Annotated in this window: 395 protein-coding genes, 32 tRNA genes, 3 pseudogenes and 2 riboswitches (2 of these 432 cut by a window edge); of the genes and pseudogenes, 259 read left to right on the top strand and 171 right to left on the bottom strand. The window is 39.1% G+C overall.

Going from position 1 to position 461,373, the window contains the following annotated elements:
- Both JG479_RS11270 and JG479_RS11265 read right to left on the bottom strand, forming a co-directional pair.
- Nucleotides 1–1,564 carry the 5' portion of a sensor domain-containing protein gene (locus tag JG479_RS11270; RefSeq protein WP_200219340.1) on the bottom strand. 689 nt of this gene lie to the left of the window's left edge, so 1,564 of the gene's 2,253 nt are visible here — the first part of the coding sequence; the start codon lies at nt 1,562–1,564; its stop codon lies beyond the left edge, outside the window.
- 54 nt (nt 1,565–1,618) lie between these two features.
- Entirely contained in the window at nt 1,619–4,342 is a 2,724-nt protein-coding gene (locus JG479_RS11265) for an insulinase family protein (protein WP_149602981.1), read from the bottom strand.
- A 191-nt stretch (nt 4,343–4,533) separates the two neighbouring features.
- On the opposite strand from JG479_RS11265, the gene sixA reads away from it, so the two are divergent.
- Genes sixA through JG479_RS11250 form a run of 3 tightly spaced genes read left to right on the top strand, consistent with a single transcriptional unit; the run spans nt 4,534 to nt 6,128 of the window.
- A complete protein-coding gene (sixA, locus tag JG479_RS11260; protein ID WP_200219339.1) occupies nt 4,534–5,004 on the top strand; it encodes a phosphohistidine phosphatase SixA in 471 nt (156 codons plus the stop codon).
- Between the two features lie 24 nt (nt 5,005–5,028).
- The gene (locus JG479_RS11255) at nt 5,029–5,382 is read left to right on the top strand and encodes a RidA family protein (protein ID WP_002962161.1); all 354 of its coding nucleotides are present in this window, start codon (nt 5,029–5,031) and stop codon (nt 5,380–5,382) included.
- An 8-nt stretch (nt 5,383–5,390) separates the two neighbouring features.
- Entirely contained in the window at nt 5,391–6,128 is a 738-nt protein-coding gene (locus tag JG479_RS11250) for an SDR family oxidoreductase (protein ID WP_039489246.1), read from the top strand.
- Nucleotide 6,129: 1 nt separating this feature from the next.
- On the opposite strand, the gene JG479_RS11245 is transcribed toward JG479_RS11250, so the two are convergent.
- Entirely contained in the window at nt 6,130–7,059 is a 930-nt protein-coding gene (locus JG479_RS11245) for an AEC family transporter (RefSeq protein ID WP_138489420.1), read from the bottom strand.
- Nucleotides 7,060–7,086: 27 nt separating this feature from the next.
- Nucleotides 7,087–7,644, bottom strand: a complete 558-nt coding sequence (gene smrB / locus JG479_RS11240; RefSeq protein WP_007377742.1) for an endonuclease SmrB — start codon at nt 7,642–7,644, stop codon at nt 7,087–7,089.
- A gap of 152 nt (nt 7,645–7,796) precedes the next feature.
- On the opposite strand from smrB, the gene prmB reads away from it, so the two are divergent.
- The 9 genes from prmB to JG479_RS11195 all read left to right on the top strand — a co-directional run bounded on the left by prmB (nt 7,797) and on the right by JG479_RS11195 (nt 15,462).
- A complete protein-coding gene (gene prmB, locus JG479_RS11235; protein WP_182673897.1) occupies nt 7,797–8,732 on the top strand; it encodes a 50S ribosomal protein L3 N(5)-glutamine methyltransferase in 936 nt (311 codons plus the stop codon).
- A gap of 64 nt (nt 8,733–8,796) precedes the next feature.
- Nucleotides 8,797–9,894, top strand: a complete 1,098-nt coding sequence (gene aroC / locus JG479_RS11230) for a chorismate synthase (RefSeq protein WP_200219338.1) — start codon at nt 8,797–8,799, stop codon at nt 9,892–9,894.
- 119 nt (nt 9,895–10,013) lie between these two features.
- The gene (locus tag JG479_RS11225; RefSeq protein ID WP_024591638.1) at nt 10,014–10,391 is read left to right on the top strand and encodes a DUF4112 domain-containing protein; all 378 of its coding nucleotides are present in this window, start codon (nt 10,014–10,016) and stop codon (nt 10,389–10,391) included.
- Between the two features lie 106 nt (nt 10,392–10,497).
- Complete coding sequence (locus JG479_RS11220; protein WP_200219337.1) at nt 10,498–11,145, top strand: glutathione S-transferase family protein; 648 nt, start codon at nt 10,498–10,500, stop codon at nt 11,143–11,145.
- 61 nt (nt 11,146–11,206) lie between these two features.
- Entirely contained in the window at nt 11,207–11,668 is a 462-nt protein-coding gene (locus JG479_RS11215; RefSeq protein ID WP_188085204.1) for a zinc-ribbon domain containing protein, read from the top strand.
- A 118-nt stretch (nt 11,669–11,786) separates the two neighbouring features.
- Nucleotides 11,787–12,341 carry an elongation factor P hydroxylase gene (locus JG479_RS11210; RefSeq protein WP_200219336.1) on the top strand — a complete coding sequence of 185 codons (555 nt, stop codon included), beginning with the start codon at nt 11,787–11,789 and terminating at the stop codon, nt 12,339–12,341.
- Nucleotides 12,331–13,494, top strand: a complete 1,164-nt coding sequence (locus JG479_RS11205; RefSeq protein ID WP_200219335.1) for an ATP-NAD kinase family protein — start codon at nt 12,331–12,333, stop codon at nt 13,492–13,494. The genes JG479_RS11210 and JG479_RS11205 overlap by 11 nt, the downstream gene beginning before the upstream one ends.
- Nucleotides 13,491–13,766, top strand: a complete 276-nt coding sequence (locus JG479_RS11200; protein ID WP_024596509.1) for a YfcL family protein — start codon at nt 13,491–13,493, stop codon at nt 13,764–13,766. The genes JG479_RS11205 and JG479_RS11200 overlap by 4 nt, the downstream gene beginning before the upstream one ends.
- Before the next feature lie 142 nt (nt 13,767–13,908).
- A complete protein-coding gene (locus JG479_RS11195) occupies nt 13,909–15,462 on the top strand; it encodes an AbgT family transporter (protein WP_200219334.1) in 1,554 nt (517 codons plus the stop codon).
- 76 nt (nt 15,463–15,538) lie between these two features.
- Here JG479_RS11195 and JG479_RS11190 read toward each other — a convergent pair whose 3' ends face one another.
- The 3 genes from JG479_RS11190 to JG479_RS11180 all read right to left on the bottom strand — a co-directional run bounded on the left by JG479_RS11190 (nt 15,539) and on the right by JG479_RS11180 (nt 18,630).
- Complete coding sequence (locus JG479_RS11190; protein WP_193226092.1) at nt 15,539–16,129, bottom strand: hypothetical protein; 591 nt, start codon at nt 16,127–16,129, stop codon at nt 15,539–15,541.
- A 232-nt stretch (nt 16,130–16,361) separates the two neighbouring features.
- On the bottom strand, nt 16,362–18,206 hold the full coding sequence (locus JG479_RS11185; RefSeq protein WP_024606656.1) for a DEAD/DEAH box helicase: 1,845 nt from the start codon (nt 18,204–18,206) through the stop codon (nt 16,362–16,364).
- A gap of 160 nt (nt 18,207–18,366) precedes the next feature.
- Nucleotides 18,367–18,630 (bottom strand): GrxA family glutaredoxin, encoded by a 264-nt coding sequence (locus tag JG479_RS11180; protein ID WP_024605333.1) that lies wholly within the window; start codon nt 18,628–18,630, stop codon nt 18,367–18,369.
- 258 nt (nt 18,631–18,888) lie between these two features.
- Between JG479_RS11180 and JG479_RS11175 the strand changes: the two genes are divergently transcribed.
- The 9 genes from JG479_RS11175 to JG479_RS11135 all read left to right on the top strand — a co-directional run bounded on the left by JG479_RS11175 (nt 18,889) and on the right by JG479_RS11135 (nt 28,763).
- Nucleotides 18,889–19,926 (top strand): response regulator, encoded by a 1,038-nt coding sequence (locus JG479_RS11175; protein ID WP_234047853.1) that lies wholly within the window; start codon nt 18,889–18,891, stop codon nt 19,924–19,926.
- Between the two features lie 19 nt (nt 19,927–19,945).
- Nucleotides 19,946–20,560: an isochorismatase family cysteine hydrolase gene (locus JG479_RS11170; RefSeq protein WP_234047852.1), complete on the top strand. Its 615-nt coding sequence runs from the start codon at nt 19,946–19,948 to the stop codon at nt 20,558–20,560.
- Nucleotides 20,553–23,363, top strand: coding sequence for a PAS domain-containing hybrid sensor histidine kinase/response regulator (locus JG479_RS11165; RefSeq protein ID WP_200219332.1), 2,811 nt, complete (start codon nt 20,553–20,555; stop codon nt 23,361–23,363). The genes JG479_RS11170 and JG479_RS11165 overlap by 8 nt, the downstream gene beginning before the upstream one ends.
- A gap of 651 nt (nt 23,364–24,014) precedes the next feature.
- The gene (locus JG479_RS11160; RefSeq protein ID WP_039489278.1) at nt 24,015–24,305 is read left to right on the top strand and encodes a hypothetical protein; all 291 of its coding nucleotides are present in this window, start codon (nt 24,015–24,017) and stop codon (nt 24,303–24,305) included.
- Nucleotides 24,306–24,804: 499 nt separating this feature from the next.
- The gene (locus JG479_RS11155) at nt 24,805–25,545 is read left to right on the top strand and encodes a putative bifunctional diguanylate cyclase/phosphodiesterase (protein WP_039489281.1); all 741 of its coding nucleotides are present in this window, start codon (nt 24,805–24,807) and stop codon (nt 25,543–25,545) included.
- Nucleotides 25,546–25,653: 108 nt separating this feature from the next.
- A complete protein-coding gene (locus JG479_RS11150; RefSeq protein ID WP_039489282.1) occupies nt 25,654–26,028 on the top strand; it encodes an Hpt domain-containing protein in 375 nt (124 codons plus the stop codon).
- A gap of 9 nt (nt 26,029–26,037) precedes the next feature.
- On the top strand, nt 26,038–27,435 hold the full coding sequence (locus JG479_RS11145; protein ID WP_082007326.1) for a sigma-54-dependent transcriptional regulator: 1,398 nt from the start codon (nt 26,038–26,040) through the stop codon (nt 27,433–27,435).
- A gap of 113 nt (nt 27,436–27,548) precedes the next feature.
- Nucleotides 27,549–28,079, top strand: coding sequence for a peroxiredoxin-like family protein (locus JG479_RS11140; RefSeq protein ID WP_200219321.1), 531 nt, complete (start codon nt 27,549–27,551; stop codon nt 28,077–28,079).
- Between the two features lie 237 nt (nt 28,080–28,316).
- The gene (locus JG479_RS11135; protein ID WP_024595972.1) at nt 28,317–28,763 is read left to right on the top strand and encodes an Hsp20 family protein; all 447 of its coding nucleotides are present in this window, start codon (nt 28,317–28,319) and stop codon (nt 28,761–28,763) included.
- 60 nt (nt 28,764–28,823) lie between these two features.
- Here the strand turns inward: JG479_RS11135 and JG479_RS11130 are convergent, their stop codons facing one another.
- Both JG479_RS11130 and JG479_RS11125 read right to left on the bottom strand, forming a co-directional pair.
- Complete coding sequence (locus tag JG479_RS11130; protein ID WP_200219318.1) at nt 28,824–30,380, bottom strand: cryptochrome/photolyase family protein; 1,557 nt, start codon at nt 30,378–30,380, stop codon at nt 28,824–28,826.
- A gap of 311 nt (nt 30,381–30,691) precedes the next feature.
- Nucleotides 30,692–31,153: a globin domain-containing protein gene (locus JG479_RS11125; protein WP_200219309.1), complete on the bottom strand. Its 462-nt coding sequence runs from the start codon at nt 31,151–31,153 to the stop codon at nt 30,692–30,694.
- Nucleotides 31,154–31,588: 435 nt separating this feature from the next.
- Between JG479_RS11125 and JG479_RS11120 the strand changes: the two genes are divergently transcribed.
- The 25 genes from JG479_RS11120 to JG479_RS11000 all read left to right on the top strand — a co-directional run bounded on the left by JG479_RS11120 (nt 31,589) and on the right by JG479_RS11000 (nt 56,668).
- Nucleotides 31,589–31,665: transfer RNA gene (locus JG479_RS11120), tRNA-Met, on the top strand.
- Nucleotides 31,666–31,946: 281 nt separating this feature from the next.
- Nucleotides 31,947–32,402: a ribosome maturation factor RimP gene (rimP, locus tag JG479_RS11115; RefSeq protein WP_002958482.1), complete on the top strand. Its 456-nt coding sequence runs from the start codon at nt 31,947–31,949 to the stop codon at nt 32,400–32,402.
- 39 nt (nt 32,403–32,441) lie between these two features.
- On the top strand, nt 32,442–33,941 hold the full coding sequence (gene nusA / locus JG479_RS11110) for a transcription termination factor NusA (protein WP_002958483.1): 1,500 nt from the start codon (nt 32,442–32,444) through the stop codon (nt 33,939–33,941).
- Nucleotides 33,942–33,966: 25 nt separating this feature from the next.
- Nucleotides 33,967–36,627 carry a translation initiation factor IF-2 gene (infB, locus tag JG479_RS11105; protein WP_002958484.1) on the top strand — a complete coding sequence of 887 codons (2,661 nt, stop codon included), beginning with the start codon at nt 33,967–33,969 and terminating at the stop codon, nt 36,625–36,627.
- Nucleotides 36,628–36,736: 109 nt separating this feature from the next.
- Nucleotides 36,737–37,219, top strand: coding sequence for a 30S ribosome-binding factor RbfA (gene rbfA / locus JG479_RS11100; protein WP_002958487.1), 483 nt, complete (start codon nt 36,737–36,739; stop codon nt 37,217–37,219).
- A complete protein-coding gene (gene truB / locus JG479_RS11095) occupies nt 37,203–38,162 on the top strand; it encodes a tRNA pseudouridine(55) synthase TruB (RefSeq protein WP_200219306.1) in 960 nt (319 codons plus the stop codon). Before rbfA ends, truB begins: the two co-directional genes overlap by 17 nt.
- 153 nt (nt 38,163–38,315) lie before the next feature.
- Nucleotides 38,316–38,585, top strand: coding sequence for a 30S ribosomal protein S15 (gene rpsO, locus JG479_RS11090; RefSeq protein ID WP_002958490.1), 270 nt, complete (start codon nt 38,316–38,318; stop codon nt 38,583–38,585).
- A 620-nt stretch (nt 38,586–39,205) separates the two neighbouring features.
- Complete coding sequence (pnp, locus tag JG479_RS11085) at nt 39,206–41,332, top strand: polyribonucleotide nucleotidyltransferase (RefSeq protein WP_002958491.1); 2,127 nt, start codon at nt 39,206–39,208, stop codon at nt 41,330–41,332.
- A gap of 141 nt (nt 41,333–41,473) precedes the next feature.
- Nucleotides 41,474–42,352 carry a lipoprotein NlpI gene (nlpI, locus tag JG479_RS11080; protein WP_002958493.1) on the top strand — a complete coding sequence of 293 codons (879 nt, stop codon included), beginning with the start codon at nt 41,474–41,476 and terminating at the stop codon, nt 42,350–42,352.
- Entirely contained in the window at nt 42,339–43,514 is a 1,176-nt protein-coding gene (locus JG479_RS11075) for a hypothetical protein (protein WP_200220338.1), read from the top strand. Before nlpI ends, JG479_RS11075 begins: the two co-directional genes overlap by 14 nt.
- 215 nt (nt 43,515–43,729) lie before the next feature.
- On the top strand, nt 43,730–46,522 hold the full coding sequence (locus JG479_RS11070; protein ID WP_024603510.1) for a monovalent cation/H+ antiporter subunit A: 2,793 nt from the start codon (nt 43,730–43,732) through the stop codon (nt 46,520–46,522).
- The gene (locus JG479_RS11065; protein WP_010554685.1) at nt 46,522–46,875 is read left to right on the top strand and encodes a Na+/H+ antiporter subunit C; all 354 of its coding nucleotides are present in this window, start codon (nt 46,522–46,524) and stop codon (nt 46,873–46,875) included. Before JG479_RS11070 ends, JG479_RS11065 begins: the two co-directional genes overlap by 1 nt.
- Entirely contained in the window at nt 46,872–48,389 is a 1,518-nt protein-coding gene (locus tag JG479_RS11060; RefSeq protein ID WP_039489298.1) for a monovalent cation/H+ antiporter subunit D, read from the top strand. Before JG479_RS11065 ends, JG479_RS11060 begins: the two co-directional genes overlap by 4 nt.
- Nucleotides 48,389–48,925, top strand: coding sequence for a Na+/H+ antiporter subunit E (locus JG479_RS11055; protein WP_002958499.1), 537 nt, complete (start codon nt 48,389–48,391; stop codon nt 48,923–48,925). Before JG479_RS11060 ends, JG479_RS11055 begins: the two co-directional genes overlap by 1 nt.
- Entirely contained in the window at nt 48,919–49,188 is a 270-nt protein-coding gene (locus tag JG479_RS11050; protein ID WP_182671315.1) for a K+/H+ antiporter subunit F, read from the top strand. Before JG479_RS11055 ends, JG479_RS11050 begins: the two co-directional genes overlap by 7 nt.
- A gap of 9 nt (nt 49,189–49,197) precedes the next feature.
- Nucleotides 49,198–49,530 carry a Na+/H+ antiporter subunit G gene (locus JG479_RS11045; RefSeq protein ID WP_007378492.1) on the top strand — a complete coding sequence of 111 codons (333 nt, stop codon included), beginning with the start codon at nt 49,198–49,200 and terminating at the stop codon, nt 49,528–49,530.
- A 130-nt stretch (nt 49,531–49,660) separates the two neighbouring features.
- The gene (locus tag JG479_RS11040) at nt 49,661–50,158 is read left to right on the top strand and encodes a DUF2059 domain-containing protein (protein WP_138489408.1); all 498 of its coding nucleotides are present in this window, start codon (nt 49,661–49,663) and stop codon (nt 50,156–50,158) included.
- Nucleotides 50,159–50,666: 508 nt separating this feature from the next.
- Nucleotides 50,667–51,110 carry a MerR family transcriptional regulator gene (locus tag JG479_RS11035; RefSeq protein ID WP_024595963.1) on the top strand — a complete coding sequence of 148 codons (444 nt, stop codon included), beginning with the start codon at nt 50,667–50,669 and terminating at the stop codon, nt 51,108–51,110.
- A complete protein-coding gene (locus tag JG479_RS11030) occupies nt 51,100–53,346 on the top strand; it encodes a heavy metal translocating P-type ATPase (protein ID WP_200219303.1) in 2,247 nt (748 codons plus the stop codon). The genes JG479_RS11035 and JG479_RS11030 overlap by 11 nt, the downstream gene beginning before the upstream one ends.
- Nucleotides 53,347–53,366: 20 nt before the next feature.
- Nucleotides 53,367–53,720 (top strand): cupredoxin domain-containing protein, encoded by a 354-nt coding sequence (locus JG479_RS11025; protein WP_008134637.1) that lies wholly within the window; start codon nt 53,367–53,369, stop codon nt 53,718–53,720.
- Nucleotides 53,721–53,800: 80 nt separating this feature from the next.
- Nucleotides 53,801–54,016, top strand: coding sequence for a TIGR02450 family Trp-rich protein (locus tag JG479_RS11020; protein WP_002958506.1), 216 nt, complete (start codon nt 53,801–53,803; stop codon nt 54,014–54,016).
- Between the two features lie 599 nt (nt 54,017–54,615).
- A complete protein-coding gene (locus JG479_RS11015) occupies nt 54,616–54,828 on the top strand; it encodes a calmodulin (RefSeq protein WP_007585535.1) in 213 nt (70 codons plus the stop codon).
- 169 nt (nt 54,829–54,997) lie between these two features.
- Nucleotides 54,998–55,204: a calmodulin gene (locus JG479_RS11010; RefSeq protein ID WP_200219294.1), complete on the top strand. Its 207-nt coding sequence runs from the start codon at nt 54,998–55,000 to the stop codon at nt 55,202–55,204.
- Nucleotides 55,205–55,284: 80 nt separating this feature from the next.
- On the top strand, nt 55,285–55,500 hold the full coding sequence (locus tag JG479_RS11005; protein ID WP_024597051.1) for an EF-hand domain-containing protein: 216 nt from the start codon (nt 55,285–55,287) through the stop codon (nt 55,498–55,500).
- Nucleotides 55,501–55,720: 220 nt separating this feature from the next.
- Entirely contained in the window at nt 55,721–56,668 is a 948-nt protein-coding gene (locus JG479_RS11000) for a PDC sensor domain-containing protein (protein WP_024603579.1), read from the top strand.
- Nucleotides 56,669–56,706: 38 nt separating this feature from the next.
- Here the strand turns inward: JG479_RS11000 and JG479_RS10995 are convergent, their stop codons facing one another.
- Entirely contained in the window at nt 56,707–58,326 is a 1,620-nt protein-coding gene (locus JG479_RS10995) for a M28 family metallopeptidase (protein ID WP_200219291.1), read from the bottom strand.
- 142 nt (nt 58,327–58,468) lie between these two features.
- Between JG479_RS10995 and JG479_RS10990 the strand changes: the two genes are divergently transcribed.
- Nucleotides 58,469–58,621, top strand: a complete 153-nt coding sequence (locus tag JG479_RS10990; protein WP_165744026.1) for a hypothetical protein — start codon at nt 58,469–58,471, stop codon at nt 58,619–58,621.
- Between the two features lie 103 nt (nt 58,622–58,724).
- Here the strand turns inward: JG479_RS10990 and JG479_RS10985 are convergent, their stop codons facing one another.
- Nucleotides 58,725–58,964, bottom strand: a complete 240-nt coding sequence (locus JG479_RS10985; RefSeq protein ID WP_002958513.1) for an RNA recognition motif domain-containing protein — start codon at nt 58,962–58,964, stop codon at nt 58,725–58,727.
- A 255-nt stretch (nt 58,965–59,219) separates the two neighbouring features.
- On the opposite strand from JG479_RS10985, the gene JG479_RS10980 reads away from it, so the two are divergent.
- On the top strand, nt 59,220–60,506 hold the full coding sequence (locus tag JG479_RS10980) for a VCBS domain-containing protein (RefSeq protein WP_200219288.1): 1,287 nt from the start codon (nt 59,220–59,222) through the stop codon (nt 60,504–60,506).
- 79 nt (nt 60,507–60,585) lie between these two features.
- Here JG479_RS10980 and lipA read toward each other — a convergent pair whose 3' ends face one another.
- From lipA to leuS, 13 genes are all read right to left on the bottom strand, one after another.
- Complete coding sequence (gene lipA / locus JG479_RS10975; RefSeq protein WP_002958515.1) at nt 60,586–61,551, bottom strand: lipoyl synthase; 966 nt, start codon at nt 61,549–61,551, stop codon at nt 60,586–60,588.
- Entirely contained in the window at nt 61,548–62,201 is a 654-nt protein-coding gene (lipB, locus tag JG479_RS10970) for a lipoyl(octanoyl) transferase LipB (RefSeq protein WP_010554695.1), read from the bottom strand. The genes lipA and lipB overlap by 4 nt, the downstream gene beginning before the upstream one ends.
- 19 nt (nt 62,202–62,220) lie before the next feature.
- Nucleotides 62,221–62,499 carry a DUF493 family protein YbeD gene (gene ybeD, locus JG479_RS10965; protein WP_002958517.1) on the bottom strand — a complete coding sequence of 93 codons (279 nt, stop codon included), beginning with the start codon at nt 62,497–62,499 and terminating at the stop codon, nt 62,221–62,223.
- A gap of 174 nt (nt 62,500–62,673) precedes the next feature.
- Nucleotides 62,674–63,837, bottom strand: a complete 1,164-nt coding sequence (locus JG479_RS10960) for a serine hydrolase (protein ID WP_002958518.1) — start codon at nt 63,835–63,837, stop codon at nt 62,674–62,676.
- Nucleotides 63,838–63,890: 53 nt separating this feature from the next.
- Complete coding sequence (locus JG479_RS10955) at nt 63,891–64,655, bottom strand: septal ring lytic transglycosylase RlpA family protein (RefSeq protein ID WP_200219286.1); 765 nt, start codon at nt 64,653–64,655, stop codon at nt 63,891–63,893.
- On the bottom strand, nt 64,655–65,761 hold the full coding sequence (rodA, locus tag JG479_RS10950; RefSeq protein WP_002958520.1) for a rod shape-determining protein RodA: 1,107 nt from the start codon (nt 65,759–65,761) through the stop codon (nt 64,655–64,657). The genes JG479_RS10955 and rodA overlap by 1 nt, the downstream gene beginning before the upstream one ends.
- Nucleotides 65,758–67,626: a penicillin-binding protein 2 gene (gene mrdA / locus JG479_RS10945; RefSeq protein WP_200219284.1), complete on the bottom strand. Its 1,869-nt coding sequence runs from the start codon at nt 67,624–67,626 to the stop codon at nt 65,758–65,760. Before mrdA ends, rodA begins: the two co-directional genes overlap by 4 nt.
- Nucleotides 67,627–67,635: 9 nt before the next feature.
- A complete protein-coding gene (rlmH, locus tag JG479_RS10940; protein WP_002958522.1) occupies nt 67,636–68,106 on the bottom strand; it encodes a 23S rRNA (pseudouridine(1915)-N(3))-methyltransferase RlmH in 471 nt (156 codons plus the stop codon).
- 37 nt (nt 68,107–68,143) lie between these two features.
- Nucleotides 68,144–68,461, bottom strand: a complete 318-nt coding sequence (gene rsfS / locus JG479_RS10935) for a ribosome silencing factor (protein ID WP_002958523.1) — start codon at nt 68,459–68,461, stop codon at nt 68,144–68,146.
- A 55-nt stretch (nt 68,462–68,516) separates the two neighbouring features.
- The gene (nadD, locus tag JG479_RS10930; protein ID WP_197121849.1) at nt 68,517–69,152 is read right to left on the bottom strand and encodes a nicotinate-nucleotide adenylyltransferase; all 636 of its coding nucleotides are present in this window, start codon (nt 69,150–69,152) and stop codon (nt 68,517–68,519) included.
- A gap of 17 nt (nt 69,153–69,169) precedes the next feature.
- A complete protein-coding gene (holA, locus tag JG479_RS10925; protein WP_200219282.1) occupies nt 69,170–70,207 on the bottom strand; it encodes a DNA polymerase III subunit delta in 1,038 nt (345 codons plus the stop codon).
- Nucleotides 70,207–70,698: an LPS-assembly lipoprotein LptE gene (locus JG479_RS10920; RefSeq protein WP_024594704.1), complete on the bottom strand. Its 492-nt coding sequence runs from the start codon at nt 70,696–70,698 to the stop codon at nt 70,207–70,209. The genes holA and JG479_RS10920 overlap by 1 nt, the downstream gene beginning before the upstream one ends.
- A 1-nt stretch (nt 70,699) precedes the next feature.
- Nucleotides 70,700–73,288, bottom strand: coding sequence for a leucine--tRNA ligase (gene leuS / locus JG479_RS10915; RefSeq protein WP_200219280.1), 2,589 nt, complete (start codon nt 73,286–73,288; stop codon nt 70,700–70,702).
- 175 nt (nt 73,289–73,463) lie between these two features.
- Here leuS and JG479_RS10910 point away from each other — a divergent pair, with 175 nt between their 5' ends.
- The 5 genes from JG479_RS10910 (at nt 73,464) to JG479_RS10890 (ending at nt 77,871) form a co-directional block, all read left to right on the top strand.
- A complete protein-coding gene (locus tag JG479_RS10910; RefSeq protein WP_002958528.1) occupies nt 73,464–73,922 on the top strand; it encodes a zinc ribbon-containing protein in 459 nt (152 codons plus the stop codon).
- A 77-nt stretch (nt 73,923–73,999) separates the two neighbouring features.
- Nucleotides 74,000–76,429 (top strand): Lon protease family protein, encoded by a 2,430-nt coding sequence (locus tag JG479_RS10905; RefSeq protein ID WP_234047851.1) that lies wholly within the window; start codon nt 74,000–74,002, stop codon nt 76,427–76,429.
- Between the two features lie 2 nt (nt 76,430–76,431).
- Nucleotides 76,432–76,908 (top strand): FKBP-type peptidyl-prolyl cis-trans isomerase, encoded by a 477-nt coding sequence (locus JG479_RS10900; RefSeq protein ID WP_200219278.1) that lies wholly within the window; start codon nt 76,432–76,434, stop codon nt 76,906–76,908.
- Between the two features lie 25 nt (nt 76,909–76,933).
- Nucleotides 76,934–77,188 carry a hypothetical protein gene (locus JG479_RS10895; RefSeq protein ID WP_002958531.1) on the top strand — a complete coding sequence of 85 codons (255 nt, stop codon included), beginning with the start codon at nt 76,934–76,936 and terminating at the stop codon, nt 77,186–77,188.
- Nucleotides 77,189–77,334: 146 nt separating this feature from the next.
- Nucleotides 77,335–77,871, top strand: coding sequence for a hypothetical protein (locus JG479_RS10890; RefSeq protein WP_039489328.1), 537 nt, complete (start codon nt 77,335–77,337; stop codon nt 77,869–77,871).
- A 21-nt stretch (nt 77,872–77,892) separates the two neighbouring features.
- Here the strand turns inward: JG479_RS10890 and JG479_RS10885 are convergent, their stop codons facing one another.
- Both JG479_RS10885 and JG479_RS10880 read right to left on the bottom strand, forming a co-directional pair.
- Nucleotides 77,893–78,417, bottom strand: a complete 525-nt coding sequence (locus JG479_RS10885; protein ID WP_200219276.1) for a CIA30 family protein — start codon at nt 78,415–78,417, stop codon at nt 77,893–77,895.
- 67 nt (nt 78,418–78,484) lie between these two features.
- On the bottom strand, nt 78,485–79,261 hold the full coding sequence (locus JG479_RS10880; RefSeq protein ID WP_200219274.1) for a hypothetical protein: 777 nt from the start codon (nt 79,259–79,261) through the stop codon (nt 78,485–78,487).
- Between the two features lie 180 nt (nt 79,262–79,441).
- Here JG479_RS10880 and JG479_RS10875 point away from each other — a divergent pair, with 180 nt between their 5' ends.
- From JG479_RS10875 to JG479_RS10855, 5 genes are all read left to right on the top strand, one after another.
- Nucleotides 79,442–80,527, top strand: a complete 1,086-nt coding sequence (locus JG479_RS10875; protein WP_200219270.1) for an alkene reductase — start codon at nt 79,442–79,444, stop codon at nt 80,525–80,527.
- A 152-nt stretch (nt 80,528–80,679) separates the two neighbouring features.
- Nucleotides 80,680–81,690 carry an RDD family protein gene (locus JG479_RS10870; RefSeq protein ID WP_200219268.1) on the top strand — a complete coding sequence of 337 codons (1,011 nt, stop codon included), beginning with the start codon at nt 80,680–80,682 and terminating at the stop codon, nt 81,688–81,690.
- A 29-nt stretch (nt 81,691–81,719) separates the two neighbouring features.
- Complete coding sequence (locus tag JG479_RS10865; protein WP_193226067.1) at nt 81,720–82,574, top strand: alpha/beta hydrolase; 855 nt, start codon at nt 81,720–81,722, stop codon at nt 82,572–82,574.
- An 82-nt stretch (nt 82,575–82,656) separates the two neighbouring features.
- The gene (locus JG479_RS10860) at nt 82,657–83,112 is read left to right on the top strand and encodes an ATPase (RefSeq protein WP_193226066.1); all 456 of its coding nucleotides are present in this window, start codon (nt 82,657–82,659) and stop codon (nt 83,110–83,112) included.
- A 24-nt stretch (nt 83,113–83,136) separates the two neighbouring features.
- On the top strand, nt 83,137–83,421 hold the full coding sequence (locus JG479_RS10855; protein WP_182673867.1) for a hypothetical protein: 285 nt from the start codon (nt 83,137–83,139) through the stop codon (nt 83,419–83,421).
- A gap of 207 nt (nt 83,422–83,628) precedes the next feature.
- On the opposite strand, the gene lnt is transcribed toward JG479_RS10855, so the two are convergent.
- From lnt to miaB, 5 genes are read right to left on the bottom strand one after another with little or no spacing between them, the layout of a single operon-like run.
- Nucleotides 83,629–85,179: an apolipoprotein N-acyltransferase gene (gene lnt / locus JG479_RS10850; protein WP_193226065.1), complete on the bottom strand. Its 1,551-nt coding sequence runs from the start codon at nt 85,177–85,179 to the stop codon at nt 83,629–83,631.
- Nucleotides 85,160–86,044, bottom strand: a complete 885-nt coding sequence (gene corC / locus JG479_RS10845) for a CNNM family magnesium/cobalt transport protein CorC (protein WP_002958541.1) — start codon at nt 86,042–86,044, stop codon at nt 85,160–85,162. The genes lnt and corC overlap by 20 nt, the downstream gene beginning before the upstream one ends.
- Before the next feature lie 22 nt (nt 86,045–86,066).
- Entirely contained in the window at nt 86,067–86,525 is a 459-nt protein-coding gene (ybeY, locus tag JG479_RS10840) for an rRNA maturation RNase YbeY (RefSeq protein ID WP_002958542.1), read from the bottom strand.
- A 4-nt stretch (nt 86,526–86,529) separates the two neighbouring features.
- Nucleotides 86,530–87,588: a PhoH family protein gene (locus JG479_RS10835; protein ID WP_002958543.1), complete on the bottom strand. Its 1,059-nt coding sequence runs from the start codon at nt 87,586–87,588 to the stop codon at nt 86,530–86,532.
- 50 nt (nt 87,589–87,638) lie between these two features.
- Nucleotides 87,639–89,087 (bottom strand): tRNA (N6-isopentenyl adenosine(37)-C2)-methylthiotransferase MiaB, encoded by a 1,449-nt coding sequence (miaB, locus tag JG479_RS10830; protein WP_002958544.1) that lies wholly within the window; start codon nt 89,085–89,087, stop codon nt 87,639–87,641.
- Between the two features lie 256 nt (nt 89,088–89,343).
- On the opposite strand from miaB, the gene JG479_RS10825 reads away from it, so the two are divergent.
- On the top strand, nt 89,344–90,513 hold the full coding sequence (locus tag JG479_RS10825; RefSeq protein ID WP_234047850.1) for an FAD-dependent monooxygenase: 1,170 nt from the start codon (nt 89,344–89,346) through the stop codon (nt 90,511–90,513).
- Between the two features lie 155 nt (nt 90,514–90,668).
- Complete coding sequence (locus tag JG479_RS10820; RefSeq protein WP_200219264.1) at nt 90,669–92,252, top strand: putative bifunctional diguanylate cyclase/phosphodiesterase; 1,584 nt, start codon at nt 90,669–90,671, stop codon at nt 92,250–92,252.
- 41 nt (nt 92,253–92,293) lie between these two features.
- Here the strand turns inward: JG479_RS10820 and JG479_RS10815 are convergent.
- The 16 genes from JG479_RS10815 to lolB all read right to left on the bottom strand — a co-directional run bounded on the left by JG479_RS10815 (nt 92,294) and on the right by lolB (nt 98,975).
- Nucleotides 92,294–92,368: transfer RNA gene (locus JG479_RS10815), tRNA-Gln, on the bottom strand.
- A 40-nt stretch (nt 92,369–92,408) separates the two neighbouring features.
- Nucleotides 92,409–92,493, bottom strand: a tRNA-Leu gene (locus tag JG479_RS10810).
- Between the two features lie 71 nt (nt 92,494–92,564).
- Nucleotides 92,565–92,639: transfer RNA gene (locus JG479_RS10805), tRNA-Gln, on the bottom strand.
- 39 nt (nt 92,640–92,678) lie between these two features.
- Nucleotides 92,679–92,763 (bottom strand) — tRNA-Leu (locus JG479_RS10800).
- Nucleotides 92,764–92,834: 71 nt separating this feature from the next.
- Nucleotides 92,835–92,909 (bottom strand) — tRNA-Gln (locus JG479_RS10795).
- A gap of 40 nt (nt 92,910–92,949) precedes the next feature.
- Nucleotides 92,950–93,034, bottom strand: a tRNA-Leu gene (locus tag JG479_RS10790).
- 88 nt (nt 93,035–93,122) lie between these two features.
- Nucleotides 93,123–93,199: transfer RNA gene (locus JG479_RS10785), tRNA-Met, on the bottom strand.
- A gap of 5 nt (nt 93,200–93,204) precedes the next feature.
- Nucleotides 93,205–93,279: transfer RNA gene (locus JG479_RS10780), tRNA-Gln, on the bottom strand.
- 39 nt (nt 93,280–93,318) lie between these two features.
- Nucleotides 93,319–93,403, bottom strand: a tRNA-Leu gene (locus JG479_RS10775).
- A gap of 46 nt (nt 93,404–93,449) precedes the next feature.
- Nucleotides 93,450–93,526: transfer RNA gene (locus JG479_RS10770), tRNA-Met, on the bottom strand.
- A gap of 455 nt (nt 93,527–93,981) precedes the next feature.
- Complete coding sequence (gene ychF, locus JG479_RS10765; RefSeq protein WP_002958547.1) at nt 93,982–95,073, bottom strand: redox-regulated ATPase YchF; 1,092 nt, start codon at nt 95,071–95,073, stop codon at nt 93,982–93,984.
- A gap of 53 nt (nt 95,074–95,126) precedes the next feature.
- Nucleotides 95,127–95,711 (bottom strand): aminoacyl-tRNA hydrolase, encoded by a 585-nt coding sequence (gene pth, locus JG479_RS10760; protein WP_002958548.1) that lies wholly within the window; start codon nt 95,709–95,711, stop codon nt 95,127–95,129.
- Nucleotides 95,712–95,730: 19 nt separating this feature from the next.
- Complete coding sequence (locus JG479_RS10755) at nt 95,731–96,342, bottom strand: 50S ribosomal protein L25/general stress protein Ctc (RefSeq protein ID WP_002958549.1); 612 nt, start codon at nt 96,340–96,342, stop codon at nt 95,731–95,733.
- A 149-nt stretch (nt 96,343–96,491) separates the two neighbouring features.
- Nucleotides 96,492–97,439 carry a ribose-phosphate pyrophosphokinase gene (locus JG479_RS10750; protein WP_002958550.1) on the bottom strand — a complete coding sequence of 316 codons (948 nt, stop codon included), beginning with the start codon at nt 97,437–97,439 and terminating at the stop codon, nt 96,492–96,494.
- Nucleotides 97,440–97,527: 88 nt separating this feature from the next.
- Complete coding sequence (gene ispE, locus JG479_RS10745) at nt 97,528–98,385, bottom strand: 4-(cytidine 5'-diphospho)-2-C-methyl-D-erythritol kinase (protein ID WP_200219262.1); 858 nt, start codon at nt 98,383–98,385, stop codon at nt 97,528–97,530.
- Between the two features lie 2 nt (nt 98,386–98,387).
- A complete protein-coding gene (gene lolB / locus JG479_RS10740; RefSeq protein ID WP_033020640.1) occupies nt 98,388–98,975 on the bottom strand; it encodes a lipoprotein insertase outer membrane protein LolB in 588 nt (195 codons plus the stop codon).
- Nucleotides 98,976–99,058: 83 nt separating this feature from the next.
- On the opposite strand from lolB, the gene hemA reads away from it, so the two are divergent.
- From hemA to JG479_RS10670, 14 genes are all read left to right on the top strand, one after another.
- Nucleotides 99,059–100,315: a glutamyl-tRNA reductase gene (gene hemA, locus JG479_RS10735; RefSeq protein ID WP_200219261.1), complete on the top strand. Its 1,257-nt coding sequence runs from the start codon at nt 99,059–99,061 to the stop codon at nt 100,313–100,315.
- 7 nt (nt 100,316–100,322) lie between these two features.
- Entirely contained in the window at nt 100,323–101,408 is a 1,086-nt protein-coding gene (prfA, locus tag JG479_RS10730; protein WP_002958554.1) for a peptide chain release factor 1, read from the top strand.
- Between the two features lie 2 nt (nt 101,409–101,410).
- Nucleotides 101,411–102,250 (top strand): peptide chain release factor N(5)-glutamine methyltransferase, encoded by an 840-nt coding sequence (gene prmC / locus JG479_RS10725; RefSeq protein WP_154903383.1) that lies wholly within the window; start codon nt 101,411–101,413, stop codon nt 102,248–102,250.
- 54 nt (nt 102,251–102,304) lie between these two features.
- Complete coding sequence (locus JG479_RS10720; protein ID WP_002958556.1) at nt 102,305–103,849, top strand: response regulator; 1,545 nt, start codon at nt 102,305–102,307, stop codon at nt 103,847–103,849.
- 29 nt (nt 103,850–103,878) lie between these two features.
- Nucleotides 103,879–104,253: a SirB2 family protein gene (locus JG479_RS10715; protein ID WP_024605422.1), complete on the top strand. Its 375-nt coding sequence runs from the start codon at nt 103,879–103,881 to the stop codon at nt 104,251–104,253.
- 149 nt (nt 104,254–104,402) lie between these two features.
- Nucleotides 104,403–105,230, top strand: a complete 828-nt coding sequence (locus JG479_RS10710; RefSeq protein ID WP_002958558.1) for a tetratricopeptide repeat protein — start codon at nt 104,403–104,405, stop codon at nt 105,228–105,230.
- A gap of 14 nt (nt 105,231–105,244) precedes the next feature.
- Nucleotides 105,245–106,498, top strand: a complete 1,254-nt coding sequence (locus JG479_RS10705; RefSeq protein ID WP_024595290.1) for a DUF819 family protein — start codon at nt 105,245–105,247, stop codon at nt 106,496–106,498.
- Nucleotides 106,499–106,507: 9 nt separating this feature from the next.
- Entirely contained in the window at nt 106,508–107,362 is an 855-nt protein-coding gene (gene kdsA, locus JG479_RS10700; protein ID WP_002958560.1) for a 3-deoxy-8-phosphooctulonate synthase, read from the top strand.
- A gap of 121 nt (nt 107,363–107,483) precedes the next feature.
- Nucleotides 107,484–108,386: a transcriptional regulator GcvA gene (locus JG479_RS10695; RefSeq protein ID WP_002958561.1), complete on the top strand. Its 903-nt coding sequence runs from the start codon at nt 107,484–107,486 to the stop codon at nt 108,384–108,386.
- A 2-nt stretch (nt 108,387–108,388) separates the two neighbouring features.
- Entirely contained in the window at nt 108,389–109,024 is a 636-nt protein-coding gene (locus tag JG479_RS10690; RefSeq protein WP_200219259.1) for an alpha/beta family hydrolase, read from the top strand.
- 19 nt (nt 109,025–109,043) lie between these two features.
- On the top strand, nt 109,044–109,412 hold the full coding sequence (locus tag JG479_RS10685; protein WP_024595287.1) for a DUF423 domain-containing protein: 369 nt from the start codon (nt 109,044–109,046) through the stop codon (nt 109,410–109,412).
- A gap of 17 nt (nt 109,413–109,429) precedes the next feature.
- Nucleotides 109,430–110,515, top strand: coding sequence for a 23S rRNA (cytidine(2498)-2'-O)-methyltransferase RlmM (rlmM, locus tag JG479_RS10680; protein ID WP_024605425.1), 1,086 nt, complete (start codon nt 109,430–109,432; stop codon nt 110,513–110,515).
- A gap of 16 nt (nt 110,516–110,531) precedes the next feature.
- The gene (locus JG479_RS10675; RefSeq protein ID WP_200219257.1) at nt 110,532–113,840 is read left to right on the top strand and encodes a PKD domain-containing protein; all 3,309 of its coding nucleotides are present in this window, start codon (nt 110,532–110,534) and stop codon (nt 113,838–113,840) included.
- Between the two features lies 1 nt (nt 113,841).
- Nucleotides 113,842–114,363 (top strand): hypothetical protein, encoded by a 522-nt coding sequence (locus tag JG479_RS10670; protein WP_200219254.1) that lies wholly within the window; start codon nt 113,842–113,844, stop codon nt 114,361–114,363.
- Between the two features lie 71 nt (nt 114,364–114,434).
- Here the strand turns inward: JG479_RS10670 and cysZ are convergent, their stop codons facing one another.
- Nucleotides 114,435–115,145: a sulfate transporter CysZ gene (cysZ, locus tag JG479_RS10665; protein ID WP_182671383.1), complete on the bottom strand. Its 711-nt coding sequence runs from the start codon at nt 115,143–115,145 to the stop codon at nt 114,435–114,437.
- 310 nt (nt 115,146–115,455) lie between these two features.
- Between cysZ and JG479_RS10660 the strand changes: the two genes are divergently transcribed.
- From JG479_RS10660 to speB, 7 genes are all read left to right on the top strand, one after another.
- The gene (locus JG479_RS10660; protein WP_200219252.1) at nt 115,456–117,708 is read left to right on the top strand and encodes a sensor domain-containing phosphodiesterase; all 2,253 of its coding nucleotides are present in this window, start codon (nt 115,456–115,458) and stop codon (nt 117,706–117,708) included.
- Nucleotides 117,709–117,915: 207 nt separating this feature from the next.
- Complete coding sequence (locus JG479_RS10655) at nt 117,916–118,377, top strand: GNAT family N-acetyltransferase (protein ID WP_002958569.1); 462 nt, start codon at nt 117,916–117,918, stop codon at nt 118,375–118,377.
- 232 nt (nt 118,378–118,609) lie between these two features.
- Nucleotides 118,610–119,479 (top strand): MYG1 family protein, encoded by an 870-nt coding sequence (locus JG479_RS10650; RefSeq protein WP_193226058.1) that lies wholly within the window; start codon nt 118,610–118,612, stop codon nt 119,477–119,479.
- Between the two features lie 62 nt (nt 119,480–119,541).
- Entirely contained in the window at nt 119,542–119,874 is a 333-nt protein-coding gene (locus JG479_RS10645) for a YnfA family protein (RefSeq protein ID WP_200219244.1), read from the top strand.
- 294 nt (nt 119,875–120,168) lie between these two features.
- Nucleotides 120,169–120,567 carry a hypothetical protein gene (locus tag JG479_RS10640; RefSeq protein ID WP_039489380.1) on the top strand — a complete coding sequence of 133 codons (399 nt, stop codon included), beginning with the start codon at nt 120,169–120,171 and terminating at the stop codon, nt 120,565–120,567.
- A 486-nt stretch (nt 120,568–121,053) separates the two neighbouring features.
- The gene (gene speA, locus JG479_RS10635; protein ID WP_024593856.1) at nt 121,054–122,967 is read left to right on the top strand and encodes a biosynthetic arginine decarboxylase; all 1,914 of its coding nucleotides are present in this window, start codon (nt 121,054–121,056) and stop codon (nt 122,965–122,967) included.
- A gap of 3 nt (nt 122,968–122,970) precedes the next feature.
- On the top strand, nt 122,971–123,894 hold the full coding sequence (gene speB, locus JG479_RS10630) for an agmatinase (protein ID WP_007583987.1): 924 nt from the start codon (nt 122,971–122,973) through the stop codon (nt 123,892–123,894).
- A 55-nt stretch (nt 123,895–123,949) separates the two neighbouring features.
- Here the strand turns inward: speB and JG479_RS10625 are convergent, their stop codons facing one another.
- Genes JG479_RS10625 through JG479_RS10615 form a run of 3 tightly spaced genes read right to left on the bottom strand, consistent with a single transcriptional unit; the run spans nt 123,950 to nt 126,476 of the window.
- Nucleotides 123,950–124,348: a DoxX-like family protein gene (locus tag JG479_RS10625; protein ID WP_200219241.1), complete on the bottom strand. Its 399-nt coding sequence runs from the start codon at nt 124,346–124,348 to the stop codon at nt 123,950–123,952.
- The gene (locus JG479_RS10620) at nt 124,335–125,357 is read right to left on the bottom strand and encodes a M48 family metallopeptidase (RefSeq protein ID WP_024593854.1); all 1,023 of its coding nucleotides are present in this window, start codon (nt 125,355–125,357) and stop codon (nt 124,335–124,337) included. Before JG479_RS10620 ends, JG479_RS10625 begins: the two co-directional genes overlap by 14 nt.
- Nucleotides 125,358–125,366: 9 nt before the next feature.
- Nucleotides 125,367–126,476 (bottom strand): YjgN family protein, encoded by a 1,110-nt coding sequence (locus tag JG479_RS10615; RefSeq protein WP_002958576.1) that lies wholly within the window; start codon nt 126,474–126,476, stop codon nt 125,367–125,369.
- A 392-nt stretch (nt 126,477–126,868) separates the two neighbouring features.
- Between JG479_RS10615 and JG479_RS10610 the strand changes: the two genes are divergently transcribed.
- The 10 genes from JG479_RS10610 (at nt 126,869) to msrB (ending at nt 138,925) form a co-directional block, all read left to right on the top strand.
- Nucleotides 126,869–127,072, top strand: a complete 204-nt coding sequence (locus JG479_RS10610) for a DUF1656 domain-containing protein (protein WP_024605434.1) — start codon at nt 126,869–126,871, stop codon at nt 127,070–127,072.
- A gap of 168 nt (nt 127,073–127,240) precedes the next feature.
- A complete protein-coding gene (locus JG479_RS10605) occupies nt 127,241–128,101 on the top strand; it encodes an efflux RND transporter periplasmic adaptor subunit (protein WP_138489375.1) in 861 nt (286 codons plus the stop codon).
- A 10-nt stretch (nt 128,102–128,111) separates the two neighbouring features.
- Nucleotides 128,112–130,148 carry an FUSC family protein gene (locus JG479_RS10600; RefSeq protein ID WP_200219238.1) on the top strand — a complete coding sequence of 679 codons (2,037 nt, stop codon included), beginning with the start codon at nt 128,112–128,114 and terminating at the stop codon, nt 130,146–130,148.
- Between the two features lie 76 nt (nt 130,149–130,224).
- Nucleotides 130,225–130,956: an RNA methyltransferase gene (locus JG479_RS10595; RefSeq protein ID WP_200219228.1), complete on the top strand. Its 732-nt coding sequence runs from the start codon at nt 130,225–130,227 to the stop codon at nt 130,954–130,956.
- A gap of 67 nt (nt 130,957–131,023) precedes the next feature.
- Complete coding sequence (locus JG479_RS10590; RefSeq protein ID WP_200219224.1) at nt 131,024–134,425, top strand: chromosome segregation SMC family protein; 3,402 nt, start codon at nt 131,024–131,026, stop codon at nt 134,423–134,425.
- 74 nt (nt 134,426–134,499) lie between these two features.
- The gene (gene zipA, locus JG479_RS10585; RefSeq protein WP_024596342.1) at nt 134,500–135,267 is read left to right on the top strand and encodes a cell division protein ZipA; all 768 of its coding nucleotides are present in this window, start codon (nt 134,500–134,502) and stop codon (nt 135,265–135,267) included.
- Between the two features lie 80 nt (nt 135,268–135,347).
- Nucleotides 135,348–137,366 carry an NAD-dependent DNA ligase LigA gene (gene ligA, locus JG479_RS10580; protein WP_200219215.1) on the top strand — a complete coding sequence of 673 codons (2,019 nt, stop codon included), beginning with the start codon at nt 135,348–135,350 and terminating at the stop codon, nt 137,364–137,366.
- A gap of 9 nt (nt 137,367–137,375) precedes the next feature.
- Entirely contained in the window at nt 137,376–137,894 is a 519-nt protein-coding gene (locus JG479_RS10575) for a DUF2919 domain-containing protein (RefSeq protein WP_200219212.1), read from the top strand.
- Nucleotides 137,895–137,896: 2 nt separating this feature from the next.
- Nucleotides 137,897–138,337 carry a hypothetical protein gene (locus JG479_RS10570; RefSeq protein ID WP_039489399.1) on the top strand — a complete coding sequence of 147 codons (441 nt, stop codon included), beginning with the start codon at nt 137,897–137,899 and terminating at the stop codon, nt 138,335–138,337.
- Between the two features lie 147 nt (nt 138,338–138,484).
- Nucleotides 138,485–138,925, top strand: coding sequence for a peptide-methionine (R)-S-oxide reductase MsrB (gene msrB, locus JG479_RS10565; protein ID WP_002958586.1), 441 nt, complete (start codon nt 138,485–138,487; stop codon nt 138,923–138,925).
- A 4-nt stretch (nt 138,926–138,929) separates the two neighbouring features.
- Here the strand turns inward: msrB and JG479_RS10560 are convergent, their stop codons facing one another.
- From JG479_RS10560 to JG479_RS10525, 8 genes are all read right to left on the bottom strand, one after another.
- The gene (locus tag JG479_RS10560; RefSeq protein WP_033020645.1) at nt 138,930–140,576 is read right to left on the bottom strand and encodes a tetratricopeptide repeat-containing response regulator; all 1,647 of its coding nucleotides are present in this window, start codon (nt 140,574–140,576) and stop codon (nt 138,930–138,932) included.
- Between the two features lie 675 nt (nt 140,577–141,251).
- Nucleotides 141,252–141,327: transfer RNA gene (locus tag JG479_RS10555), tRNA-Val, on the bottom strand.
- A gap of 61 nt (nt 141,328–141,388) precedes the next feature.
- A tRNA-Val gene (locus tag JG479_RS10550) sits at nt 141,389–141,464 on the bottom strand.
- 32 nt (nt 141,465–141,496) lie between these two features.
- Nucleotides 141,497–141,572: transfer RNA gene (locus JG479_RS10545), tRNA-Val, on the bottom strand.
- A 48-nt stretch (nt 141,573–141,620) separates the two neighbouring features.
- Nucleotides 141,621–141,696, bottom strand: a tRNA-Val gene (locus JG479_RS10540).
- A gap of 153 nt (nt 141,697–141,849) precedes the next feature.
- A tRNA-Val gene (locus JG479_RS10535) sits at nt 141,850–141,925 on the bottom strand.
- 50 nt (nt 141,926–141,975) lie between these two features.
- Nucleotides 141,976–142,051, bottom strand: a tRNA-Val gene (locus tag JG479_RS10530).
- Nucleotides 142,052–142,203: 152 nt separating this feature from the next.
- Nucleotides 142,204–142,279 (bottom strand) — tRNA-Val (locus JG479_RS10525).
- A gap of 1,348 nt (nt 142,280–143,627) precedes the next feature.
- Here JG479_RS10525 and JG479_RS10520 point away from each other — a divergent pair.
- The 10 genes from JG479_RS10520 (at nt 143,628) to JG479_RS10475 (ending at nt 148,712) form a co-directional block, all read left to right on the top strand.
- Nucleotides 143,628–143,703: transfer RNA gene (locus JG479_RS10520), tRNA-Ala, on the top strand.
- Between the two features lie 37 nt (nt 143,704–143,740).
- Nucleotides 143,741–143,816 (top strand) — tRNA-Glu (locus tag JG479_RS10515).
- A 144-nt stretch (nt 143,817–143,960) separates the two neighbouring features.
- Nucleotides 143,961–144,036, top strand: a tRNA-Glu gene (locus tag JG479_RS10510).
- Nucleotides 144,037–144,124: 88 nt separating this feature from the next.
- Nucleotides 144,125–144,200 (top strand) — tRNA-Glu (locus JG479_RS10505).
- Nucleotides 144,201–144,382: 182 nt separating this feature from the next.
- A tRNA-Glu gene (locus JG479_RS10500) sits at nt 144,383–144,458 on the top strand.
- 92 nt (nt 144,459–144,550) lie between these two features.
- Nucleotides 144,551–144,626: transfer RNA gene (locus JG479_RS10495), tRNA-Glu, on the top strand.
- A gap of 92 nt (nt 144,627–144,718) precedes the next feature.
- Nucleotides 144,719–144,794: transfer RNA gene (locus JG479_RS10490), tRNA-Glu, on the top strand.
- A 182-nt stretch (nt 144,795–144,976) separates the two neighbouring features.
- Nucleotides 144,977–145,052, top strand: a tRNA-Glu gene (locus tag JG479_RS10485).
- Between the two features lie 282 nt (nt 145,053–145,334).
- Entirely contained in the window at nt 145,335–148,202 is a 2,868-nt protein-coding gene (locus tag JG479_RS10480; RefSeq protein ID WP_200219209.1) for a M16 family metallopeptidase, read from the top strand.
- 243 nt (nt 148,203–148,445) lie between these two features.
- The gene (locus tag JG479_RS10475; RefSeq protein ID WP_002962957.1) at nt 148,446–148,712 is read left to right on the top strand and encodes a DksA/TraR family C4-type zinc finger protein; all 267 of its coding nucleotides are present in this window, start codon (nt 148,446–148,448) and stop codon (nt 148,710–148,712) included.
- Between the two features lie 284 nt (nt 148,713–148,996).
- Here JG479_RS10475 and gloA read toward each other — a convergent pair whose 3' ends face one another.
- Entirely contained in the window at nt 148,997–149,398 is a 402-nt protein-coding gene (gloA, locus tag JG479_RS10470) for a lactoylglutathione lyase (protein WP_024594782.1), read from the bottom strand.
- Between the two features lie 625 nt (nt 149,399–150,023).
- On the opposite strand from gloA, the gene JG479_RS10465 reads away from it, so the two are divergent.
- The 12 genes and pseudogenes from JG479_RS10465 (at nt 150,024) to JG479_RS10410 (ending at nt 171,129) form a co-directional block, all read left to right on the top strand.
- A complete protein-coding gene (locus tag JG479_RS10465; protein WP_002962960.1) occupies nt 150,024–150,902 on the top strand; it encodes an NAD(P)-dependent oxidoreductase in 879 nt (292 codons plus the stop codon).
- 147 nt (nt 150,903–151,049) lie between these two features.
- Nucleotides 151,050–153,308: a polysaccharide lyase 6 family protein gene (locus JG479_RS10460; RefSeq protein WP_200219206.1), complete on the top strand. Its 2,259-nt coding sequence runs from the start codon at nt 151,050–151,052 to the stop codon at nt 153,306–153,308.
- 5 nt (nt 153,309–153,313) lie between these two features.
- Complete coding sequence (locus JG479_RS10455; RefSeq protein WP_200219203.1) at nt 153,314–155,530, top strand: heparinase II/III domain-containing protein; 2,217 nt, start codon at nt 153,314–153,316, stop codon at nt 155,528–155,530.
- Between the two features lie 5 nt (nt 155,531–155,535).
- On the top strand, nt 155,536–155,880 hold the full coding sequence (locus tag JG479_RS10450; RefSeq protein WP_002962963.1) for a cupin domain-containing protein: 345 nt from the start codon (nt 155,536–155,538) through the stop codon (nt 155,878–155,880).
- A gap of 2 nt (nt 155,881–155,882) precedes the next feature.
- Complete coding sequence (locus tag JG479_RS10445) at nt 155,883–157,190, top strand: MFS transporter (protein ID WP_002962964.1); 1,308 nt, start codon at nt 155,883–155,885, stop codon at nt 157,188–157,190.
- A gap of 74 nt (nt 157,191–157,264) precedes the next feature.
- The gene (locus JG479_RS10440; protein ID WP_200219200.1) at nt 157,265–158,197 is read left to right on the top strand and encodes a sugar kinase; all 933 of its coding nucleotides are present in this window, start codon (nt 157,265–157,267) and stop codon (nt 158,195–158,197) included.
- 229 nt (nt 158,198–158,426) lie between these two features.
- Nucleotides 158,427–159,044 carry a bifunctional 4-hydroxy-2-oxoglutarate aldolase/2-dehydro-3-deoxy-phosphogluconate aldolase gene (gene eda / locus JG479_RS10435; RefSeq protein ID WP_002962275.1) on the top strand — a complete coding sequence of 206 codons (618 nt, stop codon included), beginning with the start codon at nt 158,427–158,429 and terminating at the stop codon, nt 159,042–159,044.
- 14 nt (nt 159,045–159,058) lie between these two features.
- Nucleotides 159,059–160,141 carry a class II fructose-bisphosphate aldolase gene (gene fbaA / locus JG479_RS10430; protein ID WP_039489411.1) on the top strand — a complete coding sequence of 361 codons (1,083 nt, stop codon included), beginning with the start codon at nt 159,059–159,061 and terminating at the stop codon, nt 160,139–160,141.
- Nucleotides 160,138–161,100 (top strand): class 1 fructose-bisphosphatase, encoded by a 963-nt coding sequence (locus tag JG479_RS10425; RefSeq protein WP_002962277.1) that lies wholly within the window; start codon nt 160,138–160,140, stop codon nt 161,098–161,100. The genes fbaA and JG479_RS10425 overlap by 4 nt, the downstream gene beginning before the upstream one ends.
- 451 nt (nt 161,101–161,551) lie before the next feature.
- Complete coding sequence (locus JG479_RS10420; RefSeq protein WP_200219197.1) at nt 161,552–164,284, top strand: poly(beta-D-mannuronate) lyase; 2,733 nt, start codon at nt 161,552–161,554, stop codon at nt 164,282–164,284.
- A gap of 325 nt (nt 164,285–164,609) precedes the next feature.
- Nucleotides 164,610–167,642, top strand: a complete 3,033-nt coding sequence (locus tag JG479_RS10415) for a TonB-dependent receptor (protein ID WP_200219195.1) — start codon at nt 164,610–164,612, stop codon at nt 167,640–167,642.
- 523 nt (nt 167,643–168,165) lie between these two features.
- Nucleotides 168,166–171,129, top strand: a pseudogene (locus JG479_RS10410) (TonB-dependent receptor).
- A gap of 196 nt (nt 171,130–171,325) precedes the next feature.
- On the opposite strand, the gene JG479_RS10405 reads toward JG479_RS10410, so the two are convergent.
- Together JG479_RS10405 and JG479_RS10400 are read right to left on the bottom strand one after the other, a co-directional pair.
- The gene (locus JG479_RS10405; RefSeq protein WP_200219192.1) at nt 171,326–173,236 is read right to left on the bottom strand and encodes an aminotransferase class V-fold PLP-dependent enzyme; all 1,911 of its coding nucleotides are present in this window, start codon (nt 173,234–173,236) and stop codon (nt 171,326–171,328) included.
- A gap of 453 nt (nt 173,237–173,689) precedes the next feature.
- Complete coding sequence (locus JG479_RS10400) at nt 173,690–173,974, bottom strand: hypothetical protein (RefSeq protein WP_007587265.1); 285 nt, start codon at nt 173,972–173,974, stop codon at nt 173,690–173,692.
- A 464-nt stretch (nt 173,975–174,438) separates the two neighbouring features.
- Here JG479_RS10400 and JG479_RS10395 point away from each other — a divergent pair, with 464 nt between their 5' ends.
- Entirely contained in the window at nt 174,439–176,649 is a 2,211-nt protein-coding gene (locus tag JG479_RS10395; protein WP_200219189.1) for a DUF2971 domain-containing protein, read from the top strand.
- A gap of 228 nt (nt 176,650–176,877) precedes the next feature.
- Here the strand turns inward: JG479_RS10395 and nth are convergent, their stop codons facing one another.
- From nth to JG479_RS10330, 13 genes are all read right to left on the bottom strand, one after another.
- Nucleotides 176,878–177,510, bottom strand: a complete 633-nt coding sequence (gene nth, locus JG479_RS10390; protein ID WP_024595475.1) for an endonuclease III — start codon at nt 177,508–177,510, stop codon at nt 176,878–176,880.
- Nucleotides 177,511–177,559: 49 nt separating this feature from the next.
- Entirely contained in the window at nt 177,560–178,258 is a 699-nt protein-coding gene (locus tag JG479_RS10385; protein WP_024595474.1) for an electron transport complex subunit E, read from the bottom strand.
- The gene (gene rsxG / locus JG479_RS10380) at nt 178,255–178,896 is read right to left on the bottom strand and encodes an electron transport complex subunit RsxG (RefSeq protein ID WP_149602385.1); all 642 of its coding nucleotides are present in this window, start codon (nt 178,894–178,896) and stop codon (nt 178,255–178,257) included. Before rsxG ends, JG479_RS10385 begins: the two co-directional genes overlap by 4 nt.
- Complete coding sequence (gene rsxD / locus JG479_RS10375; RefSeq protein WP_200219185.1) at nt 178,893–179,951, bottom strand: electron transport complex subunit RsxD; 1,059 nt, start codon at nt 179,949–179,951, stop codon at nt 178,893–178,895. Before rsxD ends, rsxG begins: the two co-directional genes overlap by 4 nt.
- A complete protein-coding gene (gene rsxC / locus JG479_RS10370) occupies nt 179,948–182,404 on the bottom strand; it encodes an electron transport complex subunit RsxC (protein ID WP_200219174.1) in 2,457 nt (818 codons plus the stop codon). The genes rsxD and rsxC overlap by 4 nt, the downstream gene beginning before the upstream one ends.
- An 8-nt stretch (nt 182,405–182,412) precedes the next feature.
- On the bottom strand, nt 182,413–182,967 hold the full coding sequence (gene rsxB / locus JG479_RS10365; RefSeq protein ID WP_154903411.1) for an electron transport complex subunit RsxB: 555 nt from the start codon (nt 182,965–182,967) through the stop codon (nt 182,413–182,415).
- A 1-nt stretch (nt 182,968) separates the two neighbouring features.
- Nucleotides 182,969–183,550, bottom strand: a complete 582-nt coding sequence (gene rsxA / locus JG479_RS10360) for an electron transport complex subunit RsxA (protein ID WP_008172491.1) — start codon at nt 183,548–183,550, stop codon at nt 182,969–182,971.
- Between the two features lie 81 nt (nt 183,551–183,631).
- A complete protein-coding gene (locus tag JG479_RS10355; protein ID WP_200219171.1) occupies nt 183,632–184,450 on the bottom strand; it encodes a substrate-binding periplasmic protein in 819 nt (272 codons plus the stop codon).
- Nucleotides 184,451–184,465: 15 nt separating this feature from the next.
- Nucleotides 184,466–186,409 (bottom strand): EAL domain-containing protein, encoded by a 1,944-nt coding sequence (locus tag JG479_RS10350; RefSeq protein ID WP_200219169.1) that lies wholly within the window; start codon nt 186,407–186,409, stop codon nt 184,466–184,468.
- A 148-nt stretch (nt 186,410–186,557) separates the two neighbouring features.
- Nucleotides 186,558–186,634 (bottom strand) — tRNA-Asn (locus JG479_RS10345).
- Nucleotides 186,635–186,663: 29 nt separating this feature from the next.
- Nucleotides 186,664–186,740: transfer RNA gene (locus JG479_RS10340), tRNA-Asn, on the bottom strand.
- 21 nt (nt 186,741–186,761) lie between these two features.
- A tRNA-Asn gene (locus JG479_RS10335) sits at nt 186,762–186,838 on the bottom strand.
- Between the two features lie 21 nt (nt 186,839–186,859).
- Nucleotides 186,860–186,936: transfer RNA gene (locus JG479_RS10330), tRNA-Asn, on the bottom strand.
- Nucleotides 186,937–187,987: 1,051 nt separating this feature from the next.
- On the opposite strand from JG479_RS10330, the gene JG479_RS10325 reads away from it, so the two are divergent.
- The 5 genes from JG479_RS10325 to JG479_RS10305 all read left to right on the top strand — a co-directional run bounded on the left by JG479_RS10325 (nt 187,988) and on the right by JG479_RS10305 (nt 194,104).
- Nucleotides 187,988–189,367 (top strand): MATE family efflux transporter, encoded by a 1,380-nt coding sequence (locus JG479_RS10325; protein ID WP_138489356.1) that lies wholly within the window; start codon nt 187,988–187,990, stop codon nt 189,365–189,367.
- Nucleotides 189,364–191,358, top strand: coding sequence for an excinuclease ABC subunit UvrB (uvrB, locus tag JG479_RS10320; RefSeq protein ID WP_039487290.1), 1,995 nt, complete (start codon nt 189,364–189,366; stop codon nt 191,356–191,358). Before JG479_RS10325 ends, uvrB begins: the two co-directional genes overlap by 4 nt.
- Before the next feature lie 2 nt (nt 191,359–191,360).
- Complete coding sequence (locus JG479_RS10315; protein ID WP_200219166.1) at nt 191,361–192,299, top strand: class I SAM-dependent methyltransferase; 939 nt, start codon at nt 191,361–191,363, stop codon at nt 192,297–192,299.
- Entirely contained in the window at nt 192,300–192,980 is a 681-nt protein-coding gene (locus JG479_RS10310) for a tRNA (adenine(22)-N(1))-methyltransferase (protein ID WP_200219158.1), read from the top strand.
- Nucleotides 192,981–193,081: 101 nt separating this feature from the next.
- Nucleotides 193,082–194,104 (top strand): hypothetical protein, encoded by a 1,023-nt coding sequence (locus tag JG479_RS10305; protein ID WP_138489353.1) that lies wholly within the window; start codon nt 193,082–193,084, stop codon nt 194,102–194,104.
- A 4-nt stretch (nt 194,105–194,108) separates the two neighbouring features.
- Here JG479_RS10305 and JG479_RS10300 read toward each other — a convergent pair whose 3' ends face one another.
- Nucleotides 194,109–194,351: a hypothetical protein gene (locus JG479_RS10300; RefSeq protein WP_010553668.1), complete on the bottom strand. Its 243-nt coding sequence runs from the start codon at nt 194,349–194,351 to the stop codon at nt 194,109–194,111.
- A gap of 197 nt (nt 194,352–194,548) precedes the next feature.
- On the opposite strand from JG479_RS10300, the gene JG479_RS10295 reads away from it, so the two are divergent.
- Nucleotides 194,549–194,998 carry a methyltransferase family protein gene (locus JG479_RS10295; protein ID WP_200219150.1) on the top strand — a complete coding sequence of 150 codons (450 nt, stop codon included), beginning with the start codon at nt 194,549–194,551 and terminating at the stop codon, nt 194,996–194,998.
- Nucleotides 194,999–195,092: 94 nt separating this feature from the next.
- Here the strand turns inward: JG479_RS10295 and queC are convergent, their stop codons facing one another.
- Entirely contained in the window at nt 195,093–195,749 is a 657-nt protein-coding gene (queC, locus tag JG479_RS10290) for a 7-cyano-7-deazaguanine synthase QueC (RefSeq protein ID WP_002960416.1), read from the bottom strand.
- A 145-nt stretch (nt 195,750–195,894) separates the two neighbouring features.
- Between queC and queE the strand changes: the two genes are divergently transcribed.
- The 3 genes from queE to JG479_RS10275 all read left to right on the top strand — a co-directional run bounded on the left by queE (nt 195,895) and on the right by JG479_RS10275 (nt 199,375).
- On the top strand, nt 195,895–196,560 hold the full coding sequence (gene queE / locus JG479_RS10285) for a 7-carboxy-7-deazaguanine synthase QueE (RefSeq protein WP_024591014.1): 666 nt from the start codon (nt 195,895–195,897) through the stop codon (nt 196,558–196,560).
- Nucleotides 196,561–196,786: 226 nt separating this feature from the next.
- A complete protein-coding gene (locus JG479_RS10280) occupies nt 196,787–197,530 on the top strand; it encodes a class I SAM-dependent DNA methyltransferase (RefSeq protein WP_182716758.1) in 744 nt (247 codons plus the stop codon).
- 264 nt (nt 197,531–197,794) lie between these two features.
- On the top strand, nt 197,795–199,375 hold the full coding sequence (locus JG479_RS10275) for a DUF4041 domain-containing protein (RefSeq protein ID WP_138489351.1): 1,581 nt from the start codon (nt 197,795–197,797) through the stop codon (nt 199,373–199,375).
- Nucleotides 199,376–199,418: 43 nt separating this feature from the next.
- On the opposite strand, the gene JG479_RS10270 is transcribed toward JG479_RS10275, so the two are convergent.
- The 3 genes from JG479_RS10270 to JG479_RS10260 form a co-directional block, all read right to left on the bottom strand.
- Complete coding sequence (locus JG479_RS10270; RefSeq protein ID WP_234047849.1) at nt 199,419–199,604, bottom strand: hypothetical protein; 186 nt, start codon at nt 199,602–199,604, stop codon at nt 199,419–199,421.
- Between the two features lie 267 nt (nt 199,605–199,871).
- Nucleotides 199,872–200,351: a thioredoxin-dependent thiol peroxidase gene (gene bcp, locus JG479_RS10265; RefSeq protein WP_002963124.1), complete on the bottom strand. Its 480-nt coding sequence runs from the start codon at nt 200,349–200,351 to the stop codon at nt 199,872–199,874.
- 11 nt (nt 200,352–200,362) lie between these two features.
- Nucleotides 200,363–200,896, bottom strand: a complete 534-nt coding sequence (locus tag JG479_RS10260) for a glycine cleavage system protein R (protein ID WP_007583906.1) — start codon at nt 200,894–200,896, stop codon at nt 200,363–200,365.
- Between the two features lie 358 nt (nt 200,897–201,254).
- Between JG479_RS10260 and bamC the strand changes: the two genes are divergently transcribed.
- Together bamC and JG479_RS10250 are read left to right on the top strand one after the other, a co-directional pair.
- On the top strand, nt 201,255–202,316 hold the full coding sequence (bamC, locus tag JG479_RS10255) for an outer membrane protein assembly factor BamC (RefSeq protein WP_200219145.1): 1,062 nt from the start codon (nt 201,255–201,257) through the stop codon (nt 202,314–202,316).
- A gap of 66 nt (nt 202,317–202,382) precedes the next feature.
- Entirely contained in the window at nt 202,383–203,753 is a 1,371-nt protein-coding gene (locus tag JG479_RS10250) for a YjiH family protein (RefSeq protein ID WP_138489349.1), read from the top strand.
- A gap of 52 nt (nt 203,754–203,805) precedes the next feature.
- On the opposite strand, the gene JG479_RS10245 is transcribed toward JG479_RS10250, so the two are convergent.
- Both JG479_RS10245 and JG479_RS10240 read right to left on the bottom strand, forming a co-directional pair.
- Nucleotides 203,806–203,952: a DUF2897 family protein gene (locus JG479_RS10245; protein ID WP_076914920.1), complete on the bottom strand. Its 147-nt coding sequence runs from the start codon at nt 203,950–203,952 to the stop codon at nt 203,806–203,808.
- Nucleotides 203,953–204,041: 89 nt separating this feature from the next.
- Nucleotides 204,042–204,578 carry an acyloxyacyl hydrolase gene (locus JG479_RS10240; RefSeq protein ID WP_138489347.1) on the bottom strand — a complete coding sequence of 179 codons (537 nt, stop codon included), beginning with the start codon at nt 204,576–204,578 and terminating at the stop codon, nt 204,042–204,044.
- Between the two features lie 245 nt (nt 204,579–204,823).
- Between JG479_RS10240 and JG479_RS10235 the strand changes: the two genes are divergently transcribed.
- The gene (locus tag JG479_RS10235; protein ID WP_024595677.1) at nt 204,824–205,417 is read left to right on the top strand and encodes an MlaC/ttg2D family ABC transporter substrate-binding protein; all 594 of its coding nucleotides are present in this window, start codon (nt 204,824–204,826) and stop codon (nt 205,415–205,417) included.
- Between the two features lie 357 nt (nt 205,418–205,774).
- Nucleotides 205,775–207,112 (top strand): ankyrin repeat domain-containing protein, encoded by a 1,338-nt coding sequence (locus JG479_RS10230; protein ID WP_039487320.1) that lies wholly within the window; start codon nt 205,775–205,777, stop codon nt 207,110–207,112.
- Nucleotides 207,113–207,193: 81 nt separating this feature from the next.
- Here JG479_RS10230 and JG479_RS10225 read toward each other — a convergent pair whose 3' ends face one another.
- Genes JG479_RS10225 through JG479_RS10205 form a run of 5 tightly spaced genes read right to left on the bottom strand, consistent with a single transcriptional unit; the run spans nt 207,194 to nt 210,713 of the window.
- Complete coding sequence (locus JG479_RS10225) at nt 207,194–207,637, bottom strand: DUF2069 domain-containing protein (RefSeq protein ID WP_200219136.1); 444 nt, start codon at nt 207,635–207,637, stop codon at nt 207,194–207,196.
- Nucleotides 207,634–208,188, bottom strand: a complete 555-nt coding sequence (wrbA, locus tag JG479_RS10220; protein ID WP_002961459.1) for an NAD(P)H:quinone oxidoreductase — start codon at nt 208,186–208,188, stop codon at nt 207,634–207,636. The genes JG479_RS10225 and wrbA overlap by 4 nt, the downstream gene beginning before the upstream one ends.
- Nucleotides 208,188–208,535 carry an arsenate reductase (glutaredoxin) gene (gene arsC / locus JG479_RS10215; RefSeq protein ID WP_024595681.1) on the bottom strand — a complete coding sequence of 116 codons (348 nt, stop codon included), beginning with the start codon at nt 208,533–208,535 and terminating at the stop codon, nt 208,188–208,190. The genes wrbA and arsC overlap by 1 nt, the downstream gene beginning before the upstream one ends.
- A 53-nt stretch (nt 208,536–208,588) precedes the next feature.
- Nucleotides 208,589–210,046: a M48 family metalloprotease gene (locus tag JG479_RS10210; protein ID WP_039487326.1), complete on the bottom strand. Its 1,458-nt coding sequence runs from the start codon at nt 210,044–210,046 to the stop codon at nt 208,589–208,591.
- Nucleotide 210,047: 1 nt separating this feature from the next.
- Nucleotides 210,048–210,713, bottom strand: coding sequence for a hypothetical protein (locus JG479_RS10205; protein WP_024597628.1), 666 nt, complete (start codon nt 210,711–210,713; stop codon nt 210,048–210,050).
- Nucleotides 210,714–210,858: 145 nt separating this feature from the next.
- Between JG479_RS10205 and JG479_RS10200 the strand changes: the two genes are divergently transcribed.
- The 11 genes from JG479_RS10200 (at nt 210,859) to JG479_RS10150 (ending at nt 226,246) form a co-directional block, all read left to right on the top strand.
- Nucleotides 210,859–211,077, top strand: coding sequence for a hypothetical protein (locus JG479_RS10200; protein ID WP_200219134.1), 219 nt, complete (start codon nt 210,859–210,861; stop codon nt 211,075–211,077).
- Nucleotides 211,070–212,146, top strand: coding sequence for an AI-2E family transporter (locus JG479_RS10195; RefSeq protein WP_024606584.1), 1,077 nt, complete (start codon nt 211,070–211,072; stop codon nt 212,144–212,146). The genes JG479_RS10200 and JG479_RS10195 overlap by 8 nt, the downstream gene beginning before the upstream one ends.
- Before the next feature lie 135 nt (nt 212,147–212,281).
- Nucleotides 212,282–214,537 carry an aminotransferase class V-fold PLP-dependent enzyme gene (locus JG479_RS10190; RefSeq protein ID WP_200219131.1) on the top strand — a complete coding sequence of 752 codons (2,256 nt, stop codon included), beginning with the start codon at nt 212,282–212,284 and terminating at the stop codon, nt 214,535–214,537.
- Between the two features lie 400 nt (nt 214,538–214,937).
- The gene (pgi, locus tag JG479_RS10185) at nt 214,938–216,584 is read left to right on the top strand and encodes a glucose-6-phosphate isomerase (RefSeq protein WP_200219129.1); all 1,647 of its coding nucleotides are present in this window, start codon (nt 214,938–214,940) and stop codon (nt 216,582–216,584) included.
- A gap of 269 nt (nt 216,585–216,853) precedes the next feature.
- The gene (gene zwf / locus JG479_RS10180) at nt 216,854–218,326 is read left to right on the top strand and encodes a glucose-6-phosphate dehydrogenase (protein WP_024597624.1); all 1,473 of its coding nucleotides are present in this window, start codon (nt 216,854–216,856) and stop codon (nt 218,324–218,326) included.
- A gap of 2 nt (nt 218,327–218,328) precedes the next feature.
- Nucleotides 218,329–219,039 carry a 6-phosphogluconolactonase gene (pgl, locus tag JG479_RS10175; RefSeq protein ID WP_149602404.1) on the top strand — a complete coding sequence of 237 codons (711 nt, stop codon included), beginning with the start codon at nt 218,329–218,331 and terminating at the stop codon, nt 219,037–219,039.
- Between the two features lie 336 nt (nt 219,040–219,375).
- Nucleotides 219,376–220,080 (top strand): SapC family protein, encoded by a 705-nt coding sequence (locus tag JG479_RS10170; RefSeq protein WP_024597622.1) that lies wholly within the window; start codon nt 219,376–219,378, stop codon nt 220,078–220,080.
- 290 nt (nt 220,081–220,370) lie between these two features.
- The gene (locus JG479_RS10165) at nt 220,371–221,402 is read left to right on the top strand and encodes an isoaspartyl peptidase/L-asparaginase family protein (RefSeq protein WP_200219126.1); all 1,032 of its coding nucleotides are present in this window, start codon (nt 220,371–220,373) and stop codon (nt 221,400–221,402) included.
- Between the two features lie 194 nt (nt 221,403–221,596).
- The gene (gene hrpA, locus JG479_RS10160; RefSeq protein WP_188085188.1) at nt 221,597–225,484 is read left to right on the top strand and encodes an ATP-dependent RNA helicase HrpA; all 3,888 of its coding nucleotides are present in this window, start codon (nt 221,597–221,599) and stop codon (nt 225,482–225,484) included.
- Between the two features lie 75 nt (nt 225,485–225,559).
- Nucleotides 225,560–225,940: a response regulator gene (locus JG479_RS10155; protein ID WP_024597850.1), complete on the top strand. Its 381-nt coding sequence runs from the start codon at nt 225,560–225,562 to the stop codon at nt 225,938–225,940.
- Between the two features lie 9 nt (nt 225,941–225,949).
- Nucleotides 225,950–226,246 (top strand): PilZ domain-containing protein, encoded by a 297-nt coding sequence (locus JG479_RS10150; protein WP_007581065.1) that lies wholly within the window; start codon nt 225,950–225,952, stop codon nt 226,244–226,246.
- 30 nt (nt 226,247–226,276) lie between these two features.
- On the opposite strand, the gene JG479_RS10145 is transcribed toward JG479_RS10150, so the two are convergent.
- Nucleotides 226,277–227,467 (bottom strand): class I SAM-dependent methyltransferase, encoded by a 1,191-nt coding sequence (locus JG479_RS10145; protein WP_002961441.1) that lies wholly within the window; start codon nt 227,465–227,467, stop codon nt 226,277–226,279.
- 140 nt (nt 227,468–227,607) lie between these two features.
- Between JG479_RS10145 and JG479_RS10140 the strand changes: the two genes are divergently transcribed.
- Complete coding sequence (locus tag JG479_RS10140; protein WP_039487345.1) at nt 227,608–228,264, top strand: HD domain-containing protein; 657 nt, start codon at nt 227,608–227,610, stop codon at nt 228,262–228,264.
- 1 nt (nt 228,265) lies between these two features.
- Nucleotides 228,266–228,706: a VOC family protein gene (locus JG479_RS10135; protein ID WP_200219124.1), complete on the top strand. Its 441-nt coding sequence runs from the start codon at nt 228,266–228,268 to the stop codon at nt 228,704–228,706.
- Here the strand turns inward: JG479_RS10135 and JG479_RS10130 are convergent.
- Entirely contained in the window at nt 228,703–229,695 is a 993-nt protein-coding gene (locus tag JG479_RS10130; RefSeq protein ID WP_200219122.1) for a response regulator, read from the bottom strand. The two genes, JG479_RS10135 and JG479_RS10130, sit on opposite strands and share 4 nt — an antisense overlap.
- Nucleotides 229,696–229,698: 3 nt before the next feature.
- Nucleotides 229,699–233,031 (bottom strand): MHYT domain-containing protein, encoded by a 3,333-nt coding sequence (locus JG479_RS10125; RefSeq protein WP_200219120.1) that lies wholly within the window; start codon nt 233,029–233,031, stop codon nt 229,699–229,701.
- Nucleotides 233,032–233,347: 316 nt separating this feature from the next.
- Between JG479_RS10125 and JG479_RS10120 the strand changes: the two genes are divergently transcribed.
- Nucleotides 233,348–234,046, top strand: coding sequence for a M48 family metallopeptidase (locus JG479_RS10120; RefSeq protein WP_200219118.1), 699 nt, complete (start codon nt 233,348–233,350; stop codon nt 234,044–234,046).
- Nucleotides 234,047–234,164: 118 nt separating this feature from the next.
- Here JG479_RS10120 and JG479_RS10115 read toward each other — a convergent pair.
- Nucleotides 234,165–234,249: transfer RNA gene (locus tag JG479_RS10115), tRNA-Tyr, on the bottom strand.
- Nucleotides 234,250–234,298: 49 nt separating this feature from the next.
- A tRNA-Tyr gene (locus tag JG479_RS10110) sits at nt 234,299–234,383 on the bottom strand.
- Between the two features lie 112 nt (nt 234,384–234,495).
- Here JG479_RS10110 and JG479_RS10105 point away from each other — a divergent pair.
- The 3 genes from JG479_RS10105 (at nt 234,496) to JG479_RS10095 (ending at nt 236,616) form a co-directional block, all read left to right on the top strand.
- Nucleotides 234,496–235,023: a VC2046/SO_2500 family protein gene (locus JG479_RS10105; RefSeq protein WP_200219116.1), complete on the top strand. Its 528-nt coding sequence runs from the start codon at nt 234,496–234,498 to the stop codon at nt 235,021–235,023.
- A gap of 179 nt (nt 235,024–235,202) precedes the next feature.
- Nucleotides 235,203–235,505: a DUF6172 family protein gene (locus JG479_RS10100; protein ID WP_002961433.1), complete on the top strand. Its 303-nt coding sequence runs from the start codon at nt 235,203–235,205 to the stop codon at nt 235,503–235,505.
- 193 nt (nt 235,506–235,698) lie between these two features.
- Nucleotides 235,699–236,616 (top strand): GGDEF domain-containing response regulator, encoded by a 918-nt coding sequence (locus JG479_RS10095; protein ID WP_039487354.1) that lies wholly within the window; start codon nt 235,699–235,701, stop codon nt 236,614–236,616.
- Between the two features lie 74 nt (nt 236,617–236,690).
- On the opposite strand, the gene JG479_RS10090 is transcribed toward JG479_RS10095, so the two are convergent.
- The 3 genes from JG479_RS10090 to JG479_RS10080 all read right to left on the bottom strand — a co-directional run bounded on the left by JG479_RS10090 (nt 236,691) and on the right by JG479_RS10080 (nt 238,406).
- The gene (locus JG479_RS10090; RefSeq protein ID WP_039487357.1) at nt 236,691–237,170 is read right to left on the bottom strand and encodes a YchJ family protein; all 480 of its coding nucleotides are present in this window, start codon (nt 237,168–237,170) and stop codon (nt 236,691–236,693) included.
- A 38-nt stretch (nt 237,171–237,208) separates the two neighbouring features.
- Nucleotides 237,209–237,643, bottom strand: a complete 435-nt coding sequence (locus tag JG479_RS10085) for a SulA-like leucine-rich domain-containing protein (protein ID WP_002961428.1) — start codon at nt 237,641–237,643, stop codon at nt 237,209–237,211.
- Between the two features lie 298 nt (nt 237,644–237,941).
- Nucleotides 237,942–238,406, bottom strand: a complete 465-nt coding sequence (locus tag JG479_RS10080) for a tetratricopeptide repeat protein (RefSeq protein ID WP_002961427.1) — start codon at nt 238,404–238,406, stop codon at nt 237,942–237,944.
- A gap of 118 nt (nt 238,407–238,524) precedes the next feature.
- Between JG479_RS10080 and JG479_RS10075 the strand changes: the two genes are divergently transcribed.
- Nucleotides 238,525–239,817, top strand: coding sequence for an NCS2 family permease (locus tag JG479_RS10075; protein WP_010555089.1), 1,293 nt, complete (start codon nt 238,525–238,527; stop codon nt 239,815–239,817).
- 81 nt (nt 239,818–239,898) lie between these two features.
- Here the strand turns inward: JG479_RS10075 and JG479_RS10070 are convergent, their stop codons facing one another.
- A complete protein-coding gene (locus JG479_RS10070; protein WP_024606544.1) occupies nt 239,899–240,657 on the bottom strand; it encodes a hypothetical protein in 759 nt (252 codons plus the stop codon).
- A gap of 324 nt (nt 240,658–240,981) precedes the next feature.
- Here JG479_RS10070 and cysB point away from each other — a divergent pair, with 324 nt between their 5' ends.
- A complete protein-coding gene (gene cysB, locus JG479_RS10065; protein ID WP_002961670.1) occupies nt 240,982–241,959 on the top strand; it encodes an HTH-type transcriptional regulator CysB in 978 nt (325 codons plus the stop codon).
- A gap of 74 nt (nt 241,960–242,033) precedes the next feature.
- Here cysB and JG479_RS10060 read toward each other — a convergent pair whose 3' ends face one another.
- From JG479_RS10060 to pabB, 3 genes are all read right to left on the bottom strand, one after another.
- Nucleotides 242,034–243,410: an L-serine ammonia-lyase gene (locus tag JG479_RS10060; protein WP_200220337.1), complete on the bottom strand. Its 1,377-nt coding sequence runs from the start codon at nt 243,408–243,410 to the stop codon at nt 242,034–242,036.
- A gap of 103 nt (nt 243,411–243,513) precedes the next feature.
- Nucleotides 243,514–244,089 (bottom strand): NUDIX hydrolase, encoded by a 576-nt coding sequence (locus JG479_RS10055; RefSeq protein ID WP_182696425.1) that lies wholly within the window; start codon nt 244,087–244,089, stop codon nt 243,514–243,516.
- 6 nt (nt 244,090–244,095) lie between these two features.
- Nucleotides 244,096–245,454, bottom strand: coding sequence for an aminodeoxychorismate synthase component I (gene pabB / locus JG479_RS10050; RefSeq protein WP_200219114.1), 1,359 nt, complete (start codon nt 245,452–245,454; stop codon nt 244,096–244,098).
- 155 nt (nt 245,455–245,609) lie between these two features.
- On the opposite strand from pabB, the gene JG479_RS10045 reads away from it, so the two are divergent.
- The 5 genes from JG479_RS10045 (at nt 245,610) to JG479_RS10025 (ending at nt 253,717) form a co-directional block, all read left to right on the top strand.
- On the top strand, nt 245,610–247,136 hold the full coding sequence (locus tag JG479_RS10045) for a fumarate hydratase (RefSeq protein ID WP_007375888.1): 1,527 nt from the start codon (nt 245,610–245,612) through the stop codon (nt 247,134–247,136).
- Between the two features lie 430 nt (nt 247,137–247,566).
- Nucleotides 247,567–248,607, top strand: a complete 1,041-nt coding sequence (locus JG479_RS10040) for a Leu/Phe/Val dehydrogenase (protein ID WP_200219112.1) — start codon at nt 247,567–247,569, stop codon at nt 248,605–248,607.
- Between the two features lie 185 nt (nt 248,608–248,792).
- Nucleotides 248,793–249,431, top strand: coding sequence for a chloramphenicol acetyltransferase (locus tag JG479_RS10035; protein ID WP_200220336.1), 639 nt, complete (start codon nt 248,793–248,795; stop codon nt 249,429–249,431).
- A gap of 176 nt (nt 249,432–249,607) precedes the next feature.
- Nucleotides 249,608–250,432 carry a M90 family metallopeptidase gene (locus tag JG479_RS10030; protein WP_024595522.1) on the top strand — a complete coding sequence of 275 codons (825 nt, stop codon included), beginning with the start codon at nt 249,608–249,610 and terminating at the stop codon, nt 250,430–250,432.
- A 105-nt stretch (nt 250,433–250,537) separates the two neighbouring features.
- Nucleotides 250,538–253,717: an amidohydrolase family protein gene (locus tag JG479_RS10025; protein WP_200219110.1), complete on the top strand. Its 3,180-nt coding sequence runs from the start codon at nt 250,538–250,540 to the stop codon at nt 253,715–253,717.
- Nucleotides 253,718–253,855: 138 nt separating this feature from the next.
- On the opposite strand, the gene JG479_RS10020 is transcribed toward JG479_RS10025, so the two are convergent.
- On the bottom strand, nt 253,856–254,197 hold the full coding sequence (locus JG479_RS10020; protein WP_002961684.1) for a hypothetical protein: 342 nt from the start codon (nt 254,195–254,197) through the stop codon (nt 253,856–253,858).
- Between the two features lie 150 nt (nt 254,198–254,347).
- Here JG479_RS10020 and JG479_RS10015 point away from each other — a divergent pair, with 150 nt between their 5' ends.
- Entirely contained in the window at nt 254,348–255,100 is a 753-nt protein-coding gene (locus JG479_RS10015; protein ID WP_002961686.1) for a Nif3-like dinuclear metal center hexameric protein, read from the top strand.
- 14 nt (nt 255,101–255,114) lie between these two features.
- Here JG479_RS10015 and JG479_RS10010 read toward each other — a convergent pair whose 3' ends face one another.
- The 3 genes from JG479_RS10010 to JG479_RS10000 all read right to left on the bottom strand — a co-directional run bounded on the left by JG479_RS10010 (nt 255,115) and on the right by JG479_RS10000 (nt 259,601).
- Complete coding sequence (locus JG479_RS10010) at nt 255,115–255,879, bottom strand: YdcF family protein (RefSeq protein ID WP_149602414.1); 765 nt, start codon at nt 255,877–255,879, stop codon at nt 255,115–255,117.
- Between the two features lie 54 nt (nt 255,880–255,933).
- Complete coding sequence (locus tag JG479_RS10005) at nt 255,934–256,821, bottom strand: LysR family transcriptional regulator (RefSeq protein ID WP_002961689.1); 888 nt, start codon at nt 256,819–256,821, stop codon at nt 255,934–255,936.
- 410 nt (nt 256,822–257,231) lie between these two features.
- Complete coding sequence (locus tag JG479_RS10000; protein WP_039487387.1) at nt 257,232–259,601, bottom strand: bifunctional diguanylate cyclase/phosphodiesterase; 2,370 nt, start codon at nt 259,599–259,601, stop codon at nt 257,232–257,234.
- A gap of 291 nt (nt 259,602–259,892) precedes the next feature.
- Here JG479_RS10000 and pyrC point away from each other — a divergent pair, with 291 nt between their 5' ends.
- From pyrC to JG479_RS09955, 9 genes are all read left to right on the top strand, one after another.
- Nucleotides 259,893–260,945 carry a dihydroorotase gene (gene pyrC, locus JG479_RS09995; protein ID WP_002961698.1) on the top strand — a complete coding sequence of 351 codons (1,053 nt, stop codon included), beginning with the start codon at nt 259,893–259,895 and terminating at the stop codon, nt 260,943–260,945.
- 438 nt (nt 260,946–261,383) lie between these two features.
- Entirely contained in the window at nt 261,384–261,587 is a 204-nt protein-coding gene (locus JG479_RS09990; protein WP_002961702.1) for a cold-shock protein, read from the top strand.
- A gap of 1,069 nt (nt 261,588–262,656) precedes the next feature.
- Nucleotides 262,657–263,427, top strand: coding sequence for a DUF3450 domain-containing protein (locus JG479_RS09985; RefSeq protein WP_165742764.1), 771 nt, complete (start codon nt 262,657–262,659; stop codon nt 263,425–263,427).
- A gap of 6 nt (nt 263,428–263,433) precedes the next feature.
- Nucleotides 263,434–264,798, top strand: a complete 1,365-nt coding sequence (locus JG479_RS09980; protein WP_002961707.1) for a MotA/TolQ/ExbB proton channel family protein — start codon at nt 263,434–263,436, stop codon at nt 264,796–264,798.
- Entirely contained in the window at nt 264,798–265,322 is a 525-nt protein-coding gene (locus tag JG479_RS09975; RefSeq protein ID WP_002961709.1) for a MotA/TolQ/ExbB proton channel family protein, read from the top strand. The genes JG479_RS09980 and JG479_RS09975 overlap by 1 nt, the downstream gene beginning before the upstream one ends.
- Before the next feature lie 14 nt (nt 265,323–265,336).
- Nucleotides 265,337–265,741 carry an ExbD/TolR family protein gene (locus tag JG479_RS09970; protein WP_002961710.1) on the top strand — a complete coding sequence of 135 codons (405 nt, stop codon included), beginning with the start codon at nt 265,337–265,339 and terminating at the stop codon, nt 265,739–265,741.
- A complete protein-coding gene (locus tag JG479_RS09965; RefSeq protein ID WP_007583869.1) occupies nt 265,741–266,358 on the top strand; it encodes an energy transducer TonB in 618 nt (205 codons plus the stop codon). Before JG479_RS09970 ends, JG479_RS09965 begins: the two co-directional genes overlap by 1 nt.
- A gap of 11 nt (nt 266,359–266,369) precedes the next feature.
- Nucleotides 266,370–267,629, top strand: a complete 1,260-nt coding sequence (locus JG479_RS09960) for a tetratricopeptide repeat protein (protein WP_002961712.1) — start codon at nt 266,370–266,372, stop codon at nt 267,627–267,629.
- 61 nt (nt 267,630–267,690) lie between these two features.
- Nucleotides 267,691–268,734, top strand: a complete 1,044-nt coding sequence (locus JG479_RS09955) for a hypothetical protein (RefSeq protein ID WP_200219100.1) — start codon at nt 267,691–267,693, stop codon at nt 268,732–268,734.
- A 16-nt stretch (nt 268,735–268,750) separates the two neighbouring features.
- Here the strand turns inward: JG479_RS09955 and JG479_RS09950 are convergent, their stop codons facing one another.
- Both JG479_RS09950 and JG479_RS09945 read right to left on the bottom strand, forming a co-directional pair.
- Nucleotides 268,751–269,077, bottom strand: a complete 327-nt coding sequence (locus JG479_RS09950) for a TraR/DksA family transcriptional regulator (protein WP_002961716.1) — start codon at nt 269,075–269,077, stop codon at nt 268,751–268,753.
- Nucleotides 269,078–269,138: 61 nt separating this feature from the next.
- On the bottom strand, nt 269,139–270,119 hold the full coding sequence (locus JG479_RS09945; RefSeq protein WP_182673528.1) for a tRNA-dihydrouridine synthase: 981 nt from the start codon (nt 270,117–270,119) through the stop codon (nt 269,139–269,141).
- A gap of 226 nt (nt 270,120–270,345) precedes the next feature.
- Between JG479_RS09945 and JG479_RS09940 the strand changes: the two genes are divergently transcribed.
- The 12 genes from JG479_RS09940 (at nt 270,346) to adk (ending at nt 282,634) form a co-directional block, all read left to right on the top strand.
- Complete coding sequence (locus JG479_RS09940; protein WP_024596351.1) at nt 270,346–270,843, top strand: HvfA family oxazolone/thioamide-modified RiPP metallophore; 498 nt, start codon at nt 270,346–270,348, stop codon at nt 270,841–270,843.
- 67 nt (nt 270,844–270,910) lie between these two features.
- Nucleotides 270,911–271,768 (top strand): HvfB family MNIO-type RiPP peptide maturase, encoded by an 858-nt coding sequence (locus JG479_RS09935; protein ID WP_138489324.1) that lies wholly within the window; start codon nt 270,911–270,913, stop codon nt 271,766–271,768.
- A 36-nt stretch (nt 271,769–271,804) separates the two neighbouring features.
- Nucleotides 271,805–272,557 carry an HvfC family RiPP maturation protein gene (locus JG479_RS09930; protein ID WP_200219098.1) on the top strand — a complete coding sequence of 251 codons (753 nt, stop codon included), beginning with the start codon at nt 271,805–271,807 and terminating at the stop codon, nt 272,555–272,557.
- A gap of 72 nt (nt 272,558–272,629) precedes the next feature.
- On the top strand, nt 272,630–272,752 hold the full coding sequence (locus JG479_RS20190; RefSeq protein WP_002962301.1) for a hypothetical protein: 123 nt from the start codon (nt 272,630–272,632) through the stop codon (nt 272,750–272,752).
- 171 nt (nt 272,753–272,923) lie between these two features.
- Nucleotides 272,924–273,469: an adenine phosphoribosyltransferase gene (gene apt, locus JG479_RS09925; protein WP_002962303.1), complete on the top strand. Its 546-nt coding sequence runs from the start codon at nt 272,924–272,926 to the stop codon at nt 273,467–273,469.
- A 3-nt stretch (nt 273,470–273,472) separates the two neighbouring features.
- Nucleotides 273,473–275,998: a DNA polymerase III subunit gamma/tau gene (dnaX, locus tag JG479_RS09920; protein ID WP_200219087.1), complete on the top strand. Its 2,526-nt coding sequence runs from the start codon at nt 273,473–273,475 to the stop codon at nt 275,996–275,998.
- 60 nt (nt 275,999–276,058) lie between these two features.
- Nucleotides 276,059–276,385, top strand: a complete 327-nt coding sequence (locus JG479_RS09915; RefSeq protein ID WP_002962306.1) for a YbaB/EbfC family nucleoid-associated protein — start codon at nt 276,059–276,061, stop codon at nt 276,383–276,385.
- Between the two features lie 7 nt (nt 276,386–276,392).
- A complete protein-coding gene (recR, locus tag JG479_RS09910) occupies nt 276,393–277,001 on the top strand; it encodes a recombination mediator RecR (protein WP_002962308.1) in 609 nt (202 codons plus the stop codon).
- Nucleotides 277,002–277,134: 133 nt separating this feature from the next.
- On the top strand, nt 277,135–279,036 hold the full coding sequence (locus tag JG479_RS09905; RefSeq protein ID WP_200219084.1) for an MFS transporter: 1,902 nt from the start codon (nt 277,135–277,137) through the stop codon (nt 279,034–279,036).
- A gap of 4 nt (nt 279,037–279,040) precedes the next feature.
- Entirely contained in the window at nt 279,041–279,766 is a 726-nt protein-coding gene (locus JG479_RS09900; RefSeq protein WP_200219082.1) for an RluA family pseudouridine synthase, read from the top strand.
- Between the two features lie 118 nt (nt 279,767–279,884).
- A complete protein-coding gene (gene htpG, locus JG479_RS09895) occupies nt 279,885–281,798 on the top strand; it encodes a molecular chaperone HtpG (protein WP_002962320.1) in 1,914 nt (637 codons plus the stop codon).
- A 191-nt stretch (nt 281,799–281,989) separates the two neighbouring features.
- On the top strand, nt 281,990–282,634 hold the full coding sequence (gene adk / locus JG479_RS09890) for an adenylate kinase (protein ID WP_039487425.1): 645 nt from the start codon (nt 281,990–281,992) through the stop codon (nt 282,632–282,634).
- 88 nt (nt 282,635–282,722) lie between these two features.
- Here adk and tpx read toward each other — a convergent pair whose 3' ends face one another.
- The gene (tpx, locus tag JG479_RS09885) at nt 282,723–283,304 is read right to left on the bottom strand and encodes a thiol peroxidase (protein ID WP_002962322.1); all 582 of its coding nucleotides are present in this window, start codon (nt 283,302–283,304) and stop codon (nt 282,723–282,725) included.
- A 233-nt stretch (nt 283,305–283,537) separates the two neighbouring features.
- Between tpx and JG479_RS09880 the strand changes: the two genes are divergently transcribed.
- Nucleotides 283,538–284,542, top strand: coding sequence for a response regulator (locus JG479_RS09880; protein WP_024590825.1), 1,005 nt, complete (start codon nt 283,538–283,540; stop codon nt 284,540–284,542).
- A 3-nt stretch (nt 284,543–284,545) separates the two neighbouring features.
- Nucleotides 284,546–285,517: a sensor domain-containing diguanylate cyclase gene (locus JG479_RS09875; protein ID WP_024592692.1), complete on the top strand. Its 972-nt coding sequence runs from the start codon at nt 284,546–284,548 to the stop codon at nt 285,515–285,517.
- A 100-nt stretch (nt 285,518–285,617) separates the two neighbouring features.
- Here JG479_RS09875 and JG479_RS09870 read toward each other — a convergent pair whose 3' ends face one another.
- From JG479_RS09870 to JG479_RS09855, 4 genes are all read right to left on the bottom strand, one after another.
- The gene (locus tag JG479_RS09870) at nt 285,618–287,132 is read right to left on the bottom strand and encodes a SpoVR family protein (RefSeq protein WP_200219080.1); all 1,515 of its coding nucleotides are present in this window, start codon (nt 287,130–287,132) and stop codon (nt 285,618–285,620) included.
- A gap of 19 nt (nt 287,133–287,151) precedes the next feature.
- Nucleotides 287,152–288,435, bottom strand: a complete 1,284-nt coding sequence (locus JG479_RS09865; RefSeq protein WP_200219077.1) for a YeaH/YhbH family protein — start codon at nt 288,433–288,435, stop codon at nt 287,152–287,154.
- A gap of 31 nt (nt 288,436–288,466) precedes the next feature.
- Nucleotides 288,467–290,389 carry a PrkA family serine protein kinase gene (locus tag JG479_RS09860; RefSeq protein WP_200219075.1) on the bottom strand — a complete coding sequence of 641 codons (1,923 nt, stop codon included), beginning with the start codon at nt 290,387–290,389 and terminating at the stop codon, nt 288,467–288,469.
- A gap of 210 nt (nt 290,390–290,599) precedes the next feature.
- Nucleotides 290,600–291,181: a superoxide dismutase gene (locus JG479_RS09855; RefSeq protein ID WP_002960323.1), complete on the bottom strand. Its 582-nt coding sequence runs from the start codon at nt 291,179–291,181 to the stop codon at nt 290,600–290,602.
- Nucleotides 291,182–291,447: 266 nt separating this feature from the next.
- Between JG479_RS09855 and JG479_RS09850 the strand changes: the two genes are divergently transcribed.
- Nucleotides 291,448–291,786, top strand: coding sequence for a Grx4 family monothiol glutaredoxin (locus JG479_RS09850; RefSeq protein WP_004335359.1), 339 nt, complete (start codon nt 291,448–291,450; stop codon nt 291,784–291,786).
- 89 nt (nt 291,787–291,875) lie between these two features.
- Here the strand turns inward: JG479_RS09850 and JG479_RS09845 are convergent, their stop codons facing one another.
- The 6 genes from JG479_RS09845 to JG479_RS09820 all read right to left on the bottom strand — a co-directional run bounded on the left by JG479_RS09845 (nt 291,876) and on the right by JG479_RS09820 (nt 299,135).
- A complete protein-coding gene (locus JG479_RS09845; RefSeq protein ID WP_200219073.1) occupies nt 291,876–293,189 on the bottom strand; it encodes a sensor histidine kinase in 1,314 nt (437 codons plus the stop codon).
- A complete protein-coding gene (locus JG479_RS09840) occupies nt 293,189–294,520 on the bottom strand; it encodes a sigma-54-dependent transcriptional regulator (RefSeq protein WP_200219071.1) in 1,332 nt (443 codons plus the stop codon). The genes JG479_RS09845 and JG479_RS09840 overlap by 1 nt, the downstream gene beginning before the upstream one ends.
- 71 nt (nt 294,521–294,591) lie before the next feature.
- A complete protein-coding gene (locus JG479_RS09835) occupies nt 294,592–295,800 on the bottom strand; it encodes an ABC transporter permease (protein ID WP_200219069.1) in 1,209 nt (402 codons plus the stop codon).
- 11 nt (nt 295,801–295,811) lie between these two features.
- Nucleotides 295,812–297,125, bottom strand: coding sequence for an ABC transporter permease (locus JG479_RS09830; protein WP_200219066.1), 1,314 nt, complete (start codon nt 297,123–297,125; stop codon nt 295,812–295,814).
- A gap of 3 nt (nt 297,126–297,128) precedes the next feature.
- Nucleotides 297,129–297,839: an ABC transporter ATP-binding protein gene (locus tag JG479_RS09825; protein WP_004335374.1), complete on the bottom strand. Its 711-nt coding sequence runs from the start codon at nt 297,837–297,839 to the stop codon at nt 297,129–297,131.
- Between the two features lie 42 nt (nt 297,840–297,881).
- A complete protein-coding gene (locus JG479_RS09820) occupies nt 297,882–299,135 on the bottom strand; it encodes an efflux RND transporter periplasmic adaptor subunit (RefSeq protein WP_197121627.1) in 1,254 nt (417 codons plus the stop codon).
- A gap of 697 nt (nt 299,136–299,832) precedes the next feature.
- Here JG479_RS09820 and gltB point away from each other — a divergent pair.
- Both gltB and JG479_RS09810 read left to right on the top strand, forming a co-directional pair.
- Nucleotides 299,833–304,290 (top strand): glutamate synthase large subunit, encoded by a 4,458-nt coding sequence (gene gltB / locus JG479_RS09815; RefSeq protein ID WP_200219064.1) that lies wholly within the window; start codon nt 299,833–299,835, stop codon nt 304,288–304,290.
- 9 nt (nt 304,291–304,299) lie between these two features.
- On the top strand, nt 304,300–305,715 hold the full coding sequence (locus JG479_RS09810; RefSeq protein WP_004335378.1) for an FAD-dependent oxidoreductase: 1,416 nt from the start codon (nt 304,300–304,302) through the stop codon (nt 305,713–305,715).
- Nucleotides 305,716–305,775: 60 nt separating this feature from the next.
- Here the strand turns inward: JG479_RS09810 and JG479_RS09805 are convergent, their stop codons facing one another.
- Nucleotides 305,776–306,312, bottom strand: coding sequence for a hypothetical protein (locus JG479_RS09805; RefSeq protein WP_039487450.1), 537 nt, complete (start codon nt 306,310–306,312; stop codon nt 305,776–305,778).
- 266 nt (nt 306,313–306,578) lie between these two features.
- On the opposite strand from JG479_RS09805, the gene JG479_RS09800 reads away from it, so the two are divergent.
- Nucleotides 306,579–307,601, top strand: coding sequence for a GGDEF domain-containing protein (locus tag JG479_RS09800; protein ID WP_234047848.1), 1,023 nt, complete (start codon nt 306,579–306,581; stop codon nt 307,599–307,601).
- 13 nt (nt 307,602–307,614) lie between these two features.
- Here the strand turns inward: JG479_RS09800 and JG479_RS09795 are convergent, their stop codons facing one another.
- The 4 genes from JG479_RS09795 to nadK form a co-directional block, all read right to left on the bottom strand.
- Nucleotides 307,615–307,938, bottom strand: coding sequence for a hypothetical protein (locus JG479_RS09795; protein WP_024597395.1), 324 nt, complete (start codon nt 307,936–307,938; stop codon nt 307,615–307,617).
- 32 nt (nt 307,939–307,970) lie between these two features.
- Entirely contained in the window at nt 307,971–309,644 is a 1,674-nt protein-coding gene (gene recN / locus JG479_RS09790) for a DNA repair protein RecN (RefSeq protein ID WP_039487455.1), read from the bottom strand.
- Between the two features lie 75 nt (nt 309,645–309,719).
- Nucleotides 309,720–310,277: a hypothetical protein gene (locus JG479_RS09785; RefSeq protein ID WP_200219062.1), complete on the bottom strand. Its 558-nt coding sequence runs from the start codon at nt 310,275–310,277 to the stop codon at nt 309,720–309,722.
- Between the two features lie 77 nt (nt 310,278–310,354).
- Nucleotides 310,355–311,239, bottom strand: coding sequence for an NAD(+) kinase (gene nadK / locus JG479_RS09780; protein ID WP_004335384.1), 885 nt, complete (start codon nt 311,237–311,239; stop codon nt 310,355–310,357).
- A 154-nt stretch (nt 311,240–311,393) separates the two neighbouring features.
- On the opposite strand from nadK, the gene JG479_RS09775 reads away from it, so the two are divergent.
- Nucleotides 311,394–312,359 (top strand): HrcA family transcriptional regulator, encoded by a 966-nt coding sequence (locus JG479_RS09775; RefSeq protein ID WP_039487462.1) that lies wholly within the window; start codon nt 311,394–311,396, stop codon nt 312,357–312,359.
- 58 nt (nt 312,360–312,417) lie between these two features.
- The gene (grpE, locus tag JG479_RS09770) at nt 312,418–313,029 is read left to right on the top strand and encodes a nucleotide exchange factor GrpE (RefSeq protein ID WP_024597391.1); all 612 of its coding nucleotides are present in this window, start codon (nt 312,418–312,420) and stop codon (nt 313,027–313,029) included.
- A 26-nt stretch (nt 313,030–313,055) separates the two neighbouring features.
- Here grpE and JG479_RS09765 read toward each other — a convergent pair whose 3' ends face one another.
- On the bottom strand, nt 313,056–314,258 hold the full coding sequence (locus JG479_RS09765; RefSeq protein ID WP_004335389.1) for a Bcr/CflA family efflux MFS transporter: 1,203 nt from the start codon (nt 314,256–314,258) through the stop codon (nt 313,056–313,058).
- A 197-nt stretch (nt 314,259–314,455) separates the two neighbouring features.
- Between JG479_RS09765 and JG479_RS09760 the strand changes: the two genes are divergently transcribed.
- On the top strand, nt 314,456–315,253 hold the full coding sequence (locus tag JG479_RS09760) for a M48 family metallopeptidase (protein ID WP_182748564.1): 798 nt from the start codon (nt 314,456–314,458) through the stop codon (nt 315,251–315,253).
- Nucleotides 315,254–315,362: 109 nt separating this feature from the next.
- On the opposite strand, the gene JG479_RS09755 is transcribed toward JG479_RS09760, so the two are convergent.
- From JG479_RS09755 to JG479_RS09745, 3 genes are all read right to left on the bottom strand, one after another.
- The gene (locus JG479_RS09755) at nt 315,363–316,379 is read right to left on the bottom strand and encodes an alpha/beta fold hydrolase (protein WP_200219060.1); all 1,017 of its coding nucleotides are present in this window, start codon (nt 316,377–316,379) and stop codon (nt 315,363–315,365) included.
- 198 nt (nt 316,380–316,577) lie between these two features.
- A complete protein-coding gene (locus JG479_RS09750; RefSeq protein ID WP_149602436.1) occupies nt 316,578–317,366 on the bottom strand; it encodes a nucleoside-binding protein in 789 nt (262 codons plus the stop codon).
- Nucleotides 317,367–317,498: 132 nt separating this feature from the next.
- Complete coding sequence (locus JG479_RS09745; RefSeq protein ID WP_004335396.1) at nt 317,499–318,812, bottom strand: Na+/H+ antiporter NhaC family protein; 1,314 nt, start codon at nt 318,810–318,812, stop codon at nt 317,499–317,501.
- Nucleotides 318,813–319,167: 355 nt separating this feature from the next.
- On the opposite strand from JG479_RS09745, the gene dapB reads away from it, so the two are divergent.
- The 6 genes from dapB (at nt 319,168) to ribB (ending at nt 327,593) form a co-directional block, all read left to right on the top strand.
- Nucleotides 319,168–319,971 (top strand): 4-hydroxy-tetrahydrodipicolinate reductase, encoded by an 804-nt coding sequence (gene dapB / locus JG479_RS09740; protein WP_004335398.1) that lies wholly within the window; start codon nt 319,168–319,170, stop codon nt 319,969–319,971.
- Between the two features lie 361 nt (nt 319,972–320,332).
- Complete coding sequence (carA, locus tag JG479_RS09735) at nt 320,333–321,469, top strand: glutamine-hydrolyzing carbamoyl-phosphate synthase small subunit (RefSeq protein WP_200219058.1); 1,137 nt, start codon at nt 320,333–320,335, stop codon at nt 321,467–321,469.
- Between the two features lie 16 nt (nt 321,470–321,485).
- Nucleotides 321,486–324,704, top strand: a complete 3,219-nt coding sequence (gene carB, locus JG479_RS09730; protein WP_039487473.1) for a carbamoyl-phosphate synthase large subunit — start codon at nt 321,486–321,488, stop codon at nt 324,702–324,704.
- 48 nt (nt 324,705–324,752) lie between these two features.
- On the top strand, nt 324,753–325,229 hold the full coding sequence (gene greA, locus JG479_RS09725; protein ID WP_004335404.1) for a transcription elongation factor GreA: 477 nt from the start codon (nt 324,753–324,755) through the stop codon (nt 325,227–325,229).
- A 158-nt stretch (nt 325,230–325,387) separates the two neighbouring features.
- A complete protein-coding gene (locus JG479_RS09720; RefSeq protein WP_182752742.1) occupies nt 325,388–326,446 on the top strand; it encodes a S66 family peptidase in 1,059 nt (352 codons plus the stop codon).
- A gap of 76 nt (nt 326,447–326,522) precedes the next feature.
- A riboswitch (FMN riboswitch) is annotated at nt 326,523–326,694 on the top strand.
- 245 nt (nt 326,695–326,939) lie between these two features.
- Complete coding sequence (ribB, locus tag JG479_RS09715; protein WP_024597433.1) at nt 326,940–327,593, top strand: 3,4-dihydroxy-2-butanone-4-phosphate synthase; 654 nt, start codon at nt 326,940–326,942, stop codon at nt 327,591–327,593.
- Between the two features lie 80 nt (nt 327,594–327,673).
- Here the strand turns inward: ribB and JG479_RS09710 are convergent, their stop codons facing one another.
- Both JG479_RS09710 and JG479_RS09705 read right to left on the bottom strand, forming a co-directional pair.
- Complete coding sequence (locus tag JG479_RS09710) at nt 327,674–328,330, bottom strand: nitroreductase family protein (RefSeq protein WP_200219054.1); 657 nt, start codon at nt 328,328–328,330, stop codon at nt 327,674–327,676.
- 362 nt (nt 328,331–328,692) lie between these two features.
- On the bottom strand, nt 328,693–329,718 hold the full coding sequence (locus JG479_RS09705; RefSeq protein ID WP_200219052.1) for a zinc-binding alcohol dehydrogenase family protein: 1,026 nt from the start codon (nt 329,716–329,718) through the stop codon (nt 328,693–328,695).
- Between the two features lie 133 nt (nt 329,719–329,851).
- On the opposite strand from JG479_RS09705, the gene JG479_RS09700 reads away from it, so the two are divergent.
- Genes JG479_RS09700 through rhlP form a run of 3 tightly spaced genes read left to right on the top strand, consistent with a single transcriptional unit; the run spans nt 329,852 to nt 331,988 of the window.
- Nucleotides 329,852–330,787 carry a LysR family transcriptional regulator gene (locus JG479_RS09700; protein WP_200219050.1) on the top strand — a complete coding sequence of 312 codons (936 nt, stop codon included), beginning with the start codon at nt 329,852–329,854 and terminating at the stop codon, nt 330,785–330,787.
- A 13-nt stretch (nt 330,788–330,800) separates the two neighbouring features.
- Nucleotides 330,801–331,145, top strand: a complete 345-nt coding sequence (locus JG479_RS09695) for a lactoylglutathione lyase (protein WP_138489301.1) — start codon at nt 330,801–330,803, stop codon at nt 331,143–331,145.
- A gap of 48 nt (nt 331,146–331,193) precedes the next feature.
- Nucleotides 331,194–331,988 (top strand): rhombotarget lipoprotein, encoded by a 795-nt coding sequence (gene rhlP, locus JG479_RS09690; RefSeq protein WP_200220334.1) that lies wholly within the window; start codon nt 331,194–331,196, stop codon nt 331,986–331,988.
- Nucleotides 331,989–332,056: 68 nt separating this feature from the next.
- Here rhlP and JG479_RS09685 read toward each other — a convergent pair whose 3' ends face one another.
- The 4 genes from JG479_RS09685 to JG479_RS09670 all read right to left on the bottom strand — a co-directional run bounded on the left by JG479_RS09685 (nt 332,057) and on the right by JG479_RS09670 (nt 338,693).
- Nucleotides 332,057–332,947, bottom strand: coding sequence for a dienelactone hydrolase family protein (locus JG479_RS09685; RefSeq protein WP_004335418.1), 891 nt, complete (start codon nt 332,945–332,947; stop codon nt 332,057–332,059).
- A gap of 106 nt (nt 332,948–333,053) precedes the next feature.
- On the bottom strand, nt 333,054–334,010 hold the full coding sequence (locus JG479_RS09680) for an alpha/beta hydrolase (RefSeq protein ID WP_200219048.1): 957 nt from the start codon (nt 334,008–334,010) through the stop codon (nt 333,054–333,056).
- A 352-nt stretch (nt 334,011–334,362) separates the two neighbouring features.
- On the bottom strand, nt 334,363–337,512 hold the full coding sequence (locus JG479_RS09675; protein WP_200219046.1) for an efflux RND transporter permease subunit: 3,150 nt from the start codon (nt 337,510–337,512) through the stop codon (nt 334,363–334,365).
- 2 nt (nt 337,513–337,514) lie between these two features.
- Nucleotides 337,515–338,693 carry an efflux RND transporter periplasmic adaptor subunit gene (locus tag JG479_RS09670; protein ID WP_004335425.1) on the bottom strand — a complete coding sequence of 393 codons (1,179 nt, stop codon included), beginning with the start codon at nt 338,691–338,693 and terminating at the stop codon, nt 337,515–337,517.
- Between the two features lie 169 nt (nt 338,694–338,862).
- Between JG479_RS09670 and JG479_RS09665 the strand changes: the two genes are divergently transcribed.
- Complete coding sequence (locus JG479_RS09665; RefSeq protein WP_200219044.1) at nt 338,863–339,126, top strand: YkgJ family cysteine cluster protein; 264 nt, start codon at nt 338,863–338,865, stop codon at nt 339,124–339,126.
- 204 nt (nt 339,127–339,330) lie between these two features.
- The gene (locus JG479_RS09660; RefSeq protein WP_193226002.1) at nt 339,331–339,801 is read left to right on the top strand and encodes a hypothetical protein; all 471 of its coding nucleotides are present in this window, start codon (nt 339,331–339,333) and stop codon (nt 339,799–339,801) included.
- Nucleotides 339,802–339,909: 108 nt separating this feature from the next.
- Here the strand turns inward: JG479_RS09660 and JG479_RS09655 are convergent, their stop codons facing one another.
- Nucleotides 339,910–341,763 carry a TonB-dependent receptor plug domain-containing protein gene (locus JG479_RS09655; RefSeq protein ID WP_200219042.1) on the bottom strand — a complete coding sequence of 618 codons (1,854 nt, stop codon included), beginning with the start codon at nt 341,761–341,763 and terminating at the stop codon, nt 339,910–339,912.
- A 340-nt stretch (nt 341,764–342,103) separates the two neighbouring features.
- Between JG479_RS09655 and JG479_RS09650 the strand changes: the two genes are divergently transcribed.
- On the top strand, nt 342,104–342,592 hold the full coding sequence (locus JG479_RS09650; RefSeq protein WP_200219040.1) for a peptide-methionine (S)-S-oxide reductase: 489 nt from the start codon (nt 342,104–342,106) through the stop codon (nt 342,590–342,592).
- Between the two features lie 563 nt (nt 342,593–343,155).
- On the opposite strand, the gene JG479_RS09645 is transcribed toward JG479_RS09650, so the two are convergent.
- From JG479_RS09645 to JG479_RS09630, 4 genes are all read right to left on the bottom strand, one after another.
- On the bottom strand, nt 343,156–343,707 hold the full coding sequence (locus JG479_RS09645; RefSeq protein ID WP_024595193.1) for a DUF4136 domain-containing protein: 552 nt from the start codon (nt 343,705–343,707) through the stop codon (nt 343,156–343,158).
- Nucleotides 343,708–343,847: 140 nt separating this feature from the next.
- Complete coding sequence (locus JG479_RS09640) at nt 343,848–346,622, bottom strand: ATPase (protein WP_149602445.1); 2,775 nt, start codon at nt 346,620–346,622, stop codon at nt 343,848–343,850.
- Nucleotides 346,619–347,167 (bottom strand): condensin complex protein MksE, encoded by a 549-nt coding sequence (locus JG479_RS09635; protein ID WP_024605891.1) that lies wholly within the window; start codon nt 347,165–347,167, stop codon nt 346,619–346,621. The genes JG479_RS09640 and JG479_RS09635 overlap by 4 nt, the downstream gene beginning before the upstream one ends.
- A gap of 3 nt (nt 347,168–347,170) precedes the next feature.
- On the bottom strand, nt 347,171–348,442 hold the full coding sequence (locus JG479_RS09630; protein ID WP_200219038.1) for a hypothetical protein: 1,272 nt from the start codon (nt 348,440–348,442) through the stop codon (nt 347,171–347,173).
- Between the two features lie 222 nt (nt 348,443–348,664).
- On the opposite strand from JG479_RS09630, the gene nhaD reads away from it, so the two are divergent.
- Together nhaD and lysC are read left to right on the top strand one after the other, a co-directional pair.
- Nucleotides 348,665–349,912 (top strand): sodium:proton antiporter NhaD, encoded by a 1,248-nt coding sequence (gene nhaD, locus JG479_RS09625; RefSeq protein WP_197121580.1) that lies wholly within the window; start codon nt 348,665–348,667, stop codon nt 349,910–349,912.
- Between the two features lie 101 nt (nt 349,913–350,013).
- A riboswitch (Lysine riboswitch) is annotated at nt 350,014–350,186 on the top strand.
- A 75-nt stretch (nt 350,187–350,261) separates the two neighbouring features.
- Entirely contained in the window at nt 350,262–351,653 is a 1,392-nt protein-coding gene (lysC, locus tag JG479_RS09620; protein WP_200219028.1) for a lysine-sensitive aspartokinase 3, read from the top strand.
- Nucleotides 351,654–351,751: 98 nt separating this feature from the next.
- Here lysC and JG479_RS09615 read toward each other — a convergent pair whose 3' ends face one another.
- On the bottom strand, nt 351,752–352,510 hold the full coding sequence (locus JG479_RS09615; protein ID WP_200219026.1) for a 4'-phosphopantetheinyl transferase family protein: 759 nt from the start codon (nt 352,508–352,510) through the stop codon (nt 351,752–351,754).
- A 141-nt stretch (nt 352,511–352,651) separates the two neighbouring features.
- On the opposite strand from JG479_RS09615, the gene JG479_RS09610 reads away from it, so the two are divergent.
- Nucleotides 352,652–353,974, top strand: a complete 1,323-nt coding sequence (locus JG479_RS09610) for a sodium-dependent transporter (protein WP_169060330.1) — start codon at nt 352,652–352,654, stop codon at nt 353,972–353,974.
- A 93-nt stretch (nt 353,975–354,067) separates the two neighbouring features.
- Here the strand turns inward: JG479_RS09610 and JG479_RS09605 are convergent, their stop codons facing one another.
- Together JG479_RS09605 and JG479_RS09600 are read right to left on the bottom strand one after the other, a co-directional pair.
- Nucleotides 354,068–355,048 carry a 2-hydroxyacid dehydrogenase gene (locus JG479_RS09605; protein ID WP_200219017.1) on the bottom strand — a complete coding sequence of 327 codons (981 nt, stop codon included), beginning with the start codon at nt 355,046–355,048 and terminating at the stop codon, nt 354,068–354,070.
- Between the two features lie 88 nt (nt 355,049–355,136).
- Nucleotides 355,137–355,697 (bottom strand): glutathione peroxidase, encoded by a 561-nt coding sequence (locus JG479_RS09600; protein WP_024595202.1) that lies wholly within the window; start codon nt 355,695–355,697, stop codon nt 355,137–355,139.
- A 121-nt stretch (nt 355,698–355,818) separates the two neighbouring features.
- On the opposite strand from JG479_RS09600, the gene JG479_RS09595 reads away from it, so the two are divergent.
- A complete protein-coding gene (locus JG479_RS09595; protein ID WP_002962823.1) occupies nt 355,819–356,700 on the top strand; it encodes an NAD(P)-dependent oxidoreductase in 882 nt (293 codons plus the stop codon).
- Nucleotides 356,701–357,928: 1,228 nt separating this feature from the next.
- Here the strand turns inward: JG479_RS09595 and sbcB are convergent.
- The gene (gene sbcB, locus JG479_RS09590; protein WP_200219015.1) at nt 357,929–359,380 is read right to left on the bottom strand and encodes an exodeoxyribonuclease I; all 1,452 of its coding nucleotides are present in this window, start codon (nt 359,378–359,380) and stop codon (nt 357,929–357,931) included.
- Between the two features lie 210 nt (nt 359,381–359,590).
- Here sbcB and JG479_RS20185 point away from each other — a divergent pair.
- The 9 genes and pseudogenes from JG479_RS20185 to JG479_RS09550 all read left to right on the top strand — a co-directional run.
- Nucleotides 359,591–359,764, top strand: a pseudogene (locus JG479_RS20185) (Arm DNA-binding domain-containing protein); the annotation flags it as partial.
- Between the two features lie 48 nt (nt 359,765–359,812).
- Entirely contained in the window at nt 359,813–360,739 is a 927-nt protein-coding gene (locus JG479_RS09585; protein WP_234047847.1) for a tyrosine-type recombinase/integrase, read from the top strand.
- Nucleotides 360,740–360,746: 7 nt separating this feature from the next.
- Nucleotides 360,747–361,289, top strand: a complete 543-nt coding sequence (locus tag JG479_RS09580; RefSeq protein ID WP_149592036.1) for a hypothetical protein — start codon at nt 360,747–360,749, stop codon at nt 361,287–361,289.
- A gap of 268 nt (nt 361,290–361,557) precedes the next feature.
- The gene (locus tag JG479_RS09575; RefSeq protein ID WP_149592037.1) at nt 361,558–361,752 is read left to right on the top strand and encodes a hypothetical protein; all 195 of its coding nucleotides are present in this window, start codon (nt 361,558–361,560) and stop codon (nt 361,750–361,752) included.
- Nucleotides 361,753–362,157: a type II toxin-antitoxin system YhaV family toxin gene (locus JG479_RS09570; protein ID WP_200219006.1), complete on the top strand. Its 405-nt coding sequence runs from the start codon at nt 361,753–361,755 to the stop codon at nt 362,155–362,157. It begins immediately after the preceding gene.
- 136 nt (nt 362,158–362,293) lie between these two features.
- A complete protein-coding gene (locus JG479_RS09565; RefSeq protein ID WP_200218995.1) occupies nt 362,294–362,614 on the top strand; it encodes a hypothetical protein in 321 nt (106 codons plus the stop codon).
- A 36-nt stretch (nt 362,615–362,650) separates the two neighbouring features.
- Nucleotides 362,651–363,103, top strand: a complete 453-nt coding sequence (locus JG479_RS09560; RefSeq protein ID WP_234047846.1) for a hypothetical protein — start codon at nt 362,651–362,653, stop codon at nt 363,101–363,103.
- Nucleotides 363,104–363,198: 95 nt separating this feature from the next.
- Complete coding sequence (locus JG479_RS09555) at nt 363,199–364,293, top strand: nucleoid-associated protein (RefSeq protein ID WP_200218992.1); 1,095 nt, start codon at nt 363,199–363,201, stop codon at nt 364,291–364,293.
- Nucleotides 364,290–365,276 carry a GTP pyrophosphokinase gene (locus tag JG479_RS09550; protein WP_200218990.1) on the top strand — a complete coding sequence of 329 codons (987 nt, stop codon included), beginning with the start codon at nt 364,290–364,292 and terminating at the stop codon, nt 365,274–365,276. The genes JG479_RS09555 and JG479_RS09550 overlap by 4 nt, the downstream gene beginning before the upstream one ends.
- 93 nt (nt 365,277–365,369) lie before the next feature.
- On the opposite strand, the gene JG479_RS09545 is transcribed toward JG479_RS09550, so the two are convergent.
- Nucleotides 365,370–365,744, bottom strand: a complete 375-nt coding sequence (locus JG479_RS09545; protein ID WP_200218988.1) for a hypothetical protein — start codon at nt 365,742–365,744, stop codon at nt 365,370–365,372.
- A gap of 39 nt (nt 365,745–365,783) precedes the next feature.
- Between JG479_RS09545 and JG479_RS09540 the strand changes: the two genes are divergently transcribed.
- The 3 genes from JG479_RS09540 to JG479_RS09530 all read left to right on the top strand — a co-directional run bounded on the left by JG479_RS09540 (nt 365,784) and on the right by JG479_RS09530 (nt 368,758).
- Nucleotides 365,784–366,617: an alpha/beta fold hydrolase gene (locus JG479_RS09540; protein WP_200218985.1), complete on the top strand. Its 834-nt coding sequence runs from the start codon at nt 365,784–365,786 to the stop codon at nt 366,615–366,617.
- A 189-nt stretch (nt 366,618–366,806) separates the two neighbouring features.
- Complete coding sequence (locus JG479_RS09535; RefSeq protein WP_200218982.1) at nt 366,807–367,214, top strand: hypothetical protein; 408 nt, start codon at nt 366,807–366,809, stop codon at nt 367,212–367,214.
- A 293-nt stretch (nt 367,215–367,507) separates the two neighbouring features.
- Complete coding sequence (locus tag JG479_RS09530; RefSeq protein WP_200218979.1) at nt 367,508–368,758, top strand: cation:proton antiporter; 1,251 nt, start codon at nt 367,508–367,510, stop codon at nt 368,756–368,758.
- Between the two features lie 76 nt (nt 368,759–368,834).
- Here the strand turns inward: JG479_RS09530 and JG479_RS09525 are convergent, their stop codons facing one another.
- The gene (locus tag JG479_RS09525) at nt 368,835–369,383 is read right to left on the bottom strand and encodes a hypothetical protein (RefSeq protein ID WP_200218976.1); all 549 of its coding nucleotides are present in this window, start codon (nt 369,381–369,383) and stop codon (nt 368,835–368,837) included.
- Nucleotides 369,384–369,761: 378 nt separating this feature from the next.
- On the opposite strand from JG479_RS09525, the gene JG479_RS09520 reads away from it, so the two are divergent.
- The 3 genes from JG479_RS09520 (at nt 369,762) to JG479_RS09510 (ending at nt 373,207) form a co-directional block, all read left to right on the top strand.
- Nucleotides 369,762–370,169 carry a hypothetical protein gene (locus JG479_RS09520; RefSeq protein ID WP_200218974.1) on the top strand — a complete coding sequence of 136 codons (408 nt, stop codon included), beginning with the start codon at nt 369,762–369,764 and terminating at the stop codon, nt 370,167–370,169.
- 555 nt (nt 370,170–370,724) lie between these two features.
- The gene (locus JG479_RS09515) at nt 370,725–372,023 is read left to right on the top strand and encodes a porin (RefSeq protein ID WP_010553489.1); all 1,299 of its coding nucleotides are present in this window, start codon (nt 370,725–370,727) and stop codon (nt 372,021–372,023) included.
- 257 nt (nt 372,024–372,280) lie between these two features.
- Nucleotides 372,281–373,207: a LysR substrate-binding domain-containing protein gene (locus tag JG479_RS09510; RefSeq protein WP_200218970.1), complete on the top strand. Its 927-nt coding sequence runs from the start codon at nt 372,281–372,283 to the stop codon at nt 373,205–373,207.
- Between the two features lie 116 nt (nt 373,208–373,323).
- On the opposite strand, the gene JG479_RS09505 is transcribed toward JG479_RS09510, so the two are convergent.
- Nucleotides 373,324–375,009, bottom strand: coding sequence for a BCCT family transporter (locus JG479_RS09505; protein WP_200218968.1), 1,686 nt, complete (start codon nt 375,007–375,009; stop codon nt 373,324–373,326).
- A 372-nt stretch (nt 375,010–375,381) separates the two neighbouring features.
- Between JG479_RS09505 and JG479_RS09500 the strand changes: the two genes are divergently transcribed.
- From JG479_RS09500 to JG479_RS09460, 9 genes are all read left to right on the top strand, one after another.
- A complete protein-coding gene (locus JG479_RS09500) occupies nt 375,382–376,572 on the top strand; it encodes an aromatic ring-hydroxylating oxygenase subunit alpha (protein WP_200218965.1) in 1,191 nt (396 codons plus the stop codon).
- A complete protein-coding gene (locus JG479_RS09495) occupies nt 376,572–377,996 on the top strand; it encodes an aldehyde dehydrogenase family protein (protein ID WP_200220332.1) in 1,425 nt (474 codons plus the stop codon). Before JG479_RS09500 ends, JG479_RS09495 begins: the two co-directional genes overlap by 1 nt.
- 98 nt (nt 377,997–378,094) lie before the next feature.
- Nucleotides 378,095–379,507 carry an FAD-dependent oxidoreductase gene (locus JG479_RS09490; RefSeq protein ID WP_024590872.1) on the top strand — a complete coding sequence of 471 codons (1,413 nt, stop codon included), beginning with the start codon at nt 378,095–378,097 and terminating at the stop codon, nt 379,505–379,507.
- A 3-nt stretch (nt 379,508–379,510) separates the two neighbouring features.
- The gene (locus JG479_RS09485) at nt 379,511–380,833 is read left to right on the top strand and encodes an NAD(P)/FAD-dependent oxidoreductase (protein WP_200218963.1); all 1,323 of its coding nucleotides are present in this window, start codon (nt 379,511–379,513) and stop codon (nt 380,831–380,833) included.
- Nucleotides 380,830–381,180: an ethanolamine utilization protein EutQ gene (locus tag JG479_RS09480; RefSeq protein WP_010553496.1), complete on the top strand. Its 351-nt coding sequence runs from the start codon at nt 380,830–380,832 to the stop codon at nt 381,178–381,180. Before JG479_RS09485 ends, JG479_RS09480 begins: the two co-directional genes overlap by 4 nt.
- Nucleotides 381,181–381,421: 241 nt before the next feature.
- A complete protein-coding gene (locus JG479_RS09475) occupies nt 381,422–381,832 on the top strand; it encodes a hypothetical protein (RefSeq protein ID WP_004336087.1) in 411 nt (136 codons plus the stop codon).
- 556 nt (nt 381,833–382,388) lie between these two features.
- Entirely contained in the window at nt 382,389–385,472 is a 3,084-nt protein-coding gene (locus JG479_RS09470; RefSeq protein ID WP_200218960.1) for a pilus assembly protein, read from the top strand.
- Nucleotides 385,473–385,714: 242 nt separating this feature from the next.
- Nucleotides 385,715–385,981 (top strand): YrhK family protein, encoded by a 267-nt coding sequence (locus JG479_RS09465; RefSeq protein WP_200218957.1) that lies wholly within the window; start codon nt 385,715–385,717, stop codon nt 385,979–385,981.
- 77 nt (nt 385,982–386,058) lie between these two features.
- Entirely contained in the window at nt 386,059–386,574 is a 516-nt protein-coding gene (locus JG479_RS09460; protein ID WP_200218954.1) for a M23 family metallopeptidase, read from the top strand.
- Nucleotides 386,575–386,648: 74 nt separating this feature from the next.
- Here the strand turns inward: JG479_RS09460 and JG479_RS09455 are convergent, their stop codons facing one another.
- On the bottom strand, nt 386,649–387,818 hold the full coding sequence (locus JG479_RS09455) for an MFS transporter (RefSeq protein WP_200218951.1): 1,170 nt from the start codon (nt 387,816–387,818) through the stop codon (nt 386,649–386,651).
- A gap of 243 nt (nt 387,819–388,061) precedes the next feature.
- On the opposite strand from JG479_RS09455, the pseudogene JG479_RS09450 reads away from it, so the two are divergent.
- A pseudogene (locus tag JG479_RS09450) lies at nt 388,062–388,196 on the top strand (LysR family transcriptional regulator); the annotation flags it as partial.
- Nucleotides 388,197–388,215: 19 nt separating this feature from the next.
- Here JG479_RS09450 and JG479_RS09445 read toward each other — a convergent pair.
- The 3 genes from JG479_RS09445 to JG479_RS09435 form a co-directional block, all read right to left on the bottom strand.
- Nucleotides 388,216–389,217 carry a LacI family DNA-binding transcriptional regulator gene (locus tag JG479_RS09445; protein ID WP_002961833.1) on the bottom strand — a complete coding sequence of 334 codons (1,002 nt, stop codon included), beginning with the start codon at nt 389,215–389,217 and terminating at the stop codon, nt 388,216–388,218.
- A gap of 76 nt (nt 389,218–389,293) precedes the next feature.
- On the bottom strand, nt 389,294–390,820 hold the full coding sequence (locus JG479_RS09440; protein WP_200218948.1) for an MFS transporter: 1,527 nt from the start codon (nt 390,818–390,820) through the stop codon (nt 389,294–389,296).
- A gap of 32 nt (nt 390,821–390,852) precedes the next feature.
- Nucleotides 390,853–392,181, bottom strand: coding sequence for a GH1 family beta-glucosidase (locus tag JG479_RS09435; protein WP_200218945.1), 1,329 nt, complete (start codon nt 392,179–392,181; stop codon nt 390,853–390,855).
- Between the two features lie 239 nt (nt 392,182–392,420).
- Between JG479_RS09435 and JG479_RS09430 the strand changes: the two genes are divergently transcribed.
- Nucleotides 392,421–394,997 (top strand): glycoside hydrolase family 3 protein, encoded by a 2,577-nt coding sequence (locus tag JG479_RS09430; protein ID WP_200218943.1) that lies wholly within the window; start codon nt 392,421–392,423, stop codon nt 394,995–394,997.
- A 325-nt stretch (nt 394,998–395,322) separates the two neighbouring features.
- Here JG479_RS09430 and JG479_RS09425 read toward each other — a convergent pair whose 3' ends face one another.
- From JG479_RS09425 to JG479_RS09415, 3 genes are all read right to left on the bottom strand, one after another.
- Entirely contained in the window at nt 395,323–396,810 is a 1,488-nt protein-coding gene (locus tag JG479_RS09425; protein ID WP_200218940.1) for a tryptophan halogenase family protein, read from the bottom strand.
- Nucleotides 396,803–398,353, bottom strand: coding sequence for a tryptophan halogenase family protein (locus tag JG479_RS09420; protein ID WP_200218938.1), 1,551 nt, complete (start codon nt 398,351–398,353; stop codon nt 396,803–396,805). Before JG479_RS09420 ends, JG479_RS09425 begins: the two co-directional genes overlap by 8 nt.
- 102 nt (nt 398,354–398,455) lie before the next feature.
- The gene (locus JG479_RS09415; protein ID WP_024606426.1) at nt 398,456–401,422 is read right to left on the bottom strand and encodes a TonB-dependent receptor; all 2,967 of its coding nucleotides are present in this window, start codon (nt 401,420–401,422) and stop codon (nt 398,456–398,458) included.
- 676 nt (nt 401,423–402,098) lie between these two features.
- On the opposite strand from JG479_RS09415, the gene JG479_RS09410 reads away from it, so the two are divergent.
- The 7 genes from JG479_RS09410 (at nt 402,099) to JG479_RS09380 (ending at nt 406,559) form a co-directional block, all read left to right on the top strand.
- Nucleotides 402,099–402,770 (top strand): hypothetical protein, encoded by a 672-nt coding sequence (locus JG479_RS09410; RefSeq protein WP_200218935.1) that lies wholly within the window; start codon nt 402,099–402,101, stop codon nt 402,768–402,770.
- Between the two features lie 3 nt (nt 402,771–402,773).
- The gene (locus JG479_RS09405; RefSeq protein ID WP_002961843.1) at nt 402,774–403,448 is read left to right on the top strand and encodes a Crp/Fnr family transcriptional regulator; all 675 of its coding nucleotides are present in this window, start codon (nt 402,774–402,776) and stop codon (nt 403,446–403,448) included.
- A gap of 71 nt (nt 403,449–403,519) precedes the next feature.
- Entirely contained in the window at nt 403,520–403,927 is a 408-nt protein-coding gene (locus JG479_RS09400) for a hypothetical protein (RefSeq protein ID WP_149602465.1), read from the top strand.
- 84 nt (nt 403,928–404,011) lie between these two features.
- Nucleotides 404,012–404,515: an Mpo1 family 2-hydroxy fatty acid dioxygenase gene (locus JG479_RS09395; RefSeq protein WP_010553511.1), complete on the top strand. Its 504-nt coding sequence runs from the start codon at nt 404,012–404,014 to the stop codon at nt 404,513–404,515.
- A gap of 59 nt (nt 404,516–404,574) precedes the next feature.
- Complete coding sequence (locus JG479_RS09390; RefSeq protein ID WP_200218933.1) at nt 404,575–405,366, top strand: SDR family oxidoreductase; 792 nt, start codon at nt 404,575–404,577, stop codon at nt 405,364–405,366.
- A 61-nt stretch (nt 405,367–405,427) separates the two neighbouring features.
- On the top strand, nt 405,428–406,021 hold the full coding sequence (locus JG479_RS09385) for a DUF2238 domain-containing protein (protein ID WP_149604942.1): 594 nt from the start codon (nt 405,428–405,430) through the stop codon (nt 406,019–406,021).
- 82 nt (nt 406,022–406,103) lie between these two features.
- Entirely contained in the window at nt 406,104–406,559 is a 456-nt protein-coding gene (locus tag JG479_RS09380; RefSeq protein WP_200218930.1) for a GNAT family N-acetyltransferase, read from the top strand.
- 42 nt (nt 406,560–406,601) lie between these two features.
- On the opposite strand, the gene JG479_RS09375 is transcribed toward JG479_RS09380, so the two are convergent.
- The 4 genes from JG479_RS09375 to JG479_RS09360 all read right to left on the bottom strand — a co-directional run bounded on the left by JG479_RS09375 (nt 406,602) and on the right by JG479_RS09360 (nt 410,406).
- A complete protein-coding gene (locus JG479_RS09375) occupies nt 406,602–407,144 on the bottom strand; it encodes a hypothetical protein (RefSeq protein WP_200218928.1) in 543 nt (180 codons plus the stop codon).
- A gap of 158 nt (nt 407,145–407,302) precedes the next feature.
- Nucleotides 407,303–408,283: a hypothetical protein gene (locus JG479_RS09370; RefSeq protein WP_200218925.1), complete on the bottom strand. Its 981-nt coding sequence runs from the start codon at nt 408,281–408,283 to the stop codon at nt 407,303–407,305.
- Between the two features lie 617 nt (nt 408,284–408,900).
- Nucleotides 408,901–409,080, bottom strand: a complete 180-nt coding sequence (locus JG479_RS09365; RefSeq protein ID WP_007375469.1) for a DUF6435 family protein — start codon at nt 409,078–409,080, stop codon at nt 408,901–408,903.
- 150 nt (nt 409,081–409,230) lie between these two features.
- Nucleotides 409,231–410,406, bottom strand: coding sequence for a PQQ-dependent sugar dehydrogenase (locus JG479_RS09360; RefSeq protein WP_200218923.1), 1,176 nt, complete (start codon nt 410,404–410,406; stop codon nt 409,231–409,233).
- 266 nt (nt 410,407–410,672) lie between these two features.
- On the opposite strand from JG479_RS09360, the gene JG479_RS09355 reads away from it, so the two are divergent.
- The 3 genes from JG479_RS09355 to JG479_RS09345 all read left to right on the top strand — a co-directional run bounded on the left by JG479_RS09355 (nt 410,673) and on the right by JG479_RS09345 (nt 413,959).
- The gene (locus tag JG479_RS09355) at nt 410,673–411,716 is read left to right on the top strand and encodes a flavin reductase family protein (RefSeq protein ID WP_200218920.1); all 1,044 of its coding nucleotides are present in this window, start codon (nt 410,673–410,675) and stop codon (nt 411,714–411,716) included.
- Entirely contained in the window at nt 411,713–412,765 is a 1,053-nt protein-coding gene (locus JG479_RS09350) for a fatty acid desaturase family protein (RefSeq protein WP_149606028.1), read from the top strand. Before JG479_RS09355 ends, JG479_RS09350 begins: the two co-directional genes overlap by 4 nt.
- 192 nt (nt 412,766–412,957) lie before the next feature.
- The gene (locus JG479_RS09345; RefSeq protein ID WP_267908514.1) at nt 412,958–413,959 is read left to right on the top strand and encodes a branched-chain amino acid aminotransferase; all 1,002 of its coding nucleotides are present in this window, start codon (nt 412,958–412,960) and stop codon (nt 413,957–413,959) included.
- Between the two features lie 81 nt (nt 413,960–414,040).
- Here JG479_RS09345 and JG479_RS09340 read toward each other — a convergent pair whose 3' ends face one another.
- Both JG479_RS09340 and JG479_RS09335 read right to left on the bottom strand, forming a co-directional pair.
- On the bottom strand, nt 414,041–416,611 hold the full coding sequence (locus JG479_RS09340; RefSeq protein ID WP_200218915.1) for a TonB-dependent receptor plug domain-containing protein: 2,571 nt from the start codon (nt 416,609–416,611) through the stop codon (nt 414,041–414,043).
- A gap of 716 nt (nt 416,612–417,327) precedes the next feature.
- On the bottom strand, nt 417,328–417,642 hold the full coding sequence (locus JG479_RS09335) for a DUF962 domain-containing protein (protein WP_200218912.1): 315 nt from the start codon (nt 417,640–417,642) through the stop codon (nt 417,328–417,330).
- Nucleotides 417,643–417,806: 164 nt separating this feature from the next.
- On the opposite strand from JG479_RS09335, the gene JG479_RS09330 reads away from it, so the two are divergent.
- A complete protein-coding gene (locus JG479_RS09330) occupies nt 417,807–419,963 on the top strand; it encodes a prolyl oligopeptidase family serine peptidase (RefSeq protein WP_200218909.1) in 2,157 nt (718 codons plus the stop codon).
- A gap of 125 nt (nt 419,964–420,088) precedes the next feature.
- Here JG479_RS09330 and JG479_RS09325 read toward each other — a convergent pair whose 3' ends face one another.
- On the bottom strand, nt 420,089–421,381 hold the full coding sequence (locus JG479_RS09325) for an anti-phage deoxyguanosine triphosphatase (protein ID WP_200218907.1): 1,293 nt from the start codon (nt 421,379–421,381) through the stop codon (nt 420,089–420,091).
- 184 nt (nt 421,382–421,565) lie between these two features.
- On the opposite strand from JG479_RS09325, the gene JG479_RS09320 reads away from it, so the two are divergent.
- Together JG479_RS09320 and JG479_RS09315 are read left to right on the top strand one after the other, a co-directional pair.
- Complete coding sequence (locus JG479_RS09320) at nt 421,566–422,372, top strand: glucosaminidase domain-containing protein (protein ID WP_149592107.1); 807 nt, start codon at nt 421,566–421,568, stop codon at nt 422,370–422,372.
- On the top strand, nt 422,365–423,033 hold the full coding sequence (locus JG479_RS09315; RefSeq protein WP_267908373.1) for a DUF2987 domain-containing protein: 669 nt from the start codon (nt 422,365–422,367) through the stop codon (nt 423,031–423,033). Before JG479_RS09320 ends, JG479_RS09315 begins: the two co-directional genes overlap by 8 nt.
- 64 nt (nt 423,034–423,097) lie before the next feature.
- Here the strand turns inward: JG479_RS09315 and JG479_RS09310 are convergent, their stop codons facing one another.
- The 3 genes from JG479_RS09310 to JG479_RS09300 all read right to left on the bottom strand — a co-directional run bounded on the left by JG479_RS09310 (nt 423,098) and on the right by JG479_RS09300 (nt 426,862).
- Nucleotides 423,098–424,102 carry a LacI family DNA-binding transcriptional regulator gene (locus tag JG479_RS09310; RefSeq protein WP_200218904.1) on the bottom strand — a complete coding sequence of 335 codons (1,005 nt, stop codon included), beginning with the start codon at nt 424,100–424,102 and terminating at the stop codon, nt 423,098–423,100.
- Between the two features lie 62 nt (nt 424,103–424,164).
- Nucleotides 424,165–425,487, bottom strand: coding sequence for a glycoside-pentoside-hexuronide (GPH):cation symporter (locus JG479_RS09305; protein ID WP_200218902.1), 1,323 nt, complete (start codon nt 425,485–425,487; stop codon nt 424,165–424,167).
- 46 nt (nt 425,488–425,533) lie between these two features.
- Complete coding sequence (locus JG479_RS09300; RefSeq protein ID WP_200218899.1) at nt 425,534–426,862, bottom strand: GH1 family beta-glucosidase; 1,329 nt, start codon at nt 426,860–426,862, stop codon at nt 425,534–425,536.
- Nucleotides 426,863–427,130: 268 nt separating this feature from the next.
- Between JG479_RS09300 and JG479_RS09295 the strand changes: the two genes are divergently transcribed.
- On the top strand, nt 427,131–428,405 hold the full coding sequence (locus JG479_RS09295) for a sugar MFS transporter (protein ID WP_149592111.1): 1,275 nt from the start codon (nt 427,131–427,133) through the stop codon (nt 428,403–428,405).
- A complete protein-coding gene (locus JG479_RS09290) occupies nt 428,405–430,957 on the top strand; it encodes a glycoside hydrolase family 3 protein (RefSeq protein WP_200218896.1) in 2,553 nt (850 codons plus the stop codon). The genes JG479_RS09295 and JG479_RS09290 overlap by 1 nt, the downstream gene beginning before the upstream one ends.
- Before the next feature lie 87 nt (nt 430,958–431,044).
- Here JG479_RS09290 and JG479_RS09285 read toward each other — a convergent pair whose 3' ends face one another.
- Together JG479_RS09285 and JG479_RS09280 are read right to left on the bottom strand one after the other, a co-directional pair.
- Nucleotides 431,045–432,208 (bottom strand): GGDEF domain-containing protein, encoded by a 1,164-nt coding sequence (locus JG479_RS09285; RefSeq protein WP_200218893.1) that lies wholly within the window; start codon nt 432,206–432,208, stop codon nt 431,045–431,047.
- 155 nt (nt 432,209–432,363) lie between these two features.
- Entirely contained in the window at nt 432,364–433,254 is an 891-nt protein-coding gene (locus JG479_RS09280) for a TIGR01777 family oxidoreductase (RefSeq protein WP_165744349.1), read from the bottom strand.
- A gap of 171 nt (nt 433,255–433,425) precedes the next feature.
- Here JG479_RS09280 and JG479_RS09275 point away from each other — a divergent pair, with 171 nt between their 5' ends.
- Nucleotides 433,426–434,463: an AI-2E family transporter gene (locus JG479_RS09275; RefSeq protein ID WP_200218890.1), complete on the top strand. Its 1,038-nt coding sequence runs from the start codon at nt 433,426–433,428 to the stop codon at nt 434,461–434,463.
- 69 nt (nt 434,464–434,532) lie between these two features.
- Here the strand turns inward: JG479_RS09275 and JG479_RS09270 are convergent, their stop codons facing one another.
- The 6 genes from JG479_RS09270 to JG479_RS09245 form a co-directional block, all read right to left on the bottom strand.
- The gene (locus tag JG479_RS09270) at nt 434,533–435,612 is read right to left on the bottom strand and encodes an FAD-dependent oxidoreductase (RefSeq protein WP_200218880.1); all 1,080 of its coding nucleotides are present in this window, start codon (nt 435,610–435,612) and stop codon (nt 434,533–434,535) included.
- A 119-nt stretch (nt 435,613–435,731) separates the two neighbouring features.
- Entirely contained in the window at nt 435,732–436,142 is a 411-nt protein-coding gene (locus tag JG479_RS09265; protein ID WP_149592117.1) for a hypothetical protein, read from the bottom strand.
- The gene (locus JG479_RS09260; protein WP_200218871.1) at nt 436,129–437,466 is read right to left on the bottom strand and encodes an ATP-binding protein; all 1,338 of its coding nucleotides are present in this window, start codon (nt 437,464–437,466) and stop codon (nt 436,129–436,131) included. The genes JG479_RS09265 and JG479_RS09260 overlap by 14 nt, the downstream gene beginning before the upstream one ends.
- Nucleotides 437,460–438,134 carry a response regulator transcription factor gene (locus JG479_RS09255; protein ID WP_002959806.1) on the bottom strand — a complete coding sequence of 225 codons (675 nt, stop codon included), beginning with the start codon at nt 438,132–438,134 and terminating at the stop codon, nt 437,460–437,462. Before JG479_RS09255 ends, JG479_RS09260 begins: the two co-directional genes overlap by 7 nt.
- 3 nt (nt 438,135–438,137) lie before the next feature.
- Complete coding sequence (locus JG479_RS09250) at nt 438,138–438,395, bottom strand: PepSY domain-containing protein (RefSeq protein WP_200218869.1); 258 nt, start codon at nt 438,393–438,395, stop codon at nt 438,138–438,140.
- 162 nt (nt 438,396–438,557) lie between these two features.
- Complete coding sequence (locus tag JG479_RS09245; protein WP_200218866.1) at nt 438,558–438,860, bottom strand: YciI family protein; 303 nt, start codon at nt 438,858–438,860, stop codon at nt 438,558–438,560.
- 189 nt (nt 438,861–439,049) lie between these two features.
- Between JG479_RS09245 and JG479_RS09240 the strand changes: the two genes are divergently transcribed.
- Together JG479_RS09240 and JG479_RS09235 are read left to right on the top strand one after the other, a co-directional pair.
- A complete protein-coding gene (locus JG479_RS09240; protein WP_149592120.1) occupies nt 439,050–440,474 on the top strand; it encodes a sodium-dependent transporter in 1,425 nt (474 codons plus the stop codon).
- Between the two features lie 137 nt (nt 440,475–440,611).
- Nucleotides 440,612–441,064, top strand: a complete 453-nt coding sequence (locus tag JG479_RS09235; RefSeq protein WP_200218863.1) for a hypothetical protein — start codon at nt 440,612–440,614, stop codon at nt 441,062–441,064.
- Between the two features lie 54 nt (nt 441,065–441,118).
- Here the strand turns inward: JG479_RS09235 and moeA are convergent, their stop codons facing one another.
- Nucleotides 441,119–442,336: a molybdopterin molybdotransferase MoeA gene (moeA, locus tag JG479_RS09230; RefSeq protein ID WP_200218861.1), complete on the bottom strand. Its 1,218-nt coding sequence runs from the start codon at nt 442,334–442,336 to the stop codon at nt 441,119–441,121.
- Nucleotides 442,337–442,432: 96 nt separating this feature from the next.
- On the opposite strand from moeA, the gene modA reads away from it, so the two are divergent.
- Genes modA through JG479_RS09215 form a run of 3 tightly spaced genes read left to right on the top strand, consistent with a single transcriptional unit; the run spans nt 442,433 to nt 444,828 of the window.
- The gene (gene modA, locus JG479_RS09225; RefSeq protein ID WP_234047844.1) at nt 442,433–443,134 is read left to right on the top strand and encodes a molybdate ABC transporter substrate-binding protein; all 702 of its coding nucleotides are present in this window, start codon (nt 442,433–442,435) and stop codon (nt 443,132–443,134) included.
- Entirely contained in the window at nt 443,121–443,798 is a 678-nt protein-coding gene (modB, locus tag JG479_RS09220; protein ID WP_200218857.1) for a molybdate ABC transporter permease subunit, read from the top strand. Before modA ends, modB begins: the two co-directional genes overlap by 14 nt.
- Nucleotide 443,799: 1 nt before the next feature.
- Nucleotides 443,800–444,828, top strand: a complete 1,029-nt coding sequence (locus tag JG479_RS09215) for an ATP-binding cassette domain-containing protein (protein WP_200218848.1) — start codon at nt 443,800–443,802, stop codon at nt 444,826–444,828.
- Here JG479_RS09215 and JG479_RS09210 read toward each other — a convergent pair whose 3' ends face one another.
- Nucleotides 444,829–445,587 (bottom strand): HesA/MoeB/ThiF family protein, encoded by a 759-nt coding sequence (locus tag JG479_RS09210; protein ID WP_200218839.1) that lies wholly within the window; start codon nt 445,585–445,587, stop codon nt 444,829–444,831. It lies immediately after the preceding gene.
- Nucleotides 445,588–445,875: 288 nt separating this feature from the next.
- Here JG479_RS09210 and JG479_RS09205 point away from each other — a divergent pair, with 288 nt between their 5' ends.
- The 12 genes from JG479_RS09205 to JG479_RS09150 all read left to right on the top strand — a co-directional run bounded on the left by JG479_RS09205 (nt 445,876) and on the right by JG479_RS09150 (nt 458,877).
- Nucleotides 445,876–447,345, top strand: coding sequence for a NarK family nitrate/nitrite MFS transporter (locus JG479_RS09205; RefSeq protein ID WP_200218837.1), 1,470 nt, complete (start codon nt 445,876–445,878; stop codon nt 447,343–447,345).
- A 13-nt stretch (nt 447,346–447,358) separates the two neighbouring features.
- Complete coding sequence (locus tag JG479_RS09200; protein ID WP_200218834.1) at nt 447,359–449,101, top strand: bifunctional protein-serine/threonine kinase/phosphatase; 1,743 nt, start codon at nt 447,359–447,361, stop codon at nt 449,099–449,101.
- A gap of 9 nt (nt 449,102–449,110) precedes the next feature.
- Nucleotides 449,111–450,304 (top strand): alginate export family protein, encoded by a 1,194-nt coding sequence (locus tag JG479_RS09195; protein WP_200218832.1) that lies wholly within the window; start codon nt 449,111–449,113, stop codon nt 450,302–450,304.
- Between the two features lie 239 nt (nt 450,305–450,543).
- Complete coding sequence (locus JG479_RS09190; protein ID WP_200218830.1) at nt 450,544–452,067, top strand: FAD-dependent oxidoreductase; 1,524 nt, start codon at nt 450,544–450,546, stop codon at nt 452,065–452,067.
- 29 nt (nt 452,068–452,096) lie between these two features.
- Entirely contained in the window at nt 452,097–454,793 is a 2,697-nt protein-coding gene (locus tag JG479_RS09185; RefSeq protein ID WP_200218827.1) for a nitrate reductase, read from the top strand.
- Between the two features lie 16 nt (nt 454,794–454,809).
- On the top strand, nt 454,810–455,781 hold the full coding sequence (gene moaA, locus JG479_RS09180; RefSeq protein WP_024603705.1) for a GTP 3',8-cyclase MoaA: 972 nt from the start codon (nt 454,810–454,812) through the stop codon (nt 455,779–455,781).
- A 1-nt stretch (nt 455,782) separates the two neighbouring features.
- A complete protein-coding gene (locus JG479_RS09175) occupies nt 455,783–456,481 on the top strand; it encodes a molybdenum cofactor guanylyltransferase (protein ID WP_200218824.1) in 699 nt (232 codons plus the stop codon).
- Nucleotides 456,478–457,017 carry a molybdenum cofactor biosynthesis protein B gene (gene moaB, locus JG479_RS09170; RefSeq protein WP_039488093.1) on the top strand — a complete coding sequence of 180 codons (540 nt, stop codon included), beginning with the start codon at nt 456,478–456,480 and terminating at the stop codon, nt 457,015–457,017. Before JG479_RS09175 ends, moaB begins: the two co-directional genes overlap by 4 nt.
- Before the next feature lies 1 nt (nt 457,018).
- A complete protein-coding gene (moaC, locus tag JG479_RS09165; protein ID WP_007375236.1) occupies nt 457,019–457,489 on the top strand; it encodes a cyclic pyranopterin monophosphate synthase MoaC in 471 nt (156 codons plus the stop codon).
- Nucleotides 457,467–457,766 carry a MoaD/ThiS family protein gene (locus JG479_RS09160; RefSeq protein WP_200218821.1) on the top strand — a complete coding sequence of 100 codons (300 nt, stop codon included), beginning with the start codon at nt 457,467–457,469 and terminating at the stop codon, nt 457,764–457,766. Before moaC ends, JG479_RS09160 begins: the two co-directional genes overlap by 23 nt.
- Nucleotides 457,766–458,224 carry a molybdopterin synthase catalytic subunit MoaE gene (moaE, locus tag JG479_RS09155; RefSeq protein ID WP_033030657.1) on the top strand — a complete coding sequence of 153 codons (459 nt, stop codon included), beginning with the start codon at nt 457,766–457,768 and terminating at the stop codon, nt 458,222–458,224. The genes JG479_RS09160 and moaE overlap by 1 nt, the downstream gene beginning before the upstream one ends.
- A complete protein-coding gene (locus JG479_RS09150) occupies nt 458,224–458,877 on the top strand; it encodes an MOSC domain-containing protein (RefSeq protein WP_200218819.1) in 654 nt (217 codons plus the stop codon). The genes moaE and JG479_RS09150 overlap by 1 nt, the downstream gene beginning before the upstream one ends.
- A 6-nt stretch (nt 458,878–458,883) precedes the next feature.
- On the opposite strand, the gene JG479_RS09145 is transcribed toward JG479_RS09150, so the two are convergent.
- Nucleotides 458,884–459,792, bottom strand: coding sequence for a LysR family transcriptional regulator (locus JG479_RS09145; RefSeq protein ID WP_200218816.1), 909 nt, complete (start codon nt 459,790–459,792; stop codon nt 458,884–458,886).
- A 129-nt stretch (nt 459,793–459,921) separates the two neighbouring features.
- Here JG479_RS09145 and JG479_RS09140 point away from each other — a divergent pair, with 129 nt between their 5' ends.
- Both JG479_RS09140 and JG479_RS09135 read left to right on the top strand, forming a co-directional pair.
- Nucleotides 459,922–460,359, top strand: a complete 438-nt coding sequence (locus JG479_RS09140) for a PACE efflux transporter (protein WP_007585216.1) — start codon at nt 459,922–459,924, stop codon at nt 460,357–460,359.
- Between the two features lie 289 nt (nt 460,360–460,648).
- Nucleotides 460,649–461,373: the 5' end (the start) of a sensor histidine kinase gene (locus JG479_RS09135; RefSeq protein WP_200218814.1), read on the top strand. The gene runs 730 nt beyond the window's last position; 725 of the gene's 1,455 nt are visible here — the first part of the coding sequence; it begins with the start codon at nt 460,649–460,651; the stop codon falls past the right edge of the window.

The following is a 461,373-nucleotide window of genomic DNA, read 5'->3' as shown; positions in this document are numbered from 1 at the left end:
GGGTTATAAAGCGAACTAATGCTTCCATTCCGGTTAGCTTGCCTGTGCGAATATTCATTTTTGGTTGGTAGTACACTTCAAAATGGTCTTCTTTTAAACCAAAGCGCATGAGGTTTTCAATTTGCAGTCGTTTAACGGCTTGGCGGTTCATCGTGTCGTTAAAAAATAAGTAGCTGTTACCTTTCTTTTTAGCATGATACATGGCGGTATCTGCATTTTTTAAAAGCAGTTCAGGTGTATTACCGTCTTCTGGGAATAATACAATACCTACACTTGAGGTGATTGCCAGTTCGTGGCCTGCCATTTTAAATGGTGTAGCAATGGCTGCTAAAAACTGTTTAGCCATGCGTGTAATTACATGTATGTCGTTAGTGTCAGACATTACCAGAGCAAACTCATCGCCGCCTAAACGATAAAACACATCATTTTCGCGGGTTAGTTTATTTAAGCGCATTGCTAGTTTAGCTAATAAGCTGTCACCTAGCTGATGTCCTAACGAGTCATTTATTTTTTTAAAGTTATCTAAATCGAATACAAGCAAGGCGTGATGCGAATTGAGTTTTACTAGTTTATGTAAATCAGTAAAAAATAAATTTCGGTTAGGCAGACTGGTTGTGCGATCTCGATTCGATAAGTTATGTAATTGCGATTCTGCTTTTTTACGCTCTGTTAAATCTGAATATACAACGACATAATTAGTTATTTGATTTTGATCGTTTTTAATTTCATCTATGGATATTTCTATCGGTAATAAAATACGCTCACTATTACGAAGCTTCACTTCTTGTTGAATATGTTCGCGCTCTTTTACTATTTCAATAATTCTGTTTGTGTAGCTTGGCTCATACCCAGATAGGCTAAAATCTTTTCCTAAGTATTGTTCGCGTACGCCACCAAACAAGGTTAAAAAGCTAGGGTTTATATCAACCAGTTTAAAGTTTTTATCGTAAATTGCTAAGGCGTCAGTAAGCGACTCAACACATTTTGCAAAAAGGTTTAAGCGCTCTTCAGTTGATTTTAACTGTGATATATCGCGAACGGTACCTGTCATTCTAAGGGGTGATAAGTTGGCGTCTTTTTCAATTATTTTTCCGCGATCGAGCACCCAGTGCCAACGACCAAAAGTATCTTTGATTCGGTAGGTGGCTTCAAAAAAAGCAGACTGCTCTGCAAAGTGCACTTTTAGCAAGTGCTCAACGTTATTAATATCGTGAGGATGGATAAGGCCTTTATTTGGTGGAAACCCCATTAACGTAGTTGAGTCCATTAAATACTTATCGTTAATACGAATAACTTCGCCTGTTTTTATGTTCCAGTCCCAAAGTGTATCGCCGCTACCTTCTACAGTACTTTTAAGGCGTTTTTCCGAAAGTCGGAGTTGGCGGCGTGAACGTCTAAGTTTGTGGATTACAAATAACAGGTAGGGCAAAGCAAGCGCTATAATGGCGCTTGCTAGTATAAGTATATTGTCTGAGTTGTAATTAAGTGATGACTCAAAGGCAAAAAGCTCAAATGAGTAAGCAAGTACTACAAGCATGCTTAGTTTTATTATTGTTTTTATCATTTTTTGATTACTTCTAATTTACAAATGATAATTTAAAACAAGCTAAACCTAGTGTCAAAGAGATTGAGAGTAAACGGGCATATTTTGAGATTTACTGACTTTTGCCGAGCTTAAAAGCTCATATCTTGGTCTATTATCATCAAATAGGCTTAGTGCATAAACTTTTACTTCTTTTAGTGTTAGTGCGTTTAGGGCATCTAAAAGTCGCTGCTGCATATGAAATTCGTGATCTCTGTTACCAATAGCAAGCCATAACCGTTGTGAGCGCAGGCGCAAGTTTTTATCTTTTTCTGCAATATGAGTACTAAGGCCATGTTTTTGCTGTTGCCAATCGTTTTCATCAAGTGCATCAATGTTATCAAGGTATTTTTTAATAAAGCTGTTATGACGATGCAATAATGTTTTTGCATCAAACTTAGGTGACTGCACATAAAATGCTATTCCAGCACGAGTATTAAAAGGTGCATAACCTGCGCCCACTAAATAACCTAGCTGTTGTGTTGTTCGTAACTCGTTAAAGTAATCTTGATTAATTAAATGATTTAACGCCATCATTTTTACTTTTTCGGCCACGCAATCAGTTTGCGCTTGATAGTAAACAACCATGGCATGGTCGCTACAAGGAAGTTCTAACTCGTAGCGAGTTACTTTTTTAATTTCAAAAAGAGGGCGTCTTAAATCTTCAATTATGGCTGCGTTTTTTAGGTGTTCGGCGACCTTTTTTTGAAAGGCTAATGCATCACTTTGCTGCCAGTTACCATGTAAAAATGATTCAACATGTAGTGCTTTAAAAAAGTCTGTTCTGAACTCATTAAATTGCTGAAAACAGGTGTTTTTTAATGCCGAAGCAAGCTCCCCAGGTTGAGGGTTCCAAGGCATTATTTTTGCGCCTAAAATACTAAACAACTCACTGACTGGTTTGTTTTGGTTGCTATTGCGCCAATGCCTTACAAGTTGTTTTTTATATTCAGCAAAGCGTTTTGCACAAATTTCTACATTAAATAAAGCATCTATTAATTGATCAACAAGCTCTAACTGACTGGATGAAAGCCCTGCGGTATGTAGAGTTAATCCACCTTGATGCGAGGTTAAGTGGTAGCTAAGTCCCGCAAGTTCTGCAGGATAAAATTGCTCGCCCACGCTATCCATAAATAAATCTGTAAATAAGCGGGTGAGTGCCATATGTTTTACATCTTTTACGGCAAAATCAGAATCCATGGCCAAATAAAAATGACCTTTAGCAACACGAAATGTGTTGTCTTGTTTAAACCAAAAGTCAAAACCGGGTTCTTTTACTAATAACTCGGGTTTTGTTTGTGGTTTTATGACATCAAATAACACCACTTCTTTTGTTAAATAAGGATTAGCGGTAGGCAGCAGCATTTCGCTCAGCGGTTTATTTATCTCGCTAAGTGCATCAAGCCAACTAGGTGAAATATGTTCTACTTTATATGGTGTGTTGTACCATGCGGTTTTATGTTCAGGCTCTACATCTGGATGTATAAGTACGATGCGCATATTATGTGGCGTTAACCACTGCATGGCCATTTCGTGGGTCGCTTTTTTAAAGCCTTCCATTAAATAGTCGCCTTGCACGTAGTTTGCTTCATCGTAATGCTGCATATTAATGCTTAAATTACTGACCCAATCAATCAAGCGTGACTTTTCTTGGTTATCAAATGCTATTTGTAATAGATTTTTTTTATCTTGATATAAACGCGGCAATTTTTCGGTGTTATCGTTAATTAAGCAAATGTATTCAAACACCATTTCAATAATGTCTTCGAAGTATTCAATACCTTCATCGGTAAGCGCTAAGCTAATATTAAAATCTTTAAAGTTGCTGCCATTAATACCACCGCCAGCAGAAAGCGCGTTTATCCAGCCTTGCTCTTTTAAAATAGAATAAAGAGAACCCGCGCCTTCATAGCCAAGTAAATGGGCAATAAAACTCACTGTTTTGTGGCGATAAAAGTCGTCAATATTAGGCATAGCAAAACTTATGATAAGTTTTTGCATATGCTTATGCGGCTCAATATGAAGTATTTTTCCTATGTCTTGTTTGCGATAGAGTGGCTCACTGATCTCTGGCTTTTTGAGGTTTTTATTACCCTTAATTGCGCCAAAGTAAGTTTGTGCCCAGCTTTGTAGTGTGTCTAATGTTTCGTTTGCGCAAATAACTAAAGTCATCCACTGAGCTTGGTACTGACTATTAAAAAAGTCGCGAAGCTCATCACTAATACAGCGCTCTCTGTCAGCTAAGGTTTGTAGGTTTCCTACAGAAAATTTAGCAAATGGATGAGCTGGATTTACCGTTTCTTTGTGGGCTTGATAAATACGGCGACCATCGTCTTTTATTTTTAGTTTAAACTCGGCTTCAATTGCGTTGCGTTCTTTTTCTGTTTCGGCTGAATTTAAAAGTGGCGCAATAAAAAAACGGCTAAATTGGGTAAGCGCCTGTTCAAATTCTTGGTTATTAATATCAAAAAAGTAACAGGTATGCTCAGTGCCAGTCCACGCATTAGTGTTCCCGCCAGCTTGCGAAACAAAATTATTAAAACTGCCTGAATCTGGGTATTGGTCAGTGCCTAAAAAAAGCATGTGCTCTAAAAAGTGTGCTAGACCTTGCCTATCAAGAGGATCGTCAAAATGCCCGGCGTTAACTGCCATTGATGCTGCCGCTTTTGTAGAATCTTTATCTTGCACTAATAGTACTTTTAGACCATTGTCCAGTGTAAAGGCGCGGTATGCTCTGTTATCATTGCGGCTGATATTCAAATGATGCTCCTGAAACTAAACGTTTACTTGTTAACAACAGATGATGGCTTCAGGAAAGCGAAATACAGCTTAAAGATTTACCTGAATCTCATGAAAGAATTATTTAGAAATAAATAGATTTATGTTGTTAATATAGCTGACAAATGGGCAAACTGGCTACTGTTTTATATTCTTTAATCGGTTGATTTTTTATGAAAACAATCCTAATAATGCGCCACGGCGAAGCAACACCCATGCAGGCTGATGATGCAGGTAGAAATTTAACCCAAGCAGGGCACGATGAAGCTGAAAAAATGGGCCTTTGGCTCAGTAAAGCACATTGCCCTGATGCACTGTTAGTTAGTCCTTACATTCGTGCACAGCAAACAGCTGCAGGTGTGGCTAAAAATAACGTATTTAAATTTAGCGAAACCACGCCCGATATTATCCCCGAAGGCAAACCTCAAATTGCTGCTGACTATCTTGAAACGCTTATTGCTACTCATCCCCAATGCAATACATGGCTCATAGTGGCACACATGCCTATTGTAAGTTATTTAGTGGACCAATTAAGCCCTGGTAATATGCCAATTTTTAATACAGGTGCTGTTGCTGTTATTAGTTATGATGAGCAAACCCAGCGTAGTAGTTATATAAGTATAAATGCCCCAGAAAACCTTTAAATATAAATAATTGAGAAAAGTAATATGACGATAGAACGCTTACAAACAGGTGCGCGCATGAGCCGCATAGTAAAACACAACGGCACTGTGTATTTATGTGGGCAGGTATGCGCCGACGCGCAAAAAGGTATTAAAGAGCAAACTCAAACTATGCTTGATAAAGTAGAGGCGCTGCTTGATGAAGCAGGGAGTTCAAAAGAACATATGCTTAGCGCGACTATTTATGTAAAGAGCATGGAATACTTTGCTGATATGAATGCAGTATGGGATGCATGGGTACCCGAGGGTTATGCACCTGCACGTGCCTGCGTGGAAGCTAAAATGGCACGTGATGCACTACTTGTTGAAATTTCAGTAGTTGCCGCTTTAAAAGAATAATAGCTTTAATGAATCGCTCCCCCGTTGTACTTATCACAGGCTCTAGCCGAGGTATTGGCGCAGCTACCGCACTATATTTTGCAAAGCATGGTTATGATGTTTGCATTAATTATAAAGCTGATTTAGCTAGTGCAATATTGGTGGCAGAAAAAGTAAAGCAATTAGGAGTTGAGGCTGAAGTAATTCAAGGTGACGTGTCACTAGAGGCTGACGTTTTAGCTTTATTTATGCATATAGATAAAGTCTTTGGTCAACTTGATGTACTAATAAATAACGCCGGTATTTTAAAACCACAAATGCCTTTGTTAGGAATGAGTGCTGAGCGCATAAACGAAGTTTTGACTACAAATATTACCAGTGCTTTTTTATGTAGCCGTGAGGCAATAAAGCGAATGGGAAATAGTGGTAGTATTGTTAATGTTTCATCGGGGGCCGCTAAAACGGGCTCTCCTAATGAGTACATTGATTATGCAGCATCTAAAGGTGCAATGGACACATTTACTATTGGCTTGGCAAAAGAGGTGGCAAGTAAAGGTATTCGAGTTAACTCGGTTAGACCTGGGCTTATTTACACTGATATGCATAGCGATGGCGGTGAAGAAAATCGAGTCGATCGTCTTAAAAGTAAACTACCCCTTGGCAGAGGCGGTACACCCGAAGAGGTTGCTGCAGCAATTTACTTTTTAGCTTCAGAGCACGCTTCTTTTACAACGGGTAGCTTTGTTGATGTAGCCGGCGGTTTGTAAGCTAAAGTAATAAAGCTAGCCAAAACGTAAAGCTAATAACACTTAAGATAGTAGAAAGTACGACAGCCCCAGCAAGCGTGGCTTCATGCTGCTTTATTTGAGTCGCAATAAGATAAGCATTTACGCCAACAGGGGACGCACTTAAAAGTACCAATACATTAAGTATTTGCGTGTCTAGCTTAAATACATAAGTGCCTACCAATAAAACTAACGCAGGCAATAAAAATATTTTTAAAACTGATGCTATTAACGCCGGTTGCCAATTTGCAGCTATTTTATAAAAAGCTAAATTTGCACCAAGTACAAATAGCGCACAGGCAATTGCTGGTTTAGCTAATAGCTCCAAACTATTTGCTAAGTCGGTAAACAGTGTAACTCCTAATATGTTTAATATAAGCCCGCATCCAATACTCAGTACTATTGGGTTTAACACCATACTTTTTCCAAAGTGCGACCACGAAAATTTATCGCTGCTACCTTTAGCGCCTATTAAAAATGTAAGTGCAAATAACAATGTGCTATGAAAAGTAATGATCATAAATGCAATGGCTATCATTTCTTTGCCAAGCGAGGCAATAACAATAGGAATACCCACTAACACCATATTTGAATAGCTAGAAGCAAGTCCAAATACACCGTGTTGTTGGTAGTTTTTTAAATGTTTTTTACTTAAATAAAAGCGATCAATTAATATACCCACCCCAAATACACTCAAAACAGGTATGTAAAAGCTCAAAAATGCAAAAAGGCTAATACTTTGCTGTAAGTTAATTTGCGACATATTTAATAATAAAAAAGCAGGCAAACTAATATAAAAAGTAAACTTACTCAGGCCTGCGATATGCTGCTTGTCGAAAAATTTTAATCGGCAACAGCTATAACCAAGCGCAACAATAAAAATGAGCGGAAAAATAATTGAAAAAATATGCACGTAGTTACATCCTGGTAATAGCTAAAGTTAGCGTCTAAATTCATCACTTTGCGGTAAATTAATTAGTATGAGTACAGCGCCTCTTCCACCATATTCGAGAGGGGCTTGGTGCATCGCTATTACGTCAGGGTGTTGTACTAAGTACTGAGGCACTTTGTGCTTTAGTACGCCGCCACCAATACCATGCACTACACATGCACAATAATAATGCTGCTTTTTACATTCGTGAATGAGCCCAGCGAGTTCGTCTTTAGCAAGTTCTTTATTTAAGCCGTGTAAATCTAGCGTCAAATCGGGTGCAAAGTCACCACGGCGAAGCTGTTTAGCTAGGAAAGTATCTTGGCCAGGTTTTACATATTTAACCGTGCCGTGGGTGTCTATATCGGGAATATAAACGTCTGAGAAGAAAAATTCAGATTGAGCCTGCTTTTTTTGCTGGGCAAATTGCTTAGCTTGTGACACCTTAGGCTTTGTATCAAAACGATGAGTATCTTGTTTAAATACTTTGGCGCCTGTGATCGTTTGACGAAATAAGCTTATGTCGTCATTGCTTAGGGACGAATGTGATGGAGTGTCTTTTTTCATAACTATTACCTAAACAAAAAAACGTAAAAACGCAGCGCAAAAGGCGGTACAATACTTAAATGAGGGGCAATTGTAATTTGCCCAGCGCAGATAGGCAATGCAATCGTCTTAAAGACTCAAAACAGTCAGTAAGCTAATACAGGTAAAAATATATGAGCGATTTACAAATAGAAGAAGCAACACTCGAAGAAGCCGTTGCAGAACTGTCAACTTTACATGACTGGTTACGTTGGACTACAAGCCAATTTGCAAGTAGTAGTATATTTTTTGGACACGGTACAGATAACGCATGGGATGAAGCTGTAAGCTTATTACTGCCTGCGCTTAGCTTGCCTGTTGATGCGCCAAAAGAATTAATGCACGCGCGTTTAACAAGCACAGAAAAAAACCGACTTGCGGGTCTTATTGCAGAACGTATTAACGACTGCACACCAGTACCTTACTTAACAAACATTGCATGGTTTGCGGGTATGCCGTTTTATGTGGATGAACGTGTACTTATACCTCGCTCACCATTTGCCGAGCTTATTAGTAATCGCTTTACGCCGTGGCTTGAAGATCCACAATCGGTAAACCGTATATTAGATTTATGTACGGGTTCGGGTTGTATCGCAATCGCACTTGCGCAAGCTTTTGAGCAGGCACAAGTTGATGCGGTAGATATATCGTATGAAGCGCTTGAAGTGACAGACATAAACATTAACGATTACATGTTGAGTGATCGCGTGTTACCGATTCAGTCAGATGTATTTAGCGGTGTACCAGGTCAAAAATACGACCTAATAGTAGCAAACCCACCATATGTTGATGCAGAAGATATGGCTGACTTACCACGCGAATTTCATCATGAGCCAGAGCTTGGGCTTGCATCAGGCCACGATGGTTTAGATGTAACCCGTACTATATTGAGCGAAGCGAGTGAACATCTAACTGATAACGGTTTGTTATTTGTAGAAGTTGGTAACTCTATGGTACATATGGATGCACTGTATCCGGGCGCGCCGTTTGAATGGATTGAATTTGAACAAGGCGGCTTAGGTGTATTTGTAATTAGCAAAAAGCAGCTAGATGAGTATTTTGCAAAATAAGTAAAAAATGAATAGCCAAGCCCTGTGCTTGGCTATTGGTAGTCATTAGGAATGAGGAAAGTTAATGGCAGGTAATAGCATTGGGCAGTTATTTAAAGTGTCCACCTTTGGTGAGAGCCACGGCGTTGCATTAGGCGGCGTTGTTGATGGTACTCCCGCAGGTCTTGAAATCACAGAGGCCGACTTACAAATTGATTTAGATCGCCGAAAACCAGGCCAAAGCCGTTACACAACGCAGCGCCGTGAAAGCGATCAAATAAAAATATTAGCAGGCGTTTTTGAAGGTAAAACCACAGGTACCAGCATTGGTTTATTGATTGAAAATACCGATCAACGCTCGCAAGATTACGGCAAAATTAAAGATGTATTTCGCCCAGGTCATGGCGATTACACGTATTGGCATAAGTACGGCTTGCGCGATTATCGCGGTGGCGGTCGTTCATCTGCACGCGAAACCGCGATACGCGTAGCGGCAGGTGCTATTGCTAAAAAATACTTAAAGCAATTTCATGGTATTGAAGTTAAAGCATGTTTAAGTCAACTTGGTCCTATCAAGGCGGAAACGTTTGACTGGGATGAAGTGGAAAGTAACTTATTCTTCTTCCCTGATGCAAGTAAGCTTGAAGCGCTTGACGAATATATGCGTGACCTTAAAAAGCAAGGTGACTCAGTTGGCGCTAAAGTAAAAGTAGTGGCAAGCAATGTACCTGTTGGTCTTGGTGAGCCAGTATTTGACCGCCTTGACGCTGAACTTGCACACTCATTAATGAGTATTAACGCAGTTAAAGGCGTTGAAATTGGTGATGGCTTTGACGTAGTTGAGCAAAAAGGCTCTGAGCATCGTGATGAACTAACCCCTGAAGGTTTTACATCAAATCATGCAGGTGGCGTACTTGCGGGTATTTCGACAGGGCAAGATATTATTGCTTCTATTGCGCTAAAACCAACGTCGAGCATTACCATCCCAGGTAACAGTATTAATACAAGCAACGAAGCGGTTGAGATGATCACTAAAGGTCGTCACGATCCGTGTGTGGGCATTCGTGCAATCCCGATTGCTGAGGCAATGATGGCCATTACCTTAATGGACCACTTACTGCGTCAACGCGGACAAAATCCGCATGTAAATCATCAGCACGGGCCAATTAACGGCTCAGTGTAAGTATTTATAATTATAAAAAACGCGGATTACCGCGTTTTTTTATGTCTGTAATTTAGTTTAAAGCCTTTCAGGAGTTGTTCAAGTAAGCCCTATATACTGCAAGAAGGAGGGTAGTAATCATGAACGATAATATTAATGAACACTCACAAATAAAAGCCCAAGCTGCAATAGCCCGCTTAGAACGTTTCAGTAAGTTAACGGATAGCAGCATTGGTATTCCTTTTACTAAATTTAATATAGGTTTGGAGGCGGTGATTGGTTTAATCCCTGTAATAGGTGATGCCGCAGGGCTAATTTTATCAAGCTATGTGCTGATAGAAGCGCAGCGTTTAGGTGTGAGTAAACGTATAAAGACTAAGATGATCATTAATATGCTCATAGATTTTGTGGGCGGCTTAGTGCCATTTTTTGGCGATATATTTGATGCGTTTTTTAAAGCTAACACGCGTAATACTCAACTATTGAAAAAACATTTAAACAAGCAGTTAAGTGAGTAATTAATAGCTTTAAGTAACCGTTAGCAAAGAGACTTTAAACAAAATGTTGTTGGTTGTTTAATCACCTAGTAAGGTAGGAGCGTCTATTCACTTTGGTATTTACAATATGCAATTATTCATCGGTAATAAAAACTACTCCAGCTGGTCATTACGCGCATGGTATTTAATGAGTAAATTTGATGTTGAGTTTAGTGAAACTCAGCTGGTACTCGACACCCCTTATTTTTACAATGAGCTAAAAAAGACCTTTGCTGTGCAAAAAGTCCCAGCGTTAATTGATGGCGATTTACAGGTATGGGATTCGCTAGCAATTTGTGAATATATTAACGATGCTTACTTATTGGGCGCTGCATGGCCAAAATATATTACCCAAAGAGCTAAAGCGCGTGCGCTAAGCGCTGAAATGCATTCAGGCTTTATGGCGCTGCGCAGCGAAATGCCAATGAATATAAGAGCTACCCGTAAAGTAGACCTATCGAGCGAAGCATTAAAAGACATAGCCCGTATAGACGAGATATTTGCACAGCAACAAGATGTGTTTCCAAATGAGTGGTTTTTTGGTGACTTTAGTATTGCTGATGCTATGTACGTACCTATTGTATTGCGTTTAAAAACATATCAAATTACGTTATCGCCAGAGGCGCAACAATATTGTGACTTTGTTATGCGTTGCCCCGTATTGCAAGTATGGATCACTCAGGCATTAACCGAAACCGATATTGTAGAGTGTGATGAAGCAGGAACGCCTGTATAATTATTGTTTTTCATATGGCATGTTTTATGCCTTAAAATCATAAGTTTAAACTAGGCAGCTCATGTATCTAAATCACCCAAGGTATGGCAATAAACCGATAACTACCAATACCTCAGTGACAATAGAGGCGATAGAGAATGCGCACTGGCGTTACTCGAGGCTTAAATACTTCCCTAATACGGTAATATTGGCAGATATAAAAAAGCAAAACTATGCCATTGACCCCCGAATACTCTATGTTGATATTGAGGTGCAGTGCGAGACTTGCTCTAAGGCATTTATTTTTTTTGCTCAAGAGCAGCAGTATTGGTTTGAGGTACTTGATTTTTGGGTCGATTCACACTGTACACGTTGTTTTGAATGCCGTAAGCATGCCAGATATATACTAACTCTACGTAAACGGTACGATATGTTAACTAGCTTAGCCAATAAAACCTCAAGTGAAAAAACACAGCGTAAAGAACTTGCCAATACGCTTTACTGTTTAGGTATTATTAAAAATATCAATAAAGTGAAAGATTAATCAGCTTATATTTTACTATCACGCCTTATTTTTACTTTAGTTGTAAAAGCCCGTACAATTCGTCTCGTTTTTAGTGCGCTAATATGGCGCTGTAACCGAGACGAATTAATCAATTTTTATGCATCAAATAGCTGATCTAATTTCAATTTTTGAGCGCACTTTTTATCAAAGTCACAATACACGACTGATAAAAGGCGATTGTGAGCCTGTGTATTTACCAGCAACAGAGCAGGTGCCATATCACCAAGTTGTATTTGCGCATGGTTTTTATGCCAGTGCATTACATGAAATAGCACACTGGCTGGTGGCCGGTGATGCACGTCGGTTATTAGAAGATTACGGCTATTGGTACTGCCCAGACGGGCGCGACAAACAAAAACAAGCTGAGTTTGAAAAGGTAGAAATAAAGCCCCAAGCTATAGAGTGGTTATTAAGCACCGCAGCAGGGTTTAATTTTAATGTGTCGGTGGATAACTTAAACGGCGAACAAACGTGTCGGTTTGATTTTCAGCAGCGCGTACATGCACGGGTATTATCGCTAATCGAAAATGGCTTTAACTCCCGTACAGAATCACTTTTAAAAGCACTGTGTGATTTTTACAATACACCGTGGCCATTAACAGCGCAGCAATTTAATTGGCAACATCCAAAGGAGCTTTGTAATGGCGTTTAAATTAGGCTTAATTGTAAACCCTGTAGCAGGTTTAGGTGGCACAGTTGCCTTAAAAGGCAGTGATGGCGCACACACAGCCGCTAAAGCAATTGAATTAGGTGCAGAGCCAAAAGCAAATAGCCGAACAAAAGCAGCGCTTGAGGTGCTATTACCTTATAAAGAACGCTTAACTATTTACACTGTTAACGGTGACATGGGTGAGCAAACAGCAAAAGCTTTGGGCTTTAATGTAGAGGTTGTATATAACACTGCAGCAATAACAACCCCAGATGACACAGAACAAGCCGCAAAAATACTTAAAAACTCTGGTGTTGATTTAGTCTTATTTGCCGGAGGCGACGGTACAGCACGTAACATTTGCCATGCAATAGAGGATACCATTCCCGTACTTGGTATTCCCGCAGGTTGTAAAATTCATTCTGGTGTTTACGCTATCACACCAAAGGCTGCAGGGCGCGTAGTCGAAATGCTGGTTAAGGGTGAGTTAGTTACCTTAGCCGATGCAGATGTAATGGATATAGATGAAGATGCTTTCAGGCAAGGTACAGTAAAAGCCAAACGCTACGGCGAAATGCAAACACCTAGCGAAGTACGCTATATGCAAGCGGTTAAAAATGGCGGTAAAGAAACCGACGAACTCGTACTTGCCGACATTGCAGCGCATGTTGTATCGCAAATGGATGAAGACACATTTTATATTATGGGTAGCGGCTCAACGGTTGAAGCCATAATGGAAGAAATGGGGCTTGAAAATACGTTACTTGGTGTTGATTTAATAAAAGATCAAACCTTAGTTGCCCAAGATTTAACGGCTAAACAATTACTTGAGCTTACACATGATCAAAGTACTAAGTTAGTCATTACGCTCATTGGCGGGCAAGGGCATATATTTGGCCGTGGTAACCAGCAATTGAGTCCTGTGCTTATACGCGCAATTGGCAAAGAAAATATTATTGTAGTAGCAACAAAAACAAAACTACAAGCGCTTAATGGTCGCCCCCTTATTTGTGATACAGGCGATGGCGAATTAGATGATGAATTAACCGGTTATATTAAAGTAACTACCGGATTTAACGACCATATTATGTATGCAGTAGGGCACCAAAACCTTGAAAATACAGGTGCTTTGCAAAACCAGGAGATTAATAAATGAGTTTAGTGAACTATATCGATGCAGCCCAGCAGTACTTCGATGATTTAGTAATAAAAGCAACTGACGATGAGTTATTTGCTGGCGGCTATTTACGAGGTCATTTTGATCTTGCAGTTGGTTATGCCGAAGTAGAAAAGCTGACAATCAGTATAGATGAGCTAAACGAAACTGTAGAGCAAAGCTTAGTTAAAGCATATCGCAACGGCGAGCTTAACGAAGAAGACAAGGCATTAGTTGCACGCTTGTGGGATGAAGTTAAAGCCCTCGCTTAACCCTAAGTGGCAAAAAAACACGATTTGTTTATCACTATCGTGTTTTTTTGTGCCCAAAACTTTTAAAGCACATTCCCATGTTAATTTACTGTTTTGTTTTTATGCGATATTGTTACTAAAATAAATTTTAGGAACAATAAGAATGAATAATAATCAAGACGCTTTACCTTCAGGGGTTGTAGCGCGTTTTTTAAATTTTGTTGAGCGAGTAGGAAATAAGCTTCCAGATCCAGCCGTAATATTTCTATTTGCAATGTTATTAATTTGGTTTTTGTCGTGGTGGTTTTCAGGCGTGAGCTTTGATGCAATAGACCCACGTACCGGTGAAGCGATTATTATTAATAATATGCTGGCAAGTGATTCGCTCGCTACTTTTTTATCCTCTATGGTAAAAACCTTTACTGGCTTTGCTCCCTTAGGTGTCGTGTTAGTAGCTATGTTAGGTGTCGGTGTTGCAGAGCATTCGGGCTTTATTAATACCGGTCTTAAGTTAATGCTTAAAGTTACTCCTAAAAAGCTATTAACGCCTTCAATCATTTTAGTGGCTATTGTGAGCCATACCGCTACTGATGCAGGTTATGTATTAGTTATTCCACTTGCCGGTGTTATATTTTATGCTGCAGGACGCCATCCGCTTGCGGGTATTGCAGCTGCATTTGCAGGAGTCAGTGGTGGTTTTGGGGCTAACTTTATTCCATCGGGTATCGACCCATTACTACAAAGCTTCACCCAAAGTGCGGCGCAAATAATTAATCCTGCAATAACAATTAACCCGTTAAATAACTGGGCATTTGCTTCAGCATCTAGCTTATTTATTGTGGTATTAGGCTGGTACATTACCGATAAAATTATTGAACCACGTTTACAAAAAACAGCAGTTGATGGTGCTAAAGAGGATTTACCTGTATTTGAAGATGCACGTAGTGATGAAAAACGTGCCTTTTATATAGCCAGTACCGTGATGATTGCTGGACTTGCGTTATTAGCATTTGTCTCTGCTCCAGACGATTCTGCAATGCGCAGTAGTGATGGATCCCTTACTAATTTTAGCTCTCCTTTAATGCAATCAATTGTACCACTAATATTTTTACTTTTTTGGATCCCAGGCACTGTATATGGCTTTACGGTAGGTACCTTTAAAACTTCAAAAGATATGATTGATGCTATGAGTAAAGCGATGAGCGGCATGGCATATTATATCGTCATGGCGTTTTTCTGTTCGCTATTTATTGCTGCATTTAGTAAATCAAATTTAGGTGCACTGCTCGCAATTGAAGGTGCGCAGTTATTAAAGGCGATGGAATTGCCAAGTGCAGTAACGGTTGTAGGCATTATCTTTTTAACTGGCTTTGTTAACTTGTTTGTAGGTTCAAGTTCAGCAAAATGGGCGTTACTTGGCCCCATTTTTGTACCGATGTTAATGCAACTCGGTATTTCGCCAGACTTAACTCAAGCCGCTTATCGTGTAGGTGACTCAAGCTCTAATATTATTACACCGTTAATGCCATACTTCCCATTGGTGGTGGTGTACTGTCAAAAGTATGTCAAAGGCACCGGTATAGGCACTTTAATTGCTATTATGCTGCCGTACTCAATCGCCTTTATGATTGGCTGGAGCATCTTTTTATTAGGTTATTGGGCACTTGGTATTCCTTTAGGTTTAGATGCAAGCTACATTTATCCAGCATTGCCTTAACCTAAACCTTTATGAACCTCACTCACTTGAGTGAGGTTTTTAAATAAAAGTCCTGTAATGTAAAAGTAAGTCTAAGTTACCTTTCTAAATCTCTCACTATATAGCCAAATAAGCTGGCCTCTCCAACAATATACACATAATCATTTTTGTTGTTCATTATTGTAGACTTATCGTCATACCACCTAAAATCATGAATCTTATTCGTTTTAGGGTCTTTGAAGTATAAACGAGTACAGCTATCTTCATACTCAGTGCCACACTCTTGTACATCGGTCAGGATGTATTCTTTATACCAATAGTCGCCTTGCGTGTAGTAAGCCCATAATTTAATAGGATCAGAGATAAAAATATAGAGTATTCCATAGATTAATAAAGGGGATAATGGGTACATGAAAATGGATGCTAATTTTATTTTAGTATCTGAGAAATTATATTTAAGTGATTCTCTATATTTACTGCAGCGTTTATATTTATTGAAAATAAGTATATTTAAATAGATAAATAGTGCACAACAGATAATAGGGAGGGTTATAAAGAAAACAACGCCGTATAGTTCATTTGAGATGAATGGTGGATCTGTAAAGTCCATTAAAATAGGTATAGTGATGCATAATAAAATGGGGAGTACTATTGCTACAAAGAGCAAGTTGTCGTAAATCTTTTTCAATTTTTAATTCGTCCGTGAACTATAGCCTTTGTCTAGTTTACAGAATTTTTGTTATTTTAAAAATCAGAGAAATGTATTTATAGGCATTAAGCAACCCGAACTCAGGCTAAAAAAACTATCTCAAGCCGCTATTGAATTGACGCGAAAGTTTACTTTTTTTCACTGTAGCAGCTTAAAAACAAAAAAACCTTGTCACTTTCGTGGCAAGGTTTTTTTATTAAAGAGTCGTTGCTTATTTAGCTGTGAAGCTTACAGGGCGACGTTCTTTACGAGGACCGCTGCGCTTATCACCGCGTGCGCCGTCATCTTTATTAAAGCTGCGTTTCTTATCACCAGCTGGACGCTCAGAGCGTTCGCCACGTGGTTCAGCAGGACCTTGATCAGTTGTAATTGTTAAGCCCATAGGGCGTTTACAAATAAACACTTTTTGGAAGTGATCAAGTACATCTTTAGGCATGTTTTGCGGTAATTGAACCGTGCTGTGATTGTCGTGTAGACGAATATCACCAATAAACTTGCTTGAGATGTCAGCTTCGTTAGCGATAGCGCCAACAATATTTTTAACCTGAACACCATGTTCACGACCTACTTCGATACGGTACGTATCCATAGGACCTGCATCACGGCTGTTACGTTCGCGAGGTTTACGCTCAGCGCGCTCTCCACCACGTTCGCCGCCACGTTCGTTACGACGTCCACGGTCACCACGATCGTTGCGTGAATTGCGGTCGTTACGCTCATTGCGTTCACGAGGTTGAATCTTAACTTCTTCAACTTTAATTGGCGACTGTTGCTGTGCTAAACACAGTAACGCACCCGCTAAGCTTTCAAGAGGAAGATCAAGTTTTTCAGCCATGTTAGTAGCTACTTCATTGAAGAACGTGATGTCTTTGTTTTCAAGCGCAATAGTTAATTTTGCTTGTAACGCTTCGATACGTTTTTCTTCAACAATTTTTGCTGTAGGTAATTCAACTTGAGCAATTTCAGACTTCGTATGACGAATGATATTTTTAAGTAAATAACGTTCGTTATGTTTTACGAATAAGATTGCTTTACCAGTACGACCAGCACGACCTGTACGGCCGATACGGTGAACGTAGGCTTCCGAATCTTGTGGGATATCGTAGTTGATAACTAAGCTTAAACGGTCAACATCTAGACCACGTGCCGCTACATCTGTTGCAATAACAATGTTTAGCATGCCACTTTTTAAGCGATCTACAGTGCGTTCACGTGCTTGCTGGTTCATGTCACCGTTAAGTGGAGCAGCAGAGAAACCTTCGCGCTCTAATAACTCAGCAAGTTGTACTGTATCGTTACGCGTACGTACGAAAACAATAGCACCTTCATATTGCTCAGCTTCTAAGAAGCGAACAATTGCTTTATTTTTATGTACGCTTGCATTCCAAAACACTTGCTCAACAGATGATACTGTCGAGTTACGCGCAGAAATATGAACCTGTTCAGGATTGTTCATATACTTGCTGCTGATGTTTTGAATTTGCTTAGGCATAGTCGCAGAGAAAAGACATGTTTGCTTTTCGCGCGGTGTTTTTTCCATGATGCTTTCTACATCATCGATAAAGCCCATACGTAACATTTCATCGGCTTCATCAAGTACAAGTGCTTGTAGAGCATCAAACTTGATAGTGCCACGGTTAATGTGATCGATTAAACGACCTGGAGTTGCAACAATAACCTGAGCGCCACGACGAAGTGCGCTTAATTGGATACTGTAGCTTTGGCCACCATAGAGTGCCAATACTTCAATACCACGAACATGTTTAGCATATTGTTCGAATGCCTCAGCAACTTGGATCGCAAGCTCACGTGTTGGTGTGAGTACAAGGATCTGTGGCTGTTTCACAGACGGGTCAATATTATTTAGTAATGGCAGTGCAAATGCTGCGGTTTTACCTGTACCCGTTTGAGCTAGTCCCAGTACGTCCTTTCTTTCTAGCAATAACGGTATACATTGAGCTTGGATTTCAGATGGTGTCTTGTAACCCAACTCTTCAACTGCCTTCAAAATTGCAGGAGAAAGATTTAGAGATTCAAACGTGACTGGTTCTGACATTAATACGCCTCAACGAATTTAAAGAGGCGCGCATTATATAGGATTCGCGAGGCAAATGCTTGTATAAATTGAAACTAATTTCTATGTGTTTGATGTTGGTCGAAATTTAACCAGTTTAATTTAGGGTTTATTAAACTGGTTAACATATTTAATACAACGCTTATTTGTACAAGCCTAGGTTTTCTTTTGCGTAAGCTTCAAATTCTGTAAATCCACCGATGTGATTTTGATCCACAAAAATTTGTGGAACGGTAGGGCAAGGTTTACCAGCTGACTTTTCAAGGTCGGCTTTACTAATGCCTTCTTTAATTATATCAATGTAGCGAAATTTAAAGTCATCACGTTCATTTGATAGTTGCTGCGCAACATCTTTTGCACGAACACAATATGGACAACCTTCACGGCCAAAAATTACAGTTAACATAGCTTTCTCCTCAATTTGATTAAAATCAGTTTAAATGATTGAAAAATTATTTAAAGCAAAAAAAATCGATTAGACCATTCTAATAAAAACTATAAATCATATATTGCATAGCAATATGATTTGCAAAATGCGAATGAGAAACTAAAGTGCTGTCTGTCTAATACTTAAGTATATGAATGCAAGTGTGTTTACAAGAATTAATTTGTGGCACATAACTTGATGATTAAGAGGTATACATTGGGTTAACGAGAATACTTTATGAATATTAATAGTCACGTTTTAGAAATTATCCAAGGGGTAATCGGTAAATATTGTGAAACCCAAAATCGAAATTTTTCAGTTACTTTAATTAACAAGTTGCAATGTAACTACGTTTGTTTGCAAATCCCTCTTGAGCAAATGATTGCGCAATGCGAGGAATTTCTGATTCCAGCGCTAGAATCTGTAAAGCAGAGCTTTTTACTTAACCTAGAAGCAAATATACAAGGGGTTAGCCTTCATTACCAGATTGATGATTCTGAGCAAGTAAGCACGCTGGATTTTCATGGGCTTTTAGCAACAAAAGAGTCTGTTAGTTTGGCACTTGATATTAGCCAAAATATAGACGTTCTAACTGATTGTGAGGCGTTATTTAAAAGTTGTTTAATAACATCGGATAATACCCATGAGCGCTTTGGCTTAAATTTTAAATTATTCAATAGCACTTTTAAGGAAACGGTACAGATTGAGGATTTACGTCACCTTAGTGGTGACGCGCTAACTGATAAACTAAATGGTGACAGCATAAATAGACACATAAAGTTATGCACTATTAGCGACATCAGTGAGCTGAGCCAAGAGAATAAACTATCTAAAAAAATATTAGGTTGGCCATTTTTTGATACTGATCTCATTACCATTTTAACAACATTTCATACGCAAACACGTTTATCTGTATTAGTGGCGGATGACAGCTTACCAAGCCAAATTGCAACAAAAGTGATGCTCGAAATGCTGGGCTGCTTAGTAACATGTGCAGAAAATGGCGCTAGTGCTTTAACGCTTGCTCAAAATGAACCATTTGATTTATTGCTCTTAGATGAGCGCATGCCAGGAATGTTTGGCAGTGACGTCGCACAGCAATTGGTGCGTCAAAATACCCCTAATAATAATACACCCAAAGTTATTTTAACGGGGCTAACAGGGGATGAGCAGATAGCTGAGTTATTTGAAAAAGGTATTACGCACTATTTACAAAAACCAGTGACCAAAGCAGTGCTCGAAAAGTTTATTAAACCTTGGCAATTAGCGTCTTAAATTGGTTAATAAGGTGGCAATGATGCATGACTTTTCTAAAACAGCGCTTATTTTGATTGGTTTTCAAAATGATTACTTTTCACCAAAAGGTATTTTGTATGACGTGGTTGAAGAGTCGTCAAGAATTACTGGCGTGGTAGAAAATACACTCTCTTTATTGGCCGCCTGTGCAGAGCAATTTGCGTTAGTTGTTAATACACCCATTCATTTTACACAAAACTACAGTGAGCTTAAAAATCCTATTGGCATATTAAAAGCTATTGCAGATGTGGGCGCATTTAAAGCAGGTTCGTACGGCGCTCAAACCATTGAGCAGCTAGATTTTTTTAGCAATGTTATAGAAGTGGTGCCTGGGAAAAGAGGTTTAAATGCTTTTACACATACTGCTCTAGCGCAAAAGCTCAAAGAACATGGTGTCACTAATGTAATTTTAGCCGGTACGGTGACTTCTATTTGTATTGACTCAACTGCGCGAACGGCTGTTGAACTTGGTTTTAACGTCACTATTTTAAGTGACTGCACATCGAGTCGCACTCCTTTTGAACAAACTTTTTACTGTGAAGAGGTTTTTCCTCTTTATGCGCGAGTTTGTGATAGCAAAACTCTTATTAAGCATTGGAGAGAGCATGGATAACTACGATGAACTACAAGTGCAAATTCAATATGCATTGGTTGAAAAGCTCTCCAATAGTAATCGACGTCAAGCAAAGCTATTAGCTATTTTAGATGAATGTATTTTTGAGTGTGATACACATTTAAATCTTACCTATATTAACGAAGCGTGGGAGAAGAAACTAGGTTACTCAAGCGATTCATTAATTGGTTCTAATATTACTAAGTTAATGAATTGCGATGATATTATGCATTTTGTTGCATACAGTTGTTGTTTGCTTGAAGGAAAGCAGACTCCTAGTGTAGAAATACAAATAAAAAATAGTCTCGGACTCTTAAACTGGTTTGAGTTGAGGCTAGTTTATGATGAAAAAAGCGGTTTTATAGGTTCACTCTATGACATTCAACGTCATAAAGATTCTCAATTTTTACTAACGCAACAGCAAAAATATGTAAAACGCTTATCGCTTGTTGCGAGCCATACAAATAACTTAGTAATAATTACAGATAAATTTGGCGTAATTGAGTGGGTTAACAATAGTTTTGAAGTACTTACAGGTTACACCTGTGATGAGGTTATAGGCACCAGTCCTGGTCAATTACTGCAAGGGCCAAAAACATGTGAAAAAAGCCGTAAGGTCATGTCTCATGCCGTAAAAAATGGACTTCCTTTTCAAGTTGAAACTACAAATTACGATAAAAACGGTAATATTTATTGGGTTGCTATTGATGCAAACCCAGTGCGAGATGATGAAGGCCAAGTAAAGCACTTTATCGCTATAGAAACTAATATTACGCAGCGAGTTAAAGCCGAACAAGCAATGGCAGAGATAGAATATAATTATCACTCTGTCGTTGATAATATCCCTGATATTGTTTTACGCCTAGATACATTTGGTAATCTATTATTTATAAATCAAGCATGGCAGCGAGTGTTACACAGCAGGGTAGATGAGAGCCTTGGCTTACCTATAATTAAGTTTATAGCAAAAGAAGATGTAGAAAAAATTAGTAGCACTTTGCTTGATTATAAACAAGGTAAGCGTGATATACGTCGCTTTGATATACGTTTAATTAATGCACAAGGTATAAATAACTGGGTCGAAATTACACTTACTCCAATTGTTGGTGGCTACGAAAGTGATTTATCATCAATTGCCGCGACACTTGTGGATATACAAGAGCGTATTGAAAGCGAGCAAATATTACTTGAAGCTAAACATCAGGCAGAAACCCTAGCGGAGTCAAAAAGCCGATTCATGGCAAATATTAGTCATGAAATTCGCACGCCATTAAATGCTGTTATTGGATCTGCAGATATTTTGCATCATACCGGTTTAACTTCTGAACAAATGCGCTATACACAAATGATTAAAACAAGTTCTGACGCGCTATTAAGTGTATTGGACGATGTATTAACGTACTCACGTTTTGAAGCACAAGCCATAACACTCAATAATCAGCCATTTAGTATTGATACGTGTATTGAAGAAGCAATAGATATAATTTCCCAAAGCGCTTTACAAAAAGGGCTTGAGGTTATTTTTGATTTTTATCCTGATGTACCAGCTCAAGTAATTGGTGATCATGCCCGTATAAGACAAATAGTCATAAATTTATTAGCCAATGCGATTAAGTTCACTCAACATGGTGTAATAACGGTTACTGTTAAGTGCACTCATATTGAAGGTAATAATTTAAACCTTTATTTATCTGTAAAAGACACGGGTATGGGAATTGCAAAAAATAAAATTGACAGTATGTTTATGCCTTTTATTCAATCCGATAATTCAATTACTCGAAAGCATGGTGGCAGTGGCTTAGGGCTTGCGATATGTAGGCAAATTTGTGATGTAGTAGGTGGAGATATTTCGGTTAGTTCTGAGTTTAATAAAGGAAGCGAGTTTATAGTTAATTACCCGCTGCAAATAGACACAACTGACTCAATTTTAAGAGAAGGGTTTGCAGCACGAAGTAAAAAGCCAAAAGTATGGATAGTAGGAAATCACGAAATTCTAAAAACAGCCTTGGAGCATACGCTCACTCGGTTTTCTATCACTTTTGAACACTACGAAGTATGCCCAGATATACCCAAGTACGATAGTTTTCCTGATGCAATTGTACTAACTGATCCTCAAATGTTAGCCCAAACACGCGAGCGTATAAATACATACAACTCCCTTAATTCACCGTGTTTACTCATCCTAGATTTACTAGGTAAAAGCTTATTACCGCAAAATATTAACGACAGAGAGCTTAGGTTAAATGGCCCTTATAAAGTATCCCATGTACTACGGGCAATTAGTTTATTAGAAGAGCAGCTGTTTCATTTGGATATTATATTTACCAATCGTGAGCAAAAAGAAACTTTAGAAAGCCCCTTAGGGTTAACTCAGTTAAGCGGAACCAATGTATTAGTTGCTGAAGATAATACGAATAATCAAATTGTAATTCGGCAGTTTTTAGAACAAAAAGGTTGCCGTGTGCATATTGTTAGTGATGGTCAAGAGGCAATAATAAAGGCGCAAAGCGATGAAATTGATATTATTTTTATGGATATCCAAATGCCAATACTCGATGGGATTTCTGCAACTAAAGCAATCAGAAAGTTAGGTATAACCACTCCTATAATAGCACTCACTGCAAATGCGATTCATGGTGATAAAGAGCGATTTATAGACGCGGGGATGAATGACTATTTAGCTAAGCCAATTGTAAGTGAGACACTTTATTTATTACTTGATAAATATGCCCCAGAGCAGGTTATTGAATCTAAACATTTAAAGCTCTCTCGTTTAGCGCAAGTGTGGGAAAATCTGAGTTGAGCAATGAAGGCTAGGGTTTGTTAAACGTTTAGGGTTAAATTTGTAGCAGTGTGGTTATTTTCCATAAATGGGCGATAACGTAGCATTAATGCCAAACAGGCGCTGCCCAAAGGGATCTTCCTAGGGGCTATTTACTCTTTGTTGCCAACATGGATGTAGGTAAGGGGCGTGAGCAGAACGCGGAAGCTTTGCTCGGTCTTACATCGATGTAAGTCAGTAGGGTAACGCAGGAGCAGTTACCGATCCCGCTAGGTTATAAACCTCGCGCCGCGATTAAACCGCCTGTAGTTTGAACGAATTTTAATCCGCAAAGATCAACAGACAATATAAAAAGTGGGTTTGTGTTGCATAAAACTTGATAAACGGAGAAATTAACCTAGTATTTTAGGGGTAAGTTAAATTTATTTTTTAGTAATTAATGAGTGTTTTTAGTGTGTTTTTTTTAATTTGATTCGCAAATTGCAATTCAAAATAAAAATAAACTGTTATGAACTTTATTTAAATACTCAATCATACCTTTAATTTATTTTAACGACATGATTTTGTAAGGTTTTTACTTTTTTGTAAAGTTGTTATCTGGTTGGCACGACTTTCGCAATATATTAATTATCAAATCAAGACGAATTTAGTTAAATTTTTAAGGGGTGCAATATGCAAACAAACACAAAAGCCAAACAACAGCCTAAAGGTAACAATTGGGTACTAACACCTGAAATTATGGTTTTGTCAATTTTGCTTGTTGCCACTTTAGTAATAGGTATAACAGTTTTACGAGGTAGCGATTCGATTGAACCGCTGGCAGATATTCAGCCAATTACTTTTACACAGGCTGATGTTGAAAACGCGCAGTTGATGAGTAATACGTTTGACTCGCAAAATACCAACTATGCACAACATGTAACAGCTTCTAAAAACGAAAATAACGACACTCTTCCAAACTAGAGACTTTTACGCAGGTAACTATTTATAGTTGCCTGCGTTTTTTTATGTTCCTACCACCAATTTAATTTTTTATCCCTCCCCATAAAATTATTTATATTCTCTTAAATTTAGATGGTGCTTAACCTAAACAGGGTTTTATCAAAGCTTTCTCTTTTCTCATATACAATTGCTAATATTAGCTTTGGTCAGTATCTATTAACTGGCTTATCTGTGTTTTATAAGCTCGATTAAGCGCTCACTTGCCAATTTAGCTGCATTGCAAACTGAATTGCAAAATGCGAATGAAATGGGAGAAGTAAAGTCATTTAATTTTCTAGTTTAACTACTTGAATATATTGATTTTTATTTCTGTTTTTTTGTATTTAAAATGGCCTGTAAATTGCTCTTTAATATAATAAGTCACTAATAGTGAAACCGGAGCAAAATCATGAGTGCGTTTAAATACCTAGAATCGGAAAAACCAGTCAATCTAGCAAGATGGCATGAGTTAGAGAGAATCATGTCTGATTCAATGCAAAATAATTATTTTAAAATGGTTTATCAACCGCTTGTATCATTGGGATCTGGAAAGCTGGTCGGCTTTGAGTCGCTAGTAAGGTGCCAATCACCGCGCTTTGGCATTGTTGGCCCTGATGAGTTTATCCCTCATGTAGAGCAATCTGGAATGATTTTAGAATTAGGTGACTGGATTTTTGAGCAATGTTTGTCTGATTTAAAACATATGCGGCAGTTTGGTATGACAGATATTGCTGTTTCATTAAATATTTCACCGGTACAAATCTTAGATGGTGATGTGTTTTCAAAAGTAATGTCTTTGCTAGAAAAGCACCAAATACCACCACAGGCTATTAAAGTCGAATTAACGGAAACAGCGCTCATTCATAGTCCTGATAAAATAGCTAAGGCGTTTGAAAACTTCCATAAAGAAGGCGTAAAGGTGTGGATTGATGATTTTGGCACTGGGTATGCCTCTTTAGGTTTACTTCGTCAATTTGATATTGATGGTTTAAAAATTGATCGCAGTTTTGTAAGTGGTATTGCAACTAATAATGAAGACTTTACGTTATGTAGCGCAATTATTGCGATGGCTCAACGATTGGGTTTACAAACGGTAGCAGAAGGTATTGAAGAGAATGAGCAATTACAAATATTAGAACAACTTGGTTGCGATATAGCTCAGGGATACCTGCTAGATAAGCCGCAAACGTTAACTAAAAGTATTGATACTTGGGCTTTGTAAATGTTTATATTCATTTTGATTTGCAAAATGCAAAAAACAAATTACTCTTAAACTACAACTCTTACATATTATTAGTGTACGAAGTTTTAACTTCCACAAAGGTTATCTATGCCCATATCAGAGCAGTTTGTCGATAAAAGTATTACCGAGCTAAATGTATTAACTCAACTCGAAAAGGATGTTGGGACAACCGTGTTAGCTCGTTTAATTAAATTATTTATTGATGAATTAGTTACTATGGCTAACCAATTAGATACGGCAATTAGTAGTGAAGATACTATAAAAATTAAAGAAGTAATGCATGTCTTAAAAAATTCAGCAGCTTTATATGGTGCATCTGCTTTAGCTGCGTTAGCAACACAATTACACGATTCGCCACCGTCAACTACACAAGAAAACTTGCACGCAGCGCTTGTTATTAAACACAACTTGGATAAAACCCGAGATGCGTATCAAATAATGAGTAATAGTATAGCTATCTAGGAGAAAGCCGTGTCAGATATAATCGATAAAGGTCTTGTTTATATTGTTGAAGATAGTATTGCCAGTGGTGCTTTATATGCAAGTCAGCTTGAACAGGCTGGTTTCCAATGCAAACACTTTACAGATGGGTACTCTGCTTTAGTAGGTATTAAAGAAAAAATGCCAGCGGTCATAGTACAAGACGTATGCTTGCCAGATATAAGTGGGCTTGAGGTATTACAATTTGTAAATAAGCAGAAAAATCCTGCTAATGTAGTCATGATCACCTCAAACAGCTCTATTGATATTGCAGTGGAAGCAATGCGTTTAGGCGGTTTTGATTTTTTAGAAAAACCTTTCACAAGTCAACGACTCATTAGCTCAGTAGAAAGTGCGTTGACGCCAAAAGAGCAAGTTAAAGTTCAACCATTGGTTAAAAACAGGGATAAAAATCAAGATTTTGTTGGTGAATCACTGGCAATGAAAACCGTTTTTAGATTACTTGATAGTGCAGCTAGAAGTAAAGCGTGTGTATTTATCACAGGTGAAAGTGGAACCGGTAAAGAAGTTTGCGCACAAACCCTTCATGATACAAGCCCGAGAAATACAGGACCATTTATTGCCATAAACTGTGCAGCTATCCCTGCTGAGCTATTTGAATCAGAATTTTTTGGTCATGTTAAAGGTGCGTTTAGTGGGGCATTAAGCGATCGAAAAGGGGCTGTTGAAGTGGCCAACGGCGGTACCTTATTTTTAGATGAATTATGTGAAATGGAACTTAACTTACAAGCAAAGTTATTACGCTTTTTACAAACAGGCATTTTTAGTAAGGTGGGTAGTAGTGAAGTATTACACAGCGATGTTCGTTTAGTCTGTGCAACAAACAGAAACCCAATCATAGAGGTAGCAGAAGGGCGTTTTAGAGAAGATTTATATTACCGTTTAAATGTTATCCCCGTAAAGCTCCCCCCTTTAAGAGAACGCGGAGGCGATATATTACTGCTTGCTGAGTATATTTTGAAACAAAAAAGCGATAGTAATGCAAAGCATTTCACTGGTTTTTCTGATGAAGTTAAGGCGCTTTTTTGTAATTACGATTGGCCAGGAAATATTCGCGAACTACAAAATGTAATTGAAAACACCGTCGTTATTAATGATGGCGATGTAATTGAAAAAGACATGCTACCAAGCTCATTTGGGTTAGGCGCTGTGAAGCACTCGATATCCGCTAAGTCAGTTCACAATACAAACGAGCAGAGTGTTCAATTATCGCCTATGTCTGTTCACGATATAGAACCTTTGTGGCAAGTTGAAAAAAGGGCGATTGAAAATGCAATTAAAAGCTGTGAAGACAATATTCCTCTTGCTGCTGCTTATCTAGGGGTTAGTGCATCTACCATTTATAGAAAAATAAAGGGATGGTCTTAAAGTTATAATCGATTTTTAATTACACTTTTCAGGTTGAATTAATAAAAGTTACCCTAAGCTCTATGGGTAAGAGCAAATTAATTTTTAATCTGAAACAGTAAAAGGAGATCGCAATGAGTAACACTAGTTTAAAACCTGCGGATATTATGCCATCACTAGTAGTGAGTGATGTTGATGAGAATAAGGTAGATTTAGTTGATAGAGTAAGTGACTCTCCCTGGAAAATGATTGTTGTTTATCGAGGCCAGCACTGCCCTAAATGTACTGCGCAACTTAACGAGCTTGCTAAAGTTCATAAAGACTTTAAAGATGCTGGTGTTGAAGTGGTTGCAGTAAGTGGTGATAGCCATGAGCAGCTTAATAAACATCTTGAAAAAATAGATATTAACTTTCCAATTTACTATGGTTTAACAATCGAACAAATGACCGATTTAGGGCTACATATCAGCGAGCCTCGCAGTGATGCAGAAACTGATCATCCATTTGCTGAGCCAGGCATTTTTGTACTTAATGGAAAAAATCAGCTTCAAATGGTCGATATATCAAACAGCCCATTTGTTCGTCCTGATTTAGAGCAACTGCTAGGTGGAATTAAGTTTTCTAGAGAAAACGACTACCCAATCCGAGGCACATTTATTAAATAACATTCATTTTCATGGTTTCAAAAGGCACTTTTTAGTGCCTTTTTTTATTTATTTTTAATTTTTTTAAAATTAATCTCTTGAAAACAATTTTACCGTCCATATATAGTTAAGTAGGACGCCTGATGGGTCCTAAATTAAACTTAAATAATTGAAATTTATATTATTAATTAAACTTTGCTTGAGCTTGTTCAATAGAAAAGCACATGCAAAATATCGCTTAAATATGAGGATATTATTATGCGTACAGTAGACTTATCACCACTTTATCGTTCATTTATCGGCTTCGAACATTTAGCATCACTTATGGATGCGGCAGCTAATACAGATAAGCAGCCAAGTTTTCCTCCTTACAACATAGAAGCACTCGATAAAGACAAATACAGAATCACTATGGCCGTTGCCGGTTTTAGCGATAACGAATTAACCATTGAGTCAGAAAATAACACATTAAAAGTTACAGGTACTAAAGCAAATAAAGATGAAAACGCAGAGCGTAAATTTATTCATCAAGGTATTGCTGAGCGTAACTTCGAACGTAAATTCCAGTTAGGAGATCATGTAAAAGTACTTGGCGCAGATTTAGCCAATGGCTTACTAAGTATCGACTTAGAACGTGAAATCCCTGAAGCGCTAAAACCACGTAAAATTGAAATTGGCAATAGCAATCTAATAGAAGGTAAATAATCTTCTAAAGTACATATTCCCCTGATTACTTAGCCGCCTCATTCGAGGCGGCTTTTTTGTTTACAGCGCTTCTAAATCATTGAGGTAGTAGGTTGCTTGTTGCAGCGTTTGTTCTTGGAGTGTTTTTTCTTGTTTATCCCAGTTTTTATATACCATACCAATACGTGGGTTCTTTTCTAGCCTGTCTCTGTGTTTATTCATGAAATGCCAGTACAGGCTATTTAGCGGGCAAGCTTTATCACCTACTTTTTGTTTTACATCGTACTGACAGCTTTTGCAGTAATCGCTCATCTTATTAATGTAGTTACCGCTTGCAGCATAAGGTTTAGTCGCAATTATTCCATCATCGGCAAACTGGCTCATTCCTCGGGTGTTGGGCATCTCTACCCACTCTATGGCATCGATATAAACACCTAGGTACCAGTTATCTACGTCATTAGGGTTTATTCCTGTAAGCATGCAAAAGTTTCCAATAACCATTAGGCGTTGAATATGGTGGGCATAAGCGGTTTCAAGGCTTTGTTTTAATGAGTGGCTTAGGCAATTCATTTTTGTAGAGCTGTTCCAAAAATAAGATGGTAGTGTGTTTTTGGCTTGTAATTGATTTTTAACAGCGTAGTCGGGCATGTTAATCCAATAAATGGCACGTACATATTCTCTCCAACCTAATATTTGCCTAGTAAAGCCCTCTACTTGCGAGAGGGATATTTCACTGGGTCTTTGTTCGTATTCTCTTATTACACGTTTGATTACATATAACGGGTGGAGTATTTTCGCGTTTAGGGCAAACGATAATCGGCTATGGTACAAGCTGGTATTATTTTTACTTTGATCTGTCATCGCATCTTGAAAGTGACCAAAGCAACTAAGTAAATGCTCGCAAAAGTATTCGAGAGATTCAATGGCTTGTTTTCTTGTTGTTGGCCACTCTAGTGAATGCTCATCTATTTGACCAAAATAAGCGACTTTATGCTTATTTAAACGGGAAATAATGCTGCTAACATCAGTATTGAATAACTTAGGCTCTGGGATATTTGCTAAGTCGTTTTTGGAAAATTTATTACGATTATTACTGTCAAAATTCCATTTGCCACCGGTTGGCTTAGTATCATCAACTAATATATTAAACTGCTTACGCATAGCACGATAGAAGTGCTCCATTGTTACATGCTTGTTTTTTGTAAAGCGTGTTTTTATATCGGTGAACGGTAATAAAAAATGTTCAGTATCTGTGGCAATTACATCAAATGAGCCATCACTTTTAAACTTAGCTAATTGAGACTTAAGCCTAAACTCATCAGGGTATTGATATTCAATAGTTTCGCATTGGTATTTATCGGCAATTCGCTTGAGTAATTCAATTAAATCTTTGTCGTCAGCGGTATCGTCAAGAGTTAAATGCAAAACATTAAAACCTGCCGTTTTTAATGCAGTCGCAAAGTTTTCCATAGCATTAAAAAAAGCACATAGTTTTTGAATGTGATGCTTAACGTAGTCGGTTTCTTGTTTTAATTCTGCGATGAGATAAAGCGTGTCGTCGTCTTTTTGTTTATACCATGAATGAGATGGGTTTAGCTGATCGCCTAGTATTAATCTAAGTGTTTTATGATGGGTCATAGTAAAGCCAAATTTTTTTATACGGGCATAGCTAATTAAACGATCGTTTTAATATTTTACAACAAGCAAATAGGAGTAAATAAGTGCGTAACGACAATAGTTTGCTGTTTTTAATGCTGGGGATTAGTTGTTTCTTGAGTTTAATAATAGATTAGTAAAACGAATATAGGCGGTAAATAACACAATACAGTGTGCTGTTAGCAATAGGGCAAAAAAGCTTAACCGCATATCAAGGCGTTTTTGACCATGGTGTTAAAATGAGTCTAATTAAGGGGAGATTAAGTAAATTAAGTCTCCCCCCAATTGAATATCTAAATTTTATTACTTTGCTTTTGCTGCATTCTTTGTTGTAACGAAACCACATTGGTAACGTTGAAAAGAACATTGCTTGCAAAGCTTTCAAAGTACCTAAGCGCTTTTTTCCAAGCGAACTGACTCTCAGTAGTAAAATGCTTACCAAGGTGCTCTTCAAGGGTTTCGTAAAAAGCGTTAGATAAAAGGGCAATGTCACTGTGTGAAGCGCCGCTTTTTTTTAGATACATTAAATGGTGAGCTAAAAAAGGAGCTACCGATGCTGGTTTATCTAAATGCTTAACAATTCGTTCTAACACGCAAAAGAGGGTAAAGCTCTTTTCGTTAAACTGTAAGGCCGTCGGGTAATTCATCTCAATACTAGATTGGGCTAATTTACTATGAAATTTAGCCGTAAACGCATGAAAGTTAGGCTTAATAATTGTTAAGTTATTTAATAATGCTGATTGTTGTTGATTCATTTTTATCTCGTTGCAGTGAGTAATAACTATTATTATCAAGTAGGAATAATGTTGATTATAGCGGGCAGTTCAAATTCTGCACGTTTTTTTAGTGTGAAAGTATGGCTTTTTATTATATCTATTTACTTTCTGGTAATTAGTGAGCCTTTAAAACGTATTTTAAGAGTTATTAAACTTCAGTTTATCTGATTTTTATCCTGAAATAATAAGCTACTACATTTTATGACTCAAGTATGGGAATTTTATAAAGTTGGCTGATTACTTATGTTACTTACATATACATTAAATTAGCATCTTGACGAATTGCAAATTTTATAAACTAATTGCGTATTATAGTTGCTAATTATCCTGTACATCCTTATAATAGCGGCCATTGTTTAGCGTGTTGTATAACAGCTAACAGCGATATTAAATTTAAGGTTTGATATCTATTGGCGCGGGATGGAGCAGTCTGGTAGCTCGTCGGGCTCATAACCCGAAGGTCGTCGGTTCAAATCCGGCTCCCGCAACCAATTCTACTAGTAGGTATTACCTTACTAATTTATATCGCGCATTCTAAGTAATGCGCGTTTTGCGTTTTAGGCTATGTAGTTTAATTAGGTCAGTTTACTGACTCGCAACCAAGCTTGGCCCTCGGCCACACAGTTTTATGCTTTATTGGTGTGACGCCCCGCTTGGTTCGGGGCGTTGTTGTATCTGCACCTTACGATTTGTGGCAATTGCTATCAAATTAAAATTTAAACTCAGTATTTTAGGGCTATAAGCCCTTTTTTTGTTTGTATGGAGGATTTTCGTGACAAAACTTGAACAAGATTTAGTAACCATGTTAACGCCTGCGGTAGAAATGTTAGGCTTTGAGTTGCATGGTCTTGAATTTGTACAAGCGGGTCGCCATTCTACCTTAAGAGTATATATTGCTCATGAGGATGGGATCTCAGTTGATAACTGTGCGGATGCCAGTCGCCAAATTAGTGCGATTTTAGACGTCGAAGACCCAATTACAAATGAATATGATTTGGAAGTATCGTCTCCTGGTGTTGATCGTCTATTATTCAAACAAGATCACTACGAGCAGGCGCAAGGAGAGGAAGTACGCGTGCGTACTAAACTTCCACAGGATGGTCGTCGTAATTTTAAAGGCGACTTAGTAGCAGTTAGCAGCGATATGATCACACTATCTAGCGATGGTGCAGAGCATCTGATCATGCTTAGTAACATCGAACGTGCGAATTTAATCGCGAAGTTTTAAATTCGAGTGCGAAGGAATAGGGCAAGCGAGGCATTACCCATGGCAAAAGAGATATTATTGGTTGCTGAAGCCGTTTCCAATGAGAAAGCGGTTCCAAAAGAAAAGATTTTTGAAGCTCTAGAGTTCGCTCTAGCGACAGCGACAAAGAAAAAACACGATGGCGAAATTGAAGTACGTGTAGCAATTGACCGTAAAACCGGTGATTACGATACGTTCCGTCGCTGGCAAATTGCCGCTGTATTAGAAGATGGTTCATTAGAGAACCCATACAGCGAAATCACTCTAGAAGCAGCACAGGTTGAAGAACCTGATTTGCAAATGGGTGATTATGTTGAAGAACAAATCGACTCAATCAAATTTGACCGTATTACAACACAAATGGCTAAGCAAGTTATCGTACAAAAAGTACGTGAAGCTGAGCGCGCTTTAGTTGTTGAAGCATACAAAGATCAAGAAGGCGAGCTGGTAACGGGTGTTGTTAAAAAAGCAACTCGCGATGCAATCGTACTTGATTTAGGTAACAACGCAGAAGCGGTAATTTACCGTGATGACATGTTGCCACGTGAAAACTTCCGCCCGGGTGATCGAATCCGTGGTCTTTTATATGAAGTTAAACCTGAAGCACGCGGTGCACAATTATTTGTAACGCGCTCTAAACCTGAAATGCTAATGGAATTATTCCGCATTGAGGTGCCAGAAATTGGCGAAGAGATGATTGAGTTACGTGCAGCTGCACGTGATCCAGGTTCACGCGCTAAAATTGCTGTTAAATCTAACGACAAACGCATTGATCCAATCGGTGCATGTGTTGGTATGCGTGGCGCACGAGTTCAAGCTGTATCGTCTGAGCTTGGTGGCGAACGTGTTGATATCGTACTTTACGATGACAACCCAGCACAATTTGTTATCAATGCAATGGCGCCAGCAGAAGTTGCTTCAATCGTAATGGATGAAGACACTCACTCAATGGATATCGCTGTAGAAGCCGATAACCTAGCGCAAGCAATTGGTCGTAATGGTCAGAATGTTCGTTTAGCAAGCCAATTAACTGGCTGGGAACTAAACGTAATGACTGTTGAAGACATGCGTACTAAAAATGAAGCTGAATCTGATAAGTTACTTAACTTATTCACTGAAAATTTAGATATAGATGATGAGTTTGCATCATTACTTATTAACGAAGGTTTCTCGACACTTGAAGAAGTGGCGTATGTACCTGCGTCTGAATTTTTAGAAATTGATGGTCTTGATGAAGAGACTGTAGATTTATTGCGTTCACGCGCAAAAGATGCATTGACAACTAAAGCACTTAAAACGGAAGAAAGCTTAGATGGCGCAGAGCCAGCTGAAGACTTACTTGCGCTTGAAGGCTTAGAGCGTCACTTAGCATTTGTTATGGCAAGCAAAGGTGTTGTTACACTTGAAGACTTGGCAGAGCAAGGTATTGACGAATTAGTTGATATCACAGAACTTTCATCTGAAAAAGCGGGTGAACTGATTATGGCTGCACGAAACATTTGTTGGTTTGCAGACGAGTAATTTATTAACGGAGGTATTACACACTATGGCAGAAGTAAATGTTGAAAAACTAGCCGGCGATATAGGTACAACTGTTGATAAATTGCTACAGCAGTTTTCACAAGCAGGTATCACTAAGCAAGCAACTGATAACGTAACAGAAGCTGAAAAAGCAACGTTACTTGATCATTTAAGCAAGCATCATGGTGGTACAGGTTCAGATGGCCCAGCGCGTATGACTTTACAACGTAAGAGCAAAAGCACATTAAGTGTGACTGGTTCTACGGGTAAAGCTAAAGATGTTCAAGTTGAAGTTCGCAAAACACGTACCTACGTGAAGAAAAGCGCAATGGAACAAGAACAAGAGCAAGCACGCTTAGCCGCTGAAGAAAAAGCCCGTCTTGAACAGCAACAAAAAGCTGAACAAGAAGCCGCAGAATTAAAAGCGAAACAAGAGGCAGAACGTAAAGCGAAAGAAGAAGCTGACCGTAAAGCCAAAGAAGAAGCTAAACGCAAAGCTGATGCAGAGCGTAAAGCGAAACAAAAGCAGATGACCCCAGAGCAAAGTGCTAAGTCTGAGAAAGATCGCATAGAAGCTGAGCGTCTGCAAAAAGAAGCAGAAGAGGCCGCATTGAAGAAAGCTGAAGAAGAAGCGAAACGTCAAGCAGAAGAGGCAAGAAAGCTAGCTGAAGAGAATTCAGCACGCTGGAAGAAAGAAGAAGAAGAACGTAAGAAACGCGAAGAAACAGCGGATCACCATCTTACGACTTCGACTTATGCACGTGAAGCAGAAGATGTTGCCGATGCTCGTGATGAGCAAGGCACTCGCCGTGCTAAGAAAAAGAAAAAAGCGCCAGCAAAAGATAAATTTGCAGCGTCAAGAGGCCGTAACAAGTCTAAATTAAAAGCACCAGCATCGCTGCAGCATGGTTTCCAAAAACCAACTGTTGATGTTAAAAATGAAGTGCGTATTAGCGAAACAATTACAGTAGCTGAGCTTGCATCACGCATGGCTGTTAAAGGCGCTGAAGTTGTTAAAACAATGATGAAAATGGGTGACATGGTTACTATTAACCAAGTGATCGACCAAGAAGCTGCACAACTAGTTGCAGAAGAAATGGGTCACAAGGTTATCATTGTTAAAGAAAACGAATTAGAGCAAACAGTACTTAACGACCGCCATGAAGATGGTAAGTCAGAGCCTCGAGCTCCAGTAGTAACTGTAATGGGTCACGTTGACCATGGTAAAACATCGACTCTAGATTACATTCGTTCTGCGAAGGTTGCTTCTGGCGAAGCCGGTGGTATTACACAGCATATCGGTGCATACCATGTTGATGTAAACGGCAATATGATTACCTTCTTAGATACTCCAGGACATGCTGCATTTACATCAATGCGTGCTCGTGGTGCTAAAGCGACAGATATCGTAATCTTAGTGGTTGCAGCAGATGATGGTGTTATGCCACAAACTAAAGAAGCGGTACAGCACGCACGTGCAGCTGGCGTTCCTTTAATCATTGCTGTAAACAAAATGGATAAAGAAGGCGCAGATCCAGATCGCGTTAAAAACGAACTAGCTCAGCTAGACGTTATCCCTGAAGAATGGGGCGGCGATACGCAGTACGTTCATATCTCAGCTAAAACTGGTCTAGGTATTGATGACCTTCTTGAAGCCGTACTTATGCAATCTGAGCTTTTAGAGCTTTCTGCCCCTACCGAAGGTATGGCTGCAGGTGTTGTTATTGAATCTCGTCTTGATAAAGGCCGTGGTCCAGTTGCATCAGTACTTGTTCAATCTGGTACGCTTAACCAAGGTGACATTGTATTATGTGGTCTTGAGTATGGCCGTGTTCGTGCAATGCGCGATGAAAACGGTAAAGACATCAAGTCGGCAGGTCCATCGATTCCAGTCGAGATTTTAGGTCTTTCTGGTATTCCAGCTGCGGGCGACGAAGCAACTGTAGTTAAAGATGAGCGTAAAGCGCGTGAAGTTGCTTTATACCGTCAAGGTAAGTTCCGCGATGTTAAACTAGCACGTCAACAAAAAGCTAAGCTTGAAAACATGTTTACTAACATGACTGAAGGTGATGTTTCTGAAGTTAACGTGGTACTTAAAGCAGACGTTCAAGGTTCTATCGAAGCAATCTCTGATTCACTAACTAAACTTTCTACTGATGAAGTGAAAGTGAAGATTGTAGGCTCTGGTGTTGGTGGTATTACTGAGACTGATGCGACACTAGCTGCAGCGTCTAACGCAATTGTAGTTGGCTTTAACGTTCGTGCTGATGCATCTGCTCGTAAAGTGATTGATACTGAAAACTTAGACCTTCGTTATTACAGCGTAATTTATGCCTTAATCGAAGAAGTTAAGCAAGCAATGTCAGGCATGCTAGCACCTGAGTTTAAACAAGAAATCATTGGTCTTGCGCAAGTTCGTGACGTATTCAAGTCTCCAAAAATTGGCGCAATTGCTGGTTGTATGGTTACTGAAGGTGTTATTAAACGTAGCGCTCCAATCCGTGTACTACGTGAAAACGTGGTTATCTATGAAGGTGAGCTTGAGTCACTTCGTCGCTTTAAAGACGATGTTGCTGATGTTCGTAACGGCATGGAATGTGGTATCGGCGTTAAGAACTACAATGACGTACGTGTTGGTGACCAAATCGAAGTATTTGAAACAGTTGAAGTACAACGTACTCTTTAATTGTTAGCTCGCTAAACTAATAAATGGGGGCTTAGCCCCCATTTGTGTATCCATTATTTAATTAGCTTATTATTAAATTTCAATAAGTTATGATTTTAGGACAAATGCAATGAGAGAATTTTCTCGCACTGATCGTGTTGCACAGCAAATCCAAAAAGAAATTGCTGTAATTTTACAACGCGAAATTAAAGATCCACGCTTAGGTATGGTGACAGTGTCAGCGGTAGAAGTATCGCGTGATTTATCTTATGCCAAAATTTTCATCACTGTGTTTAACACACAAGATGAAGATGCAGCTAAGCAAAGCGCTAAAGTACTTAATGAAGCAACGGGTTATATTCGCTCGTTACTTGGTAAGCGTATTCGTGCTCGTATAATGCCTGAGTTAAAGTTTGTAGTTGATAATTCACTGATGGAAGGTATGCGTATTTCTAATTTAGTGGATTCTATTATCCGCGAAGATAACGCAAAGCATGTCGATGAAGATGTAGAAAGTGTTGATGCTGATATTTCAGATAGTGAACAAAGTACTAAGCACGTAGAAGATACAGATAGCGAAGAAGGCACTGATACAGATGGCAAAGCGCAGTAAAGGCCGTGCAGTTGACGGTATTTTGTTGTTAAACAAACCGCAAGGCATTTCATCAAATAAAGCACTGCAGCAAGCGAAAGGTGTTTATTTTGCACAAAAAGCTGGCCACACTGGGGCTTTAGACCCGCTTGCTACAGGTATGCTGCCAATTTGTTTTGGTGAGGCGACTAAGTTTACGCAGTTTTTACTCGATACAGATAAAACCTATATTGTTCGTGCAAAACTGGGTGAGCGTACAACGACATCAGATTCTGATGGCGAAATCGTAAGCACGAAAGATGTGAATGTGACGCGTGAGCAGTTAACAAAAGAAATTGCAGCTTTTGTTGGTGAGTCAGATCAATATCCATCAATGTACTCAGCACTTAAGTATCAAGGTAGACCATTATATAAGTACGCACGAGAGGGTATTGAAGTCCCTCGTAAATGCAGAAAAATAAATGTGTTTAGCTTATCGTTTGACGAATTTGATGAACAAAACAACGTATTACAAATGACGGCTCATGTATCAAAAGGGACGTATATTCGTACAATCGTTGATGATTTGGGCGAAAACCTAGGGTGTGGCGCACACGTTATAATGCTTCACAGAACTGCTGTTGGTCAGTATCCGGCAGATAAAATGGTTTCGCTTGATGAAATTGAAGCGTTGCTTGCTAAAGCGAAAGCAGAAGAGCTTGCGCCTTCTACTTATTTAGACTCGTTGTTATTACCTATAGACACTGCTTTAACTGATTTACCTGTTATTGAAATTTCGAAAGAGCAGGGCAAAGTATTTAGTCATGGGCAAGCAGTCGAGTTACCAGAAGCTTTATCTGAGGGGGCAATTAAAGTTGTTGCGGATGGTGTGTTTATTGGTACTGGCGAGCGCAACTCAAGTGGCCATTTAAAGGTTAAACGTGGTCTTGCTAGCCAGCAAGATGATTACGTAAAGCCTGAATAAGCAATTAGTGTGCCCAGCAGTGGCTTATTAGTTGTAGATGGGAATAATTAACTTGTAGTTATTCCCACAGTTGGTAGAATACGCCGGCTTAATCGTTTTGGCTGAATTAGTGATCGGCTAAGACACCTTTTAAATTTAATTTTTGGAGTTACTATGTCACTAAGCAATCAAGAAAAAATCGATATCATTGCTAAATTTGCACGTGCAGAAGGCGATACAGGTTCATCAGAAGTACAAGTAGCATTACTTACTTATGATATCAACAAGCTTCAAGGTCACTTTGCTGATCACAAGCATGACTTCCACTCACGTCGTGGTCTGCTTCGTAAAGTAAGCACTCGCCGTAAACTACTTGATTACCTTAAAGGTAAAGATATCACTAGTTATACTGCACTAATCAAAGAACTTGGCCTACGTCGTTAAGAACTAGATTATAGAAATGGGAGCTTTTTAGCTCCTTTTTTTGTGCCTAAAATTTGTGTTTGAAAATAAAACAAATATATAAACTTATTGAATTATATTATAAAACTCTTATTTCATAGCTTATCAAGCATCGTTGTATTTACCCGCTCATTAGCCCAGCTTAAATCTAGTAGCTAGTGTGTGTTGACCTTTCGTGATTAATTTTGCAGCTGTATGTTTGGTCTTTAGGCAAGGCAGCGCCTATGTAGTGTGGTTATTCCCCATAAATAGGCGATAACGCAGCATAAATGCCAAACATGCGTTGCCCTGCGGGTTCATCCTAGGGGCGATTAACTCTTTGTTGCTCGATTTTGACTTAGCCCACTAGGTTACAAATCTCGCGCCGTGATTAAATCGCCCCTTGATTGAACAAATTTCAATCCACAAAGATCAACACACCCTAGACTCGCATTTTGAAGTAGCTTTGGTATATACTATGCGCGTAGGTAAAAAGGTTTATCTGCAATTATTCACATCATTGCCAATTGTAGTACTTAATTGATTTCCAACTGAATACAATTATGTACTGTAATTGGTACTTTGATGACAACTTATTAGAATACATTTAAGGAATATTTTAAGTGCAAGCAATTATTAAAGAATTCAAACTAGGTCAACATACAGTGACTCTAGAAACTGGTGCAATCGCTCGTCAAGCAGACGGCGCTGTACTTGCAAGCATTGGCGACACTTCAGTTTTAGTAACTGTTGTTGGTAAGCGTGAAGCACAACCTGGTCAAGACTTTTTCCCACTAACAGTTAACTACCAAGAGCGTATGTACGCTGCTGGTCGTATCCCTGGTGGTTTCTTAAAGCGTGAAGGCCGTCCTAACGATGGCGAAACTCTTATTGCACGTCTTATTGACCGTCCAATTCGTCCACTTTTCCCAAGCGGCTTTGTAAACGAAGTACAAGTTATTGCTACTGTTGTTTCTGTTAACCCTGAAATCCAACCTGATATGGTTGCGATGATTGGTACTTCAGCAGCACTTGCTATCTCTGGTATCCCGTTCAGTGGTCCAATTGGTGCATCTCGCGTTGGTTACATCAACGGCGAATACGTACTTAACCCTACACTAAAAGAGCTTGAAGAAAGCCAACTTGATTTAGTGGTAGCCGGTACTGATAAAGCGGTACTTATGGTTGAGTCAGAAGCTAACGTACTTGCAGAAGACGTAATGCTTGGCGCTGTTGTATATGGTCATGAGCAATCTCAAGCGATCATTACTGCAATCGAAGAATTTAAAGCGCAAGCAGGCAAGCCTACTTGGGATTGGACTGCACCTGAGAAAAATGTTGCATTAGAAGATAAAGTAGCAACTATTGCTGCTGAAAAAGTAGGCGCAGCTTACTTAATCACTGATAAAGTAGCGCGTAAAGAAGCTCTTGGTGAAGCTAAAGATGAAGTTGTTGCAGTATTAACAGCTGAACTTGCTGAAGGCGAGTCTTTAGACAAGCAAGAAATTGGCAAAATCTTCGGTTCACTTGAGAAGAAAATCGTTCGTGGCCGTATCGCTGCTGGCGAAAAACGTATCGATGGTCGTGAACCAGATATGATTCGTGCTCTAGACGTAATGACTGGCGTATTACCGCGTACTCACGGTTCTGCTATCTTTACACGTGGTGAAACTCAAGCGTTAGTAACAGCGACACTTGGTACAGAACGTGATTCACAGTTAATCGACGATTTAACTGGTACTCATAAAAACCACTTTATGCTTAACTACAACTTCCCTCCATTCTGTGTAGGTGAAACTGGTTTTGTTGGTTCTCCTAAGCGTCGTGAAATCGGCCATGGTAACCTTGCTAAGCGTGGTATTTCAGCTGTAATGCCTACACTTACTGAGTTCCCTTACTCAATCCGTGTAGTATCTGAAATTACTGAATCAAACGGTTCTTCTTCAATGGCGTCTGTTTGTGGTACTTCTCTAGCACTTATGAACGCGGGTGTACCAATTAAAGCATCTGTTGCCGGTATTGCGATGGGTCTAGTTAAAGAAGACGATAAATTCGTTGTTCTTTCTGACATTTTAGGTGATGAAGATCACTTAGGTGACATGGACTTTAAAGTTGCCGGTACTGCTGCAGGTATTACTGCACTTCAAATGGATATCAAAATCGAAGGTATCACTCAAGAAATCATGCAAATTGCGCTTAAACAAGCAAAAGCTGCACGTTTACATATCTTAGAAGTGATGGATGAAGCGATTTCTGCTCCTTCTGAAGAGCTATCAATGTTTGCTCCTCGCATATACACAATGAAAATCCCACAGAAGAAAATCGCTGAAGTTATTGGTAAAGGTGGCGCAACTATTCGTCAGCTTACTGAAGAAACTGGTACAACGATTGAAATCGGTGACGACGGTACAATTAAAATTGCCGCTACAGATGGCGAAAGTGCAGCTAATGCAATTAGCCGTATTGAGCAATTAACAGCTGAACTTGAAGTAGGTACTATCTACGAAGGTAAAGTTGTACGTATCGTAGACTTCGGTGCGTTTGTAAACATTCTTCCTGGCAAAGATGGTCTAGTACATATTTCTCAAATTAGTACTGAGCGCGTTAATAACGTGGCTGATCACCTTTCTGAAGGTCAAGAAGTTAAAGTTAAAGTACTAGAAGTAGATCGCCAAGGCCGTGTACGTCTAAGTATTAAAGAAGCAATGGAATCAGCAGCACCTGCAGCTGACGCGCCAACTGACGCGTAATTGCTAACTTATTAATCTAGTTATATTAGCTAGATAGTAAAAAAGGGGCTGTTTAGCCCCTTTTTTTATGCTTTAATGAAACCTTATTGGACAAGGTCTGTCTTATATTAATCGCGATATATCTTGGTATTAAGGATTTTAATGATACTCAAACATTTAGCTTTGGCATCTTTTGCTATTTTGTCTTTAAGCGCTTGCCAAACTACAACAGAATCAGAACCAACCCCGATTGTTAATGTGCCATTTACTGCACCTTTAGCTTCTGACTTTAGAAGTGAAATTGCTATTGCACGCTACTCAGAGCTATTAAATAGAGCCGACTTAAGCGAAGAGCAACAAGCTAAGCTTTATTACGACCGTGGTGTACTTTTTGATAGTCTAGGTATGACAACTCTTTCGCGTATTGATTTTAATCGCGCAGTAAAGCTTAAGCCTGATTTAGCTGAAGTGTATAATTTTTTAGGTATTCAACATACGCTTATGCAGCAGTATGAAAAAGCCTATGAGTTTTTCGATTCTGCCCTAGAACTTGATGAAGAGCATGAATACGCCTATTTAAATCGTGGTATCGCACTGTATTACGGCGACAGAGCAGGCCTTGCTAAAAATGATTTTAATGAATTTTTAGCTCGCTCTCCAAAAGATCCGTACCGAGTTTTATGGGTTTATTTAGCACAAGCACAAGAGGATAAAGCCGTTGCGCTTGATGCACTTAAACAAAATGCCACTGCGCTTGATGAATCACAATGGGCGTACCAGTTAATTTCTCTTTATACGGGGGATATGAGTGAACATGCATTTTTATCTGGCATTAGTGATGGTGTTAGAACTGAGCAAGAATATGCGCAGCGTTTATGCGAAGCTTATTTTTATTTAGCTAAAATGCATCAAGCAGCAGGTGAGCTGTATTTAGCATCAGACTACTTTAGGCTTGCGCTAGCAACTAATGTACACGAGTTTATTGAGTACAAATATGCGCGTTTAGAGCTTGAGTTGATGCAAGGTGTTGACGCAAGTTAAGCGTTTTAAATTAATAGGTGTATTACTATGTTGTTTGTTACTTACAGGCTCGAGTAATCACCTAGGCGCTATTGGCTTTTGGCATGTTTTAAACGCAAAAGCTAATGTGCTACAAAGTTATTGGAAATCACCTGGTTATTTTTCTGATCACTTAGAGCAGTTACCAAATACCTCTTTAGCTATACTCGCCCGCAGTAAAATTTCTTCAGCCCAATATATGTATTCTCTTAAGCTTATTAAAAGTAGTCAGAGCGATACTGCAAAACAATTTTGGCTCTCCGCTATAAATGACTTAACAATCCCAGAGCGTAAAATATTAGCAACAAAGTTACTTGAGCACTCACGTTGGAGCGATTTAAAGTTACTCGCTAGTAAAAACAAATTACCAGCAGGGGATGTGCTAAATCATCTAAAACTTCAGTTAAAAACACCACAGAGTAAAGTATCTAGTGAGTTTATCCACGCTCTTGGTTTTTCATCTTTAAGAAATATAAGCAAACCTAATAAGCAATGTATGTTTAACGTGCTGACTATGAGCGATCATCGTAGGGGCTTATATAAACTCACCGAGTTTATTAATGCTTATAATAAACAACCAGAGCCCCGTGAAAATATTTTTTGCTTTTCAAAACCAGTTTACGTTGCAGGTATGCTTGAGTGTAAAAGTAGCATTAATCAAATAGCAAAGTGTGACTGGCAATCAGCTAAACTCAATAACCAGCTTCCTAACAATTTTGATTTTATAGTAATGATGCCAAAAGATGGAACGGCTAATGTTACTAAAGGAACAATGCTAATAAACTCAAAAGCAAAATACAGTGTGTTTTTGCATGAGTTGATGCATTTTAACGGTTTTGAAGATGAATATGCTTTGCCTAAAACTAAACAAGCATGGTTGTGTGCAAAAACGGGTTTTGTGGCACCTAATTTATTTATTTCTCATGATGAGTCGCCCCCAATAGGATGGCATAAAGCAAAGAGTTGCCAGATAGGTGGTGTTGCATATAAACCTAGTGAAAATTGGTCTATTATGCAATATCAGCAGTTAGGGCTCTCGGCGCAGTATAGAGAGATTTGGTTGAAGCATTTAGATATGACCAATGGTAATTCTTATCGCCACTCCAGCGCGCTTACATTTGCAAATAAGGCCATATTAAATTAACAATTATCAGTATTAATTAATTGTTTTTGTAGGCTTAATAAATTGTTAGTTCATGTTTAAAAAACACCCATACAGAACCGCTTTTTATAGACAAAATCAGTGTTTTTCAGTATAACTATAGTCATTAATGTCGTTTAAAAACAGGCAGTAAAAGCATCCCTTAGTATTAAAAAGAGATGCCCTGATAAACTTATGATTATAAAAGGCCCTACATTATGACTTTGCTCTGGATACCCTTGTTATCCTTAATTGGCAGTGTTATTTCTGCATGCACAGGTAAGTTATCCCGCAATTTAAGCACTAGTTTAACGGCTCTTGCGCCTCTAACGGCTTTGGGAATAACTTTATACCATGCACCTGCAGTTTTAGCGGGCGAAACCATTCGTTACTCTTTCGCTTGGATCCCGTCAATAGGGCTCGACCTATCTCTGCGGTTAGACGGCCTCAGTTTATTGTTTATGTTTATGATTTTAGGCATAGGCTTGCTCGTTATTCTCTACACGCGTTACTACCTCAGTGCCAACGACTCAATGGCTAAGTTATATAGTTATTTAATGCTGTTTATGACCGCAATGCTTGGCATTGTTATGTCTAACAATGTTATTCAGCTGTGGTTGTTTTGGGAATTAACGAGCATCAGCTCATTTTTATTAATTAGTTTTTGGTGGCATAAGTCTGAAGCGCGAAAGGGTGCTCGTATGGCACTTGCTGTAACAGGTGCGGGCGGCTTAGCGTTACTTGCAGGCTTAATGCTATTAGGTGATATTGTTGGTAGTTATGACCTAGATGTTATCCTAGCGAGTAAAGCAATAATTCAATCTCACGATTTATACGAAGTAGCATTAGTATTGGTGCTATTGGGTGCGTTTACTAAATCGGCACAATTTCCATTTCATTTTTGGCTTCCTCATGCAATGGCAGCGCCTACGCCAGTGAGCGCGTATTTACATTCTGCAACCATGGTAAAAGCCGGTATATTTTTGTTAGCACGTTTTCATCCGGCTTTAGCTGGCACCGATACGTGGTTCCTGCTTGTTGGGTTAACAGGTTTAGCTACGCTGTTGTTTGGTGCTTATATAGCATTATTCAAACACGATTTAAAAGGATTGTTAGCCTACTCAACAATAAGCCATTTGGGTTTAATAACGCTATTACTCGGGCTTGATACTGAGCTTGCGACTGTTGCTGCTATATTTCATATAATTAACCATGCAACGTTTAAAGCGTCGTTATTTATGGCCGTTGGTATTATCGATCATGAAACAGGCACGCGCGATATGCGTAAATTAAATGGTATGTGGCGATACTTACCATACACTGCAACGCTTGCAATGGTCGCGGCGGCTGCAATGGCAGGGGTTCCATTACTTAATGGCTTCTTGTCTAAAGAGATGTTTTTTGCAGAAACGCTGCATCAGCAAGTGCTTGGTTCTATGTCGTGGTTAATTCCAGTACTGGCAACGGTTGCAGGCGCATTAGCTGTTGCGTACTCCGCACGCTTTATTCATGACGTGTTCTTTAATGGTGAGCCAATCGATTTACCTCGCACGCCGCACGAACCGCCACGTTATATGCGAGTACCAATAGAAATATTAGTTGTGATTTGTTTGCTAGTGGGTATGTTCCCACACTTTACAATTGATGGCATTTTATCTGCGGCCTCTTTAGCTGTACTTGGAAAAGAAATGCCAGTTTACGAATTGGCTATTTGGCACGGGTTTAACTTGCCTCTATTAATGAGTGCAATGGCGATTGCTGGCGGTTTATTTATTTATATTAATCGTAAATATTTATTTCAGTTTCAAGCGTCATTACCACCTTTAAACGCTAAAAAAACCTTTGAACGTGTAATTTTAAGTGTTGTTGCTTGGTGTCAGTCAAAGGTAAGCAGTATCGAAAATGGATCGCTGCAGCGCTACCTAGTAATTATGTTAGCGGTAGTCTTACTGTGTGCCGGTTGGCCATTATTTGAAATGCAACAACTTGCAGGCAGCATGCCACTCACTCCTGTTGATGTGCACAATGCAATTGGTGCGGGCTTATTGATTATTGGTGCTCTTGCTACCGTTATTTGGCATCGCTCTCGAATGGTATCGTTGTTAATGCTCTCAATCGTAGGGTTAATGGTATCGGTTGTATTCACACGCTTTTCTGCTCCTGATTTAGCACTTACACAGCTAACTGTTGAGGTTGTTACTATTATTTTACTTATGCTGGCATTGTTTTTCTTACCCCAGCATACGCCAAAAGAATCAAGTTCATTACGCGTACTTCGAGATTTAGGAATTGCCTCTACGTTAGGTGTAGTTATAGCGAGTATCTGTTATGCATTACTTACACGTCCATTAGATTCAATCTCAGACTTCTTTATTGCTAACGCTAAAATTGGTGGCGGTGGTACTAATGTAGTTAACGTTATTTTAGTCGACTTTAGGGGCTTTGATACGCTTGGTGAAATTACCGTATTAGGCATTGCCGCATTAGGTATATTTAAAGTACTTTCTCGAATCCCATTATTTATGCCAGCAAGTGACAGTGAAGGGCGCCCATGGGCACGAGAGCGCCATCCAATATTACTGGCGAGTATTTCACAAAGTTTATTACCGCTTGCGTTATTGGTTTCTGCATATATTTTCTTACGCGGGCATAACTTACCTGGTGGTGGCTTTATTGCAGGACTGGTAACATCAATCGCGTTTATTTTGCAATACATGGCGCATGGTACAGCATGGATAAACGGACGTTTTGATGTTAATTATCGCAAAATTATAGCTTCAGGCATTGGTATTTCTTTGTTTACAGGTGTGGGTAGTTGGTTCTTTGATAAGCCATTTTTAACAACTTGGTTTGACTACTTTGATATTCCGTTTGTCGGTAAAACAGAGCTTGCCAGCGCGATTGCATTTGACCTAGGTGTTTACTTAACTGTTGTAGGCGCTACGTTAATGATTTTAGCAAGCTTAGGTAATATGACGGCAGATACCCAGAAAAAAGAGGTAAATATTTAATGGAATTATTGTACGCATCTTGCGTTGGAGTATTGGTCAGTTGCGGTGTGTTTTTACTGCTAAGAGCTCGTACGTTCCCTGTAGTACTTGGGCTTACTATGATTTCATACGCTGTTAACTTATTTTTATTTTCAGCAGGTCGCCTTACTATTAATAAAGCGGTAGTACTTGGTACTGGTACAGAATACGCCGATCCATTACCTCAAGCTTTAGTGCTTACAGCTATTGTTATTGGTTTTGCGATGACCGCATTCGTGGTTATTTTGGCAATACGTGGACGCGCCGATTTAGGTAGCGACCATGTTGATGGTTATGTGCCTAACACCTCGGCAGATAATAAGGAGCAAAAATGATCCAACATTTAGCTTCGCTACCTATTTTATTACCTATGCTGACGGCCGTTATTTTATTGCTGCCGCCGTGTGGTAAAAGCGTCAAAATTCGCCGCTTAGTTTCAATTGTAATGGCAATAGCTACTTTTGCCATTAGTGTGCTTTTACTTGTACATATTAATAATACAGGTATTAATGTTTACGCTATTGGTAGTTGGTCTGCACCATTTGGGATAGTCTTAGTAGCCGATATGTTGTCTACCTTATTGGTTACGTTAACTTCATTTTTAGGTTTGGGCGCTATTTTATATGGTAGTGCTGGCGATGATGAAAAGGGCAGCTTTTATCATCCACTTGTCCACTTTTTAATATTGGGTGTAAATGGTGCGTTTTTAACTGGCGATTTATTTAATCTATTTGTATTTTTTGAAGTGCTACTGATTGCATCTTATGCATTGTTAATGCACGCAGGTGATAAACAAAACACCCGTGCTGCGCTGCAATATGTAATATTAAATTTAGTTGGCTCAAGTGTATTTTTAATCGGTTTGGGTATTTTGTACGGTGTACTTGGTACGCTCAATATTGCAGATATGACGCAAAAGGTATCACTACTTACAGGTGATGATGTATACCTAGCAAAAGCAGGTGGCTTACTACTATTAATAGTATTTGCTTTAAAAGGCGCACTATTACCTCTGCATTTATGGCTTCCAAATACTTACGCAAGTGCTAAACCTGTGGTTGCTGCATTGTTTGCGATTATGACCAAAGTAGGCGTTTACGCTATGCTTCGTGTTTATACGGTGATATTTGGTGAACAAGCCGGAGCGCTTGAACACATGGCCCAGCCTTGGCTTTGGGGCTTAGCAATTGCGACCATTATAGTAGGTGCAATTGGTGTGATGGCTGCACAAGACTTACGTAAACTCACCTCTAACTTAGTATTAGTATCGGTAGGTACGCTGGTTGCGCTAATAGCATTGCAAAATGTAAATGCCACTGCTGCACTTTTATATTATTTAGTGCATTCAACACTTGTTAGTGCCGCACTATTTTTACTAGCAGACTTAGTTTCAATCCAGCGCGGTAAAGTTGGCGATAGACTAGTAGCTGGTCGCTCTGTAAAACAGCCATTTTTATTAGGTGTGTGCTTTATTATTGCGTCCTTAACGGTAGTTGGTATGCCACCACTGTCAGGCTTTGTAGGTAAAATTTGGATACTTAAAGCGACATTAAATAGTGAGCAAGCTTTACTATTTTGGCCAGTATATTTAGTAACAAGTTTTGCGTTGTTAGTAGCGCTTTCGCGCGCTGGCACAACTTTGTTCTGGGAGCATAGAAGCAAAAATAGCGAAAATGCCGATTGTGCAAGTGCACATCCGTTGCAGGTAACAGTAATTATAGCTTTACTTGCATGTTCGCCATTGCTCGTTATTTTGGGCGGACCAATAAGTGAATATATGCTAAATGCTGCTACTCAGTTACATGATCTAAGCGGCGGTATTAATGCTGTACTTAAAGGAGGCATGTGATGAGATTACAAGCCCGTTTTCGTTGGTTACCAACGCCATTTCGTAGCTTATTTTTGTTTATGGTTTGGTTATTGTTAAACAATAGCGTATCGGTAGGGCACTTAGTATTAGCGACTATTTTTGCGATACTTATCCCTATTCTAAGTTTTTCGTTTCGAGACCCTCAGCCACTGATTTTAAAGCCAGGCTTGGCGCTTAAGCAGTTACTTATAGTGCTGTACGATATTGTTGTTGCAAATTTACAAGTGGCTTTACTTATACTTGGACCATCAAAAAAATTGCGTCCGGCCTTTATAAAAGTTCCTATAGATTTAACACACGACATGCCAATTACTATATTGGCTAGTTGTGTATCGCTTACACCTGGTACTGTGAGTGCAGAGGTTTATCCAATTGCTGAGTCGCTACCTGAAGGTGAAGAGCCAACGCAACGCTACTTACTGATACATGTGCTTGATCTTAAAGATGAAGAAGCACTTATCAAACAAATAAAACAACGCTACGAAGCTCCACTAAAGGAGATATTTCAATGTTAGACACCATATTACTCATTGTTTTTTCGATGATTGGCTTATCATTATTGCTTAATTTATGGCGATTGATCATCGGTCCGTCAGTGCCTGACCGTGTTTTAGCGCTCGATACTATGTACATTAACGTCATCGCACTGATTATTTTATACAGCATTAGTATGGATACAGGGCTTTATTTTGAAGCTGCACTGCTTATTGCCATGCTAGGTTTTATAAGTACGGTTGCAGTGTGTAAGTATTTACTACGTGGCGATATAATTGAATAAGGTGAAAACATGATCAGCGAATGGGTTGTATCAATATTATTGTTATTTGGTGGTACGTTTATTTTAATTGGCTCAATAGGTTTAATTAAACTACCTGACTTTTTTATGCGTTTACATGGGCCAACTAAAGCAACCACGTTGGGCATGGCGAGTATGTTAATTGCTGCTATGGTTTATTTTGCAAATTCAGGGCATGGCCTAAGTGTTAAAGAAATACTCATCACTATATTTTTACTAATTACGGCACCGATTAGTGGTTACATGCTAATAAAGTCAGCTATTCATCATAAGCTAAAAGCCAAAGAAGGCACTAAAGGCCTAGATAATGTAGAAGACGACTAACGCAAAAATTAATTTATAAAAGGCCGAATAAGTTCATTTTATTCGGCCTTTTTAATGATTGCTTGTACCCTTTACAATACAAATTATTCATGTGACTATAAATCCATTATTTATATGAAAGGATATTATTATGGGTAAGGTACTACTTTTATCATTGCTAATTTTTTCTAGTAGTTTATATGCTGAACAAAGTACTAAGCAGCAAAAAATAGATGAACTCATTAATGTAATGAATTTAGATTCAATGGTTGACTCTATGTACGGCCAGGTTGAAGGTATGATGAAAGGCATGTCAGACCAAATGGGCGTTAAGCCTTCTGAACAGGCAATTTTTGATAAATACTACAGCGACATGACGACGGTATTAAAAACTGAAATGAGCTGGGCCAAAATGCAGCCGATGATGATTAGCGTGTACGACAAACATTTTAGTGAGCAAGAAATTGCCGATATGCTAGCGTTTTATAAAACAGATACAGGGCAAAAAATACTTGAAAAAATGCCTGTTGTAATGCAAGAGTCTATGCAAATGTCACAAAGCTTAATGAAAGATGCTATGCCTAAAATACAAACTTTAGCGCAGCAACTAAGCGACGAATTAGAGCAAAGCCGTAGCGAATCAAACTAGGGCAGCGCATGTTTGGTATTTATGCTGCGTTATCGCCTATTTATGGAGAATAACCACACTACATAGGCTCTGCCTTGCCTAAAGACCAAACAGTCTGCATAAATTAAATCACCAATGATCAACACGCCCTTAGATTAATACGCGCCTTACTTAGGCGCTTCTCTGCTAAATTACGCCCCCTCCAGATAATACACGCCCGATATCAGCTTAAGTTAATTATGTTTGTGTCATTATATTAATGAGCAACAATACTTAATCAATTTGAGGGATTAAATTCGGCGTTAACTGCGTTAAACATTTTGATATACGACTGCATGGATGCAGAGGCAATTAGTGATAAGAACTAAATAACGAAACTTTTGCCTTGTTATCAACACTATTTTCTTGTCTTAAATAGGTTACTTAATTAAGCGAATTGGTATTATTTTATTAGTTTTAAAATAGTCATTGACCTATGTGTTGCACCTAGGTTTATTATGAAGCTACTGAAACACGACGGAGCTAAATTATGTATGTTAAACAACTCGCCAAGTTAATGGGCGTGACTGCCGATACTGTTCGTCATTACACACGAATTGGGTTACTTCATCCAATACGCAGTGAAGAAAATGGTTATCAAGAATATACAAAGCAAGACCAGCAGCGTTTAAAGTTTATTATTAGCTCTCGTCAACTTGGTTTTTCACTCAAAGATATTCAACACATTATAGGCGAGTCAGAGCAGGGGAATTGTCCTTGTCCGTTAACGCGTAAACTCATTACTAAACGCCTAGAAGAAACCGAAGCACTATTTCAAGAAACATTAAAATTACGAAACAGAATGCATGCAGCTCTGGCGCAATGGGATACATCAGCCGATGGTGCAAATGCCAGTGACGTATGTAGTTTAATAGAATCTTTTGTTGATCCAATAAACGATTCTGCAAATAAGGAGCAGCGTAATGACGACTAATACAAAAGACACCGCGCAAAACTTTATTATTGAGGGTGCTAATTGCGGCAGTTGTGTGGCTAAAATTGAAAAAGCCCTTAATAGCGTGCAAGGCGCGCAAAACGTGGAAATGAACTTTGCACAGCGTACTGTCCGTGTAGAAGGTAAAGCCCGCGAAAGCACGCTTATTAAAGCAGTCGAAAACATTGGTTATTCAGCTAAGCCAATGAGTAACGAGTCTGATCAAGATGCACTTGATGAAAAAGCAAAGTCGGATGAGGCACATTATAAAAAGCTAATGCGTAATATGATATTAGCGTTAGGGGTCGGTGCGCCGTTAATGATATACGGGCTTATTTTTGACATGAGTGTGACCACCGACACACAACGAATAGCCTGGTTTTTAGTGGGTATAGTCACGCTTGTGGTTATGGCTATATCAGGTAAACAATTTTACAACGGTGCATGGCAGGCATTCAAAAACCATGCTGCCAATATGGATACATTAATAGCGCTTGGTACAGGTACTGCGTGGCTGTATTCAATGTTTGTGGTAATAGCACCAAACTTATTACCACAAGTTGCAAGACACGTATATTTTGAAGCATCATCGATGATCATCGGTTTAATTAGTTTAGGGCTCGCTTTTGAAGTAAAAGCACGTGGGCGCACCTCACAAGCAATTAAACGCTTAATTGGCCTGCAACCAAAAACTGCACGCGTAATTCGCGATGGTCAAGAGCAAGACATCGACATTAGTGATGTTGTAAAAAATGATGAAGTACGCGTACGCCCGGGTGAAAAAATCCCTGTGGATGGCGATGTTATTGAAGGCAGCAGTACGGTTGATGAGTCAATGCTTACTGGTGAGCCAATGGCTGTAAGCAAAAAAACGGGCGATAAAGTCGTTGCCGGAAGTATTAATAAAAGTGGCACTTTATTATTTAAAGCCACGCACATTGGTAGCGAAACCACACTTGCCAATATTATCAATATGGTAAAGCGTGCACAAAACTCAAAGCCATCAATAGGGCGCTTAGCTGATGTTATATCAGGAATATTTGTACCAACGGTCATGATTATTGCAGTACTTGCGGGCCTTGCATGGTTAAACTTTGGACCTGAGCCATCAATTGCTTATGCCGTTGTTGCGGTTACCACTGTACTTATTATTGCTTGTCCTTGTGCGTTAGGACTCGCAACCCCTATGTCAGTTATGGTGGGTATTGGTAAAGCTGCAGAGTCAGGAATATTAATTCGAAATGGTGAGTCGCTGCAAACAACATCTAAAATCACCACCATGATTTTAGATAAAACAGGCACTATTACTCAAGGCACACCGCAAGTTACCGATGTAGTTACCTTTAATAACAGTGATGAAAATACAGTAATGCAACTTGTTGCAAGCCTTGAAAGTAGCTCAGAGCATCCACTGGCCCAAGCAATTACGGCACACGCTAAAAAGCAGGGCTTAGCTTTAAGTAAAGTAGCCGACTTTAACGCAATTACAGGTAAAGGTGTCACTGGCAGTGTTGACGGGCAAACATTGTTGTTTGGCAATAAAGCGCTAATGGATAAATACAACGTGGCCGTTGATGATGCAACCGAGCAAGCTCAAACACTTGCCAGTGATGCTAAAACACCCATGTATTTTGCAAGTAATAATAAGCTCCACGCTATTATTGCAGTAGCCGATCCAATTAAAGAGGATTCAGTTGAAGCTATTAAACGCCTGCAAGATAAAGGTATCCACCTAGTTATGCTAACAGGTGACAACAAAGCCACTGCACAAGCCGTTGCTAAGCAAGTCGGTATTGATGACTTTATTGCAGAAGTAATGCCCGATGACAAAGTAAACGAAGTAACAAAACGCCAAGCAAACGGTGAAATAGTGGGTATGACAGGTGACGGTATTAACGATGCCCCCGCACTTGCGCAAGCGGATGTAGGGTTTGCAATTGGCACAGGTACCGATGTTGCAATAGAAAGTGCAGACATTACCTTAATGCGTGGTTCGTTACATGGCCTTGCTGATGCAATTGCAGTGAGTAATGCAACTATTTCAAATATTAAACAAAACCTATTTGGTGCCTTTATTTATAACGTGGCGGGTATTCCGATTGCAGCCGGCGTGTTGTATCCATTTTTTGGCATCCTACTTAACCCTGTTGTTGCAGGTGCAGCTATGGCACTTTCATCGCTTACAGTGGTAAGTAACGCTAATCGCTTACGTTTTTTCAAACCAAATAAATCGTAATTTAAGCTAAGGAGTACATTATGTTGATGATTAATATAGGTGGTGCACTGTTAATAGCTGCAATTATTTATTGGTTTTGGCTATACAAACCAGAGCAAACACAAAGTGATGACAACAAAGAAACAATAGTCGTTGATAACGGTGTTTATAAGCCAGGACACATTAAAGTGGCAGCCAACAAAGAGGTTGTACTTACCTTTGATAGAAAAGACAGCGCGCCGTGCGCCGAAACCGTTGTATTTCCACAGCTTGATATAAGTAAAACGCTGGCAATGGGTGATGGCAATACAGTTAAACTACCTGCGCTTGAAGCCGGTGAGTATGACTTTCATTGCCAAATGCAAATGTATAAGGGCAAGCTAGTTGCAGAGTAATCTGAACTAAGTAGGTGTTGGGGTCGTATAGTTGCCTTATATAAGCTGTATAAATAGATGAGTAGGAGTCGTTATACTCAATGAATAAACTAAACCCTAAAAAATTATTGAATAGTAAATGGACCGCAACACCTGCTATAAATAAAGAAAAACACTTCATTATTGTTGAGGTGGAATTTGATGAAGATGGCAACGTAATTGAATGTATTACCGAGGCTGTTATGTCAAAAAATCAATATCCAATTAGTTGGCGAGATTTAAAAGATAACCAAAAGTGGTTGCAAGGGTGGAAGTAGTTTAAATCTATATAATTTACCTCACTCCAATAGCTGGCACACGATGTAGGTTTGCTTAACTCAAGCGAACCTATATTTTACGGCGCATTAAATTATGAGTTTAATGCTACAACTTAGCTTTAGCATTGAAACCTTCCTAAATAAATTCGCCATTTGGCAACAAAACAGTTAATTTCAAAATATCCTTCCAAAATTATTTATAATAAATTTCAAAAACAATGTAACTTACTGATTATAAGTAAATTAATTATTTAATAGCCGCAAATAAATCCGATGTAATTTCCATGTTCATATTCAGTTTATTTTGAAGACTAACTCAAACGCCCCCCTTATTGGCTTTTTAGCAAAAGTGTGTCTTTTTAATTAAACTTAACCAATTGATTTTCATAGGTTTAATCTTTTTAATTAAATGGCTGTTGCTAAATAGCAACAACAACACCTCCCCAAATTAAGCTTTTCTCGCTTTGCATCATTTAACTCATTGTTTTTAAATGATAAATAAAAAGTGGCACCGAAGTTGTAATACATAGAATGTATTAAGCAAAACGTGATGAAAGCCAAAGGCCTTAATCGCAACAACCCAATGAAGGAATACTATTATGAAAACATTTCAATCAACATTAGTACTAATGGCGCTAGCTTCTTCATCAGCGGCTTTTGCAGCAACAGATTTTGATACGCTAGACGTAGATGGTAATGGCGCAATCAGCCAAGCCGAAGCTTCAGTGGATGCTGAGCTTTTAAGCAAGTTTGAAGAACTCGATACTAACCAAGATGGTGAGCTATCTGAAGATGAGTTTTCTAAGGCCTAAAATTAAAGCCTTAAGCAGTTAATGCTCTGTGATGTTATCTAAATTCTGAGTTGCCAAAGACAACCTAAGTAGGCAAGGGAGCCTACTAAAAAGAATAACCAGGATGTGACTAGAGAGCACTATAGAGCAAATTTATTTAGGACACCGCATACTTTTGAAGGATTAAATTATGAGAAAGCTACAATCAACATTTGTACTTATAGCTATTGTTTCTTCGTCAGTAGTATTTGCAAACACAGACTTTGAAACACGCGATGCAGACGACAACGCTTCAATTAGCCAAGCTGAAGAATCGGCGCAAGTTATAGAGCAATTTGACGAGCTGAATGTTCAAAGTAGCGGTGGTCCGACAGAAAATGATTTTTTTGAATATTAATTTATAGACACTTTACTCCTAAAGGATCTTTGAAAAGGACTTCTTACCCCTAATCAGGCCCAAAGCCTAAGGAAACGATTATGAAAACTTTACATAAAACTCTAGCACTTGTAGCCCTAGCTTCTTCTTCAGCGGCGTTTGCTGCGGTAGATTTTGATTCTTTTGATACAGATGGCGACGGCGTAATTAGCAAAACAGAAGCCCAAGTAAACTCGCAACTAGTACAGCTTTTTGATCAATTAGATACAGATGGAAATGGCGAGTTATCTAAAGAAGAGTTTTCGAAGGTTCAGTAATAAGCTCTATGTAGAACCTTACCAGTCATACTCACAAAGCAGCTAAGTAATTAATACTTAGCTGCTTTTTTGTGCATTTAATTTAATATATTACTATTTAGTCACCAAAGTAGTGCAAAAGTTGAGTTTGAATAGTGTCAAGTTACTGATTGTTAAGTTATTTTATTGTTGGTTTTAAACTTGCAAATCTATTTATAACTTAGGTTAATGAGTATTTAAAATGGCGCGAATGAGTTATATCAGTAGTGTTGAACGCTACCACGAATATGAGCATGTAATACACAGTTTACTTGAATCTATTTTAATGAGTATTGAGGACGGATTAACTAAAGAACGTGATACTCGCTATCTGATTAAGCAGTACCCATTTTTAGAATTACAATATTGTTTAAATGCAGAAGGTTTGCAGCAGGGTAATAACGTCTGCTTTAAACGCGCATACAGCAAAAAATTAGGTGAAAGTGGTAATCAACAAGATTTAAGTGAGCGACCCTATTTTTTGAACGCTAAAGCAAGTGATAAAGTGTGCTTTACTGATCCCTATATTTCTATAGCGACTAACCATTTATGTATATCGGCGATTAAAGAGCTAAAAAAACCAATTAATAATCAGCATTACTTGGTCGTTGATGTGAGCTTAACGCAGCTTATTGAGTTTGTAATGGGTGATACTGCGCGCGCTAATATGTCGCCTTACTTCAAAGCGGGTTACGGTATTATTGTGGCGTGCTTATTTTGTTTAGTATTATTTCTACTAAATATCGTTTTTAGTGATATATACGCGCTATTAACTCATGTAGATACCTCATCAGACCCACTTGAACCCTTTAGTATCATTATTTACATCACCCTAGCATTAGCAGTATTCGATTTAGGTAAAACAATACTCGAAGAAGAAATCCTTATGCATAAGGATATTTTTAGGCACTCGTCTACGCGGCGCACTATTACACGGTTTATCTCTACTGTGTTGATTGCTATATCAATTGAGGCGCTGTTAACTATGTTTAAAGCGGCGTTGGGGCAATCGGAATATTTAATGCCTGCCATAGCGATGATGCTGGCAGTGGTAGGGCTTTTAATTGCACTGGCTATTTATGTTTATTTAGGGGCAAAAGCCGAAACGCTATTAATGCGCGCTCGTTTAAAACAAAAATCCTCCAAGTAGGAGGATTTTTATATTACATAACTCTATTTAATAGCTATTTACTGCTTATCTTGCGCGCGTTTGGCTTTAAAGTCAGACTCGCTCGTCCACTTTGGCCAATCGCCATTGTTTGCAAGTTGAGTGGCTATATCAACAATAAGATCTATATCTTGCTTAACACCACCTAACGACCAATCAGCTGAGTAGTCGTCTGCTTCTTTATGGTATTTATGCGCAATGTACTCAGGATCGGTATCACCCAGACTCATAAATAATAAACTAGGCACACCTTGCTTAGAAAGCGAGAAATGATCAGATCTAAAAAACAAGCCATTTTGCGGGCGAGGGTCCATTTTAACAACACGGCCTTGTGATTTTGCAGCCTTTGCTAAATAGTTTTCCATTGTCGATAAATCTTTACCGTATTGTAAAATGTAGTCAGTGCCATCAAGCACGTTCATGCCATCAATATTTAATAGACCGACCATTTGTTTTGTAGGTACAACCGCACCCGATGCAAATTCTTCAGAACCAATTAACCCCGTTTCTTCTGCTGTAAAGTTAGCAAAAATAATTGAGCGTTTAAATGGTTTTTGCTTGTTCATTTCGCTCATTATACGTGCTATTTCAAGCGTGGCTGCAGTGCCTGAAGCGTTATCTACTGCGCCATTATAAATCTTAGGGCCAGTATCAGTTTGTTTAGTACCAAAGTGGTCCCAGTGAGCGCTGATAACAACGTATTCGTCAGGTGATTCGCTACCTGTAATTTGTGCAACTACGTTATGCGATTTGGCATGTGATACTTCGTTTTTAAAGGCAAGGTTTGCTTTTAAGTTAAGTGGCGTCGCTTTAAAGTCATCATTTAATGCTGCTTGTTTTAAATCTTGGTAGTTAAGCTTTGCGGCGTTAAACATTTTCTCAGTCGCATCAAGTGTTAGCCAGCCCATAACCGGTAATTTTGATGCGTTTAAATTGTTATCCATTAACGTGTATTTAGTGCCGGTGTTTGAACTTTCAACTACGCCCCAAGGGTATGCCGCAGGTGCTGTTTCATGAACAATAAATACAGCCTTTGCACCTTGGCGAGCGGCTTCTTCATATTTATAAGTCCAACGACCGTAGTAGGTCATTGCATTACCAGTAAAAAGGGCGTCGTTTTGAGTAGCAAAGCCTGGATCGTTAACTAGCACAACCACAGTTTTACCAGTTACATCGATATTTTTATAGTCATTCCAGTTATATTCTGGTGCATTAATACCATAGCCAACAAATACAACGTCAGAATTGCGTACATCAATTAATGGCTGAAGTTGCTCGGTACGTGCGGTAAAGTCTTTACCTGACTCAAAGCTTAAATCACCTACCTTTAACTGCATATCCTGATTAGCTGTCACCATTGCCATTTTTACAGGCTGTAAGTATTTACCTTTATAAGCACCGGTTAAACCCAGCGCTTTATATTGCTCGCTTAAGTAGCCTACGGTTTTTACTTCACCATGAGTAAGCGGGCCTCGGCCTTCAAAGTCATCAGAGGCTAGCGTTTTAATATGCTGTTTAATATTGCTAAGGCTTACACCTGCTGTATTTTCTAATGGAGTTTTCTCGCTTGCAGGCTCTGAGCAGCCAAAGAGTGCAACTAGCAAGCTGAGGCTAGCGCTTTTTATAAGAGTAGATGCCATAGTCTTCATATTGTTATTTAATTAGGCTTTCAATATAAAGGAAGCACCGCAGCGATGTCGAATTTTTATAGAGAACTTTTCATTCAATTGCAGATTGATTTTATAAGGCGTATAAATAACGAACAATCTAAAGGAGCACATAATGGGCCAATGTAAAAAAAGTGGGTATTTATTTATAGCTAGTGGCATTGCTTTTTTTGCTGCTGCAATATTAGCTGAGCAGGAGACATTTTTTGTGCTGTCTGCTTCTTTTATAATACTGGGCACTATAAGTATAAAAAAAGCGATTGAATAACCGCTTAGTTTTTTTAGCTAAATATAAAGTTTAAATACAATACTTGGCACTAAAAGCAAAAAACCAGCATTAGCTGGTTTTTTTGCATAAGTTGCAGTTAGCTTTATGCGTCTGCAAGTTTTACGCGGATCTTACTTTTATCAACAGTAGATTGGTTAAGTGCAGTAATTGCGCTTTTACTTTCTATGTCGTTTGGCATTTCTACAAAGGCAAAACCTTTAGATTGGCCAGTTTCTTTATCAAGTACCAAGTTACAGGTAGTCACTTTACCGTGCTCTGCAAATAAAGTACGAAGCTCATGCTCAGTGGTAGCACGAGACAAGTTACGAACTAATAGTTTCATAATGAACCTAAATAATTATGTCAGTATTAATTATCTCAAGTAACTCAGGTTTAACCTAATTTTATTTTAAAACAAATATAAATAAACACTCTATAGAAATATTTTTTTGTATCACTTTGAAAATAATAGATTTTATAATTAAATTTGAAATATCAGTAAATTGGTAATATTAATTGGTAATTGAGTTGTGGTTATTTGTACAATAAATTGGTAAATTCATATTTAATTAACTTGCTATTAACTACAGAGCTACTCATGTCTAAATATACCCTTAAACCGTGCAATACAGTTACAGCTATACTTCTATCTTGTTTAGTTGCTGGTTGTGGCAGCTCAGGCTCTGATACTACGGTACAAAATAATGAAGCGATTTCTTCACAAACTCCTGCAACAATTGCTGGTAACACTCTAGGTGAAGTTATTAGCGATAGTAATGTTGCAATAACAGGCTCGTTAACTATTACGGATCAACAATCAGGTGAAGCTGCTTTTGTAGCACAAGAAAATAGCGCTACAAGCTATGGTTTTTTTAGCTTAAATGCTGGTGGAGATTGGTCATACACACTTGACGATTTAAACGCATCAATAACATCTTTAAGTGAAGGTGAAACACTACAAGATACAATAACAGTAAACTCTGTAGATGGTACTAGCGCACAAATTATCATAACAATTGTAGGTGCACCAATAGCTCAAGCTGATGGCTTTGAGAAAATATCACACGTTTTATTGCGTTCAGATGGCGTTAATTCGGGGCTTGACGCATACACACTTATTGAAAATGCCTTCGGCGAAGGGTCAATTGAATCTCCAGACCTATATGCTGGCAATCATCAAAGTGTTGTCCATATTCTTGAAGATACCGATACGATAATTGGTAACCATTTTGTCTTTTTAGCTCACCGAGATGATGACCAAGATAAAGACAAAGGCGTAAGTGATAGACAACGTAACGAAATAAAGACCTACGATAAATCACCACAAGAAACACTGGCGTTTGAGGGTGAGACATTTCAATATAGCTGGAAATTTAAAGTAAGCAGCGAGCTTGAGCTTACGAGTAAGTTTAGCCATTTTTTTCAAATAAAAGCCCGAAATGATAGCAACGACGACACCAATGGTAATGACGACCAGCCTATTATCACGCTCTCTGGGGCTCAAAAAAACAGCACAGGTAATCAGTTGCAAGTGCGATATAGTGCAGGCTTTGATGAAAACGGTAACAGCACAGGGCTTGATAAAAACCTCATTGAAACCGACTGGTCACTCATTACAGATGAATGGGTCGAGGTATTTGTACAAGCTACATTTAGTGAAAATGGTAAGCTTGATATGACATTAACGCGCTTAAGCGACAACGCAGAGATATTTAATATAAGCGAGCAAAACATAGATATGTGGCGCGGCTTTAGTGATGATGATTTTGCTCGTCCTAAGTGGGGAATATACCGCTCAATTGTTGAAACCGACAGCCTTCGCGCTGATGAAGAGCGTGTTAGGTTTGCTGATTTATCTATTACAAAAGGTAAGATAGCGCAGTAAGCTATTTTATCAATTAGCATGAAAAAGCCGTTAATGATTATGCATCATTAACGGCTTTTTTAATTTTTTGAGAAAGTGATTACTTCACTTCTTTACCCGCTGCTTGTTGATCAGCATGGTAGCTTGAACGTACAAACGGGCCAGAAGCCGCGTGAGTAAAGCCAATTTCGTCTGCATACGCTTTTAAGCCGTCAAACTCTACTGGTGGCACGTAGCGCTTAACCGGTAAGTGATGCTTAGAAGGTTGTAGGTATTGGCCTACAGTTAGCATGTCAACGTTGTGAGCACGTAAATCGCGAAGTACTTCTTCAATTTCGCTAATTTCTTCACCTAAACCAACCATTAAGCCTGATTTAGTTTTTACTTCTGGGTGAGCTTCTTTAAAGCGACGAAGTAACTCTAATGACCATTTATAGTCAGCACCTGGACGAGCTAGTTTGTATAAACGTGGCGCAGTTTCAAGATTGTGGTTAAACACATCTGGTGGCGTCTCGATTAATATCTCTAGTGCGCGGTCCATACGACCACGAAAATCAGGTACTAAAATTTCGATAGTAATAGTTGGATTATGTTTACGAATCTCGCGAATACAATCGGCAAAATGCTGTGCACCACCATCACGTAAATCATCACGATCAACTGAAGTGATTACAACGTAGCTTAGCTTCATATCTTTAATAGTAAGTGCTAGCTTTTCAGGTTCAGTGGCATCAGGTTTTAATGGGCGACCATGAGCAACATCACAAAATGGGCAACGACGAGTACAAATTGCACCTAAAATCATAAAGGTAGCTGTACCGTGGTTAAAACATTCAGATAGGTTAGGGCACGAAGCTTCTTCACATACCGAGTGTAAGCCATGCTTACGTAGCGCTTTTTTAATACCGTCAATACGATCGGTTGATTTAGGTAAGCGAATTTTTAACCATTCTGGCTTACGCAACATTTCAGTTTTTTCTGTAGGTAAAACTTTTACTGGGATCAACGCCATTTTTTCTGCGTCGCGTAGTTTTACACCTGGTTCCATTTTGACTGGTTTATTCATTCGTTTTCAAACCCTTCAGTATGCTTAACCTGTGTTGCATTAAGCTTCTTGATCATGTGTTTCACCAATCCTTCACCCGCACTTTCTAGGTTTTGAGGACCATCTAATTCTTTAGTTTGCACCATATTCATGCCCGCATAACCACATGGGTTAATGCGTAAAAATGGACTTAGGTCCATGTTAACATTTAATGCTAAGCCATGAAACGAGCAACCACGACGAACCCTTAAACCAAGGGATGCAATTTTACTGTCATTAACGTATACACCTGGTGCATCAGCTTTAGCATAAGCTTCAATACCATACTCGGCGAGTGATTCAATAATGCACTCTTCAAGCCACGTAACCAGTTCACGTACACCAATCTTTAAACGACGTAGATTAAATAATACATACATCATTTGCTGGCCAGGGCCGTGGTAAGTTACTTGCCCGCCACGGTCAACTTTTATCACCTCAATGTCGCCAGGAGCTAGTAAGTGTTCGTCCTTACCAGCCTGACCTTGGGTGAATACACTCTCGTGCTCTACAAGCCAAATTTCATCTGGCGTATTTTCATCACGGGTGTCGGTAAAGTCCTGCATTTTTTGCCAAATTGGCATATAACGCTGACGACCCAGTTGGCGTACGATCAAAGTGTTTTCGTTCACAACAAATCTCAACTATGGATTAAAGCATGTGGCGTACGTCATCAATATTGCTGATCACGTTGTAAATTTCTTCAATGTGTTTGCCACTAGTAACTGTTGCTACAAGGCTTACTGACTCGTAATTACCTTTGCTGCTTGGTTTTACTTTAGGGGCGTAATCGCCAGGTGCTATTGGTTGTAACTTAGCTAAAATTTGATCAGTTAAGTTTACGTTAGCTAAACCCATTATTCTGAATGTAAATGGGCAAGGGTACTCTAGGTACTCATCAAATTTAGTATCTTTAACAGGTTGAACCACGACGGTGACTCCTCATACAAAAGTGTGGACTCTATGCAAGCTTGAAGCTTAATACAGATAGGCAATTAGCAGTCTTGCTTATATGGGGCGCATTCTAACATTTTTCAAGCAAAAAAAAACGCCTCACAGTGGAGACGTTTAAATTAGTTACCTAGTTAATAGGGGAGATATAAATTACTGCATGATCTGTAAGCGTAAGTAATCATAAATTTTGCTAAAGAAGCTGCCTTCTTCCACTTCTTCAAGTGTAACTAGTGGGTATTGAGCAATATCTTCGCCCTCTAGTTGTAAGAATAACGTACCTACTTTAGTACCTTTAGCAAGTGGTGCTTCAAGCGTATTATCTAGCTCAAAGTTAGCTTTAAGGTTTTTATGCTGACCACGTGGGATAGTAATTGGTGTATCTTCTAAAATACCTAAAGATACGTTCTCTTTGTTACCCATCCAAATACGTTGTTCTGCAAAGCTATCGCCTGCTTTGTACGGCGTAATCGTTTCATAAAAACGAAAACCATAGTTAAGTAGCTTTTTACTTTCTACTTTACGCGCTCGTTCGCTTGAGGTACCCATAACAACAGCAATTAAACGCATATCGTTTTTAGTTGCTGAGGTAACTAGGCTGTAACCAGCTTCTGATGTATGCCCTGTTTTAATGCCGTCAACATCTAAGCTTTCATCCCATAATAATGAGTTACGGTTATATTGCTTAATGCCGTTATAAGTAAATGACTTTTGCTTATAAAGTGCATATTCATCTGGCACATCACGAATAAGAGCAGCACCAAGTGTCGCCATATCGCGTGGAGTTGTGAAGTGCTCGTCAGTATCAAGGCCGTGGCTGTTGATAAAGTGACTGTTGCTCATACCTAATTTAGCAGCATGGGCATTCATTAAATCAGCAAATGCGCTTTCGCTTCCAGCAATATGCTCAGCCATTGCTACACATGCATCATTACCTGATTGAATAATAATACCGTGGTTAAGCTCATCAACACTAATTTGCTTACCTACTTCAATAAACATCTTTGAAGATTCTGGAAAGTTTTTAGCCCATGCTTTTTCGCTTACCGTTACCATATCGGTAGTGGCAATATTACCTGCTTTAATTTCAGTACCAATTACATAACTGGTCATCATTTTAGTTAAACTTGCAGGTGCAAGCTGTGTATCGGCTTCACCTTCAGCAATAACTTTACCTGTTGTAAAGTCGACTAAAAAATAACCTTTCGCATTAACTTGAGGTGGTGCCGGAATAATTTGGGCGCTGGCTGAGAATACGGCGGCTGTACAAACTAGGCCGCATACACCTTTGAGGATTTTATGTTTAATAGATTTCATCATACTCATTAATGGTTAAAGTTAAAGATTCGCGTTACGCCATTCTAAAGGCCTTACTGAGTGTAAAGCAAGAACGCGTTTTGAAATTGATTTTCTTTTAATTTTTTTAATACTTCGTTTGCATGAGGGGTATCTTTTATTGGCCCTAAATGCAGTCTGTAAATATCGTCTTTTTGCACAATATTTGTTGGTAATTTGTATTGTTCTCGCAATGTGCTGGCAAGTGCTTCAATATTAGCAAGTGTACTACCTGCAGCTACCTGAATATAGGTTTGACGCGCAGTTGCGCCCGCAAGCGTAACGGCCTCTAGCTTAACCTTTGCTGTACCATGGGTGTAATAGCCAAGCTTATAAGCTGCTGCGTACGAAAGATCAATTATTCTATCGTCATGAAATGGGCCACGGTCGTTCACGCGTACGATTACCGATTTACCATTTGCTGTATTGGTTACTTTAACAAAGCTAGGTAGTGGCAGCGTTTTATGCGCTGCGGTCATGGCAAACATATCATACGTTTCACCATTTGAGGTGTGATAACCATGAAATTTACGACCATACCAAGAGGCAATGCCTTCCTCACTATAACCCGTCTCATCAAGCATGGGCGAATAGCTTTTACCAAGCACTGTGTATGGGCGGCTTGCGCTGGCACTTTTAGTTACTTCGGTAACTATAGCGTCTTGCATTTCAAGCGTAGTAGGAGCTCTAAGTGGTGCTGCATCATGACGCATACTATAACGGCTACTTGGCCCACTACTACAAGCACTTAAAAGTAAAATTAATAATGTAGTAAATATAAACTGATTCGTGTGTCGCATTATTTTAAAAGCATCCTTTTATCTGTCGCGATTGACATAATAATGCCAAAGCCTGCCATTAACGTCACCATCGACGTACCACCATAACTAATCAGTGGTAAAGGTACGCCTACAACAGGTAATAAACCCGATACCATGCCTATGTTTACGAATACATATACAAAAAAGGTGAGGGTGAGTGCGCCTGCGAGCAATTTACCAAATGCATCTTGTGCATTAACAGCAATGTATAAACCACGACCAATAATAAATAAGTACAGGCTAAGTAAAACACATACGCCGAATAAGCCAAATTCTTCGCTTAAAACCGAAAATATAAAGTCGGTGTGGCGCTCTGGCAAAAACTCTAATTGCGATTGTGTACCAAGCAACCAGCCTTTACCTTCTATGCCGCCTGATCCAATAGCAATTTTCGATTGAATAATATGATAACCCGAACCAAGCGGATCGCTCTCAGGGTCTAAAAAGGTGAGTACACGTTGTTTTTGATAATCGTGCATACCGTAGTGCCAAAATGGCCATGCAGCAAGCGCTACAATCGAGCTTAAAAAGCCTATTAAACGCCAACTCAAACCAGACAAAAATAATACAAATATACCTGAGCTTGCAATAAGTATAGCGGTACCTAAATCGGGTTGTTCTTTAATTAATAATGTAGGGAGCATTACAATCATAAAACCAATAATTAAATGTAGCGGGCGAGGTGGTAAGTGGTTTCTACCTATATACCAAGCTACCATCATCGGGACAGCCAACTTCATTAATTCTGCAGGTTGAAATCGTGTCACCCCTAAATTGAGCCAACGCTGCGCGCCTTTTGAGCTTACTCCAAATAAAAGTACACCGACTAGCATTAATAACCCAACGCAATAAAGTGGGATCACTAACCGCTTTAACGTGGCAGGCGAAAACTGTGCTAAAACAATCATAGCAACAATCGCACCGCCCATGCGGGTCATGTGCCTAATCATCATAGAAGACTCTTGCCCGCTTGCGCTGTAAACAACCATTATGCTGCCAGCCATCATTATAAGTAGTGCAATAAGCAGCGGTAGGTCTAGGTGCATACGCATCCAAATAGAGCGTTTATCGTGCAAAGCGGTCATGGTGTCTCGTTCCTTGCAAGATTAACAGGGTTGGCTGCAAAGTAGTAATCCATAAGTTGGCGAGCTATTTGAATGCCGCCGTGGTTGTTTTCTAACACAACAGAAACCACAATTTTAGGATCGCTATAAGGTGCAAAGCCTACATAAATTGTATTATCGCGTTGGCGCTCTTTAAGAGATTCTGCATCGTAGCGTTCACCTTGGGCAATACTAACTACTTGCGCGGTACCGGTTTTACCAGCCGAGTCGTAGTTAGTCCCTTTAAATGCTTTGTGGGCTGTGCCTGATATTTTTTGTACTGTATTATGCATTGCATCTAACGATACCTGCCAATGGCGCGGATCTTTTAAAATAACTGGGGGTTTTTCTTCGTTGTTAATTTGCGTTATGTCGTTATCTTTTTTTATCACTTGCACCAAATGAGGTGGATGATTAATACCACGATTAACTAATATGTTAGTTGCATTTGCAATTTGAATTGGTGTGGCAGTCCAGTAACCTTGGCCAATGCCTACAGAAATTGTATCACCGCGCCACCAAGACTCTTTAAAGCGTCCTTCTTTCCATTCTTTTGAAGGTAGAATAGCAGTAGTTTCTTCGTGAATATCAATACCTGACAAATCACCGTAGCCAAAACGGGCCATAAAATCGCTTATTTTAGTAATGCCTAATCGATAAGCCGCATCGTAAAAATAGGTATCACACGACTCTTCAATGGCTTTATATACATCTACATGACCATGGCCCCAACGTTTCCAGTCACGCCATTTGTGTTCAACATTTGGAATTTGAAAAAAGCCAGGATCCCACATTGATGTTGACTCATTTACTATATTTTCTTCAAGCGCTAATACTGCCATTAAAGGCTTTACCGTAGAGGCCGGCGCATAACGACCTTGCGTAGTACGGTTTATTAATGGCCGGTCTTGGTTAAGCAGCGCTTTATAATTTTTGCTGCTAATGCCGTGTACAAATAAGTTTGGATCGTAACTTGGGTTTGAATAAAGTGCCAGCACGCCACCATCTTTGGCGTCCATAACTACAACAGCGCCACGCATATCTTTTAGCGCGTGTTGTGCTATTTGTTGCAAGCCCACGTCTAAAGTAAGTACTAAGTCACTACCAGGTTGCGGTTGGGTCATGCTCAGGGTGCGAATTACACGGCCACGGTTATTAACTTCTACCCGTTGTGAGCCTACTTTACCGTGCAGTGTTTCTTCGTAATATTTTTCTATGCCGAGTTTGCCAATATCATGTGTGGCGCGGTAATTGGTTGCACGGTCTTCTTGTTCTAATTGGTTTAGCTCTTTTCTATTAAGCTTGGCAACGTAACCGAGCGCATGCGTTAGTGTGTCGCCAAATGGGTAGTAGCGTGCAAGGCGTGCCTCAATGCTAAAACCAGGGAATTTATGTTGATTAACCGAAAATTTCGCCACTTCTGTTTCGTCTAAGCGGGCTTTTAATACTTGTGATTTAAAACGGCGGGTGTGTTTTATATCTTTTAAAAAGTCTTGTTTTTCTTGCTCTGTAATCGCAATTATTTTACTTATTTGATCAAGCGATTCGTCAAGGTCGTCTACCTCTTCGGGGATGACCTCAAGGTTGTAAACAGGTTTGTTTTCAGCAAGTAGCACACCGTTACGGTCGTAAATTAAACCACGGTTGGGTGCAATAGGAATAACTTTAATGCGGTTATCGTTGGAGCGGGTTTGGTAGTCTTGGTGATCTTCGACCTGAATGGTATAAAGATTAGAAAGCAATACTGCGACTAATCCTAATACAAAAACAAAACCCACGAATGCTCGCCTAGCAAATAAGTTTGCTTCTGCGGAGTGGTCACGAATAGTGGGTCTATGTTTTAGCATGGCAAGGGGTTACTCGCGATGATAAGGATGGTTGTTATTTAAGCTCCAGCCTCGGTAAAGGCTCTCTGCAACAATTATACGCACCAAAGGATGCGGCAATGTTAAATTAGATAACGACCATTTTTGCTCAGACGCTGCAATACACTCTGGAGCAAGTCCTTCAGGTCCGCCAATAAGTAAACTTACATCGCGGCCATCGAGTTGCCATTTTTCCATATTTTTAGCAAGTTGGTGAGTATCGAGTGCTTTCCCTGTTACCTCTAACGTTACAATACGATTGCCTTTTGGAATAGCCGCTAATGTTTTTTCACCTTCAATGTGTAAAATACGCTTTATATCTGCATTTTTACCACGTTTACCGGCTGGAATTTCGATTAACTCTAGCGCCATATCTTTAGGGAAACGGCGCTGATATTCTGCAAATCCCGTTTCTACCCATGCTGGCATTTTAGTACCAACAGCAATCATTTGTATTTTCACGTATTACTTCCAAGCATTGTCTAAAATGAGTGAGCGTTTAGCCCCACAGTTTTTCTAGATCGTAATAGCTACGTGCTTCGTTTTGCATCACGTGTACAACCACATCACCTAAATCAACCAGTGCCCATTCGCCGTCGCCTTCACCTTCATAACCTAGTGGCTCTGAATCTGCATGACGCGCTTCTTTTGCTAAGTGATCGGCAATTGACTGTACGTGGCGTTTAGAAGTACCAGAACAAATTACCATGTAATCTGTAATATCTGATGTTTCAGTTACGTCAATATGAACGATGTCACGCGCTTTCATATCGTCAATTTTGTCCATAGCAAAGGCGAGTAGTTGTTTTGAATCCAAGGTTTTGTCTCAATTTAAAAATTTAATGGCGCGCATTTTAACACGCTAGGAGTTTTTAAGCATCAATTTGATAGAGCTGATGCACTTCTATGTAATGACTCACTGCGTCGGGCAATAGTTCATTCTTTTTATTACTTTTTTTTAGCTGCTTGCGAATTGTACTTGAGGCTGCATCGAGCATTTCACCCGGTAAAAAATAAAGTTTACCTGCAAGTGAGTGTTTAAGTGCCGCTACTTCGCCAACATTTGCGTGTTGCATATAGCTTTTGAGCTCACCTTTTACAGTGCAATGTTGAGCAGGGCGCTGGTACACCACAATATGGCAAAGCTGTGTTATTGCCTTCCACTCAAACCACTTATCGAGATTGTTAAACGAGTCCATACCAATTAAAAATAAAATAGGTGTAGTGGGGTGCTCTTTACGAAGTTCTTGCAAACTAAGTAGCGAATACGATGGACCAGCTCGGTTAAGCTCTCTTAAATCGAGTTCAAAATGAGGATAAGGTGCAATGGCTGCGTTTAGCATATTAATACGGTGCTGAGTACTAATTCCCGGCGCTGCTTTATGTGCAGGGAGTGCACAGGGCATAAAATAAAGCGTATCTAAATTAAACGCATTAACGCATTGCTGCGCCATATTTAGATGGCCTAAATGGACGGGGTCGAAAGTGCCACCAAAAATTGCGATCATTTAACACCCATTATTTATTAATTAACCGCGTGGCAAGGCATAGGAATGTTGAGCGGCTGGCAAAATTTAATACAAATATGAGCAAGCGCTTGGTAAGGTGCAATTAAATTACCTTGCTTGTAACTGGCATCAAACAACGCAACATCACTGTTTATTTGTTCTAGTGTGTGCATATTTAAACGGTTAATTGCGTTTTGAACTGGACCTTGTTGGTTTTTCCAAATTGCTTTTTGTTTAAATAAACTTGCTATAGGTTCGCCATTTAATAAACCAAGTTGCACACTTATAAGTGTATTAAGCTCTTTGGTTATAGCCCACAAAATACTCACCACTTCGGTGTTATCGCTGGCAAGTTTGTTTAGTACTTTTATAGCTTGTTTAGCGTGGCCATTTAATAGTGCATCGCTTAAATCAAAAATATCAAACTTGGCTTGATTTAACAGCCCTTGCATAACTAGTTGCTGAGTAATTAATGTATTGCCGTGCAGTAGCGAGAGCTTTTCAAGCTCCTGAAAACAGGCTAATAAGTTGCCTTCAGTGGCATTTATTAAGCTTACTTTGGCGTCGCTTTGCATATTAAGTGATAAACGTTGGCATTGCTCATCAAGCCATCGTTTTACATGAGAGCCCGTAAGTGGGTAGCAAGGTACGAACACGCCTAGTTTATCAAGGGCTTTAAACCATGCACCGCGTTGTACTTCTTGACTGGCTTTAGCGCCTTTAACAATTAAAATAGTATCGGGATTAACCAGCTCAACTACTTTTTTAAAGGTATTGCTGCCAATAACGCCTGGCTTTTGTTGGTTTAAATCAAGCTCAATAATAGTGCGGGCGCTAAACAGCGACATGCTCTGATACTGGGCTATGATTTCTTGCCAATCGAATCCTTGCATTAAAGTAAATTTAATTACTTCATCAAAACCTTGTTGCTTAGCACAGTCGCGAATTTGTTGTACGCATTGCGCTTCTTGAAAAGGCTCTTCACCAAATACTAAATAAAAGGGCTTTAGCCCTTTATTTAATTCATTCGGTAGTTGATTAGCGTAGCAGCGCATTATAGTTGCGACAGCTCTCTAACAATACGACGACTGGCTTGCTCACGAATCTCGCTAATGAGTAGCTCAAGCTCTTTTGCTTTTGCTAATGCATGATCCGGATCGTCTTGGTAATTACGATAAAGCTCAAAACGTTTTTCTATCGCTTTTTCACCTGGGAGTTTAACTACATACGACACGCCATAAGCAAGTTCGTATTCAGCAACCTGACCATTTTGAAACAGCGAAAGTGTTTGGCGTTCAATACTTTCTTTGCGTAAATACAATTGGGCTTTATCTTTAGCTGACGATACTAGCTCTACGTTACTCGCTTTAAGCTCTTTTTTAAGCTCAGTAAATAAAGTCGATTTTTCATCATCGCCTACAAGTGTTAGCTGTTTTAAGTTATCAGGCAAGCTAGAGGCTTTTTTTAAATGAAAGCCACAGCTTGATAACAAAAAACAGACTAGCACTAAGGCTAGTCCATTTTTAATGGCGTTAAATGCAGCCATATTAGTTAGCTACCACGTTAAGTAGTTTACCTGGTACGTAAATGATTTTACGAATAGTTGCGCCATCCGTAAATTTAGTTACGTTAGATTCCGCAAACGCAAGGGCTTCTACTTGCTCTTGAGTGGCATCAGCTGCAACCGTTAACTTAGCGCGAAGCTTGCCGTTTACTTGAACGATGATTAGTTTTTCATCTTCAACAAGTGCCGACTCGTCAACTTTTGGCCATGCTGCATCTAAAATCTCGCCTTCTTTACCAAGCTCTTTCCAAAGCTCATGTGATAAATGCGGAGTAATAGGTGCAAGCATAATAACTAATGCTTCAAGTGCTTCGTTAGCAATCGCTACATCTTGTTTGTCGCTCAGTGGTGCTTTTAATAACTTATTAGAAAGCTCCATAATGGCTGCAATAGCGGTGTTAAAGGTTTGACGACGTTCAACATCATCAGTCACTTTAGCAATTGCTTTGTGTAAGTCGCGACGTAGTACTTTTTGCGGGTTAGTGAGCGCTGATTTATCAAGTGCTTGGTAACCTACTGTTTTAACATCTACTGCGTATTTCCATACACGTTTTAAGAAGCGATGTGCGCCTTCAACACCTGAGTCTGACCATTCAAGCGTTTGCTCTGGTGGTGCTGTAAACATCATAAATAAACGCACTGTATCTGCACCGTATTGGGCAATTACTTGTTGTGGGTCTATACCGTTGTTTTTAGACTTCGACATTTTACTCATGCCAGATGAGAATACCGACTCACCGTCTTCTTTATGCCACGCTTTAGTTACGCGACCCTTGTCGTCGGTTTCGGTATTTACATCGCTTGGCGAAATCCATACATCGCCGCCTTTTTCATCTTTACGATAAAATGTTTCAGCAAGCACCATACCTTGACAAAGTAAGCGGTCGAACGGCTCGTCTGAATTTACTAAACCAAAGTCACGTAATAATTTATGGAAAAATCGCGAGTACAATAAGTGTAAAATAGCGTGCTCAATACCACCAATGTATTGGTTTACTGGTAACCAATAGTTAGCAGCCGCTGGATCTAGCATGCCTTCGTCGTAGCGTGGGCTACAGTAGCGTGCGTAGTACCAAGATGATTCCATAAAGGTGTCAAACGTATCAGTTTCGTGAAACGCAGGTGCGCCATTTACTGTTGTTTTAGCCCATTCTGGGTCTGCTTTAAGAGGTGACGTTACACCGTTCATTACCACATCTTCTGGTAAGCGAACTGGTAGCATATCTTCTGTTGCTGCAAGTTCTTTGCCTTCTTCGTCGCTAAGCATTGGGATTGGAGAACCCCAATAACGCTGACGGCTCACACCCCAGTCACGTAGACGGAAGTTTACTTTACGCTCCCCAACACCGAGTGCTTCAAGCTTGTCGGCAATAGCTTTAAACGCAGCGTCAAAATCAAGACCGTCAAATTCACCTGAATTTACAAGTACACCTTTGTCGGTAAATGCTTCTTGCTCAAGGTTTACTTCAAGATCTGAGCCTTCAACCGGTGCAATTACTTGTTTAATATCTAGGCCGTAAGCCGTTGCAAATTCAAAATCGCGTTGGTCGTGTGCAGGTACCGCCATAACAGCGCCTGAGCCGTAATGCATTAATACAAAGTTAGCGACCCAAATTGGTACTTGCTCGCCCGTTAATGGGTGAGTTGCGTAAAAGCCTGTTGCTATGCCTTTTTTCTCCATTGTTGCCATGTCTGCTTCGGCAATTTTGGTGTTTTTGCATTCTTCAACAAACATTGCAACAGCATCGCTATTTTTAGCGGCTTCTTGTGCAATAGGGTGACCACCAGCAACAGCAACATACGTAACACCCATAAAGGTGTCTGGACGAGTTGTGTATACGCTAAAAGTTTCGTCGTTATCGGTGCGTTTAAATTCAATATCACACCCTTCAGAGCGGCCAATCCAGTTACGCTGCATTGTTTTAACTTGCTCTGGCCAATCTTCCAACTTGTCTAAATCGTCAAGCAGTTCTTGTGCGTAGTCGGTAATTTTAATAAACCACTGTGGAATTTCTTTTTGCTCAACCACAGCGCCTGAACGCCAACCGCGACCGTCAATAACTTGCTCGTTAGCTAATACTGTTTGATCCACTGGATCCCAGTTAACCGTCGACATTTTTTTATACACTAAGCCTTTTTCGTAAAGCTTAGTGAAAAACCACTGCTCCCACTTGTAGTATTCTGGATGACACGTCGCAATTTCGCGATCCCAGTCATAACCAAAACCTAATTGCTTAAGCTGTGTACGCATGTAATCAATATTTTCGTATGTCCACTTAGCAGGTGCTGTTTTGTTTTTAATAGCAGCGTTTTCTGCAGGTAAACCAAACGCATCCCAACCCATAGGTTGCATTACGTTTTTGCCTTGCAGGCGCTGGAAACGAGAAACAACATCACCAATGGTGTAGTTACGTACATGACCCATATGCAGTCGACCACTCGGATAAGGAAACATAGAAAGGCAATAATACTTTTCTTTGCTCTCATCTTCAGTGACTTTAAATACCTGGTTTTCTTCCCAGTAGCTTTGTACTTTTGACTCTATATCTTGCGGGTTATATTGCTCTTGCATCTATGGTTCCAGACTTCTTGCAAACTAATAAAAAATTGCCATTAGGATACCCCAAATAAAGTGCTATTCACAGCGTCAAAAACGCGGTTTTGATAAATTCTAACCTTCAGTTCAGGTTAACCTATACTTATCTAAGTTATAGGGTGATTTAACAGCAATTTTGAAGGAGTAAAAAATGGCAGATTATAAAGCATGGCTTGGCGATTTAACCAAATGGCTAAAAGATGTAAAAGATCATGAAGTAAAAGACGCAGTTACTCGATTTGTTGAATCTGAGCAGGCACTTAAAGATTTAGGGCAAGAAAGATACGCTTTATATAAAAGTTATTTACAGCGCGATATAGAACATGTCCAAGAAAACGAATCGCACTATAATTCGCTTGCATGGCAAGAGCTTAAAGAATCATTATGGTTTGAGCTTTCGCACATAGAAGATAAAACTCAGCTTGAGTGGCAATCTCTTAGTCAAGATTTTAAGCACAATGGTGTGTATCACGCAGGCGAATGGATAGCCATGGGCACATTAGTATGTAAGAATTGCACTCATAGTTACGATGTTTATCACGCGACACAAATTACACCGTGTATTGAATGTGATGGAATCTATTTTAGTCGTAAGGCGCTGCACCCTTAAATATAAGTATTAAGTGGCTGCGGGCCACTTAATACGCCCAAAGGCCAGCGAATATGTTGGTAAAAAAAGAAGTTAGAATGACGAAAAAATTGCTGCCACTATCTGTTTCAAAGCTCGCACCGAGTATTTCTACTAATCACGTACATACGTGTATGAGCAATCCATACCCCGAGCAACTAACATTTATAGGCCAACAACGCGCCCAAAGTGCCTTAGATTTCTCTTTAGGGATGGAACTACCTGGTTACAACGTTTATGTAATGGGCGAGGCTGCCCATGGGCGCTTTACGCTTGTTAAAGATAAACTTAAGCAACATGCAAAAGACCGCCCAACCCCAAACGAATGGTTATACGTAAATAATTACGATGACCACAGAGAGCCTATCGCATTGTTTATGCATGCAGGGCAAAGTAAGCAACTTAGTGACGACATAGATTCATTTTTAGATGAAGTACTCGACACATTTCCTGCTGCATTTGATAACCCAGGATACCAACGCAAAAAAAAATCAATCGACCGTGAATTTAACGATGCCTACGACAGCGCTATTACCGCAGTAGAAATTGCGGCATTTGAGCAAAGTGTTGCATTAGTCGAAGAAAAAAATTCAGTTGGGTTTGCACCGCTAGTAGATGGTAAACAATTAAGCGACAGCGAATTTGGCGAACTTGAAGAAACGTTACGCGAAGAGTTTTTTGAAAAAATTGAAAAGCTAGAAGATGCATTAATAGAAGCGTTAATTGAGCTGCCACGCTGGAAGCGCGAATCAAAAGAAAAACAGCGTAATCTTAAAAAGTCGACTGCAGAGCAGGCCACAAAACCGCTTTTAAAAGACTTAGAACATAAATATGCAACTCATATTGGTGTACTGCGTTATTTAAAAGATATACGCGTTGAAATTATAGACGCGGTACTTGAATGGCTCGATGACGAAGACGAAAGCGAAGAAAGCAAAGAAGACTTTGATCGTAAAGGCATGCTTACCGACTTTTTTGCACCTAATATTTTAGTTGAGTTTAAAGAAGACGATGCAGCACCCGTGGTGTACGAGCCCAATCCAACATTTGGTAATATATTTGGTAAAATTGAGTATTCCACATCGCAAGGGTCTTTAATTACCAGTTATCGCTCTATTCAGCCGGGCGCATTGCACCGTGCTAATGGCGGTTATTTAATTATGGATGCTGAAAAGGTAATGGCTAACCCTCAAGTGTGGGATGGTTTAAAACTTTCGCTTAAAACGCATCAAATTAAAAACGACTTACCGTATCAAGATAGCTCAGTAGGCAGTAGTTTTACACTTCGCCCGCAGCTTATACCGCTTGACGTGAAAATTATTTTATTAGGCTCGCGCGAACTGTATTACACCATAGGTGAATACGATGAAGAGTTTGCAGAGTTATTTAGAGTATTAGCTGACTTTGATTACTACTTACCAAGTAGCGATAAATTACAGTACCAATTTATAACTAAAGTTACCGAGTACTGCGAGCAAACATTAAAGTGCACTACCACGCAAGCTGCTATGGTGCGTTTACTTAAGTTTAGCTACCGCCAAGCAGAGCATCACAATAAGCTTTCTGCGCGTTTTGCTGATGTACTTGAATTAGTTGCAGAGGCAAGTTACTACGCAAAACAGGATAAATTAACTGTTATAGATGCGCATCATATTGATGAAGCCATTGAAGGTAAGCAATACCGTACCGGCCAAATTAGTGAAAACATGCTAAGCGATATAAAAGAAGGTCACACACTTATTGCAACCGACGGCCAAGCCATTGGTAAAGTAAATGGCTTAACCGTATTACACATTGGCGATACTTCTTTTGGTACCCCTGCGCGTATTACGGCAACGGTTTATGCTGGCGCCGATGGCGTAATAGATGTTGAACGTGAAGCCGAGCTTGGTAAAGCAATTCACTCAAAAGGGGTAATGCTACTTACCGGTTATTTAGGTAATAAATACGCGCAGCACTTTAGCTTAACGCTTAGCGCTAATATAGCTATTGAGCAAAGCTACGGTTATATAGATGGCGATAGTGCATCTTTGGCAGAGTTGTGTGCGCTTATTTCGTCTATTACAAGCCTACCTATTAGCCAATCAATTGCACTGACAGGCTCTATTAACCAACATGGTGATGTACAGGCTATTGGTGGCGTAAACGAAAAAATAGAAGGCTTTTTCAAACTGTGTAAAATGCGTGGCTTAACAGGTTCGCAAGGCGTTATCATTCCTAAATCAAACCAAGTTAACTTAGTGCTTGATGACGAAATACTTAATGCGGTTGAAGCGGGTAAATTTAATATTTACGCAGTTGAAACCGTAGACCAAGCGCTTAACCTGTTAATGGATATAGAAGCTGGCGATATTATTGATGACCAGTATCCAGAAAACTCAGTAAACGGAATTGCGCTTGCTCGCCTTAAAGAAATTGCCGACATAGTAAATGGCGATAACGATAACGATGACGAAAAAGACGAAGAACTAGATAACGAAAAAGGTTAATAATGATCAATATAATTTTGGCGGTGGTTATCGCCATTTTTTGTTTTTTAATATTTCAAAATAGTAAAAAAGCAAAACAACAAGCAGGCATAAATGCACAAATAGGGGCAGATTACTTAGCCGCTAACGCAAAAGTAGAAGGTGTAGTAGAAACAGCCTCTGGCTTGCAGTACAAAATACTGCATAAAGGTGAGAGTGAAAACACACCAAGCCCAACAAGTATGGTTAACGTGCATTACCACGGCACACTAATCGACGGCACGGTGTTTGACAGCTCAGTAGAGCGTAAAACACCGATTAGCTTTGGCTTGCACCAAGTGATTAAAGGCTGGACTGAGGGCTTACAACTGATGAGCCCAGGCGATAAATACACCTTTTATGTACCGCACCAATTAGCGTACGGCGAAAAACGTGTAGGGAGTATTCCTCCTGCCTCAGTACTTATTTTTGAAGTAGAGCTACTGGCAATTGAGTCTTAGTGATTAAATAACAAGGAAGTAAATTATGAATAAAGATGAATTACTTAAAATAGCCAAAGGTGATATTAACTTTACCTTTCAATCTATTATTTATGCATTAGCGCTGTGCTTACTCGTTGCAGCTGTTTTTTTACTAGAGATGAGCGTTAACCTACAAATGGGTTTAATAGTTTGTATTATCGGTGTGTTTGGAATGACTATTTATAATAATTTAAATACTCGTCTAAATGCAGCCCTTGCTCTTATTGCGCTCTCACAAGATAACCAAAGCACTAAGTAAGCAACGAGTTAGTTTAATAAATTGGTATAAGCCCTACTTTACTAAAGTGGGGTTTTTTGCTTTTAGCTAACAATAAAATTTACTCAAGGATTTTAATACGAGGTCGATACCCATAATAGTTACAAAGCTATTTTAGGGATAAAATAATGAAGATTTTAGCGGCTTCCATTCCATACCAAGTACACAGCTCAAATACTCAACCTTTAGCGCAATCAGATAAACTAACTGTTGAAAAAGCGAGTGAAGAAAAGAGCGAGGAAGAGAATGAGGAAGAGCCAAAATATGTGTTATCAAAGTTTTTAGATACCAAAGCCGAAGAGTATAGTGAAGATAACGCTACGTTTGGCAATCAATATAAAAACCTAGAAAAAGTATACAAGCACTTCACTGGGCGAGTTATTGCGCTGCAAGAACAAATTAACAAACTTAAACAAAGCCCCGTACAACGTAGTTTAACTATAAACACTTCTGTAAGTGAGCTAAATAAAAGTGATGCGAGTTTAACTTTAGATGCAGAGCACCTAGGTGCAAAAAAATATAAAAACACACAACAGCAAGAACAAATAGATATGTTAGAGCTGCAACTCGGGGAGTTAAAATCAGAGCAAGCGGCAATAAAGCAACAAATGGTTGAACTGGTTATTAGTGAACTAAAGAGGCGGGGCGACGACTATACTATTTAGCGCGACCAACATGTTGGTGGGTTAGCTTTTAAACTCAATTTTACCCACTTCAAGCTTAAACTTACCTTCTTGCTTACCTGCAATCATAAAGCCTAGCTGTTTTATATCATCAAAATCAATAATCGGTTGTTGCTCAAGCACGCGGCCGCGATACGTTAAAGTAAAATCACTCGGAGCAAAGTTGATATCTACCCATTCATTTTTTACTGTTTTAAATGAGTGAGTGTACGCTGCGCCATCAAGGTAATTAGTTGTTCTGAGCCTGAGCTGATAGATTTGTCCATCGCCTTTAACACGCAGCGCTATAGCTTTAGTTTTTTGGATTTGTGTATTTAGCTCTGTACGTATTGATGCAAAACCGCCGTTATTATCAAGCGAAACATTGCCTGTAAAAAGCAAACTTTCTTGAGTTTGTGTTACTTGGCTATTAGATACACCGCCCATTACTGAGTCGTTAATAACGTACCAGCGCTGGTTTGCATTCGCGTGTGCACTTACAACTAATAAATTAAATACAAAAAGTGAGGATAGTTGTTTGGTGATCATGGCTTACTCCTAATTACTTTAAGCTTATCAATACGGATAAACATATTATTTGTTCACTTATTTAAAGTTAATTATTTTTACGGCTCCATTTTTTCATGATTTTTTCAAACATAATTTCTTTATCAGTTTTATCCTCAGGACAGGGTTTACCGCTACCTTGAGGCATGCCATTACTACCAAATACGGTTGAAGTATCAATTAAATAGCATTTACCGTTAAATTTTTCTAATCGTCGTGTGCCAGTTGTATTTTGGCTAATAACTTCTGAATTATCAGATTTTACTGGCGTTTTAATTGTGGGCTTATTGTTTATCTCATCATTTTCAGAGTTTTTATCTTCACCAAAGGAGACCATTTTTTTATGAGTCATATTATTTACAGGAGTGCCAAATAGCGGCGCGTATGGATTTAGCTTTTTAAATGTTTGAGAGGCTTTTGTTATAGACTCTGAAGGCGCGGCTACCAAGGGGGCTACAGGTTTTACAGGGTCTTTTTTAAGCTCTGTTTGTGCCTTTGGTAACGTGATGGTTTTGGCTTGCGTTTTTTTAGTCACCTTTACTTTGGCTTTTGTAGAATCTTTTTTTATAGGTGTAGTGTTAGAGGCCGCTGAATTTGGTGCATCAGTTTTAGTGTTTACAGGTTTTATATCAGGCGCATTGGTTGTTGTAACAACTGAGCTTGGCTTAGGTAGGCTTGCTAAATTAACCGTAACATAGGCCTGTATTATTGCGTTTTTTTCCTCCTTTGGCGGCGCAACTTTAATAGATTGCGAAAACAAAAAGTACAACACAATAGCGTGTATACACAACGAGATAACCCAGGGCCATGCATTCCCTTTATTCACATCAAACCCTCAACTTAATAGTGCTGTTAAGAGTCAATAAAATACATTTAGTTCACCTAAAGTTAATGTGTTTTACTTTGTGGCTTTATTGCAGATACAACAAAACTATTTTGCAGTTTTTGTTGTTTTTGCATGTGCTTGGTTACGTTATTATGAGCGCAATCAAACTTAGGAGGCATTATGACATTACTTTTTGAACCAATAGAACTTGCAGGTAAAACATTAAAAAACCGTATTGTTATGCCCCCAATGACTCGCTCGCGTTCAACGCAGCCTGGCGATATAGCTAACGACTTAATGGCAATATATTACGCACAGCGCGCAAGTGCCGGGCTAATTGTAAGCGAAGGCACACAAATTAGTGAGCTTGGTAAAGGTTACGCTTGGACTCCGGGTATTTATTCAAATGAGCAAGTTGCAGGCTGGAGTAAAGTAACAAGCGCAGTACATAGCGCTGGTGGCATTATGTTTGCTCAGCTTTGGCATGTTGGCCGTGTAACTCATAGTGACAACACCGGTGGCGTGCAGCCTATTTCAGCCTCGGCCATTGCTGCAAAAGACGTAAAAGTATTTGTAGATACAAACGGCGCACCGGGGTTTGTAGACACCCAACTCCCACGCGAAATGAGCAAACAAGATATTACGCATGTCATAGGCGAATTTCGCCAAGCAGCTAAAAATGCAGTTAATGCAGGGTTTGATGGCATAGAGCTTCATGCTGCAAATGGTTACCTCATTAATCAATTTTTAGACTCAGAGTCAAATGCTCGCACCGATGAATATGGCGGCAGTGTGCAAAACCGAATACGCTTTTTAATTGAAGTGGTAAATGCTGTTAGCGACGAAATTGGTAGCAGTAAAGTAGGCGTAAGACTTGCCCCGTTAACAACTCTTAATGGCACAGTAGACGAAAACCCTGAAGAAACTTACTTAGCGGTTTCTGAGGCATTAAATAAAGCCGGTGTAGGTTACATGCATATAGCCGAAGCCGATTGGGATGACGCACCTTTAATGAGTGTTGAATTTAAAAAATCGATTCGCAAAGCCTACAGCGGTGTATTAATTTACGCAGGCAAGTACACAAAAGAGCGCGCAGACAAAGCACTTAGCGAAGGCTGGGCTGACATGATTGGCTTTGGTCGCCCATTTGTATCAAACCCAGACTTACCAGCACGCTTAAAGCAAGGCAAGCCTCTTAACAGCCACAACCCCGACACTTTGTTTGGTGGTGCAGAGCAAGGCTATACCGATTATCCAACGGTATAATTGCTAGTAAGTAATTAACATTGAGTAAAAACATGAAGGGCTGCATTTTATGCAGCCCTTTTTTGTGCACTGATTCTATTAGCTTTATCTTGAGCAAAAAATAAAAAACGCGTAAGTTAAACGGGTTACCTATTTTAATAACAAGAAAACAAATGAAAGCCAAAGAGATAGAACAATTAGAATTATCAAATTCTGAAACCCGAGAAGTTGTTACCCCCTACGCCTTTAAAATTGACAGTGCTTTACTGGGCTTGCCTTTAGCTACGCCAATTCGGCGTGCACTAGCGATTATTATTGATGTTGCGCTGATATTTTTAGCGGCCAAGCTTAGCGCTGCTCTAATAGCATTTGTCGCGGCTATGGCCTTTTATAAAGGCACTGCACAGCAATACCTTCCAAAAATGTCGAATGTGTGGCGAAGAATCTTAAAAATAACGGCAGCAAGTATTTTATTTGTAAGCGCACTTACTGTGCTTTCAATTGGCATTGATTACCTAGAAGACGATAACACTGATCAAGGTTTAGCTGTTCAGGGCGTAAAAATACAAGATGAAATACAGCTTACCGCTACAGAAAAACAACAGGTAAATACTTATTTAGCGCAAACAGCCGATGAAAGCTGTGAGCAACCTTGCCAACAAAACGCGTTTGATAATTTAATTGGGCAAGTTCCCAAATTAGCTGAAATGGACGACCTACAAAGCCCACAACTTGCTACCGTACTTTTACAGCTATTGGTGCTCAGTGAAAATAACGAAATAAAGCCTGTACAGTTAATAGAAGAAAAACCTGCACAAACAAACACAAATAGTATTTTGCAGTGGAGCAAAGGCATTATTCAAGACTTAGGTTTAGGGTTTGGCTGGGCTGCTGTTTACTTTACGTTGTTCTCGCTGCTTTGGCGCGGCCAAACACCGGGTAAAAAGGTATGTAATATCCGTGTGGTTGCCTTAAGCGGCGAGCCATTAGGTTTATTAGATTGTTTTGGTCGCTACGGCGGCTACGGCGCAGGCTTTGCCACAGGCTTGTTAGGGTTTTTACAAATATATTGGGACCCAAACAGGCAAGCCATTCAAGATAAAATATCAGCGACTGTGGTTATTAAAGGTAACTTGAATCAAGTTGTAAATGTGGAAACGGTAGAAGAGACTGTAAAAAGTTAAGTTTGCTCTTATTAATTACAAGGATGGTTATGAAAGCTTTATTAATGGCGTTTAGTTATCTGTATTTTATTACAGCTTCGTATGCGTCAGAAAATATTGTGTTAGCAAAAAAACATCAGCTTAAGTCTCTTATTTTAGGTGAGCAGCGCAGTTGTAGTGTTTATTTACCGCCAAGCTACAAGCAAAACCTCGAACGAGTATATCCTGTTATTTACCTGCTTGATGGCGACCCAACCCATTTAAAAGCCTTAGCGGGGCTTGTTGAAGCACTCAGTACTGAGCGGCTAGAAAAACAAATTCAACAAGCAATTATTGTCGCTGTTCCAAACAGTAAAAATGCGATAAGAGAGCGCGACTTTACCCCTACCAATGTCGATTGGACTTTTAACGGCAAGCTACTCGAAAAATTTGAAAATATTGGCAATGCCGCAAACTACACCGCTTTCTTTGAAAAAGAACTTATTCCCTTCATTAATAAAAATTACCGTACATCAAATAAGCGGGTATTAATTGGGGAATCTTTCGGCGGCTTGTTCGCAAGCTATGTTTTACTTACAAATCACTCTTTATTTACTGATTACTTAATTATTGATGCAACCTACCTTTGGGATAATAATTATCTCAATCGTTATTTTGACGAACAACAACTTATAAATAAGCAGCTTAAAGGCAATGTATATTTTACTTTTGCTAATAATGCAGCTTTTGGTGAAATTGGAGAGGCTAATTATAAATGGGGCTTAGAGCTTGCTAAAAAACTAAAAGCGCACCCGAGTAATAGTTTATATATAAATCAACGTTACTTTGAAGAAGAAACTCATGGCACGGTGGCAGCGCTTAGTTGGTACTATGGTTTAAAAAGCTTATTAAAAAATAAGTTTTAATTTATATACTAGGTTAGTGAAAGGAGTGATTTTGGGTATATTGTTAACGAAATTTACTAGTGAAAAATTAAAAGGGAATTAAATGAGTAATAATTTTAATGAGGCTATAAAGGGCTTTTTTTGGGGGATAGGGTTTGTAATAGCAACACTCGGTGGTATCAGTGTGTACGCGCTAACAATAGCCGCAGAGGTTGATAGTGGCTTTAAAGAGCAGGTATCAAATAAAGCATTGGAGGGCACTGACGACTTAAATAGTGATTATAAACTTACCCTTTCTGATATTTTTAAAGAAAATGGGCGAGTAAGAATAACTGCCGAGTTAAAAAATATCACCAATGAAAGCATATATGCAGGTGGTGTTATAGCATCTACATTCGATAAAAACGGAAAGTTTGTTGGTAATTGTTTAGGTAAAGGCGATGACATTTTTATAGAACCAAATAAAAGTAGCTATATTGATATTCATTGTAATCTACTGAGGCCACAGGTGAGTAGAGTGCACTCAGCAAAGCTAAAGTTTAAGTGGCTTGGTTTTTAAGTTATAAAGGATAAGACAGGCTTTATGAAGCTCATTGAAGTAGGTTCTTTGTGGTATTTATTGAAAAATAATGATGATTATTATATTCAACAACTTAGCGGTTCTATGCATACTGAAACAGCTGCAACTTATAAACTACTAGATGAAGAGGTCAATAATTATCTAAAGCTTGGTAATGAAGCGCTATCTAAAACGATAATTCACTTTAATAATATCGGTAATTACAGTTGTTTATCAGCAGAGCGTCGAGCGAGTTTAGAAACAATTAGTAAGATACAAACAATTATTAAAATGTTCCTTGATAAATAGGTGCTCGGTGAATAGTGATAATAAAGAAATTTTAAAATGTGTAAAAGTAACATCGAATCCCTTTTCATCAAATAGGGACTCATCTTTGAATTTAACTATAAGTGCAATTGATATGGCTCTTCAAAAGTATTCAAATGACCAGATTACACAAGTTTTAAATAAACACCTTTTTTAAATAGCTGTCCACCGACAGCTATTAATTTTAATTCACTTTCTCAACCTAACCCCAAACCCAACAACACCCATCAACAACACAAACCCCCACACAAACATGTTTCCGTATTGGCTGTACACGCTGTCGCCTTTTATAAGCTTAATATTGGCTTTCAATGTTGTAGCTTCAAACTGAGGCATGGTTTGTTGAGTGTGGCTTATAGGGTCGTATACGGCGCTTACACCATTGTTTGTAACACGAACTAGAGGGCGTTGTAGTTCGAGCGCGCGCATACGGGCTATTTGCATGTGTTGCAAAGGCCCAATGGAGTCGCCAAACCAGGCATCGTTACTTACAGTAAAGAGTAGGTCAGAGTCGCTTTTGTAATTACCGCGTACTAAGTCGGCAAAAACAATTTCGTAGCAAATAGCAGGGAGTAAGTTATAGCCATTGGCGCGTAAGTTGTTTTGCACTTTGTCGCCACGGGTAAACGATGACATAGGCAAATCGAATAATGGGGCAATAGGGCGCAAAAAGTCTTGAAACGGTACAAATTCGCCAATAGGTAGTAGCTGGTGTTTTTGATAGCGGTTTTTATCAAGGTAATGGTAATGCCCATGCTCGTCGCCGCGTTCTTTATTACCGACCACAATAAGTGTGTTAAATATATTTTTGGTGTCTCGCTGGTAGTCAACAATACCGGTTACAAGGGCGGTTTGATTAAACGAGGCGGCACTGTCTAAATTGGCTAGGTAGGAATCGGCAAGCATTTCTATTTCAGGCACTGCTGCTTCTGGCCATACTATTAAGTCGGCATCCCAATGTGGACGTGTCATGTCTTGGTATTTGCTCATTGTGGTCCAAAACTCACTTGGCTCAAAGCGCAGGTGTTGCTGTATGTTGCCTTGTACGAGCAATACTGACATGTTTTTATCTGTGTAATGAATGTTGCCTGTGGTATTTGCGCCTGTAAAAATAAGCGCAACAGCTGTCGCAGTAACCGCCGGGGTTTTAAAATCTTTTTGGGTAAGTCTATATAGTGCAAAGCCAATAGCCACACACGTTAGTGTTAAGCCAAACTCGCCAATATAAGGGGCAAGCAGCCTTAAAGGTCCGTCGGTTTGTGTGTAGCCAAAACTTAACCACGGGAAACCGGTAAGTACGGTGCCACGTAAATACTCACTAATTGCAAAGCAGGCAATTAGTAATGCGCCAAAGCTTTTAGGGCCACTGGCAAAGCGTGTAGTTGCCCAAAAGGCAAGTGCGGGAAATAATGCTAAGTATGAGCACAAAAAAGCCATTAACGAGAGCGACGCTATAAGCGGCATACCGCCAAAGGTGGCAATAGAAACATGTACCCAGCTTATACCTGCACCAAACCAGCCTAGGCCAAATATAAAGCCATATTTAGCGGCGGTTTTTGCGTGTGCTTTACCGGTACTATTGGGATTAATGCAAAAAATTATGGCGCCAAGACTAATAAATACGATGGGCCAAATTTCAAAAGGGGCATAGCCAAAAGTTAAAACAAGGCCCGCAACGAGTGCGAGCCATGCTTTTTTATCTTTTGCTAATAGGGTAAGTCTAGTTAGCAGTTTCTTCACTGTCGTTATCATCAGCCTTAGGAACGGTGACTTGCAGTTGCAAAATACGACGATTGTCGGCGTTGGTTACTTTAAATTGGTAACCTTCTATGTCAATCGTTTCACCACGGCTTGGCATATGGCCAAATGCGTGCAGTACAGTTCCGCCAATAGTATCGGCTTCGTCTGTGCTGTAGCCTGTTTTAAAATGCTCGTTAAAGTCATCTACAGGTGTGAGTGCTTGCACTACATGGACATGTTTAGCAAGTTGACGAATATCTTGATGTTCTTCTTCTTCGTCGTGCTCATCTTCGATTTCGCCAACAATTATTTCAAGAATATCTTCAATCGTTACTAAGCCAGATACGCCGCCGTATTCGTCAATAACAACAGCCATATGGTAGCGTTGCTGACGGAATTCGTTTAGCAATGTATCAACACGTTTGCTTTCAGGTACTACCATTGCTGGGCGTAAATAATCGCGTATTGATGGTAAATGCTCGTCTTTATTTAAGATCAGTGGCAATAAATCTTTAGCGAGTAAAAAACCTTCTACATGATCTTTGTCTTCAATCACCACTGGAAAACGTGAGTGAGTTGAGTCAACCATCATTGGAATTAGTTCTTCAAGCGGGCTGTCGATCTCAAGAGTGATCATTTGTGAGCGCGGAACCATTATGTCTCGCACTTTAAGCTCAGACACGCCAAGCACACCTTCTATCATCTCTTTTGTTTCTGGATCGATTACGTCTCGTTCTTGCGCATCGGCAATAACTTCGACCAGCTCTTCTCTATTCTGGGGTTCCCCTTGCAACATTTGGGCTATTCTGCCCAACCACGTTTTGCCAGAAGAACCCTGGCTAGATTGCGAGTTACCGTCGCTCATTGCGTCTAATTGCTCCGTTAATTTAAATATCGTCCCGGTATGGGTCTGCTATGTTTAGCTCTGCAAGTAATTGCTTTTCGATGCTTTCCATCTCTAAAGCATCGTCACTCTTTATATGGTCAAATCCAAGCAAATGCAAGCATCCGTGAATAACCATGTGAGCAAAGTGGTCATGAAATGACTTCTCTTGCTCAATTGCTTCAGCTAATACAATGGCTGGGCAAATAATTAAATCACCAACCAAAGGAATATCTATTCCTGGTGGTGCTTCAAATTCGAACGACAGTACGTTGGTCGGTTTATTTTTACCGCGATAGTCGTTATTAAGTTGTTGCGATTGCGCTTCGTCGCTAATAACGATACTGAGTTCGGACTCGTCACGGTATTGGCTAAGGGCTTTGTCGGCCCATAGTGCAAATTGTTCTTCGCTTGGGAGGTTGTCAAACTCACAGGCTATTTGTAAATCAAGTTCGGTTGTCAAAGTATTACTCTTTAGTAGTAGGCTGTTGAAGAGCAGCGAGTGCGTCTTTTGCATTTTGCTTTTCAATGCGCTTAAGTCGCTCGCTTTCGTCGTTACGCTCGTAGGCTTCAACTATGCGTGCTACAACAGGGTGGCGTACTACGTCGTGGGCTTTGAAGTAGTTAAAGCTAATTTCGTTTACGCCATCAAGTACTTCAATTGCATGGCGAAGGCCTGAGCGTGTGCCACGAGGTAAATCGACCTGTGTAATATCGCCTGTAATCACCGCTTTTGAGTTAAACCCTATACGGGTTAAAAACATTTTCATTTGCTCGGCGGTGGTATTTTGGCTTTCATCTAAAATAATAAAGGCATCGTTTAAAGTACGTCCGCGCATGTAAGCAAGCGGTGCGACTTCGATGATATTTTTTTCGATGAGCTTTTCTACTTTTTCAAAACCTAGCATTTCAAAAAGAGCATCGTAAAGAGGGCGCAGGTATGGGTCTATTTTTTGACTTAAATCGCCAGGTAAAAAGCCAAGCTTTTCGCCAGCTTCTACAGCAGGGCGCGTTAGTAATATACGGCGTATTTCTTGGCGCTCAAGAGCGTCGACGGCGGCTGCAACTGCAAGGTAAGTTTTACCAGTACCTGCAGGGCCAATACCAAAGGTAATGTCGTGGTTTAAAATATTAGCCACATAAACACCTTGGTTGTCGTTACGTGGTTTAATAACACCACGGCGGGTTTTAATAACCATTTCTTTGCCATAAGCGCTGCTGGATGCATCTTGCTCTAAGGCTTTTGATTCGGTAATAGCTAAATGAACGGCGTCGGGTTCTATTTCGCCTAAAACACCACGAACTGGCTGAGTATCAACATAAAGGTTTTTTAAGATTTCTACAGCGCCGGCGCAGTTGTGTAGTTTACCGGTTACTTTAAAAAAGTTGTCACGGTGAATTATTTCAACAGCCAGGTGGCGTTCAATTTGTTTGATGTTTTCGTCAAACGGGCCACATAAAGAAGAAAGGCGTTTGTTATCGGCAGGTTCTAAATAAATCTCTAATGTTTTTAACTGATTACTCAAAATTGCTTCCTATAGTACTGCGCCAGCGTTAACTGGCGCTAATTGTGTGACTAAGGAACGAAAGTAGCTACGCCAATTTCGTTAACAGTGTCTGGTTTTGGCTCTGCAGCTGCAGCTTTAGTTAAAATAGCTGAAGGAGCGACTTCACGTCGTAAGTTCATTTCTGATTCTGTACGAATTAAGTCACCACGTAAAGAGTTAGGTAGTGCTTCGGTAATACGTACATCAACAAACTGTCCGATCACTGTGTGCGGGCCAACAAAGTTTACTACACGGTTGTTTTCTGTACGGCCGCGTAATTCCATAGGGTTCTTCTTAGAAGGACCTTCAACAAGTATACGTTGCTCTGTATCGAACATTTGACGACTAATTTGCTGCGCCATTTGTGTAATACGGTTTTGTAGTAAGTATAAGCGTTCTTTTTTCTCTTGCTCTGTTACGTCATCTGGCAAATCTGCCGCTGGCGTACCTGGGCGTGCGCTGTAAATAAAGCTAAAGCTCATATCAAAACCTATGTCGCTAATAAGCTTCATGGTTGCTTCAAAGTCTTCTTTGCTTTCGCCTGGGAAACCAATAATGAAATCTGATGACATGCTTAAGTTAGGACGAATTTTACGTAACTTACGAATTGTCGATTTGTATTCAATTGCCGTATGACCACGTTTCATTAGGTTTAATATACGGTCTGAACCACTTTGTACTGGTAAATGTAAGTGATCTACAAGCTCTGGTACATCGGCGTAAACGTCGATTATATCTGGGGTAAATTCTACCGGGTGCGATGTGGTGTAACGAATACGGTCAATACCATCAATAGCTGCAATAAGACGAATTAAATCAGAGAAGTAACAAATTTCGCCATCGTGCGTATCGCCGCGGTATGCGTTTACGTTTTGACCTAAAAGATTTACTTCACGTACGCCTTGCTCTGCAAGTTGTGCAACTTCAAGTAGTACGTCATCTACTGGGCGACTAACTTCTTCACCGCGAGTATAAGGTACAACACAAAAAGTACAGTACTTAGAACAGCCTTCCATAATTGATACGAAAGCAGATGGGCCATCTGCTTTTGGCTCTGGCAGGCGGTCAAATTTTTCAATCTCTGGGAATGAAATATCAACAACCGATGAGCCTTTGTCGCCTTGCACTTGTTTAATCATTTCTGGTAAACGGTGTAGCGTTTGCGGACCAAAAATAACATCTACAAATGGTGCACGTTGGCGAATAGAGTCACCTTCTTGTGAGGCAACACAACCACCTACACCAATGATTAAATCTGGCTTGTCGTCTTTTAATAACTTCCAGCGACCTAATTGGTGAAATACTTTTTCTTGTGCTTTTTCACGAATTGAACAGGTGTTAAGTAAGATTACGTCGGCATCTGTTGCATCTTCAGTTAGCTGGTAGCCGTTGGTGGCATCTAAAAGTTCAGCCATTTTCTGAGAGTCGTATTCGTTCATCTGACAACCCCAGGTTTTAATATGCAGCTTTTTGCTCATTGAAATATAGCCTCGTGTTCAATTCGATAGTGGCACAAAAATGTGCTTGAAACAGGATTAAGGAGCAAGCATGCTCACTCAAAGGAGGCGTATTTTAGCTGGATACCCGTCCAGATCCAAGTATAGTTTTCATGTTTGTGATCTCAAATCAATACGAGGCGAGTTTAATCAGCTGTTAGGGATATCCTCTGGTATAAAACAAATTAATTTTGATACAATCAAAACAGACTCAAGTAATAATAAAATGATGAAAAACATGACTAAAAATAATGTGATAGTAGTTGGTGGTGGCATGGTTGGCGCGGCTATGGCGATAAAGCTTGCTCAACAGGGCTTTGGCGTACGCATAATCGAAAAACACCTAATAGATCCATCACAGATTCTTAGTAGTGATAAGGTTGATATTAGAGTGTCGGCTATTAATCGTTTTTCAGAAAATTTACTTGATGAATTAGGAGCAATGCCGCTTTTAAGGCAAAACCGCATAGCGCCTTATCAACAATTAGAGGCATTTGAGCGCGGTGGTGATAATTTATTGTTTGACTGCGCCGATATAAACACCACGCATTTAGGCCACTTAATTGAAAATAGTTTAATTCAAGCAAGTTTATGGCAGCAATTTGATCATTATAAGATTGAGGTTATTGAGCAAGCCACACCTATTACTAAAATAGAGCAAACGGATGATTTAATTACGCTTGTGTATGGAGCTAAAACCTATACCGCTGATTTAGTGATTGCAGCCGATGGCGGACAATCGCAGCTGCGTGCTAAAGCTAATATAGGAATTACCGGCTGGCAGTATCAGCAGCATTGCATGGGGGTATTAATTAAACTCGATGCGCCGCAACAAATAAAAACATGGCAGCAGTTTACGCCAAGTGGGCCACTCGCATTTTTGCCAATGCAGGCACCATACGCTAATTTAATTTGGTACGACGATGCAAATACACTGCAAGCATTTAAAGGGCTAAACCCAGCTGAGCTAAAAATGCACATACTTAATAAATTTCCTGAACTTGCTGGAGACTTTGAAGTACAGACTCATGCAATATTTCCGCTTACTCGCCAACATGCTAACAACTATTCACAAGGGCGCTTAGTTTTAGTCGGTGACGCTGCACATACAATAAATCCCCTTGCAGGGCAGGGCGTTAATTTAGGTTTTCAGGACGTAGTGGCACTTGCTGAGGTTTTATACAAAGCAGGAGATATAGGTTGCCCACTAAAACTTAAAGAATACGAGCGAGCTCGCCGTAAAGCTAATTTATTAATGATGAGCATGATGGATGCCTGTTACTTTGGCTTTTCTAACCAAGTTGCGCCACTTAAATGGGCACGTAGCCAGTTTTTAAAAATGGCTAATAATACAGGCCCTATAAAAAACTGGGTTTTAAAATACGCAATTAGCGGTGATTTAGGCTAAATTTAAAGTAGAGATTAAAAAGGCTCATTTATGAGCCTTTTTTTATGTCTGTTTTTTAAGTGAACAAATAGTGACCCAGTTATATTAAATAAAATTTTAATTTGACTAGGGTTATATCACTAAACCGCAATTTAATAATTTTAAAGAGCCTATGTGTGGATAATTTTTTTTCAGTAATAATTATTTTAGGTGCGCTACTGCTAGTTGCTAGCTTAAAAACAACCTTTAAAGTTTGTAAAAAAACATCGCAAAGAGCGTGGAGTGTACTGTTATGCGCTATTGTCTGTTTTATTTTAGGGTATTGGTGGATACTTTATTACTTTTCAAATTACGATACGGCACCAATAATAAGAAATGCAGTTGCCACAATATTATTTGGTGGTGCAGGGTTTGTTTTCTTAGTTGTCAAACTGAGTTTAAAAAGCATCCTTAAAATAGAGCAAGCAACGCAGTATCAAAAATATCAAACTGAGCACGATAACTTAACAACCTTACCCAACCGCAATAACTTTTTTAAATCCTTGAGTAAACAAGTCGATTACCCTTCTTCATTTGCATTATTTTATATTGATTTAAATAATTTTAAACAAATTAATGATGCGTTTGGTCATCAATGTGGTGATCAGCTACTGGCTGCTTTTGCTAATAAGTTAAGCAAAGAGCTATGTGGCATTGCTAAGTTATATCGAATAGGCGGGGATGAGTTTGCGTTTTTACTGAATACCGATACTGATGAAAGCATGGCTCACTGTGTAAATATTATAAACTCAGCCGTCAAAGCTCCGTTTTGTACGCATGAGCAAATGGTTAAAATACAATTAAGCATAGGCGTAAGCCGTTTTCCTGATGATAGCCGATTACCCGACCAGTTACTAAAAAAAGCCAACTTGGCACTGCATGAAGCAAAAAAGACATTTCAACCTTTAGTAAATTACTCATCTGAAATAGGTAAACGAGCAGAGGACTTTTTTGATTTATCAGTCAAAATTAAAGCCGCGTTACACAAAGGGGAGTTCGAGCTTTATTTACAACCAATAATGGACTCCAAAGATATTCAATTGCATGGCTTAGAAGCGCTGATCCGATGGCCGCAAGCTGATGGTAGCTTTATTAGCCCTGAAAAGTTTATAAGTGTAGCTGAGCGTACAGGGCTCATTTTTGTTTTATCGAAATGGGTTGTACAAGAAGCAGTTAACCATATTAGAAAACTTAAACTCTTTGGGTTCACCGGTACTATTCATGTCAACTTATCAACAAAAGATATTGAAAGCAGCGAGTTTTACGAATTTATAATTAGCTTACTTACTACTGACCCGACTTTAAGTGATTCACTAATATTTGAAATTACAGAAGGGGCAATGATGACAAACATACCCGCAGCAAGAAAAATGATGCAGCAGTTAAGTATGCGTGGATTTAAATTTAGTGTTGATGATTTTGGTACGGGGTTTTCGTCACTGTCGTTATTAAGGGAGTTGCCCATAAACCAGATAAAAATAGATCAATCGTTTATCAAAGATATGCTCATTAATCCGCCTGATTACGCTATTGTAGAATCTACGTTGTTTTTGGCGAGCCGATTAAATTGCGATGTAGTAGCTGAAGGAATAGAAACCAAAGAAGTAGAGCAAGCGCTATTGAGTATGAACTGTGATTATTTACAAGGGTATTTATATAGCAAACCAATAAATATAGACGAATTTATAAATGTATATTTAAGTACAGAAAAAGTAAGCTGAATTTAATGAATATTGAGAAGTTTTAGAGAAGGAAGTCAAATTGGCTGGGATACCAGGATTTGAACCTGGGAATGCCAGGATCAAAACCTGGTGCCTTACCGCTTGGCGATATCCCAACTATAAATTTGATATTAATTTTAGTTCTTAGTAAGAACATGGTGCGGAAGGAGAGACTTGAACTCTCACATCCTAAGATACTGGAACCTAAATCCAGCGCGTCTACCAATTCCGCCACTCCCGCATCACTAATGTGCTCATTTAACCTCTAAGCTAGAGTAATTCTTTTATTCAACTTTCCTTGGTAGAAGAAGTTGGCTGGGATACCAGGATTTGAACCTGGGAATGCCAGGATCAAAACCTGGTGCCTTACCGCTTGGCGATATCCCAACAAAGAATTCTTTTATAATTTTAGTTCTTATCAGAACATGGTGCGGAAGGAGAGACTTGAACTCTCACATCCTAAGATACTGGAACCTAAATCCAGCGCGTCTACCAATTCCGCCACTCCCGCATCACTAATTTGCTCATTTAAACTCTAAGCAAGAGTTATTCTTTTAATCAACTTTCCTTGGTAGAAGAAGTTGGCTGGGATACCAGGATTTGAACCTGGGAATGCCAGGATCAAAACCTGGTGCCTTACCGCTTGGCGATATCCCAACAAAGAATTAATTGATATTTTTAGTTCGTATCAAGAACATGGTGCGGAAAGAGAGACTTGAACTCTCACAACCGAAGTTACTGGAACCTAAATCCAGCGCGTCTACCAATTCCGCCACTCCCGCATCGTTTGTGTTATAAAACACAGGTAGTTATTTTAGACTCTTTATTGAGTGCAATTTAACTCTTGCAGAGCCACTTCTAAAAAAGAAATGGTGGCTAAGACGGGATTTGAACCTGTGACCCCATCATTATGAGTGATGTGCTCTAACCAGCTGAGCTACTTAGCCATTGTTGGCTGGGATACCAGGATTTGAACCTGGGAATGCCAGGATCAAAACCTGGTGCCTTACCGCTTGGCGATATCCCAACAATAACAATTGATAGTTTTAATTCTTATCAAGAATTATGGTGCGGAAGGAGAGACTTGAACTCTCACATCCTAAGATACTGGAACCTAAATCCAGCGCGTCTACCAATTCCGCCACTCCCGCACACAAGGTAGTTATTTTAAACTCTTCATTGAGCAACAAAAAAATATGGTGGCTAAGACGGGATTTGAACCTGTGACCCCATCATTATGAGTGATGTGCTCTAACCAGCTGAGCTACTTAGCCATCTTTTTTGTTAGCACTTCATCGCTGAGTGCGGGGCGTATTATGCTGATATGACCCAAATTCGTCAACACCTTTTTTGCAAAAAAACACTTAACTGTGTTTGTTTGCAGGAAAATTAAGCTAAGCGGCTAAATTTTAATAAAAATGATGATTTTTTGAGTGCAATTCACATACAAAATTTGTCGCTAAATAAAAAAAAGCAAAAACCAATAGTTTGAAGCTGTTTGATTATTCAACAAATTATTACGCTCTGGTTAAATCTTAACATTAATTTGTTTAAGAGGTACTTATTATTGAGGTTTGATCTTCTGCTTAGGGTGTATTTTTAGATTAAACGTAGGCATTTAGGTTGGGGCTATATCAATTTTATAAGTTTATAACGTTGGAGGTACAAAAAAGGCTCGTAAAAACGAGCCTTTAAAATTATTACCAATACTAATTTGGTTTCATTTAACTTATACGTTGAACAAGAAGTTCATTACATCGCCGTCTTTAACAATGTACTCTTTACCTTCTTGACGCATCTTACCTGCTTCTTTTGCGCCGCTTTCACCTTTAAAGGCAACAAAGTCGTCAAAAGCAATCGTTTGCGCACGAATAAAGCCACGCTCGAAGTCGGTATGGATTTTACCCGCTGCTTGTGGCGCTGTTGCACCTACAGGGATTGTCCATGCACGCACTTCTTTAACACCCGCAGTGAAATAAGTTTGTAATTGTAGTAATTCATAACCACCACGAATAACAAGATTAAGGCCGGGCTCTTCTAAGCCAAGATCAGCCATAAACTCAAGCTTGTCTTCGTCATCTAATTCTGAAAGCTCAGATTCGATAGCAGCACATACAGGAACGACAATCGCATCTTCTGCTGCAGCAATAGCGCGTACACGGTCAAGGTATGGATTATTTTCAAAACCATCTTCAGCAACGTTTGCAATATACATAGTTGGTTTAATAGTTAAGAAGTTGATAGAGCTGATTGCTGCTTTTTCTTCTTTAGTTAATGCTAAAGCGCGTAAAGTTAAGCCTTCATCAAGATGCACTTTTACTTTTTCAAGTACGGCATTTTGCTCTTTGGCGTCTTTATCACCACCTTTTGCTTTTTTTGCGTTACGGAAAAGGGCTTTTTCAGCGCTATCCATATCAGCAAGTACTAACTCTGTGTTGATTACGTCAATATCGTCAGCAGGGTCAATAGTGCCTGCTACGTGAATGATGTTTTCATCTTCAAAACAGCGAACTACGTGGCCAATTGCATCGGTTTCACGAATGTTAGCTAAAAACTGGTTACCAAGGCCTTCACCTTTAGATGCGCCCTTTACCAAGCCAGCAATGTCTACAAATTCCATACTAGTGGTAAGAACTCGTTGAGGATTAACAATTTTAGCAAGTTCGTCTAGACGAGGATCTGGCACAGGTACCACACCTGTATTAGGCTCAATGGTACAAAAAGGAAAGTTAGCGGCTTCAATACCCGCTTTAGTTAGTGCATTGAAAAGCGTTGATTTACCTACGTTAGGCAAGCCAACGATGCCACATTTAAAACCCATAGTAAGATACCTTGTTTAGAATTCGTTTAAACGGTGTACTTGGACCCAAGTTACTAGGGTTTAAACGAATGTAGTCTGTTTTGTGCTTTTAACACACCATCTTTTGCAAGTATTTCCATGCAACGAACTGCTTCATCAACAGCAGCATCCATTTTTTCTTGGTCTTCTTTGGCCGCTTTTCCAAGCACCCAACCAGTTACCATTTCACGATGCCCCGGATGACCTACACCAATGCGCAAGCGCATAAAGTCTTTTTGATTTGCCATTTTTGCAATAATGTCTTTTAAACCATTATGACCGCCATGCCCGCCACCTTTTTTTAATTTGGCAACGCCTGGGTCTAAATCCAATTCGTCATGGGCAACTAAAATGTCCTCGACAGGGATTTTGAAAAAATTAGCTAAACTACTGACCGCTTTACCACTTAAATTCATGTAAGTAGTGGGGATCAATAATTTGAATTCTTGGCCTTGAATGATCACTTTGCCTGTAAGGCCGTGATATTTAGGATCGTGTTTTAGAGTGCAGTTATAGCGTGCAGCGATTTGCTCGATGAACCAAGCACCTGCATTGTGGCGTGTGTTTGCGTATTCGGGGCCTGGATTAGCCAGGCCCACAAGCATTTGAATAGAATTCAAGGTTGCGAGACCTTAAATATTATTCTGCTGCTGCAGCGTCGTCTTCAACTGGAGCTGCTTTGTTTGCTTTGATAGTCAGGATAGACTGATCATGGCCTTCGCCTTTAGCTAAATCTACAGAGCTAACGCCTTTAGGGAAAGTTAGGTCAGAGATATGAACTGAATCGCCAACAACAAACTTAGAAACATCTACTTCAATGAATTCTGGAAGTGCTTTTGGAAGACACGTAATTTCAACTTCAGTTAACTGGTGAACAACAGTTGCGCCAGCTTTAGTTACAATCTCTTCACCGATGAAGTGTAGAGGAACTTTAGTTTGAAATTTATGAGTAGCATCTACACGTTGGAAATCAAGGTGAGTAAGCTTAGGCTTGAATGGGTGACGTTGGATATCTTTTAAGATTACTTCAACAGCTTCGCCATCAACGTTAAGCGTAAGGATATGCGTGTAGAAACCTTCGTCTTCTTGAGCTTTGATCATATCTTTATGAGCAAAAGTAAGAGATAAAGCTTCTTTATCAGCTCCGTAAAGGATTGCAGGAACTTTGTCTTCGCGACGTAGGCGGCGGCTCGCACCAGTACCAGTTTCTACGCGAAGTTCAGCGTTATACGTATAAGTTTTGTTAGACATGATGTCTCCAGTTATTTAAATGTGTAGGGCCTTTGCGACCAAGGTCCCTAGCCAAAAGGCGCGCTATCATACCACCACGCCCAGATAAAATAAACATCGCTTACAAAAAAAGCGCCAAAAGGCGCTTTTATATTCAGGAATGTTTAATTTTAGTGTTCAAACATCGCTGAGATAGATTCTTCGTTACTAATACGACGAATAGTCTCTGCTAACATGTCAGCAAGCGTAAGTACCTTAACTTTATCAAGGGCTTTAAGCTCATCAGATAGCGGAATTGAGTCAGTTACAATTACTTCATCAATCATTGAGTCACGTAAGTTTTCGGCTGCTTTACCTGAAAGGATAGGGTGCGTTGCGTATGCAAATACACGCTTAGCGCCATGTTCTTTAAGTGCTTCTGCGGCTTTGCACAATGTACCACCGGTATCAATCATATCATCTACGATAATACAATCACGACCTTCAACGTCACCAATAATGTGCATTACTTGAGAAACATTTGCTTGAGGGCGACGTTTATCAATGATTGCTAAATCGGTATCGTTTAGTAGTTTTGCAATTGCACGAGCACGTACAACACCACCAATATCTGGAGATACAACAACGACGTCTTCAAAGTCGCGTTCTTTCATATCTTCAAGTAATACAGGGCTGCCAAATACGTTATCTACAGGTACATCAAAGAAGCCTTGGATTTGTTCAGCGTGTAAATCAACCGTAAGAACACGGTCAACACCAACACTTGATAAGAAATCTGCAACAACTTTAGCGGTAATTGGAACACGAGCAGAACGTACACGACGGTCTTGGCGCGCATAACCAAAATAAGGAATGACGGCAGTAATACGACCTGCAGATGCACGACGTAGAGCATCAACCATAACGATAAGTTCCATCAGGTTATCGTTTGTAGGGGCACAGGTTGATTGCAAGATAAAAACGTCCGAGCCACGAACATTTTCATTTATTTGAACACTGATCTCACCGTCGCTAAAACGGCCAACAACAGCATCGCCTAATTCAATATATAAACGTTTTGCAACTTTTTGAGCTAACTCAGGTGTTGCGTTACCAGCGAAGAGCTTCATGTCAGGCACGGTAGGGTTCCTCAGGCACTGAATATTTGGACTAACGGGCAATGATAAATATCACTGCGGGTTAACTTATGATTACTTGTACGTTACTTCATTGATCGAATATGGCGGTTAACTCCGTATGAGCAGGTGAGACATTTGCGCTTGAAGCCACAAAACCCTGCCAAGTATGGGGGAGATTTTCAAGTACATCTTGTGCTTGAACTTGGCTAGCAAATTCGACAAAACAACATGAACCTGTTCCGGTCATCTTCGACGGGGCGTATTTTAGCAACCACTGGAGGGTTTTTTCAACCTCGGGGCAAAGCTTTTTAACTAAAGGCTCACAATCGTTGGTCAAAGTATGGTGTTTCCAGTCGCCTATTATTTTTGGTGTGTCGCGTTTTAAATCTGGATGTGTAAATATTTTTGCGGTACTTACATGTTGGTTAGGGTGTACAACGCAGTACCATTTTTGTTCAAGTGTTACGCGGTGTAGTTTTTCACCAATACCGTGCGCTATGGCGCTTTGACCTTGTATGAACACTGGAACATCTGCCCCTAACTTGAGCCCTAATTGTGCTAGTGTTTCTAAACTTAGTGCCAATTTCCATAACTTATTTAGGGCTAATAAAGTACTCGCTGCGTCAGATGAACCTCCTCCAACACCGCCCCCCATCGGCAAGCGCTTAATTAAATTTATTTTTACACCCAAAGAGGTTTTACAGTGTGTTTGTAATAATAAAGCCGCTTTATAGATAAGATTATCATTTAGAGGGATGTCTTTAGTATCACCACCGACAGAAATACTCCCATCTGTTGTTAACTCAAAATGCAGCTCATCACCAAAATTTAAAAAAGTAAATAAGGTTTCAAGTTCATGATAGCCATCTTCTCGGCGAGCATTAATGTGTAAAAATAAATTGAGTTTTGCCGGAGCAATAAGTGAAAAAGAGGTTTTGTTATTCATACTTATTTAAACTGCCAATCGTATAGTTGAATTTTAATTTTTATTTGTTGGTGCTTTAACGTCAGTTTAGTAGGTAACCAGTAACCTGCGTTTTGTACATAAGTGCCATAATCTATTTGCCATTTTTTGCCTGTATTATCAAACCATAATACTTGCTTTGCACGCCCAAGCTCATCAACAATTAAACTTTCATCGTCAATAGTGCCTTTAAGCCAGTTATCGGCATTATCAACCGGTAGTGTAAAACCCGTTAATCGTTTTAAAAGCTCTGCAGCGTTAGTATCAAAGTATTGTTCACCGTCAAACTCTAATTCAGCACCGTTAGCTGTTTGTTTAAGCGACAAAATACGAGTACCAATAAAAGTAGTCAGTATTAAATTATTGGAATTTGTTGTTTGCTGCCAATTTAAGTTTGCAGATTGACGCTCTTCAGGGCTAATAAATGCTAGTTTACCTTCTACTTGCCAAGTTTTTTGAGCAGCTAAACGTGGTTTCCAATCATCATAAAGTGTTGTTTTTGTATCAATTTGATGAGCACAGCCACCTAAAAACAAAAAAAACATGAATAAAATCAAATATTGTCGAATCAAATGTTGTTCCTTACTTTCCATATTCCGCTGATTTTTGGTAAAATTACCGCCTTTGAAGTAGGGCTCAGCAATATTTGGCAAATATGACCATAATAGCACTAGGTATAAATCACAAAACCGCATCCGTAGAATTACGTGAAAAAGTGGCTTTTTCGCCTGAGCAAATTTCAGAGGCGTTGCAACAATTAAGTGGCCATGCCGACTTTAATGAAGCGGTTATTGTGTCTACCTGCAATCGAACCGAGATCTATTGTAGCCTCGCTCAGCAAAATTCCCAAACACTGTTGAGCTGGCTTGCCAGTTTCCATGGTTTGGATGAACATGAACTGAGCAAAAACATTTATTGTTACGAAGATAACGATGCTATTAATCACTTAATGCGCGTGGCGTGTGGGTTGGATTCTTTAGTGTTGGGCGAACCGCAAATTCTGGGACAAATAAAGCAATCGTTTTTTAGTGCTAAAAACCACGATGCAGTAGGTGTTACTTTTGATAGGTTGTTTCAAAAAACATTTTCGGTAGCGAAACAAGTTAGAACTGAAACCGATATTGGCGCAAGTGCGGTATCGGTAGCGTTTGCTGCAGTTAACTTGGCAAAGCATATTTATGGCAAGCTTGATAAGACCAATGTGTTATTAATTGGCGCAGGTGAAACCATTGAATTGGTTGCTAAGCATTTATACCAAAATGAGCCTCAAAATATCACTGTTGCAAATAGAACTATTGAGCGAGCTCGTAACTTAGCTGACGAAGTGTCGGCAGATGTGATTGCTTTGGCGCAATTGCCTGAGCGTTTGCATAAAGCCGATATAGTGATTAGTTCTACAGCCAGCACTTTACCTATTATTGGTAAAGGGGTGGTTGAGCAAGCGCTAAAGCAGCGACGTCACAAACCTATGCTATTTATAGATATAGCGGTTCCCCGTGATATAGAAAGCCAAGTTGGGGAGCTAGATGCTGCCTATTTATATTCCGTTGATGACTTACAAACCATTGTAAGCGAGAATATGGCAGCGCGCGAGCAAGCTGCACAGCAAGCGCAAATAATTATTATTGAACGCACCAAAGAATTTGCAATGTGGATGCGTTCACTCGATTCGGTAGATTTAATCCGCCATTATCGAAATGATGTACAAACAATTAAGTCTGAACTTGTAGAGCGTGCTGTTAGTCAGCTCAATACAGGTAAAGATGCAGAAAAAATTATATTAGAGCTCGCCAATAAATTAACCAATCGCTTAATGCACGCGCCTACCCGTGCAATACAAGATGCAGCGAAAAAAGGTGAAGTGGCGCAGCTAAACCAGTTGAAAAAAATGTTAGGTATTGATCAGGAATAACCGTTAAATGAAAGAGTCTGTTTATAATAAATTAGAAACCTTAGTAGAGCGTTACGAAGAAGTACAAGCGCTGCTAAGCGACCCGTCGGTCATTAGTGATCAAAACCGTTTTCGTGCGCTTTCAAAAGAGTATTCTGAGCTTGAAGAGATTGTAAAAACGTTTTTAAACTATAAAGAAACGCAAGACGATTTAGCCAGTGCAGAAGAAATGCTTAAAGATTCTGACCCTGAAATGCGTGAAATGGCGCAAGAAGAATATAAAGAAGCAAAAGCACAAATACTAGTGATTGAAGATCAAATTCAAGTATTAATGTTGCCAAAAGATCCGCGAGATAACAACAACGTGTTTGTTGAAGTACGTGCAGGGACGGGCGGCGATGAAGCGGCTATTTTTGCTGGTGACTTATTTCGTATGTACAGCCGCTACGCAGAAAATAAAAAATGGAAAGTAGAAGTTGTAAGCACCAATGAAGGTGAGCATGGCGGTTACAAAGAAGTTATTGCAAATATCAGTGGCGAAGGCGTTTACGGTCAATTAAAGTTTGAATCAGGCGTACACCGCGTACAACGTGTGCCAGAGACTGAATCACAAGGTCGTGTTCATACCTCAGCGTGTACTGTTGCGGTTATGGCAGAAGTACCAGAAGCTGAAGCGATACAAATTAATACAGCAGATTTAAAAGTTGATACATTTCGTGCATCAGGCGCAGGTGGTCAGCACGTAAATAAAACTGATTCTGCTATTCGACTTACACATATACCTACCGGTGTTGTGGTTGAGTGTCAGGATCAGCGTTCGCAGCATAAAAACCGTGCTAAAGCGATGTCAGTACTTGCAGCTCGACTGCAACAAGCTGAAGATGAAAAACGCCATGCGGCAGAAGCCTCTGAGCGTCGTGACTTGGTAGGTAGTGGCGATCGTTCTGAGCGTATTCGTACTTATAACTACCCGCAAGGTCGTATTACCGATCACCGTATTAACCTAACACTTTATCGTTTAAACGAAGTGGTAGCCGGTGATTTAAGTGCGATTATTGACCCATTAATGCAAGAGCATCAAGCTGACTTACTTGCGGCCATGGGCGACGAGTAATTGTGGCTCACACTCTTGAACAAGCAATTGCTGCAGGTGCTGACTTATTAGCACTTAGCAGCGAAAGTGCTAAATTAGATGCACAAGTTTTACTTCTTCATATACTTCAAAAACCTCGCAGTTACCTTTTTACTTGGCCAGAACATGCGCTTAGTGATGAGCAACAATCGCAGTTTAATGTATTTATCCAAAGACGTTTGAAAGGTGAGCCCGTAGCCCATATAACTGGGCTGCGTGAATTTTGGAGCTTATCGCTTGAAGTTAACGCAACGACCCTAATACCTCGACCAGATACTGAAACATTAGTCGAGCAAGCACTTGAAATAGCGCTACCCGCTACAGCAAAGGTGCTGGATTTAGGCACAGGTACTGGTGCGATAGCGTTGGCACTGGGTAGTGAAATGCCTAATTGGCAAATTACTGCAGTAGATAGAGTAAGCGATGCAGTTGCACTTGCTACACGTAACCAGCAGCGATTAGCGATTAATAATGTACATGTTAAACAAAGTAACTGGTTTAGTGAGTTGCATGGCGAAAAATTCAATTTAATTGTCACGAACCCTCCTTATATAGAAAGTAGCGATATACATTTAAATCAGGGTGATGTGCGCTTTGAGCCTTTATCGGCATTAGTGGCTGATGATTGCGGAATGTCTGATATTAAACAAATAATTACACAATCACGTGACTATTTGTCATCTAATGGCTATCTTTTAATAGAACACGGTTTTGAGCAAGGTGAAGCTGTTCGTCATTTCTTTGAAAAAATGGCGTTTGTTAATATTAAAACAGTGAAAGACCTTGGTAACAATGACCGTGTAACACTTGCACTGTGGCCCTAGAGAATAATAATTGCCTACTAGTGCGTTAAATAATGCCATGAAGGAATTTCGACTATGATGGGTGATTTTTTATTTTCAGATGAACCAGAAGAAACAATCGATGAGATTGAACACGGTACCTGGAAAGTATTAATCGTTGATGATGAACCTGAAGTTCATGCTGTTACAAAACTAGCACTGAGTGATTTTGAGTTTCAAAATAAACGCTTAGAGTTTATTAGTGCCTACTCAGGTGCTGAAGCGAAAGAGCTCATAAAGGAGCATCCAGATGCCGCTATTGTGCTACTTGATGTGGTAATGGAAACCGACGACGCTGGTTTGCAGGTTGCTAAGTTTATTCGTGAAGAAGCTAAAAATAATCATATACGGATTATTTTAAGAACGGGCCAACCTGGCCAGGCACCTGAACGCCAAGTCATTATTAATTATGATATTAACGATTACAAATCGAAAACTGAGCTAACGGCTCAAAAATTATTTACTGTTATTATGTCGAGCCTACGCTCGTATCGGGATATTATTTCGATTGAGCAGTCACGCGAAGGGCTTGAAAAAATAATTATAGCGTCTCGTGATATTTTTTCTGCGCATTCAATAGAGCACTTTATTGAAGGCGTTATGCAGCAATTAACATCTTTATTGGGTATTGCTGATCAAGCTATGTATGCCACCACTTTAGTTGCACAAAACCCAGAACATGAAAAAAATAAAAAGCTAATAGTTTGCTCTGGCACTGGCGATTTTGAAAAAAGTGAAGGTAAAGAGCTTGATGAGGTATTACAAGCTGAGCAGTTAAGTGCGTGTCATCAGGCGCTTAATGATAAAAGTATCATTTATAAAGATAATTACTTATTTGCGTACTGCAGTAGTGAGTACAATCATAACTCAATGCTGTTCATATCAGGTGTCCCAAAGGATTTAACGGATACTCAGCGTCATTTAATCAAAATATTTTCTCAAAATGTGCAACTTGCCTTTGAAAATGTGCAGCTTCAGTCTGAAATAGAAGCGACACAACAAGAGCTTGTTTATAGGTTAAGTGAAGCAGTCGAGCAGCGCTCAACCGAGACAGGTAATCATGTTAAACGTGTAGCACATATTTGTCATATTTTAGCTGAGGGCTATGGTTTATCTAAACATGATGCAGATTTAGTAAGGTTGGCGTCGCCTCTTCATGATGTAGGTAAAGTGGGCATTCCTGATGCGATTTTAAACAAACCAGCAAAGTTAGAACCTCAAGAATGGGAAGTGATGAAAACCCATACTGATAAAGGCTATACTATTTTAAAAGACTCTCCCCATGAAATTGTGAGTACAGGTGCAATTATTGCAAAAGAGCATCATGAAAAATGGGATGGGTCTGGTTACCCACAAGGTCTAAGCGGAAACGCAATTAACGTATTTGGCCGTATAGTCGCACTTGCTGATGTATACGATGCACTTCGCCATAAACGGTGTTATAAAGAGCCTTGGACATTACAAAATGTGGTTGATGAAATTAATGCTCAAAAAGGCACACATTTTGAACCAAAAATGGTTGAAGTATTTAACGAAAAGCTTGATGAGTTAGAGGCGGTTCTTAGCCGTTTTCCTGATTAGATTTTTATAAAACAGAAGTACAGGGGCATATGGATTATTTAGCAGTAAAGCACTCGCACATGGCAATTGCGATGTTAAGTGTAATATTATTTTATGTTCGCGCTTTTTCGCGAATGGGCAGTGGTAAATTAGCAAAAAATAAAGCGGTAATGATTGGTAGTCACAGTATAGATACTTTGTTATTAGTGTCTGCACTTACGCTTATATTTATGGCTAAAATTAATCCGTTTGAACAATATTGGCTATTAGAAAAAATAGTTTTAGTGGTTATATACATTGGTATTGGGGCTAAAAGCGCCCGACAAACTAAAATGGCGGCTAAAGTTGCTTACGTTTTAGTTAACACTGCTGTTATTTTAGCGATAGGTTATTTAGCGACGTCTAAATCAGCTTTTTTGCTTTAAGTAATACCTGACTATTTGAGCTTTATAGGTGTTTTGTAAAGCTCAAATACAACTCCCTCTCAGAAAATATTCAAATACACCTCTATATTGGTATATAGCTTTAAAGTTAGGTAAACTACGCCTTCGTTTTCTAAAATGTTGCAGTATTAATGACTACCCTCGGGTTTGACGAACACGATGAATCTTATCTTGATGATGCTTACGATGAATTTACACCTCCAGCGATTTACCGCTGTATTAAAGCAGAGTCAAAGTGGGACCCTCAGATAGATTTAACACCATGTTATGAAACTTTAACTGACTTTGAACAGCAAATTTCAGCGCTGTGTTTAAAAGTGAGTGATGAGCACGATCGCCTCGAAAAATTATTAGATATGTTTTACAGTGATTGGCTATTTAGTGCATCAGGTTTAAAAGTGCCTGAATATAAATTAAATACATTAAGCTATACGCTTTCTATGCGCAGTGGTTCACCTACAACACTGGCAATTATACTTTGTCATTTTTTACAACAAGCTAATTGTGACGCGAACCTTAGTCTTACCCAAGGTGACGTTGGCGTACATGTGGCGATTAGTGATGAAGAAGGCTACATAATAGAGCCAAGCAGTGGACAACAAAGTTGGTATATTATCCCTGAAAACGCAGATGAAGATGATGGTCAAGAGCAAGAGCCACTAGAGCTGATTTTTGATGACGAAGTATATAAGTTATTTTTAGCTCAGCAAAAATGGTCTTTCATTAGCGAAAATAAATTTGGTCATGCTTTAACCTGTGTAGAGATGCTAATGGAGTTAATAGGCGACGACCCGTATGAGAGACGCGACAGAGGTTACTTATTAAATCAGCTCGGTTGCCCTAAAATGGCACGTGATGATTTACAGTTTTTTGTAGATGAGTGTCCGGACGATCCTGCAATAGAGATTATTCAACACCAAATAGAAGAACTAGAAGATAATAATAAAACGCACCATTAAGAATAGGAATAATTATGGTTGAAACTCAAAGCGCATTAATCACAAATGATGCCGTTGTGCTTGGTTTGCTTGCTATTATTTTGGGGTTTATTTTTAAAACCTCAAACAGTGAGCGTCCAGCTTTAAAACGATTTTATAAATACGTACCTGCTTTATTACTGTGTTACTTTTTACCTTCGTTATTAAATACCTTTGGTATTGTAGATGGTAATAAATCTAATGTTTATTATGTGGCTTCGCGCTACTTACTACCTGCCTGTTTAATACTACTTACCATTAGTATTGATTTAAAAGCGATTATTAACTTAGGCCCTAAAGCACTTATTATGTTTTTAGTGGGTACTTTAGGCATTGTTATTGGTGGGCCATTAGCTATTTTAGTGGTGAGCGCATTTGACCCAAGTATTGTTGGTGGGCATGGCCCAGATGCGGTATGGCGCGGTATGACAACTGTTGCAGGTAGCTGGATTGGCGGCGGTGCTAACCAAGCATCAATGAAAGAAATGTTTGAAGTTGGTGGTGATATATTCTCTGTAATGATTACAGTTGATGTAATTGTCGCTAATATTTGGATGGCTGTTTTATTGTTAATGGCAGCAAATCATAAAAAGATTGATGCAGCGACGGGGGCTGATACAAGCGCAATTGAAGATTTGAAAAAGCGTGTGGAAGAATATCATGCAGAACATGCACGCATCCCAACTCTTAATGATTACATGACGCTGATTGCAATTGCATTTGGTATAACTGGCTTAGCACACTTTTGCGCTGACTTTTTGGGGCCGTACTTTGGCACTACTTATGAATGGGCAAAAGAATACAGCTTAAACAGTAAATTCTTTTGGCTAATTGTTATATCAACAACGATTGGTATAGGCTTATCGTTTACTAAAGTGAGGCAAATAGAAGCGTTTGGCGCTTCAAAAGTAGCTTCTAGCTTTTTATATATTTTGGTTGCATCGATTGGTTTACACATGAATGTAACCGCTATTTTCAATAACCCCGGGCTATTTTTAGTGGGCGCAATTTGGATGTTAGTGCATGCAAGCATTATGTTAATTGTGGCTAAACTGATTAAAGCACCGTTATTTTATATGGCTGTGGGTTCTCAGGCTAATGTGGGCGGTGCAGCGTCTGCACCTGTTGTAGCATCAGCGTTTCATCCGTCATTAGCGCCTGTTGGTGTTCTGTTAGCTGTACTAGGCTACGGTGTGGGTACTTATATGGCTTATATTTGTGGATTAATGATGCAAGCAGTTGCACCTTAAGGAATTTAAATGAAAGACCAAATTATTAAAATTAATGAAATTGAACTTGCAAACAACAAACCGTTTGTATTGTTTGGTGGTATTAACGTATTAGAATCTCGCGATTTAGCAATGCGTGTTGCAGAGCATTACGTAGAAGTTACGACGAAACTAAATATTCCTTATGTATTTAAGGCCTCATTTGATAAAGCTAATCGCTCTTCAATCAATTCGTACCGTGGTCCAGGTATGGAAGAAGGTTTAAAAATATTCGAAGAAATTAAAAACACGTTTAAAATTCCACTAATTACTGACGTACATGAACCGCATCAAGCTGCACCTGTTGCAGAAGTTGTTGATGTAATTCAGTTACCTGCTTTTTTGGCGCGTCAAACAGATTTAGTTGTGGCGATGGCTAAAACAGGTGCAATTATTAATGTGAAAAAACCACAGTTTTTAGCGCCACACGAAATGCGCCATATCATTACTAAATTTAATGAAGCTGGTAATAACAACGTAGCCCTTTGTGAGCGTGGTTCTAGCTTTGGTTACAACAACCTTGTGGTTGATATGCTTGGTATGGATGACATGAAGGCAATGGCACCTGTTATTTTTGATGCAACACATGCGCTACAACGCCCTGGTGGACGAGCTGACTCTGCTGATGGTCGTCGTGCACAAGCTGCAGAGCTTGCGCGCAGTGGTATGGCGTTGGGTATTGCTGGTTTATTTATCGAAGCGCATCCAAATCCTAACGAAGCTAAATGTGATGGCCCATGTGCGTTAGCGCTTAGCAAGTTAGAAGGGTACTTAACGCAAATGAAAGCGGTTGATGATTTAATTAAAAGTTTTGCCCCACTTGATACAAGTGCAAGCGATTTATAATTAAGCATGATGTTTATTAAAAAGCGACTCAGGTCGCTTTTTTTATGCCTTTAATATACACAAACTTATATGATGTATATAATCTCACGCATAAGAAAAACTAATTCTAAGCTTGGTTATTATGTCAAGACGGGTACCTCCATTAAACGCATTAAAAGCCTTTGAAGCGGCTGCACGCCATTTAAGTTTTACAAAAGCTGCAGAAGAGCTTTATGTAACGCAGGCGGCAGTAAGTCATCAAATAAAAACACTTGAAGAGCATTTAGGGCTGAAGTTGTTTTTACGTAAAAACCGCTCTTTATTATTAACTGAAGAAGGCCAAGGCTATTTTTTAGATATTAAAGAGATTTTTACTCAGCTTATTGATGCAACTGAAAAGCTATTAGCTCGTGGCGCTAAGGGCTCACTAACGGTAAGCCTAACCCCTAGTTTTGCTATTCAGTGGTTAGTGCCTCGTTTGAGTTTGTTTAATGAGTTACATCCAGAGATAGATGTGCGAATAAAAGCACAAGACCAAGATGAAAACTCACTCACTGATGACGTAGATATTGCTATTTATTATGGAAGGGGTCATTGGAATGGCGTACAAGCGTACAAGCTTCATACCGAATATTTAGTACCACTTTGTAGTCCTATGTTATTAAGCGGGTTAAAGCCGCTTGATCAACCTAGTGATTTAGCGCATCACACACTATTACACGACACTACACGTAAAAACTGGAAAACGTGGATGAAAACCGCAGGCGTGCGTAACATCCAGGTAAATCAAGGGCCTATATTTAGCCACTCCTCTATGGTGTTACAAGCAGCGGTACATGGACAAGGTGTGGCAATTGGCAATAGTGTATTAGCTAAACCCGACATAGACGCAGGGCGTTTGGTAATTCCGTTTAATCATAGCCTAGAGAGTAAAAATGCGTATTACTTAGTGCTTCGTGAGTCGCAAACAGAGCTTGGTAAAATAGTTTCGTTTAAAGAGTGGATGCTGAGCTTAGTAGAGCATGAGCAAGAACATGAGTATTAAAAATGATTGAATGGTTTAAAAGCACGGAGCAACCTGCAATAGCACAGTTTATATTTGCACATGGCGCAGGTGCTGGTAGCGATTCTGACTTTATGCAGCACATGGCAAAATTAATAAGCGAGCAGGGGGTTGATGTTGGTTTATTTGATTTTGAATATATGCAAATCGCTAAACAAACTAATAAACGCAGGCCTCCTGAGCGAGCACCAAAGTTACTTATTTATTATGAACGAGTGCTAACGAATGCGCAGCCAGATTTACCGTTGTTTATAGGTGGTAAATCGATGGGCGGTCGCATGGCATCAATGCTTGCATGTAGTTCAGAGCAAAGCCTTTCAGGTGTTATAGCATTTGGTTATCCATTTCATCCGCCGGGTAAGCCAGAAAAATTACGCACCGATCATTTTGCTGATATTGTTTGCCCTTTTTTAGTATTACAGGGCGAGCGAGATACATTTGGTACACGTGAAGAACTTCTTACTATGAAAATGCCAAAGCAGCCTTTGTTTACTTGGCTGAGTGATGGCGATCACTCATTAAAACCACGTAAAAAAAGTGGCGTAACTGAACTGCAAAATAGAGAAACAGCAGCGTTAAGTGCCGTTGAATTTATTAAGCAACAAATTGAGATACGTTAAGACTCGAGCAGGGGGTTAGATGATTAAATTATTTTTAATGACCGGTAGTATTTTTTGTATGCTTTCGGTGATGTTAGGTGCATTTGCTGCCCATGGTTTAAAAAGCCGCTTATCGGAGTATTCATTAGGCGTTTTTAAAACGGCTGCTGAATATCAAATGGTGCATGGGCTTGCACTTATTGCGGTGGCTATTTTAATTAAATGGGGCATAAACCTGAGTTGGGCTGGTGGCTTTTTTATAATGGGCACACTACTTTTTAGTGGTAGTTTATATTTACTCGCTCTAACAGGAATGAAGTGGCTTGGGCCTATAACACCGCTTGGTGGGTTGTGCTTTATTATTGGTTGGATTGTTATTTTAGTGCAAGTTGCACGATTTAAGTTTTAAAGAGTTTAAGGGTTAATATGTCTAGTGTTGTGATTTTTTGTCGTAGTGGTTTTGAAAACGATGCCGCTGCTGAAATAACGTTTCATGCTGCAGAGCAAGGTTTTGCAGGGTATGTAAAAGCAAAACCAAATACAGGTTATGTTGTTTACGAATGTTTTGAAGCGCATCACAGCGACGAAATAATCAAAAAAGTTGATTTTAAAAACATGGTGTTTGCACGTCAATGGTTTGCCGGCACATTACTTGAAAACATGCCAGTAGAGGACCGTGTGAGCGCAGTAGTTGAAGCTGCTAAAGATTTTACATTATGCTCAGAACTGCGCGTTGAAACGCCAGACACAAACGAAGGTAAAGAGCTTTTAACGTTCTGTAAAAAAATCTCAACACCGCTTAAAAAAGCCCTCGAAAAACAAAATACTGTACTACGTGAGCCAAAAGCAAATCGCCCAGTAATGCATGTCATGTTTTTAACAAACAATACGGCTTATGTTGGTTACTCGTATAGCTTTAATAATTCTCCATTTTTCATGGGTATTTTGCGCCTTCGTATGCCAAGCGATGCACCGAGTCGCTCAACGTTAAAACTCGATGAAGCATTTAACGTATTTATACCTGAGCAACAACGCGAGTCACGCGTAGCTGCCGGTATGCGCAGTGTTGATTTAGGTGCATGCCCTGGTGGTTGGACTTATCAGCTTGTACGCCGTGGTATGTTTGTAAGTGCGATTGATAACGGCCCAATGAATGACGATTTAATGCAAACTGGGCAAGTTAAACATTTTAGAGCCGACGGTTTTAAATATCGCCCAGAAAAAAGAAATATTACTTGGTTAGTGTGCGATATGGTGGAAAAACCGACCAAAGTGACTACGCTAATGATTGACTGGGCAGTAAATGCATACGCAAAAGAGTTTATATTTAACTTAAAGCTGCCTATGAAAAAACGCTTTGATAGTGTTTATGAATGTCTTTCGATGATCAGAAAAGAGCTTGAGAAACAAGGTATCAATTACGAGTTGCAAGCTAAACATCTATATCATGATCGTGAGGAAATAACCGTTCATTTAAACGTTACTAAGGTGCCACAAAATTTGTATAGTTAATATGTAGAGGCTAAAAGTGGTAAAAAACAATATTAATAAATGGCTAAGTTTACTTTTTTTATCACTTTTAATCACAGGCTGTGGCGGGGGAGGCGAAAGTAGTGATACAACTACGCCCTCTGGTAACGCTGCGCCCAGTGTTATGCTTTCGGTTAGCAGTAACGTTATTACTTCTAATCAATCATTTACTATTACAGCGCTTGCAAGTGATAGCGATGGACAAATTGCCAGCTATCAATGGCAACAACTTAGCGGGCCCGAGTTTACGTTTACCTCTAACGGTAACACGCTTACAGCCACTGCACCTAGTGTAACAACCGATACGACCTTTAGCTTTTCGGTTACAGTTACTGACAACTCAGGTGCTACTGCACAACAAGTTTTTTCAGGCACTATCACCTCTCAAAATAATGCTCCTACAGTTAATATAACAGGCCCAAGTAGTGCACTTGCCAGCACACAAGTTAGTTTAGTTGCTAACGCTCAAGATACAGATGGCACTATAAGTAATATTAATTGGATTCAGTCTGCTGGGGACAATGTTGAGTTTTCACAAACTGATGGAGTCCTTAGTTTTACCGCCCCTAATGTATCTGAAAATACAACACTAGGTTTTAGCGTAACCGTAACTGACAATGCAGGTAAAAGCGCTCAAGCGAGTAAAACGGTTTTAATTAATCAAGTAAATAGCGCGCCAACAGTCATTGTTACAGGCCCTGAAGAAGCTGAAAAAGGTGACAGTGTAACCTTAGTTGCAGATGCACAAGACAGCGATGGTAGTATTAATAGCATAACTTGGCAGCAAATAAGTGGTCCTGTAGTTGAACTTACTCAAACACAAACAAGCATTAGCTTTAATGCGCCCACTGTTTCACAAAATACCAATGTTACATTTGTGGTTACTGTAACCGATGACGATAACGCTACAAATAGCGCTCAAAAAACAGTTGCAGTATTAGCACCAAACAATCCACCAACTGCAGATGATGTAAGTATTAGCGTGCAATATAATCAAGCCACAGAATTTAGTTTAGTAGTTAGCGATGCCGATAACGATACCGTTCAGATTGATTTTGGTGATGATTTAAATGGTGCAAAAATTAGTGTTATTGATGCACAAGCCTTACTTTTTAGCTACACACCTCCTGCAAACAGTATCACTTCACAAAGCTATACGTTAACTGCGTCTGATTCAAAAGACACAACCGAATTTACCCTGAATATTACTGTGGTTGATTCAACGCCCGCTACAATTAGTAATGTAACACCCCAAAGTAATAATGACCCAGTTCTTGTAGATAGCCCTGTTAGTATTACATTTTCAGATATTATGCTAACGAGCACTTTAGCAGTTAACTCTAGTAGTGGTGCTTGTACAGGAAGTGTACAAGTGTCAGCAGATGATTTTACTACTTGCTTGGCCTTAAATATTGAAAGTTTGTCGGGTACTACTAGTGACACAAGTACTTATTTTCATACTGTAAATGTAAGCGCAAGCTTTAATGAAGATACCCAATATATTGTCCGTGTTACAGCTGATTTAACTAATTTTGATGATACGGCCATTGAAACGCAAACCGCTACTTCTTTTACTACCTCTAGCCAAGATATAAAAATAACTGAAGTTTCTTCTGTGCAATTTAGTAACGACTTACCTTGGATTGAAATTTATAACGGCACAGGGGCTGCTGTAAACTTACAGAGTTATTCGCTTAAAACCCGCAGTATTAATATGATTAATAGCTCGACTAGTGCAGAGACAACTTTTTCACTGCCCAATAAAGAGCTTGAAAATGGTGAGTACCTTATTTTACAAAGCAAGTTTGGAGATGATTTTTTAGTCAATGCATCAGTTAACAATCCTAAAATAGCGCTTGTGGGTAATGCTAGTGATGAAATTAGACCTTATTGGTACATAAACGGTTTTGTAGAATTACTTAATAGTGCAGGTACACAAACAATCGACTTTGTAAAATTTGGTAACTCAGTACAAGAGCCAGTAACGCCATCACAATGGCAAGGTGGTAACGCAGAGCAAATCATCTCCGAGCAAGGAGGCAGCTTAAAGCGCGAGCTTAATGCTACAGACACTAATCAAAGTACTGATTGGAGTTATTCTGTGTTTAACACACCCGCTGGGCCAAACAATATAAATTGCACAATAGATGATGATGAGGATGGTATTCCTGATTGCGCTGAGCAACAGGGTACAACATTCGCGGGTTTACCACTTTATGAGTGGGGGGCGCGTACCTCACAAAAAGATATATTTATTGAAGTTGATTATATGGACAGCAGTGATGTAGGTATTACTCCACATCGAACAGCACTTGAAAAAGTAGCCACTGTTTTTGCAGAAAAAGGTTATACAGTCCACTTTGACGTAGGTGATTTGTTTGATCAAAATACAAATACAGCACCGCAAAACTTTGATTTAGGTGACGGAAATCTTGTCCCTTTTAACAGCTATACCCCGTTTGAATACGATTTAAGTAGCCCTAATTTATTTGCTTATAAAATGGAATATAGCGATATAACTCGCAGGCCCATTTTCCATTATTTATTAATGGCAAGTAGTGGTAACGAAGACGGTAGTATTAGTGGTTCGGGTATTGCTGAGATAAGCGGTAATGATTTAATGGTAACTATGGGGGGCTGGGGTTTAACGCTTGATACGCAAGTAGCAACCAATGTAACTTATAATTATCAAGCATCAACAATATTTCATGAGTTAGGTCATAACTTAGGTTTATACCATGGCGGTGATGAAGAAGTTAATTTTAAGCCTAATCATTTAAGCTCTATGAACTATTTATATCAATTAGCGGGTTTATCAACAATAGGTAATAACGAAGGCGATCGCTACTATGAGCGTTTTTACCCAGGCAATGCTAGTTGCGATATTGCACCAAATACTAATAGTCATTTAGGCTCTACGGATGATTTTATTATTGATTATTCAAATGGTAGTTCAGCAGATTTAAATGAAAGCACCATACTTGAAGTACAGGGGTTAAATAGAAATAGCTCACTACCAGTTGATTTTAATTGTAATGCAATTAACACCGAAAGCTTAACCAGCTTTGATACTAACCAAGATAATACAATATCAATACTGAGTGATGTAGATGAGTGGAGCGTGCTTAATTTACAGTTTTATATGCAAAGTGCAGGTAATCGATTTGGCGTGCCAAATACAAATAACAGTAAGGTGCATAATTTACAAAGCTCGCCTGCTAATATTGAAACGCTGCCCAGTTATATAAAAGAAGCACAGCCAAGTAGTGCAATTATTGCTGAATTAAAAGCAATTAAAGAGCAATAGTATGAAGCCAATGCTAAGCACTAAGTTTATTATCTTGAGTAGTTTTTTTAGCTTACTAATAGCGTGTAGCGATACTAACAATGCACGTGAGTGGTTACTAAAAAATGATAATTTGTATTATAAAAATACAGCTGTTGACTGGCGAATTGAATCAGTAAAGGACTGTAATACATGCGTTATAAGCCAAGATGTTGTTTATCAGCCTGAAGGTATTAGTCGTTATAATACGTTAATGCAGAGTAAGAATTGGGTCGCGGTACATGAACTAAGTAAAATCAATGTCATTCGTTTAAAGATGCCAGACCAAACACCTTATTTATACGTAGAGCGTGTAAAAGGTCAAATACTAAAGCTGTTTGATCAGCATCAAAACTACAGTATAAAAATTGGTGAAGTTACAGCCGTTAATATTAATAATCAGCGCTTTAGTATTTTGATTAAAAAATTTGAAGAAGTAGATAAACAAAGCGATGCATTACCAAGGCGTGCATTGCTTGAGTTTATTGCTTTAAAAATAGATTAAAAAGCACCTTAGGTGCTTTTTAATCTAGGGTGCGGTGTCCTTCGAATATTGAAAAGTCAGCAACCTTTTAATTAACTGCGATATTTTGGACGATAGTTATCTACCCATAAACGTGTTGCGCCGCACACTGCGACTGGCATAACTATTAAGTTTATAAAAGGGATAGCAGTTAACAACATAACAGCAAAACCAAATCCGTATGACAAACCTTGCTTAGATTTTAAATCGTCTTTCATTTGCTTAAAGTCAATTTTATGATTATCAAACGCATAGTCTTCGTATTGAACTGCGTACATCCAACAAGTAAACAACACCCATAGTATTTGACCAATGACCGGTAAAACCCATAACAATATAAAAAAGCCAATTGCGCGAGGAAGGTAGTAGCATAGTTTTGTCCACTCACGGGCAAGCATGCGAGGTATATCTTTAACTAGTTCGGCAAAGCCGTCATCGTTAATTTTTTGACCTGTTAGGTAAAGCTCAACTTTTTCACTCAAGAGCGCATTGAAAGGGGCTGCAATAAAATTAGTGATAACTGTAAAGAGCATACTGTAGCTAAACAAAACAACTAATACAGCAATAGGCCACATTAGCCACTCTAACCAGCTTAACCACTCGGGGAGCATGTTGTTTATGTAGCTAAAACTATCACTTAACCAGCCAACTAAAAAAAACAGCGAGCTACCAAACAGCAAAATATTAATTAATAGCGGAATAAGGACAAAACGCTTTAGCCCTTTTTGGCTAATTAATTTAAACCCCGAAAAAAAGTATTCCATACCTTGTGTGATCTGCACTGTAACCTCAAAAAATATTTACCATTACTTATAGTATAAATAGCTTAAAAATTTTGAACAGTACTTTTAAGTAACAAAGTGTTAGCTTTAATATTGTGGTTTTGTTTATATAGTAACAATAGGTGTTCAGTAATATGCAACTATGATTATTTAAGACAGGCCCGATTATTTTTTGCCAATAAAATAAAAAACTTACTAATCATGACTATACTGAACTTTACTGCGTAAGAAAAAAGCGCTTGATTAAAGCTTTTGTTGTTTCAATGTGTATAAATAATACGGGTAAAGGAAAATGGGTACGGATAGGTTAAAAAAGTTATTATCTCACCAGCAAGGCATTTTATCTAAAATTGCATTAGGGGTACCTTTAAGTGAGGTGCTTACTGAAATTTGTTCATCAATCGAGCAGATTATTGATGATGAATCCGCTAGGTGTTCAATCTTATCAGTTAAAGGCCAGCAGCTTTTTCATTGCGCAGCTCCTAATATTCATCCAGAGTACTGTAGTTTGCTTAATGGAGTCTATATAGGGCCAAAAGTGGGCTCATGTGGTACTACTGCATTTTCGAAATCGCGCACTATTGTTGAAAATATCGAAACTTCACCGCTGTGGGAGGACTTTAAAGACTTAGCACTAAAGTTTGGTCTTAAGTCATGTTGGTCAACGCCTATTTTTTCAACTCAAGCCGATTTATTAGGCACCTTTGCTATCTATCACAGCACTCCTAAATCACCATCAAAGCAAGATTTAGAGTTAATCGATTTTTTTGTGCACTTTTCTAGTATCGCTCTTGAAAAAAGTAACGAATTTAACAAAGCAAAACAGCTTCTCGCGAATTTACAGCAAAGTAATGAAAAGTTTAAAGCCTTCACTAAGGTAATGCCCGATCTCATCCTTATTTTAAGTGAAGAGGGAATTTATACCGATGTGTATGGTACCTCTAATGAGTTACTGCTTGATTCAAGCAAGGACCTTATTGGTCAAAGTGTTAAGGACCTGCTCTCCCAAGACGATGCACAAATGATAATGGACGTTATTAAAAAAACACTCTCGACTAACGAGACGCAAATTTTTGAATATGAATTAGCTGTACCAAAGGGCAATATAGTTTTTGAAGGCAGGGCTGCTGCATTAGATCATTACCACCCCAATAGTCCTACAAAAAGGCACGTAGTATGGATGGCCAGAGATATTTCAATAAAGAAAAAGGCCGAACAAGAAGTACATAAGCTTGCCTTTTACGACCCATTAACGAATCTTCCAAATAGAAGAATGCTTAGCGACAGATTAAGCATGTGTGTGGAGAGTGTTAAGCGAGATAAAAATATAGGGGCGTTATTATTTTTAGACCTAGATAATTTTAAGCGTATTAATGACTCACTTGGGCACAGTGCGGGTGATGAAGTACTTGTGGAATTATCAAAAAGGTTAAGCGCAATAATAAAAGGATCTGATACGTTGGCCAGAGCGGGTGGCGATGAGTTTATTATTTTACTAAAACACGTTGGAGAAAATACACAGCAGGCGAGCATCAAGTGCAAAATAGTAGCCAAAGAGATTCAAAGAGCTTTTCATGATAAATTTGAAGTGGGCAACCTTGCATTTCAAGTAAGCTGCAGCATAGGTATTTGTCTAATTGATAGCGTAAATGCGCAGGCAGGCAATATATTAAAATTTGCAGACACGGCTATGTATCGTTCTAAAAATAAAGGGGGGAATAGCAGTAGCTTTTACGATCCAGCCTTACAAACACTGCTTGAAAAACAAACTGAACTAGAAACCGATATAGTCAGAGCGATTGCATCTGATGAGTTTTGTGCTTATTTTCAGCCTCAGGTAAATACGTATGGTGATGTTATTGGTGCTGAAGCACTCATTAGGTGGAACCATCCTCAAAAAGGGTTAATAGCGGCAAACGAATTTATACCAATTGCAGAGCAATACGGGCTTATTCAAAAACTACAAAATATTGTTTTACATGATATATGTATTTTAATAAACGAACTTAAAGCAGATAACATAATTGACGACTCGTTTAGTGTTTCAATTAATATTAGTCAAAGCCAGTTTAATTCATCAAATTTAAAAGGAGAGCTGTTTAGCACTATCAATAAATTTGATATTCGAGCGCAGCAAATTAAGTTAGAAATAACTGAGTCAATGCTCTCAAGCGATATAGATTATACAATTAGACAAATGAAAGAACTCATTGCCGCTGGCTTTTTATTTTCGATTGATGATTTCGGAACCGGTTACTCCTGCTTAGCGTACTTAAGTGCGTTTCCTGTTAAAGAATTAAAAATAGATAAAAGCTTTATTGATAAAATTTTAGATAGCACGGTTGGCTTTAATATTGCGCAAACAATTATCAGCCTAGGAAAAAGCTTAAACTTAGAGGTAGTTGCAGAGGGCGTAGAAACAACAGAACAATATAACTTACTTAAAAAAATGAATATTGACGCCATGCAAGGCTACTTAATTGCAAGGCCGATGGATAAAGAAGGCTATGCAAAATGGCATAGCGCTAATACCAATGCGCAATAATACTTGAAGACTACTATTTATTAATTAGTAATAACCTAGCAAAATTTACACACTTGCTAGGCCACTTTTGCTCTTTTAGCTGGTGAAATGTTATAACTCATATGCTAAATAAGGAGTAAAGATTTTTTAATTAAACAATGCTAAGCTATGACCGCTTAAATATATTATTTAAAGCTTAATAAACTTATAACAATGAATGGAAGCTTTATGCAGTTAGTCGATTTGAACCCGAATGATCCCGACGTGGTAAATGTATTTGATGATATAGACCGACTTATAAACTCTTTATATCCTGTTGCTACCGCACAGTCTCTGGAGTTAAACGAATTAACCTTACCTAATGTGTACGCTATTGGTTTAAAAACTGAAGAAGGTATTATTGCCTGCGGTGCGATTGTAGAGAAATTTGATACTCAGCCTTATGGCGAAATAAGACGTTTATATGTAAAACCAAGTCATCGTGGTAAAGGGCTATCAAGACGTATTATGCAGATTTTATTGCATCAAGCTGGCGAAAAACAAATCCCGTTAATACGCTTAGAAACAGGCCCAAAACAAATAAAATCAATCAATTTATATGAAAATTTAGGCTTTAAACGCTGTAGCAGTTTTGGCTCATATGTAGATAATCCACAAAGTGTTTTTATGGAATTAGGGCTTAGTAAATAAGTTCATTAACGCTGCGACATGTTAAAGCTTAATGTGTCGTAAATATCTGCCTTCATTATTATCTTGTAATAAAAGTCATACTCAAACTAGTAACTATAAAAGCAGCTTTTATAGTGATGCAAAAATACTTCACTGTTTTTAACACCTGTCTTCGTATAAAATCTGCCTCGATAATTAGTGACTAACTTACAAAGCGAGAATTTTTATCTTTTCTAAAAGTAGCAATAAACAAATGAGCGAAATAACAGTAGTAACCCACAATGGTAATTTTCATGCAGATGACGTTTTTAGTATTGCGGTACTTAAACATGTTTTGCCAACGTTTAAATTGGTACGCACACGCGATAAAGCGCTTATAGAAAGTGCCGACTACGTAATAGATGTAGGTGGGGAATACGATCCTGAAACTAATCGCTTTGATCATCATCAACGTGGTGGTGCAGGCGAGCGAGAAAATGGCATTCCTTTTTCATCATTTGGTTTAGTGTGGAAAAAATACGGCTTAGCACTGTGTGATGATAACCAGGCCGTTGCTGATAGAGTGGATTCAGGCTTAGTTTCAACTATTGACGCCATTGATTGTGGTCATGTTGAAGGTGTATCAAAAGGGATAAGCTTGAGCCAAACAATTTCAATGTTTAACCCTACATGGGAAGAAGAAAGTAACTTTGATACCTGTTTTGATGAAGCCGTTGAATTTGCAGCTCGCATGCTCATTCGTTTTATCGCCTCAGCTCACGGTAGTGTTAATGCAAAAGAGATTGTCGCCAAAGCAATTGAAAATGCAGAAGATGCTAGAGTAATCGTGCTTGAAAAGTACACACCGTGGAAAAAAACAGTGCATATTTTATCAAGTGAGGCGCTATACATGGTTTACCCATCGCATTCTGGGCAATGGATATTACAAACAGTACCCGTTGAGCCTGGCTCGTTTGAAGATAGAAAACCGCTTCCTAAAGCTTGGTCTGGTTTATCTGATCAAGCGTTTGTAGACGAAACCGGTATTGATGATGCAGTGTTTTGCCATAATGGTTTATTTATAGCGGGCACTAAGTCGTTTGAAAGTACAATGAAACTTGCCACTATGGCGCTTAGCGAATAACAACGCACTAAGCATAACAATTTATATAGATTGTTATGCTTGTTATTTTATCGCGGAGCATTATGTTTGAATTAAAAACAATCGCACTTTTTACTATTACAGCCTTAGCAGAAATAGTGGGTTGCTATTTGCCCTACCTTTGGCTTAAGCAAGATAAAAGCATTTTACTTTTAATTCCAGCGGCTTTAAGTTTGGCACTATTTGCATGGTTGCTATCTTTACATCCTACTGCTGCCGGGCGTGTGTATGCAGCTTATGGCGGCGTATATATTTGCGTTGCGCTATTATGGTTATGGGTTGTTGATGGCGTAAAGCTTACTATATGGGATATTATTGGTGGTTTAGTTGCACTGCTAGGTATGGCAATAATTATGTTCGCCCCAAAGTCTATTTAATTCAAATGCATGCCAAAGCTTACTCATAATGAAATTACCCTTGAACTACCCGAAAGCCGATTTTTTGAAGATATGTTTGGGGTAGACTATCCAGGTTATCTCCCTTATTGGCTTGCCTATATGAGCCCAAAAGAGAGGCAAGAGTACCTCCTAGCTACAAAATCTGAGTATATGGATATAGTTGATGAAATGTATAGCGAAAGTTTTAATTGGCAGGAATGGCTACCTTACCCTTATTAAAACATCGCAAATTGTAATACCAAACCAGCACTCATATTTTAATGGAATAAAAGATTGAATATTTTATACCTTGTGATTATTTTTATATTTATAGCAGCTAGCTTCCTATTTTTTGCATTTTTAATTTATAGACTACCAAAATCCCAGCAGCAAAAATGTATTGAAGGTGAAATTGTATTTGTTTTTATTGATAAAAATACATGTTTTAGACACTTTCTTGAAACTGTTATTTTAAGAAATAAAGTAGTTACTTTAGCTGATAATAATACGGCCTTTTATGTAAGTGCAAATGACTATAAAAAACTCTGGGAAGTTAGCCCACATAAATTATCTACAATAGGTAATACTTACAAGTTGAGGTTAATTACTACGACTTTACTGTTTGGTGGGTATGGTTTATCTACGGTTGAAAATATGACAGAGATAGATAAAAAGCCAATAATAGTTAAATAAAGAGCCAGTTATACAATACTCATAAGTAGTTGTGAGTGGTTATTGGTGCTGGTGGATGTAGGCTAAGCGTTTTTGACGTGCAGTTTTTATTCACTTTGCAGAATACATAGGTATTACTTGGCCACAACACGTTGGCTCAACTGTGAGTAATTGAGGTGTTGAGAACGCCTTGCTCTAATCCATCAAAAGTAAATTTTATAAACAAAGTAACTCAAGATGAATTTTATTGAATGAGCTAATTCATTTTTGCTAATAAAATTTATAATGAGTCATTTAAAAACAGCCATTTTTATAACTTTTCTTATCTTTAATAATCATCAAAGTCCTGTTTTATATATGCTAGCGGGCAATAGTTGTTTGGTTATTTTTTTAACATCAAAAATCACTCGTTACGAGCAAAAATACTTGTTGGACTTGAATCTCTATTTTTCTTTTAATGCGCGGCACTAGCCGAGTCGGCATTAATTAAATAAAAGAGAAAGATAAATGAAAGAAACAACATCACTAGAACAAGCTCGTACGAGCTACAATGTTCGTCATTGGAGCCAAGGTTTTTTTGGTATTAATGATCAAGGTGATGTGTATGTTGCACCCAAGGCTCATGCACCAGAGCAAACCATTGCATTAACAGATATCGCAAAGCAACTTCAAGATAAAGGCTTAAGCTTACCTGCTTTAGTTCGTTTTCCGCAAATTTTACACCATCGTGTACACAGCTTATGCGGCGCATTTAATACTGCGATTGAAAACTATGGTTACCCTAAAGACTACCTATTAGTTTACCCAATAAAAGTAAACCAACAACGTGAAGTGGTTGAAGAAATAGTAGCAAGCCAAGCACAAGTAGAAAAAAAGCAACTTGGTTTAGAGGCAGGCAGCAAGCCAGAACTACTTACGGTACTAGCACTGGCTGAAAAAACCAGCGCTGTTATTGTATGTAATGGCTACAAAGATAAAGAATACGTACGTTTAGCACTTATTGGCGAAAAGCTAGGTCATAAAGTGTATATCGTACTTGAAAAGCTTTCTGAGCTAGACATGGTACTTAGCCAAGCAAAAGAGCTTAACGTAAAACCACGCATTGGTATTCGTGTACGTTTAGCGTCGCAAGGTAAAGGTAAATGGCAAGCGAGTGGCGGCGAAAAATCAAAATTTGGTTTATCTGCATCGCAAGTTTTGCATGTAGTTAATCGTTTAAAAGACGCAAACCAGCTTGATTTACTCCAGCTAGTACATTTTCACTTAGGGTCACAAATGGCGAACATTCGTGACGTACGTTTAGGTGTAAGCGAAGCTGCGCGTTTTTACTGTGAGCTACGTAAACTAGGCGCAGAAATTGATTGCCTTGATGTAGGTGGCGGTTTAGCTGTTGATTACGACGGCACACGTAGCCAGTCGCATAACTCTATGAATTACAGCTTAGCTGAATATGCAAATAACATTGTGTACACCATTGGTGATACATGTAAGCAATATGAGCAACCAATGCCGACTATTATTTCTGAGTCGGGTCGTGCGCTTACGGCGCATCATGCTGTGCTTATTTCTAATGTTATTGGTACTGAAAGTTACACGCCAGAAGAGTTAGTAGCTCCAGCGGCAGATGCCCCCCTGTTATTAAAAAATATGTGGGCATCGTTTGTACAGTTAACTGATTTAACGGATGACCGTGCATTAATTGAGATTTATCACGATAGCCAAGGTGACTTAGCTGAAGCGCATAACCAGTTTGCACTCGGGTTACTTGATTTATCGCAACGTGCATGGGCTGAACAAATTAATATTCGTATTTGTTATGAACTCAACAAGCACATGGATAATAAAAACCGTTTTCATCGTCCGATTATTGACGAGTTAAACGTACGTTTAGCCGATAAGTTTTTTGTAAACTTCTCGTTATTTCAATCGCTTCCAGATGCATGGGGCATTGATCAAGTGTTTCCGGTATTGCCATTAAGTGGCTTAACTGAAGCGCCAAAAAAACGTGCCGTATTACTTGATATAACCTGTGATTCAGACGGCGCACTTGAGCATTACGTAGATGGACAAGGTATTGAAAGTACACTACCAGTGCCAGAGTTTAGTGCTGATAAACCTTATTTAATGGGATTTTTCTTGGTGGGTGCTTATCAAGAAATTTTAGGTGACATGCATAACTTGTTTGGCGATACGCACAGCGCAATTGTTAATATGGATGAGCAAGGCGTTGCAAGTATTACCGAGATAAACCAAGGTGACACTGTTGCCGATATGATGCGCTATGTACATTTAGATGTTGAAAGTTTTCAGCAATCATACGAGCAGTTAGTAAGCACTAAAATTGAAAAACACGAACAGCAAAGCGTTTTAGACGAGTTGCAAAGCGGCCTTGATGGCTACACTTATTTAGAAGAGTTATAAGCAATGTCGACTTTGTTTGGTCACGCAGATCACTCATTGTACTCAAATGGGATGACGTTTTTACGTCGTCCTATGGTGCAAAATATTAATGCAATTGATGCAGACGTAGTCGTTTTAGGCTTACCGTTTGATTTAGCGACATCGGGTCGCCCTGGTGCACGTTTAGGTCCTGATGCGATTCGTCGTGCGTCGGTTCATTTAGCATGGGAAGACACTAAGTACCCGTGGACGTTCCCGTTGTTTGAGCGCTTAAAAGTGGCAGACGCAGGGGATTTTACTTACCCTGTTGGCGACCCTGAATATTTTACTGCGCAACTAGAAATGGCTGCTGAGCAAATACTTCGCCAAGGTAAAACGCTATTAGGTTTAGGGGGCGATCACTTTGTGACGCTTCCGCTATTACGCGCTCATGCAAAAATACATGGCAAAATGGCGTTAGTGCACTTTGATGCGCACACAGATACCTATAGCAACGGCTCGCGATTTGATCACGGCACTATGTTTTATCATGCACCAATGGAAGGGCTGATTGATGTTGAGCACAGTATACAAATAGGTATTCGTACCGACTTTGATCAAAGTAAACATGAGTTTGCTGTGATTGATGCAATGCAAGCCAACGATTTACATGCAAATGATATTGCAGCGCAAATACTTGAACGAGTAGGTGACCTACCTGTTTACTTAACGTTTGATATTGATTGTTTAGACCCTGCGTTTGCGCCTGGTACAGGCACTCCTGTGTGCGGTGGTTTAACGTCAGATAAAGTACTTAAAGTACTGCGTGCGCTAAAAGGCATAAACATGGTAGGTATGGATGTGGTAGAAGTATCACCTTCGTACGACCAAAGTGAGCTTACCGCTATTGCCGCAGCAACCATTGCGAGCGAATTACTGCATTTGTGGACGCATAAAAACAAGTACTAATTATATAACTTAAGTACTACAAAAAAGGGTATGCGCAGGCATACCCTTTTTTTATTTAGAGGTATCGATTATTCAGCAGCTTAATTTCCTTTAACCAAATAACGCTTAGCCCAATAAGAGGCAGGTTAGTAGTTACAGGGTTAAATGCTTCAATAAGCAATTGTGGCTGCACTGCAACTACAGCGAGTAAAAGGCCAATTAATGCTAAAACATTTAAAATTACTAGATATTTATTTTTATAAAATACAAATAAACACACGCCAAATATAATTTCACCAATTCCCGCTGAACGTGTAATTAAATCAGACACCTGTTCAGAATAGCCCGCACTGCCAGTCATTAATTTTTCAAGCGGTGCTACGTGATAAAGCTTTGGGAAAAAGCCATGATATATCCAACTTAAACTCACTATGTAGCGAGCAAGTTGAATATAACCGCGATTATTTCCTAGCATTGTCAATACGCTCTTGTGCACTTGGGTGGCTAGATAAGTACTCTAAAAAGTCATTTACTTTTTCGAGGTGCTCGTTTTCGCTGGTATGGCTTTCTTGTAGGGCCTCTATTGCATCAGCAAAGTCATTACTCGAATACCCAAGCGACTCTAATTGAATGAGTGCAAAGGTATCTGCCTCGCGTTCCATATCTCGTGAAAACCCTTGCTGAGCAAACGATGCACCCGTACCTAATGCAACCTCTGCAACCCCTTCTAAATCACCAAATACAACCGCTAGCACAATCGTACTTGCGGCAGATTGTGCTGTAATACGTACGCTATGTTGATGCACTACATGACCCATTTCGTGTAGTAATACCGCTTTTAGTGCATTGGGTTTATCGGCAAGTAAATTTGCTAAATCATCTGTGACCACGATACGGCCATGGGGTAGTGCAAACGCGTTAGCACCAAAGCTGTCTGATTTATAAAACGATAATCTATAAACCGATTGATCAAGCGATAACGCATTAAGCATACTTGTAAAATGTGCTTGTACTTTAGTTTGCTGCTCTGCGGGCAGCTCACTTGGGTCAAGCGCAATCTTTTTAATAAGTGTAAAGCTTTGCTCCCCCATTTGTTCCACAACATTACGTGGCAGAGTATCAACACTGTAAACAGCAATGGCAGGTACCGCTTTATAAAGTACTAACCACATAAAAAGTGGTGTAAATATGACTGCGGCTAAAATTGCCCATTTACTTTTTTCAAGGCGCTCCATTATGTGATGGTTATTTTCTTTAAATGGCCATCTGTAACTTACATCTTGAGGAATAAAACGACTGCCATCTTCAAAGTTTAGTTCGTCAGCAAGTCCTGCCATCCCCGAACTTAATTTTAGACTTGAGATTGCGTGGCGAGCTATAACGTGTTCATCGTTGATAACCTCAATGTGTGTGTCGCTAATAGTGGCAACACACACTTGATAGTTACTCGATGCTATGGGGAAAAAATGTCCCTTTACATGCATGGTGAGCTCTTAAGTTAGAGAAAGGTCAATATCAAATACGTTTGCAGCTTCTTCAGCAAACGATGATTGCTGTTCTTGCGCGGTATCAATTAGGTTTAATGCACCAGGATAAATAGTGACGTTAGTTACATCAGCGAGCATTTTTGATGTACGTACTTTTGTCCATGGGTATGCAAGCCCTAAAGAAAATACAATAGCCAACATATTAGTTAATAGTAAAACAGCGAAAGGAATTGGTTTTAGCTCTGATTTAAATGTAGCAACGCCTTCAAAATGGCTGTTATCAAAAATGTGATTTCTAATAGCGGCGTGCCATACAGCAGAAACAATGGCAATCATTAGCACATAGGCAATCATCATAAAGATAGGAAGCATAACCATAGCTGCAGAGTTTTCTAAATTTTGTTGGTTTTCAATATCTACTAAGTTGAGGCCAAATAATCCTAAAATCCCCATAAATACCACCATGGTGATAGAGCTCACTACAAAGCAAATAAGCGCTGTGAGGTAATAGGTCTCGCCTTTTAGATTTACAGTAAGCGGTTTGTCGCCATAACTAATATTGCTATGTATATAGCTATCAATACGCTTTATAACGTAAGGCATTAATAAATAAAGCGTAAATATGCTTGCAATAGGTAAAAGTATAAAGTTAACAAAGGCTTCGCCATAACTGCCTTTAAAAGCAAAGCGAACATTACGATGGCGGGTCATACGCAGATTAAAACGTAAACCTTGGTTAATAATCCATGGCATTAAAAAGATAAAACCAAGAGCAATAAACAGGCCTAAAATAGGCATAAAGCTAATAGAAAATGTATAAATAAAAAATACAACAACCGCTAAAATCCGACCTTTTAAAATTTGTATTGGTGTTGCTAAGTAGTCAAAGCTATGACCATCTATACGGGTGTGGCCGTAAAAATAGCGATGCGTACGTACTTTAGCCCACGCCGAATATATGCCAAGCGTAATAACGCTAAGTAATATATTTACAATCCAAATTCCAAAAAACTCACCGCCTTTACCACTAAATTGCACTTTTCCGCTAAAAATTGGTTCAGCAGGCTCATTTATTGGTGGGGTTGTTTCAGATGGGGTAGGGTGTATTGATTCCATTAAATTATATCCATGTTGTTTTTTTGTTAATTTACCCATTTTTAGTGCAAAACTCAATGTTTATAATTATCCAACCCTTCTGCAAGCAGCTATAAATAGGCGTTTTAAGTATTAAGTTGAATACTCTAATACTTTTTTATAAATAAACCTCGCTGGTTTATGTATTTGGCTGGTAACTGGGGTCTTTAGCTTTTTAATATGCGATTTAGCTACTATACATAGTTAGTGCTGCTTAAATGTAATGGCATTAATTATGTATTAAGCACACCTACGTACAATTAAGCTAATTGATTTATATGCCAAAATAATAGATTGTAAGAGTAGTGCGGATGTAAATTTATTTAGGTTTTACAGCTTTTATCACCGCTTTAAATAACATTAGGATATTTATTATGTTTCAAGCAGTCGTGTTAGGGGGATTAGAGTTTAGCCCGCTGATTGTTTACTTCCCAATTGCATTTATTTTAACGGCGTTGACTCGTTTTGCTTTGCATCGACTAGATTGGCATGACCGTATTTGGAAAGTGGCTTGGTTTGAGGTGTCACTATTTGTTTGTTACTTGGCACTCGCCGTCTATTTATACCAATCTGTTTAATTAATTGAGCTATTTTGAGGCAAGAAAACCGTGTCGATAACAAGGCAAAAATTTCGTTATTTAGTTGTTCTATATCAGAAGTTTTTAACACAGTTAGCGTCAGGTTTAAGCCCTCAAATTACTCAATTATTATTGCGGGTTGGTATTACTAAGTGGAAGATAAATTGAATGATTAAATATCTGCGTATTACTTTTACTATCTTGGTTGTTATAGCTGCGGTCTTTGCTGGGCGTTGGGTATGGACTGACTACATGCATACTCCTTGGACGCGTGACGGGCGTATTCGAGCCGATATTGTCACGGTTGCTCCAGACGTGTCGGGTTGGGTAACTGCTTTAAATATTAAAGATGGTCAAAACGTACAAAAAGGCGAAGTACTTTTTAATGTTGATAAAAAGCGTTATCAAGCAGCGCTTGATAAAAGTAAAGCAAACACAGAAAACGCATTGTATACATGGGAACTTGCCAAACACAAATACGAAAGACGTGTTGAGCTAAACACTCAACAGGCAATTAGTGAAGAAACGCTAGAATCCACTCGTATTAATACTAAAATTGCTGAGGCAAATTATAACCTAGCCAAGACAGAGCAAACAATTGCGCAGTTAAATGTTGATAGAACTAAAATTGTTGCGCCTGCATCAGGGCAAATAATTAATTTGAATTTACGCCAAGGTAACTATGTTGCTCAAGGCACACCTGTTTTTGCTATTGTTCAGTCAGATTCATTTTATGTAACGGGTTACTTTGAAGAGAGTAAAATACCGCTTATTTATCCTGATCAAAAAGCTAAAATAGCCCTTTTAAGTGGTGGTAAGCAATTAACAGGGCATGTAGTGAGTGTAGGTAAAGCCATTGCAAATACGAATACACAAAGTAACGGTCAGCTTTTACCACAAGTACAACAAACATTTAATTGGGTACGTTTATCACAGCGTATACCTGTTGATATTAAGTTAGATTCATTGCCCGAAAATACACAGCTTAGCGCAGGAATGACCGCCACTATACATCTCGCTACACGTTAAGGGGAATACAGTGGGCGTTGTATTACAAAATTTGTTTTTTCCTAAAAAACAGGCAATTATTTTTGCGACTAAGGGCGTTATAGCCATGGTGATGGCGCTCACTATTGCTATGTCGCTTAATCTTGAAAGGCCTTATTGGGCGTTAGTCTCGGCTATTTTTTTGCAATTACGCCCGCAAAGCGGATTGGTTATTGAAAAAGCAATTTGCCAAATAATAGGCACCATAGTGGGCGGTTTATTTGGCATATTGCTTTTAACTCAGTTAATTCTCTACCCTTATTTAGCGCTCGGTGCACTGGCATTATGGTTGGGGGTAAACTCTGCGTTATCGGCAATGGTACGCCAAGCAAACTTTGTTTATGCGTTTGCTATGGCAGGTGTAACAGCCGCCATTATTGTGCTTTTAGTCATGGTTACTCCGGCAATGGTAAGCAGTCAAAGTATATTTGATATTGCACAAGCGCGAGTAAGCGAAATAATAATAGGGTCTGTATGTGCTGGGCTTGTGAGTCATCTATTTTGGCCTGTAAAGGTTAAACATTTACTGCAAACACAAGCGCGGTCGGTTATAAATCAAACGTTACATTACTTAGTTATTGAGCTTGATTCTAAGGGCTCTCACGAAAATCGCCACCAGCAAATAGATGGCATTATGGCAACATTGGGATCAATAAACGAAGATTCCAGCGCAGTAAGGTACGAAGGACCAAAAGGTCCAGGGCGCTCGCGTGCTGCAAATCAGTTGTCGCAAAAAGTACTTTCTTTATTGGCCTTAATTCAAATAATTGGCCGCCTACAGCGAAACCACGAAGACCTTATTACACCTACTTTAGATAAATTAATAAGTAAACTTAAACAAGTATTTGCGCAAATTAAAGAGTCTGACGATTTTGATTACTGCGCTGAACAAGTTAAAACGCTGCGTAAAGAGCTAACCGACTATAGAGCAAATACGGTGTGTGATTCGCCATTTGAATCTCACATGCTCAATGTGAGCTTAGAAGTAGCAGCCGACTTAACAATTTTACTACGCGCATACAGAGCGTTAGAAGAGCGTGATAAAACATTATTAAATGCACCCAGTATGCTTACATATCGCGACCCATTAGCTGGCATAATTGTTGGATTTAGAACTGCTTTGGTGTTTTCTATCGGCGCATTTATTTGGATTAATACAGGCTCTTCTGCTGCATTATTAATTATGATTTTACCGGTCATATTTTCGATAATGTTGGCGAGAATACCGTTAGCTATTTTACAGGTGGTAATAAAGCGTTTATTGGTAGGCGTGGTGGTCGCTGCTATTGTAACTATTTTTTACGCACTCAATTTATTATCACAAAGTGGTGGGCAATTAGAAATATTGCTACTTGTATTAGCAGGGCCTTATTTTCTGGGTTTACTGCTGCTAGCTGATCAACAAACATTGCCATATGGCTTGGGGTTTTGTATCCCATTTACGATTTTGGTAAGACCCAGTACCGATATGAGCCTTGCGTTTTCAATCGATTACACACTTAGCTCTGCAATGGCAATTTTTGCGGGGGTGAGTATTTTATTTTGGATTTTTCAGTTATTCACAGGTCCGAGTGTACAATTACTTGTTCATCGTGTTTTTAAGGCCACTTATAAAGATTTACTAGAAATAAATAACCATCCAACCCCAAGTATTTGGTATAACCGCCGCATGGCCGATAGGTTAATTCGCCTAACTAATTACGATCAAGGTTCACACTCACGCGTAATTACTGATCTTGCACTAACCGCTCTAAATTTAGGGCATGCGTCGGTTCGATTAAACTCAATTTGTGAAAATTTGGCTGGTAATACAAAGCTAAAGTATTTAAATGAGTGGCAGCGTACATTAGCCGATGCATTTATGTTGGCAACCAAGGGCAAGTTTAATAATAAGTTTAAGCAAGCGTCAGATAATCTTTATGGGGAATTGGCTCAGACGGTTGACGATTCAAATCAATTAGAAGCAATAAAAGGCATGTTTATTCGCATTAATCTGACCTTTGAAAGAAGTGCGAGTAAGATAAATTAGCCCCATTCGCTGCTTTTCGAGTTCAGATGTTATAACGAAATCTGTTATACTTGCTGGATAATTTTATGGGGCTGTTATGATTTCAAAAAACCAACTCAAACTTATTCGCCAACTTGGCCAAAAAAAGTACCGAAAGCAATATAATCAATACCTTGTACAGGGTGAGAAAAACGTACTTGAGTTATTAAACAGCCCATTAAATGTGGTTAATATTTTTGCTACAAACGAATTTATAAATGCGTACCAACGTAAGTATCCGCAAGCTAACTTTATAGAAGCTGATGAAGAGACCCTCACCAAAGCCAGCACGCTAGTTAGCAATAATGCAGCCATTGCTATTGTTGATATGCCAAAAGCAGCTTTACCACAAGCAAGTGGCTTAATACTCGCACTTGATGGCGTATCAGACCCTGGTAATTTAGGCACAATAATAAGAGTGGCAGACTGGTACGGTATTAAACATATAGTAACCAGCACCGACAGCGCAGACGCTTACAACCCAAAAACAATCAGCGCCACGATGGGCTCATTTGTAAGGGTATCGGTAAGCCAAGTAGATTTACCTGATTACCTACAGTCTTTAAATTTACCTGTTTACGGTGCTTTTTTAGATGGGCAAAGCGTGCATAAAACCCAATTTACGGGCTCAGGCGTTTTACTAATGGGCAGTGAGTCGCATGGAATACGCGAGACATGTGCAAAGTTAGTAACTAATAAAATCACCATCCCCGCTTTTGGTGGTGCAGAATCGCTTAATGTGGCAATGGCGACCGGTATTATTTTAGATAATTTTAAACGACAAGCTTAACAATTTAACTGTTAATGAGTTAAATTTTTTGTAATCAATAACAATAATAATCGGTAATAACAATAAGATGCGCTTAAGCACTATTAAATTAGCGGGCTTTAAATCGTTTGTAGAGCCCACTAAAATTCCATTTCCTGATCAAATGACGTGTGTTGTTGGCCCCAATGGCTGTGGCAAATCTAACGTTATTGATGCAGTACGATGGGTGCTAGGTGAAAGCTCTGCTAAAAACCTGCGTGGCGACGCCATGACCGACGTTATTTTTAATGGCTCAACTAATCGAAAAGCCATATCACAAGCCTCTGTAGAGCTTGTTTTTGATAACGATAAAGGAAGTCCTTCAAACACATTTGCCGATCGAAACCAAATTGCTATTAAGCGTTTAGTAACGCGCGACGGACAGTCACTGTATTTTTTAAATGGCAGTAAATGCCGTAAGCGCGATATTACCGATATATTTTTAGGCACCGGTCTTGGTCCACGTAGTTACGCAATTATTGAGCAAGGGATGATCTCGCGCTTAATAGAAAGTAAACCACAAGAGCTGCGCGTATTTTTAGAAGAAGCCGCTGGCGTTTCTAAATACAAAGAGCGCCGCCGCGAAACACAAACTCGTATAAAGAGCACTCGCGAAAATCTTGAACGTTTGTTAGATGTGCGTAAAGAACTACAAAGCCAGCTAGATAAATTGGCTGTGCAGTCGGTTGATGCAAAAAAATACCGCGAATTAAAAGCACAAGAACGTACGCTAAAAGGCCAAATTGCCGTTTTAAAATGGCAAAAGTTACATCAGCAGCAACTTGAAAAAAGTGCCCAAATTAAAAAGCTTAATGATCAAATTTTGTTTTTTAAAACCGCTAACTCAGGGCATGACGATGTACTTGCAAGCTTAGAAGGGCAAGTACAAGCTCAGCAAGATAAACTAAGCGATGCACAGCATCAGCAACATGTAATACACACAGAGCTTACCCGGGCTGAGCAACAACAAATCAATGTAAAGCAGCAAACCCAAACGCTTAAACAAAGTTTAATTAAATTACAGCAACGCCAAATTCAAAGTGCTGAGGTAAAATCGCAGCAGCAAATTGTGTGCGAACAACTCAACGAAGCCCTGCAAGAGGCAAGTGAAAATGCCTTAATATGTGAAGAGCAAGTTAGTGGGTTAACGCATGAACTTGAGGAATTATTAGCACTTAAGCAGCGCCACCATACTCATTGGCAAGCTTTGTGTGAGCAACAGCAACAGCTTAATAATAACGTGCAACTACATAGTAGTCACATTAAACAAACTCAGCAGCAAATAAGCCACGTTAACGAGCAAATTGATCAGTTAACTGTTCAGCTTAGCGAGCTACAAAGTAGTGATGTAGAGCAACAGTTAATACAGCAAACACAGCAAACACAAACATTAACTCAAGAACTTGCCGCTAAACAAACAGCACATACGAAGTGCACTGCTAAGCTTGAAATGCAAAATGAGCTTGTTAATAACTCACAAACACAATATTCGACGCTCACTCAAACAATAAACGAGTTAAAAGCCAGTATAACGGGGCTTAAAAGTACATTAGGGCTTGATGAAAAAAGTGAACGTACTAATGGTTTGTTTAATCAGCTAAGTGTTAAAGAAGGCTTTGAGCTTCTAATAGAGCAAGCACTTAAATCTTTAGAGCACTTAAATGTAAGTGAGCAGCAAGCTGATAACAGTGTGTGGCCAAATAGTGATAAAAGCATGCCAACAAATAGCTTAGCTACATATATAACAAGCGGTGTTTATCCAGAGCATTTAGCACGTATTGCTTATAGTGAAAGCGGTGATTTAGAAATACTAAAAGATAGTTTTTATACAGCTGTTATGGATAAAAACGGTGCTTTATATGGTCGTAACTGGCATGTAAGTGCCGAATGTAATGCAGAAAACTCATTACTGTTAAAGCATAAGCAATTGCAGGATAAAGCTCAGCAGTTAACTAATGCCGAGGACGAGTTACAACAAGTAACACACACTCGTGACGAACATACAGCTGAGCAAATAAAATTAATTAACGAACAAAGCGAGCTAAAAGAAGCCATACATGAGCTTGCGCAAAATATAGCAGTAGCCAGTACGCGCAACGATATGCTCAAACAGCAAGTAGCGCACTTTAAGTTACAACTAGAAAAGCTACAACAACAAAAACAGCAATTAACAAATCAGCTTTTACAATTAAATACCGTGCTTGATGAGCAAGTAGCGCAATTTGAAGTGATGAATGAGCAGCAACTTAACTTAGCGGATGAAGTAGACGCTGCAAATAGCTTGCGCTCACAAAGTGATAAAAGTTATAGCGAAGCATTAAGCATGCTTGAGCAATATAAAACACAAGCACATAAGGCAACGCTCTCAGAGCAAAAGGCACGCAGTGAATGGCAGTTAAGCCAAACCAAATTGAGCCATGCAGAGCAAGAGCACGTTAGTGCATCAGAAGGTGCGCAAGAACTACTTAGTGAAATAGAAGAGCTGCTGATACCAGAGCAAGAACTTAGCGATGAAATTACGCAGCTCTTAGCACAGCATCAAAAAGGTGAGCAGGCATTAGTATTGCTACAAAAAGAATTAGCTCAGGCGAAAGAGAGCTTAAACACTAAGCAAATAAGCCTTAAAAATTCACAAGGTGAGCTGGTGGGCTTGCAAGAGCAGCACCAAAAGCTAACAATTGAAGAGCAAAGCTTAGTAATAAAAGCGCAAGTTGCGCTTGAGCCATTAGAAGAGTTGAAACAAAGCTTAAAAGCAATACTTGATGAATTACCAGATTCATTAAATTTGAGTGCAGCGCAAAATCAGTTAACCGGATTTACTAATCAGTTAGATAAATTAGGTGCAGTAAACTTAGCGGCAATAGAAGAGTTTGATTTAGCCAAGGCACGTAGTGATTATCTTGATAATCAATTAGATGATTTAACAAAAGCGTTAAGTACCCTTGAAGGTGCAATTCGTAAAATTGATAGTGAGACCAAAACACGCTTTAAAGCGACGTTCGATCAAGTTAACGAAGACTTTGCTGAGCTATTTCCTAAAGTTTTTGGTGGTGGGAGCGCGTATTTAGAATTAACCAGTGACGATTTACTCGAAAGTGGTGTTAGTATAATGGCACGACCACCGGGTAAGAAAAATTCAACAATTCATTTGTTAAGTGGTGGAGAAAAAGCGCTGACCGCATTATCATTAGTGTTTTCTATATTCAGGCTCAATCCAGCTCCTTTCTGTATGCTGGACGAAGTAGATGCACCACTAGATGATGCCAACGTTGTGCGTTTTTGCCGTTTGGTTGAAGAAATGTCACAATCAGTGCAGTTTATTTATATTAGTCATAATAAAATTGCGATGGAAATGGCTGGTAGATTAACAGGTGTTACTATGGCAGAACCTGGCGTATCGCGTATGGTTGCTGTAGATATAGAGCAAGCTGTGCAACTTGCACACGCATAAATTTTTATAACAAGTGTATTAGTTTTTCATTAATATACAGGTTTTAGGCATATCAAATAATAAAAGGTGAGGGGATGGCCGAACAATTAAGATGGGTTTTAATCGTTATCAGTGTAATTGTCATTGGTGGTTTATTAATACATGGATTGTGGTCAGTTAGAAAAAAAGACCGCCCAGAAGTATCGGATAATGAACGGGTTGAGCCATTACAACAAAGCGCACCAGCTTCATCTAAACCGTTTCGTACTGAGGCTGAGCCAAAAGAGCCAATGCAAGACGAACGTGATGAGCCACAATTTGGCGAGCTTAACTTTGATGCAAATGAGCCGCAAATTGATACAAGCGTGCCAGAAACACCGATTGAAGATGACTTAGAAATAGTTGATGATCTTGAAACAAAAGATCAAAGTGCTGAAGAAGCGCCTGCTCAAATGTCTGACTTTGTTATTGTGCATATTCAAATGCCAGAAGAGCTTAGTATGCAGGGCAGTAAACTATTACCAGCAGTTAATACTTTAGGTTTTAAATATTCTGAGGAAGGCTTTTTTAATCGCCACTTAGATCCGGCTGGCCAAGGCCCTGTTTTATTTAGATTAGTAAATATGTACAACCCAGGTACGTTTGATATTGATAATATGGAACAATTTAGTACCGCTGGGGTAAGTTTATTTATGACGTTACCGTGCGACGGCGATGGTCTAGCGGCATTTAATATGTTGCACAGCGCAGCTAAAAAGTTAGCGGATGAATTTGGTGCACAAATTTTAGATGCTGAGCGAAATGAAATGACAGTAGAGCGCATCAGGCAATATGTTGAACAGGTTCGTTCTTTTTCAGCGTAAATAACGCATACATTATATTTTTATAAGCCACTGGACGGTGAATCGTCAAAGTGGCTTTTTTTATGTTTATTGAGGTTTAAATGTCTAGCAGCATTAGTGAGCAAATTAATCATCTTCGTACTACATTAGAGCAACACAACTATAACTATTATGTGCTCGACACCCCCAGTATTCCTGATTCTGAATACGATAGGTTATTACGCGAATTAAGCGCACTAGAGATGCAGCACCCTGAATTTTTAACCGCCGACTCTCCGACACAAAAAGTAGGCGGTGCCGCACTGAGTAAATTTGAGCAAGTAGCGCACCAAGTACCCATGTTATCGCTTGATAACGCGTTTAGTGAAGAAGAATTCACTGCGTTTAATCGCCGTATAAAAGAGCGCTTAATGAGTACTGATGAGCTTACTTTTTGTTGTGAGCCAAAACTTGATGGATTAGCCGTATCAATTATTTATCGTGATGGTGTGCTTGTACAAGCGGCTACGCGAGGTGATGGTTTTACCGGTGAAAACATTACACAAAATGTTAAAACTATTCGTAATGTACCGCTTAAGTTACGTGGTGATTACCCAAAAGAGCTTGAAGTGCGCGGCGAAGTATTTATGGACAGCGCTGGCTTTGATAAATTAAATACTGAAGCGCAAAAACGCGGTGAAAAAGTATTTGTTAACCCGCGTAATGCAGCCGCGGGGAGCTTGCGTCAACTCGACTCTAAAATTACAGCTAAACGCCCACTCATGTTTTATGCCTATAGTACCGGGCTTGTAGCTGATGGCAGTATTCCTGAGGATCACTATCAGCAATTAGAAAAGTTAACTGACTGGGGGTTGCCACTGTGTCCAGAAACAAAATTAGTTGAAGGTCCTAAAGCCGCGCTTGAGTACTACAGCGATATTTTAATGCGCCGTGGTGAGCTTAAATATGAAATTGATGGCGTAGTAATAAAAATAAACCAAAAGGCCTTACAAGAGCGTTTAGGCTTTGTGGCACGAGCTCCCCGCTGGGCTATTGCGTATAAATTTCCGGCGCAAGAAGAAATAACCCAACTGCTAGATGTCGAGTTTCAGGTGGGCCGTACTGGCGCTATTACCCCAGTTGCACGCCTAGAGCCTGTTTTTGTTGGTGGTGTTACAGTATCAAATGCAACACTCCATAATGGTGATGAAATTGCACGCTTGGGTGTAAAAGTAGGTGATACAGTTATTATTCGCCGTGCTGGAGATGTAATCCCCCAAATAACGCAAGTTGTACTTGAGCGCCGCCCTGATGATGCCAGAGATATCGAATTTCCAGTAACTTGTCCTATTTGTGACTCTCATGTTGAAAAGGTTGAAGGCGAAGCTGTCGCTCGTTGTACGGGTGGACTTGTATGTCCTGCACAACGCAAACAAGCAATTAAACACTTTGCGTCACGCAAAGCGCTGGATATAGACGGCCTTGGCGATAAAATTGTTGATCAGCTGGTAGACAGAGAGCTTATAAAAACACCCGCTGATTTGTTTATTTTAAAACAAGGACATTTTGAGTCACTTGAACGCATGGGACCTAAGTCAGCCAAAAATTTAGTAACAGCCCTTGAAGAGGCGAAAGGCACTACGCTTGCTAAGTTTTTATATTCATTAGGTATTCGCGAAGCAGGTGAGGCAACAGCACAAAATTTAGCTAATCACTTCCTTACCCTTGAAAATATAATAAATGCCAGCATTGATAGTTTAACGCAGGTAAGTGATGTAGGCGAAATAGTTGCAACGCATGTTCGTGGCTTTTTTGATGAAGAGCATAATTTAGAAGTTGTTAATGCGCTTATAGAGCAAGGCGTAAACTGGCCAGCGTTGAGTGCACCTTCTGAAGAAGAACAACCGCTTGCTGGGCTTACTTATGTACTTACTGGTACGCTAAATACGCTTAATCGTAATGACGCAAAAGCACGCTTACAGCAACTAGGTGCTAAAGTATCTGGTAGCGTATCAGCGAAAACTGATGCGTTAGTCGCGGGTGAAAAAGCAGGTTCAAAACTGACTAAAGCCCAAGATTTAGGTATCGACATACTCACGGAAGATGAATTAATTGAGCTGCTTAAAAAGCATAATGGTTAGGACGCAACAATGAGCCGATACGGTCCAGAATACTGGGATAAGTACGGAAGTTACCGAACTCCTATTGCATTTAATTTAAGTTTGCTTGTGCTATTACGTGGCTATTTTATTTGGGTGATTGCGGCTTTAAGTCGCAGGCCTGAACTTGATTTAATGTCGTTATTTTTTAAAAATAAAAATGATTTTTTTATTGCAATAGCAATTGGAAGTATCGCAATAATACCAACTATTTTATTTTGTTTACGCAGACCACGAGATTCACACAGTGCGAGCGATAAGTTAGCAAAAATATGGCGGCATATGCGCTGGCCCCTTATTGTATGTGCTGTTGTTGATTTAACATGGTTAAGTATTCAAGCCGCGCATAGCCATTATCGATTTTCATCATTTTTAGCAGTACAAATGATGATTGTTTTATGGGTATTGTGGTATTTGGTGAAAAGCCGTTATTTAACCGTTTTTTTTAATGATTGGCCTGAGCCGACAAAAAAAGCATCAGAAGAAAAAAAGCGACTTAAAAGGGATTAGTTGTGGACGCTGTAAATAAAAAAATAGCGATAGCTATATCGCTAATAGGCTTAGTGCTTATTATTTTAATGATTAGCACTGAGCTTTTAGAGTCTATGTGGTTTAAAGCGCTATTTGGGTTGTGGGTATTTGTTTTTTGCTCAAGCGTTTATAGGCTAACGCCCTTATTTAAATCAAGAAACAGGCTAGAGGATTTTATTCAGCGAGATGCCCAACATTTACTACTTTTTAGTTTGATGGGGTTTTTTGATAAAAAGCATGGTCCAGATTGGTTAGTTATTGAGAGTATTGAACGCATAACAACAAAGGATGATGAGCTAATAATTTACAGTAATAACGAGCGCCAAATGAGTGTTAGTTTACCTGTAAAAAAAGCAGAGCTAGATAGTTTTATTAAACGAATACTTACCGACTCAGAAAAACAAAATATTACCTTTAGCTGAGGAGATTACCTTTAAGATTGAACGAGTTTTAATTTTAAACGCTCAACACTCTTTAGCTGATCTTTAGTGTATTAAATAACGTAATAATTAGCCGTACTTTTTATAAATTTATTAAGTACGGTTAATCAACTATTCAATGAGGCTATTATGTTGAAGTGGAATGATGTTATTAACTTTGCCACCAACGGCAATCCTACCCCAAGTAAAAAAGTAGTCAAAACTGACGAGCAATGGCGGATGCAACTATCAGAAGATGAATATTACGTAACACGTAAGAAAGGAACAGAGCGCCCAGATAGCTCGGGTAGTTGTACATTACTCGAACCTGGCAAGTATGTGTGTATTTGCTGTGATAACCTATTGTTTGATGCCGATGAAAAGTTTGATAGTGGCACTGGTTGGCCGTCATTTACGCAACCTGCAACAATTGAAGCGATTGGTTATGTAAACGATACAAGTCATGGTATGGAGCGCATAGAGGTGGTTTGTAATGTGTGCGATTCGCACTTAGGCCATATTTTTCCAGATGGCCCATTACCAACAGGTTTACGTTATTGCGTTAATGCCGCAGCAATGAAAAAGCTCTAATATTTTATTTACTAGCGCTTTGAATATCTAAATTCATTTCTTTTGCTATATGTAAAATCTTATCTAAACGCTGCGTCTGATCTGCTTGTAATTTAGTTTTATCAAGAAGGGCGTAGCATCTTCTAGCAAGATCCATATTAAATGAGCTGCCAGATTGCTTGGTTGAATCAAATAGGCACTGTAATAAATTAAGTGCAATACTCTGATTGCGAGGCATGACTCTAAACGCTTGCGTAAAAGCCTCCAGCGCAGTATTTAACTGCCCTTTATTAAATTGATTAACGGCATGGTTATTAAGCTCTTTTGGACCCATTTTAATATCGCGTCGCTCACTTTGCTGCTGCTGAATATAACGCAAGTAAGTTGTGTCGCTAACTGCAGGGTGTCTTTCACAGTGGCTAATTATTTGGGTGAATAAGGTTTGCGCCTTCTGATGAAACCCCAGTTCATGAAATGCTTTTGCTTTATCAAGTGCTCCATCAACCGATCGGATATGAGTATCGTCGTCATCAAGCTGCTCAATTAGCTTTTTCGCTTTTTGATGCTCGTCTTTTAAGTAATGAAGTCGTGCATTTAGTACATCAATTTGAGCTTGATTTGCATTATTAGGAAACTGTTTTTTTAAATCATTAATGTACTGATTTGTTTGTCTAGAAATTCGTTGAATTTGATCAGTTTGATCAGTCGTTAACGCAAAGTCGATACCGGCACGTGCTGCATTCAAATATACATCGGGGTGGTCGTGTATTGAGTGCTTTGCAAAGGTGGCTATATCTTTTTGAGTTAAATAGCTTTTTTCGTAGTCGTGATTAATTAGCGACACATTACTTAACGATTTTTGGCGTGTGATGTTTCGCGGTGCAATGTCTGCTGCTTGACTTAAAAAGCTTTGTGCTAGTTCAAACTGATTTAGCTTTATTTCTAATCTGCCCAACAAATCAAGGGCTACTAAACGAGTTTCTTGGCGCTCTAACATTGTCTTGAGCATTCGCTGCGCCAAAATATGTTCGTTATTCGCTATAAGTGCCTCTACTAAACCTACTTTTGCCCAAGCAAATTTTTGAATATCGAGAACAGACTTAAAAAAGTCTTTTGCATCTTGAGCGCGCTTTAAGCGAAGTAGGGCATCGCCTTTTAAGCGAAGTAGGATAGGGCTGTAATTATTATTTTTTTTATCCAGAGCGGTATCAATAAATTTAATAGCTTTTGAATCGTTACCATCATCAATTAATGAATACACTGTTTGTAAGTCGTGTTTACGCTTTAAGATTCGTTCAATGCGTGTTTTAAGCTCTTGTACTGTAAAAGGCTTAACTAAAAAGTCATCTGGCTGCAGCTCAAGAACACTATGAACGAGTGAGCCACTTGTTTCTGCTGAGATAAAAATAAAGCCAGTCGAACTTTTTATGAGCTGCTTTACACGTAGCTCTTCATAAAGCTGGTAGCCATCTTGGTGTTTGTTTAAGTTGAATGAGCAAACGATTAAATCAAATTCTTCACTTAAACACTGCTCTTTTGCAGAGTTTGCATGATCAGCAAAGCGCAACTGCCGAAAGCCAAGCCTTTCTAACGATTGTTTCATATAGCTTTGAGCAAGTGGCTGCTCCTCTACTATAAGTATTTTGGCTTTTGAATAGATCTTAGTTGGCATTGGCTTAAGCGTAATTGTATTTAACACAGACTATAATCAACAGTTTAACTCCTTACAAGGGAATTTAAATGATAGCTGTATTTATTAGGTACTTAACTTTGCCTAATACGTTTATCTAACTACGAAAGTACTGAGCCGAATAACATAATTAAAAACCAAATAAGTAAAATGGAAACGCTATATTTGATGAGTGCTTTGATATGGAAATTTAGATTTTAATAAAAATATGAAATGTATTTAAGGTAAAAATAGGAGTTAAACGTATTTAATATGGGAAAAGTTATTACTAGAGAAGTTGTCTGATGGTATTTATATGTGGTGGGTGATTACTTGGCTTGATACCAGTGACCCTCGCCATTATTTGTAAAGAGTGGGGATCCTCTTTATTACATGCGATTTATATATTGAGTTTTTATAAAGTTCGTAAATGTATTTAATATGAGATGGAAGAGTTATTACTAGAGAAGTTGTTTAATGGTATTTATATGTGGTGGGTGATACTGGACTTGAACCAGTGACCCTCGCCATTATTTGTAAAGGGTGGTGATGCTCTTTTTCTTACGGCTAAGTTAATTACATGCGATTTATATATTGAGTTTTTATAAAGTTCGTAAATGTGTTTAATATGAGAAGGAAGAGTTATTACTAGAGAAGTTGTTTAATGGTATTTATATGTGGTGGGTGATACTGGACTTGAACCAGTGACCCTCGCCTTGTAAGGGCGATGCTCTCCCAACTGAGCTAATCACCCACATATAATAGGTATGCCTGTTATTTAATTCTTTATTATCAATTAACCGCTTGATGTAATTTGGTGGGTGATACTGGACTTGAACCAGTGACCCTCGCCTTGTAAGGGCGATGCTCTCCCAACTGAGCTAATCACCCAAATTACATTTTAATATGCACCATTCTAGGAATGGTGGGTCGTACTGGACTTGAACCAGTGACCCTCGCCTTGTAAGGGCGATGCTCTCCCAACTGAGCTAACGACCCATATTAAATTTTAAAACGCGACTATTGATATAATAATAGGTTTATATGTGGTGGGTGATACTGGACTTGAACCAGTGACCCTCGCCTTGTAAGGGCGATGCTCTCCCAACTGAGCTAATCACCCACATATAAATTAAAATGCTACTATTAAAATAAATAGTACTGGACTTTAACCAGTGAACCTCGCCGTTACTTGTAAATAGCGGTGATGCTCTCTTTTTTCTAACTGAGCTTATGACCCATTTAGATTTTTTTGTAATATGCACCATTTAAAAAATGGTGGGTCGTACTGGACTTGAACCAGTGACCCTCGCCTTGTAAGGGCGATGCTCTCCCAACTGAGCTAACGACCCATATTACAATTTTAAAACACGACTATTAATATAGTAATAGGTTTTATATGTGGTGGGTGATACTGGACTTGAACCAGTGACCCTCGCCTTGTAAGGGCGATGCTCTCCCAACTGAGCTAATCACCCACATATAAATTAAAACGCTACTATTAAATAAATAGTACTGGACTTTAACCAGTGAACTTTGCCGTTACTTGTAAGTAGCGGTAATGCTCTCTATTTTCTAACTGAGCTTATGACCCATATAGAATTTAGATGTGAACACTTTAACTAAAAAGTGGTGGGTGATACTGGACTTGAACCAGTGACCCTCGCCTTGTAAGGGCGATGCTCTCCCAACTGAGCTAATCACCCACATCTAAACAACATTGCATTGCTGCGTTGTTGTGGGGCGCTATTATAGATAGAGTTGGAAATGTGTCAACACTTGAATGATAAAAATGTGCTGAATGAAGGTTTTATAAACAATAGGATATGGTTGAAGTCTATTTTATCATCAAATTTGATATTGCAGTTCAATTAAGCACCTAAAAGTGAGTAGGGAATTGTATTTTATTAACCTTAAATTTAGTTTTACGATACTCATTGTTTTTTACTGGAGTCTTTTTTATGATTATGAGCAAGATGGATTAATATTAGGGCGAGTTATTTAGTGAATAGAGCGGTCCTTTAAAAATGAATTTAATCTAAACTTCCCAAAACAAATGCTATTTCAGCATTCTAAACTCTATTTTTGTACTTACTTTATTTTTATAAGCCAACCTAGCCATCTCGTAAATACGTATTCCTCTCTACTAGCTTCGGGTTAAGACTAAATAGATCACATATAACTAGGGCGTGTTGACCTTTGTGGATTCAAATTTGTTCAATCTAGGGACGATTAAATCGCGGCGCGAGGTTTGTAACCTAGTGGGCTCGGTAACTGCTCCTGCGTTACTCTAATGGCTTACATCCATGTAAGAATAAGTAAAAACCGAGCAAAGCTTCCGCGTCCTGCTCGCGCCCCTTACCTGCATCCATATAGGCAACAAAGAGTTGATCGTTCCTAGAAAGAACTTAAAGGGCAGCGCATATTTGGTATTTATGCGGCGTTATCGCCTATTCATGGGGAATAACCACACTACATAGGCTCTGCCTTGCCTGAAACCAAACATACTGCTGCAAATTCACCCACCAAAGATCAACGCGCCCTGAAGTTTTGTAGATAGAATTACGAAGCTACAATGCTCTTTTAAAAATGCTCTTCAAACAATAATCGAATTTTTTAGTACGAGTTACGCTGGTTATTAAGCAAGTAAAGGCTGCGGGTACTCTCAAACCCACATTTAAACTTTGGTTATTATAAGCAATTGTAACTTTTAAAAGATTAAGGCGATTGGCGAGGCCTTAATTGGTAGTTTTTAGATAAGTTTAATTTGCATATAAATGTATACCTTTGCTTTGATGCAATTTTGTTTCATTAAATGGGGGAGTGGTGGCTATTGAGTATTCGCTGCAATATAGTGATGTTATTATAAGCAGTAGGGCTAGAATCTTATTCAAATTGTATTTTTTAGCACGCTTGATAGCCAGTTTGTTGAAAATTAAACCATTTAAATAAAGCTAGGTAAAAAACTGTTGACTTTATTTTGGGTGGTGCATAGAATGCGCCCCGCACTAAGCGATACACGATGTGTTTATCACGACGGGTATTGATTAAGTTGGGGCCATAGCTCAGCTGGGAGAGCGCTTCGCTGGCAGTGAAGAGGTCTGCGGTTCGATCCCGCATGGCTCCACCAAAAATTAGTGTTTTGTCCTAGGGTAGCAGTTTTCTGTGTCCCCATCGTCTAGAGGCCTAGGACACCGCCCTTTCACGGCGGTAACAGGGGTTCGAATCCCCTTGGGGACGCCACTTAACTTTTATTAGTTAAAGGCGGTTTTACCGAGAAAATAGCGTCACAATTAAAGCTCGAGTCTTTATTTGTATTATACGCAATTACCTTAACGCTCATGATGTGAGTTAAACTTATCAAATGTCCTAGTGACACATTTATGTGTCCCCATCGTCTAGAGGCCTAGGACACCGCCCTTTCACGGCGGTAACAGGGGTTCGAATCCCCTTGGGGACGCCACTTACTATTTATAGTAGGTGTAGTGTTATTAAGAAAGCTCGTCTGAAACGAGTCTAAAAATTCAGTTGTCCTAGTGACACATTTATGTGTCCCCATCGTCTAGAGGCCTAGGACACCGCCCTTTCACGGCGGTAACAGGGGTTCGAATCCCCTTGGGGACGCCACTTACTATTTTAAGTATTGTGTAAAGCAGTGTGACACCGCACTCTCTATGCACGACGTTATCAAGAGTACTAATCTCTTGGGGACGCCACTTACTTATTTTTAATAGGAAAGTGTAGTGTTATTAAGAAAGCTCGCCTGAAACGAGTCTAAAAATTCAGTTGTCCTAGTGACACATTTATGTGTCCCCATCGTCTAGAGGCCTAGGACACCGCCCTTTCACGGCGGTAACAGGGGTTCGAATCCCCTTGGGGACGCCACTTACTTATTTTAATAGGGAAGTGTAGTGTTATTAAGAAAGCTCGCCTGAAACGAGTCTAAAAATTCAGTTGTCCTAGTGACACATTTATGTGTCCCCATCGTCTAGAGGCCTAGGACACCGCCCTTTCACGGCGGTAACAGGGGTTCGAATCCCCTTGGGGACGCCACTTACTTATTTTAATAGGGAAGTGTAGTGTTATTAAGAAAGCTCGCCTGAAACGAGTCTAAAAATTCAGTTGTCCTAGTGACACATTTATGTGTCCCCATCGTCTAGAGGCCTAGGACACCGCCCTTTCACGGCGGTAACAGGGGTTCGAATCCCCTTGGGGACGCCACTTACTATTTTAAGTATTGTGTAAAGCAGTGTGACACCGCACTCTCTATGCACGACGTTATCAAGAGTACTAATCTCTTGGGGACGCCACTTACTTATTTTTAATAGGAAAGTGTAGTGTTATTAAGAAAGCTCGCCTGAAACGAGTCTAAAAATTCAGTTGTCCTAGTGACACATTTATGTGTCCCCATCGTCTAGAGGCCTAGGACACCGCCCTTTCACGGCGGTAACAGGGGTTCGAATCCCCTTGGGGACGCCACTTACTATTTTAAGTATTGTATAAAGCAGTGTTACATAACACTCTTTTTGCACGACGTTATCAAGAGTACCAATCTCTTAGATATGTCATTTATTACTTAGATAGGAAAGTGCAGTGTTATTAGAATAAAACTACAAATTAATACCCTCATTTTACACTTCATTTTTATATCAATCTATTTACACTTTGTTACAAAACCAAACCCATAATCACTCCATATTCCTTGTTGTACTTTTAATTAGTCTTTAAACTCATTGAGTTAATTTAAATATGGACTAAAAAATGAAACTCACACAAATTGCACTTGCTGTTTTACTTGCATCAGGGTTGGCTGCATGTAATAGCTCAACTCAAGCTGTTGATAACAATATTGTTACAGAAACATCAATTCCTGGCGTTACACTTATTGAATCAGTGAAATCTAATGCAGGTGAAATCAACATACCGTATAAAAAATATAAACTAGATAACGGTTTAACTGTAATTGTGCATGAGGATCATTCAGATCCCTTAGTACACGTTGATGTAACATACCACGTAGGTTCTGCTCGCGAAGAGTTTGGTAAGTCAGGCTTTGCTCACTTTTTTGAGCATATGATGTTTCAAGGATCAGAGAATGTTGCTGATGAGGAACATTTTAAAATAATATCTGAAGCAGGCGGTACCTTAAATGGTACTACTAACTCTGATAGAACAAATTATTTTGAAACAGTACCTGTAAATCAATTAGAAAAGATGTTGTGGCTAGAAGCTGACCGAATGGGCTTTTTACTCGATGCTGTAACCCAAGAAAAATTTGAAGTACAACGCGAAACAGTAAAAAATGAGCGCGGCCAACGTGTTGATAATCGCCCTTATGGTCGTTTAGGTGAACGTGTTGCTCAAGCGATGTATCCAGACGGCCATACATATTCATGGCCTGTAATTGGTTTTATGGACGATTTAAATCGCGTAAATGTAAATGATTTAAAAGCATTCTTTTTAAAATGGTACGGACCAAACAATGCAACGCTTACCATTGGTGGTGACATCAGCGCCAATGAAATACTGCCATTAGTTACTAAATACTTTGCACCAATCCCAAAAGGTCCTGAAATACCTAAAGTTGAAAAAACAGCGGTAACACTAAATGCCGATAGATATATTTCAATGGAAGATAAGGTTCACTTACCTTTATTAAGTATGAGTTTCCCAACTACTTACGCTCGCTCTGAAGATGAAGCACCTCTTGATATACTTGCTGAAATATTAGGTGGAGGTAATAATTCACTACTATACAAAAACCTAGTTAAAACTCAACTTGCTGTTCAAGCAAGTGCAAATCATCCATGCCAAGAGTTAGCGTGTTCAATTAGTCTTTATGCTTTACCAAATCCTACAGCAGGGAAAACGTTAGCTGATATGGAAAAAATCATTCGTGATTCATTTGTTGAATTTGAAGAGCGTGGCGTTACACAAGATGATTTAGATAAAGTAAAAGCTAAAATAGAGTCGGGTGCAATTTTTGGTCTGCAAAGCGTATCAGGAAAAGTCTCTCAACTAGCCGCATCTGAAACGTTTACAGGTAACCCAAACTCAGCTAAAGATGAGATTTCACGTTATAACAAAGTTACAAAAGCTGATGTTATGCGTGTTTTTAATCAATATATCAAAGGTAAATCTGCCGTTATTATGAGTGTTGTGCCAGAAGGTCAAACTCAACTTATAGCTGCCCCAGATAACTTTACGCCTAAAGCGCATGATTTTGGAGGTCCATCTACAACTTCAGCTGATGATTTAGTGGTACGAAGAGCCGTTGATACATTTGATCGAAGTGTTCACCCTGTAGCCGGCGCAAATCCAGCTGTTGATGTTCCTTCTCTTTGGCAAACTAAGACCGAAAACGGTATTAAAATATTAGGTACGCAAAGTACAGAAACGCCAACCACCGCTATTTTCATTAAAGTTCCGGGTGGCTTGTATAATGAGCAAGCTAGTAAAGTGGGTTTATCGTCAATGACTGCATCGTTAATGAGCGAGTCAACGCAAAACTACACTACAGAGCAAATGAGTAACGCGCTTGAAAAACTGGGTAGCCAGGTAAGTATCTACTCAGATAAAACACATACAAATGTGTATGTTTCTAGCTTAACCAAAAATGTAGATGCAACGCTAAAGCTTGTTGAAGAGAAATTATTTAAACCAGCATTTAATGCCGATGACTTTGAGCGTAATAAAAAGCAAATTATTCAAAATATTCAACATTCAATGAAGGATGCAGGGTATTTAGCATCTAATACATACAGCAAATTACTATATGGCGACAATATAGCTGCACTTCCAAGTACTGGAACGCTTAATAGTATTGAGGCTATTACATTAGATGACGTTAAAGCTTTTTATAACGCAAACTTTAAACCACAGGGCGCGCAAGTCATTATTGTTTCTGATTTAAAAGAGTCAAAAATTGAGCCAAAGGTTAAAGCTACACTTGCAAGCTGGCAAGGTAAATCGAGCCCAGTTACCGTTGATTTCAGCGAACCTAAAGTCGAAACTAATGTCATTTATCTTGTAGATAAACCAGATGCTCCTCAATCAGAAATTCGTATTGGTAAACGCGATATGGTTGAAGACATTACAGGTGAGTTTTTTAAAGCTAACTTAATGAACTTTGCATTTGGTGGCACGTTTAACAGCCGTATCAATCTAAATTTACGAGAAGATAAAGGCTACTCTTACGGTGCTCGCTCTCGTTTTTGGGGTGATAAAACATCAGGTGGCTTTACAGCTTCTGCAGCGGTGAGAGCTGACTCTACTGCAGCGTCTATTACAGAGTTTACTAATGAGCTTAATAACTATGCTCAAAACGGTGTCACTGATGAAGAGCTTATGTTTATGCGTAAAGCTATCAATCAAAAAGATGCGCTTAAATACGAAACGCCTAATGCAAAACTTGGCTTTTTAGCACAAATATTAGAGTTCGATTTAAAACCTAGCTTTGTAAAAGAAAGAAATGAGATTGTTAGCAATATTAGCAAAGAAGAAGTTAACGCCTTAGCTAAAAAACACTTAAACACTAAAGATATGATTTATTTAGTAGTGGGTGATGCTAAAACACTTCGCCCAGAGCTCGAAAAATTAGGTATGAAGGTTGTTGACTACAGTCTTTAATATTTAAATAATTGGAATTACAAAGCAGCTTTTTTAGCTGCTTTTTTTTGCCTGATTTTAGAGTGTTGATCTTTTTGAAAGTAGATTACAAGGAGCAACTACAGCGTCTTTCTTTAGATATAAAATATAATTTTGAAGTTTAAACCTTCAAATAACGCCCCATTCCTAGCTTTATTATTCAGTACTTATAAAGATTCAATTTGGTAGCATAAATTTAAACATCCAACTTTATTAGGAGGATTTATGGCAAGTGGATGGGCACGAGACGGTGCAATTCAAGATCAAATTGATGCAAGTGTTAACGATGCCGTACAGTATGCAAGAAGCAATTTAATATCTGGTGCAAGTGCTGAGCTATGTGACGAGTGCGATGAAAAAATCCCACAAGCACGAAGGCTCGCGCTACCAGGAGTTCGCTACTGTGTTGCATGCCAAGCTGCAATAGAAGGTAATGGTGCCAGCGCTAAATCGTTTAATAGGCGTGGTAGTAAAGATAGTCAGTTGCGTTAAAAAAAGGTGCTGCAAAGCACCTTTTATTTAATACCAATCTGCATAACCATTTGAACAATATATAAAATTAAACCCCTCCATAGTTATACCAACCAGCATAAATCTTTGATCAATCTAACGAATTAAATTGCACTATAACGTCGTTAAAAATTTTTTATTTAGAACAACTAGATACAAAAATTTGGCCTAGTTCTAGCGTAATTTTCTTAACGTTAAATAGACCCCATATATAAGCAGATTGGCATTAAGCAAATTGTTATAACTTAAATTAGTTATTAAGTAATTTAAAATTTACTCATGTCTTCTTTTTTCTGAATTAACTCAATTGCATAGCCATCTGGGTCTTTTACAAAAGCAATTTCAGTAGTACCGCCTTTTACAGGCCCTGGTTCACGGCTTACATTGCCGCCAGCAGCTTTAATATCTGCACATGCTTTGTAAATATCATCAAACTCAATAGCAATATGACCATATCCATTACCAAGGTCGTAGCTATCCTCGTCCCAGTTATAAGTTAGCTCTAATACTGTGTTATCTGCTTCGTCGCCATATCCAACAAAGGCAAGAGTGTATCTGTATTCACTGTTATCAGCTCTGCGTAATTCTTTCATACCTAATATTTCAGTATAAAAAGCAATTGATTTATCCAAATCGGCTACACGAAGCATAGTATGTAATAAACGCATTTTTAGTTCCTTTAGTTATTTATTCAAAGTTAAGGGTATTTTTAACTAAGCGCTATTATTAAGCGCGTTTTAGGGGGTTTATATGTATTAGCCATATATGTAGGCATTACATATAAATCACAAGCTTAATATGAGAGTGGGCTTAAAACAGTTTGAGTTCGACCTTTATAAATTACCAATTAATGAATCATTTTATTAAATTTTGGATGTTTAAATAACCAGTACTCAATTATTGGTCAACCTATTAGTATAAAAAAAGTTACTGATTGTTCAACAAAAGTTAACCTTTGCTTAATTGTGCTGTTTATATATAACCATATGTTTTAATAGGATATTAAATTAATTTTTGTGTAATTTGTAAAAATGTGGCGTTTGCTTGGTTAACTTATTGGTTGACAAAAAAGTCGTATGGTAATACAGTTTTTGCATACCAATTGGTAAGTTGCTTGGTTTGAGTAAATACAATGTATTGGTAATTAATCAGAGTTACGTTTTGCACAGGTTAATTTATAAATAACTCAAGCTTAAAGTTACTCTACAAATTGAAACAAAAGACACAGCGTATTTATAGAGTAAATTTTACTTGTTCTTATAAAAGTATGCGCCACATATTTAGGAGTTATTCATGTCAAAACCAGTCATCGGTTTCATCGGCTTAGGCTTAATGGGCGGCAACATGGCCGAAAATTTACAAAACAAAGGCTATGAGCTAATTGTTATGGACCTTAGCAAAGATGCGGTTGCAGCATGTGTTGCTAGAGGCGCAAAAACAGCAAGCACTGCAAAAGAGCTAGCTGAAGGTTCAGATATTGTTATGTTTTGTCTTACAACGTCTGCCGTTGTAGAAAAAATTGTTTACGCAGAAGACGGTATCCTAGCGGGTATTAAAGAAGGTGCAGTATTAGTTGATTTTGGTACTTCTATCCCATCATCTACTAAAAAAATTGGTGCTGATTTAGCAGCTAAAGGCGCAGGCATGATCGACGCGCCACTAGGTCGTACACCAGCACATGCTAAAGACGGCCTTTTAAACATTATGGCTGCAGGCGATATTGATACATTCAATAAAGTTAAACCAGTACTGGAAGATCAAGGTGAAAACGTTTTCCATCTTGGCGAGCTAGGTGCAGGTCATACAACTAAGCTTATCAACAACTTCATGGGCATGACGACAGTATGTGCTATGTCACAAGCATTTGCAGTGGCAGAGCTTGCTGGTGTTGACCGTCAACAACTTTTCGACATAATGTCGACTGGTCCATCTAACTCACCGTTTATGCAATTTTGTAAAAACTATGCAGTTGATAATGTTAGCGACCTTGGTTTCTCGATTGCTAATGCAAACAAAGATTTAGGCTACTTCCTACAAATGGTAGAAGACCTAGGTACTGAATCAAAAATCGCTGAAGGTTCATCAGCTAACCTACAAGCAGCGTTTGACGCTGGTATGGGTCAAGGTAACGTTCCTGAAATTTTTGATTACTTCAAAAAGTTAGAAAAGTAATACTTCTCGACCTTATTGAGCGCTTTGAGCTTTAACTTAAAGCGCTTTAACACACATGACACCAATTGACTAAAGTCTTTGTGCAATGTCAGCTTTTTTTAATTCTGATGAAGCACTACTTTCAGTCACAACGAAAAAGAGTTAACTATGCGTTTGATTAATACAATAAAGCTTAGTCTAGTTCTCATCGGTTGCATATCCACACAAGTAGCGGCCAAAGATTATTTTATAGAAAATAAACAAGCTTTTAATGATATCGCAGCTAATCTAGTTGCTGGCGACAAAGTAGTACTTAAAAATGGTACTTGGTCTGACTTCGAAATTCTACTTGAAGGCCAAGGTACAAAAAACTCTCCTATTATATTAACCGCTGAAACTAACGGAAAAGTAATTCTATCAGGTCAATCTAACCTAAGACTTGCAGGTAAATACCTTGAAGCTTCTGGTTTAGTATTTAAAGACGGCTACACACCGAGCTCAGCTGTAATAGAATTTCGTAAAAATAAAAATGAATTAGCCTACAATTCACGAGTTACTCAAATAGTAATCGATAATTACAGTAATCCAGACAAACGAGAGTCTGATTATTGGGTTGCCTTATATGGACAACATAACCGCTTTGATCATAGTCATTTAGTTGGCAAACGAAATAAAGGTGTGACAGTTGCTGTTCGTTTAAACACTAAAGCAAGCCAGGAAAACTATCATCGTATAGATAACAACTATTTTGGCTACCGTCCTACTTTTGGTTCTAACGGTGGTGAAACCCTGCGTATTGGCACAAGCCATTACTCACTAACTGATTCGCATACATTGGTTGAAAATAATTACTTTGAACGTACCAATGGTGAAGTCGAAATTGTTTCGGTTAAATCAGGTAAAAATATCCTTCGTAATAACGTATTTTATGAAGCGCGCGGTACATTAACGCTGCGCCATGGTAACGGCAATCTTATAGAAGAAAATATCTTCATTGGTAATGGTGTTGATCACACAGGTGGTATCCGCGTTATCAATAAAGATCAAATTGTAAGAAATAACTACCTACAAGGCCTAACAGGCTATCGTTTTGGCAGTGGTTTTACTGTGATGAACGGCGTACCAAATTCATCTATTAATCGTTATCACCAAGTAGAAAATGCGACGATTGAAAACAACACATTTATCAATGTGCGTCATATTCAACTTGCTGCAGGTAGCGATGCTGAGCGTAGCGCAGCCCCAAAAAATAGCGTAATGAAAAACAACTTAATCATAAACCAAGATGGTGAACAGCCATTTACAACATTCGACGATGTAAGTGGGTTAGTATTAAGTAACAACATTGCAGATACAAAAGTGCTTTCTGAGCTAACGTACGGTGTAAAAAAAGATAAAATCACGCTTGAAAAAGCAAGTAATGGTCTACTTTACCCAACATCTAAAAGTTTAAATGTAGGTGCAAAGCGCGATTTAAAAGTACTTAAAAAAGAAGATACCGGTGTTAGTTGGTATGCAAAAGTACCTGCTTTAGTTGATTTTGATTCTGGTAAGACACATTCTGTTAAAGCTGATGTAAGTGCATTACTAGACGCTATTGATAATGCAGAGTCGGGCGATGTTCTAGAGCTAGCGCCTGGCCAGTATGATGTGTCTAAACTGGTTAAAATTGATAAAACGTTGACAATTAAAGCGAAGCAGAGCGCAAAGGCTAAACTTACTTTTCAACGCTCTACCTTGTTTGAAATACATGATGGCGGCAGCTTAAAACTAGATGGTTTATCAATTTCAGGTGAAAACGCGCCAGATGCAATAGGTAACAGCATTGTTCGTACGCAAAAATGGGGTATGGTTGATAATTACCGCTTTGTAATAACCAACTCAGAGTTAAATGCTTTAGATATTAATCATTCATTCCATTTCTTTATTACTGGTAAAGGTGCAATGGCTGACGAAATTATTGTTACAGGTAATACCTTTAATACAGTAACAGGTGACATTTTACGTCTAAATACTGAAATTGAAGACTTAGGTGTTTATAACGCGGAATACGTTATTGTAAATAATAATACATTTAATAATGTAGAAGGCGGTGTACTTAAGCTTTACCGTGGTGGCACTGATGAAAGTACATTTGGTCCTCATTTTGAAATGACAAATAACACGCTTAATAACGTTGGCCTTGGTAAGCGTAACAAAGAGCAAGCGAGCATTTATGTTCACGGTGTTCAGGTTACTAATATTAAAGATAATAAATTTGTTAAATCTGCTCCTATTGTTGTAGAGCACACAGTAGGCGAGCCTAAAACTGAAATCTCAGGCAATACATTTGATGCAACTAAAGCACCAAGTGTTAAAGAGTTAAGAGTTAAAGGCCCACACACGGCAGTATTAAAAAATAACAACATTTTAAATAAGGCAGGGTAAATACTATGTACTTATTAAAATGCCAAACACGTTTTAAAATAGCTGCTGTAGCTGCAATTACATTACTTACATCATTGGGGGCGCATGCAGCGCACCCAAACTTAGTGATTACTACTGATGATGTTAAGCAAATGCGCCAAGCAATAAGTAGCAACGGTAGCACAAAGTTTGCTACAGCGTTTGAATCGCTAAAAGCGCAAGTAGATGAACAAATTGCAAAGCCTATCACTGTACCAGTTCCAAAAGATGGCGGTGGTGGTTATACACATGAGCGCCATAAGAAGAATTACCAACTTATGTACAACGCGGGCATTATTTATCAATTAAGCCAAGATGATAAATACGCAAACTATGTACGTGATATGTTACTTGAGTATGCAAAATTATACCCAACGCTTGGTCTGCATCCAAAACGTAAAATGGACTCGCAAAATCCAGGTAAGTTTTTTTGGCAAAGCCTAAATGAAGCAATGTGGCTTGTGTACACAATACAAGCTTATGATCTAATTTATGACTCGTTAAATGCCGATAATATTAAAACAATCGAGAATGACTTACTCCGTCCTGTTTCGTTGTTCACATCTGTAGGCCAACCGTCTACATTTAATAAAGTACATAACCATGGAACATGGGCAACAGCGGGTGTTGGCATGGCAGGGTATGTATTAGGTGAACCTGAGTGGGTAGAAAAATCATTATACGATTTAGAAAAGTCGGGTAAGGGTGGCTTTATTAAGCAGCTAGAGATGCTGTTTTCACCACAAGGTTACTATAACGAAGGTCCTTACTATCAACGCTTTGCACTATTACCATTTGTAACGTTTGCTAAAGCGATTGAAAACAACGAACCACAACGAAAAATCTTTGAATATCGCGATGGCATATTATTAAAAGCGATTGATACGACGATTCAACTTAGCTACAACGGTTTGTTCTTCCCAATTAACGATGCAATAAAAAGTAAAGGCATCGATACCATTGAGTTAGTAAATGGGGTAACGGCGGCGTATGGCTTAACTAACGACGCAGGTTATTTAGATATTGCTAAGCAACAAGATCAAATAATTCTCTCTGGTGATGGACTAAAAGTAGCTCAAGCACTTGATAACAACATGGCAAAACCTTATTCGTTTAAATCTGTTGCCTTCGGTGATGGTAATGACGGTAAACAAGGTGCTCTAGTTGTAATGAGAACGCAGGTAGGTGGCGATCAAGCACTGCTGTTTAAACCTGCTGCACAAGGTTTGGGCCATGGTCATTTTGATAAATTAACATGGCAGTTTTACGACCACGGAAATGAAATTGTATCTGATTATGGTGCAGCACGTTTTTTAAATGTAGAAGCTAAATACGGCGGTCGTTATTTACCTGAAAACGAAACTTACGCTAAACACACTGTTGCGCACAATACGGTAGTGGTTGACGAAACAACGCATTTTAATGCAAATGTTGAAGTAGGAAATAGTAATTACCCTACACTTAACTTTTTCGAAACAAATAAATACGGCACGGTTTCAAGCGGCGAAATAAGCACAGCTTATAAAGGCGTTGATCTTGAGCGTACGCTTGCACTTATTAACTTACCTGAACTACAAAGCACAGTTGCACTTGATATATTTGATGTTGCTGCAAATAAAGCGCATCAGCTTGACCTGCCTTTGCATTATAAAGGCCAGCTTATCGATACCAGCTTTGAGTTAAAAGCAAATGCAACGCAGCTGTCTGCGCTAGGTACTAAAAATGGCTACCAACATCTATGGCTTAAAGCTCAAGCGCAACCTCAAAGTGGTTTAGCTAAAGTAACGTGGCTAAACGAAAATGGTCGTTTTTATACGCAAACAAGCTTGGTTAAAGGTGATGAGTCTTTCTTGTTTACTCAAATAGGCGCAAATGACCCTCACTTTAATTTACGCAACGAAAATGGTTTTATTCGTCGTGTTGAGGGTCAAAAGCAACATAAGTTTATATCTGTATTAGAGCCACATGGTGAGTACAACCCAAGTAAAGAATATACCCTAGAAGCTGTTAGTCGAGTTACAAAGCTTGAATATAGTCAGCAGGGCGATTTAACACTTGTTGAACTTGATATTAAAGGCAACTCATATTTAGTGGCTATTAATAAAGCACAAACATCAGCTAAAAACACATTCAATTATCAAAATAAAGAGTTCACTTTAAATGGCCGATTAGGCGTTTATATGATGAACAATAATCAGGAGTAAATAGGATGCAAAAGCAAAGCGCAAACTTTTCATTTGGTAACGAGACCGAAATAGAAGACTTAGGAAATGGTCTAAAACGTCAAATGCTAGGTTATAACGAAGAGCTAATGGCTGTTAAAATTTGGTTTGAGAAAGGGGCTATTGGTTATAACCATGCTCACAGACATTCTCAAGTAACGTATGTTGTTGAAGGTGAGTTTCACTTTAACATTGATGGCGTAACTAAAATCTTAAAACCGGGTGATAGCTGCTTAATCCCACCATTTGCTGATCATGGAGCTACCTGCCCAACAGGCGGAATCCTGATTGATACTTTTAGCCCTGCGCGTGAAGACTTTCTTGAGGATTAATTATGCAACTTAAAGGCTTACGTTGGTGGGTTATAGCGCTAATAGCGCTAGCTACCATTATTAACTATATCGACCGCCAAGCACTTAGTGTGCTTTGGCCGGACATTGTTGAAGATTTATTTCCTGATGAATCAGCGCTAGAACGCAAACAAATATACGCTAATATTTCTATTGTGTTTGTATTTGCTTATGCATTTGGTCAGGCAATCTTTGGTAAAATATTTGACTGGGTGGGCACACGCTTCGGTTTTGTACTATCAATAGGTGTTTGGTCTATTGCAACCGTTGCGCATGCATTTGCACAAGGTGTACTTAGTCTTAGTATTTTTCGCGCAATCTTAGGTGTAGCAGAAGCCGGTAACTGGCCTGGTGCAGCTAAAGGTAACGCAGAATGGTTCCCTACTAAAGAACGTGCTTTAGCACAGGGTATTTTTAACTCTGGCGCCGCAATTGGTGGCATTATTGCTATTCCTTTAATTGCTTATTTAACTATCTACTTTAGCTGGCAAATGGTGTTTGTTTTTGTTGGTGCATTAGGTTTCCTTTGGTTAGTTCCATGGTTAATTTTAGTTAAAGCACCGCCTAGCTCACATCCTTGGCTTACTGCCGAAGAACGTGAATATATCTTAACGGGTCAAAGACGTGTTGATGACAACGGTGATGTAACAGGTGAAGACGAAGAGGAATATAACCCTACAACTGCTGAGTTACTTTCTCGTAAGCAAAGCTGGGGTGTAATCATTGCCTCTGCCGCAATTGACCCAATTTGGTGGTTATTTGTTTTTTGGATCCCTATTTACCTAAACGAAGTATACGGTATGGATGTTAAATCTATTGGTATATACGGTTGGGTACCTTATGTTGGCGCTATGTTTGGTGCTTGGTTTGGTGGCTTATTGGCTCAAAATCGACTCAAAGCCGGTTGGAATACAGATAAAACACGTAAGCTTACTATTACGCTGGGTTGTTTAATTATGTTACCAGCGCTACTTGCAATGGCAAATCCAGGCGGACCAACAACAGCGGTACTAATTATGGCTGTTATCTTATTTGGTTTTCAAACTGCAATTGGTAACGTGCAAACACTACCAAGTGATTTGTTAGGTAAAAAAGCAGTGGGTACATTATCAGGTTTTTCTGGTATGGCGGCAAAGCTTGGTGCTGTAGGTCTTACATCGCTAGTACCTTTTCTTACTGCTGATGGTAACTACACACCAGCATTTGTAATTGGTGCTTCTTTAGCCATCATAGCAATGGCAGCTGTTTGGATTTTAATTCCAAAAATAGAACCTCTTAAAAAGCCTCAATAATCTAGATAATAACTGCTATGCCAACATATTTTGTATAAGTACATAGCAGTTAACTACATAGGGTAACTTCCAAGATGAAAAATATTTACTTTATCGGTGAATGCATGGTCGAGCTTAGAGCTATGAGCGCGGCAACACTGCACCAATCATTTGCAGGCGATGTTTATAATTCTGCAGTGTATTTAAAACGTTGCTTCCCGCAGGTTACTACTTCGGTTGTTACGGCTTTAGGTCAAGATAATTTAAGTAAAAAAATGCTAGAACGCTTTGAAAGTGAACAAATAAATACGCAACTTGTATTTGCTCACGACACCAAAGTACCTGGTATGTACTACATAGAAACTGATGAGCATGGTGAGCGTAGCTTTATTTATTGGCGCAATGATTCTGCAGCTAAAAAGGTTGTTGATTTTTTAGATGCTGATGCACTCGAGCAGCTTAGCCAAGGTGATATGTTTTTCTTTTCAGGAATTTCATTAGCAATAATTGAAGAAAGTGCACGTGAAGACTTTTGGAAAGTGGTAAAGCAGCTCAAAGATGCTGGGGTTAAAATCGTTTTTGATCCTAATTACAGAGCACGTTTGTGGAATAGTGTAGAGGAAACAAAAGAGCAGTATCATTTAGCCTTTACGTTTGCAGATATTACCCTACCAGGCGTTGAAGATTTAACAACACTTTATGACGTTCATAGCGTAGAAGCAGTTGTTGAATATTTAAAGCCTTACCAAATTGAAGAAATTGTTGTTAAAAATGGCCCTGAATCGGTAGTGACAAAAGAGGGCGATACGCTTCAAAGCCACACCATAATACCGGTAACAAATGTTGTAGATACGACATCCGCAGGCGATGCCTTTAACGGTGTTTACTTAGGTGCACGTTTATCTGATAAATCAATTTCAAGTGCTGTACAACTTGCTGCAAAAGCGGCAGGGGCTGTTATACAGCAACCAGGTGCTATTGCTCCAAAAGATATATTTCAGCTAGCAATGGCTGAAGCTGGGATCTGATACCAATTTTATTAAAAACATGATCACCTTAGCGTATTAAATAACTCACTAACTACGTTAAAAATTATTTATATAGAGCAACTATGTATCATAATTTTAGCCTTGTTATTGAGCTATTTTCTAGTCGCTATAATAGCTCATTAATTTAATGCAATTGGTATAACAAAATAATTAAACATTAAAGGCCGCCATACCTCGGCCGCATTACTTTTTATAAAGGAACAACGTTATGACTCGCTTTTCTGAACTTATGGCAGGACAAACACTGCTACCTATAATTCAAGCAGATACTCCAGAGCAAGGTGTTCAAATAGCGAAAGCTATGGCCAATGCTGGGCTTACTTTAGTTGAAGTAGTGCTAAGAACAGAGGCATCAATAGAGGCATTAAAAGCTATTAAAGCACAGGTGCCTGAGCTAAAAGTAGGTGCGGGAACAGTCATCAATACTGATATTTTGGAGCAAGCACTTGAAGCAGGTTCTGATTTTATTGTAACCCCAGCGGTGTCTCCTGCGTTACTTGAAGCACTTGCTAAATGTAATGTGCCGGTACTTCCTGGTGTATCAAACACCGGTGATATTTTAATGGCGCTTGAATATGGCTTTGAAGAGCAAAAATTATTCCCAGCATCGCTTGCCGGTGGCGCTCCTTTTGTGTCAGCTGTGTCGTCAGTATTTAGAGCTGTCAGCTTTTGTCCTACAGGTGGCGTTAGCGAAAGTAACAAAATGGACTATCTTTCTTTAAATAATGTATTCGCCGTTGGCGGTACTTGGATAGCGAAAAAAGAATGGGTTGAACAAGAAAATTGGCAAGCAATTACTGATTCTTGTATCCAGGCTTTAAAATAGAAAGGATTTCATAAATGAATTATTTAGCCCCAACAATACTACCAGGCGTAATCGTTGGCGACGAAGTAAGTGCTGTGTACGAGCATGCACGTACTAATCAATATGCGTTGCCAGCGGTAAATGTTGTTAGTACAACATCTATTAATGCGACGCTAGAAGCTGCTAAAAAGAAAAACTCGCCCGTTATTATTCAGCTTTCTAATGGTGGAGCACAATTTTTTTGTGGTAAAAGCTTATCTTTACCAGAGCAACAATCAGCTGTGCTTGGGGCGGTAAGTGCTGCAAGATATGTACATTCAGTGGCAGCACATTATGAAGTAGCAGTGATGCTTCACACTGATCACGCAGCTAAAAAGCTACTACCTTGGATTGATGGTTTGCTTGATGAAGGTGAAAGACACTTTGAACTGACTGGCAAACCATTGTTTAGCTCACATATGATTGATCTGTCAGAAGAGCCTTTAGAAGAAAATATCGAAATTTGTGAACGTTACTTAACGCGTATGGCAAAAATAGGTATGACGCTTGAAATTGAGCTTGGTTGCACGGGTGGCGAAGAAGACGGTGTTGATAACTCACACTTAGATAGTTCTGCTTTATACACTCAACCTGAAGATGTTGCATTTGCTTACGAACGCTTAAGTCGTATTAGCCCTAACTTTATAATTGCAGCCTCTTTTGGCAATGTTCATGGTGTATATAAACCGGGTAACGTTGTTCTTACGCCAACTATTTTAAAAGATTCACAAGCTTACGTATCAGAAAAATTTAATCTACCAAGTAACTCAATTAACTTTGTTTTTCATGGTGGTAGTGGTTCTGAGTACAGTAAAATTGCAGAGTCTTTAACGTATGGCGTAGTGAAGATGAATATTGATACCGATACGCAGTGGGCGTGTTGGACAGGTATTTTAGATTACTACAAAGACAAGCAAGCATACCTACAAGGGCAAATTGGTAACCCTGACGGGGATGATAAGCCAAACAAGAAATACTATGACCCTCGTGTATGGTTGCGTCATTCAGAGCAAAGTATGGTTGCAAGGCTAGAGCAATGCTTTGACGATCTAAATTGTGTAAACAGGTATAGCGCATGAAAAGATTAAATACAGTATTAAAAGAAGACGGTGTAGATACCGATCTTATTTTACTTATTCGCACAATTTTAGCGACCAGTAAAGAAATTGCTTTTCGAGTAAGCCAAGGTGAATTAGCCGGTGTTTTAGGCTCAACTTTGAATGAAAACGTTCAAGGTGAAGTTCAAAAAAAGCTTGATGTAATCGCAAACCAACTACTTAAAGACATCCTACTTGATGATAGCAGTGTACGATCTGTTGCATCAGAGGAAGAAGATCATGCGGTAGGTGGCCACCCTGAAGGTAAGTTTATTGTTGCTTTTGACCCGTTAGATGGCTCTTCTAATATTGATGTTAATGGGCAAATAGGCACTATATTTACTATTTACTTAGCCCGTGATGATGTTCCTTTTGACAGCGACGAGCAATTTAGTCAGCCCGGTGTAAATCAAGTATGTGCAGGCTATGTGTTATACGGCCCTTCATCATTACTTGTAATGAGTACTGGCGGTCCTACGCGTTGTTATACGTTAGACTCAACACACGGCGGTTACTTACTGACAAATAAGCAGTTAAGTGTACCAGAACAAAGTCGTGAATTTGCCGTAAATATGGCTAACTACCGTTACTGGGACGAACCAACTCAAGTGTATTTTGATAAATTGCTATACACCTGTGAAAGCTTTGAAAAAAGCTCAATGCGTTGGAATGCAGCGATGGTAGGCGACGTTCATCGTATTTTATGCCGAGGCGGGTTATTTTTGTATCCACAAGATAAACGCAGTGGTAACGATAACGGAAAAATAAGACTGCTTTATGAAGCAAACCCGTTAGCACTTTTAGTTGAAAACGCAGGTGGTAAAGCAACCTCTAGAGGAACGCGAATTTTAGATATTGCGCCAACTAGCTTGCACCAGCGTGTGCCTGTTGCTTTGGGTTCAAATGAGCCTGTAGAGTTTTATAATAACGCCATGTTATAAAACAGCACTCAAAAAAAGGGGTAAGAAAATTGCCCCTTGTTTTACTCTTAATTTTAATTCTCTTTGTAAATCATCCTCTTTATACAAACTCACTTCTTTTCTTATTGTCTTCAAATAAGAATACTTCACATATATTTAATAATATTACCTACTAAACCCTATATAAAACTAAGTTTTTACTATAACGCTATGTATCTTCAACGTTATTTTTCACAATTGAATTCAATTTTTAACCAAAAATAAAAGCCCAAGGTTAACTTGGTGTTTATTTATTGTTATTTAATTAGGTGGGGATAGTGGAAAAACTTATTTTATTGTGGTTATATTACCAAGTTGGTTAACAATTCATTTGCAATTTAAATGAATTTGGTAATAAACACATGATTTATTTGGTAACACACACAATAGATAGCCAAATATTAAAACTATAAATTTGGAGAATAGAGCCACCATGAAATTCAAACATTTTGCGCTATGCGCTATTGCAGCAGCAATCGTTGGTTGTGACACAAACTCAAACAACAATGACAACAACTTGGGCTCTATTGCTCTTAGTGGAACTGTTACAAGCGGACAAACATTAACAGCTGAAGTTAGTGACCCTGATGGTATCTCAGGTGACGTGACTTACTACTGGTATGCAGATGGTGAGGCAATTGCTGGTGCAAATAGCGCTTCATTTACATTGACTGACGATCAGATAGGGTTACCAATTACAGTTCAAGGGCTTTATACCGATGATGGCGGTATTAATGAATCGCATATTACAGAACCAACCGCAGATGTTGCCGCAATCGCATTTCCTGCAAGTTTAACTATTACAGGTGACGCGCTAGTTGGTTCGCAACTAACTGCTAATGTAGCTGACGACAATGGCTTTGATGGCGATACAGTAACTTATAAATGGTTTGCAGATGACGTAGAAATTGCTGATGAAGCACTTGCAACGCTTACGTTAACAGACGCACAGTTTGGTACAGTTATTACAGTTAGTGCATCTTTTGAAGATAGCCGTGGGTTTAACGAGTCTGTAACTTCAGCCGGTACAGAGGTTGTCGCACGAACAAACTCAGAAGGCGAAGTTACAATTAGCGGCACGCCAACTGTTGGAAATACTTTAACAGCAGAAATTAATGATACCGATGGGGCAACAGGAGATATCACTTATCAATGGCTTGCTGACGCACAAGAGATAGATGGCGCAATAGAGAGCACCTTTACAGTTGATGCATCACTTTTAGGTCAAAAGGTAAGTGTTCAGGTTGCTTATACAGATGATAATGGGTTTATCGAGGATAATACATCAGAGGAAACAATTGCTGTTTCTGCTGTTGCGGTTGACGAAGTCGGTAGCGTAGCCATTATGGGTGTAGTGCCTTATTTAACAACTGGCGAGTTAACCGCTGAGATAACTGATAACAACGGAGTTGAAGAGGCTAACGTTACTTATACTTGGTCTGCTGATGGTGTTGAAATAGCAGGGAGCAATAGTAAAACATTTACGCCTTCTGATTACGCTGGCTCAATAATGTCAGTAAAAGCCACGTATACAGATAATGATGGCTTTGCGAGTGAGGTTACAAACTCACTTGATACATTGGTTTACACTCAATTAGTTAGTAACCCTGAAGCACTCCTTGGTGCTATAAGTGGTGGTTTAGCTGACGGTGATGTTATTGGCTTAAACACCGGTGTTTATGCTGATATGGACGCAATTTTATTAACCAGTGCAGTAACGCTTCGCGCTGTAGAAGGTCAAACTCCTGTACTTAGTGGTGAAGTATGTGTGCATGTAGCTGCTGGAGTAGATGGCGCTGGGTTAACAGGGCTTACCTTTAAGAATATAGATACTAAAGCGGGTGCATTTTGTGAAACCGAAGAAGGTGCTGTTATTTACTCAGAAGGGGATAACTTTACTTTTTCGCAAAACACGATGGATGGAGAAGAAGCGACACTCAATAACTCTGAATACCATTGGCTGATGATAAAAGGTCAAAGTGCGTTGGTTGAGCGAAATACATTTTCTAATCGAAATGTAGCAGAAAAAGGGTCTGTGATAAAAATATCATCATCAAGCTCTGATCACGTTATTCAATATAATTTATTTAGTGACAGTGATAATCCAAACTTTGATCAATCAAGTTTATACTTAATCAATGCAGGTAGTACAACGGGTAGTGGTGCAGCTGATAACGCAAACTTTACTATTCAGTATAACCGCGTAGAAAACTTTGTAACGGGTCGTCGTTTAATGCGTGTACAAACTTCTGGCGCAACCATCAAAGGCAATACAATCGTAAATCCTAATGGTGGTATTTCATTAGAAGATGGTGGATTTAATAGTGTTACAGACAACATTATTATTCGTACTACAGATATTGCAAGCTCAAGCGATAGACCTGCTGGGGTATTGATCACACCACTTGGTCACACCGTTAGTAACAACTACATTGCAGGTATTCGTTCTGGTAATAAAGAAGCGGGCGGTATTGTATTTACAGCTAACCCATTTTCACAAGCTGATGGCGGTGTGCCAAACTCAGGTAACCAAGCTGTACTTGATAGCGCTGGCGACTTTACACTAAATGTAACAAACAATACGGTTTTGAACTCACAGCAACCTATTGTATTTAGTACGGAAATAGGCTCTAAAGCACCAACAAGTGATTGCGATGAGTTAACCGCAGCGAATGCGCCGGTACTCTATGGGCTGACCAAAAATGCGTTTGTTATAAACTTTAATGGAAATTTAATTGCAAACGGATTAGGCGATCAAACAGACGCAGATACAATAAACAGCAGTGCCACAACTCAAGGCCTATTTTACCCAAATACACTTGATAGTGACCATGCTTTTGAATATGACTGTGACTTAATTAATCATGACAGCTCGCTGCTAAGTAACAACTTTGGTTATATGGATAGTCGAGTATCAGGCGATGCAAGCGGTGACTGGGTTGAAATTAGAAAACTAAATGGTAATGGCGCATTCGATACTGATGGTGCAATTGACCAAGACCCAGCAACTAACGGTAAAGAAGTGCTTGAGTACGTTACAGCAGCAAGTACGTTATTAGAAACTGACCCTGCAGGCCTTCAGGCAGAGGCGGGTGCTAAAGGTCTTCATTATATTCAATCATCTGAAGTAGGTGTTGGATCTACATGGAAAATACAAAACGATTAAGTAACCAATTAATCAGTTAACTTTTAAAAGCCCCAAATTTGGGGCTTTTTTATTATTTATTAATAATCACCACACTTTTCTGAACCTACATTACCCATTTATCGACTAGTTTAGAGCTGTTTATATTCTAGCAAAAAACCTGCCTGACCTACTGGTAATGCCGTTAAGTTAAAATTGGTATACCTTATGGTAATATTAAAACGTCAAATTGGTTGATCATCGTGCTGGGTTTAAGTATATTAATGTCAAAGGTCACATAAAATATACATCAGCATAACAAGCTAACACACTAAAATCACACAACAACAACCAGCGGAGAATTCAAATGTCGTTGAAGTCACGAGATAACAATAATTCTACAACAGGGCAGTTTGCAATGCGCCCAGTTGCAAAATGGGTAAGAACAGCGGTCATCGCAGGTATGGCAAGTTCTTGCGTATTTACAGCAAGCGCACAGGAAGATCAGGGAAAAGCGACAGAAGTTGAAGAAGACGTTGAAATAATTAGTGTTACAGGTACACGTAGAACGATTCAAGACCAAATAGCAATTAAACGTGAAGCAACAACGGTAGTTGATGGCCTGTCATCTGAAGATATTGGTGATTTACCAGCACTGTCTATCGGTGAAGCACTAGAATCAATTACAGGTGCTGCATCTCATCGTGAAAACGGTGGTGCTACAGAAATCACTATCCGTGGTCTTGGTCCATTTTTAAGTGCAACACACATTAATGGTCGTGAAGCGACTAATGGTAGTGGTGACCGCTCAGTTAACTTTTCGCAGTTTCCTTCTGAACTTGTAAAAAAAGTAGCGATATATAAAACGCAAGATGCCTCAATGATTGAAGGTGGTGTTGCAGGTGTTATTGCACTTGAAACTATAACTCCACTTGATTTTGGCAAACAACGTGTATCAGCTGAAGTTAAACTAAATTACAACCCTGATGAAGGTAATGTAGATAACTCGCTACAAAGTGACGCGGGTTACCGTGGCACGTTTAGTTATGTTGATCAGTTTGAATTTGATAACGGCCAAGCCGTTGGTGTGTCTTTTGGTGTGCAGCGCCAAGAAATTAGTCAACCAGAGGCTGAATACAGAAGCTCTAGCCCATCAGGTTCTTCATTGTGGGCGTGTTTAAACGATCCGACTAATACCAATGAAGGTTTTTATCGTAGCAGCGCAGGCGACTGTGAAGACCAAGTTAATGGCAGTAGTAACCAAGGTTACGATACAGAAATTGATCCAGAAACAGGTAAAGCAGTAAGTGATGGGACTCCTTATGCTTGGACTGGCAGTAGCCGAAGCTTTCGTCAAAACGAGACATCTGATGAACGTGATGCAGTATTTTTTGCACTGCAATACCAACCGTCAGCTGATTGGGATGTTAACTTTGATGCACAAATTTCAGATAGAACACAACAAGAAGCACGCCACGATTTAATCTTTTTACAAAAACGTGCAACACCAGGTGTAACCGGTCCAACACTTGTAACTAACGATGTAGGCGGTATTTTACATTGGGAAGGTGAAGAGCGTATTGAATCAGCGGGTGAGCAATTCTCTCGTGAAGAAAACTACCAAGGTTACGGCATAAATATAGAGCATACAGTTACCGATAGATTAACTGTTGACTTAGATTTAGCGTATTCAAAAACTGAACGTGAAGAACTTCAAATATCTAACCGTGGTAGAACATCAGGTCGTAATTTCTTTTCTTGGGACATGGGCGATGAAATTCCTCATTTCACACTGACTGATTTTGACGTAACAGATATTTCAAACTTTACAGATAGCCTAAGAACACGACTTGACCGTGAAAATGTTCGTGAAAACGAAGTTATCTCAGCGCGACTAGATTTTGACTATGCGCTAGATGGCAACGTTTTTACAAGTATTCAAGGTGGTATTAGAACATCTGAAATGACCTTCCTACAGTATGGTGGTAGCCAAGGTAACGGTTCAAGAAACGAGTTTACACTAGACTCTGGCACTGAAGCGCTTGACGTATTACAAGATTGTCAAATAGATTTCCCTGAATCAGGCTTTTTATCGAGTGTATCTGATGGTGATATCGTAACAAATATTGATAGCGACGGTAACGTTGTAGCTAGCGGTACAGGCTCATCATGGGCTACATACGACAACGTATGTTTCTCACAAGCTGTAGCTGGTTCTAACGCTGATGGTGTGTTTGCTTACCCAGAAGTGGAATATGAAAATGCAGGTACAATTGATGTAACAGAGAAAACAACATCAGTGTACTTAATGGCTAACTACGATACTGAAATGTTTGGCAAATTCATTCGCGGTAACTTTGGTCTTCGTATTGTAGACACAGATGTAACTTCGATTGGTTTTAGAAATAGCTTTGACGTAGTAACAAGCGACACAGGTGTACTTTCTCTGCGTGAGTCTGATAACGGTTCACTGGATAAAATAAAAAGCGGTGGCGATTACACTAAGTATTTACCAAGTTTTAACCTAGTTATTGATTACAGCGAAGATATTTTATTCCGAGCTGGTATATACCGTGGTATGTCACGCGCAAATCCATCTAATTTAGGTTATAGCCGTACATTCCAAGAAGATACAGAAGGTACAGCAACTTCAATCAGCGATTTATTAGTGGGTGTTAATGGTTCTGGTAACCCAGACACTCAACCGCTTATGTCGTGGAACTACGATGCTGCATTTGAATGGTACCCTAACGAAGATTCAATCTTAGCGTTAAGCCTATACTACAAACAGTTCAACGGTGGTTTTCAACAACAAACAGTAATTGAAGAGTTTACTGTTGCCGGTGAAACAGTTTCACTACCAATCACCAACTCTGTTACATCAGACGAGGACAGTGAAATATTAGGTCTTGAAGCTTCATTTTCTTACCGCTGGGATAATGGCATCGGTATGAAATTTGGTTACAACTATGCAGACACTGACTTTGAGTTCCAAGATAGCCTATACGGCGATACGTTTGAGACTGACGTAGATGGTAATACTACACAGTTAACTGACGGTATTATTGAGTCGGCTTCAGTACCTGGCTTTTCAAAGCATGTATTTAGCAGCCAGCTGTACTACCAAATTGGTGGATTTGATACTGCTGTTATTTACAAATATCGTAGTGAGTATTTCCAACCATATACTACAAATGGTACTCGACTTCGTTATGTTGATGGCGTAGGTGTGTGGGAAATGCGCGCATCATACAAAATCGATGAGCACTTTAGAGTTAAAGCAGAAGCAATTAACTTGTTCAGCGCACCTAAATCACAAGATTTCTTTGTTGAAGGAAACTTAGGTGAAGTGAATGACTACGGCCCACGTTTATTCTTAGGTTTAAGCTACAAGCTGTAATAATAGTTAAACATTAAATCACATTAAAAAGGCGGTTTTACCGCCTTTTTTGATCCCTAAATTTTTCAATTTTATATTTTCAATAGCGCTAATAAATAGTACTCAACATAGCTCGCTTTCTAATAAACGCTTCTTGACTCAAAACTAAATTGGTTAACCAATAATGCCATTTATTCAGCACGCCCAACATCATCGGTTTCTCCTTCCTAAATTATTTCATTTTTAAAACGATAACTCTTTTAACTCTTGTAATTGACTGCTCAATTTCTAATTAAATTTAAAATCAATAAATAACATGAACTTAAAATCTACTTTATGATTTTAAATTATAGGTTAGTTAAGTTTTTCTATTTTGGTAATAACATATTGCATAATATTTGATCTAAATTTATTACCAAAAGGTTGACCTTTTTATAGTTGGGTGTAAATGTAAAGTTAAGGGTTTGTAATAATTAAGGGCTTTTAATAAAAACAATAAAGTAGCTGGTTAAACATAGCATTTCACACACACAGGAAAAAAACTATGAGTCACAAGTTATCTAAAATTACACTGGCAGTTATATCGGCAACCGCACTTGGTATGTCTTTGTCTACACAGGCGCAAGAAGCTCCAAAAAAAGCTGCAGACGATCTTGAGGTTATCGAAGTTTCAGGCATTCGACAATCGCTTACAAATGCGCTTGCACAAAAGCGTTCAGCAGATAGCCTTGTTGAGATTATTGAGGCTGTCGATATTGGTAAGCTACCAGATCAAAACCTCGCAGAAGTACTTTAAAATGTAACAGGGATTCAAATTACCCGTGAAGCAGGGGTAGGTACGGGTGTTCAAATTCGTGGTACCAATGCCAATCGTACAGAAGTGAACGGCGTATCAACAGTTGGCTCAGGGTCTGGACGAAGTGGCATTAGTTTTGAAGATGTATCAGCTGCAATCATCTCCGGTGTAGAAGTAATTAAATCACCTGAAGCAAAAACAATCGAAGGCTCTGTGGGCGCAACAATAAACCTTAAAACAATTCGCCCGTTACAGTTAAATGAAACTCTAGGCTCAATTAGAGTTCAAGGTGAAGATAGTAGCTTATCAACAGATGGTGTTACTCCTAGGGTATCGGGTGCTTGGGGTGATAACTGGGAGCTTGATTCGGGCGGTAAGTTTGGTGTTGTATTTAGTGGTAGTTACAGTGAGCAAGACGTAACCGCATTTCGTCCTCGTGCTGATAGAGATAATTCGGTAGCCGCTGATAGTGGTGCTGCAAGTGCACAATCGTTTGATTTTCTACCAGTACAATTTTTAATTCAAGATTACGATAATTACGAATACGAGACAAAAAACTTCGCAGGTACATTTGAATATGCACCAAACGATAATATGAAATTCTTTTTTGATGCAGTTGTTAATGATCAAGAGCGCCGCCAAGAAAGCTCAAGAGTACAAGCATCTGGCCTAAGTGATCTTAGAAATGTATCAATACCGAGTGAATTTGAAACAGTTAATTTTGGTTCACTTGACGGACAAAACCTAGGCAGCATACAAGCGGCCGTAAGAGGCGTTATTCCGGTTGAAGACGGTGGTGGCGATCCTAATTTACGTTTTTCTAGCGATACTAATTCACGCATAACAAAAAGCAAAATATTTAGAATAGGAGGCGAATGGCAAGGCGATAGATTATTTGCAAGTGTTGAAGCCTCAACCTCTCGTTCTGATTCAACTACACCAAGTTTTAATACAACGCTTAATTTTATAAATCCAAATGTCGCTACTAATTCGTCAAATGAAAACGGTACTCCTTTTGAGTATGATCTTACAGGTGATGCACTTACATTTGGCATTGCAACAGGGGAGGCAAACGCGCCAACAATGGCTCAATTACTCGACCCTGCAAATGTTGTTCTACGTGACGTAAACCAAGGGCAAGACGAGTCAGAAAATACAGAAGATGCGTTTCGTACAGATTTTACATATTACTTAGATGATGTAATAACGTCAGTCGATTTTGGTTACCGCTACAGTAAAACGAGCAGTATGTCGGATCAAGTTCGCTCTAACGTTGGTTTAAGAAATATGGCTGATAGTCCAACGGGTGATTTATTTGCACAATTATTAAAAGCGGGCCCAGATAACTTTAACGATGGTGATGGGCGAGCACTTTATATTCGTGATTTCTTACTTATAAACCCAGAGCTTGCATCCTCTGATCCACAAGCTGTATTAGCAGCACTTAACCAAGCGATTGAAGCTAATAATGCTATAACGGGTTCTGATCGTGGTCCAATAAGTTCACCAACGTCTCAAGTAAATGCGTTTTTTGATATTGAAGAAGAAACACATGCCTTATATGCACAAGCTAATTTTGAGTATGGCATGTTTCGCGGTAACTTTGGCCTACGTTATTTAGAGACTGAAGTTACATCGCTAGGTAACTCTGTTACTCAAGATGGAAGTGGCAACGAACTGGTTACCCAGGTAACGTCAAAAGGTGATTACGATTTCTTTTTACCGCGATTTAATTTAGCCGCGAATGTAAGTGAAGATGTGATTGTTCGTTTAGGTTGGTCAAAAGATATCAGACGCCCAGATTTTGATGACCTATCTACGTCTGTGACGTTTGGCACCAGCCCTAATAGTGCAGTTTCAATAGGTAACTCAGGCTTAGAGCCAGAAGAAGTAACCTCTTTCGATATATCCACTGATTGGTATTTTGCACCCGCTGCTTTATTAAGTGTGGGGTACTTTCATAAAACACGTAGCGATTTGCACGTTACACAGCAAGTTGACCCATTTGAAGACCCAAGCACAGGTTTTCGCGATACAAATGGTCCAGAATGTGAAGGCGGCGGCATATTTAACCCAATTGCTGACATAAACGTATTTGGCCCAGATGCTGGTGTAGGGTTATGTGTACCAACACAAACTACTATTAATGATTCTGGTGAAACAACACAGCAAGGCATCGAGCTTGCAGCTCAATACGACTTATCAAATTTTGAAAAAGAGCTAGGCTGGGCATCAGGTTTTGGTGTGGTTGCTAACTATACTTATCAAGAATTTTCTGGTGGTGAATCATTTGACACCGCAACGAGTCGTGCAAATGCTGTTTTTGCATTAACAACCGGTAACCCGGATGCAGACATAAGTGCTAAGCAATCACTCATTGATTTGTCAGAAAACGCATATAACATCACATTCTATTATGAGAAATACGGTCTATCTGCTCGAGCGCGTTACACGTGGCGCGAAGGGTACCGTTCAACTGACTTTGGTAGCACTTCAAGCTTCCCATGGGGTTTCCCTGTTGTACAAGAAGACAGAGGGCAGCTTAATGCCAGCATAAGTTATGATGTGAACGATCAGCTAAATATCGGTATTGAAGCCGTTAACTTAACTGAATCAGAAGTTAGCCAGTCTTGTGTGAACGAAGGTGCTTTACTTTGTTTCCAAGGTATTACAGACCGCCGTATTACATTTGGCGCAAGCTATAGATTTTAAAAGTTATAGTTAAATCGAGTCTATAAGTGTGTGTATTTAAAGACGCTAAAAGCAAGCCACCTGGCTTGCTTTTTTTTAACTAAAATTAGTTAACATTTACAAAATGATTTATTCCACCTTGTATTTTACTTCTCAATACTGTTACTGCGACACTGCCACCAGCAATTATTATCGAGATAGTATTAAACCAATACCTTTATTTTTTAACCTTACCCTTAAGAACATAAATTTCACCATCGAAACTGCCTTGTATCGTCAGTCCTTGGCTTGCCAACTCTTGTAAATATTCGATATGGTCATTAGTGATATGCTGGCCTGGGACTAAAAGCGGAATGCCCGGTGGGTATGGAGTAACTAAACCTGCACAAATACGGTTGTTACTTTTGCTAATAGGCACAGATTCGCGGTCGCCATAAAAAGCATCGCTTGGAATACACGCCAAGTCTATGGCAGGTAAATTTTCAGGTAAGCGAGCTCTACGCGTCGATTTTGATAGTTTTACCTTACCGCTGTCTAGCTTTTTCAACGCATTGTACAAACGAATTATTTTTGAGCGCGTGCCGCCAAGCGTGAGTAAAACTAATATAGTGCTGTGTGTGTATTTTTCTATCTCTAGCCCAATTTCATCCAGTAGATATTTATGAATATCTTTTAATGAGTAAGGTAGCTCACTAATATCAATAAGGATCTTTAATGGATCGTGACCCATATTATCACCACTAAAATGCGGGAATATTTCCATAAAGTCTTGCTTAGCTAATACTTTAATTTGCTTAAGCGAGGCCATCTGTTGTTTAAACTCCTCAACATGATTTAGCAGCGCATTGAGCAGCTTATAGCCTTCCATCTCTAATTGCTTTTGGCACACGTCAAGCGATGCAATAAGCTGATATTTAGGCGATGTACTAGCGTAGATACTATAAATCTCTCGAAAGAAATCGGCATCAAAATCTGGATCGTTAATATGAATATAAGACGCTTGAGAAAACGCCGATACTACTTTATGCGCCGAATGCGTAATGTAGTCAGCCCCTGCATGTATCGCAGAATAATGACGAAAGCTAGGATGAAACAAAGAGTATGCAAACCAGGCTTCATCTATAAACACCTTGATACCATATTGATGAGCATAATCCACGACTTGTTTCAGGTCGCTAAGTAGGCCATCGTAAGTACAACCGGTAAGCACTAGTAATTTAGCATCAGTATTGTTTTCAATTGCTAACTTGATGTCGGTCAACGACGGTGGCGCGAAAATACCATATTTTGGATTTAAGATACTCGCCAAATAAATGGGGTAACTAGCTGATTGCAAGATGCCATAGTGTACTGATTTATGGCAATTACGGTCGACAATTACTTTATCTCCCTTGCGCAGGAGTGTCTGCAAGATGATTTTATTTGAGGTAGATGAACCATTTGTAACAAAATAGGTGTGCTTAACTTCAAACGTAGCCGCTGCTGATTCTTGAGCGCGACCAATAGTATTGGTGCTGTCTGATAATGAACCTAGCGAGTCTACCGAAACCGACAGGTCGCCAACAAATACATTGCGGCCGTAAAACTGATAAAAATCTTTGATATAAGGGGAGTTTCTAAAGCTAGAACCCCCACTATGACCCGGTGTATGCCAAGAGTCATTTGCTTCACCAACGTAACGACGATACGCCGTCCAAAATGGCGTTTCAGAGCGGTCGTCAAAATCGTTAATCATATAACCTAAAATAGCTTCTGGGTCAGAAATCACTTCATCTTTAAAAAAGAATGATTCGATTTCTTCTGATTCGTTAACGATCTCCAGCCCTTTAGTGTCGTCGCCAATAACATAAACCGGTAACTCAAGACGAATTGCCTTTAACTCTTCAATAAAGCGGCTATACATCCGCTCACCCACTTTGTTGTGCATATCCCAGCTAAGAACTACGGCTTGAATATCACCATCTTCCTCTACACATTCCAGCGCGTGTTTAAGCTCGAGGCATTCAATAATATCGATATGAATATCGTCTCGCTCAAAGTTAGGAATAGTCTTTGACAGATTCGTTGAAAGCCCTTGTAAGGTGGTTGGGTCTTGTTCAATTATCAAGATACGAAGTAGAGGTAGCATAGAGGGTTTCGCAATATAATTTTATAATGCTCACTAGCATAACCAAAGGAGTGTAACTTGTGAAATTAATACTTTGATAATGTTCTAATAATTATTCTATTTCATTGGCTACTACAAATAAGAGGCGCAATGAAATTCATGTGTTTTCTTTTTGCATCGTAAGCATAAAGATTTTGATCATTATCAACGACAATATACTTCCCTTTAAGTTTTATACCACTAAAGTATAAAAATCATACTTATTTGATGGGCAGTTTTGTGCCATTGTAGGTCGAATAAGCGAAGTGCCATCCGACACAGTAAAATACTTTACCAATTATTATCAGCATTTTATGTTGTCGAGTGCCATGAGCGGACGGTGGTAACGCCCCAAGCAGGGGATTTCAAGAGCGTTTTTCAGCGAGTAAAATTCCCGCTGACTTGGCTTGTTAGGTTGCTGGTCTACAATAAACACTATTGAGCCTCGACGCTGTGATAATCAGCTGATGTTTCATAACAATTGACACACACAACTGACATTTTATTAAAGGCTCGAAACTTCTCAGTCATACCATCTTCTTCATCAAACAAGGCTTCACATTTGGAACACCACGCTTGAAGGTCATTAGGTTCGCTAGAGTTTTCAATAAAGCCTACAGGTACACCTTCTGGTTTCAACAAATGGCAACAGACGACGGCTGCAACTCGCTTACCATGTTCGCCACAATCAACATACATTGGTTCAATCTCAGTGCTCATATGCAACCTAACAACTCTATCAGAGGACACTTTCCCTTTTTTAGCGCGAAAACGTCCTTATTGTATGAGTTTCTATTAATAGCAAATAGTGTAAGTTATTGCCATCTATAAATATTAAGCTTAGGAAAGGTTATTTTACTATGTGAAAAAGAGGGAGGTTTTCACTTATTCTTACTAAGTTAATGACGACTCACCTGAATGGTCGGTTATCGCTCTTTGCCGAAGTTCGGCTTAGTGCTAGCAGCAGACATTGACATTACTTTTCAAAAACCTCTGAATTGGACAGCTAAGCCACCATTGCAGTCATTGAAAGCAGTACATTAACGCTAACTTTGCGCTATAAACGGCCATTCTAATAACCATAGTTGCATGGTATGATTTTCTCCGGATCAGATAAAATTTATAGCAACATCTAAAGAAGTGTACGAGTTTATTTGACCGTCAATCTAATCAAAGGAAATGGTATGGATAGCCAAGTTAAAAATAATTTTAAAAACAAAAAGTTTGCAAGTTTAGAATATCTATCCAACGAAAAAGCTTGGGCTGAAGATAATAATAATCTAGGTCTTTACTTTTTCTTATTAGAATTGAAAGGTAAGGATACCTCTGAGGTTTTCAATAAAATCCTACATGTAAAGGAGAACCATGCTTCTTCATACAGCTATTTAGGTGACATAGCACGTGAACTATTTACGTATCCTAATGAGCGTAAAATACCAACCTATTATTTCAAAGAAGCACTAAAATACGATGATAGGGACTCGCATGTATTATGGAATTTATACGATTTAACTAGCGACTCTTCGTACTTCCTAACTGCAATTAAAATAAACTATGAAGCAAATAAGTTTGATATCGTTTCACATAACCTTCTCAACGCATATGCTCCGAATTTTATTGAAGCAAAATTTGATAAGGCAGATTGGCAGGAATTAAAAAGAATATGCATTGATGTAAATGTGTCTCACTACCACAATTTATTATTGATTTGCTATTTTTATCTAGACGACCTCGAAAACGGCACTAATCTCATGAATGAAAAGGAATATTTCAGTAAAAGTCTTATTGACTTATATCTAGATAAGGGATGTATTGATTTTGACTACGCAGTTCAAAAAACATACTTCTTTGAAAGTGTTAAATATCTTGAGGGTGACTTTAAACGTATTTATGAAGAAGTGAAGAAAGAAGCAAAAAAAGGAAATGCGAACCCAACTAAAGAGGCGATAATAAAATACGCATTCGAGGCAGAGGAATACAGTGAAGTCATCTCATTAGTAGAGGAAGAAATCAAAGAACCAAGAAAAATTAACAATCAACTAAGGCTGTATTACTTACTGTCATCGTTATATTTAGGCATTGATTTAAATGAAGAATTTGAAATAGCCATCAATAAGCAAAATTTCTTTAGAAAATCTAGTTGCAACCCTTTATATTTAGCCTATTTGATATTAAGAAATATTAAGATATTAGAAACTTATCTAGTTGAACAAGAAGATCTTCATCAGATTGAATATTGGAGTTTGTATCAAGAAGCCGATGAATATCTGAGCCATGATAATCTATTAAACCATTACATGCATGACTCATTAGTAGAAAAGCTTAAATCACTGAAGGATAAATGGGATAAGCATGTCGCTAATCTAGAAATAAAAAAGTTGAAGAGTTTTGATGAACCTTTAAGCGAAACTGACAAAACTAAATTGGCATCTTATCTTATTCATACTAACAGGCACGATGAAGCATCTTCGCTTTTAACAGAGCTAGAACCTTCAATGTCAGTTTCTAATTTATTAGCTATATATTATGAAAGGCAAGGTAAAGTGGACGCAGCATTAACGCATTTTAAAGCGGCTGTTGACTCAATGAAAGTTAGTGGCGAGCTGAATGATGTAATTATCTCAAACTATTTATCTTGTCTAAATCGCTCACAACACTCTATTCCAGATTCTTTATATAATGAATATATAGATAACTTTAATAAGAGTATTGCAGGTCATTTTAGTTGTTCCAAAAATGGGATTTCACTATTTAAGTACTACCCTTTCAACCAGTTCACTCTTGACGCTTTAGTTAATGGGTATTTTTATCTAGCATCTTCTGAACAACTCAATGATCCAATTGAATTACCATACGATAACTTGAGTGCTGATAAAACTAATTTATTTTTGCGTCCCAACTTCCGATTGGCTTCTTTTTCAAATAATGAGAATTCAATGCTAATGTGGTCGCATTACGCTGAGAATCATACAGGACTTATGGTGGAATATTACTTTGAAGGTGAACTACCTGATGGTGTTGGTATTGATAAAGTGAACTACTCTCACACCACCAAAAGATACAAAGAAAAAGAACGCTACTTATTCAATCAATATATGCTTACCAAAAATAAAGATTGGTCATATGAAAAAGAAGTTCGGCTATTCGCATATAAAAGGGATAAAATTTATTACGAAAAAGCCAGCTACCCATATAAAAAAGGCGATATAGCTAATGCTTACATAAAAAGCATTACAGTAGGTTATAAGTTCCCCGAAAGTACAATAAAGTTGATACAAAGCATCATCAGTGGTCTTAATGAAAATATTGATAATAATTTATCGAAGATTGAATTAAGAAGAGCTATGTTATCAGAAAAGAACTTTTTCGAACTAGAATACGAGGTTATAAATTAAATGACTAGTTTATACTAAACTTAGGGGTCACATCGCAACTCAGAAAGAGCCCCCCCCACATTCACAATACAGTGTCAGTTATGGAAGAATTAAGCTATTAAGTGACAATTTGTTGTTGGCTCAAAGTGAACGTTCAAAAATTGAATATGAACGGCAGCAATGAGCTTGAAATAGCCTACCGCAAAGACAAAGGCTGACGGTCTGCTCTTCGCTCAAGGCAGCCTGTAGTTACTCTGTTTTATCTTTAAACTCACATAAGTCTTCAATAATACAGCTGCCACACTTTGGTTTACGTGCTACGCAGGTGTAGCGCCCGTGCAGTATCAGCCAATGATGCACGTCTACTTTAAATTCTTTTGGTACAACCTTTTCAAGCTTTTGTTCTACAGCAACTACATCTTTACCCATGGCAAGCTTAGTACGGTTAGATACACGAAATATATGTGTATCCACGGCTATTACAGGCCAGCCAAAGGCTGTGTTGAGTACAACATTAGCGGTTTTACGGCCAACGCCTGGAAGGGCTTCTAGGGCTTCACGATTTTCTGGCACGATGCTGTTATGTTCATCCACCAAAATTTGGCACATTTTGTACACGTTGGCAGCTTTAGAATTAAATAAGCCGATGGTTTTTATATAATCACGCAGTGTATCGTGACCTAAGTCTAAAATGGCTTGTGGCGTATTAGCAACAGGGAACAACTTTCGAGTGGCTTTATTAACGCCTACATCGGTTGCTTGCGCTGAGAGTGTTACTGCTACGAGTAACTCAAACGGGCTTGAATATTCAAGCTCAGTAACTGGGTGCGGATTATCGTCGCGCAGGCGCGACAGTATTTGGTGACGTTTTTCTTTATTCATGCAACTTAAAACGTATTAGTGCTAATTGTTGCTCTAATACGTTTTCCCCTTAAGTTAAGCTAGTAACACGTGCTCGAGGGCCTTTTTCAGCCTCTGGCGGTGCAACTTGTTTTGATTTTATTTGTGCGTCAATTACGTTTTTTGCAGCAATAAGTAGCCCAAGCCCTAAAAAGGCACCCGGTGGTAAAATTGCCAGTAAAAATTGATTATCAAAATTAAATACTTCTATGCGCATGCTCTGTGCCCATGGGCCAAGTAATAGATCGGCTCCGTCAAACAGCGTACCTTGGCCGATTAGTTCGCGCATAGCTCCTAACACTAACAATACAGCCATAAAGCCTAAGCCCATCATTAAGCCGTCAAATGCTGATAAATGAACAGGATTTTTAGAGGCGTATGCTTCAGCGCGACCAATAATGGCGCAGTTAGTTACAATCAACGGGATAAAAATCCCTAATGATTGATATAAACCAAAAGTATAAGCGTTCATAAGTAATTGAACTATTGTTACAAAGCCCGCGATGATCATTACAAATACAGGTATACGAATATCTTTTGGCACCCAGTTACGCACAATTGATACGGTAACATTTGAGCCTATTAGTACGAGTAAAGTTGCTAAGCCTAAACCTAAGGCATTTGTTACAGTTGAGGTAACGGCAAGCAGTGGACATAAACCTAAAAGCTGTACAAGGGCAGGGTTATTTACCCATACACCTTCTTTGTATAATGTTTTTAACTCACTCATTTAGCTACCTCCATACATTCGGCATTAGGTGCTGCAAAAATATCATCAAAATTAGTTTGTGCGAATAATACGGCATTTTTAACAGAGCCCACAACAGCACGTGGCGTTATGGTCGCGCCTGTAAATTGATCAAACTGGCCGCCATCTTTTTTAACAGCCCAGCGAGCGTCTTCTTCGCCTTCAACCGTTAAGCTTTTAAATGTTGTGATCCAAAGTGATTTTTTAACTTCTACTTTGTCGCCTAAACCAGGAGTTTCTTCGTGTTTAGTCGTACGCACGCCAGCAATAGTGCCATCGCTTAATACCGCTGTTAATAAGTTAATATCGCCACTGTAGCCGTTTGGCGTAACATGCCTAATAACAACAGCGACTGGTTTATTGTTTTTACGAGCACGGTAAATTACTTGATTTGCGTATGGGCCTAGTTTTTCGTCAGTAATAACTACGCAATCTTGTGATAATTGATTGTCGTACGATTTTGGGTCGAGCACTTCTTGTAGTTGCGCAGTAAGTTGCAGTTGTTCTTGCTCTGCAATTTTATCGGCAGTAAGTGCATTGATCGAGGCAACTAAGCCCGTTGTTGCTAACGCAAACGCAGTTAAAATAGCACCATTTTTAGCCATTGACGAAATGATCATTTTACTGCTCCGTGGCCATAAGTACGTGGCTGTGTGTAGTAGTCTATTAGCGGCACTGCAATATTAATCAATAATACGCTAAATGCGATGGCATCAGGAAAACCACCAAAGGTACGAATTAAATAAATTAGTAAGCCAATTAGCGCGCCATAAATTAAGCGCCCTTTGTTAGTTGTTGCTGCAGATACCGGATCGGTTGCTATAAAAAAGGCCCCCATCATAGTGGCACCACTTAATAAGTGAAATAGGGTGCCCGGCTCTGTACCTGGTGATGCGATATAACCAATAGCACTACATATAGCTAAACTTGCGATAAAACTGACAGGAATATGCCAGTTAATTATTTTTGCTTTTAATAAGTATAAACCACCGGCTAAAAAGCCTAAGTTAACCCACACCCAACCAAGGCCAGCCCATTCGTTAAATAATGGCTTTTGCATGCTTTCGGTAACGGTTAAACCGTGTGCTATGTCTGTTTTAACAGTATCCAGCGGTGTTGCCATTGTTAGGCCATCAACCCCTGCACGTACTTGATCAAGGCTAAACCCAGAGGCCGTAAAATCGGTGAATATTAGCCTTAGCTGATCAGCAAAGCCTATTGGCGTATTTATTAAATCGGTGACAGGCAACCATGCGGTCATTTGTACCGGAAACGAAACTAAAAGCAGTACATAAGCTGCCATTGCTGGATTGAATAAGTTAAACCCAAGGCCGCCATAAAGCTGTTTAACTATAACAATAGAAAATAAACAGCCAATCACGATTATCCACCAAGGCGCAAGTGGAGGGATACTCAATGCCAATAACACGGCAGTAAGCCACGCACTGCCATCACTTAATGCAGGCCAAACAGGGCGCTTTCGTATTAGCATTATTGCAGCTTCAAATACGCTTACAGCAACAAGCGCTAGTACCAGTTGAATAAGTACACCTGTTCCAAAAAAGAAAACTTGAGCAATTAGCCCTGGAATACACGCAGCAATAACGCTAAGCATTAATCGCGTTAACGATTTATGGCTGTGATTATGCGGCGAACTGGCCATGGTTAGTTTCATGACTGATTATTTCCTTCTTTTTGTAACTTTTTAGCTTTTGCTCTCGCAATTGCAGCAGCCACGGCGGCTTTTTTCTTATCGTCGGCTGATTTAGGTTTATCTGCGTTAATAAGAACTGATGAGTCATCGGTATTACTTTCTGCACTCTTAGGTGCTGCGCTATCAGCTTGTAGCTCTTGGGGCTGAGTTTGTTCGGTATCTTCTAGTGCTTTAGCTGCTTTTTTAGCTTTAGCGCGGGCAATAGCCGCCGCTACCGCTGCTTTTTTGTCATCAACAGGGGTATCAGTTTGTGGTTCTTCACTTGTGGTTTGCTCGGCTTCTTCTAGTGCTTTAGCTGCTTTTTTAGCTTTAGCACGAGCTATGGCCGCCGCTACTGCTGCCTTTTTGTCATCAACAGGGGCATCACTTTGTGGCACTTCACTTGCTGTTTGCTCAGCTTCTTCAATTGCTTTAGCTGCCTTTTTGGCTTTAGCACGAGCAATGGCCGCCGCTACTGCTGCTTTTTTATCATCAACAGGGGCATCACTTTGTGGCTCTTCACTCACGGTTTGCTCAGCGCCATCTAATGCTTTAGCCGCTTTTTTAGCTTTAGCACGCGCAATGGCCGCCGCTACCGCTGCTTTTTTATCATCAACAGGGGCATCACTTTGTGGCTCTTCACTTGTTGCTTGTTCAGCGTTATCTAATGCTTGTGCTGCCTTTTTGGCTTTAGCGCGAGCAATGGCTGCAGCTACTGCTGATTTTTTATCATCAACGGGTGCAGTCTCGGCCGATTCATCTGTTTGCGATTTTTGCTCTTTATATTTACGCGCTTGCTCTTTACGTAGTGCGCGTTCTTTTGCTACTTCGCTGTTATCTGGCTCTAGTTCTTCGCCTTGTTGCTTTTTAGCTTTAGCGCGTGCAATAGCGGCAGCAACAGCTGATTTTTCATCGCCGTTATCTGATTTATTTTTAACACGGGCTAGTGCCTCAGCTACTTTTTGCTTTTCGTCAGCAGATTTAGCCGCAGGTTTACGTTTATGGCGGTTTTGGCGTTCTTCTTGCTCACGCTCTAAACGTTCTTTTCGGGCATCAAAACGCTCTTTTGCTCTGTCGGCTTTAATTTTGTCAGCTTGTTGTTCTTTAATTTCAACTTTGGCTATACGGTAGTACTGTACAAGAGGGATTTCGCTTGGGCACACGTATGCACAAGCACCACATTCAATACAATCAAATAAATTGTGCTCTTGTAGTTTGTCGTACTCTTTTGATTTAGCAAACCACTGCAATTGCTGTGGCAGTAAAGAAGCAGGGCAGGCATCGGCACAGGCGCTACAACGTATACAGGCTTTTTCAGGGCCGGGTTCCGCTAGCTCTTTATGATCAGGTGCTAAAATACAGTTAGTTGTTTTAACTATGCCAATACGTACTGTTGGTAGCGTAAAGCCCATCATTGGGCCGCCCATCACAACACTTTGCTGCGGTACAGGAGAGAAACCTTGGCAATCAAGTAAGTGCTTTATTTCAGTACCAAGTAGTGCCCATACATTTCCAGGTTTATGAATAGTGTTACCTGTTACCGTAACTATACGCTCAATCAGCGGTTTACCTTCATAAACGGCTTGTTGTACGGCAAACAAAGTACCCGTGTTATGCACTAAAATACCAATATCGGCAGGAATACCAATACTAGGAACTTCACGGTTAGTAAGTAATTTAATTAATTGCTTTTCACCGCCAGATGGATAAATAGTTGGCACCGTTTGAATAATAATTTTTGAGTTATGCTCAGCTGCTTGCTTCATTGCTGCAATAGCTTCAGGCTTGTTATCTTCTATACCCACAATGCACAGTGTTGGGTTTAAAAGTTGCTGCATTATTTCAATGCCTTGGATAACTTCTTTAGCGTGTTCGCGCATTAAAACGTCATCGGCAGTAATATAAGGCTCGCACTCAACAGCATTTACAATCAAAAATTCGATAGGTTGCTTGGTATCTGCTTTTACATAAGTAGGAAAACCAGCACCACCCATACCGCTAATACCGGCTTGGTGAATAATATTTATAAGCTCATCATGGCTAAGCTCAGCAGGATTTTTATTTTTATTTAGAGCTACCCATTCGTCTTTGCCGTCTGGTTCAATAATAACACTTAGTTCAGGCAGGGCCGATGGATGTGCTGATGGCATAGGTGCAATATCAGTAACCACACCAGAGCTTGGCGCATGCACAGGTACCGACCAGTTAGCAGCAGGCTCTGTTAGTGGTTGGCCTTTTAAGACGTGTTGGCCTTTTTCTACAAGTAACTTACCATTTGCGCCTATGTGCTGCTTAAGCGCAACAATGAGTTTGTCGGGCAAGGGTAGGCGAGTGATACTCGCACTATTAGAGAGTGATTTTTGTTGTGGTGGGTGTATGCCGCCAGGAAATGCCCACACGGTGCCTTTTTTTATTTGTTCAAGTAACTTGTCCACTCAAACCTCTAATCTATTTGTGTAACAGGAATAGCGTCTAGCTGCCATTTCCAGTTTTGTTTAGTTTCGGCTACAGGTAGCATATCAATGCAATCCACAGGGCAAGGCTCAACACATAAATCACAGCCAGTACATTCATCAATTAAAACGGTATGCATTTGACGAGTTGCGCCTAAAATAGCGTCAACTGGGCAGGCTTGAATACATTTGGTACAGCCAATACATTCATCTTCACGAATATAAGCCACTGTTTTTACAGGTTCTGCTTGCTCGCCACCGGCAAGTGGTTTTTCATCAACCCCCATTAAGCCGGCAAGCTTTTTCATGGTAGATTCGCCGCCTGGTGGGCATTTATTTATTTCATCGCCATTAGCTATGGCTTCGGCGTAAGGGCGACAACCCGGGTAGCCACATTGTCCGCATTGAGTTTGCGGCAAAATAGTATCAATTTGCTCAACAATAGGGTTACCTTCAACGCGAAAGCGAATTGCTGCAAACCCTAAAATAAGTCCAAAAATGAGTGCTAGCGAACCAATCGCTATCAAGGCATAAAACAAGGTCATATTAAAACTTCACTAATCCAGTAAAACCCATAAACGCCATCGACATTAAGCCTGCAGTGATCATTGCAATAGAGGCGCCTTTAAAAGGCGTAGGAACGTCAGCAGCTGCTAAACGCTCTCGTAGTGCTGCAAACAATACAAGCACTAAAGAAAAACCAACCGCAGCACCAAAACCATATACCGCAGATTGTAAAAACGAATGATCTTCTTTGATATTTAATAAAGCCACACCTAATACCGCACAGTTAGTGGTGATCAGCGGTAAAAATATGCCTAATAAACGATATAGGGTAGGGCTGGTTTTACGCACAACCATTTCGGTAAATTGCACTACAACGGCAATCACTAAAATAAAGCTCATGGTGCGTAAAAAGGCGATATCCAGAGGGATTAAAATATATTGATTAACTAAATAGCTAGTTACAGAAGCAAGGGTAAGCACAAACGTGGTTGCCAAAGACATACCAATCGCCGTATCAAGCTTACCTGATACGCCCATAAACGGACATAAGCCTAAAAATTGTACTAATACAAAGTTATTAACCAGAACGGTTCCAATCAATAACAAGACATATTCTGTCATGTGTGCCTCACGCTATAATAAACGTGGGTATTATCCTTTTTTCTTTATCGATTAACAACACATGAGAAGCAAATAAACGACTCAATCAGTAATGATATTAAAGCGACTTAAGATTTCAGGTGTAATTAGAATAGGATCAATATTATACGGCTTTAAAATATCTTTAAATTGATCGTGTTCTTGGTATAAATCTAATAGTGCTTTATTAAATAGGGCGATTTGTTCAGTAGATAATTGAATTTTATTAAAGCCAATAAAATAGGGGGATTCGCTTTGTAAAAAAGCCAAATTAACATGATGTAAGTTAAATTGTTTTAGCCTAGCGCGCGCTTGTAAAGTATTGGCAAAATATCCATCTATACGGTTGTTTTCTATCATTTTTACACCCGTACCATTGGCATCGGTGAGTAAAATAATATCAAATTCTCGCAATCCGTCTTTGATCATTTGTTGCTGTATTTTGATTAGTTGAAAAGATGCATTTGAAGGGCCAAAAACAGCAATTTGCATTTTTTGTAGATCATTGAGGCTTTTAATGGTTTTTTTAGCACCTTCAGGTTGAAAAAAACCATATTGCATTTTCATAAGCGGAATCGAAAAGTAAAGCCATTCGTTGCGGTCAATATTCCAGCCCATAGGAAAGTTTCCTTGAGCTTGCAGGTTTTTTAACATCAGCTTAGAGCGACGATTTGGTACGCTAATAAACTCACATTTATAATTGAGGCGTTTACACGCTAAGGTAAGTATATCAACAAAGGGGCCAGTGGCATTATTGCTTTCATCAACAAATGAAAATGGAGGATAGTTGTGAGTGCTAAAAGCTAATTCTTTTTGCGGGGCGCTTGCGTACAAACTCAAAGGCATAATAAAAAGTATAATAAAGGTAACTACTCTTTTCATGATGCCTCCAATAGACTATATGTCTTTAGGTTTTTCTATGTAATAACCCTGAACGCCATCTAAACACAACGTTTCTATAATGTGTTTCTCTTCTTGGCTCTCAACGCCTTCAGCAAATACGCTAACACCAATGCGGTGGGCTAAATCGACCATTAAGCGCATAAAGTACTGATTATTTTTATCATCTTCTAGGCCGCGAGTATAACTTGCATCCATTTTAATAAAATCAGGTTTTAAATCGCGGAAAAACTTAAATGAAGTTAAGCCAACACCAAAACGTTCAACAGTTACGCGTGCGCCAACACGGTGAACCATGTCGATAAAGCGCTTACTAGCTTTGATGTTTTGCTGTAAACCAAACTCGCTAACCTCAAATACTAGTTTAGATGCAATATGCGTATCTTTCAATAATCGGCGCTCTAGCCAAATTACAAACTGATCGTTGTGTGCACTTGAGGCTGTTACGTTTAAACCAAAAAACTTTTCAGATAAATTACGGCTTTTAACCTTTTCAAGAGAAGAGTCGATGATTAAGCGATCAATTTCTATTGCCATATCAAGCTTTTCGGCCATCGCTAAAAAAGAAGCGGTAGGCAGTACCTGATTGTCTTCTGTTTTAAATCGAACTTGTACTTCAGCGTAGGCTTTTATGCTTTTACCAAGCGGCATAATGTTTTGCATCACTAAATGCACACGCTTAGATTCAATAACTTCCTTAATAACCTTACGCCAGTTTTGATTACCAAACCCCGCACTTACGTTATTAACTAAATCGGTTTCGCGTTGTACGTGCCATGCATTAACTTGCTTTGACTGCGCCATGCTCATCGCGTTATCAACAACAGAAAGTAGTTCGCCTAACGGTTTACCTTTTTCGTAACCTACAATACCCGTATTAGCTACCGAGCTTAACTCTTGGTTTTGTTGGTACTGCGTGAAGCGCGATTGCAGGTTTTCACCAAAGCGCTCAGCTTCTTTTAAAGGAATGTGGGGGAGTACTACCGCAAAATCAGAGCTGTTTAATCTAAATACTTGGCTACCCGTGTAAGTGCCGCTTATGTGCTTAATAATATCAGCAACGCCTTTAACGTACTCGTCACCTTTTTGATAACCACGGCTTTGGTTTATAGCTTGTAGTTCGCTACAACGAACCATAGCTAAAGAGCCAAATGTACTTTGCTCAGTGTTTTCAATATTTTTTTCGTAGTACTCAACAAACATATTACGATTACCAAGCGAGGTAATTACATCTTTGTACGCTTCATGCTTGATAGTCATAGCAGCGCTTTGTATGTCTTCGTTCTTGTTTTTTAAAAAATGTGATAACCGATTAAAACTAGGTACTAAATCTTTTCCCATTTTTTTCAATCGAGTGCCATCTAATGCTGTTTCTAAATCATTATCAAGTTGGTTTTGATTGATATAAATATCGATAATGTCAGCAACTGTTGTACTTATATTTTTATTTAAATGATAAAAAATAGATTTCATTAGAATTATTGGAATAATAACTAAAATGGCAGAAATCAAAATAACAATAAAAAGGGACGTTTGTAGCTGCGACGCTAAATGCTCAATGTTAAGTACAAATTCAACTTTTATATCTGCGGCATCGTTTACAGCAAACTGTGGGCGTACAGAGTTAAAGTTAGAGAGTACAAAATCAGCAAACATTGGTAATTGAGTAGGGGGGTTAATGCTAAATACTTCAGCACCTTGGTAATCTCTTAGAGTAAAGCTTGAAAACGTATTACCATCTGCAATTGATTGTTTTAAATTTTGAGCAGAAATATCGTCTAAAGAAAGGTCATTAATATACTTAGTAACAGTTGTTTGTGCATTTTTTTGTGCATCACTTACCGCAGTATCAAAGCTTATAGATATGAAGTAGCTTCCTGCTGCAGCACACAATAACCAAGAGATAATTTGTATAAAAATAAGTTTTTTAAATCCAGCCATGTTTTCAGTCTTTTAATAATCAAAAGGGAAGGAATCAAGTCCTTGATTAATAAACTAAGTACAGCGCATTAAAGAATCAAACTAATGCTTTAGTTATATAAGGAAGAGTAGTGGAAATAGCTTGGAATGTCTATGAAATTCTTAGAATTGGCTCCCCCTCCCCGACTCGAACGGGGGACCTGCGGATTAACAGTCCGTCGCTCTAACCAACTGAGCTAAGGGGGAACTAAAATACTGATATTATTATGATGATTTGGCTCCCCCTCCCCGACTCGAACGGGGGACCTGCGGATTAACAGTCCGTCGCTCTAACCAACTGAGCTAAGGGGGAACTACATCATAAACATAAACTTGGCTCCCCCTCCCCGACTCGAACGGGGGACCTGCGGATTAACAGTCCGTCGCTCTAACCAACTGAGCTAAGGGGGAATCGTTTATGGTTGAAAAACTTGGCTCCCCCTCCCCGACTCGAACGGGGGACCTGCGGATTAACAGTCCGTCGCTCTAACCAACTGAGCTAAGGGGGAAGCGTCTTGCCTTTCAACGGGGCGAAATATTAATGACCGAGCCGCAAAGTGTCAACATATAAAAGTCATAAATTGAAAAAAGAGGTTTATTCGTTGTTTTTGTGTTCGATCTGCGTGATTTATAGCTCTATTAAAGCTATTTTTTTGAGAATTTAAGAATACTAATGCGAGTTTTATTATTATTGAGTCTTTAAATTGGTTAAATTAAACACGCCATTAAAGCCACTTGTAATCAAAAAACAACTCAAAAACATAAAATTTCATTTTTTACTTTGGGGTATTCTTCGTATTTATTTACTTTTTTATTTTAATTTTCTAAAAATATACCTGCACGAATAGTCATAAAAGTATTTTCCCCCTTAATAGTGATCCAATTTTGTTCTATAAATTGAGCATTTATTATCTTCGCTCAAAAATAGAACAATCAATAACTTAACTTTGTATTAAACGTTTTTTATTTACTAACGTATAACTATGTTAAGAAGAAAAATCGGCAAGCTTGCGTTTTCAGTGTGAGTTTATAAAAATGCCACAATTAGCAAATCAACAATTGGTTGGACCTCAGCGAAAATTGCGAGTCTCTCAAGGCCTTTATAAATGCGGCTTTGAATGAGTTATCCACGGTTTCTGTGGATAACTCTGTTTATGAAACTTTAAGAACATCATCGGCACCAATGTTTTAGGGTGCTACAACGATTTCAAGCTTTTAAATCACTATTTTTTATTCATTGTAAAACAGTAGGTTATGTTTTGGTGGCTAATAGATGTAACTCCATGAATGAATTTTTTCGTAACGATAAACCAAGTAGTTGCTTTGTGTAAAAAAGCATCAGATAACACAGGGTGTTTGTAATAAAAGTTATAAAAATGTGTTTTAATTGTTTTTTGGCGTGTTTAGGCTCTATTTTAACAAAAAGATGTAAAAACCAAGTTTTACTATTTTTTAGAATATTTACTTCCGTAATTACATCAATTGTAGTGATAAATCCGTGGCTTGAACTGCCTTGATGCTTTAAAATGATTCGTTCAGTAAAAGAGGCCTATTTATTTCATGCGCGCAATTTCAAAATCTCAGACTCGCCCAGATTTACTAAACGATCCTATCTTGCCTACATTAAAGACGATGACCATACCGATGATATTCGGCATGATCACACTAATGATGTTCAATATTGTAGACACCTTTTTTATAAGCTTACTTGGCACCGAACCACTAGCTGCCGTGAGCTTTACATTTCCGGTTACTTTTACCGTTATCAGCTTAGCAATAGGGCTGGGGATCGGTACATCAGCAGTAATAGCGAAAGCGCTCGGCAGTAATAAAATTGATGAAGCACGTTTTGATGCCAGTATTTCTTTAATGGTTGGTGTGGTTCTGGTTATTGTGTTGTCATCTGTTGGATATTTACTGATTGACCCCATATTTACTTTGCTAGGAGCGGGCGCGCAAGTATTGCCGTTAATACACGAATACATGAATGTATGGTTTATCGGTAGCGTATTTTTAATAACCCCAATGATTGGTAATTCGGTACTGCGTGCCAGCGGTGATACCAAAACGCCAAGTATAGTAATGGGCGGAGCAGGGCTGATAAACGCCGTACTTGACCCAATACTTATATTTGGCTTTGGGCCGGTACCCGCGTTAGGAATTCAAGGCGCTGCCATAGCAAGTGTTGTTGCATGGTCGGTCGCTGTGGTTATTATTTTATATATATTAGCGGTTAAAAAACGTTTGTTGAGTCTCAAAGCGGGCAAGCAAACTGTAACTGGCGCTATTCGTAAAATATTAAAAATTGGTTTACCTGCTGCAGGTGCAAACATGCTTACACCCGTTGCAATGGCTGTAATGACCGCCTTAGTAGCGCATCATGGGCCAGAAGCCGTGGCCGCATTTGGAGTGGGAAGCCGGATAGAATCTATTGCAAGTATTTTAGTGCTTGCGCTATCGATGACATTACCGCCATTTGTGAGTCAAAACTTTGGGGCTGGCAAATTATGCCGTGTTAAAGAAGCGTATACCGGCACACTAAAATTTGTGATGGTATGGCAATTTGCCATTTACGTATTACTAATTGCATTTTCAGGTGTAATAAGCCAATTATTTGGTAAAGAACAAGCCGTAATAGATGTAATTAAGCTCTTTATTTATACCATCCCACTAAGCTATGGCTTACAAGGGGTGATCATATTATCAAACTCATCGTTTAATGCTTTACACAAACCAATGAACGCATTGGTACTAAGCGTTATTCGTTTATTCATATTTTATGTACCATTTGCTTATATCGGCAACGAAATAGCCGGATTATTAGGGTTATTTATAGGCGCTGCCATAGGTAATTTATTTACAGCAATAGTGGCATATAAATGGTTTATGAAAAAACTAGAAGCGCTGAGCGGCGAATCGTTACAGGAGTGCAATAATTGAGCGACCATTTTCAGTTAAAATCACATTTCAAACCAGCAGGCGATCAGCCTACCGCCATTAAACAGCTATGCGAAGGGTTAGAAGCGGGGCTTGCACACCAAACGTTATTAGGTGCCACAGGTACCGGTAAAACCTTTACCATGGCCAATATTATTAGCGATTTAAATCGTCCAACAATAATAATGGCGCACAATAAAACATTGGCTGCGCAGCTATACGGCGAGATGAAAGAGTTTTTTCCTAAAAACGCGGTTGAATACTTTGTATCGTATTACGATTACTACCAGCCAGAAGCCTATGTTGTATCTAGCGACACATTTATTGAAAAAGATGCTTCGATAAATGAGCACATAGAGCAAATGCGTTTAAGTGCGACCAAAGCATTGCTTGAGCGTCGCGACACCATTATTGTGGCATCGGTATCGGCTATTTATGGTTTGGGTGACCCTAAATCGTACATGAAAATGATGCTGCTTTTAAAAGTGGGCGAAAAAGTAGATCAACGCGACATGCTACGCCGCCTTGCTGAAATACAATATACCCGCAATGATATAGATTTTAGCCGAGGTACATACCGCGTGCGTGGCGAAGTAGTTGACATATTCCCAGCTGAGTCAGACACTTTTGCTGTACGTGTAGAAATGTTTGATGATGAAATAGAGCGCTTAAGTATTTTTGACCCGCTTACCGGTGCAATTGAAAAGCACATAGTGCGCGCTACTATTTATCCTAAAACGCACTATGTTACCCCGCGTGAAAAAATACTTGGCGCTATCGAAAAAATAAAAGAAGAACTAAAAGAGCGACGCGCCCAGTTACTCAGTGCAAACAAGTTAGTAGAAGAGCAACGTGTAGCACAGCGAACGCAATACGATATAGAAATGATGACCGAGCTAGGTTATTGCTCGGGTATAGAAAACTACAGCCGTTATTTATCGGGGCGTACGCCAGGCGATCCGCCGCCAACATTGCTTGATTACCTACCTGATGACGCATTAATGATTATTGATGAATCGCATGTAACCGTATCGCAAATTGGTGCAATGTATAAAGGCGACAGAAGCCGTAAAGAAAACCTTGTTGAGTATGGTTTTAGAATGCCCTCAGCAATGGATAATAGGCCACTGCGCTTTGAAGAATTTGAAGCCATAGCACCACAAACTATTTATGTATCGGCAACGCCTGGCGACTTTGAGTTAGAGCGCTGCGCGGGCGAAATAGCAGAGCAAGTAATTCGCCCAACAGGGCTGCTCGACCCACTTATAGAAGTACGTCCTGTGGGCGATCAGGTTGATGATTTACTCTCAGAAATATACAAAAGTGTGGAGAAGGGCGAACGCGTACTGGTAACTACACTTACTAAACGTATGTCTGAGGATTTAACAGACTACCTAAGCGAGCATAATGTAAAAGTACGTTACTTACATTCAGACATTGATACCGTTGAGCGCGTAGAAATAATTCGTGACTTACGAGCTGGCGTGTTTGATGTGTTAGTGGGCATTAACTTACTGCGAGAAGGCCTCGATATGCCAGAGGTGGCACTTGTTGCCATACTTGATGCTGACAAAGAGGGCTTTTTACGCTCAGCTCGCTCGCTGATACAAACCATTGGCCGTGCTGCGCGTCACTTAGATGGCCGCGCTATTTTATATGGTGACAGAATTACAAAATCAATGGCAAAAGCCATGGACGAAACAGCACGCAGGCGCGAAATTCAGCATGCATATAACGTTGAGCACGGCATAGAGCCTCATGCTCTGGCTAAAAAAATACTTGATGTAATGGATGTAGGCGAAGAAGCGGCCCCTAAAGACAATCTTAAACTTATACGTAAAGAGTCTAAAAAGGTACTTAGTGCGAAAGAAATTGCCGTGCAAATTAAGCAGCTTGAAACCAAAATGCATGCATACGCAAGCGACCTAGAATTTGAAAAAGCGGGCTCTGTTCGCGATGAAATACATGAACTACAACAACAGTTGATTAATTAAAAATGACAGCAAACTTTACACCTCTTATTACAGCGCTTGAAAACGCGCCAATTTTAAAAAATGAACTGTGTCGTGTTTTTCATGGCCGAGGCCACAGCGTCGAAGCATTAAGCCATATTAATTTAGACTTTTACCCGCCAAGTTTATTTTTGGTTTCGTACGACGAAATTGACGAGCAAACACTAAGCGAGCTCACCAATGTTGTGTGGCAGTGGGCGCAAGAAAACCAGCCAGAGCTTATTACGTCACTTGTGTACCAGCAACGTGCTGGAGTGCAAAGCCAAAACACAGTGGTTTATGGACAATTACCTAACCCACATGTTGTAATCGAAAATGGCATTCGCTTTTTGGTTGATTTACAGAGCCGCCAAAATACCGGAATATTTCCCGATATGCGCAGCGGCCGTGAATTTGTAATGGCTAACAGCAAGCATGGCAAAGTGCTTAATTTGTTTTCATATACGTGTGGGTTTTCGCTTGCCGCCATGCAAGGCGGGGCAGATCATGTTATGAACATGGATATGAGCAAAGGCGTGCTAAAAGTCGGCAAGCAAAACCATCAGCTAAATGGTTTTGAGCGCGGCGTAAGTTTTTTACCCCACGATATTTTAAAATCTTTTGGAAAACTAAAAAAAGCAGCCCCGTTTGATTTAATAATAGTTGATCCGCCAAGCTTTCAAAAAGGCAGCTTTATATTAACTAAAGACTATCAAAAAGTGCTGCGCAGGTTGCCAGAGCTACTTTGCGATACCACACAATTGCTATTGTGTGCTAATAGCCCAGAGCTTAGCGAAGAGGCATTTAAAGCATTAATAAACGAGAACACCCAAGGCGCAATTGAATTTGTTGAGCGCCTAGCCCCCACCGAGCGTTTTATTGAAGTAGACAGCGACAAAAGTTTAAAAGCGCTTGTCTATAAAACGTCACAAATACCTGCTTAAATGAAGCTCAGTAAACGCCTAACTGCCATTGATAAATTAATTTCGCAGCATCACGATATTATTTGGGATTGTTGCTGCGACCATGGTTATTTAGGCATGGCGCTATTAAAACGCGCAGCTGCAAACCACGTTATTTTTGTAGATATAGTCGCCACTTTAATGAACGATTTAGAAGCGCAATTATCATCTATTAATAAATTACAAAAAACCTGTGATAAAAACCCGCAGTGGCAGGTCTTATGTCAGGATGTAGGCAAAATAGAAATTGCTCAAAGTAAAAGCCAAGTAGTTGTAATAGCTGGTGTTGGCGGTGAGCTGTTGTTAAGTTTAGTACAACAAATTATTGCTAATAACGCAGTGGAGCATTTAAATAATGTTCGGTTTATTTTATGCCCCGTGCATCACACTTATAAGTTGCGAGTAGGTTTAAAACAACTTGGTTTAGGGCTTATAAGTGAGCAAATAGTTTACGACAACAAACGTTTTTATGAAGTGATTGAAGTGAGCTTTAGTACCAATAATGGGATTAGCCATACCGGCAAAAAAATGTGGGACTTTGCTAGTACAGAGCACGTTATGTATCAACGGCAACTCATAAATCATTATAATAAAATGCTCAATAAAGATAAGCCATACTATCAAAAAGTTATAACAGACTATCAAGAACTCACCGATAGTTAAAAAAGCCCAAAAGTAGGGCGTACATGTGATCTAATTACGACATTGACGACGTAATGTGTTCATAGTTTATATCGCACAACGCGAGTTTATTTGGTTTATTTATGTCAGATAACAAGAGTCACATTAATCATTTGCTTAGCAATGAGCAAAAATGGCAACACAGTTACGAGCAACCTATTTCTTATGCACCCCTTGTGCAATTGGCTAATAGTAATTGGGTGGTGCCACAGCATTTTTTACGTTACAAGCACACGCTTCAAAGCGTAAACGAAGTACTTGAGAGTATTGAATTTTCGGCTCACTTTAGAGTGCTTGCTGCACAAAAAGGTGAAGAAATTTACCTGCAAGTAGCAGTGCTGAGCCCTGATAACTACCAAAAAAGCGCATCTACTAATGAAGTCAAAGCTAAAAAACTATTATTTGGCAGACGCTGGATTGTAGAGGAAAACTTACCTACCTCAGAGCTTATTCAAACCGCATTTTTAGCGTTAAAAGTAGCGCGAGAACATGAAGTAAGAGAACTTTTCCAGTTAATGCAAAGCGGCGCAACAAGTACGCCATTTAATAACCATCACGACTTACCGGTAATGGCGCAAAACCCTGAACTTGTTAAAAGCGAAGCGGTTACAAGTAACGTTGATGAAGTGCTTAAACGTATTGTATTTGCAGGAAAAAGTATTGAGCTTAAAAGTCAGCAGCAAGTAGCCGAGCAACATTTATATACTGTTGAACTGTTGTGTGAGGATTGCCAGCTTAGCGAGTTTAATAAAAAAACAATTGCGTTTTTAACAGCAGACTCATCCGCTAATAGTTTTTTACACGGCTTAATTGCGGCATTGGTGGCCACAAGTAATGACTACGTAAACGAGCAGTTTAAATACAAAGGTTTTGCCCGCTTTAGTAAGCACGTTGCAGTTGAACAAATAGGTAACCTAAGTATCGCTATGCGCTCGCCAAGTACCGTAGGGCTTTGCTCTATGGGTAAGCAACATGCTAATCAGTTAAATTTTGAGATAGACAGTGGGCGAGCACCACAGGGCTGCGGGCAAGCTATTGGTGGGTTTTTAGCTGCTCACGGCATTGAGCAGCCAGAAAATGCGCATTTATATCCAAATTACTTATAACAACTTAAAGTTTATTAATTTCATCTTTAACGTTAAAGCTTGAATCAGTAACAATAGCCTCAAGTGTTTGTACACGCTCTTTTAATGCAAGCACTTGTGCGTTTGTTTCAGCTAGTTGTTTATGGGCATCGCTGTTGTTGTTTTGCATTTTATGCTTAAACTCAAGATGCTTTTTATACATATCGTAAACTACTCCTGAGCCAACCGAAATTAGCACAATAAGTACAATCATCGTAGTTCCAGACATAACCTCATTCCTTATCATTTTATTATTCGTTTATGGTTAAAGTATAACCTTTAAGCGCTTTTGATAAAGCTGACAATTGTAACTTAATTTGTATACTTTATTTAATTCAGCTTTGAGCGTGTTCATCATTTATACACTTCAGATATTGTTTAATAGCTACTTAAATAAACATATTTTAGTCAATACAGTGAGTTGCCATGTTAAATAATAAAATTCCACCGGTTATCGTTGTGCTGTTTTTTGCAGGCATAATGGCGCTTATTGCGCATTACAGTGTTATTGATTTCACCGCCTTTATTACCTACTTAGCAGCAAGTTTGGTCATTATTGGATGTGTTTTTTGTATTGCAGGGGTGGCGAGCTTTAAAATAGCAAACACCACAGTAAACCCAAATAAACCTGAGCAAGCGTCAAAACTTATTACGAGCGGCATTTATAAAATTTCGCGTAACCCAATGTATGTGGGTTTTGCATTTATTTTAGCAGGGTGGGGTGTTTGGTTAAGTTCCTTGTGGGCGCTTTTATGTATTATCGGGTTTATTGTGTATTTAACGTTTTTTCAAATAATACCCGAGGAGCGTGCGCTCACTAAATTATTTGGTGAAGAGTTTATCGCTTACAAAGCGCGCGTAAAACGCTGGCTGTAATCAATATCATTGACTTAAAACCTGACAAACAAAAAAGGCTATCGATGATAGCCTTTTTTTGTTTGCAGCAATTGTATTACTAATTAATTGCGGCTTATTCGTATTCTAACGGGTCTGTAATGTTATTTAGTGCAAATGCTTCAAGGCGTTCTTGGCACGCGCCACATTTACCACAGGCCTTTTCACGGCCGTTATAACAGGTCCACGTTTGGCTGTAATCTAAACCCATTTCAATACCGTCGGTTAAAATACCAATTTTAGTATTATTTAAATACGGGCTAAAAATTTCTACCGCGTCGTAGTTCGCAATACGACACACATCATCCATTTTTTGCACAAATTCAGGACGGCAGTCAGGGTAAATAGCATGATCCCCAGAATGAGCGCCGTAATAAACTTGGCTAGCTTTAAGTGATACCGCGTAACCAACAGCAAGCGAGAGCAAAATCATATTACGATTAGGTACAATCGTACTTTTCATGCTTTCTTCTTCGTAATGGCCTTCAGGCACATCAATATCATCAGTAAGTGATGAGCCACCAATAAGTTGGTTAATCGCCGAAATATCAACAATTTTATGTGGAACGTTTAATTTTTCACACACACTTGCCGCTACTTTAAGCTCTTTTACATGACGCTGACCATAGTCAAATGAAAGGGCATATACATCATGGCCTTGTTGCAGGGCTTTATTTAATACGGTAAATGAGTCCATACCGCCGGAATAAATAACAACTACTTTTTGCGTCATATCTGTTTTGCTCTTAGTTTTAATAGAGGTTTATATCAGGGCGCGATATACTACACGGCCGCAGCTTAAATAACAATTTTTGCACAGCGCTTTTTGGTTTTTTAATAGTAGCAATTTGGCTGCTAGGTAGTAAGTGAGATCTCTTTTGTACAAAATTAATGAAGTGTTTGAAACCATTCAAGGTGAAGCTAGCTTTACTGGCACACCCTCAATATTTTTACGTCTGCAAGGCTGCCCAGTAGGTTGCTCTTGGTGCGACACTAAGCAAACGTGGGATGTTGATAATGTATATAAAGTATCGCTGGATGAAACCGTAGAAAAAAAAGCCGACTCAGATCATTGGGCTAACGCCAGTGCAGAGCAAATTTTAGCGCTGTTTCAATCACGTGGTTACACCGCAAAGCATGTTGTAATTACTGGCGGCGAGCCATGCATGTTTGATTTAAATCCAGTATGTAACTTATTACATGAACACGGTTTTAGCACACAAATAGAAACCAGCGGCACGTTTGAAATACTCGCCCCAGAGCAAACATGGGTAACGGTATCGCCAAAAATCAATATGCGCGGCGGTTATGAAGTACTTACCAGCGCTATGAAGCGTGCCAACGAAATTAAACACCCCGTTGCGATGCAAAAGCACGTAGAAGAGCTAGAAGAATTATTTGCTAAAACAGGCGTTAATCCAAAGCTTGTTTATTTGCAGCCAATTAGCCAAAAAGTATCAGCAACCAAATTAGCAATCGACACCTGTATTGCCAAAAACTGGCGCCTATCAATACAAGTACATAAGTATTTAGGAATTAGTTAAAGCCAGCTTAAAGTTATATTACGTATGTTGGGTAGAGCGAAGCTAAACCCAACAAACCTCTACTTCCGCACCATTTTCTAATAACTTTTTATAATATTTAAATACGTGGATTGGATAAGCGAAGCACCACCCGACAACCCTAAAGCTCATATCTTCTTCGCTAATAGCCATAACTAGTTTACTATGCGCGACTTAAAAATATTCTACTACTTACCACTAGGCTTATATGTCCGCAAATGCGCTTTACACCGACCTTTCTGATTACTACGACTTAATGTGTGCAGATATTAATTATCAAGCCCAAAGCAATTCTATTCACAGGCTGCACCAAATTTTTGGTAATGGCGCGAACACCCATCTCGATTTAGCGTGTGGCACCGGCCCGCATGTGCGCCACTTTATTGATAACGGTTATAAAAGTAGTGGGCTTGATTTAAACCAGCCAATGCTAGATAAAGCAAAAACGCGTTGCCCAGAAGCGCAATTTTCATTGCAAAACATGAGTGAATTTAAGGTAACCGAGCACTTGGATTTAATTACCTGCTTTTTGTATTCAATCCATTACTGCGACGGCATTAATAAGTTAAAAGAATGCCTTGCCAGCGTACACAGCGCATTAAACGTAGGTGGAATATTTTGTTTTAACACGGTTGATAAAAACAAAATCGACAGCGATTCATTTGTAGAGCACACAGCAACAAGCGAAAATAGCTTCTTCACATTTCGTTCTGGCTGGCACTATAGTGGCAGCGGCAGTAAACAGTTATTAAAACTCAGCATAGAAAAAACCACCGCAGACAAAACACTCGTATGGCACGACGAGCACCCAATGGTCGCTTTTAGTTATACCGAGCTTAAAGAAGCCTTAAAACCGTACTTCGAAATCCACATATTTGAACATGACTACGACAAAATAACCCCATGGGCACAGCGCTCAGGCAACGCCATTTTTGTCTGCGTAAAAATTTAAGGCAAACACTCATCAAGAAGAGATAAAAGTTTGGGTAGAGCGCAGCGAAACCCAACGAGCTCCAACGAACCTCCAATACACACGGCCCAATAACCCCGCATTATATATTTGAAAACGTAGGTCGGATAAGCGAAGCGCCATCCGACACAGTAACCTATTTGAGTTTCGGCGCGTAAAATTCTGTATATTAATTTCAGTTTCATCGACTCTAAAATATATGCTACTTTCAAATAGTGGATTAAATAATGATAAAAGGAATTTAAAATGGAACTCTCTGCATCAATTCTTCTACTAATAATTACCATATTGATTTGTCTTGGTTGGTACAACCATACAAAAAATTTAAAAATACAGTTTAAAAAAAATATTAAGGCATTAACTGATTCTTTAGCTTTAGCGCGAGAAGAAGCTAAAAAGCAATCATTGAAAAATAAAGAACTAACTGAGAAATATAGCCCAATCATTCAAGCTGAAGCTTACTCTCAAACTTTATTAGATGAAGCGGAACTAAAAGCAAATGCTATAAAGCAAACTGCTGAAAATTTAGCTAATGAAGTTAAAAATGAATCTATTACTTTAAGTGAGTCATTAAAGGAACAAAGGTTAGAGGGGAGCTTAAGACTTCGAGAAGCGAAGGAAAAAGCAGAAAAAATTAGGTTGGATGCTAATCAAGAAGCTGACCGTATTACTTTATTCGCAGAGCAAAGGGCTAAAGAGATTGCGGGTGATGCTTATGAAGCGAAAGAAAAAGCTAATACCTACGAGCAAGCAATAAAAGCAATGCGAAATACCATCGAAGGCTATAAGGACGACTATATCATTCCTAATCACTCAGTTTTAGATGATTTAGCTGAGGATTTTGGTCATAAAGAAGCTGGAGCAGAGCTAAAGTCAATACGACAAAATATTAGACAAATGATAAAAGAAGGATTTGCTGGAGATTGTGACTATGTTGAACAACATAGAAAAACATATGCAATCCATTTTGTAGTAGATGCATTTAACGGGAAAGTAGATAGTGCTTTATCTAAAGTAAAACATGATAATTTTGGGAAAATAAACCAAGAAATACTAGATGCGTTCGCATTAGTTAACCACAATGGCGTTCCTTTTAGAAAAGCTAGAATTAATGAAAAATACCTTAATGCACGTTTAATCGAACTAAAGTGGGCTGTAGCTACAAGTGAATTAAAAAAAATCGAACGTGAAGAGCAAGCAGAAATTAAAGCTCAAATTAGGGAAGAAGAAAAGGCTCTAAGAGATATTGAGAAAGCAAAGAGAGAAGCCGAAAAAGAAGAACGCTTACTTCAGAAAGCTTTGAAAAAAGCACGAGAAGAACTTTCTACTGCAAATGATGAGCAGCGGGCCGATTATGAAGCGAAATTACTTGATCTAGAGAAACAATTAAAAGAAGCGGAAGATAAAGGTCAAAGAGCTATGTCGATGGCACAGCAAACCCGAAGAGGGCATGTATACGTAATAAGCAATGTAGGCAGTTTTGGTGAAGAGGTATTCAAAATTGGTATGACCCGAAGACTTGAGCCTATGGATCGTGTCAAAGAACTGGGCGATGCTTCTGTTCCTTTTTCCTTTGATGTTCATGCGATGATATTTAGTGAAGATGCGCCATCTTTAGAAAAAGAACTCCATCGCCGTTTTGATATTTACTCAGTGAATAAGATAAATTCAAGGAAAGAATTTTTCAAAACTACAATATCAGAAGTTAAGAAAGCTGTAGAGGGCAATGGGATTAAAGACGTTCATTGGACTTTAAAAGCTGAAGCTTCTGAGTACCGTGAGAGTTTAGCAATAGAGAAAAACTTACAATGTAATGCGGTTGCTTAACTATTTCTTATTTAGTTTCATGTATTAAGACAGAGTAGGTGAATTAGTTTTTCTCATCAATCTCTTTCCCGCAATTATAACAGTCGTTAGTTGGGAGCTTATAACTAGAAATAGAGCGCATTACTTGGTTTTTCTTACAGGCAGGGCAGGCGTAATTAATTACAGAGATTATAAGCGCAATAGCAAAAACAAAACTACCGATATAAAACGGGTTTGCGTAAAATTGCATACTTGGCTCTGAAAAGTTAAAACCGATAATACAGATGATTAAGGCAGTTAAATAAAGTTTAAATTTTAGGCTTTTATTCAAGATTTAAATATCCTATTGGCAAGGTGCTAATAATAAGTGTTTTGGCAGTTTTAACAAATTATTTACTCAATTACTATTTAAGTTTTTATATAGCGCAAATGTATAGGCATAAAAAAAGCGTTGCCCTTGAGTAACGCTTTTCTGTATTTGTCTAATAGCTGGTAGCTAACTTACTGTGCCGCTAGCTTATTCTGCAGCTAAATAGTCCAAAACTACTTGATGGTGATCTTTGGTTTTAAACTTATCAAATAGGTGTTTAATTTTACCGTCTTGGCCTACTAAAAACGTCAAACGGTGAATACCATCGTACTCTTTACCCATAAATTTTTTGTAGCCCCATACACCAAATGCTTCAGCAATAGCGTGGTCTTCATCGGCTAATAAATCAAAATTAAGCTCTTTTTTAGTTTCAAAGTTTTTAAGACGCTTAATTGGATCTGGGCTAATACCTACAACGCGTGTGTTAAATTTAGCAAGCTGTGCTTGCTCATCGCGTAGGTTTTCGGCTTGTACAGTACAGCCCGGCGTTGACGCTTTAGGGTAAAAGTACACAAGCACTTGTTGCTCTTTTAACAGCTCGCTTAATGTTACTGTTTCGTCGTTTTGGTTTTGTAGGCTAAAAGCGGGTGCAGTATCGCCAGCTTGTAATGGACTAATTGTGTTCATGTTTAGCATCCTTAACGAATTCGTTTAAAAATATAATCTACGTTTAGTGTGTGAGAAAGGCTCTCAAAACTAATTTTAAATTGATCTATATCTACATCAACAGGTATGTTGAATTCAAGTTCACAACGCATCTTTATGTTGTCTTCTTGGGAATAAGTGTCTGACTTAAGTGAGCAAATACTAATATTATTGTCGGCAAAAAAGCGCGTTACTTTGCTCAATGTGCCAGGGGTGTCTATGCCTGTGTATTCTAGTGTGTAACCTGCACAAAACTCGCTAGGAGTATGACTTGCTGTACGCTTCATCATGGTTAGCAGGCCAAGTTCCATGGCTTTAGTGGGCAGTACGTGCTCTATGCGGCTTATTGCCGACATGTCGCCGCTAAGTAGCATTATGAAGGTAAATTCGCAGCCTAAAATAGCAATACGGCTGTCAATAATGTTGCAGTGGCAATCGCTAACCAGTTGGGTTAGTTCACTTACTATACCGGGTCTGTCTTCGCCAATCGCTGTTAAAACAATTTGATGATTTGAAAATGCAGTCATGAGTTCAAATACCTTGTTACTTGGATTATATCAACCGAGTTGGCAACACCCAAAATACACACGAGAAGTTGCACGGCGGCGAAGTTTAACACAAAAAGGGCTCTAAACTACAGCACACGCTAATTAAGCGCTTTTAAAGTGCGGTGTTTCTTGTTTTTACTGGCACGGGAAAGTACCATAGCTAAAATTTGCTTATTTGCGCTTAGTTGCTTACTAAGTTGAAGTGCTGAACTTTATTGCATTTAGGCAGCCAAATAATAAATGTAAAGTTAATATTGATTTTACACTGAACCAAATCGGTATTACCCACTCATATATTTGTTAAAACAATTAAAGGGTATGCTAAGGAGAAATATCTGTGCAGTATTGGATCCCAAAAGCACTTGCAGTAAGTGTATTGGTAAGTTTATCAGGGTGTAGTGTATTTATTAATAAGGCACATGACGAACGTAACTATCGTACGCATGAGCCTGTAAAAGCACCAGCGTCGTTATCTCAACCAGCTCAAGACCCAGTTTATAAAATGGATGTAGGTCAATACGACAATAATCCTGAAGCTACAAATTACCGCCCACCGGCACAAGTATTAACAATTGCTAAAGGCAGTTGGGTAGAAGAGACAGATAAACAGGCGCGTATTTATTTTGATAAAAACGATGGCATTGCTGATTTAGATGAGTTTCTTTGGGATACGATTAAATCGGTCCTCGCTGATAATAATGCAGGAACTAGTAAAGAAGATAAGCTACTTGGTATTATTGAAACTGATTGGTACTCAATCATTAAAACCGAAGAAGGTTTTTGGTGGTGGGGCGATGAAGTTAACGATGATTTAGAAAAGTTTAGGTTCACTATTGAAGAAAAATCACATCAACGCACTGCGTCTTTACGTGTAGAGCTGATTGATTTCAAAGGTGATAAAACGCTAACAGACTTACTCAAGCAGCAGCTAGAAGTACGTGCGCTCAACCAAGTAGTGAGCGAGTTTGATTACCGTTACCGTCAACTTGAAGTTGATATGCGTAAACGCCAAGGTATTATTTCTCTTGAAATGGGCTTTGATAATAAAGGTAATGCAGCACTTGTAACTGAGCAATCTTACGACGCTGTGTTTGACCGTTTCTCTGGGTTTTTAGAGCGCTTGTCGTTCTCTATTGTTGAAATTAACCCAGATACGGGCTTAATTACTGCAGATTATACTAAACCAGAAACAAGCGTTTGGGATTCAATTTGGGGTGATGACGTAGCTCAACTACCTATTGATGAAGGCCAATACCAAATTTTAGTAAGCAAAACTAAAGAAGGCGGTACTAGCTTAACGTGGATGGATGATAAAGGCGAAACGCTTGAGCCAGGTACTATGAATGGTTTACAACAAGCATTAGAAGCAGCACTCATTCAGCGCGGCATTAAAATTTAAATAATAATAAGTTTTACCACAAAAAGAGCGCTATGCTCTTTTTGTGGTTTTTATAGGTTAAACAATATGTCTCAGCTACCTGAACGTTCACACTATACGTGGCGCACTTGGTTTACTTTTTTGGTTCCTTCGTTAATTGGTGTGTTTTTATTTATGACACCCATTAGTACTTCGCAAGGGATGACCATTCCTATTGCCGTTATGGCAAAAGCGGTTCAAGCAATGATGCTTGGCTCTGCTCAAGCAATTATTACCCTCATTATTTGTATTACAGGGGTTATTTCTGTAATTACTAAAGTGTTTAAACCCGCCGCTATATGTAACTCACCTTTGTTAAAGCATTTATTTGATGTGAGCTGGACATGGCTGGTGGTACGCTTATTTGGTATGGCGTTTGGTTTAATGACGTACTTAAGCCTAGGCAGCGAGATGATTACCTCGGCTAATACTGGCGCGCTGGTATTAAATGACTTATTGCCTGTGTTGTTTTCGGTATTTATTTTAGCGGGCTTATTACTGCCGCTATTAATTAACTTTGGTCTATTAGAGCTTGCTGGTACGTTAATGACCAAAGTAATGCGCCCTGTATTTGGTGTACCAGGTAGAAGCGCGGTTGACTGTACTGCATCGTGGTTAGGTGATGGCAGTGTGGGTATTTTGATGACTGCAAGGCAGTACGATCAAAAGCACTATACACAACGCGAAGCGGCTATTATTGGTACTACGTTTTCAGCGGTTTCAATTACATTTAGTTTAGTGGTGCTTGGGCAAGTTAAACTTGAATACCTATTTGCACCGTTTTACGCAACGGTATGTTTAGCCGGTATTGTTGCCGCTATTATTGTGCCGCGATTACCGCCACTGCGCTTTAAAAAAGACTTACTCATTGATGGCACTGAGCCAGATAGAGACGCTGAAACAATTCCGGGTCATAAAACTTTATTTGGCCATTCGTTAGATGTTGCACTAGCTAAAGCAGATAATTCAACGGGTGTTAAAGGCACTATAAAAGAGGGCGTACATAACGCGCTTGATATGGTGTTTGGTGTGTTACCTGTAGTTATGGCGGTAGGCACATTTGCACTGATCATTGCTGAGCATACGCCTATATTTCAGTATTTAGGTATGCCGTTTGTGCCATTTTTAGAGCTATTGCAAGTACCCGAAGCAGCCGCAGCGTCGCAAACTATTATGGTAGGCTTTGCTGATATGTTTATTCCGTCAATATTAGCTGCAGGAACTATCGAAAGTGATGTAACGCGCTTTATTATTGCCGCAATGAGTGTAACTCAGCTTATTTATATGTCTGAGGTAGGTGCACTTTTACTTGGCAGTAAAATACCGGTAAATATTTTAGAGCTATTTATTATATTTATTTTGCGAACGCTAATTACTTTACCTGTTATTGCGCTAATGGCGCATTGGCTAGTAGGCTAAATTAGCAAAAATATATTTAGCGAATTGGTATTATTGAAAAAGCCCTGATTGATCAGGGCTTTTTTGTGTCTGTTGTATTTTTTATATTGGCGTTGGGCTTTATAAACTCCTGTTTTGCAGAGAGTCTAATCAGCGCAATATTACCAATGATAATGGCAAAAACAACAGCGACAATAATTACAATATGCCAAGTTTGCATCGCAGTATCACCTAAACTTTAGTACGTTTAAGTGTGACCGCTTTGCGCTATAACAGCAATTAATTTACTCAAAAATACAATCAATAACGTTAAAAACGTCTCGCTACCGAAAGCGTTAAAAAGTTAAGCCCAGGGTTTGGCTCTTTAAAGCCTGCGTTTGAATAGTGAATAACGCGAAGGGCAACATTGGTGTGGCCAAAATCGGCTACAAGCCCTATGCGGTCTTCAAACTGGTAGTGAGTACTTATGTTTTTTCCGGCAAACTGCGTTTCATCAATCAGTGATACACCAATGCCTGCTTCTACATAAAATGGGGTGTTGTTAAAACTAAAAGCAGGAAATTGCAGTACAGGTGACATAGCAAGTACTAGGTTTGATTGTGTTTCATCGCCGTGGCGGTATTCCCACATGTTTACGCTGGTTTCAAAGTAAAAGCGTGCATCACCAATAATGTTTTGCATACCAGGTGCATGATACTGATACGCAAGCTTAACGCCGTTTACGTTACCTTCGCCTTTGAGAAAGTCAACGGCATAACCGTGGTCCGATTGAGCAAAAGCAAGCTTGCCAAAAAGTGAAACTACTAATACAAAAGAGATAATAAGTGTTTTAAGTGACGTTTTCATAGGTGCCAAATGTTTGTTTGATTTAAGTTGATAACTAAATGATAAGGGCGGCCTGTTAACAATTACAATGAGGACAAAATGCCGGTTGTATATGAGCTGTTAATGGAGTTTTCTAACTGCTTGAATTTATTTTATTTATTTGATTGGTGCTAATTGAGCATTAATAAGTTGCTTATTTGTGCCTTTTTTATTGCGTATAGTTCGCGTAAATTACAGCCATCTTAATCACACAGACATATACAATTATGAAACTCTTTAAACTATTCGTTTTAGCCACTGCTTTTTTTAGCAGTTCGTTATTTGCACAAGCTCAGCAATCACCAGATCAGTTACTTGAATCGGTAGCCGACAAGCTTTTTGCAGATATTGGCCAAGTAAACTCAAAAGGTACAGCCAGCAAAGACGCGATGGCTGCCATTGTTGAAAAACGTTTAATGCCACATATTGACGTTAAGTTTGTGTCGTTTAAATTATTAGGTAAACACATTAAAGGTATTGAGCGCGAGCAAGCTGTTCAATTTATAGATGCAGTAGAGCATTACTTAACAGGCACATACGCCGGTGCACTAATGAAGTATACGGGTCAAAAAGTAGTATTTGAGCGTAATAACGCAAAAAGTGACTCTGAGTACGCAACAGTTAATACGCAAATTATTGAGCCAAATGCGCCTACTATCGACTTAAGCTTTAAGCTTCGTTTAGGTAAAAACAATGAGTGGAAAGTATACGATATTGTTGCTGAAGGCATTTCACTATTAAGTGCTAAACAAAAAGAGATTATTCAACGCATTTCTGATGTGGGTTTAGAGCAAGTTATTAGCGAGTTAAAAAGTAAATAGACTATTTGTCTGGCTCTGATTAAGCCCAACTCCAACCTCAAAAACGGCCAATTACTTATGTACTTGGCCGTTTTTATATTTTTGCTAAGGACAATACCAATCCACAGTAATACTTAATCATTTAGAACAACTAAATAACGAAATTTTTGCCTTGCTATCACACGGTTTTCTACCTCAAAATAAATCACTTAATTAAGCGAATTGTTATAATCCTAAAGGATTGTTGTTATTGCGTAATTTTGCGCTAGCAGCAAAACAAAGGTGTGCTAGAATATCGGCACTTTGATTAAGCGTGGTGTCAGCTTAAAACTGATATAACTTACCACCCCCAAGCCACACTGGAGTTGTGTTGTTTTAATGGAAAATGTACTGATTTGGCCAAAGGAATACCCATTACTTATTAAAGGACTGGTAGAACAAAACGGTGCCTTTATTTTAGATGCTTTGGAAGCTTGGCCTGCTTGTCGTTCTACAAATGAAGACGATGGTGTATGCACCACCGTGCTGCCACCTATTTATTATTTGGCATGGCTAACCCCGCTGGAGCCATTTGAAGAATGTTACTTTCAACATATCTCTGAATATGACGAAGACGCACAAGCGTATATTAGTGCGGTTAAAAGCCATTACTACGATAATGAATACACCCCTGAAAGCTTAGTGCTTATGCTGTGCCAGCGCCTTGAAAAATACGCAAGCGTGGCTGCACAAAATACCATAGATACGCCACTGTCTTTAGTCGATTTATTTTTTAGTAAACGCTACTTCACCTTAATTGAGCATGCGTTAAATAATAAAAGTAAACTCTCGGCAAAGGACACATTAGCGCTTTGGAAAGAAGTTGATTTTAGAGAGCGCCTAAGTGCGTTTATTCCAGAGTCTATTGCTGATTTAGATACTCTCTCTGAACTTGCCAGCGAAAAAGTAGCTGCGGGTAAAGACTATTTTACGCTGCTGACGCAGGTTTCTCCTGATGTTGACTCTGTTGTTCTCTTAGAAAAAGCTTTGCTTACTCATTTACGTAAAAAAACAGCTAAGCAAACAATGGCTATGCGTTTTATTGAACAAGGCGCTACTGGTGTACTTGCTGATGAAAACAATAAAACAGCCTTTATGTGGGCCGCCGAAAAAGGCTTTGTAAATGTGGTTGAAACGCTACTTGCAAAGCAAGACAAAAAAGCGACAGATAACTTAGGTAATACTGCGCTTCATTATGCTGTGTTTGCTAAAAATGAGTCGTTAATGGTGCTGCTTATTAAAGCCGGATACGATTTTAGAGCACGTAATAAAGAAGGTTTAAGCTGTTACCGTTTAGCGGTGAGTATTAAAGCTAATAACTTAGTTAAATGTTTAGAGCGTGACTTTGGTATTAAAGAACTTTCGCCAGAAGGGCAGTTCGATCGCATTAAAAAAGTGCATGTGCTACATGCTATTGTGACTATATTGCTGCCTTTACAGTTGTTTTTCTTTTTTGATGAAACCCTCTCAATTAAAAGTGAGCTGACGCTGGGTTTAACTATGACTGCGGTGATTTGTTTTTTCTTTGCGACCACTTTAAAACGCTGTGCGCTATATCCACATATTAAACACCCTTGGGGTTTATTTGTGCTTAGAGGCTTTTCGTTTATTAGCTTAATTGCTCAAATAGGGTTGGCGAGTATTGTGGTGCTAGCTGCCTTGAGCGATTTAGTTTAGCTAGTTTTAAACAGTTAATAAAAAACGCGCTTAAAGTAATTTAAGCGCGTTTTTTTTGTATATAGCGTTTATGGTTAAGACTTATTTACCCTGCTCATTTGCTGCTTTTTCTTCAGCTAATTCTTCTTTAAGCTTACGGATTTTTAAACCTTGTTCTTGTCCGCGGTGTCTTGCGTAGTAAGTACAACCAATAAACATTGAAGAGGCAAATACAAGCTCTAACAACACCCAAATTAATTCATCTGGTGCTGCCCACAGCATGGTAAGACCGTGGATAAAATAAAGCATTACAATAAAGTTAGCCCACGCATAGGTGTATGTGTTGTCTTGAATTATGCCTCTTAGCGGCAGCAGTAAAGGAATGATAGGAAAAAACAATGACACCCAACTAGTATTACCGTCTAGAGGGGGTACAAAATACATCCACAAAGGAATCAGAATAAGTAAACCAACATAGCCAAATAGTGCTGCACGTTGAAATTTTACCGTAATCGGCTTTTTAGCTGGATTGTCAGCTGTAGTCATTTAAGTTTTCTCGCAATGTGAGTAAGGCGTTTACCAACGCTTTGGCATATTTTAATTTCGTCTTTGCTTAGCTGTGCACTATTAGCGCTGCCAGCGACGTGTGTTGCACCGTATGGTGTTCCACCGGTTTGTGTTGCAAGTAGTTCGGGCACATCGTACGGCACGCCCATAAGCATCATACCGTGGTGTAATAGTGGCAAAGATAAGTTAAGTAAGGTTGCTTCATTTCCACCATGCATACTACTTGATGACGAAAATACACACGCTGGCTTGTCGATTAATTGGCCTTTTAGCCACAAGTCGCTGGTGGTTTCCCAAAAGCTTTTTGCTTGAGAGGCCATCATGCCAAATCGAGTTGGTGTACCAAATGCTAAACCATCGCAATTTATTAAATCATCTTTGGTGATCACAATATCGTGCGCATTTTTAGCCACAAAGGTGCGAAGTAGTGCACTAGCACCTTGTTGCTCTATCGACTCTGCTATCTCGTGAGCCATCGCTTCAACTGAGCCATGGCTTGAGTGATAAAGCACCACAATGGTTGCACTCATTATAAAACGCTTAGTACGTTTTCTGGTGGACGACCAATCGCTGCTTTATTGTTATTAACTACGATAGGGCGTTCAATCAATTTTGGGTATTTAACCATAGCGTTAATAAGTGCATCCTCATTTGTTTCATCTTTCAAATTAAGCGCTTTGTAGTCATCTTCTTTTGTGCGCATCATTTCACGTACGGATGAAAAACCAAGTTGGATTACAAGCGTTGAAATTTGCTCGTGAGTAAGAGGGGTTTTTAAATACTCTACAACACTTGGCTCTATCGCTTTACTTTGCAGTAGCGCTAGCGTTTCGCGTGATTTAGAACAACGTGGGTTGTGGTAAATAGTAACAGACATAAAATGATTCCAAAGTGTGAATTGCGTCTATTTTAGGGTAAGCGCTTGCAGACTTAAAGTCTTGCAAGCTCTTTTTGTAAAAGTCGATACTGGGTAAGTAGTGCTTTTAAACGTTGTTGCTTTACAAGTTCGGTTGGCTCTACGAAGTTAAGTGCTTTTTGTACTTCGTCTGCGGCTTTTAAATAAGCACCGTATTGAGCCAATACATCGGCGTTCGCTTCGTGATATGAGGCTAATTTATCTTGTTTTTTATACGCATCAGCAAGAAGTTGCTTGCCTAGGTTATGATCTGGCTTTTCGAGTAAAAAACTCTTCAAAATATTTTCGGCTAGTTCATATTGCTCAGCTTCAAGTGCTGCGTTGGCATAGTTAAGCGTAATTACCTGATTGTTAGGGCGATACTGATTTAAATCGGCTAAAAATTTTACGGCTTCATCTGCCTTTTTTTGCGCGATGAGTAAATCGGTATGGGTATCTATATAAAATAGGTTTTTAGGATCGTTTTTTAAAAGCTCATCTAGTATTGGGGCTGCTTCATCAAGCTTTTTTTGATCAAGTAAGCTAATAGCTAAACCGTACTTTAAAGCGGTGTTATCGTAGCTATTTTCGCGTAGTCGTTTTCTAAATAGGTCTTCGGCGTTTTCTGGTTTGTTGTCGTAGCGCGCAAGCACGCGGCTTTTAGCTAAATTAAACTCAAGACTGGCACTCATATGACGCACAGGAAATTGCTCTGCACGCAAACGTACATCTGATACTCGGCTCTCTGGTAATGGGTGAGTAAGTAAAAACGCAGGTGGTTTATATTTATAACGAATTTGCGCGGCAAGTTTAGTTAAAAATTCGCTCGATGCACGAGCATCAAAGCCTGCATTGTTAAGCGTTTGCATGCCTATGCGGTCAGCTTCTTGCTCGGCTGAGCGACTATGCGTTAATTGACTAAAAGCTGATTGTGTTTGGCTGGCAGATATAATTGCAATACCCGCATCTGGTGCAACAACGGTTGCTAATATTCCGGCTATCATACCGGCAATAGTCAGCGCGCTGTTATCTTGTTGTTGTTGTATTCTTCGCGCTAAGTGGCGCTGTGTTACGTGAGCAATTTCGTGACCAAGCACTGAGGCAAACTGGCTCTCGTTATCGGCTTGAGCTATTAACCCGGTGTGTACACCTACATGCCCGCCATAAAATGCAAACGCATTTATTTCTGAGTTATTTATCCAAAAAAACGAAAACGGAAAACGTACATCGTTAGCATTAGCAACAAGTTTACGGCCAATAGTTGTGAGGTATTCATCAAGCACTGGGTCATTTATTACTGGTGATGAGCCTCGTATTTGCATCATCATTACTTCGCCAATGGCTTGTTCTTTTTCGAGTGGCAGTGCTTGTAATGCAGATGTTCCTAAATCAGGAAGCGTAAAGTTGGTTTGCGCTTTTAAAGGTTCGCTTATTAATAAGCTAAACGTAAGCGCAGCACTGCATAAAGTGATAAATGCTGATTTTAGCTGCATTTTATTCCTTGTTAATTTGTTCGCCAATTGCAATTTTGGCTATGTCTATTTCGTCACTGCTTGCGCGGCTGTCTTTTTCGCACAATTGGTATAGTTCTTTTATTGTGACTCCATCAAGCTTTACAACGTTCAATTCTCGCTGCAAAAAAGTAATAATTTTATGTACTACTTTGTGTGCATGTAAAATAATGGCTTTATCTGCTTTGTCGCCTCGTTCAAAATAAAAGCCAATAAACTTATGTAACTGACTTATTCTGATCAAGTTTTTCATTGAATGTGGGTCCCACACTCTAAACTCCATAAAGCGATTATTTTTTATGTATTGATCAACAATAACATCTTTAGCATAAGGCTGTGCCCATAGCTCAAAGCCTCTGTCGGTAAATACTTGGTGCAGCGCAATACGTGGCTTATGTTTGGTATGTATTTCACCTAAGTTATCTTCATAGCCTTCTAATAAATCTAAGTTCCAATTGCGTTTATCTAAAAGTTGTTTAACTGCATTGTCGAACCCATGATCTAAAATTCCTTCTGATTCGCTTATTGATGAGGCAACAAGGTGATAAAAAGGAGGTAGTTCGCCCCAATTAATCTGCTTTTTAAACCAATTAATCTCTTTGAGTGTTGGATTACTTGGTAGTTGCGCTTTATTATGCGTGCCAGGCATTAACTTATCCTTACTGCTAGTTATGTTATAAGGATAAACTATTGCAGGAATTGTTTTAACAAAAAGTTACAACGGTTTGAGTATATAAATACGTAGACCGTAAATATGCGACTTATTATTCATTTACTATACGGATAAAGTAGTTATGGTAGAGCGCGATTTAAAAGAGTTTGAGTGTCCTCAGCAATTTGTGCAGTTTAAGCTTGCGCTTCGAAGCGCACAGTCATCAAAACAACGCATCACTTTTAGTCTTAATAAAGGTGAAAGTGCGAACGACATTGAACGTTTTTTGCAAAAAAATGCTTATAGTTACAATTTTGATAAACAACGTGGGTTGTTATTAGTGGAGCCATTACATGTTTGAATACGTAAAAACATGGTACGAAAGGAAGTTCTCGGATCCTCATTCGTCTACCTTATTATTTTTATTATTGGTATCAGTTGCCTTACTTTACTTTTTTGGCGCGTTAATTGTTCCTGTGCTTGTTGCACTGGTTATCGCTTATTTACTAGATTGGCCGGTTGTTCATTTAGAGCGTGTTGGCTTAAAACGTTTTACTGCAACAATTATTGTAATGTTGATATTTATTAGCATTATGCTCACCCTTATTTTAGTTATTGGCCCAGTGCTTTGGAAGCAAACCAGTAACTTAGTGCAAGAAACACCGCATATGCTAGAGCAGGGGAAGTCTTATTTAATGGCTTTACCTGAACAATACCCAAGTTTAATTAATATAGAACAAGTACAAGCAATTGTTGCAACCGTAGAAGCTAAAATTATTGAGTTTGGTCAAGCGGTATTATCGTTTTCACTTACGTCTTTAAAAGATGTTGTTGCTTGGCTTATATATTTGGTACTTGTGCCATTACTGGTGTTTTTTATGCTTAAAGATAAGCTGGAGCTGACAGGGAGTATAGCTAAACTGATCCCGCAGCAACGACGCTTGATTTTACAAGTGTGGAACGAAATGAACCAACAAATTATGAATTACATTCGCGGTAAAGTATTCGAAATTTTAATTGTTGGTGGTGTGTCTTTCATTGCATTTACTGTTTTAGATTTGCGCTATGCAGCTTTACTTGGTGTGCTTGTTGGCTTTTCGGTATTAATTCCATTTATTGGCGCGGCACTCGTCACTATTCCGGTAGCGGCAGTTGCACTGTTTCAGTTTGGATTAGAAACGCAGTTTTGGACCATTTTAATTATTTATGGAATTATTCAGGCGCTTGATGGCAATGTACTTGTACCGCTGTTGTTTTCTGAGGCAGTTGATTTAAATCCGGTATTTATAATTGTCGCGGTATTGTTTTTTGGTGGCTTATGGGGGTTTTGGGGCGTATTTTTTGCCATCCCGTTGGCCTCATTAGTAAAAGCGCTAATAACAGCTTGGTCGTCAACGCACGAAGAGATCAGCAAAGAGCTCAGTGAATAGTTAAGCAAACAGACTTTTAGTTTAAAAAAGCATAGTAAACGCACCTCTAGTGCTAATTGATTATTACTCATTACCTGTAAATTTATGTACTATTGGTAATAAGATATATTTTTTAGTAATAAGGTGCGTTTTTTAATGTCTGAGTTTTTATTGCACGATGAGCCAGTAAAACAAGTTTACCTTGATGCAAATGCAACGACCCCTGTGTTGCCTTGTATTGCTGATGTTGTTTCTCATACCATGCAAATATGTTTTGGTAATCCTTCAAGCCCGCACATCACAGGTATTCAAGCCAAGCATTTATTAGAACAAACACGTCAAAAGGCACGCACGGTTATTGGCGCAACTAATGGCGATATCCTATTTACCTCTGGTGCAACGGAGGGTATTCAAACTGCGGTGGTTTCTACATTAATTAATGCTAAAAAGCAGTCTATTAAAAAACCTGTATTATTATATGGCGCAACTGAGCATAAAGCGGTGCCAAATACACTTAAACATTGGAATAGCGTACTTGACGTTAATGCTCAGGTGCTTGCTATTCCGGTTGATAGCAACGGTATTTTAGATTTAGATTTTATCGCAGAGCATATTAATAACGCTTTGATGATTTGCACCATGGCCGTTAATAACGAAACCGGTGTATATCAAGATTTACCCGCTATAGAGCAGGTAATTCGTAGCCGTAACAAAAATGTATCGTGGATGGTGGATTGCGTGCAGGCACTCGGTAAACAAGCGCTCGCACTGAGTAATACAACTATTGATTACGCTCCTTTTTCGGGGCATAAGCTTTACGCACCTAAAGGTATTGGCTTTTTATATATTCGTAGTGGCAGTGCGTACACACCTTTTATAGCGGGTGGCGGTCAAGAAAGTGGAATGCGCTCAGGCACCGAAAATCTACCCGGTATTGCAGGGTTAAACAAACTATTTAGTATGTTGCTTGATAAATCAGACGATACATTTAAACCAATTAGCATACTTAACTCTTATCGAAGCCAGTTACAAAGCGCGATAAAAGACACCTTTGGCGATATTACATTCAATCATGATTTTGCTTATAGCGTGCCTACCACACTTAACTTTGCGGTAAACGATTTAACGAGCAAAGAAGTGATTGATTTATTTGATGCTGCGGGCATTCGCGTAAGTGGTGGCTCGGCTTGTAGTACAGGCGCATCAACAAGTTTTGTTTTAGATGCAATGGGTGCAAGTAAGTGGCAAAGTGAAAATGCGATTAGGCTATCGTTTGGACCTGCTGCAACACAACACGATATTGATGATGCTTGTGTGCGTATTCGCGCTCTTAAAGCAATACTTCAGGCTAACTGTTTAATTGTATCTGATAGCACTACACCACAACAAGAAGTGTGCGCACTTGGCCTTACTCAGTTTAGGCACCAAGGAGCATGTAGTTGGCTTTATGTAAGCGATGATAAGCGCGCAGTTATAATAGACCCGATTGTTGAGCTTATTCCGCGCTTTGAAAAAATAGCCAATACACAAAACTTAACTATATCAGCGGTGCTTAATACTCATCTGCATCAAGAGCGAGAGTCAGCGACTAATTTATTAACCAGCGTTCTTGCATCAAGAGTTGTAAAAGGTGAGGTTGATGCTTTAGGTTGGCCACTAAATGCAGAAAGTATTAGCTTAGCAAATGACGTACTTGAAAAAATATCGACACCTGGGCACAGCAAAGATAGCGTAAGTTATTTATTAAAAAATAGTAATGGCGAAACGCGTTATTGTTTTTGTGGTGATTTAATTTTGCCTGCAGGGCTTGGCAATACATCGCTTATAGGTGGGGATGCAAAAGCAATGGCACGCTCTATTTTAGCAATAAGCGAGCAACTTAATAGCACCAGCATTATTTGCTCAGGGCACGACTACCAACAATGTTTTGCCATGAACTGGGTTGTACAACAAAACCAAACGCCATTACTCAATGCGTTAGTAAGCGGCAGTATTTCAGTTGATGAATTTACAATACAAAAGCAGCAGTACGACGCTTCAAAGCAAGTAAATAACACGCAATTGTGTGGTTATGTAAATGCATTGCCTGAGATTGATACACAGCAATTAAATTTTGATGACGCTAAAGCAATGTTAAACACCAGCGATGTGTATTTAATAGATACTCGGGAGCCGTATGAACATGGAGCAAATAATGTTGCTCAGTTATTTAATACACTTGATGAAAAAACATTAAATATACCGCTTAGCAGAATGGCAAATGCGGTATTTGAAGGGCAGTTAAGTAAAAATAACAAATATATTTTATTATGCCGCAGTGGTAACCGCTCAAAGATTGCTGCGAGCAATTTAATGCAGCTAGGGTACAAAACTGTTTATAACCTAAGTGGTGGGCTAGCGCTTAGTAATTAAGCAAAGATTGTAATTTATACAAAATCGGCTTTATAGCCGATTTTTTGTTTTTAAGGTTTATTTGTTTGCAAGGCAAACAATTACAGTAATTAGTGAATAACTATGAAAAGTAATTAGCAGCGCTTATAAAAATTCATTAATATTTCATTTTGATTGATTAAGCTATGCCGTTGCCTTTAAAATTACAGGTAAATTAATTTATAAAATTTTTATGATACCGGTGTCAAAAGCTAAAAATTGCGTTATCATCTGCACATAAAATTATAAAAACAGCACTTTTTTTGCATTTTTAGTTATACTATTTGCGCTTTAATTTAGTGTGAATAAGTAGTATTAAGAGTTTTGCTTTTATAAAAAACATTTTTAAATCAATTGATTGAAAAAAATAGAGGATATTTCCATGTCTAACCGAACGCAACTAGCAAGTTGGCAAGCACTAGAACAAAGTGCAGCTAAGATGAAACAAACACATCTAAAAACGTTATTTGCACAAGATGACACGCGCTTTTCTCAGTTTTCTACTCAAGTACCAGGCGTATTATTCGACTATTCTAAGCAACTTATTGATAACGATGTTTTTGCTAACTTAATGTCGCTTGCTAAAGAATGCGATATTGCATCGTGGCGCGATAAAATGTTTAGCGGTGAAAAAATAAATATCACTGAGGATCGCTCAGTTTTGCATACGGCACTTCGTAATCGTGCTCACACTCCATTAATTGTTGATGGCGAAAACGTGACACAAGACGTAGACAACGAGTTAGCTAAAATTAAAGTGTTTGTAGAAAAAGTTCGTAGCGGTAAATGGTTAGGCTATACCGGCAAAGCGGTAAAAGATGTTGTAAGTATTGGTGTTGGTGGCTCTAACCTTGGTCCACAAATGGCAACTGAGGCATTAAAAGCACTTGCTGATGATACGTTAAATGTTCACTACGTATCTAATGCTGACGGTGTACAGATTTCGTCTATATTAAAAGCCATTGACCCTGAAACAACATTATTTGTTATTTCGTCAAAAACATTTACTACGTCAGAAACCATGACAAACGCTAAAACTGCGGTTGACTGGTTTTTACAAACAACAAAAGATGAAAGTACAATTGCAAAGCATTTCGTTGCAGTAAGTACAAATTTAGAAAAAACGGCAGCCTTTGGTATCAGCGACGAAAACGTATTCACTATGTGGGATTGGGTTGGCGGTCGCTTTTCACTTTGGAGTGCGATAGGCTTACCAATTGCTTTATATTTAGGCTATGACGCCTTTGAAGCAATTTTAGAAGGCGCGTTTGAAATAGACGAGCACTTTAAATCTGCGCCGTTTGAGCAAAATATACCATTAATTATGGCATTGCTTAGTGTATGGAATACGAGCTTTTTGGGCTACACAGCGCAAGCTATATTACCGTACGACCAAGCACTGCATATGTTGCCTGCTTATTTACAGCAAGGCGAAATGGAAAGTAACGGTAAACACGTTAACTTTGCCGGCGAAACGGTACCTTATACTACAGTTCCAATTATTTGGGGTATGACGGGTATTAATGGCCAGCACGCATTTTATCAGTGTTTACACCAAGGTAATGTAATTGTACCTGCAGATTTTATTGCATCAGTTAAGCCACAAGTGAATGTTGATAAGCATCACGATATTTTATTATCAAACTTCTTTGCACAAACAGAAGCGATGATGAGTGGTGTAGATGCAGCGCAAGTTACAGCTGATTTAACCGCTAAGGGTAAATCGCAAGCAGAGATTGATGAGTTATTAAACCATAAAATTCATCAAGGCAATCGTCCTACAACGTCTATGCTATTAGATACAGTAGATGCTAAAACAGTGGGCCGTTTAATTGCACTGTATGAGCATAAGATATTTTGCCAAGGCATTATTTTAGAAATATGTTCGTTTGACCAATGGGGTGTAGAGCTGGGTAAAGGTTTAGCATCTAAAATTGAGAGTGAACTCACTGATGATAGCGTGAAACACGCTCATGATAGTTCTACAAACGGCTTAATGGCGTACTACAAACAAAACCGTACGCAGTAAAAAATTCGCTTACGCAAGTAAGTAAACCGAGTACCTTTGAACGGGTAGCGCTGGAGTGCTTAGGGTCTGTATTTTTGTGAGAGGAGATACAGGGCCCCTAAGGCTCATTTAATAAGCGCAATGATAAACAATAATAATAAATCATCGATACAGAACAATTCAGCAGGCTTTTATTTAAATACAGCTATAAAAGCCATCTAATCTAGCAATAAATAGGCATACCCGCGCATTTACAAAATGTACTGGGTATCACAACGTAGAGAGTAACTATGCTTAATCCTTTTGATATTATAATTTTTGGGGGCGGTGGTGATCTTGCGTTACGCAAATTGCTACCTGCAATGTACAGAGCATATCAAGAAGGTAACTTACCTGAAGGCTCACGTATTCTACCAACAGTGCGCGAAGAATCGAAACGTGCTGAATACATAGAAACAGCGCATAAAGCATTACAAGAATTTTTAAGCAAAGGTGAGTTTAACGCTAAAGATTGGAAAGCGTTTTCTACTTTTTTAGTGCCAGTGGTAAGTAATGTTACAGAAGCAGACGACAACTGGGATGTACTAAAAGGCATTTTAGATGAGCACGAAAGCACTAAGTCTCGTGTGTTTTACTTATCGCTTCCGCCTGCTGTTTACGGCACATGTTGTGAAATATTATCGACTAAAGGTTTAATTACACCTACATCACGCGTTGTTGTTGAAAAGCCAATTGGTTATTGCGGTGATTCTGCTGAAGCAATTAATGGAAAAATTGCAGAGTTTTTTAATGAAGAACAAATTTTCCGTATTGACCATTACTTAGGTAAAGAAACAGTACAAAACTTAATGGCGCTGCGTTTTTCAAACTCATTGTTTGAAAATATGTGGGATGCTAAATCTATTGATAATATTCAAATTAGCTTATCAGAAACGGTTGGTCTTGAAAGCCGCGCTGGTTTTTATGATAAAGCCGGTGCACTTCGTGACATGGTTCAAAACCACTTATTACAACTACTTTGCTTAGTTGCAATGGAGTCGCCTAATAAGCTAAACGCTAACAGCATTCGTAACGAAAAACTAAAAGTATTAGAAGCACTTCGCCCGCTTGTAGATGGTGATGTTGATGAAAATATTGTTCGTGGTCAATACGTACCAGGTGACTTAAACGGTAAAATTGTACCGGGTTACTTAGAAGAGCTAAATGAAGGTTCTAGTAAAACAGAAACGTTTGTAGCTATTCGCGCGCATATTGATAACTGGCGCTGGGCAGGTGTTCCATTTTACCTTCGTACGGGTAAACGTATGGCTAAGCGCTGTGCAGAAATTGTGGTTGAATACAAAAAAGTATCTCACAATATCTACGAAGATAACGTGGGTAATATCGAGCCAAATCGTCTTGTTATTCGTTTGCAGCCAGAGGAAACAATTCAACTAACGCTTATGTCTAAGCGCCTTGATAATCTTCAAATGCAACTTGAGCCAGTAACAATGAATATTGAGCTTTCACAAGCTTACAGCAATGGTTTCCACTCAGATGCGTACAAGCGTTTAATGCTTGATGCCGCTGCTGATAACCCGTCGTTATTTATTCACCGTGATGAAGTTCGTCAAGCGTGGAAGTGGATTGATCCAATCATCGACCGTTGGCAAGACAAAGGCAAGCCTGCGCTTTACCGTGCTGGTAGCTGGGGACCTGATGATGCTGATGAATTATTGGCAGAAAACAATCATGTATGGTTTAACACAGGCGATAAGGTATAAGCATGGCAACACTAGTTGAAAAGTTTTTTGATGATAAAGACGCGTTAACAGCTGAGCTTTCTGCAACGCTTGAGCAATCATTACGTGATGGCATTAAAAACGATGGCCGTGCTGTATTAATGGTGTCGGGCGGCTCGTCTCCTGCGCCCGCTTATAAGCATTTATCAACGCTTGATTTAGATTGGCAACACGTTGATGTTGCTATGGTTGATGAGCGTTGGGTAGACCCAAGCCATGAAAAAAGTAATGAAGCATTTATTAAAAGCACTTTATTACAAAATCATGGTAGTGCTGCCAACTTTATTACTATGAAGAACGCTGCAGCCACGGCTCAACAGGGCGCACAAGAGTGTGAAGCGGCTTATAGCGAGCTAAAAAGCCCATATGATGTAACTATTTTAGGTATGGGTCCAGATGGCCATACAGCGTCGTTATTCCCAAATGCAGACGGTTTAGAGCATGGTTTAACAACTGAGCAAACAGTATGTGCAATTAATGCGATACAAAGTGAAGTAACCGGTAGTATTACCGAGAGAATGACATTAACTTTAAATGCCATTGCGCAATCTAAAGTTGTGAAGCTTTTAATTAGCGGTGAAGAAAAACTCGCTGTTTATAAGCAAGCAAAAGCGGGCGGCGATGTGAATGACATGCCACTTCGCGCTGTGCTTAATCACCCAAGTATAAATATCGAAGTATATTGGGCGCCTTAATTTAGATGCCAATTTAACTTTTAAAGGCCGCTTATATAAGCGGCCTTTTTTATTTGCTTAAATTTAAGCCTAAACACTGCAAAAAAATAGCTTTGAACTGTTAACCAATGTTAATGAATAGCTTTGCTTTGTATTAAAATCAACCACGAAGTGTGTTGTTTTTGAACAAAGTTTATGAGTTTGAGCTGTATGTTTTTTAGCAACGTTCAGATTTAGTTAAATTTTATTTTTTCATGGTTGTTGTCATAAAAGTTTCCCTTCCTTTTTTAGCTCAAAAGCATTAGCCTAAAGGCATTAACAATGAAACATATAAATTAAAATAAACGGAGCAGTAACATGGCGGAGCAACAAGTACAGCCTTTACACAACGAAAAACATGCCAACACTAAAATTCAAAACGGCATCAATGTAGAATTCATGAAAACTCAACACTTAGTGCCAGTAGTTGCACATGAGTTTGCACGTGTAGCAAACGAGTTTCCAATGTCATTCGTTAAAAATAACGAAACAGGCACTTTTCAAGCAGTTGCTATGTTTGGCTTAGAGCCAGGCGAAAACCTTTTTGTAGAAGATGGTAAATGGACTGCAGCATTTGCACCTATGGCATCTACTCGTTACCCACTGGGTTTAGTTAAACACCCAGATCAAGATCAATACGGTATCGTAATTGACGAAGCAAGTGCGCTTGTTGGTGAAGACGAAGGTAACGCATTATTTGAAAACGGCGAAGAAACAGATTACCTAAAACGTCGTAAAGAAGCGCTAGTATCATTTATTGAGTTTTCTCAAGTAACTGAAGCGTTCACTAAATTCCTTGCTGATAAAGAGCTACTAATTGCGCAAACGCTAACAGTAGACATTAAAGGCGAGAAAAAAGACATCAACGGTATTTACCTTATCGATGAGAAAAAACTAAACGAGTTAAGCGATGCTGATTTCTTAGAGCTTCGTAAACGTGGTTACTTAGCACCAATTTACTCGTTCTTAACGTCTACTCACCAAGTAGCACGTTTAGCGCGTTTAAAAGCTAAACAAGCTTAATTATACCAATTGCATTAAATTAGTGATCTATTATAGCGATAAAAAAATGGCTCAATAACAAGGCTAAAATTATGATACATAGTTGTTCTATATAAATAATTTTCAACGTAGTTAGTGAGCTATTTAATACGCTAGAATGACCATGTTTTTAATAAAATTGGTATTACAAACACGTAAAATTTTAAAAAGCGCCTTAAGGCGCTTTTTTTATGCCATTAAACTCACTTTAGTTGAAATTAAGTCCGTAACCATTCACATTAGTTTATAACTTCCCCATAAAAGAACTCATTATGAAAACACCATTATTAGCCATTTTTGCGAGCAGCCTTGTTGCTTTAAGCAATAGTGCATTAGCTGCAGAGACTCCTTTTGCCATTGCGATTCATGGTGGGGCAGGGACAATTGAAAAAGCACGATTTACACCCGCTCAAGAAAAAGAGTATCGGGCAAAATTAACGCAAGCAGTAGAGACCGGTTATAAAGTATTATACCAAGGCGGCGAAAGCTTAGATGCGGTAATTGCAGCAATTGCAGTATTAGAGCAATCCCCTTATTTTAATGCAGGGCGTGGAGCGGTATACACCTACGATGGCGGGCATGAGCTTGATGCATCCATAATGGATGGTCGAAATCGTGAAGCAGGCGCAGTTGCGGGTGTAAAGCATATTGAGAGCCCAATTAACTTAGCGCGTTTGGTGATGGATAACTCTGTACACGTAATGCTTAGTGGGCAAGGCGCTGAAGAGTTTGCTAAAGAGCAAGGTGTTGAGCTTGTCGAAAATAACTTATTTGATACCGAGCCTCGCTACAAAGCGCTTTTAAAAGCAAAACAAAAATTAGATAAAGCCAAAGCAACCAGTAAAGAGTACCAAGCCGCGCACAAAGCATTACCTAACTCTTACAAAATGGGCACGGTTGGCGCAGTGGCGCTTGATAAAAATGGTAACTTAGCTGCAGGTACATCAACAGGTGGTATGACCGCAAAACGTTATGGTCGTGTGGGGGATGCGCCGGTAATTGGGGCTGGAACATTTGCTGAAAATGAATCGTGCGCGGTATCGGCAACAGGGCATGGTGAATACTTTATTCGCTATAACGTAGCAAGCGATATATGTGCGCGAGTTAAGTACCAAGGTAAAACCATAGCCGAAGCTGGGGATGAAGTTATAAACGGTGTGCTTAAGCCTATTGGTGGCACAGGCGGCGTAATTATTATTGATACAAAAGGTAATATTAGCTTACCGTTTAATACCTCTGGCATGTATCGGGCAAGTAAATCGAATACGCAAGCGACCTACGTAGGCATTTTTAGTGACGAATAAGCCAACGTCATTTAATTTATTCAATGTAGTTAGCCCTGAAAATAATTGTTTAAAATAAATTTATTATTCACAGTTTAGTTCAATAGCAGCGTTTATATAACAAACAACCCCGCGTTATGCATTTTGTAGGATTAACCCCAGCCGTTTAATTTGATACAATTACGGCTCTTTAACTAATTTTATAAGGTATGCGGGTGGTAAACCTAGGTCAGTTGTTTGGCGAGCTAAAAACGTGCTTAAAAAAAGATCAATTCATTTTCAAAAAACGCTTACATGGCGTAAAAAAAATAACGGATGAAAACAAGCATGCCAACGCGCTTGAAAAAATAGCGGCTGATATAACCCGTAGCCAAGAATTACGCGATAAACGCTTAGCTGGCCTCCCTAAAGTGACTTACCCTGAGCAATTGCCGGTAAGTCAAAAAAAGGAATTAATTAAAGACGCCATTGCAAATAACCAAGTGGTTATTATTGCCGGTGAGACGGGCTCAGGTAAAACAACGCAAATACCTAAAATGTGTTTAGAGCTTGGTCGCGGTGTTGATGGTTTAATTGGTCATACGCAACCACGCCGATTAGCAGCACGAACGGTGGCTAATCGTATTGCTGAAGAAATGAAGTGTGAACTTGGTCAGCAAGTTGGCTTTAAAATTCGTTTTAGCGATCAGGTATCTAATAATACGTATATTAAATTAATGACCGACGGTATTTTGCTGGCTGAAATTCAGCAAGACCGTTTTTTAAATCAATACGACACGATTATTATTGATGAAGCGCATGAGCGTAGTTTAAATATTGATTTTATTTTAGGTTACTTAAAAAACCTGCTTCCAAAACGCCCTGATTTAAAAATAATAATTACCTCAGCGACTATTGATCCTGAGCGCTTTTCAAAGCACTTTGATGATGCGCCCATTATAGAAGTATCGGGTCGTACTTTCCCTGTTGATGTGCGCTACAACCCTATTACTGATATTAATAAAGATGATATGGAAGCGGAGGGCGATCAGCTACAAGGTATTTTTGATGCCGTTGATGAGCTGTGCACTGAAGGCCCTGGCGATATTCTCATATTTTTAAATGGTGAGCGTGAAATACGCGATACCGCAGATGCACTTAGCAAGCGTAATTTAAAACACACCGATGTATTGCCACTTTATTCGCGTTTATCTAACGCAGAGCAAAACCGTATATTTGCGCCACATTCTCGTCGTCATATTATTTTATCGACTAACGTAGCCGAAACATCATTAACCGTGCCGGGTATTCGTTATGTAATAGACCCAGGTACTGCGCGTATAAGTCGCTACAGCTATCGTACAAAAGTACAGCGCCTACCAATAGAGCCTATATCACAAGCAAGCGCTAATCAGCGTATGGGTCGTTGTGGACGTGTTGAAGCGGGTATTTGTATTAGGTTGTACTCTGAGGATGATTTTTTATCGCGCCCAGAGTTTACCGACCCTGAAATACTACGTACTAATCTTGCATCTGTTATTTTACAAATGTTGGCGCTAGGGCTTGGTGATATGGCGCAATTTCCGTTTGTACAAGCGCCAGATAGCCGCAATATTAATGATGGCCTAACATTGCTTGAAGAGCTACAAGCGGTAAAACCAGCTAAACGCGATAGTAAAACCAGCCTAACGCAATCGGGCAGAGAGCTTAGTCGATTACCCGTTGACCCACGTTTAGCAAAAATGGTGCTAACAGCCCATAAACTTGGCGCATTGCGTGAAGTGATTATTATTGTGGCGGCGTTGTCTATTCAAGACCCACGTGAACGCCCACAGGAAAAACGTGCGGCTGCCAATGAAAAGCACGGTCGTTTTGATGATCCAGATTCTGATTTTATCGCTTTTTTAAACTTATGGAATTACCTAGAAGAGCAGCAAAGCGAGCTGACTAATAGCCAGTTTAGAAAGCTGTGTCAAAAAGACTTCTTAGCCTATATGCGCCTGCGTGAATGGCAAGATATTGTTTATCAAATAAGTACTGTGTGTAACGAAATGGGCATGAAAGCCACCAGCCAAGCGGCTGATGGCGAACTTGTTCACAAAGCGTTGTTAAGCGGGATGCTAAGCCATATTGGCTTTAAAGATGAAAAACAAATATACAAAGGCGCACGTAATAGTCAGTTTCATATTTTTCCGGGTTCAGGTTTATTTAAAAAGAGCCCTAAATGGATCATGTCAGCGGAGCTGGTAGAGACAAGTAAGTTATATGCCCGCACAAATGCAAAAATAGACATTAACTGGGTAGAACCATTAGCACAGCACTTAGTTAAACGTAGTTACACAGAACCTCATTGGGAGAAAAAGCCAGGTGCGGTAATCGCGTTTGAACAGCAAACTTTATACGGCTTACTTGTTGTAAATAAACGCCGCTGTGTTTATAGCAACATAGACCCTAAAGTGAGTCGAGAGCTTTTTGTGCGCACTGCATTAGTTGAGCAAGAACTGGGCTTAAACGAGGGCTTTTTAGCGTTTAACCGTGAGCTAATAGAAGATATTCAAGTTCTGGAAAATAAGTCACGTCGTCGTGATATTTTAGTTGATGAGCAAACGTTATTTGAGTTTTACGATAAAAAAATACCTAAAGAAATTAATAACCGCGCTGCATTTTTAAAATGGTATAAAACACAAAAACAACAAAATAAGCATTACCTACACATGACTCGTGAAGAGTTAATGCAGCATGGTGCAAGTAATATCACTGAGTTTGACTACCCTGACACATGGCAGCAAGACAATATTATATTGCCGCTTGCTTATCATTTCGACCCAGGCCAAGCAGTTGATGGCGTTGCGGTACAAATACCAGTAGCGCTTTTAAATCAAGTACAAGAAAGTGGTTTTGACTGGCACATACCAGCATTTAGGCATGAGCTAATAAGTGGGCTTATAAAGTCATTGCCTAAATCGCTTCGTCGTAATTTTGTGCCAGCACCAAACTATGCTGATGCAGTACTGGCAGCTATTGAGCCAATGCAAGGTAGCTTAATTGATGCTTTAGCCACGCGTTTATTAAGAATGACAGGTGTGAGGGTTGATCCCGAGGCATGGGATTTAAGTGCATTAGCACCGCATTTACGATTACAGTTTGAAGTACGTGATGAGAGCGATAAGTTACTTGCACGAGGACTTGATTTAGCCAAGCTCAAAGCAGAGCTGCAAGGTGAAGTAACCGAAACACTGTCTAAAGTAGCCGATAAAGGCATTGAAAAGTCAGACCTAACACAATGGGATTTTGGTGAGTTACCCGCTTCATACGTTAAAAAGCAAGGTCAATATGAGATAAAAGCATACCCTGCGCTGGTGGATAAAAAATCAGCCGCTGCAGTGGAGCTTTTTGATAGCGAAGCAAAAGCGCAGCAAGCTCATCAACAAGGTTTGCGCCGTTTAGTACTATTAAATGTGCCATCGCCAATTAAGTACTTACAACAAAACTTACCGAATAAGGCAAAGCTGGGTTTGTACTTTAACCCATTTGGTAAAATAGCTGATTTAATTGATGACTGTATTGCCGCAGGTGTTGATAGCTTATTAGTAAAACACGGTGATATACGCGACGAAAAAGCATTTGAAACAGTAAAAGAGCAAATACGCGGTGAGCTGGGCGATGCCGTTGTATCGATTGCAACGCAAGTTGAGCAAGTATTAAGTATTGCTCATGCGCTGCATAAAAAAATGAAAGGGCGCGTTGATTTAACCATGATAACCGCGCACGGCGATATTAAGTCACAGCTTGAGTCACTTATATTTAAAGGTTTTGTGAGCGCGCATGGCGCAGATAAAATAGCGGATTTAATTCGTTATTTAAAAGCGATTCAAAAACGTTTAGAAAAGCTGCCAGTGGATCCAAATCGTGATAGGTTATGCGTACTAGAGCTAGATAAAGTTGCGCAAGAGTATAAAAAAGTAGTTAATAAAACGCCTAAAGGGTTGCCTATACCACAAGAGGTAACCGCTATTTTTTGGATGCAACAGGAGCTTAGAGTGTCGCTATTTGCTCAAACACTAGGAACGCCTTACCCAATTTCAGCCAAGCGGGTACTTAATGCGATAAAAGAGATAGAATAAAACTTGCATTTTCTATTAAGCTTAGTACCTTAATAGAAGGATTTATTTTTGTTTTGAAAAGGAAGCGACATAGTTATGTCCTCATCGATTGAACATAAAACAAAGCGACTTTTAGTGGTAGATGACGAGTATTTTAATTTTGAAATGCTCAAAGCCGCACTAGCGTCGAAATTTGATGTTAGTTACGCAGATTCAGGGCAAAGCTGCCTTGCGTCAGCAATTGCGAGTCCGCCAGATATAATTTTGCTTGATGTTTGTATGCCTGGTCTTGATGGTTATGATACATGCCGAATGCTAAAGCACACACCTGAAACAAAAAATATTCCTGTTGTTATGGTATCGGGCCTAGAGTCCCCATCTGAAAAACAAGCAGGGTTTGATGCTGGTTGTAACGCGTATGTTGTAAAGCCATTTTCAGTGGGTGCTTTGTTGGAAGAAATTAACACGGTTGTTTAGAGGTAACATATGTTTACTGATGATAAGCGAAATTTTAGACGCATGCAGATTAACACTCCTGCAAATTTAACAACGATAGAACCAATAGCGGGTTTAAGTTTTGCCGCAGAGTGCGTGGATTTAAGTGCAACAGGTTTATCAATTCATTTAGATGAATTGCTTGAACCTAATACCTTACTGACGGTGAACATTGATTCGACTCATCCAAGTATTGCGCCTTTAAATGCAACAGCAAAAGTAATACGTGCCAGCAAAGAAGATGATGGCACGGTAACAGCAGGTCTTGAAATCATTCAGTTTAACTAAATCGAATTCAGTTAAACTCAATAGTAGATATTAAAAAACCTTACAGATTAAGCCTTTTAAGTAAAAGCCTTCAGGGTAGCTGCCAGCAATTGGGTGATCGGCTGCCTGGTTTAATCGCTCCATTATCAGTAGGTCTTTACCTGCATCAAGTGCTGCATCGGCTACTACTTTTTGAAACAAGTTTTGTTCCATTAAACCAGAGCATGAGAATGTTAATAGTGTTCCACCTGGTTTTAGTATTTGCATGGCAATCATGTTGATATCTTTATAGCCACGACACGCGCCCGTTAACTGCGCTTTATTATCAGCAAATTTTGGTGGGTCCATTACGATGGTATCAAACTGTCTACCTTCGTCGCGGTATTGGCGTAATAATTTAAATACATCCTGCTTAACAAAGCTCACTTTGTTTAAATCTAAGTTATTATGCTCAACATTACGCTTTGCTGTATCTAAAGCGGGTTGCGATACATCTACGTTAGTTACATGCTCACATCCACCACGCAGGGCATACAACGAGAATGTACCTGTGTAACTAAAGCAGTTAAGGACAGTTTTACCTTTTGAGAAGCGCTCAAGTGCAGCACGGCTGTCACGCTGATCTAAGTAAAATCCTGTTTTGTGACCTTCAATTATATCAACTTCGATTTTTAAGCCGTTTTCTTCAATAAGCACAGGCTCTTTTGGTTCGTTACCCCAAAGAGCGCCTTTTATTGGTTCTAAGCCTTCTTTAGTACGTACATCTACGTCAGAACGCTCATATATGCTAGAGCCGGGGAAAATAGACATCAATGCGCCTACAATCTCGCCTTTATGGCGCTCGGCACCGGCGCTTAATAGCTGGCACACTAATACGTTGTCAAATTTATCTATTGTAACGCCTGGTAAGTAATCAGACTCAGCAGCACATAAGCGAAACCCTGTTAATCCGCCTTCTTCAATAACTTGGCTACGGGCTTCTAATGAGCGACGTAAACGGCGTTCAAAAAAGTGTTGATCGATGACTTCTTTTTCGTCAAAGCTCCAAACACGTGCACGAATTTGTGAGTGAGGGCTATACGCAGCAGTTGCTAAAAACTTACCTTCGCTGTCGTGAATCGTTACTGTGTCGCCTAATCCAGGTTTACCTTTAATTTTTTTGATGGCTTTTGAAAATAACCAAGGGTGTTTTCTTTTTAATGATTTATCGCGACCAGCTTGTAGGTAAACGGCAGATGACATAAGGCTTCTCAGTAGTAATAAATAAGCGCTGTATTTTAGTCAAGCAAGGAGCAACATACAATGAATGTTTTGCAAGGGGGGCATAAAGCACGGTAAAGTACGGATAATTCATTGATTAATTAGCTTTTTGGAACCTAACTTTGTCTGACGTCGCTTTAAGCCCTGATTTAGAAATACTTAACTCACAATGTAGAGGGTTTATCGCCTCTTTAGTGCATGCCGATGTTGCTCATGACATTACTCATATAGAGCGAGTGGTGCGCGTTGCAATACAGTTATGTAATGCGGAGCAGGCAAACATGTCAGTAGTATTACCTGCAGCGTGGATGCACGACTGTGTGGCGGTGGCTAAAAACCACCCTGATCGTGCAAAAGCCTCTACTATGGCAGCTGATAAGGCATTGGAATTTTTAAAATCGATTAATTATGACGAGTCACTTTTTGATGAGATTCATCATGCAATTGCAGCACATAGCTTCAGCGCAAATATAAAAATTAAAACAGTTGAAGCGCAAATAGTACAAGATGCCGACAGAATGGATGCATTGGGCGCTATTGGCGTTAGCCGGTGCATGAAGGTTGGTGGCTCAATTTCTCGGTTATTATATAACCCAAATGACCCTTTTTGTGTTGAACGCGAGGCTGATGATAAAACATACACGCTTGATCACTTTTTCATAAAGTTATTACATATTGCCGATAGTATGAATACCCCATCAGCTAAAGCAGAGGCGAATAGACGAACAAGGTATATGCATGAGTTTTTAGAGCAATTAAAGTCAGAAATTGGTGAGTAACGTGAATAATACAAGCATACCGAAATTATCAGGCATTGATCATTGCCATTTAAATGTTGATAACTTAGCTAATGCCGTTAAGTGGTATGAACAGGTTTTAGGTTTTAGCGTAGTGCCAGAGCTTGCCTTTTGGGATGAGGATGGGCGAGGCCCTTTAACGCTTGAAGATGCTTGTTCAACCACTCGTTTAGCATTGTTTGAAGGAGAGGGGCGCAGTAAAGGGATTGCATTTTTAGCCTCAGGGGATCAATTTATTCAATGGCGTATTCATCTTGAGAGTTTAAATATAAAAGTAGTTTTAGCAGATCATGGTGTAACGTTTTCTATGTACTTTAAAGACGAAAGTGGCAATAGCCATGAAATTACGTCACATGACTATCGTTATATAAAATCTTATTACCCAAATGTTGAGCTTGGCTCTCACAGTGCTAAAAAGAATTAGCTTTCTTGATTTGCATTTTTTATAGCAATAATATTGTCTAAGTTTTTTACTAATAGCTCGATTAGAGCGGGATCGAAATGAGTTCCTGCTTGCTCTTGCATATGCAAAACTGTTTTCTCTACACTCCAAGCCTCTTTGTAAGGGCGTTTTGAGGTAAGTGCATCAAATACGTCAGCTATAGCAACAATTCTACCTTCAACTGATATTTCTTCGCCTTTGATCCCGTTAGGATAGCCTGAGCCATCCCATTTTTCGTGGTGTTCAATTGCAAGTGTATGTGCAAGTTGTAGTAAAGGAGATGATGAGTTTGCTAAAATTTGCGCGCCAATGGTGGCGTGTTCTTTCATATGATCAAACTCTTCAGAGGTTAACTTTCCAGGTTTGAGTAGGATAGCATCAGGGATGCCTATTTTTCCTACATCGTGCATTGGGGCAGCTTGACGTAAAAGTTCTGCACGTTGCTCATCCATACCTAGTGCTAACGCTAATACTTTACTGTATTGGCTCATGCGCACTATGTGTTCACCCGTGTCGGTGTCTTTATATTCCGCTGCACGGCCTAGACGTTCCACTAAATCTACATGAGCTTGCTTTAATTGCTCTGCTTGTACTAGCGACAAGTGAGTATTAACCCTTGCTCTTACAATGGCAGGGCTTATTGGTTTAGTAATATAATCTACTGCGCCTAACTCAAAACCTTTGTATTCATCGCTTTCATCGCCAAGCGCAGTTACAAAAATAATTGGGATATGTGATGTTTTAGGATTTCTCTTAACAATTTGGCACACTTCAAAGCCATTCATATCTGGCATCATTATGTCAAGCAAAATTAGCTTTGGTAGTTCTTTTTCAAGAAGTGCTAGTGCGGCATCACCAGATTTAGCAAACGACATACGATATTGATTACCTAACACTTCGCGCATTACTTTTAGATTTGCAGGCTCATCGTCAACAATTAATACCCGTGGCCTATCTGTCGTAAAATCCATTAATTAATACTCATTGTTTGTTAGTTTTTCAAGTAAGGTTTCTAGTATTACGTGTGCTTTATCAAAATCAAATTCATCAAAGGCTTCGGCTATATCATCAACTTCATTTTGAAAGGTAGAAGGTGCGCCGCGTTGCAACTTTGCGAGTAGTTCATCATTTAATTCTGCGTTTTGCGCATCTTGATGAAGTGTTTCACACAGTGACTTAATTTCATCTATTGATAGAGTGTCTGAGCTATCATCTTCAGGCTTGCTATTTGGCTCATCGCAAGTATTTGATGACAGCAGTTGCGTTATAATAAGTAGTTCGTTTTTGATATCGTCTAAAAGACTAATAACTTTAGCATCACTTTGCTTGTGCTCTAAATCGGTTAATAACTTCATTAACGTTGTTAGCCCTAAGTTACCAGCAACACCTTTGAGTGTGTGAATGAGGCTATCGACATCTTTTATGTTTGATAATTTATCATTAAATAATCTCTCAAACCGCTTATCACTATCACTAACAAACTTAGTAATCTCTGTAAGTTGCTTACACTTAGAACCCCAAAGTGCTAATCCTTTTTCAAAATCTATATGCTGCGCTTTAGGATCGCTTTGCGATATAACCATTTCTTTTGCAATACCAAGCCCCAGCACTTGCGCTATTTCTTGGTTAAGCTGATTTATATCGACGGGTTTATTGGCAAAGCCATTCATGCCTGCTTTTTTAGCCGTAAGCTTATCTTGCTGTAATACGCTTGCTGTGAGCGCGATAATTGGCGTGTACTTAAGCTGCCTTTGGTTTTCTATAGCTCTTATTTTTTGTGCTGCTTGTATGCCATCACACAATGGCATATGTATATCCATTAAGATGACATCAAAGTCTTGCTCTTCAAATACTTTAATCGCTTCAAGTCCGTTTGACGCTTTGGTAACTGAATGCTGATCGCGTGATAGAAGCAAAGACAGTAGTTCTGTATTTTGCTCTATATCATCAACTACTAGCACTCTAAGTGCAGGCAGTTGGGTGTGTAGACCATCAAAATAATCTATTTTAGATTCGTCACCTAAAGTAAGCGGCAATGAAAAGTAAAAACAGGTGCCTTTACCTAGCTCACTTACTAAGTTTATTGTTCCGCCCATAAGCTCTACAAGTTGTTTACTTATGGTTGTACCAAGGCCTGTACCACCAAAGCGGCGAGTAGTAGTGCCATCGGCTTGTTCAAAAGGTTGAAATACAGCTTGAATACGATCTTTTGCAATACCAATTCCGGTATCTTGCACTTCAAAAAACAGATGCTGATTTTGTGTCATGCCAACGGTGACCGTAACAGAGCCTTCTTCGGTGAACTTAATCGCGTTACCAATTAGATTAGTGAGTACTTGTCTGAGTCGATCTGGGTCGCCGTAGTACGTAGAACTTACTGATTCTTTAATATGGAGTTTAAGTTCTAAATCTTTCTTTTTAGCCTCTAACCAAAAAGTAGAAATAATACTGTCTATCACTGGTTTTAAGCTAAAGTGGACTGGCTCAATGGTGAGCTTACCGCGTTCTAGTTTTGCAGAGTCGAGAATTTCATTTAACAATCTTAGCAATGAACGCGCTGCATTATTTACGGTAACCAAGTGCTTTTGTTGTTCTTGATCAAGTGGGGTGTCCATTAATAGATCGCTAAAACCTATTATAGAATTCATTGGGGTGCGTATTTCATGGCTCATATTAGCCATAAAAGATTGCTTTGCATGAGCAGCTTCTTCAGCTTTAAATTTAGCTTGCTCTAGTTTTTCTTCATATTCTTTGCGTTCAGTAATATCGACTAAAACACCATCAATCCACTTTGGGTTGCCTTGAGCATCAAAGTCGATACTCCCTTTATCTAACAACCACAAAATTTTGCCATTTCTATGTCTAATTCGGTATTCAATAGAATATTGAGACTTTGCATCAACAGCTTTAGTGACTTCATCAACTATTTGTTTTTGGTCTGATTTCAAGACCAAGTCATTAAACTCGATACAATGCTCTGTAAACTCATTTGGGTTATACCCTGTAAGCTCAATTATATTTGGACTAATAAATAACATAGTCCAGTTGTCATCAAACTTGCATCTAAACGCGACTCCGGGCATGTTATCGATAAGAGAGCGGTATTTTTGTTCTTTCTCTTCTAAACTTTGCTGCAAAGCGCGTTGTTCGGTCAAGTCGGTGATGAAGCCAACATATAAAGGGTTATGGCCCGGCTGATTTACTTCGCCTATACCTAAGCGAATAGGAAAAACATGTCCGTTCATGTGTTTTGCATATACATCACGGTTTATGCCTATTATTTTACCTAGATCAACATTGTGAGCATTTAAGAGGTATTCGTCGTGGTGCTTGGCAATGTTATCGTCCATTAGCATTTTTACGTTTTTGCCTTGAACTTGGTTTTCTTGCCAGCCAAAAATTTTACTTGCGGCTTCATTAAAACTTAAAATAATACCAGCATGGTCAATGGTAACAATGCCATCTATAGCGGTACCTAAAATAGCATTTAGACGGGATTCTTTTGCCGACTTATCCTCAAGTAGCATGCGATAGCGAACCATACCATTTATTACACCAACCACGCTTGTAATCGCGATAGTTGCTGTGGCGACTGCAATGGCGATAAAAGTTAGTCCTGCGGTTGCGTTAGCATCATCATAGATTAGTGGCGATGTAGCTACAAAACGTGTAGCGGCCATACCCATATAGTGCATACCAGCAACAGCACACCCTAAAATAACAGCGCTAATTGAGTTATTTTGAAGAGGTGATAAAGAGGGTAAAAAACGCTCAAGATTAAAGCGACTGTAAAGGGCTATAAAGGAGAGGGCTACAGCAACAATGATTGATAACGCAAATATCAATGGATCATATCTAAGTAAAGGAGCAAGATCCATTGCAGCCATGCCGCTATAATGCATAGTGCCAATGCCGGCTCCTAGTAACACGGAGCAAATCGACAATACTTTTAGATTCCCTTTACTATTTACTAGCATTGATACAGCGTACTGACATGCAATAAATGCTGGTATAAAAGAAAGGAGAGTGATTGTTGGATCATAATCAATATTAGTACACAGTGAAAAGGCAAGCATACCAATAAAGTGCATACTCCAAATACCAGCCGAAAAAACAGTTGCAGCGGTCACGTTTGCTAAACGTTGGTAGCTAGGAAATTGAGTTTCTTTTGCGAGATCTATAAGTCGAATGGTGAAAAAGGCTGCAAAAATAGCAATTAGCAATGACATTGAAACTAATAGAGGATCGTAAACGCCATTAATGATTAAGCTAGGATCTTGGTCTGTGATAAAAAAAGCTGATAACATAATGGCTCAAAATATAATCTTTATTTATCAAGTTTAATCTAATTAATTAATAAATAAACTGTTAATTCAATGAAGTGATTAAAATAACGAATTTATTACTTTTAGTTTTCTTTTATTTATCAGGAAGTAGTTTTTTAGTTGGTGTTTTTTATTCTAATGTATTGCCTTTAACGGGGCTAAGTTCGATTTATATGGTCATATTTAAGTTTCTATCGAGCAACCTTAAGAAAACTAATGAATTGGCTTAACTAAGCGAAAATTACACCTTATTTGGTTTTATTAGTTGCTGGTGAATTTTCTCGTAGCAATATCATTAATGAGTATGAAAGTGTTTGAATATCAGTTAAAGAAAAGTATAAAACGTAAAACGGTTGCCATTAAAGTACATAACAAGAAGGTGACTGTATATGCCCCTCAATTTGTTAGTAATAAACACATCCAAGAATGGCTTTTTGATAAGCAGGTGTGGGTAAATGCTCAATTAACTAAACAGCACAATATTGCTGATAGCAGACAGAACCCGCTCAAAGACAAACAAATTTTAATCTTTGATAGCATTGTAAACATAGAATTTAAGCAAGGTATTAAGTCCGAAGCACTAAACTGTAACGACAGCTTGCTTATTACACACTCTTCGCGCGTTAAAAATACTTCGCAAAAATATCAGCAACTTCTTGAAGAATATTTAAAAGAGCAACTAACTGCATATATAGAAATGCGTTTAGCGTACTTCTGCGCACAAATGGATGAAGAATTACCTACGAGTCTAAAAGTAGCTATTTATAAGCGAAAGTGGGGAAGTTGTAATAGTAAGCGAGAGCTAACATTTAATTTGCATTTAATCGGAGCGCCTTATCATGCTATTGATTATGTGATTGTCCACGAGTTAGCGCATTTACGTCACTTAAACCACAGCAAAGCTTTTTGGCAACACGTTGATCGTTTTTTTCCTAATTATAAAGCATCATCAACATGGCTAAAGAAAAACAGTATGAGTTTACAATGGGTATTTTGAAGTTACCTGAATATAGGAATATAGGAATATAGGAATATAGGAATATAGGAATATAGGAATATAGGAATATAGGAATATAGGAATATAGGAATATAGGAATATAGGAATAGTAGAGAAGTGGTGGAGGGAGCTGGATTCGAACCAGCGAAGGCTGAGCCGTCAGATTTACAGTCTGATCCCTTTGGCCGCTCGGGAACCCCTCCACACTAATTTTATTGCATTTGGCCCCACTTAACTTAGCGGTAAGAAAAGTGGTGGAGGGAGCTGGATTCGAACCAGCGAAGGCTGAGCCGTCAGATTTACAGTCTGATCCCTTTGGCCGCTCGGGAACCCCTCCAATGCAACGGCGCTGATAATAGCAAATTGCGTATTTAAGTAAAGAAAAAAGCTAAAGAAAATTGAAATAAAGCCGATAAATATCTATCAGTTACCACAATCGACTAAAGACTATGCAAATAGATGATTTGTTAATCACAGAGAGTCAGTTAAACAGTAGGCTCAATAATAGTGTGCATGAAAATCGCCGTGGCGAATTTTCTCTACTATTAGCGATGCTGTCACATGACGCACTCGACTTTAGCCAATTTCATTTACCAAAAACTGAAATAGATAATTTAGTTATAGAAGAAGAGGCATTAAGAAAGCAATTTGGCGCAGGTCCAAAGCAACTTTTAGCCCCTGATGAATACAATATGTTGGTTGGACAGTTTAATGCATCATTAATATCTCAAGAAGGGGAGCGCTGTGGTATGACAAGTATTAAGTTAAGGCAATGCTTAAGCCCTGAACCACTTGCGATTAGAAATGATGATAAGCATATTCCACTTAATATAATAGATAACTGTGAGCTTGCTGTCAGAAGAAGAATTAAAAGCGAACAAACACAACTAGCGAATCCCCCTATAAATGCAGCTGCTTTTTACGACAGCCTTAATAATGATGCAATACATCAACCACTTCAGCTTATTGCGGTGTGATATATGATTGTAATAATCATCAGTTAATATATGCTTTATAACGGGTCTGCTTTATATATTTGCTAATAATTGATTTAATGAAAAAAAAGCATCCAAAAATTAAATGCAATTGCTATAATGGCGTCAAATGGTATGACATGAAATGCCATTATCATTAAACCAAGGTAATTAGGAACGTAATGAAGAAAACATTCACGCTAAATCACGAGAAAATCAAATACCCTCGTATGGTTGATGCTGCAAAGCACGAAGTGAAAAAATATTTGAAAAGAGAGCGTAATAAAACGCTACCTGAAGATGCTGACTATTGGGCATTTGACTGTAAGTTTGGTAACACAGCTGAAGATGCGCAAGTTGTGCACGTTGCTGAATTAAGTAACCAAATTGGCGAAATTGAAAAGCAAGGTTTGACCTCTTTCTACGTAGAGATTTTAGCTCGACCTGCTCAACGTCAGCAATTAGATTTAGATGATGACGAATAATACTTAACTAAATTAAGTATTCAAAGTTATAAAATGAGCCCAAGTGGCTCATTTTTTGTTTTTATGCAGTAAAGATTTACTAAAAAGTATTTTTATTAGTAACCAATAAGTAGAACCCCTCTTAATTAACATTTGCATAACAAAATGTGATGCTATAGGCTGTTTTTAATTAAAAAAACAAAACATTTTTACTATGCCAATAAATTACTCTGACCATCAATTAAAACTAAGTTTAAAGAATTCTAAAGTACTTATAGTTGACGATCAGTTATTAAGCTTAATCGTATTGAAAAAAATATTATCTGAGCATTTTAATGTGACAACAGCTGGAAGTGGTGAAGAAGCAATTGAAATTTGTAATGTAAATGTACCCGATATAGTCCTACTCGATATTAGTATGGGTGGAATGAGTGGTATTGATACATGTTTAAAATTAAAAAATAATACTGAAACACAGGATATCCCAGTTATTTTTGTTACATCCTTTGAAAACGAAGAAGAAGAGTGTTGGGAAGCCGGAGCTGTTGATTTTATTAAAAAGCCGATTATAAAAGAAACACTATTTAGAAGGGTTCGTGCCCATATAACGTTAAAATTACAACACGACTTACTCAATCAAAAAGTATTTTTAGATGATTTAACTAAAGTATTCAATCGCCGTTATTTTGATGCACATTTTTCTAAAATGGAACGAAGCGCCTTACGAGAAAAAGTTGACTATGCGTTATTACTCATCGATATAGATTACTTTAAGCAATACAATGATATCTATGGTCATGTGCAGGGGGATACGGTGTTAAACCTAGTAGCACAAACTATTACTAATAGTTTGCAAAGGCCAACCGATTTTGTTGCGCGTTATGGCGGCGAAGAGTTTGTAGTTGTTCTACCGCATACAAGCACTGAAGGTGCAATTTGTGTTGCTGATAAAATTAAACAAAATGTGGCCGATTTAGGAATATTACACAAATATTCAGAATATGATTTTGTGACTATTAGTATTGGCGGTGCAACCCTACAACCATATGTAAATAACAAAAACACGTTGCAGATCGCAGATGAAAAAATGTATGAGTCTAAAATGCAAGGGCGTAACAAAGTGTGTTTTTAAGTTTAGTTAGCTAATAAATCACTCTGCCACTTAAAAACACCTTTTAGGTGATAAATATTAAATAAGATTATTTATTACATGCTATGACATTTTTTGTACTTTTTATTGCTACCGCATGGGCAGTCATCATTTCTGCCTACTTTAATATCTTCAACAGGATATATAGTGCCATCTAAATAACGCCATTGAGTGTTTTCTTTAATAAACAGCGACTTTTCGTGAAGCTCACAAAATAAGTTTTGATAAAAATATTGGGCTTTAAATTCTACCGTTCCAGTATCACCATCATGGCTTGAGTCAATTAAATCAAGATTTATAAATCGACAGCTGTTAGCAAAATCATTGATTTCTTTAACCGGATTCTCAGCTTGTTTTTCTTTTGCGTAGGTTTGATAAACATATTTTGCATTTTTAATAACATAAGCGCTGAATCGTGAGCGCATAAGTTGTTCAGGAGTGTCAGCTTGCTTAACAGATAAGTGAAGCGGCTCGCAGCAATCGGCATAATTGTGCCCACTGCTGCAAAAACATAATGTGGTATTGAGTGAAGTCATAATAATAATACAAAGTCTAAAACATTAGTTTAACAAGCTTATTGAGCGAGTGGTATCTCTGTTGTTTGAGCGTTTTTAGTAAAACAATATAGTTTTGTATTCGTTTTACTCAAATCGAACGATAGATTTGTAAGTAGTTGGTTATTAACTATATCGGTCCAGGTAATTACCGCTGCAAAGTTTCCATTATGTAACGCAGAATTTAATACATACTCTAGATTTACTAGGTGCTTCTGTCTAATAACAAGTAATTTACTTGTATCAATAGAGCATGAGTCAAGTAAAGCTTTGCTAGGTACATGATCTGGTGCAATTAATAACGTCCATGCATTAGAGCTATTATATTGGTGTAATACTTTTAAAAGCTCAAAGGTCGCTGAAATTTCATCTTCAATTTGGATCAAATTTACGCAATCGCTTTGCTCGTCTTGTTGGTAACTTTTAACTGTTCTTACGGTAATAGGCTGTAACATAATTTCACTCACTGGGTTTTTATACAGTATTCATATACAGTAGTTTATACAGTGCTTTCGTGCAAGCATTTTATGCTATTTATTTGTACAGTTATTCAGCTTTTGATCATTGTTTTTTGTTTTTAAATCTATAATTCTTTATTAATCAACTTGTTATAGACTTGTTTTTGAGGGGGTATTTTTAAAATAAATTTTTGAGTCATGTTTTCATTTGTGGGTTTTATACTGTGTAGGAGTATCTTTGTAACTATATACAGTATTTTTCAACACTGTATACAGTACTTATAACTTAGTTAGTTTATGTGTTTTCACTGGTGCGAGGGATCATATGAGAAAACTGGAGTTGGTGGATTTGTTCGTACAAACTTGCTGCATAACATTGAGCATCTTTAAATCGCTTAGTTTCGATATGTTTGCGTATATCTGTAACCGCTGCAGTGGCAGGTGCGTACCCTTGGCTACTCGCTAAGCTCAACCACGCTACAGCATGAAATACACTTTGTGGCACGCCTTCACCTTTTACAAAAAATAAACCTAAATAAAACTGTGCTCTATGGTTTCCTGCCATTGCAGCAAGGCGCATCCATTTTGCAGCCAATGGAGCTTGATTATTTTTTAAATAATATAGGGCTTTATTAATAGTACTTTGCTCATCTTTTTTATTATCAATGGGCGCGGGGCTGCTTTCTGGTTGAGTAACAAAACCTAAAATGTTGTCTAGCTGTTGCTCTAAGTCTTGCTCACAAGGTGTTGTTTTAAGCATATTGGTTCATTTATTATTTTAACTACTTTAACAGTTTAGTATATAGCAAGGTAAAATGTCCTGTAAAAGATAATTTTTATGTTAAAATCTCGCCACTTTTTACTATCACAAGTTTATTATGTTTGAAGCCTTATTTAAACTCAGCGAAAATAATTCAACAGTTAAACGCGAATGCGTTGCTGGCCTAACGACCTTTATCACTATGGTATACATTGTATTTGTAAACCCGGCTATGCTTGCTGAGGCAGGGATGGATCAAGGGGCTGCATTTGTAGCTACCTGTATAGCAGCTGCGATAGGCTGTTTTATAATGGGTTTGTGGGCTAATTATCCATTAGCATTAGCGCCTGGCATGGGACTAAATGCCTTTTTTACGTATGGCGTCGTATTAGGAATGGGTTATACCTGGCAAGCCGCATTAGGGGCTGTTTTTATGTCGGGTTGTATATTTTTATTTTTAAGTTTATTTAAAGTCAGAGAATGGATTATTAATGCCATACCTCTGGTGCTCAAGCGAGCTATCGCAACAGGTATAGGTGCTTTTTTAGCCTTAATTGCCCTTAAAAATGCAGGCATTATTGTCTCAAGCCCAGCAACATTAGTGCAATTGGGCGACATTACTTCCCCAGGCCCATTATTAGCTATATTAAGCTTTTTTGTAATTGCAGCGCTTTTATACCGCGATTTTAAAAGCGGTGTACTTATTAGTATTTTATTAGTGACAGGCATTGCACTAAGTTTAGGGCTAGTTGAATATCACGGTGTTATGGCTATGCCACCATCAATAATGCCTACTTTTATGCAACTAGATTTTGCCGCCGCTTTTGATATATCAATGATGAGTGTTATTTTTGCATTCTTGTTTGTCGATCTTTTTGATACTTCGGGTACATTAGTTGCGGTCACTCAAAAAGCTGGTTTAGCTGATGAAAAAGGTAACATGCCTCGTTTAGGACGCGCACTAAGTGCTGACAGCTCAGCAACAATTGCAGGTGCGATGCTAGGCACGTCTACGACTACATCGTATATAGAATCGGTTGCTGGTGTTTCTGTTGGCGGACGTACTGGCTTAACGGCTGTAGTTGTAGGTATTTGCTTTTTACTAATGATGTTTTTTGCACCGCTTGCACAAATGGTACCGGCTTATGCTACAGCAGGTGCTATTTTATATGTCGCTGTACTGATGCTACAAAATTTAAAGTTTGTAAATTGGGATGATATGACCGATGCAATTCCTGTTACTGTGGTATTACTAATGACACCATTAACGTTTTCGATTGCGCACGGTATTGCACTTGGTTTTATATCTTATACGGCGGTTAAAGTTTTGTGCGGTAAGCAAGATCAAGTCAGTATTAGTGTTTGGATATTAACAGCCTTGTTTGTTTTCAAGTTTGCATTTTTGTCTTAATAGCTAACAAAAAATACAGAAAAGCCTGCATAAATTTAATTTGTGCAGGCTTTTTTAATAGTTATTTTTAGTATAAAAACGCTACCATTTCTTTTTAGGAGCAAACAATATATCTAAGTCGTCTTGCTCTTCTTCTGTTTTCTTTTTAAGTGCGCTTGCATTAGAAGCTCGCAGTTCAACACTAATTGCTTCTAAGTAACCTTCAACTTCCTGGCGTTTTGTTGTTACATATTCATCGGTGTATGTAACTGCATTGAGCGTTGCCTGTGCTTTTTCAAAATACTGTCTTGCTGAGCCAACCATACTTGCTGAGCGGGCAGATAAACCACGTTTTATTTGGCTTTCGATATTAATACGCAGTTGTAGTTTTTCAAGACGTTTATCTTCTAAAACAAAAACTTGGCTATCAATACGACCTTTATTATGTTCAGAGCGTAAAATTGAGCGTAATTTTTTAATACCTTGAATTAGGCCAACAAGCTGTTTGTCATTATTGGGTAACGTTAGGGCTTCACTGCTGTTGTCTAGAACTGCATTGGTGAGGTGCGTTTTAGCCTCACCTAAGCGGCTTTTGAGTGCTTTGGATGTTGGCGAACTAGTAACCATCGTGTTTAATGCTTCGTAAATACGGCGTTGCAATACACGGATTATATTTTCAGAAAGAGGTATATTGGCACTATTCATTAGTGCTTCTTCAGTTTCTTCTATTATAGCTTTTTGTTTTGTTAGCTCTTTGCGTCGTTCCGCTTCTTGTTTTTCTTTGTGTTGTTGTACAGCACTTACCCAAAGTGCAATCACAATCAATGCAACTATAAGCACTATTATAATAGAAACGATCATGGTGTAATTCTCGGATATATAACCTAATTATTTAATCTTACATTAAATATACGTTAACAGGGTAGCTTTGCGCCGATTAACTTAAAAAATACACCAAAAAATTGATAGGTTGAGCTCTTTATAAACCGTAGTCACCCTAAGGGCTTATAAACTAAAGCTGAATAAACATCGCTACCTGAAGCATATTTATTATGCTAGCCTTGAGCTCTAATCAGATAATTGCACACCTAAAGACCTAAAGTGATATTTTACGCAAATAACACTTGGTTTTAAGCGGTATTGCCTTTATAAATAATATGAATAATAACGTTAAAATTTGCAGCCATGAAATTACAACAACTCAGATACATCGTAGAAGTACAAAATCATAAATTAAATGTTTCAGCGACTGCTGAGAGTTTATTTACCTCGCAGCCAGGAATTTCTAAACAAGTACGCATGTTAGAAGATGAGTTGGGTGTACAAATTTTTGGTCGCAGTGGTAAACATTTAACGCATGTAACCGGTGCTGGCGAAGATATAATTAATATTTCTCGTGAAATACTCTCCAAAGTAGAAGGTATTAAAGCCGTTGCTAATGAGCATACGCTACCTGATCAAGGTAAGTTAAATATTGCCACAACACATACCCAAGCTCGTTATGCTTTGCCTAACGTGATTCAAGGGTTTATGAAAAAATACCCTGCGGTATCGCTTCATATGCACCAAGGTACTCCACAGCAAATATCGGATGCTGCAGCACGCGGTGATGCCGACTTTGCTATTGCAACAGAAGCACTGCATTTGTATTCAGATTTAGTTATGCTGCCTTGCTACCATTGGAACCGCAGTATTGTTGTTGCTAAAGATCATCCGCTCGCTAAAAAGGCAAATAGTTTAACCGTTGCTGATATTGCCCAATATCCACTCATTACATATGTATTTGGTTTTACGGGCCGCTCAGAGTTAGATAAAGCGTTTAGCGCACACGGGCTTGAACCACACATTGTATTTACCGCAACCGATGCTGATGTTATAAAAACATACGTACGACTGGGTTTAGGAGTTGGTGTTGTTGCTTCAATGGCGATAGATCAAGTGAGCGACACCGATTTAGTGTGTATTGATGCAAGCCACTTATTTGAAGCAAGCACGACCAAAATTGGTTTTAGAAAGGGCAGCTTTTTACGTACTTATATGTATGATTTTATCGAACGTTTTGCACCGCATTTAACTAAAGAGCGCGTGGAGCGAGCAAGCTTGTTACGTAACCAAGATGACGTAGATAAGTTATTTGCAGATATAGAGTTACCCGTTAAATAAGGTATTACATTAAACGAACAATAAAAAAGCTGCCTACTTTTAAATAGGCAGCTTTTCTTTTTATAGCGAGCTGATTAACATTCGATAATATTAACAGCTAATCCACCGCGAGCGGTTTCTTTGTATTTGGTTTTCATGTCGTTGCCGGTTTCAAGCATGGTTTTAATCACTTTATCAAGTGATACCTTTTGCTCGCCACTGCCACGAATAGCTAAACGTGAGGCATTAATTGCTTTAATCGCGCCCATTGCATTACGTTCAATACACGGTACTTGTACTAAGCCACCAACAGGGTCGCACGTGAGGCCTAAATTATGTTCCATACCAATTTCTGCTGCGTTTTCTACTTGCACAACATTGCCACCAACAATTTCTGTTAATGCGCCTGCAGCCATAGAGCACGCAACGCCAACTTCACCTTGGCAACCTACTTCAGCACCCGATATAGAGGCATTCTTTTTATATAAAATACCAATAGCAGCAGCCGTTAATAAATAACGTGTGGCTATATCGCGGTCTACTTCTTTCACAAATGTGTGATAGTACATAAGCACAGCCGGTAAAATACCCGCAGCACCATTAGTTGGTGCGGTAACTACACGACCACCTGCCGCATTTTCTTCGTTTACGGCAAGGGCAAATAAATCAACCCAGTCCATTGCACGAAGTGGGTCGTTACTGACTTCTATATTTAGTTTTAAGTATAAGCTTGGCGCACGGCGCTTTACTTTTAAGCCGCCAGGTAGGATACCTTCGGTACGCATACCACGGTCAATACAGGCCATCATTACTTTCCAAATATGAAACAGCGTGTCTTTTATTTCATCTTCAGTGCGCAGTGTTTTTTCGTTCTTCATCATCAAGCTTGAAACACTAAGCCCTGACTCTTTACACATCTCTAGTAGCTCTTTTGCGCTACTGAAAGGGAAAGGAGCTGGGTTTTCTTCTCTAATATCAATGGCTGCTTGTTTTTCGTTTTCAAACTCTTCATCAGTAACAATAAAGCCACCGCCAATAGAGTAATATACTTTGCTGTAAACTTTTTCGCCGTTGTTTGAGGCGATAATTTCCATTGCATTAGAGTGCTTAGGCAGCGTTTTTCGACGATGAAAAACAATAGCGCCTTGTTTTGGAAACTTAGCTTTGTGTGTTTTGTTTAAATAAATAACCTGATCTTTTTCGATGGTCGCTAAAATGTCGTCGACTAAATCGGCATCTATAGTTTCAGGGTCATAACCGGCTAAACCAAGAATTACGGCTTTACCCGAGCCATGGCCAACACCTGTTTGACCCAAAGAGCCATAAAGCTCTACTTTAATATCGGTCACATTTGCTAATAATTGTTGTTCTTGTAGGTCATTAACAAATAAGCGTGATGCGCGCATTGGGCCAACGGTGTGTGATGACGAAGGGCCAATACCAATGCTAAACATATCAAATGCACTGATCATAATGTGTGTGTCTCTACTTTGTTTTATCAGCACGAAGCTGCTCTTTGAACGGTCGAGCATGATAACGTGGAATTGTGATTGTGTAACTACTAATAACGAAGATTTAAACTGGTAAGGCGAGTTGTTTTGTAAAGTTTTTTATAATGCTTGCAGTCGCACCCCAAAGTAAACCATGTGGTGTTTTAAAACCTTGCAAAATAACCGTTTTCCCAAATCGTTGAAAAGGTAAGGGTTGCCAGTTAGCTTCGTTATTTAGCTCAGTGACCGAGAGCAAAAAGCTCGCTTGTACTTCATTATAATCATTTTCCCAGGTGGTGCCTTTATTAAGTAAACCCACATAGGGGCTAATACTAAAACCCGTTAATGTTGAATACTCAGGTAAGTGACCTAATACATTAACGTTGTTTTGGGCAATATTTAGCTCTTCTTTTAGTTCGCGAAGGGCTGTGGTGCGAAGGGTAATGTCGCTTACTTCAAACTTACCTCCGGGCAAACAAATCTCCCCAGGGTGATGGTGTAAATAAGTAGGGCGTTTACACAGTAAAATATGTGCATGGTTATCTATATCAATAATTGGCAGCATAACAGCGCTAGCACGTTTTTTACGCGTGTCTTTTAACTGGTTTGGCGCAGCTGTAGGGCTTAACAGAAACCGCGCCATAATGTGTTCACTATTCAAAGCGACCTACTGTTTTAATAAAGGGAGGATTTTATTTACTTTATCGTAAGTTTCTTGATATTCCAATTCGACTTTAGAATCAGCGACTATTCCGCCACCAGCCCAGCAGTAAATTTGCGCTTTGTGGCATACCAAGGTACGAATAGTGATACTCGTATCCATATTTCCACATGCACTTAAATAACCAATTGAACCACAATAAATGCTGCGGCGATGTGGTTCTAGTTCTTCAATTATTTCCATCGCCCTAATTTTGGGCGCACCGGTGATTGATCCACCCGGAAAAGCCGCTTCTAGCTGATCGACCGCTGTTTTACCTTCATCAAGTTCTGAGGTTACCGTGCTTACTAAATGATGCACTGCCGGAAAGCTTTCAATGGCAAAAAGGGAAGGGACGTGAACGCTGCCAGGTTTTGCCACTTTGCCTAAGTCGTTACGCAGTAAATCAACAATCATGACATTTTCAGCGCGATCTTTAGCTGATGCTGCGAGTATTTGGGCTTGGCGTTGATCCTCCAGCGCATCAGCTTTTCGCGGCAGTGTGCCTTTAATAGGTTTGGTTTCTACAACGTTATTATTTACTGATATAAAGCGCTCAGGGGAAATTGATAAAATTGCCCCTTGAGGGTGATTTATAAAGCTCGAAAATGGCGCTTTATTTGCTTCACGTAGTTTAATGTAAGCTGCCCAAGGGGAGCCTTCAAACTGAGCGTTGAAGCGCTGCGCTAAATTAATTTGGTAACAATCGCCACTTTTTAAATACTCCTCAATTTGGGCAAACTTTGAAGCGTACTCCGTTTCGCTCATATTTGATTGCCAGTCGCTGTTTAGGGCAAAGGACTGCGTATTAACTTGGGAGTTAACGTGCGTATTTAAATATTGCTCATAAAGCGCTAATCGATCGGTGTTTGGCTGCGATACATAAAACCAGCTTTGTTGCAGCTTGTCGTAAATAAGGGCATCTAAGTAAAGGCCAATAGCCATTTGGGGAAGATTAATGTCTTCAATAGCATGAGTGGGGATGTTTTCAATTGTACGCCCTAAGTCGTAGCCAAAGTAGCCAAGCCAGCCGCCGTTAAAGGGTAAATCGTAATCGGCTTTTGTTTTAGCAAGATGCGAAAGCTCATTATTCATAATTTCAAAGCAGTTATCACTACTTTCTATATTATTTAAAAAGCTTTTATTATTTTTTACTTCAAGGGTACTTTGCGGCTCAATGGCAATAATATCAAAACGGCTGTTTATATGATTACTATTTGCAGAATCTAATAGAATTGCGTAAGGCAAATGTGAAAAATGCGCAAAAACGTCAATGCAGTTTTGTGTTATGCCTAATTTAATACAATTTTTTTTATTGTTTAGCATTTACTGCCCCTTTAAGAACTGGCTCGAAACGGGCTGGGAGGGTATCATAAGTCAAATTTTTTGGCAGCACTAAGCTGCAAAAAACAGTGCAAACCACCGTCACCGGTTTGATTTAGATTACGCGACAACGCGTAACGGTAACTTAAGGAACCACTATGAGTACAATTTGTCAGCAAGACTTTATTGATAGCATTGAAGATGCATTGCAATATATTTCGTTCTATCACCCACTTGATTTTGTTCAAGCACTCGAAAAAGCGTACAACAAAGAACAAAGTAAAGCGGCTAAAGACGCCATTGCACAAATTTTAATTAACTCACGCATGTCGGCTGAAGGCAAGCGTCCACTTTGCCAAGACACCGGTATTATTACCTGTTTTGTTAAAGTAGGTATGGATGTTAAGTGGGATAAAACAGATTTAACCGTTCAACAAATGGTTGATGAAGGTACTCGTCGTGCATATTTGAATCCAGATAACCCTTTACGTGCATCTATTGTTGCAGACCCTGCTGGTACGCGTAAAAATACTAAAGATAATACGCCTTCGGTTGTGCATATTGATTTAGTAGCGGGTGGAAAAGTAGAAGTAATGGTTGCGGCTAAAGGCGGCGGCTCTGAAAACAAAAGTAAAATGGTTATGTTAAACCCGTCAGATGATGTTGCTGCATGGGTAGAAAAAACACTACCAACAATGGGTGCTGGTTGGTGTCCGCCAGGCATGCTAGGTATAGGTATTGGTGGTACGGCTGAAAAAGCAGCAGTAATGGCTAAAGAGTCGTTAATGGATCCGGTTGATATCCATGAATTAATGGAACGCGGCGCAGAGACAACTGAAGAAAAACTGCGTTTAGAAATTTTTGACCGTGCTAATAAATTAGGTATTGGCGCACAAGGCTTAGGCGGTTTAACAACGGTTGTTGATGTTAAAATTAAAACAGCACCAACGCATGCAGCTTCAAAACCTGTAGTAATGATCCCAAATTGTGCGGCAACTCGCCATGTACATTTTACGCTTGACGGTTCTGGCCCTGCTAATTTAAAAGCACCTAAACTAGAAGATTGGCCACAAGTAACATTTGAAGTGGGCGAAGGCACACGTCGTGTTGATTTAAATACACTGACTAAAAAAGATGTTCAAGAATGGAAAATGGGTGAAACCGTTTTACTTTCGGGCACTATTTTAACCGGTCGTGATGCAGCGCATAAACGTTTGCAAGATATGATCAACTCAGGTGAAGGTTTACCTGAGGGCGTAGACTTTGATAATAAATTTATTTATTACGTAGGCCCTGTGGATGCGGTACGCGATGAAGCAGTAGGTCCTGCAGGCCCTACAACAGCCACTCGCATGGATAAATTTACCGATATGATGCTAGAAAAAACAGGCATTGTAGGCATGATTGGTAAAGCTGAACGTGGCCCTGCAACTGTTGAGTCTATTAAAGAGCATAAATCTGTTTATTTAATGGCCGTAGGCGGCGCAGCTTACTTAGTATCTAAAGCGATTAAAAAAGCGCGTGTTGTAGCTTTTGAAGATTTAGGTATGGAAGCTATTTACGAATTTGAAGTTGAAGATATGCCAGTGACCGTTGCAGTCGACAGTGAAGGCGCCAATGCGCATACACAAGGTCCTGCAATCTGGAAAGCTAAAATTGAAGAGCTTGATAGCAAGCTAAAATAACGTACGTTTTGTATTTTTAAAAAGCGAGCCTAGTGCTCGCTTTTTTGTTTTTTTAAATAGAGTTATTAGTAAGTTTACAGCTCTGACCAGTTTGCGAAAAAGCTCACTTTTTACTGAAAACCTATAGGCAGCGGTACGTGGCGGGCAAGTAGCACTTGTATATTAAACTTTACACGCAATAATTGTGTTACGTGTACGTAAACGTAAGTTAGTGAGGTTTTTATATTTATAGTATTTAAAACTTACAAATGACGGTTTTGTGAATTTTTTATCTATATAAAAGTTTTAATTTGGTTATTTAATTTAAGCTTGATGTTTTCATTGGTTTTATCATCTGTGAGTATAGCGAACACGTATATGAAGTGATAAAGTCTCGGCAATTTCCAGCGCGCATACCCTCTCACGGGTTAACTATTTCGGAGTATTTTAAGTGGCTGTGTTTAATCGAGTTGAATTTGATAACCATGAACAAGTGGTTTTTTGTTCTGATGAAGAGTCGGGTTTAAAAGCAATTATTGCTGTACATAATACTAACCTAGGTCCTGCAGTTGGCGGATGTAGAATGTGGGATTATGCAAACGACGAAGATGCTGTTTACGACGTGCTACGTTTATCAAAGGGCATGACTTATAAAAATGCAGTTGCGCGCTTACCCTTTGGTGGCGGTAAATCTGTAATTATAGGTAATGCGAAAGAAATTAAATCTGAGCAATTATTTCGTGCATTTGGCCGTCAGTTAGAGCGATTAAATGGCAGCTATTACTCAGCAGAAGATGTAAACATCACATGTGCTGATGTAGCTATCATGAATAAAGAAACTAATTACGTACTGGGTCTTGAAGGTAAAAGCGGTAACCCATCGCCATTTACAGCATACGGTACTTTTTTAGGAATTAAAGCAGCGCTACAGCATCAACGTGGCCATCAAAATTTTGCAGGCGTAAAAGTGGCTGTTCAAGGTCTAGGTGCTGTTGCTTATGGTTTGTGTAAACATTTACATGATGCGGGTGCTGAGTTGTTTGTAACTGACATTAACCAAGCTGCCATTGACCGTGTAGTAAGTGATTTTGGTGCAACTGCGGTAGGCATTGATGACATTTACGACTTAAATGTTGATGTATATGCACCTTGTGCATTAGGTGCAACTATTAACGATTTAACGATACCGCGTTTAAAGGCGACTATTATTGCGGGTTGTGCTAACAATCAGTTAGCTGAATCTCGCCACGGTGAAGTTATTCGTGAAAAAGGCATTTTATATGCACCAGATTACGTAATTAACGCCGGTGGTATTATTAATGTTTATTATGAAACAGCGCCAGAAGGTTACAGTGCCGCAGCCTCTAATAAACATGTTGAAGGTATTTTTAATACGTTAACTGAAATTTTTGCTCGCAGCGAAAAAGAGCAAAAATCAACGCATTTAATTGCTGACGAATTAGCGCAAGAGATCATTAAAAACGGTCTGTAATTTAAGTTCTAATTTACATAAAGGTGTGCAATTGCACACCTTTTGTTTATCTGTAAGTTAAGGGGTGTTGATCTTTGCGGATTTAACCTTGAAAGATTAATAGACCCTAATGCAATTGTTACTGAACAGCGGTACACTTTATTTTTAATTTTGTGCGGCAAATTATGACTCCCTCAACTTCTCTCATGCAGCCTATCGATTTAGATAATTGGCCTAGAAAGCAACACTTTGAATTATTTAAACACTTTTCTCAGCCTTATTTTAATGTGTGTGTGCGTTTAGATGCTCAAGCACTTTACGACTATTGCAAAACCAATCAATTTTCTTTTTTTCAAGCGTATGTATATTGCACCTTAAAAGCGTGCCATGAGTACGATTCAATAATGCTACGTATAATAGATAATCAACCATGGTTACTTAATAGTGTTCGCGCAAGTGTGGTTGAGTTGTCTGAAAACGATACGTTTGTTTTTAGTTATTTTAACAGCGCAAGCGATTTTAAAGAGTTTGTAAATCATGCAAGTGACGTAAGCAAAAAAGCGAAATTACAGCCGTTATTTTCTGATGCATTTGCTCAAACAGAAGGGCAGGCAGATTTAATTCATATATCTGTTTTGCCGTGGCTGAATTTTAGTGCGTTTTCGCATGCATTTAGTGAAGGGGAGAGTTTAGGCATTCCTAAATTTGTATTTGGTCAGTTTGATAAACACACAGGTACAATACCTTTAGCTATCGATGTACACCACTCATTAATGGATGGTTTGCACGTAGCGAAATTTATAAACACATTGCAGGGTACATTTGACTCCTTTTGCAAAGGTTAACTTTAAACACATCAGTAACGGCAGTGCAAAGCAGTAAACAATTTATAAGTAATCTATAAGTAATCTATAAGCAATGCGATGTGAATTACTTTTTATTCAAATACATAACCTTATATGCTTGAAAAGCACGTGTGCTGGACATATTTATATACCATACCTTAGCTCAGGAAATCCCCATGATAAATGGACTGTTAATTGTTGTTTTAATTCTTTTTGTGGTGATTTTCTGGCGTTGGCCATCAATTCAAAACCGATTATGGCGCAGTAAATATAAAGATTTTGCTTTAAATTCGCAGCAAAAAGATATTTTACTGCGTTGCATGCCCATCTATAAAAAAATGACCGACGCTGACAGAGAAAAGTTAGAGCGACATATTACGTGGTTTTTAAACGAAAAACGCTTCGTTGGTTGTGATGGCTTAAAGCTAACGTCTGCAATGAAGTTAATTGTTGCCGCCGATGCGTGTGTATTAGTGCTTAATAAACCGTGGCCGTTATATAGAAATGTAAAAGAAATTTTATTATACCCAAGTGCTTATTATGCTCCGCAATCAACTCGCGATAGTGCAGGACTTGTGAGTTACCATAATACGGTAAGACTAGGCGAGTCATGGCCTGGCGGCACACTTGTACTCAGTTGGCATGACGTGCTTGAAGGTAACCGCTTGCCAAGTGATGGACATAACCTGGTATTTCATGAGTTTGCGCATCAACTTGATCAGGAAACAGGTAAAACAACGGGTACGCCCATTTTAAAAAGCTCAGCAGATTACAAAGAGTGGGGCCGAGTATTTAGCCGTGCTTTCACCCAGTTAAAAAGTCATGTTGCCTATAGCATGCCGCATGTTATTCACAGCTATGGTGCGACTAACGAAGCTGAGTTTTTTGCTGTACTCACCGAAACCTTCCTCGAAAAACCCGCAGAGCTTCGCCGATACGATCCTGAAATTTACAGTATGCTAGTTAATTACTATCAATTTGACCCTATTGTTTGGCATTAAACCTACATAAACCGCGCTTTATCATATAACGCTGGCAAGTTGCGTTTGTTTTTGTTGCAATCATGTGAAATAGTTTTTACTGCAACAATAACAAGCGAGAAATGCATGAAAAAAATGCTTCATACAGTATTGGCGCTGTCGGTGTCATTAGCGATAGGGCAGGTAAATGCCGCCGAAAAAGACGAACAAAAATGGCAAGTGGATTCACCAAAAGGGCAATTTGTTGACGCTGAAATTAGCGTTGAGCAAGGCACATGGATGAATATAGATATTAGCCCTGATGGTAAAACCGTGGTGTTTGACTTACTTGGCGATATTTACACTATGCCAATGAGTGGTGGTACAGCCACAAAGCTCACCTCTGATATTGCATGGCAAATGCAACCTCGTTTTAGTCCTAACGGCAAAAGTATTGCGTTTACCTCCGACCAAGGTGGCGGCGATAACATTTGGATAATGGACTTAAATGGCGAAAATCAACACGCTGTTACCGATGAAACCTTTAGATTACTAAATAGTCCTGCATGGAGTCCTGATGGCGACTACTTAGTTGCGCGTAAACACTTTACAGCTAGCCGCTCATTGGGAGCAGGTGAAGTGTGGTTGTATCATAAAGCGGGTGGCAAGGGCGTGCAGCTTACAAAACGCGAGAACGATCAAAAAGATTTAGGTGAGCCAATGTTTTCACCTGATGGTCGTTATGTATACTTTTCGCATGATGCAACACCCGGTAAAACCTTTCATTATTCAAAAGATTCTGTAGCGGGCATTTATAAAATTAAGCGCTACGACCGTGAAACGGGTGAAATTGAAACCATAATCGATACGATGGGCGGTGCTATTAGGCCTACACCGTCACCTGATGGTAAAAAGCTTGCTTATATAAAGCGTGATGACTTTCAAACTAGTCTTTATTTATATGACTTAACCAGCGGTGAGCACACTAAGCTTTACGATAAGCTTGAGCGAGATATGCAAGAAACATGGGCTATTCATGGTGTATACCCAACCATTGCATGGACACCAGATAACGAAGAACTGGTGTTTTGGGCTGGTGGTACAATTCACAAGCTAGATGTTGCAGACAAATCTGTAAAAACCATTCCTTTTAAAGTGCAAACAAGTAAAAAAATTCAAAAAGCGGTGCGCTTTACACAAAACTTAGATACTGATGAGTTTGATGTAAAAATGCTACGTAATGTGCAAGTAAGCCCAGATGGCGAAACGGCAATTTTTGAAGCGCTTGGGCATATTTATAAACGTGATTTAGAGTCAGGTAAAATTAAGCGTTTAACAAAGCAAACTGATCATTACGAATTATTTCCACAGTACTCTCGCGATGGTAAAAAAATAGTTTACACCACATGGGACGATACCAAACAAGGGTCAGTGAGAGTGGTTTCTGCGCGTAGTGGTCGTGGCGATACAATTACTAAAGAGCCCGGGAAATATGTAGAGCCTACGTTTAGCCCAGATGGTAAAACGGTTGTTTATCGTAAAGCCACTGGCGGCAGTATTTTAAACCCTAAGTGGTCACTTAATCCGGGGGTTTATAGCGTAAGCGCTAAAGGCGGTAAAAGTGAGCTTATTTCAAAAAGTGGTTATCAACCACAATTTGGAGATGCAAACGATCGTGTTTTCATTATGAGTCCTTGGCCAAAACCAACGTTAAGTGTAGTAGAGCTTGAAAGTAAAAAAGTTAGCAAACTATACGAGTCAGAGCATGCGACAGAATTTAGAGTATCACCAGATGGCAAATATTTAGCGTTTGCAGAGCGATTTAAAGTATTTGTAACCCCGTTTGTACAAAGTGGTAAAACAATTAATATTGGGCCTAAAGACAGTCAATTTCCAATAGAGCAGTTATCGGTACGTGCTGGTGAAAACATTAGCTGGAGTGCTAAGAGCAACAAACTTTATTGGACATTAGGGCCTGAGCTTTATCATGCAAGCCTTGAGGGGATGTTTGCCATTAACAAAGCCGAAGATGCCGACTTTAAAGTGAAAAGTGGCGATAATATTGGTTTCAGTAAAAAAATGGCAGAGCCTAAAGGCATGATTGCGCTCACTGGTGCAAAAATTATAACTATGGATGGCGAAAAGGTTATTGAAAATGGCGTCATTATTACTGATGGCAAGCATATTAAAGCAATTGGTACAGCCAGCGAGATAAGCATCCCTAAAGGTGCTGAGGTTATTGATGTAACAGGTAAAACTATTATGCCTGGTATTGTTGATGCTCATGCACATGGCTCGCAAGCAAGTGGTGAAATTATACCTGAGCAAAACTGGAAAAACTTTGCAGGTTTAGCGCTGGGTGTAACTACAATTCACGATCCATCAAACGATACCTCAGAAATATTTACCGCAAGCGAAATGCAAAAGGCAGGCATGATTGTTGGCCCGCGTATTTTCTCAACGGGTACTATTTTATATGGCGCAAATATGCCAGGTTATACTTCGCATATTGACTCGTTAGACGATGCTAAATTTCATTTAGAGCGCCTTAAAAAAGTAGGGGCGTTTAGTGTTAAATCGTATAACCAGCCACGTCGAGAGCAGCGCCAACAAGTTATTGAAGCAGGCCGGATGCTTGAAATGATGGTTGTCCCTGAAGGCGGCTCATTATTACAACATAACTTAAGTATGATTGTAGATGGACACACAGGTATTGAACATTCAATCCCTGTAGAGCACATATACGACGATATAAAGCAGTTATGGTCGCAAAGTGATGTTGGTTATACACCAACACTTGTAGTGGCTTATGGTGGCATTTGGGGGGAGAACTACTGGTACGATAAAACTGATGTGTGGAATCATCCGCGTTTAAGTAAATTTGTGCCAAAAAATCAATTATTACCACGCTCTATGCGCCGCATTAAAGCGCCCGATCATCACTATAATCACTTTAATAACGCACGCGTTGCTGCTGAGCTGCAAGACCTAGGTGTATTAGTTAACTTAGGTGCTCACGGTCAGCGTGAAGGCTTAGGTGCACACTGGGAGATGTGGATGTTTGCACAAGGCGGAATGACACCGCTTGAGGCAATACGTGCATCGACACTCGATCCGGCTAAGTATTTAGGGCTTGATAAAAACGTAGGCTCGCTTGAAGTGGGTAAACTGGCTGATTTAATGGTTATAGATGGCGATCCGCTTAAAAATATTCGAGATTCGGATAAAGTAGATTACACCATGATCAATGGTCGATTATTCAATGCAGAGACAATGAATGAAGTGGGTAAAAAAGAACGCGAACCACTTTATTTTGAAGAACTGTAATTTATTTTAAACTTTTTAAAGCGGCTACATAGCCGCTTTTTTTAGCCTTACACAACTTATAAAGCTTTATGTTTTTGGCAAATAACGGATATAAAAAAACCGCTTAACGCGGTTTCTTTTAAAAATCATAAATGTTGATTAAACAACACCGCGCGGTAAGCGACAGTCATGATCTTTACGAGCTAAAATTACAATCCAAAGTTCTTCCGCTGTGTAACCTTCTTCATTTTCGGTAACAACAGTGAATGGCGCTTTTTTCTGTGCTTTAACAGGAGCAGCTGCTTTTGGTTTTTTCGTTTTAGTTGTTTTACCAGAGTTTAATTTTTTAGTAAGCTCTGCTACGTCAGCTAGGCGTAAATTTTTACCGCCATCAATGCTGTACCAACCAGGTTTGGTTGTGATTTCAGGTTTTTTACCATTGGCAGTTTCGTACGCTGCTTCAAAGGCAGATAACACTTCTGTTTTGTCTAGTTTGCTCATCAGAGACCCTATACGTTGTGAACACAGATAAAGAAGAGGTATTTATACCTATTTTAAAACAGTTTTTCAATTTTTTGCGATTTTCCTTCCATTTTAGGCCTATAAACGCCAAAATTTGCACAAAATTCAGTGCTAAGTAAGGTAAGTTGTATGCAACGTAGAGAATTTAACCAACTCCTAAATGACATTTTGAAACCTCATTTAATAAAAGATTTTTGCCCAAATGGCTTACAGGTCGAAGGTAAAAACGAAATTAAAAAAATTGTGACGGGTGTAACCGCAAGTCAAGCCTTAATAGAAGCTGCCATTGAGCAACAAGCAGATGCTATTTTGGTTCATCATGGTTTTTTTTGGAAAGGGGAGTCTCAACCAATAACGGGTATGAAAAAGCGTCGCATAGGCGCGCTACTAGCAAACGATATTAATTTATTCGGCTATCACTTACCACTCGATATTCACCCAGCAGTTGGCAATAACGCACAACTTGCAAAGTTATTAGATATTGAAATTGAAACAGGGCTAGAGCCAACTCCAAATAGCGTAGCAATGAAAGGGCGTTTAAAAACACCATTAAGTGGTGAAGATTTTGCAGATAAAATTGCAAAGGTGCTTAATCGAACCCCGCTCACAAGCTTAGTACGTTCAGCTAAAATAGAAACCATTGCACTGTGTACTGGTGGTGGGCAAGGATATATTGACTTAGCAGCAGATCAAGGCATTGATGCTTATTTAACGGGTGAAGCATCGGAGCAGACAATTCATAGTTCTCGTGAGCAAAACATTGATTTTTTTGCAGCTGGGCATCATGCAACAGAGCGCTATGGCGTAAAAGCACTAGGTGAGTTACTTGCTCAAGAGCATGGTTTTGATGTGACATTTATAGACATAGATAACCCAGTTTAATTAGGCTATATAAGTTACAGCGCCTCTGGATCTATCCAGCGGCGCAAACTTATCCATATATTTCCTACTACTTCGTGACTGTATTGCGTAACCACAAGTAAGGCATGAGCATTGGGAATAAACTGCTTGCTCCACGGCAGCGCTGCAAAATTATGATAATCAGTGGCTGCGGTAACTACTTCAATACCTTGAGCACTAAATAAGTCTTTGGCACGGGGCATGTGCAGTACAGATGTTACTAGTGCAACTTTAAAGTCGACTAATTTTGATGCCAGTAATTTAGCTTCTTCACCTGTATCCATTGCTTTTGGATTTTGGAAAATACGGCTCTTATTAACGCCTAAACTAATTGCCGTTTGATACATAAGCCCGCTATTAGTGGTATTTTTATAACCCCCGCCTGAAACTATAAGCTCTGCATTAGGGTAGTACTTGGCAAGTTTTACACCTTCGACTAAGCGCGTTAGCGCACAATTACCTAATTGATTATTTGAACTTAAAGCCGAATTTGGGTTTATATCGCAACCTAGTACAACTATTTTGTCTATTTTAGGGTGCTTTAGGGCATTAAATGCAAGCGACGCTGGTTCATTATTTTGGATAATTAAATTTGCGATAAAGGGTGTGCTCAATGCAAGTAATACAATTAAGCTTAAAGTAGACAAGAAGAGGGCTGATTTGCGGCCTTTAAATGCCAGTAGAAGCATCAGGCACGCAAATAAACCAAATAGAGGCAGTGGCATAAGTAAACCACCAATCATTTTTTTAATAACAAACATAAGAGTTAAACGCTGTAGAGTTAATTACAGCGATATTACTTATTATATTGATGATTATCGACCGTTATTTAGCTTACAGGTATTTAAAAAGTGACGATAAACAGGGTTATCTTTCATGTCTTTTTTCATCGCTAAATACATAGGGCGAGTAAGACCAAGAGCGCCCAAAGGAATTGATTTAATTAAGCCTTGGCTTTCATAAGGTGTAACTAGCCAATCAGGTAAAGCGGCAACGCCCATTCCAGCACTTACTAGTTGAAAAATAAGTAGTCCTTGGTCAACCGTTTTTAATGTACCGTCAAAACGAGCATTTTGAATGAAATGCTTAAATATATCTTGGCGTTCACGCGGAATAGGGTATGAAATAATAGTTTCGTTTTTTAAATCAAGCGCTGTTACATACGCTTTTTTAGCAAGTTCATGATCCGGCGCCACAATAAGCTTCAATTTAAAATCAAATAAGTGCGCGTATTCTAATGTGTCGGGTTCGCGTATGTCAGACGTTAAAACTAAATCGAGCTCATCGCTTAGTAAGTCAGGAATAGCGTCGTAACTAAAGCCACGTTCATAATCAATTTTTATATCAGGCCAAAAGTTATTAAATTCTTTAATAGTAGGTAATAACCAATGAAAACATGCATGGCATTCCACGCTCAAACGCAGTTGAGAAATAGGCTGGTTTAAGCTTTCTTTTAAACGACATTTAGTCGCTTCCATTTTTGGCAATATTTCGTGAGCTAATTCAAGTAATAGCATTCCCTGAGGGGTAAAGCGGACTGGTTGAGTTTTACGCTCAAATAATTGGCAATCCAATTTATTCTCTAAATCTTTGATTTGATGAGATAAAGCAGACTGTGTCAAAAATAACTCTCGTGCTGTATTAACCAAAGATCCTGTTTCTTTTAGGGTTGCTATGGTTTTTAAATGTTTAATACCAATCATCTTTAAAAATTCTCATGGAAAAAGTGAGTTCAGCTCAGATTAATTACATACTACGCCTATATAAAAAACGTTTCAACGTCTAGATGGCTAAAGTAATGCATTTTATTGCAGTTTATCGCTATGAATCGTGAAAATATTAGGGTTAGTAATGATAAAAGTCATTTGAAAACTGGTTTGATGAGTTTTAGATGAGTTTGCTTCATGTTGTATTTTAAATATAACGATTGCTGTGTGTTTTAGCTCAGCGTGAGTTTTAACCATGTTGATAACGGTATGAGGTGAGATTTGTTGAATGCATAATTTAGATTGTGGTTTAAAAGCTAGAGTCGTTTTGCCTTATAGCTTAAGTTTAGCTCAATGGGTGAGTATATGCGTAGTACCAAAGCCAGCGACCTACTCGCTGGCTCTTTTTATAAGGGTTTATTAATTAGTAATATGGCTTCTTTGGCAGTAACAGGTTTCGATTTTAAAAAGCCTTGGCCATAGTCGCACGCGGTGGATTGCAAAATAGTTAATTGCTCAACTGTTTCTATTCCTTCAGCTACAACTTCAAGTTTTAATGATTGCGCAAGTGATAAAATGGCTTCAACAAGTGGGTTAGTAGAATCCTGTAGATGGTCAATAAAGCTTTTATCTATTTTTAAAATATGAATAGGCAGTTGGTGCAAGTAGCCTAGTGCTGAATAACCTGTTCCAAAATCATCAAGGCATAATTTTACTTTTAAAGGTGAAAGACCTTCAATTATTTGAGTGGCGAGTTCTAGATTTTCTATTAAGCCAGATTCGGTAATTTCTAAGCATAAAGAACCTAGAGGTAATTGGTACTTATTATAAATGGAATGTATTTGCGCTACAAAATCGAGGCTTGCAAAGTGTCGTGACGATACATTAACGGTGACTTTCAAAAAACGATGGCCTTGTTGGTGCCAATTTGAAATATGCTGGGCCGCCAAATCAAGTAAATGTAAATCAAGATTTATAATTTGCCCTGTAGTTTCAGCTATCGGTATAAAGTCATTAGGGGGTACAAACCCTTTTGTAGGGTGGTGCCAACGAACAAGTGCTTCAAAGCCGATAACTTCACTGGTATTAATTGTGAAAATTGGCTGAAAATAGAGTTCAAACTCGTTGTGTTCAATACCGTGTTGTAAGTCGTTTTCTATATCGGCATGGGTTTTAAGTTTTTTACGCATCGTGTTATTAAAAAACTTTACCTGACCACGTCCGGTTGACTTAGCTTCATACATAGCGGCATCGGCTTGTTGCAGTAATATATAAGCTTTGTCGTTTACGTTATCTGTATAGGCAATCCCAATACTCGTTGATGCTTGGAGTAAGTGGTTATCTATATTTAAAGGTTTTGATAATGCGTTTTTAATGCGGTTTAAAGCTTCATTAACTTGGTTTTTATGCGTGATGTTTTCCATAAAAATTGCAAATTCATCGCCGCCTAAACGTGCAAATGTATCCGTGCTTCGTACTGTACCTTTAATCAAGTCGCATATTTTTATAAGGAAGTGGTCCCCAACTTCATGCCCGAGCGAATCATTAATACTTTTAAAACGGTCAAAGTCTAGATACAACAGGGCATGGCTAGTACTCTTTTTAGCACGCGTTAAACGTAAAATAGCATGTTTTATACGTTCAATGAGTAGTGAGCGGTTAGCAAGGCCTGTAAGCTCGTCATGTAATGCTTTGTGCTCAAGTTCTTGGCGGGCTAATTGCCTATCAATTGCCATACTTATTTGGCGACTTACATACGTTAGAAGAGCACTATCGTGTTCGTTGTAATGCAGTGTTTTATCGTAGCTTTGTACAACGATAACCCCGCTTATACGATCACTTGTTTGAAATGGAACACCTAACCAAGACTCAGATTGCCGACCTACCATTTTAAAATCACCGTTATTAATGTGACTTTGAAAGGCATCTTTGTTAAGTAATAGGGTTTGCTCTGTTTTTAGAAGGTAATATGAAGCGGTATCTTTAAGTTGTTCTTTAGATATTTTTTGATGAGTTTTAGTGTTTATGCCTTCTTCGACTATGTAAACGAGGTCAAGTATATCTACTTTTTTGTCGTATAGAGCGATAAAAAAGTTATCGGCTCGAAGTAAGTTATTTATGATTGAATGCAAGGCTTTAAAAAATGTATCTAGGTCATTCGCTTTGTAAGTTAGGTTAGCGATTTGTAATAAGCTGTTTTCTAATTTTTGTGCATTGTTGAGTTGCTCAACTGTTTTTTGTAAGTTGTTTACTGTATTAACCTGGTTAATTTTGGCACTGAGTAAGTGAGCAACTGTTGTAAGAATTTCAAGGTGTGCATTGGTAAAATAACCCTTGATAGGGTGCTCACAATCAATAACACCTAAAACTTGTTCTTTATATATGAGGGGGACACATAGTTCTGATTGAGCAGGGCGTTCATCAGCGATATAACGGCTGTCTTTCGTTACATCGTTAATAATTACCGCTTTTCCGGTCGTTGCAACAGCGCCCGTTATACCTTCACTAAAACGTATTATTTTACGTTCCGCTTGATATTTGTCCCGCGCGTGTGCAATACCCATTGATGCAACTTGGTTTAATGTATTTGCATTATTGTCAGCTAGATATATGACACAATCAACAAACCCTAAGCGATTTACAACATGTGTTGTAACATACTCAAACAATTCTTCTAATGTATCGAGTTGCAATAGGCTAGATGAAAATTGATTAATGATACTTAGTTGATCAGTTTTTATCTCAAGCGCTCTAGTAGCATCGGTTTTATAAGACATAGGCAATTTATATTGTTCTTTTTATTTTTAAATTCGCAGTTAAGTTAACCTAATCTAGGGTTTTTGTACAAATTAAAGCGATGAGTGGTTTCATACACTGTAAAGTTTTAATATAGCGAGTTTTAATTAATCATAAATCATTACAATAAGCTAATAACATTGAATTTGCTCATTGTGCTTTAAATAGTACCTCAGTAATTTTATCCATACAAAAACTTTATTTTTAATAAAATCTTTACTCGAAAACATCATATGCCTATGATCGGATAAATTCAGCCGTGGAACAAAGTAATGACAAGCAATAATACAAACTCTGTAACAACCCTTACTATCACTCGCCCTGATGACTGGCATGTACATTTACGTGATGGTGACCAGTTAAAAGACACTGTACGCGATATTAGCAGATACATGGGCCGCGCTATTGTTATGCCAAACCTTGTTCCGCCAGCAACGTGCACAGATACGGCATTGTCGTACAGAGAACGCATTATGTCTGCAAATCCTCAAGGCAACTTTGAGCCATTAATGGTTTTGTATCTCACGGATAAAACTACACCAGATGAAATAATAAAAGCCAAAGCGACAGGTAAAATAGTAGCAGCTAAGCTTTACCCTGCTGGCGCTACCACTAATTCTGACTCGGGTGTTACATCAGTAAAAAATATTTATCCAGCTTTAAAGGCAATGCAAAAAGTAGGCATGTTGCTGTTAGTGCATGGGGAAGTGACAGATTCGTCGATTGATATTTTTGACCGTGAAAAAGTATTTCTGGATACAATTTTAGGAGATGTAGTAAATGACTTTCCTGAGCTTAAAATTGTACTCGAGCATATTACGACTAAAGATGCAGTAGAGTTTGTAGTTAATGCACCTAGCAATGTAGCGGCAACAATTACAGCGCATCACTTGCTTTATAACCGCAATCATATGTTAGCGGGTGGAATTCGCCCACATTATTACTGTTTGCCAATTCTCAAGCGTAACATTCACCAGCAAGCATTAATGGCTGCAGCAATAAGTGGAAATAAAAAATTCTTCTTAGGAACTGACTCTGCACCACATTATAAAGATAAAAAAGAAGCTGCTTGTGGGTGTGCTGGTGCATACACGGCTCATGCTGCTATTGAATTATATGCTGAAGCATTTGAGGATGCAGGAGCTTTGGACATGCTTGAAGGGTTTGCAAGCCACTTTGGCCCTGATTTTTACGAATTGCCGCGTAATACAGATACAATTACATTACAAAGAAAGCCGTGGAAAGTACCTGCAAGTTATACATTGGGCGACTCTGAAGTTGTGCCTATAAAGGCTGAAAATACAATGGATTGGTCTGTCGAATAACCAATAATATATTTAAATCTAAAGCCGCTTAATTTTTAATGCGGCTTTTTTGTTTGTGCTTTTGATATTATTGAAGCGTAATTCGACGACAGGGTGGTTGTAGGTGGCTTTTGATCTCGCTTACAGCAATAAATATTACAATAATACTTATAGCTTTTTGCTTGTAAATTAGTCAGTTAAAGGCGATTTAAAACAAATTTATATTTTTAAGAAATAATTCCTAATTAATAGAGCGAAAAAAAATATAATGTGTTAATCTTACCTTGCTTTGAGTTTTTATGTATTGAATTTACGGATATTGTGCTGCGTTTAAGGTTACCGGTTAGGTTATTACTTGTTCCTGTACTGTACCTCCATATTTTTGAGCATTGACTCAGGGAGGATATTGCCATAATAATATGGCTGAATTTTAATTATTGACTTACAGGAAAATTTAGTATGTCGGTTACTGGTAAAGTAAAGTTTTTCAACGAAGCTAAAGGCTTTGGTTTCATTGAACAAGAAAATGGTCCTGACGTGTTTGTACATTTCAGCGCAATCACTGGTTCTGGTTTTCGCACTCTTAGCGAAGGTCAAGCAGTGACATTCAGCATCAAACAAGGTCAAAAAGGCCCTGAAGCTGAGAACGTAGAAGCAGCATAATTTATTATGTGAACTCTAGTTCATCTTGGTGAAGCAGGTTTCTGTTTCACCATAATTCCCCTTCCTTAAATCTATTTATTTCATACCTCAAATTCTCCTTTTTTTAAACTTAAAAAACTACTCAAACATTCTATCTTTGCAAAGCTAAACAACTAATAATCTAACGGACAAAACAATCCTCTAATACTTTTAAAAACCATTCATAAGAATTTATTCAATGGGCCTGATACCAGCTTAAATAAAATCGATGCTCAATATCAATCCTTGCAAATTCTGTTTCAAGCTTACTCTGTGTGATGAAGGCTACTCATTGAGAAGGGCTTCTAGGTGCTTCCATTACTTTATTATGTGAACGTAAAGCTTCATTTATAGTGTATTACTAATAAAGTAGGGTAACTCTTCATGATTAACTTAATTACTGAGTTAACCTTAACGTTAAAATAGTATTAAAGAATACTTTAAAGCGGTAAATACAACCTGTTTAATTATCAAAAGCTTTTATGCTGCTAAAAGAAATGCATTGTTGAGTTTATTATTACTATTTATGAAAAAACACGTTTTAAAATAGTTTTAAAAGTAACGTATATAAAGCGTGAGTATCCGATATTAAATATTATCCAGTGTTGTTTTTTTGTGCGACAAATGGTTTGTTTTTTCAGATGAAGTGTAACTGAGGCGATAAAACACGATAAAATCGTGTAAAAAATAACTTTTGTTATATCAATTTATATTTTTTTTAGTTTTTTTTCAGTGCGAATTCAGCTTTAGCTAAATGTTGCAATAATGTTGTTTTATGTCAGTGCAATGCGAATAAATACACCCCTTAAAAGGCTTTAATAGAAATATTAAGAAAAAGCTTCGTTGCAATAATGTTAACTGTTGTGGGCTGGTACTTTCGTTTAAGCATTAACTTAGCTATTTATTTACTGAGATTAGTAAACATCAAGTTGACAGCGCTAATTGCATTTAGCATTATTGGAAGGTTGATATCTATTAAAAGATATCAGGGTTGTTCTCCTCGGAGGATAATTAAATTATAAAAGTAACATTACTTAATTGGTTGGGAACTATGTCTGTTAAAATCAGAAAGAGTCTTGTAGCAACTGCGTTGGTTGGCGCATTTGCATTTGCAAGCAGCAATGTGATTGCAGATCCTTTGAATGACGTGCAAAAAGCAGGTCAACAAATTCAAAAGGCTGCGGTTAAGTCTCAAACTAAAATTGACAATGTATATGGTCAAACTCAGGAGCTAATCGCTGAGTACCGTAGCGTTGTTGATGAGACTGAACTTATGAAAGTGTATAACGATCACGTGTCGCGCTTGGTTGATAGCCAAAACGCTTCAATTGAATCGTTTGATCGTCAAATCGCGACTATTGATAACACTAAACAAAACGTTGTGCCTTTGATGTATCGCATGATCGATACGCTTGAGCAATTCATCAAAGCGGACGTTCCATTTAATCTTGAAACGCGTTTAGGACGTGTTGAAAGACTACGTGAGATCATGGTTTCTGCGTCTGTAACGACGTCTGAAAAATTCCGTCAAGTACTTGAAGCTTACACTATTGAAACAGCATACAGCTCTCTTGTATCTGCTTCACAAGGTACTCTAGAAGTTGATGGTAAAAGCATTAACGTTGATATCGGTCAGTTAGGTCGTATCACTTACGTTGCTCAGTCTTTTGACTTGAAACATGCTTGGGTGTGGGATAACAACACTAAACAGTGGAAAGCATTAGGCGAAGAATACCTAAAACCTGTTAAAGAAGTTATTCGTATGGCGCGTAAGCAAGCGACATTAGAACTTGTTAAACTACCTATCTTTGGCGCGGAGTAATCAATAATGAAGAAACTATTTAAAGGTTTTGCTGTTGCAGCAGTACTAACTGTTTCTGCAGGTACCGCGCTTAATGCACATGCAAATACTGGAGCTCTAGATAAAATTCTTGAGCAAGTAAAGCAAGAGCGTATCTCTGAAGGTAAAATCAATAAGCAACGTGAGCAAGAGTTCTTATCAGAACGTGCTGACAAGCAAGCATTACTTAACAAAGCTAAAAGCCAACTTGCTTCTGAGAAGTCTCGTGGTGAAAGCTTAGCTAAGCAATATGCACAAAACGAAAATACGCTAGCTGAAAAAGAAGCAGCTCTTCAAAGTGCCCAAGGTACTTTAGGTGAGATGTTTGGTGTTGTACGTCGTGCAGCTCAAGATGCTATCGGTTCTATCGAAGCGTCACTAGTTAGTGCTGAAAAACCAGGTCGTGCTGAAATCTTACGTTCGTTAGCAGCTGCTAAAGAACTTCCTACAGTTCGCGAACTTGAAGAACTTTGGATTTCACTTCAAACTGAAATGACAGAATCAGCTAAAGTTTCAACTTTTGAAACTGAAGTTGCTGGTCTTGACGGTAACCCGTCAATGAAAAAAGTAACACGTATCGGTAACTTTAACTTAGTTACAGACGATGGTTACTTAATTTATTCACCAGAGACTAAGTCTATCCAGCCTCTAGGTAAGCAACCAGACGGTTATATCTTAGACGGTATCACGGCTCTAGAAAATACATCACCAGATAACTACGCTGGTGTTTACATAGATCCGACTCGTGGTGCTATCTTACGTATCAACACTCAAAAAGCGACCCTTATGGAATACTTCCATCAAGGTGGCGTAGTTGGTTATATCATCACGGCTTTACTTGGCCTAGGTATGCTAATTACTCTAATCCGCTTTGTTGACCTTACACTTACTACTAGTAAGATTAAGAGCCAGCTTAAAAATGTTGCTACACCGAATACAAATAACCCACTGGGTCGTATTCTTAAAGTGTACCATGACAACAAGAACCAAGATGTTGAAAACCTTGAGCTTAAACTTGATGAAGCGATTCTACGTGAAACGCCACGCATTGAAGCTGGTATCAATATAATTAAGATTCTTGCTGCAATCGCACCGTTACTAGGTCTACTAGGTACAGTAATCGGTATGATCTTAACGTTCCAAACAATCACATTGTTCGGTACGGGTGATCCGAAGATCATGGCAGGTAACATCTCTCTAGCACTTGTAACTACAGCGCTAGGTCTAATTGCTGCATTACCACTAATTCTACTTCATGCTCTTGTAGCTGGTCGTAGTAAGTCGGTATTACACATCCTTGATGAGCAAAGCGCGGGTATCGTTGCTACTCACGCGGAGAAGGAGAAAGCCTAATGCTAGTCCTGATGGAGATATGGGAATCTATCAGGGATTTTGTTGGCACAGGCGGCCAGGTTTTATACGTGGTCGCGATAGCACTCTTTCTTATGTGGGTTTTAATGATTGAGCGCTATTGGTTCCTACTTGCAGAATTTCCTCGCACAGCGAAAGAAATTGTAGCAAAGTGGGATGCCCGCCAAGACACTACGTCTTGGTACGCACACAGAATCCGTGAAGCATGGATTTCTGAAGCGTCTGAAAAATTAGATCAGCGTATGTTGTTGATTAAGACATTAGTAGCTGTTTGTCCTTTAATAGGCTTACTTGGTACTGTTACTGGTATGATCTCGGTTTTTGAAACCATGGCCAACCAGGGTACGGGTAACGCACGTTTAATGGCATCAGGTATTTCAATGGCAACAATCCCAACAATGGCTGGAATGGTTGCGGCATTATCTGGAGTATTTTTTAGCTCACGTCTTGAGACAAAAGCTAAAATGGTGAAAGCCAAACTTATTGATAGTATGCCTCATCACTAGAGAGAGAATTAAATATGGCACGTAAACAACGTTTTCGTGAAGAAGAAGAAGCAGCGGTTGATATGACGCCAATGCTTGACATCGTATTTATCATGCTTATTTTCTTTATCGTAACTACATCGTTCGTTAAAGAGGCTGGTATCGAGGTCAATAAACCTAAAGCGGCTCAAGCTACTAAGCAAAAAAATGCTAACATTTTTATTGCTATTCGTAGTAACGGCGAGATCTGGATTGATAAACAGCAGGTTGATGTTGAACGTATTTCAGCAAAAATCGAAAGTTTATTAGCAGAACAACCTACTGAAGTTGTAATTTTGCAAGCTGATAAAGAAGCAAAACACGGCGTAGTGGTTAAAGTTATGGACCAGATTAAAGCGACGGGTGATAACCTGAGAATTTCAATAGCTGGAGATCAGTAATGATTCGTTTTCTGTTTTCACTGATTGCAGGTGGGGCAGTTACTTTCGGCTTGTTCTACTTCATGGCATTCCTCATCTCTGGTGGGGCTGACCGTAATACGGAACAAAAAGAGCAGATCATAGTCGAAATAATGACGAATCCGCCTGAATCTAAGGTGCAGGAGAGGAAGCGTGTACCGCCTCCTCCTCCGCCACCGCCAAAGCAGCCGCCTAAACCGCAGCCGCCACAGCCGGAAAATAATAATCCAAATCCTGGTGCTATGTCATTTAATATGGGAAGCATTGATGTTGGTAGTTCGGCAGGTGGACTAAGTGGTCCTGGTGCATTTGGACGAGATGGTGATGCGACACCTATCGTTCGTATAGAACCAAAATATCCAACGCAAGCAGCACGTGATGGTAAAGAAGGTTGGGTTCAACTTTCATTCACAATTGATGAGCTAGGTGGAGTAACTGACGTTGAAGTAATTGACGCAGATCCGAAACGTATCTTTGACCGTGAAGCTAAACGTGCACTGCGTAAGTGGAAGTACCGTCCTAAGATCATTGACGGAAAACCACAGAAACAACCAGGTTTACAAGTTCAATTAGACTTTAAACTTAACCAAGGCAACTAAGGAGGCGAGTAATGAGAAATTTTTCTAAAGTAACTGCTCTTGCAATTCTTATGTCTGTGTCGGGTGCTACTTTAAGTGCATCTGTTTTAGCAGCGCCGGATTACGCAAAGATTGAAGAGCGTAAAAAAGCAAAAACTAAAATCATGGGCGAGCGTACTGGTAAAAAAGTAATTAAAGCATTTGATTTGTACAACGAAGAAAAAGTTGATGAAGCAATTGTTTTGCTTAGAGAAATCGAGCCTTCGAATGACTTTGATAAAGCGACAGTAAATCGTTACCTAGGTAGCATGTACGCTCAAAAAGAAAAGTATGACGAAGCGATCAAGTACTCTAAGCAAGCCGTTGCACCTGATGTTTTAAACTTTGCTGATCAAGAACAAACTCTTAAGTTGTTAGGTGACTTATACGCTGGTACAGAAAAGTTCCAAGAAGCTAAAAAAGCATATGTAGCTTGGATGGACTTTACCGGTGAAGAGGACCCTACGGTTTATACACGTATTGCTCAAGCTAACTATCAGTTAGAGCAATACCGTGATGTTTTTGAACCAGCAGATAAGGCAATAAAACTTCAAAAAGAGCCTAACAAAGGCCCTTACCAATTAAAACTTGGCGCATACTTTGAGCTTAAAGATTATGCAAACATGGTTAAAATTGGCGAAGAAATTGTTCGTGTATGGCCTGATGATAAAAAAGCTTGGGTTAGCTTAGGTAAGTATTACCTACAAACTGAAGATTATTCTAAAGGTTTAGCAACTATGGAAGTTGCATACAAGAATGGTTACTTTGAAAATGAAGTTGAGTATAAAGTCTTATCTAACTTTTACTCTCTAAATGAGATCCCTTATAAAGCAGCTGTAACGCTAGAAAAGGCCATTAAGAGTGAAAAAGTAGAACGTACAAAGCAGAATGTTAGCGCGATTGCGAGTAATTACCATCGCTCTAAAGATTTAGAAAAAGCTGCTAAGTACTACGAAGATGCTGCTAAATTTGATGACGACGCTGAGCTTTACCGCAAAGCTGGTTCATTACTTTTACAATCTGAAAAATTCAGTGCTGCTATTGTTCGCTTGAATAAAGCATTAGAGCTTGGCTCTGACAAAAAAGGCACAATTTATTCAGATTTAGCTGAAGCGTATTACTACCAAGGTAAGTATAAGCAAGCATATGCTGCAATTACTAAAGCTATGGATGACCCTCGCACACGTAAGTTTGCAAAAGGTTGGTCTACATATATTAAAGATAAAGCCGCTCGCAACGGTGTTAAAATTTAATTTTAATTAGCTTAAGCAACTTATAAAAAGCCCCTCTGGGGCTTTTTTTATTGGAACTACTATGTATAAGAAGCTCTTTTTATCATCATTACTGTGCCTATTTTTAGCTGCATGTTCAAAGCAGCCTCAACCTTATGAGTCGTTTGAGGACGCACAAGTCGCTTTAAAAGCTTTAAACATGGCGCTTGTACAAACAGGTGCGACTAAAGGCAATAACATTGAAAAAGATCAATTGGTTTTCTCTGATGCTTACTTAACAAAACGCCATACTATTTATCAGAGCCTAATGGGTATGGAGCTTAATCTAAATCAAATTGCGCAAGTGAACTATTTGGTAATTGCAGAGCGTTTCCCTGAACGCTACTTTAATTGGCCGGCCCAAGTAAATGTGTTAAAAAACATGCTTGCTTTTGAAGGCTCAAAAAACACACCGGATAATGTTATTACTTGGCTCAAGTTAACCCAAGATACCCTAGACAGTGCTCAACAAAGCAATTTAAAGCTGAACAAGGTTGAACTTACATTGTTACAAAGCTATTTATTAAGTGCGATAGCAAGTAACGATGTTCAACCAGCGCTTAAAAGCCATATAAGAGCTTTTAGCGATTATTTAGCTAGTTATAAGCCAAGAGGAAGTGTGGGTCTAAGAGGTCTGCCAAATGGCACTCAGTGGTATCAGAGTAAACTTAATTACTTTAGTGGCGAAGTACATTCACCGTTAGAATGGGTTACTCTTTTAAACGAAAAAATAAAAGTATTAGATCGTGTTGAATTCGACAGTAAGCTGCCAACTTCTCACCAAAAATCGTTTTTAGTTCAGTATTTATCTGATGAAAAATTAATAGAAGGCTTAGATTGGCAAGCTAACTATCAAGACTTACCTGCAATGGCGAGCGCTATGGATATGTCTGAGAAAGATAAAACATTGATGCTTGCGATGATGGAATCAGATATAGGTATTCACTACCATGCGTGGACTTTGCCTCAAGCAAAGGTGAACCTTATAAAGCGCCTACAAATGAGTCCAGAAGAGGCCCAGTACTTGGTTGAAGATATAATTCTCTACCCAGGGCAATCATTTAGCTTTATACAACACATTATATAATGATTTGAAAGTGCGCTTATTGTGCGCACTTTGTACACCGTTGAGTTGCGGGGTCTAGTTCAAGTGACTCAGCTGATATTTTTTCTTCACAATCACAGCAGTAGCCATATTGGCCAATTTCTATTTGACTTAGTGCGGCTTCTAGTTTGGTCATGCGACTGATTAAAAGTGCATACTCAGGGCCTAACTTCTCTGCTGCGCAGTCTAACCATTCATTATTTGCTGTATCAGCTAAAATTTGTATTAAATGGTGATGTGCAGGGTAAGCTGATTTAGAAAGCATGGTTAATATATTTAATTTAACTTGTGCTATTTCATCGTTAAGTCTTTTTTGATGATGCATTATCAGTACAACCTTATTAAATGGGCTTTACGTTATACTGATATTATCTAGAGTCTTTAAGTTAGTCGTTATGATTTGAATCAAGTTGCGGTGCTTTGGCATATTTATTTAATACGCTCGCCACATCTTCTTTACTTTTTAAACGTCTGATTTCGTCAAACAAATCGATAGCTTGCGGGTACTGGCGTTTTAGATAACCAAGCCATTGTTTAGTACGTGAAGCAAAGTATTTTTCATCCTTCGCGGGGTCTTGATGAATAGCTGAGTGAATTAAGTGATAAATAATATGCTCCCACTCAAGGCCATCATATTGCTCATTATTTACATGAGCTTTAATTTTTTTTGCTAAATCAGGGTGCGAAAGGGCGCCACGACCAAGCATTAAATCAGTGCACCCACTTCGTTTTTGACAAAGCATTGCGTCCTCTACTTGCCAAATTTCACCATTGGCAACAACGGAAATATTTTTACCTTTTATTATTGGTGGAATCTTTTCCCAATAAGCTGGCGGGTTATAACCATCACGTTTGGTTCTGGCGTGAATAGCTACACTATTTGCACCTGCGCTTACCACAGCATCAACAATTTCTTGGCTGTTACTGTCATCATCAAAGCCTAAGCGAATTTTTGCACTTACTTCATGTTCATCATCTACAGCATCTCGGACAGCTTTAATAATCGTATACATATGGTCAGGGTCTTTAAGCAGTACAGCCCCCCCTCGGCTACGATTAACAGTTTTTGCTGGGCAACCAAAATTTAGGTCGACCCCATGGGACCCTAAAGCGATTGCTCTTATTGCATTTTCGGCTAACGGATTTGCTTCTTGACCGAGTAATTGAACACGCACAGGAGTACCTGCTCGTGTAAACCCATTATTATGTAGTTCAGGGCAAAATCGATGAAAAACTTTGTCAGGTAAGCATGTTTCAACCACTCTTACAAACTCTGTAACGCACAAATCGAACCCACCAATGTCTGTGAGTAATTGGCGCATTTTAAAATCAACGACACCTTCCATAGGTGCTAAAACAAGTTTCATAAGGAGATTAATTTTGATAAAAAACTGGAGGCATAGTTTACCTGTAAATCACACATTGATAAATCTGTAATTACCGACCATATTTAATGAAGAAATTGCAAAAGTAAATATTATGAAAATAAATGAAAGTTTTTATTTTTGTACGGGTCTACTTAAGCATACAAGCAATTTAAAAATACATTTTTATTGCTGAGATTTACAATCCTTGATTAAAGAGAGTCATAAAATGAATACAGTTAAAAAAAATACAATCGCGTTAACTTTAGGTGCAGTAGTAGTTGGCTCTGCAAGTTTTGTATCTGCAGATGTACAAGCTAACCCATTTGAGTTTCAACAACTAGTAACAGGTTACCAATTAGATGCTGCAGAAGGTAAGTGCGGTGAAGGCAAATGTGGCGGCGACGCAAAAGATAAAAAAGAAGGTAAATGCGGCGAAGGCAAATGTGGTGGCGACGCAAAAGATAAAAAAGAAGGTAAATGCGGCGAAGGCAAATGTGGCGGCGATGCAAAAGGTAAAAAAGAAGGTAAATGCGGCGAAGGCAAATGTGGTGGCGACGCAAAAGATAAAAAAGAAGGTAAATGCGGCGAAGGTAAGTGTGGCGGCGATGCAAAAGACGCAAAAGCTAAAACAGAAGGCAAATGTGGTGAAGGTAAATGTGGCGGCGACGCTAAAAAAACTAAAAAAGAAGGTAAGTGCGGCGAAGGTAAATGTGGTGGCCGTTAATATCTTATTCTAAATAAGTTATGCTAAAAGGGCCCTAAGGCCCTTTTTTGTTAAGTTAGAGGTAGTTATGATACAAACTCAAAGTAAAGATTTTGGGATGGTGGGCCTTGGCCTACGACGAGAAATGCTTGATGAGCTGCTTGAGCATGTACCTAATCAAGTAGACTTTTTAGAAGTTGCGCCAGAGAACTGGTTAAAACTAGGTGGACGCTTTAAAAAACAATTTAAAACATTAACCGATGCTAATAATTTTGTGTGTCATGGATTATCACTGTCTATCGGTTCTCCAGAACCTCTTGATGTTGAATTTGTTAAGTCTTTAAAAGTGTTTTTTGAAGAGCACAATATAAAAATTTTTAGTGAGCATTTAAGTTACTGCTCGGGTACAGGGCATATGTATGACTTAATGCCCATTCCGTTTACACAAGATGCCATAGCACATGTTGTACCTCGTATTAAACAAGTTCAAGACATACTAGAGCAGCAAATTGCGATAGAAAATGTTTCCTATTATGGCGCTCCGGGACAGCAACTATCCGAGCTTGAATTTACGAATATTATTTTAGAGCAAGCTGACTGCAAACTTTTACTTGATGTGAATAACATTTATGTTAATTCGATAAATCATGGCTACAACGCGCAAGCATTTTTAACTGGGTTACCCTCTAATCGTATAGCCTATGGGCATGTTGCTGGCCATTATAATGAGGCTGATGACTTAATTGTTGATACACATGGCGCTGATGTGATTGATCCTGTCTGGGAGCTACTCGATAAAGCATACGAAGTGCATGGCGTATTTCCAACCTTGCTTGAGCGTGATTTTAATATTCCTACCATGAATGTTTTAACCAAAGAGTTAGATATAATTCATGGGTTGCAAGCTAAACACTTTGATTCAACTGTTTCAAAACAACGAGCTTAATATAAGCCTTTATCAACATTAAAAGAGTGCCTAGTTATGAGCTTTATTGAAATACAAAACGAATTTATGGCGCATATTCGCGAGCCTCAAAAAAATAAAAAGCCCAGCGGTATCGAAGGCAGGCGTATGGCTATTTATCGCGACCTATTTTTTAATAACATTGAAGGTTTTATATCATCAGGTTTTCCGGTATTAAAAACGTTATATACCCAGAAGCAATGGCAAGCCCTCGTACGCCAGTTTTTTAGCGAATATGATTGTCATTCGCCGTACTTTTTAGACATAGCAGGGGAGTTTATTAATTACTTATCAAGTGATTATAAAATGAAAAAATACGATCCCGTGTTTATGCTAGAGCTTGCCCATTATGAATGGGTAGAGCTAGATGTATCCATTGCACACGAAGATGAGCAAGAGAAAAAATTACAAACAACAGCGCTTACTAGTTCAGCTTTATATTTATCGAAAACGACAAGAAATTTAAGTTATCAATTTCCGGTTCAAAATATTAGCAATCGCTTTAAACCAAAAGAGCCATCACCTCAGCCTAACTATTTTGTTGTATATAGAGATAAAGATGATGACGTTCAATTTCTGGCTACGAATGCGATGACAGCTTTGCTATTGTCAATCATAGAGGCAAGCGAAGGCGCGACATTTGACAACGTTTGCCAACAGGTATTTGCTCATGCACCACAATTTAATGCAGAGCAAATTGCTCAAGGCGCATTGGTTACCCTCAATGCAATGGTAGAACGCGGTGTAATTGTGACAAAAAATCAAGATTAAGGTCTTTATTGATGATTTTACATCGTCTATTATGGCAGCCTTATTTGCCGTGCTTAATAAAAGGTTGTACCAATGTCAGATGATAAAGACTTTAAAGATCCGTTCAACGCTACTTACTTTCTTGCTTTTTTAGCTGTATTTGCAGGGATTGGTTGTTTAAATGCAATATTAGGCTGGATCACTAGCTTAACGTAAAATGCATAGCGTTTATTAAGGCTGTTGCTTACTTCAGCCTTGAACCACTTTATTTTAATTACCCCGTCCATATTTAATACTTCTTTTATAATAACGCCAAACTCGCAATTAAAGGTTAGTTAAGGTTATAATCACCTGCTTTGTAATATAAACAATTGAGCAGTTAAAATTATGACTCAAGTAACACCAGCAATTATCAAAAACAGCATAACTACAATTGCTGATTATCCAAAAGCGGGCATTATGTTTCGCGATGTAACCACTTTAATGGCAAATCCAGAAGCCTTTAAAGCAACTATTGACGCGTTTATCGCAGAATATAAAGATCAGGGCTTTACTAAAATCATAGGCACAGAATCACGTGGTTTTATTTTTGGTGCGCCATTGTCTTACGCGTTAGGCATTCCGTTTATTCCAGTACGTAAACCAGGTAAGTTACCACGCGAAGTTATTCGCCAAGATTACTTACTTGAGTACGGTGAAGACACGCTAGAACTGCATGTAGATGCAATTGTACCTGGCGACAAAGTATTACTAGTTGATGACCTATTAGCAACTGGTGGCACAATTGAAGCCACTGCTAAGTTAGTTAATAAACTAGGTGGCGAAGCCACAGATGCAGCATTTGTTGTATCACTACCAGAACTTGGTGGCGAGCAGCGCATCAAAAAAATGGGTATTAAAATCCTAAAATTGGTTGAATTCGAAGGCGAGTAATCGATGAGTTATCAGGTTCTAGCGAGAAAATGGCGTCCTCAAACCTTTCATGAATTGGTTGGGCAGTCTCATGTTAAGCAAGCGCTTGTAAATGCGCTTACGCAAAATAGACTGCATCACGCTTATTTATTCACTGGAACCCGCGGTGTAGGTAAAACCACCATTGCACGTATTTTTGCTAAAAGCTTAAATTGCGATGAAGGTATATCTGCAAATCCGTGTGGACAATGTAGCAGCTGTTTGGATATAGAAGCAGGGCGCTACATTGACCTACTCGAAATAGATGCGGCTTCTCGTACAAAAGTAGAAGACACTCGCGAAATACTTGATAATGTTCAATATGCACCAACGCGTGGACGTTATAAAGTATACCTAATCGATGAAGTTCACATGCTTTCTAAGCACAGCTTTAATGCGCTTTTAAAAACGCTTGAAGAGCCACCAGAGCATGTGAAATTTTTATTGGCGACCACCGATCCTCAAAAATTACCAGTTACTATATTATCTCGCTGTCTACAATTTAACTTAAATGCCTTGTCGCAAAGTGAAATTAAAACACAGCTTGAACACGTACTTACTCAAGAGCAGCTTAGCTTTGATACCGATGCACTTAGCATTATTTCAAAAGCCGCTGATGGCAGTATGCGTGATGCACTTAGCTTAACCGACCAAGCTATTGCGCAAACAAATGGTGATATTAATAATCAAGCAGTACAAACAATGCTTGGTTTAATGGATACTCATTATAGCCAAAGCTTGCTTGCAGCAATACTTGCACAAGATGGCTCTGCGCTAATGGATGAGATTGCGCAGGTAGCAAGTCGTAATCCTAATTATGTGGCATTGCTTGATGATTTAATTGCACTTACGCATTTGACTCAACTAACCCAGTTAGTGCCTGAAGCGGCAGGGCTAGATGAAAAAAATGTAGATTATATTGCTCATGTTGCACAACATACGAGCCCACAACAAATTCAAATTTATTATCAGTTACTGTTAAATGGTAAAAAAGATTTACAATGGGCACCAGAGCCTCGCTTAGGTTTTGAAATGATAATGCTAAGATTATTAGCATTTAAGCCTTCAGATGTGCAACAAACTGTACACACAGCAAACGAAGAGCCGGCCCCAAATAAACAAGGCCGCGCAAATGCACTGCGAGATATATTAAATAAAAATAAAACATCGCAAAACACCGTAGCTGGCCAAAGTAGTGTACCTGTAAATAATACTAAGCCAGTTAGCAATGCAGAGCAGCCTAAAGCCGTTGAGATAGAGCCTTCAGCTAACGCTGCCGCTCAGTCATCAAATAATGAAGTCGTGCAAAGTAATAATGAGCCTGCCCAAGTTGCAGTAGAGCAACCGGTTCAACAAAGTGAAAACGCTTCAAAGCAACAGGCTTTAGCTAAAGAGCAAGCACAAACTAATGTTGTTTCAGATGCTCAAGCCCAGCGACAAAGCGAAGATGAAGCTTATATGCTCCATAGTGATGCTGAACAAACGCTGGCCTCGCAATTTGACGATATAATGAGTAGCGCTGTAGATCAGGGCTTTAACCCTGTAACTAATACAAACTCAGAACCTCAATCAGAGCCTGTTACTAATCACAATGCAAGTACGCCAATAGCTGAACAAGAAGCGCAGGCGCAATCTGCCATTGCTCGTATTTTACGTGACAGAAACATATCCGGTGCGGGTAGGTTATCAAGCAAGAGTACAAGCACCTCTGCAAATAATGTAGCAGCGCAGCCAAACCAAGCGCCCGCTAAAAAGCCTGAACACCAGCCAGGAATGCCTAAAGCTCAAAGTGTTAACCAAGGTAGCACCGCTGAAAATACAAACGAGCTCAACAGCGTTTCAAGCATAGCACCTAGCGATCCCCCACCTTGGGTGACTGATAGTGCAGGTGCAAGTGAAAAAAAGCATGAGCTCCCACCAACAGGGAGCGAAAGCCAGGCACATGGTCACGCTAATACAAAACCAGCACGAAAAGTTGATTTTAAAGAAAAACATCAAACAATTACCGAAAATTTAGCGCCAGAGCTACTTGAGCAAATAAATCCTCAAAAAGTACCTGAAGCAGCGCCCGAGGAAATTAGTATTCCCGTGCCTGATGATTTTCAAAGTCCAATTAGTGAAATTAGATTTGCACATCAACAAGATGAATGGGCTTATTTAATTAAACGTATGGGACTGGGTGGTCGTATGCGCCAATTTGCGTTGCATTCAATATTTACCAAGCAAGGCAACAGTTTACATATAGACGTTGATGAATCACAAAAGCATCTAGATACACCGATGCTTCGCCAAAGATTAGATGCCGCATTGTCGAGTATTTATGAGCATAACGTGTCGTTAAGTATTAATTTTGCTAAGGGAGTTATTGATTCCCCTTATCTTATTCAGCAAAAAATAGATGCAGGACGTCATCAACAAGCAATCGATGTGATCACATCGGATGAAAACATAGTACAATTTCAGCAAGTATTTAGCGCCGAAATTGACGAAAACAGTATTCAGGCATTGTAATTACTTACAATCGCCCTTATGTTCATGTTAATTAATGTATTAAAAGAAAGAGAGAAAGTTATGTTTAAAGGTGGAATGGGCAACATGATGAAGCAAGCGCAGCAAATGCAAGATCGCATGCAAAAAGCCCAAGACGAAATCGCAACTCTTGAAGTTGTTGGTGAAGCCGGTGCAGGTTTAGTTAAAGTAACTATGCTTGGTAACCACAATGTACGTCGTGTTCAGCTTGATGAGAGCTTGATGGAAGACGACAAAGACATGATTGAAGACTTACTTGCAGCAGCATGTAACGATGCTGTTCGCCGTGTTGCAGAAGAAACACAAGAGCGTATGGGTAAAGTAACTGGCGGTATGCAATTACCACCAGGTATGAAAATGCCGTTTTAAGTAAATAATGCAACTTTCAGATAGTTTAAATCAGCTTATAGAAGCACTGCGCTGTCAACCGGGCATTGGTCCAAAGTCAGCGCAACGTATTGCTTTTCACCTGCTTGAGCGCGACCGAAAGGGAGGCACTCAGCTGGGCAATGCACTCACTAAAGCAATGACCGCCATAGGGCACTGTCAGTCTTGTCGTACTTTTTGCGAACAAGCTCAGTGCGATATTTGTTTAAGTACAAAACGCCAAGACAGCGGTATATTATGTGTTGTTGAATCGCCTACTGACGTACTTGCCATCGAGCAAACAGGTCAGTATTTAGGCCTATACTTTGTATTAATGGGTCACTTATCGCCAATAGACGGTATTGGTCCTAAAGAGATTGGCTTAGATGTTTTAGAGCAAAAGCTTGCTCAAGGCGATATTAATGAGGTTATTTTAGCGACTAACCCTACCGTTGAAGGCGATACTACCGCACATTATATTGCTCAGCTTTGTCATAAATACAAAGTAGGCGCTTCACGTATTGCCCATGGTATTCCTGTGGGAGGTGAGCTTGATTTAGTAGATGGTAGAACACTTATGCATGCCTTTAGCGGCAGGCGCCTAGTTACTCAAGACTAGCTCTAAGTCACTATTTGAAAACAAATTACAAAAGCCTACATGATTAAATCATGTAGGCTTTTTCGTTTTTAAGGTAAGCTTAGAAACAATTTAATTTATTTTTGGGCTATGTCTCTAATTAGTAAGGAATACAATGAAAGATAACCAACCCTATCAAGGTGCATTACTAGGTAGTAAGCGTTTTTTACCGCTTTTTATTACGCAGTTTTTCTCAGCGATAAACGATAACGTGTATAAGCAATCAGTGCTTATTCTATTAATATTTCAGGCTGCAACGCTTGCAGATGGCGCACTTTATTCAAATATTGCTGCTGGGTTATTTATTCTTCCGTTCTTTTTATTTTCAGGGATGGCAGGGCAGCTTGCAGAAAAAACAGAAAAATCAAAATTGATTAGAATCGTAAAACTATGTGAAATCCCTATTATGGTTGTAGGGGCAGTTTCTATTTTAACGCAGTATGTGTGGCTAATGTTAGCCACCGTATTTTTAATGGGCGTGCAAAGTACGTTTTTTGGTCCATTAAAATATTCTATTTTACCGCAGCACGTAGCACCTAATGAATTAACAAAAGCGAATGGTTTGGTTGAATCAGGCACGTTTGTGGCCATACTAATGGGTACAATTTTTGGCACTTATTATATTACTCAATCAGTAGGGCCTACGCTTATAAGTATTGCAGTATTAGTATTGGCCGTGATGGGTTATGTGAGCAGTCGCTTTATACCCACTAGTGAAGCAAACGAGCCTAACTTAAAATTTACCTATAATATATTTTCATCTACAAAAAACGTATTTTCAGCACTTAATTCGCAAACAGAATCGGTTGGTAAATCAGTCCTCGGGATCAGTTGGTTTTGGTTAATTGGCGCCATCGTTTTAACATCCCTACCAAATTATGTAAAACACACAATGGGTGGTGATGAACTGGTTGTCACTAGCGCGCTTGTTGTGTTTTCACTAAGTATTGCGATTGGTTCGTTACTGTGTGAAAAGCTTTCTCGCTCACGAATAGAATTAGGAATTGTGCCTTTTGGCGCTATTTTAATTACCTTGTTTTTATACTTACTGAGCCAAGAGCCAGCCATTAGCTCTTATTTACCGCAAAACCTTGAGTTAATGACGCTTCAGGAGCTATTAAAAACAGGCGACATGGTGTGGCACTTTGTATGGATGGCAGGCATTGGTATTGGCTCTGGTTTTTACACTGTACCGCTGTATGCGCTTATTCAACAGCGTACTGAAGAGTCGAGTCGCTCACGAGTTATAGCGGCTAACAATGTATTAAATGCACTGTTTATGGTGGGCAGTGCTGTTTTAAGTATTGTAACGCTGTCTGTTTTTCAGTGGAGTATTTCAGAGTTGCTACTGTTACTTGCTGGGCTAAACTTGCTTATCTCTGTTTATATTTATACCAAAGTACCAGAGTTCTTTTTACGATTTATTATATATATTTTAGCTATTTGTATGTACAGAGTGCGTACAAAAGGTGAAAGTAATATACCTGATGCAGGCGCTGCGGTTGTCGTGTGTAATCATGTCAGCTTTGTTGATTGGATGTTTATTTTAGCCGCATCACCAAGGCCTATCCGGTTTATGGTATTTGCCCCTATTTATTATTCGCCGGCCCTACATTGGTTATTTAAAATGGCCAAGGCTATTCCCATTAACAGTGAAAAAACGAATCCAGAAGCGTTTAAAAAAGCCTTTGATGAAGTGGCTGCTGCGCTTAATAAAGGCGAACTTGTTGGTATTTTCCCTGAAGGAAAACTAACCAGTGACGGCTCAGTGGATATTTTTCGCCGTGGAATAGAGCGCATTATTGAGCGCTCACCTGTGCCCGTTATTCCTGTGCACTTAGGGGGTTTATGGGGCAGCATGTTTAGTCGTAAAGCTAAATGGCAATTGCCTCGATTAAAATGGTCTTTGGTGTCGGTTGCAGTAGGTACCCCGATTGCCGCTGACAAAGTAGTAGCAGACGATTTACGTGAGCAAGTATTGGCTTTAAAAGCGCTTCATTCAAAAGATATTGACTAATTTAATGGCTAACTCAATATTGGATACACCGGTAGAGTCACAAATGATTGTTGATGACTTTGTAGCGCCCAAGTGCGACGGGTTTATTGAAATATTATATCAAGATGACGATATTTTACTGATCAATAAACCCAGTGGACTATTAAGCTTATCAGGTAAAAATCCGCTTAATTGGGACTCAGTGCATTACCGCTTAGTACATGGTCAAAAGGGCTTTACAGCTGCATTTGCAGAGGCTAAGTTACCGCATCGGCTAGATTTGGGCACATCGGGCATTATGATTGTTGGATTAAACGCGATTGCGTCAAAGCACCTTAATAAGCAATTTCAGGCACGCAGTATTCAAAAGCGTTATGTAGCCATGTTAGAGGGTAGCTTAGCTGTTGATGAAGGGCAAATTACTGCGCCAATTGCAAAAGATAAACTGCTTTTTCCGCGTGTTAAAATTTGCCAATCGACAGGTAAAACAGCGCTGAGTGAATATAAAGTACTTGAGCGGCTCAGGCAGCCGTGCAGAACCTTAGTGCAATTTACACCTATTACCGGGCGTACCCATCAATTACGAATACACAGCCAGTTTATAGGGCACCCAATTTTAGGCTGTGATTTATATAAAAGTGCGCAAAGTGAACATATGGCAGGGCGGTTACAATTACATGCCAGCGATGTATCTTTTGAGCACCCAGCAACGGGTGAAAAGATTCATATTAATTGTCCGCATTCGTTTTAAACAAATTAATGGTTCTTTGTTTTCGTTTCACCTTTTTTAAATTTTTCCCTTGAAGTTCTAACACCTCACCCCATATTAAGTGCATAACGCAGACACTTTGCAAATTGGAGATATATAAATGACTGCAGCACAAAAAGAAACATTAGGCTTTCAAACAGAAGTAAAACAATTATTAAACTTAATGATTCATTCTCTTTATTCTAATAAAGAAATATTTTTACGTGAGCTTGTGTCAAATGCATCAGACGCAGCAGACAAGTTACGCTTTTTAGCATTATCTCAAGGCGACCTTTACCAAGGTGATGCCGATTTACGTGTTCGTATTAGTGCAGATAAAGAAGCAAATACAATTACCATTTCAGATAATGGTATTGGTATGACGCGCGATGAAATCATTAGCTCATTAGGTACTATTGCAAAGTCGGGTACTGCTGAGTTTTTCAAAAACTTAACAGGCGATCAAAGTAAAGATTCACAGTTAATTGGTCAATTTGGTGTTGGTTTTTACTCTGCATTTATTGTTGCTGATTTAGTAACTGTTCGTACACGCAAAGCCGGTGAAACAACCGCATACGAGTGGGAATCTCAAGGTGAAGGCGAATACACACTTCAAGAAATTGAAAAAGAAGGCCGTGGTACCGACATTATTTTACATCTTCGCGATGAAGAAAAAGAATTTGCTGATGACTGGCGCCTACGTAGTATCGTTACTAAATACTCTGATCACATCTCAACGCCAGTACAAATGTTTAAAGCAGAAGTGCCAGAATCTGAAGGTGAAGACGGCGAAAAAATTCCAGCAGTACCAGGTGAGTGGGAAAGCATTAACCGCGCGACTGCATTGTGGACACGCGATAAATCAGAGCTTTCTGATGATGAATACAAAGAGTTTTACAAGCATGTAAGCCATGATTGGGAAGAGCCACTTAGCTGGGCACATAATAAGGTTGAAGGTAAAACTGAATACACTAGCCTTTTATATATTCCTAAAAAAGCACCTTTCGACTTATGGAACCGTGAACGTCAAAGTGGTTTAAAACTTTACGTACAACGTGTGTTTGTAATGGATGATGCTGAGCAATTCATGCCAAGCTACCTTCGCTTTGTAAAAGGCTTACTAGATTCAAACGATTTACCACTGAACGTATCTCGTGAAATTCTACAAGACAACAAAGTAACGCAAGCTATTCGTAAAGGGTGTACATCGCGTATTATTAAAATGCTTGAGCGTATGGCTAAAAACAAAGCTGACGATTACCAAGTATTTTGGAATGAGTTTGGTCAAGTAATGAAAGAAGGCCCAGCTGAAGATGCTGCAAATAAAGAAGCTATTTGTAAGCTACTTCGTTTTTCTTCGACACACACTGATTCAGAAACACAAGATGTGTCGCTTGAGCAATATGTTGAACGCATGAACGAAGGCCAAGACAAAATTTACTACGTAGTAGCTGATACATTCACCGCTGCGAAAAACTCACCGCATTTAGAGATTTTCCGCAAAAAAGGCATTGAAGTATTACTACTAAGTGACCGTGTTGACGAGTGGATGATGAGCCACTTAACTGAATTTGCTGATAAGCAACTACAGTCGATCACACGTGGTGACTTAGATTTAGGTAAGCTTGACGACGAAGAAACTAAAAAAGCGCAAGAAGAGTCTGAAAAAGAAATGGCTGGCCTTGTTGAACGTATTAAAACAGCACTAGGTGATGACGTTAAAGAAGTGCGCTTTACGCACCGCTTAACAGATTCTCCAGCATGTGTTGTAAGCGACGACAACGACATGAGCTCACAAATGCAAAAGCTAATGGAATCTGTTGGTCAAGCAGCCCCTGAAGCAAAACCTGTGTTTGAGCTAAACCCAGATCATCAACTTGTTAAGCACTTAAATGACGAACAAGATGAAGATAAGTTTGCGCAGTGGTCACACGTTTTACTAGATCAAGCACTACTTGCAGAACGCGGTACACTTAAAGATCCAACAGGATTTGTTACTCGCTTAAATAAATTGATGCTTGAACTAAGTAAATAAGCAAATAGCTATTTACTCAGTTAATAAAGTATAAATTATGTACTTTAAATAAAAGGGAACGTGTGTTCCCTTTTTTAATGCCCTGTAAACACCCCAACGGCTCATCAATTAGTATAAGTTGCTTGAGTATCGGCGGCGCTTGTGGAAGAATTCAGGCTTTAAAATAAATATCCATACTAGGGGACAATAATATGCGCATTATTCTTTTGGGCGCGCCGGGTGCAGGTAAAGGTACTCAAGCTCAGTTTTTAATGGACAAATACGGTATTCCACAAATTTCTACTGGCGATATGTTACGTGCGGCAATTAAAGAAGGCACGCCACTGGGTCTAGAAGCAAAAAAAGTAATGGATGCTGGTCAACTAATTTCTGACGATATTATTATTGGTTTAGTTAAAGAGCGTATTACTAAAGCGGATTGTGAGAAAGGTTTTTTACTTGATGGCTTCCCGCGTACAATCCCGCAAGCGGATGCAATGAAAGAAAATGGCGTAGTGGTTGATCACGTTATTGAATTTGACGTGGCTGATGAAGTCATTGTTGAGCGTATGGGCGGACGTCGCGTTCATCCTGGTTCTGGTCGTGTTTACCACGTTGTTTATAATCCACCAAAAGTGGAAGGTAAAGACAACGAAACTGGGGATGACTTAATTGTTCGCGCTGATGATACTGAAGAAACAGTACGTAAACGTTTAGGTATTTATCACGAGCAAACTATGCCATTGGTTGATTACTATCAAGCAGAAGCGGCTGCTGGTAATACTCAATACCATAAACTAGATGGTACACAAGCTGTTGAAACTGTTAGCCAACAACTTGGTGAACTTTTAGGTTAATTATAAAAGCACATTAAAAAACCGCCAATTGGCGGTTTTTTGTTTTAAGGCTATTTAGCATTGCTTAATTAGTGCTACTTAATGGACTTTACAATGTTTTAAGTTTTTCAATTACGCTGTTGTATTCTGGTTCAGTTGAAAGGCTACTAACTAACTGTTTATAAATGACGTTATGGCTTTCATCTAAAATAAAGACTGTTCGCGTTAGTAAGCCCATATCTTTAATAATCAATCCGTATTTCTGACCAAAATCACGCCAAACAGAATCTGATAACGTAGTGATTTTATCGATATTTTCAGCTTTGCAAAAACGCTTTTGAGCAAATGGTAAATCAGCACTAATTGTTAGCATAACTACACTTGGGAATTGTGAGGCTACTTTTTCATTAAAGTGCTTAGTTTGCAGGCTACAAATGCCGGTATCTAGGCTGGGTACTACACTTATTAATACAGCTTGGCCTTTATAATCCTCAAGTGTCACTGGAATAAAGTTGTCATCAACAACTTTAAAGTTTGGCGCACTATCTCCAATTGAGATACCTTGACCTAATAAAGTGACTGGTTTGCCTTGTGCGGATACTTTTCCTGCATCAAGTGTGTTTTCTGGATAGTCGGCTGCAATAGCCACAGAACAAAATGCACTCAAAGCAAAGGCAAGTGAACGTAACATAAGGTATTTCCTTTTAAATTAACGCAATGGGCGTCAGTGTATTATACTGGGCTTTAGTTACCAAGTGATTAAACCTGCTTAATAGAGTGGGTATTAGCTCTGAAATATAAAAATTGTAACTATGCTAAACTTTGATTAACATGAAGTTACAAAAGATATCTTCAATAATAAAAATAAAAACCATCATAAAATGATTTTAATGCTCATTACTGGTTTAGAAACAGAGAGATAATATGTCAACATCGGTATTAATATGTGATGACTCGAAATTAGCTAGACGTCAGTTGGCTCGCTCATTACCTGAAGATTGGGACATTAAAGTTGAATTTGCACTTGACGGCGTTGATTGTATAAAGCAAATAAAGTTAATTGAACCAGAGATACTTTTTCTCGATTTAAACATGCCAGAAATGGACGGTTATGAAGTATTAATCGCTATGAAAGAACAGGGGCTTAATATTCTCACTGTTGTTGTCTCTGGTGATATACAACCAAGTGCACACCAAAGAGTGCTTGAGCTTGGTGCTATCGATTTTATTCAAAAACCATGCTCCCCCGAAAAACTAGCCAGCATAATTGAACACCATGGGATTAAAGATAAAGCCATGCGTGAGCGTCTCTCTCATTCGCTAGGAGAGCAAGTCGACCCTGATGTTCGGGATATATACCAAGAGCTAACTAATGTTGCTATGGGGCAGGCTGGGGATTTACTTGCACGTCTTCTTAATGTATTTGTAGAGTTACCAATTCCTAATGTGAATATTTTGGAAGTTAATGAACTCGATATGGCGCTGCAGTCTATAGATAATAACGCAGCTACATCGGGTGTGTGCCAGGGCTTTATTGGCGGTGGTATTTCGGGCGAGGCGCTATTACTTTTAAATGATTCAAGCTTTAAAGAAATAGCTTCTTTGATGAACTATGACGGCGAGTTAAACGATAAAGTTGAACTTGAGCTGCTTATGGATATTAGTAATATTTTGATAGGCGCTATTTTAACGGGTCTTTCAAAACAGCTCGATATGTCATTTAGTCAAGGGCACCCCATAGTACTTGGCCAACACAGAGATGTGTCTGAGCTGGTTAAATCAAACAAGTCACGTTGGCAACGTACCCTTGCAATAGAGATTAGTTACGGTATTGAAAACCATGATATAAATTGCGACCTCATGCTGTTATTTACTGAAGATTCACTTAAAACTTTGAAATACAAAGTTGCTTACCTATTAGAAGATTAAGTTATGGCCGCTGATTTAGAAATGAATGAGATCCATTGGTTAATGGATATGTTTAATACCGTTGATGTAGGCCTTGTGGTACTCGATAGGGATTATAAGGTGTGTGTATGGAATGGTTTTATGGAAAACCATTCAGGGCTTCTACCAAGCGCAGTAAAAGATAAAGATCTATTTGATTTATTTCCTGCAATAGACGAAAAATGGTTTAGAAGTAAATCTGAGTCGGTTTTTGTTTTAAAAAACCGCTCTTTTACGATTTGGGAGCAGCAGCCATACATTTTTAGGTTTAAAAATTATCGACCTATTACTGGTAAAGCTGATTACATGTATCAAAATGCGACATTTATCCCTCTTACAAATACGATGGGCGAAGTTAGCCATATTTGTATTATTTTGTATGATGTAACAGATGTCGCGGTAAATAAAAAAGAGCTTGAAGAGTTAAACAAAAAATTAGAACAAGTAAGTCAAACAGATAGCTTAACGCAGCTTGCAAACCGTGGACATTGGGAAGGTACGCTACGCCAAGAGTTTTTAAGAGTTAAGCGAAGTGGTGGCTGTAGTACATTATTAATGTTTGATATTGACCACTTTAAAAAAATAAATGATGAATATGGCCATAGCTGTGGTGATGAATCGCTTCGTCATTTATCTAACTTACTACGTACGACGCTGCGCGAGACTGATGTTGCAGGGCGTTATGGCGGTGAAGAGTTTGCAGTAACATTACTTGATACAGACAAAGAAGGCGCTTTTGTATTTGCTGAGCGTTTAAGGGTTTTGATTGAAACTAACCCTGTTAAGTATAAACACTTTGAAATAACAATGACGGTAAGTATAGGGCTGGCTGGTAGCAGTAATGATTTTAAAAATCATGAGCGCTGGATAGAGGCTGCAGATAAAGCACTGTACCAGTCTAAAAATACAGGGCGAAATAAAGTAATAGCCTACGAAGATATAAAAAATGACGCTTAAGCGTCATTTTTTATATCCAGAATTTAGAGTTAAATAATACCGTGTTTTTTTACAATCTGCTGAGCAAACCCAATCAGTATGAAAATTGTATTGCTCTTCATTATTGTGTTGTGTGTCGAGAGTCATCTATTGGGCATTGACCAATCATTGAAACCTCACCAGAATTTGACTCTTGTTCTAGTTTTACTTTAAAGCCCCATAATCTGTAAAGATGCTTAAGCACTTCCTCGTGCGAGTTTGCTAAAGGAATATTGTTATGAGGTACATAGCGTAGGGTTAATGAACGGTCACCTCTAATATCAACATCATACACTTGAATGTTAGGCTCATGATTACTTAAATTGTACTGCGCAGAGAGTGCTTCTCTCACTGCCTTATAGCCGTTGTCGTTATGTATTGCGCCAATTTCTAGATGGGGATTATTAGTATGGTCAATAATAGTAAATAATTTAAAATCACGAATTAACTTAGGCGATAAAAACTGGCTAATAAAACTCTCATCCTTAAAGTTTTCCATTGCAAAATGCAGTGTATCTAGCCAGTTACTACCTGCATATTCAGGAAACCAGCGTTTATCTTCTTCAGTTGGGTGTTCACATATTCTGCGAATATCAACCATCATATTAAAGCCTAAAGCATATGGGTTAATGCCTGAATAATACTTACTGTTATAAGGTGGCTGATAAACTACGTTGGTGTGGCTTTGTAAAAACTCTAACATGAAAGAGTCGGTGAGCTTTCCCTCATCATATAAGTGATTAAGGATGGTGTAGTGCCAAAAAGTTGCCCAACCTTCGTTCATTACTTGAGTTTGTTTTTGTGGGTAAAAGTATTGCGAAATTTTACGTACAATACGTATCACTTCACGTTGCCAAGAATCGAGTAATGGGGCATTTTTTTCAATAAAATACAAAATATTTTCTTGAGGTTCAGAAGGGAAATGGCGGACTTTCTTTTTGGTTTCTTGCTGTTGCTCAGGAATAGTCCGCCATAATTCGTTTACTTGCGATTGAAGGTAGTCTTCGCGCTCTTGTTGGCGTTTTTGCTCTTCAAATAGCGATATTTGTTGTGGACGTTTGTAGCGATCGACCCCGTAATTCATTAATGCATGACATGAGTCGAGTAGGGCTTCTACTTGTGTAATACCGTGCTTTTCTTCACAGCGGCTTATGTAGTTTTTAGCAAATACCAAGTAATCAATAATTGAACCTGCATCGGTCCAGGTTTTAAATAAGTAATTACCTTTAAAAAATGAGTTATGTCCGTAACATGCATGTGCCATTACAAGCGCTTGCATAGGCAGGGTGTTTTCTTCCATTAAATACGCAATACAAGGGTCTGAATTTATCACTATTTCGTACGCGAGACCCATTTGTCCGCGCTTATAATTTTGCTCTGTTTGGATAAATTTCTTACCGTAAGACCAATGACTGTAGCCAATAGGCATACCAACGCTTGAATAAGCATCCATCATTTGCTCTGCGGTTATCACTTCAATTTGATTAGGGTAGGTGTCTAACCTGTATTGAGCTGCAACACGGGCAATTTCACCTTGGTACTCATCTAATAAATCAAAGGTCCAATCTGGGCCATCACTCAATCGTTTATCATTCATAATGCTACCTCGCTTTTGGCTATGCAGAGTTTTGCTGTTGACGACCTTTTTTAAATAGCTCCCTAAAAATTGGGTAAATATCTTCAACGCTTTGAATATGCTGTATGGCGAAATTATTATGGCTGTGTGTTATAGATTCATATTCGCGCCATAGGCTTTGATGAGCACGAGTGGTTATTTCAATATAAGCAAAATAGCGTACTGCGCTTAAGAGCTTATTACGTAATATTTCACCACACTGCGGGGTGTCGTCCGCCCAGTTATCGCCATCAGAGGCTTGTGCGGCGTATACATTCCACTCATTTGCGTGATAACGCTCTTTTATGATTTCGTTCATTAATTTAAGAGCGCTTGAAACAATAGTACCGCCAGTTTCTTGGGAGTAAAAAAACTCTTGTTCGTCTACTTCTTTAGCTTGTGTGTGGTGGCGAATATAAACAACTTCTATGTCTTTATAACTTCGCGTTAAAAATTGATAGAGCAAAATATAAAAACGCTTTGCCATGTCTTTTGTTGGCTGATCCATTGAGCCTGACACATCCATAATACAAAACATCACCGCTTTGCTGGTGAGGTGAGGGCGCTTTTCGTAATTACGAAAACGTAAATCGTAGTTATCAATAAACGGAACCGACTTAATTTGCACTTTTAATGCTGCAATTTCTTTTTGTAATAAAGTAATTGCTGCTTTATCGCTATGTGGTCCAGCAAGCAGCAGAGCAAGTTGTTCTTCGAGCTCTTTTAAACGGCGTTTTTTACCTGCACTCATTGCCACACGGCGCGCAAGCGAGCCTTGAAGAGAGCGGACAATGTCAATATTACTTGGCATGCCGTCGCTACAAAATCCTGCGCGATGGGTTTTCATTTGCACTAACTTATCAAGTTGGTTTTCTTGTAAGTTAGGAAGTTCTAGATCTTCAAACAGTAAATCAAGGTATTCATCTTTTGATATTGAAAATACAAACTCATCTTGTCCCTCGCCCGAATCGCTGGCGTCACCTTCACCGGCACCACCGCCTTGTCCGCCTTTAGGGCGCTCAATTTTATCACCTGTAGAAAACTGATCGTTACCAGGGTGAATTTGTTCTCTATTCCCGCCTTGCCCTTGATGAAATGTAGGTTCGCTGATATCGCGTTGTGGAATAGAAATACTCTCACCAGAGCTTGAATCGGTAACGCTGCGTTTGTTAATCGCATCTGAAACCGCTTCTTTAATTTGTTTTTTATAGCGCCTAATAAAGCGCTGGCGATTAAGCGTACTTTTATTTTTTCCGTTTAAACGCCTATCTATAAAATGCGCCATATTGACCTCCTATATACTACGACTATGAAGGTTATTGCGATTTTCTAACCCGTAAATACCACTCAGAAAGCAAGCGAACTTGTTTTTGTGTATAGCCTTTTTCGACCATACGGTTCACAAAGTCTTCGTGCTTTTGCTGATCCTCTGCAGACGTTTTAGTATTAAACGAAATAACAGGGAGTAAATCTTCGGTATTAGAGAACATTTTTTTCTCAATCACCGTGCGTAGTTTTTCGTAGCTTGTCCATAGTGGGTTTTTACCGTTGTTGTGTGCACGGGCACGCAGTACAAAGTTCACTATTTCATTACGAAAATCTTTAGGATTAGAAATACCCGCTGGCTTTTCTATTTTTTCAAGTTCAGCGTTTAGCGCTGCGCGGTCAAATAGCTGTCCTGTATCGGGGTCGCGATATTCTTGGTCTTGTATCCAAAAATCTGCATAAATAACATAACGGTCAAAAATATTTTGTCCGTATTCTGAGTACGATTCTAGATAAGCGGTTTGCAGTTCTTTACCTATAAACTCGACATATTGTGGAATTAAATAGCCTTTTAAAAAGCTTAAATAACGCTCTTCTATTTCACTTGAAAATTGCTCGCGTTCTATCTGTTGCTCAAGCACATAGAACAAATGCACCGGATTTGCAGCAACTTCAGTGGTATCAAAGTTAAACACTCGGGACAAAATTTTAAACGCAAAGCGGGTAGAGAGCCCCGTCATACCTTCATCAACACCTGCGTAATCACGATACTCTTGATACGATTTTGCTTTAGGGTCGGTGTCTTTTAGGGTCTCGCCATCGTATACCCGCATTTTAGAATAGATACTTGAATTTTCTGGCTCTTTTAAACGTGATAGCGTCGTAAATTGCGCCAATGTTTTAAGTGTACCCGGTGCACATGGCACGTTGTATAGCTCGCTGTGCTCAAGTAATTTGTCGTAAATTTTAATTTCTTCAGTTACACGTAAGCAATAAGGGACTTTTACAATATAAACACGGTCTAAAAATGCTTCGTTGTTTTTATTGTTTTTAAAGGTTTGCCACTCAGACTCATTCGAGTGAGCGAGGATCATGCCATTAAAGGGCAGGGCACTAATGCCTTCTGTGCCGTTATAGTTACCTTCTTGGGTTGCGGTAAGTAAAGGATGCAGCACTTTAATAGGCGCTTTAAACATTTCTACAAATTCCATCAGCCCTTGGTTAGCTAAACATAAAGAGCCAGAGTAGGCGTATGCATCAGGATCGTTTTGGGCAAAGTGCTCAAGCTGGCGAATATCGACCTTACCAACCAGTGCTGAAATATCTTGGTTGTTTTCATCTCCTGGTTCGGTTTTGGCAATGCCTATTTGGTTTAAAATAGAAGGGTAGCGTTTAACCACTCTAAACTGGCTAATATCACCATTGAACTCTTTTAAGCGTTTGCCAGCCCAAGGCGACATAATGGTTTTTAAGTAGCGCGGTTTAATACCGTACTCTTTGCTGAGTACGTCTGCATCTTCGATAGGATCAAACAAGGAGAGGGGGTGGTCGTTTACAGGAGACCCTTTAATTGAATAAATAGGCACTTGTTGCATTAAATACTTTAGTTTTTCAGCAATGGATGATTTACCCCCACCAACAGGTCCAAGTAAATAAAGCACTTGTTTGCATTCTTCTAGCCCCTGAGCCGCATGTTTTAAATAAGAGACTATTTGCTCAATGGCGTCTTCCATACCATAAAAATCAGCAAAGGCAGGGTAGCGCGCAACTACTCTATTTGAAAATAATCGACTTAGTCGTGCATCCGTTGCGGTATCTACCATGTGTGGTTCGCCAATTGCCATGAGTAGGCGTTCTGGTGCGCTGGCGTAGGCAGACTTATCGGTTTTACAAATCTCAAGAAATTCAGCGATACTGTATTCTTCTTCCTGTGCCGCTTCGTATCGTGCTTGGTAATGCTCAAAAATCGTCATAATAACCTCCGAAACCCGCTGTAAAAAGGTGCTTACCTTTTAAAGTCTAGTCACGAATGTGTATTTTTGTGCAATAAAATTAAAAATTTAAGTGAAAAAAGATCATGTTACTAAAAGCGTTTTATTAAATGATGAGGCGCTTAGGTGTGATAAACAAGAAACAAAAAAAGACGCCTAAGCGTCTTTTTTACATTAGCGTTTAAAGGCTAATTAAGCGAAGTTAGCGTTCGCGAATTCCCAGTTAACAAGCGACCAAAAACCTTTAAGGTAATCTGGACGAACGTTACGGTAATCGATGTAGTAAGCGTGTTCCCATAAATCCACTGTCAGGATTGGAGTAACGCCATCATCAGTTAATGGTGTAGCAGCGTTAGATGTATTAACGATGTCTAGTGAACCATCAGCAAGCTTAACTAACCACGTCCAGCTTGAACCAAAGTTATTTACTGCTTTGTCATTTAATGCATCTTTAAACGCATCAAAAGAACCCCATTTAGCGTTGATTGCATCAGCAACTGCGCCAGTAGGCTCGCCGCCGCCGTTTGGAGATAAGCTGTTCCAGTAAAAAGTATGGTTCCAGATTTGTGCTGCGTTGTTAAATACGCCGCCTTCTGATGAACATACGATCTCTTCTAGAGATTTGTTTTCAAACTCAGTACCAGGAATTAAACCATTAAGCTTAACCACGTAAGTGTTGTGGTGTTTGCCATGGTGAAACTCTAGCGTTTCTTTTGAAATATGTGGCTCAAGTGCGTCGATTGCATATGGTAGTGACGGTAGTTCAAATGCCATTTTTTTATCTCCATCTTCTTTGGTTGATAGTCCATTTGGTAATACGTAATGCCTGTTGAAACAGAGCAGTTACCTATACCAAGCGGTAATATAGTGTTACTATAATTGTTGAGTATTTTACTCAAGTTTAAGCAAACAGCAATGCTATTGCGAAAGACTATTTCAATTGCGGCTTTATTTGCCCATTTTAAGTTATATATTTGTGGTCACGATGAGTTATTTTCAAGACCTAAATATATTTAGCTATCGTTACTTTGAGGTTGTAGATGGAAACCATTGATAAAATTAAACAGCAAATTTCAGAAAATCCAATAATCCTTTTCATGAAAGGGTCACCAAAATTACCAAATTGTGGTTTTTCTTCACAAGCATCGCAAGCGTTAATGTCATGTGGTGAACCATTTGCATACGTTGATATTTTACTTAATCCAGACATTCGTGCTGAGCTTCCAGCATACGCAAATTGGCCAACATTCCCACAACTTTGGGTAGATGGCGAATTAGTTGGTGGTTGTGACATTATTATCGAAATGTTTCAACGCGGTGAATTACAGCCGTTAATTACAGAAACTGCTGCTAAATACAAAGAAGCTGACGCAGAGTAATTTATTACTCAACCTGAACTCAGGTTATTAAGCTCTTTAAACACAAAGCCACTTTTTAAGTGGCTTTGTTGTTTTTAATTTGTGTGAATTTATGAATAAGGAAGGCTCACTTGTACGTTTAAGCCGCCCTCTATTTTGTTATGTAAACTTATATGCCCTTGGTGCGCTTCTGCTATTTCTCTGCATAAGGCTAACCCTAAACCACTCCCCGTACTTTTTGTAGAATAAAAGGGCACTAAAGCATTTGCCATTACTTGCTCGCTCATTCCTTTGCCGCAGTCGCTTACATTTATAACACATGCTTGGGGTACAAACTCGACCTGAATATGTATTTCACTGGCGTTGGAGCCTGACTCGTGTGAATTTTTTAATAAGTTTATCAGCAGCTGCTCGAGTTGTGTTTGATCAGCTTGTAATTCATTGTGTGAATTTTTTATTTCGTAGCTAAATAGCCAGTGGTTTTTTAAATTATCGAGTGTGTTTTGCCAGTTAATCCGCGTTTTTTGTGGCTGAGGTAATTTAGCAAACTTGCCATAGCCTTGTACAAATTCAGTTAAATGACTAATTCGCTCATCAATAGTTGCAAATACACGGGCAAGGCGAGGCTCATCAACTTTATTTGCGAGCAATTGTGCGCTATGTAACATGGATGACATAGGGCCGAGTGAATTATTCAATTCGTGGCTGATAATGCGTATTACCTTTTTCCACACGGCAACTTCTTGGCGACTAAGCTCACGGGTTAATTGTTTAAATATATATAAATGATGCTTTTGGTTATTGAGTAAAAACTCCCCGGTGGCTAAATGCCAAGTTTGCGAGTCTTGATTCTCTATTTCTATATTAAAGAGGCCATCAATACCGTGCTCTAAAGCTGCTACTAATTGCAGAGGCGAATTTTCGAGTAATTTACTTAGCTGCATACCTTCAAGGCGAGTTGCGCTATTAAATAAACTACGGCTAATTAAATTACTAAATACCACCGTATTATTATCATTGACCAGTAATAACGCTTGCGGCGAGCTTTGCAATACTTTATCAAGCATTAACTCGCGCTGGTAAATCCATTGTTTTTCTTGGCGAAGCTGTTTAGCGGTTTGATTATAAAGTAGGCATAGTTTTCCAAGTTCATCATTACTTTTATACGCTAGTAAGCTGGAGAGCTCACCATCTTTAAAATTAAGTAATCCGGTTTCAAGCGATTGCATGCCAAGCTTTATTGGTTTGGTGAGAGCTCTTGAAAGCAAGGTGCTAAATGCAAGCGTTAGTAATATTAAAAACAGAGTGTAGTACATATCAAAACCACTTAGCGCGGCAATAATAACAACAGGCAGCGCGCTACAAAGCCCGCAAATTAATACAATCTTTTGGCTTAGGGTAAAGTTGCTAATAATGTTTGGCATTAATAATCAATACCCATTTTTTGTAACCGCCTGTAAAGTGCTTGTCGGCTTAAACCAAATTCACGGGCCACTTTGGCTATAACACCTTGATGAGCGCGCATTGCGTGTTCTATTTCCTGTTTGGTCGGCTCTGCTTTTGCTTCTTGTTGAGCAGTAACCGGTGACGAAAGTACAAAGTCATCGACTGTAAGCGCACCTGTAGGTTTTAGTACCGCGACACGCTTACAAGCGTTTTCTAGCTCTCTAACGTTACCAGGCCATTTGTAGTGTTGAAGCGCTTGCTCTGTGTTTATAGTCAGCTCTCGGTGAGGTAAAAAATGGCTAATAAGTGCTAAAACATCATCTTGTCTTTCGCTTAGGGCAGGCACATTGAGCTCAATTACATTAAGGCGATAATATAAGTCTTCCCTAAATCGACCTTGTTGTATTGCTTGTAGTAAGTTTTCGTTAGTGGCCGATATAACCCGCACATTTACCTTTCGTGTTTGTGTTGAGCCTAAACGTTCAAACTCGCCGGTTTGTAGTACGCGTAGTAATTTTATTTGTCCTGAAAGTGGTAAATTACCAATTTCATCTAAAAATAACGTACCGCCATCAGCTGCTTCAAATCGACCAATACGTTGTTTGGTTATCCCCGTATATGCACCGGCTTCAGCGCCAAAAAGTTCGGCCTCTATAAGTTCTTGCGGTAGTGCACCGGCGTTTACCTTAATAAAAGGTTGCGATACAAGTGGGGAGTTTTTTTGAATAATATGCGCAATACACTCTTTGCCACTCCCATTAGGGCCTGTTATTAATGCAGATATATCAGATTTAGCCACTTGAAGCGCCATAGTAACCAGTCGTTCCATCGCAGGACTTTTAAATATTAGCCCAGCAAGGTCTGCATTTTTAAATGTACCTTCACGTTCTTGTTGATGGCGATTATGTGTCGCAACTATTTTTTTAGCACTGCCTAGTTCTATTAAGTTACCGATACAAACTAGTAGTTTTGCATCATCCCAGGGTTTTGGTAAGTAATCAGCAGCACCGGCTTTTACAAGCTCAATGGCGGTGGCAAGTTCGGTCCAGGCTGTAATAAGTATAATAGGTAGGTGTGGGTTTATTTCTCGTAGTTCATAAAACAACGCTTTACCTTCTTCGCCAGAGGTGGTGTCACTGGTAAAGTTCATGTCTTGAATTACAAGCTCAATTCGCTGATAGCGAACTATTTGCAGAGCATCAAATGGATTTGTTGCAGTGACTACCGAAAAGTCGTGGATCTCGAGCAACAATGAAAGTGCGTCGAGTACTGCTTGGTTATCATCAACAATGAGTATTTTATGAGTCATAGGTTATTTTTATAATTTTTTAATGGCTACACTGCCTTACTAAGCAGTGTAGCATAGTGATTTACATATTATTAAATAGTGCGAGTTGCGATACTGGGCGAAATATTAGCAGCGCGTTTAGCCGGCGCTAATACCGCAAGTAAGCTCATTAAAAATACGGCAATGGCGGTAACGGCTATATAACTTGGCGGTAGTGCAGCTACAGAAAAATACTGCATTAACATTTTCCCAAGCAGTATTGCTGTTACTACACCTAAGGCTAAACCTAGGCTACAAATTAATGCATTTTCTACTAAAAAGTAGCTAACAATAGCTGACTTTCTTGCGCCAAGTGCTCTGCGTGTACCAATTTGCTTAGTACGTTTGCTAATATTAAATAAGGTTAAGCCAAAAATACCGAGAGCGGTTATAAGCACTAAAATAGTGATTAATACTATGAGCATGCGCATCATAAGGCGATCTTGAGCGGTATACTCATTTTTTAATTCATCAAGCCCTTTAATGTTGTTAATAACGCGTTTGCTGTAATTTTCGAGCATAGCATTTTCTATTTCTTTCATCACAGCTGCTCGCTGACCAGGCTTAGTACGAACGGCAACTTGTGCATAACTTGCTGCTTTAATATAAGGAATAAACGCAAGATTATCGGGTTTACTGTCTTTGAGCCACGGGCCTTTCATTTTTCCGATCACGCCAATAACTTTAAGTGGTAGGTCACCAAAATAAACTATCTTTCCTAAACCATCTCCATCAGGGTAGAGCTCATCAAGTAAGGCTTTAGTGACTATAGTGACATTGGTGCGCTCTTGCGTAATTTCATTTGTTACAAGCACTTCATCTTCGGTAAAGTTTCGCCCTGCAATTAAGTTAACGCCGTAGGTATTAATTGCGTGGTCATCTATAAAAAAATAAGCGGTCCTGACACTTAGGCCTTCTTGTGGAGCAGGTTTTAAATTAAAGCTCGAAGCGCTGCCACCCCCTGATAGCGGAATACTACTGCTTAATGCGGCATCAACTACGCCTGGCATTTTTCTAAGCATGCTTTCATCAAGCTCAAACTGCTGGCTTAAGTTAATATCAGTACCAAAGGTCATTACATTAAACTTAAATATATCTTGCTCAGGGTAGCCCGTTTCTTGGTTTAAATAGCTAATTCTATCTTGAATAATAAATGCAGCATTACTGACTATAGCTGTGGTAATTGCAATTTGAATTAGTAGTAATACAGCGCCCACCTTTGAGCGGCATAAGGCGTTAAATATAGGTTTTATTTCTAACATTGTGACATTCCTTATTGGCTCTTAAGATAAATAGCAGGATTGGTTTTACACACTAACCAAGCTGGGTACAAACCAGCTAAAATGCAGGTTGTAATTGCAATCAATGGGGCGCTCAATAGCATGGTTAAATCCATTGTCGCTAAGTTTTCATAGTAGTCGTAGCTTTGCCCTACGCCCATTAAACCAAGTTGTGCTAGTACAATTCCTAGCATGCCACCTATAAAGCCAAGCATGGCGACCTCAACTAAGTGCTGTAAAAATATTTGCCTTTTACTAGCACCTAATGCGCGTCTTACACCTACTTCTGGCGCTCTGCGTAAAAACTTAGCTAAAAGTAAACCTAAAATATTGGCTAAGCAGACACCTAAGAACATAAAGCTCAGGCCCACTAAAATTTTATTGTCTTCGGTGACGACGTTGTTGTATTGCATCCATTGGTTTACATCGCGAAGTTTATACTCAAGTTCTTTACGATTAAATCGACCACGTTTTTGTTGTTCTTGCATGTAGGCTAATAAGTAATTTTGATAGGCTTGTTTTTGTTCAAGCGTATTTAGCTCTGCCCAAAACTGGATCCATACTTGCTCAGATTGCAGTTTATCTGCAAAGGTTGGTGTGTTTTCGTGTTTCCATCCATTGCTATTGCCCCAACTTACGAGCTCTTTTGCCTTTATTAAGCTAAAGGGCATAAATAACTCTTCTACTTGATTAAATGCACCGTTATTTAAATCATAATATTTAATATTGAGAGGCCAATGGTTAATAACACCAACTACTTGATAGCTTGTATCATCTAAGTAAATCAGTTCTCCGACAGAGTTTTTTCCTGCAAATAGTTTATCGTTTATCTCTTGGGTAATAACAACGACAGGTGCGGCAGAGTCTTCTTGCTCTTTGCTCCAAGCCCCCCCGTATAAAAATGACAAATTAAACATGCTAAAAAAGTCAGGCATTGTCATGCGAGCATTACCTATAAAAGGTTTTATTTTGTCGGAGTCTAGATAAACTGAAAAGCCGGTACGCATCATAGCCACTTTTTTCTCTGGCGTGGGTGCGTTTAATAAGTTCTCAGCATCTTGATAGGTCAGTTGCAGTGGCATGTTATCTTCTGTCCACCACGTACTACCATCGTCCATTGTTTGTAATTGCACACTGTAAAGTTGGCTGCTTTTTTCTGGGATAGGATCGGCCGACATCATGTGATAAACACTAAGGCTGGTCATTGTTATGCCTATACCTATCGCAATGGCAAGTACCATTAAAAAGCTAACCAGTGGGGTGCGCTTGAAGCTGCGCCAACTTAAATCTAAATAATGAATAAACATTAGTTAAACCCCCGATGCTGTTTTTATAGTTTGCGCGCCTTGATAAAGTGTAAAGTCGGCAAGTTGCCCATCAACTACTTGAATATTACGCGGAGCACGGCGGGCTAATTCACTATCATGCGTTACCATTACAATAGTGGCACCGTCGCGATTGATTTGTTCAAGTAACTCCATAACTTGGCGCGCCATTAAGCTGTCAAGGTTACCTGTTGGTTCATCGGCAAGTAAAAAACGAGGTTCACCAGCAAGCGCACGAGCTATTGCCACACGTTGTTGCTGGCCACCAGAGAGTTGTTGAGGTAAGTGTTTAGCGCGAGATGCTAAACCAACTTGTTCAAGGCATTGCTCAATTCGACGTTTTCGCTCATTTGCTTTAATCCCTCTGTAGCGAAGGGGAACTTCTATGTTTTCATATAAATTTAAATCAGGGATCAAATTAAAGCCTTGGAATATAAAGCCAATTTTTTGATTACGTAAATCAGCACGTTGGTTATCGTTTAGGCTGCCAACATTAACGCCATCTAACAGGTACTCACCTTCGTTAAAAGGCTCGAGCATACCTGCAATATTTAAAAAGGTTGTTTTTCCTGAGCCGCTAGGACCGGTAACAGCAATAAATTCGCCTTCGTTTACTTGCAGGTTAAAGTCTCGAAGCGCATGGGTCTGTACCATTTCTGTTTGGTATACTTTACTTACATTGTTCATTTGTAACATGGTTGTTCCTAATTGTTTTTAGTGTTGGTTGAGAACGTCTGTTTAATTTAATAAAATCGTATCGGCTTGCTTAAAGTCGCTGTAGCTTGAAATAATAATTTCATCGTTTTCTTTTAGTCCGCTCAAAAGCTCAACCGCATTAATGCTGGTGGCGCCTATTGTAATAGGTATGCGCTTTGCAATATTGCCTTCTACCTTATAAGCAAAAATTCCTCCTTGCTGCATAAAAGCGCCGCGTTTTACCTGCATTACACCTTCTCGGTTGTCGAGTAAAATACGTGCAGTTAAGCGTTGGTTTTGACGAATGTTGTTAGTAACACCTTTAAATCGGACGCGTGCTGTTACTTCACGATTATTAACTTCTGGGGATATGGCGGATAAATTCCCCATCACTGTTTCATTGCCTAACTTAAGCTCTACTTCCATACCGAGTCCTAATTCATTGGCGTAACTTTCAGGTACTTGAAGTTCCGCTTCGAAATTACTTAAGTCGACGAGAGTCATAAGAGGTTGGCTTTGCGTCACTGCGGCTTTTTGTTGCACAAGTAGGTTACCCACGATCCCAGTAACGGTAGCCTTAATAGATAGGTTGCTTACTTTTCTGATTAAGTCATCAACAATAAGTTGTTGGCGGGTCACATCACTTTTAGCAGCTTGTAGTTCAAAGGCGAGCGTGTCTTTGGCAAGCAGTACCTCTTGTTGTGCATGTTTATATGAGAGCTTTGCACGTGATAAATCATCAACTGCTTTTTCAAGATCAATTTGGCTAATTAAGTGCTTTTGAATTGATAACTGCGCGCGACGATTTTCGCGCTCAGCGGCGTTAAGCTCAACTTGTGCCATATCGAGTGTTTTATTTAAAGTGAGTGTTTGGCGTCTTGCTTGCAAATGCTGCCTTTGCTGCTCGCCTTGTAGTCTTTTAAGTACAGACTCCTGTTGCTTTAATTCGTTAGTTAACTCAGGGCTTTGCAGCAGGGCAAGTGTATCGCCTTGCTTTACTGTATCGCCGGCCTTTACTTTTAAATCTATAAATCCACGTTCTGGACTGTAGATTTTAGGAGCATTGGCAGCAACAATTTTACCACTGGCGGCAATATCTCGAATGAGCGCTTTAACGTGTACTTTGGCAACCTGTACTTTTGAGCGGCTAATAGAGCTTTTAGCGCTATGACTCGTTAAAAAAATATAAGCAATTGTAGAGGCTGCAATGAAAATAACCGCAGTGATTATCGCGTATTTTTTATAGCTTATAGGTGCCTTTACTTGTACGTCTTGTGCGCTGGTATCTTTAATCATTTAATTCCCCCTACATTGCTTTTATGTATTTTTCGCACAGCAGTAATAAAGCTGCTGTGCAAATGGCGGCAATAGGAGAGAGCAAAAATAAGCTTAGAGTAAACATGGTAATTCCAATTAGCGATTATACGTAAAGTTATACGATTAATATGCCAACTATTATCACATTGATATTAAAGTGCTTTTTATTTTTTGTTCTTGAAAATGATGTCCGCGGACAGTTTTTATGTCCGCATCGGACACCGCTTTAAATAAAAATTCACTATTAATGTACAAAAAAGGACATGAACTTTCATAACTATACTAATGAGCAGCAATAATCGGGGATGTTAAGCCATTAAAGTAATGAAATAGCATAAAACTATCTAAATGTTAACTGAATAGCCCTTCATGCGTTGAATACTTATTCACTTTGGCTCGTCTTTACGTTTACGTAAGCTGCGGCTTTTAACGCTTGTGTTTTTACAATATGTTAAACTTGACACCAGTGTCATGAAAAAATAGTGGTTAAAATAACGCTAAATGTTAAAAATAATGATAAAAAGAAATCTTGCTATGAAGTGAGAAATATTCAAGAATGTGAATATGTATTCAAAGTGCTATTGACTCTATTTAAGATAGAGGCTAGTTTTGTCCGTCTGTTAGCAAATCGTCGAGCAGTTCATCCACGCTAACAGTGCAGCAAGGGGAGGGGTCTATGTTATACGACTCAAAGTTAGAAAAAGAAAATTGTGGCTTTGGCTTAATAGCCCAAGTTAATGGTCAAGCTAGTCATAGGCTTATTCGTACTGCTATTACGGGGCTTGATCGCATGCAGCACCGTGGCGGTATATCTGCCGATGGTAAAACAGGTGATGGCTGTGGTTTATTATTACAAAAACCAGATAGCTTTTTCCGTGCAATTGCCAGTGAACATAATTGGCACTTAGGCAAAAACTACGCAGTGGGTATGATATTTTTAAATTCAGACCCTGTTTTAGCACAAGCTGCAAAACAAATACTTAGCGAAGAATTAGAAAAAGAAACGCTAAATATTTTAGGTTGGCGTGTTGTACCAACCGACCCATCTATGTTGGGTCCTATTGCTGTACAGCAATTACCAGGTTTTGAACAAATTTTTGTTAGCGCGCCAGAAGGTTGGCGTTCTAAAGACTTAGAGCGTCGCTTATATGTAGCACGCCGCCGCGCTGAAAAGCGCATTGTTGATGATGAAGCTTTCTATATCGCAAGTTTATCTGGTTTGGTAACTATCTATAAAGGCTTAATGATGCCTGCGGATTTACCTAATTTTTACCTAGATTTAGCTGATATTCGTATGACGAGTGCGATTTGTGTTTTCCATCAGCGCTTCTCTACTAATACTCAGCCGCGTTGGCCTTTAGCTCAACCTTTCCGCTATTTAGCACACAATGGTGAAATTAATACTATTGAAGGTAACCGCCAGTGGGCACGCGCACGTTCTTATAAGTTTGCGTCACCGCTTATTCCAGACTTACAAAGCGCAGCGCCGTTTGTAAACGAAACCGGTTCTGATTCATCAAGCCTAGATAATATGCTTGAGCTATTTTTAGCTGGCGGCATGGATTTATTCCGCGCGATGCGTATGCTCGTGCCGCCTGCATGGCAGAAAAACCGTGCAATGGACGACGATTTACGTGCATTTTACGACTTTAACTCTATGCATATGGAACCATGGGATGGCCCGGCAGGTATTGTTATGTCGGATGGTCGTTTCGCGGCGTGTAACCTTGACCGTAATGGACTTCGCCCAGCACGTTATGTAATTACACAAGATGGTTTTATTACGCTTGCATCAGAAGTGGGTATTTGGGATTACACTGCCGATGAAGTGGTCGAAAAAGGCCGTGTTGGTCCAGGTGAATTATTAGTTATTGATACTAAACTTGGCAAAATCTGGCACTCGGATGAAATCGATCAGGATTTAAAATCTCGCCATCCTTACAAGTCATGGCTTGAAGAAAATGTTAAACGTTTAGTTCCATTCGAAGAACTTACTGAGCAAGACGCTGGTAATCGCTCATTTGATGACGAAACGCTAGCTAAATATCAAAAAATGTTTGGTTATACCAACGAAGAGCTTGATAGCGTTATTCGTGTAATGGGTGAAAACGGCCAAGAAGCGACAGGCTCAATGGGTGATGACACGCCATTTGCTGTGCTTAGTGAAGGGCATCGTTCACTTTATGATTACTTCCGCCAAAAATTTGCGCAAGTAACAAATCCACCTATCGATCCACTACGTGAAAACCATGTAATGTCGCTTGCAACCTGTATTGGTAGTGAGCAAAACGTATTTAACGAAACAACGGGCCACGCTAAGCGCCTACAGTTTGATACACCAATTTTAATGTACGCAGACATGCAGCAGCTATTAAATGCTGATGAAGCGCACTACAGCTACTGTAAAATTGATATTACCTACACAGTTGAAGAGGGTTTAGAAAACGCGGTTAAGCGTATTTGTGACCAAGCACAAGAAAAAGCAGCTGCGGGCTGTATCATGCTTATTTTAACTGACCGTAACTTTGATGAAATAAATTTACCAATTCCAGCAGCTATGGCTGTAGGTGCGGTACAAAAACGCTTAGTTGATAACAACTTGCGCTGTGAATCAAATATTATCATTGAAACTGGCAGCGTGCGAGATGCGCACCAATTTGCTGTGCTATTAGGTTTTGGTGCTACGGCAATTTATCCATACCTGGCGTATGAATCGTTAGTTGCGATGAGCGACAGCAAAATTATTGATAAGTCGTATTGCGAAGTGACTCTTGCTTATCGTAAAGCCATTAATAAAGGCTTGTACAAAATTATGTCTAAAATGGGCATAAGTACGGTTGCGTCTTATCGTTGTTCAATGTTGTTTGAAGCGGTGGGATTATCTGATGCGATTATTGAAATGTGCTTTAAAGGCGTTGCAAGTCGTATACAAGGGGCATGCTTTACCGACTTTGATGACGATCAGCAGAGTTTGCACAAACTTGCTTTAAGTAAGCGTAAATTATTAAGCCACGGTGGTTTATTTAAGTACGTTCACGGTGGTGAGTATCATGCTTATAATCCAGATGTTATTCAAACCCTGCAAAAAGCGGTTCGATCAGGTGATTATAAAGACTACAGTGCGTACGCTGATTTAGTTAATAATCGTCCAATAGCGACTTTGCGCGATATGTTAGCGCTTAAATTACCTGAGCAAGGTATAAGCATTGATGAAGTAGAGTCTGCAGAAAACCTATACAAGCGTTTTGACTCAGCAGCAATGAGTATTGGTGCGTTATCACCAGAAGCGCATGAGGCGCTAGCAATTGCAATGAACCGCTTAGGTGGTTGTTCAAACTCGGGTGAAGGCGGTGAAGATAAACTGCGTTATGGTACAGAGAAAAACTCGCGTATTAAGCAAGTCGCTTCAGGTCGATTTGGTGTAACGCCTCATTACTTACGCAGTGCTGACGTTATTCAGATTAAAGTAGCGCAAGGTGCAAAACCAGGCGAAGGTGGACAATTACCAGGTGAAAAAGTAACGCCGTATATTGCTAAGCTTCGTTATTCGGTACCAGGTGTTACGTTAATTTCGCCACCACCGCATCACGATATTTACTCAATTGAAGATTTAGCACAGCTAATTTTCGATTTAAAACAAGTAAACCCCAAAGCACTTATTTCTGTAAAACTTGTTTCAGAGCCAGGTGTGGGAACCATTGCAACAGGTGTTGCTAAAGCGTATGCCGATTTAATTACTATTTCTGGCTACGACGGCGGTACAGGCGCAAGCCCACTTACTTCTGTTAAATATGCGGGTAGCCCATGGGAGCTTGGACTTGCTGAAACACAGCAAGCACTAGTTGAAAATGGCCTTCGTCATCGCATTCGCCTGCAAACAGATGGTGGCTTAAAAACAGGTTTAGATATTATTAAAGCGGCAATTTTAGGTGCTGAAAGCTTTGGCTTTGGTACTGGTCCAATGGTTGCCCTTGGGTGTAAATACTTACGTATTTGTCACTTAAATAACTGTGCGACCGGTGTTGCAACACAAGACGAAACACTTCGTCAAAAGCATTATCACGGTTTACCAGAAATGGCGATGAACTACTTTAAGTTTATAGCGCAAGAAGCGCGTGAAATTATGGCTAGCCTAGGCGTTGCAAATTTAACTGATTTAATTGGCCGTTTAGATTTATTAGAAGAAATTGAAGGTAAAACTGCAAAGCAGAAGAAAATTGATTTATCGTCTGTTATTGCTCAGCCGAACAACCCAACTGGCGAAACGCTTTATTGTAGTGCGCCTAACAGTTCGCATTACCTAGGTAAGTTAAACGAAAGTTTATTAGCTAAAGCGCAAGAGGCAATTGATACATCAAGCGGTATCTCGCTTGTGAGTCGTATTTGTAATACTGACCGCTCTGTAGGTGCAATGCTTTCGGGTTATATTGCTGATAAACACGGTAATCAAGGTATGGCGGCAGACCCAGTAGCAATTGAATTACACGGTACGGCGGGTCAATCATTTGGCGTGTGGAATGCCGGTGGTCTTGAAATGACATTGGTTGGCGATGCTAACGATTACGTAGGTAAAGGCATGGCAGGCGGTAAGTTAGTTATTCGTCCACCACTTGGCTCATCTTTTGAAAGCCATAAAGCAACCATTGCCGGAAACACATGTTTGTACGGCGCTACAGGCGGAAAACTGTTTGCAGCGGGTTGTGCCGGTGAGCGCTTTGCAGTTCGTAACTCAGGTGTGCAAGCGGTTGTTGAAGGTGTAGGTGACAATGGTTGTGAATACATGACCGGTGGCGTTGTGTGTGTACTTGGTAATGTAGGTGTTAACTTTGGCGCGGGCATGACTGGTGGTTTTGCTTATATTTTAGATGAGCGAAATGATTTTGAAAAACGCATTAATCCAGAGCTTGTCGAAATAGTAACACTAGACGAATTAACGTCGCATCAAGAGCATTTACGCGGCTTAATTGCTGAGCATTTAGAGCTTACGGGTTCGTGCAGAGCAGAAAGCATTTTAGCTAACTTTGAACTGTACTTACCGATGTTCAAATTAGTAAAACCAAAATCAAGCGACGTAAAAAGTTTACTCGGGCATCGCGCTCGCAGTAGTGCCGAACTACGTGTTCAGGCGCAATAAGGGGGCAGTATGAGCGAAAATGTATATCAATTTATAGACGTGCAGCGTGTAGACCCACGCAAAAAACCAATCTCGTCACGTAAAAAATCTTTCGTAGAAATTTACGAACCCTTTTCAGAGAATCAGGTTAACTCACAAGCTGATCGTTGTTTAGATTGTGGTAACCCGTATTGTGAGTGGAAGTGCCCAGTACATAACTACATTCCACAATGGTTAAAGTTAATACGCACAGGTCGTATTATAGAGGCTGCTGAGCTTTCACATCGTACAAACAGTTTACCAGAAGTGTGTGGTCGCGTTTGCCCACAAGATCGCTTGTGTGAAGGCTCGTGTACATTAGATGAAGAGTTTGGTGCTGTAACAATTGGTAATATTGAGAAGTATATTACCGATGAGGCATTTAAAATGGGCTGGAAGCCTGATATGTCTTATGTAACATGGACCGACAAAAAAGTGGCTATTATTGGTGCGGGCCCAGCTGGTTTAGGGTGTGCTGATATTTTAGTTCGTAACGGCGTAAAACCAGTAGTGTTTGATCGTCACCCAGAAATTGGCGGACTACTCACGTTTGGTATTCCTTCTTTTAAACTTGAAAAAGAAGTGATGCAAAAGCGCCGTGAGATTTTCACTGAAATGGGCGTGGAGTTTAAGTTAAATGTTGAAGTAGGTGTTGATATTACGCTTGATCAAATTTTAGCAGATTACGACGCCGTATTTTTAGGAGTTGGTACGTATCAAAGTATGCGTGCAGGTCTTGAAAATGAAGATGCACCAGGTGTTCACGATGCACTCCCGTTCTTGATTGGTAACACTAACCGTGTAATGGGCTATGACGAGACTAAGCAGCCGTGTATTGATATGGCTAACCAAAAAGTCGTTGTACTTGGTGGTGGTGATACAGCGATGGACTGTGTGCGTACGTCTATTCGTCAAAATGCTGCAAAAGTAACGTGTGCTTATCGTCGTGATAAAGAAAATATGCCTGGTTCTAAACGTGAAGTTAAAAACGCCAAAGAAGAAGGCGTTATATTTACCTATAACGTTCAGCCTAAAGGCATTGTATTGAACGATAAAGGTAAAGTAACTGGCGTTAGAATGGTTAAAACTAAATTAGGCGAACCTGACGCAAATGGCAGAAGTCGTGCTGAAGAAGTTCCTGGTTCAGAGCATGTGATAGAAGCTGACCAAGTTATTATGGCATTTGGTTTCCAGCCTCACAAAATGGATTGGTTAGAAAAATACGATGTAGAAATAAACCACTGGGGCGGCATTAATGCACCAGAACAAGGTGAATTTACACATCAAACAACGAACCCTAAAATATTTGCTGGTGGCGATATTGTGCGTGGTTCAGATTTAGTGGTAACCGCTATTTTTGAAGGACGTAATGCTGCAGAAGGTATTATGGATTACTTAAAAGTTTAATTGTTTGTATTAATAAAGTGATGTAAGAAGCAAGCCAACTGGCTTGCTTTTTTTATTGTTTTATTCGAATGTAATGTCAACGTAGTTAGTAACAAACGGTATTATATTAATATCACCTGTAGCATAGCTTTCTTTAGCGACACCTTCCGTTCTTACTTTCATATAGTAACTACCAGAAGGAACTACCTTGTCATAGTGGGTTGTTCTTGTTTCGAGCCAAATACGGTTGCTTTGCGCATCTATTAACCAGCCTTGAGGGCTAATCTCATACATATAAGCCTTACATTTTACTTCACCTACACGAGGATGCAGGCACTTATTTATAGCAACTCGAGTTTGTTTTTTTGGATTTTCAGCAGTACTAGCTAACGTTATTTGGCCATAATCTCTAGCTTCTTTTGTTGCTTTATACGCTAAAACTTTTGTTTGCGTCGTTGTATAAGCACTTTGATTTGAAGAGTTAATTGATTGGTTGCTAGAGCTAGATACACTATTTACAGCACCGTTAATACCATCTTTAACTGCGCGAGTTATATCATTACTTTTACAGCCACTCAGTACTATTAGTGCAGGAACAAGAAGAGCAAGTTTATTCATTTTTAATCCTTAACGTTATTGTTTTATCCTAGGCTTTATTTTTTTAAATAAAGCGTATTACATCATGGGATCATACATTACAATAACCGTATTCATCCCTGATAAAGGTAAATAATGACTAAAATATACGCTTTTATCAAGCCTAAATAACTAATCTTTGGAGTTGATTTAAATATAAAGTTGGTTCATTATCGCACGCTGTTTACGGTTTGCTTACTTTTTACATACAAGTAGGCTTTTATACATTAATAAAATAAATAGAAATTATGTACGAATATTCAAACAAATCGGAAAGGAAACTCATTGTTCGATTCTTCTCTTCAATAGGGTTTATAGCAACGTTTTCGATGGCTAGCTTAGCATTTATTAATAGCAGTTATTTATTAGCGTGTACCCTGGTTGTTTCTTCGTTTGTTTATTTATTGGCATTTAGCATAAGTAGGGGAGTAGAGAAGTCAGGCACTATAATTTTATACAACCTTTATGCACTAATGTTTTACCTAGTTCTCACTGGGGGAGCACAAGGAACAGGGCCTATATGGATATTCATAGTGTCTCCTGTTACTTATTCAATACGCGGACTTAAACGAGGTACATTTGATATAATTTTGTTTTTATTAGCGATTGTTTTAGGCTTTTACTGTGCTGATACATTAAATATATATGACTATAGTCCGGAACAGTTTCCTATAAGAATAATAATTGCCTTTATGATTGTCGCGTCGCTGAGTGGCTACTACGAGTGTTTAAGAGAAAAATACAGCAATAAAATAATTGCTTTGAGTCAAAAGAATGAATTTTTAGCAACTATAGATCCACTCACCAACCTGCCAAACCGTCGCTATACCATGAATAAGCTTGTGGCTTTTAAAAGTGAGCTGAAAGATAATAATACTCCTTTTGTAATTTTATTAGCTGATGTAGATAATTTTAAAAAAATTAATGATCAATTCGGCCATGATTTTGGCGATGAAGCACTTATTCAGTTAGCTAAAACCTTTGATAAAAGTATTCCAAAAAATGCGATTGCATCACGTTGGGGCGGAGAGGAGTTTTTAATTGTTATTCCAGATGCAACAGTTGAGCAGGGGGAGCAAGTTGCAGAAAAAATCCACAACGCCCTTAAAGCTTCAGTTGTGAGCTTATTTTCAGATAGTACCAATATTACGCTAAGTATTGGTGTTATCTCTGCAAGTGCCGAACGCTCAATTGATCTTGATATCAAGCGTGCTGATGAACTACTTTATAAAGCAAAAGCGCAAGGTAAAAACAGAACGTGTTCTTCTTAAAAGTTTATCTACTTTAATCCATTGAAAACGAATCAAGTGATGGCTTTATTTTAGCCTTTCTGCGCTTTACGCTCATGTAACACATTGCATTACAGGCAATCTGCATTGTAATTAATAGCCAATAACTGATGCCTAAGTCACTTAGGTTATTTATTTTTTCGCTAGTAAAGTAATAGGCTACGGCGATTATCTGAAGAACTAAAAAGCTATTTAAAAACCCCAGTAAACGCTGTTTAAAGTAAGTATGCTTATATTTACTAAAAATAATTAAACAGCTGCTTAGCGCTAATAAAAACCAACTTAAAATGATACAAAAATTAACTAAAGTACTGTGCATTATTTAATCCTTCAAAGCTCTATTAACCAATATTAGGCATGGGCCATTATTAGTTCTTTAGCATTCGCTTTAGCTGTTTTACTGATATTATCACCACCAAGTAAGCGAGCTATTTCATTAATACGACCATCTTTATTCAAAGGCAGCATATGAGTGAACGTTTCGCCTTGTGCTATTTCTTTAGCTACAAAAAATTGTTGGTGTGCGCTACTAGCAACTTGCGGTAAATGGGTAACACAAATCACTTGAGTAGACTTACCTAACTGGCGCAATAGTTTGCCTACAGCTGATGCTGTAGGGCCAGAAATACCTACATCAACTTCATCAAAAATAAGCGTTGGGGTTGTTACTTTTTGGGCAATAATTACCTGTATAGCAAGGCTAATTCGCGAAAGCTCACCACCTGAGGCTACTTTAGCTAACGGCTGAAGTGGCTGCCCAGGATTAGTTGATACTAAAAACGACACATTATCGTACCCTAAGCTATTAGGTGCGCGGCTACTCTCTTGAGTTAAAGCTATTTCAAATACACCGTTTTCCATCGATAAATTAGCCATGCTTTCACTTATTAGTGTGTTAAGTGTATTAGCATACTCATAGCGACTTTTACTTAGTTCATCGGCAGCTTGCTTATAACTAAGTAACGCGCTTTCTATTTCTGACTCTAGTTGCTCCAGACGATTACTATTATTACTTATTGACTCAAGCTCCTGAGCAATCGATTGATGAAACTCAACTAGCTGCTGTGGTTTTATGTGATGCTTACGCGCTAAATCCATCGCACCGCTTAGTCTATTTTCTACTTCACCTAAACGAGCAGGGTCTAAATCTGCTTGCTCAGTATAATTTCGAACTTCACGGCTTGCTTCTTCAACTTGTACTGCGGCTTCACTAAGGAGCGCTGCTACGCCCGCTAAGCTTTCGTCGTATTGAGCCAGCTCAGCGAATTGTTGGGCACTGTGCTGCAGCATTGAACAAGCATTTTGTTCATCACTTTCATATAAATATTGTAATTCACGTTGGCACGATTCTAATATTGTTTGACTATTACTAAGTTTGTAATGCTCGGCCTCAATTAAATCAAACTCACCTTCTTGTAAGGCAAACTCATCGAGCTCTGCAACTTGGTATTCTAACAATTGTTTTTGCGCTGCTTGTTGCTGCTGTTGTTGCTCTAAATGTTTAAATTCTTTTTGTAAGTTAGCAAACTGTTTATAGTTGTTATTTACATCATTTACTAAGTGGTGATGCCCTGCATAGGCATCTAAAAGCTGTAACTGATGCTCAGCTTTTAATAAGTGTTGGTGGGCATGTTGTCCATGAATAGATATTAAATATTGACCAAGTTCTTTTAATTGTGATGCGGTAACGGCACTGCCATTAATATAGCTTTTACTGCGTCCATTTTTGCAAACAACACGACGCAATAAACATTCATTATCGTCATTGTTTAGCATATGTTGCTCTAAAAACGATTGAGCTAGCGGTAAATCTGTTAGGTCAAATTGAGCGCATACTTCTGCTTTATCAGAGCTTGGACGCACTGCTGATGCTTCAGCTCGTTCACCTAAACATAATGATAGCGCATCAATAGCAATAGATTTACCAGCACCTGTCTCGCCAGTGATCGCGGTCATACCGCTGCGCCATTCTGTGCTTAAATTACTAACAATTGCAAAATTTTTAACTTCTAAACCAATTAACATACTGTTTATCCATCCAGTCAATTAACTGTTAATTTATACAGTGTTTTGGTTTTTTGCAAATTAATTTTTTATTATTTATGCAACGCTTACATCTTGAATAAATTGTGTATCAGAAGTTTTTGGGGAGGTATCAATTTGATCATCAACAATATCAGTAGCTTGTATAATGTCTTCGGTTTTAAGTAGCCCGATAAGTGGAGGTAAAGTATTTAGGTAAAAACTCTTATTGTATAAAATTCCTTGCTGAGGTAACTCAGATACAAAGTACTGTATATTATCAATCAATGGTTGGATTACATTCGTTTGATTAGTTTTAATTAACTCGTTGGACAACGTATTAATTAGTAGGTCAGCGGTATCTTCAAGTTGTTGTAAATTCTCGTCTGTATGCGATTGAACAACAAAAAAATTATTTACAATAGCTTGAATACGAGGAACGTATTTTGGGCGAATTATTTTAGCATCAAGAAGATCATTAAGCTTTACTTTAAGGCGTGAATTTACATGCGAAACACGTTCATTAAATAGCTTTTTTCTAGCTTCGATTGCTTTTTTGCGGTTACTCTCAATTTTGAGGTAACTGTATAAAAGTGTAATTAATAGCAGTAAAGCAAAGAATACTACATAAGTCATTGCCGTTTGTTCCTGAAATGTTTAATTTTTAGTTGTTACTAATATTTTGCTCTATCGTTTAACTTTTGGCAATAAAATTAGTACAAACGACTACCCCAATTTAGTTTTGTACGTAAAACGTTGTAGTACGAGTAATTTTTTGGATGAATTAAGCGCAATTGTTTATCCGCTTTTTTAATTACTACCTCATCGCCGGGTAATACGGCAAGCACAACATGGCTGTCGCAACTTACTTGTAGGCTATCTGTATTTTCTAGGCTTAGCTTTAAGCGTACTTCGTTATCGGCATCGACCACTAAAGGTCTACTAGATAAGGTATGAGGAAACATAGGTACTAACGATATTGCATTTAGCTCTGGCGTTAAAATTGGCCCGCCACCTGAAAGTGAATACGCCGTAGAGCCAGTAGGGGTTGATACTATTAAACCGTCAGAGCGCTGAGAAAACACAAAGTCATTATTTATAAAAGCTTCAAACTCAATCATATGCGCTACTTTATCGGCATGAAGTACCGCTTCGTTAACGGCTGAGTTTGCACTCTTTAATTCGTTGTGGCGATATACTTCTACTTCTAATAAAAAGCGTTTTTCTTCAAGGTACTCACCACTGAGGACTTGCTCTAAGCTCGCTTCAAACCCTTCAGGGTTTAAATCAGTTAAAAAGCCAAGGTTACCTCTATTTACTCCAATTACAGCAATGTTAAAGCGCGCAAGCACGCGTGCAGCACCAAGCATGTTACCGTCACCGCCTACAACAATAGCTAAATCGGCTTGTTCTCCTAAGTCGACTAACTTAACAAGTTTGTCATGCGGGATATCGTCTAATTGACTCCCTGTGCGTTTTTCTACTATTACCTCAAAACCAAGCGCAAGTAAAAATGTATGTAAGCGCTGAAGGGTAGCAGCGGCTCCCGGGTGATTAGGTTTGCCAATTAGGCCTATGGTATTAAAAGGAGAGTCCATAATGTACGCACAAAAAGATTTAATAATTGTAGAGTAACTCAAAACAGAAGTGTTTGAAAATACAGATTATAGCAATATTATAAACCTTCAATTTTATTCGCAGTCAGTTAACTGCACGACTTGAAAAACAACTAAACGCCCCGATATCTCTTTCATGCAACAAGATGTAGATACCATGAAACTAAACTCACGAGATCAGCAAATTTTTTCAGCTGTTATGAACATGTACTGTAATGGTGAAGGCTTGCCTGTTCCATCAACAAAAATTGCCAAGCTCAAAGGCATGGCAGTATGCTCGGCTACGGTTCGTAATGCTATGGCTCGCTTAGAAAAAGTGGGGCTATTGTATTCACCTCATACATCTGCAGGACGAGTGCCCACAAATGAAGGGTTTGATTATTGGTTTGATGAGTTTTTTCCACTCGCTGAAATTGCTAATTATTGGCAACCAGAGCAATCACAACTCGTTGAACTAGCACATGGTTTGAGCCAAAAATACCAAATATGTTGTTGTGTTGGTTTACCACAAGCCAGCTCGCAGCAAGTGTTTAGAGTAGAGGTGCTTGATTTTGATTCTACCGACTGGCTTATTCTATTAATAGACAGGGCTGGGCAGAGCCACAACATTTGTATTGATAAACCTCATGATTCGTCAGATTCTGTTCGTTATCAGTTTGCAACATGGTTGAATACCGTATTTAGCCAACAAACTCTTATGGAGGGTTTGTATCGTATGCAGGCGATGGCAAATACAGCGCCTCGAAATTGTCATGATTCACTTAATCAATGGACGCGACAGCTAAGTCAAAAATTAGGCTCAGATAATAGTATTGTAGTTGGCGAAAATTACCTCTATAAACAAATCGATTGTGAGCAAAGTTTAAATATTGGTGTTTCGTTTTTAAATTATGTAGAAGATAAACTCGCTTTTAAAAACGGTGTATCGGTACTTAATAGCGAAAAATTGCCTTTTACTGAGTGTGATGAATTGATCGTAATAAGCGTGCCGTACTTTCAAAACCAAGAATACCAAAGCCGCTTTTGTATAATTTGCCCTAAATCAGCGCAAATCGAAGAAATAATTCGAGAATTTAAATTAATTGAGGCATCTAACTCTTGAATCTTTTTATTCAATCCCCATAATTACCGCAGTTGTAAAGAATTGGAGCACGTATTTTATGTCTGAGCAGACACAAAACCCTGAGCAAGAAGTAGAATTAAACGAAGAAATTTCTAAAATGCAGGCTGATGTAGAAGCAGCAGTAGAAGCCGCTGATCAACATGCAGAAGAAGAGCAAAGCCCTGAAGCAGAAATAGCTATGCTATATGCAGAGCTTGAAGCTGCTAAACAAACTATTGCTGATCAAAAAGATGGTGTTGTTCGTGCTGCAGCAGACGTAGACAACATTCGTCGTCGTGCAGCACAAGATGTAGAAAAAGCGCATAAGTTTGCACTAGAAAAATTTGCTAACGAATTACTACCTGTAATTGATAATCTTGAGCGTGCTATTGAGTTTTCTGATAAAGAAAATGAGACTTTAAAGCCGTTGCTTGAAGGTATCGATATGACAGTCAAAAGCTTTAACGATGCTGTTGCAAAGTTTGGTGTTGAAATTGTAAACCCACAAGGTGAGCAGTTTAATCCAGATTTTCATCAAGCAATGTCAATTCAACCAAGTAACGATGTAACACCTAATACAGTACTTGCTGTTATGCAAAAAGGTTACACATTGAATGGTCGTTTATTACGCCCTGCAATGGTTATGGTTTCTAAAGCTGCTGATGCTTAATTGAATTATTAGTTTTAAAAAATGCCTCATATTGAGGCATTTTTTTTGTCTTTTTTATAGTGAATTAACTGTACGAGCATAGTAAGCAACACAGCGCTAAACATTAAACTTGAAAACGGCACTGCGCTTTTTGCATGCATAATAGCGAGTAGTGGGCCAACTAATGCGCCACTGCCAAAACGAAGTGTACCAATTACGGCCGTTGCCGTGCCTGTGTTTTTTTCAAACTTCATTAAAATTAACGAGTCAGCATTACTTGCTGTGACGCCTAAACTCATCATTAATGGCGCAATAGCAGCCACAATATAATAAAGTGATAAATGCAATAAGCTAAATGTTAATAGCGCAAGCCCCGATACAAACCCACATACAAGCCCAATATAGAGCATTTTTCGAGAGCCCAGCCTTGGTACAATTCGCGTATTTAAAAAGTTACCAAACATCAGCGCCATTACGTTAAAGGCAAATAACACACCAAATAACTGTTCTGACACTTCATATAAATCTAAATAAATAAATGGTACTGAGGTCAAAAAGCAAAAAAATCCAAACGATACAAACATAGAACTGAGTATGTCGGCACGTGCATCTTTATTACTGAGTACTGTTTTATAGCTGTCAAAAAATAGAGCGAGACCCTTTTTTTCATTTTTGTGAATAGGAATATCAATTAGATACACTTGCACAAACGCCAATATTAAAAAGCTATACCCAGCAAGCACCAAAAATATGGTTGACCAAACAGAAAATCCTAAAATAAACGAGCCAACAGAGGGGGCAACTAACGGCGCTACCATCATAATCATCGATACATATGACATTCCCTTAGCTGTATTTTGCTGATAAATATGGCGAATAATACCCGGTACTACTACCGTTGCTGCCGCTCCCGTAAATGCTTGCACTGCTCTAAGAGTCCAAAAAGCATGGATTTCGGTGGTAAATGCCAGTGCAAGTGAGCTTGCACCAAATAAGGTTAAGCCAATACGTGCAAGCTTACGGCGGCCAATTTGATCGGCAATGGGGCCAAAAAATAGCATCCCTAATGAATAGCCTGCTAAGTAAATACTCAACGATATTTGAACATTTGGCATATTAGTGTGTAAATCGTTTGCAATTACCAGCATGGCAGGTAAGTACATATCTATCGCCAATGGCGTAATCGCCACTATACTGGCCAATAAAGGCAATAAAATACGGGTATTAAAAGACGAGGCTGAGGCGTCCATGTGTAAACTCAACAATCACTAAAAACAAGGGCTATAGTGTAACAGGGCATTGTATTTGGATAAACTTAGTTTGCCCGCTAAGTTTATCGTCATATTGCTTTTTTTTAATATAACGGTACATAAAGCAAATATTTTAAATTGGTACTGTGTTTGCTATTCTACAAGCAATAAAAAATTCATTACTTAAGAGAATTATCATGAAAAAACTAGTACTTGCAGTATTAGCGACAGCCGTTTTAGCCGGTTGTAAAACGTCACCAACAGGACGTACTCAAATAGCGCTTTACTCAGATCAACAAATGAGTGAAATGGGCACAGCTAGCTTTGCAGATATGAAAAAAAGCCAACCAATTAATAAAGACGCTAAAACAAATTCTTATGTAAATTGTATTGCTGAAAAAGTAGTGGCTGTATTACCAAAAGAATACGCGTCGCAAAATTGGGAAGTAGTGGTATTTGAAGATGAATCTGCTAACGCTTTTGCATTACCTGGGGGTTACATTGGGGTTCATACGGGCTTATTAAAAATAGCCACCAATCAAGACCAACTAGCAACAGTACTAGGGCACGAAGTAGGGCACGTAATTGCTGAGCATTCTAATGAGCGTGTTTCACAAAGCTCTATTTTAGATACCGGTATGCAGCTTGGTAGTGCTGCACTTGAAATGGGTAATATTCAATACCGTAACGAAATTATGCAAGGCTTAGGTTTGGGCGCACAATATGGAGTTGTTTTACCATTTAGCCGCTCTCACGAATCAGAAGCCGATACTATAGGTCTGGATTTAATGGCACAGGCGGGTTTTAATCCACAAGAGTCGGTTACACTTTGGGAAAATATGAGTGCAGCGGGCAGCGGTACAACCCCTGAGTTTTTATCTACTCACCCAGCGCCAAGTAACCGTATTAAAAATTTACAAGCGCAAATGAGTAAAGCACTTAGCGAGCAAGGCACTGCTAAAGCACAGGGTAAAAACCCACAATGCACACTGTAGTTAAGCGCTTTACTATTTGAAGTAGTGTACGTTTAGTATTAATGCGTAATTAAAATAAACCCCTGTAAGTATTTACCTACAGGGGTTTTATTTTAGTTTTTAAGCGTGGTTATTCAGCAGCAAGTGCTTGTTTAAATACATTTTTAAAGCGTTCAAAATCTTCAATGTGCGGCAGGTGCCCTAAATTATCCAGTTCAAATAATTGTGCGTCAGGAATAAGTGTTGCAGCGTGTTTGCCTAATTTATCATATCGACCAAGCTCGTAATCAACACCGTCTTTTTTCCAGTTACGGCCAGGGCCGGTTCTATCGCGTGTACCAATAATTAATTTAACCGGTACAGTTAAATCTTTAAATTCGGTTATTACAGGTTGAGTGAAAATCATATCGTATGTTTTTGCATTTACCCATGCCATTTGTTCTTTATCCGGGCCTTGTATTTGCCCTGTTATAAAGTCGGTTAAGGCTGAATATGTGGCATTCCACTTACCATCGTAGTAATTTTTTTGTTGGTATTTTCTTACGCCTTCTGGCGTTTTTGAAAATTCGTTTTTATAGAAAAAATTTGTATCTTTGTAATCAACATACTGCAGGTAGTTTTCAAGCCCAATAGGGTTAAGTAAAATTAATTTACTTGTTGTGTTTGGGTACATTAGTGCAAAACGACTCGCTAGCATCCCACCCATAGAGTGCCCTAATACAATTGACTCTTTTATATTAAGTGAGTCCATTAACGCATGAGTATGATGAGCAAGAGCCGCAAATGAATATTGGTAATTAGTTGGTTTAGATGATTTCCCAAAACCAATTTGATCAGGAATTAATACGCCGTAGCCTAAAGATTGCAGGTATTGCGCAGTGGAAGTCCAGTAATCTGCATTAAAATTTTTGCCGTGCATAAGCGTCACTGTAGGCATGTCGGATTTGGTAGGCTTTAAGTAAATATAGGCCATTTTAAGAGATTGTTTTTGTGACTCAATGTTAAAGTAATTTACTTTAAAGTCGTACTGGTAACTGCTTAAAAGTGCATCATAAGAAAGTGAAGAGGTATCTTGCGTTGTGCCCGCTAATGCATTGTTTGTTAATAACAATAAAGTAGAAAAGCAAATAACTTTAATCGACGACATTTGGTTACTCCAATTAAGGACAAATAATATGAGCTCTAATATATAAAACTCAGAATAATTCATTATAGTAACCAAACATTAAGTACTATTCAATTGAGGCTTTGTCATGCTCAACGTTGTTTAATTTGGAGATGAAAAAAGCGAAGCTAAAATAGAGCTTCGCTTATTAATGTAGGGTAAAACGAGTATCGTTAAAGCTTAAAACGTCCACTCAATATGGATTTGTGGCACTGACTCAGTGACTTCAGTACCTAGTTTATTGTGCCAGTATTGTAATTCCATACCCAACAGTAGTGTGTTCTCTTTCATTTGAAGAGCGTGGCCCATATCCCATACTAAAATAGGCTGTGCGAGTATCCACGCCTCTACATCGTTACCAAATTCATCTTCACGCTCTGCAATGTATTCAGCGTGGCCTTTAAAGCTAAATTTTTGTGAGCCAATATTAAAAGGGTATTCAAAGGCAACATCAAGCATCCAGCTATTTGTTTCAATAGGAGCCCCGCCTTTTGCTACACCTTCACTATCGTCAATGTAAGCTGTGAACAGCGTTTGAAAAAAGTTAAACCCAGGTACATCCCAGCTTAATTTAACACCAGGCAAGTATTTCATTACTTTAGCGTCGCCAGCAACGTTAATACCACCGGTAAGGCCCACATCTAATAATGCGCCTGCGCCAATTTTTTCGCCGCTAATGGCCGATAAGCTTACCGTTGAATACCACTCACCATAAAAATCAGCATCTTGGTAACCATCATCGGTATCGTCTTTACTGTAATCGATAAAAAAGAAGTTATCGCCGTAATCGTAACCCGATGCATGTTGAACCGAGTAAACAGTTGTGTTTGACTCTTGCTCAGTGAATGGGTTTTTTTGGTCGCCATTATTAATATGTAGTGCTGTGCTGCTCCAATTAGCCGCAAAAGCAGAAGACGATAAAGCAATTGATGTAAAAGTAACGAGAGGAAGTAATTTTTTAAATTTCATATCTGTATTTAACTATAATTTTAGTGACACGCGAAGGCGCGCATTATAGCAAAAGTGATTGATATGTAGAGTGTTATTTTAACATATGTTGCAGCTTACTTATTAAGCTGCAACATAGTATCGGTGTTTAAATTATGCTTTATTACGGCGTAAGCAAATAACTGCAATGGCTGTAAATGCTAAAATAAAGCAGTAATAAGAAGACGTTGATACTTCCCACGGGCTAATTTTAAACGTAGCACCTAATAACAATGCTTGGGCACCGTATGGCAATGAACCCTGTGTAACACAGGCAAATATATCAAGTAAACTGGCAGAGCGTTTACCGCTTATTTCACCGTCATCTGCTAGCTTTTTAGCAATAGGACCGGCCACAATAATAGACACTGTGTTATTAGCAATACATACATTACTTGTTAAAACTAACGCAGCGATACCTAATTGGTCTGCCACTTTACGGTGCCATTTTGCAATGATTTTAGTAATCGCTTGAATTTTTTGAGCAATGTAATCAAGACCACCGTTAATACGAATAAATTCAGATAAGCCACCAATAAACATAGAAAGTAAAAATATTTCCTGCATATCAGTAAAGCCTTTGTAAATGTCTTTTACAAAGCTTGCGCCTTCGTAACTTCCTGTAAAGCCCATTAATGCGGCAAAAATAATACCGCTAAACAACACTACAAATACGTTCAAGCCAGCAACTGCTAACACTAAAATAAAGGCATAAGGAAGTACTAACCAAATATCATAGTCTTTAGTTTCAACTACTTGTGCAGCAGGTGTTAAATAAAACAACAGGGCGATTGTTAGAATGGCTGCAGGGACTGCAATTTTAAGATTTTCTTTAAACTTGTCTTTCATTTCACAGCCCTGCGTGCGCGTAGCTGCAATAGTGGTGTCTGAAATAATAGATAAGTTATCGCCAAACATAGCGCCAGATACAATCGTACCTGCCATTAATGCTGGGTCTATACCTGTTTTAATTGATACCGCATAAGCGATAGGGCCAATGGCGCCAATTGTTCCCATTGACGTTCCCATTGCAGTAGAAACAACGGCCGCAATTAAAAACAAACCAGGGAGCAATAACGAAGGTGGGATAAGCGATAAGCCTGCATTTACTACCGCATCTACACCACCGGTTGCACTTGCCACAGCCGAAAAAGCACCTGCAAGTAAGTAGATTAAACACATGGTAATAATATTGTTGTGTCCGGCACCTTTAATAAAGGTCTCTACACATTGGTTTACCGTGCCTTTATTTAAAATAAACGCAAGCATGATGGCGGGCAATATAGCAACAGGTGCAGGTAGTTGGTAAAAAGCATAATCAACCCCTTGCGATTGCAAATACAAACCGGAGCCTAAAAATAGCGCTACAAAGGTAAGTAGGGGAAGTAAAGAAAGTATTGCTTTGTTTTTATTAAATGATGGCTGCATCATAATCCTCATAACCAGTAAAATTTATCACAGCCAAAACTCCTCTTTTAGCTGAATTTAGCAGTACAACTTTTTATTTTAAAAAGTTGTTAGCCGCAGCGTCCGCAAGCCAAAGACCAAATCGACGCGAAAGAGAAGTTTAAATGTATAGATGGCTAAAGTAAACTGGTATTGTTATTATTATTAAATTAAAAAGGTCACCTGACTATTGCATGACTTTTAGATAATATCTATAAAGCAACGCGATTTTCAGCGATTAATATTTATCCAGCTGCATAAAAATACCCACCTGCGTATTTTGTAATGCCCGGATATGTGGCTAATAAACGGATTCAAATTAAATTAGGTAAAAACCATGACTACAAATCGAATAGGTGTTTTTGGTGCTAACGGCAGAATGGGCTTAGCCCTATTAGAAGCCGCTACAATTAAAGAGCAAACACAACTTACAGGCGCATATGTTCGTAGTGGTTCATCGCTATTGGGCATTAATGTAAATCAAGTAAATAGCGCAGCCGATAACAGTGTTAGCTTTAGCGACGAAAGTACAATAGATGATGTAGATGTTTTAATCGACTTTACGCTGCCAGCGGGTATGAAAAACCATTTAAAAACAGCTGTTGCACAAAAAATTCCTATGGTGATTGGCACAACAGGTTTAACAAATGATGATATGGCGCTATTACACGATGCCGCTAAACATATCCCTATTGTATTTGCGCGAAATTACAGCGTAGGTGTCAATGTATTACTTAACCTTGTGCAAACCGCAGCGACTAAATTTGGTGACGATTTAGATATCGAAATATTTGAAGCGCATCACCGTCATAAAATAGATGCACCATCGGGTACTGCACTGGCAATAGGTGAGTCAATCGCGCAAGCGAAAGGCTGGGATCACGACGAGGTTGCGGTATATGACCGAAGCCAAGTAGAAACAGCGAAATCTCAAAATGAGATTGGTTATTCTGTCCTAAGAGGGGGCGATATAGTAGGTGAACATACCGCATACTTCGCTACAATGGGCGAAAGGCTTGAATTAACACATAAAGCAAGTTCGAGAATGACGTTCGCTCTAGGTGCTATAAGGGCTGCAAGCTGGTTAAAAAACAAACCTGCTGGACTTTATGATATGCAAGATGTGCTAGATCTTAAGTAGTTTAGTTACTATTTTAACTGTTTGGGTCTAATTTCACCTACAGTGACTTATTTGTAACAATTAACCAAATAATGTTAGACCTAAATAGCAACTTCATGTAATATGCAGCCAATTTGCCAAAAATTACTAAATGCGTGTTTCCAATTATACCCAAGTGGCTAGTAAATCCAGGGTTTCAGTGGGAATGAAAATAGTTTTAGGCAAGAAAAATGATTGAAGGTTGAATGCTTTACATCTGCATCATTTAAGACTGCGTAAAACAATTTAAGCTCACAAAAATCTGGTTTTGACGATCCCTCTGGGTATTGGCGGGGTGTTAAGCAATTGCTTACTCCCGTTTTTTACTGTTAGGAGGTTTAACTTGACTAAATCCGCTCTGTTAGTCCTAGAAGACGGCACAGTGTTTCGCGGTACTGCAATCGGCGCTGACGGCATGTCAGTCGGTGAAGTGGTATTCAATACGTCTATGACTGGTTATCAAGAAATTTTGACTGATCCATCATACGCGGAACAAATCGTAACTTTGACGTACCCACATATCGGTAATACGGGTACCAACAGCGAAGACGAAGAAGCGAATCAAATTTGGGCTAAAGGCCTAGTGATCCGTGATTTGCCACTGCTAGCAAGTAACTTTCGTAACGAGCAATCGTTAGATGTTTACTTAAAAGAACGTAATATTTTAGGTATTGCGGACATCGACACCAGAAAGCTAACTCGAATTTTGCGTGATAAAGGCGCACAAAACGGGTGTATTGTTGCCGGTGACGAGCTAGACGAAAATAAAGCGTTACAAGCCGCGCAAGCCTTCCCAGGCTTAAAAGGTATGGATTTAGCAAAAGTTGTCTCAACCAAGGAAAATTTTGAGTGGCGCGAATCAAGCTGGACATTAGGTGAAGGATTTAAAACCCTTGACGCTGCTGATGAAAAGTTTCATGTTGTTGCCTACGACTTCGGTGTAAAACGTAATATTTTACGTATGCTTGTAGACCGTGGTTGTAAACTTACAGTAGTACCAGCGCAAACTTCTGCCGCTGACGTACTTGCTTTAAACCCTGATGGTATCTTCTTATCTAATGGCCCTGGTGATCCTGAGCCATGTACTTACGCTATTGAAGCCATTCAAGCCTTTTTAGAAACCGACACACCTATTTTTGGTATCTGTTTAGGTCATCAGTTATTAGCCCTTGCCTCAGGTGCTAAAACAGAAAAAATGAAATTTGGCCACCACGGTGGTAACCACCCAGTTAAAGACCTAGACCGTAATGTAGTTATGATCACAGCTCAAAACCATGGTTTTGCAGCTCAAGAATCAAGCCTACCAAGTACGCTTCGTGCCACGCATAAATCGTTATTTGATGGAACGCTTCAAGGTATTCATCGTACTGATAAGCCCGCGTTTAGCTTCCAGGGTCACCCTGAAGCAAGTCCAGGTCCACACGATGCAGCACCATTATTTGACCACTTCATCGATTTGATGCAAGCGCGTAAACACTAATTTAACTGGAGTAATAATGCCAAAACGTACCGACATAAAAAGCATTCTTATCTTAGGCGCAGGCCCAATTGTAATTGGTCAAGCTTGTGAATTTGACTACTCTGGTGCTCAAGCGTGTAAAGCACTTAGAGAAGAAGGCTATAGAGTTATATTAGTTAACTCAAACCCTGCAACTATCATGACCGATCCTGAAATGGCCGATGCTACCTACATCGAACCAATTCACTGGGAAGTGGTAGAAAAAATTATTGAAAAAGAAAAGCCAGATGCAGTATTGCCTACAATGGGTGGTCAAACAGCATTAAACTGTGCACTTGATTTAGACAAGCATGGTGTATTGGCTAAGCACGGCGTTGAGCTAATTGGTGCAACGGCGGATGCAATCGACAAAGCAGAAAATCGTGAACGCTTTGACGTAGCAATGAAAAACATTGGCCTTGAATGTCCTCGTGCTGAAATTGCTCACTCAATGGAAGAAGCTAAAGATACAATGAGCCGAATTGGCTTACCATGTATCATTCGTCCTTCTTTCACCATGGGTGGCACCGGTGGCGGTGTTGCTTACAACATGGAAGAGTTTGAAGAAATTTGTGAACGTGGTTTAGACTTATCGCCAACAAACGAATTATTGATTGATGAATCACTGATTGGTTGGAAAGAGTACGAAACAGAAGTTGTACGTGATAAAAATGATAACTGTATTATTGTTTGTACCATTGAAAACTTTGACCCTATGGGTGTTCACACTGGCGATTCAATCACCGTTGCACCAGCGCAAACGCTAACCGACAAAGAATACCAAATTATGCGTAACGCCTCTATGGCGGTATTACGTGAAATTGGTGTAGAAACTGGCGGTTCTAACGTGCAGTTTGGTATTAATCCTGAAGATGGCCGCATGGTTATCATTGAGATGAACCCACGTGTATCACGTTCATCTGCACTTGCATCAAAAGCAACGGGTTTCCCAATTGCTAAAATTGCTGCAAAGCTAGCAGTAGGTTACACGCTTGACGAGCTTCAAAACGATATTACTGGCGGTAAAACTCCAGCATCTTTTGAGCCTTCAATCGATTACGTTGTAACAAAAATTCCTCGCTTTAACTTTGAAAAATTTGCAGGTGCGAACGACCGTTTAACTACGCAAATGAAATCGGTTGGCGAAGTAATGGCGATTGGTCGTAACCAACAAGAATCATTACACAAAGCATTACGTGGTCTTGAAGTGGGCGCAACAGGTTTTAACCCAATAGTTGCACTTGATGACCCTAAAGCGAAAGAAAAAATCATCCGCGAATTACGCGAGCCAGGTGCTGAGCGTATCTGGTACATTGCCGATGCAATGCGCCATGGTATGAGCGTTGATGATGTTTATGAGCTGACTAAAGTTAATCGCTGGTTCTTAGTACAAATAGAAGATATTTTAAAAGACGAAGCAAAAATTGGTGAAGTAGGTATGGCTGGTTTAAATGCCGACTTCCTACGTAAACTTAAACGCAAAGGTTTCGCAGACCCACGTATAGCTGAAATTGCTGGTGTATCTGAAGCTGAAATTCGTAAAAAACGTCACCTATTAAACATCGTGCCAGTATACAAACGTGTTGATACGTGCGCTGCAGAATTTAGCTCAGACACAGCTTACATGTACTCATCTTACGATGAAGAGTGTGAAGCAAACCCAACAGATAAAGACAAAATCATGGTTATTGGTGGCGGTCCTAACCGTATCGGCCAAGGTATTGAATTTGATTACTGTTGTGTACATGCCTCGCTTGCGCTTCGCGAAGACGGCTATGAAACCATTATGGTTAACTGTAACCCTGAAACGGTTTCTACCGATTACGATACATCTGATAGACTATACTTTGAGCCAATTACACTTGAAGACGTACTTGAAATCGTACGTGTTGAAAAGCCAAAAGGCGTTATTGTGCAGTACGGTGGTCAAACACCACTTAAATTAGCACGTGAGCTTGAAGCGAATGGCGTGCCAGTAATTGGTACTTCACCTGATGCGATTGACCGTGCAGAAGACCGCGAACGTTTCCAACAACTTGTAGAGCGTTTAAATTTACTTCAGCCAGAAAATGCAACAGTAACTTCAACTGAAGAAGCACTACTTAAATCAGTTGAAATTGGTTTTCCACTCGTTGTACGTCCGTCGTATGTACTAGGTGGTCGTGCAATGGAAATTGTATACGATGAAGACGATTTACGTCGCTACATGACCGAAGCTGTATCTGCATCAAACGAAGCACCTGTATTACTGGACCGTTTCTTAGATAACGCAATTGAAGTTGACGTTGACGCAATTTGCGACGGCGAGCAAGTAATTATTGGCGGTATCATGGAGCACATTGAGCAAGCCGGTGTTCACTCTGGTGACTCAGCATGTTCATTACCAGCACATTCTTTATCGCAAGAAGTGCAAGATGTAATGCGCAAGCAAGTAACCGATATGGCGCTTGAGCTTGGTGTTGTTGGCTTAATGAATACACAGTTTGCTGTAAAAGATGGCAAAGTGTACTTAATTGAAGTCAACCCACGTGCAGCTCGTACTGTACCGTTTGTATCAAAAGCAACCGGTGTAGCGCTTGCAAAAGTAGCTGCTCGTTGTATGGCGGGTCAGTCTTTGGCAAGCCAAGGTATCACTAAAGAAGTGATCCCTCCTTATTACAGCGTTAAAGAAGTTGTTTTACCATTTGCTAAGTTTCAGGGTGTGGATCCAATTCGTGGCCCTGAGATGCGCTCAACGGGTGAAGTGATGGGTGTTGGTGATACTTTCGCCGAAGCATTCGCAAAAGCACAATTAGGTGCAAGCAACACTTTACCACGCGGTGGTCGCGCGTTATTATCTGTTCGTAATAGCGATAAGCCACGCATTGTTGAATTAGCCAAGATTATGACCGACTTAGGTTTTGAACTTGACGCAACGGGTGGCACGGCACAAGCTCTTGAAGAAGCTGGCATTGAAGTACGACGTGTAAACAAAGTATATGAAGGCCGCCCGCATATTCTTGATTATATCAAGAATAAAGAGTACAGCTATATCGTTAATACCACCGAAGGTCGCCAAGCGATCGAAGATTCGAAGGTGTTACGTCGTGGTGCATTGCAAAATAAAACCAACTATACGACAACCTTGAACGCGGCTTTTGCTAACTGTACTGCTAACAAAGCAGATGACCGTAGTAAAGTAACGTCAGTTCAAGAGCTACACCTGCGATTGAACTAAGGAAATGTGCCAAGGCCAACTAGGGCCTTGGTGTTAAGTGAGAAAAGTATGCAATCAATTCCGATGACAGTTCGTGGCGCAGATTTACTGCGCAAAGAGCTTAACGAATTAAAAACAGTTACCCGTCCAAAAATTATCGCCGACATTGCTGTTGCGCGTGAACACGGTGACTTAAAAGAAAACGCTGAGTACCACGCTGCACGTGAGCAACAGGGTTTTTGTGAAGGTCGTATTCAAGAAATTGAAGCTAAACTTTCAAATGTTCAGATAATCGACGTAACTAAAATGCCAAATACGGGCAAAGTTATTTTTGGTACCACAGTAACTATAGTAAATGTAGATACGGATGCTGAAGTAAAATACCGTATTGTAGGCGATGATGAAGCAGATATTAAAAACAACTTAATTTCTGTTAATTCACCGATTGCACGTGGCTTAATTGGTAAACAAGTAGACGATGCAGTGTCTATCCAAACGCCAAAAGGTATCGTTGAGTACGAAATCATTGAAGTTGAGTATCTTTAACGCATAACTCACTTTAACGTTTTAAATAAAAACCGATGTATTTACATCGGTTTTTTTATGCCTTAAATAAATCACTATACTGATAAGGGTGTTCATATTGCATAAAGAGTGAGCATGATGATATAGGTACATAATCACTTCATTAAAAGGAACACTCAATGGCTAATATACTTTACCCAGCGCCTTTAAAAGTAGGCTCTAAAATTGCTATTTGCTCGCTTTCATCTGGGCTAAAAGAAAAGTATCACGGACGATTAGATATTGTTATAAATGGACTAAAACAACGAGGGTATAATGTTGTTGAAGGCGAGTTTTTACGTCAAAACAAACCACGTGAACAGCTTAATGCTAAAGCGCATGCTAAGCAGCTAATGGGTTTTTTATTAGATGATGAAATAGATGCGATTATGCCGCCAATGGGTGGTGAGCTGGCAATGGAAATACTGCCACTACTTGATTTTAACGCCATTAAGGAAGCAAAGCCTAAGTGGTTAGTTGGTTTTTCTGATGTGAGTACTATTGCATGTGCACTCACTGCTAAGTGCCAATGGGCAACCCTTCACAGCGCTAATCTTATGCAGTTACACCCAGATGAAAAAAATCCGTATAGCCTACAAATATTTGAAACTCTGACCTACGAAGCCGGTAGTAAATTTGAGCAAGGTCCTTCTTCTTTATACCAAAAAAATAAGCCTAATTACGCGCAAAACCCGAACGAATTACTCAGCCCGAGTGAGCCCACAAACTGGCAATGTTTAAACTACACAGATAAACGTACCATAGAAATGTCTGGTCGGTTATTTGGTGGGTGTTTAGATACCGTAGGTTTATTGCTCGACTCGCCATTTTTAGCGCTGCATGAGTTTAAAAAGGACAGTGCGCCCGAAGGGCTTATTTTATACCTCGAAAACTCAGAACTTACACCAACAACCGTTGCACGATTTTTACTGTCATTAAAATTAGCCGGTATATTCGATGATATCAATGGCTTGGTTTTAGGGCGAAGTGAAATAACACAAGGTCATTACGATGCCTTTGATTATCGCCATGCGTTAGATGTAGCGCTAGGTGGGTGTTTATTTCCTGTAATTTTTGATGCCGATATAGGGCACGTTCAACCTAACTTAAATTTGGTCAATGGTGCTACCTGTACGCTAGTTGCTGATATAAACGAAGGTATAGTAGATCGCGCATCGTTAAATATTCAACTTTCGTAGTTTTTATTGTATTTAGTTTTGAAAAACAAATAAATACAAGCGTATAATATGCCTACAGTAAGTGCTAATGCTTACTGTAAATTCTCAGGGCGGGGTGAAATTCCCCACCGGCGGTATGTTTAATGTTTTTTATGACTTAAACGAGCCCGCGAGCGCTTTATTTAACTTATTTTAGGTTAAGTAAAGGTCAAGCAGATCTGGTGAGATGCCAGAGCCGACGGTTACAGTCCGGATGAAAGAGAATATGGCTTATTATACTAAAACCAATTTTATTAAAGACATGACCGTTGTATCGCGTTAAGTGAGCTATTTTCTTTGCGCTATAATTAGTCACTAATTTAATGTTATTGGTATAACAGTGTGCGCTGCTTTTTGCTGCGTGCTTTTTGTTATTCTATTTAAGCTATTTTGGTAGTGATCGCTTTAAATTTAAGTGATGTATTACTGATCCTTTCACAGTCCTGAATCTATTATTTTTATTTGGAATATAATGATGATTCAGTCTCTACTTACTCAATTCGGCGAAAGCCATACCCGCGTTCAAAGCGCAATCACTGCACTACAGCAAGGCCAAGGCGTACTTGTTGTTGATGATGAAAACCGTGAAAATGAAGGCGACTTTGTTTTTTCAGCTGAGCATTTAACGACTTCTCAAATGGCAGAAATGATCCGCGAAGGCAGCGGTATTGTTTGTTTATGCATGGGGGATGAGCGCATTAAACAGCTCGACTTACCGCAAATGGTAGCTAACAATACGAGTCAAAATAACACCGCTTATACAGTCACTATTGAAGCTAAGCATGGCGTAACAACAGGCGTATCTGCTGCTGATAGAGTAACTACTATAAAAGCAGCGACAGCGGATAATGCAAAACCAAGTGATTTATCGCGCCCAGGGCATGTGTTTGGTTTAAAAGCACAAACGGGTGGCGTATTAGTGCGTCGCGGTCATACCGAAGCATCCGTTGATTTAATGCAACTTGCCGGCTTAAAACCATTTGGCGTAATTTGCGAGCTAACAAATCCTGATGGTTCAATGGCGCGCTTACCAGAGGTGAGTGATTATGCTAATAAACATAGTATGACCGTGGTTTCTATTGAAGATTTAGTGCAATACATTCAGGCTGCACAGCGCAAAGTAAGTTAAACTGCTTTAAAGCAAAAAAACCACTTATTTAAATAAGTGGTTTTTTAATATTGTTATCATTTAAGTTTATAACGTATTACTTATAAAATCTGAATAACTTGCTCTTTTGCTAAGCGAGATTTAGGTAATTTAGCATTATAATCTTCAGCGCTATCATGATAGCCAAGTACTAATGCCACGTCGCATACGTAACCATCAAGTTCTTTTTCAAAGACTTCGCCAATCAGCTCGGCATCTACGCCTTCCATTGGGGTTGAATCAATGCCTAAACGTGCAGCGGCATGCATAGTGTTACCCAGTGCAATGTAAGTTTGTGCTTTAGTCCACTCTTCATTAACGCCTTGCTCATCAGTATTCATATCAACAAACGCATAAGCACCAAAAGCTTGTTCGCGATTTTCTGCTTTAGTACGGCCATTTTTAATATCTGCATCAATAACTTGTGCGTAGTCATCGCGGGTATATTTAGGATTGTGAGCGAATAATATTATATGCGAAGCTGTTTTAATATGTGGCTGGTTAAACGCAAATTTATTAGCAAATGTACTATGCATACGCTCTTTAGCTTCATCTGATTCAATTACGATGAATTTCCAAGGCTGCGAGTTAATAGATGATGGAGATAGGCGCATAGCTTCGTAAATAACGGCTAAATCGTCTTGAGATACACGTTTCGTTGCATCGTAACGTTTTGCTGTGTAACGCTTTTCTAAGTCATTAATAATAGGGTGAGTCATTAGTTTCTCCATTGAGTAGGTGTTTTACCAGTATTTACTATGTTGAGTCAGTTTTAGTAAAAACAAACCCTTTTAAAAATTTATTACAAAAATAATATCGTGTTTTTAAATCACTCTACTTATTTAATTCAATTGATATCTACGTAAAGTAAGGCCTATCAATATAGCTAGGTACGGATAGTAGTGGGTTATTACAATATGATAAACAGGTATATGGTTGAATCATTATCAAATATTATTAGGTAATAGTTTCTTTAATAAATATAAATACAGCCATAGCCACCCCGAAATATTGGCTGAAGACACCAATTACATTGGTGCCTTCAATTAATTCAGGCAGCGCGTATTTAGTATTTATGGAATTAAAAACCTTCCAACACTATTTTGCCAATAGAGCGACCTTCTTCAAGTTCTGCGTGTGCAATACGCAGGTTAGCCGCATTTATAATGCCTAAATTTTTACCAATCGTTGTTTGAATATGGCCCTGATCAATTAACTCAGCAACATGATTTAGTAACTTGCTTTGCTCAATTAAATCTTTGGCATTAAACATTGAGCGGGCAAACATAAATTCCCAATGTAGCGATAAGCTCTTCATTTTTAATTTACTCACATCTAATGACTCAGGATCGTCAATCATTGCAATTTTACCAAATGGTGCAAGTACCTCCGTATACGCTTCAAAGTAAGTATCAGTACTGTGTAGACTTGCTACATGTGTTACCGATCCAATGTTTAATGCATCAATTTGAGCGGGTAATGGTTTTGTATGATCAACAACATAATCCGCGCCTAGTTTTTTAACCCATGCTTGTGAGCTTTCACGCGATGCAGTGGCAATCACAGTTGCGCCAGTAATCGCTTTAGCAAGCTGGATAAAAATAGAACCAACGCCGCCTGCGGCACCTGTTACTAAAATAACTTCGTCTGATTTTGTTGTTGAATCAGCTGCTTGTTTTACAATGTTTAAATGCTCAAATAATAATTCGTACGCTGTTATTGCAGTAAGGGGTAATGCAGCAGCTTCAGCATCGTTTAAGCTTTGTGGTTTGAACCCTACAATGCGCTCATCCACTAATTGAAATTCTGCATTACTACCTGGGCGGGTAATATCACCTGCGTAGTAAACAGCATCGCCCGGTTTAAATGCCGTTACAGCATCGCCGATGGCAACCACTTCACCAACAGCATCCCAACCAATTACTTTTACTTCACCGTTTGTTGGTGGCATATATAGGCGCACTTTATAATCGGCAGGGTTAACTGCAATAGCTTTAACTTTAATTAATAAATCACGACCTGTTGCAACTGGCTGTGGTAATTCAACATCAATTAACGACTCAGGGTTAGAAACAGGAAGAGATTTTTTATAACCAATGGCTTTCATAATAAGTGTCCTAATTTGTTTACATATAAGGTGCAAGCCATGCTTTGGCTAGCTGATGGATATATAGTAGACCTTGCTTTAATATAGATAAACCGCATAATTGTTGAATCATTATCAAATAAAAATAGATAATATGAACATAGAAGATTTAAAACTTATTTTAAAAGTAGCTGAGTTTAGAAGTATTACGCTCGCAGCTGCTAAGTTAGATATGCGTACAGCCACAGCAAGCGCTGCTATTAAACGTGTTGAGGCAGCCCTTGGTAGTGAGCTATTTGTTCGTACAACACGTCATTTAAGGTTATCGGCTGCTGGGGAGCGCTACATACCACAATGTGAGCAGGCTTTAGCTGTACTTGAGCTTGCAAAGCAAAATCTAAAAGGTGAACACGACGAAATAGAAGGCGAGCTGCGTGTTGCCCTTTCATCTGACTTAGGCCGTAACTTAGTGATCCCATGGATTGATGAACTCATGGACACTTATCCAAAGCTAAGTTTAAGAGCGCATATAAGTGATAGTAATATCGACTTTTACCGTGACTCAGTTGATATAGCACTTCGTTATGGCTCGCCTAATGATGCTAGCGTTTATGGATTCAAAATTTGTAACGTACCGCGCTTGTTATGTGCAACTGACGAATATCTCTTACAAAACGGGGCTCCCATGCATCCCGATGATTTAGCGTCGCATCAAGGTTTGTTTTATCAGTTGCAGGATATTATAAATAATACGTGGGAATTCACCGATGGTGAGTCAAAATATAAAGTTAAAATGAATGGCAGGCGCGCCTCAAACGATGGCGATTTAGTAAGGCGCTGGTGCGTTGCGGGTAAAGGCTTGGCTGTAAAATCAGCCCTTGATATAGCCGATGATTTACTCAATGACAGGGTGGTTACTGTAATGCAAGATTATCAACATGTTAATGGTGAACTTTGGCTTATTTGCCCAAGTAGGCAGTCAATAACCCCAGCGGTGCGTTTACTACGTGATGCATGCAGAGCAAAATCCCAAGCTATTTTGCAGCAGTTGGTAAATAAAGGAATTATTGATAAAAGCGTACTGAGCTAATTAAGGAAGAGTTATGCAAGTTGATGATATTAGAGTTTTTATTCCCTGTAAAAATTATGAACAATCTCAGTGTTTTTATAAAGCGCTTGGATTTAAGATTGAAGATGCCTCAAATGATTTATGTGTGTGTACCTTTGGCGAATGTACGTTCTTTTTACAGCGTTATTATAATAAAACGTTTGCTGAAAACTTAATGCTGCAACTTTGTGTGTTAAATATAGATGAAGCATATGAACTCATTAGTAACCTAAACGGTTTTGATATCCGCTTTGAGGGTATAAAACAAGAACCTTGGGGTAGCGTTATTTACTTATGGGGACCATCGGGTGAGCTTTGGCACGTAACTGAATTAAATTAAAAATAAAAAGGAATAAATGTGAAATTTAATAAATATATAATTATTTTTATGGCGACCTTACTTGCTTCTTGTAGTTCGCTTGTGAGTAACAATACAGGTAAAAATACGCAATCTAGTAGCTTAATGGACTTCTTATATCCTGATCAACAAAGCCGCTCTACCTATAAACCTGAGATACCTGTTTTAAAACTCCCTGTTACCGTCGGAATTGCATTTGTACCGTCTAAAAACTGGCAGCCAGACGGGTTAGAGACCCAAAACCAAGTCGAGTTACTCGAAAAAGTAAAAAAGTCATTTCTACAATATGATTACATTGACCGCATTGAAGTTATACCAAGTACCTATTTAAAAGGAGGTGAAGGTTTTGCAACACTCGAGCAAGTCGGGAGGCTTTACGATGTAGATGTAATGGCACTGGTTTCATATGATCAAGTTACGCAATCGTATGAAAATAATGCAGCCTTACTTTATTGGACAATAGTGGGTATGTACGTTATTCCAGGTAATGAAAATACAATTCAAACCTTTGTGGATACAGCTGTTTTTGATATTAAAAGTAGAAAAATGCTATTTAGAGCACCAGGTATAAGTAAACTTGAAAAAAGAACAACAGCAATAGGTATTGATGAAACGTTATCTGAAAAGTCGGCTGAAGGTTTTAATCTAGCAGTTAGTGATATGACTACTAATTTAGATGCAGAGCTATCAAGGTTTAAAACACGTGTTAAAGAAGAAAAAATTGCAAAAGTCGAAAATAAAGATGGCTCTAGTAGCGGTGGCTCTTTGAGTATTTATTTACTCTTTTTGTTGTCGTTATTAGTTATGCGTAGCAAAAAAAATTAAAGTTAATAAAAACCAAGTATTTTTAATAATGCCACCGGCTTAGAGCTGGTGGCATTATTTTTTATTCGTTAACTTAGCTTTTTATTAAAAAACTCAACGGTACGTTGCCATGCAAGTTCGGCATTGTCTTTATCATAGCGACCTGTCGAGTCGTTATGAAAACCATGATTTGCCCCTTTATACATATGCATAGTGTATTCAACATTATTAGCTTTTAAATCTTGTTCGTACTGTGGCCACGACGCGTTTACACGTTTATCCAGCTCGCCTAATTGAATCATTAACGGTGCTTTAATATTTTTACGTAAACTTTCACTGGCGGGAGTGCCGTAAAAAGGCACGCCAGCGCTGATTAAATTACTATCTACTGCCGCTAAATAATTAACAATGTAGCCACCAAAACAAAAACCGACAGCGCCTAACTTACCGTTACTGTTAGCATGCGATTTTAAAAAGTGCGCTGCGGCAACAAAATCGTTTTGAATTTTAGCGCGATCCATGGTTTTTTGCATAGCGCGTCCTTCATCATCATTACCAGGGTAGCCACCCAGTGGAAATAGCGCATCGGGTGCAAATGCAATAAAGCCTACCTTCGCTAAGCGTCTTGCTACATCCTTTACGTACGGGTTTAAACCACGGTTTTCGTGTATCACAAGTACAACAGGGAGCTTACCTTCTATGTTTTTAGGGGTTGCTAAGTAACCTTTGCCTTTACCGTGCCCATCTGGCGAATCGAATTCTTCGTATGTTGCTTTAATATCATCGTCATTAAACGACACTTGTTCAGCCAATGCGTAATTAGGTAATAATGCTGATGTAAGTACAGCCATCGAAAAGCCAAGTGCAGCAAGGCCACCGAGTTTTTTCATAAAAGTACGTCGGTCCATTAAACCGTGGGCGTATTCGTCATACCAATCAAAGGCTTCTTGAGGAATGTGATCAGAGGGGGATGTATTCATGGCTGTTCCTTAACTTTATTATGTCTATTTATTATTTAAATACCATAACGTATTAGGGATAAAAAACGAGCAATATTTCTCTCAATTATTAGGATTGTTGCCAAAGTTATCCATCAAGCAAGGAAAGGAGCACATTCCTTTGTTGTGCGGATATTAAAGAAACCATTTCAAGATGATTTAAATCTTTTACCTCATAAATGCTCACTTTTGGGTTACTAAGAGTAAGCAACCCATTATATGGACTCACTTTGTCTGCATTACTTGAAAAGATGTAAGTTTGCCTTGCATGAGGGGTCTTATTTAGATTGCTTAATATGTCGAGTTTATTAAGAGGTACTTTACTTTTTTCAATTACCTTAGCCGCGACTTCGTTTATATAATCATCACCTAACAGTTTGCTATAAACAGGGTATGATAATTTAGCAATTGTTCTTAGTGCGGCTTTAAAATTAATCATTGGAGCAAAAAGTATATGCTTATTAATATTGAGTTTGGTTGTGAGGTCGATGCTTGCAACTGCACCCATAGAGTAACTAAGCAATGAAATGTCGGTATATTGGTGTTCATTTATATATTTTACTAATAAATCAAGGGAGTTTAAGCCATACTTAAATTCATCGTATTGATTACTTGCAGGCATCACTATTACATTCTTTCCAGTGATATGGCTAAGCCATCGGGCTTGCATGGTGTAAACCAAACTATTTACGCCATATCCCGGAAAAATAATTAAAAGCCCATCGTTTGACTTACTCGGTAAATTATCAGCATTGAGTTGATATTCAAATGTATCGTCTTCAGTGCTTCCTTTACTAATTAAAGTTAATGTTAACGTATTGCCACTTAGTAGATAATTATCAATATCCTTAGGTGAAATAATCCTAAAATCAAGACAACCTATTTCGCTGCTGCAGTAATGGGTTTGTGCTCCAGATAAAGCGATAGAGCTCTCAAATTCTTTAGGGAGAACTTTCTCCGGAGGCTTAGTTATTTGATAAGCAATATAGCTCTGGCAACCACTTAAAAAAATAACTAAAGAAATAATCAGTATGTATAAGCGCATTAAAGTCCCTTTAATTTTCAAGCTGAAATTTTTATTGATTAATTAATGCCTGATATCCCTTCATCTACGCCGATTAAAAAGTCGAGCCCTACAAACGCAAACGATATTGCAACGGCGCCTAATAGCATTAAGTTGCGGTTATTCTTTTGTAGCTAAGAGTGGTTAATACAGCAAAAACAATAAATAAAATAAGTTGAATTGTGCCCATCATTATTCCTTTTGAGGGTTATATTTATAGAGTTAAACTATCAGTAAGATAAAGACTTGGCAAATAGGTGAATATTATTTTTAAGCTAAAAATAAAAAGCTCGGCATAATATGCCGAGCTTTTTTGGTTGGGATATTACTTAATTTAGCTATTTGTAGGCGCTGGTTGGGCATCTACTAGTGGTGGCTTGCCACGCATTTTACGAACTAATCGTTTAGCATCTTCTAGTGCAACATACTGGCACGGTATAAGTATCAGTGTAATTACTGTGGCAAATAACACACCAAAAGCAAGTGATACAGCCATTGGGATAACAATTTTAGCTTGTAAACTCGTTTCAAAAATAATTGGCATTACACCAATAAAGGTAGTGATTGAGGTGAGTAGTATTGCTCTAAAGCGACGAGCACCGGCTTGTACTACAGCATCTTTAATTGCAACACCTTCGGCGCGGGCTTTGTTTACAAAATCAACCATAACGAGGGAGTCATTTACGACCACACCCGCTACAGCAATAATGCCAAACATAGATAAGCTGCTCATAGTCATACCTAAAATCATATGGCCAAACATCGCGCCAACTACACCAAACGGAATAACCGACATTATAATAAGTGGCTGCGAGTAAGAGCGAAGCGGAATGGCTAACAAGGCAAATATAATCATCATTGATATACCAAAATCACGAAGCTGCTCTGAAGCGCTATCCATTTCTTCTTGAATGCGCCCAGCTACATCACTTGTAACGCCAGGGTAGCTTTTAAGTAATGTTGGTAAGTATTCATCACGAATTTCTTCTGCAATCGCAAATGGTTCGGCTTTGTCGGTATTTACCGCAGCCCATACGTTTACAGTACGTTTAGAGTTTTCGCGGCGAATACGGTTTACACCGTCAACCAGCTTAACTTCGGCTATTTCGCTAAGTGGTACTTCAGCGCCTGTAGGCGTAATAATACGCACACTTGCTATGTCACTTATTGAATTACGTTCGTCTTCTGGATAGCGGATCATGACTTTAATTTCTTCGCCTTCACGCAATATTCGCTGCGCTTCTAAGCCGTAGTAACTAAAGCTAACTTGCGACGCTACATCAGCAAGCGTTAAACCCATGCTGTAAGCGAGTGGTTTTAAATCAAGTTGCACTTCGTCGGTAGCGCTTTGCATTGAATCGTTTACGTCGCCAACGCCTTCCATTGTTTGTAATTTGGCTTTTAATTTACCTGCTACTTCTTTTAGCTCGTTAGCATTTTTGCCTTCAAGTTTAAAACTAACGTCGCCATCATCTCGACCGCCATTCATTATACTGTCTTGAATGGTCATGGTTTTAATGCCTGGTAGGGCGGGCATTTGCTCACGCCATAACGCACTTAGGGCAAAGGTATCGATAGGGCGTAAATCAGGCTCTACCAAAATGGCCATAATATTGGCTTGCGTTCGTCCGCGCAGGCTTACCGATAAATCGCGGATCATCGGTTTACCGTATTGCTCTTGTAGTTGCTGATCGACCTGTAACAACACGCTTTCTATTTTACGTGCGGTTTCAAGTGTTGCTTGCTCAGATGAAGCAAGGTTCATCTCTATATCAATACGTGGAAAGTCGTGCGGTATTTTCGGGTTTGGTACAAACTTAACTAAACCACCTGCAAACATACCTGCGCTTACAATAAGCAAACACATAAAGCCGACAATCACTGTATAGCGATAATGAATACAGCGGCCAACAAATGGAAGGTAGTAGTTATTCACAAAGCTTTTTAAGCTACTATCAATCACCATTCGTAAGCGATGTAATAGGTTTTTAGGATTTGGTTTACGTGGGTTCATTGCTGCAATATGCGCAGGTAAAATTAGTTTTGATTCAATGAGTGAAAAAATCAAACATAAAATAATAACGCCACCAATGGCCTTAGAAAAAGCAGCACCAGGGCCGGTTGCGAGTGTTTGTGGTAAAAATGCCGCAATAGTCGTTAGTACACCAAAGGTCGCTGGCATCGCAACACGTTTAACACCGCGTACTACGTTATCAAGTGTGTGGCCGTATTTTTCTATTTCGGCACTGGCTGACTCGCCCACAACTATGGCGTCATCAACAACAATCCCGAGTACAAGTATAAAGGCAAAAAGAGAGGCTAAATTAATTGTTACATCTAAAAAGCCAATAGGCATAAACAAAAAGGCGCCCAGAAAAGACACCGGTAAGCCCATCATTACCCAAAATGCTAAACGTAGCGGTAAAAATAGTGCCAGCACTATCATTACTAACAAGCCACCCCAAATCATGTTATCGACCATCATATCGAGTCGACCTTCAAGGTAGTAAGTTAAATCAACAATAGGAGAGAGCTTAACGCCTGCAGGTAAAAGTGGCTCTTTAGTTGCCATGTAGCTTTTAAGTACTTTTGCTACATCGGTAATGTCTTGATCTTTTGATGCGTTTACTTCAAACGAGAGTGAATTTTTACCATTGTATTTTGAATATTGTAGACCTTCTTCAAAGCCGTCGTTAATGGTTGCTACATCGCCTAAATAAATTTGTGCGCCATCAGCAAGGGTAATAAGGGGGAGTTTTTCAAACTCAAAGCCACGGTAGGCTTGTTTTTCAACACGCATCGAAATATAACCATTTTCAGAGCGTATTTGCCCCGCCGACATATTTGCCGAAAAGTTTTGCACCGCGCCTGCAATATCTCTAAATGTTAATCCGTACTCGCGTAATTTATCAGGGCTGACTTCTATACCAATTTCGTATTCTAAGCCGCCGTTAAAATTAACAAGGTTAACGTGAGGCAGTGCTTGTAACTCGTCTTTTATATCGTTGCCAAGCTCTTTTAACTGGTAATTACTCATGTCGCCGTAAAGCGCGAGTATCATTACTTCTTGTTCAAACTTATCGCGGCGCACAACAGGGCGCTCCATCCCCGCAGGAAAGGTGTTTATTGAATCAACTTGTACTTTAATTTCATCAAGTACTTCTTGTGGATTGTATTGTTCTTCTATTTCAATCCACGCTTGTGAAAAACCACGGTTAGAGTACGTAATTAGGCGTTTAATGCCTTCAATACCTTCGAGGTTTTCTTCAACTTTTATGGTTATGCCTTCTTCAACCTCTTGCGGGGCTGCACCTGGGTAAACTGCTTGTACACTTATCCAGTTGCTTTCAAACTGTGGGAACATTTGTTTGCGAATGGTCATCGCCATTAAAATACCGCCCACTAATATAAATATCATTAGTAGGTTGGCTGCAACGGGATTTCGGGCAAACCATGCTATTAACCCTGTTTCACGAGTGTTCATGATTACTCCTCTTTCAGCGCAAGTTGAGTTACATCAGTTTTATCAGGCGCAATATCTTCAATTTTTACTGCCATACCTTCAGTTGGGTATTCAAGCGCTGAGGTAACAATTTGCTCGCCATTTTTTAACCCTTGGCTGGCTATAATCATGCCGTTTTGTTCGCGTATAATATTGAGGGTTTTAAACGACAATGTTAAATCGTCATTTAAAATTACAATTTTATTATCTTTAACTAAGTGGTGGGCAACAATAATTGCGTTATCAAGCGGGCGACCTTCAATGGTAGCGTTAATGTACGAACCAAAACGAAGAGGGCGTGTTTTGTCGCCATAAGGTGTTGCAAGTTGTGCTACCAAATAGCTCATGCGGCTTGTTTGATCAACCACACCTTCGGTACGAATTACTTTGGCTTGCCACATTGTTTGTTTACCTGCGTATTCTGCGTTAAATGTAACATTTGAGCCTACGCCGCCATTTTTTAAATATTGCAGTTCTTGATCGGCAACCGGTAGACGTACCTCTGCAACTGAGGTTGCGCTTAGTGCGCCAAAACTGTTACCTGGGTTTACTACTGAACCCAAGCTAATTGTGCGCTCATTAATAATGGCATCATATGGGGCTTTAATATAAGTACGCTCAAGATTGCGGCTAGCACGCTTAACACTTGCTTGAGCAGAGCGGTAACGCGCTAATTTTTCTGCCAGCTGTGGTTTTCGTAAATAAAGTTCTGATGCGATAGCGTCGCTTGAATCTGACTTAATGCGCTCCCACTCAGCTTGAGCGACATGTGCTTGCGCGCGTTCTATTTCAAGTGCTGAGCTTGCTTGTGCTAAACCCGCTTGCGCTTCAATAAAGTCTGCCTCGTAATCATTTGCATCAATTCGTGCTAAAATATCGCCTTGCTTTACAAACGCGCCTTCTACAAATTGATCTGATACCGAAATAACTTGCCCGCTAACTTGTGCTATTAGCTCGGTACGATACTTTGGTTTAACAATGCCGTACGATTTAACATCGAGCGTTATAGAATCTAAAAGTACGCTTTGTGTTGCTACTAAAGGACGTAAATCTTGCTCTGGCTTTTCTTCGGGTGGTTTTTTCATTGCCATAAAGGCGAAAGCTAAAGCAATACCGCCTGCTAAAACAGCGATTGGGAGTATTATTTGTTTTGTAGTAGCCACAAGGCATTCCTTCATAATTGGTGGTGACAGAGCAATAATACGCAATAAAGTGTTTACAAGCTGTTTTAAGATGTAACAAAGCATTACATGTGTGTGTTACAACTCACTATGCGACTAATTAAGTGCCTAAAAAGAAAATAAAGTAAGCGTTTTTTATTCAGAGGAAATTATGAAAACCGAATCGATGAATTGCAGGCTAGGCTGCGGCGCATGTTGTATTGCGCCAAGTATTAGTTCGCCTATTCCAGGTATGCCAAATGGTAAAAAAGCCGGAGAGCGCTGTATTCAGCTGGACGAACGTAATTTATGTAAGTTATTTGGTGATTCAAGCCGACCTAAAGTATGTAGTGATTTTAGCGCCACATTTGATGTTTGCGGATCAACAAATGCACAGGCTCTAGCGCTTATTACAGAGCTCGAAGAGCTCACTTAATCCTCATTTTTAATACACATCTATTTACAATATATTATTAATAAAAATCTCCACAAGGTTATTAAAAGCAGTCGTTAATATATTTTATGGCGAAATATTAGACATATTTAACTTTGTTGCTAATATAGGTAACTGTAAGATACTTTTTATAAATCTCATTTATAGGTGATTTCATTCAATCTTAATTTTTAAAAGGAAAGAAAAATGAAAAATTTACTTACAGCATTTACATTAGGTGTGACTTTATTAGGTTGTTCAAACTTACCCATTAAAACCGATATTAAAGAAGACCACTTTAGACTCGAAAACTTTAAAAGAGAGCAGGGAGTAGATCTAGAATATGTCCACTTGATGTGCTTTAAAAAAAGACCTACACAATGGGCTGAACCAAAGCAGTATATCAGTGGTGAGCATGATTTATGGGTAAAGGCGAGTGTTTCAAACCCTGATGTTTTAAATAGTCAAAAAGAAGCTTTTGTTAATTTTAACGTTAATTTAGATTCTAATAAAAGCTACATGTTAAATAGAAAAAGGGATGGGGATAAAATATCAATCTGGATACAAGAAGTTGAAACCGGTACGGTTGTTTCGAAGGTTCTTACAGATGAGCTTAGTCGCCCTTTACAAATTGATAATGAGCTAAGAAAAAGACAATGTCGTTCTGGTTCAATATAAGCTGAGTAATCGTATTTCTTAATATTTAGTATGGCGTTTATTCCTTGCTAAATATTTATTCAAAGACCTGTTTTAAATAAACAGGTCTTTGAATGTGATAGCTCAATTCTACCAGCTATACGTTGCGCTTAACGTATATTGCTCACCGCGCCCAGGTGTACCCGGTATTTCTTCAAACGACTCATCCCATAAGTTATCTGCTGCTAAGGTGATAAATAAATTACTCAACTGTGGCGGCGTTATTTTAAGGGTTAGCTGGGTAAATAACGCGTTGTCATTGCCGTTTCTAAGTGAATTTTTGTGTTGTGTACGCCATTCGTTATCTATTCTAAATTCTAAAATATCAGTTGGGTTGTACACAGCGCCAAGTGTTAAACGGTGATCAGGAAAGTTTAACGCGTAAAAGCTGGCATCAATATCGACTGCGCCGTAGTTTTCTGATTTATGTAAATAGGTGTAGCTTGCTATAAGCTTTGCTGTATCAAAGTGCTTAGTCGCTAAAAATTCAACCCCTGCAGTATCAATATCAACTGGGTTTGCAAAGCGCGCTGAGGTTGAATCAAAATTAAAGGTCCAATCGGTTAAGTTATTATCTTTTCGATAAAAAATAGCCGAGTTTAACTGCCAGGTTTGTTCTTCAAGTAATAAACCAAGCTCCAAGTTTGATGTGGTTTCGCGCTCAAGGTTGTAGTTACTTCTAAATAACCCGCCTGAATCACTGCCGCCAATGGCTGTGTAGCCTGCAACTTGACTCGCTTGCGCGTATGATAAGTAAAGGGTTTGTGCTGTGCCGTCACTATTTTGGGTGTTTAAGGTTATGTCACCAATAGCTGATACTTCAGCATCATCACGATTTGTATCGTCATAGGCTGCGCCTAAACGAAATGTAAGTTGTTTATTATCCTCAAGCGCCATTTTGTATTCAGGCAATACGCTTAATTTATAATACTTACGAGAGGTAAAGTTGTTTTCAAGTGTGGTTGATTCAATCGAGTCGTCAATAAACTGTGCAGAGTAGTTTATTGCCAGTGCATCGCTTTGTGCATGGCGACCCGAAAGTCCAAGCGATTTAACTTCGCTTTTATGAAAAGCTTCAAATGCACTAGGATTTTCGCGCGAGTAAATATAGTGATCGTCATGGGTACGATAATAAGCAGATACTTCAAAGTTGCTGTTATCAGCGTAGTTTTGCTTGTGATTAAGCATCCAAAGACGGGTTTCTAAATCTTCAGTTTCGTTAACGCCAAAAGGGGTGTACAAGTTAGGCCAGCCAAAAAACTTATCTTGTGAGCCAAAAAACAAATCTGTTTGGCTGTGCTCGCTAGCTAATTGAACGCGAGCTGAGGCGCGCGAGAAGTCATGATCGCCATTATCAATGGTGCCATCACTTTGCGAATGAGAATACTCACCTTCAAAACCCAGAGTATAGTTAACTAAACTATCAAGTTGTGTGTTTTTAGCAGCGTGAATACTTTGCAGATTAAAGTCGTTTGTACCAGTACCAAGGGAAACACTACCGCCAGTAATAATCGGTTTCCAACCAAACGAAACCGTACCTACAGAGCTATTCATACCGTAAAGTGCGTTATCGGCACCGGTTAAAACATCTGGGCCGCTTAGCATTTGCGGTGCAATGGGTATTTCAGCAAAATAATGACCAGATTGCGGGTCAAGCAGGGTAGTGCTTCCTACTCTAAAACCGGTGTTTTCGAAAATACCGCCGCGTATAGTTACATCAGCCTGCGCCTCAGCCATATTACGCGATTGTAAATCAACACGGGGGTCATATTCTAAATTAGAAATAGGTGAGTCGAATGTACCTACTGGCAACTTATTTGCAGTGGGTGAGGCCTCAACCGTTATTTTCTCGATTGCCGACTCATCAGATAGCGTATTAGCATTAGCAAATGCAGTAACGCTGCATAATATTGCAGGTATTATAAGGTGTGGTGTGCGATTCATGTGTTTCTCGTCATTTTTTATTTGTAGCTGCGGTTACAATTAATTTTAAAGCTTATATTTGAGCATGATAAAATAACTAAATGTAACAGCAGTCATTTTGTGCGCGATTGTACATTAATTTGTTAATAACTGCATTTGATAACCATTTACGTAATACCGGCTTTATTAAAAACATGGTCATTCTATCGTATTAAATAGCGCACTCACTGCGTTAAAAATTATTTATATAGAACAACTATATGTCATAATTTTCGCCTTGTTATTGCGCTATTTTCTTGGCGCTATAATAGAACACTATTTTAATGCAATCGGTATAATTACTTATTAGGTAACATTTATAATGGATACTAAAGAATATAATACTATTTACTTTGCTGGTGGCTGCCTGTGGGGCGTACAAGAGTTTTTAAAGCACTTACCAGGCGTAATAAGTACTGAAGCAGGTCGCGCTAATGGTACAAGCAAAACCACTGACGGCGAATACGATGGTTATGCCGAATGCGTAAAAGTCATTTTTGATTTAAAAGTCGTTAGCCTAAATAAGCTGTATGACTACTTTTTTGAAATTATTGACCCGTATAGCATTAATAAACAAGGGGATGACGTAGGCCCTAAATACCGCACTGCTATTTACAGCAAAAACAAAAGCCATTTAGATGCAGCAAGCAATTATATAAACAAGCGCAGTGATGCCGATAAAATTGTGGTAGGGGTAGAGCTGTTAACTAACTACGCGCCAAGCGATCCTGAGCATCAAGACCGCTTAACTAATCACCCTGATGACTATTGCCATATACCGCTTGAGTTACTGCATAAGTATAAATCGTAAATTTAACGCGGTGTTTTTTGTAGACGTGCAGCTTGCTGACGTGACGAGCGCAGCTCGTAATTTAGGATGGAATATAGCGCTATAAATATAAGTAATTAGAAGCTATCGCTTCTCGCGCAAGCAAGCTTAGCGCCTACAGGTAAAGTTTGACGCGGTGTTTTGTAGACGTGCAGCTTGCTGACGTGACGAGCGCCGCTCGTAATTTAAGATGGAATATAGCGCTATAAAGTAATTAGAAGCTACCGCTTCTCGCGCCAGCAAGCTTAGCGCCTACAGGTAAAGTTTGACACGGTGTTTTTTTGTAGACGTGCAGTTTGCTGACGTGACGAGCGCAGCTCGTAATTTAAGATGGAATCTAGCGCTATAAAGTAATTAGAAGCTATCGCTTCTCGCGCAAGCAAGCTTAGCGCCTACAGGTAAAGTTTGACGCGGTGTTTTTTGTAGACGTGCAGCTTGCTGACGTGACGAGCGTAGCTCGTAATTACTTAAGTCTGTAAGCCCAAAAATACACATCCACAAAAAAGCTCACAAACCTGTGAGCTTTTTCAAAATAAACTTTTAACTTACTGCTGTTTTTGTGGCGGGAAGTTACTTAAAATTTCGCTCACTGTTTTATTAATTGATGCTTCACGTTGTTCTGGCGATTGATTTTTCTTTAATCGGCCTTCTTTTGCGCCGCGCCATACTAGCTGGTTAGATTCACGGTCTACAATATCAATAATCAGTGTGCCCACTTCGTATTCACGCGCGGTTGTATCACGTTGAAAACCAGTACCCCAATAACCCCAATGCGGGCGGTAGTTTACATTAAATGTATCTACTTCAAGCTCTTTATCAACCGATGCATGATAGTTAACAAGTACATCAGCATTTGCTGCATCAACTAAGCTCATACCTAGTGTTTGGCTAAGTTCTGCGTTAACGGCAGTGCGAACACGCTTTTCCATTAGGCCATTAATTTGGTAGTTATTTGTGTCTTTAGTTAGGCTGGCGTTTTCTACCCAAGCAAATGTTTTAAAATTACTAAAGTTGGCTGATTTATCGTAATCCCAATCAGGGGTTTGTGTACAGGCTGTAAGTAGTGCTAGCGCTGCAACAATAAGTATATTTTTCATTACGTTTGCTCCAATAAAATGCATTAATTTAAAATAACACACATCGTTTAAATGTATATTATTTAAACGTCCTAAATATTAGTCTAATTGTTAGGGCTGAACGACTAATTAACCTCTGTTAATTAGTCATCAGTAAAAGTTTAATGTTCAACTTCAATCCAATCTTTTTCATCTACCCAGTTTTGTGCACCGTCTTTTACCGAGCGAATCGGCACAATGTAGTCACAACTTATTTGCGGCTTAACTGAGGCAAATATAGGAACAAAACCAAAACTTAGTGCGGTTTCTATAATTGCTTTTTGATTTTGTGGGTCAATGTCGGCCGCTTCATCTATATAAATTGGTATACGGTATAGGTTTTGTTCTTGATCGCTTAATAAGTAACGAATAAACAACATGCCACACAATAACTTAATCGTAATACGTGTGCCATTTGAACCCGCCGAATCTATTTTTTCAAAGTGTTCGGTTTCACCTGCGCGGTTAACTACTTCAAATCGAATATCAAATAAATCGGTAAGTGTTAAGCCCGCTTTATCTGATGCGAGTTTAATTAAGTGATCTTTCGCTTCGTTTACCGCACTTTCGCTGTAAGGTTCTTGGCTAAGTAAATCAAGCGTGTCGCCTTGTTCAAACTGATGCGACGTGCTGATAATGGTATCTATACTATCAACCAGCATTTTGCGGGGTATGACGTTAATTTTAAACGCTTGCAGGTTTGAAATACGGTGCTGGCTTATGCCTTTATTAAAGCTGTTCATTTCGCGGCGAAGGCGGTCTAAATCTTCTCGCAAGCCTTTTATAGTTGCGGCCACTTCGGTAAGCGCAACGCGTGCTTGGCGCTCAACAGCATCGCGTTCGTTATCAATATTATGAAAGGCACTTATTAGCTTTTGGTATTTAGTGTATTCGTCATTTTCGTTGTCGAATTTAGTAATACCCGCGTTATATACATGCAAATAAGTGTTACGCACGTTTATGTCAAAATTACGCAGCTCTTGGCAGTCTTTATTAAAGTGATGAACAAGGTCGCTTAAGTTATCAAAGTCGACCGTAATATCAATCATATACGGAGTTACTTTACCGCTGTATAAATCAAGCGTGTGATCAATTCGCTCACTTTTAACTTGGCGTAAGCGCTCAGTTTGGCGATTAATTTGCTCTTGTTTCGATTTAATTAACGAGCGACGATCGGCAATTGAGCCACTATTTTTTTGAATATCTTGCAGGTAGTCGTCAACTTGTTCGCGCTCAGCTAATAACTGCTCTTTTAGCATGGCTTGCGCTTCAACCGATTGCTGCATTACCTCAAACTGCTCTAAGCGTTTTAGGGCGCTCTCTGCGCTCATAAGCTCATCGTATAGTGCGTCTTTTTCTTTTTGCTTGTCGGCAACGTTTGCTGCAACATCGCGCTGTTGCTTAAACTCTTTAAGTGAATGCTCAAGTGCATTTAACTGAGCGGTTAATTGCTCTTTGTTTTCGCCGCTTTGCATTTGCACAGGCGAGAGCTTTTTAAGCTTAATGCTCGCACCTGGTAGCGTTAATACGCCGCCTTTAACGTTTTCACTTAATAGCGATAAAAATTCACCAAACGCGTCTTCATCATCAATGGTTATATCGCCATTAGTGGTGGTCGCAAACGAGAGAATATCTGGGTTTAAAATCCGCGATATTTCTTCTACTTCTTTTAACGAGAGGTCTTCGCGCATGCGGGTAAACAAATTAAATTCAAGATTTTTAAGTTGCAGCTTTAAGCTCTTAATTTGTTTTTGTGTTTCGCTAATGCGGTAGTCAAGCGTGTGCAGGCTTTGCCCTTGTGCGCTGGTTATAGAGTGCGAAAGCGACTCGTAATCTTGCTTTAACTGAGTCAGGCTGGTTTTGAGCGTGGCTTTATTTACTAGTTCAAACTCGCTTTTAAGCGCATCGTAATCTAAAAACCACTGCTCAATTTGAGTTTGTCTGCGCTCTATATCACGCGATTGCTGTACGTATAGGCTTTGTTTTTGCTCAAACTCGTGTTTTTCGTGCTCTATATCTTCAAGCGCTATACCCAGCTCGTTAAGTTGCGATTCTTGATAGGTATCAAAATCAATCAGTGCTTGGTCAATTTTAGGTGCGTATGCGGCTAATTTACCTTTAAGCACGGTTTGGTTTTCAAGCATTGATTCAAGCGCTGCTATTGGCTCTTGCATTGACTCAAGGGCTTTTAATTCGCGTTTTGAGCGATTTACTTTATCAAATGAGCGACGCCATACTTCATAAAAGTCGACTTTAGAGTTCGACATATGGCGTTCAAACACGCGTAACATAAAGCGTTTTACGTCGTTTGCGCCCAATTTATGTAAGTTAAGAATACGTCTAAATATTTCTTTATAAATAGAAGAGTCTTGTACATTATTTAGCGGGATCATTTTTAGGTTAATGTCGCCGTCAAAAGGCGTTGCGCCACCAGTCAATAGCGCGTTTAACTCTTGTGCTTTAAGCTCAATAGGGTTGTAGTTAAGCGATTTTAAATGGTTGAACAGCTTAGTAAATTTAATAATAGTTTTACCTTGCGTGTACTGCTCTAAATCAAGCTTTCCTTGATAACAAAAGTACTGATGCGCGTAACCGGCAATTTTACCAAGCCCCGCAACGCCTATTACTACCGAGCCATGAGGCAAGTTAGCTTCTAGTAAAATGTACGACTGATCGGATGAAAAATAAAACTTACGGGTTTCATCTAAATCGTGTCCGTCCCATTCTGTTAAACGTAAATCGTTAATAAGCGGGAACTGCAGGGCGTTAATAACCGAGCTTTTACCGGTGTTATTGGGCGCGCAAATAGAGCTGCTTTTATCAAGCGGGATCACACATTTTGCATAGCCTGCGGTGTTAAGTAGGGCGAGTTTGCTTAGTCCGTATAGATTTTTCATTCCTCGTCCTCTGTAATGTAGGTTTCTTCGTTTACTTCCATGAGTGCATCTATGTAGCGGTGAATTGGCGCTTGTAGCATAAAGCCGCCTTCTACTTCACGGGCTAAACCTAAGCGCACCATGCGCAGGTAAACGTCTTTACGCAAATCCGATCCCGAAAATATCTCAAGCTGATCAAACAAATGTTTGTTAATTTGCACCAGCGTTTGCATAAGCTCTAAATCGTTTACGTCGTCAAACAATGCGCGCATTGGGTCTTTACCCGTATTGGCGTAGTGCTCAATTAAAATGTAAATGGTGAGTGCGATAGCGCGAGATATTTTGCCCATATTTGGCGTACTTTCGTCGCTACCAAAATAATAAAAGCCACGGCTGTCGTGTTTTAAATCGTTACCTAAAGCGGTAAATAGGGCGGTGTAGTCTTCTATGTGTTGGTCAAGCTCTTGCCACATTACGTTGTCTTGCTCGCAAATGTGATAACCCGCTACTAATTTTTTATTAATGGCTTGTAGATGGGTTAGCTCGTCTAAGTTTATGTGTGTCATGGTTTATTTACCTGCCTTTGGATCTGGCTGAGGCTCTGAATTAAATGGATATAAAGAAAAGTGCTGACCGGCAATTTTTACGCGTGCTTTTTCATCGCTTTGAATTATTTTAATATCGCTGTCGCTGACTAATTTTTGATACAAAAATAGCATTTCGTCGGCATCGAGATCTGGATAGCTTTCGTCTAAAAATTGCAGCAAGGGCTGCGGCTTTTTGCGTTTTTTATTAAAGCGCTTAGCAAAGCTGGTTTTAACATCGTTGTAGTCAGGAATATTAGGCGTAACAAATGCAGGTACGTCTTGTTGATCTGGCAATTGGTATTCTTCGTGTTCAAATTCAACCAAGCTTGCCATGTAAGCCACAATATGGCGTTGCTGACCAAGCGAATATCGCTGCGCGTCGCTTACAAAATGTGGTTGCACAGCACTTAGCATATTGTCTACGCCATTTTTACGTACAAGCCCAAGTACTTTGGCTGCTTGGCGAGTAATTAAGCTATTACGGCGCAGCTCCTCGCGCAGTGGCATAAGCATATCGGCACTTTTACGTAAGCTTTCTCGGCCCATTAAATGCATTTCGAGTATACGGGTACGTAATTGCTCCAGCATACGTTTGTCGTTATACGCTTTACCTGAGCGCTCAATGTGCAGTATTTGCTTACTTATTTGCTCTTCAATGAGGGTAAAACATGCATGAAACTCACCACGAATATCAACCATTTCAAGCATTGGCTCTATGTATTCGTCAAAGGCTTCTATTACTGCTTTATAACGTTTTTGCAGCGATTGCACTGCATTATTTGATTTGGCTTGTTCAACAATATTTAAAATAGCGTTTTCGTTGTGCGTATAGAGCTTCATTATTTTACGCACCCGATCATCCATAATGCGGCTGTAGCGGCGTAAGTCGTCAAAGTCTTCTATTTCGCCAGCGTTATCTAGGCGGTTACCTAAGCGAGCTAGGTCCTCTACTAATACGCTAATTTCTTGCGCTAAACCTAAATGCTCTTCTTGCAGTAAAAAAGTAGCAAAATCAGCAATAGCACGATTTATTTCAAGCTGAGAGGATTTAGCCAGCGGAATTAAAATATCTTGGTTTAACAAACGATTTGTTTCTTTATAAATGCGTTCGTTTGACCACGTAGGCTGCTTTTGCTTAATCGCGTTTTGTACGTCTTTTAGGCTAAAGTCAGCCATTTTAAAACGTTTAAATAATAGCTCTAATACACCCCAATGTTCGGTTATGGTGTTTAGCAGCTTTTTAGCTGGGATCATAAGGGGTTACAACATCCTAGTATTTTATTATTGAGTTCTTTTAGAAGACTCATTATTACGTATTTTTAATTAACCTTGTCTGTATATAGTATTCGTTTTTAAGACCATTTAATAATAGTTTTTGCATAGAGGCAGTGCTAAAATTCGCGCCGAAAATAGGCACATGAAATGGAATGTTATTTGTGTGTTCTTTAAAACTATATCAAAGGTTGTTTAACTACCATGGTTTCCTCGATTATTCTAACCCTGATAGCGATTGCATTTTTACTGATCGTTATAGAAGATATAATCCACGTAAATAAAGCTAAAACCACGCTGTTTTTTGGTACGCTTTGCTGGATTCTTCTTTTTATATACCCTCTACACGGGCAAAGCCCCGATACGATTCAACATCTTTTAAATGAAAATATTTTAGAAATTGCCTCATTATGGCTATTTTTAATGGCTGCAATGACCTTTGTAGCGTATTTAAATTCAAAGGGGTTTATAGAAAATATTGTGCACCGCGTTATGCCAAAAAGTATTAGCGAAAAAAAGCTCATGTTTTTGGTGGGTGGATTTGCATTTTTGTTTTCGTCGATTTCAGACAACGTAACAGCGACGCTTATATCGCTTGCGGTTGTTATGTCGTTAAAACTTGAACCTAAAAAGCTCGTTAAATACGCCACGCTTATTGTGTTTGGGGTTAACTCAGGTGGGGTATCGCTAATAACCGGTGACGTAACCACACTAATGATATTTTTAGATGGCAAAGTAACCATTGCTCATTTATTACTACTTATAGCGCCAGCACTTGCAAGCGTTATGCTGCTTGCCGCGTTACTGTCTATAGGTATGAAAGGGCGTGTTGAGTTTGCTAGTGCAGGTAAAACCCGCATTGAAAAAACCGACATAACCATTGCTGTTATATTTTTATCTACCGTAGTGAGCACACTTACGCTGAGTGTAATTTACAGCGTACCGCCTTTATTAACCTTTTTGTTTGGCTTATCAGTGATGTTTTTAGTGGCGCAATTTTTAATGCGCAAAAAAGACATAAACAAAGACATAATCGATTTTGTTCGCGATATAGAATACGACACATTATTGTTTTTTGTAGGCGTACTTTTACTTGTAGGCGCACTTAAAGAAATTGGTATGTTGAGTAAATTTACCGACCTATACACGGTAATGGCACCAGAATACGCAAACTACTTAATGGGCATATTATCAGCAGGGGTCGATAACGTACCGCTTACCGCTGCCTTATTAAAAGCCGATATAGTAATGAGCCAACAACACTGGTTGTCGTTTACGTATGCAACGGGCGTGGGCGGTTCAATGCTTATTATTGGTTCGGCTGCGGGCATTATTGCCATGAGCAAAGTTAAAGCGCTTACCTTTATGAGCTACTTGCGTTTATCGCTGCATTTATTAATTTGTTACACGGTTGGTTATGCGGGCTCGTATTACATGGGCAGTTTTATTTAACTCATAAATTATTAAATGCTTGACAGCTAGACGTCTAAACGATAAATTTCAAAGCCCCGCTACTTAGTGGGGTTTTGTTTTATTAGCCACTGGTTAATAAAGCATTCAGAAGAGGTGCGATACTTAGGTACTTAATGTTAGGCGACGAAAGCCGATGATCATTAGGGAGGGAAGTACTCGCCGAGGAAAATAATGATACGTCGTCATTGTTTTTCGGTTTATGGGGCTGAATCCTCAAAACTGTCACCAATATAGGTGGAGAGCTTCTGGCAGTGGACTTATCTTCAAGCATTCCTTTGCCAAGTTCTTCTTGTTTTATTGCGGTTTGGATACCGCGAAAGGAGACTAAATGACTACCCAATCAGTGCCACAAACAGTATCAGGCGCAAAATCAGATTACATCGTTGCCAAATTTGGCGGAACCAGTGTTGCAAATTTTGAAGCGATGAGTCGCTGTAGCGAAATTATTGTTGCAGATAAAAGCGTACGTATTGTTGCCGTGAGCGCCAGTGCCGGCGTAACTAATCACTTAGTTGCACTGTGTAAATCAAGCATTACTCCTAGTGAGCGCCAAGAACACATAAACGGCGTGCTTGCTATTCAACAAACTATCTTAGATGAATTATCGCTAGATGCCGATTTAGTAGTTGGCTTTAACGAAACCCTAAAAGCATTTCAAACATTGGCTCAAGAGCCACTAACAACCGATCAGCAACACGACGAACTACTTAGCTTTGGTGAGCGTTTATCGTCGTATTTGTTTGCACAAGTGCTGCGTTTACAAGGCTTAAATGCCGATCGCTTTGATGTGCGCAAGGTGCTTAAAACCGATAGCCAATTTGGCAAAGCAACGCCTAATGTTGCAGCCACAGCACAAGCTGCTAAAGAGCATTTAATCCCGTTATTAGACGCTCAAGTAATTGTGACTCAGGGATTTATTGGCAGTGACGAATACGGTCAAACAACAACGCTAGGACGTGGTGGTTCTGACTACAGCGCTGCACTTTTAGCTGAAGCAATTAACGCTAAAAGTGTGCATATTTGGACCGACGTAGTGGGTATTTTTAGCACCGACCCGCGTTTGTGCGCAAAAGCGACGCCTATTGCACGCTTAAGTTTTGACGAAGCCGCTGAAATGGCGACCTTTGGCGCAAAAGTATTACACCCAGCAACTATTTTACCAGCGAGCCGTAGCCACATTAACGTATTTGTTGGTTCTAGCCGAGAGCCAGAGCGTGGCGGTACGTGGATTGAGCGCGAAAAATCGCAGCAACCAGGTATACGCGCAGTAACGCAACGTAAAAACCAAATATTGCTTACACTTAAAAGCCCAGAAATGCTACTAGCAAGCGGCTTTTTAGCACGCGTATTTACACTATTAAGTGAATACAATATATCGGTTGATTTGGTAACCACATCAGAAATCAGCGTAGCTATAACTCTTGATAACGCGCAAAACGCTTCGCGCCCAGAACTCGACCAAGAATGCCTAGATAAGCTTGCAGAGTTTTGCCATGTTTCGGTAGAAAACAACCTAACATTGGTGGCACTTATTGGCTCTGAGATTCAATTACGCCAACACGAAATGAACTTAATGAGTGTATTAAAAGACTTTAACATACGATTAATTTGCCATGGTGCTAGTAAGCACAACCTATGCTTTTTAGTAGAGCAAACTGAGTCAGATAACGTAGTACAGTCTATTCATAGCCGTTTATTAGAAAACGATTTTGCTGCGTAAGTAACCGTTATTCAGGAAAATCACCTAGTAAAGTTACCTAGTAAAATTAACTAGTAAAGTTACCTAGTAAAATTAACTAGTAAAGTCACTTAATAAAGTTACTTAACAAAGTCGGTTAATAAAAAGCATCGCCAGTCGGTGCTTTTTTTATGCACCACACTTACATCAAAGCAAACATTGCTGTCACTGCTATCAGCTACAGTAACGCTATTACTGCAAGCACTCAGCTTTGCACTATGTAATTCGTCAAACACATTGGGGCTAAGTAGTTGTGCAATAGGGCGGCTGGTGGCTTTAGCAAGTGACTCTTTTAATGTCCAAATTCTAAAAAACGTATCTGCTTGGGCTTGGGTATTAGTGGGCTTGGTGATAAGTGTAATTTCATCATTATGATAAAAATGCTTAGCAAGCTTTTCAAACGGGCGCTTTAGGCTTACTTTTTCAATATCAAAACCAAACTCACTTTTATCAAAATTTAGCGCGACCCCAACTAAACCATGCGAGTGCGAAATACAGGTATTAATAACATCACCACTCACATGTATTTGCAGCTTTGAGCTTGCCTCGTCAAATTCGGTACTCATTTTATTAAGGGCTACGTGCGCATGTTGCGGCTGCGCTACTTTAATAAGGTGTTTTAACAATAACCGCGTCGCTAAATACTCTTGCTTAGCTGGCGGGCTTTTACGGCGGTTTATAATGGTTAATTCAAATGGGCTTAAGCAATCGGGCAAATTAAAGTCACTAAGCTCAAGTGTTTTAGCATTAAATAATAAAATACTGTTACTCGCAAAAGACAAATTTGCCAATTGAGTTGAAGTAATACTCAAGGCGTTTTTAAAATAGTGTTCAGTCATAAAAGCCCTAAAGCAAAAGAAGTCGCTGATATTGTGAGCGGTTAACGCCACTAATAAAGGCTGGGTACAATTTTATTACTCAGCTGGCATGAAATATGGTTTAATTCACAATAATCAAAATAATAACAGATTTGTAGATGTATGGCACAAGTGCGTGATGGGTTTCAAAGCCGACTTGGTTTTGTTTTAGCCGCTGCTGGCGCAGCAGTGGGTTTAGGTAATATTTGGGGTTTTCCTACGCAAGCGGCCAACCATGGCGGCGGTGCATTTTTACTGGTTTACTTTATTGTTATATTTTTACTTGCGCTTCCTGCGCTGTATACCGAACTTTATTTAGGTCACAAAGCACAAGCTAATCCTGTAAAAGCATTGGGCGATGCATGGCAAAACACTAACCGTAAAGTAGGTGCAGCAGCAGGTTATATAGGCCTTGCGGGCGCAGTTGTTATGCTAAGTTTTTACTCAATAGTAGCTGGGTGGATGCTCTCATACGCTATTGAACCCATAACCACCTTTTTTGGGTTTACAGGCGCAAGCGAGTTTTTACATAGCGACTCAGTGTTGCGTAATTTTGTATTTACGCCGCTTATGCTTATTTTAACTGCCAGTATTATTTTAAAAGGTGTTAAATCGGGAATCGAAACCTGGTCGCGCCGTTTAATGCCACTGTTACTTGTGCTGCTAGTTGGTTTAATTGCCTACATTGCAACACTCGATGGCGCAAGCGAAGGCTTTGCCGCGTATTTAATTCCTGATTTTAGCCAAATACTCGACCCTAATTTAATTATTGCCGCAATGGGGCAAGCGTTCTTTTCGCTCTCTTTAGGTGTGGGCTGTATGATGATTTACGGCTCGTATTTACAGCCAGATGCTAATTTACCAAAGCTCACCGCAGGTGTTGCTTTACTCGATACCAGTGTCGCGTTTTTAGCGGGCTTACTTATTATTCCTGCTATTTATGTGGCGCAACACAACGGTGTTGAAGTATTTAGTGGTGGTAAATTGATTGGCGAAGGGCAACTTATTTTTGCTATTTTACCTGAGCTATTTAGCACCATGGGCGAAATTGGCTTATTAGTTGGTTTATTGTTTTTTGTATTAATGTCTATCGCATCGGTTACGTCAACTATATCGACCACCGAAATTCCGGTAGCGTTTTTAGTAGAAAACCACAACGTTAGTCGCACCAAAGCAACGTGGGCAGTGAGCGCCGTTGTACTTGTGTGTGCAAGCGCCATTATATTAAATTTTGATTGGTTATTTGGCTTAGTCATTATGCTATTTACTCAATACCAATTACCGCTTATGGGTTTATTTTACTTTATTACAGTAGGGTGGATGTGGCAGCGTGGTAATAAATTACACCAAGCAACAACAGGCGTACATTACTGGTTTGCTCAGTATATTCGTTTTGTTTGCCCAATATTAATGACCTTGGTATTTGCAAACGTTGCGTTTGGCTAAGCTCTATTTAAAGTAAATTTTTAAACAAAAAAGCGAATAGGGCTCACCTTATTCGCTTTTTTTGTGCCTATTATTTAGGTATAGCCAAGAACTTTATAAAACCTCATTAGTTAGAGGTTTACCTTCATTTACTTCAAGCGCGTTAAGTAGGGTTGTGTTTGCTATTTCGGTGAGTGCCTCTTGGGTAAAAAAGCCCTGATGGCCTGTTACTAAAACATTTTTAAAGCTCACTAAGCGCGAAAATATATCGTCTTGATTTATTTCGTCGCTGTGGTTTTTAAAAAACAGCTCCGACTCTTGCTCGTAAACGTCGAGCCCTAAATACCCTAATTTTTTAGTTTTAAGCGCATTAATGCACGCTTTGCTGTTAAGCAGTGCCCCGCGAGAGGTGTTAATAAGCATAACGCCGGTTTTCATTTTACTAAATGCCTCATCATTTATTAAATGATGAGTTTGTTCCGTTAGTGGGCAATGTAAAGAAATCACATCGCTTTGGCTAAGTAAGGTGTTTATATCGGTAATTGTATAATTGCCAGGTTGTGCGTATGGGTCGCACACTAATACTTTAGCGCCAAAGCCATTTAAAATGTTGCACAGCGCAAGGCCAATTTTACCGCAACCTACAATACCCACGGTTTTATTGTGCAAGTTAAAGCCTAGTAATCCATTTAAATCAAAATTGTCTTCGCGTACGCGGTTATACGCTTTATGCGTTTTACGGCTAAGCGTTAGCATAAGTGCAATACAATGCTCGGCTACGGCCTCAGGGCTGTAAGCCGGTACGCGTAATACTTTAATTTTATGTGCTTTTGCTGCAGGTAAATCAACATTATTAAATCCTGCACAACGCAGCAAAATAGTATTTATGCCTTGGCTTGCCAATTGTTCAATAACCGTGGCGTTTACGGTGTCGTTTACAAATACGCATATGGCATCAAACCCGTTTGCTAAAATAGCCGTTTGTTCGCTCAGGGCTTGTTCAAAATACGTTATTTTTATATCACTGTGATCGCGTGTACTTTGTTCAAAAAAAGGTAGTTCGTACTTTTGAGTACTAAAAAAAGCAATGTTCATGGTAATAGCCTCGACGCTTAATAAGTATCAATACAATAAACTACTTTATAAATCTGTGCTTTAGTAACACGCATTTTATTGATTTAAATTAAGCCTTAGCTGGCGTAAACAAAGGTATTTTTGATGCTACCTTTTTACCACCTCTTGCAGCGCTTAACTTTGCGGCTTGCAGTAAGTTACTTTCTATTACTTGTTTAAGTGTTTCGGGCTTAGTACGCGGTGCATAGCGTGCAACAAGTTGCCCTTGTGAGTTAATTAAAAACTTAGTGAAATTCCACTTAATTGCACGGTTTTGCGAAATACCCCGCGTATGCGACTTTAAATAATTAAACAACGGATGTGTTTCTGGCCCGTTTACCATTACCTTACCAAATACCTCAAACGAGATATTAAATTGATCTTGGTAAAAATCTTTAATGGCTAAATTATCAAGCGGCTCATTTTGGCCAAACTGGTTACACGGAAACGCAAGCACAGTAAAACCATTGCTTTTGTATTGCTGGTAGAGCTTTTCGAGTGCGTTTAATTGCACCGAAAAATTACACTTACTCGCTGTATTAACAATAAGGACGGTTTTGCCCTGTAACTGGCTAAGAGGAAAATTTTCGCTGTTATAAAGTGGTGCATTAAATTGATAAATACTGTCCATAGGTTACCTACTTACCTTTCCCGTTAAGGAAATTTTATAAAGACTTTCATTCGCTTTTTTATCGACCGGTTGACATAATCGAGGTCTAGTTTCTAAGTTATCAGTTAAATAGGTCATTTTTATGTCAATGAAAGTCGCATTTATAGGTTTAGGCGTAATGGGTTACCCAATGGCGGGGCATTTAGCAAAAGCAGGGCACAGCGTATGCGTTTATAACCGTACTCAAGCTAAAGCTCAAACGTGGACTGCAGAACATTCAGGAAGCTTTGCATCAACCCCGCGCGAAGCTGCCAGCAATGCCGACATTGTATTTATGTGTGTTGGTAACGATGACGATTTACGCTCAGTAGTGTATGGCGACGACGGCGTGTTAGCGGGCATGTTACCGCACACTGTTTTGGTTGATCACACCACAACCTCAGCTGAAGTAGCACGTGAAGTGGCTGCAAAAGCGGCTCTGCAAAATATCGACTTTATAGATGCGCCTGTATCGGGCGGACAAGCTGGCGCCGAAAACGGCGTATTAACGGTTATGGCGGGTGGCAGCGAAGCCGTATTTGCTAAAGTGCAGCCAGTTATGGCGGCGTTTAGCCGTTTTAGCCAACTGTTAGGCGGCGTTGGCTCGGGACAACTTTGTAAAATGGTTAATCAAATTTGTATTGCTGGTGTAGTGCAAGGTTTAGCCGAAGGCTTACATTTTGCCAAGCAAGCTGGGCTTGATGGTGAAAAAGTTATAGAAACCATTTCTAAAGGTGCAGCCGGTTCGTGGCAAATGGAAAACCGCTACAAAACAATGTGGGCGGGTGAGTACGAATTTGGCTTTGCCGTAGATTGGATGCGTAAAGATTTAGGCATTGCACTTGATGAAGCTAAAAACAACGGCGCTACTTTACCAATGACCGCAACGGTCGATCAATACTACGCCGACGTACAAGCACTCGGCGGCGGCAGATACGACACCTCAAGCTTACTAGCACGCATTGAAGCACTGCATAAAAAGTAACGTTTACGTTGAGTATGTCGATGTAGACGCGAAGCTTGCTTGCGTGACGGGCAAAGCCCGTAAAGTGATTTATTCACAAAGAGGTTATGAGGCGCTGCGCTTTTAGAGGCAGTGATAGATAAAAAAGATTGTTGTTGGTCTTTATATTTTCTCATTTACTCCTCTTGCTCTTCTCTTTGTGAATAGTGTTTTATTTAAGTAATTAAAAGCGGTGCTTTTACGTGAGCAAGCTCTACGTTTACCCCAAAGTGTCGATATGAGTTTTACTTGTAGACGCGAAGCTTGCTTGCGTGACGGGCAAAGCCCGTAAAGTGACTTATTCACAAAGAGGTTATGAGACGCTGCGCTTTTAGAGGCAGTGATAGATAAAAAAGATTGTTGTTGGTCTTTATATTTTCTCATTTACTCCTCTTGCTCTTCTCTTTGTGAATAGTGTTTTATTTAAGTAATTAAAAGCTATGCTTTTCACGTGAGCGAGCTCTACGTTTACCCCAAAGTGTCGATATGAGTTTTACTTGTAGACGCGGAGCTTGCTTGCGTAACGGGCAAAGCCCGTAAAGTGACTTATTCACAAAGAGGTTATGAGGCGCTGCGCTTTTAGAGGCAGTAATAAGTCTAAAACGGTTGTTGTTTTTATGTCTTCTCATTTACTCCTCATTCGCTTCTCTTTGTGAATAGAGTTTTATTTAAGTAATTAAAAGCTGTGCTTTTCACGTGAGCAAGCTCGACTCTTACCGGCAAAGTATAGCGGTGTGTTTAACTTGTAAACGCGAAGCTTGCTTGCGTGACGGGCAAAGCCCGTAAGATTTATTCACAATGAGGTTATGAGGCGCTGCGCTTTTAGAGGAAGTAATAGATCTAAAAAAGATTGTTTTTTATGTCTTCTCATTCGCTTCTTTTGTGAATAGAGTTTTATTTAAGTAATTAAAAGCTGTGCTTTTCACGTGAGCAAGCTCAACGTTTACCCCAAAGTGTCGATATGAATTTTACTTGTAGACGCGAAGCTTGCTTGCGTGACGGGCTCACAAAGAGGTTTAGAGGCGCTGCGCTTTTAGAGGAAGTAATAGATCTAAAAAATTATTGTTTTTATGTCTTCTCATTTACTCCTCATTCGCTTCTCTTTGTGAAATAGATTTTGCTTTGTTTGAAGTGGTACAGATATTTATAAACAAAAACGCGACGCTTTATTGCTAAAGCGTCGCGTTTTTAATGCGTTATACAAACAAAATTACATGCTTTGAGCGTAGTTATATAGCGCCTTTAAAGTAGTAAGATTTTTTTCGCTGTCGTCATGTTCATGCGCTAGGTTTTCAAGGGTGATCATAAAATCTTGCGCATTAATCGACGGTTGATCTTCCCCGTGCATTAACTTGTTTTGGCAATACTGGCGCCATTGGTCAAGCTCTTGCTGGTTTAGCGTTTCAGGCCAGTTACGGGCGCGGTATCTAAACAACAATGTATTAAACTTTTTATCTTCAAAGTCTAACTTCAACCCAGCTAACTCATCTGGTTTTGCATCACGAATAATCGCAAACTTAGCTTTATCAGCATGGCTTGTAAACCCATCGTAAAGTAAGTAGTCAACGTTAGTGGTTGCGCTGTAATCACCTTGCTCGTTAAACACTTCGGTTACTTTATCGCGAAGATCGGTATTGGCTTTTAAAATAGCTAAGTTAGCTAAGCACTGCTCGCGATCAATCCCAAGGCGGGCGGCGTTTTCAGGCAATAATGTTTTAGCTGGGGCTAAAATAGGGCACTTGTTTAAATGCACTAGTTTTAAGCCAACAGGTAAATCGTCCTCGGCTAAATCTACACGTTTGGTGTATAAGCGTTTGCGTAACTCTTCTACGTTTAAATCAATGAGTACTTGCGGATTTTGGGTTAAATCAAAACAAATAACTGCGTTTTTATTTACCGGATGAAAGCTCATAGGTGCAACCCAGCTTGTACAGCCTTGTGTTGCTGGTATGCGCGACGTGGTATGCACCAGCGGCGTCATGTTAAATACATCAACCAATTCAGCAAGGGCTTTTTTGCCACGCAGTCCAAAAAAGAAGTTATACAGCTTTGGCTGTTTTTCTTTTATTAGCTTAGCCAGTGCAATAGTGGCGGTTACATCGCTTAGCGCATCGTGCGCTGCGGCGTGTTCAATACCATTAGCTACGGTTAAATGCTCTAGCTTAAAGCTTGGGCTGCCGTCTTCTTTTAACGGCCATTCAATCCCTTCAGGGCGCAGCGCATAACAAGCACGTACTAAATCAATAATATCCCATCGGCTATTGTTATTTTTGTATTCACGCTCGTATGGGTCGTAAAAGTTACGGTAAAAGCTATAACGACTTACTTCGTCATCAAACCGAATACTGTTATAACCGGCGACACAGGTGTTTGGCACGCTAAATTCGGCATGAATTTTTGCTATAAACTCAGCTTCAACTAAGCCTTTTTTCATCGCTACTTGTGGCGTAATACCCGTAATTAAACACGCCTCAGGGTGAGGTAAGTAATCCGCTTGCGGCTTACAATATTCAATAAGCGGCTCGCCAATAATATTTAAATCAAGATCGGTACGAATACCCGCAAACTGGCTCGGCTTATCCTTTTGAGGGCTCGCCCCCCAAGTTTCATAATCGTGCCAATAGATTGTTGCTTGGTTCTCTTGATAGCTTTCATTATTCATTCTATGTCTTAGCCCTTTAAATTTACGGGTTGTTAGCGCTACTCAGTTTCTTTTTGTATTTTCGAGTTTCTTGTAATTGACGCGTTGTGTGTATAGCTTCGTGTATAAATTTTTTGCTAACTGTGTATAAAAAATTAAATGGCGATCATTAACACCAAATTAAGAAAGCTGCTAGGTAAAAATTAAACACCGTTCGTATTATCGCATAGAGATAGTTTAAGTGTAAGAGTATCAGCTAAGGGAACTCTCACTTGGCAATACCGTTGCCGTGTCGATGCTAAGCAGGTAATTATTACGCTAGGGCGTTATCCTGGGCTAAGCATAAAAGAAGCACAAGACTACATACCGCTGTTTCAAAATTGGTTGAGCCAAGATAAAGATCCGCGCCTAGAGCTTAAGCTTATGCGTAACAATGCCAAGGGCCTGCCCACAATGGCAGAAGTTGCTGCAACGTGGCTAGATAAAAAAGTACCCGACCTAAAAGAAAAAACACAAATTTTATACGCAAACCAAGTCAGTAAATGGATTGTACCAATACTTAATGATAAAAATACGCCGCTTGATTTAATGACCATTAAAGATTGGATAACATATTTTGATGAAGTAAAAGCACAAGGCAGTGCTAAAACAGCCGGTACTATACTAGTACGTATTAAGTCGATTATTGGTTGGGCTGAAAAGCGGGGGGAAGTAAAACCATTTAACCCTGTGCTTACATTAAATGTAAACGATATCGGCGAACAGGCATCGGTAGGCCAACGAGTTATGCGCTTTGATGAAATTGCAAAGCTTTGGATACAAATAGAAAGCTCAAAAGCCACCCCAGCAACTAAAGCATGCCTACAACTAATTTATATAACAGGGGCGCGCCAATCAGAGGTTCGTTTAGCAAAGTGGGAGCATTTTGACTTTGAAAATGGCATTTGGACAGTACCGCCCGAAAACTCAAAAACAAATAAAGCTATCCGCAGGCCAATATCAACTAAGATGAAAAGCATATTAGATACGCTTGCCATGGTCTATGGCCGTAAAGGATATTTAATACCTGGCGGCAACCCGCACAAACCTATGACCACTCACAGCATTAACCGTTATTGTTGTCGAATGTGGGATCACCTATTTGCTAAGTACAAAATGCCTAAGTTTTTACCGCATGATGCCCGCCGTTCACTATCAACATTGTTAAGTGAAAACGGTATCGCACCGCATGTAACAGAAAAAATGTTAGGCCATACAATGCGAGGAGTAATGGCTGTATACAACAAACATGATTGGATAAAAGAACAGGCCGAAGGTTACGAGCTCTATTGCCAGCTTATTGAAGATGCTATTTTAGAATCACTCAATAATAAAGGATAAAATTAGAATGGAAGAAAGCAAAGAAATCATTAAATTTGTTTTTGATTGGAGCACATTTATTGCGTGCTTAGCGTTTTTTGTTGCTGTACATCAAGCTTGGATTAGCCGTAAGCATAATAAGTTGTCCGTTCAACCATTAATTTATGACTTTATGGAGGAGGGTGATAAATGCTTCACATACTCAATCAGAAATAAAGGTCATGGTGTGGCTAAAATTGAGTCTTTTAAATACTACTGGGCAGGTCAAGAAATAACTGACGAAGAGCTAAGAAATAAAGTAAATCCATATATTAAGCATAAAGATCATCTTAAAATAATTAACCTTGGCAGTGATTTCGGCATGTCAAATGACGAAATATTTAAATTGATAGATTTAACAGTAGTTTCAGACGTATCAAGCGACATACCAACAGATAGGTTTAAAAAGATAATTAATCTAATTGTTACTAATTGCAGGGTCAAAATTGAATATAAATCGTTATATAACGAAGAGTTTTCATTCGAGACCAGTACATCAGCTATTGATTTAAATTTATATAAAGAAGAATAAAATCAGCTGTGTAAATACATTGGTCATCAAATATTGATTGGAATCATAAACTGACCTTTGATATCTACAGTTATCACAGTTGTCTCTTATAGTCTCCTAGTGTCTCTTGCTGTTTTGAGAGCCAATATACTACTATTTGGTTGTGGGTACAGTTAATGACACCCAGAAATTTGGTTGTGGGTACAGTTAATGGGCTCCCAACAATGTAATTAATAGGCTTTTTATTAAACTAAAATGGCTTTTATTTATAGCTAAGAATGGAGCTGTAATGAAAAATCAAGTTATCCAATTAAGCGAAGTAAAAAAAGAGAATGTAGCAACAGAGCAGTTCTTAAACTTGCTCGATGCTGACATTAAAGCAGGAAATGTAAAAAAAATTCCTGATTCTGTATTTGATCGCATCGCTGCAATTAAGCACAAAGCACTTGTTGCACGTCAAAACAACGAATTAATAGAGATGTAAATGTACTGGGAAAAGTATTGGCATACTGTATTTGAGAATAGATACACGGAAGTATTGGATCAGGTCGAACGCGAAGCCAAAAAAGACCCAGAACACTTTTACGAATCTGCAATCTACAAATTATTTGAATGTGTTACAGATTGCATAGAAAATCGCATATTTATAGATCCTCAAGCACCAGCTTTTATACTGGGCAATACATTAGGTAAAAGTAACCGAGATTGGCGAAGAGCCAAAAAGGGCATGCCTAATCGATATCGTTTGTTTTTTAAGTTTTCGAGTACAAATAAAGTAATAGTTCTAGCTTGGTTTAATGACCAGTCAACGCTTCGTAAAGAAGGCAGTAAAACAGATGTTTACGAAGTTTTCAAAAAAAATGCTATTAAAAGGGGCAATACCCAGTAGTATTGATGAGCTGATAGAGCAATCAACAGAGTTTAATAAACAAGCCCGCTAATAGCGGGTTTTTTTGTGAATAAATTTGATAAATCAATATAGTTAACTAAGCTAGACTCCTAATTAAAAATAAGAGGGAGTTTACATGTCTACAAAAACAGATATGAGCGGATTGAAAAAACTATCTAAAAACTTAGAGGAATTAGGTAATAAAAAATCTATAAGACTAGATGAATTGATAAATGATGGTTTCGTATCTAGCCACTCTAAATATAGAAACTTTGATGAACTATTAAGCAGTAGTCATTTCAATGTTGAAACTGCAGAAGATTTTAAAGCAATACCAGATGATGAGTGGGATATATATATTGCTAATAATACAAATTTTAATTCATGGGAAGAAATGCAAGTAAGTGCATTGCGTCTATATGTCAAAAGCCAAGTAGGTAAAGGGCTTAAAAACTAACTATGCTCTAAATTATATTAATTAGAGTACATTCCCATGAAAATAATTATCTCCGTAATATTTATAGTTTTAATAATTTATTCCCATGTTTATAATTTTCAACAGAAAATACTTTATATAAGCGTTAATACATTCAATTTGTTACCAGGCCCAGATTACTCTGTTGTTGTTTCGTTTGGTAAAAATGATAACGACTTTCATGCATTTGCGATAAAAAAGAAAGATATAAAGCAGGGTGTTGAGCTTGTATCAAAATCAAAGAACAACCCTAACTTTACAGTATTTGGTGGTATAGAAGGTGAAGCGCTTGTTCGATCTGAACTGGCCGAAACTTTTGCTAAAGTTAAAGTGCTGAGCTTTGATAAAGAGGCAGAAAGAGCCGTATTTGAAGTTGAAGCTAATTTATTAAACATTAATTCGAATGTGCTTAACAAATTGTCCAAAACAAAAGTAATTGTAAAAGGTGTGCCATTTTTACAACTCATCTAACATTAACATAGAAATTGTATGTTCGATTAGTACCTGCTAGATTTGCAGGCTCTAGATGTTTCTAGTAGGCAAATAATAAATAAGGACATTATATAGTGCAGTTACTTAAGCTCAACATAGATAAAATTATAATTCATCAGGTATATCAGAGAGATGCCGATGGCCACCGTGTCAAACCAATGCAAACTCATGATTATACAAATTTTGCACCGGCTGCTATGGAAACATTTAAGCAACGTATTGTAGAAGCTCTAGGTGAAAGTTCAAAAGCAGTTGAGATGGAAATAGTTAATCAGGATTTAACTAGTGTTTCTCACTTAGTTAACCATTCTATTGATGAAGATCGTGTGACATTTGCTGTTTCATCTTATGACTTTGCAGTAAAGCTTAGTGACTCTCAGCTAAGCAGAGGTATACCTGGAGGGATTGTAGTTATCTTTACTGGTACTGTAGGGCGTTCGGCTAATAAATTTCTTGGTATAATTAAAGCAGAAACGCATAGTGCATATGAAGCAGAAAAAGACTCTCAGACCGGGGAAATATCTTTAAAATATGTTGAAGAGGTTTTATTAACACCTAGTTCTAAACTTTATAAAACAGCAGCTTTTTTTGAGAAAGCTAATTCTGATCCACAATCTAAAGATTTGAATGATAAATGGCTAGTAATGGTGTCAGACTCGCAAATTGGTAAAACTGATGGTAAGGCTGCAGCAAAGTATTTTTATTCTAGTTTTCTCGGTTTTGGTTACCCCCAAACTAGTGCACGAACAACTAAACAATTCTACGACGAGACAAAAAAATTCATCAAAGCTCTAGAAGTAGATGAATCTCAAAAAAGTGATTACATCAATGCATTAACTACTTACTTAAAAGTTGATACCTCATCAACAATAAGTACAGCAGACTTCGCATCTAAATATTTTGATCAAGACACTCAGGATGAATTTGCTGGATATATGGATGATGCAGGTCTTCCCACAGCATCCTTTACTAAAGATATAGAATATATCTCTAGTAGCTTAAAGTTTAGAAAAGTCAGCTTTAGCAAAAATATAAAAATATCTGCACCTTCGGATTCCTTTAAAAGTTTAATTAGTATGTCTACTATAGACGGGGACATTGGAAAATCTGGCCTTCCAGAAGAATGGACTCAAGTCATAATTAAAGACAAAATAGTGAAGCAAGAATGACAGAGGAAGAGTTTCAACAGCATTGGGATAGGGATAAACTAGCTTATGATACTTGGGGGGGATTTGTTGTTTCAACAATCTGCACAGAGCTAAAAAAAGCTGGTAAATCCATTGATGCTTTTTTAAAAGTACCGCCAAAGCACAGGGTCAAAGATGAAGAATCGTTAATAGATAAAGCTTTTTATCGACCGGACAAATCTTACACAGACCCATATAGCGAGATCGAGGACAAAGTTGGTGCTCGTTTTGTAGTCCTGTTGATTGAAGATATAAGACTAATTGATGACATTATCAAACGTTCTGACTTGTGGACATTTGATGCGTGTAAACATTTTGATGAAGATAAAGAAAGAGAGCCCTTGTTATTTACCTATCAATCAGTACATTTTATTCTTCGACCAAAAAATGCATTAAATATTAGAGGCTGTAACATCACAACGGAAATTCCTTGTGAGGTACAGATTAGAACTTTACTGCAACATGCTCATGCTGAGTTAACTCATGATGCTATCTATAAAGCAAAAAGAGCAGTAAAGCCTAGTGTTCATCGCACAGTTGCTAAAAGCATGGCTCTGATTGAAACAACTGATGGCTTCTTCAATGAAGTATCACATCTATTAAACAATGGCCCAGTAGAAGAGCTTGGCATTGTATCTAAGCTAGATGCTATTTATTTCTCTAGTACTAAAATAAGACCGAACACTCAAAAATCTATCTTAACTATTTTAGATGAATTTGAAGACTTAGTTGATGATACTCTGATTGATTCGATAGAATCATATATCAACAAAACTCCTGAAATAGCAGAAATAATTCAGGAAAAGTATTCAGATAGTGCTTTATATAAACAAAGTACAGTACTTCTTTTATATTGGATGCTTAAACGGAAAAAGAGAAAGCTTTTAGATAGTTGGCCTTTTGATAAAAGCATACTTGTACCATTAGCGAATGATATAGGCGTGAGTATGAGAGATGATCACTAAGGCTATAAACTATATAAGCATTATTAGATGATAAGCCCGCATTTTTCGGGCTTTTTGTGTTTTAAATTACATGAGGTGAAGATGTAAATTGATTTATCCAAATATATCGCACCACACCTTTGAAAGAGATACACCAACCGATAATAAGCTTATGCTCAATGTAAAAACGATATTACAAACATATAAGACAATGTTTGATTTAGGCTTTTCTTTAGTGATATTGATTATCCAAACTAAATTTAAAATATACAGAGATGCAATAATGCTTATTGAGAACCAAACAGCAATTGTAACTATAAATTCTGGTGCCCATTCAAATGAGTCTCTCACTAAAGGTAACCCTAATATTAGGACTGCGCAGACAACTATATTTCTGACTGAATCAAATATAGATTTTATATCATTTAGTTTATCGTCATTCATCTTTATTTTTCCTTTTGAGTGAACAAATATTTTAGAAACTTTCATTTCTAGATCTTTTAATTTTATAGGGATTTACCTGTAAATATGACTTTTTGTACTAACGTAAAATTACCATTAATAAAAGTTATTATTTATTGCTCACTTTTCATCTCACATAGTGCTTTAGCTGAACTGGCTAAAGTTCAAGTAAATGGCTTTGATGTTGAATACGAATTAGCCGGTAAAGGTCAACATACTATTTTACTTGAAGCGGGCGGTTCTGCTGGTTTAAGTGATTGGGACCCGGTTTTTGAATCACTTACCAAGCACGGTAAAGTTATACGGTATTCTCGTATTGGTAATGGTGGTTCTACGCAAATAAAGAAAAACTATAGCTCAGAAGAATATGCAGCTGAGGCTGTGTTATTACTTAAAACACTGAAAATAGAAGAGCCTGTTGTGTATGTTGCGCACTCTTATGGTGCTTATATTGCGCGTGTATTTGCTGCAACATACCCTGATCAGATTAAAGCGTTGATGTTAATTGAGCCTGCATCAGAGCACGATGTAGATATTATGCGCGCGATTGATTTGTCACGCGCTGAAAAAGAAATTGCAGCAATAAAGCTCGACGATATGAAAAATGGAATGTCGAATCAGTATTTAGATTTTTGGGCAAAACGCCCGCTACCTAATTATCCACAAATTACTGATATACCCGTGACAGTAATTGCCTCAGTTAAAAAGTATAAAAAGCCATCTGTATTATTTTTTACCGACAAAGCGCGTGAAATGTGGGGCGACTTACATTCAAAGTGGGCTAATGCCTTTCCTCGAGGTGAAATAGTAATAACAAATAAGAGCTATCACTACCCGCAAAATGATGAGCCAGAAATGGTTGTAGCCCAAGTAGTTAAGTTACTAGAACGCACTCAATAAGTTTAAGTTTCGTTGGTTGTTTTTATAAATACCAATTGCCGTAAATTAGTAATTTGGCATTAGACTAAAGTCTATAGGTTAGTTTTATTCACTTATTAGGTTTGTTTTAATCGTTTGTCGGTTTTGTGTTAATTCTCTAAAGTTCAGTTGTCGGCAACAAGTACGACTTAACTAATCAGGAATATAATCATGAAACTTACTCTTATCAAAACTATCGCTCTTAGCTCACTACTTACATGTTCAGCTGCTGCAATGGCTGAGCAAAGTGATTACAAGTTAATGGTTATTGAAGCTGCAACAGCACCACAGCCACTTGAGCAATCATTTAATAGCTGTGCACTGAATGTTAAGTCAAAAAATTATGCTCAAGCCGAAGCAATTTGTACTAAAGCAATCGCGCTTTTAAAAGACGCAGATGGTCCTAAATTTAAAGTACGTCAACTTACATCGTTTGCATTAAGCAACCGTGGTGTTGCACGTTTAAAAGCGAATAACGACACAGCTGGCCTTGCTGATTTATACGAAGCAAACCAAATGTCTAAAAGTGCAATGGTATCGCATAACTTAACTCGCGCTAAAGAAGAGCTTTCTTTATAAGCACTTTATAAACGCTTTTATAAAGTGCTTACTAAAGCATGATATAAAATAGCGAGAGTAAAAAAGCCCATGTTAGGTTAATTCCTAACATGGGCTTTTTTGTGTTTATTTAACGCGTGAGTTAATACTTTAAATACGTTAATTGAGTAGGGTGTGTATTTATAATTAATATTTTGGGTATGCTTGTTTAGGCTACACGAATATAATGCGAGATAACCGTATAAAAAATAATAACCCTTCTGCTTTGCTTGTTTTGAGCAAGGCATCATTAAATAAATATTGAGATTTAAACCATGGCACCAGGAACCAGCCTAAGCGTACTTGAAATAAGTGCGATATTTTTATCAATTACCGCGTTACTCACCTATGTAAACCATCGCTTTATTGGCTTGCCAACAACCATTGGCGTTATGGTTATTTCGATGCTTTTATCTATCGGCGCTATATTTTTGGGCTTTTTAGGGTTTGATGATCTTATAGATTACGAAGTGAGCTTGCTCGATCAGTTAGATTTTACTGAAGTTTTGCTTGATGGCATGCTCTCTATGCTGCTGTTTGCTGGGGCGCTGCATGTAAATGTTAGCGATTTAAGGCGCTATAAATTGCCAATAGGTATTTTGGCCTGTGTTGGTACGTTGCTATCAACGGTTATTATTGCTGGTGCGCTTTATTTAGTGCTTCCTTTGCTTGGTTTTGATTTAGCATTTATTTGGTGTTTATTGTTTGGCGCATTAATTTCGCCAACCGATCCGATTGCGGTAATGGGTATTTTACAATCTGCGGGGGCGCCTAAAAGTATTGAAACCGTGATTGCGGGTGAATCGTTGTTTAACGATGGTATAGGCGTGGTTATTTTTGTGCTTTTATTGGGTGTTTTATCAAGTGGTGATATTCCTACAACCTATTATGTTGCGCACACGCTGGCGGTTGAAGCGGGTGGCGGTATTGTTTTTGGTTTGGTATTAGGTGGTATTTTATATTACTTACTTAAAAGTATTGATAGTTACCAAGAAGAAGTACTCCTTACTTTAGCGGGCGTTATTGGTGGTTATGCACTTGCAAGCCATTGGCATTTGTCGGGCCCACTTGCAATGGTAATGATGGGGTTAATGGTGGGCAATCATGGTCGTAGTATGGCTATGAGCGATAAAACACGCCACTACGTTGATTTATTTTGGGAACTGATTGACGAAATTTTAAATGCCATTTTATTTGTACTCATAGGGCTTGAAGTCGTCATGATTGCATTTTCGAGTAATTTGTTTATTGCTGGTGGCTTAACAATTTTAATAGCGTTAATGGCACGTTTAATCGTTGTGGGTATAACAACCACTACATTTAATGAGCAATTAGAGTTGCCATCTGGCGCATGGAAAGTTTTAACCTGGGGTGGCTTGCGCGGTGGTATTTCGGTTGCACTGGTATTGCAACTACCTGATGGGAACGAGCGCGATATTTTATTGGCTCTTACTTATGCGGTTGTGGTGTTTTCTATTTTAATTCAGGGTTTGAGTATTGGCAAAGTAGCCAAAACTATCCGTTAAATATAATTTTTTAAAAAGCGTGTGAAATAGCTGTATTTCACACGCTTTTTATTTTTCTTATAAAACAAAAGGGCAATTAAAACGTAAAACTGAGCTGCACACCGCTGTAAATATGTTCTTGTGCTTCCCAGTAGTCGCCATCTATTTGGCGTGCTCGAGTAAATACTTCTATTTTAAATGGCTTAAAGTGATAACCCGCTCCTATACCTACGTAGCCGTCTATGTCGTTGTTCGATTTTTCTATTTGGTAGGTGTTATCGCCTCTATCGTTTTTAAAGGCGAGTTCGAACAGATCTAAGCCAAGCTCTGCGTATATAAAAAAGTCATTAAAATAACCAAGCTTCATGCCATTGTCCCACGTTATAAATTCTTCTTGCTCGCCTTGTTTATTATCGATTACAGCCGCGCCAATTGCGCTTGTAAAAACAACACCAAAGTTACTGTAATTTTGTTTAACCATCATTTCTACACCCGCAGATGTAATGCTGCTATCGCCATTAAATTCTGATTTTATAAACATACCGGTGTTAGGCATGTCATTACCGAGCAAAAGCCTTGCGTTAGCATTTTGGCTAAATGATAAAAGCGTGCTTAATAAAACAAAAAGAGGAAGTATGTGTTTCAAAAAAGTTAATCCATTAATGATGAAAAGTTACCAGAACTGTAATTATAAATACATGACTTAGTATTGCATGTAATTAAATGTATAAATTTGTTTGATAGTTACTCAGCTATGCCAAAGTAAGGTGTTTAAAATAAAACCAACTAAAAAAAAGCATAAATAATTATATACATTTTAAAACGTAAAGTAGCGATTTTAGGCACGATTGTTGGTGCGTAAGTTGTTTAAATATATAGAAAAAGTTTAAACGTATTAGACTAAGGTCTATAGGTTAATTTTCTTCACTTATTAGGTTTGTTTTAATCGTTTGTCGGGGTTGTGTTAATTCTCTAAAGTTCAGTTGTCGGCAACAAGTACGACTTAACTTACAGGAAATTAATCATGAAATTTACACTTATCAAAACTATCGCTCTTAGCTCACTATTAACATGTTCAGCTGCTGCAATGGCTGATCAAAGTGATTACAAATTAATGGTTATTGAAACTGCAACAGCGCCACAGCCACTTGAGCAATCATTTAATAGCTGCGCACTAAATGTTAAGTCAAAAAATTACGCTGAGGCTGAAGCAATTTGTACTAAAGCAATCGCACTTTTAAAAGACGCAGATGGCCCTAAATTTAAAGTACGCCAACTTACGTCATTCGCATTAAGCAACCGTGGTGTTGCACGTTTAAAAGCGAATAACGACACAGCTGGCCTTGCTGATTTATACGAAGCAAACCAAATGTCTAAAAGTGCAATGGTATCGCATAACTTAACTCGCGCTAAAGAAGAGCTTTCTTTATAAGCACTTTATAAACGCTTTTATAAAGTGCTTACCAAAAGCATGTTATAAAATAGCGAGAGTAAAAAAGCCGATGTTGGGTTAAATCCCAACATCGGCTTTTTTGTTTTATAGCATTGATAAAATGCATTACATACATCATCACAATATAAAAGTAACACTCCTCATATAACGCCCAGCATCCCTTGTGTTTTAAATCTGTGCACTTATAGCCTCGCTTAGAATTAATTGATGATTAATTCTCATGGTGACCTATCAAAAAAGTAGTTTGTTTGTTGCTGAAATGTTAAGCAGAATTTGAGAGCTAATTTTAATAAATAATAAATGTGGTTAATAATTATTAGTCATATTTAATATACCGAAAAACATCTGTTTTTATTAGCATTATTGCTTTTACGCGGTTGGTTTTAACGTGTGATTAGGCTTACTTTTTAATGGAATTATTGTTTTTTTGTAATTGTATTATTGCCTGTTTACGTGAATACAAAGCTAAAAGTAATAAAAAAACGAGTAATGCTACACATAATAAAACATCAACACGGCACACAAGGACACACAATGAGAGCTTTTAAACTATCGGCTTTAGCCGTTGCTATGGGGGTTGTTACCTGTAGTGCTAATGCAAGCGATGATCTAGACACAGTTAAACAGCAATTAAGCGAATTACAGCAACAGGTTGAAAATTTACAGCTCAAGCTTGCAAACGCCAATAAAAATGAAATAAATGCTATAAAACGCAATACTGAAAAACTATCAAATAGTGGCGAAGCGCAAGATGTTGTAGCTGAGCAAAAAGCAGGAGGAATAAAAGTAGGTGGGGCTGTTCGTACTAACTACAGTTATACGTCGTACGAGGATGGCAGTAAAAACAGAGGTGGGGATTTTGATTTTGATATTTTTAGGATAAATTTTACAGGCGATGTAGGTGGTGTAAAACTAAATGCCGAGATCCGTTTTTTTGATTATATGACCGCAGTTAAATATGCTTATGCAGCATATGATTTTGCTGACATTTGGCAAGTACAAGCCGGTATTACAAAGGTACCATTTGGTAATTGGCCTTATAATTCGCACAGCTATTTTTTTAGTACTAATTACTACATTGGGCTCGAGGATGACCACGATTTAGGGGTGATATTTAAACGTAAAATAGCAGATAATTGGCAGCTTGATTTAGGCTTTTTTAAAAATGATGAGCTAGGTGGCATAGATGGCTATGTTGATAACCGTAGTGATCGTTATTCATATGATGTAGTGGGTTTTAGGGGCGCACAGGAGGGGACATACGCAGAGCTTGATAATCCACTTGCTGAATATAATACATTTTCCGCGCGTTATGGCTATCATATTGAACACGATAAAGGGAAGACTGAGGTTGGCTTTTCTGCTTTAAGTGGTGGATTACATGATGGTGTAGACAGAGCGGGTGATTATTATGCGTGGGCAGTGCATGTGAATAGTAATTTAGGGCCGTGGAATTTACAGTTTCAACATGGCGAATACAATTACGATATAGAAAACGCAAACACCATGGCTGTAGGTGCGTACTCGTTTTATGACAGTATTGCTGCTGAGGCCACTACAACCAATGCAAATATTGCTTACAACTTACCTGTAAAATGGGGGCCTGTAACCGCTTTGCAGTTTTATAATGATTACGGAGTAATTTACGATAAATCTGATAGCAGTGCAGATACTTGGATGAACGTAACAGGGTTTTCAGTTGCTGCCGGTGGATTGTTCACCTATTTTGACTTAGTACACGCTAAAAACCAGCCGTTTGTTGGTGGCTCAATTGCTGGTGACAGCGATGAAACTGAGCGCCGTTTTAATATTAATATTGGTTATTATTTTTAAAAAAGAAGAGCATAAGCTTTGCTTGAAATAAGTTTATGCTCTTATATTACTTTTTATAATCGGTTACAGTGAATTAGTCTATTTGAGATGATAGGTTGCTGGCAATCGACTTGGTAGAAAAACTCAAGCGAACAATGAGTTGACCACAACAATTACCTGCAAATTACTCACCTTAATTTATACCTTATAAACGTGTATGTATTCTCAAATTGGTTGGTCAGTCTTTTCTATTGAGTAGAGACAAAGTAGGAAGCTATATGAAAATTAATCCGTTACCGCCGTTAAATAGTTTAGTGGCATTTGAAGCGTCTGCACGACATTCAAGCTTCACTATTGCTGCAAAAGAGTTAAATGTGACGCAAGGGGCAATTAGCCGTCAAATTCGACAATTAGAAGAGTACTTAGGTAAGGCTATTTTTATTAGAGCAAGCCGAAGTATTCATTTAACACCAACGGGGCTTCAATATTATCAGGCAATCAGCCGCTCTTTAGCTGATATTTCAGATATAACTGGGCAAGTTAAAAAATGGCAAGGTGATAAAAAAATAACTGTAGCAACAACAAATGCCATGGCTTCGTTATGGTTGTTACCTAAAGTCGCCGAGTTTCAAAATTTACACGATGATATTGATTTGCGTATTTTAGCCTCCGATAACGAGGTCGATTTAAACCGCTTGGAGTGTGATCTCGCTTTATTTTACTGCAGAACCCAACCTGCCAATATGAATATAACAACGTTGTTTTGCGAAGAAGTTTTTCCGGTGTGTAGCCCTTCTTATTTAGAAAAAATAGGCAGTCCAACTAAACCGGAAGATATTTTTACTAAAACAATTTTACACCTAGATGAAACACAAATGGGCTGGGTTAACTGGGAAGAGTGGTTTGCGGGTGTTGGACTTGAGCAACTTGAGCCAAGAAACCGTATAAACATTAATAACTACCCAATGCTTTTACAAGCTTCAATTAACGGTCAAGGCATTGCATTAGCGTGGGGGTCACTAGTTGATGAATACTTACAAAGTGGAGTATTGATCCGGCCAACAGAACATGTACTTACTACAGGTTCTAAGTTTTCTATGATAGAACCTAATAATCGTGGTCGTATGCCAACAAGCGTTAAGCACTTTAGAGAATGGTTGTTACAGCAAATTCCAGATGAGGTAGGTGAACGAGGACTCGTTTAATTACCCTCGGTTTTGAGATTAGAATTTGGCGTGTAGATTCTGATATTTAATAGTATGAATGCGCTGCCTAAGGAGCAAACCTAAGAGCAGCGCGTATTTTGTGCTTATTTAGTAGCTTAGTTGATTGTATTAGTATGCTTTATTGGTTCGTCGAGTTGATCTTTACCTGGGCGAACATGTTGTGGAAGCATTGCCCAAGGTTTTGGCTCGCGTCGAATACTATAAAATAGCGTTACACCCATCATTAAAATAAAAATCGAGATAGGAAAACCAATAATAATGGAGGCAAATTTAATTGCTTGTAATCCGCCTGCATAAATTAATACCCATGAAATCACCGCAATTGCAACTCCCCATAAGACACGTATAGATTTAGGTGGTTCAGTATCGCCTGCGGCATCAAGTATGCACAGGACTAACGTTCCTGAATCTGCAGAGGTGATAAAGTAAGTTGCGAGCAATATACACGCTAGAATACTGAGTATCGTCCCTAATAAACCTTCATCTAAGTTATTAAATAATGTAAACAGTGCGCGCGTGCTGTCTTCTTTTGTGGCCTCAAGGACTGTTCCACCTATAAATACATCTTGCTTAATTACTTGCTCTGAATTGCTTACTTGAGCTGCAACGTTATTTTTTTCAAAGGCGTTTCGCTCGTCTTGCTCTATTTTTAATGCACTGCCACCAAACACAGATAACCAAATAAATGCAATGGCTGTCGGTGCTATCAGTGCACCGCCTATAAGTTCACGAATTGTGCGACCTTTAGATATACGGGCAATAAACATGCCTACAAAAGGCGCCCAGGTCATCCACCATGGCCAGTAAAAGCTAGTCCACGAATTTTGCCAATTGGTGTCTTTTTGTGTGTCGGTCCATAATCCCATTTGCACAATATTTTGAAGGTAGTTACCAGTGCTTTCGAAAAAAATATTAAAGATGTATCGAGTAGGTCCAATTGCTAAAACAATTAATACTAATAATAGAGAAAGCAGCATATTCCATTGAGATAATAAACGAATACCTCGGCCAACCCCTGAAAGCACTGATCCAACAGCGATGGTACATAAAGTAACAATTAAAATAGTTTGTGTTGTTAGGCTTATATCAATACCAAAAGTTTGTTGTAATCCGGAGTTTATTTGTATAACACCGAGGCTTAAAGTTTGGGCTATACCAAAGGCAGTTACAGCAACGGTAATGATATCGGCAATATGACCAATTGGGCCGTAAATACGTTCCCCTACGATAGGATATAAAATAGATCTAAAAGTGAATGGTAGGCCTTTACGATAAGAAAAATAAGAGAGGGCTAGTGCGACAATAACAAAAAGTGACCATGGATGAAGACCCCAGTGATAAAAAGTTAGCTGCATCGACATTGAGGCTGATTCGTCGGTCAACCCTTCGGTAAATGGATTATCTGCGTAATGCCACATAGGCTCTGCGACTGACCAAAAAACTAAACCTATTCCCATCCCGCCTGAAAACAACATTGAAATCCAAGCCCAAAAGCTAAATTCGGGCTTGTCGTTGTCGTTTTCGCTTAATCTAATATGGCCATAACGGCTAACCATAAGATAAATCAAAAAGGCGACCACGAGCGAAACTAAGCCAATAGAAAACCACTTCATATTATAAAGTAAGAAAGTAGCGAGAGTTTCAAAGTAGTGACCTGCTTTATTAGCGAGTATCACAATAAATAAAATAAAGGCGATTAAAATTACTTTGGAAGCAATGGTAACCGTGGGGTTGAGTCCTTTAAAAATTCCGGACTTAGCTCTTATTGTGGAGTGTGTCATGTGTTGTCCTGTGTGTGTGTATTTTTTATTGCTTTTTGTTAAACAGTGTTTCAAAACTAGAAAAATTACTTCCTCATTACAAATTATAAATTCTCATCAATCCATGAGCTTTAGTTATGCCTGTAATTTAGTGCTATTACTCTAAAGCTTTGTCGAAAGTTAAGTTTAATAATTATGCATGATAAAAACTCATCGATAGGTGGCGCAAAAATCGTTTGTTTAGTGCACTGTTGTTAATCAAAATCAAGTCAGTTGATAACAAAATGTAGTTATGGCCTGAGAGTTTAATTTAAATAAAAACGCTTAATTTGTTTTTCTTAAATTAAAAGTTAGGACTTATCTTTCATCACACACACCGTTTGGAGAAATAGCATGAGCAATGTAAAACAAAAAATAATCCCTATTCAGCAGATTGATCGTGTACTTAATCCTATTCATGAGGCCACAGGGATGCCTAATGAGGCTTATACCAATCCAGAGTATTTTAAATTTGAACGCGATCAGGTTTTTGGCAGCACATGGGTCTGTGTTGGTTTCGCTTCTGATTTGACAAAAAATGGTTACGTAAAGCCAATTAACTTTATGGATTTACCACTTTTACTAATGAAAAACCGCCAAGGCGATGTGCAGGTTTTTCATAATGTATGTAGTCACCGAGGCATGAAGCTGATTCATGAAGAGGGTGAAGTACAAGGCATGATCCGCTGCCCTTATCATTCTTGGACATACGATCTGGACGGTAACTTAAAGGGGACTCCTCATATTGGTGGTATTGCAAAGCATAAAGACGAGCGCTTTAAGTGTGAAAATCATGGGTTAAAAGCACTGCGCTCAGCCATTTGGATGGATATGGTTTTTGTTAACTTGTCGGGCGATGCTGCAAGTTTTGAAGAGCACATTGCACCGCTTGAAAAACGTTGGAAACAATTTATTGGTAATGACGGTTTAGATTTATTGCGCCGCGTAAATATGAGCGGACACATTGAAATAGAAGTAAATAGTAACTGGAAACTAACAATAGAAAACTTTTGTGAAGCCTACCACTTACCTTGGATACACCCCGCTTTAAATAGTTACTCTAAGTTAGAAGATCATTATAACATTATGTTTAATGAGCACTTCTCTGGTCAGGGTAGCTTAGCGTATAACCTTTCTGATACCGCCGGTACACACTTACCTAAATTCCCTAACTGGCCTGAGGACAAGTTACGTCAAGCCGAATATATTGCGCTATTTCCTAATGTTTTAATTGGCATTCAAGCCGACCATGCATTTGCGATGATGATTGACCCGGTAAATACCGATAAAACAGTTGAGCGATTACGCATTTTTTATGTGGGTGACGAGGCAATGAAAGATGAATATGCGGCATGTAGAACGTCGACCGTTGAGTCTTGGCGCGTGGTATTTAGCGAAGACATTATTGCGGTTGAAGGCATGCAGCAAGGACGTTACTCTCCTGGATTTGGTGGTGGTGCTTTTTCTCCGGAAATGGACAAGCCAACTCACTTTTTTCAGACATGGTTAGCAAAACAAGTTAAATCGGCGACGGAGCAAGAGTGATGGCACATTACCTTAATTATATAGGCGGTCAATGGCTTAATGCTGATACCCATATAGATGTAATTAATCCTGCATCTGGGCAGTTATACGCAACAATTGCCAGTGCGACGATTAACGATGCAGATAAAGCGATGGCAGCGGCTAGACAATGCGTTAATAGCGGCGAGTTAAACGATATACGCCCTGCGATGCGCACACACTGGATGCTCAATGCGGCGCAAGCAATAAGAGATATTGCTGATGAAGGGGCGCTCGAGCTATGTCGCGAAAATGGTAAATCTTTGCAAGATGCTAAAGACGAATTTTTAGAATCGGCTCGCTATTTTGAATACTACGCAGGTATGGCGGATAAACTCGAAGGTACCTCTATTCCGCTTGGTAAAGACTACATTGATTTTACTCAATATGTGCCTATGGGTGTATCGGTTCAAATAGTGCCTTGGAATTTTCCAGTGTCTATTTGTGCACGCTCTTTAGCCCCGGCGCTTGCTGCAGGTAATGCCGTAGTTATTAAATCCCCTGAAATATCACCTGTAGGCATGGTGTATTTAATTAGGGCACTTGAAAACTGTGGTTTTCCTAAGGGATCAATAAACTTACTTTGCGGAAAAGGCTCAGTTATAGGTAACCATTTAGTTGAACACGCTGAAGTAAATCAAATTGTTTTTACGGGTTCAGTGCCTACAGGGCAGCATATTCTTAAAGCATCTGCTGCGAGAGCAACACCTTCAGTAATGGAATTAGGCGGTAAATCTGCCGCTATTGTTTTACATGATGCTGACTTACAAAACGTTGTAAGTAGTGTACGCAGCGGGATATTTTTTAATGCTGGACAAGTTTGCTCTGCTATGTCGCGTTTATTAGTACATAAAAGCCGTTATACAGAAGTGAAAGACGCAGTGGTAAAAATGGCTGAAAGCTTATTGATTGGCTCTGGCGAAGAGCAAGCTGATTTAACGCCTGTTGTCTCAAAAGCGCAGCAAATCAGTGTTATGGCAATGATCGAGCAAGCTAAAAAAGAAGGCGCAAAAATCATCACCGGTGGCTATATACCTGATATGCCTGGCTACTTTGTAGCACCAACCATAATTGAAGCAACGCCAGAAATGACAATAGCGCAAGAAGAAGTATTTGGCCCTGTACTTGTTGTTATGCCGTTTGATACAGACACTGAAGCTGTTGCTATTGCTAATGGAACCAACTTTGGTTTAGTTGCGGGTGTGTTTGGTGAGGGCTTAAACCATGTATTTAATGTTGCTCAGCAACTTAGAGGTGGCCAAGTGTTTGTTAATGAATGGTTTGCCGGTGGTATTGAAACCCCTTTTGGTGGTGTGGGCTTGTCTGGCTTTGGGCGAGAAAAAGGCCAAGAAGCAATTTATAGCTATGTTCAAACCCGCAATATTGCGATTCGTTTGCATCATTAAAACAATATTTCGGCTTGTTACTCGCATTCACTTCTTATTTTTTATTCAATAAAGTGAATGCAACAGGTGTTTTAAATAAAGTCAGTAGGATGAGAGATATGAAAAAATGGCTCTGTATTATTTGTGGTCTTATTTACGATGAGGCTCAAGGCTGGCCAGCTGATGGCATTTTACCAGGCACTCGTTGGGAAGATGTACCAGAAGATTGGGTTTGCCCAGATTGTTTAGTAGGTAAAGCTGATTTTGAAATGATGGAGATCACACAAGACGACGTTCAAGTAGCGAGTCATGTGGAGCTAATCGAGCAGGCTCAACCTATTGCAGCACAAGACCTAAAATCAGACATTACTTTAAAACCGATTGTTATTATTGGCAGTGGGCATAGTGGTTATCAAGTAGCGGCAGCACTTCGTAAGCAATCTTCAACGGTCCCTATTACTGTTATTACTGCTGATAACGGCGCGCTTTATAGTAAACCGGCACTATCTAATTCATTTGCATTAGGTAAAAGTTGTGACGATTTACAAAATGAAAGTGCGTTAGAGTGGGAGCAAAGGCTTAATATTCGTGTCTACCCTCATACTCGAGTAGAAAAGATTGATAGGAATAAGCAGACCCTAAATACTAATATTGGCAGCTATGAATATAGCAAGTTAGTACTAGCCACTGGTGCTTCTGCTATTAAAATCCCGATTGCTGGCGATTGTAGTAATGTATTAAGTATTAATGATTTAACAGACTATCGCTGTTTTAAAAATGAGCTTACAGGAAAAAAACGCATCGCTATTCTAGGTGATGGTTTAATTGGCTGTGAATTTGCCAACGATTTGAGTGCAAGTGGTTATGACGTGAGTGTAATTGGTTTAGGTAAATGGCCAATTGAGCGCTTAATTCCACAAATATTAGGAGAGCGTTTAAAGAAATCATTGACCGATATTGGGGTTTCTTGGTTTTTAGAAGACAGTATTTCTCATATTGACGCTGAGCCTGATGGAAGTTCTCAATTACATTTACAAAGTGGAAAAGTAATTGAAGCTGATTTAGTTATATCGGCCGTTGGCTTAAAAGCAAATACAGCATTAGCAGAGCAAGCTGGCCTTGAAGTTGGCCGAGGTATAAAGGTTAACGACTATGGTCAAACAAGTGATGAAACTATTTTTTCATTGGGTGATTGCGCCGAAACAAGTCAAGGCTGGCAGCCATTTATAGCGCCAATTAATCAGCTTGTGCCTTCATTGGTTTCTTGTTTATTAGGCGACTTGACCAAAGCTATTTTTACATGTTCACCAGTGATAGTGAAAACTCCAATCATGCCTTTATCTATTTATCCTGCGGCAGTAGGGGCACTTGGTGAGTGGCAAATAGAGCAGATTGATGATGGTTTAACTGCTCGGTTTTATTCTGTTGATGGTTTATTACTAGGTTTTGCCCTTTTGGGTAAACAAGCTCAGATAAATAGAAGCCACTTACTTGAGCAGCTTAATACAAAACAGCTTACTGTAGCGGAGTAATAAATGATTCATTTACCAAACGATGATGCTACATGTGGTTGGTATCATGCAATAACTAAAACACCAGAAAAACCTAGACTAACAGGTGAACAAACTGCCGATTACGTTGTACTAGGTGGCGGGTTCGCTGGACTTGCAATGGCTAGGCGACTAGCTTTGCATGCGCCTAATGCACGTATTATATTGATTGATGCGCAGCGTATTGGGCAAGGAGCATCGGGTCGAAACTCAGGCTTTGTAATTGATCTACCGCATAAATTTTCATTAGAGCATCCAGATCCTGCGCATAAGCAAAAGCTACTTAAGCTTAATCGCTCAGCGATAGATCAGCTTTCGAGTTTAGTGTCGAAATATAAGATTGATTGCCAATGGTCTGCAGCTGGTAAATATCAAGGTGCAGTCGGTGAGCGTGGTGAAGCTTACTTAGATCATTTTGAACACTTAATGAAAGATTTAGGTGAGCCTTACCAACATATAAATGGAGATGATCTTTCTAAAGTATTGGGTACAAACTATTACAGTCGCGCTATTTATACACCTGGTGGTTATTTAGTTCAGCCTGCGGCTTTAGCATGCGGGTTAGGAGATAACCTTCCTGATAATGTTGAGGTATTAGAAAACTCGCCAATAAATAACTTATCTAAAGAGCATGGGAAGTGGCTACTGCACTCTAAGCATGGTGTAGTTAAAACACCTAAGTTACTGCTTGGTACTAGTATATTTACGCGAGAGTTTGGCTTTTTAAAAAATCGATTATTACCTGTCATGACTTTTGCTAGTTGGACCAGGCCTTTAAACGATGATGAAATGAAAGCGTATACAGGGTTGTTAGATTGGGGCTTAACACCCGCAGATCATGCTGGCACAACGATAAGAATGACAGCAGATCGCCGCATATTAATTCGTAATACTTACAAGCATGTCGATAAATACGGTGCTAGTTCCGCTGTAAATGAAAATGTGCGTAAACAGATTCAGGATGATCACCGTAAAGTGTTTTTAGCACGTTATCCTCAGTTAATTGACGTTCCTTTTACCCATTCGTGGGGAGGTACTTATGCAATTTCTCGTAATTTTACCAACTTTTTTGGCGAATTAGATGATGGCGTATATGCCAGTGCATGTGATAACGGTGTAGGCATTGCGTGGGGCACAGTATCAGGAACATTATTAGCAGATTTAGTGATGGGCGAACAATCAGAATCCCTCGACGATATTCAACACGTTACAGGTATGCCTAGCCTTAATCCTCCAGAGCCGTTTTTAGGTATTGGTGTTAAAAGCCGAATTAGTTTAGCTAAATGGTTAAGCCGGAGCGAAATATGAAACAAGTTAAATTAGTAGACAGCAAAAATCTAGATTTTAATGTTAGAGGGGAGACCCTTGGTATGGCTTATGTTGCACGTGCTTTAAGCACAGAAATATCACCTCACATTGGAGTGGGTTTTGCTAAGTGGGAAGGGGCGAAAGTTGCTTGGACCGTTTTATACGATGAAGTTATTTTTGTAATTGAAGGGTGCTTTGAGCTAACTGCAAATGGAGAAACGCATTTGGTTCATCCGGGTCAAATGTTATGGATACCTGAGAATACAGAATTGGTATACGGCGGGCATGCGTTATTTGGCTATGTGGTACACCCAGGTAATTGGAAAGAAATACATGGAATAGTTTAATTTTTAAATCTACACATAGTTCCTGAGCCCTTAGTGCAACCAAACTAAGGGCTTTTTTAGTATATTAGAAGAACTCAATTTTTGTAATTTAGGTAAATTTAAAACCAAATATTAGACTAAAGTCTATAGGTTAGATTTATTCACTTATTAGGTTTGTTTTTATCGTTTGTGGTAATTGAGCTAACACTCTAAAGTTTAGTTGTCGGCAACAAGTACGACTTAATTAATTAGGAATATAATCATGAAATTTACACTTTTAAAAACCATCGCTCTTGGCTCATTATTAACTTGCTCAGCTGCTGCAATGGCTAATCAAGGTGATTATAAATTAATGGTTATTGAAGACTCTGTAACTGCAGCACCCGCATTTGAAAAATCATTTAATAGCTGTGCTTTAAATGTTGAAGCAAGAAACTACGAAGAAGCAGAAGCTATTTGTACACAAGCTATTGCATTGCTTAAGCAAAGCCATGGTCCGCGTTTAAAAGTACGTGAACTTACATCGTTTGCATTAAGTAACCGTGGTGTAGCACGTATTAAGGCTCAAAAAGACACTGCTGGTATTTCTGATTTATATGAAGCGGTTCAAATTTCTAAAAACTCACTTGTAACACATAACTTAACTCGCGCTAAAAAAGAGTTATCTTTATAAGAATGCTTGTATAAAGCGCTTATAATTTAGCGAGAGTATAAAAGCCCATATTAGGTAGCACCTAATATGGGCTTTTTTGTATGTTTGAATAACCGTAGTTACCTATAAATACACTTCTTTTAATAAAACAGTTTTACTGAATAATAGTGTTTTTAAAGGTGATTTTTAGAGCCTTACGTTACTAATTTATATTGGTAAGTACTTGTTACCTAAAGCATAGATCTATAAATATAGAAACATAGGTAAAAATATAGTTTTTTAGCATGATTCAACTGTGCAGTAAAATGGGATTATTTTTATTTAAGTTGTTGTTTTTAATTGATAATAAAATCTAATGTCTTTGACTTTAGTCTATTTTTATTTAAAAATCGAAGTAATATATATTTTATAGCATTGACGCCACGTGGATGCTAATCACTGTTTTGTGATGAATAGCTAGATATGGCTTTTGTTTTATTTTTAGTCCCACCTCAATATTACTAAAAATCAAACAGGGAATAGAGTAGTTATTAACTTGCGCAATAAAAATAAAAAGCGCAAATAAAGGGATTTAAAAATGCAATTCAAACTAAAAAAAATAGCTGCCTTGTTATTCGGAGTAGGTATAAGCCTTTCTGTATTTGCCGAAGATATAGAGCTATACGTAAACCATAATGTTGAAACCGACGAAAACCCTCGCGTGCTTATTATTTTTGATACTTCAGGAAGTATGGGAACATACATTGATTATCCAAATGAGACACGTTTAACTGCTGCAAAAGGCGCTATGAAGCAATTAGTAACTGATAACGCGACTATTGATTTTGGGTTAATGCGTTTTAATGGCAATGATGGTGGCTATGTTATGGCTGGCCTAGGCTCCTCACATGACAAAATATTGGGTCAAATAAAAAAGCTGCCTGCTAGCGGGAATACACCTATCACTGAGACCTTATGGGAAGCTTACCTATATATGACGGGGCAGACGGTTTGGTATGGGCAAAATACGGACAAACGAGATACTACGATTGAGAGAGATCAAAGTGGTACTGATATACCTCGTTATGTTTCTCCTTTTCAACAGGCTGTTGGTGCAGATGAGCGTTGTGATAACTCAATTAGCTTAATATTAATGACTGATGGTGATCCAACACAAGATATTACCCGAAATGATGATATCAAATCATTATACAAATCTACTTTTGGTTCATATCCTAATACTACAAGTAATAGCTATTTAGCCGCTTTAGCTCAAATAATACACGGTACAAGAGATGTTGAAGTTGACTTGTACGAGACTACGCCAGAGGTTGCCGATACGGGGCGAGTTTTTACTATCGGTTTTGGTAGTGGCATGAGCACAAATGGTAAAAAGTTATTAGAAAAAACCGCTTTATTGGGCGGCGGCGAGTACTTACATGCCGATACATCGACTGAACTTTCTGAAGCGCTTAATAATACAATATCGAAAATACGCGCAGTTAACGATAGTTTTTCATCTCCTACGGTAGCAAGTAATAATGTTGACCAAACACGTAGCCGAGAGTCAATTTACTTTGCGATGTTTTACCCTGAAACAGGCGCACGTTGGAGCGGAAATTTAAAAAAGCTAAAAGTGTCAGACGCAAATATAGTCGATTCAACTGATCAAATAGCCCTTGATGAAAATGGGTTAATTGATGAGAAAGCGCGAACATTTTGGCTGCCAACTAATAAGCCTGCAGATGGGAATTTAGTAGCCCAGGGTGGCGTCAATTTACTTTTATCAACTTTAGACCCTGACAGCCGTAAAATTTACATAGATAAAACGGGCAGTATTATTGATTTTACTTTTGATAAAGTACAAACCATTTTAAATTTAGCGACAGGTACAGTTACCGATCTTGCCCCTGATTTGATTCCTAATATCGGGCTAACTTTACAGGAGAGTGATATTAGCTGGGCACGAGGGGTTGATGTTGATAATGAAGATGGTGATGACTCATCAGTAGATCAGCGAATCAATATTTTTGGTGACCCTTTGCATTCAAAGCCAGTATCAATAGATTACGGCGATGGAAGTATTCACATACTTGTTGGTACTAATGCCGGCTTTTTACATATGTTTGAAGACAAAGGCGATACTGTTGAAGAAAAGTGGGCTTTTACACCTGCTGCCTTATTAAAAAACATTCCTGCTTTGCGTAGTAATCTTGCAAATACAAAAGTGTATGGCATGGATGGACCTATAAGTGTGTTCTTTAATAATAAAGGCTCAAATAGCGAAGGGTTAAACGATGGTGTTATTAGAGCAAGTGATGGTGATGAAGTGTGGGCATTTGCAGGTATGCGCAGAGGCGGTAAAAATTACTACGCGCTTGATATAAGTGACCCAAAAAAACCTAAAAAATTATGGAATAAGCCAATTGTTGGTGGCTCAGAAGAATTTAAATATTTAGCACAAACATGGTCTAAACCTCAAATTGCTTACATTAAAGCCTTTGGTGAGGATCCATTGCTAATATTTGGCGCAGGCTACGATACAAACAAAGATAATGCGATTAGAACAACAGATGAAACCGGACTAGGTATCTACATTGTTAATGCTAAAACTGGCGAAAAGGTATGGGCGCTGACTCCAGATGAGCATGGTTTTACCGGAGAGCACAGTATTGCAGCGGATGTAACTACGCTTGACTCAGATTACGACGGGTATATCGACCGAATTTATGCAACCGATACTGGCGGTAATATTTGGCGAGTAGATATTCCTAGTGAAGATGAAGGTGATATTACCCATTTTAAACTTGCGGAGCTTGGCAGTACATTAGCGTCGCAAGACAGACGTTTTTTTTACAAACCATTAGTTGCTAGAACGCTGTTTAGTAAAGTCACTAAAACCAATTATGGTGGTGAAATGATCACCACCCGTTTAGATACCCCGTACGACGCAATAGTTATAGGTAGCGGAAATCGTTCAAACCCACTTGCTACTAATGAGCAAGATCAGCTGTATATGATCCGTGATGAAAACACCCTAACAAAAATATTTACTGAATTTCCAGCCCCAATAGTGCCAGATGATTTAATGAAAATGAATGAAGACCCATTTGGTAACGCACTTGATGACGTTGATAAATTTGTTAACCTTGAAGTTAAGTTAGCCGAATTTAAAGGGTGGCGATACGAATTAGGGACGGGCGAAAAGTCCCTTGCTGCAGCAACGGTCGTTGGTGGGGTTGCGTACTTTACTTCCTTTACGCCTGCATCTTCATCATCAACGCAAAACCAATGTTCGTTAACGGGTGGCGGTGGTTCGCTTTATGCCTTTCATTTGCATTATGGAACGAAGGTTTATGACGATGTGAAATTTGCAACAAGTAATGATGTACCAGATACACCGAAACTATTTTTTGGGGAAGGCCCGTCGTGTGCAGATAATGATGCGGATGGTAAGTGCGATTGGGATGATGCAACGGATGTAACGCAAGTTAGTCAGTTTTATTTAATAGGCCCAGGGGTTAAAGGTTCTGATAAGCCGATAAAAGCTATTGAAATACTTGGGCCAAATTTAAATGTTGAAGGTGGAAAAGTTAAGCTAGTAAATGGCGCTGAACCAATTGGTTTTGGCTTTAAAACCCAACAAACATATATTTATAAACGTGAAGAAAACGATAGTTAGGCACTTTAAAAATGGCTCTGAATTTATGCGTTTATTAGCCGCCGATGCTGCATTAAGTCTTAAAAAGCGTTTAGAAAAAGAGAAAAAATAAACGATTAGTTAAGTCTTGCACAAACAATAAAAACGTTGGCTGATTCGCATTGGCCAGCGTTTTTTATTGCGTAAATTTTGTTATTGTATGGTGCGCTTAGCTTGTGAAAACAAGCTTTTTAAATTATGAAATAAAAGAGTGAGCAGTACTTATGGACCCCAGTAATCAGTTTATTTTAGATTTAGGACAAGAGCATATTACCATCCAGCGACGATATGAAGCGCTGGGAGCGTTTAACGATTTTTTGATTGCTGTTTGGTTTTTAATTGGCAGTTTTTTCTTTTTAAATGACTCACTAATAGAAAGTGGCACATGGCTGTTTATAGCGGGCAGTGCTCAATTGCTTATAAAACCTGTTTTGAAATTGATCAGCTTAGTACATGTTAGCCGGGTATTTCATTCAAATAAAACACCATAAATACGACTCATGATGAGTTCAGTTATTATGGCTAATAATTTACCAGTATAAGTTATTTAAATATCAAGGATAGAAAAGTGAAAGTACTTAAGTGGATTGCAATTGGAATAGCTACTTTATTAATTATAGGCTTACTAATTCCCGAAAAAATAATGATTCCGGTACAAGGTGCCACAAGTAAAGATTGGAACCATAACACGTTTTGGTACGAGCCTTGGGGTAGGTCGGGTGTGCACAAAGGAATTGATATTTTTGGCACAAAAAATACTCCCGTAGTTGCCTCAACAAGCGGTATTGTTATATTTGCAGGTGAGTTAACCCGTGGTGGTAAGGTGGTTGCGGTGCTTGGGCCTAAATGGCGCGTGCATTATTTTGCACATTTAAATGACTACTCGGTAAGTACAGGTGATGTAGTAAGTATAAACAGTCAAATTGGCTTACAGGGCGATACCGGAAATGCCGCAGGAAAACAGCCTCATGTGCATTATTCTATTTTATCGTTAGTGCCTATGCCGTGGCTTTTTACAACGCAAAACCAAGGGTGGAAAAAGATGTTTTTTTTGAGCCCACATAAAAAACTCACTGCTAAATAATAGTTTTAGCTGTTAAATCAAGATGTTTAACAGCTAAAATCCGTTAATGAACAAGTGTGTATTTAAGCTAAAGATTAGCCTGCAACTGGGGTTTTACCCGCGCGTATATTTTTAATGCTTTTAATAAACATATAAATACAGGTAGTGATTAAACAGCCTGCTAAATAAAACACAATACCGTTGGGTGCATCAGATAAATTTGCAGCAAGCATAGGGCCAAATACCGACCCAATACTGTAACTCAAAAGCATTACCTCAGTTACCGATACTATTTTTGCCATTGGCAATGAGTCGCACGCAAGTGTTATAGCAATCGGGTAAAGTGCAAAGCTGCATGCGCCTAGTATTAAGTAGCTTACTATTAATCCTGCTAAAGTGTTTGCTTGTAGTATACCCACAGCACCGGCTGCGCCTACTAAACAAAACATACCCATCAATAAGCTTTTTTCAAGCCGAGTAGATAAGTAACTCACAAGCGGCTGCACGACCATGCCGCCTAAAATAATAACCGCCATAAGTGTCCCTGTGTACTGAACTTGATCAGCTTGTGCTGAAATATACACCGGCATTAAGCCGTAAATAGGGCCCAGTAATAAGCCCGATGCTAAGCATCCGAGCATAGCTGGGTGGCTTAATGTTTTTATTTCTTTTAGTGGTAGTTTTTCAAGGTGCTGTTTTTCGGGCTGACCTTTAGTTATTAATAAAGGCGCCAAAATAGCTAAAAATAATAACGAGGCTACAAATAAATAAGGCGTTGAACCTTCGGTGCCAAGCGGCCCTATAGCAAGTTGACCAACCGCGCTGCCCCCATAAAGTGAGGTCATGTATAAACCCAAACGTTTAGCACGCGACTTTGCTGTGTTGGTCATTAATAACCAAGACTCAACAACGACAAACACACCGGCAACAGCAACACCTGCTACAAATCGTGCAATTAACCAGTTAACGGTATTTGGTAGTGCAAGTTGTGCAAGCACACTTACTATTAATAAGCTTAAAAATAATATAAAGGCCAAGCGATGACCCATTTTTACCACAATGCGCTCTATTGTGGTGGCGCCAATAAGTAAGCCAAAGTAAAAAATGCTCGCAAGCCAAGGCGCTAGGTTTTCATCAAGTTTAAATGCAGGTAACGACAGCGGAATAAGGCTCATTAAAAAGCCTGATGCAATAGCAAAAAATGACAGCCCGATAACGGGTGCTAAAGGGTTGTTAGAGGTGCTTGTGGCGGCTGATTCGGCCATGTGTGTTTATCGACTCATCAAGGTAAATAACCACTGTTTTAGAGTTTTAGAGGTTACTTTAATAATAAAATTTGCGCGAATTTAGAGCCAAATTAAAAATAAGTAAAGTGATTTTTTATTAAACAATATAAATAAACTTTAAAACGATCACTTTGGTAAATTATCGGATCTATTATGCTTTTTATTGTAGTTTTTACATGTAGATATTGTTTTATATTTGTGAGCATTTATGTCTGAATAGAGTTTTTTGTAATGCAAGCAGATAGGCGCATCTCGCATGCTGCACGTCACTTTTTAAAGTTTTCGCAGCAGCACGTAGAGCAATATTTAAATACGCAGTGGGTGCGTAACGAGTTACATAATTTAGATTTAAACTAGATTTAAATACGGTTTAAAGTTAATTAATATCCGGTGTTGAGTCTCTTAAAATAAGCTTTGGCTGAAACACGTGCTTTACTGTTATGCCGCTTTTTTTATAAATGTCTTTAAGTACTAAGTTAGCCGCAGCTCGGCCCATTTCGGGAACTGGATTATCTATTGTAGTCAGTGTTGGGTAGAGGTAATTGGTGAAAATTACGTTATCGAACCCAATAATGGCTAAATCTTTTGGTAGGTTAAAACCGTGTTCGCGGGCGTATTTCATAGCACCCGATGCCATTTCGTCATTGGCACATACAAGGGCGGTTATTTGCGCTTTATTTTGAATAAAATGCCTTAAGCCGTCGCTGCCGCCAGTTTCTTTAAAGTCGCCTATGTAAAATAGGTTTTCGTCAAAGGTTAGGTTGTATTCTGCTAGGGCTTTTTTGTGGCCTTTTAAACGATTTGACGCATCTTCTTTAAACTGCGGACCTGCTATGTACGCAATGTTTTTATGACCTTTGTTGATCATGGCTTTAGTGGCTAAGTAGCCACCCATTACGTTGTCGAGGCTAATGCAGTTTTCTTCAATTTCTTTAACGTAGCGGCTCATTAAGTAAATAGGGGTTTTGCCTTTACTTAACTCAATTAGGTACTCGTTTGATACCGCTTCTACGTGGGCAATAATAGCGTCGCAATTACGGCCTATTAAAAATTCAAAGCCGCTTTTTTCTTTTTTCTCGTCACTGTGCCCAGGGGTAATAATAACGTGTTTACCCGCAATACGAAGGTGCTCTTCAATGGCTGACATCATTTGACCAAAAAACGGACCATCCAACTCAGAAACTAAAATACCGACGCTGTTTGTAGTGCTAGACGCCAAAGAGCGAGCAATAGAACTTGGCTGATAGCCTAGCTCTTTCATTGCTTCTAATACCTTTTTTTTAGTTTTTTTACTTACGTAGTCGTTGTCGTTAAGTACCCTTGAAACAGTTGATAAAGACACACCTGCCATTTCTGATACTTGATAAATTGTCGCCATTGATGTCCTAGCTTATATGTATTTTTACTCGCGCTTTATAAAAAATATAAAATGCGAAGGGTCATTAAAAGTTAATTTACACATTACTGCGTCTAATTGCTAAGTCTTCTGTTATTTTTTGCGTCATCGCTGAAGTAAGTGGATAAATAAGCATCAATGCGGCGCCTAAAAAAGCAAATGCGGCAGGTATCCAGCTCATAAGTAGCTGCATACCAGGTAAGGCTTGTGTAATTGTTAGCTCATCCATACCGTTATAGCCGTAGCCTGCAAGTACCACCAATACTAATGCACCGGCAAATCCACCACCGGTTTTTTGTACAAATGTACCCGCAGAATAAATTAAGCCTGTAGCGCGGCGTTTGTTTTTCCACTCGGAATAATCGGCTGAATCACCAAGCATACTAAAAAATAATGTTGGCATCATCGCGGCAAAAAATTCAGCAGCGCAACCAAAGGTAAATACAGCAATAAGGTTATCACTAGGTACCCAGTAAAATGCAGTAGTGAGTATGCCGCTAAGCATTAATGATGCTATAAATAGGTTTCGTTTACCCATAATTTCGGCCAGTTTACCTGTGGCAAGTGCGCCTAATATAGATACAACCAATAAAGCGATAAAGTATTGCCCAGCCATGAGTTCATTAGCTACGTGGTACTTAAAGTAGTACGCAATTACACCGTATTTTATGCCATTAAACATCATGGTTAAAAAACCAATGCCGAGTAATACCAGCCAAGGTTTGTTGGTCAGAAGATCAACCATATCGCGCTGTGAGCCCGTTAAGCTTTGCTTATCTTTACTGAGCAATTTTTTAATAACGAATGTCATTGCAGCCATAACAAGGGTAAAAAATACACCGCTGTATAAATCGCGGTAATAAAAAAACAGGGTGGTAGCAAGCAAGGGTAGGATTATAAATGGCAGGCTTTTGGTTAAATCAAACAACTCTGATTTTAAATTGCCTTCATTTGAGGCATGCGGTGTTACACGTTCTTTGGTGGTCGCAAACGTTATAATCATTAAAATAATAAGTAAGCTGGCAAATAAGTACATAGTAAGCTGATAGCCTTTGGCGTTGTCGCCGCCACCAAAAAAAGCTACTAGCTCAGGTAAAAAACCCATAACCAATAAGCCACCAGTAAACGCACCTGCAAACCTAAAACCAGAGAGCTTTGTACGCTCTGTATCGTCTGGTGTCATTACGCCCATAAGTGCCGAGTAGGGCACGTTACTTACGGTGTAAGCAAGCGTTAAACCTATGTAAGTTACGTAAGCATAAATAAGTTTATTGGTGGTGCTAAAGTCGGGTGTAGTAAAACACAACACCATAAACAAGCCCAAAAATGGTGCCGAGTAGAGTATCCACGGGCGAAATTTACCAAAGCGCGACTGCGTTCTGTCGGCAATCATACCCATAATAATATCGGTTACGCCATCAGACAGCCTTACCACCAAAAACAACATGGCAGCGGCGGCTGCCGATATGCCAAATGTATCGGTGTAAAACACCGCTAAATAAGCAAGCGCGCCGCGCCATACTAAGTTAGCGCCGGCGTCGCCCATGGCGTAACCTACTTTTTCGTATAAAGGGAGTTTGTTCACAGTGTGTGTTCTTATTGTTATAAGCCGATAAATTATCGGCTAGTTATTAGGTTACTGTACGCTTTACCGCTGGCTTTAACAGTTCGTTTTTGTGTGTTGTAGTCTACGTGTACTATTCCAAAGCGCTTTAAATATCCCTCTGCCCATTCAAAGTTATCCATTAGGCTCCAGGCAAAGTAACCATCTACTTTTACGCCTTGCTCGGTTGCCTTATGCAGGGCATTTAAATGCTCGTGGTAATATTCAATACGGTCGTTATCTTTGATTTCACCGTCTTTAAATTCGTCAGCCATGGCTGCGCCGTTTTCGGTAATATAAATAGGCGGTAGGGTGTATTTTTCGTTTAACGATACAAGTAATTCTGTCAGCGCTTTAGGGTAAATTTCCCAGCCTATATCGGTCATTGGCGCTTTATGTGGCAGCTCATGGTAAAAGTCGGTTTCGCTTGCTTGATAATGCATGCGGGTATAAAAGTTAACTCCTAGATAATCTAGCGGTTGAGCAATTATTTCCATGTCGCCATCTAAAATATCTGGGCGGTGGGCTTTAGGTAATTGCTTAATAATATCAGGGTATTTACCTTGCATTACAGGCTGCATGTACCATTGGTTTATATAGTCATCAGCAAATGCAGTGGCTTTTAAATCGTCTTCACTTTGGGTAACTGAGTAACAAGGCGTAAAGTTAAGTACAATACCGTTTAGCGTATTTGGGCTATTTTTAGCAAGTACTTGCATAGCCAAACCGTGACCTAGTAATAAGTGGTGCGCGGCTTTGCGACCAAATTCGCGACCTACTATGCCAGGCGCATGTACGCCTATTTCGTAACCTAAGTAAGAGCTGCAAAAAGGCTCGTTTAAGGTGGCGTAAGAGTGCACACGTTCCCCAAAAGCTTTGGTAATTAAATCTGTGTAATGTGCAAATTCGTAAGCGGTGTTACGGTTAAGCCAGCCACCTTCGTCTTCAATATGTTGTGGTAAATCCCAGTGGTACAGCGTTACAAAAGCTTTAATGTTACGGCGTTTTAATTCATCTAAAATGTCGGTATAAAACTTAACGCCTGTCGGGTTTAAGTGACCGCTTTTAGTCATTACGCGCGGCCACGAAATCGAAAGTCTGTAAGCGTCCACACCTAATGATTCAATTAAGTTTATATCGTCTTTCCAGCGAGTGTAGTGCTCGCAGGCTACATCGCCATTTGAATTATCGACTATTTTGCCTTCTTTACTGCAAAAGGTATCCCAAATACATGGCAAGCGATCAGCTGCGCCACCTTCAATTTGAAATGAGGCCGTAGCTACACCATAAGTAAAATTTTTGGCTAAAAGTGGTGAGCCACTAGGTAAAGATAATTGTTTCATTAAGAGAAAACCTCTGCTTCTTTTTTGGTAAAGTTTGCTTTGTATAGAGCGTATATTAAATTCACTATTGGAAGCGCTTCCATATTTAATTTGATTAATCACTAAGTATGGTATTTAATAACTTTAAGGAAGCGCTTCCATATTTAGGTTAGTGGCTATTGTTAAACAGGTCAATAGTTAAATTTAAATAACAAATGGGCGCTCACAAAATCACACTGACACAACACAGGGCTATAAAAATGAAAAAAAGCTTAAACACTAACAGGTTACACATGCTCCCCATTTTAATTGGAGGATTGTGCGTTTTAAGTGGGTGTAATAAACAAGAGATTAACGCAAATAATAGCCAAAGCGCCGTAGTCAAAAAGACTGAGCATGAGCAAGGTGATTTATCACTTTGGCCAACCCTTAAAAGTAAGGTAGTTAAAACCCCTGAAATTGAAAATACAATTGCACAGTATTTAAAAACAATGACACTTGAGCAAAAAGTAGCGCAGATGATCCAACCTGAAATTCGCGATATTAGTGTTGAAGATATGCGCAAATACGGTTTTGGTTCGTATTTAAATGGCGGTGGCTCGTTCCCGAATGCTAATAAGCATGCAACGCCTGCAGATTGGATAACACTTGCTGAGAGCATGTACCAAGCCTCGGTTGATGACTCAATTGATGGCAGTAAAATTCCGACCATGTGGGGCACCGATGCCGTACATGGCCATAATAATGTGATTGGGGCGACGTTATTTCCGCACAATATTGGTTTAGGTGCAGCAAATAATCCTGCATTAATTGAGCAAATTGCAGCAGCTACGGCAATAGAAGTAATGGCAACAGGCATAGATTGGGTGTTTGCACCAACTGTTGCGGTTGTGCGCGACGACCGATGGGGCAGAACGTACGAAGGCTACTCAGAAGACCCTGCAATTGTACGTGAGTATTCAGCCGCAATTGTAAACGGATTGCAAGGCAGAGCCGATGAAGACTTTTTAAGTGATAAACGCGTAATTAGTACCGTTAAGCACTTTTTAGGCGATGGCGGCACAGTAGATGGTGACGATCAAGGCGATAACATTGATAGCGAAGAGGTGTTATATAACATTCATGCGCAAGGTTATATAGGTGGCTTAACCGCAGGTAGTCAGTCGGTTATGGCATCGTTTAATAGCTGGAATGGTAAAAAAAATCACGGCAACAAATACTTACTTACCGATGTATTAAAAACAAAAATGGGTTTTGATGGCTTTGTTGTAGGAGATTGGAACGGACACGGACAAGTTGCAGGCTGTACAAATGAAAGTTGCCCGCAAGCTGTTAATGCGGGGCTTGATATTTTTATGGTGCCAACGGGTGCTTGGAAGCCACTTTATGAAAATACAATTAAACAAGTAAAAGCGGGCACAATAACAATGGCGCGAATAGATGACGCCGTAGCACGTATTTTACGCGTTAAATTACGTGCAGGTTTATTTGATAAACCAAGCCCCGCAAATCGAAAATATTCAGGTAAATTAAAACTAATAGGTGCGCCAGCACATCGCGATATTGCCCGCCAAGCGGTACAAGAGTCGTTAGTACTGCTTAAAAACAACAACCATTTATTACCGCTTAACCCATCAAGCAACATACTCATAGCAGGCGATGCGGCCGATAACATAGGCAAGCAATCGGGTGGTTGGAGTATTACGTGGCAGGGAACTAATAATCAAAATGCTGATTTTCCTGGGGCAACCTCTATTTATGCGGGGCTAAAAACGCAAATAGAGGCTGCTGGCGGTAACGCTATTTTAAGCCCAACGGGTGAATTTAATACCAAACCCGATGTAGCCATTGTTGTATTTGGTGAAGAACCGTACGCAGAGGGGCATGGCGATAAAGACAACCTTGAGTTTGAACGTAACAATAAACGCTCTCTTAAAATATTAAAAACATTAAAGCAGCAAAATATACCGGTTGTTTCTGTGTTTATATCGGGCAGACCAATGTGGGTTAACAGCGAGCTTAACGCGTCAGATGCATTTGTAGCAGCATGGCTTCCTGGCACTGAAGGGCAAGGCATTGCAGATGTTTTACTAGCGGATGAAAATGGGAAGGTACAATACGACTTTAAAGGTAAGTTGTCTTTCTCGTGGCCTAAATCGCCACTTCAAACCGCAGTAAATAAGGGCGATGCTGATTACTCGCCATTATTACCCTATGGCTTTGGCTTAACGTATAAAGATGAAAGTACGCTTGGCAATAATCTAAATGAAGACTCAGGTGTTGATATTAGTAACCTTGCGCCGTTATCTATATTTAATGGCAGTTTTAAAACACCGTGGCGTTTGTTTTTAAATTCAAACAGCGAGCAGCACCAAGTAGCAAGTAACAGTGTAAAGCTCGGCGGCATTACTTATCGCACTGAAGACAAAGCGATTCAAGAAGATGCGATGCAATTTAATTTTGATGGCACTGCAGCCAGCTATATCGAAATTAATAGTAACTTTACCGAAGACAAAGTGGCCTACATTGAAGCAAATTCAGCCCTTAGATTTAGCTATAAAGTAAACCAAATACCTAGCTCACAGACATACCTTGCAATGAAATGCGAACAAGGCTGTGGTGGCGAGCTTGATATTACCAATGAGCTTAAAAATGCGGATTTAAATACATGGCAAACCATGAGTATTGATTTAACGTGTTTTGCTAAAAAGGGCGTTGATTTTGCCAGAGTAACCAGCCCTTTTATTATTAAAACGGCAGGAGAGCTTAGCGTTTCAGTTGCAGATATTAGCTTTGAACCACAAGGCGCTGAAACAGCAAAAATAAAGTGTGAGTAGTAGAGTGCTTATAAGTTAAGTTTATTGTGTTGTCTCAAAGCCCTAAGGGCGTGTTGATCTTTGTGGATTGAAATTTGTTCAATCTAGGGGCAATTTAATCGCGGCGCGAGGTTTGTAACCTAGTGGGCTAAGTAAAAACCGAGCAACAAAGAGTAAATTGCCCCTAGGCAGAACCCTACGGGCAGCGCATGTTTGGCATTTATGCTACGTTATCGCCTATTTATGGGGAATAACCACACTACATAGGCTCTGCCTTGCCTAAAAACCAAATATGCTGCTGCAAATTCAACCACCAAAGAACAACACGCCCTAGTAAGGGCTTTTTTTATGCTGGGCAATATTGTTTTAAAAACTCATGATGAGGCGGTAATTGGCTTACGCGTTGCTCTATTTGTTGCTTAATACCGTGTAAAAAACGGGTGAGTTCTTCATTACTCATCATGCTGGCTATTAAGTGATGTTGATTAGGCTCAATACCTTGACCAAGCATAACTTGCACCCACGAATCGACTCTAAAAATATCGCCATCGTCTAAAAACACACGGCCGGTTTGTTTAAACAAATCAATTTTATGTTGAAGTGTTTTTGGCACCTCCATAGCGCTACAGTGTTGCCAAAACTCACTGTCATCGCGATTAGTTACTTTGTAGTGCAGCACAATAAAGTCGCGAATATTTTCAATTTCGCTTTTAAGCTGTTTGTTGTATTCGTCAATGGCGTGATTGGTAATGCCATTAAACGGAAATAAACGCATAAAGCGAATAATACCCGACATAATTAAGTGAATGCTGGTGGACTCAAGTGGTTCAACAAAACCGCTAGCAAGGCCAAGCGCTAAGCAGTTTTTGTTCCAGCCTTTTAAGCGGCGCCCTGTTTTAAATTTAATAATACGTGGCTCTGTAAGCGGCTCGCCCTCAATGTTACTTAATAAGAGCGCTTTGGCTTGCTCATCATCCATATATTGGCTGCAATAAACTAATCCGTTGCCGACACGGTTTTGCAGCGGTATACGCCATTGCCAGCCGCTTTTGTGGGCAATAGAGCGGGTAAGTGGCAATACGGTATCGCTGGTTGATTTTGTTTGCACCGCAATGGCGCTGTTACACGGTAGTAAATGCGACCAGTCTTCATAGCCAGTATGCAATGCTTGCTCTATTAATAAGCCTCTAAAGCCGGTGCAATCAATAAAAAAGTCGCCGTTAATATGCTCGCCATTATTTAAAATCAATGATTCTATATGGCCCGTTTTAGGGTTTTTTACTACTTTTTGTATTTTACCTTCAATGCGTTTTACACCCAGTGGCTCTGAAAATTCACGTAAAAACTGTGCGTAACGCGTGGCATCCATATGGTAGGCATAGTTAATAGGGTTTTGCTGATTAAACGCAAATTTACCGGCTTTAGCCGCTTGCAGCTCGTAGCAGTAATCGCCAAATGGGTTGTTTATTCCAAGTACTTGACCTTGCAGCCAAAAGTGATGAAATTCACCCGCCCAACATTCTTTGCCCGTTGCGCCAAATGAGTGAATATAATGCGTGTTTTCATCGCCCCAGTTTTCAAAGCTAATACCTAGCTTAAAACTTGCTTGAGTGGCTTTCATAAATGCTTGCTCGTTTATACCCAGCAATTTATGAAATGTACGAATAGGCGGAATTGTTGCTTCGCCAACACCTACAGTGCCAATATCGTCAGATTCAACAAGGGTTATGTTTATATTGTTACCAACTAGTTTAGCAAGTGCTGCTGCGGCCATCCAACCTGCAGTGCCGCCTCCAGCAATTACTACGTTTTTAACAGCGTTTGTTTTAGTCATTATGTGGCTGCCCATTATTTAATAAAAGATGATTTAAAAGCGCGCGATTACTTGGCAGTCCATTTAAGCACTGCGCTATTTTTTCGCGATTTTGCTGATAATAGTAATCCCCAGCGCGTGGGTCGTTAAATGTATTTTGTGCAGATACTGTTTGTGTATTAAAGCCCATGCCATATAAAACGTATTGGTAACTGCTTGATGAAAACACTTCTTCGTTTTCAATAAAATCAAAGCGGCTAGGGGGCTGAAATTGCCAAAGTTTAAGTAAGTTTTGCAGGCGCTCGGGCGCGGTATTTAAATTACTAATATCTTGCCAATAAGGAGTGTCGTCGCGCTCGCTTAGCACATAATGAAGTTTTAAAAACTCAATAACGCGCTGCCAACGAGTGCTAAAACGGTCATTAAAACGCGTTTTAAGCTGGCTGATGTGGGTGCGGTTTTGCGGTAGTTGCTCGCTTATCATGCTAATTGAAAGCTCAACCATAGCAAGAGCTGACGCTTCAAGTGGCTCTAAAAAGCCAGCAGACATACCCACGGCAACACAGTTTTTAATCCAAGATTTTTGCCTGTAACCAGGGCTGAATTTTAATACACGGTAGGTAAGTTGCTCAGCTTGTTGCTCACTGGTGCTTTTGGCTATGTAGCTTTTTAGTGTATTTGTTGCGCTTTCATCACTTTGATATTTACTACTAAATACATAACCTGTGCCACGGCGTGTTGGCAGGGCTATATCCCAAACCCAGCCGTTACTTTGTGCTGTAGATAGCGTAGCAGAGGCAATTGGTTGATTGATGTGTGCATTAGGTATTTGCGCCGCAACAGCGCTGTTATTAAATAAAATATGATCTTGCGCTATAAACTCACTATTAAAATGCTCACCAATTAAACGAGCGCAAGAGCCTGAGCAATCTATAAATAAATCACCTGTTATATCGCCATTATTATTTGTTTTTAATGAGGCAATATAGCCATGATCGTCGTTAATAACCTCGGTTACATCGTCAATAATATGCGTAACGTTTAGGTTTTTAACACAGTGATTTTTTAAAAATTCAGCAAATTTACCCGCATCTAAATGATAACCATAGTTGGTGACCGCTGCATATTCAGGTGTTTGTAATTGCTTTGGTGCAAGTGCTGCTTGGCATACAAAGCTTTGCATATTAACAACGTCGGCAAATTTTTGGTTAGGTGCAATACGTTGCCAGCTGGCGTGTAAATTAGTGTGCTCGTAGCCTTGTGGGTTCATAAAAGGGTGGTAGTAGTTTTCTCCCTCGCTGAGGTTGCGCCAATTTATAAATTTAGAACCTTGCTTAAATGACGCGTCGCACTGGGTTAGAAAATCACTTTCTTTAATGCCAATGCGTTGTAGCGTATTGCGCATTGACGGCCATGTGCCTTCACCTACGCCCAATATAGGCACATTTGCCGACTCCACTAACGTTACATTAAGGTGCGGGTGTTCGGCAGCTAATAAGCCTGCGCTTAGCCAACCGGCAGTGCCACCGCCTAAAACGACTATTTTTGTTATTGGTTTGGTCATGAGTTAACACCCTAAAGTTGATAACAATTAAACTAGCATTAATACTGTTTTAAATACAAAAAAGCCGCTAGTAAAAACTAACGGCTTTACTTTGTATTACCTTTAGAAGTTGTAACGCATACCAATATTGTAACGTGCACCTAGCTGTTGTAGGTTCCACAATTGAACTGACGTACGGCCATGTTCGCGGCTGTTTTGCTCAGTAATATTAAGGCCTTCAACAAAAAACGATAGTTGCTCGCTGTAGTTGTACGCAACATTAAAGTCGATTTGATAATATTCTTCAGTAAAGCCTGGCTCGTTTACGTATCGAGCTGCGCTATTTAAAAACTTATCACGCCAGTTGTAAGCAATACGTGCTTGAAAATCATCGTTTTCGTACATTGCAATAAAGTTAGCTGTATCGCTTAAACCCACTAGTGCAAATTGTGTAGTAGTAGGATCAGCGTTTACATCAAAGTCTATGTCGCCATTAACTGTGGTGTAGTTTGCTTGCACACCAAAACCGCTTTCACCAAAAAAGTGCTGAAAGGCAATTTCAAAACCATCAATAGTGGCATTTTTATTGTTGGTAGGTACTTGCGCTGTAAATTCTAGTAATGGGTCGTCGCTGTTAGCAATTACATCGTAAGCGGCTTCAAACTCTTCGTAGGTCATAGAGTCAAAATCAACATTGTTTTCTGTTGCGGCAACCATTTGAAATAAGTTTGAATCGGTTAGGGCAAGTCCGCGAGATTCTAGCTCAGCAATGGCAGCTTGAGCGCGAGGGCCCGCTGTTGCATCACGTAATCCGTAGTAGTTTTGCGTCATGGGTGTTAAACCAATAAAGTTTTCGATGTCTTTAGTGTAATAACCTACCGACACATAACTTGTTTCTGCAAAGTACCACTCAGCCGATACATCAATATTATCTGATTCTAGCGGCACTAAACCAGGGTTACCTGTTGACGCTGTAGCCGGTGAAGAACCCGCTAAAAGAGTAGGGGCACCTGGTACACCAACAGTCGCTGCTGAACTTAAGTTGTCGTAAGTTGGGCGAGCAATTGTTGTGCTATAAGAAAAACGCGCTTTTACGTTTTCGATTACTTCTATATCAAAGTCAAAGCTTGGTAAAAAGTGATCGTAGCTAGATTTAAGCGTGAAATCTTCTTTAGCCGAGCCAAAACGAACGTTAAAGTCGTTATTACCTTCCCACGCTACTGCGTTAGGTAAATCGATATTAGCCGTTGAGGTAATGTCGGTAGACTCTTGGCGCGCGCCAATAACAATGTTGTATGGCATATCGCCAATGTAACCGTTGTAAGTAAATTGCACGAACGCTGCGGTTATATCTTCTTCAATGGTGCGGTTTGTTGCAAATGCGCCATCGGCTGCAAAGTTAAAGCCGTATTCTTCACCTGCCCAGTAACCAATTTGCGATGCGCTGCCGGTATAACCTTGGTTGAACGAGCCTGATGTATCGTAGTCGTCAAACTCAGCTAAAAAGTTTGTTGGGTTTAGGTAGCCATCAGGTAGTTCGCCGGGGTTTTCGATACCCCAGTTACCCATTGTATTACGTGTAAGTGATTGCAGTGAATGGCTTTCCATAGAGCGAGACTCTATACCAAAGTCAATTGCACCGTTTTCAATTTCGTATTTACCATGGATTCTAAATTCTGTTATTTCAGATTCTTGGCGAGCAAAGTTAGAATCTAAAATAGACGTACCCACATCAGAGGCATCTAATGTGTTATTACAATTTAGGTTGTCTCGGCGGCAATCATCAAAATCGATACTCATTGATGGAAGCTCGCGGCTAAAATCAACTTCTTGTGCGTTAACTACGTTTGCGCCCAAGCCTGCGTTTACCCAGCTGCCGTAAGGTGCATCTGGTTTGCTAGTGGCTTTTGAATTGTGCGCATCAAACATAAAGCTCAATTCTGAGTTGAAATAGTACTCAACGTTTAAACCAATAGAGTCGTTTTGGTTAACTTGGTTTAGCTCTTGAAACGCTAAACCTAAATCGCGTGTTTGCTGATCGCGACGTTCTTCTCGGTAATAAATAGGAGTTTTTACCGTGTTGTCGTCAAATGTTAGCGCGCTTTTGTAGTTATCCATCCAAATTGATTGCTCAGCACGGGCTTCGAATAAATCTTGCTTAGAATATGTGTAATCAAGCGTGGCTGTTAAATCGTCAATAGGGCTGTATTGCAGCGTTAATTGCGCGTTTGTACGAGTACGTTCTCTATCGGCAATGGTGTAGCGCAAATCTGATGGCATTGAATAAAGCTGACCAACAGCGGGTGCATTAGTTAAAACAATATCGTCTGCAGCTTGTGGGATTGTGCCGTCAAAAGCTGATGTATTCCATTGATTTACAAACGCACCTGTTGATGAGCTATCGCGCTGTTGCATGCTTGCAGTTAACGAGGCACCAAATTTAGCTTCACTGTCGGTCCAGCTAATTAACCCCGAAAGCTCAGGTGTTATGTCATCACCAACGCGGTTTGTTGAGTCGTGTAATGCTTTTACGCCAATGCTTGAAACAAAGCCTGGATTGTCGAGCGGGCGAGCCGTATTAATATTAATTGTTGCGCCAATACCACCTGATGCAATGCTAGCTTTACCAGTTTTATATACTTCAACCGATTTAACGCTATCAGACGCTAAGTTTGCAAAATCAAATGCTCGAGAGCTGGGTGTACCACCGCCTGCAGGCAAAGATGCCGCCGGCATTGTACGCCCGTTTAGGGTTACCATATTGTAGTCGGGGCCAAAACCACGAACCGTTACTTTAGAGCCTTCACCATTTGAGCGATCAATCGACACACCCGTAATACGCTGTAGCGACTCGGCTAAGTTGGTATCTGGGAATTTACCAATATCTTCAGCTGATATAGCATCTACAACACCGGCGGCGTCGCGTTTTAAACGAGTCGACTCTTTAATACTGCTTTTAAAACCAGTAACTTGGATTACTTCAACATCTGTATTTGCTTCTTGTGCATATACAGGCAAAGAGATTGATGCACCTAAAATCAGAGATAGGCTGGTCGCTATCTTTGTTTTTCTTACAATATGGTTGGACATTCGGTTTCCCTCGCGCTTTTATCATTATTATTAACAGCTTGTATGGGGCTGTTATTGTGTAGTTATAAACATTGTCAAATGTGTGGAAGCGCTTCCAGAAAAATCTGTTTAACTAGAATTTGTGGAAGCGCTTCCAGAAATGCTAGTTTATATTTTGAATAGGGTCAACTGTTGTTTTAATAAAATGAGACTAAATTGTTTTTAAAATGTATGTTTTTTGGATTTAATTTTATTTAAATTACAAATTACAGTTGGTTATAAAAAACCGTTTGCAATAGTGCTGTAACAACATTTTATTATAAGAAAACCAATTATTGATTAATTTAGTTATTTACACACTTTTATAAGGTGTTTAAATCAGCTTTTAATACTAGCTAAAATTAATAAATCGGCCGTTGGTCACTCAACAAAAAATAGGTACATTTGCTAACTTAGCGAAAATGCCGATGTAGTGATTATGTACAACGCAATTGATGAAAACGCATCAAGCGGCGGTTCTATCTCAGTTTATGAATCGGTCATTAAAAACCAGTAGTTGTTTAAAAAATCGTTAATTAAATCACTAAAAAGTAACGTAGTTTTTGCAGAAGATGGTTTAAAAATAAACTTATAAAGTATTGCGCATAAGGTGTTGCGAGTCGCTAGTTTTATCGCTATTTTAAAGGCTCTCTCATAGATGGATTTTATTATGCGCATTAAATTTTTAGCGAGCTTTTATTCTTTCTTCTTGTTTGCTCTGTTTGGTTGTGACGATCAAAGTATGGCAATTCAAGGTAGTCCTCAGCTAAATAATAATGTAAGTAACTCACCCTCTAATCTCAAAGTAAACACGCCTTCAGCAGCTCAAACAAACGAACCCGCTTTAGTGGTCGGTATGCTAGCAACACATTGTAAAAGTAATGAAGCAGCCTACATTAACGCAAAAATGCATAAAGTTGTGCGTAACCCAGATGAAAATACAGCCTACAAGTTAGAGCCTACCGATAAAGTGCTTTCTATTTGCGTTGCAAAAGATGACTCATCGCTTAGTTATCGATTTGGTAGAGTTAATGACATAGGGCTTGAAAAAGAAGCTACACCAGATTCACCATTTGGCAGTTACTACAGGCAAGTAGGGCGTATTGGCGAGAGTATTTTATTTTTTAGTAACGGCGAATATCACTACTATATTATTAACTCAGGCGGTATGGGCAGTGGTGTAACCGTTAATGTTTATAAAAACGATACATTAATTACTGAGCTGTTTTCGGGTAATGATCCTTACGATGATTTTGTTATAGCAACCGATTTAAATTTCCCTAAAAAATTGGTTAGTGAAAAACAGCCATTTAATAAGCAAATGCAGTAAATAATGACTCCACAGCAGCAAAACGTAATAGAGCAAGGGCATTGGTTTAAAAACCGTAGCGCTTATTTAAAAAGTTTTTTACTAACGCAGGGCAAAACGCTCTCGCTAAAAGCTCAGCAATCATTATTTTTGCGAGGTGATAAGCACGATGGAATTTATGCAGTGCTTAGCGGCGTTGTGCGTATTAGTGGCGTAAGTAACGAAGGCAAAGAAGCTGTATTGAGCTTTATTGATTCATCACTGTGGTTTGGCGAAGTTACCTTATTTGATGGTGGCCTGCGCACTCATGATGTATATGCACAAACTGATGTTGTGCTTTTTTACGTGCCCCAACGCGAGCTTGAACAGCTATTAAACAAGCAGCCACAATATTGGCAGGAGTTTGGTTTATTGTTGGCACAAAAGTTACGCCTAATGTTTACCTCAATGGAAGATCACGCATTACTAAGCGCTGAGCAAAAAGTATGCAATCGACTTTTAATGCTCAGCGAGCATACAGAGCACTTAACACCACTTGTTTTATCTCAGCAGCAACTTGCTGATATGACCTACCTAACGCGCCAAACTATTAATCAAATACTGCAACAGCTTGTTAGCTTACAAGCTATTAGTTTGGGGTATCAACGCATAACAGTTTTAGATAAACAAAAGCTACAGGCGCGTGCTACACAAGCTTAAATAGAGGCTGTTTTATTTAGTTGGAACCAAAATTGCTACAGATAATGTAACGCAACAATGGATTTGAGCTAATGACTACAATAACCTTTAAAAATCAATATAGTAATTATAACTCTCCTACAGTAAATAAAGCGGCAGGTCCAAGCGAAGTTGCGGCAACTAATACCCTCCCTAATGAAAAAACAAGTGATGCTAAAGGCTTTAGTTCAGCCCCTAAAGAACCAACGTTTTTAGAAAGTGCTCAAGAAGCGTTGGTTTATCAGCGCTTAGGTGTAAACAAAAACAAAATAGACGAGCTAAAAGCGACAATAGAAGACCTCATGAAAGAACAGCAAAGTGAGGGCGCAGACCCTAGCACAATTGCCTCTAAAATAGAGGAACTTCAAAAAATGCTTGAGCAAGAGTATCAAAAAGGGCGCGAGCGAACGGATATGCAAGGTGAGCATGAGCCGGGTAAAATAATTTCTGCATTTGTTTAATTTACAAAGTGTCGGATACCTGACATTGTTGCTGTGCTTACTTTTGTTAAAGTAAGTTTTATAGATAAAAATAAAGGCAAAACAATGAAAACACTTCAACAGCAACTTGGTAAATATGGTTTGTATCATCGTTCTAAGCGTAATGTACTAACGCACTTTATTGGTATTCCGCTGATTGTATTTGCGGCGTTGTGTTTACTAGCGCGCATTCAAATACCCCTTGGTAGTGTAGTAATTGATGGTGCACAACTTTTTGTATTAGCGTCGGTTGTTTATTATTTTATGCTGAGCTTTTCGCTTGGCTTTATTATGGCCGTGATATTCACTTTACTCCTTGTTGGTGCTCAGCCTATTGCGGCAATGGCGTTTTGGCCTTGGTTGAGTATTGGCGTAGGTGTGTTTGTATTTGGCTGGGTACTGCAGTTTATTGGGCACTATTACGAAGGTAAAAAACCGGCGTTTGTAGATGACCTAATTGGTTTAATTATTGGTCCTTTGTACGTAACTGTTGAACTACTATTTTTAATGGGTTTTTACAAAACATTAGAAGATGAAGTAAACGCGATAGCTGGTCCTACAAAGGCGTAAAATACTTTACTAAGTAACTTAATAAAACTTAATAAATAACAATAAAAGGCAGATAGGGCATGCAATATAATAATAAAACCGTGTGGATCACCGGGGCATCGTCAGGTATTGGTAAAGAGCTTGCTATACAATTTGCCGAGCTTGGAGCGCGCGTTATTTTATCGGCGCGCAATGTAGATAAACTAAACGATTTAAAAGCAACGCTTAAAGGCGAAGGGCACTTAGTTGTGCCACTGGACTTAGCCCAGCCAGAGCATGTACTGAGTACAATAACAGCAAAAATGGGCGAGCTTCCTGCAATAGATATTTTAATTAATAACGGCGGCGTATCGCAGCGTAGCTTATTTTTAGAAAACGACTTTAACGTGTATCGCCAGTTAATGGAGGTTAATTACTTTGGCTTAATTGCACTTACTAAAGCTGTATTGCCTACTATGGTGGCAAGGCGCAGTGGCTCAATTGTGTCTATTAGTAGTGTGGCGGGTAAAGTTGGTTCAAAATTTAGAACGGGTTATTCGGGTTCTAAATATGCGGTTGTTGGTTTTATGGATTGCCTACGTGCAGAAGTGGCAGAACATAATATTCATTGTTTAACAATTTGCCCAGGCTCTATTAAAACAGCAATTGCGCATAACTCACTAAACGAGCAAGGCATAGCGCAAAATAAACCAGAAGAGTCGATAGAAAATGGGATGGATGTAAGCGTAGCGGCTTCAAAAATGATTCGTGCCATTAGCAATAAAAAAGACGAAGTGATTATTGGCAAAGGTTTAAGTGGTTGGGCGCCTACAATTAAGCGCTTTTTTCCTACTTTGTTTAATCGCATTACTGCAAAAACAAACTATAGGTAGCGTCGTTTATTTCAAAGGCGTAAAATGCCGTAAATTTGATCAATTTAGAAAAGGATTCTAAATGAAGTATTTATGGCTGAGCCTGTTTTTTATTGTATTAATTTGGTCTGGTATTAACCCAAAAGATCAATTTACATGGCTGCTTGAAGTTATCCCCGCAATTATTGGTTTAGTGCTGCTAGCAAGTACCTATAGCCACTTTAAACTTACCCCTATTTTATATACATTTATTTTAGCGCATTGCATAGTGCTGATGATTGGCGGGCATTACACCTACGCCGAAGTCCCTTTGTTCGATAACCTATTTGGTAGCGAGCGTAATAACTACGACAAAGTAGGGCACTTTTTTCAAGGGTTTGTACCTGCACTACTAGCACGCGAAATTTTACTGCGCAAAAAAGTAGTAAATGGTCGAGGTTGGTTAATCACCTTTGTTATTTCGGTATGTTTAGCATTTAGCGCGTTTTACGAATTAATAGAATGGTGGGTTGCAGTATTAAGCGGCGAAAACGCAGAAGCGTTTTTAGGCACGCAAGGTTACGTGTGGGATACCCAATCAGATATGGGACTGGCGTTATTTGGGGCTATTTGCTCATTGTTAGTGCTTTCAAAAGTACACGACAAACAGCTAAAAAACGTTAAAGATTATTTATAGGCTATAGGAACGTTAAAGACTATTTATAGGAACGTTCTATAGAAATGTTTATAAAAACATTGATAAAAAAGACTACTAACTTATGACAGTAAACACTAGTGATTACTCAATTAGCACAGACAAAAGCAAACTTAACTTTAACGTTATTTATAACTTTATTGCTAATAGCTATTGGGCCAAAGGCATCCCTAAAAGCGTGATGCAATCGGCTATTGATAACTCAATGTGCTTTGGTGTTTACAGCGCTCATAACGAACAAGTTGGCTTTGCTCGAGTCGTGACCGATAAAGCAACCTTTGCCTATTTAGCCGATGTATTTATTGCCCCGCACTCGCAAGGAAATGGGCTGAGTAAGTTACTCATTAAAACGATAGTAGAGCACCCTGAGCTGCAAGGGCTCAGGCGCTTTTTATTAGCAACTTCTGATGCGCATGGCCTTTATGCGCAATACGGGTTTAAACCAATAGATAACCCAGCACTGCTAATGCAAATAAATCCTGAGAATGTGTATGGTAAAAACAATCGTGATACCTATTAAATGGGGGAAGAGTAAATTCCGTCTAATGTTCTTGTTAGGTATTTATATGGCATTAGCAGCTTGTTTACCAACATTACAAAAAACGTCCATATTAAACTCAGAGATGGAATCAGGTTGCCCCATCCCAGCATTTGTAAATATATAAAGAGAATGACTATTTGAGTTGGTTATAGAAAAATTAACTGCAATAGAAGCTCTATGTTTTAGTTTATTTAATGCTACTTCCAAGCTCAAAGGTTCCACTGGGACTGAAGCAGGAAGAGCACCGTTTCCAGGAGATAAGCTTAAAAAGTTTTGTTTATAGGAAGTTGCATTCTTAATCAGACTTCCTACAGGTAAAGATAAAGCCACTTTAAGAGGATGAGAACTCCAATTAGGAGCATTTCTTTTATCGTCTCTATGACGAAGTAATTCGTTTTGAATATGATCTAGTACCTCAAACGCTTCTTCACTCGTAGCTTGAGCGTCAGATAACTCTTGGGTAGTCCAACTTCTGCAAAAACCAGATGATAAGTTCAATAGCTTTCGAAAAGATTCTGGTAGTGTTTGAGGTGGATTTCCATTTGGGTTTACTAAAAACTGCAAAATAATACTCCTTTATCATTGAACACCCGACTTGGGTTTAAATACCTAACGCCCGCATAAGCTGCGGAGTATGTTGGACGCTTTTTTGCGCCCTTTTCTTTTAAGCAAAAAATCGGACAATGTGTGACGTCAGATTTGATGCGCTTGTTATACCCCAGTCAACGAAGATTATATATTCCTGTTTCAACTAGCTCTTCAAAGTTGATGGCATCAAGATTACTAAAACCATTTGCAATACAATCACTCTCTAACCATGAAGTTAATGACGCAAACAGATTATCTAAACTCTCATGCCTATAACGCTCTTCAACACTTGGATAAGAGACTAAAACCTTAGCTGCGATCCAGCGATTCATCTGTTTTAGGTAACTAGGGTGTGTTGGTGCTAATTCAGCACAAATGTGCTCAACTAACTGATAAATATAATATAGTAAGTATGGCAACCTGCTATATAAAAACGCCCATAAAGATGGATATTGTTCGCCACGTGCAAAAATGAAATTTATATTTCTACTTTCTGTTTTTAACGTTTTACGTGAAGTAAATAGATGCATTGCTTTATTGCATACGCCATCAAAACTATCTTCGATTGATTTATCATAGCGTAGTTGAGCTATGTAGCTTGCATCAAAGCTTTCTACAGCTGGAAAATCAAGTTTTTTAAGCACCTTTTCAATGCGTGAAATATGCCCATCAAGACCTCCCGTACTACTTGGTGAAAGCTTTTTTTGCTCATTAGTAAAATCTTCGATGAACTTCTTACGATCTAGAGCCATTGATTCCAACACAAATAAGCTTTCTTGAAGAGGTTTTCGAATTAGCATATACGCAATTGTCAATTTACCTTTCTTAGAAGCTTGAAGAGTTTCGTAAATGCAATGCATCATGTCGGAAAGTAAAGCAGGAAGAACAGTTGAACGAATAACCAAAGAGCTTTCTTTATACTTTTTATTATCCTCTAACCACTCAATTATGTGCCCTTCGGTAGACTCTAAAGATTTAGCTTCGACGTCCGTAAGATCAAAAGTCTGATTGAAAGCTTTTTGCTTTTCAGCTGAGTGAAGAAGTTGCACCATAATGTCATGAATTAAAAAGCATAAATCATGTGAATCTTCAAATTTGCTATCTAATACTTCCATTATTACTATCCAACTCAGAAAAGGGTACAACAGCTTATCAGAGGACACTTCCCTCTTTTTATGAGCAATGTATGTCCTCTTAATTATTTTTTAATATTAATAACAAATCCTGTAACACATTGCGAGTATTAAACTTTAAGTCGGGATGTTCTTTTAATAATATGCAGAAAAGAGGAAAACGTCCTCATTTTTTGACTTAGGAGGAAAAGCTCCAGCGCGGTATATAAATGCAGCAATTAAATATTTAAAATGAAAACCAAACCCGATTTTAAATCATTTAATAGTCACTAAAAAACGGTGGCGATAACGTAAGTAACGGCTTAAGCACACTTGTTTGTGTAAACATATTATAGAAGGGGGTTTAGGGTTGGTGGAAGCAGTAAAGCGAGGTCATGAATTATTTACTAAACGCGTCTTCCTTCTTTTAAAACAGGGTAGACGCGTTTAAATATACTTATACCAGTCGACTTAAATATTTAGCCTTTCTAGCGTGCTAAATAAAGCGTTAACGGCGTTATAAACTTCTCATGTAGAACAACTACATGTCGAAATTTATGCCTTGTTATCACTTTATTTATCCGTCGCTATAAATGTCTAATAACTTAACACGATTGGTATTATTTGGCTTTTTTAGCCTCTAGAGTTTCTATTTCACTCCAGATTTTTTCGGCTTCTGCGCTCAACATGGCAAAGCTTTTAATGTCGCCTTTTCTTTGTGCCTGCATGCCTTGCTCTAGTTTTACATCGTATTCTTTACGCAGTTTTTTTACGGGATCAGGCTTTAAAAATGAAAACATTAGTATTCTCTTAATTTATTAAATTATGTGTAATTAGTGTACGCATTAATGGGCTTAATAGTTCTTTGTTTGTTGAAAATGTTTACTTTGCGCTTTAAAAGCGCAAAGTAAACACGGTGTAATTTTGCGTGCTAGTGCTAGTGCTAGTGTTTATTTTTCTGGCTCTAGGCGTTTAATACCTTGGCCATCAATACCTAAATAAATAAAACCATCACTGCCTTGGGCTAAGCTGCGTACTCTGCCAATTCCATCGAGTAATTTATATTGCTTAACAACCTTGCCATTTGAGAGTTCCAGTGCGCTAATGAATGCAAATTTCATTGATGCTAATAATAGCTTACCTTTAAGCTTTGGGTATTTATCACTCGTTACATACAACATATCGGAAGGGGCAATTGAAGGAGTCCAATGCAATACGGGCGATTGCATGCCGTCTTTTTCTTTAAGGTCGGTAAACTTGGTACCGCTGTAGTTAACGCCATAGCTTACTAAAGGCCATCCGTAGTTAGCGCCTTTTTTTATAATATTAAGTTCATCGCCGCCGCGTGGCCCGTGTTCGTGAGACCATAAAATATTGTTTTGATAATCAAACCACATGCCTTGTGGATTACGGTGCCCATAAGACCATGCCGCATGTTTTGCATCTTTTTGTTTAACAAACGGATTATCGCTTGGGATACTACCATCTTCGTGTAAGCGATAAATTTTACCGCCATCGCGAGTGAGATCTTGCGGGTTTATGTCGCGCGAGCCGCGATCGCCAATTGAAAAATAAACATAACCTTCATCATCAAACACAATACGGCTGCCGTAGTGCTGGCCTTTGGTACTATTATGCTCGCCTTTGTATAGCAATTGCTGATCAGATAGCTGCGTATGATCGCTACTTAGCTTGGCGCGCATTAAAGCGGTGTTACTTCCGCTTCCTTTGCCCTCACTACTTGAGTAACTAAAGTATAGCCATTGGTTTTGCTTGCTATCGGTGTGTAGTGCTAAATCAAGCAATCCACCTTGGCCATTAGCGTCAATGTCGGGGAGCCCTGAAACCTTAGTTAATTTAGTGGTATTTTTAGGTAATAAAAATAACGTTCCGCTGCGCTCAGATATTAGTAAATCACCATTAGCTAAAGGCTCAATAGCCCAAGGTATAACTACACCTTCTGCTGTTGTTACTGCATTAACGCTAAGCGATAAAGTATCGAGCTGTTTATAGTTTTTTACGTAATCGCTTTTTGCATTTGCGGGTGCATTAATAGCAAACATAGCAACGGTTAAGCCTGCACTTATTAGTTTAGGGTGAGTGTTATGTGACCTTAAATTTATCATTATGGCTTCCAAAATTAATCCAATCTTACATAACCTTATCATGGCATAAATAAATTTGTTAAGTGTTGAGTTGAATGAAAAATGCACACTTATATATTTTAAAATTACCTCATCACAGGAAATTGTTTTAGCAAATTGCGCTAATAAAAATTGAATAATTACTCTATTGGGGTTGAAAACTTAAAATTTGAGCGTACACTTGTGCGCTGAAGTTTGGGCGTACACGTGTAAGTTCAAAGTAATTAAGATTTGATAGAGATTTAACCATGATGACTCAAGTATTAAACCAATTTTCAAAATGGTTTTTACACCATCAAAGTTTTGCAGGCTATATAGAGCCCGTAATGCAGGTGTTTAAACCTGCGTGGCGTGCAGGGCAGTTTAGAGCGCAAGTAGTTAGTACCGCTGTGCTTGATGGTGGCTTTTTAAGTGTGCAACTTAAGCCAAGCAAACAATGGCAGGTACATACGTCAGGGCAGCATATAAGTTTAACGGTTGAAATTAATGGGCGATTACTAACACGCGTTTTTACCGTGGCCTCAAGCGCTCAGCAATTTAAAAATACAGGTTTGGTGCGCTTACTAATCAAAACAAATGCGCAAGGGCGCTTTACAGGCTTACTCAGCAGTGCATTAAAAGCGGGGTTGTGGTGCAATATTTCTGCGCCAAGCGGCGACTTTGTATTTAAAAACACACACACGCCAGCCACTTTTATTGCAGGCGGCTCGGGTATAACACCTATGCTGGCTATGCTTGATGATTACTTAAGCCAAACTACGCAAAAAGTCTCGTTGGTGTATTACGCAAAAGCCACTGAGCATCAATGTGTTGATGAGCTAAGTGAGTTGGCAGCGCAATTTGAGCATTTTTCGTTTTTATTATTAACGCGTGAGCAATCAAGCGATATAACCAGCAATATTAAGCCGTGGGAAAACCCAGACATTTACTGCTGTGGCCCTGCAGCATTTATGCAAACGGTGAGCGATTTTGCTAAAACGCATAAGCTAAATTACTACCAAGAAGCCTTTGGTTTAGCGCTGCCTAGCTTAAACGACGACAGCCAATTTAATGTAAAAATTAACGCCAGTGCCCATATTGTATCGGGCAACGATGTTTTACTGACTCAGTTTGAAGAAAAAAAGCTACCCGTTAAACGCGGTTGCGGTATTGGTATTTGTCATCAATGCCAATGTATTAAAAAGTCAGGCGTGGTACGTAATTTAAAAACAGGTGAATTGAGTGACAACGGCGAGCAATTAATACAACTTTGCGTAAGCCAACCTGTTAGTGATTTGGAGTTACAATTATGAAAAACATTAACTACGACATGCTCGCAAGCGAGCTAGATGCCATTAAAATGGAGACCCTTGGCAAAGTAGGCCAACAAGATGCTGACTATATTCGCTCTGTTGTGCGCAAACAGCGAGTGTGTGAATGGAGCGGGCGAATTTTGCTAATGCTTGGTTTTATTCAGCCATTATTGTGGGTTGCAGGTGTGTTGCTATTAGCGCTTGCTAAAATTTTAGACAATATGGAAATTGGCCACAATGTAATGCATGGTCAATACGATTGGATGAACGACAAGCAACTTAACTCACAACATTATGAGTGGGACATAGCGTGCGACGGGCAAAGTTGGCATCGCGTTCATAACTTTGAGCACCATACATATACTAATATTATTGGTAAAGACAGAGACTTTGGTTATGGATTATTACGCCTGAGCGATGATTTTAAATGGCGCTTTAAAAATGTATGGCAGTTTTTTACGTATATTAATTTAAGTGTGTTATTTCAGTGGGGCGTGTCGTATCACGAGTTAGCTGCAGAGCGTGTTTTTATTGGTAAAAAGAAAGAAAACCGTGAAGGGCTTGTATCACACTCTACATTAAAGCAGCGCTTTTTTAGTAAAGGCGCTCGCCAGTTAATTAAAGATTATGCGATATTTCCGTTACTTGCAGGCCCATTATTTTTATGGGTATTGGCGGGAAATTTAGTGGCAAACTTAATCCGTAATTTATGGACATCGACCATAATATTTTGTGGTCACTTTACAGAAGAAACACAAACTTTTAAACAAGAAGACTGCGTAAACGAAACGCAAGGGCAGTGGTATTATCGCCAAGTACTGGGCTCGTCAAATATTAAAGGGTCGCATTGGTTTCATGTTTTAACGGGGCATTTGAGCTGCCAAATAGAGCATCACTTATTTCCAGATATGCCGTCTTCGCGCTACCAAGAAGTTGCACCTCAAGTACAAGCCGTTTTGAAAAAACACGGTATTGATTACCATACAGGTAGCTTTTTTAAACAGTATACCTCGGTGCTAAAACGTATTATTAGATATTCGTTCAAGTAAATTATTTACTTCTAAAAAATCGGCTAGTGCAACTGCATTAGCCGATTTTTTTGTTTATAGCACCCAATGCGGTTGATTAGTAAACAGCACTTGCAAAAATTTCTCATAGTTAATTAAAAAAGCCTTACTTTAGCTATGGTTAAATAGCGTGTGATTGTCATACAATGGAGGAAAATAGACCACACAAGAGAGATTAAAATGGCCGCATTTGGTACCGTGTTTATGCCGCAGATGATTCAAGCTCGTTTTTCTGATAATAAATGGAGCGAAAGCTCAATTGTCCCTTCCGATAAACTTGAACTTCATGCTGGTGCGCACGTTCTTCATTATTCAAGTACATGTTTTGAAGGCTTAAAAGCCTTTCGCCATGAAGATGGTTCTGTTTATCTTTTTAGAATGGATGCAAATATTGCACGCATGCAACAAAGCTCAGCGCTATTAAGCTTACCGAGTTTTGACAGCGATATGCTAAAAACGATGATTATCGATATTATGCTCGAATACGCAGATGAAACGCCATTACCGCCGGGCTCTATGTATATTCGTCCAACGCACATTGGTACTGAGGCTGCAATTGGTAAAGCAGCAGCGCCATCAATGAGCTCGCTTTTGTACACCTTACTATCGCCAGTAGGTGATTACTTTGCCGGTGGTGCAACTGCACTGCGTGTACTGCTTGAAGAAGATGGCATGCGCTGCGCCCCGCACATGGGAATGGTAAAAAGTGGTGGTAACTACGCCAGTGCACTAGCACCTATTAGCGCGGCACGAACTAAGTATCAAGCAGATCAAATTTTGTTTTGCCCAGGTGGCGACGTACAAGAAACCGGTGCTGCTAACTTTATACTTATTGATGGCAACGAAATTATTACTAAAGCGCTTGATAGCACGTTTTTACATGGTGTAACGCGTAATAGTATTTTAACCATAGCCAAAGATTTAGGTATGACGGTAAGCGAACGTAACTTTAGCGTTACTGAGCTATTAGAGCGTGCTGCTAAACCAGGTACTGAAGCGGCGCTTTCGGGCACTGCAGCTGTACTAACTGCTGTGGGTACGTTTATTCATAACGATAAAGAATACAAAGTAGGTACTGGCGAGCCAGGCCCAACAACTGCGCGCCTTCGCCAAGCATTGAACGATATTCAATGGGGTAAAAGTGAAGACAAACACGGCTGGTTAACTAAAATCTAATTATAGATTTATCAGCAACTCGCATTAAAAAGCCACCTAATCGGTGGCTTTTGTGTGTTTGGTTACTTTAAGCTGCGCTTATTAAAACTTCATTTCTATTTTACCGTACACGTAGCGTCCGTTAAATCCATACGGTGAGAAGCTAGAGTAAGCAAATAAACGAGAGAAGGTGGTTACATCGTCAACATTTTCACGGGTTGCGTCTGGGTAAACATCAAAAATGTTATTAGCCCCTAAGCTCAGCGATAAGTTTTCACTAAGCGAATAGGCGACATCTAAGTCGGTTATCCATTTAGGCTTGAGTACTTCGTTACGTTCTGGGATATCTGAAGGGTCTTGAGTTTCGCCGTAACGTGTTGTTCTAAGAGTGGTACGAATATCATCGTTAGTCCACGTTGCGCTTAAGTTGTACTTATTACGCGGTGTGCTTACTTCAAAACGACGCAGCTCAGTGCCTGAGAACAAGTTGTCTTGATCAAACCCTGCACCTTGAAGCTCTGCTGGTGGGTCGATAATATTTGTTACTTCATTTTTACCGTAGTTGTAACCTAGGTTAAAGGCTAAATCGCCATAACCATCAGTTGCTACATTATAAGAGGCAACTACATCAACACCACGGGTTTTACTGTCAATTGCATTTAAGAAGAAACGACCTTGGTTAGCGCCTGTGCCTTGAAGTAAATCGGCAATAGCATCGCCCGATAAGTTGTTTGATAACACAATGCGGTCATCAATTAATATTTGGTAGTAATCAACCGATAAGCTGAAATTAAAGTCGGTAGACCATGTAAAACCAACGCCGTAGTTTGTTGCTTCTTCAGCATCAAGACCCGGCGAGCCCAGTGCTTTTGCTACATCGCTGCTTGGTGCGAACGTACCTGTTTCGGTTGGTTCGCCATCAACAAATACAGTGGCCACTGAGGTAAAGTATTGTTGCTGCAAAGAAGGTGCTCTAAAACCAGTTGATACAGAGGCGCGCAGCGCTAAGTCTTCAGTTAATGAATAACGAGTCGCAACTTTACCGTTAAGTGTATCGCCAAAGTCTGAGTAATCTTCATAACGGGCGGCAACCGCTAAATTCCAATCGTCGGTTAGGTAGGTTTCAAGGTCTATATACAAGCTCACGTTGTGGCGGCTGTTATCGCCCTCTGATTCGGGTGTAAACCCTGGGAATACTTGTGCGCCCGCTGCGCCAAATGGGCCATCAACAGGGTCGGTTACTGCGCCGCCTGGGCCAAATGTTCCTTGTGCATATGATGCTTCTTCGCCTGCATCTATTTGGTATCCTTCGCGGCGATACTCAGCACCTACAGCTACACTTACCGAGCTTTCTAAAAAGCTGACGTCTACTTCGCGACTAAAATCAACGTTTAAGGTAAGTTGATCGTAGGTAAGTGTTCCTGCATCAAAGCTTGTTTGGCTAGTAGGGCCGTATGAGGTATTTAAGCTATTTATAACACCAAACTCAAATGCATCTTGACCATATACGGCCGATACATCGTAATTCCATTCACTTACAAAACCTTTAGCGCCAAGTGCCAGTGAAAAGTCATCTATGTCTGAGGTGATAACAGGTAAAAAGCCATCAGGATAAACTTCTTCTATATTACGGCTATCGCTTGCACGGCGATAAAAACCGCCGCCTTCGCCTTCGCGTTTGCTGTAAGAGCCAAACGAATATAAATCTACTTCGTTTGTTAATTGATACCCCGCGTTATAAAACACTGAAAAGTCTTCTACATCGCCATTACCAAAGTTATGGTTATATCGATTTACGGTAAGTTCACGTGGGTCGAGAGAGCCATCATCTAATCGTGCGTAGTTTTCACGGTTATCGTAGTCAGAGCGGTTTGTTGAATGGCGGTCGCGGTATTCTGTTGAAATGTTTAAAAAGCCATTATCGCCAAGTTCAAAACCCATATTACCTTGCAGCGTTAGTGTTTGGCCGTCTGTTAAAGAGCGATCGCCCCCTTCGGTAAAGGCTAAATTACCATCACTGCCTTCAGATACAGACTCAAGCTGTGGTACACCGTCCATTTCGGTTACGTTAGCACCATATATAGCCGCAACTGAACCACCGCTGCTGGCACTTTTAAGCACAATATTAATAACACCGGCTATAGCATCAGAGCCATATTGGGCTGCTGCGCCATCACGTAATACTTCAATGCGGTCGATAGCATTTGCAGGTATCGCATTTAAATCAACCGATGATGAACCACGACCCGTTGAGCCATTTAAGTTAAGTAATGCATTGCTATGGCGACGCTTACCATTAACAAGCACTAAAGTGTGATCGGGGGCTAAACCACGAAGTTGAGCAGGGCGTACATGGTCACTACCATCAGTAAGTGATGCTTGCGGGAAGTTAAAGCTGGGTAATAAATTGCTAAGTAGGGCATTCGTTTCAGTAAAGCCTGAATTTTTAAGTGCATCTGCGCCAATTATATCGATGGGTACTGCGCTGTCTTCTACTGTACGGCCTAATCGGCGAGAGCCAATTACGCTTATTTGTTCGATGTTTTCTTCTGCTTTGGTGTCTTGCTCTGCAGCATTTACTGAGAGCGAACCAACTAGTGCAGCAGACGCGCTCATGGCGAGTAATATTTGTGGTACCGACTGCTGTAATTTAAATAACGGTTTTCTATTCATGCTGTATTTCCCCATACCCATTGAATTATTTTAGTTTTGTACAAAAAGATTAATACCAACCCGCAATAATACTTAATCATTTTTAGGGGCTAAACGTGCCGTTACCTGCGTTAAAAAATTCTCATTTACGACTGCATGGATGCAGAAGGTAGAGCAATGCAGGAGCAATTGCCGAGAGCAACTAAATAGCGAATTTTTTGCCTAGCTATCAACACGTTTTTCCATCCTCAAAATAGATCACTTAATTAAGCGGATTGGTATAAACTTTTTTGTTACCTTGAACATATACTTAATTAACAAAGCCAGTCAATTGAATAACATTCAATTAATTTAAGGGTTTTTATAATTACATTTGGCTGTTTTTTATAATGACCATTGTTTTAGTTATATAGCGAAGGTAATTGCTAAGTAATTGATGAATAGTGAATTATATTTAAAAATTAAATTTAACGTTTAGTTAACTGGTAAGATGAGGTTGGTAGGTTTAACTAATCATGAGTAGGAAGCCGTTTTTATTGGGCTGGCAATAAACAACTGTTGAGCTATAAATATTTTTGAAAATATAAAACAAAAACACACCCATTAAATGTTAACTGAATTAACATTTAATGGGTGTGTTTTAAATTATGTACTACTTATTAGAACCTATACTTTAAAGCATGAAGCAATTTTGTTTTTATAAGTAATTGGTATAAAAAAGAATGCTAAAAATAGTGTTAAAATTTAATTTTTCCAACAAGCATATCTTTAAACATTACCCAATCTCCCCACAAACTGTAAAAAGGGTGTTTAAAAGTAGCAGGGCGGTTTTTTTCAAAAAAGAAATGTCCGACCCACGCAAACCCATATCCAATAACAGGTAATAGCCACAATAAACTGTAGTGTTGTTTTAATAATGCTATTGCGATTACAACAAGAACAAGGGTGCTTCCTATAAAATGTAAGCGGCGGCAAGTCACGTTGCTGTGCTCTTTTAAATAATAAGGATAGAAAGCTTTAAAGCTTTTAAACGTGGGGTTTGTACTTTGCATAGTGTGCTCTTTTATTGTTTTTTATTTTAATGAGGGTCGTGCTATTAAAGCGTAAGTTTACATTTGTTTACAGCGATAAATGGCGCTTAACGCATCTAAATAGACAAAAGGGCTAAAAGTTAATAACTTAGGCGCACTATTAATAAATAAGAATGGAACTCAGGATGTTTAAACATACTCTAGCGTGTGCTGTAATTGTAGCGCTTAGCGGCTGTTCAGAGCCAACTAATACGGTAACTCAAGAAGAAGTAAAAGCACCTATGAAGCAAGTTAACGCAGTTATATACCCAGAAACAAAAAAAGGCGATGTGGTTGACACTTACTTTGAAGAAACCGTTAGTGACCCATATCGTTGGCTTGAAGATGATATGAGCAGAGAAACTGCCGATTGGGTTAAAACGCAAAACAATTTAACGTTTTCTTATTTAGAACAAATTCCTTATCGCGATAAGTTAAAGCAGCGCCTTGAAAAACTAATGAACTACGAAAAAATAGGCGCTCCTTTTACTGAAGGCGATTACACCTATTTTTATAAAAACGATGGCCTGCAAAATCAATATGTTTTGTACCGCAGTAAAGATGGCGGCGACGTTGAAGTATTTTTAGATCCAAACAAGTTTAGTGAAGATGGTACGACGTCTATGTCGGGTTTATCGTTTTCAAAAGATGGGTCATTGCTCGCATATCAAATATCTGAAGGCGGCAGCGATTGGCGCAAAATTATAGTTATTGATGCACATACTAAAGAGCAAGTTGAAGAAGCGCTTGTTGACGTTAAATTTAGTGGCATTGATTGGTTAGGCAACGAAGGTTTTTATTATTCAAGTTACGACAAACCTAAAGGCAGTGAGCTTTCGGCTAAAACAGATCAGCATAAAGCGTATTACCATAAGCTAGGTACTGTACAGTCTGCTGATAGTGTTGTATTTGGTGAAACTGATGAGCAAAAACATCGCTATGTAGGCGCTGATGTAACCCATGACGGCCGCTACTTACTTATTTCAGCTAGTACGTCTACGTCAGGCAATAAACTGTTTATAAAAGACTTAACAAAAGAGAACAGTGAGTTTGTAACGGTTGTAGGAAATACTGATTCAGATACATCAGTTATTGATAACGAAGGCAGCAAGCTGTTTTTAGTTACTAACCTTAATGCACCAAACAAAAAAGTAGTGACGGTTGATGCAAGCAACCCAAGCCCTGAAAATTGGGTTGATTTAATTCCTGAAACCAAAAACGTACTAAATCTTACAAAAGGTGGCGATACCTTTTTTGCCAACTATATGGTTGATGCGATTTCGCAGGTAAAACAGTACAACAAAAAAGGCGAGCTAATTCGCGAAATTACATTACCAGGCGTGGGTACAGCACGCGGTTTTGGCGGTAAAAAAGATCAAACAACGCTTTATTATTCGTTCACTAACTACAAAACACCAGGTACTACTTATACGTTTGATGTAGCTACGGGTGAATCGGGTGTTTATCGCAAGTCAGCTATTGATTTTAATAGTGATGATTACACGTCTGAGCAGGTGTTTTACACATCTAAAGACGGTACTAAAATACCGATGGTAATTACCTATAAAACAGGCATTAAGCTTGATGGTTCAAACCCTACAATTTTATACGGTTACGGTGGTTTTAATATTAGTTTAACGCCAAGCTTCAGCCCCGTTAATGCAGTATGGCTTGAGCAAGGTGGTGTATACGCCGTCGCTAATATTCGCGGTGGTGGTGAGTACGGTAAAGATTGGCACAATGCCGGCACTAAATTGCAAAAGCAAAATGTGTTTGACGACTTTATTGCCGCAGCTGAGTACTTAAAAGATAAAAAGTACACGTCTAAAAAGCGCTTAGCACTTCGTGGTGGATCTAATGGTGGTTTGTTAGTTGGCGCAGTGATGACGCAGCGCCCAGACTTATTTCAAGTGGCTCTACCTGCTGTAGGCGTACTTGATATGCTGCGCTACCATACATTTACTGCGGGCGCTGGTTGGGCATACGACTACGGTACCAGTGAGCAAAGCAAAGAAATGTTTGAATACATTAAAGGTTATTCACCACTTCATAATGTAAAAGCAGGTGTTGAGTATCCAGCGACTATGATCACAACTGGCGATCATGATGACCGCGTTGTCCCTTCGCATTCGTTTAAGTTTGCCGCTGAGCTTCAAGCAAAGCAAACGGGTAATAACCCAACGCTTATTCGCATAGAAACCAATGCGGGGCATGGTGCAGGTACTCCAACGAGTAAAACAATTGAGCAGTACGCTGATATATTTGGTTTTACGCTATATAACATGGGCGTAGAGTCGTTATAAAAGCGCTTTAACAAAATAGCTAACTTTAATAGCTGAGCAAAAAGGCCGAGTAAATTTAATTTACTCGGCCTTTTTAATGTTAGCAGTTAGCAGTTAGCAGTTAGCAGTTAGCAGTTAGCAGTTAGCTACTGCATAGGTGAAAACAATCGTTGATACGTTTTATAGGCGTACTCGTCGGTCATGCCGCTCAAATAATCGCAAATTATACGCATCCCTTGGTTTTGCTTTTGCGCTTCTATGTATTGTGCTTGTGTTGTTTCGGGCAATAAACGCAGAGGGTCGCTTGCAAACGCGGTAAATAACTCTATTAGTAAGTTTTGACCTTTGAACTCTATTTGCTGCATTTCGGGGTCACGTATTAAACGTTGAAACACAAAATGCTTAAGTATTTGCAACACACTGTCGTATTGGGCATCTAATTTAGCGGTGTACTTTAAAATAGGGCATTCAAAGTTATCGTTTTGAATATCCAAATGTATATGAATAATAAAGGTATTAACCAGCTCACCTATGGCATCTTTTCGCTCATAATCATTTTTTGAAAACAAGCGCTGGGTCAGCGATTCAAGCATGGTGTTTAACCAGTCAAAGTTAAGTGCTTTTAAATGAGGTAAAGCATGAGTTTGCCAATCGTCTAATGTGAGTACGTGGGTTGCAATGGCATCTTCTAAGTCGTGTACCGCGTATGCTATATCGTCGGCATGCTCCATTATGGCGCTGTCGAGCGATTTATAGGTTGTTTTAGCGCGGTACTTATCAATTGCAGCGTGGTTGCCAAGCAACGTTTTATCGTTTTGACTCAGTGGTTCTACTATCCAATTGAATATGGCTGCATCGTCGTTGTATAACCCTTTGGCAGGTCGCCAATCATCCGCTTTTATAAATGCACGGCCTGTTGTTGCATCGGGAATGGTATGCCAAAGCGTATTAATAAACGCGGGGTATTTTATAAATCCTAGTAAAGTACGACGAGTTAGGTTCATACCGTGGCCATTACTGTAAGGCTCAAGTTTTGCAACTATGCGCAGTGTTTGTGCGTTACCTTCAAAACCACCGTGATCGCGCATCATGTAATTTAGCGCTATTTCACCACCATGGCCAAAAGGCGGGTGGCCAATATCGTGCGCCAAGCACAGTGTTTCTAGCAGTCCAGTTGATGGAAAGTGCTTAAAGTCGCTATGTTGCGCTTTTAAATGGCGCAATATGCCGGTACCAATTTGCGATACTTCTAAAGAATGGGTAAGGCGAGTGCGGTAAAAGTCGTTTAGGCCAATGCCCATAATTTGGGTTTTAGCTTGCAAACGCCTAAATGCAGCTGCATGAATAATACGCGAACGATCGACCTGCCACGGCGAGCGGTTATCGTTAGGACGATGTTTATATTGCTCTATTATTCGGCTTTGCCATTGTTTATCCATACTGCTTACTCACACATAGTTAATATTATTAAACTTTGCTCAGTATACCCATGGACTTATAAATTGCGAATGAACAAATGCACTACTTTTCGTTATTCGCGTTTATAAAGTGGCTTAGGTATAATGTGCCTTCGTATGCTTGTGTATTAACCATGCATAATTAGTTGTTTGAAAGAGAGAATACATGCTAAGAATTATTTTTCAGTTTTTGTTAACCGTATTTTTTGTATGGGCGCTTGCATATCCGTTTATACAAAATGATGATGTTGAACTAGATGAACAAACATCAGAACAACCAAAAAAAGTGAAGAAAAAAGAAAAACCATTACATAATGTAAAACTGCCAAAGTTTTCAGAATTTAGTGATGTTAAAGAAAAAAAACATGCATTTTTTAGCTTTATTCGTCCGCACGTTGAAGCCGAAAACAAAAAAATATTACAGCAACGCGCTAAGCTCGAAATAGCACGTATGATGCTACAAAACGAATTACCTTTAGAAAAAAAGCAAAGTAAAGATGTTGCAGCAATATTAAAGTCGTACGGCTTACCAGCCACGATTGATACGCTAGTGCTTACGCAAGCACTACGCCGTGTTGATATAATTCCTAAAGAATTAGCGCTTATGCAAGCTGCAAATGAATCTGCGTGGGGCACATCGCGTTTTGCGCGTATTGGCCTTAACTTTTTTGGTCAGTGGTGTTACACAAAAGGTTGTGGCATGGTCCCAAAACGCCGTAATACTGGCGCTGCACACGAAGTTGCTGCGTTTAAATCGGTAAGAGCGGCTATAAACTCTTACTTTAAAAACATAAATACGCATCCTGCTTATAAAGATTTACGCGCAATACGTGAAAACTTACGTCTTGAGCAAAAACCAATTTTAGCGACTGAACTTACACACGGTTTAATGTCTTACTCTGAGCGCGGTGAAGCGTATATAGAAGAGCTAAACACGATGATTAGCCAAAATAGAGCCTACTTTGATGAATAAATACATTTTTAATTGCACCAACGCCATTGCGTTAGTGCTGATGGGCATGAGTGCATTTAATGTTAATGCCAGAGAATTTGTGATGTCGTATGACGGCTTTTATGACCGATTAAAAGTTGTTAACAAAGGCGATTTTCAATATGCGCGAGTTAACTTTTATATAAGCGATATAGCAACTAACGAAGCATGTGCCATTAAAAACGGTACTATTTTAACTGAAAAAAACGAGTACCCACTTAATTTTACCGATAAAGCACAGCTACTATTACCGTTTGATAAGCAACTTGATAGCGATAAAGCGGTGATTGTTATTCAACCACAAAACCCAGATCATGATTGCCAATTAAAACTTCAAATAGAAGCAAACGAACTTGAAGATTTAACGTTTTCAAAGCAGTCGTTATATACCATTAACGAAGAACTTGATGAGTTGTTAACTGATTTGTCGGGCTTTTTTGTAAGTAAATTAATGTGGTTTTTATTACCAGAGCAAAAGGGCGTAGCAGTTACATTTAAAAGCCCAATGCAATTTGATGATAAGAGCATAACGTGTGAAAAGTCAGTGTGTTATTTTGCAGTTGAAGATAACTGGGAGGATGATACCGCGTCACTTGGCGATATATCGCAGGTTATTAAAGTAACGCCTTGGATTGTTAAGTAGCTCACATATAAAAAGCGGCATTTAGCCGCTTTTTTGTACCCAAATAAGTAATCGCTTTTAGTCTTTATTTAATAAGTGGTGCAGATGAATCGCGCTGCATTAAAGTAGGTTCAAAAAAGCGATTTATAACAAGGTTTTTATTTTGATAAACATCTTTAAGCACTAATTTAGCTGCCATTTCGCCCATTTTCCCGACAGGATTATCTATGGTCGTGAGTGTAGGGTACAGGTAGTTTGCAAAAATAACGTTATCAAACCCAACAATCGATAAATCGTTTGGTAAATTATAACCGTGTTCTCGAGCATATTTCATAGCACCGGAGGCCATTTCGTCATTGGCGCACACCAGCGCAGTAAAGCTGAGCTTTTCATCAATAAAATGTTTTAAGCCTTTACTACCGCCAGTTTCGTTAAAGTCGCCAATATAAAAAAGCGTAGGATCAAATTTAATACCAGCCTCTGTGAGTGCTTGTTTATGACCTTCTAAGCGGTTAAAAGCATCGGCTTTAAACTGCGGGCCTGCAATGTACGCTATTTGTGTATGGCCTTGATTTAATATCGATTTAGTCGCTAGGTAGCCACCTAATTGATTATCTAGGCTGATACAGTTATCTTTTAATTGCTCTACGTAACGGCTCATTAAATAAACGGGCGTAGAGCCTTTACTTAGTTTTATTAGGTAGTCGTCTGAAACGGCTTCTACGTGCAAAATAATAGCATCGCAGCGTCTGCTAATTAAAAACTCAATGCCTTCTTGTTCTTTGTCTTCTTCACTGTGGCCGGTGGTAATAATAACGTGTTTACCCGCAGCACGAAGCTCCGACTCAATACCTGCCATCATTTGGGCAAAGAAAGGACCATGTAACTCAGATACTAAAATACCGACACTGTTAGTACAGTTAGAGGCTAAAGATTGCGCTATTGAGTTAGGCTTGTAGCCAAGCTGCTCCATGGCATCAAGCACTTTTTGTTTGGTTTTATCGCTTACACGGGTATTTTTGTTCATCACGCGAGAAACGGTGGCTAACGATACGCCCGCAAGCTCTGAGACTTGATAAATTGTTGCCATGTTATTTGTTCACTCGCTTATCCTTAACTACTTCGGCTAAATAATACCTTAGAGTATATATCTTAACTAGCTGTTAGTTTAGATTGAATATTTTCAACAACCTGATTAGTCAGTGTATATTTTTTCATTATGTAGGCAACAAATAAAGATCCAAAAGCAGGTAACACAGTAAATGAGAGCAAAATACCGTGTTGAGTATCAATAGTTTGTACTACATCAGCCTGATAGCTATAAAAAGATAACAACCAGCCTGCAATTGCGCCGCCTACTGCCACGCCCATTTTAATAAAAAATATGACACCTGAATAAACTAAACCGGTAATACGTACACCTGTTTTTTCATGCCCGTAATCTATAGTGTCGGCCATTTTTGCCCACAACAGCGGGGTAGCCATATCTAAAAAGAATTTCCATAAAATAAAGGCTATAAATGCGAGTACTAATTGATCTTCACTAATAAAGTAGCTAAATCCGCAAATAGCGGCAGCAATAACTTGTAAGCTTATATAGGCTTTTATTTTACAAAAGCGCTTTGCAAGCGGTTGAGCTAAAGCACACCCTAGCATGCTTGCTGCAACGCCTAGAGTCATAAAGAGGGTGATTAAATCGTCTCGACCTAAATAGTATTTTACGTAGTAAACAGCAAGCGTAAGCCTTAACACTTGACCGGTAAGTAAAAAGAACGCAGCTAAGCAAAGCGTTCGCCATTGATCGTTTTTAATTAATGCTTTAACACTTTGTGTAAAAGGAATGTTTTGCTCTTTTGGCTGTTGTATACGCTCTTTTGTGCCTAAAAAACAAAGTAAAAACAGTACAAAGCCTAAAATGCTCATTGCAGTCATGGTATATTGGTAGCCCTTAGCTGCATCGCCTTGGCCAAAGTACTCAACCATTGGCATAGTACAACCCGCAACTATTACGCCGCCTAACATACCAAATACAAAGCGGTAAGACTGAATAGTCACGCGCTCTTTTACGTCGCTTGTAAGTACACCGCCCAGTGCACAATAAGGAATATTGATAGCGGTGTAAGCCACCATTAGCAGTGTGTAAGTAGTAAAGGCGTAAACTATTTTATCGGTGCCTTCTAAATTAGGCGTAGTAAACGCTAAAATACTAATAATGGCAAAAGGAAGTGAAAGCCAAAGTAGGTAGGGGCGAAAGTGCCCCCAGCGAGTATGTGTTTTGTCAGCAAGGTTGCCCATTAATGGATCGGTTACGGCATCAAAAATACGTACTGCTAAAAACATAGTACCGACAACAGCGGGTGATAAACCCACTACGTCTGTGTAGTACAGCATTAAAAACATCATAACTGTTTGAAAAATAATATTACTGGCGGTGTCGCCTAAGCCATACGCTATTTTTTCTTTTACACTGACCATGATTATTTATCCCGCTTTATACTTGTTTTTAGTTATGGGTATATTCTTATCTTTTAGAGATGAGTTCTTTATAAGCTAAGCCACTATTTTTGATAGTGCGTTGCTGAGTTTTATAATCTACATACACAATACCAAAACGTTTTAAATAGCCTTCAGCCCATTCAAAGTTATCCATGAGGCTCCAAGCAAAGTAGCCATGTATAACAACACCTTGCTCAACCGCATTATGAACCGCGTTTAAATGAGTATTATAATAACTTAAACGGTCTAAGTCGTTAACTTCACCATTATTATACGTATCGGGCATGGCTGCACCATTTTCGGTTATATAAATAGGCGGTAAGGTATATGTTTTATTAAGCGATACGAGTAAGTCGGTGAACGATTGCGGGTAAATTTCCCATCCCATATCTGTGAGCGGACCCTTAGGTGCAATAGGCTCATAAATGTCAGTAGGGTGCGCTTTATAAACTTGGCGGGTATAAAAGTTAATACCTAAGTAATCAATAGATTGAGAAATTAATTCCATGTCGCCAGGGTGTATATCTGGTAAATGTTCGCTTGGTAATTGGTTTATTATATCGGGGTATTTACCATCCATTATTGGTTTCATGTACCACTGATTTAAGTAGTCATCAGCGTATTTGGCACTGTCTATGTCTTGCTGATTATCGGTAAGTGGATATGCGGGTGTAAAGTTAAGCACAATGCCGTTTTGAGTATTAGGCGATGTTTTATTTAGCACGTTCATGGCCAGACCATGAGCGAGTAATAAGTGATGAGCTGCTTTTTTACCATACTGCTTACCGACTAGGCCTGGCGCATGTATGCCAATTTCGTAACCTAAAAACGCACTACAAAATGGTTCATTCAATGTGGCATAAGAGTGAACGCGATCGCCAAAGGCTTTAGTAATTAAATTTACGTAATGTTCAAAAGCGTAAGCTGTTTGTCTGTTTAGCCAACCGCCTTCATCTTCAAGGTGTTGCGGTAAATCCCAGTGGTACAAAGTAACAAAGGCTTTAATATTGCGACGTTTTAGCTCATCTAAAATATCAGTATAAAACTTAACGCCTACAGGATTTAACTTTCCTTCTTGGGTCATCACGCGCGGCCATGAAATAGAAAGCCTGTAAGCATCTACGCCAAGTGACTCAATAAGGTCTATATCATCACGCCAAAGGTTATAGTGATCGCACGCGGTATGACCGTCTGAGCTATCGACTATTTTATTGGGTGTATCGCAAAAAGTGTCCCAAATACATGGGAGACGATCTTGTGATCCGCCTTCTATTTGAAAAGAAGCCGTAGCCACACCGTATACAAAGTTTTTAGATAAAAGCGGTGAATGGGGTGGTAGTGATAATTTTGTCATTAATAACAAACCTTTTGTTAGTCATTTACAGAGAAATCAGCTCTGTGTTTTTGCTTAATTAATGCTGTATGCGTGGTACAAAAAATAAAAAGTGTTGAAATATACAGCTTGTTCGTATTTAATTGCATATGAAAGCGCTTACATTTAAGGTTAGTGTTTATTAATTCTTAGGTCAACTCTTTAATGCTTCTGGATGGTTTAAAGACAGCTGAAAACTAAAGCAGAGCAGCTTAAGAATAGATTTATAATAATAAAATACGGAGAACACATGGCAAGTTCAGCACCAGTGACAACACACACACAGTCGCAAAACTATCAGGATAAAAATTACAGTTTTGCATTAACTTCTTTAACAACATTATTTTTTATGTGGGGGTTTATTACCTGCCTAAATGATATTTTAATCCCACACTTAAAAGCCGTATTTAACCTAACGTATGTACAAGCCATGTTGGTTCAGTTTTGCTTTTTTGGCGCTTACTTTTTAATGTCACTTCCAAGTGGTTATATAGTTAAAAAAGTGGGCTATAAAAAAGGCATTGTAATTGGATTATTAATTGCAGCGGTCGGGTGTATATTATTTTACCCAGCAGCGTCTTTACATAGTTATCCTGTATTTCTATTCGCTTTATTTGTACTTGCCAGCGGCATAACGTTATTGCAAGTATCTGCTAATCCTTATGTAAGTTTGTTGGGCTCACCAAAAACTGCATCATCTCGACTTACGCTTACCCAAGCTTTTAATGCATTAGGTACCACTGTTGCGCCATCATTTGGTGCTTTGTTAATTCTAGACTCAGCGTCGGATGCCTTTTTAACACCTGCTCAAAATGCAGAGTCAGTTCAACTTCCTTACCTCCTTTTAGCTGCAATGCTTATTTTACTAGCCGGTATTTTTGCTTGGCTTAAATTACCTGACATTATGAGCGAGCAAAAAGCAGAAGCCGAAAACTCAGATGCAATTGAAGGCAGTGCTTGGCAGTATCGCCATCTTGTATTAGGAGCTGTGGGTATATTTATGTATGTAGGCGCCGAAGTGGCAATTGGTAGCTTTTTAGTAAGCTTTTTAGCACAAGAAAATATAGCAGGGCTAAAAGAGAATGTTGCAGCTCATTACATCACTTATTATTTTGGTGGTGCTATGGTTGGGCGTTTTATTGGTGCTGCTGTAATGCAAAAACTACCTGCTGGTAAAGTACTTGGCTTTAACGCAACTATGGCTATTATCTTAGTCATTATTGCCATGAGCACGTCGGGTCAATTAGCAATGTGGTCAATACTATTGGTTGGTTTATTCAATTCTATTATGTTCCCAACTATTTTTAGTTTAGCGTTAAATGGACTTGGTAAGCATACAGCTCAAGGCTCTGGTATTTTGTGTTTGGCGATTGTAGGTGGTGCAATAGTGCCACTTTTACAAGGTGCGCTTGCTGATAGTGTGGGTGTTCAACTTTCGTATGTTTTACCTATTTTATGTTACATATTCATTGTTTTTTACGGCCTAAAAGGCAGCAAACCAGTATTAGTGAAGGAGCCATCATAATGAAAACGACTTTTAAACTTAATGCATTAGCAATTGCAACGTTAGTAGGGAGTGTTACTGCACTAAGCGGATGTACTAACGAAAGCAATGTTGAAAAAGTAAATGTTGAAGCGCAATCAAAGCTAGAGAAAATTTGGCCAAAGCTTGCAATTGCAGTGAAAAAAGACCCTGCTATTGAGGCTCAAATTGCCACGTTTTTAGAAAATATGACGCTTGAGCAAAAAGTAGCGCAAATGATTCAACCAGAAATTCGTGATATTACCGTTGAAGACATGCGTAAATATGGTTTTGGCTCTTACCTTAATGGCGGTGGTGCATTCCCTAATGGCGATAAGCATGCAACGCCAGAGGATTGGGTTGCACTTGCAGAAAAAATGTATCAAGCATCTATTGATGACTCTGTGGATGGCAGCAAAATTCCAACTATGTGGGGCACCGATGCAGTACATGGTCATAATAACGTAATTGGCGCGACGCTTTTTCCACATAATATTGGTTTAGGCGCGGCTAATAACCCAGATTTAATAGAGCAAATAGCGTCTATTACCGCAGTAGAAGTAATGGCTACGGGAATAGATTGGGTATTTGCACCCACTGTAGCAGTAGTACGAGACGACCGATGGGGCAGGACGTACGAAGGCTATTCAGAGGATCCAAAAATTGTTCACGATTACTCAGCAGCGATTGTAAATGGATTGCAAGGTAAAGCCGATGGCGACTTTTTAAGTGATAAGCGCGTTATTAGCACGGTTAAGCACTTTATTGGCGATGGCGGCACCGTTGATGGGGATGATCAGGGAAATAATATAGACAGTGAGCAATCGCTATTTGATATTCATGCCCAAGGTTACGTAGGTGGTTTGTCGGCGGGTAGTCAATCTGTTATGGCGTCTTTTAATAGCTGGAATGGCGTTAAAAATCACGGCAATAAATACTTACTTACAGATGTATTAAAAACACGTATGGGTTTTGATGGTTTTGTAGTGGGTGATTGGAACGGCCATGGGCAAATTAAAGGCTGTACTAACGAAAGCTGCCCAGAAGCGGTAAATGCTGGCCTTGATATTTTTATGGTGCCAACAGGTGCGTGGAAGCCGCTATATGAAAATACAATTGCACAAGTAAATGCAGGTAAAATAAGTATGAGCCGCATTGATGATGCGGTGGCACGTATTTTACGCGTTAAATTACGCGCTGGGTTATTTGATAAACCAAGTCCGGCTAAGCGTCTTTACTCGGGTAAAACAGAGCTTATTGGCGCGCAAGCGCATCGCGAAGTAGCACGTCAAGCTGTGCGCGAATCGCTTGTATTACTTAAAAATAAAAATAACCTATTACCTATCGAAGCTAATCAACGCGTACTTGTTGCAGGTGATGGTGCCGATAACATAGGTAAACAGTCGGGTGGTTGGAGTATTACGTGGCAGGGGACTAATAATAAAAATGCTGATTTCCCTGGTGCTACTTCGATATATAAAGGGCTTGAAGAGCAAATATCTGCAGCAGGTGGAAGTGTTACTTTAAGTGCTGATGGTACGTTTGAACAACGTCCTGATGTTGCCATTGTTGTATTTGGTGAAGAACCATACGCAGAAGGGCACGGCGATAAAGATAACCTTGAGTTTGAACGTGGAAATAAAAAGTCATTAGCACTTTTAAACTCGCTAAAAGAGCAAGGTATCCCTGTTATATCTGTGTTTATTTCAGGTCGCCCTATGTGGGTTAACAGCGAACTTAATGCATCTGATGCGTTTGTAGCTGCATGGTTACCTGGTACAGAAGGTGCAGGTATTGCTGATGTTTTATTAAAAGCGGCAGACGGCACCATTCAAAATAACTTTAAAGGTAAGCTATCGTTTTCTTGGCCTAAATCGGCGGTACAAACTACGGTTAATAAAGGCGATGAAAATTACGATCCATTACTTCCTTATGGTTTTGGTTTAACGTACGGCGATAAAAATGTATTAGCTGACGACCTTGATGAAGACTCTAAACTTGATAACTCAGGGCTTACGAGTATGGATATACTTGTTGGTGCACCTGTAGCACCATGGCGCTTATTGTTAAAATCGGGCGATGAGCTTTTAGATGTATCGAGTAGTACTCATGAATTTGGTGCAATTAAATACCGTACTGAGGACAAAACAGTACAAGAAGACGCGCGCCAATTTAATTTCAGCGGTGCAGAAAAAGCCAGTGCTGAAATAGTAACAAGCTTTGCAGAAGATACTATTGCCTACGTTGAGGCAAATGGTGTGATTAGCTTTGATATTAAATTAAACGAAGCACTAACGAGCGATGTAGCGCTTGCTATGACTTGTTCTGGTGAGTGTGGTGCAAGCATTGATTTAGCAAACGTAGTGGATAAAACCATTGGAAATAAATGGCAGTCAGTATCAATTGATTTAGGTTGTTTTGCTGATAAGGGTGTTAATTTTGCAAACCTAACAAGCCCATTTAGTTTACACAGCGATGGTAAAGCATCAATTTCTGTAGCTAATATTCAGTTTGTGCCAAATAAAGCGGACGAGGCTACACTTTCTTGTAGGTAGTTTACAAACTCTATTGTGTGTATACCAAAGCCCTTCGAATGAAGGGTTTTTTTTATGTAGATATTAGGGCGTGTTTATCTTTGACGATTAGCTTTGCATTAATAAGCTTTTTTCATCAAAGGTAACTACTTTGTCTCGGCCTGTTTCTTTAGCTAAGTAAAGGCGTTTATCCGCATAAGCAAGCAGCTCTTTTATTGTGGCCTCACCATTGATTGCATTACTTACTCCAGCGCTTACCGAGAGGCTAATGTGTTGTCCGTCATGATAAAAAGGCTGGATACTTATATTTTTTCGTAATTGCTCTGCATCATTTTTTGCTGCACTTAGACTGTAATCAGGCAGTAAAATGGCAAATTCTTCTCCGCCAATTCTGGCACTAATACCCACATTTAAAAATTGCTCTTTAATATGTTGAGATATCCATTTAATTGCCTGATCGCCCGTTTCGTGGCCAAATTGATCGTTTACACGTTTAAAAAAGTCAATATCGAGCAAAATAACAGATACATTTTTATCTATGTTTTTAGGATTACTTAGTGCTTCCCTGCTTTTTGTAAAAAAGCCACGGCGGTTAAGTAATTGACTGAGCGTGTCGGTATTAGCAAGGCTTGAAAGCGTATGTTCAGTATTCGAAGCCAGCAGATACGGCAATATAAGTGCGCTGCAAGTAGCTAAAATTAAATGGCTACTTAAAATAAACTGGAGTGATTCAAGGTAATTAGCTGAATTAGCACCCAGGTAAGGAATTGCGAGTAATGTTGTTTGTGTGAGCATTAAAAGGGTATGAATTAAAAAGCACACAACAAGCGCTTTTTTCTGCAACGTTGCTACAAAGCTCATACTTTTAATAATGTAAGCTGAGTAGAGGTATAGGCCCGAAATAACAAAACTTGTTAGCATTTGCCCTGCTGAATAAGGATATATGGGCAGTAAGGTCAGCGCTGTAAAGCCAAGCAAATAATACAGTGGCACTAAGTTTAGTGGTTTGCTGTGTTTATATTTATGTAATCCAACAATAATTAAAAATGGACTTAGTAATATAAAAATATCAGCCAAATAGTGTGTAATAAAAGGCACGTCTATTACTAACTTTAAACAGGCAAGTAATTCGGCAAATGCAAAAGTGATACACGCTAGGCCAAATAATAAAAATGATGTTTGTTTTTTAAAGTTATGTACAGATAAAAAAAATAGGCCTATTAATACGTTAAGAATGAAAGAGAGACTGATCACTGTAGGCAGGTGTAGCATTTAAGATTCTCTTTTATTAAAGATAGGCGTGGTTGGCGTGGAAAACGTGATGATTATTATGTATTAATGTTTAAAGGTCAATATGGGTAAAAAGTAGTAATTTACCCATACGTCTAATTTGGGAAGGATTTTAACTGAACGAATATTAACGCCCGCTAAACCAAGCTCTCTAAAGCCGATTTAATATCAGGGTGATGAAAACGATAATTATGAACGAGTGCTTTTTTAGGGACTACAAATTGCCCCGTTGTTAATAAGTCTGACATTTCACCCATTAATAGTTTAAGTGCTGCAGTGGGCATAGGAATAAATGCAGGTCGAGATAGCGCTTCGCCTAAGCTTTTACTAAATTGAGCATTGCTTACAGGGTTTGGAGCTGTTGCGTTAACAGGTCCTGATATTTCTGGGTGCTTAATAATAAAGAGTATTAGCTGAATCATATCGTCGATGTGTATCCACGACATACCTTGCTCGCCGTTACCAATCGGGCCGCCTAAACACAATTTAAAAGCAGGCAACATTTTTCCAAGTGCACCTCCTTTTTTAGCTAAAACAATACCGGTGCGCAAAAGGCATACTCTAGTTTGTTCTGATTGTGCAAGTAGTGCTGCACTTTCCCAGTCTTTACAAAGCTGGTGACTAAATTCATTGTGTGGGCTCTCAAACGTTTCATCGATATGATTACTATTTTGTCGACCATAAAAACCGACGGCACTTCCAGATATAAAGGTATGCGGGGGAGAACTACAGGCTTTAATAGCTTCACTAATTTGCTGTGTAATATCAATACGGCTGTTTCGTATTATTTGCTTTTGTTTGTCGCTCCAGCGTTTATTTACAATCGGCTCGCCAGCAAGATTAATAACGATATCAACAGTGTTAAAGTCAACATCACTAATGTCACTTACGGCTTTAACTTTGTGGCCTAATAATACATTTGCTTTAGTTGGATTGCGGCTAAGTACAGTAACAGTATTATGATGAAGTAAAAAAGGGCATAAGTGCTTACCAATTAATCCGGTCGCGCCAGTTATAAATATATGCATTATTAATCCTTACAATAAAATAGAAGCAAGTGATTAAAAAAACATACTCGCTAGCAAACGGCTTTGCAAATTTATACGTACAACAGGCTTTTATGATCACTTCGTAATTATTTCATTTAATTACCTTTTGCCTTACACTGGAGCGATATAGTTAATAAAAGGATTAATAAATTGGCAAGTTTAACTGGAGTGAATAAAAGCTTAATAGTTTTTGCTTCCTTAGTAGTGGTACTCGCCGGAATAAAAGCCGCGAGTGTAATTATTATTCCGTTTATTTTGGCGGCATTTATTGCCATTATTTGTAACCCGCTTATCAAGTTTTTTGCGCGCTACAAAATTCCTAAAGGCATTGCTGTTATGCTGGTAGTGCTTATTATAGTTGGCTTAGGTGTAAGCCTTGGTGGACTTGTAGGGCAATCTATCAACGATTTTTCTCAGCAGCTTCCTGAGTATAAAGCACAACTTAAAGAAGAGTTTGTATGGCTGGTCGATTTAGCATCTCAATACAACATACTGATCAATAAAGATCAGCTAATTAATATGTTCGACCCCGGCAAAATGGTTGATGTGGCCACTAATATGCTCACTGGATTAGGTGGCGTAATGGCAAACATGTTTTTAATTATTTTAACCGTTGTTTTTATGCTGTTTGAAGGGCCAATGCTGAGCAAGAAAATACATATGGCACTTGAAGACCCTGATAGTAAAATGAAGCAAATTGACCGCTTTTTAGAATCTATTAATTCATACTTGGCAATTAAAACGCTAGTAAGTTTAGGGACGGGTATTATTGCTGCGTTTTACTTATGGACTTTAGACGTTGACTACTTTGTGCTTTGGGGCGTGTTGGCATTTATGTTCAATTACATTCCAAATATAGGTTCAATTATTGCGGCGGTACCAGCTGTATTACTTGCCCTTATTACTCAAGGCCCATTAGTGGCAGGACTTGTTGCTGCAGGATATTTAACAATAAATACGGTAATGGGTAATATTGTAGAGCCTAAATTTTTGGGTAAAGGGTTGGGTCTTTCAACGTTAGTGGTGTTTTTATCATTGATATTTTGGGGCTGGTTATTAGGTACTGTGGGTATGCTTTTATCTGTTCCATTAACGATGATTGTAAAAATAGCCCTAGAAGCCAGTGTAGAAGGTAAGTGGGTTGCCACTTTACTGGGCAGTGGTGAAGAGGTTACTAAAAACAACTAATATCTATAACCATCAAGGGCTGTAGAATTAAAGCCCTTGATGGTTAAGTTATCAGTAAATACAGAGCTATTAATTAATAAACGACTTAATAGCGTCATCCACAGCGTTTATTGCGCCTTCTAAATATCCTGCTTCTTGTTTTGCAAACTCACTCGCTACAAAATGAATATCAAGGTTACTTAATTGCTCTTCCAAGTTTGAAAAATCAAATTCTGGATGCTGTGAAGGCTGAGTTTGATCGTCTCTATTAGCTACAAATTTATCCTCTGCCCAGTCTTTAATAAAGTATCCCGTTGCCTTTTCAGCATCCTTACCATAAAAATAGCTAAGCTGTTGGGCACAGGCTTGAATTAATTGCTCTTGAGTTACTTGGTTTCGTGATAAGTAGGGCACACCTATAAAGCCAAATAATGCGGCGTAATTGCTATCCTCAGCACTCGCATCGTGAATTTCGACCATAGGGCCTACGCGGCTAAAGCATTGCCCTGATAAGTTTTTATCACGCCAAAATGCATGTTCAAAAGTAGCTATAAATTTGGCTTGTCCTGCCATCCATGTAGGTACGCTGCTAAGTCGGTTTATGAGTGTTGGAGTCGCCCATAGTTCAGGTGTTAAATGCGTTGTAACCATACGAGCAGGAATTGCTGAAATTAGCTTTTCAGTTGTAAAGTGCTTTATATTGCCTAAGTGATTAACCGTAATTTGCCAGCTATTATCGCTCTTTTTAAGCTCAGTGACATTGTGATCTACCAACACTGAATCGGGATTAAGTTGCTCATACAAGGCAGTTATTAAGGTATTCATGCCGTGTTTGAGTCTAAATAATTGCATATCTCCAGCACCTGCAATTTGTTGAGGTTGCCCGGAGTTAGGTGCTTGATATAACACATCACCTTTGTTGTATTGCTCAAATATACTTAAGTGGAGTGACTTTACTAGCGTTTGAATTTTTGGCTGATGGGGAAATATCCACGTAGGGCCTAAATCAAAACTAATATCGTTATTTATTTGTGATTGCGCGGCAAAAATTCTACCACCCAATTGCGATTTAGCTTCTAGCAATAAGTAAGGAATATTAAGTATTTGCAACTTGTATGCACTGTATAAGCCAGCAAGTCCGCCACCTATAATAATTATTGGTTTAGTCATTTGTTAACTCATTAGTTTTTTAGCAATCTACTAGTAGATAGTTTGTTTTGATATAAATAAATTGTCAAGTAGGCTAGAGAGAGCTGCAAACGCAACTAATTTGGTTTGCCTAAGTTACGTTAAAATGGGTGTTTTAGTGATTCCGTAAATTGATTTATAAGCTCAATTTCACAGAGTTTATAGCTAATGGCTGCTGTTGTCGCATTAGGTAGTTTTATTAAGTAACGCCATTGGCAGGCGCTTTCTAGGTACTTTTCATTATTTTTAATGCTGCGCATAAATAACGGTAACACTTGCGTATTGCCTGTGCTTTCTTGTGATTTAGTTAGCTCATATTTACGCTTTTGTATCCAACTGCCTTGTGCTTGCTTTGCTTTATCAATCTGGGTGTCTAAGCATTGAATATACCGCTTAGCTTCATCGGTTGTTGCTTTAGCAGCTAAAGTACATGCTTCATCTGCAAAGCTGTACTGGCTTGAAGCTAATAGCACAATAGCAGTGAGTTTTAATAACCAGCTACTTTTTGTCATTGTAATTAAACTCTAAAATAAATTGAGCGCCAGCTAAGTTATCAGCATCAGTAATGGTAAGTGTTCCGTGATAAGACTTAACTAAGTCAGATACAATCGCCATGCCTACGCCATGTCCGCTATCGTATGTGTCGAGGCGAGTACCGCGTGTAAGTAAAGATTCACGTTTGTCCTCTGGTACGCCAGGGCCATCATCGCTAATTCCAATACACAAAGTTTTGCTTTGAATAACTTGTATTGCTACTTGTGAGCGACACGCTTTACAAGCGTTATCAATCAGGTTGCCGAGTAATTCCATTAAATCTGTTTGGTCACCTAAAAAGTAATCTTTTTCGGTTACGGTGCAGGTAAAAATAATATCTTTATCACGGTATACTTTTGCCATAGCACTGAGTATTGAATCAAGTACAGGCTTGACTGGTGTTTGTTTTTTCCAGGTATCAGATGCACCCGTTGCGGCACGTTTTAATTGGTGTTCGATCATCACATTAATGCGGTCGAGTTGTTCTTGTGCATCGGCATCGTTTGCCAATGGACTTGATTTTAGTACCGCAAGCGGTGTTTTAAGAGCATGAGCAAGGTCGCTTAATGAGGCTCTGTAACGTTCTTTTTGGCGTTGTTGCGACTCAAGTAGCAAGTTTAGGTCTGCTTTTATTGTTTGCAGTTCTACAGGGTAAAGGCCTTTAATTTCTTGAATATCACCCGATTCAATCGCTTTTATTTCTTTATCGAGTCGTTGGAGTGGGCGAGCGCTCCAAATAAAACCAATTGCCATCAGACCTGCAATTGCAATGCCCATTATAAACATCCAATCTACAAGGGTCTGCTTAAAGCCATCCATTAAACGAAGTAGAGCGTCATTACGTTTAACTAATATAAAACGAGCTTGTTCTGATTGGTCTATGTTATTTAAAATTACTGTTAGGCTAAGTTGCCAGTACGCGGTGTTATTATACTCCACGCGCCTAAAATCTGCGGCACCGGCTTTGGTTTCTATTTGCTCTGGTACATAGTTTAAATTTACAGCCGATTCTGAGTTCCAAACAGGGTCATCATCGCGGTAAATCATTGCGTAGGTATCTGAATTTAATCTGTTTAACTCAGGCGCTAAAATAGTGCTGGGCATAATAATACCATGCTCAGTAAAGTCGACTTCAGATATTAGCGAGTAAAGCTGTGCTTCGAGAGTTTTTTCTGTCGCATCAACAAGTGAAGCGTAATACGCTTTGCCAATTGAATAAAATAAGATAGGGAGCGCGACTAATAAAACAAAGACAAGGATAAATCCTTGCCTTATTTTTAACGATATTTGCGGTATTACCACTGGCTTTTAAGCCTGTAACCACGCCCACGTAGCGTCTCTACTGGGTTTAGTACGCCATCAGGGTCAAGCTTTTTACGCAAACGTAGTACAAATACTTCAATTACGTTTGAATCAAGATCGAAATCTTGGTCGTAAATATGCTCAGTAAGTTCTGATTTAGAAATTACTTTTTGCGGATTTACCATTAAGTATTCAAGTACTTTATATTCGTAAGCTGTAAGGCTAAGCTCTTTATCATCAACCCATACTTGTTGTGAACGTGTATGAATTTTAATTGGGCCCGCAGTCATTTCTGGATTTGCTTTACCAGCACTGCGACGAATTAATGCATTACAACGTGCAATAAGTTCTTCAACATGAAATGGTTTGGTAAGGTAGTCATCAGCACCTGCATCTAAACCTTCTACTTTATCTTGCCAGCGATCGCGCGCTGTTAAGATTAAAATAGGGATAGTAATGCCTTGTGCCCGTGCTTTATTTATTAGCTCAATACCGTCTATTTTAGGTAAACCTAAATCAACTACGGCCATATCAAGCGGGTATTCTGTAATGTGGAAAAGACCTGCTTCACCGTCGTGGCATAAATCCACGCTGTAACGTTCTTTTTCTAAAGCATTACGTAGGTTATCTGCTAAATGTAAATCGTCTTCAATAACTAAAATTCGCATTTGTTAATCCTTTTTCACTTCGCCGGTTTTTTTATTTATATGTAAATCAACGACGTGGCCGTCAGATTTGAGTATTCGTACGGTATAAAAATCTGTTTTTTCGGTAATTTTTAAGGTCTTACCGCCTACTGTTTTCTTTGCAAGTATTACGGCTTTCTTTTTGTCCACCTTAGCATGAGATGCTTGGGCGGCCGTCGCTGCTTGAGCAAAGTTAGCTAAGCTAACACAAGCAATAAAACCGAGGCTTAATAATACGCGCATAATGGAAAACTCCTAGACCAGACCCACTTAGTTTAATGAACTAAGTTACTAAAATTCAAGTAAAAACGCTAAATTCGCTTTTATCTTGGTAATTTTAATTAAAATCTTGTGAACAAACCCTGAATTACAGTGCAACGCACGCTCTTAGGGCTTAATACACCTTTAAGCAGGGAACACTTTTTTGAAAGGTTTTACCACTGTATTTTCATAGATGCCAGCGGCAACGTAAGGGTCAGCTGCTGCCCATTCTCGAGCGGCTTCAATTGACTCAAACTCAGCAACAACTAATGAACCGGTAAAACCTACTTCTTGAGGATCTTCACTATCGATTGCCGGAAACGGGCCTGCAGTAAGTAAACGATTTTGAGAATCAAGCTCACTCAGGCGTGCTAAATGCGCTGGGCGTGCTGCTTTTCTAAGCTCTAAGCTATTTTCAACATCTGTTGAGTGAATCATGTACAACATAAGTAATCTCATAAAAATTGTTAAATTTGATTAACGCAATACTACCACAGCGTTGAAAATTGGTGAATTAAAAGCGTATTTACACAGGTTTACACATCGATTTTATTTTTACACTGTAATTGCTTGAAAATCTCTGTGTAACACTGGTAGAGTCCCTGAAATATACAAAATAATAAAAAGGTTTTAAGCATGAGCGAAAATAGAGAACGATTTAGTTCCCGTCTCGGATTCATATTAGCGGCAGCAGGTTCGGCTGTTGGTATTGGTAATTTAGTTGGCTTTCCGGTTTCTGCTACTAAAAATGGCGGCGGCGCATTTTTATTAATTTACGCTTTATTTGTCGTATTCATTTGTTTACCAGTCATGATGGCTGAAATGGCAATGGGTCGTAACGCTCAAAAAGATCCACTTGGTTCGTATAAACTATTATCAAATAACGATAAAAAGTGGAAGTTTGCAGGTTTTTTAGCCGTGCTTACACCATTTATGATTGCTGTATTTTATATGGTAATTACGGTTTGGATTTTTGGCTATTTAACGCAAACAGGCCTAGGTAATTTAGACTTATTAGCAGATCCCGGCCACTTTGGTGTTTTTATTAATAGTTACACTGTGTTCGGTTATATGGCCGTTGTAGTTATTATGGTGAACTTAATTTTATTAGGCGGTGTTAAGCAGGGCATAGAAAAAGCCGCTAAGTTTTTAATGCCCGCTTTATTGGTTATGCTGCTCGCCCTCGTTATTTATGTATTAACGCTTGATAACGCAATGGCTGGCGTTAAATACTATATTATTCCTGATTTTTCTAAAATGAATGCAAGCGTCTTAAATGGCGCATTAAGCCAAGCGTTTTTCTCACTATCTTTGGGAATGGGTATCCTAATGACTTACGCGTCGTATATTTCTAAAAAGGATGACATTGTAAGTAGCGCTAAAATGGTTGCTATTACTGACTCACTCGTTGCGTTTGTAGCGGGTTTAATGGTGCTACCCGCTATATTTAGTTTTGATCCAAATACAGACCCTGCAGCACTTTCTGACTCGTCCGTATCCATGATTTTTGTTTACTTACCTAAAATTTTATTAGCACTGCAAAATGATATTGGCTATGTAGGTGCATCTATTGTTGCATTTTCGTTCTTCTTATTAGTATTTTTTGCAGCGATTACCTCGCTTGTTTCAATAGTAGAAGTCCCGACTGCAACCCTAAGTGACCGCAAAGGTATTAGCCGTAAAAAAGCATTGGGCATTCTTACACTTTCAACCGGTGTACTTACTATTTTATGTACAACGTCGTTTGGTATGATTGACAGCCTTACATCAGTGACAAGCTACGGCGGTGTTAATAAGAGCTTTTTTGATATTATTGTTGATGTATTTTACGACACAATTTTACCGCTTAATGGTTTAATGGTGTGTTTGTTTGTAATGTATCGCTGGAAAAAAGCACGCTTAACACAAGAGCTAAGCTTAGGTTCGCCTAATTATGCAGGAAGCTTTATGGAAAAATACGTTAACTTTTCACTTTCAACGTTTATTCCTGTTATTTTAGCTGTGATATTTATTAATACAGTGGCGACTAAGTTTTTTGATTTAAAAATATTTGGTTTTTAATAAACCTCTTTAAAACTTGTTGAATAATATAATGCCGCTCAGTTAAGCTTAGCGGCATTTTTTATAGGCATTTTTTATAGGCATTTTTTATAGGCGTTTTTTACAGGTATCTGATCTAACTATTAAAGGGATTTAAAATGAATAAAATTATTGTTGGGTTTGCTTTTGCTATCTCATCATTCGGCGCACTTGCACAAAGTGCTGATGGTTGGCCTGAAGGCGGTGCAATGCACACCGGCATTACTTATAATTTAGAGGGTAATAGGTACAAAACTAAAATCAGTAAAATGATGGATGAAATTTACCCGCAACTAACTGATGATTACCAAGTAGACGCAGTTAAAGCCCAAATAACAGCATGGGAGCAGTATATAGATGCTACATGTAACGTTGTTGGCATAGCAACGGGTGCCGGTGGCTCTTGGCCCTCAACGTATAGTGTTAAATGCCAAAGAAGCCTAAGTTATGACAGATATTTTGCGACTAAAAACGCGCTGAAGTGCGTTAATAGATTAAGCAAAGAAGAGTTCGTAGGGCGTAGCGAAAAGTTAAATTGTTTAATTCAAACATTAAATATAAAAATATTTTAAGGTTTGCAATCGTGCTACAGCTAAATTATAAAGTTAGCTGTAGCATGTTAGGCTTTATAGCAACTCAATGCTTACTGTTGCGCCTTTTTCGATATTGCCGCTTTGTGCTGGCACTACAATTAAGCAGTTAGCTTTACTAAGCGACGAAAGTACACCCGAGCCCTGTTTATTAAACGGGGCAACTACCAAGTCTCCTTGCTCGTTAATTGTTGCTGTACCGCGCTGAAAGTCAGCTCTACCTGGGCGTTTTTTAATAACGGATGTAGTAACCGCGTTAAAGCGCATTTTAGGATTTACGTCACCAAGCCCCGACAGCTTTTGCAGTGCAGGCTCTACTAACTGATTAAACGTAACAGCAGCCGACACAGGGTTGCCTGGCAAGCCAAAAAAGTAACTGTTAGCTAGTTTACCAAAGGCAAAAGGTTTGCCTGGTTTCATGGCTATTTTCCAAAAGTGAATATTGCCAATTTCGTTGAGCACTTCTTTCGTAAAGTCGGCTTCACCAACCGATACACCACCTGAGCTTATTACGGCATCGGCAAGTTCGTTCGCTTTTAAAAATGCATTGGTGATGAGTTCTTTGTCATCAGGGATAATTCCTAAATCAAGCACGTCTATATTTTTTTGTTGCAGCGCACTAATAATAACAGCGCGGTTGCTTTCAAAAATAGCGCCTTGTTTAAGCGGCTGACCAGGTTCAATTAGCTCATCGCCGGTAGAAAGTACTGCTATTTTTAAGTTTCTTACCACGTCTATATTGGCAATTCCTAAAGAGGCAAGTAATCCCACATCAACGGCTTTTAATTTATCGCCTGCTTTTAAAATAACGTCGTCTATCGCAATATCTTCGCCAGCAAAACGCACGTTTTCGTTTAGTTTTGGTTGCGCGGTAAACGTAATTTTATCACCATCAACCGAGGCGTTTTCTTGCATTACAACGCCGTTAGCGCCTGGTGCAATGGCGGCGCCGGTCATTATTCTTACGCATTGCCCTGGGGTAAGCGTTCCTTCAAAAACTTGACCTGCAAACACACTACCTACTTGTGTGTAGGTTAAGCTTTTATCTGAAATACACAGCGCATAGCCATCCATTGCAGAGTTGTTATGAGCGGGTACGTTTATAGTTGATTTAACATCGCTTGCTAAAACGCGATCAACACTTTGCATTATAGAAATGGTTTCAACGTCTTTAATAGGCGTTATTGTGCCAAGTATATTTTGTATTGCAGTTTCAATTGGTAATAAACCGGGTGCATTGCAAACATCGTTCATATATATTGCTTACTTAAATCATTTTATTTTGAAACAATACTTATAATGTCAAAGCTTTACAATACATGGTTGGGTTATTTTTTGTGTGTGATATGCATGTTTTCGTGCAGCGTAAACGCAAAAGAAACGCTGCAAGTAGCCGTAGCAAGTAATTTTAAAACTGTATTGCAAACCCTACTAAAAAAATCCCCATTACCTAATGTTGACGTGAAAATATCAGCCGCTTCTAGCGGTGTTTTATATTCGCAAATAGTGCATGGCGCGCCATTTGATGTGTTTTTATCAGCTGACGATTTTCGCCCGCAATCGCTTATTAAAGAAGGCTATGCCGAGCAAAGCAGTTTAATTACTTACGCGTTAGGCGAACTTGCTTTGTGGCAACCAAAAGCTGAAAAAGTAAATGATAAAGTAGCCATTGCTAATCCGCGTTTTTCACCATACGGACGTGCCTCAGAGCATTACGCGAATAACCATTTTAAAAAACCAATAAATTATGTGTACGGTAATAATATTACGCATGCGTTTCAGTTTGTGCAAAGCGGTAATGTAGGGGTAGGGCTGGTGGCTGTTTCATCACTAAAGGCGGCTTACAGTAACTCGCAAGATCAAAAATATTTAGATTATACCGTGCTGCCTACCAATCAATATCCCGATATAATTCAACAAGGTGTTATTATTAGCTCGACTAAAAAGCATGCTAGCGCTAAGCAACTTATGCAATTTTTAATGATGGACGCTACGCAGCAGCAATTAATTGAATTAGGTTACAGAATAAAGGACAACAATGCTTCAAAGTGATTTAACCGCGCTGTGGTTAACTATAAAACTTGCCTTTATAACCGCAGTACTCCTTCTTGTTTTTTGTATTCCAGTTGCTTACAAGCTCGCTGGATATAACGGTAAATTTAAACCATTTTTAGAGGCATTAATTGCAATGCCTTTAGTGCTGCCGCCTACGTTATTAGGGTTTTATTTACTTGTTTTATTTTCGCCTGATCACATTTTTGGGCAGTTTTGGTTTTGGCTAACGGGTACGCAGCTTGCGTTTAGTTTTCAGGGCGTAGTTATAGGCTCGCTTTTTTATTCGCTGCCTTTTGTAATGCAGCCTCTTGTGGCTGGGTTTAAGCATATTAATCAAACCTATAACGAAGCTGCCATTGCGCTTGGGTTAAGCCCGTTTAAACGCTTTGTGCATTTAATTATTCCGCTTTTAAAACCCAGTATTGGTAGCGCATTTGCTTTAGGCTTTGCGCATACATTGGGTGAGTTTGGTTTGGTATTAATGATTGGCGGTAATATTCAGGGGCAAACACAGGTGGTGTCTATTGCGCTTTATGATCATGTTGAATCATTAAATTATACGGCGGCGCATCAGCTTTCACTTATTTTACTGGCAATTTCGTTTGCCTGTTTAGTGCTGTTATTTAAGTTTAATAAAAGCATTGTAGGGGTTAAGCAATAACATGATTAAGTTAAGCCTTTTTAAAGCACTCAATAATTTTGATTTAGATATAAACCTTGAGCTTGAGTCGTTTAATGTACTGGGTGTTTACGGGCCTTCTGGCTCGGGTAAGTCAACATTACTGCGTTGTATTAGTGGTTTAGAGCCTGCAAAAAGCGTTTACATTAATAATCAGCCAGTGCATGAGTTGCTAAGTGATAAACGCGGTATAACGCTTCAGTTGCAATCGTGCCCGTTGTTTCCTCATTTAGATGTTGCAGGTAATTTAGCGTTTACACAAAAACACTGCGGAAATAAGCAAACAAGCTTAACGCTTCAATACGTTGTTAAAGCACTTGAATTACAAGATTTACTAAATCGTGATGTACAAAGCTTATCGGGCGGCGAACGCCAACGTGTAGTATTTGCGCGCACTTTGCTTGCCGGCCAAAAATTTATAATGCTTGATGAGCCTTTTAGTGCGCTTGATTGGTCATTGCGTTTTAAAACGCTCACTAAACTCAATGAGTTAGCCGTTAAGTTTAATATTAAATTTATAATAGTAAGCCACTCATTAAAAGAGCTGCTATTTTGCTGCGATACCCTTATCCAGCTTGATAAAGGTAAGGTGATAAACCAAGGTGCAAGTGCGCACGTTGCAAAAGCTATTTATGCAAACGATAGGCAAACACCGCTGAGCTTAATTAATTACGATGTGGTTAAATTTGACGAAGGCTACGGGCTATATCAACTACAATTACAGCAAAGTGAGCAACCGCTTTTTGTGCTTCCTGCACTTGTAGATAGCAGTAATAAGCTAATTATAGAAAGTGAGCAAATGTCGTTTAGTGCGTTAATGCCTGAACAAACAACGCATAGCAATGTTTTAAAGTCGGTATTAACTCAGGTTGAGCTTATTAATAATAAGTGGCAGTTAACGCTGAATGTAGATGGGCAAACCTTGTTTGGTTTGGTTTCAAGGCGAGTGTGGGACAAAAACGACTTTAAAGTGGGCAATGTGCTTTATACAACAATCCATAATTTAGAATAACTAAATGCTGCACACCGCACACTGACTGTTTTTAGCTATTTTAAAACGATTAAATTCCATGCTTAAACCATCTACCAGCAATAAATGTTCGCTTAAGCCGCTGGGTAAACCAGCAAGCATTTTTAGCGCTTCAGTCGCCTGAATACTGCCTATTAGCCCTACAATAGGAGAGAGCACACCGGATTCTGAGCAGCTTTGTGTTTGTTCACTAAAAAATTGTGATAAACAACCATAACAGTGGCTGTTTCCATCCATAGTAAAACACGCGACTTGTCCTTCCATACGTATTGCAGAGCCTGACACTAGCGGAACTTTAGCTTTAAAACAGGCGCTATTAAGTGCATTGCGCGTTGCTAGGTTATCTGAGCAATCAATCACTATATCAATGTTATTAAATAGCTGTTCTGTAGAGGTATTTACATCAAAAAATGCCTCAATGGTTTTTATATCTATTTCACTATTAAGTGCGCTGAGCTGTTTTTTAGCAGCACTGCATTTTGAGCTACCAATATCACTTTCTTTATACAGTATTTGCCTTTGCAGGTTGGTCACGTCTATTTCATCGTTATCAACTAGGGTAAGCGTCCCAACGCCAGATGCTGCTAAGTATTGACTTACTGCACAACCAAGCCCACCCACACCAATAATTAAAGCATGCGATTGCCATAGTCGCTCTTGTCCGTCTATATCAAGCTGCGGGAGCATAATGTGCCGAGAATAGCGCAGTTGCTGCTGGTAAGTTAGCGGTGTTTTTTGCATTTTCAAACTTCTCATACTTTTTTTGAACAATACCAATTTGTTAAATCCTAGAGCAAGTAGTAACGCTTTTTATTTGCACTGTAACAGCCCATACCCCCTCACTCATATAGTGCAACTATAACGCATTAAAAAAATAAATACATATAACCAACTGAAATATATGGTTTTTAATTAGTGGCTCAGTAATTGCTGTATTGGGTTAACTAAAATTTAACAAACATTGGGCTGCTACTCATATAAAAGAGTGGGGCATTTACAAAACAATAATACGTTTACGAGGAAATAAACATGCAACCGAGTTCTGGATTTAACTTAATATCCTTCAAAGGAAAAATGAAAGTATTACATCTGAGTTGGATGGTCTTTTTTGTGTCATTTTTTGTATGGTTTAACCATGCTCCTTTATTGGGTGCTATTGCGGGCTCGCTTGGTATTACCATGGCGCAAGTTAAAACATTACTAATTTTAAATGTAGCGTTAACTATTCCTGCCCGTGTTGTGGTGGGTATGCTGACCGATAAATTTGGCCCTCGGATTGTTTATGCGGCGCTACTTATTACCTGTAGTATTCCGTGTTTTATGTTTGCTATGGCAACCACATTTGAACAAGCCGCTATAGCGCGTTTTGCGCTAGGTTTTATTGGTGCTGGCTTTGTTGTGGGCATTCGTATGGTGAGTGAATGGTTTCCAGCTAATGAGTTGGGCATAGCAGAAGGTATTTATGGCGGTTGGGGTAACTTTGGTTCAGCAGCAGCGGCTATGTTACTGCCAATTATTGCACTTATGTTTGGTGGCGAAGATGGTTGGCGTTACGCAGTAGGTTTAACGGGTGTATTAAGCGTTATATTTGGTATTATTTGGTACTTAAATGTAACCGATACACCAAAAGGCGGTACATACTTTAAACCTAAAAAAGTAGGCGCAATGGAAGTAACCAGTAAAGGCGACTTTGTATTACTGCTTATTATGAAAATTCCTATGTATGGTGCATTAGCATTACTTACTTGGAAGCTTTCACCAACCGGTGCTAACCTAATTTCGGCTAATTTTGTACTTGCCGTGTATGCTTTTTTAGTTCTGCTTTATGTTTACGAAGTGTATAAAACCTTTGACGTAAATGGTCATATCTTTAAAGAGCCTGTACCCGAGTCGCATCGTTATGAGTTTAAGCAAGTAGCTGTTTTAAATATTTTATATTTTACAACCTTTGGTTCTGAGCTGGCGGTTGTATCTATGTTGCCACTGTTTTTTATGGATGTGTTTGGTCTTGATATGGTGTATGCGGGTATTTTAGCTTCTGCTTATGCATTTATGAACTTAGCTTCTCGCCCTGGTGGCGGTTGGATTTCAGATAAATTAGGTCGTCGTATAACACTTATTGTACTTACAACGGGCCTTGCTGTTGGTTATTTTGTAATGGGCTTGGTTGATGCATCTTGGCCTTTATGGCTTGCAGTTGTTGCGGCTATGGCATGTTCGTTCTTTGTGCAAGCAGGTGAAGGCGCTGTATTTGCAGCAGTACCGCTAATTAAGCGTCGTTTAACTGGGCAAATTGCAGGTATGACAGGCGCATACGGTAATGTGGGTGCAGTAGTTTACTTAACGGCATTGTCACTTGTTGATTATCAAACCTTCTTTTTCATTATTGCGGGTAGTGCATTACTTGGCCTAGCTGCACTGTTTTTTATGAAAGAACCAGACGGACATATTACCGAAGTAAATGAAGACGGCACCGTTGAACTTATTTCAGTGACTTAAGGCATTATTGACTATGTTTGATGAAACACTCCACGCTAAAGCGCTTGAAAATGAACTCAACGTTTCATTTGGTGGGCACAGTGCTAAAGGGTTAAAAGCAGAAAACCAAGATGCGTTTGCAGCTCTTAATACCAAAGCGCAAGAAAAAGAGTCTAAAGGCGTTATTGCCTGCTTAGCCGATGGGTGTTCATCAGCAAAAAATGCTAAACAAGCGTCTCAACTTTCGGTTACTCATTTTATAAATGAGTATTTAAATACCCCCGAAAGTTGGGCGGTTAAAAAGTCAGTGTCGAAGGTGTTAGCAAGTTTAAATCAGTGGCTTTATTCGCAGTCGGTTAATTACAATCACTTAGGTCAGCGCCAAGCCGATTGGATGACGACTTTTACAGCACTTATTTTAAAGTCGGCAACGGGTTATATATTTCACTTAGGTGATACGCGTATTACTCGCTTGCGAGGAAATAAAATAGAGGCAATAACACGGGATCACAAAGTAAACGATACGCTAACGCGTGCACTTGGCGCACAACTTCATCAAGAAATAGATGTATACGAGGTTGACCTAAAAGCAGATGATATTTATATATTAACCTGCGATGGCATACACGATGTGCTTCCAAGTAGTGATATAGCTAAATTAATTAACGAGCACACTAATTTAGAAAATGCAGCTAAAGCAATTACCGAACTTGCATTAGCACGAGGCAGTGACGACAACGTAAGTTGTTTGCTTGTAAAAGTAGAAAATATTGCCGAGCAAAAGTTAGATGAGCTTTATCATTCGCTAACACGACGAAAAATTCCACCTGCGCTTAATGTTGGGCAAAAAATTGATGACTACACGGTTATTCGTAAATTACATGCCAGTAGTCGCTCGCACATTTATTTAGTGCAACAAGCGCCCGATATACCGCCAGTGGTTTTAAAAGCACCTTCGGTTAATTTTGAAGACGATGTGCACTACCTTCAAGGCTTTATAAGAGAAGGCTGGGTAGGGCAACGCATAAACCATTTAAACGTGATGAAAGTACTGAGTACGCAATCGCAAAGTCGTTTTTTGTATCATATTTGTGAGTACATGGACGGGCAAACACTCAGTGATTGGAAGCACGACGTGCCGCACCCAGAAATAACTCAAGTACGCAGTATTATTGAACAAATAGTACATGCACTAAGGGCGTTTCAGCGACTCGATATGGTGCATCGCGATTTAAAACTCGATAACGTAATGATAGATGCGCACGGTAAAGTAACGCTAATAGATTACGGCACAGTAAGTGTTGCGGCTATGGACGAGTCGGTTAAACAAATTGCGGATGATTGCCCGCAAGGCACTGCCGACTACACTGCACCCGAAACACTCATTACTATGCACGCCGATTTTAAAAGTGATTTGTTTTCACTTGGCGTGATTGCATACGAGTTACTGTGCTCAAAATTGCCTTATAAACCACTGCCACTTAACCACGTAGCGCCAAAAGATTACAGCCATTGGCACTACACAAGTATTCGTAAATACAGAGCCGATATTCCGTTTTGGTTAGATCAAGCCCTTATGAAGGCGCTTGCCCCTAGACCAGAGCTCAGATACCAAGCTTTTTCTGAGTTTATAAACGATATCAACAAACCTAATCCTTATTTAGAAAGTACCGCTAATAAAAGTTCAATAATGAAACGCGATCCAGTTATGGTGTGGAAATGTATTTCGCTGTGTTTATTTATTGCTTTGGTATGTGTATTAATAATTAAAACTTAGAGAACCAAAATGCTTAACTATAAGAACAACTTACCTATTATTTTTATACTGGGTTGCTTCACTGCGCCTTCAATAAGCCAAGCTTCGCAAACTGATCTTGATTTTAGACTGCGTTTTGAAAGCGTTGATCAAAACAATGCTCTAAAAGATGCAAGCGGCTTAACACTTAGAACCCGCTTAACGCATCAAACAGATGAGGTAAATGGTTTTTCAGCCCTTATTGAAGTAGAAGACACTCGCAGCCTATTGGGCGTAGATGATTACAATAATACAGTGGGTAAAAATACCGATTACTCAGTTATTGCCGATCCAGAAACCACTGAGATTGATCAAGGCTTTGTTAAATATACCCGCGATGGCCTATCGCTAAAAGTAGGACGCCAAGTAATAGCCCTTGATGGGCAGCGTTTTGTTGGGCACGTAGGTTGGCGCCAAGATAGGCAAACATTTGATGCAGCAACCATTAATTACGCATTTAACAACATCGATTTACAATACAGTTATTTAAATAAGCGTAACCGCATATTTGCTGACGATAAAGATATTAAATCGTCCGATCATCTAATTAATGCAAGTTTTAAAACAGACTACGGTAAAGTGGTTTTATACAGTTACTTATTAAGTGACGATGCACTACAAGATGACAGTTTAGACACTTATGGCGTTTCTTTTAATGGTAATAAAACCCTAAACGACATAAAATTTTATTACAAAGCGGAGTATGCAACGCAGTCTGCTTCAACAGGCGTGAGTGATTTTGATGCCGATTACTATGCACTTGAAGGTGCAGTCGATTTAAATGGTTTGGGAATAAAAACAGTAACATTAAAAGTCGGCATAGAATCACTTGGCTCAGACAATAGCGATTACGGGTTTGCAACGCCGCTTGCCACGTTACATAAATTTAATGGTTGGGCAGATACGTTTTTAAATACACCCACACAAGGCTTGGACGACACTTACATAAGCTTAAACGGTAAAGCGTTTGACGGAAAATGGCTGGTGGCTTATCACAGTTTTGATGCTAATGAGCAATCAAATGGGGTTGACGATTTAGGTACTGAACTAAACGTACAATATGTTAAACCTATTAATAAACAATATGCAGTAGGTGTTAAATACGCTGATTACTCAGCGGGCGATACTGCTGCTAATAAAGTCGATACTCAAAAATTGTGGGTATGGATGAGCGCTAAATTTTAACCCTTTGTTGTACTTAATTTCCCTTCTAACTTTCTTCATTAATTTATAGCGATACAAGATGGTGCAATTGCACCATCTTGTGGGGCTTTATGCTTTTCACCTCTGCACCAGTATGGGCAACCTGCTGATTTTAAACGCTTATATATTTGGCTTACATATTGCTATAACAATCCTATAACAAATTATTCGATGTCAGTTTTAGTCAATCACTAAAGTAGATATCATTTTAAGGTGAGTAAATGCTAAGCAAGCAGCGTGTTGTAGTGGTAGGAAACGGAATGGTGGGGCATCATTTTGTGCAGCAGCTAGTTTCTCAAAATCAAGCTGATGAACAATTTGAGATTACGGTACTTAGCGGTGAAGACCGTTTAGCGTATGACCGCGTACAACTATCCTCTTTTTTTAAAGGCAAAACCGCAGACGACCTCGCACTTACATGCAATAAAACCTATGACGATTGGCAAGTACGCTTTCATACTCATTCTAAAGTGGTTGATATAAATCGTGATACGCAAACTGTAACGACCGCTAAAGGTGAGTTGTTTGAATACGACAAGCTTGTGCTTGCTACAGGTTCATTCCCATTTGTACCTCCTATACCGGGTAAAGATCGCGAGCATTGCCTTGTTTATCGCACCATTAACGATTTACACGCAATAAAAAATTCAGCCCACGGCAGCAAAGTAGGCGTGGTAATTGGTGGCGGTTTACTGGGGCTTGAAGCTGCAAACGCATTAAAGCAACTGGGTCTGCATACTCACGTAATAGAATTTGCACCGCAACTTATGGGCGTACAAGTTGATGCGGGGGGCGGTCGGTTACTAAAAAACAAAATTACAGACTTGGGCGTTACTGTGCATACATCGGTAGCAACCGAGGAAATAGTAGAGGGTGAAAGTTGCCGTTACAAAATGTGTTTTAAGGGCGGTAAAACCCTTGAAACCGACATGATTGTATTTTCGGCGGGTATTCGCCCTTATGATAATTTGGCCCGCGAGTTTAATTTAGAGTTAGGCGAGCGTGGCGGTATTGTAATTAATAACCACTGCCAAACGAGCGATAAAAACATATACGCTATTGGTGAATGTGCACTGTGGAATAATTTTATTTTTGGCTTAGTGGCACCTGGTTACGCCATGGCTAAAATAGCAGTTGGTCATATTTTACAAGATACGCAGCAAGGTAGTTTACAAAGTACTGGCTTAGACAATAAAGCCGATGAATTTAGCGGTGCCGATATGAGCACCAAGCTTAAATTAATGGGTGTTGAAGTAGGCTCTATCGGCGATGCGCATGCACGCAGCGAAGGCGCAATAAGCTATTACTTTGAAGACCAAGCCAATGGTATTTATAAAAAAATAGTCACTAATTCACAAAGTAATAAGCTGATTGGCGCGGTACTTGTTGGCGATACCAGCGATTACGACAATTTGCTGCAATATCATTTAAACGACATTGAACTTACCACCGATCCCGAAGCGCTCATTATGCCCCTTGCCGGCGACATAGCAGAGCTAAGCGCCGATGACTTGCCTGATGACGCCATTATTTGCGCGTGTCATAAAGTAACCAAACACACCATTGAACAATCAGTTTCTAACGGCTGCATAGATTTGGCAAGTGTGCAGCAAAGCACCAAAGCCAGTACAGGTTGTGGAGGGTGTGAAAAGCTCGTTCAAAACGTAATAAACAGCGCGCTCGCTAAAGCAAGTAACACTATTAACGTAGTTACCCTTAATGAGCCTGTAAAACAGCCTGCATAAATTAAAGCACACTAAAAGAGAGCAGTAGTATGACAACCGCAAACACGTCACCAACTATAAATAAAACCAGTTTAAAACAAACAACATGTGCTTACTGTGGTGTAGGGTGCGGTGTTGATATTTCACTTTTTAATAATGTGCCAACCAAGCTTGAAGGCATGCGAGAGCACCCCGCAAACTTTGGTCGTTTATGTGTAAAAGGCACCCATTTGCTCGACACCACAGGCAGTGATAACCGCTTAACGTCGCCTCTTATTAATAATCAAGCTGTTACGTGGGATGAAGCAACCGACCATGTTGCCAATAAATTTAACGACATAATACAAAAGCACGGACCTGATGCGGTGGCATTTTATGTATCGGGGCAGTTACTTACTGAAGATTACTACATTGCTAATAAATTAATGAAAGGCTATATAGGCTCAGGCAATATTGATACAAATTCGCGCCTGTGTATGTCATCTGCTGTGGCAGGTTATAAACGCGCTTTTGGTGAAGACGTAGTGCCGTGTACCTACGAGGATTTAGAGCAAACTGAGCTACTTATTTTAATTGGCTCTAATGCCGCGTGGACTCACCCGGTTTTATATCAGCGAATGGAGCGTGCAAAGCAGCTTAACCCAAATATGAAAGTGGTGGTTATTGATCCGCGTAAAACTGACACAGCGGAGCTTGCCGACACATTTTTAAATATAAAACCAGGCAGTGACGCTGCGCTTTATAACGGTTTGCTTAATTATTTAAATGAGCATAACCACCTCGATACGCAATTTATTGCTCAGCACACAAACGGCTTTGAAAGCGCATTGCAAGAGGCACAAAAATGGAGCTGTGAGGCAGTTAGCGACTTTTGCGATATAGCAATTGAGCAAGTCACTGAGTTTTACGCGCTATTTGCTAACAGCCCAAGCGCAATTAGCTTTTATTCAATGGGTATAAATCAGTCAAGTTCGGGTGTAGATAAATGCAACGCCATTATTAATGCGCATTTAGCCTCAGGTAAATTACTTAAGCCAGGCAGTGGTCCGTTTTCAATTACTGGGCAACCCAATGCGATGGGCGGGCGCGAAGTCGGTGGTTTGGCTAATCAGTTAGCGGCGCACTTAGATATTGAAAACGAAGCGCATCAATCACTTGTACAACGCTTTTGGCTCTCGCCAACTATTGCTAACAAAGCAGGCAGCAATGCTATTGATATGTTTGATGAAATAGCCGCAGGCAAAATAAAAGCAGTGTGGATAATGGCAACAAACCCAATGGTGAGCTTGCCCAATAACGCCGCTATTAAAAAAGCATTAGAGACCTGTGAGCTGGTGGTTGTATCTGACTGTATTGCAAAAAGTGATACGTTAAAATTTGCCGATGTTGCCTTTCCATCAACCGGATGGGGCGAAAAAAACGGCACAGTAACTAACTCAGAGCGCAGAATATCAAGACAGCGCCCGTTAGTAGCGCCTTATTCGGGTGCTAAAAACGATTGGCAAATTATGTGTGAAGTCGCTAAAAAAATGGGCTTTGAAGGTTTTGATTTTACAGATCCAAGTGGCATTTTTGAAGAATGGGCACAATTAACCGACTTTGAAAATAACGGCAGCCGATTATTAAACCTCTCTGGTTTAGTTGGGCTCACAAAAAGCCAGTACGATAACTTAAAACCCATTATGTGGCCTGTTGTTAAAAATCAGCCTTATAAAAACGGTCAGGTTTTTACAAATAACCAATTTAGCACCGCTGATAAAAAGGCGCGTTTTATACCTATAACGCCGCAATTACCTGTGCAACAAACATCAAGTGATTATCCGTTTGTAATGAACTCAGGACGTATACGCGACCAATGGCATACGATGAGCCGCACGGGTAAAAGCACTGCGCTTTCATCGCATATTACACGCCCGTATATTGAAATTAATCCGCTTGATGCCAGTAAATTAGCAATTAAACAAAACGATTTAATAAGCGCGATTGCCCAAACAGGGCAGGTTACCGCGCATGCAAAAGTAACCGATGCTGTGCGAAAAGGTGAATGCTTTATGCCTATTCATTGGAATAAGCAATTTGCATCATCCGCTACAGTAAGTGGGTTGTATCAATCGGTAGTTGACCCTCTATCTGGTCAGGCTGAGTGCAAACACGGCGCTGTTAATATAGTTAAAGCACCCTTTGGGCAATATATGCAGCTGTTTGCTAAAAACGAATTTGTTATAAACAGTGATTTTTGGCTCAAAGTTAATGCAAGTAATTGCTTTAATTACCAATTGGCGCTTAATGAGCCAAAAAGTGATTTACTGTATTACTGCCAAACCTTAACCGGTTTACAAGGGCAGTGGTCGGCTATGAATACGGCAAAAGCCATGCATGTGCAGTGTATTCAAAACGATCAATTAGCGTTTGTTGGTGTTATTTCTAACGAGCAAAAAGAAATATCACTTGAGTGGATAAACCATTTATTTGCAGAGCCATTACTGACCTTTACACAGTTACAGTCTTTGCTTTATGCAACTCCCGATGAAGAATTTACCCAAGGCGTGCAAGTGTGTAGCTGCTTTAAAGTAAGAGAGCAGCCTATTATAAACGCCATTAAAAACGGTGCAAACACAGTCGAGCAATTGGGGTCTGAACTTAAATGTGGGACGAACTGCGGTTCGTGTAAAACACAATTAAGCCAATTAATAAAACAACATTACAAAGCAGGTTCTAGCAGCATTGATGTTGCGGTTGTAATGTAAAGAAAAAAGGAAGCATATGCTTAATGATCAATTTGGTCGGCAGTTTAACTATTTGCGCCTCTCAATAACCGATGTATGTAATTTTAGTTGTAGTTATTGTTTACCAAACGGATATCAGTGCGATACGCCGCGTAATTTTTTAAATAAAAATGAAATTAGCACGCTTGTAAATGCGTTTGCAGAACTAGGTACTAAAAAAGTGCGTATTACAGGTGGCGAACCGTGCTTGCGAAACGACGTAACCGATATTATAAAACTTTGTAAAAACACGCCCGGCATAGAAAAAGTAGCCATTACTACCAACGGGTTTAATTTATTAAAAAAAATTGATGAATTTGCAGAAGCCGGGCTTGATGCGCTTAATGTCAGTATTGATAGTTTAAATCCGAGTATGTTTAAGCTCATAACAGGGCACGACAAACTCAACCTTATTTTAAAAGGGATTGAACGCGCGGTAGATCTGGGTATAAAAGATATAAAAATAAATGCAGTGCTTGCTAAGCAGTTTAATAAAAACCAATTGAAGGATTTTTTAGCGTGGGTAAAACACCACAAAGTTACGGTTCGCTTTATAGAATTAATGGAAACAGGTGACGGCGCCACCTTTTTTGAAGAAAACCACTTAAGTGGGCAAACGGTTAAAGCACAATTACTCGACCAAGGTTGGTTACAAGTAGTTAGAGGGAAATTAAACGGACCCGCTGAGGAATTTTGTCATCCTGATTACGATGGTCGTATTGGTTTAATAATGCCGTACAGTAAAGATTTTTGTAAAAGTTGTAATCGCTTAAGGGTGTCGGCGCTGGGTAAATTACACTTATGCTTGTTTGCTGAGCAAGGTATAGATTTACGCGAACTGCTAAACGAGGACGATACTGCAGCGACCGTAAAGGCAATTCGAGCTGCTATGGGCAATAAAGAAATAAGTCATGAGCTAGATAAACGCTTAACAGGTGCGACAACTCACTTAGCCATGTTAGGCGGCTAATATGGAAGCTAATATAAAATCTAATATAAAAGCTAAGCGAAATTTTACAGGTGTTGTGCTTGCTGGTGGTAAGTCATCAAGAATGGGCACAGACAAAGCCGATTTAGTTTTAAAAAATAAAACGCTATTGCACAATGCGTGTGATTTATTAAAAGACGTAGGCGCTAAAAACATACTAATAAGCCGCAACGTTACAAATCCAGTTAAATCATCGAGCCAATATTCACCGAGCGATTATCCTTCAGAAAAGTACGTTAAAGATATATACCCAAATAGTGGACCCCTTGGCGGAATTTATTCCACATTAATAGCCACTGAGCACGACTTACTTATTACTGCGGTAGATATGCCTCTACTTACGAGTAGTTTGTTAAGCACAATTGTGCTGGCTTCTCAGTCAAATAAAGTACAAAGTGTGAGCAATCAATTAAATCAGCCACAAATACATGCTTGGCACTTTGAAAATGAACCACTACCGCTGTATATTCGTAATACAAGCAGTGTAAAAAATCATTTAAAATACATACTCACAAACGCAAACAGTCATAAATCAATAAAACAGTTTACCCAAAGTATTGGTGTGCAAACGCTTTTATGTAATAAAGCGCATGCATTAATAAACACCAATACACCGGCGCAATTTAAAGCTGTAAATGAGCATTTTGACCAAAGCATTAATCAATTAAGAAGAACATTATGAGCCACACAACTGAGTCACAAATAGCATTAAACATTGCCGTAATGACGGTAAGTGATACACGCGATGAAATTACTGATACCTCAGGTCATTACTTAATTAAAGCGCTAACTGAGGCTGGTCATCACTTAGCTGATAAAGACATAGTTAAAGATGACGTTTACCAAATGCGTGCAGTGGCATCGCAGTGGATAGCCGATGACACCATTCATGCTATTTTAGTAACTGGCGGTACAGGTTTTACTGAACGCGATTCAACACCAGAGGCATTTGCGCCGCTGTTTGATAAAAGCGTAGACGGTTTTGGTGAGCTATTTAGGCACATATCGTACGGCGAAATTGGTAACTCTACTATTCAATCTCGTGCATTGGCAGGACTTGCTAACAACACGGTTATTTTTTGTATGCCAGGCTCTACAGGCGCATGCAAAACAGCATGGACAGGCATAATAAAAGATCAACTTAACTCAATGCATAAACCGTGTAACTTTGCACCGCACATTACCATTGGTAAAAAGTGTGAATCGCGTGAGCAATAGTATGTTGAGTCACGTTGACGAAAACGGCCAAGCTAATATGGTTGATGTATCGCTCAAAGACGTAACCTTGCGCGATGCCTCAGCTGAAGCATTTATTAGCATGAGCAAGCTTGCCTTTGAGCAAGTAATGCTTAATCAAAACAAAAAGGGCGATGTGCTAGGCGTGGCACGCATTGCAGGTATTCAAGGCGCTAAAAAATGCGCTGATTTAATTCCGCTTTGTCATCCGCTTGCACTTAGTAAAGTCGCTGTTGATTTTGAACTTGATGAAGCAAACAGCCAAATTAAAATAACCAGCTACTGCAAACTTGCAGGTAAAACGGGGGTTGAAATGGAAGCGTTAACAGCGGTATCTGTGGCTAGCCTTACTTTGTTTGATATGTGTAAAGCAGCCGACCCACTAATGGAAATTAGCGGCATGCGCGTTACTCAAAAAGCTGGGGGCAAAAATGGCAGTTGGCAACGCGATTAATCCAAACGATGCAATATCTAGCGCCGGAAAAGTAGAGCTATTGTTTTTTGGGCAACTAAAAGAGCGGTTAAAGTGCAGTAAATTAAGTCTTGAGATTACGCAGCCGCTTACTATTTCAGAGCTTAAATTAAGATTAGTGAGTCAATACCCGCACTGGCAACCGTGGCTGGAGGAGCGTGAGCTACTTGCAGCGCTTAACCAAACTATGTCATCAAGCGACGAAATAGTGAAAGCAGGGGATGAGCTTGCCTTTTTCCCGCCGGTTACAGGTGGCTAATGAGCATACATATTCAAGTACAAACCGATGATTTTAATGTAGGTGACGAGCACAATACGCTTTGTAGTAATAATAAAAGCGATGGCGCTGTTGTCACCTTTACAGGTTTGGTAAGAGAGTTTAGCAGTGGCGATAATGTTATTGCACTTGAGCTTGAACACTACCCTGGTATGACCGAGCAACTGCTTCAATCTATTGCAGAGCAAGCACAAACTCGCTGGCAACTGGCGCGAATATGCATTATTCACCGCGTTGGTTACTTAGCACTTGGCGAGCAAATTGTATTTGTAGGTGTAACGTCCCGCCATCGCCAAGCCGCGTTCGAAGGCGCACAATTTATAATGGATTATTTAAAAAACCACGCCACGTTTTGGAAAAAAGAGCACTTTAAAGACTCATCAAATTGGGTTGAGTTTAAACAAAGTGACAAACAAGCGATGGGTAGGTGGGAGTCTTAATGAAAATAATCTCTACTAATATCTCTAAAATAAAAACGGTAGTGTATAACGGAAAAGAGGTTAAAACCGGTATTTTTAAAACCCCAACTAACGAACCTGTTGTTATTGAAAAGCTAAATATTATAGGGGATGAGCAAGCTGATTTAGTTAATCACGGCGGGGTTGATAAAGCGGTTTATGCGTTTTCGCACAATCATTATGATTATTGGAAACAAACCCTCGAGAATGATGATTTAGCTGTAGGTGCCTTTGGCGAAAACTTCACGATTTCTGACCTTGATGAAGCGAATATACACATAGGTGACCATATTCGAATTGGTACTGCACTGCTTGAAGTAAGCCAGCCTCGTGTGCCTTGTTTTAAACTCGCTATCGCCCTTAATAATAAAAACAGTCTTAAGCTGTTTACGCAGTATTACTGCACTGGCGTTTATTTTAGGGTACTAGAGCAAGGCGTTGCAAAAACGGGTGATAGTGTTGTTATCGAGAAGAAAGCCTCGCACGACATATCAGTTAAAAAACTGTTCCAGGCATTTTTTGATAAAAAATACGTAGGTTATGAAGACATACTTTTAGAAGCATTAACTTTGCCAGAGCTTGCTGTAGAGTGGCAAGAAAAGCTAAAGAAGAAGCTTGCTATTGAAAATGAATAAAGCAGTTTAAAACTGTTCTATTCCCGCGCTATCACTCTTTAAAAAGTGTTGCTGCAACCTATTTATTAAACTTTGAAGAACAGGTCCTGTTGATTGGCTTCTTGAAACAACGCATCCCACAGGAGTAAGCCAACCGCCTTGTTCATGAGTAACGGGTAGCGTTATCACTTCAGCTTGGTTTATATACTTCTTAATAGCAAACTCGGGTACAAGCGCCCAACCAATACTCTGAACTACTAAGTCGATAAGGGTTTGATGTGTATTTGCGTACCAAATCCTAGAGCTAATTGCGTAGCTAAACCATAACTCTTTTTGGCTAAGGCTGCGATGAACACATTGCCTATGGGCTTTTAAATCATTGCTTGTTACAGCCTTTAGCTTTGCAAGCGGGTGTTCTGGTGATGAAATCGTTAAAAATCGAGCTTGACCCAATAGAAAAAAATCCATATCAACTTTTAGTTCCCCATCACTATAAATGATACCTAGTTGTGCTTTTCCTATTTTTACTAAGTTTTCTACATCGTCAGTTGTTGTCGATATTATTTCGAAATTAGTAATCGGGAACTGATCAGCAAGTGGGGTAATCACTTTTAAAATATCTTGATTATTTAGGCTTTCATCAATAGCTATAATTACCTCATGCTCATAATTTTTTGCTAATGCATACACTTTTTGGTCAAAATATTTTTGCTGATGAAGTATAGAGTATGCGACAGGTAACAATGCCTTACCGCTAATCGTTAAGCTGGGTATATTTTTATTACGCGTAAACAATGTTTGATTAATCGCTATTTCAAGATTAGAAATAGCTTGGCTAATTCCCGATTGTGCACGGTTAAGCTTTCGGGCTGTTGCCGAAAAAGATCCTGTTTCTACCACGGTTACAAAAATTTTTAGTTGCTCAAAACTATACATATCATTCAACTTAAAGGTGAGTACTTATTTGCTCATCTTATCACTAAAGGTGATGGCTACTAACTTTGCAAATAATTAAATTATGTCACTATTATTTTCTTTAATTATTTGGCGTAAAAGGGGTTAATTATGGATGCAAAAATGGGGTCGCTAGAGAGGATGTTTCAGGCTGTTTTGTTTGAAGTATTAGCGGTAACGCTGTCGATTATTGGTTTGGCTGTATTTACAGAGCATGCAATATCGGCTTTATCGGGCACTATGATTATAATTGCAACGATTGCGATGTGTTGGAATTTTGTTTTTAATTGGTTTTTTGACAAAGTAGCTACCGGTGCAAAAGAGCAACGATCTGTATTATTCCGTATTTTTCACGTGATTTTATTTCAAGGCGGGTTACTTGTTTTTACTATTCCCGTAATGGCGAGCATTTTAAACGTAGGCTTATGGGAAGCATTAATAATGGATATCGGCGTAACTTTTTTTATAACCCTTTACGCTTTTACTTTTAACCTAGTGTACGACCACACACGAGCCTATATTTTTCATTCAAAAAATGCTGCATGTTAATACACTTTTTAAATATGGGATGACTTAACAAAGTTTGTATTTAGCTGCTGGTGTATTTGCCAATGCACCAGCACTTTTAGAGGCGTAATATTACCCAAGTTTGCTTTATAGTGGCAAAAAACTAATAAAGGATTTTTTTATTAAAAGCGAACAAAGTTAAGCATAAATTATTATTTATAGAGGACCTAGTAAAAAAGATAAAACCTGCTATACCTAATGTTATAAATACTATAATTATTATAGTGTTATTAAAAAACTGTTGGGTTAGTAGCTAAAATAGGTATCGTATATGAATATCTCCAGAAAACTGATGCTTATTGTGATTTTAACAGCTGCAGAGGTAAGTATTACTGTTTACTCAGCTTTTGAAATAGCTAAAGGGGCTAAGTTTCACCAGCTTAATTTTCTTCACTTAAAATATACTCATCAACTTACCAAGTCAGTTAAAAAAATAGAAAATGACCTCCCCATAGATATAAATACCATTGAGTCAGATATATTGTTAATTAGGCAGCAACCAATTGAGTGTATTGAAGAAATAAACCCGTTAAATTACGCTGTTATGAAATTTATTAACACAGAGCAAACTTTAACAATTTGTGAAAAAGATATAGAAATTGCGGATAAAACACTACTGTCAGTTACTCAGTATAAAAAAGGTGAGCTCAGTAGAGATGATTTTTTACTAAACCTTAATGTTGCACTTGTCAGCTTTAACAAACACTCTGAGATGTTTGAAGAACCAATCAGAAAAACAGTATCGTTTATACTAATGACGTTAATCCCACTTGTTATCGTCATATCCTTTTTTAATATTATTTTTATAAGTTACCTTTCTCGTACTATATCCAGCTCTATTCGAAATCTTACTCTGCTCTTATCAAGTAAACCTGAAAGCAATATTAATCTAGATGATGAGCTTGATATAAAAACGTCGGGTGAATTAAAAGCACTCGTTATCGCGGCCAGGCAGCGGATTAAAAATGATCTTTTAAATATTGAAAACAGTATTGA

Source organism: Pseudoalteromonas sp. LC2018020214 (assembly GCF_016598755.1).
In the GTDB taxonomy this organism is placed as follows: domain Bacteria; phylum Pseudomonadota; class Gammaproteobacteria; order Enterobacterales; family Alteromonadaceae; genus Pseudoalteromonas; species Pseudoalteromonas distincta.
This window is presented reverse-complemented; position numbering and strand designations above follow the sequence as displayed.

What these genes read in the sequence shown, in the direction of transcription:
- JG479_RS11195 (WP_200219334.1), top strand. Translation starts at nt 13,909, where the DNA reads ATGAATAATAATCAAGACGCTTTACCTTCAGGGGTTGTAGCGCGTTTT.
- JG479_RS10415 (WP_200219195.1), top strand. Translation starts at nt 164,610, where the DNA reads ATGTCGTTGAAGTCACGAGATAACAATAATTCTACAACAGGGCAGTTT.
- adk (WP_039487425.1), top strand. Translation starts at nt 281,990, where the DNA reads ATGCGCATTATTCTTTTGGGCGCGCCGGGTGCAGGTAAAGGTACTCAA.
- JG479_RS10660 (WP_200219252.1), top strand. Translation starts at nt 115,456, where the DNA reads ATGGGTACGGATAGGTTAAAAAAGTTATTATCTCACCAGCAAGGCATT.
- JG479_RS11150 (WP_039489282.1), top strand. Translation starts at nt 25,654, where the DNA reads ATGCCCATATCAGAGCAGTTTGTCGATAAAAGTATTACCGAGCTAAAT.
- JG479_RS10860 (WP_193226066.1), top strand. Translation starts at nt 82,657, where the DNA reads ATGAGTAATAATTTTAATGAGGCTATAAAGGGCTTTTTTTGGGGGATA.
- JG479_RS10895 (WP_002958531.1), top strand. Translation starts at nt 76,934, where the DNA reads ATGAATAAAGATGAATTACTTAAAATAGCCAAAGGTGATATTAACTTT.
- JG479_RS09325 (WP_200218907.1), bottom strand. Translation starts at nt 421,381, where the DNA reads ATGGATAAACAATGGCAAAGCCGAATAATAGAGCAATATAAACATCGT.
- JG479_RS09205 (WP_200218837.1), top strand. Translation starts at nt 445,876, where the DNA reads ATGCAACCGAGTTCTGGATTTAACTTAATATCCTTCAAAGGAAAAATG.
- JG479_RS09615 (WP_200219026.1), bottom strand. Translation starts at nt 352,510, where the DNA reads ATGACTGAACACTATTTTAAAAACGCCTTGAGTATTACTTCAACTCAA.
- JG479_RS10650 (WP_193226058.1), top strand. Translation starts at nt 118,610, where the DNA reads ATGAGCGAAATAACAGTAGTAACCCACAATGGTAATTTTCATGCAGAT.
- zipA (WP_024596342.1), top strand. Translation starts at nt 134,500, where the DNA reads ATGGCCGAACAATTAAGATGGGTTTTAATCGTTATCAGTGTAATTGTC.
- JG479_RS09265 (WP_149592117.1), bottom strand. Translation starts at nt 436,142, where the DNA reads ATGACAAAAAGTAGCTGGTTATTAAAACTCACTGCTATTGTGCTATTA.
- JG479_RS09185 (WP_200218827.1), top strand. Translation starts at nt 452,097, where the DNA reads ATGACAACCGCAAACACGTCACCAACTATAAATAAAACCAGTTTAAAA.
- JG479_RS10920 (WP_024594704.1), bottom strand. Translation starts at nt 70,698, where the DNA reads ATGGCTGCATTTAACGCCATTAAAAATGGACTAGCCTTAGTGCTAGTC.
- JG479_RS11030 (WP_200219303.1), top strand. Translation starts at nt 51,100, where the DNA reads ATGACGACTAATACAAAAGACACCGCGCAAAACTTTATTATTGAGGGT.
- JG479_RS11065 (WP_010554685.1), top strand. Translation starts at nt 46,522, where the DNA reads ATGGAATTATTGTACGCATCTTGCGTTGGAGTATTGGTCAGTTGCGGT.
- recR (WP_002962308.1), top strand. Translation starts at nt 276,393, where the DNA reads ATGCAACTTTCAGATAGTTTAAATCAGCTTATAGAAGCACTGCGCTGT.
- JG479_RS10890 (WP_039489328.1), top strand. Translation starts at nt 77,335, where the DNA reads ATGAAGATTTTAGCGGCTTCCATTCCATACCAAGTACACAGCTCAAAT.
- modB (WP_200218857.1), top strand. Translation starts at nt 443,121, where the DNA reads ATGCTTCAAAGTGATTTAACCGCGCTGTGGTTAACTATAAAACTTGCC.
- rsxG (WP_149602385.1), bottom strand. Translation starts at nt 178,896, where the DNA reads ATGATCATTTCGTCAATGGCTAAAAATGGTGCTATTTTAACTGCGTTT.
- JG479_RS11160 (WP_039489278.1), top strand. Translation starts at nt 24,015, where the DNA reads ATGCAAACAAACACAAAAGCCAAACAACAGCCTAAAGGTAACAATTGG.
- JG479_RS09490 (WP_024590872.1), top strand. Translation starts at nt 378,095, where the DNA reads ATGAAAAAATGGCTCTGTATTATTTGTGGTCTTATTTACGATGAGGCT.
- JG479_RS09335 (WP_200218912.1), bottom strand. Translation starts at nt 417,642, where the DNA reads ATGCAAAGTACAAACCCCACGTTTAAAAGCTTTAAAGCTTTCTATCCT.
- JG479_RS09675 (WP_200219046.1), bottom strand. Translation starts at nt 337,512, where the DNA reads ATGAACACTCGTGAAACAGGGTTAATAGCATGGTTTGCCCGAAATCCC.
- JG479_RS09955 (WP_200219100.1), top strand. Translation starts at nt 267,691, where the DNA reads ATGTATAAGAAGCTCTTTTTATCATCATTACTGTGCCTATTTTTAGCT.
- JG479_RS09785 (WP_200219062.1), bottom strand. Translation starts at nt 310,277, where the DNA reads ATGACTTATGTAGTATTCTTTGCTTTACTGCTATTAATTACACTTTTA.
- JG479_RS10990 (WP_165744026.1), top strand. Translation starts at nt 58,469, where the DNA reads ATGGGCCAATGTAAAAAAAGTGGGTATTTATTTATAGCTAGTGGCATT.
- JG479_RS11040 (WP_138489408.1), top strand. Translation starts at nt 49,661, where the DNA reads ATGGGTAAGGTACTACTTTTATCATTGCTAATTTTTTCTAGTAGTTTA.
- JG479_RS10130 (WP_200219122.1), bottom strand. Translation starts at nt 229,695, where the DNA reads ATGGATTTTACGACAGATAGGCCACGGGTATTAATTGTTGACGATGAG.
- JG479_RS10450 (WP_002962963.1), top strand. Translation starts at nt 155,536, where the DNA reads ATGCAAAAGCAAAGCGCAAACTTTTCATTTGGTAACGAGACCGAAATA.
- JG479_RS10125 (WP_200219120.1), bottom strand. Translation starts at nt 233,031, where the DNA reads ATGTTATCAGCTTTTTTTATCACAGACCAAGATCCTAGCTTAATCATT.
- pabB (WP_200219114.1), bottom strand. Translation starts at nt 245,454, where the DNA reads ATGCTAAACAATAAAAAAAATTGTATTAAATTAGGCATAACACAAAAC.
- JG479_RS10605 (WP_138489375.1), top strand. Translation starts at nt 127,241, where the DNA reads ATGATTAAATATCTGCGTATTACTTTTACTATCTTGGTTGTTATAGCT.
- JG479_RS10825 (WP_234047850.1), top strand. Translation starts at nt 89,344, where the DNA reads ATGACTAAAAATAATGTGATAGTAGTTGGTGGTGGCATGGTTGGCGCG.
- JG479_RS09365 (WP_007375469.1), bottom strand. Translation starts at nt 409,080, where the DNA reads ATGTTTTCATTTTTAAAGCCTGATCCCGTAAAAAAACTGCGTAAAGAA.
- JG479_RS10905 (WP_234047851.1), top strand. Translation starts at nt 74,000, where the DNA reads ATGACGAAAAAATTGCTGCCACTATCTGTTTCAAAGCTCGCACCGAGT.
- JG479_RS11070 (WP_024603510.1), top strand. Translation starts at nt 43,730, where the DNA reads ATGACTTTGCTCTGGATACCCTTGTTATCCTTAATTGGCAGTGTTATT.
- JG479_RS09710 (WP_200219054.1), bottom strand. Translation starts at nt 328,330, where the DNA reads ATGACTCACCCTATTATTAATGACTTAGAAAAGCGTTACACAGCAAAA.
- JG479_RS09405 (WP_002961843.1), top strand. Translation starts at nt 402,774, where the DNA reads ATGACTCCACAGCAGCAAAACGTAATAGAGCAAGGGCATTGGTTTAAA.
- JG479_RS09660 (WP_193226002.1), top strand. Translation starts at nt 339,331, where the DNA reads ATGAAAAATTTACTTACAGCATTTACATTAGGTGTGACTTTATTAGGT.
- JG479_RS10030 (WP_024595522.1), top strand. Translation starts at nt 249,608, where the DNA reads ATGATAAATGGACTGTTAATTGTTGTTTTAATTCTTTTTGTGGTGATT.
- infB (WP_002958484.1), top strand. Translation starts at nt 33,967, where the DNA reads ATGGCAGAAGTAAATGTTGAAAAACTAGCCGGCGATATAGGTACAACT.
- JG479_RS09860 (WP_200219075.1), bottom strand. Translation starts at nt 290,389, where the DNA reads ATGACGATTTTTGAGCATTACCAAGCACGATACGAAGCGGCACAGGAA.
- JG479_RS10280 (WP_182716758.1), top strand. Translation starts at nt 196,787, where the DNA reads ATGTCCGCAAATGCGCTTTACACCGACCTTTCTGATTACTACGACTTA.
- JG479_RS10465 (WP_002962960.1), top strand. Translation starts at nt 150,024, where the DNA reads ATGTCAAAACCAGTCATCGGTTTCATCGGCTTAGGCTTAATGGGCGGC.
- JG479_RS09595 (WP_002962823.1), top strand. Translation starts at nt 355,819, where the DNA reads ATGTCAATGAAAGTCGCATTTATAGGTTTAGGCGTAATGGGTTACCCA.
- JG479_RS09435 (WP_200218945.1), bottom strand. Translation starts at nt 392,181, where the DNA reads ATGAAACAATTATCTTTACCTAGTGGCTCACCACTTTTAGCCAAAAAT.
- prmB (WP_182673897.1), top strand. Translation starts at nt 7,797, where the DNA reads ATGAGCGATTTACAAATAGAAGAAGCAACACTCGAAGAAGCCGTTGCA.
- moaE (WP_033030657.1), top strand. Translation starts at nt 457,766, where the DNA reads ATGAGCATACATATTCAAGTACAAACCGATGATTTTAATGTAGGTGAC.
- JG479_RS10670 (WP_200219254.1), top strand. Translation starts at nt 113,842, where the DNA reads ATGAAGCCAATGCTAAGCACTAAGTTTATTATCTTGAGTAGTTTTTTT.
- moaC (WP_007375236.1), top strand. Translation starts at nt 457,019, where the DNA reads ATGTTGAGTCACGTTGACGAAAACGGCCAAGCTAATATGGTTGATGTA.
- JG479_RS10105 (WP_200219116.1), top strand. Translation starts at nt 234,496, where the DNA reads ATGCAAATAGATGATTTGTTAATCACAGAGAGTCAGTTAAACAGTAGG.
- kdsA (WP_002958560.1), top strand. Translation starts at nt 106,508, where the DNA reads ATGAAAGACCAAATTATTAAAATTAATGAAATTGAACTTGCAAACAAC.
- JG479_RS10995 (WP_200219291.1), bottom strand. Translation starts at nt 58,326, where the DNA reads ATGGCATCTACTCTTATAAAAAGCGCTAGCCTCAGCTTGCTAGTTGCA.
- JG479_RS09985 (WP_165742764.1), top strand. Translation starts at nt 262,657, where the DNA reads ATGTCTGTTAAAATCAGAAAGAGTCTTGTAGCAACTGCGTTGGTTGGC.
- JG479_RS09360 (WP_200218923.1), bottom strand. Translation starts at nt 410,406, where the DNA reads ATGATAAATTTAAGGTCACATAACACTCACCCTAAACTAATAAGTGCA.
- JG479_RS10275 (WP_138489351.1), top strand. Translation starts at nt 197,795, where the DNA reads ATGGAACTCTCTGCATCAATTCTTCTACTAATAATTACCATATTGATT.
- JG479_RS10685 (WP_024595287.1), top strand. Translation starts at nt 109,044, where the DNA reads ATGATTAAATTATTTTTAATGACCGGTAGTATTTTTTGTATGCTTTCG.
- JG479_RS10855 (WP_182673867.1), top strand. Translation starts at nt 83,137, where the DNA reads ATGAAGCTCATTGAAGTAGGTTCTTTGTGGTATTTATTGAAAAATAAT.
- JG479_RS10720 (WP_002958556.1), top strand. Translation starts at nt 102,305, where the DNA reads ATGATGGGTGATTTTTTATTTTCAGATGAACCAGAAGAAACAATCGAT.
- JG479_RS10480 (WP_200219209.1), top strand. Translation starts at nt 145,335, where the DNA reads ATGAAACTCACACAAATTGCACTTGCTGTTTTACTTGCATCAGGGTTG.
- JG479_RS09390 (WP_200218933.1), top strand. Translation starts at nt 404,575, where the DNA reads ATGCAATATAATAATAAAACCGTGTGGATCACCGGGGCATCGTCAGGT.
- bcp (WP_002963124.1), bottom strand. Translation starts at nt 200,351, where the DNA reads ATGAACACAATTAGTCCATTACAAGCTGGCGATACTGCACCCGCTTTT.
- JG479_RS10025 (WP_200219110.1), top strand. Translation starts at nt 250,538, where the DNA reads ATGAAAAAAATGCTTCATACAGTATTGGCGCTGTCGGTGTCATTAGCG.
- JG479_RS10300 (WP_010553668.1), bottom strand. Translation starts at nt 194,351, where the DNA reads ATGTCTGGAACTACGATGATTGTACTTATTGTGCTAATTTCGGTTGGC.
- JG479_RS10010 (WP_149602414.1), bottom strand. Translation starts at nt 255,879, where the DNA reads ATGTTTGTTATTAAAAAAATGATTGGTGGTTTACTTATGCCACTGCCT.
- JG479_RS09840 (WP_200219071.1), bottom strand. Translation starts at nt 294,520, where the DNA reads ATGACTCATAAAATACTCATTGTTGATGATAACCAAGCAGTACTCGAC.
- JG479_RS09850 (WP_004335359.1), top strand. Translation starts at nt 291,448, where the DNA reads ATGGAAACCATTGATAAAATTAAACAGCAAATTTCAGAAAATCCAATA.
- JG479_RS09695 (WP_138489301.1), top strand. Translation starts at nt 330,801, where the DNA reads ATGCAAGTTGATGATATTAGAGTTTTTATTCCCTGTAAAAATTATGAA.
- JG479_RS10080 (WP_002961427.1), bottom strand. Translation starts at nt 238,406, where the DNA reads ATGCTTAAAACAACACCTTGTGAGCAAGACTTAGAGCAACAGCTAGAC.
- JG479_RS10190 (WP_200219131.1), top strand. Translation starts at nt 212,282, where the DNA reads ATGTCTGAGTTTTTATTGCACGATGAGCCAGTAAAACAAGTTTACCTT.
- JG479_RS09420 (WP_200218938.1), bottom strand. Translation starts at nt 398,353, where the DNA reads ATGACCAAACCAATAACAAAAATAGTCGTTTTAGGCGGTGGCACTGCC.
- JG479_RS10575 (WP_200219212.1), top strand. Translation starts at nt 137,376, where the DNA reads ATGAGCCGATACGGTCCAGAATACTGGGATAAGTACGGAAGTTACCGA.
- JG479_RS09380 (WP_200218930.1), top strand. Translation starts at nt 406,104, where the DNA reads ATGACAGTAAACACTAGTGATTACTCAATTAGCACAGACAAAAGCAAA.
- JG479_RS10015 (WP_002961686.1), top strand. Translation starts at nt 254,348, where the DNA reads ATGCAACGTAGAGAATTTAACCAACTCCTAAATGACATTTTGAAACCT.
- nadD (WP_197121849.1), bottom strand. Translation starts at nt 69,152, where the DNA reads ATGATCGCAATTTTTGGTGGCACTTTCGACCCCGTCCATTTAGGCCAT.
- JG479_RS09945 (WP_182673528.1), bottom strand. Translation starts at nt 270,119, where the DNA reads ATGAAACTTGTTTTAGCACCTATGGAAGGTGTCGTTGATTTTAAAATG.
- JG479_RS09150 (WP_200218819.1), top strand. Translation starts at nt 458,224, where the DNA reads ATGAAAATAATCTCTACTAATATCTCTAAAATAAAAACGGTAGTGTAT.
- JG479_RS09455 (WP_200218951.1), bottom strand. Translation starts at nt 387,818, where the DNA reads ATGGCCGAATCAGCCGCCACAAGCACCTCTAACAACCCTTTAGCACCC.
- JG479_RS09215 (WP_200218848.1), top strand. Translation starts at nt 443,800, where the DNA reads ATGATTAAGTTAAGCCTTTTTAAAGCACTCAATAATTTTGATTTAGAT.
- JG479_RS09800 (WP_234047848.1), top strand. Translation starts at nt 306,579, where the DNA reads ATGTACGAATATTCAAACAAATCGGAAAGGAAACTCATTGTTCGATTC.
- JG479_RS09320 (WP_149592107.1), top strand. Translation starts at nt 421,566, where the DNA reads ATGCTAAGAATTATTTTTCAGTTTTTGTTAACCGTATTTTTTGTATGG.
- JG479_RS10170 (WP_024597622.1), top strand. Translation starts at nt 219,376, where the DNA reads ATGGCGGAGCAACAAGTACAGCCTTTACACAACGAAAAACATGCCAAC.
- JG479_RS09605 (WP_200219017.1), bottom strand. Translation starts at nt 355,048, where the DNA reads ATGAACATTGCTTTTTTTAGTACTCAAAAGTACGAACTACCTTTTTTT.
- JG479_RS09755 (WP_200219060.1), bottom strand. Translation starts at nt 316,379, where the DNA reads ATGTCGTCGATTAAAGTTATTTGCTTTTCTACTTTATTGTTATTAACA.
- JG479_RS09315 (WP_267908373.1), top strand. Translation starts at nt 422,365, where the DNA reads ATGAATAAATACATTTTTAATTGCACCAACGCCATTGCGTTAGTGCTG.
- JG479_RS11130 (WP_200219318.1), bottom strand. Translation starts at nt 30,380, where the DNA reads ATGACCCATCATAAAACACTTAGATTAATACTAGGCGATCAGCTAAAC.
- JG479_RS10645 (WP_200219244.1), top strand. Translation starts at nt 119,542, where the DNA reads ATGTTTGAATTAAAAACAATCGCACTTTTTACTATTACAGCCTTAGCA.
- fbaA (WP_039489411.1), top strand. Translation starts at nt 159,059, where the DNA reads ATGAATTATTTAGCCCCAACAATACTACCAGGCGTAATCGTTGGCGAC.
- aroC (WP_200219338.1), top strand. Translation starts at nt 8,797, where the DNA reads ATGGCAGGTAATAGCATTGGGCAGTTATTTAAAGTGTCCACCTTTGGT.
- JG479_RS09430 (WP_200218943.1), top strand. Translation starts at nt 392,421, where the DNA reads ATGAAAAAAAGCTTAAACACTAACAGGTTACACATGCTCCCCATTTTA.
- JG479_RS11255 (WP_002962161.1), top strand. Translation starts at nt 5,029, where the DNA reads ATGACGATAGAACGCTTACAAACAGGTGCGCGCATGAGCCGCATAGTA.
- JG479_RS09765 (WP_004335389.1), bottom strand. Translation starts at nt 314,258, where the DNA reads ATGGACGCCTCAGCCTCGTCTTTTAATACCCGTATTTTATTGCCTTTA.
- JG479_RS09235 (WP_200218863.1), top strand. Translation starts at nt 440,612, where the DNA reads ATGAATAAAATTATTGTTGGGTTTGCTTTTGCTATCTCATCATTCGGC.
- JG479_RS10980 (WP_200219288.1), top strand. Translation starts at nt 59,220, where the DNA reads ATGTCTAAATATACCCTTAAACCGTGCAATACAGTTACAGCTATACTT.
- JG479_RS11035 (WP_024595963.1), top strand. Translation starts at nt 50,667, where the DNA reads ATGTATGTTAAACAACTCGCCAAGTTAATGGGCGTGACTGCCGATACT.
- JG479_RS10085 (WP_002961428.1), bottom strand. Translation starts at nt 237,643, where the DNA reads ATGTTACAGCCTATTACCGTAAGAACAGTTAAAAGTTACCAACAAGAC.
- sixA (WP_200219339.1), top strand. Translation starts at nt 4,534, where the DNA reads ATGAAAACAATCCTAATAATGCGCCACGGCGAAGCAACACCCATGCAG.
- JG479_RS09475 (WP_004336087.1), top strand. Translation starts at nt 381,422, where the DNA reads ATGAAATTTACACTTTTAAAAACCATCGCTCTTGGCTCATTATTAACT.
- gloA (WP_024594782.1), bottom strand. Translation starts at nt 149,398, where the DNA reads ATGCGTTTATTACATACTATGCTTCGTGTAGCCGATTTGGATAAATCA.
- JG479_RS09830 (WP_200219066.1), bottom strand. Translation starts at nt 297,125, where the DNA reads ATGTTTATTCATTATTTAGATTTAAGTTGGCGCAGCTTCAAGCGCACC.
- apt (WP_002962303.1), top strand. Translation starts at nt 272,924, where the DNA reads ATGACTCAAGTAACACCAGCAATTATCAAAAACAGCATAACTACAATT.
- JG479_RS11055 (WP_002958499.1), top strand. Translation starts at nt 48,389, where the DNA reads ATGAGATTACAAGCCCGTTTTCGTTGGTTACCAACGCCATTTCGTAGC.
- JG479_RS09900 (WP_200219082.1), top strand. Translation starts at nt 279,041, where the DNA reads ATGGCTAACTCAATATTGGATACACCGGTAGAGTCACAAATGATTGTT.
- JG479_RS11010 (WP_200219294.1), top strand. Translation starts at nt 54,998, where the DNA reads ATGAGAAAGCTACAATCAACATTTGTACTTATAGCTATTGTTTCTTCG.
- JG479_RS09965 (WP_007583869.1), top strand. Translation starts at nt 265,741, where the DNA reads ATGATTCGTTTTCTGTTTTCACTGATTGCAGGTGGGGCAGTTACTTTC.
- JG479_RS20190 (WP_002962301.1), top strand. Translation starts at nt 272,630, where the DNA reads ATGTCAGATGATAAAGACTTTAAAGATCCGTTCAACGCTACTTACTTT.
- JG479_RS10020 (WP_002961684.1), bottom strand. Translation starts at nt 254,197, where the DNA reads ATGAGCAAACTAGACAAAACAGAAGTGTTATCTGCCTTTGAAGCAGCG.
- JG479_RS09470 (WP_200218960.1), top strand. Translation starts at nt 382,389, where the DNA reads ATGCAATTCAAACTAAAAAAAATAGCTGCCTTGTTATTCGGAGTAGGT.
- JG479_RS10400 (WP_007587265.1), bottom strand. Translation starts at nt 173,974, where the DNA reads ATGAGCACTGAGATTGAACCAATGTATGTTGATTGTGGCGAACATGGT.
- pyrC (WP_002961698.1), top strand. Translation starts at nt 259,893, where the DNA reads ATGACAAGCAATAATACAAACTCTGTAACAACCCTTACTATCACTCGC.
- JG479_RS09515 (WP_010553489.1), top strand. Translation starts at nt 370,725, where the DNA reads ATGAGAGCTTTTAAACTATCGGCTTTAGCCGTTGCTATGGGGGTTGTT.
- JG479_RS09680 (WP_200219048.1), bottom strand. Translation starts at nt 334,010, where the DNA reads ATGCGCTTATACATACTGATTATTTCTTTAGTTATTTTTTTAAGTGGT.
- JG479_RS10960 (WP_002958518.1), bottom strand. Translation starts at nt 63,837, where the DNA reads ATGAAATCTATTAAACATAAAATCCTCAAAGGTGTATGCGGCCTAGTT.
- JG479_RS10350 (WP_200219169.1), bottom strand. Translation starts at nt 186,409, where the DNA reads ATGGCTGGATTTAAAAAACTTATTTTTATACAAATTATCTCTTGGTTA.
- JG479_RS10710 (WP_002958558.1), top strand. Translation starts at nt 104,403, where the DNA reads ATGACTACCCTCGGGTTTGACGAACACGATGAATCTTATCTTGATGAT.
- JG479_RS11045 (WP_007378492.1), top strand. Translation starts at nt 49,198, where the DNA reads ATGATCAGCGAATGGGTTGTATCAATATTATTGTTATTTGGTGGTACG.
- JG479_RS09865 (WP_200219077.1), bottom strand. Translation starts at nt 288,435, where the DNA reads ATGGCGCATTTTATAGATAGGCGTTTAAACGGAAAAAATAAAAGTACG.
- JG479_RS09395 (WP_010553511.1), top strand. Translation starts at nt 404,012, where the DNA reads ATGAAAACACTTCAACAGCAACTTGGTAAATATGGTTTGTATCATCGT.
- JG479_RS09500 (WP_200218965.1), top strand. Translation starts at nt 375,382, where the DNA reads ATGAGCAATGTAAAACAAAAAATAATCCCTATTCAGCAGATTGATCGT.
- zwf (WP_024597624.1), top strand. Translation starts at nt 216,854, where the DNA reads ATGCTTAATCCTTTTGATATTATAATTTTTGGGGGCGGTGGTGATCTT.
- JG479_RS09270 (WP_200218880.1), bottom strand. Translation starts at nt 435,612, where the DNA reads ATGACTAAACCAATAATTATTATAGGTGGCGGACTTGCTGGCTTATAC.
- JG479_RS09245 (WP_200218866.1), bottom strand. Translation starts at nt 438,860, where the DNA reads ATGTTGTACATGATTCACTCAACAGATGTTGAAAATAGCTTAGAGCTT.
- JG479_RS09495 (WP_200220332.1), top strand. Translation starts at nt 376,572, where the DNA reads ATGGCACATTACCTTAATTATATAGGCGGTCAATGGCTTAATGCTGAT.
- corC (WP_002958541.1), bottom strand. Translation starts at nt 86,044, where the DNA reads ATGAGCGACGGTAACTCGCAATCTAGCCAGGGTTCTTCTGGCAAAACG.
- JG479_RS10225 (WP_200219136.1), bottom strand. Translation starts at nt 207,637, where the DNA reads ATGACTACAGCTGACAATCCAGCTAAAAAGCCGATTACGGTAAAATTT.
- JG479_RS11060 (WP_039489298.1), top strand. Translation starts at nt 46,872, where the DNA reads ATGATCCAACATTTAGCTTCGCTACCTATTTTATTACCTATGCTGACG.
- JG479_RS09880 (WP_024590825.1), top strand. Translation starts at nt 283,538, where the DNA reads ATGTCAACATCGGTATTAATATGTGATGACTCGAAATTAGCTAGACGT.
- JG479_RS10985 (WP_002958513.1), bottom strand. Translation starts at nt 58,964, where the DNA reads ATGAAACTATTAGTTCGTAACTTGTCTCGTGCTACCACTGAGCATGAG.
- JG479_RS10910 (WP_002958528.1), top strand. Translation starts at nt 73,464, where the DNA reads ATGGCAGATTATAAAGCATGGCTTGGCGATTTAACCAAATGGCTAAAA.
- JG479_RS11170 (WP_234047852.1), top strand. Translation starts at nt 19,946, where the DNA reads ATGATGCATGACTTTTCTAAAACAGCGCTTATTTTGATTGGTTTTCAA.
- JG479_RS09585 (WP_234047847.1), top strand. Translation starts at nt 359,813, where the DNA reads ATGGCAGAAGTTGCTGCAACGTGGCTAGATAAAAAAGTACCCGACCTA.
- JG479_RS09355 (WP_200218920.1), top strand. Translation starts at nt 410,673, where the DNA reads ATGATGACTCAAGTATTAAACCAATTTTCAAAATGGTTTTTACACCAT.
- JG479_RS09200 (WP_200218834.1), top strand. Translation starts at nt 447,359, where the DNA reads ATGTTTGATGAAACACTCCACGCTAAAGCGCTTGAAAATGAACTCAAC.
- JG479_RS09570 (WP_200219006.1), top strand. Translation starts at nt 361,753, where the DNA reads ATGTACTGGGAAAAGTATTGGCATACTGTATTTGAGAATAGATACACG.
- ligA (WP_200219215.1), top strand. Translation starts at nt 135,348, where the DNA reads ATGTCTAGCAGCATTAGTGAGCAAATTAATCATCTTCGTACTACATTA.
- rsxD (WP_200219185.1), bottom strand. Translation starts at nt 179,951, where the DNA reads ATGAAACTAACCATGGCCAGTTCGCCGCATAATCACAGCCATAAATCG.
- JG479_RS09820 (WP_197121627.1), bottom strand. Translation starts at nt 299,135, where the DNA reads ATGATTAAAGATACCAGCGCACAAGACGTACAAGTAAAGGCACCTATA.
- JG479_RS09160 (WP_200218821.1), top strand. Translation starts at nt 457,467, where the DNA reads ATGGCAGTTGGCAACGCGATTAATCCAAACGATGCAATATCTAGCGCC.
- prfA (WP_002958554.1), top strand. Translation starts at nt 100,323, where the DNA reads ATGAAAGAGTCTGTTTATAATAAATTAGAAACCTTAGTAGAGCGTTAC.
- JG479_RS09855 (WP_002960323.1), bottom strand. Translation starts at nt 291,181, where the DNA reads ATGGCATTTGAACTACCGTCACTACCATATGCAATCGACGCACTTGAG.
- JG479_RS09400 (WP_149602465.1), top strand. Translation starts at nt 403,520, where the DNA reads ATGACTACAATAACCTTTAAAAATCAATATAGTAATTATAACTCTCCT.
- JG479_RS09600 (WP_024595202.1), bottom strand. Translation starts at nt 355,697, where the DNA reads ATGGACAGTATTTATCAATTTAATGCACCACTTTATAACAGCGAAAAT.
- JG479_RS10195 (WP_024606584.1), top strand. Translation starts at nt 211,070, where the DNA reads ATGTTTGAATACGTAAAAACATGGTACGAAAGGAAGTTCTCGGATCCT.
- cysB (WP_002961670.1), top strand. Translation starts at nt 240,982, where the DNA reads ATGAAATTACAACAACTCAGATACATCGTAGAAGTACAAAATCATAAA.
- JG479_RS09775 (WP_039487462.1), top strand. Translation starts at nt 311,394, where the DNA reads ATGCAACAAGATGTAGATACCATGAAACTAAACTCACGAGATCAGCAA.
- JG479_RS10305 (WP_138489353.1), top strand. Translation starts at nt 193,082, where the DNA reads ATGTCAGATAACAAGAGTCACATTAATCATTTGCTTAGCAATGAGCAA.
- JG479_RS09980 (WP_002961707.1), top strand. Translation starts at nt 263,434, where the DNA reads ATGAAGAAACTATTTAAAGGTTTTGCTGTTGCAGCAGTACTAACTGTT.
- JG479_RS09875 (WP_024592692.1), top strand. Translation starts at nt 284,546, where the DNA reads ATGGCCGCTGATTTAGAAATGAATGAGATCCATTGGTTAATGGATATG.
- JG479_RS09550 (WP_200218990.1), top strand. Translation starts at nt 364,290, where the DNA reads ATGACAGAGGAAGAGTTTCAACAGCATTGGGATAGGGATAAACTAGCT.
- JG479_RS09575 (WP_149592037.1), top strand. Translation starts at nt 361,558, where the DNA reads ATGAAAAATCAAGTTATCCAATTAAGCGAAGTAAAAAAAGAGAATGTA.
- JG479_RS09810 (WP_004335378.1), top strand. Translation starts at nt 304,300, where the DNA reads ATGAGCGAAAATGTATATCAATTTATAGACGTGCAGCGTGTAGACCCA.
- JG479_RS10705 (WP_024595290.1), top strand. Translation starts at nt 105,245, where the DNA reads ATGGTTGAAACTCAAAGCGCATTAATCACAAATGATGCCGTTGTGCTT.
- JG479_RS09640 (WP_149602445.1), bottom strand. Translation starts at nt 346,622, where the DNA reads ATGAAAAATCTATACGGACTAAGCAAACTCGCCCTACTTAACACCGCA.
- JG479_RS10070 (WP_024606544.1), bottom strand. Translation starts at nt 240,657, where the DNA reads ATGATCGTTTCTATTATAATAGTGCTTATAGTTGCATTGATTGTGATT.
- JG479_RS10355 (WP_200219171.1), bottom strand. Translation starts at nt 184,450, where the DNA reads ATGAAAAGAGTAGTTACCTTTATTATACTTTTTATTATGCCTTTGAGT.
- JG479_RS10420 (WP_200219197.1), top strand. Translation starts at nt 161,552, where the DNA reads ATGAAATTCAAACATTTTGCGCTATGCGCTATTGCAGCAGCAATCGTT.
- JG479_RS11200 (WP_024596509.1), top strand. Translation starts at nt 13,491, where the DNA reads ATGAGTTTAGTGAACTATATCGATGCAGCCCAGCAGTACTTCGATGAT.
- JG479_RS09845 (WP_200219073.1), bottom strand. Translation starts at nt 293,189, where the DNA reads ATGCCAAACATTATTAGCAACTTTACCCTAAGCCAAAAGATTGTATTA.
- JG479_RS10240 (WP_138489347.1), bottom strand. Translation starts at nt 204,578, where the DNA reads ATGAAAACGTCACTTAAAACACTTATTATCTCTTTTGTATTAGTAGTT.
- smrB (WP_007377742.1), bottom strand. Translation starts at nt 7,644, where the DNA reads ATGAAAAAAGACACTCCATCACATTCGTCCCTAAGCAATGACGACATA.
- JG479_RS11015 (WP_007585535.1), top strand. Translation starts at nt 54,616, where the DNA reads ATGAAAACATTTCAATCAACATTAGTACTAATGGCGCTAGCTTCTTCA.
- JG479_RS11165 (WP_200219332.1), top strand. Translation starts at nt 20,553, where the DNA reads ATGGATAACTACGATGAACTACAAGTGCAAATTCAATATGCATTGGTT.
- rpsO (WP_002958490.1), top strand. Translation starts at nt 38,316, where the DNA reads ATGTCACTAAGCAATCAAGAAAAAATCGATATCATTGCTAAATTTGCA.
- JG479_RS10695 (WP_002958561.1), top strand. Translation starts at nt 107,484, where the DNA reads ATGTCAAGACGGGTACCTCCATTAAACGCATTAAAAGCCTTTGAAGCG.
- cysZ (WP_182671383.1), bottom strand. Translation starts at nt 115,145, where the DNA reads ATGGAATACTTTTTTTCGGGGTTTAAATTAATTAGCCAAAAAGGGCTA.
- JG479_RS09280 (WP_165744349.1), bottom strand. Translation starts at nt 433,254, where the DNA reads ATGCATATATTTATAACTGGCGCGACCGGATTAATTGGTAAGCACTTA.
- modA (WP_234047844.1), top strand. Translation starts at nt 442,433, where the DNA reads ATGTTTTCGTGCAGCGTAAACGCAAAAGAAACGCTGCAAGTAGCCGTA.
- JG479_RS10385 (WP_024595474.1), bottom strand. Translation starts at nt 178,258, where the DNA reads ATGAGTGAGTTAAAAACATTATACAAAGAAGGTGTATGGGTAAATAAC.
- ribB (WP_024597433.1), top strand. Translation starts at nt 326,940, where the DNA reads ATGATTCAGTCTCTACTTACTCAATTCGGCGAAAGCCATACCCGCGTT.
- arsC (WP_024595681.1), bottom strand. Translation starts at nt 208,535, where the DNA reads ATGTCTGTTACTATTTACCACAACCCACGTTGTTCTAAATCACGCGAA.
- JG479_RS09960 (WP_002961712.1), top strand. Translation starts at nt 266,370, where the DNA reads ATGAGAAATTTTTCTAAAGTAACTGCTCTTGCAATTCTTATGTCTGTG.
- JG479_RS10060 (WP_200220337.1), bottom strand. Translation starts at nt 243,410, where the DNA reads ATGATCAGTGCATTTGATATGTTTAGCATTGGTATTGGCCCTTCGTCA.
- JG479_RS09825 (WP_004335374.1), bottom strand. Translation starts at nt 297,839, where the DNA reads ATGTTACAAATGAACAATGTAAGTAAAGTATACCAAACAGAAATGGTA.
- JG479_RS09940 (WP_024596351.1), top strand. Translation starts at nt 270,346, where the DNA reads ATGAATACAGTTAAAAAAAATACAATCGCGTTAACTTTAGGTGCAGTA.
- JG479_RS09950 (WP_002961716.1), bottom strand. Translation starts at nt 269,077, where the DNA reads ATGCATCATCAAAAAAGACTTAACGATGAAATAGCACAAGTTAAATTA.
- JG479_RS09370 (WP_200218925.1), bottom strand. Translation starts at nt 408,283, where the DNA reads ATGGAAGTATTAGATAGCAAATTTGAAGATTCACATGATTTATGCTTT.
- JG479_RS09210 (WP_200218839.1), bottom strand. Translation starts at nt 445,587, where the DNA reads ATGCAAAAAACACCGCTAACTTACCAGCAGCAACTGCGCTATTCTCGG.
- carB (WP_039487473.1), top strand. Translation starts at nt 321,486, where the DNA reads ATGCCAAAACGTACCGACATAAAAAGCATTCTTATCTTAGGCGCAGGC.
- JG479_RS11140 (WP_200219321.1), top strand. Translation starts at nt 27,549, where the DNA reads ATGAGTAACACTAGTTTAAAACCTGCGGATATTATGCCATCACTAGTA.
- JG479_RS10155 (WP_024597850.1), top strand. Translation starts at nt 225,560, where the DNA reads ATGTCCTCATCGATTGAACATAAAACAAAGCGACTTTTAGTGGTAGAT.
- JG479_RS10625 (WP_200219241.1), bottom strand. Translation starts at nt 124,348, where the DNA reads ATGCTAGGAAATAATCGCGGTTATATTCAACTTGCTCGCTACATAGTG.
- pgl (WP_149602404.1), top strand. Translation starts at nt 218,329, where the DNA reads ATGGCAACACTAGTTGAAAAGTTTTTTGATGATAAAGACGCGTTAACA.
- JG479_RS09915 (WP_002962306.1), top strand. Translation starts at nt 276,059, where the DNA reads ATGTTTAAAGGTGGAATGGGCAACATGATGAAGCAAGCGCAGCAAATG.
- truB (WP_200219306.1), top strand. Translation starts at nt 37,203, where the DNA reads ATGGCAAAGCGCAGTAAAGGCCGTGCAGTTGACGGTATTTTGTTGTTA.
- dapB (WP_004335398.1), top strand. Translation starts at nt 319,168, where the DNA reads ATGACTACAAATCGAATAGGTGTTTTTGGTGCTAACGGCAGAATGGGC.
- JG479_RS09565 (WP_200218995.1), top strand. Translation starts at nt 362,294, where the DNA reads ATGTCTACAAAAACAGATATGAGCGGATTGAAAAAACTATCTAAAAAC.
- JG479_RS10875 (WP_200219270.1), top strand. Translation starts at nt 79,442, where the DNA reads ATGACATTACTTTTTGAACCAATAGAACTTGCAGGTAAAACATTAAAA.
- JG479_RS09795 (WP_024597395.1), bottom strand. Translation starts at nt 307,938, where the DNA reads ATGCACAGTACTTTAGTTAATTTTTGTATCATTTTAAGTTGGTTTTTA.
- JG479_RS09705 (WP_200219052.1), bottom strand. Translation starts at nt 329,718, where the DNA reads ATGAAAGCCATTGGTTATAAAAAATCTCTTCCTGTTTCTAACCCTGAG.
- JG479_RS09750 (WP_149602436.1), bottom strand. Translation starts at nt 317,366, where the DNA reads ATGAAATTTAAAAAATTACTTCCTCTCGTTACTTTTACATCAATTGCT.
- JG479_RS09385 (WP_149604942.1), top strand. Translation starts at nt 405,428, where the DNA reads ATGAAGTATTTATGGCTGAGCCTGTTTTTTATTGTATTAATTTGGTCT.
- speA (WP_024593856.1), top strand. Translation starts at nt 121,054, where the DNA reads ATGAAAGAAACAACATCACTAGAACAAGCTCGTACGAGCTACAATGTT.
- msrB (WP_002958586.1), top strand. Translation starts at nt 138,485, where the DNA reads ATGTTGAAGTGGAATGATGTTATTAACTTTGCCACCAACGGCAATCCT.
- JG479_RS10955 (WP_200219286.1), bottom strand. Translation starts at nt 64,655, where the DNA reads ATGCGACACACGAATCAGTTTATATTTACTACATTATTAATTTTACTT.
- JG479_RS09145 (WP_200218816.1), bottom strand. Translation starts at nt 459,792, where the DNA reads ATGTATAGTTTTGAGCAACTAAAAATTTTTGTAACCGTGGTAGAAACA.
- dnaX (WP_200219087.1), top strand. Translation starts at nt 273,473, where the DNA reads ATGAGTTATCAGGTTCTAGCGAGAAAATGGCGTCCTCAAACCTTTCAT.
- JG479_RS09545 (WP_200218988.1), bottom strand. Translation starts at nt 365,744, where the DNA reads ATGAAAGTTTCTAAAATATTTGTTCACTCAAAAGGAAAAATAAAGATG.
- JG479_RS09330 (WP_200218909.1), top strand. Translation starts at nt 417,807, where the DNA reads ATGTTTAAACATACTCTAGCGTGTGCTGTAATTGTAGCGCTTAGCGGC.
- JG479_RS10075 (WP_010555089.1), top strand. Translation starts at nt 238,525, where the DNA reads ATGTTTGAAGCCTTATTTAAACTCAGCGAAAATAATTCAACAGTTAAA.
- JG479_RS09520 (WP_200218974.1), top strand. Translation starts at nt 369,762, where the DNA reads ATGAAATTTACACTTATCAAAACTATCGCTCTTAGCTCACTATTAACA.
- nadK (WP_004335384.1), bottom strand. Translation starts at nt 311,239, where the DNA reads ATGGACTCTCCTTTTAATACCATAGGCCTAATTGGCAAACCTAATCAC.
- JG479_RS09305 (WP_200218902.1), bottom strand. Translation starts at nt 425,487, where the DNA reads ATGGTCAGTGTAAAAGAAAAAATAGCGTATGGCTTAGGCGACACCGCC.
- JG479_RS10210 (WP_039487326.1), bottom strand. Translation starts at nt 210,046, where the DNA reads ATGCAGCTAAAATCAGCATTTATCACTTTATGCAGTGCTGCGCTTACG.
- miaB (WP_002958544.1), bottom strand. Translation starts at nt 89,087, where the DNA reads ATGAGCAAAAAGCTGCATATTAAAACCTGGGGTTGTCAGATGAACGAA.
- JG479_RS10150 (WP_007581065.1), top strand. Translation starts at nt 225,950, where the DNA reads ATGTTTACTGATGATAAGCGAAATTTTAGACGCATGCAGATTAACACT.
- JG479_RS09505 (WP_200218968.1), bottom strand. Translation starts at nt 375,009, where the DNA reads ATGACACACTCCACAATAAGAGCTAAGTCCGGAATTTTTAAAGGACTC.
- JG479_RS10655 (WP_002958569.1), top strand. Translation starts at nt 117,916, where the DNA reads ATGCAGTTAGTCGATTTGAACCCGAATGATCCCGACGTGGTAAATGTA.
- JG479_RS10475 (WP_002962957.1), top strand. Translation starts at nt 148,446, where the DNA reads ATGGCAAGTGGATGGGCACGAGACGGTGCAATTCAAGATCAAATTGAT.
- nth (WP_024595475.1), bottom strand. Translation starts at nt 177,510, where the DNA reads ATGAATAAAGAAAAACGTCACCAAATACTGTCGCGCCTGCGCGACGAT.
- JG479_RS10690 (WP_200219259.1), top strand. Translation starts at nt 108,389, where the DNA reads ATGATTGAATGGTTTAAAAGCACGGAGCAACCTGCAATAGCACAGTTT.
- JG479_RS10755 (WP_002958549.1), bottom strand. Translation starts at nt 96,342, where the DNA reads ATGTCTAACAAAACTTATACGTATAACGCTGAACTTCGCGTAGAAACT.
- JG479_RS09650 (WP_200219040.1), top strand. Translation starts at nt 342,104, where the DNA reads ATGGATACTAAAGAATATAATACTATTTACTTTGCTGGTGGCTGCCTG.
- recN (WP_039487455.1), bottom strand. Translation starts at nt 309,644, where the DNA reads ATGTTAATTGGTTTAGAAGTTAAAAATTTTGCAATTGTTAGTAATTTA.
- JG479_RS10090 (WP_039487357.1), bottom strand. Translation starts at nt 237,170, where the DNA reads ATGACTTCACTCAATACCACATTATGTTTTTGCAGCAGTGGGCACAAT.
- JG479_RS09870 (WP_200219080.1), bottom strand. Translation starts at nt 287,132, where the DNA reads ATGAATGATAAACGATTGAGTGATGGCCCAGATTGGACCTTTGATTTA.
- JG479_RS09700 (WP_200219050.1), top strand. Translation starts at nt 329,852, where the DNA reads ATGAACATAGAAGATTTAAAACTTATTTTAAAAGTAGCTGAGTTTAGA.
- JG479_RS10620 (WP_024593854.1), bottom strand. Translation starts at nt 125,357, where the DNA reads ATGCATGTAAAGGGACATTTTTTCCCCATAGCATCGAGTAACTATCAA.
- nlpI (WP_002958493.1), top strand. Translation starts at nt 41,474, where the DNA reads ATGATACTCAAACATTTAGCTTTGGCATCTTTTGCTATTTTGTCTTTA.
- JG479_RS10315 (WP_200219166.1), top strand. Translation starts at nt 191,361, where the DNA reads ATGACAGCAAACTTTACACCTCTTATTACAGCGCTTGAAAACGCGCCA.
- JG479_RS09290 (WP_200218896.1), top strand. Translation starts at nt 428,405, where the DNA reads ATGAAAACGACTTTTAAACTTAATGCATTAGCAATTGCAACGTTAGTA.
- JG479_RS10590 (WP_200219224.1), top strand. Translation starts at nt 131,024, where the DNA reads ATGCGCTTAAGCACTATTAAATTAGCGGGCTTTAAATCGTTTGTAGAG.
- JG479_RS09665 (WP_200219044.1), top strand. Translation starts at nt 338,863, where the DNA reads ATGAAAACCGAATCGATGAATTGCAGGCTAGGCTGCGGCGCATGTTGT.
- JG479_RS11000 (WP_024603579.1), top strand. Translation starts at nt 55,721, where the DNA reads ATGGCGCGAATGAGTTATATCAGTAGTGTTGAACGCTACCACGAATAT.
- moaA (WP_024603705.1), top strand. Translation starts at nt 454,810, where the DNA reads ATGCTTAATGATCAATTTGGTCGGCAGTTTAACTATTTGCGCCTCTCA.
- JG479_RS09745 (WP_004335396.1), bottom strand. Translation starts at nt 318,812, where the DNA reads ATGCAGCCATCATTTAATAAAAACAAAGCAATACTTTCTTTACTTCCC.
- JG479_RS09415 (WP_024606426.1), bottom strand. Translation starts at nt 401,422, where the DNA reads ATGTCCAACCATATTGTAAGAAAAACAAAGATAGCGACCAGCCTATCT.
- JG479_RS10295 (WP_200219150.1), top strand. Translation starts at nt 194,549, where the DNA reads ATGTTAAATAATAAAATTCCACCGGTTATCGTTGTGCTGTTTTTTGCA.
- JG479_RS09310 (WP_200218904.1), bottom strand. Translation starts at nt 424,102, where the DNA reads ATGGCAACAATTTATCAAGTCTCAGAGCTTGCGGGCGTATCGTTAGCC.
- JG479_RS10120 (WP_200219118.1), top strand. Translation starts at nt 233,348, where the DNA reads ATGAGTATGAAAGTGTTTGAATATCAGTTAAAGAAAAGTATAAAACGT.
- moeA (WP_200218861.1), bottom strand. Translation starts at nt 442,336, where the DNA reads ATGAACGATGTTTGCAATGCACCCGGTTTATTACCAATTGAAACTGCA.
- JG479_RS11050 (WP_182671315.1), top strand. Translation starts at nt 48,919, where the DNA reads ATGTTAGACACCATATTACTCATTGTTTTTTCGATGATTGGCTTATCA.
- JG479_RS10460 (WP_200219206.1), top strand. Translation starts at nt 151,050, where the DNA reads ATGCGTTTGATTAATACAATAAAGCTTAGTCTAGTTCTCATCGGTTGC.
- JG479_RS11175 (WP_234047853.1), top strand. Translation starts at nt 18,889, where the DNA reads ATGAATATTAATAGTCACGTTTTAGAAATTATCCAAGGGGTAATCGGT.
- JG479_RS09175 (WP_200218824.1), top strand. Translation starts at nt 455,783, where the DNA reads ATGGAAGCTAATATAAAATCTAATATAAAAGCTAAGCGAAATTTTACA.
- JG479_RS09905 (WP_200219084.1), top strand. Translation starts at nt 277,135, where the DNA reads ATGAAAGATAACCAACCCTATCAAGGTGCATTACTAGGTAGTAAGCGT.
- JG479_RS09510 (WP_200218970.1), top strand. Translation starts at nt 372,281, where the DNA reads ATGAAAATTAATCCGTTACCGCCGTTAAATAGTTTAGTGGCATTTGAA.
- JG479_RS09635 (WP_024605891.1), bottom strand. Translation starts at nt 347,167, where the DNA reads ATGACACACATAAACTTAGACGAGCTAACCCATCTACAAGCCATTAAT.
- JG479_RS09285 (WP_200218893.1), bottom strand. Translation starts at nt 432,208, where the DNA reads ATGCTACACCTGCCTACAGTGATCAGTCTCTCTTTCATTCTTAACGTA.
- mrdA (WP_200219284.1), bottom strand. Translation starts at nt 67,626, where the DNA reads ATGCTAAAACATAGACCCACTATTCGTGACCACTCCGCAGAAGCAAAC.
- JG479_RS09255 (WP_002959806.1), bottom strand. Translation starts at nt 438,134, where the DNA reads ATGCGAATTTTAGTTATTGAAGACGATTTACATTTAGCAGATAACCTA.
- tpx (WP_002962322.1), bottom strand. Translation starts at nt 283,304, where the DNA reads ATGTTACGTTCACTTGCCTTTGCTTTGAGTGCATTTTGTTCTGTGGCT.
- JG479_RS11185 (WP_024606656.1), bottom strand. Translation starts at nt 18,206, where the DNA reads ATGTCAGAACCAGTCACGTTTGAATCTCTAAATCTTTCTCCTGCAATT.
- rsxB (WP_154903411.1), bottom strand. Translation starts at nt 182,967, where the DNA reads ATGACCTTGTTTTATGCCTTGATAGCGATTGGTTCGCTAGCACTCATT.
- JG479_RS10885 (WP_200219276.1), bottom strand. Translation starts at nt 78,417, where the DNA reads ATGATCACCAAACAACTATCCTCACTTTTTGTATTTAATTTATTAGTT.
- JG479_RS11005 (WP_024597051.1), top strand. Translation starts at nt 55,285, where the DNA reads ATGAAAACTTTACATAAAACTCTAGCACTTGTAGCCCTAGCTTCTTCT.
- JG479_RS10560 (WP_033020645.1), bottom strand. Translation starts at nt 140,576, where the DNA reads ATGCCAACTAAGATCTATTCAAAAGCCAAAATACTTATAGTAGAGGAG.
- JG479_RS09195 (WP_200218832.1), top strand. Translation starts at nt 449,111, where the DNA reads ATGCTTAACTATAAGAACAACTTACCTATTATTTTTATACTGGGTTGC.
- JG479_RS09685 (WP_004335418.1), bottom strand. Translation starts at nt 332,947, where the DNA reads ATGAATACATCCCCCTCTGATCACATTCCTCAAGAAGCCTTTGATTGG.
- JG479_RS11020 (WP_002958506.1), top strand. Translation starts at nt 53,801, where the DNA reads ATGAATAAACTAAACCCTAAAAAATTATTGAATAGTAAATGGACCGCA.
- JG479_RS10235 (WP_024595677.1), top strand. Translation starts at nt 204,824, where the DNA reads ATGAAACTCTTTAAACTATTCGTTTTAGCCACTGCTTTTTTTAGCAGT.
- JG479_RS09540 (WP_200218985.1), top strand. Translation starts at nt 365,784, where the DNA reads ATGACTTTTTGTACTAACGTAAAATTACCATTAATAAAAGTTATTATT.
- JG479_RS10445 (WP_002962964.1), top strand. Translation starts at nt 155,883, where the DNA reads ATGCAACTTAAAGGCTTACGTTGGTGGGTTATAGCGCTAATAGCGCTA.
- rbfA (WP_002958487.1), top strand. Translation starts at nt 36,737, where the DNA reads ATGAGAGAATTTTCTCGCACTGATCGTGTTGCACAGCAAATCCAAAAA.
- JG479_RS11225 (WP_024591638.1), top strand. Translation starts at nt 10,014, where the DNA reads ATGAACGATAATATTAATGAACACTCACAAATAAAAGCCCAAGCTGCA.
- JG479_RS10865 (WP_193226067.1), top strand. Translation starts at nt 81,720, where the DNA reads ATGAAAGCTTTATTAATGGCGTTTAGTTATCTGTATTTTATTACAGCT.
- greA (WP_004335404.1), top strand. Translation starts at nt 324,753, where the DNA reads ATGCAATCAATTCCGATGACAGTTCGTGGCGCAGATTTACTGCGCAAA.
- JG479_RS10145 (WP_002961441.1), bottom strand. Translation starts at nt 227,467, where the DNA reads ATGTCATCTGCCGTTTACCTACAAGCTGGTCGCGATAAATCATTAAAA.
- nhaD (WP_197121580.1), top strand. Translation starts at nt 348,665, where the DNA reads ATGGTTTCCTCGATTATTCTAACCCTGATAGCGATTGCATTTTTACTG.
- speB (WP_007583987.1), top strand. Translation starts at nt 122,971, where the DNA reads ATGTCGACTTTGTTTGGTCACGCAGATCACTCATTGTACTCAAATGGG.
- rhlP (WP_200220334.1), top strand. Translation starts at nt 331,194, where the DNA reads ATGGCGACCTTACTTGCTTCTTGTAGTTCGCTTGTGAGTAACAATACA.
- rlmM (WP_024605425.1), top strand. Translation starts at nt 109,430, where the DNA reads ATGTCTAGTGTTGTGATTTTTTGTCGTAGTGGTTTTGAAAACGATGCC.
- JG479_RS09630 (WP_200219038.1), bottom strand. Translation starts at nt 348,442, where the DNA reads ATGATCCCAGCTAAAAAGCTGCTAAACACCATAACCGAACATTGGGGT.
- JG479_RS09760 (WP_182748564.1), top strand. Translation starts at nt 314,456, where the DNA reads ATGAAAAAACTAGTACTTGCAGTATTAGCGACAGCCGTTTTAGCCGGT.
- JG479_RS09990 (WP_002961702.1), top strand. Translation starts at nt 261,384, where the DNA reads ATGTCGGTTACTGGTAAAGTAAAGTTTTTCAACGAAGCTAAAGGCTTT.
- JG479_RS10615 (WP_002958576.1), bottom strand. Translation starts at nt 126,476, where the DNA reads ATGGAATCAATACACCCTACCCCATCTGAAACAACCCCACCAATAAAT.
- JG479_RS11250 (WP_039489246.1), top strand. Translation starts at nt 5,391, where the DNA reads ATGAATCGCTCCCCCGTTGTACTTATCACAGGCTCTAGCCGAGGTATT.
- gltB (WP_200219064.1), top strand. Translation starts at nt 299,833, where the DNA reads ATGTTATACGACTCAAAGTTAGAAAAAGAAAATTGTGGCTTTGGCTTA.
- queC (WP_002960416.1), bottom strand. Translation starts at nt 195,749, where the DNA reads ATGACGCAAAAAGTAGTTGTTATTTATTCCGGCGGTATGGACTCATTT.
- JG479_RS10005 (WP_002961689.1), bottom strand. Translation starts at nt 256,821, where the DNA reads ATGATTGGTATTAAACATTTAAAAACCATAGCAACCCTAAAAGAAACA.
- JG479_RS09190 (WP_200218830.1), top strand. Translation starts at nt 450,544, where the DNA reads ATGCTAAGCAAGCAGCGTGTTGTAGTGGTAGGAAACGGAATGGTGGGG.
- JG479_RS09975 (WP_002961709.1), top strand. Translation starts at nt 264,798, where the DNA reads ATGCTAGTCCTGATGGAGATATGGGAATCTATCAGGGATTTTGTTGGC.
- JG479_RS09935 (WP_138489324.1), top strand. Translation starts at nt 270,911, where the DNA reads ATGATACAAACTCAAAGTAAAGATTTTGGGATGGTGGGCCTTGGCCTA.
- sbcB (WP_200219015.1), bottom strand. Translation starts at nt 359,380, where the DNA reads ATGAATAATGAAAGCTATCAAGAGAACCAAGCAACAATCTATTGGCAC.
- JG479_RS09350 (WP_149606028.1), top strand. Translation starts at nt 411,713, where the DNA reads ATGAAAAACATTAACTACGACATGCTCGCAAGCGAGCTAGATGCCATT.
- JG479_RS09530 (WP_200218979.1), top strand. Translation starts at nt 367,508, where the DNA reads ATGGCACCAGGAACCAGCCTAAGCGTACTTGAAATAAGTGCGATATTT.
- pgi (WP_200219129.1), top strand. Translation starts at nt 214,938, where the DNA reads ATGTCTAACCGAACGCAACTAGCAAGTTGGCAAGCACTAGAACAAAGT.
- JG479_RS10205 (WP_024597628.1), bottom strand. Translation starts at nt 210,713, where the DNA reads ATGCCTGGCACGCATAATAAAGCGCAACTACCAAGTAATCCAACACTC.
- JG479_RS11125 (WP_200219309.1), bottom strand. Translation starts at nt 31,153, where the DNA reads ATGAATCAACAACAATCAGCATTATTAAATAACTTAACAATTATTAAG.
- JG479_RS10395 (WP_200219189.1), top strand. Translation starts at nt 174,439, where the DNA reads ATGGATAGCCAAGTTAAAAATAATTTTAAAAACAAAAAGTTTGCAAGT.
- rsxA (WP_008172491.1), bottom strand. Translation starts at nt 183,550, where the DNA reads ATGACAGAATATGTCTTGTTATTGATTGGAACCGTTCTGGTTAATAAC.
- JG479_RS09720 (WP_182752742.1), top strand. Translation starts at nt 325,388, where the DNA reads ATGGCTAATATACTTTACCCAGCGCCTTTAAAAGTAGGCTCTAAAATT.
- JG479_RS09835 (WP_200219069.1), bottom strand. Translation starts at nt 295,800, where the DNA reads ATGTTAGAAATAAAACCTATATTTAACGCCTTATGCCGCTCAAAGGTG.
- JG479_RS09445 (WP_002961833.1), bottom strand. Translation starts at nt 389,217, where the DNA reads ATGGCGACAATTTATCAAGTATCAGAAATGGCAGGTGTGTCTTTATCA.
- JG479_RS11220 (WP_200219337.1), top strand. Translation starts at nt 10,498, where the DNA reads ATGCAATTATTCATCGGTAATAAAAACTACTCCAGCTGGTCATTACGC.
- JG479_RS09250 (WP_200218869.1), bottom strand. Translation starts at nt 438,395, where the DNA reads ATGCGCGTATTATTAAGCCTCGGTTTTATTGCTTGTGTTAGCTTAGCT.
- JG479_RS11135 (WP_024595972.1), top strand. Translation starts at nt 28,317, where the DNA reads ATGCGTACAGTAGACTTATCACCACTTTATCGTTCATTTATCGGCTTC.
- ychF (WP_002958547.1), bottom strand. Translation starts at nt 95,073, where the DNA reads ATGGGTTTTAAATGTGGCATCGTTGGCTTGCCTAACGTAGGTAAATCA.
- JG479_RS10610 (WP_024605434.1), top strand. Translation starts at nt 126,869, where the DNA reads ATGTTTCAAGCAGTCGTGTTAGGGGGATTAGAGTTTAGCCCGCTGATT.
- JG479_RS11025 (WP_008134637.1), top strand. Translation starts at nt 53,367, where the DNA reads ATGTTGATGATTAATATAGGTGGTGCACTGTTAATAGCTGCAATTATT.
- JG479_RS10715 (WP_024605422.1), top strand. Translation starts at nt 103,879, where the DNA reads ATGGATTATTTAGCAGTAAAGCACTCGCACATGGCAATTGCGATGTTA.
- JG479_RS09480 (WP_010553496.1), top strand. Translation starts at nt 380,830, where the DNA reads ATGAAACAAGTTAAATTAGTAGACAGCAAAAATCTAGATTTTAATGTT.
- JG479_RS09560 (WP_234047846.1), top strand. Translation starts at nt 362,651, where the DNA reads ATGAAAATAATTATCTCCGTAATATTTATAGTTTTAATAATTTATTCC.
- JG479_RS09610 (WP_169060330.1), top strand. Translation starts at nt 352,652, where the DNA reads ATGGCACAAGTGCGTGATGGGTTTCAAAGCCGACTTGGTTTTGTTTTA.
- grpE (WP_024597391.1), top strand. Translation starts at nt 312,418, where the DNA reads ATGTCTGAGCAGACACAAAACCCTGAGCAAGAAGTAGAATTAAACGAA.
- JG479_RS09295 (WP_149592111.1), top strand. Translation starts at nt 427,131, where the DNA reads ATGGCAAGTTCAGCACCAGTGACAACACACACACAGTCGCAAAACTAT.
- JG479_RS10200 (WP_200219134.1), top strand. Translation starts at nt 210,859, where the DNA reads ATGGTAGAGCGCGATTTAAAAGAGTTTGAGTGTCCTCAGCAATTTGTG.
- JG479_RS09240 (WP_149592120.1), top strand. Translation starts at nt 439,050, where the DNA reads ATGAGCGAAAATAGAGAACGATTTAGTTCCCGTCTCGGATTCATATTA.
- JG479_RS10595 (WP_200219228.1), top strand. Translation starts at nt 130,225, where the DNA reads ATGATTTCAAAAAACCAACTCAAACTTATTCGCCAACTTGGCCAAAAA.
- moaB (WP_039488093.1), top strand. Translation starts at nt 456,478, where the DNA reads ATGAGCCACACAACTGAGTCACAAATAGCATTAAACATTGCCGTAATG.
- JG479_RS09970 (WP_002961710.1), top strand. Translation starts at nt 265,337, where the DNA reads ATGGCACGTAAACAACGTTTTCGTGAAGAAGAAGAAGCAGCGGTTGAT.
- JG479_RS10270 (WP_234047849.1), bottom strand. Translation starts at nt 199,604, where the DNA reads ATGCAATTTTACGCAAACCCGTTTTATATCGGTAGTTTTGTTTTTGCT.
- JG479_RS09655 (WP_200219042.1), bottom strand. Translation starts at nt 341,763, where the DNA reads ATGAATCGCACACCACACCTTATAATACCTGCAATATTATGCAGCGTT.
- JG479_RS11215 (WP_188085204.1), top strand. Translation starts at nt 11,207, where the DNA reads ATGTATCTAAATCACCCAAGGTATGGCAATAAACCGATAACTACCAAT.
- JG479_RS10245 (WP_076914920.1), bottom strand. Translation starts at nt 203,952, where the DNA reads ATGCAAACTTGGCATATTGTAATTATTGTCGCTGTTGTTTTTGCCATT.
- wrbA (WP_002961459.1), bottom strand. Translation starts at nt 208,188, where the DNA reads ATGAGTGCAACCATTGTGGTGCTTTATCACTCAAGCCATGGCTCAGTT.
- JG479_RS09140 (WP_007585216.1), top strand. Translation starts at nt 459,922, where the DNA reads ATGGATGCAAAAATGGGGTCGCTAGAGAGGATGTTTCAGGCTGTTTTG.
- JG479_RS09465 (WP_200218957.1), top strand. Translation starts at nt 385,715, where the DNA reads ATGGACCCCAGTAATCAGTTTATTTTAGATTTAGGACAAGAGCATATT.
- JG479_RS09535 (WP_200218982.1), top strand. Translation starts at nt 366,807, where the DNA reads ATGAAACTTACTCTTATCAAAACTATCGCTCTTAGCTCACTACTTACA.
- nusA (WP_002958483.1), top strand. Translation starts at nt 32,442, where the DNA reads ATGGCAAAAGAGATATTATTGGTTGCTGAAGCCGTTTCCAATGAGAAA.
- ispE (WP_200219262.1), bottom strand. Translation starts at nt 98,385, where the DNA reads ATGAATAACAAAACCTCTTTTTCACTTATTGCTCCGGCAAAACTCAAT.
- rodA (WP_002958520.1), bottom strand. Translation starts at nt 65,761, where the DNA reads ATGACCGCTTTGCACGATAAACGCTCTATTTGGATGCGTATGCACCTA.
- JG479_RS10405 (WP_200219192.1), bottom strand. Translation starts at nt 173,236, where the DNA reads ATGCTACCTCTACTTCGTATCTTGATAATTGAACAAGACCCAACCACC.
- lipA (WP_002958515.1), bottom strand. Translation starts at nt 61,551, where the DNA reads ATGAATAAACCAGTCAAAATGGAACCAGGTGTAAAACTACGCGACGCA.
- lysC (WP_200219028.1), top strand. Translation starts at nt 350,262, where the DNA reads ATGACTACCCAATCAGTGCCACAAACAGTATCAGGCGCAAAATCAGAT.
- JG479_RS09580 (WP_149592036.1), top strand. Translation starts at nt 360,747, where the DNA reads ATGGAAGAAAGCAAAGAAATCATTAAATTTGTTTTTGATTGGAGCACA.
- JG479_RS10310 (WP_200219158.1), top strand. Translation starts at nt 192,300, where the DNA reads ATGAAGCTCAGTAAACGCCTAACTGCCATTGATAAATTAATTTCGCAG.
- JG479_RS09805 (WP_039487450.1), bottom strand. Translation starts at nt 306,312, where the DNA reads ATGAATAAACTTGCTCTTCTTGTTCCTGCACTAATAGTACTGAGTGGC.
- JG479_RS10440 (WP_200219200.1), top strand. Translation starts at nt 157,265, where the DNA reads ATGAAAAATATTTACTTTATCGGTGAATGCATGGTCGAGCTTAGAGCT.
- JG479_RS09340 (WP_200218915.1), bottom strand. Translation starts at nt 416,611, where the DNA reads ATGAATAGAAAACCGTTATTTAAATTACAGCAGTCGGTACCACAAATA.
- JG479_RS10250 (WP_138489349.1), top strand. Translation starts at nt 202,383, where the DNA reads ATGTCTCAGCTACCTGAACGTTCACACTATACGTGGCGCACTTGGTTT.
- JG479_RS10045 (WP_007375888.1), top strand. Translation starts at nt 245,610, where the DNA reads ATGAGTACAATTTGTCAGCAAGACTTTATTGATAGCATTGAAGATGCA.
- JG479_RS10900 (WP_200219278.1), top strand. Translation starts at nt 76,432, where the DNA reads ATGATCAATATAATTTTGGCGGTGGTTATCGCCATTTTTTGTTTTTTA.
- JG479_RS10870 (WP_200219268.1), top strand. Translation starts at nt 80,680, where the DNA reads ATGAAAGCCAAAGAGATAGAACAATTAGAATTATCAAATTCTGAAACC.
- JG479_RS09425 (WP_200218940.1), bottom strand. Translation starts at nt 396,810, where the DNA reads ATGACTAAAACAAACGCTGTTAAAAACGTAGTAATTGCTGGAGGCGGC.
- JG479_RS09300 (WP_200218899.1), bottom strand. Translation starts at nt 426,862, where the DNA reads ATGACAAAATTATCACTACCACCCCATTCACCGCTTTTATCTAAAAAC.
- JG479_RS09410 (WP_200218935.1), top strand. Translation starts at nt 402,099, where the DNA reads ATGGATTTTATTATGCGCATTAAATTTTTAGCGAGCTTTTATTCTTTC.
- JG479_RS09485 (WP_200218963.1), top strand. Translation starts at nt 379,511, where the DNA reads ATGATTCATTTACCAAACGATGATGCTACATGTGGTTGGTATCATGCA.
- JG479_RS10260 (WP_007583906.1), bottom strand. Translation starts at nt 200,896, where the DNA reads ATGACTGCATTTTCAAATCATCAAATTGTTTTAACAGCGATTGGCGAA.
- JG479_RS10165 (WP_200219126.1), top strand. Translation starts at nt 220,371, where the DNA reads ATGAAAACACCATTATTAGCCATTTTTGCGAGCAGCCTTGTTGCTTTA.
- htpG (WP_002962320.1), top strand. Translation starts at nt 279,885, where the DNA reads ATGACTGCAGCACAAAAAGAAACATTAGGCTTTCAAACAGAAGTAAAA.
- JG479_RS10455 (WP_200219203.1), top strand. Translation starts at nt 153,314, where the DNA reads ATGTACTTATTAAAATGCCAAACACGTTTTAAAATAGCTGCTGTAGCT.
- hemA (WP_200219261.1), top strand. Translation starts at nt 99,059, where the DNA reads ATGACCATAATAGCACTAGGTATAAATCACAAAACCGCATCCGTAGAA.
- JG479_RS09645 (WP_024595193.1), bottom strand. Translation starts at nt 343,707, where the DNA reads ATGAAAAATATACTTATTGTTGCAGCGCTAGCACTACTTACAGCCTGT.
- JG479_RS11155 (WP_039489281.1), top strand. Translation starts at nt 24,805, where the DNA reads ATGTCTGATTCAATGCAAAATAATTATTTTAAAATGGTTTATCAACCG.
- JG479_RS10095 (WP_039487354.1), top strand. Translation starts at nt 235,699, where the DNA reads ATGCCAATAAATTACTCTGACCATCAATTAAAACTAAGTTTAAAGAAT.
- JG479_RS11210 (WP_200219336.1), top strand. Translation starts at nt 11,787, where the DNA reads ATGCATCAAATAGCTGATCTAATTTCAATTTTTGAGCGCACTTTTTAT.
- JG479_RS11205 (WP_200219335.1), top strand. Translation starts at nt 12,331, where the DNA reads ATGGCGTTTAAATTAGGCTTAATTGTAAACCCTGTAGCAGGTTTAGGT.
- JG479_RS10230 (WP_039487320.1), top strand. Translation starts at nt 205,775, where the DNA reads ATGGAAAATGTACTGATTTGGCCAAAGGAATACCCATTACTTATTAAA.
- JG479_RS10000 (WP_039487387.1), bottom strand. Translation starts at nt 259,601, where the DNA reads ATGTCTTATAAAACCGATGCTACTAGAGCGCTTGAGATAAAAACTGAT.
- leuS (WP_200219280.1), bottom strand. Translation starts at nt 73,288, where the DNA reads ATGCAAGAGCAATATAACCCGCAAGATATAGAGTCAAAAGTACAAAGC.
- JG479_RS10425 (WP_002962277.1), top strand. Translation starts at nt 160,138, where the DNA reads ATGAAAAGATTAAATACAGTATTAAAAGAAGACGGTGTAGATACCGAT.
- JG479_RS10325 (WP_138489356.1), top strand. Translation starts at nt 187,988, where the DNA reads ATGCGCGCAATTTCAAAATCTCAGACTCGCCCAGATTTACTAAACGAT.
- JG479_RS10100 (WP_002961433.1), top strand. Translation starts at nt 235,203, where the DNA reads ATGAAGAAAACATTCACGCTAAATCACGAGAAAATCAAATACCCTCGT.
- JG479_RS09930 (WP_200219098.1), top strand. Translation starts at nt 271,805, where the DNA reads ATGAGCTTTATTGAAATACAAAACGAATTTATGGCGCATATTCGCGAG.
- holA (WP_200219282.1), bottom strand. Translation starts at nt 70,207, where the DNA reads ATGCGCTGCTACGCTAATCAACTACCGAATGAATTAAATAAAGGGCTA.
- JG479_RS11180 (WP_024605333.1), bottom strand. Translation starts at nt 18,630, where the DNA reads ATGTTAACTGTAATTTTTGGCCGTGAAGGTTGTCCATATTGTGTTCGT.
- eda (WP_002962275.1), top strand. Translation starts at nt 158,427, where the DNA reads ATGACTCGCTTTTCTGAACTTATGGCAGGACAAACACTGCTACCTATA.
- JG479_RS10035 (WP_200220336.1), top strand. Translation starts at nt 248,793, where the DNA reads ATGCAGCCTATCGATTTAGATAATTGGCCTAGAAAGCAACACTTTGAA.